The sequence below is a fragment of the Flavobacterium sp. GW821-FHT12A05 genome (assembly GCF_058807735.1).
The window spans coordinates 288,357-749,729 of the sequence record NZ_JBXAQY010000003.1 but is presented as its reverse complement, the minus strand read 5'-3'; the positions used below and the strand labels follow the sequence as shown (position 1 = coordinate 749,729).

Below are 461,373 nucleotides of genomic sequence, written 5' to 3'. Positions count from 1 at the left end.
TACTTTGTCTTCACCACGAAACGGATTTGGATTAACAAGCATTTGTTCAATTCCATAAATACCATTATCTAAAACAAAAACAATAGTGTCGTGTTTTAGTTTATTCTGGGTAGATATGGCCTGACAGGTTTCTTGAAAAGCACCGTCCCCAACAAATACCACTGGTCTTTTATCAGGTCTGGCACATTTTATGCCGGTTGCCGCAGGAACAGAATAACCTATCGAAAGCCATGAGGCCTGTGCTACGAATCCGTTTGGTTCTGCAATACGAATGCCTTGAGCACCCAATAAAGGAAAACCCGCATCGGCAACCACTATATGTCTCTCGTCTATAAAACTATTGATTCGCTTGAAAAAGGTATCATAAGTAAGTGCTGGTTTCTCTCTTTTTGTTATCCTGTTGTCAGCTAGAAAAAATGATTCAGGCAGCTTCTTTTTGTCATACATTTCGTAAGCACTAAAAGTAACTTTGATAAGTTCTTCTTTCAGGAATATCATAAAATCTCTTAGCGATACATTAGCGATATAAGAAGCACCGATTCTTACACCACTGTGATTGGCAAGTACAGTATCTTCTTTCCAGACATCAAAACCACCCAGATTTTTACCGGTGGTCCATACGCCAAGACCAATTTTTAGCTCGGCTTTTTCGAATTGTTCCTTAACATCTTTTGGAGATGCCTTGCCATTAAATACACCTTTAAATTTAGGGTGGTTTTCGGATACAATTGATTTTCCGAGAATAGAGGTCACAAATTCTGTATTGGAAGTTTCGATCAGATCCAGGAATTCTTTTTGAATGCCGTAGCGCTGGATTTCAATACCGCCCCAGAAGATAATTTCTTTTCCTCGTGCCATTGCGGCTACTCTTTGCGCAGCCTTGCGCGCACTTGTTTGGCATTTAGATGTCTCTCTTTCTGCCAATGGAGCGATAGGCGGATTGCATTCCATTCGCCATGCATCTTCAAAAACCTCAAGATATACCGGTCTTCCATATAAAATACAGGCATTTAGCACCGCATCAATTTTATAAGGAGCATCTGATGAGCCTGTAACTTGTTCTGCTGCAACGGTGACGTTTCGAAATACATTAATGTTGCTGTACATATCACCTGTCATATGTGATGCGAGCATACCCTGAACTAGACTTCGCTGTTGGTCTTTGTTTGTTGGAGCTCCATTAATAACTAATACAGGACAATGTTCTACATAAGAACCTGCAACGGAATTGAGCAGGGTAAACGCTCCCACGCCGTACGTTACCGCTACTGCGGCGAAACCGTTTTGACGTGCGTAGGCATCAGTGCAATGCCCCGCGTTTATTTCGTTTGTGTCATTAACGATTTTAATTTTTGCATTTTTGTCTTCGTGAATTGTATTTAAAAACGGCGCGGTATAATTGCCGGCAATTCCAAATAAATGCGTGAGTCCTAATTGTTCCAGACGTATTTGCAGGTATTTTGCAACGGTGATTTTTTGCTGTGACATCTTAAATAGGATTATTCAGGTTACCAGTATTTTCGTTAACTTCAAGTGCAGTGCGAATTCCGGATTCGATGGCACCTTCAATCCAGGCATGTTTCAGGGAAGTATGTTCTCCGGCAAAATGTGCTTTTCCATTCCATTCGGTTGAGATAATATGACGCTGCAATAATTGTAACTGACCCGGATTAAATATTGCCGCTTCGCCATAGGCATACGGGTCACGCATCCAGCTTTGTGTTGCACCACCAATTAATTTTCCGCCTTTCGTTTTGTATTCCTTAATGCTCGAACTAATTACGGCAAGGTCGATAATACGCTGTTGTTCTTTCTCGTCATCGGAGTGCATGATGGCTAGGTTTTTAAGTGCATAAAAATACCTGTCGTCGTCGTCCATAGAATCCCAGCGGCTTGCTTCGTCAGACCAGCAATAAGATGCCAGTACGACACCATGTCCTTTCGCTCCCAAATCATTGCTTGGGTAATAGGTAAAACGGTTTGAAAAATCAGTAATCGTACCGCCTCCAACAATATTATAAGGTGCTTCCTGCCACCATTTTTCACGAAATTCCAGTAATATTTTAGTAGCAGAATCGTAGTGTAGCTCTCGAATCGCTTTTCGTTTTTGCTGCTTGAATTGTGGTGTTACATACACATGTCTTAATGCCGAAAAGGGTATGGTAACAATTACTTCATCAAATTCAAGTTCGCTTACGGGTGTTTTTAATGCTTTGAACCCTGCGTCTTCATAAAACTGAAAATCACGTTGTACTTCAATATCTACTTCTATTTTTACCTTGTCGTTAACGAGCTTCATTTTGGTCATTCTGCAATCAAAATAGGTGTTTTCTTCAAGGCTGTGGGCTTTAAAGAATGCATTCGGAAGCAGGTCGCTTCCGCCTGCAATTTCCATGAACTTGGTAGAATCTTTGATAATGTTTTGTTCGATAAAACTCTGAATAAAATCATAAGCCATTCTGGATTCCAGATTTTGCATAACCCCAATCATCTCAATGGCATTCTCTGAATACATTGAATTTTCTTTTAAAAAACGGCGCATTGAATATTCTCCGTAACGCTCGATCAGCAAAGGCCAGTTTTTTTCAGGATCTTCGGCAATAAAAGCTTTAAGCGGATTAATAAGATTAGCCATTAATTGGTCTGCACGCATGTTTTCGCTGCTGCCCAGATGAAAGTCCAATAGTTTGTTTACATCTACCTTAGTTCCATCTTTTCGGATATATTCATTTTGCACAACACGTTTACGGTTAACGTAGAAAAGAGAATTCCTGGTAACATCCGGTTCCGGTTTGGCTGGATCTGCCTGATGCGCAATTGCTTGTTCTTTATCGACAGAGAGATAATAAAAAGGTTCGGTTTTGAGTCCGAGTTTATCAATGTATTTGAGGACCATCTGGTGTATGGTTGGGATTCGCATCGCACCAGCTTCACCATAAACACTGTCGTCTTCAAAATATTTTTTGTTCTCAGAATTTCTGAAAGTCTTAATCCTGCCGCCAACACGAGTGTTCGATTCAACTATCGTAACATTATGACCGGCTTGTTTTAACAAAGCAGCTGCCACCATTCCGGCCATTCCGGCACCAATGATTAATACATCTTTTGATTTATCTGTACGTGGAATTCCCTCGTCAATATACTTTAAGTATTGCTGGATAATAGGGTCGTTGTCTTCGTCGAGTAGGCCGTGTAAATAGTTTTCCATTATTAGGTAGTTTAGTTATTGGTTTTTTATGAAATTGTTTAGAAATAAACTCAGTAAATCTGAGTTTCGAATTTGAGTTATCATTAAACGCGGAAAAAATTAGCAGCTATCCAGTATTCTTTCCATTTGCTCCAAACTTCATCAAATACAGGGGGATTTTCTTTGTATTGAGTTTTAATAAGTTCTTTTGCTGTAATAATATCGTTTTGTTCTTTTAGATAGCTTAAAAGCTCAAATTGTTCTTTATGTAAATCGTAAATTGCTAATTTAAATTTGTGCCTCAAAACGACACAATAACTTTCGCTTTCAGAAGGCAAGTTTGGGTGTTCTTCATTTTTAAATTCAGAATAGTATTTTCGAACAGGAAACTTAAATTTGAACAATTCACATATAGGTACAAGTTTTAGTTCGTTTTCATCTGTATCGATTGTGGCCAATTGGTAATTTTCTTCGGCTTTCATTTCGAAAATAACACCTATGGCATATTCAAATCGGGCGAGTTCAATTATGAAATCAATCCAATCTTCTTTGATGGTTTCGTGAGCATCGGGTCTATTGTTTTCCAGATAGTCTGCAAAATGAGCTCCTAAATAGGCTAAATTATAGTTATGGGAAGGTTTTGAGGCGAGATAATCATCGGCGAAAGCGCAAAAAATAGCTTCGCCTAAGGCATATTCTAAGGCACTAAATTGTTGTGACATACAATTTCGTAAACGGGCAATATAACTTCTTTGGTAAATACCCAAATGTTCCTGTGCGGTAAGTTTTTCAGAATGACAAATCACATCTTCAATCGAAGCAGTATTGAATTGATCTGAAAGTAAATCACTGGGATTAATTCCGGTTTGCTGATATGGATCTAGTAACAGCTGCTGCATCCACTGTTGGAAATTTTTTAGTGGTATTTTGACCGTTTTCTGCATTTTTTGTATTTATAAAAATTTATCCATTTCAAAAAGATTCAATGGGTTTGAAACCTGTTCTTTATCGGTAAACCGAACTTCATTTTCAACACCAACAAATGCCGCGTCCATATATTGTTTTGATTTAAGCAATTCAGAATGATACACATCGAAGGACGGAATATTACCATCCCATTCTAATAAAACCGATGCTTCGTTTGCCAGTTGATATGCCAATTGAAACAATTTCCATACTTGAGAATTTACTTCTCTATCGTGTGTGTCAATAATATAATTACCGCAATTTTGATGACCAGCTAAGTGCATTTGTACAATCTTTTCATGCGGAATTCCTTTGATATATTCGACAGGATCAAAATCATTATTAAAAGAAGATACATAGATATTGTTTACATCCAGAAGTAATCCACAGCCTGTTTCTTCGGTCATTATTCGTAAAAATTCCCATTCCGGAAATGTAGAATTATTAAAGGATGCGTAAGTGCTTGGATTCTCAATAATCAGTGGTCGTTCTAAATAATCCTGCGCCTGAATGATTCGATTACAAACATGTATTAATGATTCTTCATTTAGCGGAAGCGGAAGTAAATCGTGCGAATTGGTCGTTAAAACTCCGGTCCAGCATAAATGGTCGCTAATCCAGGCTGGTTGTACTTCGGCAGCTAATTGTTTTAAACTCTTTAGATAATCAAAATTTAAAGGATCAGTACTTCCTATAGACAATGATACCCCGTGCATGACCACGGGATATCGTTCTGCTATTTGATGTAAGATGTATCTTGGTCGTCCATGCGAATCCATAAAATTCTCAGAAATTACCTCAAACCAATCTACGGCGGGATTCTTTTTCAGAATATGCTCAAAATGCTGGCTTCTAAGTCCTAAACCCAATCCTAAATTGGGTAATCCGAGTCTAGTAACCATTCTTTTTTGGTTTACAATTTGAAAGACTCTCTGGTAGTTTTTCGGCACTTTCTTGTTCCATTTTCAAAACTCTTAGATCGGCAGCAATCTTTCTTTCAGCAGGATTGTTTATGTAAGAGCAAGATCTTGAACCGCTTTGTCCGCAAGAAGAATAATCCTGACCAGTTGTACCGCGAAGGGTGTTTACATAGTCATTACTTGGTCCGTATGGTTGAGGAGCTTCACCAAATGGTTCGTCATTTTCTTTTCTTTTTTCTTCGAAGCGTATTCTGGCTAATTGCCAAACACTAAGTCCTTTATTAGGACCTTGAGCCATAAAGCGAGAAGATAAAATGGGTACACCACAGCTGCCTTGATAACGGCATTCGTTTTGACCCGGATGACAAAATTCTTCGGTAGTTCCAAAAATACCGCAGCCTCCTTGTCCTTTGCACTCGTTTAAAGTGTGGCACGGATGACCAACTGCTGTTGAGCAGTCGCCCATTCCTGCACAATCATTATTTCCTGAATATCCTGTATTTTTGCATGAATTAAGCCCCATACACACATGAAGCTCTCTGTTTACTAATTCTGACATAATATGTTTTTTAATGATGAGTATAAGGTGTACTTGGAACTTTTGGCACATCGGCTATAATGCTGTAATCTAGTCCTACATCTGGCAGAGCTGGAAAATAACTGTCGTATTTGTTTTGTGTTGCCCAAATCCAGCCAGGATCTGCTTTAGCCAATTGATCAACTAAATTCATAATTTGTGCTTTGGGTCTTAAGGAACTTTGCTCAAACGAATAAGGTTCAAATGTCAGAGCACCTCTGTAGGCTTCATTGTCTTTGGCATACGTATATTTATTGATTTTGTTTCCAACTTCGCTTAAAAGCCAGATCATCGATTTGTGAATACCGTACATGAATAAATCGTATTGGGTACTTTCGTCTTTGTAATAGCAGGTTTCAATCATTAAAAGAATATAAGCAAAAACGGCATTACCTAATTCTGAACACAATGCCAGTGCCTTGTTATTGGAAGCAGTATAATCGGCTATTTTAGGATTAGCATCAGTATCATATACAAAATAGCTGAAGAAATCGTCTAAGCCATGAATTTTACTAAACTTTTCCTGATAGTAACCACCAAAAGTGTAGACTTCCAGAAACTTGGCAAAATGAGCCAATTCTTTTCCGGTATCATCATAATCACCTTTCCAAAAAACTGCTTTTCCATCAACAATTTCCATTGGTACAGGCATTTTATTTTCGCCCCATTCTAAGATATGTTGTTGGTCATCACTTTTTCCTTCTCCCTGTTCAATGATACGTCCTATAGCTTCAATTGCTGATTTAGCATCATACACTCCAAGAAGTCCGCCACTTTCATCTTCATTTGCAAACTGAGGATTGTGCTCTCTGTCATAATGTACAGTATTCATAGAATTTTGAGAATAGAATGGTCTCGCACGTCCTGAATCATCCGGAGGAAGCAATTGTGGTCTGTAATCATATGGTCCGGGAAAATCTTCTTTTATACAGGCAATAATTAATTCATATAAGCGACCAATAGTTTTATATTCAATTGTATTTAATAATTGTTTGTCTTTGTAAGGATCTTCAAATGGTTCAGGGCTTTCTATCTGCAGGAAAGTAGTTAATTGATTTAATGATAATTTTGCGGCATTAATTTGAAACTCTGGAATATGTCCGTCTAATTGTGTTGGAAATGATAATATTTTTCCAATTCCCATAAGGTCTGGTGCAGTTTGACAAACAGCTTGTTTGACATTGCATGCGAGAGCAAGGTGCAGCATTTCTTCAATAACAACACTCATGATTAAGGCTGCTGCTTTATTGGAATAAACCAATATGTCCACTTTCAGTTCTTGTGCCAATTCATCAATTTTTGCAGGACTAAGTATGCCGGATTGAGAAAGCTGCCCATGAATTTTAGCATACAATGCGTCCTGATCCTGTGCTCTGTTTATCGAATAATAGGTAGATAAATACGTTGGGATAGTAGCAAGTTCAAGCGCGATTGCCTGTTGCATTACTTCCTTGATATTTTCCTTTGTTACCGTATCCGAAAATGTAAAAAGTTTTTTTGTTTTCATGTAGTTTTTTTTTGGAGGGAATAGGTTTGTTTTTTTGGTTTTTATTGTTTTTGATTTTTATACGCAGCTGTAAACTGCCAGTGTTAATTGGCGGATTATTTACTTATAAAATTACTACGATAGAAGTGTGAATTTAAAAAATGGGCATGAGTGCCTAATTTTTGCGCATAGAAGAGCGAAATAGCGCCATGAGTGCCTTTTTTTGAATTTTGAAAGGTGATGGATAACTAAAGGTAAATTTTGTAGTAGAAAAGGAATTAGTTTCAGGCTTAAAAAATGATATGAACACGAAGTGAGGATTTGTTCGATTTTAAAAAATCTGAAAAGCAGTATAAAACAAAAAAACCTGCAAATCCTTAGATTCGCAGGTTTTTTGTTTTTATATAAATTTTGAAATTTACGTATAAAAAAAGTCCTAATTTTCATTAGGACTTTTTTGGTGGGGAGAGCAGGATTCGAACCTGCGAAGTTCACACAGCAGATTTACAGTCTGCCCTCGTTGGCCGCTTGAGTATCTCCCCTTAAGCTTGTATTGTTGTGCTTTGTTGTTCTAAGCGGTTGCAAAGATAGGAACGTTTTCTACATTTCCAAACAAAAAAATGACTTAATTTTAAGTTATTTTAAAGTTATTTTTTAATTCGTTGGAATTGAATAAAATAAAAAAGACGAAATTTGAACTTTTTTTTAATTTGTTTCAAAATATAGGATTATTCTTAAGATGAAATGATCTGTTTTTCAGCTTTTAATTTTAAAAATTGAAGTTCAGAACATCCATTTTTCCTCAGAAATAATGAATAAAAGAGCTAAAATAATTTTATTTTTTGGAACGTATTTACTCCTTTAAAAAAAACAGAAACTAATGTTTGTCGTTGCTCTCTTTTCTGATAAATTTTTAAGAATGCTAATGCATTCTTTGAGGAATAACCAAACTGGTTTCGTTGCCTGCTAATTTATTTAAAAAACGTCTTTAAAACTTAATTATTAAATTGCATTTACTTTTAAAACGACTTTTTTGAATTGTTGGGTGCTGCGTAAAAACAAAAAAATCTCCACTAGGGAGATTTTTTGTTTTAATCTGAATTGATATTATTTAGCTAAAAGCTCTAATATTTTTGCTCTTAATTCCGGACCTCTTAAGTCTTGAGCAACTACTTTTCCTGATGCATCAAGAATAAAAGTTGCAGGAATAGATTCAACATTATATTGTTTTGCAATTGGTTCGTCCCAAAATTTTAAGTTTGAAACGTGTGTCCATGTTAAACCATCTTTTGCGATAGCTTCAGTCCACTTGCTTTTTTCTTTATCTAAAGAAACACCAATTATATTTAGTCCTTTTGAATGTAACTCTTTATATATAGCTACAACATTTGGATTTTCTTTACGACATGGTCCACACCATGAAGCCCAAAAATCAACGATAGTTACTTTACCTAAACTTTCTTTAAGCGAAACTACTTTTCCTTCTGGATTTGGAGCCGAAAAATCTGCTCTTCATTTAGCGTTACCAACAGCAGGAGCTGACGCACCAACTGCAGGCATTTTTGCTTGACCTAGTTTAGTTTTGATTTCTTTACCAGGAGTTGTGTTTTTTACAGATTCGTCTAAAGCGTTGTATAAACTTTCTGCTTTTTTCATGTCTGTACTTGGATCATTGATCATTCCTTGTAGGATCAATACAGAGATATAAGATTTTGGGTGACCTTCAGCGTAAGCTAAATATTTCTTTTTGCTGTTAGCTTGAACTTCTGTTTGAATTTCCATGTATTGTTTCATCAAGCCATTGATAGTTGCTGTATCTTGAGCTTGTTGAGCTTGCTGCATTTTTTGAGTATTTTTTTTCTGAAAATCAATTAAGCTTTTTTGAGTTTTTGTAAGATCTTCGTTGAATGTAGTGTACTCGTCATTGTTATAAGTTCCAGAAACTTTAGATTTGTGGATACTGTCTTTGTCAATGTCAACTTTTATTTCTCCTGTTTCTAAGATAAAAGGAAATGGCTGGTTAGCACCTTGAATAATTAATGTATGGAAAGCAGGTTCTGCAACTTTACCTTTAATTTCAAATTTTCCGTTTTCAACTTTTACTGTATCAAGCGCGATTGTCATTCTTGTAGTTGGGTCCTGACCTTGAAGAATGATTGTTTTTCCGTTTTCAATTCCTTTTGCAGTACCTGTAATTAAGTATTCGCCGTCTTTAACTTTGCTGCATGAAATGATAGCCACAGAAGCCGTAAGTAAAAAAAGTATTTTTTTCATTATAAAAAATTAATTAGTTAATTGATTTGTGCAACAAAAGTATCTAAAATTATAAAACATAAAGAATTTTGGAACCTAAAATTTTGTTATAGTTTTTTTGTATCTAAATGTCCTGTAATCAAGGGTTTTGGTGCGTTAATTTGATTTAAAACTCTTATTCTTATTTTGTTTTGAGCGCTAATATAGAGTTTTTTTAATAGTAAGACATAAAAAAAGCACTCTGTAAGAAGAGTGCTTTTTGAATATTTTTGAATAAATCTATTCCTGATTTGTTTTTTTTCTCCAAGTAAAAGAGTTCAAAATGTGTCTTTTTGCAAATCTTCCAGGAGAATCTGCATTTACCATTTTCACGTAAGTTGCTTTAGGAACACTAATGTATTCGTAAACACTTCCGTTAGAAAAATCGATAATTAAACGACCTTCAACAAATTTATAATCTGTAATAGTACAAGTTGAAATAGTTTCAGTGTACTCAGGTAAATTAAGTTTAATAGTATCAGGATGAATACTTACTAAAAAGTGGTAAGCTTCAATGATTGTTTTACTTTTTTCTTCTGCCTCTTTTAAACCAGCGTCGTCTCCTACAAATTTATCAGGATGAGATTCTTTCATCGCATTACGATAAATTGTTTTTAAATCTTTTAACTCTGCAGTTTTTTCTACGTTTAGTAACTTGCGGTATTCAACTATTTTTTTCATAAATAAAAGGTAACTACTTGTCTATTAGTTTGAAATCGATATTAATTAGTTCAAATCGACAAATTTTTTGCAAAGGTACACTTTTTTTTAACTTTTCAGTTTTCAACTAAAAAATATTAAAAAAAGTTAATGATAAATTGATTGTAATTTTATTTAACCGCAAAGAGCGCAAGGATTTTTTATTTATGCTTATGTATACAAACGCAAAGTTCGCAAAGCTTTGTCTACACAAAGCTTTGCGAACTTTTTAAATCTAATACTTGCACACGATAAAAAAAACCTTGCGCTCTTTGCGGTTAAAAATTCCCCTCATTTCAACCTGAAACTTTCAACCTGAAACCTGAAACAAAAAATACTTATTCCGGCTTACGATTAGCCTTATCGAAGTTTCTAGATTTCTTTGGATATTTATCGTAGCTGATATCGCTTGGATTTTCGATTACAGATTTAATTGTAACCCAATCGCCAATATTAAAGTTAGTATGTGCAATTTTATAATCTAAAAGATACTCACCACAGAAATAATTGTTGTTTTCATCTTTTTCGATAATGCCGGTATAAACTCCTTTTTGAGGCATTTTTTCTTGTGAATCTTTAGACATGTTTTTTTTATTTTAAATTGATGCAGCAAAGTTAATCAATTTATGTTTGTTTTAGGGAGTTCGCGGCAATCTGAGTATATTTGCACATGCAGAAAAATTTTAAACCACATCCTAATTCTTTCAAGAATACATTTTGTGTTTTTAATGAAGTCCTTCCAAATGAAATTGAAGGTTTGAAAAAACAGTTTGAAAGCAAAGCGGGAAGTACCTATTATTATACCGAAGCCGGAATGTACCGCGTTTCGAATCATTGGGGAAGATTAGCCAATAGCAAATGGCGTTTAGTTGCCCGTGAACCGGAAACCGAATCGAAAACAAAAATTGGTTTTGCAGCATGGAATGAGTTTTATCCTGATAATGCCGAGGAAAAACTGTATTATATAGAAGCCGATTTCGAAAAGAACCTTGCCAATTATCAGCATAGAAATAATCCAAAATACGATCAAAAAGCAGTGTTGAGAACCAGTTTTGAAACCACAAAGAGGTTAAAACAAATACGAAACCTGCAGCAATTAACTTCTTGGGCAAAATATTTTGATTATGATGATATTGCCGATTTAAGAAAGCAGCTTATTAACGAATTGATTTTTACCGAAAAAAGTTTAGAAGAAATTAAAAGAGAAATATAATGGGACGCAACAACGAAAAGAATATCAAAATTCATAATGATAAATTGCACAAAGCCCAGGCTAAGAAAAAACAAGCCGAAGTTTCGCGCAAAGAAAAGCTGAAAGAAATTGTGAAGAAATTCAACGAAAATAAAAAAGAAGAATAAAATAGTTTCAAGTTACAACAGAACGTGAAACCTGAAATAAAAAATTAAACATATTTTTCGCCACGAATTTCACGAATTACCACGAATTAATTTTTAAGTTTTGTATTCAATTCAAATTAAAAATTAGTGCTAATTTGTGAAATTCGTGGCAAACAAAAAACAAAAAAAGATTATGAGTAATAAATTCGAAACCTTAAAAGCGAGCGTACAGGAAATCATTGATTTAATTGCAGCAGGAGATTCCAGAGAAGCAAATAATAAACTATTAGATGTAAGCGAAGTATTAGACGAAATGATTGATTTTGCTGAAGAAGATGAAGAAGTGAGAGAAATAAGCCGATATCAGGTTTTATTGAATCAGCTGCACGTAAAACTTAACGGAGAAGAAGAAGTAGATGGCGACGCATAAATGTTATTGCGATACTGGATTACCGTTTGAAAATTGCTGCGGCTTGTATCTCGAAAATAACCAAAAAGCGCCGACAGCTTTGGCTTTAATGCGTTCTCGATATTCGGCTTATGCAACTCACAATGCCGATTATCTTTTGCAAACTACTTATATTTCGGAAAGAAAATATTATTCGAAAACCGAAATTTTAAAATGGGCGACCGCTAATAAATGGCAAAAGCTGGAAATTTTAAGTTTCACAGAAAATACAGTTGAGTTTAAAGCTTATTTTTTAGATTCAGATAGCAAACCACAGACTCATTATGAGTTTTCAACCTTTAAGTTTGAAAATAACGAATGGTTTTATGTTGATGGAAAGTTTGAATAATCATTATATCTAACACTGTTAGCTGTAGATTTTGGTTAAATATTTTAACTAAAAATTAATAAACGTTTCGTTTTTCATAATTCTAAAAAACCGTAATTTTAAAATTATGAAAAACGAATTTAAAAAAGGTTTTTATTTTAAGTCGTACGAAGCCCCTTTTCAGTCTCCGTTTGAAAAACTTTTTGGCATTTTCAAAGAGCTTATCACCCATACTTCGGGCGATTTTGATGAAGCAATCAGCTGGCTTCGGGAGTTGGATATAGAATATAAACTGACCGATGAGAACTACACAATCGATGATTTTATCGAAGATTTAAAAAAGAAAGGTTACATAAAAGACGAAGTTAAAGAAGACGGAAGCGGTGGTTTTGGTATAACTGCTAAAACAGAACGTGCCATTCGTCAGCAGGCTTTAGATCAAATTTTTGGGAACCTGAAACGTTCCGGAAACGGAAATCACAAAACAAAACATGCCGGAAATGGCGATGAACATACAGGAGAATTTCGCGAATTTAATTTTGGCGATGGTTTAGAACGTATTTCATTAACCGAAAGTCTGCGAAACGCCCAAATCAATAATGGAGTAGAAAGTTTCATGCTGACTGAAAATGATTTGGTTATCGAAGAAACGCAGTACAAAGCACAAATGAGTACCGTTTTAATGATCGACATCAGCCATAGTATGATTTTGTATGGAGAAGATAGAATTACGCCGGCCAAAAAAGTAGCCATGGCTTTGGCTGAATTAATCACAACGCGTTATCCAAAAGATACGCTTGATATTCTGGTTTTTGGAAACGACGCCTGGACAATTCCAATTAAAGATCTGCCATATCTGCAAGTCGGTCCATATCATACCAATACGGTTGCAGGCCTTCAGTTAGCGATGGATATTTTACGCCGAAAACGAAATACCAACAAACAAATTTTCATGATTACCGACGGAAAGCCAAGCTGCGTGCGTGAACGCGACGGTTCGTATTATATGAACAGCAACGGTCTTGACGAATATATTGTAGACAAATGCTACACACAGGCACAGCAGGCCAGAAAATTACATATTCCAATTACGACTTTCATGATTGCAAATGATCCTTATTTACAGCGTTTTGTAAATCATTTTACCGAAGCAAATCAAGGAAAAGCATTTTATACCGGATTAAAAGGTCTTGGCGAAATGATTTTTGAAGATTACGAAACGAATAGGAAGAAACGAGTTAGATAGTTTTCAGTGTTCAGTCGCAGTATTCAGTGTTCAGTTGTAAGTGTTCAGTTGTAAGTGTTCAGTCTCAGTTTTCAGTGTAGAGATGCACAGAAATGCGTCTAAGCAGTTGTCACGCTGAGCGAAGTCGAAGCGCTGTGCTATTGGTTAATGATTAATTTAACAAACAACGCATATCGTAGAGACGCACCGCAGTGCGTCTACGCAAAGTAATGACACAATGTTGATTTAGGGTCAAAGTTGCAAAGGTTCGAAGTTTTTTAAAAGAGATTAATTTATAAATAAAGCATATCGTAGAGACGCACAGCAGTGCGTCTACACACAGTAATGACACAATACATGGTCATTTAAAATCAATAATAAAATCGATATTTCAATAAAAATGGAAATAAACAATATAAAAACATTAGGGCAGTTAAAAGCTGCAGGATATAAGAGCACAAGTATTAAAGACGAATTACGAAATAATCTTCGTGAGAAAATCAAAACGGGGAAACCTGTTTTTGAAGGTGTTCACGGATTCGAAAATACGGTAATTCCGGAGTTGGAACGTGCGATTTTGTCTCGCCATAATATCAATTTATTAGGTCTTCGCGGACAGGCAAAAACACGTTTGGCGCGCAAAATGGTAGAATTGCTGGATGAGTATATTCCGTTTGTAACGGGCTCAGAAATCAACGACGATCCGTTAAATCCAATTTCGCGATTTGCTAAAGATTTAATTGAAGAAAAAGGCGATGAAACTCCAATTTCGTGGTTACACAGAAACGAACGTTTCTTCGAAAAACTAGCAACGCCGGATGTTACCGTTGCCGATTTAATTGGAGACGTTGACCCGATAAAAGCGGCGAATTTAAAATTATCTTACGCTGATGATCGTGTTATTCACTTTGGAATGATTCCGAGAGCCAATCGCAGTATTTTTGTTATTAATGAATTACCGGATTTACAAGCCAGAATTCAGGTAGCGTTATTTAATATTCTGCAGGAAGGTGATATTCAAATTCGCGGTTTTAAATTGAGAATGCCTCTTGATATGCAGTTTATTTTTACCGCAAACCCAGAAGATTATACCAACAGAGGAAGTATCGTTACACCTCTTAAAGATAGAATTGGTTCGCAGATTTTAACGCATTATCCTGAAACGGTTGCAATTGCAAGAACTATTACGGAACAAGAAGCAAAACTAGACGAAAACCAAAGTGATATAGTCTATGTGCCAAATTTGGCCAAAGATATTTTAGAACAAATAAGTTTTGAAGCGCGTGAAAGCGAATATATAGACAATAAAAGTGGTGTAAGTGCCAGAATGAGTATTACCGCTTTTGAAAATTTAATTAGTACTGCAGAACGCCGTGCTTTAAAATCAGGTGCAGATAAAACAGTTTTACGTTTATCAGATTTTATCGGAATTATTCCGGCCATTACAGGAAAAGTAGAATTGGTTTATGAAGGCGAGCAGGAGGGAGCTGCTTTTGTAGCACAGCATTTAATAGGAATGGCAATTCGAACTTTGTTCCCAACGTTGTTTCCTAAAATTGAAAAATTAGAAAAACCGGGAGAAAAAACACCTTATTCTGATTTGATTGAATGGTTTTTTGCCGAAAGTGGTTTCGAATTATTAGATGATGCCTCAGATGCTGAATACCAAAGTATTTTAGATGAAGTTACGCCATTGGATATTTTATTGAAAAAATACCAGCCTGAATTAGATAAAAAAGATCAATACTTCATGAAAGAATTCGTTTTATGGGCATTGGTAGAATATAAAAAACTAAGCAAAGACCGTTTTGCGCAAGGACATCAATTTAAAGATATGTATGGAAGTTATATTAGTAAATTGTAAATTATAAATTGTTAATTATTAACGTAGTTACTAAACCCGACAGGTTTTTAAAACCTGTCGGGTTTTTTATGGGCTGTTGTTTCTTTATTTGTTTAAAAATAAAGTAATTACCAGTTTTAATTCCTTTACCTTGCTGCGTTGGCTGTATTTGCAGTTTTCCCAAAAAAGAAATGAATGATAGTTTCGAAGATTTGATCGCAAGTTATATAGAGAATAAAATTGGAATATCAGAACGTTTTATGAGCGATGCTCTCGCAGACAATCTCAAGAAGAATTTAATCGATTTAAATGCTGCAAGTCTGTTACTGACGGCAGGAATAGGCAATTCAGAGAAGTTTGCTCTGGATGGAACCGTTAGAAAAGACACGATTTACTGGCTGGATAAAAAGCATAACAATGTTTTCGAAAATGAGTTTTTTGATATCATCGATGCTTTCGTATTGTATTTAAACGAAAGTTGTTTTGCCGGAATTACGGGTTATGAGTTTCATTATTCCTTATATGAAAAAGGCGATTTTTATTTAAAACACCTCGATCAGTTCAAAAACAATTCGAGCCGTAAATACTCAATGATCAGTTATCTAAACAGCAGTTGGATAGAAAGTGACGGAGGAGAATTAATGATTCACCAAAATAACAGCCAGCAGAAAATTTCGCCGATTCAGGGAAAAACTGTTTTCTTTAAAAGTAACGAATTGGTTCACGAAGTATTAGTAACCCAAAATACCCGAATGAGTATTACCGGCTGGTTAAAGAGCGATTAATATGTTTTTTTTGAAAGTATAAAACAGATAAACACTATTTTTGTTCTCAAAAATTTAATTCTATGTTATTTCTAATTTTAAGCATTTTATGCAGTGTAACGGTTGGTGTAATTTTCAAAATAACCCGTAAATACAATGCAAATCCAATTCAAATAATAGCTTTCAATTATATAACGGCAATATTACTCTGCTACTTTACTTTTAGCCCTGATTTAACAGCAGTTCATGCAGATGCACCATGGAATATCTATGCAGCTGTTGGTGTTATACTGCCAATCGTTTTTCTGTTTTTATTTACTTCGATAAAATATATGGGAATCGTAAAAACAGATGCCGCACAGCGTTTGTCGTTGTTTATTCCGATAATCGCCGCCTGGTTAGTTTTTAAAGAAGAATTTAATTCCTATAAAGTTATCGGATTAATAATTGGTTTTGTCGCGCTTTTATTCATCTTAAGAAAACAATCTATAAACGACCAAAACAAATGGATTTATCCTGCAGCGGTGTTTCTGGGTTTTGGAATTGTAGATATCCTATTTAAGCAAATTGCACTTTATACCGCTTTGCCTTATACAACTTCACTATTTATAGTTTTTGATATTGCTCTGGCTGTTTCTCTGCTGGTTGTAGTGTATGATGTGGTTTTGAAAAAGGTGAATTTAAATTCAAAAAACATTCTTTTTGGGGCTTTAGTAGGTATTTTTAATTTTGGAAATATTCTATTTTACTTAAAAGCCCACAAAGCATTTGCCGAAAATCCGTCTACTGTTTTTGCCGGAATGAATATGGGAGTTATTGTTTTAGGAAGTCTTGTAGGCTTGCTTTTCTTTAAAGAAAAACTATCAAAAATCAACTTTTTTGGTATTGCATTGGCTTTAATTGCCATTGTTTTTATTGTTTTTTCTCAATTTGCATAATTTTTTTTGACTCTTTAAGTCTTTAATTTACAGCTTATTTAATGTTAAGTTTGAAAAATTTTTAAATAAACTCTACTAATTCGATAGAATTTATAAAATATATTTATAAATTTGTCCTAACAATGAAAAACTATAGTCTAAATATCATCCCGTTTATGTGCAGCTTGACGATGTGCTGTATGTCAAACCATACGATGAAATGGCGTTAATAGAGAAAGTACTTGTTAGTTATTTTTTTTTTGAGCCTTTCATGCACCATGAAAGGCTTTTTTTTAGAACCATTAAAACAAATAAAATGAGATCAAATAGAAACATAAATAGTATGATGCATTGCTGCCAGACAAAAATTCCTTGTTGTATGTGCATCACTTGTCAATTTTTATTGAGACCTAACATTTTATTAAACCCAAATCCTGATAAACCCAAATTTTAAAAATAAATACTATGAGTACACAAATTATAAAACAGAATCCCTTTCAATCTATGATTGATCGTTTTAATATAGCAGCCGATATTCTTAATCTTGATGAATCGATAAGACAAAAGCTGCAACGTCCGGAAAAACAAATTGTGGTAAATTTTTCTATCACATTAGATAATGGCACAGAGCAAAACTTCGAAGGATACCGTGTTATTCACAACACAGCTTTAGGACCGTCAAAAGGCGGAATCCGTTATGATACTGCTGTAAACCTTGATGAAGTTAAAGCACTTGCGGCCTGGATGACCTGGAAATCTGCGGTAACCGGAATTCCTTTTGGAGGAGCAAAAGGCGGTATTATCTGCGATCCAAGAACACTTTCTAAAACCGAATTAGAAAGAATTACAAGAGCGTATACAAAAGCATTAGCAGATATTTTTGGACCTGAAAAAGATGTTCCTGCACCAGATATGGGAACAGGTCCTGACGAAATGGGCTGGCTGATGGATGAATTTTCGTTAGTACACGGAAAAACAATTCATGCGGTTGTTACCGGAAAACACCTGCATTCTGGAGGTTCTCTTGGAAGGGTAGAAGCAACCGGAAGAGGCGTAAGCATTATTAGTTTACTGGCATTGGAAAAATTAAAAATCAGACCGGCAAGATCAACTGCAGCAATTCAGGGATTTGGAAATGTTGGTTTGCATTCGGCTTTATTTTTATATGAAAAAGGAGTAAAAATTGTAGCGGTAAGCGATGTTTCGGAAGCTTTTTATAATCCGGATGGAATCAATATTCCGGAGCTGATTTTGTATTACAATCTCAACAATAAAACTATTAAAGGATATCCAAATTCAGTGGCAATTAAACACGAAGATTTATTGCTTTTAGATGTTGATGTTTTGATTCCGGCGGCAAAAGAAGATGTCATTACACAAAAAAATGCCAAAGACATCCGCGCTAAAATAATTATTGAGGCCGCAAATGGACCCGTTTCTTCAGATGCCGATAAAATTCTGCATGAAAATAACGTTTTGGTCGTTCCGGATATTTTAGCAAATGCGGGAGGTGTTACCGTTTCGTATTTCGAATGGCTTCAGAATTCATTATTAGAATCATGGAGAATTCACCAGATTAATAAGCGTTTAGAAGATATTTTGGAGAAAGGTTTTGAAACCGTATTTAGAGTAGCAGCTAAACATGATGTAACGCCAAGAATTGCAGCTTACATAATTGCTTTGAAGAAAGTGGCAGAGACACAATCTGTAAAAGAAGTGGCGCTAGAAGCACCAAAATTCAAACAGAATTAATTTTTTAATGCACCCAAGATTATTTTCATCAATTACTAAAACGTGTAAAAACATGTTTTTTTAGTTGATGAAATGTCTTTTTTAGTTCCTATTCCATATAAAGTAATTTATAAAAATGAAAAATATCAATTTTCTTGCTTTTGCAATGCCTGCTTTCTTCCTGTTTTTATTCTTAGAATACAAGCTGGCACAACGAAAAAAAAGACCTGAAATTTTTAATTATGAAAGTTCTGTTTCTAATATCAGCATTGGTATTGCGGAGCGATTGATTAATTTATTTGTTGCGGCAAGTTTTTATCAATTGTATTATTTGATTTACGACGATTATCGGATTTTCGAAATTCCAAGCGGCGTTTTAGTCTGGATTGCCTTGATTCTCGCAACAGATTTTGTTTGGTATTGGTACCACAGACTAGGTCATGAAGTCAATTTTTTCTGGGCAGCACACATTGTGCATCACCACAGCGAAGAATTTAATTTTACCGCCGCTGCCAGGATTACCACTTTTCAGGCTGTAGTCCGAACGGGATTTTGGTGTATTCTGCCCCTGGTTGGTTTTCATCCCACAATGGTAATAACCATGCTTATTGTACATGGTGCCTATTCTTTCTTTACCCATACACAACTTATTGGCAGCATAAAATGGCTCGAATATGTTTTTGTAACACCATCGATTCATGGTGTTCATCATGCCTCTGACGAAAAATATCTCGATAAAAATTACGGAGATATGTTTACTTTTTGGGATCGTCTTTTTGGTACTTTTCAGCAAGAAGAAGAAAAACCAAAGTACGGATTAACACATCCTCTTAAAAGTTATAGTTTCCTGTGGCAGCACTTTCATTATTATTTTGAAATTTTTGAATTGTGGAAACGTTCCAAAGGTTTTAAAGCTAGATGGAAAGCCGTTTTTGGAAGTCCCGCCCACATGGATCAGGATATTCGTCCAACTTTAGAAAAACGTTTTCTACAGGATAAAAGCAATCCGCATCAAAGACTTCGTTTTCGTAATTACCTTTATATTCAATTGGCGGTCTCTACTTTATTACTGACTGTTTTTACGTATTATTTTGATCATTTAGAAGCCTACGATAAGATTTTTGTTTTATCTATTATCATCATCACTTTAATCAATTGCGGCGCGATATTAGAACAGCGAAAATGGATTTATTATCTCGAATATACACGTATTTTTATGGTAACAACTTATTTCCTGTACGCAGAAAATCTAACCATGTTTTTCTTTGTTCCGTTAGCCATTATGATTTTTGCCGAGCAATTATTCTCGCTTAGCAAATATTATCAAAATATGATTTTACAATTAGAATCTTCGGAATAATAAACATAAAAACCGCCACGAATTCACGAATTATTTTAAATATAAATTCGTGATTTGTGGCGGTTTTTTTTTAATGTATAAAAAAAACTTAGTCCCTTAGCCTCTCAGCCTCTTAGAGCCTTAGTATCTCAGCCCTTTAAATCGTTTTAATCGCCATAATTTTCTCTTCGAAAGTATCTTTAAAATCAGATTTGCTTTTGATTCTGGTTTTGTACGTATAAATTGTAGCTACAGAAAGTTCCAGGAATTCAGCCATTTGACTGCTGTCCTGAATCCCTAATCGATATAAAGCGAAAATGCGTAGTTCTGTATTCAAAAGTTCGCCTTTCTTTACAATACATTTATGATCGTTTGGAAATAAATGATTAAAATCGGTTACAAAAGTGGGGAACAATTTCAGGAAGATTTCATCAAATTGATGAAAAAGATTCTCTCTTTCTTCCTTTACATTATAACGTTTTAAACTCGCAATAACTTCATCGGTTTTCTTGGTAATAATTTTATGAAGCGTACTTTTCTGAATATGATCTATCTTATTAATAAACGCCGATGTGGCCTTAATAAAATACGTAATATATTCTTCCTTAATGGCATTTGCCTCGCTCAAACTAATGTTCATTTCCTGCAGCTGTGCGTAGGACGAAGCCATTATTTTTCGGGCTTTATTTTTTTCTTTTAATTGTTTAAAAATGATGATAGAGAACAGGATAATAATAAGAGTTAAAATCGTCAATAAAATAATAATCTTCTCCAGCTTATCATTCTTATCTTTTACATTATTCAGCTGCGCTTTTTCGATAATAGGCAGTATCGACGAAATTTCAATTTTACGATGTCTGGCATTGTAAAAAGTAGCATCGTCCATGGCAATATTAATATATTCATTGGCTTTGTCTAAATAGCCCATTTTAAAGAGTTCGTTGGCTAGATTTCTAAGCGCAACGGTTTCTTTGGTCGCATTTTTAACATCGGCAATAGCGGCAAGTGCGAGATAATGAATGGCTTTTTTGGTGTATCCTCTTTCAGAATAAATATAACCAAGACTCGAAGTAGCAATTCCGTAATAATCCGGCGGAAGGTGGTAGTTGTTTATCCAATAACTGAAGGCAAATTCGGCACCGCGCCAATCCTGCTGTTTTAAACGTTTTAGACTTTCGGCCGCCCAATATTCATTCGTATTGGTTCCAATTAATTCCAATGCTTTTTTTAGAAAATGATTTCCCTGCTGTACATAATGAATATTAAAACGCTGATCGCGGTTGTAATCGGCTAAATCATAATAAGCTCGGGCTTTAATATTATAGTATTCAAATTTATTTTTCAGATCAAGTTTGGTATCATCAATAACATTAAGTGTATCGATGGCTTCTTTAAAAAGCCCGGACGAAAGCAGTACGAAACCTTCCTTAATTCGGCTTTTAGATAAAAACTTGGGATCTTTTAAAACTTTGGCCTTGATTTTCGCTTCTTCTAAATAATAATAAGCCGAATCGTATTTGAATGATTTGTACTCATCAAACAAAGACATATAGGTATTATAAAGCTGTTCGTTGTTTTGGCTGACGGTAAACTTTGAAACGTTCTTTTTTAAAGTTTCAATTTTTCGATATTTCTGTTTAAGGTAAACTTCTTTTTTGAGAAGCACATTATCTAATTCTTCAAGAATAGGATTCGTCTCTTTCGCAGTTAGAGAAAAGCCCATAATGAAAAAATACAAAATGAATATTTTTTGCATGGTTTGGTTGTGGTTTTAGGGTAAGATAATTTATGGTGTGAGCTAATTCGTTTAAAGTCAAAATTAATGAAAAACTGATGATTTTCAGTTTTTAGAATAAAGAGCAGCTTGTTGAGATTTTCTTAAGAAAAGCATCTTAGAGGCCTAGAATAGGCTTTGGAATGTTAAAAGTACTCTAATTATTTGCAATTATACAATAAAAAGTGGTTATATCTGTGTATAGTGAAAAAATATTCATATAAAATTTTCATATTGTCATATTTACCATTTATTATTGCCACTTTTTTATCTAGACAGTACCTTGATTTTTATGTTTTTACTAAAATCTTAAAATACTGATAATCAATTTTTTAATTACGGAAACGTTTGAATTATATCTTGATTTTTCGCAGATATTTTTTTTTAGATTTATTTAACATCTAGTTTCGTACTGTCCTTTTAAGAGGATGAAAAACTAACAAAAACCAAAAATTTATGAGAAGTAAAAGTTATTATTGGTTAGCTCTTTTTATGTGTTTTTTCGCCATTAGCTGCGATAATACAGAAGACGGCAGCTACGTTAATCCTATTACCCTTTATGAGAAAGTAAATGGAAACTGGGGATTAACCAATTTGAAGATGGTCGATGAAGTTGCGAAGGCAAGTAACATCGAGCCAAAAGAAGAAAACTTGAGTACTTTTTTTAACTACGAAGATTTTAAAATCAAATTTAACGTAGACGAAAAAAACAATCCTACAAGTTATGAAGTAACGGGTAATGTTCCTCCTTTGTTTGCCCCAAAAGGATACTGGCAGCTGAGCTCAGATTTTCAGCCAACAAATCCAAGTCCAGTTAAAATCTACTTGTATAGCGACGCGCAAAAAACTCAAAAAACAGACGAACTTAAAATATCATCAGTTCCTGGAAAGAATGGCGAAATGGAATTTCAGTTAGCACATTCTTCCGGCGGAGTTTCTATTGTGACTTATGTATTCAAATTAAATGCTATTAATTAAAAAGTAATATGAAAAAATTTCTATATACAATTTTACTTGCCCTGTTGATGGCTCCAACTTTTACTAAGGCACAAGAAAATGCGGGAGCTGTAGGAGCAATGTCATCATTTCCTGTAGTGTACAAATATGATGAAAAAGTAACCTGGTACTTCGATCTTGCGGGTACTACATTTGCTGAAAACGAAGATTTATACATGTGGATCTGGTCTCCCTCTGAACCGGATGCAAACCACTGGGAAAACTCATCTGATTTTGCAAAATTGAAATACGAAGGAAACAAAGTATGGAGTTTTACTTTAACTCCAACTTTATACTTTACTAAAACCCCAGCCGAAATTGCAGCAAGCGCAGGATTTTGGTTTCGTTTAAAAAACAAAAACGGATCTAAACAAAGCGACGTGGCCAATATGGTCTATACTGATTTCACAACATTTTATACGGCGAATGAGCTGATCAGAGCTTATCCGACAAAACCAACTATTGATAAAGGCGTAAGTATCTTGTTTAATGCCAATTTAGCTCCGGGATTTGCAGGCGCAACCAGCGTACACATGCACAGCGGACTGAACGATTGGGATGTTAAACAAGAATACCAATCATGGCTGCCGGAAATTGCAGCAAAAACAAAATTAAAAGATTTAGGAAACGGTTTTTATAAAATGGATTTAGTTCCAAAAGACTATTACAATGCGCCAGATGGTTACGAGATGAAAAATTTAGTTTTCCTGATGGTAAAAGACGATTGGGCAGGAACTATTCCGGATCAGGTTTTATATGCAGGAGCTTACGTTCCGCCGCCAGCACCGGTTTTTGGATATTTCCCTTTACAAATCAGCCAAAAAGATTTCTTAGGAATTTATAGAAAAAACAATGAGCCGGGTGTAAACAAATTAATTTACACGATTACTGCCGGTACAAAAACAATTTCTGGTGAGTTTACTGGAGGAGTTGCAGAGATAAAAGGATTTGTCAATTTAGTTTCTGAACTAAAAGATTCTCCAAGTTTAAGTGAAATTCATGTTGTGGTTAAAGACAACAAAGACAAAACAATTTCAGACACGACAATTCCGCTTAAAACTCTAGACAAATAATTCACTATCAAATTAAAACATCATTCTAATGAATAGTAAAAATAAAAGAATAGTCCTGCATCAAATGTGGACTACTAAATCGCTGGTATTCATGATTTTCATGCTTTTTCTTTCGGCAGGAATGTTTGCTCAGGGAAAAAAACTGATTACAGGTACCGTTTATGACAATACGGGCACGGTATTACCGGGGGCTTCGGTATTAGAAACTGGAACCAGAAATGCAACTACAACAGATTTTGACGGAAAATTTACACTGGAGGTAGCCGTAGGTGGTTCTATCGAAGTTTCGTTTATTGGATCAACAACTCAAAAAGTTCAAATTACAGCATCGTCTTCAAAATTAGATATTCATTTACAAAATGATGGATACCAATTAAATGAAGTTCAGGTGGTATCTGTCGGTTATGGAACGCAGAAGAAATCTGATTTAACAGGAGCTATTTCGACCGTTACTGCAGAAAATTTATTAAAAGGAACGATTTCTTCTACAGAGCAGGTTTTGCAGGGAAAAGTAGCAGGGCTTAACATTATTCGTCCTTCGGGAGATCCTGCTGCGGGAGCAACAATACGTTTGCGTGGAGGAACTTCATTAACAGCAAGCAACAGTCCGCTTATTGTAGTTGACGGAATCGCTGGTGTTGATATCAACGTGGTACAGCCTTCAGATATTAAATCAGTAGATGTTCTTAAAGATGCTTCGGCAACAGCCATTTATGGATCAAGAGGAGCAAACGGAGTTATCATTATTACAACTAAATCAGGAACAAAAGGAGTTTCTGTAACGTACAGCGGTTTATCAAGTATTGGTTATGTTACAGACAATTTAGATCTTCTTTCTGCAAACCAATGGAGAGGCTACATGCGCGAAACCGGAAATAAAGATGCAATTGATTTTGGAGCTAATACAAACTGGCAGAAAGCAATTGAGCAGACAGCGATTTCTCAGTCTCATACTTTAAGCATTAATTCCGGAAAAACAGACAGTGGTTTTAGAGCTTCACTTTCGTACTTAAACAACGAAGGGGTTATTAAAAAATCAGGATTGGAAAGAATCAGCGGAAACGTAAGCGCTTATCAATATCTTGGAGATAACAAAGATGTAAAATTTGATATGGGATTATTTGCTAATATAGACAAATGGCATCCTATTGATTACACTATTTTTGAGCGTGCTTACAACTTAAATCCAACAATTCCGGTTTATGATGCAAACGGAAATTTTACTGCTGTTAATTATACGCTTTATGAAAACCCGGTAGAAATTTTAACCAACAGAACAGTGGATAACGAAAGACACAGACTTTTAGGTTATTTTAAAACTGAAGTTAAATTTTTGAATGATTTTCAGGCAGTTGCTAATATTTCATTAGAACATAACGCAGTAAAAGGCGGTTCTTATATTCCAACTTATGCTGTTATTACGGGCCGTACTGAATCTGGCCGTGCTCAAAGAACTTACGCAGAATATACAAATGCACAAGGAGAACTTTATGTAAATTATAATAAAGTGATCGACAAACACAATATCAGCGCTCTTGCGGGTTATTCTTATCTTGAGAATATTTACGAAGGTTTTGGAGCACAGCGTTCTGGCTTTGTAACAGATGCTTTTAGTTATAATAACTTAGGCGGAGGTTCTAACTACCGTTTAGGAGATGTGTATTCATACAAAGGAAAATCAAATTTAGTTTCTTTCTACGCACGTGCTAATTACGGGTACGATGGAAGATACCTGCTTACTGCGACAGTAAGACGTGATGGTTCAAGCCGTTTTGGAGAAAACAATAAATGGGGAACTTTTCCATCAGCATCTGCGGCGTGGAGAATTTCTAACGAAGAATTCATGAGCGGAACCAAAGACTGGTTAGGATCTTTAAAACTAAGAGTAGGTTATGGAGTTACAGGTAATCAGGACGGAATTGGCGAATACAAATCGTTATCAATTTTAGGAGTTGGAAGCGACAGTTATTACGATCCGGTTACAGGAAGATGGAGTTTAGCATATTCTCCAACACAAAATCCAAACCCTGATTTGAAATGGGAATCAACAAGACAATTAAATATTGGGGTAGATTTTACTTTATTCGACAGAATTACAGGTTCATTTGAATGGTACCAAAAAAATACAGACGATTTATTGTATACATACGAAGTTCCTCAGCCGCCATATTTAGTTGGAACAATGCTGGCAAACGTTGGAGAAATGTCTAACAAAGGAGTGGAACTTACTTTAAATGCTGATATCGTAAGAGGCGATAAATTTACATGGAATGCTAATTTAACGCTTGGACACAATGTTCAAAAAATCGAAAAACTGTCAAATCCTACCTATAAAACAGATGTTATTTACAGTGGTTCATTACACGGTTTATCTGGTATGTCTGGTCAATATTCTCAAATTATTGCGGAAGGATATCCAGTTGGAACTTTCTGGGGATTCAGAAATGCAGGACTTGATCCAAACGGAAAAATTCAATACTATAATGCTGCAGGAGATATCGTAGCAGAAAATGCTTTAGTAGATGGAGATAAAACAGATTTAGGAAATATTCAGCCTGATTTAACTTTAGGTATTGGTATGAACTTTACATACAAAAACTTCGACCTTGGAATTTCCGGATACGGAATGTTCGGTCAAAAAGCTTTAAATGCTACAAATATGATGTTGAACGATCCTAACAGATTACCAACTTATAACGTACCGGATGATTTCTTAAAAAGCGGTATTACATCTGCTCCAAAATATTCTGATTACTGGATCGAAGATGCTTCATTCTTTAGATTACAAACAGTATCTGTAGGTTATACACTGCCTTTAAAATACAAAAGCTCTAAGTTGAGATTTTACTTAATGGGAGAAAACCTTGCAGTATTTACGAAATACAAAGGAGTAGATCCGGAGATTGGATTAAATGCGCAAAACGGAGTAGGTCAAACAGGAGTAGTAGACCAAACAGGATTAGCAGGACCAGGTATAGAAAAATTCAACAATTACCCTAGACCAACTACAATTTCTGTTGGATTAAATTTCACGCTGAATAATTAAGCGATTAACTCAAAAATATAAAAAATGAAAATCAAAATAACAGCAGCATTATTAGTAAGCATGCTTTTTACGATATCATGTACCAATTTAAATGAGGATTTATACGATAAGGTACAGGATGGAAATTTTGGAAATACTCCAAAAGAAGTTGATGCATTGGTTGGTGGGGCTTATTCTTCGTTAAGAGGATTTGCTGATAATATTTCAAATAACTACCCAACCTGTGAATTTGTATTCTTTTTGAACGAAACCGTTTCAGACGAAGCTACAATTCCAACCAGAGGTACAAACTGGTACGATGGCGGTCAGTATCAGGATGCGCAAAAACATACCTGGAAAGCAGACAACCGTTTGATCCTTGCAGCCTGGCGTTACAACTACACCGGAATTGCAAAAATCAACGCTATTATTTATCAAATCGATAAATCGTCATTGGCAGCTAACGCAAAAGCACCAATTTACGCAGAATTAAAAGCGCTAAGAGCATATTACTATTATAATCTTTTAGATGCATTTGGAAATGTGCCAATCGTTACCAATTTTGAAGACACATCGCTGCCGTCAAATTCTACAAGAAAACAAGTTTACGATTTTGTAGAAAAAGAATTTCTGGATGCAATTCCTTATTTAACATCAAATGTGGTGTATTCAAAAATGACAAAAAATGTGGCCTATTCTATCTTAGCAAGATTATATCTTAACTCAGAAGTTTACATAGGAACACCACGCTGGCAAGATTGTATCAATATGTGCCAAAAAGTTGCCGGTTACACATTGACACCTGATTTCTTTGCCAATTTTGCAACAGAAAATCAGAAATCATCTGAAATTATTTTTGCAATTCCTTACGATTCAAAAGCAGGAACTGTTGGAAATTATATGAACTCAATGTCTTGCCACTACTTGCATAAATTAACCGTTTCTGCAACGGGAGATTATCCTTGGAGCGCTAACGGAATGTGTGCACAGCCGGGAGTATATTCTGCTTTTGCCGATACAGATAAAAGAAAGAAATGCATGGTGGCCGGAGAACAAATCAATCTGGCTACAGGAAACGTGATTATTATGGATAACGGAGAACCTCTTATCTATACAGAAGCCGTTACAAGTGTAGCTGCTGCCAAAGATAACGAAGGAGTTCGTTTAGGAAAATACGAAATGAAAGAGGGAGAAACCTGGGAACGTGACCACGATTTAGTATTAATTCGTTATGCCGAAATTTTAATGATGCAGGCAGAATGTTATGTACGTTTAGGTTCTCCAGATATGGCAAAACCTTTTGTACAGCAGATAACATCTCGCGCTGGTGCCGAAATGCCGGCAACAATCGACCTTCATTTTATCGATCAGGAATTACTTAGAGAATTTACTTTTGAAGGAAGAAGAAGAACAGATAATATTCGTTTTGGAACATTCTTCCTGCCATGGTGGGAAAAAGGACCAACAGAAAAATACAGAGGAATTTTCCCTATTCCAAGTACAGTAATAACTTCTAATAAAAATCTGGTACAAAATCCTGGGTATCCGGTGAATTAGGTTTCTTGAATGTCAGTCTTCCATGTTGGTTAGTCGTGGAAGGCTGACATACTTTTAAAAAACAAACATCAATATGAAAAGATATATCACATTATTGTTTTTTGGTATAATGAACATTTTAGTCACTTCCGGATGCAGCAGTGACGACAAAGGTTCAGATGAACCTGTAAAACCAGAAGCAATTGCACCGGTTGCAATTGAAAAAACAAACAGTACTAAAATTTACGTTCATTATATGCCTTGGTTTGAAACCAATGAAAGCAGCGCCGACAAAAAATGGGGCTATCACTGGACAATGGCAAACAAAAACCCGAATACAATAGGAGCAAACAACCGCAGAGAAATTGCATCGTATTATTATCCTCTTATCGGGCCGTATCATTCAGGCGATAAAAATGTGATTGAAAATCATTTATTATTGATGAAATATTCAGGAATTGATGGTGTATTAATCGATTGGTATGGCACTTATGACGTCAATGATTACAGAATGGTAAAAGAAAATACAGAACAGCTTATTGCAATGCTGGATAAAGTGGGATTAGAATATGCCATTGTTTACGAAGACAGGGTAACAACAAATGTTGTAAATGCCGGAAAAGCAATTTCGGTAACCAGCGCAGCAAAAACAGATTTAGCTTATATGGAGAAAAATTACTTTGACGATAAAAATTACATCAAAGTAAACGGAAAACCTTTATTGTTGAATTTTGGACCAATCGTATTGCAAACGCCTGCCGAATGGACAAACGTTTTCAATACCTTAACTACAAAACCTACTTTTTTAACACTATGGGATCAATCTATAGAAGCTGGGGCAAATGCCTCTGGAGAATATGCCTGGGTTTACAAAGACAATAGTTTCTTAACCAATTTTTACACCAATACAAAACCAAAACTTTCTGTTGCAATAGGAAGCGCTTATCCTGGTTTTAAAGATTTTTATGCCGAAGGCGGAGGCGGCACAGCAATAGGATGGACAATAGATCATAAAAACGGTGCAACTTTAGACGAAACACTTTCCTTAGCCAAAAATGCCAATCTAAACTATCTGCAGCTCATTACCTGGAACGACTTTGGAGAAGGTACCATGTTCGAACCAACGCTTGAATTTGGATACACTTACATCGAAAAAGTAAAAGCATTTGCCGGAGTAAAAAACACCGAATCTGTTTTTCCGGATATCAGTAAAATGTATAACCTGCGTGTAGAAAAGAAATCCAACGCCGATGCTCAGAAAAAACTAGATCAGGCCTTTAATTATTTTGTTTCGATGCAGCCAGCAAAAGCAAAACAGTTAATAAACGAAATAAAATAAGAGCCGTAATTAATACCAATACATAATGAGAAACATAAGATATAGATACTGTATAATCGCTTTAGCTTCAATGCTGGTTTTAGCCTGCAGTACTAAAAAAACATATAAAATCAATTCACCTGGAAAAGTTACCGAATTACTATTTGAATTAACACCATCAGGACAGCCGCAATACAGTTTTTCTAAAAACGGAAAATCAGTGATAGAACCTTCATTAATGGGATTTGAATTTCAGGGAATTCAAAAAATGACCGAAGGTTTTGAAGTGGTTTCCACCGAAGAAAAAACAGCCGATGAAACCTGGGAACAGCCTTGGGGTGAATTTAAAAAGGTTCGCGACCACCACAACGAATTGATTGTTCACTTAAAAGAATCAAAAGGAGAAGAACGTCTGGTTGATATTATTTTCAGGGTTTTTGATGATGGAGTAGGATTTCGATATGAGTTTCCAAAACAGCCTAATTTAGGAAAAGTGAAAATCTCAAATGAAATTACACAGTTTACTTTTAAATCAAATAACGATGTTTGGTGGATTCCCGTGCACCGCGAAAACAGTTATTATGAAAGTGAATACCGTAAAACGCCAGTTAGTAAAACCGATACGATTAATACGCCGGCAACTTTTGAAACAAAAGAAAAATTATACGTTGCGATTCACGAAGCCAATCTAACCGATTTTGCTTCGATGACGCTTTTAAAAACAAATGATAAACAATACAAAAGTGATTTAGTGCCGTGGGCAGATGGTGTAAAAGTATATGCCGAAACGCCATTTAAAACACCTTGGAGAACAATTGTTGTAGGTGAAAATCCGGGAGAGGTTGCCACTTCCACGATCATGCTGAATTTAAATGAACCTTCAAAAATTGAAGATCTTTCCTGGATTACACCTTCAAAATACATTGGAATCTGGTGGGGAATGCATTTAGAAAAATTCACCTGGGGGCAAGGACCAAAACACGGTGCTACAACAAAAAATACAAAAGAATATATTGATTTTGCTGCGAAAAACAATTTTGACGGCGTTCTGGTAGAAGGCTGGAACGAGGGCTGGGACGGCGACTGGACTGCCGATGGAACTGCATTTAGTTTTGTAAAAGCATACCCAGATTTTAATTTGGAAGAAATTACAAAATATGCTGCCATGAAAAATGTTCGTTTAATAGGACATCACGAAACAGCAGGCGCTTCTAAACATTATGAAAGCCAATTAGAAGATGCCTTTAAATTGTATCAAAAAATGGGCGTGAATTCAGTTAAAACGGGTTACGTAAACAAATATTTGGATAAAAAAGAATGGCACGACAGCCAGTATGCATCACGTCATTACAGAAAAGTAATCGAAACGGCTGCCAAATATCATATCATGATCGACAACCACGAACCAATTAAAGGAACAGGTTTACAGCGTACGTATCCAAACTTTATGTCTCAGGAAGGCGGTAGAGGACAGGAATACAATGCGTGGTCTGTAGACGGCGGAAACACGCCGCAGCATTTAACAACTTTACCGTTTACAAGAATGCTTTCGGGTCCGTTTGATTATACGCCGGGTAATTTCAATTTTGATTATAAAACGCCATCTGGAGCGCGTGTACAAACGACTTTAGCAAATCAATTGGCCTTATATGTTATTATTTTCAGTCCGCTGCAAATGGCTTCAGATTTACCGGAGAATTATGTAAACAAACCTGAATTTCAATTCATAAAAGAGGTGCCTTGCACCTGGTCTGATACTAAAGTTTTAGATTCAAAAATTGGAGAATACACGACAATCGCACGTAAAGACTGGGACGAGAAAAACTGGTACTTGGGTTCTATTACAAACAAAGATGCCAGAGATCTTAAAGTAACTTTATCTTTCTTAGATGCAGGAAAAGAATACGAAGCCGAAATTTATGCCGATGGAGCAGGAGCTGATTATAAAATAAATCCGTATCCGGTTACGATTTCAAAACAAAAAGTAAATAACAAAACAGTTTTAAATATCAAATTGGCAGCTGGAGGAGGAACAGCTATAAAATTTACTCCAATCGAGAAATAAGTAGTTTAGTTTGAGTTAAGTTAAGTTTGATGAACCCGATATCTTGAAAGAGATGTCGGGTTTGTTTTTTTGTTTCAAACGTAGATTTAACCGCAAAGCACACAAAGAATATTATATTGATTGCGCATAGAAAACACAAAGTTCGCAAAGCTTTATGTAGATTAAGCTTTCCGAACTTTGCGTTTTTATAAAATCCTTTATAATAAACCTTAGCTCCCGATAGCTATCGGGATTGCGGTTAAATTACCAAGGAGATTTCTAAGTTTAGAATTTATCCATTTCAATAAATTCACAATCCACAATTATCAATTATCAATTATCAATTATCAATCCACAATTATCAATTATAAATTATCAATTCACCATTAATAATTCACAATTAATCCTAGTGTTTATAAAACTTAACATGATTTCCAAAGCTGTAGGTTGCGGCAATCGTTGGGCCGTTGTAACCCCATTTAAAGAAACCATCGATTTTGGGTCTGGTAACATCTAGTCTGAAATTTAGTCCTGTGTAACCCGCTGTTAAACTGAAATCTTTGTAAACATTATACAAAACCGATAAATTATAGCTGATGATTCGGCCGTCGATATCGTCTATGGTAAGGGCAAAGTAATTTATGTTGGCATATAAACCCACTTTTTTGCCCAAAACAAATTCTCCCCAAATTCCAATATCAGGTAAAGGAGCGGTGAAGTTTACCGCGTCGTGATATTGTAATTCCTGGGTGTTAGCTTCTAGTCTTATACCTACATCGGCAAGCATTACGTGGGCACCAATCAATAAACCCAATTCGTATTTTGGTTTAGAGATAATGGCATATCCATAAGCAAACCGAATCATTTGGTTGTCTAAAAAAGACGAAACCCTTGCATCGATTGGATAAGTATGATCTTTAAATTCAATTTCTTTTTGAAGTGTTTTTGAAGCATTTCTTTTTAAATAAAAATACTCCAGATTAAAGCGGGATCTTCGCGAAGCACGCCATTCAAAAGTGCCAAAAAAGGAAGCAGTATTGGTATTAAAACCTAAATCACGTTCAAAATCAATATCAGTTCCAATTCTGCCATTTGTTCCGTTTACTTCAACTTCGGTATTGTTTACAGGAAAAAAGGCACCAGCTGTGACTTTGAATCTTCTTCCGTGCCAAGGCAGGTCATCGTCACTATAATTCTGAAGTTTATCTGAATTATACTGCGCATTAAGTAAGGTATTTTCTTCGGTTATTTCGGCAGTAGTTTGGGCATTTGCTGAAAGAAAGGAAAGGGGAATTATCAAAAAATAAACTAATTTTTTCATGAGATTGATGTTTAGGTTTATTAATGAAATTTTAACAATTAAAGTTAACAAAAAAAATCATTCAATTTTAATTTATCGTGTTTTATTATTTTGATATTCAGATGTATATGGGTTTTGTTTTGAAAATGTGACCGCGTGAGGGATAGGAACTGGCTGCCGAAGCAGCGTGTATAGCCCGACAGCATTCTGATAAGAGGGCACATAAGCGCAAAGTAAATTAGCCCTCTTATCAGGATGGTGGCACGCCCAGATTATAATATTAATTTGGATCGTTGAAATTTAAGTTTTAGAATTGATTTTTGCTATTGCCGATGTCATTTCCTATATTTGAATATAAACCCTTTGATATGAACAAAAATTTAAAACAATACTTCGTTAAGTCTTTTATTATTTTGGCCGTAATACATCTGGCTTATTTTTTATACGGTTATTTTACGTTTGAAGGAATTAAGAATATTGATATTTATTCGGAGTTTTACAGGTTTAAGTTTTATGATGATGTTTCGATTTCGCATTTTTTTGTGAGTGGTTTGTTCCTGTTTTTCTTTTTGATTTTTTTACTAAAAAACCATGCAAGACAACATTATTCTTTTGGTAAAATAGTACCAATTGGATTTTTATTACTGCTTATTTCCTTTTTTACTTTTACGTTTTTTGTTAGTTTTAGTTTCGGTCAAAATGCCAAACTTAGAGGAGAATTATCGCAGGAAAGTTATAATGAAGATAAAACGCTGCTGAATGTTCTAAATCCGTTTTTATACGGTTCAAGCTCGTATCATTCTGAAAAACTGTTCAATTACGAGAATATTTTATATCCAAAACCGTATCCGGTTATTAAAGAGGAAAAGCAGGTTTTAATTTACCACGATCAGTTTAATACTGAAACGACTTATTATAGTATTGATACTTTGAAGGTTTTAACAGAAACCTACAATAAAGTTTCCGGAAAGACTGATTCGATTCTGGATTTTGTGGGACTTGATAAAAATATTCTGAAAGATAGAATCATCAAAAAAATAATTGTTGGCGACAGTACGCAGGTTGTTTTTAAAGGTCAGGAAGTAAGTCCTGAATATGATAAAGACATTTGTATTTTCTTGCAGAATAAGTCTTTATACATGCCAATTCATAACGATTCGGTTAAAAAACAGCAATATCAGGCCGCCGTAAAACGCTATAAATTATTGTATAAATACAAACAGGATTCGCTTGAATATCAGTTTGCGAAATTGGATACTTTGTTTAAAAAATATAATATTGAAAGCTACGTAAAACCAAAGATAATTGTACCTGAAATTTTCTATTATGTAGAAAATCCCGACAGGTTATTTGGCGGACTAGATAGTAATTTTGATCACAAAGCTCTTCATGAAAAATTCCAGACTTTAGAGCGTTATTTTTACACTCCAAACTACCTGCATCCCACAATATTACCGATATTTTTTGCGGTCATATTTTCGGTTTGGATCGTTTTGTTTCTGTTTTATGTAGTGTTTAATAAAAAGAAACAGAAAGCTTAAGTAATAGCTTGTACACTCCTGCAAGGTTTCCAAAACCTTGTAGGTTTCTATATTATTTTATTGTTTTGCGAGTTATACCTACAAGGTTTTGGAAACCTTGCAGGAAAGCTCTTCGACTTCGCTCAGAGTGACAATCTAAAATCTAAAATCTACAATCTAAAATCAGCAATTCTAAACTCTATTATAATCTGCTCTCCAGTGTACGATTCCTTTTTTGATGGCGTCTCCCGTTAGGTTGTTTTTTAAGGCATCTTCTAAAAGAGGCAAGATTTCATCGTCTGGAGCAAATCGCAGGGCAAATATCTGATCGTCGGTTAGTTTGTGTTCAAACTCTTCCAGACGTTTTCCGGTTAAGGTGAAATAACGATAACGAAGTTCGAGGCGCACAATTCGGTTTTGTAAAGTAAGCGCATAATGCTGTCTGAGCATAAAAGCAAGACAAAACAGAAACACAAAAACAACGCTTATAAACGACCAGATAAGATAATCGCTTGTCGTACAAGCAAAGTAAATACTAAAGGCCAAAAACACCGTTAAAACCGGATAATACACGAAATGGTGCGGTATGTAAAATCGAATATGATTGTAATAAGTTTGAATTTTCATAATTAGGTGATTTGAAAATGTGTATAAAAAAAACAAAGCTACCCTAGAAATCTAGAATAGCTTTTTTCTCAAAAATAAACTAACATAACCAATGTTCTCTTTATAATCTAAACTTGTCACAGTTTGTCTTAGTAATATCTGTAATTTAAAAAAAGCCTTCCGTCATCATCAATCCGTATCATCCTGGCTTTGATTTCTTGATTGTAAAATTATAGCATGATGCGAAATTTCGTGTTATATTTTAAAGTTCAAAAGTTACATTATTTCAATATTTAGATTTTTTTTGTCACGAATTTATATTTATAATGAACCAATAATCTTCCATTCATCTAGTTTGGATTGAAACGATTTGCTGGCGTTTGCCGGACTTGTTGATGGAAGTGTAATAAGAGTATAAGTATTTTTTAAATGAACGTATTTTTTGAAGAATGCTGCAGCTTTTTGTCCGTTAAATAATATGGTCTTTATTTTTGGATGCTGTTTTAAAAATGTTTCAAAATCATTGGCGATTTCGTTTTTTATCGCGCTGTCTAAACTTCCTACGCGGTCGCAATATTGCAATACATCCCAAAGTGCAATTTTATTTTTTAGCAAAAGCGCTTTTTTAGTTTCATAATCGGCTGAAGGATTTTCATTGAAAATGGTAAACATAAATTTCCAGAAGTTGTTCTGGTTGTGTCCATAATATTGATTTAACTCTAAAGATTTGGTTCCGGGCATAGTGCCTAAAATCAATATGTTAGAATCTGGAGAACTTATAGGAGAAAAAGAATAGCTTTTCATTTATTGAATTAAGAAATAGTTTGTTTGAGTTAAAATTATCATTGATAAGTAATTATAAAACAATTGCAGAAAATTATATAACAATTTTGGTTTACGATTGAGCGAACTTTGAATTTGATTTTTAAACGGAATAACATTGGTTTAAAAATCTCATTTAAAATTACAGAATTTAAATCGAAACAAGATGAAAATAGTTACTATACATACAGAGAAAATTCAAAACATATTTGAAGAGTTGAATACAAACTTCGGCGGAAAAGTAACTTTTGACGTTGATGAGTATACACTAGAAGTAAATAACGGTTTTGCAAAAGGATCGATCAGCGGTGCGTCTTTTAATGATAATATTTCATACGTTCAGTTTGATATGACTTTTTCAGCCGATTTTAAATTGAATGTGATCAATGGAATATCATCTCCTATATATTTTGCATACTGCTCTAAAGGAAATCTTTCGCATAGTTTTGGACTTTCAGGCGAAGAACGAAAACTTAAAACGTTCCAGACTGCGATTGTTACTTCAAAGCTAAATCAGGATAATGTTTTGTTTTTTGAAAAAGATAAAAAAACAAAATTCACTTTAATAATTGTAGGAACACAATTGGAACCAAGCCATGCAAGTTCTTTGAATCAAATGGTAAGAGAAACCTTTTTTCAGGAAAAGCAGGAAGAAGAATTTTTTTATGCGGGTTCTTATAACTTGAAAATTGGAGAAAAAATAGAACAGTTAAATGCCATAACACAAACTGGAATTGTTAGGAATTTATTGAAAGAAGGAATTTTGAGAATTATTCTGGCAATGGAAATCCAACAACATACAGACGACTTAAATTCATTTGTAAAAGAAACAAACTGTTTGAATTTAAGAGAAATGGAAGAAATAAAAGAACTTTCGGAAGTTATAAAAGCCAATCCCGAAGAGCCTTTTACCATCAAATCTTTGAGTAAAAAATCAGGTCTTTCTCCAAACAAACTTCAGGAAGGTTTTAAAATGATCCACAACAGAACGGTAAACGATTATATCACACACATGCGCGTTCTAAAAGCCGAAATCTTAATTAGAACTTCTGACCTAAATATTTCCGAAATCGTATACTGCATTGGCTTTACCAGCAGAAGTTATTTCTCTAAAATCTTTAAAGAAAAATTTAACTGCAGCCCAAAAGAGTATAAGTTTAATTTGAATCCGTTGGCTATTACGGCCTAGGAAGGTGCAAAGGTTCAGAGGGACATAGGTACAAAGGTTTTTATTTGTATCTCTAAAAAATTAATGTCGTTAGCTATAAGCAACATATATTCCAAAATAATAAGGTTCTAAGTCTGTTAGATTTTAAGTAAAAGCTTAAATTTAAAGGGATTTAGAATCTTATTTTTTTGTAAAAAATAGAAAACAAAGAGAAAAAACCTTTGCACCTATGTCCCTTTGTAACTTTGCCCCTAAAAAAATCTTTTCCAAAAAGATTTTTTTATACATTTGCATAACTAGTTATATAATTAATTATAATATGGATTTTTTTGACAAAGTAGGCAAAGCGGCATTAGGAAGCCGTTTGCGTTTAATGACGGCAGTTATTACAGATGATGCTTCGAAGATTTATGAATTGTATGGGGCAGATTTTGTTCCGAAGTGGTTTCCGGTGTTTTATATTCTGACCGAAGAAAGAGAGTTGACTATTACCGAAATAGCGAATGAAATTGGACATTCTCAGCCTTCTGTGAGTAAAATTATTCAGGAAATGATGGGTGCAGAATTGGTTCAGGAGAGTTTAAAAACGGACGATAAACGAAAAAATAATGTGGTTTTAACCGAGAAAGGACTTTTGCTGGCCAAGAATATTCAGCAGCAATTAAAAGATATTGATGTAGCCATTGAGGCTTTAATTGCGGAGTCGAAACACAATCTTTGGGCTGCGCTTGAGGAATGGGAATTTTTATTGCAGCAAAAATCGATGTTTAAACGTGTAAGCGATGAAAAAAAACGCCGCGAAAGCAAAGACGTTAAAATAGTAGAATATACGCCTCAATACCATGAAGCTTTTAGGGCGTTGAATAAGGAATGGATTTCAACTTATTTTGAAATGGAAGAAGCAGATTATAAAGCTTTGGATAATCCGGAAGAATATATTCTGAAAAAAGGCGGAAAAATTCTGGTAGCTTTATATCATGATGAACCGGTTGGAGTTTGCGCGCTTATAAAAATGAACAATCCTGATTACGATTATGAAATGGCAAAAATGGCGGTTTCTCCAAAAGCGCAAGGCAAAAACATAGGCTGGTTATTAGGTCAGGCAATCGCAGCAAAAGCAAAAGAACTCGGAGCAAAAAAGATATACCTTGAAAGCAACACCATCTTAAAACCAGCGATAAACTTGTATTATAAGTTAGGTTTCGAGAAAGTATTTGGTCTGGAAACACCTTATAAAAGATGTAATATCCAGATGGAGTTAGTTCTTTAGGGAGAGGTGCAAAGGTTCAGAGGTTCAAAGCGACAAAGGTTTTTTAGGGGAGGTTCAAAGGTTCAGAGGTTCAAAGCGACAAAGGTTTTTTTAGGAGAGTTGCAAAGGTGCAGAGTTGCAAAGCAACAAAGGCTTAAAAACTTTGTCCCTCTGAACCTCTGAACCTCTGAACCTTTGAACCTTTGCACCTAAATCAACGCCCAAACCTATAATACTCTAAATCCAGATTTTTTTTATTGTTTAAAGAATCTACGATTGAATTCATACCGATTACGCTGAAGGTGATTCCGTTACCGCCGAAACCCAGAACGTAGTGTTCATTTTTCTTTGGGTTTGGTTTTCCGAAATAGGGAAGTCCGTCTTTAGTTTCACCAAAAGTTCCCGCCCAGGAATAATCCAGTTTGAAGTTTACATCAGGAAATCGTCTTCTAAATTGTCTCATTAAAGAAGCTTCTTTTTTCGGAATTAATTTATCACGTTTTTTAGCATCTCTAAATTCTTCATCGCCGCCACCCATAATAATTCGGTTGTCGGCAGTAGCGCGGTAATAATAATAGGGCGAAGAAGTATCCCAAATCACGGCGTTTCTTAAAATCGCCGGCAATTCTGGTACACTTTCAGATGCGAGTGCATACGTACTTTTTAAATCGACTATTTTTTCTTCTACCGTTTCAGTGCTTTCGTAACCGCTGCAATGAATGACATGATCTGCGGTTATGGTGCATTTGTTTTCGGTATGGGCAACACATTTTCCTTTTTGAGTCTGAATGGAAGTAATATTTGTTCTGTCAAAAATCTTCATCCCATTTTGATAGCAATAGTACAATAAGTCGCTGGCAAGTTTAAACGGATCCATTACAGCAGCTGTTTTCGATTCGATTGCGGCAATAGCATTTAATCCCATTTTTTCCAGTTCGTATTTGTTGAGCCAGGTAACATCAAAATCATGTTGTTTTCGGGCTTTAAATTCATTCTTTAAAAACGGAATATCTTTTTTATATGAAGTAAAATAGATACTCTTTTTAAATTCAAATCCGCAGTCGCTTTCTATTGTATCAATTATATTTCGCAGATCGAAAATGGCTTTTTTCCCGTTTCTATAACTGTCTACTGCGCATTTTTCGCCCCGAAGCTTGATTAATTCATGCAGCGGCACATCAATTTCATATTGCAGTAAAGCCGTACTTGCGGCCGTACTTCCGTTGCAGACGTCACGTCGGTCTACTAATACTATTTTTTTTCCCTGAGTAATTAATTTATAAGCCATTAAAGCACCTGTTATGCCTCCTCCAACAATTAAAATTTCGGTTTTAATATCGGAATCAATTGAAGGATAACTGGTGTTCATGGCATTTTTTAAGGGCCAGAAAGTTTCTGTTGAACGTAATTTCATTTTTTATCTGTATTTCGTGCAGCACGATGCTTGGTTCTGTTTTTATCTTTAAACTCATGTTGCGAATGCGCTTCGGCAATCGAGTGAGAAGTTCTTATGCTTTCGTCTTTTTTAGCGAGTTCGCCCAAATGATGGTAATATTTTTGAATGATAATCATTTCTTCTTCGGTCATATTTTCAATATCAACCAGACTATTACTGGAGCGTTCGTTTGAAGCTACTAACTCGTTTAGTTTTAATTGAATGGCCAGCGAATCTTTATTTTGTGCTTTCTGTATTAGAAAAACCATTAAAAAAGTAATAATAGTTGTTCCGGTATTGATGACCAGCTGCCAGGTTTCGGAATAATCGAAAATAGGTCCTGAAATGGCCCATGCCACAACAATTACAAAAGCGCCTATAAAGGCCGTGGTGCTTCCTGCCGCTTTTGAAACTTTCGAAGCAAATTTTTCAAATGCACTTCCTCCATTTTGTTTTTTCTTTTTCATTGCATTTTAATTAGGATTTCTTTTTGCTTACTTTTTCTTTTTTAATGACTTTGTTGTGCTTTTCATCGTAAACAGCGCCCATAATTTTTTGGCCTGTTTTACTGAATATTTTAATTTTAGGTGCTTCGTGCGTTCCGGTAATTACAATTGGAAAACCAATAATACCGCCCGGCGGTAATCCTAAACGCATACGCAAATCTAAAAGGCCGTCAAAACTGGTTGTTCCTTTAATAGTTGGTTTAAAACTCGCTACACTAAACGTAAAAGGCTCGATATGAATTAAATTATGATCGATATTCGACTTGATTTCGATTCCTTCCATTTTTGGATCGTCTAAGCCTTTTTGTCCAGTTTGAGAACTAACGCTTTCAAATAATTTTAAACCTTTAATTTTTACATCACGAAGATTAATGGTTCCGTCTCCTTGAAGCGATTCATAAATTGGCCCCATATTTCCGTTTAAATCACCTTTAATTTTATAATCTACAGAAATAATTCCTTGTGCTTTTTCGGCAGCTGTAACCATATCATGAAACATCGGAATTTCTTTGTAAGCACGCTGTACGCTGAAATCTTTTGCTGTGAAATGGGCATCAAAATGAGCAGAGGTAGGCGATTCGTCTTTGTATGTTGCATTAATTCCAAGAATACAATCGATGATATTTAAAGTTGTATTTTCTAAATAGAAATTACCTTTTGTAATACCTGCTTTTCCGGAAAGTTTATTAAGGTTCAATCCGTTATATTCTACTTTATCTGCATTTGCGGTAAGCGAAACATTTAAGTTTTTTGGAACCATAACAACACCGCTCATTTTTGGATGATCTTCTTTTGCATATTCTACTTCGAGTTTTCGATCTTTATTTTCGCCTTTTTCAAGCGCCATAAATTCATCTACATTAATCAGTTTCGATTTCATGTTGAAGTCACCGCTCAAAGTTCCGTGCGATTCCAGGAAATAATTAATGGTATTTAAAAGATATCCGTTAATGTCAAAATCAGATTTTCCGTAAGAAGCATAGAATTTGTCAAACCACATTTTCTCATTTTGAAAACGGAAATTTCCTTGTTTGATGAAAAAGGATTTCGGAAATAATTCTGATGTTGCTTTGATGTTTTTCAGCAGAATCGTACCTCGATTATCGAGTTTACTGTATTGTCCGGTTGTGGCGTAAATTTGTTTTCCTTTAAGAGATAAATCAGCTTTTGCGTACCCCGTTACATCAAGGCCTTTTTGCGAAAATACCTGATAGATGCGGCCAACGTTTAGTTCTCCTTTAATTTTGGCATTATAAGCCAGATCACTAAAATCGGATAAAGCCATATTTACATACATCGGATTTCCTTCAAAAACAAAAGAAGCAGGTGAAACGGCCACGATTAAATCCTGATATGTTCCGGCTTTGTTTAACACATTGGCAACAAAAGTAATATCCGTAATTGGATTAGGATAGTAATCTGTTTTCAATGATCCGTTTCTAAGCGAAATACCGCCAATTGTTTTAGGAAATAGTTTTTTTGATGTACTGAAAAGTCCTTTTGCCTGAATGTTGGTTTTTAAAATTCCCTTTAAATCAATTTTTTCAAGACCAATTGCAGCATCGACAACAGCAAGATCTAAAGCGCCTTTTATACTGGCATCAATATTCATTTCAGTTAACCCTTTACTGTGTAAATAAGCGTTGAAATAATCTTTTTCGCCCACTTTAAATCGCAGGGTTCTAAGGTTTACCAATAATTGTTCTGTATCGAGTGAAGGCAGGATCGCATTCAAATCCATTTGGAAATCGGTTAACGGAACAGGTGCATTTTGATAATTAACTGCGCCGTCTTTTACTTTTAGATTGAAAGCCAAATTGGGTTTCTGTTTTTTCGAAACGTTGTAATTTCCTTTAAAAGAAAGCACCAAATCACTTTTTCCCGAAATTTCAGTTTCGTCCAGCCAGGTTAAATATTCCGGCGGCATTACAGAAAGTAAATCTTTTACGGTTGTATTTTGTGAAGCCGCTTTGATGTTAATTTTATAACCCTCTTTTAAAATGGTAAATAAACCGGTAAAAGTCAAAGGAAGTTTATTGATCTTCAATTCATTTTTTTGAAGAATAAACGAAAGTGCGTGAGTATTGATTCGGGTAATTAAATCGGCTTGTACGGCTTTTTTTCTAAGATAAGCAGTTCTGTTATAATAGAAATCCAGCGTATCAATCTTAGCATCGGTATTTAAATCGAAAATATCATCGCTTAGATTTCCTTTTCCAACATAATTAAAACCTTTGGCATCAATTAAAATTTTAGCCGAACGGTCGTTGTATTTTACATGACAGTTTTCTAAATCAATTCGTTCTAATTTTATTGCTGTGCCTTCTTCGGGCGCATTTGGATCTTCTTTTTCCTTTTTTCTGTCTTCGGGTGCGATATAAATGTTGTAATTGGCTTGTCCTTTTTCATTGACCATTACATTTATCAAGGCATTAGAAACGTATAATTTATTGATTTTAACTTCGCTGTCAAAAATCAGTCTTTTTAAATTTATTCCAAACGCCACCTGATCTGCTTTTAATAACGTATCGTTTCCAAATGGTTTAGAACCCGTCATCGATAAATCGTCAAGCGAAACAGTCAACGAAGGAAAATGTGTGAAAAACGAAAGTTTGGACTTCGAAAAATCCAATTTTGTGTCTAAACGTTCGTTTGCAATTTTTTTAACTTCTGCGGCCACTTTTCCGGGAAATAGAAGTGGAATCAAAAAAAGTAATAGCAGAATTCCTGCTATTACGATTCCCGTCCATTTGAGTATTTTAAGGCTTATATTTTTATACGAAGTTTTCATGGCGTCGAGTTTAATTATTTCTTCTCAGGCTCTTTCTTGGCATCTTCCTGCTTTTGCTTTTCTTCTTTTTTCTCTTCTTTTTTTGCTTCCTTAGCTTTTTCCTGATTTTCTTTTTCCTCTTTAGCCTTGGCTTCTTTGGCTTCCTTTTCTTCTTTCGCTTTTTCCTGTCTTTCTTCTTTTTTCTCTTTTTGTTCTTCTCTCTGTTTTTCTTTTTCTTTCTCTTTTTTCTTGAAGTAACCTCTAAACAGGAAATTACTTTTTGCCGCTTCCATATTTTCGCTGAAACCTTTTGTTCCGGTTTCCAGATTAGAAAGCGTATTCGAAACGCTGTTTGCCATTTTATCGTCTCTTACTAATCTTGCCAAAGCACCGTTTCCGTTGTTCATGCTGTGGCTGAAAATGGCCAGTTCTTCGGAAATAACCCCCACATTGTCAACGCTTTTCTTAACACTTTTCATGATATCATTCATTTCGATTCCGTTGATAGAAGCGATGGCGCCATTGTCTTCAATGACTTTTGTCGATTTTACGCCCGGAGTAATAGTTAGGACTTTATCGCCCATTAATCCGTCAGAACCAATGCTGGCACGGGCATCTGTTTTTATGAATTCACGTACTTCATCTTTTATAACCATCGAAACCACTACCGAAGAATCGTTTATTAATCTGATTTCTTCGACTGTACCAATGTTAATACCAGAAAAACGGACATTATTTCCTACTTCTAAACCGCTTACTGTTTTAAATTGTGATGTAATGTGAAACGTTGAACCAAATAGGTTTTTTTGTTTTCCAATAAAATAAATGGCTATTATAAAAAGCAGCAGCCCCACTGTTACAAACATTCCTAATTTCCAAGTATATCCAGATTGCTTCTCCATGATTTCTAGTATTTTATTTTGCTTTTTTATTCAAAAAATGAGCGTACCCATTCGTCTTCGTCTTTTTCTAATTCTTGGTAAGTTCCTTCGGCATGAATAACACCGTCTTTTAGAACCATAATTCTGTCAGCTGTCATTTTAGCGCAGGCCATGTCGTGCGTAATAATGATCGATGAGGTTTTTTGTTTGTGTTTGATATCCAGAATTAATTCGCTTATTTCTCTCGAAGTAATCGTATCTAATCCTGTTGTTGGTTCGTCGTATAAAATAATTTCCGGTTTTAAAATCAGCGTTCTGGCTAAACCAATTCTCTTTCTCATTCCGCCTGATAATTCGGCCGGCATTTTATCGATTGCATCACCAAGACCAACACTTTCAAGGGCTTCTACGACTTCATTTTCGACTTCTTCTTCGGTTAATTCTCTTTTGTGCGCTCGTAATGTAAAAGCGAGATTTTCTCTAACCGACATTGAGTCGTATAAGGCGCCGCTTTGAAACAGAAACCCAATTTTTACTCTAACCTCGTTTAACTCCTTTTTGGACATTTCCAGCAGGTTTTGCCCAAAAACATTTATTTCTCCTTTGTCTGGCTCGATTAATCCCACAATACATTTTATGGTTACCGATTTTCCAGAACCGGAACGGCCTAAAATCACCAAATCTTCCCCTTTATTCACCGTAAGGTTTACGCCTTTTAGAATGGTGTTGTCTTTGCCAAAAGTTTTATGCAGATCCTTAATCTCAATCATAGGAGCTTGTTTTTTATCTTTTGATTTTGGTTCGGTATTTTTTTCTTCCTTTATCATCTTAAAAAAATAAATCGGTTATTTGTACGGCTACCATATCAATAATAAATATGCTTAAAGAGGCTGTAACTACGGCAGAGTTGGCAGCGCGTCCTACACTTTCGGTTCCGTTTGCGGCATTAAAACCTTTATAACATCCAATCATCCCAATGAAAAATCCAAAGAAGAAGGTTTTAATCGTGGCCGGAATGAGATCTAAAAATTCCAATGACTGGACAATTTGGGTTAAATAGCGGTAGAAATTCACATCACCGTGAATGTTTATACCCACATAACCACCTACAATACCAATGGCATCGGCAAAAAATACTAATATGGGCACCATTAAGGTACAGGCTAATATTCTGGTTACTACTAAATAATTGTACGGATTAATGGCCGAAACTTCCATGGCATCGATTTGCTCTGTTACTTTCATAGAACCTAGTTCGGCACCAATTCCTGACGAAATTTTTCCGGCACAGATTAAAGCTGTAATAACCGGAGCGATTTCTCTAATTAAAGAAAGTGCCACCATACCCGGAAGCCAGCTTTCGGCTCCAAATTTGACCAGAGTAGGTCTTGACTGCAGCGTAAGCACCAAGCCCATAATAAAACCGGTAATGGCAACTAAAGGCAATGATTTGTATCCGATGATGTAACATTGTTTCAAAAACTCTTTTGCCTCATAAGGAGGAATAAAAACCTCCTTAAAAAACCTTTTGGCAAACAAGGCTGCATCTCCAATTTGTGCGAATGTATTTTTTAAGATGAGAATCAAAATGTTTAGTTTTAAGTTAGGTGTAATTTGAAAATCAATTATTTAACAGTTTTTACCGCTTTTTAAATTATAGATGAAAGTTACCTCTATACTTGTTAAAAAAAATTACACAACTTTTTTTGAGCCTTATATAATTTTCATTAACTCACAATATTCACAACAAATTGGCGTTGCGGTTTGTACCAACAAAAAATCCCTTTCATTAAGAAAGGGATTTTCCGGGTTTAATAGAATTTTGGCTAGTATTTTAAAATATATAATCTTTAAATTCCAAATTTGAAAATTCCAAATTCCAAATTCCAAATTCCAAATTCCAAATCCAAAATTGGAATTTAAAAAATTGATTTTTTTATGAGTTAATCGCAACACCGGTTCTGGATTTCATTAAGGGAATAACTTTTGACTCTGAAAGCGAAAATTTTTCCATTAACAATCTTGCGGTTAAATAACATACAGTCGATTCTGCACCTTGATTTAAGTTTACGTTTTCTTTTTCAAGTCCGTCATATCCGCCTCCGCTTACCGGATTGTACATAATTTGATTTAAATGATTTTTACCTAAAAACCAGTTAAAGGCAGTTTTCATTTTCTTTTTGTATTCCGGAGTTTTAAAGGCATCATAAAACGCATTTAAAGTCTGAATGGTATAGGTAACATCAATTGGCTGTTCGCCGTATTCCTGAGGTTCTGCACCTTTATGATACCAGCTTTGGTTAGAAATGGCTTTAAAGTTTCCGTCGATAAATGTTTTAGACATTAAGAAATCTAACGAATCCAGGGCTACTTTTTTATAAACAGCTTTATTGGTAATTAAGTAAGCGTATAACATAGATTCTGGCAGTACTCCATTTCCGTATGTTAGATAATTTTCAAACCACTGCCAGTCTTCAGAAGCTGTTTCTTCATAGTGAGCCAGTAATTTAGAGTTTAATTTATTGATGATGGCTGCCACATATAAATTTGGAATGGCGTTATGATACAAATACAAACCTTTGGTAGCGAAACCAATAGAACGAGGAGATTGAATATTTTCGGCCCATTTTAAGGAATTCAAGAAACATTTTGCTGCTTTTTTGGAAATGTTTTCCGGCAGAATATCCGCATTAGAAACTACTGTTCCTAAAGCCCAAATGGCTCTTGCGTTTGAATCTTCTAAATTAACTTCGGCATTTTGTTCTACGTGTTCGCGATTTTCCTGATCTACATAGTTGATAAAATCTCCTTTTGGTTTCTGACATCTTTCGATGAAGTCAAGATAAATTAAAATATACGGAAGATCGTCTTTGTCTTTTGTCAGCTTGTAGTGCATACAAAATGCAATCAAAGCACGCGCATTATCATCAAGGGTATAACCAGAATCTAAATCGGGAACCGAAATTTTACTGAACTGAATAATACCAAGATCTGTAGTTAATTTTTTAATATGTCGTAACTGAATATCCGGATAGCTGTATTTAATATCAGCTGGATTTTCAATTAATGTTTTATACGTATTCATGTGTGTCAATCCGGCGTTTTCCCAAGACGAAGCTCTCATTTTTGTAAAAGCCTGAATTCCCATTTCGTGTCTTAAATTTTCATCGGCAATAAGTTTTAAAGTGGCTTCTGCAAATTGATCTACGTTTCCGATATCAACTAAAACCCCGCAATCTTCAGTTAAAACTTCTCTTGTATGCGGAATTTTTGATGCCACCATTGGACAAGCACAGCTCATTGCATAAGCAAAAGTGCCGCTTACGGCCTGGTTTGGATCTTTTGAAGTAAACAAATAAATATCGGTCGCTTTTAAATATTCTAGAAGTTCCTCGGTATCTAAATATTGATTAATGAAACGAACATTTTTGCGTAAATCTAATTCATCAACAATTGCTTCGAGTTTATCGCGATAAGTGTCAACACCGTCTTTAATTAAATTTGGATGCGTTTTGCCTATAATCAAGTAAAGAACATCTGGTTCTTTTTTAACGATTTTAGCCAAAGCCTGCAAACCGGTTTCGATATTTTTTCCTTCACCTAAAAGTCCAAAAGTAGAAAGGACAATTTTGTTTTGAATATCGAATTTTGTTTTTGCCTGTTCCGGGGTTTCATAAATTACAATATGGGTTCCGTGAGGCACGCATGTAATGATTTCTTCGTTGATATTATAATCGTTAATCAAAATTTCTTTTGATTGGTTTGTCATTACAAAAACCGAATTGCTGTAGCTTAAAAGTAACTTTACAAAAGTTTTCAATTCGTTATTCGGGTTTGGAATAACGCTGTGAAAAGTATAAGTTACCGGTTTTTTTATTGTATTTAAAAAGTCTAATAAATGATCTCCGTAATTACCTCCAAATAAACCAAATTCATGTTGAATATGAACTAATTTTACATTTTTGTCTTTGTTAATTTCTTCGGCAACTTTTGCATATTCTGCTCTATCTTTTGTATTTAAAGTAAAGGCTTGTGTAGGATTTGCTTTTGGTTCGTTGACCAATTCGCAGATTTCACAAGTTATAGATTTACCAAAAACATCGGTAATTCCCTTTATAGTATCTTGCGTATAAGTTGCGATTCCACATTGTGTTGGCGGAAATGTAGAAAGAAAAACAATTTTCGATTTATTTGATATCGTCTTCATGGGAGTTCTGTTTTAGTTCGTTTAATAAGTCGTTAAGGTTCAGAGAAGCCACCGCAATCTTGTCATCGGCAGCACCGTAATAAATATATAATTGGTCATTAAAAATGGCTGTTCCGGTAGGGAAAACAACATAATTTACATAACCGTGTCTTTCATAATATTCAGATGGCGTAATAATGGGGTTTGTTAAACGCCCTATTACTTTACTCGGATCATCGAGATCCAACAAAGCAGCACAGGCGTGGTAAACAAGACCTTTTTCGCGTTTTTCGGCAGCGTGATAAATCAACAGCCATCCATCTTTTGTTTCAATTGGCGGAGCGCCCGGCCCGATATGACTTGTTTCATGATCGTATTTGGGTTCCATTACAATATGATCTGGCAGGTTTTTGAGGTAATTTTCCCAAAAATCTACCGTCAGCTCTTTTTTGTTTTCAAAAGAAACGATTTGAATTGAAGGAAATAATCTGTGTAAAGCCACAAATTTTCCGTCTATTTTTTTAGGGAAAAGAACCATGTTTTTGTCCCAAACAAATAAATTATCTTTTATGGTTTCGCTTAAAGGATAATTTTTTTCTGTATTAAAAGCTAGTATTCTGGCAACACTTGGGTTTTGTAAATGTTTGCGAATCAAATTGGTGAATTCGTGTAAAATGAATTTTGGCGTTATAATTCCTTTCTTTTTAAACGAAATTAAATCTTTTGATACTGCAAGAGCACCGCAGGCATTTAAACCATCGTATGTTACGTAGGTCATGTAATACATGTCGTCGATTTTTGTAATCCTGGGATCTTCGACTCCATGAATTTCATAAATATATTCCGGTACAAAAACAGGTTCGGTGCGACGTTCTGCGAGAGTTGTCGGACCTTCAAATCTACAGTAGCCAATAGTTGAAAAATTTCCTCTTTTTGCTGCTCTGTAAAACATATGAACGTTATTTCCATCTTGAAATATGGCCGGATTTAAAACACCTAATTCTTCGAAAGGTCTGTCTGTTTTTTCTAAAATCACACCTAGTTTTACAGCTAAAATGTGTTGTGTTTTGACCAATTCCATACCGCTTTTTAATTTTGATTAAAATTACCATGTGAACAGAGCCACGATTAACTCTATCGATCAAAAAATTGACTCTAAAGCATTTACATGGGAATTGTATAAGGTTAAAACTAAAATTCTAAAAAAGGCAGATAAAATTATGATTTGTAGTTGATTGGGCTAAAAAATATCGTATTTGAGTTAATAGTTTTTGTAAGTAAAAAGGAACTTTGAGAGACAAACAAATCAGACTTGCAAAAAGTCATATTTTCTAACTTAAATTTTATTGTTATGTTACGTTGGACAGTCACATTTATAATTTTGGCTATAGTAGCCGGAATTTTTGGTTTTGGCGGTATTGCTGCCGGAGCTGCTAGTATCGCAAAAATTTTATTCTTTATATTCTTAGTCTTATTTGTTATTTCATTAATAAGCGGAAGAACAAGAGTTTAAACTTTTATTGTTAAATCAAAAAAAGCGAAGTTGACTTTAGGGTTGATTTCGCTTTTGTTTTTATTTGTTTCAGGTTTCAGGTTTTTTAAACTGAACTTAAACTTTTAATGTCTTGTATAGAACTTCTTGGTTACGTACGCAATGGGAAGACCAATACAGAATATCAATATTAATATGGAAAGCAATAAAGGGAAATCGAATTGTTTTGGCGGCAGTTTCGGGAAAACGATTGGCAGTACAATTAGATTCATCACAATCCAAACGAAGAGACCGTAGATAAATCCCGAAAGTAAAAGGCTTTTCTGCAGAAAAGGAAAATGAGGGTATATTTTAAAATAAATATAAGAGAATATAAACGCAATAAAATAATGGAGCAGCAATCCGTAAAAAGCCATTTGCGATCCGCTGGTATAAGCTTCTTTTTTAAAAACACCGCTTGCAATAGACTGCAGAATTTTTACTGCGGTGGTTTGATGTAATAGTACCGCATAAATTAAAATGGCTGCCAGTATATCTAAAGTACCAGATAACAAACCGGAATACAAAATGGTTCTGGATTTTGATCTCATATTTTAAAGTTTAGTTATATACTGAAAAATATTATTCAATTGATGGGTATGTCTTTGTGTATGGACTAATGCAAAATCAATCCATTCGTACATCGTAAATGTATCAAAACCAGGAACCTGAAAATCAAGACAAGTCAGCGTTAAATCGTATTTTTCGGCACAATCTAACAACTCTGATTCGATTTTGAGTAAATCTATATTTAAAGCATTTTTGCTGTATTCTTTTTTCTCTGGTTTAAGAAATACCGGAGCATCCATTTTAATATTAAAGTTTAAAAATAATCCGTCAATATCTTTGATTTTTTCATCGGGTTTTCGGGTAGTTTTTTCGGTTTTACCTGCAAATAATTCCGGATATCCTGAGCAGGCCAAAATAATATGCTGCGCTGTTTGTCCGGCTGTCCAGCTTCCTTGATAAGGAACGAGATTCAATTCGCTTTCAGAAAATTTAGAAAGCGTCTCGTTTAGTTTTTTGAATGTTTCAACAATATCTTTTTGCACATCTGTCTTCATATTATTGATTTTTTAAATTGATTATTATAGAGAAGTTATCCACCACACATTTCCAAACGGATCTGTTACACCGCAGGTTCTTCCGTAATGTTTATCGCTTAATTCCATTAGAGTAACGGCTCCGTTTTCTAATGCTTTTTTGTAAGTTTCATCGGCATTGGGTACATAAACAAATAAATGAGAAGTCTGTTTTGCCCAGTCTTCAATTTCATCTGTAATCATGATCGTGCTCCCGTTTAAAGTCACTTCGGCATGTATAATGGTTCCGTCTTCACGTACTGATTTGGTATTGGTTTCTGATGCGCCAAATACATTTTGTGTAAAATCAATGAACTTCGAGGCATTTTTTAAAATCAAATAAGGCATTATGGTTTGATGTTCTGCTGGAATATTCATTTTTTGATATTTTAAAAATTGGGATTTTAAAAGTACGATTTTTATTTTAATATTTTGTGAATCAGTAAATTAAGATTTCACAAAAGTACTTCGCAATGAAAGCCATACGAATTTAGAAGTTCGATTATCTTATGGTTGGAAATAGAGGAGGCGTGAACCCTAAGGATTTTATCACAATCTTCGAGATCAAAATTGACAACACTGGTGGGGAAATGTTCAAGAAGTTTCCCCACAATCATTATAGATTGGTCGACTTCCTGAACATTTGTTTTGAAAACTTCTATCATCGTAAAGGTGTTTTACAAAGCGATATTTTTGTATCGCTCTATTTTGTGATAATAGATATACGAAATTGCGAGAATCACTAAAAAGATCAAAGGGAAAAAGCTTTGAAAATTGACTCCGTCAACTGCAAAATGACTTATTGAAGCAAATATAAAATCGAAACCAAATCCGGCATAAGCCCATTCTTTTACATTTTTAGGAATAGATGGAATGACCAATACCAAAACGCCCAATATTTTGAAAATTACCAGTGCATTTCCAAAATATTCCGGATAACCTAAATGTCTGATTCCTTCTTTTGCCAATTCGGTCTGAGAAGTCAAGGCTGGCATAACGCCTTCAAAAAGGAAAATAATAGTAGTTGTAATCCAAAAAATAATTTTTGCTTTTTTCATGTGGTTTATTTTTAAATAGTTATTAGTTAATGTATTACAAATGTACTATTCTTATTTTTTCATGAAATAGGTATTTACGACTATTTTAGGGGCATTTGGGACAAGTTTAATTGTTAGTTGTTAGTTGTTAGTTGTTAGTTGTTAGTTGTTAGTTGTTAGTTTGGAACTTAACATACAGTTTGTCATCCTGAGCGAAGTCGAAGGATCGCACAGAGGCTCTACAAAGATTATCGATTTTGATTACATGGGCTTCGACTTCGCTCAGCCTGACATAAAATACGAAAGAATTAGAATAAAAAAAACTTCGTCAAATTTTGAAACTTTGACAAGATTGTATTGAACGCTTCGGCTACGCTCAACATGACAAAACAAGATAAAAAATCCGCGCTAATCCGTGTTTTGGTAAAGCGAATCCGCGTCATCAGTGTGTTATTATTCAGCGCTTAAAACATAATTCTTAATCAAAAACAAATCCTCAAAACCTAATCGTGTATAAATGTCTTTTCCCATTGCTGAGGCTTGCAGCTGTGCATAATCAGCATTTAAATCGATGGATAAGTTTAGGGCGAATTTCATGATTTCTTCGGCGAAACCTTTTCTTCGCATTTCCGGAATTACGCCTACACCATGAATTCCAATTGTATCTTCGGTTTGAAAAAGCATAAAAGTTCCAATTGGTTTTTTTTCCAATGAAACCAAATAAAAATGAACGTTATTATGATTGTGAACGAGTATTTCTTTACTGATTACGTATCCAAAAGCATTCGGATATAAATCAGACCAGATTTTGGCATCTTCTTCATTTACAACTTTTTTAAAACTCAGATTGTTTTGCAAAGTAAACTTTTGATCTAGTTTTAAGACCATTGCCACTTGTTCTGATTTTAAGGTAAAACCATAAGCTTCGAGTATTTCATAGGCTTTTGAGTCGTAAATATCAAAGTAAGGCAAAACCAAACCTGAAGTCGATTGCATGGTTTGGGTAATTGCTGTCAGGTCATTTTTGGTAATATCTTTGCGAAGCCATAATTTATTTGGCCAGCCCGAATTTTCGATTTTGCAGTATTCAAAAGAATCAATTTTATGATTGGATAGGAAAGGAGCTCCAACGGTTTTCCATAAACCGGTAAGATTGTCAATATTATCTTCGATGAGGTTTATATTTTTCATTTTAAAGACGAATTTAATTATACAGACAAAGATAAAACTACGGTTTCGGGAAAGCCTTTACATATGTTGATTTACCAATCTTTTTCGAGACTTTTTCTAATTCGGCTTAACTGCGTTGGAGTAATGCCTAAATGAGATGCGATATGCAATAGCGGAATCCGTTCTGCAATATCCGGGTGTTTTTCGAGAAGCTTTATATACCTTTCGGTTGCGTTTTGCATGACCAAAGCAATTTCTCTCTGCTCTTTTTCGATTACCCAGTTTTTCTCTAAATAAGCGATATAGAAGTTTTTTAAATCGTCATTTTCGAAAATAAGGTCGCGGTATTTTTTATAATTCATTTTTAGAAGAAGAGAATCTTCCAGGGCTTCAATCGAAAACTCCGATGGACTTCGTTGTAAAGAAGAGGCCGTAGAACCCGCAAAATTGCCTTCCAGAAAAATATTTTTGTTGTAAATATTTCCCGCGGCATCTATAATAAAAGCCCTTAATGCGCCTTGAGCAATAAAATACAAATCTTTCGCCACCTGTCCGTTCTGTAAAAGTAATTCTCCTTTTTGAACGGATTGAAATGTTGCAATATTTTCTATCAATTCCCAGGATTTATTGGAGATTGGAGCGTAACTGTTGAAAGTTAGTTTTAGGTTTTTGAGATACGTTTCTTTACTTAAAGTCATTTTTTTGGGTGGTTTTGCGGCTAAGGCGCTAAGACACGAAGTTTGCTTTTTCAAAAATAAGAAATAAGCACAAGATTTATTGTACAATGTTAGTCATTGCGAGGAACGAAGCAACCACACTAATATAAAGTGGCTAATTTAATTTAGCAAATGAGATTGCTTCGTTCCTCGCAATGACATAAAAAAACCGTTTTAATCTGCGCTTTCGCCAAAGCGAATCCGTGTTATCCGTGTGCCATCACAACTGTAAATTAAAAAACGCCATGAAACCTAAGTCTCACAGCGTTTTCATCTCAAAAAATAAATAATTAACGGGTAACGGGTATTATTTCCGGCCGCCGCCTAGAGCGCGGTACAAGTCTGTATTGGCTGTAAGTTGTTGTCTTTTAATATCGGCAAGTTCTAGTTCGCTTTGCAATAAATTGGCTTGCGCAGTTAAAACTTCAAGATATTCTGCCATACCGTTTTTGAACAAAAGGTTAGCATTTTTAATCGCTTGTTGTAATGTTTTTACTTTTTCTTTTAAGAAAGTTTCCTGTTGTTGTAATTTCTCTACTTTAACCAAAGCATCCGAAACTTCGCTTACGGCAACCAAAACCGATTGTCTAAAGCTTAAAACGGCTTTTTCTCTTTCCGCGACAGCGATATTATATTGCGTTCTAACTCTTTTGTTGTTAAAAATAGGCTGTGTTAAACCTCCAGCAACAGTTCCGAATAATGAAGCCGGAATGTTAAACCAATTGCTGGTTTCAAATGAGTTTACACCACCTTGAGCCGTAATTCTGAGAGCTGGGTATAAATCCGCTTTCGTGATACCGACATTTGCGTTCGCAGCTTTAAGGGCCAGTTCGGCACTTTTTACATCAGGTCTTCTGCTTACTAATGAAGACGGAATTCCAACTGCTGTATTGTGTTTTACTTCAATTGCGCTTAAACGAATTGATCTTTCTTTTGAATTTGGGAAAGAACCCGTTAAAACACTCAAAGCATTTTCCTGAATCGCAATGTTTTGTTCCAATAACGGAATCAATTGCGCTGAGTTTAATTTCTGTGCTTCCGATTGTTGAATCGCTAAAGTGGTTACCTGACCAGCATCGTATTTTAATTTGATAATATTCGTTGTACTATCATTTAAACGAAGATTTTGTCTGGCAATATCCAATTGTGCGTCCAGCATTAAAAGGTTGTAATATCCTCTTGAAACATTTGCCACAATATTAGTCTGCAATGCTTTTTTAACTTCTGCAGATTGAAGGTATCCTGCGTAAGCTCCTTTCTTTTGGTTTCTGATTTTTCCCCAGATATCAGCTTCCCAAGAAAGTGAAGCTCCAGCAGAATAGTCGTCGATATGTTTTGCTCCAATTGCCTGATTTAGGTTTAATCCAGTAAAACTATTGTCAGACGGATTGCTTGTGCTGGCATTTACAAATAAATTAACCTGAGGTACATTTCCCCATTTAGACTGCGTAAAACGGTATTGCGCAATTTCAATGTTCTTTTCGGCAATCTGTAAATCGTTGTTTCTGGCAACGGCGCTGTCGATCAATTTGATAATATCTTTTTCTGTAAAGAAGTTTTTCCACTCCACATCGGCAATACTAGTTGTATCACTTGAAACCGATGCATTCCTGAAATTCTCAGGAAATGCATCTTTTGGAGTTTCAATATCCTTCGAAACTTTACAGGATATTAAAGTGGTGATCAAAATGGCGATGATCACAATTTTGGTTATATGATTTTTCATTAGTTTTTTCATTAAATTTCTGTACAAGTATCTTTTCTGTTTTCAAGATCTTTTGAGATTCTGTACGATATATAAGCGATGCCCATTATTATGGCGACCAAAGCTGTTGTTATATAGTTTTCCATTTATTATTTTTCTTCGTTATGAATTACGGCAACTGGTTTTCCAGAAACCTTTTCTTGTAAATGCTGGAAGATGATGAATAAAACAGGAATGATAAACAATCCTAGAATTACCCCTGAAATCATACCTCCCGCAGCACCAATACTGATGGAGTGATTTCCCTGAGCCGATGGTCCTTTTGCGCTCATCATTGGCACTAAACCAACAATAAAGGCAAGAGATGTCATGATAATTGGTCTTAAACGTAATTTTGCAGCATCGATAGAAGCTCTAATTAACGCTTGTCCCGATTTTCTTTTTTGCGAAGCGAACTCCACAATCAGGATGGCATTTTTGGCCAGAAGTCCTATCAGCATGACTAATGCAACTTGTACGTAAATGTTGTTTTCAATACCAGTTAAACCAATAGCTACGAATACTCCAAAAATACCTGCAGGGATCGATAAGATTACTGCCAAAGGCAAAATGTAACTTTCGTACTGTGCAGCAAGTAAGAAATAAATGAATATCAAACACAGTAAGAATATTGTTGCCGATTGCCCTCCGGATGAAATCTCCTCACGAGTCTGGCCCGAGAATTCAAACCCGTAACCTGCAGGTAATTGTTGTGCTGCTACTTCTTCAATTGCTTTAATGGCATCTCCGGAACTAAATCCTGGTTTCGGAATGGCATTAATAGAAATTGAGTTAAATAAATTATATCTGGAAGCGGTTTCTGAACCATAAATACGAGTTAGTTTTACTAATGTATTAATTGGCACCATTTCGCCTGTTTTGTTTTTTACAAAAACTCTGTCAATTGAGGTTGGATCAGCTCTGTCTTCAATATCGGCCTGAACTACAACACGGTAATATTTACCAAATCTGTTGAAATCTGAAGCCTGCGCACTACCAAAGTATGCCTGCATCGTTTGTAAAATGTCTTTTACATTTACCCCTAATTGATTTGCTTTTTCATCATTAACTTCTAATTGTAATTGCGGATAATCTGCTTTGAAAGAAGTGAAGGCAACGGCAATTTCCGGGCGTTTCATTAATTCTCCGATAAAGTTTTGAGAAATACCGCTGAATTTATCCAGTTTTCCTCCTGTTTTATCCTGCAATACTAAATCTAAAGCCTCAACATTACTAAATCCTGGAACGGTTGGGAAACTGAATACGAAGAAACTTCCGCCGGAAATACCGCCCAGTTTACCACGAACCTGATTCATGAATTCGTCAATGTTTTTTATTTCGCCGCGTTCTTCGTTTGGTTTAAGCAATACGAAAATTACAGCAGAAGATGGACTTGTAGAGTTTGTCAATAAGTTGAAACCTGAAATTGCGGTTACAAATCGTGAAGCTTCTAATGATTTTAAAGTATTTTCGGCTTCGGTCATTACCTTTTGAGTTCCGTCTAGTGATGTTCCAGATGGCGTATTTACTGCAATCGCAATAAATCCTTGATCTTCTGTTGGAATAAATCCTGCAGGAGTTGTTTTTACCATTACAACAGTTGCTACTGTAATTAAAGCTAATCCGCCTAAACTCAACCATTTTCTTCTGATTAAGAATTTCAATCCGCCTACATAACGGTTTGTCAACGATTCAAAGCTTTTGTTGAAAGCCGTAAAGAATTTTTCTTTAAATCCTTTTTTCTCGTGAGGGGCATCGTGATCGTGTGCCGAGTGATTATCTTTTAAGAATAATGCTGCAAGCGCCGGACTCAATGTTAAGGCATTAACAGCCGAAATTACAATTGCAATTGCCATCGTAAAGGCAAACTGACGATAGAAAACTCCTGTAGAACCTTCCATAAAACCAACCGGCAGGAAAACAGCAGCCATTACCAGCGTAATCGAGATAATAGCACCCGTTATTTCGTGCATTGCTTCATGGGTTGCGATTTTTGGAGACAAGCGTTTGTGCTCCATTTTCGCATGCACCGCTTCGACTACCACAATGGCATCATCGACCACAATACCAATCGCCAGAATTAATGCGAAAAGCGTTAAAAGATTGATCGAAAATCCGAATAACTGCATGAAGAAGAACGTTCCTAAAATTGCTACAGGTACAGCAATAGCCGGGATTAATGTTGATCTAAAATCTTGCAAGAAGATAAATACCACAATAAATACCAGTATAAAAGCTTCTAGTAATGTATGCTCTACTTGTTCAATAGATTGGTCAAGAGATACTTTTGTACTATAGAAAATATTGTGTTTTATGCCTTTTGGAAAATCTTTAGAAGCTTTTTCCATCATTTTGTTAATGGCAATCTGAATATCATTTGAGTTTGATCCCGCTAACTGGATCACCCCAATTACAATTCCTTTTTTACCATTTAAACGTGTTAAACTGTTATAAGAGTAAGCACCAAGTTCAACTCTCGCTACATCTTTTAAGCGAAGTACTGAACCATCTGCATTAGAACGTATAGCAATATTTTCATAATCTTCTGGTTTAGTTAATTTCCCTTTATATTTAATAACGTATTCAAAAACTTCTTTGCTTCGTTCTCCAAATTTCCCCGGAGCCGCTTCCAAACTCTTGTCCTGAATCGCCGCCATAACTTCGCTTGGCGTTACTTTATAAGTAGACATTTGCGTTGGGTTTAACCAAACACGCATAGAGTAATCTTTTACACCACCAAAGATACTGGCAGAACCTACACCCGGAATACGTTTTAGTTCCGGAATAATATTAATTTGTGCATAGTTGGCAACAAAAGTCTGATCGTATTTTGCTTCATCATCAGTATACATACCAATTGCCATGATGAAACTGTTTTGCTGTTTTGCTGTAACAATACCTTGTTGAACAACTTCGGCAGGAAGCTGACTCGTTGCCTGAGCAACTCTGTTTTGTACGTTTACTGCAGCCTGGTCAGCATCTGTACCTAGTTTAAAGAAAACAGTAATAGCTAAAGTACCGTCGTTACTGGCTGTAGAACTCATGTAAGTCATGTTTTCTACACCATTTATAGATTCTTCGATAGAAGGTGCCACAGAACGTAAAACCGTTTCTGCGTTGGCTCCCGGATATACCGCCGTTACCAAAACCGATGGAGGCGCAATATCTGGAAACTGTTGTAATGGCAGTTTAGTTAAACCCAATACCCCCAGAATAACCAATAAAATGGAAATTACGGTTGCCAGTACTGGTCTTTGTATAAATATTTTGAACATTTTCGTTTAGAATTATTTTTTATTAGTTACTTGGGCAACTTTAGTTGATTTTTCCGGCTGAATCGCTTGTCCATCCTGAAGTTTATCAATACCGCTTAATACGATTTGGTCGCCAGTTTTTACACCTTCTTTAATTAAATAATTGGTACCGTTTTTACCTACAACTGTAATAGGCATTTTGGTTACTTTGTTGTCTTTACCTACAGTGAAAACAAACACTTTATCCTGCATTTCAACAGTAGCCGACTGTGGCACTAAAATCGCATCGTCGTGTTGTAACCCTAAACGGATTCTTCCTGTGTTTCCAGAACGTAAGGTTCCGTTTGCATTTGGGAAAGTCGCTCTAATAGTGATCGCACCTGTAGTTTTATCAAACTGACCGTCAACCATATCGATTTTTCCGGTTTGAGGATAAGCGTTGTTATCAGCTAAAATCAAAGTAACCGGAGGTAATTTTTTGATTTTATCGCCAAGTGAGCTTCCTTTATATTGCTCTTTAAAGTTGATGAAATCAGTTTCACCTAAGGAGAAATAAGCAAATACTTCATGAACATCAGATAAAGTAGTAAGCGCTTCAACATCAGATGCTGATACTAAACTTCCTTGTTTTTTAGGTAATCTTCCTATGTATCCGCTTACTGGAGCAGTTACATTTGTATATCCTAAATTAATTTTAGCAGAACCTACCATTGCTTTTGCCTGTTCGATATTGGCAGCAGCAATTTTTTGAGAAGCTTTAGCTGTTTTCAATTGATAATCAGAGACTACTTTGTTTTGAACTAATGGCGTCAGTTTATCAACTTCTAAATTAGCGTTGATTAAAGCCGCTTCTGCTGCATGGAGACTAGCTAAAGCATTGTTTAACTGCTCACGGTATGGACGTTCGTTTATTTTAAATAAAGTTTGTCCTTTGCTCACATAAGCACCTTCGTCTACAAAAATTCTGTCAAGGTTTCCACTTACCTGCGGACGAATCTCAACGTCTACAGTTCCTTGTATAGCGGCTGGATATTCAGCATCAGTAGTTGTATTTGCACTTGTGATCGCTAAAACTGGTAAAACCGGTGGAGGTGGAGCAGTAGGTGCCTGATTTTTATCGGCACAGCTGCTTAATACTAAGGCCAGAATAAAACTGGTTATAATTACATTTTTCATTTTATTGGTTTTAATTGGTTGAACATTCTCTCGGATTAAATTTTTAGGTATTCTGGCATTCTCGGGATTCATATCTAATTAAATTAAATTATCTAACGTTGTTAAGTAAATGCGCGCAAATTTTCATACAGTAAGTCCTTTCTAATTCTATACTAAAGCAGTATTAAATTATCTAACGATGTTAAGTAAAGGAGTAAAAAAACTCGGTTTTACCTTTATTAAATTTTCTAACAGTGTTAAGTTAAGGTTATAAAAAAAAGGATTTTATGTTATCCAGATTAAATTATTTTACACTGTTAAGTAAAAATTGAAAAAAAATCTACTGTATTGATTTGATGATACCACCAATGGCATCTTTCAAAATTTGAGCATTTATAGTTTCTAAAATATCACTTTTGTTAATGATGTTGATGGCGATTAAACCATGAATAACAGAAAAGAAAGTAAAATATTTTTGTTTAATGATATCTTCACTAGGATTGCTGTCTTTCATTACTTCAGCAATAACACCAGTGAACAATTTGTAAGGTGCTTCCTGAGCCGAACATCGCTGTGCACAGCAGGTCATTTGAACACCAAACATCAGTTGGTACATTTCAGTATTAGTAAAAGCGAAATCCCAGTAAGTCATCCACATGGCTTCTAACTGATCTTCGGGTTTTTCAAATTTGTCTATTGCAATTTGCAATTCTTTAGTCAGCTTGATAAAACCTTTGCCTGTTAGTTCTTCTAATATTGCTTCTTTATTCGAAAAGTATTCATAAATAATAGGAGCAGTATATTCTATTCTGTCGGCAATTTTACGCATACTCAAACCATTCCAGCCTTCTTCTTTTACGATATCATAAGCAGCGCCAAGGATGTTGTTCCTTGTCTCTTCTTTTTGTCTTAAAATTCGATCTTTGCTAGCCATTATATTCGAGTATTAAATTGTTTAACACTGTTAGGCAAATGTATGGCGGTTTTTCTAATTATGAAATATTTTTATCATAATATTTTCTTATCGTGTCATAGATCATTTTAAAAAACTTTGTGAAGCCTTTATTTTATTGAACTTTATTATCGCGTGATTTTTTTAAGGAGCAGCAATTTTTCGGTTTTTAAGACCATTTGTCCTGCTCTTCACTCTATCTTTTTTGTCTCGTTTAAAAAAAACGAGACAAAAAAGGATGCCGTTTCGATCAGGGCTAAGAGAGAACGTGTATTTTTCATTAGATTTCACCGAAATTTGAGTAGGAACAAAACTTTGTCAAAGTTGGCAAGAACAGTTTTCTGTCAATTAAATTCCAGAGGAATGAAATATTTATAGATTATTATATATGCGATTTACAAAAGCTCCGTAGGAGCGATATATTTCTTATCTGAAAAATTATAAAATATGTCACCTCTATGGGGTTCTTATAAAATGGGTTTTCTGTTTCTATAAATATTTCGTCCCGCTGGGACGTGATGAATAAACTTATTATTGTTTCGGTTTTAATTTTTTAGTTAAAAATAGTAATACTGTAAAATATTTAAAAAGTTTACTCACTCTCCAGTATACCAAGTAAGTTTCTAATTTATCTAATAATTTCTCTAAAGTTGCAAATAGAATCACAGCAATAAAAAATTGAACAGAAATGTCATTGAAATATGAGAAATGTGGCTCAAGAATAAGACCCAAATAATAAGAAGAGAAAAATGATATCCCAAATATAATAAGTTGAATAATCGTTTTCGTGACTTCATATTTTAAAAAGATATTGAATATTCGATTTGTTACTATTATTTTTTTTTGTTGTTCTAGAAACTCTGAATATATAGAATCAAACTCTTTTTTATCTTCGTCGTTCCAAAAATTTTTAGAACTTTCAAGACCAGCAATTATTTGATCTCCACGTTTTTCAAGTTCTTCATTAGAAAGATTTTCAATTTCTTCAGCATATTTAGATAATTCATCTACAGATTTACCAAAAGCATCTAATTTTTTAGAAAGATTTTTTTCAAATTTTTTTCTTGATATTTCATTGGATTCAATTTCTTTCGAAGAAATTTCAAATAAATCTTCCTGTTTTTTGATTAATTTAATTGTGGTTAATTCCCATTGTTCTACAACAATGTTTTTGTCGTCTAAATATTTTTTCAGTGCTTTTATGGTCATTGTTATTATGATAATTTACTCTTTATTGGACTTAGAAGAATAATTGGGGTCAAATAAAATTATAGAAAACCCCAAAACAAATGGTTTACTAGAAAAGAATTTCATTTTATCAAAAATATCAATTTAAGAATCTAAATAAGCACGTATTTTTACCTATTTTATTCATTGCTATTTATTAGAATATTAAACTAAAAATTATTGACAAAAAAACCTTCAAAATAAATATTTCAAAGGCTTTCAAAAATTTTTAATTAAACCATCACTTCAAAATCACAACCTCCTCTGGAACCAAAAACAGCAACGTACATCCCGTTCTTGAAAACACAGAATGCGTACTTCCGGGAGGCATATACAAATAATCGCCTGTTTTTAATTCGTCTTTTCCGGAGCGGACTTCGCCCTCGAGAACATAGATTTCTTCCCCGGCTGGGTGAACGTGGTTGGGGTACGAAGCGCCGGGTTCAAATTTTAATAAAAAAGTGGTAGGTCTTTTGGCAATGTTATCGTAACATAAAATTTTTGCCGAAATGCCGTCTGTGTTTATGCCTTCTTCAATTAGAGGTTTCCAATTAAGTTCGCTTGATCTTGTGATTTGTTTTTCCATTTTTATTGATTTTTAATTAGTTATTGTTACTGTTTTTAGAAATGATTTGATCCAGACTCCATTTATATTCGGCAATTGTCGACAACAGAAAAGAAGCCATAGAAAAGCTAAAGACCGAATAATCCAGCGGATCTTTTAACCCAAAAGAGCAAGTCATGGCGAGTGCAAATGCAAAAGTTAGAATTGAAGCACTAATTGCGGCTAGTTTGGTTTGATAACCAATTAATAGGAGTGAGGCTAAAGCAGCTTCAAGTAGTGTGGCGATTATAGCAATGGTTGGAATAACACTTTTCGGAACAAAAGAATTTACTTTTTCGGTATAAGCTAAAAAACTTTCCCAGCCGGACGAATATTCTCCCCACAAACCTAACCGACTTAAAACGGCGGATAAAAATCCTGCTCCAAGTGCAATCCGCAAAAGCAAAACGGCATAATCCTGATATCTTTTCATAAACTATTTTATTAGTAATTATTAGAGATACAAAGATCTTGTAAGCACTTTGGCTAAAGAATAGACAATCTTAGAAAAAGCATGTAATAAAAATTTTGAGTGTTGTTTTTAACACATAGAAACATAGATTTACTTTCTTTAAAAAAGGCGTTTCACTTTTTAAAATAAACATAGCAATATCTATGTGTTTAAAGAACTTTATAAATCAACAGCTTTTTCTTTAAAGGATTTCGGAGAAGTATTGGTATGCTTTTTAAAGAAGTTCGAAAAGTAAAAAGGATCATTAAAACCCAAAGCATAAGCAACTTCTTTTACTGATAATTTTTCATAAGTAAACAATCGTTTTGCTTCAGAAATAATCAATCCGAAAATGATGTTTTGTGCTGTTTTATTGCAATGCAGTTTTGAAAGTTCGTTGAGTTTGGCTTCGGTTGAGCCAATTAAATTAGCGGTCTCTGCTACCGAAAGATTTTTGTCTAAGTTTTGTATTACGGTTTCCAGGAATTGCAGGAACAAAGCATCGGGTTTGTAGATTTCGTCACCGCGGTTGATTTTGGTTCGGTTGATTTCGATTAAAATCAATTCGATTCGGCTGTGAACCGAAATTAAATATTGATATGGTTTTTCTAGTGTTTCTTTTCGAATTTCTTCTAATTCTTTAATAACAATCTGCGGATTATCGACTTTGATCATTTCATTCATTGCAAAATGACAGAACAATCCGTTATGGAAAATGAGTTCCATGTCGTTGTCGTCTTTGCAGAAAAAAGCATAAGTAAATTCAAGAACAAATCCTGTGGCGTTTTGTATGTTTCTAAAGTAATGAATCTGCCCGGAAGTAATGGTTAAAACGCAGTTTTGGGTCAATATAAATTCATTTTCATCAACAGAAACAGTCGTTTCTCCCGAGGTGCAAAATACGAGTACATATTTTAAAACACGTCGGGGATTTTCTAAATCTGCCGCCTGATTAAATGTTTTTATATCAATCATTTGTTTTTGTTTTATTCAAAAGTAAGCATATTTTTTTGCTCAGATTATTGAATTTGAAATTTGATTCTGAAATACTGTAAAAAGTATCTTACGATTTATTTGTTGAACTGAAAAATAATAATTACATTGCTTCATAATGAAGCAATATGAAAAAATAAAAGATAAAAAAAATATTAGCATGAAAAGGATAATGATTACAGCCAGTTTGGCTTTCTTTTTAAGCAGTACATTACATGCACAGAAAGAAAATTTTATTATAGTAAAAAACAATAAAGGAGCTGATTTAGGATATGCTGCTGCATCGGGTATAAAAATACTAACGATAAACGGTAAGAGTTTTAAGGATTTAAATAAAAACGGAAAACTGGATAAATACGAAGATTGGCGTCTTTCTGCAGATGAACGGGCCAAAGATTTAGCTTCGAAAATGTCTATTGAGGAAATAGCCGGATTAATGCTTTACAGCCGTCATCAGTCTTTGCCGGCAGGAGTTTCTGGTTTTATGGCAGGAACATACAACGGAAAATCATTTCCTGAGACTAATGCAAAAGCGTATGATTTGACAGATCAGCAAAAAGCTTTTTTGAAAGATGATAATCTTCGTCATGTATTAATCACGCAGGTAGAAAGCCCGGAAACAGCCGCTTTATGGAACAATCAAATGCAGGCTTTTGTTGAGGGAATTGGTTTAGGAATTCCGGCTAATACGAGTACAGATCCGCGTCATAATGCTGCTGTAACAGCAGAGTTTAATGCGGGAGCGGGAGGTACAATCTCAATGTGGCCGGATGGTCTTGGAATGGCCGCAACTTTTGACCCTAAAATTGTAGAGCAGTTTGGACAAATTGCCGCTAAAGAATATCGCGCATTAGGAATTGCCACTGCTTTATCACCTCAAATAGACTTAGGATCGGAACCAAGATGGTATAGAATTTCTATGACTTTCGGCGAAAGCCCGGCTTTAACCCGAGATATGGGACGTGCGTATATTGATGGTTTTCAAACTTCTTACGGAAAGGATGAAATTAAGGATGGCTGGGGTTATAAAAGTGTAAATGCTATGGTAAAACATTGGCCAAGCGGTGGTGCCGAAGAAGGTGGCCGCGATGGGCATTGGGCTTATGGAAAGTTTGCGGTCTATCCGGGAAATAACTTGCAAGAGCATATTGATCCTTTTATTAATGGTGCATTTAAATTAAAAGGAAAAACAAGTAAAGCTTCGGCAGTAATGCCTTATTACACGATTACTTTTGATCAGGATAAAAAATACAATGAAAATGTTGCCAATGGATATAGCAAATACATCATTACAGATTTACTAAGAGATAAATACGGCTACGATGGGGTCGTTTGTACCGATTGGTTAATTACAGCCGATGAAGGAAAAACGCCTGATGTTTTTGCAGGAAAGCCTTGGGGTGTAGAGAATTTATCTATTGCCGACAGACATTACAAAGCGATTATCGCCGGTGTAGATCAATTTGGTGGAAACAATGATAAAAAACCGGTTTTAGAAGCCTACAATATGGGCGTAAAAGAATTTGGAGAAGAATTCATGAGAGCACGTTTCGAGAGATCGGCAGTGCGATTGCTTAAAAATATTTTTAGAGTGGGACTTTTTGAAAATCCATATTTAAATATAGAGGAAACAAAACAAATTGTAGGGAATGCTGAATTTATGAAAGCAGGATATGAAGCGCAGGTAAAATCGGTTGTTTTATTAAAAAACAAAAAGGCTGTTCTTCCTGTAAAAGAAAAAAAGACGGTTTTTATTCCTAAAATTTATACGGCTTCGACCAAAGATTGGTGGGGAATTCAGAGTCAGCCAAAACTAGATTATCCTGTAAATCTGGATCAGGTAAAGAAATATTATAATGTTACCGATGATCCTGCAAAAGCTGATTTTGCTATTGTTTTTGTTACCAGTCCACAAAGTTTAGAAGGAGGATATCATCTAAACGATCGAAAAAACGGAAGTAACGGTTATGTTCCTATTTCTCTGCAGTACGGAACTTATACAGCAACTCAGGCCAGAGATAAAAGTATTGCAGCAGGAGATCAGGTTATTGATCCCACCATTACCGACAGATCGTATAAAAACAAAACGGTTACGGCTGCCAATACAATGGATTTAAGAACAATTTTGGATACCAAAGAAATGATGAACGGAAAACCGGTTATCGTTTCGGTGACGGCTTCAAAACCAATGATTTTTAATGAATTTGAAAAACAAGTAGACGGAATTGTTTTAAATTTTGGAGTTTCTACTCAGGCCGTTTTAGATATTATTTCGGGTAAAACAGAACCATCGGGATTATTACCAGTTCAGATGCCGGCTAATATGGAAACGGTCGAGAAACAATTTGAAGATGCTCCTTTTGATATGCTTTCGCATAAAGACAGCGAAGGAAATGTTTATGATTTCGGATATGGATTAAACTGGAAAGGCACTATAAAAGATGCCAGAACAGCAGCATATAAAAAGAAATAGACAAAATAGAATGAAATAAAAAACCTAGCAGCTTTAAAACTGCTAGGTTTTTTTATGTTTAAATCGTTGTGCAGACGCACTGCTTTGCGTCTCTACAGAAAAAATTATAATACTTTTTTCCCTTTTTCAATATAGCTGATATCACCAAAGGATTCTACTGTAAATTTTCCATTTTCATAAATCACTTTACAGATAGAAGCATTTGCCATATGAGGGCGGGCTACTTCTTCTCCAGATATATTAGAAAGCATTGTACCTATCGCCATTCCGTGCCCTACCATAAATATATTGCCGCCTCCAGAAGCGGCTTCTTTTTCGGCAATCTCTTTTAGTGCGTTTTGAGTACGTGTTCTAACTTGTTCGTAATCTTCGGCCATATTGAGTTTGTCGAGTATCTTTACCACTTTTAAAGGTTCGTTTACGCCATGAATTTTTACATCGGTAAAAAGATCATCGGTGTTTTTAAAATGAAGATAAATAGCGATATCTCCCCACATTTTTGAATTTAGATCGCCTTCGTAACTTCCAAAATTAGTTTCTCTCAATCCATCCATTTCTGTAATTGGAATTTTTTTATCTCCTTTTGCTTTTAATACAATATTGGTTGTTTGAGTGGCACGTCCTAAATCGCTTGTATAGGCAGCTTTAAAATTAATGCCTTTAAGACCTTTTCCTAAATATTCTGCAACTTCAATTCCTTCAGGAGTTAAGGGTGCGTCAGACCAGCCTTGTACTCTGTCGAGTGTGTTAAGCATCGTTTTTCCGTGGCGTGCAATATAAAAGGTAACTGCTTTTTTCGCAGTCGTTTCTTTTTTAGATTTCTGCGCTGTACTAATTGAAGTTCCTCCAAAAAGAAAAACTAATAATAAGAAGATTTTATATGTTTTCATGGTGTGATAGTTTAGTTGTTAAAAATTATAATTTTGCTTTAATTCCAAATTCTACTGTAAAAGGACGGATATAAGTTCCTACCAGCGGTTTGCCATCATAAGTTTGTGCTTGTTCGATAGTTGTAGTATTGGCTCCGGAAATAGAACCCTGCGCTCCTTTTTGATTTAAGAAGTTAACCACATTTAGATTTAGATCAATTTTTTTGTTCAGCTTACGCGAAACTCCTCCAAATGTTTCCCAGCGGCTTGCAAAGAATAAGGTATTAGGATAATTCGCAGCTTCTTTGCTGAAATAACGTGCACTAAGCCATAACTTCCAGTCATTATAAGAATAACTAGGATCTAATTCTATCAGCACTTTTGAAACACTTCTTGCCGTACCGCCGCTAAAATCGTAAATCTTATTTCCTTCGGCAGGAACTTCGCTTAAATCGACTATGAAATTTTTATATTCCGGATTTTGAAGCGTCAGCAAAGCATGAAATTTAAAATTCTTGAAAGGTTTCAGTTCCATATCAGTTGTCCATCCTATGGTTTGAATATCATACGTAATGGTTTGTTTGTGTCCTCCTTGAAAAGAAGAATTGTTTTTAAAATTATTACGTTGTATGTAGGTAATTTTAGAAACCAGACTTACCAGCGGATGGTTAAAATAAGTTCCTACAGAAGCACCCGGAATTTGTGATGGCGTTACTTTTGGATCATCGGCACCAGAATAACTGCTTAAGTTTCCTGCTACTTCGGTATAAGAAAGATCAGCCAGGAAGCCTAAATTGCTAAATGTTTTATGAAGAAAACTTGCGGTGAAAGCTTTATTAAACCAATCTTTTTGAATGTTTTGTCTTCTTGACATATCAATTTGATTGTTTACAAAACCATCTGCTTTAGCGGCATCTCTACTAGATTTTGGATACCACATTCCATCGATACGCTGCCATTCTAATCTGGCTCCAAAAGAAACATCAATTTTTGGGTTTACGATCCATTTTTCTGTAGCATAAAGTGCAAGCTTGTTTTCTTTTCCGGTGTAATATTGCAAAGCGCCGTTATAACCTGAGTTTCCATAACTATCAACTCCGGCTGCGTTCTGCCAATTTCCGTTAATGTCTTTTGTCTGAGTGATAAGTTTGGCAGGATTATCAGCTACTTCCTGAACCATGTTATAAGTGGCTTGGTAGTAATTATCGATGTCATAGTAGTAATCACTTAAACCTACTAACCAATGATGGTTATTTGTTTTTTTGCTTAAATCAAATTTCCCCATAATCGTATTTTGGGTAATTTTTGGGGTGGCTAACATGGCCACTCCTTGTACATAATCTCCCTGATATACTTCGTTTGGATTATCTGCATAAACAAAACGGTTTTTATCCGTATCAATTCTTCCTAAATTGGTGTAATACGGATTGTACAATCCTGATTTTGCATTTTGAAAACGAACAATATAGTCCATTTTTAAACCATTATTTAAGGTGTTTTTTCCCATTACATCAACCACGTTTGTAGTAGATCCCATATCGCTCATTTGATCGAGCGTTTGACGTTGTCCTGTAATAGGATTTATAATAGTCGATTTTCCGGATTGTTCCAGATAAGAATCCCGGCCTATTTTAAAATCTCCAAACTGGCTGATTGTTCCATCTAAATTATAGGTATACGGACTCACTTTTGAAGTAATAGATTTAGAATCTGCGAATTTGTATTGAACAGAAATTTCGCCTTTACCGTCATTGTATTTTTTAGTAATTACACCTTTATAAATTTGTGTTTTATCAAAATAATTAGTGAAATCAGATTTAAAAGTACCGGGATCAAAATTCAGAAATACGCTGGCTGCATAATACCAGTTGTTTTTTAAAGGCCCGCTGACACTTACATCTCCTCTTAATAATCCAAAACTATTGGTATTAAAAGCCAAATTCTGTTCGTGTTTTTCTGTTCCTCTATTTGAATAAGTACTTACCGAAACTCCAACATCTCCAATAGAAATGGCTGTTTCGCCCACTGTAAGTACCTGAAATTTACTAAAGCCGGATCCTGCACGCCATACACTTGTAGGGCTTTGTCCTGACCAATTATAGACTACAGGAAGTCCGTTCTCTAATATTGTTGTGCCGCCAATACTCGCCGGCAGACCAATATTTACATTTCGGGGTCCGTTATCGTTAGAAGCGTTCAACATCACATTTTGAGCTTCCTCCTTTACTAATTTTACCACTTTTTTGTCTTTTTCAACAGGAATACTGTCTTTTTTTACCTGAGCATAACCGGTAATACCAAAAATTAAATTGGCTGCAATAATTCCATAAATCATTTTGCATCTCATCTTTTGCATTTTTTAATTATTACTATTTCTTTTAGTGTTTTTGGGAGATTTTAATATTTCAGGCCGAAATATCATTATGATTCAGAATGAAAGCAGTAGTATTTTTTCATTGTATCATTTGGAAGCAATGTAAAAATATTATTTAAATAAATTAAGTTTAATACTGTTAAAATTAACTTTTGAATAAGAAAAAGTTATAAACAAAAAAGCACCTCTAAACAAAAATGTCTAAAGGTGCTTTTCCAATTTATTTAAGTAAGATTAAGATGCTGTGTTGCTTGGATCCTTTTTACGGTATACCAGATAAAATACCTGCGGTAAAACCGTTAGGGATAAAATCATACAAGTTATTAGTCCTCCCACAATCATGATGGCTAATGGTTTTTGTACTTCAGAACCCATTCCTGTCGATAATGCTGCAGGTAATAAACCTAAAGATCCCATAAGGGCGATCATGACGATAGGACGAATTCTGCTATGGATTCCGTGTGAAATAGCATCTCTTAAATGCATTCCGGCTCGCATATTTTCCCTTATCATCCCAATGAGGACAATACTGTCAATCGCGCTGACTCCAAAGAGAATAATAAATCCAATTCCTGCCGAGATTCCGAATACAGTTCCGGTTACCCAAAGCGATAAAAATCCGCCAATAAAAGCATAAGGCATCGCACTAATCGCAACTAAAGTATCTTTAAAATTACCAAAGTTAAAATACAGCAGACATAAGATCAATACCAAAACAACCGGAACAATCATAGCCAATTGTTTTGAAGCTCTTTCTTTACTTTCAAATTCTCCTGCCCATTTCATTATATTTTCTTTAGGAAGTTTTACTTCGGCAGCTACTTTTTTCTGAGCTTTATCGATAGTACTTCCAAGGTCTCGCCCTTCAATACTAAATCCTACGGCAATATAACGGCTGTTTCCTTCGCGATAAATAAAGGTTGGACCCGTTTTGTATTCTACCGTTGCAATTTCTTTTAACGGCACTTTTTTACCATTCATAGTTGGAATAAGAATGCCTTCGATTTTTTCTTTTGAGTCACGGTATTCTTTTTCAAAACGAAGCGTGATATCAAAAATCTTTTCGTCGTCATAGAACTTCGTTGCAGCTTGTCCGCCAATCGTCATTCGGATAACGGCTTGCGCATCGGCAGTTGTAATTGCGTAACGCGCCATTTTTTCGTCATCAAGCTGAATTCTCAATTCGGGTAAACCAATGTTTTTATAGACGTTGATATCTTCAATTCCTTTTACGTCTTTAATTGAATTGGCCACTTTCGCCGCCATTTCTTCCAGTTGAAAAAGATCATTTCCGAATATCTTAATTACGAGCGGACTTTTTACTCCGGCAACATATTCTTCGACATTATCCTGAATAGGCTGGCTAAATCCAAATCCAATTCCGGGATATACATCCAGTTCTTTTTTGATTTCGGCAATCAGTTCTTCTTTACTGATGTTTCGTTTCCATTCGTCCTGATGTTTTAATTCGATGTGGAATTCGATATTAAAAAATCCTGTTGGATCTGTTCCGTCATTTGGCCTTCCGGTTTGCGTTAAAACAAATTTTACTTCTTCAAACTTCCTGATCTTGGCTTTCATTTCTTTAGTCAATCTCACCGATTCATCAAGGTTGATGCTATTTGGCAGTGTGGCTCTAACATAAATTGCACCTTCATTCAGCTTCGGAATAAATTCTGATCCGTAAAAAGCAAACTTTGTACAGCAAATAGCCAATAAAGCTAAAAATGCATATATAGTGGTTTTACGATGTTTGGTACTCCATTGAAATAGCTTATAAAGGTTTTCTCTAAAGAAACGTGAGATCATATTTTCTTTCTCGACAATATTTTTTGTCAACATTACTTTACACATTGCCGGAACGTAAGTAAGCGATAAAATCAATGATCCTAATAGCGCATAACTTAACGTAAAGGCTAGGGGAGAGAACATTTTTCCTTCTACTTTAGTGAAAGAGAAAATAGGCATTAAGGCCACAATTAAAATAATTAAGGCAAAGAAAATATACGTGGCAACACTTCCCACACTTTTCTTAATCAATCCCATTTTACTCATGCTGTTAAAGCGTTCCATGCCCACTTTATGCGCTTTCTTTTCGAGCGACACAAAGACCTGTTCGACAATAACGAGCGTTCCTTCGAGCAGTAATCCAAAATCCAATGCTCCCATCGAAATTAAATTGGCCGGTAATCCCTGAATTCTAAGCATTACAATAGCAAACAAAAACGAAAGCGGAATTACAGAAGCTACAATTAAAGAGGTTCTCCAGTTGTAAAGGAAAATAAATACGATAAGCGATACCAGTAAAATACCTTCAACAAGGTTTTTAGTAACGGTTTTTACGGTTGTATTAACCAACTCGGTACGATCGATAAACGGAATTATTTTTACATTATCCGGTAAAACTCTTTCGTTAAGTTCGGCCAGACGATCTTTAAGCCTTTTGATAACTTCTCCCGGATTTTCACCGCGTAACATTACCACAATTCCTTCTACAACATCATCCTGATCGTCTAGTCCAACTTGTCCTAATCTTGGTTTTGCCGAAATAGAAACCTCGGCTACGTGTTTTACTAATATGGGCGATGACCCTTTGGTTTCTATTAAAATATTGCCAATATCTTCGACTTTATTAATTAACCCGACACCACGCACTACATAAGCCTGATCGCCGCGCTGAATTACATCACCACCAACGTTGATATTACTTTTAGAAACGGCTTCGTAAACGTCTAAAGCCGAAAGATTGTAATTTTCTAACTGTGTTGGATTAATTTTGATTTCGAACATTTTTTCTTCACCACCAAAACTTACTACATCGGCAACTCCGGGAACGGCGATTAATTCTCTTTCGATAACCCAATCCTGAATGGCTTTGATTTCTCTAATTGGCAGATCACTTTTAATAACATATCGGAATATTTCTCCAGTTGCTCCAGACGGCGGTTCGATATCTACATCGGCACCTTCCGGAAGATCTAATCCGTTAAGGCGATTCGAAGCGTATTGCTGTGCGTAGAAATCTTCTACATCATCATCAAATAATACGGTTACAACCGATAATCCGAAAAGCGAAATCGAACGTACTTCCGCTTTTTTCGGAATGGTGTTCATTTGTTTTGAAATAGGAAGCGTGATGAATTTTTCTACTTCTTCGGCACTTCTTCCCGGCCATTGTGTAATGATTCTTGCCCTTGTGTTGGTTACATCCGGGAAAGCTTCAATAGGCGTGTGGATATAGCTTACTATACCGGCGACTAATAGTATAGCTGTCAGGAAAAAAACTATGAGAGAGTTTTTTAGCGAGAAAGCAACTAAACCTTGTACAAATTTTTTCATGTCTTGTATTGTGTTTATCCGTTTTTAGGGATAATTAGTTTTTTAATCTTTCGTGAATCAAAAGCTGGTTTTTAGTAATCACCATTTCGCCTTCGTTAACTCCTTTATCAAAATAAACCCAGTTGTTGTTTTTAATTACAGGATTAATTTCTCTGGTTTCGATCGTGCAGTCGTTTTTATAAATTAAAATATGATCGCGATTGTTGTCAAAAATGACCGCTTTTGCAGGAACTGCGGCCAGCATATCACCGCCCAGACTTTTATCAATAGTAATATCTGCTGTCATTCCTGGTTTTAGTTTCAGGTTTTTGTTTTCCATTACAATTCTGGCTTTCAAAACATGTTCATCTGCATCAAAAACTTTGGCCATCATTTTTATTTTTCCTTTAAAAATTTCTCCCGGATAAGCTGGTGTTGTAACATCTACAGGCATGTTTTCGGATACATTTTTTAAGTTACTGGTATAAACATTTACCAAAACCCAGATTTCTTTTAAGTCAGATATAGTAAAAAGCGGTTCGCTGCTATCTGTAATCTGCATTCCCGGGCTTATGTTTTTGTCTACAATATACCCTTCAGTAGGTGCTTTGATTAGAAAAACCGATCTTTCGCTGCTAGCACTGAACATCGCTAAATTTGCTCGTACATTTTCTAGAGAAGATTTTAAAACGTCGAGTTCGCTTTGTGCCTGCATTAAATCCTTTTGTGAAGCGATTCCATCTTCAAACATCGATTTAACCGATTGTAAATTACGTTGTGCCACTGCAATTTGCGATTGAAACGATTTACTTTCAGACTGCATGCTGTTTAATTCGGTACTTTTTATCTCGGCCAAAACCTGACCTTTTTTTACATAATCGCCCAGAGAAAAAGTAGTTTTGGTTATAATACCTTCAACAAGACTGTTAAACTGAACCACGTGATCGCCATTGTAAGTAATGTTTCCCGTTAGGTTTATAGATTCGCTCACAGCTCGTTTTTGAACCGGTTCGATTGTAATTTTTTCTTTTAAATTTTTATCGATGCAAAACTTTTCGTCTTTAGTCTCTTTTATTTCTTCTTTTTTGCCGCATCCGTAAGCGAGCATTAACCCAAGCATTGGGAGTAAAATAAATTTCTTCATTAGGTTTGTTTTTATTTTCAGATTATAAGTGCTGTATTCAATCAGGATTAGTTAATTTCTTCTCCTGAGATATAGCGCAGTTCTTCAAGGTTTTTATTCAGATCTTTTTTAGAATTCAGCAGGATCGATTTGTTATCTAAATAGGCATCAACAAAATCCAGATATTCGAGCATGCTGGTATTTTTCTGCATGAAGTTCTTGCGATAGGCTTCTAAAAGTTTATCCAGATCGCCTTCGTAATCAGCTTCTACACTTTCGTATAATTTTTTGGTAGCCAGTAAATCTTCATAAGATTGCAATACCTCAGATTGTATGCTGATCGTTTTTTCTTCGGTCAATAATTTTCCCTGATCTATGGCAAGCTTTGCCGCTTTTATACTTCCTTGATTTCTATTAAAAAACGGAAGATCAAGAGAGAAACCAACACCTACGAAATCATTCATTAAACTGGCACCACGGTCATAACTTACACCAAGAGTAACATCGGGAGTTCGCATGGCTTTTTCGTATTTGTATTTATTGTCGTTATATTCATTTCCGAGTTTAATGACTTTCATATCAGGTCGGTTTTCTACAGCCGAAGTCAAAAGATTTCCTAAGTTTATGTTTTCAATTTTAGAGTTCTCAGGAACAAAACCTTCATCAGTAAGTTTGATAAAGCTCGCTGCAGGCAGATTCATTAAAACTTTAAGTTCTTTCTGCAAGGCGTTATTTTCCTTTTGCAAATCGCTGATTTCTTTTAAAAACTGAAGTTCAGTAGCTTTTAGCCTGATATATTCGCCTTTGCCAACATTGCCTTGTTTTACCTGATTGCCATAAGCTTTAAGTAAGGTCTGCATGGATGAAAGCTGTTTTTTATAAATTGCTTGCTGTGCCTGAGTATATTGCAGTTCCGTTAAATTACCTCTAAATTCGATTTTTAGATTGCGTAAAAAGGTTTTGAAATATTCTTTGGCAATATCAACTCCCACTTTTTCCATGGCAATTAACTTTTTGCGTTTTCCGGCTGTTTGAATAAGCTGTTCTAATTCGGCTGTAACTTGCGAGGTTTTACCAAAATTTCCCCATAAAGGAGGAAGTTCCTGAGCCGTAGCATTGTTCCAAAGGTTGATTTCGCCAATTGTAAGCGTAGGATTAGGCCATAGTTTAGCCTGAATAACCTGTGCATCGGCAATGTCGATATTCAGTTTTTCTGAAATAATAGAAATATTCTTGTCCAGAAACAAAGCCTCGGCCTGTGTTCTGGAAAGCACAATTGTATCGTTTATTGCAGCAATTTGTGCCGCACTTTTTTGCGATACAATAACGAGTAGGGTTAAAAGTATACGTTTCAAATTAAGTAGTTTTAATATTCTGCAAAGTTATCTGCGGTATATTAGCCCTTAATTTGATGTGTGTTATAAGACGGTTAGAGCAACATTAGAAAACGATTAGAGTGGCGGAAATAATAGTGTTACCGTCGTTCCTTGGTCTTTTTTGGATGAAATATTAAAATCGATATTGTTTTGTTTAAAGATAATATTAGCCAAAGAAAGCCCAACGCCGCTGCCTTTTATATCTTTTACATTTTTACCTCTGAAAAAGGTTTGTTTGATAAAGACTAAATCATCTTCGCTAATACCGCTTCCGTGATCTTCAATGACAATTTTAAGCTGATTATCTTCTTGAAGCAGACTTATTTTGATAGGATTTCCGTTAGAATATTTTACGGCATTTTCTATAATATTGTATAAAGCAATTTTAATTTCGTTGCTGTTTCCTTTTATCGAAAGCAGTTTGTCATTCACTACTTCCAGAACAATTTGTATTTGAGAACTTTTCAGCTCATAAACATCCGGCAGTTGATCGTTAATATCCCAAACGAGTTCGTCTACTCTGAAAATTTCATTGAGTTGTGTATTGTTTCGCAATCCCGAAAGCATCATGAGGGTATTCATGGTGTCTTCGATCTGATAGACATTTTCTAATACTTTTTCGGACATTTCTTTATATTCTGCGCTTGATCTGTCTTTTTGGGCAAATACTTCCAGATTTCCTGAAATAGCCGTTAAAGGCGTTTTAAACTCATGCGAAACATAATTGATAAAGTTTTTCTGGATGATAAAAGTATCCGATAAACGTTTAAATAAATTATTGTACGTTTCTACCAATTCCTGTATATCATCTTTTGTATTGGGAGAAACAATCTGACGATCGAGAGACGAAGCCTGAATTTCGTTTACCTGATTCACAATGTTTTTTATTGGACTATAAGCCAGATTAGAAAGTACGCGGCTTACAATATAAATCGTAATTAACCCAATAATTAAAACCATAATCATGATAAGCTGTAAACGATCTGTCATGGTTTTAAATTCGATATCATTTTTTTTAACGAAAACCACAAAATCGCCTTGATTGTCATGATAATAACTCCCAAAATAGAAATGATGCTTCGATTTAAACTGCAGTTTTCTGTTTTTTCTAATGTAATCGAGTTTTTGTGCGTCTATATTCGAATCGACTTTTTTATCGCCGTAAACGATCTGATTTTTATTGTTGTAAACACGCGTTATAATTTCCAGTGAATTTTCTCTGAATTGCTGGCCAATTATTAAATGCTGCTTTTCGGGAAGTTCGTCTTTTTCCAGATAGAAAATTCCAGTAAGCAGACACGTTTTTTGCAATTCGTTATAAATAATTTTTTCCGAATAACTATAAAAAGAAAAATACGTGATAACCGAAGCAATTACAAATACAACGCTAAAAGTAGCAGACGATATTAAGGTAAACCTATTGCGTATTTTCATAATTCTTCTTTAAGCATATATCCCGTTCCTTTTATGGTATGGATAAATTTATGATTTTGCTCAATTTTGTTTCGCAGATACGAAATGTATACATCAACAACATTCGTATTATTGTCGTAATTAATGCCCCAAACGGCATTTAAAATCTGAGTTCTCGGAATAACTTTGTTTCTGTTTTCTAATAAAAACAACAGCAGTTTGTATTCTCTCGGCGATAAATCGATGAGGTTATTGTTTTCGGTAACCTTATGTTCTTCAGGGTTTATGGTTAAACTTCCTAAAGTGTACAAGGTTTCTACTTTGTCGTAGTTAAATTTAGTTCTGCGCGTAAGAGCGTTAACTCTCGAAATTAATTCCTTAAAATGAAATGGTTTTATCAAATAATCATCGGCACCGGAATCTAAGGCATTTACTTTATCATCGGTATCGCTCAAAGCGCTTAACATTAAAACAGGCGTATGATTTTTTTTAAAACGCATTAGTTTTACAAGCTGAATTCCGTCAATTCCCGGAAGCATAATATCCATTAAAATAATATCCCAAATATCCTGCTGAATGAGGTCTCTGGCAATCTCGCCCGTTTCGGCCAGATGCACAGTAAAGTTGTTTTCCTCCAAACCTTTTACTATAAATTCGCTGATGCGTTTATCATCTTCAATGAGTAAAACATTCATAAATGGTATATTATAATGGTTGCTGTTTTGATTAAAACGGAAATGTTTTAATCGTCTGATAAGTTGTTTTCAAAAAAATAGGATTATCAAAAATAGCAATTATTTTTTGAACGGTATAAAGGGCAGGTAAGTTATTGAAGGTTTTTATTGTAAACGTATTATTTGTCATTTCGACTGAAGGGAGAAATCTCCACAAGTAGCTCGACAAAGATTAGCAATGAATAGCCCCTAGTTTTAACTAGGGGATTTGATGAGAATTTATAATAAGAAGGGTTTACCCAAATGCGCATTTTTTGGCTAAAGTCTTTTTCCAGCTTTTATTTATATCTCCAGCTAAAGCAGGAGGCAATTTGATTTTTTAATTAAATGAGAATAAATCTTTGCGTTCCTCTGGTTGAAACCAGAGGCTATATTCTGAGATAATTAGGAATATTTTGCTTCTTACTTTCGCGAATGTCTCGTTCATATATAGTCGAAATGTGCCTGTAAACAGAAAATTCCGTTAGGAATGAAAAATATTGTAGCAACGTTCCCATAGCTATCGGGATTAATCCGTTGAATGTAAAAACCGCATCATACGAAAGTTCCGCAGGAACGGTATATATTAATAACGCATAGAATATGTTTCGATCCTACGGATCTTTCGGGATATGGGATTCTATAATAACCGGATTAATCCCGATAGCTATCGGGACGGCTTGCAATATTGATCGAGCCCAATGGCTCTTTTATTTTGTTGGATATTTTGCAGGATGCTGTGAAGTATGAAAAACTGCATTTAGAAAAACAGTTTTCGATAATTCGTCTACAATAAAAAAAGTAATATATGGGAATTTTTTAAATGGTAGAAAACGATAATTATTATCGTGAAATTGGTAAAAAGGATTTAATTGTAAAGCTTTGTATACCTTTTTGTAATCATTCAAAAAGTCTAAAGCGACCTTTTTGCTTGCTTTTAAAATATAATATTCAACAGTTTCTTCAATGTTTTTTAATGCAATTGGCGAAACGATTATTTTATAGCTCATACTTCTTTTTTAAATCAGTATATAATGATTCAGCATCTGTATAAAGACTTTTATCTAGATTAACCTGATTATCTAAAATCTCCTGTTGTTCAGCGGATAATTCATAAGACTTTACATTTGCTATTTCAAATTTTATCTTTAGTGCTTTCATAAAAGCTTTTACAGCTTCTATTTGAGAAGCATCTTCTGTATATGCTGTGATGTTAATTGCTTGCATGAGATTAATTTACTAAAGTTGATTTACAAAGTTAAGACAAAACTCTAATTTTAATGTTAATGAGAATAATTTATTTTTTTGAATTAATCTTTCTGAACAAACATCTCATTCTTGCAAACAGTGCTTCGACTTCGCTCAGCCTGACAAATGTTTCATGTTTTTTACGTTCTGTTTGTCATTGCGAGGAACGAAGCAACCACATTTGCAAAATCAAACTTTGTGTCTTTGGTTAGTGCGGTTGCTTCGTTCCTCGCAATGACAAAAATGCGATAAATACTTGCTGAAATATAGATTTCTTATATTTGATAAAAGGAATATGTTAATTGAAAGAAAAATCTTTCTTTTTAAAACAGTTTTCTCTACATTTGAAGTTCCTAAAATATTACGACTTTAAATTAGAACAAGATTTGCCCTTGTATTATGTGTACGGTATCGGAAACGACCGTAAACGCCGTCGTAAGCGTTAGGAACACTAAGATACAAGGGCTTTTATATTCCTAATATTACGACATTATGAGTACAAAAAACACCCTTTCCAAAGAAGCCGAAACAAGGCTGATTGATTTTTTTAACCATATTATAAATCCAGAAGATATGGCTAAAATTCTAAGACAAGTAAATTGCATTTTAGCTCTCGCTGTAATGCGACAACACGAAACCCTCCAAATTGGACTAACAAATTTTGAAGACAATTATTATTGGCTTAATGAATTGGCGGAGATTTTGAATCCTTATTTAAGTGAGGAGTAAAAGTTTATAAAATGGAAAAACCTCGACTTTTTTTAAGGTCGAGGTTTTAATTTAAATGCGATAATCTTTTTCAAGTAATGATTTTATATCAGTGAACTCTTTTATGTAATTATTCTTTACTTCCATAATATCCTTTGAATACTGTTCTCTTATTGTTTCCTTTGAAGGCTCATAATCCAAATTTTCTAAATGATAAATTTTGATGTGAGATAATATTTCGTCTAAATTTTTTAGTGAAAAATAATCACTTTCTTCTTCCATTTTTAAAATTATGTTTTCGGTATGATTTATTAAAATATTTTTTACTTCATCTGAAATTATAAACTCATTAAAATCAAGAAAGCCAAACATATCTATTAATATATTATCGATGTTTTGAACGAGTTCTTTTTTTAGTTCAATAAAATCTTTATTATCATTTTTAAGTTCTTCAAAGAGGAAAATATAAAATACCAACAAAAAGCCATCTTTGACCCAAAGCTTTCCATATTTATATTCTAATTGACTTTCAGAAGGCATACATTATAGATTTTAATACACTGAATGTTATTTGTAAAAACCAAATTTATAAAAAGTTTATCATTTTCCTAATTGTCTTTGGTTGTTGTTCTTTTGAAGTTCAGGAATAGAATGTTTGCTCTAGAAGAAATGGCTAAAATTCTAAGACAAGTAAATTGCATTTTAGCTCTAGCCGTAATGCGACAACACGAAACCCTCCAAATTGGACTAACCAATTTTGAAGACAATTATTATTGGCTCAATGAATTGGCGGAGATTTTGAATCCTTATTTAAGTGAGGAGTAGAAGTTTATAAAATGAAAAACCTCGACTTTTAGGTCGAGGTTTTTTATTTTTATTGTATTCATTTATTTGTAGCACTAGTGTGAACTAAATTTATTTTTGCAAATATATTTTTTGTCATTTCTAAAGCATCTCCCAATTCGTTAATTATCAAATCTAATACTTCAATATATTGTTTTTTTGCTTCTTTCAAAGTTGAATGATTATTTGGAATACCATTTACTGTATTTCTTAAATTAATAAAAGTACTTAATGCATAATCAATTTGATTTGGTACATGCTCAATGAAATTTACATCATCTACAAAATCTTCTAATTTAAAACTCATGAACTGGATGCCTATTATAAGCTTTTCAAATGCACTCATTCCAACAGAATATAATTGAGAAAATAATTCAATCTCAGTTTCAGATCTTCTGGCTGTTAAATTCATTGATTTACCTAAAGCTTTATAGGTATTTATTAATTCCGAGTTTAAATCCGGGGATTTTTTTTCAATAAAATGGTTTAGTTTTTCCGTTAAATGATTTGTTTCTGTTGTTTGTGAATTTAGAAAGGCACTGATATTATTTATACATATTGTAGCGTCAGTAATAGACTTTATGTCTTCATTGATTTCATCAATATCATTCGAATCTACTCTGCCTCTGAAGACATCGAACTTCTTCTCATTTTTAAGAGATAAAATTTGAACAAGTCTGCTTTCTGATTTTTCATTAAGTTTTTGTTTTAATGGAATTTCAATTTTCCATCTTTTTTTACTTTTCTTTAAATTTTCGGTCGTTATTGCTTGCCAATAAGTTTCATCTTCATTCGGTAAATGAGCAACAAGGATTATTGGGATGTTTAGATTTAGCCAGTAATTATAATGGACATTGCTAACATAATAGGTTAAACCTTTTTCGGTTTTATAAAAATTGCCCAAACCACTCTTAATTTGAATCGCAATAAATTTACCAGTGGGTTCTCCATTTTGAACTTGTTCTATTATTCCATCTATTCCAACATCAGCTATAGATTGTTCTCTAAAAATCCAACCAAGATTTTTAGTTATAATTTTCTCAGTTGCATTGACACCTAACCTTTCTGTCGGATCAAATCTTTTCATCGCATATTTTTTTACTTTTTATAAATGTGAAAAATTAAGTTATTATTTACGGCATCCCATAAAATTGTTTTATTAAGGAGGCAAGTAAATTTGCTGAAACTTCAGTTGCAATTTTACCAATACCGTTTAAAGATTTATTTATAATTTTTGAAATCCATCCATTAGCATTTTCACCCAGTCTTTGTTCTTCATTATTTGGTGCTTCAAGATTAATAATTTCATTCAATTCCTGAATATCGTCATTGTCAATTCCATATTTTTGAAGTTCAGTTTGTAATTTTTCAAAATTACCTTTGTATAGATTTACATTACTAGTAATTTTATTTTCATTTCCTGTATTAATAGTGTTTCCGTCTCCAGAATTGTTAATAATTGTATTCATTTGATTTATAATTGTTTGGTTGTTAATTTCTCTTTTATTATTGAAAGATTCGATCTCAATATCATAACCAAAAATTTCCCCTATAGAAAATACAAATTCCAAGAGCCGTGTTCTAATAGCATTTGGAATTTCAAAAATAATGTTTGCATTTCCACTTATACGAGCACCTACTACATCAATTCTAACATCACTCTTATATATCTTTCTAGTAGGTTCTTGAAATATATGCAACATTTCCATGGGAATTATTGTGGAAAGCTCATGTTCGAAATCTTTTTTTTCAGAATCTTTAGTCATTTTTTCAATAGAAGAAATACCCTCTCTTACATAAACATATTGTAGAGCACTTTTGTAAGGTTCTTCTAGTATTGAAATAGGCAATTGTACAGTATGTCTATTCATGTAAGCTTGAATGTCAATATATAAAGTTCCTAAAGTTTTTCTGTAAATTGGAATTTCTCTTGAATCTTTCTTATAACCATTTAATTCTTCAGAAGTATAATTTATTAATTCAGTATTTTTAGTTAATCTTCCAAAATAATTGAGTTTCATTAATGGAGCTGATAAATTCTCTTTTGTATTAATTAAGTCATTTATAACTTCTTGAATAATAAAAGTTTGATTCATAAAGCACGGAGTTTTTATTAGATACGTTTAATCTAAGCAAAAAGGTTTTTTACTTAGAAAGGTATATTTTTTTGTAAGATTTATATTTGTGTAATATTATAAAAAGTTTTTCTTTTTATAGTGAAATTATTTAAAAAAAAACAGCTCCCAAATTCATGAGAGCTGTCCTAGCAAATTTTAAATTTGCATTCCTAAGAATGCGTACAGTTTTTGGTAATCACTAAATTGAAGACTAAAACGCAGGTTATTCGTTTATGACATCGCCTTCTTTAGTTTCTTCGCTGGCAATTTTTACCAGTTTATCTTTAGGGTTCAAATCGCCGAAAATTTCGATTTTATCGTCGATTTCTCTACCTTTTTTAATTTCAACTCTAGTTGCTTTGTGGTTAACGACTTTAATCACAAACAAACCTTCTGCAGAACTCACCACTGCCGATTTTGGAACTACAAATGTGCTGTCTTTTGCATTAAGCGGTAATAAAACTTCGGCTACCATTCCAGGTAATAAATTTCCTTTTGTGTTGTGAACGTCCATTTCAACTCTTTCAGAACGAAGTTTTAAATCTAATGCGCCAGACATTCTGGTAATTTTAGCTGTAAAAGTTTCCGGTAACGATTTTACATTAAAACTCATTTCGTCGCCCGGGTGTAAATATCCGGTGTACAATTCCGGAACAGAAACGGCTAAACGTAATTTACTTTGCTCCTGAATCGTTAATAAAGGCAAATCAGATCCTTTTCCTGCTGGACCTACAAATGTTCCTAAGTTTACATTTCTGGCTGCTACAACACCATCAAAAGGAGCACGAATTTCTAAGTAACCTCTCATAATCGAAACTTCTTTGTGTGCTGCGATTGCGGCTTGATATTGTGCGTAATCAGAATTCTTTTTTCCGCTTGCCATTTCTAAATCGTTTTTAGAAATCGTTCCTTCCACCTTGCTTGTTTCATACAAACGGTTGTAGGTGCTTTTGCTGGTTGCGTAAATCGCTTCCATAGATTTCAATCTCGATTCGGCAGCAGCCAATTGCGAACTGATTTCAGGTGCTTCTAAAACAATTAAAAGCTGTCCTTTTTTTACTTTCGTACCAATATCAACTTTTAAAACTTTTACAAAACTGCTTACTTTGGCATACAAATCTACTTGTTGAAAACCAGTTAATTCGGCTGGCAAACGCAATTCTGTACTCAGTTTTTGTTTTTCTAAAAGAAAGGTTTCAGTTTTAGGTTCGATTTCTGCAGTAACAGTTTCTTCTTTTTTAGAATTACAGCTGTTAAGGAAAAATAATGCTGTAAAAAACAGCGCGCTATATTTTATAATTTTAGTGTTCATTTTTTGGTTTTAGTGATGAGATATAATGGATACTTTCTTCGTCTTCAGGATCTAAAGAAACAGATTGTGTCGTTGTTTTTTCTTGTGCCCACGCAAATATCTGCGGAAGGATTAATAATACGGCAAAAGTAGAAAATAATAATCCTCCAATAACCGCTCTTCCTAACGGAGAAACCTGATCGCCTCCTTCGCCGTGACCAATTGCCATTGGTAACATTCCCGCAATCATCGCAACCGAAGTCATGATAATAGGACGAAGACGAAGCGCCGCTGCTTCACGCGCAGATTCTAATGCATTGCCATTTATTTTTCGAAGCTGTTCGGCATTCGTAACCAGTAAAACGGCATTGGCAATCGAAACTCCAACCGACATAATGATTCCCATATACGATTGTAAGTTTAGTGTAGAACCTGTAATAGTAAGCATTAATAAAGCTCCTAAAACTACCGCCGGAACCGTCGTTAAAATTACTAATGAAACTTTGAACGACTGGAAATTAGCGGCCAACATTAAGAAGATTACAAAAACGGCAACCAATAACCCCGATTGCAAACTGCTTAATGTTTCTGTAAGTACAGTACTTAATCCAATAGGCGTAATAAACAAACCACGTGGCAATTCGCCTAATGAACTAATTGTTTTGCCAACATCTTTTGTTGCCGTACCTAAATCGGTTTGGTTGATGTTTGCTGTAACGGTAATGTACGGCATGGCCCCTAAGTTATCATTTTCACCACTTACTACAGTTGGTGTAATTTTAGCAACGTCGCTTAAAACCGGACGAAGCGAATTTTTTAATACCGGAATTTCTCCAATATCGGTTTTGCTTTTCATTTTGTTCAACGGTACCTGAACCTGAACGTTGTATGATAATCCGGCTCTTTCATCGACCCAGGTATTTTTTTCTGTGTATCGTGATGATGAGGTAGAAGCAACCAATGAACGGGAAATATCATTCATATCGACTCCTAATTCGGCAGCACGGGTTCTGTCAATATCAATATTCATAGCCGGATAATGAATTGGCTGTCCAATTTGTACGTCTCTGAAATATGAAATCGCTTTTAGTTTATCTACAATTTGAGTGGCGTATAATTCATTTCGTTTTTTGTCTTTTCCTGCTACTCGAATTTCGATTGGAGTAGGAGAACCCTGGCTTAAAACTTTATCAGTCAATTCGATTGGTTCAAAAGAAAGTTTCGTATCAGGAAGTACTTTTTTAAGTCTTGCTCTGAAATCATCTTTAAACTCATCCATATCCAAATGAATGTCTTTTAAACTTACCTGAAAAACAGCTTCATGAGAACCTGCCATGAACAAATAAATTGGGTTGATCGAGAATAAAGACGGGTGCTGCCCTACATAAACAGAAGATATTCCGATATGTTCTTTACCTACCATTTTTTGAAGTTCTTTTAAAACAATAACGGCCTGTTCTTCTGTTCTTTCTAAACGAGTTCCATCGGGAGCGCGCATTCTCAGCTGAAACTGACTTGAATTTGTTTTCGGGAATACATCTTTTCCAATAAAACCAATTAAAACAATAGCCAAGACTGTAGCCGAAACCAGATAGACAACCGTCGTTATTTTTTTATGTACAAATAAACGGTCCAGCGTTCTCATGAAACGAATTTTAAAACGCTCAAAGAGACTGATTTTTCCGTCGTTGTTGGTGTCTTCTCTTTCTACATAATGTTTTTTCTGAGAGATAATATTTTGCTCTGATTCTGGAGTTAAACCGCAGGCATTAAACTCGGCTTCATCGTCTGTAATTTCCGGAGTATGTTCGTGTTTAACGTGATCTTTCATCATCCAGTTGGCCATTACAGGAACGAATGTCTGCGAAAGCAGGAAAGAAATTACCATTGAAAATCCAATTGCTAATGCTAAAGGAAGGAACAACGCTCCCGGAATTCCCACCATCGTAAATGCCGGAGCAAATACAGCCAGAATACAAAGTAAGATCAATAATTTAGGTAAAGCGATTTCCTGACAGGCATCCCAAATGGCGAGCGCTTTTGGTTTTCCCATATCGAGATGCTGGTGAATATTTTCGATCGTTACCGTACTTTCATCCACCAAAATACCAATTGCCAGCGCTAGTCCTGATAATGACATTAAGTTGATCGTCTGCCCGAATAATTTCAGGAATAAAACTCCCGAGATAATCGAAATAGGAATCGTCATAATTACAATCAAAGCCGCACGACGGTCGCCCAAGAATAATAAAACCATTAATCCGGTTAAAACCGCACCAATAATTCCTTCTGTAATCAAACTTTTAACCGAGTTGATTACATAAACCGACTGGTCAAATTCATAAGATAATTTTACGTCTTCAGGTAATGTACTCTGAATTTTAGGCAGTTCCGATTTTAATTTCTGAACCACATCCCAAGTCGAAGCGTCTCCGGCCTTTGCAATACTAATATAAACCGAACGTTTTCCGTTTACCAAAGCATAACCCGCTGTAATATCGGCACCGTCTTTTACAGTAGCCACATCGCCCAGTTTTAAGTTTTGAACACTTCCTTTAAATAACGGAATCTGCTCAAAATCTTTAACTTCTTTAATTGTATTATTAGTCGGCGTAATATAATTTTTGTCGCCCATTCTCACGTTTCCTGATGGAGCCGTTTGATTGTTTAAACGAATCGCTTCTACAATTTGATCTGGCGTCATATTGTGCGAACGCAATAAATCCGGATCAACGTTTACTTCAATAGTTCTTGGGCTTCCGCCGAAAGGAGCAGGTGATAATAAACCTGGAATAGAAGTAAAGGAAGCACGAACATAAACGTTGGCTAAATCCTGTAATTCGTTGTTTGAACGTATTTTACTGCTCAAAACCAATTGACCAATTGGAAGAGAAGAAGCATCAAAACGAATGATAAACGGCGGTTGTGTTCCCGGAGGAAAAACGGCCTGGATTCTGTTAGAAAGCGCACTTAACTCGGCAGCAGCCTGAGCCATGTTGGTTCCTTCGTAATAGGTTAATTTCATAATCATTAACCCTTGTATGTTTTTGGTTTCTACTGATTTGATACCGTTCGAGAAAGGTAAAACGTTTACGTAGTTTTTGGCAAAATAAGCCTCCATCTGGTCTGGCGTGTAACCTCCAAAAGGATGCGCAATATAGATAACCGGCAAGTTCATTTTTGGCAGAATATCTACTTTAATGTCTTTGATGGCACCAATTCCGAAGAAAAATAGACCCGCAACCAATACTAATATGGAAATGGGTTTGCGGAGTGCAAAACGTATTAAATTCATTTGGATCTATAATTAAAATTCATTTATAAATAAGTCAAAATTGCCTGTTGCAGCAACTTTCAGCAAATACGACTGCCATACATTATTGTTGACAATATCACGATCGATTTCGGCACGGTTTAAAGTGTAAATCGTTTGTGTTAAATCGGTTAAGTCTGTTAAGCCGTTTTTGTATAAAGTCGATTTTTGTATGTAAGCTCTTTTTGCAGCGTCAACCTGAATAGGTGCCTCGGCATAATTTTCCAAAGTAATTTTGATCTTATCTTCGGCAAAAGTCAACTGCGATTTCAATTCTCTGTCAGCCTGATTGTATTCTTCCTGCAAAGCCTGAGAAACAAATTTCTGGGCGCTTACTTGTTTGCTTGATCTAAAAGGCGTGGTTAAATTCCATGTAATTCCAACTCCAACTAAATAATTGGTACGATCCGGATTTACACCATCCCAGTAATTTCTGCTAAAAGCATGCTGGTCTGTGGCATAACTATTTTCAAATCCCGAAGCCCTGGTTTGTAAAACACCAAAAGCAGTCATAGTGGGATAATAAAAACGTTTGTACAATTTAACCTGCTGATTGCTGTAATCGATCTTGGTTTTATAGTATTGCAACAAAGGATGAAGGCTGTCTGTTGCAGCGTTTTCTTTAATTAATTCTTTTGGAATCTGAGTTACAAAAAGCGTATCGGTTACAAAATCCTGAGGCGCAACGCCCATTAAATCGACCAATTTGTTGTTTTGCTCCTTAACGAAATTTCTCGCCAGGTTTAAGGCAATTTTTGCTTTCGAAACTTCGGCAGTTGCCAATGTAGAATCTACTCCGGCCAATAATCCGTTTTTAACTCTTGCCACGGCAGTTTTTTTGAAAACTTCGGCGCGATCCAGATTTTTTTGCTGCGAAATTAACAATCTCTGGCTTGCCAATAGATTTAAATAAGCAGCAGAAATTTTGATTTCCTGCTGGAATTTTTCCTGCTGTAAATCTTTTTCTTTGGCCTGAACATCAATTTTAGATAAATTGATTTTTTCCTGTGTTTTTCCAAAAGTGAAAAAATCCCAGTTCATGTTGACCAGGTAAAGTGCGCCAAATGCCGAATTCCAGTTTTGTTCCGGCAGAGGAAGTCCTGATGAAGCAACTCCAAGACCTCCAAAACCATAAAGCGGCCCATTCTGGCCATTTACAGTTCCGTAATCCTGCTGTGCCGATAAATTTAGGTTAGGCAGGTAATCACGTCGAGATTGTTTGAGCGTCTCTTTTGATGCATTGGTGTAATTGTTTTTTGCTCTAATCGAACCGTAGTTTTCAAGCCCAGTTTTTACTGCTTCTTTTAAAGAAAGGGTTTGAGCGTAACCGATTGAGGCAAAAATCAAGAAAAATAATAAGGTAATTTTTTTGAAATACATAAACTCAAGGTGTGAAATTATAGCACAAATTTATTTGTCTTATGCTGATAAAAGTCATGTTAAGTGATGTACTGCAATGATAAATGACCAATTGAATTGGTCATTTTTACGAAATAATAATTAAATTTTTGTCCGTACTTTGTAAACTATTTAAGTTTTAAAAATGAGCAGAAAATTTGATAATATACTGGATAACAAATGGTGGCAGGAAATTGCCGTCGTCGGTTTTTCCTTTACCATATACACCTTAAAAAACGACTGGATGTTATTTAGTTCTATAACTTCGGTCTTAATGGGCATTTTTTTCTACTTCATTCTTTATATGCACGCCCAGTTTAATCGTTTTTTTCTTCTTCCTATTTTATTCAAAACCCGTCGTCCGGCAACTTATATATTCTTAACGCTTTTTGGAGTTCTCGTTTTCTCGATAGTATTATATGAGATTACAATGCTGGATATGTTCAGTAATTGTCATTTGTATCAAAACTCGCATCAAAGAAGTTATGTATATCAGCTGGCCAGCGTTTTAGGGACTTTGGTTTGTATTTTGAGTCCTATTATTGTTTTTAAATTCTACAGAATTCATAGAAAACGTACCGAAGAAGCACTGTTGCTGAATCAAATGCAGTTGAATTCTCTAAAAGGACAATTGAATCCGCACTTTTTATTTAATACCTTTAATACGCTTTACGGAATCAGTTTAGAATTTCCGGACAGAACGCCGGATTTGATCATGAAAGTTTCGCAGTTAATGCGTTATCAATTAGATAGTAACAGTAAACAATGCGTATCTTTAGAAGAGGAATTAGAATTTATAAACAGTTATGTACAGCTTGAAAAAGAACGAGTAGGATATCGATGCGATATTACGTTTGATTCTAAAGTAGACAATCAAAATGCTTATAAAATTTCACCGATGCTTTTAATTGCTTTTATTGAAAATGCATTTAAACACGGAACCTGTGCCATAGAAAAGTGTTTTGTTCAAATTTTTATTACAGTAGAAGAAGGGCAGCTTCATCTTCATGTTGTAAATTCAATTCCGAAGAAAACCGATGTTGTGGTTTCGACTAAAATTGGTTTGAAAAATACGATTGAAAGACTGAATTTGATTTTTGGAAAAAACTATAATCTCGATATTCAGGATAATAAAAATACCTATATAGTAGATTTAAAACTGCAACTGAAAAGATTTACTAATGAGAGATCCTAAAAAATGTATAATTGTCGATGATGAGCCCGCCGCTCATTATGTTTTGGCGAACTATATCAAACAGAATCCGCAGTTAGAATTGGTTTTTCAAGGCTATAACGGCATTGAAGCAATGGATTATCTCAGAGAGCACAAAGTCGATTTAATGTTTTTGGATATCAATATGCCGGAGATTTCCGGAATGGAATTGTTGAAGATTATTCCCAATCATCCTAAAACGATTTTAACGACCGCATATTCTGAATTTGCATTAGAAAGTTATGATTACGGTGTAATTGATTATTTGCTGAAACCGATTTATTTTCCAAGATTTTTAAAAGCGGTAGATCGTTTTTTTTCTACAGAAACTGTAAAAACGAAAGAAGAAGAAATAATTATAAATACAGTTAGTGTAAAGGTGGACGGTTATTTTATCGAGATCGAATTAGACCAGCTTTTGTTTGCACAGAGTTTTGGAAATTACGTAAAACTGCATACCACAAAGCGAACTTATTTAGGATCGATTACCACAACTGAATTGGAGAAGTGTCTGCCGGAGAAGAATTTTATGAGAATTCATAAATCGTATATAGTCGCTTTGGATAAAATTGAAACAACAGATAAAGATTTTGTTGTGATTAAAAATGAAAAATTACCTATTGGAATAACCTACAAAAGGGAATTGACAGATAGATTAAAAAAGTAATATTCTTTTTAATAAAAAATATTTGAAATTTATTTTAAAAGTAATACTTTTATTACGATCATTTCAATCGTCAATTTAAATATTCAGGCAATGAAAAACGTATTTTTAATTATAGTTTTATTCTGGAGCAGTTTTTTAATTGGACAAAACGAGGTAGTAACACCGCCAGAAAAAGTGAAATTTGCTTTTGAAAAAGAATATCCAAACAAAGTTCCGGTGTGGTCCTTAAAATATGTTGGAGACGATGATGATGAAATTAGATACGAAGCAAAATTCAATACTGATAAAAATACCAAAGCGCTTGCCGTTTATGATAACTTGGGACTTTTAAAAGCATACGAATTGCAGATTCCGCTAAGTCAGCTTCCTGCTAAAGCACAAGCTTATTTAAAGAAAAATTATAAAGCAAAAGCAATTAAAGAAATTGCAGTTGTGGTAGATGATAAAAATAAAACCACTTACGAAGTGGGGGTAGAAAAAGACTCAAAATTCTATGATGTTGTTTTTGATAAAAACGGAGGATTTGATGTCGCAGTCCAAAAGGACTAAAAAGCGTACTTACTAATTCAATATATTTGAAACGGCAAACCCGGCAAGTTTTTTACAGCTTGTCGGGTTTTGTTTTTTTATGAGTTATGAGTTATGAATTATGATGATGAACCATCAACCATCAACAATTAACCATTAACCATTAACCATTAACCATTAACAATCAACCATTAACAATTAACAATTAACAATTAATTAAAGCATCATTCCACCAGAAGCTTCAATTCGCTGTGCATTTACCCAGCGTGCGTCTTCGGTACATAAAAATGCTACTACACCGCCAATATCGTCAGGTAAACCCACTCTTCCCAGCGCTGTAACCGAGGCAATCTGCTGATTCATTTGTTCATTATCACGAACTACGCCGCCTCCAAAATCAGTTTCTATGGCACCCGGAGCCACTACATTAACTCTGATTTTTCTTTGACCTAATTCTTTTGCTTGATATTTAGTTAAGGTTTCAATTGCACCTTTCATAGAAGCATAAGCGGCATAACCAGGGAAAGAAAATCTAGCCAAACCTGTCGAAATATTTACGATGCCGCCACCGTCATTCATTACATTTAATCCTTTTTGTGTTAGGAAAAAGGGCCCTTTAAACTGAATGTTGGTTAATTGATCAAACTCAGCTTCGGTTGTGCCAATGAATGAATTGTGAATTCCAATTCCGGCATTGTTGATTAGAAAATCGAATTTGTCTGTTTTAAAAACGTTTTTTAAAGTGCTTTCTACTTCTGTAAAGAAAGAATCAAAAGTACCTGATTCAGCTACGTTTAATTGCAGTGAAGCCGCTTTTTGACCTAAACTTTCGATTTCTTTTACCACCAGTTCAGCTTCTTCTTTTTTACTGTTGTAGGTTATAATTACATCAATTCCTTTTTTAGCAATCGCAATTGCCATATTTTTTCCTAAACCTCTGCTTCCGCCTGTAACCAGAGCTATTTTTGTATTTACTGCCATATTTTTTAATTGTTAATTGTTAATTGTGAGTTGTTAATTATTAATTATTAATTGTGAATGGTTAATTATTAGATTTGAAATTTTGACTTTTCAATTTACAATTAACCATTCACAATTAACAATTACGAATGCATTGCATTAAAATGATTTCTTAAATCTTCTGCGCTTGCGTTTAATCTGGTTTCGCTGGTTCCGAAAGTAAGTTCTGTTTTTCCTTCTTTTAACTGCTCAAAAATAGATTCGATAAAACTGCTTACGCTTGGATGTGCGTCATGCAAACCAATTCCTCCTAAATCGGTATTAAGCGCAGGCGGAATAATCTCGATTACTTCGATGTTTTCCGCTTTTAATAAATGACGAAGTGAAAGCGTAAACGATCTGAAAAACGCTTTTGTAGCCGAATAAACCGGAACTTTTGCAAAAGGAGAAAAAGCGAGTCCGGAAGTTACATTCATTATCGTTGTCAAAGATTTTAACTGAATAAATAAAGAAGTTAAATGCAATGGTGCTTCGATATTGGTGTTGATTTCAGCTTTTGTACTTTCGTAGAAATCAGGATCCGTAACAGAAACCCATTTTTGAATCCCGGCATTGTTTATTAAAACATTTAAATCAGGATGACTTTCAGAAATCCAGTTGTAAAGTGCGATTCGTTCCTGCTCTATAGATAAGTCGCAGACTTTTGTAATTACAGAGGGAAATTTTGCTTTTACTTCGTTTAAAACAGATTCTCTTCTGCCGCAGATTATTACGGTATTGTTTTCCTGAATAAATCGTTCGGTAAGTCCAAATCCAATGCCGCTTGCACCGCCCGTTATTAAAATTTTGTTGTTTGATAAATTCATCTTTTCGATCTTTTAAATTGATAAGACAAAGGTAGGAGTGAGGCAGCGTTGGGGAATTGTAAATTTCAAACCGATGTTTGCGAAATTCAAATTAGAGTTAAAAATATCAATAATAAAATTCCAAATTTCAATTAGTCTTTGCGAGGAACGAAGCAATCTCATTTGCTAAATAAAACAGGTGGCTTATATTAGTGCGGTTGCTTCGTTCCTCGCAATGACAAGCTTTGTGATAACGATCGTCAATAATCTAAAATCTACAATCTAAAATTAAGATCTAAAAGCCAGTGGCGTTAACGAGGTTTGTTTTTTAAAGAAATTAGAAAAATGCGCTAATTCTTCGAAACCCAGAGAAAAAGCGATTTCAGATATGTTCCAATCCGTTTGTTTTAAAAGAATTTTAGCCTCATTTGTCAATCTGCTGCTGATTAATTCGGTTGTGGTTTTTCCGGTATTTTCTTTTAAAACCTTGTTTAAATGATTTACATGAACGGATAGTCGTGTTGCAAAATCCTTTGCAGTTCGTAATTCTAATCTTTGATTTGGAGATTCTCTAGGGAATTGTCTTTCTAATAATTCAGCAAATAAAGAAGAAACTCTCGCCGCCGAATTGTGTTTAGAATATAAGGCCGTTATAGGTTGTAATTTTTGTCCGAAATGAATTAATTCTGCCACATAATTTCGGATTAAATCGTATTTGTAAATATAATCAGAATTGATTTCTTTTTGTATTTTATTGAAAATCAAAGCGACTTCTTCGACTTCTTCATCTGATAATTGAAAAATAGGATAACCGTCTGAGGCAAAAATAGGAAGTTCATCCAAGTCGATACCGCTTTTGGATTTGGATAAAAACTCGCTGGTAAAAACACAAAACTGCCCAGATTGATTGGTGTCCTGCGGTAAATAATTATACGGAATTTTTGGCGTAGCAAATAAAAGTCCCTGTTTTTCAATGTCGATTATTTTATCGGCATATTCGGCTCTGTTATGGCCTCTTATCAAACTTATTTTATAATAAGCTCTTCTGTCATAAGGCATTCCAGGCTTTCCTTTCATACGTTCCAGAAGTTCTTTTATATCAAAAACATTAAAATGACCAATCTCTTTTTGAATGTCATTTGGTAATAATGAATTGGGTTCAACAGTTGAGCCTTCAGTAATATCCTGGTAAAATGAATCTAGAGATTTCATATTTGTGAATTGTAAAATTCAAATATACGAAAAAATGTATTGTGGTTTTTGCCACTAAGGCACTAAGACACAAAGATTATTTTGCAAAACTCTCAAAATATGTCATTGCGAGGAACGAAGCAACCGCACTAACAAAAATCACAAATTAATTTAGCGGATGAGATTGCTTCGTTTCTCGCAATGACATCAAAAAACTTTGCGCCTTAGTGCCTTAGCGGCATAACCATTAAAACAAACTTCCTTGCACAAATTCTGGCTCAGGATTACTTCCAAATTTAAAAACATCAATTACAAAAAACTGTTTTACTATGGGATCAAATTCTCTTAAAACAATTTCATTGCATTCAAATTGAAGATCAATTGTAGTAAAAAGTTCAGAAGCAATTTTAAGGTTTTCAGGAGTTAATCTTCGTCCGATTGACAGATGCGGATTATCACTTTTATGCTTTAAAGGTTTTAACGTTTCGTGAGTCTTTTTCATTATTGGTACAAAATGATTTTTTGAATCTTCATTTACACCAATAAAAAAAGCACCAGCATTCGGAAAAGAATCAAAATGATCTAAATTTACTTGGAAAGGCGTAAAAGTATCTGAGATTTTGGCAAGTTTTTGTTTGAATGAATCTAGCTGCGATTCATCAATTGTAAATTCACAAATCGTAATATGTGCTTCAGAATTGCAGCTGTTGTACCATTTAATTTTGCTTCTTAAAAAGTCTTTCAATTTTTTAACTGGCTCAACCAATGTTTTAGAATAAAATACAACCGAATATGTTTTTTCCATTTTTAGGACTTTGAATCACACAAAATTAAAATTTAAATTGAGCAGTCAAAGCAGCATAAAAATAATCTTTTCCGGTACCAACTTCTTTTAAGAAAGGACCCGCATTAAACCAGCCGGTTTCTAAGGTAAAGGCTAAAAAATCATTTGTGGCATAATCTAAATTTGAAATTAACTGCGAACCTATAAAGCGTTCGGTGGTGTTTTTTCCAGAATATAAAAGCTGCATATTTGGTGCATATAAACCATCGCTTCTGGTTTGTCTCCAGAAAATATCATAATCAATTCCGAGACCCCATTTTTCGGATAAGGTAAAATTGATTGAAGGATGAATATCAATTAAATTCGATGGACCGATTAAAGCGACTAATCCGAAATAGGCACCTCTTGGATATAAAGGGTTAAAGGTTTCTAAATGAGTGTCACCAGAGTGTTTATCTCCTGAAATAATTTCGGTTTTAAGTCCTATTTCGGGATTGAATTTTATGTTTTCGAAAGTATAACAGGCAAAAGAAGAAATCGTCCACGCCGAGATTGTCTTTTGATTGATGTTCCCGAATTGGTAAACGCCTTCAAAATCGTATTTCCAGTTTCCTTTGTTTTTCCAGATTCGGGTTCCTATCGATTGTCTGTTTTCTTCTCCAATCGCATCATTAAAAATGGCTCGGCTTTTCCACAATCCTAGATAATAGAAATCGATATTCTGGATAAAAGGAACTTTATGGATTACTGTATAACTTCCCCAAAACTGAGCATTTTCATTAAAGCTGTCATTAAAAGTTCCGGGCTTATTGGCGATTGGATGTGTATAAAAAGCATCTGTCTGCCAATTGTTGTTTTTATAAAAAAGTTTGACAGCATCAAAAGCAAGTCGGCTGTTAGGACCTTCACGCACTGCGATTAAACGCTGCGAACCGTACATCATTTCCTGTCTTCCAGTACGTAATGTTAACTGCTGTTTTTCTTTTCGAATAAAATCAATATCGAGAAAGGCCTGATGAATGTCTAACTGATTTTCGTCAACCGGACTCGGATCGACTTTACTGTTGGCTAAACTGCTCTGCAATTCAAAAAAAGTTCTAAAAATGCCCAAATGAACATCGGCATGAAGCAGATAACGGGAAAGTAAATATCCATCGCCTTCATCAGATTCGTCGCCCCATTTATCATTTACGGTGTTGGTATACTGCAGTCTGGCTTCACCTCCAAAAGAGGCAAAATAATTTTCGTTTCGACTTAATGGAATGTATTTGATTTTCTCGTACCAGTTTCTGGAAGAATCTTTCAAATAAGTTACATCATCGTCATATCGCAGCTTTTGAAATACAGCTTTCTGTTGTGCATTTGCGGAAAAAACGAATCCCAAAAGCAGCCATAATCGGAAAATAGTTTTCATAATTTAGTTTTTTTGATAGCCTCCAAAGTAATTTACCGGACTCCAATCCGGAATTGCTTTTGGTGTTTCGTTTGCAAATGTTCTAAATTCATTATCAGCGTACACGACTTTTCCGTTTACAACCGTAAGTTTTGATTCGATGTTTAGGATTTTGTCTTCCGGAGTTGAAAAATAATCATCAGAAAGAATCGAAAAATCGGCTAATTTATCTGCAGTCAGCATACCGCGGTCTTTTTCAATATTGATTAACTGCGCGCTTCCGTAAGTAAATAATTTTAGCGCCGTTGTTCTGTCTACAATATTTTCATCGGCCATATATTTTAAACCGCCCAGAGTTTTTCCGGTAGTTAACCAATATAATCCCACCCACGGATTGTAACTTGCTACACGGGTTCCGTCAGTTCCCATTCCTACTTTAATTCCTAATTCTAAAATTTTCTTTAACGGAACTGTATTCGCTGCCGCGGCTTTTCCGTATCTTTTAATGAAATTTTCGCCCTGATACGCCATTCTGTGCTGAATCGCCAATCCGCCGTTTAAAGCTTTTATGCGCTTTAGATTTTCTAAAGAAACTGTTTCGCCGTGATCAAAGAACCATAAAAGTCCGTTTAAAGGCGTTTCTTTGTTTATGTCTTCAATTACATTTAAAAACCTTGTAATGCTTTCGTTATAAGTAGCGTGAATTCTAAACGGCCATCTGTTTTTAATTAATAAAGACAGCACTTCTTTTAATTGTCCTTCCATTGCCGGGCTTAATTCCGGACGCGGTTTGTCGAAGTTTTCAAAATCTCCGGCACTCATTACTAAATTTTCTCCAGCGCCCTGAACGTGGTATTCTACTTTATCTGAATGATGATCATCGTCGCAGCCTTCGCCAATTTCAACGGTATTAATCCATTTTGTGTAGTCGTTTAGTTCGCTTCCTGCTTTTTGTGCAAATAAATAATAAGGCATTCTAATCGTTAAATCGCTGTCTTTGCATAAACCATTTGTTACGCCGTAATCGTCTGGAAAATTTTGAAATCCGCCTCCTGCATCCATAATGGCGGTTACGCCAAGACGGTTCATTTCGGTCATAAATTGTTTTGTGGAGTTTATTTTTTCTTCTGGTGATAATTCCGGAAGTTTAGAAAGTGTTGAGTATAAAATAAAGGCATTTGGCTCGGCAACTAATAATCCGGTTGGGTTTCCGTTAGGATCTTTTTCGATTAATCCAGCATTTGGATTTGGTGTATTGGCATCGATTTTTAAAGCTTCTAAACCTGCTTTGTTTAAATAAGCGTGTCCGTATAAATGAAGAATAAACGCAGGAACATCGCCTGTTGCTTCGTTAATTTCGGCTAAAGTAGGGAGTCTTTTTTCTTCAAACTGATACGCGTTCCATCCGCCTACAACGCGAACCCATTGTCCTTTTGGGGTTCTTTGTGCTTGTTCTTTCAGCATTGCCAAAGCTCTTTTTAGAGAACGAACGCCATCCCAGCGTAATTCGGTATTAAAGAATCTGCCGCCTCGGATGATGTGCATGTGAGAATCGAATATTCCGGGAATAATTACCTTTCCTTTAGCATCAATAATCGTAGTTTTTTTGTCTTTTAATTTTAAGATTTCGCTGTTTTTTCCCGTTTTCAGGATTTTTCCATCGGCGACAGCCATAGCTTCGACAATTGTGTTTTTATCGTCTAAAGTGTGAATCACAGCATGATGAACGATAAGTGTGGCTTTTTTGCCTTGAGCGAAAACAGGAAGGGAAATGATGAAAAGAAAGGCTAATATTTTGAAAGAGAGTTTCATAATAGTGGTATTTTTAGTTGGTTTTGGGAGAAAAAAAGACTGTGCGGTTACACAGCCTTTCTTTGTTTTTCTGGAAGTATTTTTGGCCCGCGGATTTTACTGATTTGCTTTGCAAAGACGCGGATAAAAGCGGATTTAAAATTTATACAATTGCATATGAAAAATCTGTGTAAATCTGCGTTTTCGCGAAGCGAATTCGTGTCATCCGTGTTTCATCTAAAATTTAGTGTTTCAACATTTTGTGAGCATATTGTACACCTACACCATAAGCACCGCCGTATTTTTTAACTAAATCTGTTACTGGTACATAAGTTTCCTGACGAGCCCAGTCGCGTTGTAATTCTAATAAGTATTGTAATGAAGTTATTGGGTGTGCACCAGCCTGAACCATACGAGTTATTGCCATTTCGTGTGCTTCTTTAGAAACATCGCCGCTTGCATCTGTGATTACATAAACATCATATCCTTCGTTGATGGCTGACAAAGCTGGTCCAACGATACAAACGCTTGTCCATAATCCGCCTAAAACAATTTTCTTTTTACCTTTTGCTACTATAGCTTTGTATGCAGGAACATCTTCCCAGGTGTTCATTGAAGTACGATCGATATAGTTGGATGTTTTTTGTGGATAAAATTCTTCGATTTCTTTAAAAACGGGTCCGCTGAAAGATTCTTCGGCAACGGTTGTTACAATGGTTGGAACTTTGAATATTTTAGAGGCTCCTGCCACTAATGCCGTGTTGTTTCTAAGCTGATCGATTGGAATATTGCTTACTGCAAAGGCCATTTGGCTTTCGTAATCAATTAAAACTAAGGTATGATTTGTTGGATCTAATTGTGCCGGGCTTGGTTTTTGTGCGAAACCAATAAATGTTACGAATAATAAAGCTGCTGTAAGGATTAATTTTTTCATGAGAATTTGATTTTGTTGTTAATTAAAGGTTTTAAAATATTTTGTATTTGATTTTCAATGTTATGCATTCAAATTAAATGCCTTGTTTGTAATGTGTTGATTTTAAAAGGTTTTTCAGAAAAGGCAATAGTGATCCTAGCGATATATCGTCAATAAAAATTGGATATTCGTTACTAAATTTTCGTAATGCTTTTAGTGAATTTTAAAAGAGAAAAATTCTGGTACCTAAATTTTTCCTTTTAGATGTAAACGGTGGAGTATTTCTGATTTTAATAAACCGCTTCCTCCTCCAAAATGTTCAATTACTTCTACTTCTGGCTGATGTTTTAAGCAAAATGAAGTGAACTCTTTCTCAACATGATCTTCGATTCCGGAACTCAAAAGAACAATATCGATTTTGTGATTCTGAAAATATTCCTGAGCTTCTTTCTCGTGATGAAATGCAACTGCATTCCAGTTTTCATCTGCATTTACAAGACGAAGTAATATGGCCAGGATTGCTTCGTTTTTTCCGAGTAATAAGAATTCAAGTGTTTTCATTTTTTCTAAGGTTCTAAGATTCTAAGATACTGAGGTTCTAAGTTTTTTTACTTTGAAATTCCAGTTTCGCAGAACTTGTGATTTTACTATGCAAATTTATTCGTTTTGTTTTTTCTTTAACTTAATCTAGGATAAGAAAGGTACTAAGGGACTAAGATGCTAAGGCACTGAGGTTTTCTTTTCTATTTGGTTTCAGTTTTTTGACAGAACTTGTAATTTACTATGCAAATTTATTCGTTTTGTTTTTTCTTCAACTTAATCTAGGACAAGAAAGGTACTAAGGTACTAAGATACTAAGGTTCTAAGATGCCGCGCTTTTTCTTTTCTATTGTTTCAGTTTTTGACAGAACTTATAATTTGTTTGACAAAGATATTTGTTAAGTAAAGAGGAATCACTTAATCTAGAATAAGAAGTAAGATAACTAAGATGCTAAGCTGCTGAGATGCTAAGTTTTTTGATAAAGAAAATTTCTATTAATGTGTTAAAAATGAAAAGGTTTAAAATTGTAGTTGCTTAGAACCTTGTGTTTTAAAATGTTAAAAGGAAAAATCTTTTATTGGAATGTGGGAAACCGTATAGATATTTGAAAAAGTGCTTTTAGCTTTGCCATGTAGAAATCAAGGAATGATACTTTACCTTTTTAGAATTCTTTAATGATTTTTACAAGTTAAGAATGTTTTTGGAGAGACAATTTTTAATTTTTTTAAAATTTGACATATTCATTTGATCGTGGGTACTTGTACAATTTACAATTATACAGTAATGTCCAATTTTTTTAGGTTTTTAGGTTTGGTTATTTTATAACTTAATCTAAAAACCTTTTTTTTGTTAAATAAGCAGCAGTATTCCCGAAATCCAGAAGTAGATAAACTCTAAATGACTTTTGAATTTTTGTGGAGAAGAACCATAGAAACTCTTAAATGCGGCCGAGAAATGAGAAATATCCTTGTAACCGCATTTATAAGCTACTTCGCTTACGGTTGATGTTTTTTCTTTGAACAATTCCTTAGCATATTCCATTCGGAGTTTGATGATATAGCTTTTAACAGTTGTTCCAAAACAGGCTTTAAATCCTTTTTTTAATTTGAATTCATTTAATGAAATCAGCCTCGAAAGTTCTGATAGGGAAGGCGCGTGAACATAATCTTTTTCGAGAATCTGTTTTGCTTCCTGGAGTTTGGTATAATCTTCTTCGTCTATTCCATCGTTTGCTTTGGGCTTTGTTATAATAGATTCAAGCTGATGTATAAGCAGTTCCCGAATTTTGGTTTCGATGTACATTTTTTTGATAGCTCCTTTACGGCTGCAGTTTTTTATTTCAGAAAGTGTCCATTGAATAGAAGGCGTAAACGGAGTATATTTTGACGTTAAATAACCTGATTTCTTGAAAAGTATGTTTTTCGAAAATTTTTCATGAAGTTTCCAATCTTCGTTTATAATGTTGTAATAGAATTCTTTAGAGAAAATAATCGCCAGATAATTGACTTGTTCGAAGGCCGGAATTTTAAAAGTTCCTCTAAATTTTGTGGTGTAAAAAATATTATGGGTATTTTCTCTAAGATATTTTTCGCTTTCTAGCTGATCTATTTGGGTTTCGATATTATTGCAGCTTATAAAATCCATAACAACACATTCGTCGCTAATTTCAAATAAATCTGTTTGTGGTTTCGAAAAATACATTTGAGTATCAATAAGTACCATTCCGTCAGTAGATAGAATATGACTTTTTATTTCTTCTAAATTTTCGGTTTTTATATCAATATTTTCTTCTTTCAAAATGCTGTTAGCATGATATTGATCGGAAATTTCTATGGCAAATATTGGTTTTTCGTGGGCTGATAATGTCGATTTGATTTTCAAAATATAATCCGTTTTTACAAAATAATAATCCGTTTTTCCCTAACTTTTTTAATGCAGTTGATGGTACTTTTGCGCCAAAGTTATTTATAATTAGTCTAATTAAATATATGGCAACTCACAAAATTTTATTTTTTATTTTATTTTTCCTTTCTACGTTCTTATCATTTTCCCAGCAGAAACAAGGCTTAACGATATCTGGACAGGTTGCTGAAAAATCTGGACAAACAATTCCGTATGCTACGATTGTGGTTGAAAAAACTGACTTAAGCGTTATTTCGGATGAAAACGGAAAGTTTGTTTTCAAAAATGTTAAGCCGGGAAAGTATACTTTAAAAATTTCAGCGATTGGTTTTTCAAACCTTAAAAAAAATATTGAAGTTTTAGATAAAGATGTTAACGCATCCTTTCAGTTAGAAAGCGAATTAAACGAATTGCAAAGCGTAACGGTTATTGGTCGTACAGCAACCGAAAAAGTCAATAAACAAGCTTACAGCGTAACAGCAATCGATGCTAAAAAATTACATAATACAACGCTCGACTTGTCTCATGCTTTAGATCGTGTATCCGGGGTTCGTGTTCGTGAGCAGGGCGGCGTAGGTTCTCAGTCAGAACTTTCGATTAATGGGTTTTCTGGTAATCAGATTAAAGTTTTTATTGATGGAATTCCAATGGATAATTTTGGTTCTTCTTTTCAGCTCAATAATATTCCAATCAATCTGGCAGATCGTGTAGAAGTTTACAAAGGTGTAGTGCCTATCTGGCTTGGAGGCGATGCTTTGGGAGGTGCCGTAAATATTGTAACAAACACCAAACCGAGAACCTATTTTGATGCTTCTTATTCATTTGGTTCTTTCAATACACACAAAACAGCTGTTAATGCCGGCTACACTTCAAAAAGCGGTTTTACGACAGAAATTAATGCTTTTCAAAACTATTCTGATAATAATTATTGGGTAAATGTTGAGGCAGCTGATTTAAAAACCGGAGAATATTTCCCAAATGCAAGAGTCAGAAGATTTCATGATACCTATCATAATGAAACCGTAATTGTAAATATTGGTTTAACAGGAAAAAAATATGCCGACAGGTTGTTGTTTGGTTTTACAGCCGGACAAAATAAGGCTGATATTCAGACAGGAGCAAGAATGAAAAGTGTATTTGGAAGCCGTTATACCCAAGGCAATATTTTAATGCCTACAGTAAAATATCAGGTAAAGGATTTGTTTACAAAAGGGCTGAATGTGAGTATAACCGGAAATTATAATTTTGGTGAAGAGCAAACTGTCGATACTGTTTTTAGAAAATACAATTGGTTTGGCGATTACATTCAATATCCTGGTTTGGGTGGCGAAAAAGGAAGGACTCTGATGAAAATGAGAGACAACAATGGTATTGCAACAGCCAATGCTACTTATAGTCTTGGAGAACGTCATTCGTTTATGCTGAACAATACTTTTACAACTTTTAACCGTAAGCAGGAAGACGAATTAGTTCCGGAATCTATCGCTTATAAACAGCCTAGAAAAACGCAGAAGAATATTTTAGGACTTGGTTACAAATTCGATTACAATCAAAAATGGAGTACTTCGATATTTTTAAAACACTACAATTTAAATACAAGTTATTCCAGAAGTTATAACCCAAGCGGTAATACAGGAGATATTGCGTATCAAAAATTCGATGACAATAGTTCTACCCTGGGATATGGTATTGCGAGCAGTTATTACTTGCGTCCTAATTTACAGGTAAAAGGTTCGTTTGAAAAAAGTTACCGACTTCCGGCTTCACGCGAGCTTTTTGGAAACCCAAACGAAAATGTTGCTGGAAATCTTGATTTAAAGCCAGAAGCCAGTTACAACTACAATCTTGGATTAAGCTACCAAACTAATTTTTATAAAGTCAATGCCTTAACTTTTGATGTAAACTTTATGTATCGCGGTGCCAAAGATTTTATCCGAAACACCTTGTTTACGAATCAAGTAGACAGTTATTCTGTAAACCTTGGACAAATGACCAATTATGGTGTTGATGGGGAGGTTAGATATTCGTACCGTAACAGATTTACTGCCGGTTTTAATATGACGTATCAAAACCTGAGAAATATGACGGAGTATGAGCCGAATCAAAACTATGTGTCTCCATTTTACAAAGACAGAATTCCAAACATACCTTATCTTTTTGGAAACGTAGATGCCACCGTATTTTTTAATGATTTGTTTAAAAAAGGCAACAATTTATCTGTTGGTTATAACCTGCTTTATGTACATACTTACTATTTATCATGGCCAAGTATGGGCAGTAAGGACAGCAAATTAGAAATTCCGAAGCAGTTCAATCACGACTTAAATGCAGTTTATACACTGGCAAACGGTAAATACAATATTGCTTTTGAGTGTAAAAACGTATTCGACAATAAGCTTTATGACAATTTCTCATTACAGAAACCAAGCCGTGCTTTTTATATAAAGTTTAGATACTTCTTCAATAGATCAAAATAATAATTTTAAAACCCTATATAACATGAAAAAAGGAAGCAAATTAGCCTCATTGGCCGCTTTAATAGCTTTTACAACATTTTCTTGCAGCAGTGACGAAAATAAATCAGGAGAGAACACAGGAGGAGTTGATACAGGTAAAACAAAATATATCATTACGGCCACTACCGGAGCAGTAGGAATTGCAGATTATTTACTAACTGCAGATGATATTACAAAAGGAACCATTAGTACAATTGGCAACGGTATTGAGCAAGACGGAACATACCGTTATTATATCACAGCTCAAAACAACTTTTTCAGCTTGCTTTACGGACAAGGAAATCCGGGTGCTGTAACAACGTATAATTTAAATGCAGATGGGAAATTGATTAAAAAATCAGATTTTCAGGCAGAAACGGTACATGTTTTCGCAGCTGTTAACAAAGATCTTTTAACCGTTAAAGTTCCAAGAAGCGGTGCAGCATCTATTGCCATGATGTACAAAATTGATGCTGAAAAATCGCTTATTAAAGGCGAAGCACAGCAAGACACTAAAAAACTGGCAGGAAACGGAGAAAGAGCTTTCTTTACCTGGGCAACACAAGTAGGAGATAAAGTATTTATGCCTTACATGAGTATTAAGGGTGACGGAGTGGATAATTTTGGAACTAAAAACCCGGATAGTACTTGGGTTGCTGTTTACAATTATCCGGAACTTAAATTAGAAAAAGTAATCAAAGATAACCGTACAAGTTATTTAGGAGCTTATTTTACAAACGGATTATTTCAGGACGAAAACGGCGATGCTTACGGTTTCTCTGGTGCAGTTGCTACAAGTAATTCGGTTTTGGTTTCTACAAAACCTTCGGCTGTTGTAAAAATCAAAAAAGGAACCACAGAATTTGATAAAAGCTATTTCTTTAACGTTCAGGAAAAATCGGGCGGTTATAAAATTTCTTCTACTAGTTATATCTCAAAAGGAAAATTCTTATTGTTGATGTACGGAAATGCAGGTAAAAATAATGGAGCAGTTAAATTGGCTGTAGCCGATGTTTACAATCAGACTTTTAAATGGGTAACGAATGGCCCTGCAATTTTAAATTCGGCTACAAGTCGTTATAACATTACTACAGAAGACGGAAATTCTGCTGTAATTGGTCTTAATACACCTGATGGAAACTGGATTTATACTATCGATGGTACTACTGCTGCTGCCACAAAAGGTATGAAAGTTGAAGGTGGTGAAATTACTGCTATTCAAAAATTAAAATATTAATTATTTTTTTAAACCGTAAGTCTTTTGGCGGGGACTTACGGTTTTTTTATTTATCCTATTTATCTATCAAAAATATGTTTTCTTCTTCCAAACCAAAACCCAATACTAAGAAAAAAAGTAAAAAATCGCTTTTCAAGCGTGTTATGGCATGGCTGCATTTGTGGCTCGGATTAGCCTCTGGAATTATTGTAGTTATTGTCAGCCTTACGGGCTGCATTTATGTTTTCGAAAATGAGATTAAAGATTTTATCGAAGACTGGCGTTGCGTAAAACCACAGGAAAAAGCATTTTTACTTCCCTCTCAGCTGGCAGCAATCGCAGATAAAACCATGAAAGGCAATCATGCAACCAGTGTAACTTTTGGATCAAAAGACGAAGCGGCTATTGTGGGATACTTTATCGAGAAAAAAGAAGATAAAGAAAAAGGTGAAAAAGGAAAAGCAGACTTAAAACCGCAGGGAAAGAGTAAGGAAAAAGGTAAAAAGGAAGAAAAGCCCAGAAAAAGAAGAAATGGTGTTTTTACAAGCATTTATATGAATCCGTATACCGGAGAAATATTAAATGTAAAATCGTTTTCAAGAGGCGATTCGCCGGATTTTTTCAGATGGATTTTAAACGGACACCGTGCATTGTGGCTTCCTTATGATATAGGAAGACCTATTGTAGGCGTTGCCGTTATCATTTTTGTTATTCTATTAATCTCGGGTATTGTACTTTGGTGGCCAACCAAATGGATAAAGTCTATTATTAATAAAAGTTTTAAAATAAAAACAGATGCCAGCTTTAAACGTGTTAATTATGATTTGCATAATGTATTAGGCTTTTACAGCTGTATTTTTCTGTTTTTTATTGCCGTAACAGGTTTGGTATGGAGTTTTGGCTGGTGGAGTAAATCCTTATATTGGGTTACATCAGGAGGAAAACCGCTGGTAGAAAGCCGTGAATCTCCAACATCAGATACAACACATATTAAGACTTTTAATATTACTACCGCTGACAGGGTTTTATTAAAGATGAACAAAGAAAATCCTGAGGCTGCCGGAATCATGATTTCGATTCCTGCTAAACCTGCAGATCCTATTGGGGCTTTTGTTTACAAACAAAGAAATACCTACTATAATATGGACAGGTATAATTTTGATCAGCAGTCTTTAAAAGAGATTTCTATAAAATCGCCTTTTTCAGGAAAATATATAGATGCTAATATACCAGACAAAATCCGAAGAATGAATTATGATATTCACGTAGGAAGCGTATTGGGGCTTACAGGAAAAATTATTGCTTTTTTAGCCAGTTTAATTTCGGCCAGTTTACCTATTACAGGGTTTATTATTTGGTGGGGGAAACAAAAATTTGGTAAAAAAGCACCTGCTGCAAAACCTAAACCTGTAAGCAAAGCTATTTCTGCAGCGAAACAAAATATAGCAGAAGAAGCTGTTGTATAAGACTTTAAAATTGGTTTTTAATTCCTTCTTTGTTTTTTTGATCAAAGGCAAAACTTATTAAGTTTTGCCTTTTTTTATTTTTATTGATAACCATTTGCTTTCAGCCACTCTTCGCAGTCTCTCGTCCAGAATTTGCTGGTGTCGTTTACTCCTAAACCAAAACCGTGGCCTCCTTTTTCATATAAATGTAACTCGGCTGCAACTCCATTTTTTTTAAGTGCCAAATAGTAATTGATGCTGTTTTCAGGCAGAACCGTAGTATCGTCAGTAGCGTGAATTAGAAAGGCTGGAGGCGTTTGTGCTGTAACTCTCTTTTCATTAGAAAAAGAATCGATTAATTCCTGCGAAGGGTTATTTCCTAATAAACTAGTCTGCGAACCTTTGTGTGTCGTTTGATTTTCCATAGAAATTACAGGATACAGCAAAAGAGAAAAATCAGGACGAGCGCTTACTTTATAGGCAGATTCGTAAACTTTATCATCATAATGCGTAGATAAAGTAGAAGCCAAATGGCCGCCGGCAGAAAAACCTAGTATACCAATTTTGTTAGGATCAAGATTCCATTTTGCTGCATTTTGTCTTACATAGCGCAAAGCTTCCTGCGCATCTTGTAATGGCCCCACATTTTTATTCTTCATAATTAAATCATTGGGAAGTCTGTATTTCAGCACAAAAGCCGGGATTCCTAAACTATTCAGCCATTGCGCCACTTTTGTTCCTTCTTTATCAATAGCCAAATGCTGATAACCTCCGCCAGGCAGAATAATTACAGCAGTTTGATTGGGCTTTGTAACTGCTGGAAAAAAAGCCGTCAGGGTTGGAATTGTAACTAAACTGGTACTTTGAACCTTTCCGTCTTTTAGTATTTCTTTCTCTTTATAATCTGCAGTTTTTATTTCATCCGGAACTTTATTCCATAATGTAATTACTTGATTTTGGGCGCTGGCATGGAATAATACTCCTGATAAAAGCATAATATTTAAAGCGATTTTTCTTAGATATTGATTTTTTGTATTTTTCAATTTAAAATGTAATTAATTGTTATTCAGTTTGTTGTTTAATTGTTTGATGTGTTTGTTTCAAGAATGGAAAGATAAGTAAAATCGATTTGAAAACGATCTGGTTTCGGGACAATTTTACCCCTAAATACGGATGAATTTCACCTGTTAGCTTTTAACAAATATATTGCTTAATGTGTAATTTTGAGTTCTTTTTTTTATGCAATATGTTAATTAGTATAGTTGAAATAATTTTTTATATAATTTATTTGGAATATAAAGATTAAAAACTATATTTGTGCAATCGATTACATTATTACAATTTTATAATTTTAAGATATTGATTTTAATGTGTTTAAATTATGCGTATTGTGTATAGATTTTCCAGAAAAAATATCTAACTATAATAAACCGTTACCATGAGTCAAACCGATGCTGTTACAGTAAATGAAACCGTTAAATCTGCAGGAAGATACCGCTGGAGTATTTGTGCACTTCTTTTTTTTGCCACTACAATTAATTACCTAGATCGACAAGTTCTTTCGTTAACCTGGAGCGATTTTATTGCGCCGGAATTTCACTGGACCAATAACGATTACGGAAATATTACAGCACTTTTCTCTATTTTTTATGCCGTTTCTTTATTGTTTGCCGGAAGATTTGTAGACTGGCTGGACACTAAAAAAGGTTTTCTCTGGGCTATTGGTATTTGGTCTATTGGAGCTTGTTTACATGCCTTCTGCGGCATCGCAACTTCTGGAATTATTACAGGAGAATGGTTCGTAGGATTTCACGGTTCAAAAGAAATAATCAGCACCGTAAGTGATACTGCATTGGTAATTAATGTAAGTGTTACATTGTTCATTTTTGCGCGTTTTATTTTGGCCGTTGGCGAAGCGGGTAATTTTCCTGCGGCAATCAAAACAACAGCCGAATATTTTCCTAAAAAAGATAGAGCTTTCTCTACCAGTATATTTAATGCCGGTGCTACAGTGGGTGCATTGGCAGCTCCAATTACAATTCCGTTTATTGCAAAATCTTTCGGATGGGAAATGTCTTTTATCATCATTGGAGCTTTAGGTTTCATCTGGATGGGATTTTGGATTTTTATGTACGATAAACCAGAAAGACACCCAAGAGTAAGTGCCGAAGAATTAGCTTATATTCAGCAGGATGATATTGCAGACAGCAAATTAGTGGGTTACGTTCCGGAAACAAAAACAAAAGTTTCTTTTGTAGACTGCTTTAAATACAAACAAACCTGGGCTTTTGCTTTTGGTAAATTTATGACAGATGGTGTATGGTGGTTTTTCTTATTCTGGACTCCGGCTTACCTAAGCTCAGTTTACGGAATGGATTCTACACAAGCTGCCCTGCCGTTATTTGTATTGTACATGATTACATTATTGTCTATCATTGGCGGATGGCTTCCAACTTATTTTGTAGAAAAGAAAGGAATGAATCCGTATGAAGGAAGAATGAGAGCCATGCTTATTTTTGCATTTTTTCCTTTATTAGCCCTTATTGCACAGCCTTTAGGCTACATTAGTTACTGGATTCCAGTTGTTATTATTGGTATTGCTGGAGCAGCGCACCAATCTTGGTCGGCTAATATTTTTACTACAGTAGGAGATATGTTTCCTAAAAAAGCCATTGCAACCATTACAGGAATTGGAGGTTTAGCAGGAGGAGTAGGATCAACCTTTATAAATAAAGGATCAGGATTGCTTTTTGATTATGCCAAAGAAACTAATATGGTTTTTATGGGATTTAAAGGAATTGAAGCAGGATACTTTATAATTTTCTCAATTTGTGCCGTTTGTTACTTAACTGGCTGGATTGTAATGAAATCTCTTGTGCCAAGATACAGCCCAATTACAAACTTGTAAAAGATAATTTGTCTAAATAGCATAATTTTATTCATTTCAATTATGCTATTTGAATATAAAAAATTAATTTTGTGCAATCGATTACATTAAAATAAATATTATGACAAAATATAGTTCAAGATACGCGTCAAGCCCGGAAGCAGTAAAAAAATATGATACACAGCAATTAAGAGAAGAATTCTTGATTGATGATTTAATGCAGGAAGATGAAGTGGTATTGGTTTATTCGCATTATGACAGATACATTGCAGGATCTGCAGTTCCGGTAAAAGGTGACTTGGCTTTAGAAACAATCGATCCTCTTAAAGCGCCTTATTTTTTAGAGCGTAGAGAATTAGGAATTATTAATGTTGGAGGAAGTGGTTCTGTTGTAGTAGAAGGAACTTCTTATGAGTTAGGTTTTAAAGATGCTCTATACATTGGAAGCGGGAATAAAGAAGTGATCTTTAAAAGTGCCGACAGTAAAAATCCAGCTAAATTCTATTTGAACTCTGCACCGGCTCACACAACTTATCCAACAGTAAAAGTAAGTTTGGCAGAAGCAAATAAATTAGAGTTAGGTACAATGGAAACGGCGAATCACCGTACCGTAAACCAAATGATTATTGGAAGTGTGGTAACAACCTGCCAATTGCAGATGGGAATGACAGAATTGAGACCGGGAAGTGTTTGGAATACCATGCCGGCTCACGTACACGATCGCAGAATGGAAGTGTATTTCTATTTAGATATTCCTGAAAATCAAGCAGTATGTCACTTTATGGGACAGCCTCAGGAAACAAGACACATCTGGATGAACAATCATCAGGCCGTAATTTCACCGCCTTGGTCTATTCACTCAGGTTCAGGAACCAGCAACTATACTTTTATCTGGGGAATGGCGGGTGAGAACTTAGATTACGGAGATATGGATGTTTGCAAAATCACAGATTTAAGATAAAAATCATGACAAACTTATTTGATATAAAAGGAAAAGTTGCCCTTATTACAGGAAGTACACACGGACTGGGAATGGCAATGGCAAAAGGATTAGGTCAGGCGGGAGCTACAATTGTAGTGAACGGAAATTCATCGCAGCAAAAAATTGACGATGCTGTGGCTGAACTTAAAGGTGAAGGAATCAATGCGGTAGGTTATAAATTTAATGTAACCGAAGAAAAAGAAGTTATTGAAGCAGTTCAAAAAATTGAAAGTGAAGTAGGACCAATCGCTATTTTAATCAACAACGCCGGAATCATCAAAAGAATTCCGCTTCTGGAAATGGAAGTTGCTGATTTTAGAGAAGTAATCGATATTGATTTAGTAAGTCCGTTTATCGTTTCTAAGCATGTTGCCAAAGGAATGATCGAAAGACGACAAGGAAAAATAATCAACATTTGCTCTATGATGAGTGAGTTGGGCCGTAATACAGTTTCAGCTTATGCCGCTGCAAAAGGAGGCTTAAAAATGCTGACTAAAAATATGGCAACAGAGTGGGCAAAATACAATGTACAGATCAACGGAATCGGACCTGGATATTTTGCTACAGAACAAACAAAACCTATTAGAGTTGACGGACATCCGTTTAATGATTTTATCATCAGCAGAACACCAGCGGCAAAATGGGGAGATCCAAGCGATTTAGCAGGAGCAGCGATATTTTTATCTTCAAAAGCTAGTGATTTTGTTAATGGCCACATTTTATATGTTGATGGCGGAATCCTTGCTACAATTGGAAAACCTTCAAACGAAGAATAATTCTCAAATTATATTTTAAAAAGACATGAGCGCGAATCAGACATTCATAAACGATAATTTTTTATTAGAAAATAAATATGCAGAAGAGTTATATCATAACTATTCTAAAAATCAGCCTATAATTGATTATCACAATCACCTAAACCCGCAGTTTATTGCCGAAGATAAAATCTTTGACAACATTACGCAGGTTTGGATTAACGGAGATCACTACAAATGGCGTGCAATGCGTACATTAGGAATTAATGAGCAGTTTGTAACCGGAAATGGATCTGATAAAGATAAGTTCTTAAACTGGGGAAAAACGGTTCCTTACACGATGCGTAATCCGTTGTATCACTGGACACATTTAGAGCTTGCTCGTTATTTTGATATTTATGATTTGTTAAACGAAAAATCAGCAGAAAAGATTTATATCGAAACTACTGAAAAAATAAATTCGCAGGCTTACAGCACACAAAACCTTCTTAAAAAAGTAAATGCTGAATTGGTTTGTACAACAGAAGATCCAATCGATAGTTTAGAGTTTCATCAAAAACTGGCTCAAAACCCAATTGGAACTAAAATGAGTACGGCTTTCAGACCTGATAAAGCCATCTTAATTTCTAATGATGGTTATAATGCATATCTGGACACATTAGGGGATGTGTCCGGAGTTGCAATTAACACTTTTGCTGATTTGCAGACAGCCTTGAGAAAAAGAATTGAATTCTTTAATGCAAACGGATGCAAATTGAGCGATCACGGTTTAGATCAGATTTATTTTGAAGAATTTACAGAAACTGAAATCAATTCAATTTTCAAAAAGAAAAGAGAAAACAGAATTATATCGCCAGAGGAAGCTTTAAAATTCCAAAGCGCCGTTTTATTATTCTTGTCTGAAACGTATCACGAATTTGGATGGGTGCAGCAGTTTCACTTAGGTGCATTGCGAAATAATAATGCGCGTATGCACAGAATTTTAGGTCCTGATACCGGATGGGATTCTATTGGAGATTATCCGCAGGCACAAAAATTATCAAGCTTTTTAAATGCATTAGACAGCAAAGATAAATTGACAAAAACGATTATCTATAATTTAAATCCGGCTGATAACGAAGTTATGGCTACGATGATTGGAAATTTCAACGACGGAAGCGTTCGCGGAAAAGTACAATTTGGATCGGGATGGTGGTTTTTAGATCAAAAAGATGGAATGACAAAACAGTTGAATGCCCTTTCTAATATGGGATTAATAAGCTGCTTTGTTGGAATGCTTACAGATTCAAGAAGCTTTTTATCTTTCCCAAGACACGAATACTTCAGACGTATTTTATGTAATCTTTTGGGAGATGAAATCAAAAGAGGAGAACTTCCAAATGATATGGAATGGATTGGAAAATTAGTTTCTGATATTTCATACAACAACGCTAAAGAATATTTTAAGTTTTAGTTAAGAAAATAGAAAATAGAAAATAGAAAATAGAAAAAAGAATTTTAACGTTCAGACTAAAATCTTTTTAATCATTATAATCTGTGGCAAAAAAAATATATAAATAATGAGTAGAGTAGTTGCATTTGGAGAAATCATGCTGCGTTTATCAACAGAAAGGCATTTACGTTTTTCACAATCTACAGCATTCGGAGCTACGTATGGAGGTGGTGAATTTAACGTATGTGTTTCCTTGGCGAATTATGGCATCAATGCCGAATTTGTAACAAGACTGCCTGAAAACGAAATAGGTTTATCGGCCTTGAAAGAAATGCGAAAAATGAACGTCGAGTCTAAAAACATTGTTTATGGAGGAGAACGTTTAGGAATCTATTTTCTTGAAACCGGAGCCGGAACACGCGGCAGTAATGTGGTGTACGACCGTGCTCACAGTGCCATGTCGACCATTGAAAAAGGAATGGTAGACTGGGAAAAAGTACTGGCAGGAGCAGAATGGTTTCATTGGAGCGGTATTACGCCAGCCATTTCTCAAAGCGCTGCAGATGCTTGTTTAGAAGCTATTAAAGTGGCTCATAAGCTTGGAATTAAAATTTCATGCGACTTAAATTACAGATCAAAACTTTGGCAGTACGGTAAAACTCCAAGCGAAGTTATGCCGGAAATGCTGCAATACAGCAATGTTATTTTAGGAGACATTGATACCGCTTATTTCATGTTAGGAATTCCAAAAGTGAACCCTAATTATCAGGATGAAAAATCACTTCCTGTTTTATACACGAAGTTATTTGATTTAATTCCGAATTTAAAAATTGCAGCCACAACACTTCGTTATTCGGTTAGTGCTTCGCACCAAAGAATCGGCGGTGTTTTGTTTGACGGAAAAGCAATTTATCAGGCAGCGGTAAAAGAAGTAACTCCTGTTGTAGACAGGGTAGGCAGCGGTGATGCTTTTATGGGCGGATTGATTTACGGACTGTTAGAATATCAAAATAATAACCAGAGAGCGTTAGACTTTGCAGTAGCGGCTTGTTGTTTAAAACATACCATTGCAGGCGATTACAATTTGGTTACTTTAAAAGAAGTTGAAAATATGATTGATGGTGATGGATCTGCATTAGTATCAAGATAATTAATTAAAGAAATGGCAAAATATTCAAGAATAGAAGTGGCTCAAACAATGAAAGATAACGGAATGGTACCGCTATTTTTTCATTCGGATATCGAAGTAAGCAAAAAAGTTTTAAAAGCTTGTTATGACGGTGGATCAAGATTAATGGAATTTACAAGCAGAGGAGACTTTGCGCATGAAGTTTTTGGAGCTTTGAACAAATATGCTTTGGCAGAATTACCTGGAATGATCCTGGGTGTAGGTTCTATTACAGATGCTGCTTCGGCATCCTTATACATGAGTTTAGGCGCTAATTTTATTGTAACTCCGGTTTTTAGAGAAGATATCGCAATTGCCTGTAATCGTCGTAAAGTGCTTTGGTCTCCGGGTTGCGGCACGCTTACTGAAATTGCAAGAGCAGAAGAATTAGGATGCGAAATTGTAAAACTATTTCCTGGTGATATTTATGGACCAGAGTTTATCAAAGCAATAAAAGGGCCTTGTCCGTGGACCTCGATAATGCCAACTGGAGGTGTGCTGCCAACAGTAGAAAGTTTAAGTTCGTGGTTTAATGCCGGTGTAACTTGTGTAGGTATAGGGTCGCAATTGATTTCTAAAGATATTTTAGATAAAAACGATTACGACGCATTAAAAACGAAAGTAAGTCAGGTTCTTGACATTATAAAAAATATAAGAAAATAAATAAGGAGTAATCATGCCAATCCTTATTTAAATAAGTTTTTTTTAGATTTTAGAGATTGTAATTGAGCATTACGCTTGCAAAATGATTCCTGTGACTCCTCACAGCAGGTTTTGTTTTACATTCAAGTGTAATGTTTCATTTACAATGTTATAAAGTGATGAATAAGGAATTAAGTGGTTATTTATAACAACTTTAATGAGATAATAAAAATGGAAAAAATAAACAGATCCAATTCAGAGTTTTCAAACAAACTTCCTATAAAAGTAGTTCAATTTGGTGAGGGTAATTTCTTAAGAGCCTTTGTTGAATACGCAATCCAAAAATTAAATCAAAAAGCTGATTTTAATGCCGGAATTGCCGTAGTACAGCCTATTGATAAAGGTTTGGTGAATATGATCAATGCGCAGGACGGATTGTATACTCTATTCATGAAAGGAGTAAAAAAAGGTGAGGAAATTCAGGAAAAAGAATTGATTACCAATATTGTAAAAGCAATTGATCCTTATGCCTCTTTTCAAGAGTATTTGTCTTTGGCTAAAGAAGAAGAACTGGCTTTTATTATCTCTAATACTACCGAAGCAGGTATCGAATACATTGCTTCAGATCTTCCTACAATGACGCCTCCGGTATCTTTCCCTGCAAAATTAACAGTGCTTTTGCATGAAAGATTCAAGCATTTTAATGGAGCTGCAGATAAAGGATTAACGATTATTCCTTGTGAATTAATCAATTATAATTCAGATACTTTAAAAGAAATTATTTTCAAATACAGTGCAGACTGGAAATTAGACGAAGCCTTTGTTTCATGGCTTAAAAACAGCTGTTCTTTTCATAATACATTGGTTGACAGAATTGTTCCGGGTTATCCAAAAGATCAAATCGAAGAATATAATGCACAGCTTTCATACAAAGATGATTTGATTGTAAGCGCAGAATCTTTCTTTTTATGGGTAATTGAAGGAGATGATAAACTGAAAGCAAAACTTCCGTTTGATAAAACAGATTTAGATGTAAAAATCGTAGCCGATATGCAGCCGTACCGTACACGTAAGGTAAGAATCTTAAATGGTGCGCATACTGCAATGGTTCCATTTTCACTGCTTTACGGAAACGAAACCGTAAAAGAAACAGTTGATAATCCGTTTACGGGAGAATTCATCAACAAAGCTGTTTTTGAAGAAATCAACGAAACATTAAACATGGACAAAGCGGAATTAGCGAGTTTCTCTGAAGAAATTCTGGACCGTTTTAGAAATCCGTTTATCAAGCATTTATTATCGTCTATCGCTTTAAATTCAATTTCTAAATTTAAAGTACGTGTTTTACCAAGTTTAACAGGTTATGTAGACATTCATAAAACACTTCCGGTTCATTTAACTTTTGCTTTTGCAGCTTTAATTCGTTTCTATAAAGGAACTTGGAACGGCGAGAGTTTACCGGTTAATGACAGTGAAGATATCGTTTCATTTTTTGATGGTTTATGGAAATCAGATGACTATGAGAAAATAGCAAGACTTACATTGCAGAACAAAAGTTTCTGGGATGAAGATTTAACTGAAATACCTGGATTAACAAAAGCGATAACCATTGCTTTAGAAGAAATTGATTCAAATGGAATCGAAGCTGGTTTTGCTAAGTTTCAGGAAAGAATAAAATAGAAAAAAAACAAAAGAACAAGGGTTAATTATGGCAACGCAGAAAAAATTAATAAAAGTTCACCCAACCGATAATGTAGCGGTTGCTTTGGTGAATCTTACAGCAGGCGAAGTAATTGATTTTGAAGGAGAATCAGTTACTGTTGAGTCTGATGTTAAGATGAAACATAAGATTGCAATGGTTCCTTTTAATGTAGGAGACAGAATCATTATGTACGGAGTTTTAGTAGGTAAGGCAAGTGCAAGAATCGAAAGAGGAGGTTTGCTTTCTACTTCAAATGTAAAACATGAAAGTGATAAAGTTACTGGTAAAACAGAAACGATTGGCTGGACTGCTCCAAATGTTGACAAATGGAAAGACAGAACATGGCAGGGATATCATAGAGAAGACGGACAGGTTGGGACTGAAAATGTGTGGTTGTTTTTTCCTTTAGTATTTTGTGAAAACAGAAACATCGAAATCTTAAAAGATATTTTTGAGAAAGAATTGATGAAACCTAAAGAAAACGATTATCAATTACTGCTTCGTTCTTTGGTAAAATCAGAAACGGGAGGAGCAGGAAATCAGGAAGCTTCAAATGATGCTAATTTATTCAACAATATCGAAGTAAAATTCATTACACACCAAGGCGGTTGCGGCGGAATTCGTCAGGATTCTCATAGTCTGGCTAAATTGTTGGCTGGTTATGTAAACAATCCAAACGTTGCCGGAGCTACAGTTTTGAGTTTAGGATGTCAGAATCTTCAAATTCAGATTTTCAAAGATGCTTTAGATGCGATTAATCCAAACAGTAAAAAGCCTGTTTTAATTTACGATCAGCAATCTATCGGTACAATCGAAACGATGTTGAGCAGTGTTGTAAAAGATACTTTTGAGGCAATTAAAAAAGCTAACGAAATAAAAAGAGAACCAGCTCCATTATCTAAACTGAGAATTGGTTTAGAGTGCGGTGGATCTGATGGATTCTCTGGAATTTCTGCAAATCCTACTTTAGGGGTAACTTCGGATTTATTGGCTGCTTTAGGCGGTACAACAATTCTTTCTGAGTTTCCTGAATTATGCGGTGTGGAACAGGAATTAGTAAACAGATGCGTTGAAGACGAAAGTGGAAAACGTTTCTTAGACTTGATGCAATGGTATGAAAAAACTGTTGTAGATGCAGGTTCTGGATTTGATATGAATCCATCTCCGGGTAACATTAAAGATGGTTTAATTACAGATGCAATGAAATCTGCAGGAGCGGCTAAAAAAGGAGGAACTTCGCCTATTACAGGGGTTTTTGATTATGGTGAATACATTACAAAACCAGGATTAACTTTACTTTGTACACCAGGAAATGACGTAGAATGTACAACAGCAATGGTAGGTTCTGGTGCTAATATGGTATTGTTTACAACAGGATTAGGAACGCCGACAGGAAACCCGATTGCTCCAGTTGTAAAAATTTCATCAAACACACAGTTAGCGGCAAAAATGTCGGATATTATCGATATTGACACCGGCGGCATTATCACAGGAGAAAAATCAATTGATGAAATGGCCGATGAAATGTTAGAGTTTATTATCGATGTTGCAAGTGGTACAATTAAAACCAAAGCGGCAATTTTAAATCAAAATGATTTTATTCCTTGGAAAAGAGGGGTATCGCTTTAATTTTTTAGGTACAGAGGTACAGAGAGGCAAAGCGACAAAGATTTATAGTAGAGACGCACAGCAGTGCGTCTTTCTTTTTTTTTTCACCATATAAGTGATATAAGTTCATTTTAGATTATAGTTAGAATAAAAAAAACAGCTCCATAGGAGCTGTTTTTTATTGTTACAAAAGCAAACTTAAATTTACTTATATCACTTATATGGTTTTATTTTATCTAGAAGTTGGATCTTGACGAAGATTTACGAATATGTAATTCTGGTGCCAGAACCACCTTTTTTTCAATTTTAATGGTATCGGTTTTGTCTACTTGTTCTAAGAAAACGCGGGCTGCCATTTTTCCCATTTCAAGTGGAGACTGATCTACAGAAGTAATCGATAATTCCATGAATTTGGTAAAAGGCTCGTTACTAAAACCAGCTACACAAAACTCATTAGGAATACTGATGTTTCTTTCTTTCAGTTCCTGAATAGCACCTAATGCAGCAAAATCACTCGATGAAAATATAGCATCAGGTGGTGTTTCTAATTGTAATAGTTTATCGACTGCTTCTTTTCCGGCATCTACCATACTTTTTACAGGAACCACATATTCCTCATTAAAAGTAATTCCGTGGTCTAAAAGAGCTTGTTTGTAGCCCAGAAACCTGTTTTTGAAAATTTCCAGCGACTGATCTCCTGAAAAATGGGCAATATGCCTGCATCCTTCGTTGATTAAATGTTTGGTGGTTAAATAACCGCCTCTAAAATCGTTTATAGTTACAGAGCTTACCCCGTCGATATGCTTGCTTCTATCAAAAAAGATCAACGGAACGTTCTTTTTCAATACATTATTAAAAGCATCGTCGTTTTCGTTTGTTACATCTGTTACAGACATAAGTATGCCGTCGACCTGAGCGTCAATTAAGGTATATAGATTTTCGTTTTCTCTCTTTTTACTTTCGTGGGTCTGGCAAATAATGACCTGATAACCATGAGGGTGAAGTTCTTCTTCGATACCACGAATAACAGAAGCAAAAAAGTTGCTGTCAATACGCGGTACAATTACTCCAATATTATTACTTCGGCCGCTTTTTAATGCTAAAGCAAGCTTATTCTGCTTATAGTTCATTGAGGCAGCAGTTTTAATAACCAACTCACGAGTACTTTCTTTAATCTTCGGGTTGTTATTCAATGCTCTGGAAACAGTAGCTGCAGTGATATTTAATTTTTCGGCAATATCATAAATGGTTACTTTTTCACTCATTAAAAAGGGTTTTACAAGTTAAATTCTACGACAAAAATACGTTTTTTTTATTAATCTAATATTTAATGTTATCGATTACCATATCGAATTACTATAACGTTTTATATTCTACAATGATAATAAATTATAATAATTATTGCATTAAATGTAATTATAATTCTTAATAAAAATTAAAAATACAATTTATTTCTAAATAAATTTGGTTCATTAGAACATATTTTCTACTTTCGTGTAATCGATTACATGATTATTGATATTTTCGTCTCTTTAAACCAGAAACTCCACACAAATGATTACAAGTAAGGTTATAGCGTTAAGATCCTTTGTTTTTTTAAGCATAACAGTCATTTTGACTATATCGTGCTCTAAAAAAGTGAATGCTGTTTCTGAATCTGATCCGTGGAAAAAAATGGAATTGGTTATTAAAAGTATTCCTCAAACCAACTTTCAGGATAAAACCTATAATATAAATGATTTTGGGGCTGTAGCCGATGGCAAAACGCTGAACACAACAGCATTTGAAAAAGCAATTAAAACCTGTGCAGCAAACGGAGGTGGAAAAGTACTGGTACCAAATGGAAAATACCTAACCGGAGCCATTCATTTAGAAAGTAACGTCAATCTGCATTTAGAAGATCAAGCTGAGATTCTTTTCAGCTTAAATCCAAAGGATTATCCAATTGTTCATACTTCGTGGGAAGGAACAGAAGTAATGAATTATTCACCGCTTATTTATGCTAAAAACAAAACCAATGTTGCCGTAACCGGAAAAGGAACTTTAAATGGTCAGGCCGACAGCACAAACTGGTGGATTTGGTCCGGCGGAAAAGGATACGGCTGGAAAAAAGGAATTCCATCTCAAAATGACCCGGCAAACCGCGAAGTTTTAGTTGATATGGCCGAAAAAGGAATTCCGGTTGCAGAAAGAGTTTTTGGAGAAGGAAGATACCTGAGACCAAACTTTATCGAGTTTTTTGAATGCAATACGGTTTTGGTAAAAGATGTTACGGTGATCAATTCTCCTTTTTGGATTTTGCATCCCATAAAAACCAATAACATGATTATCGACGGCGTAACGGTAAACAGCCACGGACCAAACAACGACGGCTGTGATCCCGAATATTCTCAAAACATTATAATTAAAAACTGCACATTCAATACCGGTGACGATTGTATTGCTATTAAAGCCGGACGCGATGCCGATGGAAGGAGAGTAGCGATTCCGAGTAAAAATATTATCGTTCAAAACTGTAAAATGATTGACGGACACGGAGGTGTCGTTATTGGAAGCGAAATATCGGCTGGTGTAAATAATGTTTTTGTAGAGAACTGTGTAATGGACAGTCCAAATCTGGATCGCGCCATCCGCATTAAAACCAATTCAAAACGAGGTGGTGTTATCGAAGATATTTTTGTTAGAAACCTTGATGTTGGAACAGTAAAAGAATGTGTTTTGAAACTGAATATGTTTTACAATGTTTACGGGTCACAAACAGGAAACTTTATACCAACCATAAGAAACGTAATTCTGGAGAATGTAAACGTAAAAAACGGCGGAAAATACAGCGTCTGGGCAGAAGGTTATGAAACCTCTCCTGTAGAAAATATTACGCTGAAAAACGTAAAAATTCAAAAAGTAGACTCGGTCTATTTATTAAAAAATGTAAAGAATATCAATTTTATAAATACCTATATCAATGAGAAGAAAGTAGAATCTATTAAAAACTAATAACTATTAACCAAAAAACCACTTAACAAGATTATGAACATTGTAAAACAAGTAAAGAAAAAAATAAAATACAACCTTGTATTTTTATTTTTCCTGAATTTTCTCCTGAGCAATACTGTAAACGCTCAATCGACCACAATAGAAGGGAAAATTACAGATGCCACAGGATTATCACTGCCAGGTGTAAATATCCAGGAAAAAGGAACTAAAAATGGAACTTCTACAGACTTTGAGGGAAGTTTTAAGATAAATGTAACGAGTAATAAAGCTGTTTTAATTGTCAGCTATTTAGGTTTTCAAACGCAGGAAGTAAGCGTTGCCGGAAAAACAAAAATTAATGTAAGCTTAGCTGAACAATCCAATTCTTTAAATGAAGTGGTGGTTGTAGGGTACGGTTCTGTAAAGAAAACAGATCTTACAGGTTCTGTAAGTACAATCAGCGCAGCAACTATTACAGAAAGAAACACTACAAGCGCACTTGAAGCCATTCAGGGAAGCACGCCTGGGGTTCAGATTTCGTCAAGTTCAGGACGTTCGGGAGATGGATTTAAGGTAGTAATTAGAGGAAATAACTCCTTAGTTGGTTCTTCGCCATTATATGTTGTAGATGGTGTTCCGGTTGATAATATCGACTTTTTGAATCCGCAGGATATTGCCAGAATGGACGTTTTAAAAGATGCTTCGTCTGCGGCGATTTATGGTTCAAGAGGAGCAAGCGGGGTTATCATTGTTACCACTAAAAGCGGTGCCAATGTAAAATCAGGAATCAATGTAACTTTTGATTCTTCTTACGGAACTAAAACAGCAGCAAGACTTCCAAAAATGATGAATGGAGAACAATGGTGGAAATTTCACCAGGTTGCTTATATGAGTGCAACTCCGGCAACTCAAACTCCGGCTCAGTTAGCTGCATTAGCAGGAAATCAAAGTCCGTTATTGGTTTCAAGAGCCAACAGCGGTTACAATTTTGACTGGGCAGATGCGGTTCTAAAACCAGGTATGACCCAAAACAATTACTTGAATGTTACAGGCCGTTCAGATTCTGGGCTGAGTTATAACTTAGGATTTGGAGTTCAGAGTGACGAAGGTTTAATTGATAATGATTCAACAGATAAATATTCTTTTAAACTGGGTTTAAATCATAAAATAAACGATAAATTTTCTACAGGAGCTAATGTTACTATTGCACGTCTTGATACACAATTAGGAAGCGATTTAGCGATGCAGGATGCTTTTAGATTGAGTCCTTTGATGTCGCCTTGGGCAGTAGACGCAAAAGGAAATGATCAGGTAGGCAATTTATTTTTCCTTCCGGGAAAACTAACTTATCCTGATGGTTCATGGGCAATTAATAAAACATCGACTGTAAATCCGTTAATGGAGATTGCGAATTCTTCTCAAACAGAAAAAACATGGCAGACCGTTGGAAATGTTTTCTTTCAATACCAGCCTTTAAAATGGCTTTCGTTTAAAACAACTTTTGCGGCCGGAATCGAAAATACGGTTACAAGTACCGCTTATTCAGCACAGACAAATGCCGGAGTTACTTTAAACGGAAAAAATTCGGCTTCAATTAAAAATTTCAACAACTTCAATTATACCTGGGACAATCAAATTGACTTAAAACATACTTTTAACGAAGTTCATGATTTTAGCGTTTTATTATTGCAGAGTTTGTACTCAAATGTAGACGAAACCTCTTATATGTATTCTAACAATCAGCCTTTTGATGTTGGTTCAAACAATATGGGATCCGGAGTTCAAACCAGTTACAATATCAGTTCAGGATATCAAAAAAATACATTGAGTTCTTATGCTGTTCGTTTAAACTATAGTTTCAGAGACAAATATTTATTAACGGCTTCTACAAGATGGGACGGCTCATCTGTATTATCTGAAGGAAATAAATGGCAGAGTTTCCCTTCTGTAGCTTTAGGATGGAAAATCAGTAAAGAATCTTTTCTGGCTAACAGTTCTGTAATTTCAGACTTAAAACTGCGTGCGAGTTTAGGTTATACCGGAAATGACAACGTAGCGCCTTATACTTCTCAGGCTTTATTAAATCAGCAGACTTTTTATGCAAACGGTGCCAATGTGGTTTCGGGATGGCAGACAGAGAATTTAGCGAATCAGGCTTTGACTTGGGAAAAAACAAGAGAGCTTAACTTTGGACTTGATTTTGGATTCTTAAAAAACAGAATTTCGGGAAGCGTTGATGTTTATGACAGATTATCAGACAAGTTAATTTACAAACAGCAGTTGCCGGCAGAATCAGGTTACAAAAATACGTTTGCTAACGTTGGTTCTGTAAGCAATAAAGGTATTGAGGTTTTATTAACTACAAAAAACATCAAAAGTGAGAAAGTAAACTGGGAAACCACTTTTACTTTCACTAAAAACGTAAACAAATTAGAGTCCATTTACAATCAGGATCAGGTAAGTGATATTGGTAATAAATTAATTTTAGGATCTCCTTTAAACCCTAATTACAATTATGTTTATGATGGTGTTTGGCAGGAAAGCCAGGCGGCAGAAGCAGCAAAATACAATATGCTTCCGGGTCAGGCAAAACCAAAAGACTTAAACGGAGACGGTAAATTTAATACCGATGACAGAACAGTTATCGGGAATCCAAATCCGGAATGGCAGGGAAGTTTGTACTCTAAACTTACAGTTGGTCAGTTTGATTTCAATTTCTCTGTAATTACAAGTCAGGGACAAACGGTATTGAGTACTTTCCACCAAAATTTTGCCGATGTAAGCGATAGAGGACGCCAGAAATTAGCCATGGATTACTTTATTCCAACAAACGGCGCGGGTATTGAGGCTAATGCAAATAATACAAACCCAAGACCAGGACCAGTTGCAACAGGAGCGGGAGCGTATTGGACTTCATTATTTGCTTACTACAGAGACGTTTCTTACGTAAAAATTAAAAATATATCTTTAGGATACACACTGGATTCTGAATTATTGAAAAGATTAAAAATCAGTAATTTAAGAATATATGTAAATGTTTTAGACCCATTTGTATTTACAGATTTCGATGGATATGATCCGGAATGGGCAGCTTCTTCTTTTGGAGTAAACCGTCCGGCATCAGTAACAACGCAATTGGGAATAAGTGTTAAATTTTAATAAAGATATCAAATGAAAAAATTCATCATAATATTAGGAATGATTGTGACAAGCTTAAGTTCTTGCAGCAATTATATTGAAGAGGAAAGTTTATCAAATGTTCCTGCCGATGCCACTTATAAAACGGCATCTGGATTTCAGTTATTAATAAATTCTAATTATGCTTGGCTTAAAAGCATTTACGGAGGAAATCCGTGGTTGTTTGAAGCCGGAACCGATATGTATGCAGAAGGAAGAACTCCGGAACCAGCCGGTTTAAGCCAATATGCACTATTAATACCAACATCAGATAATGTGTCTGATTTGTATACTCCTTGTTATCAGTTGATTCAGTCGGTAAATAAAGCAGTTTATTATTCGACTATAACAGAACAGGCTCCAAATTTAAATACGCTGGTAGGCGAAGCAAGATTTTTAAGAGCACAGGCTTACTTTTTGTTAGTGCAGACTTATGGCGGCGTTCCTATTGTAAACGAACATATTACAACACCGGTATTGTCTTTTCATAGAAATACGGCCGAAGAAGTGTACGGACAAATTATTGCCGATTTAGATTTTGCTTTAGCTAATGTTGGAACTTCAGTTTACAGCACATCAGGAAAAGTAAACAAAAGAGCCGTAAACGATTTATTGGCCAAAGTGTATTTAACCAGAGGATACGAAACTTTTGGTAAAGCCGATGATTTCTCTAAAGCAGCTGCTTATGCCGATGCTGCAATTGCTGGTCAGGCATTAAACATCGCTTTTAACCAATTATTCGTGACAACTTCTACTGGTGATAACGATTTGAATGCAGAAACCATTTTTTCTGTACAATACGATAAAGCTTCGACAAGTACAGATCCAACAAAATTAGGAAACAATCAGTTTTACTATTTCAGTTCGTATTTAGGAGGTGCAGAAACAGGCGCTCCGTTAAGAAGTTACAATTTATGTCCTACAGATTATGCTTTGGGTTTATATGAAAAAGGAGATAAAAGATGGGATGCAACTTTCATGACCGAAATACTTGAAGAAACAGTAACGGTTGATGGAAAAGCAAAAACAACACTTTATTATCCTTATTACAGACCAACAAATGCCAGTGCAGTAAAAGTGAGACATTTTTATGAACCAAAATGGTTTACACCTGCGGATAAAACGGCTTGGATGACAACGAATGCTTCTAGATTAGCTTCCACATTTGTTTATCATCCTTGGGGAGAATATTCAGCAGCGCATACTTTAATTAAAAACTTAGATTGTTACACAATTCCGGTTAAGAAATTTGATGACGCAAATCCAACAACGCCTTCAAGCACAGGTCCGGTTAGTACAAGAGATATTATTGTTTCGAGATTAGGTGAAACGTATTTAATTGCTGCCGAAGCCTATTTAAAAGCTGGTGTGCCTTCTACAGGTTTAGATCGTTTAAACGAAGTAAGAAGAAGAGCCGGCGTAGCAAATGCAACGATTGGACAATTCAACATCGATTATATTTTAGATGAAAGAGGAAGAGAATTATTAGGCGAATATAAAAGATGGTTTGATTTAAAACGTACCGGAACTTTAGTAGCAAGAGCATCTGCACATAATTATAAAATTAAGGCCGCTAATTTTGTTGGAATCGACGGTCAGCTTAAAATATTAAGACCAATTCCTCAAACGGCATTGGATTTAAACCAAAATAAAGACTTTCCTCAAAATCCTGGTTATTAGTAATTTGGTAGTTTTTTGAGACTATTTGTTTTTTTGAAGAAGTTAAAAAGGAGTCTGGCCAAAGTGCCCGACTCCTTTCTTAACTAAAAAGTAAATTGATTGTAATGCGAAAAATGGTATTGATTTTATTATTGCTTTCCTGTGTTCTAAGAGCGCAGCAGACTTACAGTGTCGACACGTCGTATACGGTAAAAAGCACCTATAATAAATTGATAAAAAAATACCCGTCGATAACCATTCCTGTTATCGATAAAAATGAAAACGTCGATCAAATTGAGGATATTATTTATAATGAAACAGACAGAGCATTGCATTTAGATGCTTTTGTAAATAAGAAACAAAAACAAAATCCGGCGGTTATTATGATTCACGGCGGAGGCTGGAGATCGGGAAATAAAAGTCAGATGAATCCGTTGGCGCAGGAAATAGCATCACACGGTTATTCTTGTTTTACAATAGAATACAGATTATCGCTCGAGGCAAAATATCCGTATGGAGTTTATGATGTAAAAAATGCGATTCGGTTTATAAAAGATAATGCAGGAAAATTCAATGTAGATCCAGACAAAATTGCGGTTTTAGGCTGTTCTTCGGGAGGTCAGATGGCAGCTTTGATTGGTACAACAAATGGAAATTCAACTTTTGATGATCCTTCAAATAAAAGTAAATCATCTTCAAAAGTAAATGCCATTATTAATGTAGACGGCATTTTAGCATTCAGACATCCGGAATCTTCTGAGGGAGAAATGGCATCCTTTTGGCTTGGAGGTTCTTATGAACAAAAAACAGACAATTGGAAAAATGCATCGGCTTTAAGCCATACCAATAAAAAAACACCGCCCGTATTGTTTATAAACAGCAGTATCGACAGGTTTCATGCCGGAAGAGACGATATGATAAAGATTTTAAATCAATATAAAATTTACAATGAGGGGCATACTATCGAAAACTCGCCTCATTCTTTCTGGTTTTTTCAGCCTTGGTTTAATCAAACCGCTGATTTTACAATTAATTTTTTAAAAAAGACATTCAAATAATTGCAATAAAATGAAAACAAAAATTACAGCCGCAGCTTTATTTTTAATCGGTTTAACATCAGTAAATGCTCAAAAGTATAATATAAAAACGGCTAAAACGTATGCCGAAATTTCAGCAAAAACAGACGGACATTGGGAAGGAAGAAAATACAAAGGCGGTACGACTTTTAAAAATGTTGACCGGCTAAAACTGGCACCGGAACATACAGACCATTCTTTTGATATTCGTTATGAAGGTCCGGGCTGGGAAAGCAACAGAATTGGTTACCGTTTATATCTGGATTGGAGAAATGCAATTGACATCTTCGGAAAGAAAACTTCTGAAATGATTTTACCAATTGTGGGTCAGGATAATTTTGATTCGTACCACGAAATGAGCGATTGGGGAGCCGATATTTTAAAAGCCGGAAAAGGAATTGGAATTGGTTCTATAGATCGTTATTTAAACAACGAAAAACTGCATTTCCGCGAAGTCGATTCTACAATTGCAACGGTTGTAAATAAAAACAACGAATCTGGCGTAAAGGTGAATTACTATGGATGGAAAACAGCTTCGGATAAAATTGATTTCACATCAGTTTTAACCATAAAACCAGATCAGTTGTATACGAAACATACGATTCAGGCTTCAAAAGAAATTAAAGGAATTTGTACCGGAATCGTAAAACAGAAAAATACAGAACTGCTTAAAAAAGAAAGTAAAAACAAAAAATGGGCTTATCTGGCCACTTATGGCGTACAGTCTTTAGTTCCGGACAAATTGGGAATGGCTATTTTTTATGAAGTTAATACAATCGAAAATATCGCCGATACGGATTTAGATTATTTACTGGTTTTTAAACCCACCACAAAAGCAACTGCATTTTATCTTTTAGGAGCTTGGGAACAAGAAAAAAACGGAATCAAATCTCAGGAAGAATTCGTTAAATATTTAGATACGCAATTAGAAGTGTTGAACAAAAAAGGAAAGATGTAAATTGTCTTTTTTGCCACTCCTGATAGCTATCGGGATACAGGATTTAAAAGATTTTTGAAATTAAAAATTAAAGATTAAAAATCTGCTGGATCTGCTGAATCTGCGTGAAAATATTTAACACATAGAAACATAGAATTATTGTATTTTCAAAGAGTATAAAAGAAACAAGTCTATGTTTGTTAATACAAGTGAAACGCCTTTTATTAAGTACCAAAAACTATGTTTCTATGTTAAAACAAGCAACGAATAATCCAAATAATCTATTATCCCGATAGCTATCGGGAGTGGCAAAAAAATATATAATATGAATTGTAAAAAAACAGCCGTTTTATTATTTCTGCTTTTGAATGTTTTTGCAATTGCACAAAACAATCCCGAAAATGCACTGCCGGATAACTTAAAGTGGTCTGAGAGAACTGCGCTTTCTATTTTGGACAAATATCCCGAAGCATGGAAACTAGACGGAAATGACAGTCCGAAATGGGATTATAAAATGGGTTTTGTTTTGTCTGGTTTTGAGAAATTATATCAGGAAACAAAGGATAAAAAATATCTGGACTACATTAAAAAGTATGTTGACGGTATGATTGACACCGACGGAAATATTAAAAAATACGACGTTAAAGAATACAATATTGATTGTTTGAATCCGGGGAAACTATTGTTTAATTTATATGATGTAACAAAAGATTCACGCTATTTTGAAATTACTGGAAAATTGAGAAATCAATTAGAAAGTCAGCCAAGAACACACAGTGGCGGATTTTGGCACAAACAGATTTATCCCAATCAAATGTGGATTGACGGCTTGTATATGGCTGAACCTTTTTACGCACAATTTACAATGAAATATGAAAAGGGAAGAAGTTTAGACGATATTGCCAAACAATTTGAATTGGTTCACGATCACATGATCGATAAGAAAAGCGGACTGGTTTATCAGGCTTGGAATGAAAGTAAAGAAATTGCCTGGGCCGACAAACAAACCGGAACTTCGCCAACTGTTTGGGGACGTGGTATTGGGTGGTATATGACAGCGTTGGTAGAAACGTTAGATTATTTTCCGAAATCGCATCCGAAATATAAAGTTCTGGTTCAGTATTTAAATGAAATTGCAGCGTCTGCAGATCAGTACAAAAGCGATACAGGATTATGGTACCAAGTGGCAGATAAAACACAGTTATATGCCAATTATACAGAGCCGTCTGCCTCGGGAATGATCATTTATGCTTTTGCAAAAGGAGCACGCAAAGGCTATTTGCCTTCCAGTTATAAAAAAACAGCAAAGAAATCATTTGACAGTTTTGTAAAAGAATTTGTAAAGGTCGATAAAAAAGGTGAAGTAAATATTTTAAACGTGTCATCAAATGTAGGTTTAGGAGGAAAACCTTTTAGAGACGGTACGAATGATTATTATCTTATTGCGAAAACAAAAGAGAATGGTGCAATAGGTTTGGGAGCCTTTTTATTGAGTGCTATAGAATTGAATAAATAAAACGATTTATTATGATAAAGAAAAGCCATTTTAGTTTTGCCGGAATTGTCCTCCTTGGTGTAATTGTGTTTTCATTTAATGAAATGAAGGCACAATCTTCTGCTATTTCAAAAGATTTAAAATGGTCAGATCGAATGGCACTTTCTGTTATAAAACGTGCACCGCTGGCCTGGCAGGTCGATAATAACGAAAAACCAAAATGGGATTATAAACTGGGTTTATTGATGACTTCTTTTGAAAAGCTGTATCAAAAAACAAACAATCCTATTTATGCAGATTATATTAAAGCTTATGGTGAAACCGTAATTAATCCTTCAGGAGAAATTTTGAATTACAAACTCGAAGATTATAATATAGATTATGTTAATCCGGGTAAGTTTTTGTTTGAACTTTATAAAAGAACGAATGACAATCGTTATTTAACTGCGATGCAAACATTGCGCAGACAATTAGAAACACATCCAAGAACAAATTCGGGAGGATTTTGGCACAAAAAAATATATCCGTATCAAATGTGGCTGGATGGTTTGTATATGGGAACACCTTTTTATGCACGTTATACCGTTGAATTTGATAACGGAAAAGATTTAGATGACGTTGCCAAACAATTTGAGCAAATACAGCTGCATACGCTGGATAAAAAAACAGGATTGCTTTTTCATGCCTGGGATGAAAGTAAACAAATGCCTTGGGCTGATAAAGAAACCGGAACTTCACCTAATTTTTGGTCACGTTCTATTGGCTGGTACATGATGGCTTTAATTGATGTTTTGGATTATATGCCAAAAGAACATCCAAAGAGAAAAGAGCTTATTGAGTACCTAAATGATATTTCAAAAGCAGTGGCAAAATATCAGGACAAATCAGGATTGTGGTATCAGGTTACAGATGCAGGAAATAAAAAAGGAAATTATCTTGAAGCTTCGGGATCTGAAATGTTTGTTTACGCTTTTGCAAAAGGAGCAAACAAAGGATATTTACCTTTAAGTTATAAAAAACTCGCGGTAAAAGGCTTTAATGCTATTACTCAAAAATTGATCACAGTTGATGAAGATGGCGAAATCCATATTACGCAGGTTTGTGCCAGTGCAGGATTAGGCGGAAATCCGTATCGTGATGGTTCTTTTGAATATTATATTAAAGAAAAAATAAAGACAGACAACTCACATGGGTTAGGGCCATTTATTTTGGCCGCATTAGAAGTAGAACAATAGTAGAATTAAAATATATTTTGAAATGAAAAAGAGTAGAAAACACAGTTTTATGTCGGTTTTATTAGTTTGCATGATGGCTTTAACAGGCTGTAAAGCAACTTCACAGGAAACTGCAAAAAAAGAAATCGTTATTTCTAAAGACATGAAATGGTCAGATAAAATGGCTTTAACTTTAATGAAACGTCATCCGGAAGCTTATATGCTCGATGATGCTAAAAAGCCAAAATGGGATTATGTTCATGCTTTGGTTTTACATTCAATAGAAGAGTTGAACAAGAAAAATCCAGATCCTCGCTACAAAGCTTACATAAGAGGTTATGTAGACGAATTAGTGCAGGAAGACGGAACGATTAAAACTTACGAATTCGATAAATACAATATTGATTTGGTGGTTCCTGGACGTTTGCTTTTTGCCATTTATGACGAAACAAAACAAGATAGATATTTAAAAGCCATGCAGTTGGTTCGCAAACAATTGGCAGAGCAGCCTCGCACGGCAAGCGGTGGATTCTGGCACAAACAAATTTATCCAAATCAAATGTGGTTAGATGGTTTGTATATGGGAGAACCATTTTACGCGCAGTATACTTTGACATACGAAAACGGAAAAAGTTTTGATGATATCGCGAAACAATTTGAGCTGATTCAATTGCACGCTACAGATCCTAAAACGGGATTATTATATCACGGCTGGGATGAAAGCAAAGCAATGCCTTGGGCAGATAAAGTAACAGGAAACTCTCCAAATTTCTGGTCGAGAGCTTTAGGCTGGTATGTAATGGCATTGGTTGATGTTTTAGATTATATGCCAAAAGAACATCCAAAAAGAGCAGAGTTAATTCAATATTTAAACAATGCTTCGGCTGCTTTGGCTAAATATCAGGATAAATCTGGATTGTGGTATCAGGTTACAGACAAAGGCGGAGAAAAAGGAAACTATTTAGAAGCGTCAGGATCTGCTATGTTTGCGTATGCTTTTGCAAAAGGTGCAAACAAAGGATATTTACCTGCAAAATATAAAAAACTAGCCAACAAAGCTTTTGACGGATTGACTAAAATTTTAATCAAAAAAGTAGATGAAGACGGCGGTATTACCTTAACAAATTGCTGCCAGGTGGCTGGTTTAGGAGGAACTCCATATCGTGACGGTTCTTACGATTATTATGTAAACGAAAGAAAAAAAGACAACGATCCTAAAGCAACGGGCCCTTTTATCTTAGCGGCCTTAGAATTGAATAGATAGTTTTTTTTAATTGTTAATTGTTAATTATGAATTATGAATTGTAGTTTATTGTCTTGCTGAGCGATCCCGAGGCTTCGGGAGAAGCATGGTGTAGTAAATCAATAAAGTAATTCCATACGTCTTAATTCCATCGCGATACAAACCCGACAGGTTTTTAAAACTTGTCGGGTTTAAGTAAAAAGTTAATCACTACAAAATGAAAAACATAAAAATCGTTATTCTTTTTCTTTCTGTTTTTTCTTTTCAGAAAAATACGGCACAGGTCTGGACACCGGATAATGGAGACGGAACGTACACGAACCCCATTATTCATGCCGATTATTCAGATCCTGATGTTGTGAGGGTGGGAGACGATTTTTATATGACAGCATCGTCTTTTAACTGCATTCCGGGGTTACCCATTTTACATTCTAAAGATTTGGTAAACTGGAAAATTCTTAGCTATGCGCTGCCAAAACAACCGCCCTTTGAAACCTTTAATAAAGTACAGCACGGAAATGGTGTCTGGGCGCCAAGTATTACTTTTCATAAAAATGAATTTTATATTTATTACCCTGATCCTGATTTCGGAATTTATATGATTAAAGCCAAAAAAGCAGAAGGGCCTTGGTCTGAACCACTTTTGGTAAAAGCTGGAATTGGGTTAATCGATCCTAGTCCGCTTTGGGATGATGACGGAAAAGCGTATCTGGCGCATGCATTTGCAGGAAGCCGCGCCCAAATTAAAAGTTTACTGGTTGTATGTACTATGAATGATGAAGGAACCATTGCTAATAATGACGAAGTAATGGTAATTGACGGACACGATGGCGAAGGCACGATTGAAGGACCAAAATTCTACAAACGAAATAATTACTATTACATTTTTGCTCCGGCCGGCGGTGTTGCAACTGGCTGGCAGACGATTTTAAGATCTAAAAATGTATTTGGACCTTATGAAAAGAAAAAAGTTTTAGAGCAGGGATCGACTAAAATAAACGGTCCGCATCAGGGCGCTTGGGTGCAGACGCAAACAGGTGAAGACTGGTTTATTCATTTTCAGGATAAAGGCGCTTACGGAAGAATTGTGTATTTGCAACCCATGAAATGGGAAAAAGACTGGCCGGTTATGGGAAAGGATTTTGATAAAAACGGAATTGGAGAACCGGTTGCAACCTATAAAAAGCCCAATGTCGGCAAAAAATATCCAATAGAAAATCCTGCAGCGTCAGATGAATTCAATGAACCAAAATTAGGATTGCAATGGCAGTGGCAGGCCAATTCGCAGATAAATTGGGGTTTCCCGACAAGTCTTGGTTATTTGAATTTGTTTTGCGTAAAAACTACTAAAGACAGTAAAAGCATTTTTGATGCCCCAAACTTATTGCTTCAAAAATTTCCTGCTGAAGAATTTTCGGCTACAGCCAAAATAACTTTCAACACAAGGTTAAACGGAGAAACAACCGGACTGATTATTATGGGATTGGATTATAGTTATTTATGTCTGAAAAATGAAGATGGAAAATTATATCTCAACCAAAAAACAGGAACTTTTAACAAAACGGTTTCAGAAACAGAAACAAAACCAGTTTTAATTTCTAATAATACCATTTACCTGAGAGTGAAAGTTAAAAGAGGCGGCGTTTGTAATTTCTTTTATAGTTTAGATGATAAAAATTATCAGTCCATTGGAACTGACTTTACAGCTAAAGAAGGAAAATGGATTGGTGCCAAAATAGGACTTTTTGCTTTAAGCGAAAAAGTAACAAACGATTCCGGAAATGTGGCCATCGATTGGTTTAGAGTAACGAAATGAAAAAGCACTAAAATTTAAAAATATTTTTTTTCAGCTAAAAAACGGCTTCAATAAATGAGATATAATTAAAGAATTAAAAAAATTAATAGTTCGATATATTTGAATATAAAATACGAGCTAAAAATAGTGTTTAAATAGTTTTTTCTTACAAAAGTGAATTTTAGAACCTTTTTTTGAGTAAAATTGAGTTTTCATTCCATTTGAATAAATAATTACAGACGATTATCGCAAAAGAAAATAAAATGATTCAGTTAAAAAAAATATTGTTTTTTATTATCGCTTTGAACTTTGGTACACAGGCGCAGAATAGTTACAAAAACTGGCCGGATGTCATTCGCAAAAATGATGCATCGTGGTTTGGTACCGAAGAAGCCAAAAAGATTGCCGAAAATGTACTGCTTTATCAAAGAGATATAGGAGGATGGCCCAAAAATATTCAAATGCAGAACGAGCTGATTCCTTCGCAGCAAAAGGATTTGCTCGAAATTAAAAAGACCACAAAAGAAACCACAACAGACAATGGAGCAACCACTCAGGAAATGCTTTTTATGTCTAAAATGTACGCTCAGGTTAAAGACGAACGTTACAAAGAATCGTTTTTAAAAGGCCTGAATTATTTACTGGAAGCGCAATATAGAAATGGCGGCTGGCCTCAGTTTTATCCATTAAAAAAAGGATATTACACGCATATTACCTACAATGACGATTCGATGGTGCGTATTTTAGATGTGATGAAAGAAGTAAGTGAACAAACTGATTTTTACAGTATTAAGCCATCAAAAGAGATCATTTTAAAAACAAAAACAGCTTTTGATAAAGGAATTGACTGTATCATCAAAACACAATACAAACAAAACGGAGTTTTAACGGCTTGGTGTGCGCAGCATGATGAAGTTACTTTACTGCCTGCAAAAGCCAGAGCGTATGAACTTCCTTCGCTGAGCGGAAAAGAATCGGCTAAGATTGTTTTGCTTTTAATGTCAATTAAAAATCCGTCACCGGAAATTATTACGGCTGTAAAAAGTGCCAATACCTGGTTTGAAAAAACAAAAATTACCAATCTTGAAGAGAAACGTGTTTTAAATGATGCAGGGAAAATCATCGATAAAAAAATGATTCCAGTTCAAAATGCGGCGCCAATCTGGGCCAGATTTATGGACTTGGATACGAACGAACCGTTCTTTTGCGACCGTGACGGAATCAAAAAGAAATCGCTTGATGAGATTGGTGCAGAACGTAGAAACGGTTACGCCTGGTATACCGATGAACCTAAAGAAGTATTGAAAAAATACACTTCATGGGCCGTTAAAAACGGAGTGAAAGTTTCGGAAACATCGGATAAAAAAAAAGCTGATTTTTTAACTGTTGCACAAGATGGTTCCGGAGATTTTACCAAAATACAAGATGCGATATATGCAAGTCCGTCTTTTCCTTATCAAAAAGTAACGATATTCATTAAAAACGGAACCTATAAAGAAAAGTTGAGAGTACCGGAATGGAACACTCATTTGGTTTTATTAGGCGAAAGCAAAGAAAACACGATCATTACTTTTGATGATAATTTTTCGAAAATTAATTTAGGCAGAAACAGCACTTTTTATACGTCAACACTTTTAGTGGAAGCAGACGATTTTTCGGCATCTAATATAACCATTAAAAATGCTTCGGGCGATTATGGTCAGGCCATCGCTTTATCGGTTGTGGGGAATCGTACTAAAATTTCAAACTGCATTATTTCGGGAAATCAGGATACGTTGTATTTATCGGGAAAAAATGCCAAACAATATTTTAAAGACTGTTATATCGAAGGCACAACCGATTTTATTTTTGGAGGCGCAACGGCTTTATTCGAAAATTGTATCATTCACAGTATTAAAAGTTCGTATGTTACAGCAGCTTCAACTCCGGAAGGCGTGGATTATGGTTTCGTTTTTAAAAACTGTAAGCTGACTGCAGAAGCTTCTGCTAATGCCGTGTATCTGGGCAGACCCTGGCGTATTTATGCCAAAACCGTTTTTATAAACTGCGAATTAGGAAAACAAATAAAACCAGAAGGCTGGGAAAACTGGTCAAAACCGGATGCAGAAAAAAATGCCTTTTATGCGGAGTACAATAACAGCGGTGAAGGATTTCAGCCCAATAAAAGAGTATCATGGTCACATCAGCTTACAAAAACAGAAGCAGATCAATATTCGATAGAAAATATTCTAAAAGATACTGCTGTTAAGTGGTATTTAGAATAAGGTGCTGAGGGACTAAGGTTCTAAGGTGCTAAGTTTTTTTGATGCACAACAGTGCATCTCTACAGAAAAACCTTTGAACCTTTGTATCTCTGCAACTTTGCCCCTAAAAAAAACAATAAGAAAACTCAGAACCTTAGTATCTCAGAACCTCAGAACCTCTAAAAAAAATGAAATATCTAATCCTTTTACTCCTTTCCTGCACTTGTTTTGCCCAGAAAAATGAATTTCCAACCGCAAAAGTTGATTCAATTGTAAAGAGAATACAATTGCCAGTTTTTCCGGCTTATGAAATAAACGTTCTAAAATTAGGAGCAAAAGGAGATTCTATTTTTAATAATAAAACCATTTTTGATAAAGCAATGGCTTTGTGCCAAAAGAAAGGCGGCGGTACTATTATTGTCCCAAAAGGGATTTACAAAATAAACGGACCAATTCATTTTGTGAGCAATGTAAACTTGAAAATTGAAAAAGGAGCCAAAATAAAATTCAGTGACAATCCTAAAGATTATCCTTTGGTTTTAACCAGTTGGGAAGGTACAATGTTGTACAATTACAGTCCGCTGATTTATGCGAATGAATGTACCAATATTGCGATAACAGGCGAAGGAACAATTGACGGCGAAGGAGGAAATGTCTGGAAAAGTTTTAAAGCAAAAGAAGGAGAGGGAAAAAATCGAAGCCGAGATATGAACCATAATAACACGCCTTTAAAAGACAGGAAATTTGGTGAAGGTTATTATCTGCGTCCGCAAATGATTCAGTTTTTGAATTGTAAAAATATACTTATTGAGAATATTAGGATCGAGAATTCGCCATTTTGGTGTCTGCATCTTTTAAAATCGCAAAGTATTACCGTTAGAGGCATCAGCTATAAATCATTAAATTATAACAATGACGGAATAGATCCTGAATATGCCAAAGATGTTTTAATCGAAAATGTGACCTTTAATAATGGCGATGATAATGTAGCCATAAAAGCAGGGCGAGATCACGAAGGCAGAGCCAATATGGCAACGCCAAGTGAGAATATCGTAATTAGAAATTGTAATTTTAAAGGACTTCACGGCGTAGTAATTGGCAGCGAAATGTCGGCTGGAGTTCAGAATGTTTTTGTAGAAAACTGCAGAACAATCGGCTATTTAAAAAGAGGGATTTACTTGAAAACCAATGCTGATCGCGGCGGTTTTATTAAAAATGTTTTTGTTCGAAATATACAGCTCGATGCCGTAGAAGATTGTTTGTATATGACGGCAAATTATCATGGAGAAGGAAAAGGATACCAATCTGAGATTTCAAATATTCATTTTTCGAATATTAGCTGCAATAAAGCATCAGAATCGGGAATTGTAATTCAGGGTTTCCCGGAGAAAAAAATCCAAAATATCTCTTTTAAAAACATAGAAATCAAAGAAGCCAAAAATGCTTTGTCTAATGAAAATGCAGAAAACGTTCTTATGACGGACGTTTTTATTGGAAATAGAGCAGGGGTGCCTTCGGCGGTTTCGAAACATTAAATTTTTTTTTAACCGCAAAGTGCGCAAAGATTTTTATCAGTACACTGTATAATAAAACACAAAGTTCGCAAAGCTGGAAATAAATGAAAAAACTTAGCGCTCTTTGCGGTTAAAAACAACAAACCAAAAACAAAATGAAAAAATACATCATCTTAACATTACTAATCTCTACCGTTTGTTTGGCACAGAAAACAACTTTATACACTATAGGCGATTCTACGATGGCCAATAAAAAAGATCCTGATCGAAACCCTGAGCATGGCTGGGCACAGGTTTTACAGCCGTTTTTTAAGGATGATATTGTGGTGGTAAACAAAGCGGTAAACGGACGAAGCACCAAGAGTTTCATTAATGAAAAACGCTGGGATTCGATTTATAAAAAGCTAAAAAAAGGAGATTATGTTTTTATTGAATTCGGACATAACGATGAAAAAATAGAAGATTCTGTGCGTTATACCAATCCGCATACGGCATATCGATATAATTTGATTCGGTTTGTAAAAGAGAGCAGGGAGAAAGGAGCAATTCCGGTTTTATTGACTTCTATTGCCCGACGCAATTTTAATGAAAAAGGAGTTTTGATTCCCACTCATGGCGATTATCCGCTGGAAACAAGATTAGTATCGCAGGAATACAAAGTACCTTTTATAGATTTAGAGTATTATACTGAATTACTGGAACAGTCTTTTGGACCGGAAAAATCGAAACAATTGCATTTGCATTTTAAAGCCGGAGAAAATCCGTATTACGATAAAGACAAGACCGATGATACACATCTTTCTTTGTTAGGTGCAACAAAAATTGCCCAGATCGTAATTAATCAGATTAAAGAACAGAAAGATCCGTCTTTGGAAAAACTAAAAAAAGGAATTCGATAACAGGACAGGATCTATGTTTTAAAATCCAAAATTTAAAATCCAAAATCTCAAATTCTACAATCTACAATCTACAATCTAAAATCTAAAATCTACAATCTAAAATCTAAAATCTACAATCTACAATCTACAATCTACAATCTACAATCTAAAATCTAAAACATGTCTTATAATGCAAGTTTTAAAGCTTTTAGCGGCAATAAAAGGATTGGGATAGTAAGATATTTGCAACCGTAAAATCAGCCTGGTTGTGAAATTCTCGGAATTGATTTTTTTACATTTTTTATGGTGAAAAGAGAAGACTTATAGTTTTCTCTTTTTTTTGTGCCTTATCTAAAAGATTAAAAAAAGGATACTATTATTTTCTTCTCGTATAAAATTTTAAGTCTGTTTTACTTTATAAACTCCTGTTTTTTTTCTCGAGAATGTCTCTTAATAACATTTTTTATCAAATATATGTATGGAATTAGTAATGGGAACAAAAATTTGTCTGAGGCTTTTATTTTGCTGACAAATGGGATAAGTTTTTAATAAATCATAAAACTAAAAGTTGTTTCATATTATAATTTGAAACAACTTAAAAGTTTGAAAAACTGCTGAATTTGAATATTTGATTTATTTTTATCATTGATAATCAAAGGATTGCTTTTTTTATGAAAGTGATGTTTCGTGCTTTACTTCTTTTTTTATCAGATCGTATATAAACCTTCTTCTAAAATTACCCGCCAAAACTATTGATACAATATAAGCTTTGCATCAAATGTTGTTTTGTATCAGGTTTTCAATGTTCATTTTTAAGTTAAAATATAAATCAAAGCGTATTTGAATAAGAATATGCACTATATATTCCGATGAAAAGATAGTTATAAATGCAGTCTTTTTGTAATTAATATATTATGGAAAGCTGAAATACTATAAGCCTTTAAAATTATTTTTTGCCTGTAACTGTCAATAATATAGGATCTAAGATGTAATTTTTTTAGTTGAAATTTAAAAATACCACGTATGGCTTATACTTCTACTTTTTCTTTTACAAGAATGTCTTTTTTGTTTTCTTGCCTGGCAGTTTTATCAGTACTACAGACAACTTTGGCGCAAGCTCCGGGAGGAGTTTCAAGCAGTCTTAAATTATGGCTGAAAGCAAATTCGAGTGTTACCCCCGCCACACAGGGTGCAGCAATTACAGCATGGAACGATTTAAGCGGAGGCAGTAATCATGCAACAATTCCAGTATTAACTCCAATTGTATTAAACCCGACTTTTCAGCAAAATACGCTCAACTTTAATCCTTCGGTGCGTTTTGCAGGAACGAGTAATCTTAGTTTCTCGGCATTGTCCGGGCTTTTAACACCGGCGGTAACGAGCAACAATGTATCGGTTTATACTGTTTTTTTAATGAATAGTACAACGAGTGCACCGGGAAGGGTGGTAATGGTTTCGCAAAATCCGCTTACTTCTGACTGGCAGAATATGGCCGGTGCTAATTTTATAAATCGTAATGGTACAAGTATTAACGGCTACAGAAATGGTATTGGAGGTCCTTCTGTGGGACCTGTTGTTGATACGCCGGTTATTGCGTCTACCCATTTTACAGCATCAAATCAATGGAAAACCGAAATTAATGGAAATGCTTTTACATCATCGGCTTTCACTACTACAGCATTTAATGCAGGCTACTTTCGTTTAGGACAGAGTACTTACAGCAATGATGATTATTTTAACGGAGATATAGCAGAGGTTATTTTATATACTTCAGACCAATCATCACTGGCGAGTCATAACCAGATAGAAAGTTATCTGGCTGTTAAATACGGTATTCATAAAACAGGGAGTTATGTAAACAGTTCAGGCACGAATATTTGGGATGCAACAGCTAATGCTGCTTATCATAATGATGTATTTGGTATAGGGCAGGATAATGCATCGGGATTGCTGCAAAGCCAGTCAAACAGTACGAATACGGGTAGTGGTAATGGTACGGGACAAAGCGGAAAAGGGAATATTACCATCAGTAATCCTTCTTCATTAGCTAATAATGCATTTTTAATGATTGGGCACAATACTGGAGCACTTACACGATAATAAAGGTGTTTTTTTAAAGATGTTTAAGAGAAAATTTAAAAATGAATTTGATTTTTGCGAAGACTCATTTCTATTAGAAAGCGAAAGAAGTTTAAAAGATTTTGACCGTTCTATATTCGTTGTATATGATAAAGAAGAATTAATTGATTTTTTAAAATTAGAGAAAAAAGGAAGAAATGTTATGGTGTGCTTATTTGATAAGCAATTGCATAAAAACTTCTCTTTTTTTAAAGACATTAAAAATTTGTTTTTAGTGGATGGTTCAAAAAGCAGAACAGAAATGTTTGAAGATCTTAATGCATACTTTAAAAGCAAATCAGATTTTGTTCCTAAAATACCCAATTTAAATTTTTTAAGCAGGAATACAAGTCAGGCGCAATTTGATAATTTTCAGAGAGCCTTGTTTTTTATGGTGTGATTTATTTTGTAATTAGTTTTTTTATAGAAAAAGGTGAATGCGGTAGTAGGTGTTCGCCTTTTTTGCTTTTAATAACAATGCTCCCAAAACAAATTCGTTCTATGAGTTTTTTTATTTCGATTAAATGAGTAAATTGTTTTCAATAAAAAGTAATAGAGTAATGAAAAGTACAATCCAGCTTTATGTTCCAATTGCATTTTCGATTTTAGTTTTTGCAAACGGTAATGCACAGAAAAAAACAACAGGAAATACAATCGTTTTAAAAAATACTTCCAATTTAGAACTGCCTCAAAAAGCCATTTCTATTAAAAGAAACCAGCTTTCTCTACAAAACAATTCCGGAACTTATCCTATTTTAATTTATAAAAAAGATACAATTCCGGCACAGTTGAATGATTTAGACGGCGACGGAAAATGGGATGAATTGTTTCTGGTAACTGATTTTGCTCCAAAAGAAGAAAAAAAAGCTGTTTTAAGCTGGTCTGACAAAGACCCTAAATTTACAATAAGAACGAGTGTTAGATTTGGGAAAAGGGAAGGGAAAAACCTGCCCGTTCACCCGGATACTCAGGAAGTTTTATTAGCCAATGAGGTGCATAAAAAACTCGGGTATCAAAAATACCAAACCGACGGTCCAACCTGGGAAAATGATAAAGTAGGTTTCAGACATTATTTAGATGGAAGAAACTGTAAAGATGTTTTCGGAAAAAAAACACCCGGAATCACACCGGAAGATGTGGGAATAAACAGCAATGGTGCTGTTGAAGACAACTACCACGTAATGCACGATTGGGGAAGAGATATTTTTCCTGTAGGAAATTCAGCCGGATTAGGTGGTTTTGCTTTGTTGACAGAAAATAATAAAGTAAACAGACTCGGTATTTTAGGCAATGATACCATAAATAATATTCAGAAAACCACCTTTAAAATTGTAAGCGAAGGCCCGGTAAATTCAGTTCTAAATTATAAATACCAAAACTGGGAAGCATCAGGAAATCTATATCAGGCAGAAGAAACAGCTTCGATCTGGCCGGGAATGTACGGTTACAAAAACACAGTTTCTATAAACGGTTTAAAAGGAAACGACACACTTTTGATTACGCTTTCAAACCTGAACAATCAAAACCCAATGCAGGTAATCGATTCAGGAGATTTTGTTTGTCTCGTTCAGCATGATAAATTAACCTACGAACGCCAATGGATTTTAGGAACGGCCATACTAATTCCGAAAAATGTTTATAAAGGTTATATAGAAGCACCAAAAACAGGGCAATTAACAGATTCGTATTTGATAAAAGTTTCGGTAAAAAATAATCAGGAAGTAAGTTATTACCCAATAGCCGGCTGGGAACTAAGTGCGGATAAGAATTTTAAAGATGCCGCTTATTTTACCAATTATGTAACAACTCTGGCCAAGCAGTTATCTGCTAAAATTAAAGTAGATGTGAAAAAGTAATAATGGAGTAAAATTTTATCAAATGAATATTGATAAAAGTGTAATAAACGGTATTGTTTTTAAGAATGCACAGCTGAATAAATAGTTAATTGGGTAATTTCTCCTCACATTCTCAATCTCAAATCATAATGTTTTTAGCCAAAATCTTATGATTTGGGATTTTTTTTCACAGATAGAAGAAAAAAAATACAACGGGCTGTAAACCGCATAGAAATGGTCTGATTTTTAAAATTGATAATAAATGTCTGATTAATAGTTTATTGCGTAAATGTGATTTTACAAAATCGAATAAGTAAATTTATCGTTAAGTAAAAGCGTAAAAAACTATGCTAATTTTAACAGCAATTTTATTGTAACTATCGATCAAACTTCTATTTTTGCGCCTTAATTTAATAATTATAAGCATGAAAGATCTATTAGTAAAAATCAACGCCGAAATTGACGCATTTAAAGCAGAAGCTGAATCTTTAACTGAAAAAGGTATCAAAGCTGCAGGACCAAGAGCACGTAAAGCTACTTTAGAAATTGAAAAACTTTTAAAAGAATTCAGAAAAGTTTCTATCGAAGAATCAAAAAAATAATACAACTAAACCTCGTCAATCGGCGAGGTTTTTTTTTGGTTTGAGCAAAGCGAAAAGCTCTAGTAAGAAAACCTCAGAACCTTAGCTCCTCAGTCCCTAAGAACCTCCTAAATAGAATTTCGGTCAATAAAATTAAAAGGCACTTTAACCTGACCTTTCTCTTTATTCAAAATCATTCGTGCGGCCGTTTCTCCCATTATATTAAAATCGGTAGACATAACCGTAATGCCTAATAAATCTTTTAGAGGAGTGTCATTATAAGAGATAACACCAATATCTTTGCCTAAAACAAACTCTTCGTCCCGAATTTGTTTCACTAAATTCACCAGATCCGATTCTTCAATCGTGATAAACAAATCTCCTTTTTTAAGAATCATATCGTCATAGACTTCGCTTAAAATCTCAAAATTGATTTCATGTTCTACGCAGAATTTCCTGAATCCGTGCAGAATCCTTCTTGGATAGGGGTAAACTGCTTTATCAGGATAAACCAAAATCAAGCGTTTGTATTTAGATACTTTTTCTAAACCTTCCTTTAAAGCATTGTAAATATCATTTTCAAAATCCTGATATATTTTAATAACATTATCTCCCGTTCCCAGTTTTATATTGTCCAGAACAACCAGTTTATCTTGCGGGATTTTTTTAATGGCATCGACAACTTCATCTGTAAAACTTAAATGTTTTAATTCATCTGTTTTAAAATGAGTAGTGATTACATAATAATCATAAGCGCCATCAAACTTGTCCAGAATATTTAAAAAAAGCGTTTCATCGCAATGATAAATCTGAAGATCGACATGCGCATTGGCCCCTAAAGTATTAATAAAAGCACTGTAGGTTTTCATTTTATACGAACTCAGTTTATTGGTCAAAAAAAGAATATTAACTTTAGATTCCAGTTTTGTGCGTGTGATATAATATCCTTTTCCCCTAATAGAAGAAATAATTTTTCTCTCTTTTAAAATATTATAAGCTTTTTCAACAGTATCACGCGACATATAAAACTCTTCGCTAAAACTGTTTATAGAAGGAATTTTTTGGTTTATTTTTAAATTTCCGTTAGCAATATTTTGTAAAATCGAGTCAACAATCTGTTTGTATTTAGGAACCCTCGAATCTTCGTCTATTTTAATTAATTTAATCATGCTTGTATTTTGCAAATCTGGTTCATGTTTTACCATGACACATAATTTTTTAATTATAATTTTATAAAAGCATGTTTTAAAAAACTGCTTATGTATTGATTTTGTTACTTTCCTTACAAATCATAGAAATTAAATAAGGCTTACTTTATTTTCCTTTATTTAATATTAAACTGAGGATATTATAATTACGAAATCGATTGCTAAAATAAGGTTTTTAAATTTATTTTTTCAATATAACGCAATTGTTCTTTGCAATTAGCAAGTACTTTTAACATAATTTACCCAAATCATAAAGGATAGTACAGGACAGTTTTAATTTTTACATTCTATTATTTTACAAAACCAAACTAACTGTCACAATTAACCAAAAACAGAATTATTAAATGGAATCATTATTAGGAATTATTTTTCATTCTATCGGAGGATTTTCTTCGGGTAGTTTTTATATGCCTTTTAAAAAAGTTAAAGATTGGGCTTGGGAAAGCTACTGGCTTGTGGGCGGTTTTTTCTCTTGGTTAATCGTACCGCCAATTGCCGCTTATTTAACGATTCCAAATTTTACAGATATTATTATTGCCGCTTCTCCATCCATTAAAGCCTTTACTTTTTTAATGGGATTAATTTGGGGAATTGGAGGTTTAACTTACGGTTTGGGCGTTCGCTACTTAGGAATGTCTTTAGGAAACTCAATTACATTAGGATTCTGTTCTGCTTTTGGAGCTTTAGTTCCATCAATTTATTATGATATTGTTCCAACTGAGGGGAAAATTTCATTTACACATATGCTTTCTAATCCTGGCGGACAACTGGTTTTATTTGGAGTTGTAGTATATCTTGTTGGGATTGCTATTTCTGGAAAAGCAGGAATGCTGAAAGAAAAGGATTTTGCCACAGGTCATGAAGATAAGGATAAAGATTTTAATCTGGTAAAAGGTTTAATTGTAGCTGTAATTTCAGGAATATTAAGTTCATTTTTCAATTACGGAATCGAAGCTGGAAAATCAATGGCAGAACATGCTGTAGTAAATGGTGCAAATCCGTTATTCCAAAACAATGTAACCTATGTTGTTCTGCTTTGGGGAGGACTTACAAGCAACTTTATCTGGTGTCTTTATTTGAACTTTAAAAATAAAACAATTAAAAACTATACTGATAAATCTACTCCAATAACTAAAAACGTTTTGTTTTCAGCACTTGCCGGAACGATGTGGTTTTTACAGTTTTTCTTTTACGGAATGGGAGAGAGCAAATTAGGAAATGGTGCCAGTTCATGGATCCTGCACATGGCAACCATCATTTTAACAGCAAACTTTTGGGGTTTTTATTTGAAAGAATGGAAAGGAGTTTCTAAAAAAACATTAAGGACTTTTTTCTGGGGAATTGGGCTTATTATGCTTGCGATCATTTTAGTCGGAATTGGAAACTCATTATAAATAATACAAGAAATAATTATAAAGTATATGTCGAATACAAAAACAATTAATACAAATTTTAAGCACGTAAGCTATCTTTGGGATGATGCTAAAGCAGCAGCATTAGCAGGAGATGAAGTAGCACTTTTCATTTATCGTTCTAATTTATTAGGAGCCGATTTAAGATTAACGAACTATGGGGGAGGAAATACTTCTGTAAAAATTACAGACAAAGATCCGTTAACAGGAACGAGCTCAGAAGTAATGTGGATTAAAGGTTCTGGCGGTGATATTGGAACACTTACAAAATCGGGCTGTGCAGCATTATATTTAGACAGACTTCGTAATCTTGAAAATGTATATCGCGGTATTGAGTTTGAAGATGAAATGGTAGAATTATTCAATCATTGTATTTTTGATTTGGCTTCAAAAGCACCTTCTATCGATACGCCTCTGCATGGATTTTTACCATTCAAACATATCGATCACCTGCATCCTGATGCGGCTATTGCAATCGCTGCTGCAAAAGACGGAGCAAAAATTACCGAAGAATTATTTGATGGAGAAATTGGCTGGGTAGGATGGCAGCGTCCTGGTTTTGACTTAGGACTTCAATTAAGAAGCTGTTTAGAAGAAGCTGAAAAGAAAGGTAAAAAACTAAGAGGGATTATGTTAGGTTCTCACGGTTTATTTACCTGGGGAGATACAGCATACGAAAGCTACATCAACACATTAGAAGTAATCGAAAAATGTGCTGAATACCTGGAAAGCAACTACGGAAAAAAACGCCCAGTTTTTGGAGGTCAGAAAATTGGAAGCCTTCCAGAAGCAGATCGTAAATTAAAAGCAGCAAAAGTGGCACCAATTTTAAGAGGTTTCTGTTCATCAGAACGTCAGATGATTGGTCACTATACAGATGATGCAAGAGTATTGGAATTCATTAATTCTAATGATTTAGCAAAATTAGCTCCATTAGGAACTTCTTGTCCGGATCACTTTTTAAGAACGAAGATCAGTCCGCTGGTTTTAGAATTAGATCCAAACGAAGATTTATTTGATATAAATGCGGTTAAAGCAAAATTAGCTCCGGCTTTTGAGGCCTACCGTGCAATGTACAAAGACTATTACAATGCCTGCAAGAAATCGAATTCTCCAGCAATGCGTGACCCAAATCCGGTTGTGATTTTATATCCGGGAGTAGGAATGTTCACTTTTGCAAAAGACAAAACGATGGCGCGTCTGGCATCAGAATATTATGTAAATGCAGTAAATGTAATGAAAGGTGCCGAAGCCGTTTCAGAATATACTTCATTACCGCACCAGGAAGCTTTCGATATTGAATATTGGTTATTAGAAGAAGCAAAATTACAACGTATGCCAAAACCAAAAGCATTGTCTGGCAGAGTAGCTGTAATTACAGGTTCTGCTGGTGGAATTGGTAAAGCTATTGCGAAGAAATTTGCACAGGAAGGCGCTTGTGTTGTAATCAACGATATTAATGAAGAACGTCTTGAAGGTGCAACAGCCGAGTTTATTAAATCATTTGGAAAAGATGCCGTTTCGAGCACTTTATTAAATGTAACAGACGAAGCAAGTACAGAAAAAGCATTAGACCAAGCTTCATTAGCTTTTGGCGGTGTAGATATTATTGTAAACAATGCCGGAATCAGTATTTCTAAATCTATCGCAGAACATACTCTTGAAGAATGGGACAGATTATACGATATTTTGGTAAAAGGACAATTTATTGTTTCTAAAGCCGGAATCGAAGTAATGCGCAAGCAAGGTTTTGGAGGAGATATTGTAAACATTGTTTCTAAAAATGCGGTTGTAGCGGGGCCAAATAACCCGGGTTACGGTTCTGCAAAAGCAGCACAGGCACATTTAACACGTTTAATGGCCGCCGAATTAGGAGCCGATAAAATTCGTGTAAACACAGTAAATCCAGATGCCGTAATCTCAGACTCAAATATTTGGTCTGGCGGATGGGCAGAAGGTCGTGCAAAAGCATACGGAGTAACGGTAGAAGAACTTCCGGCTTACTATGCAAAACGTACGTTATTAAATGAAATTATATTGCCGGATGATATTGCAAACGCTTGTTTTGCCTTTGTTGGAGGTTTACTGGGTAAATCAACAGGAAACGCCTTAAACGTAGACGGCGGTGTTGCAATGGGCTTTTATAGATAAAAAAGTTTTTTTATAAGTTTGTTTAAGCAAAAGTGGTTTTTTGTGGTCTAACGTTCGATATTTCGAGCGTTAGATTTTTTTTACAGACCACACATTTCGAGACAAACCAGATACCATTAAAATATAAAGTTAAACAAGGGTTTACATTATATCAATTCATATTCAAAAGCTATTTTCAATCTACAGAAACATAGTTTTTCTTAAGATTTTAGAGCAGAAAACATTAGTCACGATTACTTATTAATAAGAGTTTTGATGCTGAAATTGCTCCGTCTTTAATTTTATGTGTTAAAAATACACATATAAAATAAAATTGCATATCTTGTACACACTATTCAAATACAAAGTAATATGATAATCGGGTCCAATAATATTGAATCTCATAATGAGGGATTATTAAAAAAACATCAGAATAAATTAGTTTTTACAGCATCAGAAATTGATAATACAGAAGCGATAATTCAAAAGCTAATCGATTTTCAAATTGCGATTCCATCTTGGGCTTTAGGAACAGGAGGAACCAGATTCGGACGTTTTGCCGGAGGAGGAGAACCGCGTTCAATCGAAGAAAAAATCGAAGATGTTGGGCTGCTTCATAAATTAAACAATGCTTCAGGCGCCATCTCGCTTCATATTCCGTGGGATATTCCACAGGATTATAAAACCATAAAAGCACTTGCAGCGCAGCACAATTTAAAGTTTGATGCCATGAATTCGAATACATTTCAGGATCAGGCAAGTTCAGAGCATACTTATAAATACGGATCATTACAAAACGTAAATAAAGCAGTTCGCAAACAGGCAATTGCCCACAATATTGAAGTTATCAAACACGGAATCGAACTAGGATCACAATCCTTAACGATTTGGCTTGCCGATGGTTCTAATTTTCCGGGACAGTTAAATTTTAGAAAAGCCTATCAAAATACATTAGAAAGTTTAGAAGAAATCTACGACGCATTACCTGCAGACTGGAAATTATTTTTAGAATATAAATGTGCTGAGCCTAACTTTTATTCAACGACCGTAGCAGATTGGGGGCAGTCTTATTCGTATGTAAAAAAGTTAGGCGATAAAGCACAGACATTAGTCGACTTAGGACATCATTTACCAAATGCCAATATCGAGCAGATTGTTTCTTTATTATTAATGGAAAACAAACTGGGCGGTTTTCATTTCAACGATTCAAAATACGGCGACGACGATTTAACTGCCGGAGCTTTAAAACCATATCAATTATTTTTGATTTTCAATGAATTGGTAGAAGGAATGGATGCAAGAGGAATGAACCACGCCAAAGATTTGGGCTGGATGATCGACGCATCACACAACATCAAAGATCCGTTAGAAGATTTACTGCAGTCTGTAGAAGCTATTATGATTGCTTATGCACAGGCACTTTCTGTAGACAGAAAAGCATTAGAAAAAGCACAGGAAGAAAATGATGTAGTAAAAGCACAAGAGATTCTTCAAAACGCTTTCCGTACAGATGTCCGCGCATTAGTTGCCGAAGCTCGTTTACGTTCAGGTGCCGCTTTAAATCCGGTAGAATTATATAGAAGCCTTTCGGTTAGAAAAAATCTAATTGGAGAAAGAGGATTAAAAACATTGGCAACAGGACTATAATTATCAATTAACAATTGATAATTCACAATTTACAATTAAAAAAATGAATGTAGTTGCAATTTTTGATATTGGTAAAACAAACAAAAAAGTATTCTTATTTGATGAAAACTATAGAATTGTTTGGGAGAAATCAGTCAATTTAGACGAAACGACAGATGAAGACGGTTTTCCCTGCGAGAATATAGAAGTGCTTAAAAACTGGATTTTTGAACGCTTATCAGAAATAAAAGCTTTAACCAATTATGTTTTAAAAGCTATCAATTTCAGCACCTATGGAGCAAGTTTTGTCTACATTGATAAGGAAGGAAAAGTTTTAACTCCTCTGTATAATTATTTAAAAGAGTATCCGGAGGATTTAAAAAATGACTTTTACAACAAATATAAAGGCAAAGAAAAATTTGCAGTAAAAACAGCTTCTCCGGTTTTAGGAAGCTTAAATTCAGGAATGCAGCTGTATCGTTTAAAAGAAGAAAAACCAAAACTATTCAGTAAAGTAGAATATTGTTTACACCTGCCTCAGTTTTTGAGTTTTCTTTTAACCAATGAAGCCTATGCCGATATTACAAGCGTAGGCTGCCATACCAATCTTTGGAATTTCAAAAAAATGAAATACCATAAATGGCTGACAAATGAAGGTATTTCGGGTAAAATCCCGCCGTTTCAATCTGGAAAAGAAGTTATAAAAACAAAAGACGGTTTAGCAGTAGGAGCAGGGCTTCACGATAGTTCATCGGCGATAATTCCGTATACCATAAACTTTACTGAGCCTTTTGTATTGTTATCAACCGGAACCTGGAGTATTTCTTTAAATCCGTTCAATAATAAAGCCTTGACTTTTGAGGAATTACAGCACGATTGTTTGTGTTATTTACAATACACCGAAAAGCCTGTAAAAGCCGCCAGACTTTTTGCCGGAAACGAACACGAAATACAAACCAAAAGATTGGCTGAACATTTTAACGTTCCGCTGGATACGTACAAAGATGTCTATTTTGATAAGAACATTGTATCTAATTTAAGAGCACTGAATTTTCAGATTATTTACCCTAAAAAGTATAATTTTGATATACTGAAAGAATGTCCTTTTCAAAAAAGAGACCTTTCAACATTTAAAACCTACGAAATCGCCTATCATCAATTGATGTTAGATTTGGTAGAACAACAAGTATTTTCAACTAATTTAGTCATTCATAACAGCCCTGTAAAGAAGATTTTTGTAGACGGAGGTTTCAGCAAAAATTCGATTTATATGAATTTATTAGCAGAAGCTTTCCCAGATGTAGAAGTTTACGCCGCATCGATGGCGCAGGCAAGTGCTTTGGGCGCTGCATTGGCCATTCATCAAAACTGGAATCCAAAACCCATTCAGAATGATTTGATTGATTTGAAATTTTACAAACATTAAATTGTGCCACAGATTAATGGATTAAATTGATTTTGATTCACGCAGATTCTGCAGATTATAGCAGATTTAATTTTAGAAAATCTGCGTGCATCTGTTTAATCTGCCAAATCTGGGGCTAAATAAAATAATAAGAAATGAAAATCGGGCTATTTATACCGTGTTATGTCGATCAGTTTTATCCAAAAGTGGGTATAGCGACATACGAACTTTTACAGAAATTAGGCTGTGAAGTTCATTTTCCGATGGGACAAACCTGTTGCGGCCAGCCAATGGCAAACAGCGGTTATGCACACCTTACAAAAGGCTGCGATGCCAACTTTGTGACCAATTTTTCCGGATTCGATTATATTGTATGCCCTTCCGGAAGCTGTGTTTTGCATGTAAAAGAACATTTGCATGATGATAAAAATGAAGAAGCAGCAACAAAAATTAGAAACAGCGTTTTTGAATTAACAGAATTTATAACTGATATTTTAAAAATTGACCATATCGAAGGCAGTTTTCCTTTTAAAGTAGGAATGCATGTAAGCTGCCATGGACAACGCGGTTTAAAGCTTTCGCAGATGTCAGAATTAAACGCACCATTTTTCTCCAAACCAGAACAATTGCTTCACAAGATAAAAGGACTTGATTTAGTTGCCTTAACCAGAAAAGACGAATGCTGTGGTTTTGGTGGAACATTTTGTGTGACCGAAGAAGCTGTTTCTGTAAAAATGGGCCAAGACCGAATTAAAGATCACGAAAGCCACGATGTCGATTATATTACAGGAGGCGATATGTCTTGTTTAATGCATTTAGACGGAATTTTAAAAAGACAGAAAAGCAGAATAAAAACCATCCATATTGCTGAAATATTAAATTCACTCGAAAATTAATATTTTGAAACACTTATAAAGATGTCATCAGAAAAAACAATATCGCACAGCGAAGCCGCATCAAAATTCAACAAAAATGTAGAGCGTGTCAACTGGCACGACGAAACACTTTGGTTTGTTCGTGCGAAACGCGATAAATCGGCACATCAAATTGAGGATTGGGAATTATTGCGTGAAACAGCTTCACAAATCAAAGCCAATGTACTTTCTAATATTCACGATTATTTAGTAGAATTTGAAGCCAACGCACAAAGAAACGGAATCATTGTACATTGGGCTGCCGATGCAAAAGAGCATAACGAAATAGTACATTCGATTCTGGCAAAACACGATGTAAAGCAAATGGTGAAATCAAAATCGATGCTTACAGAAGAATGCCATTTAAACGATTATCTAGCCGAAAAAGGCATAGAAGTTATCGACTCAGATTTAGGCGAATATATTGTACAGCTTCGTAAAGAACCGCCTAGTCATATTGTTTTGCCAGCCATTCACCTTAAAAAAGAAGATGTAAGCGAAACCTTTCACGAACATTTGGGAACCGAAAAAGGAAATTTTAATCCGCAGTATTTAACCGAATCGGCACGCCATAGTTTACGAAATACCTTTTTAACTAGAAAAGCAGCTTTAACCGGAGTGAATTTTGCCGTTGCAGAAACAGGCGAATTTGTGGTTTGCACCAATGAAGGAAATGCCGATATGGGCGCGCATTTAGCTGATGTTCATATTGCCTGCATGGGATTTGAAAAACTGATTCCACAGCGCAAACACTTAGGCGTTTTCCTTAGATTATTGGCTAGAAGTGCTACAGGACAGCCTATAACAACCTTTTCAAGCCATTTTAAAAAACCAAGAGACGGAAAAGAACTTCATATTGTAATTGTCGATAACGGCAGAAGCAAACAATTAGGACGTGAAGATTTTAGAAATTCATTAAAATGTATTCGTTGCGGCGCCTGCATGAATACCTGCCCGGTTTACAGACGAAGCGGCGGACATAGTTACCATAATGCGGTTGCGGGACCAATTGGTTCTATTTTGGCACCCAATTTAGATATGAGCAAAAATGCCGATCTGCCTTTTGCAAGTACACTTTGTGGTTCTTGTACCAATGTTTGTCCTGTAAAAATTGATATTCACGACCAATTGTACAAATGGCGTCAGGTTTTGGTAAAAGATGGATATACGCCAAAAGCCAAAACCATAGCCATGAAAACAATGGCAACGGTATTGGCCAATCCCACGATTTTTAACATTGCAGGAAAATCAGGAAGATTTGTAATGAAAAACATTCCGGCAATGGTCAATAATAAAATGAACAAATGGTACGACCAGCGCGAAATGCCCGATGTTCCTCAGGAATCTTTTAGAGAATGGTACAAGAAAAATTCAAGAGAATCTAAAGCAAAAGACAATGAGCAGTAAAGCCGAAATTTTAAACAGAATAAAACTAAACCAGCCCAATTTAGTTACAGAACTGCCGGATTTAAGTTTTTTAGGTTCCGAGAACTTTGATGTACTAGAAACCTATAAAACGGTTTTAAAAGGAATTGGAGGCGATCCAGTTGAGGTTTCCAATAATCAGGAAATAATCGAGTATATAAAAGCCAATTATAATCTTGAGAAAAGAATTATAACAACACTTCCCGAGCTTTCAGAAATTGCTTCATTAGACTGGAATAATGCCGATCCGCATTCGCTCCAGGATGTTGAATTAACGGTTGTAAAAGCACATTTTGGAGTAGCCGAAAACAGTGCGCTCTGGGTAACCGATGAGATTTTAGGACAGCGAGTTTCGCCTTTTATTGCACAGTATTTAGCCATAATTGTTCATAAAAATGATATTGTACGCACAATGCAGCAAGCCTACGACAGAATTGGAAATCAGGAATACGGTTTCGGAACTTTTATTGCAGGTCCTTCTAAAACTGCCGATATAGAACAATCACTCGTTTTAGGTGCACACGGCGCAAGAGGACTGATTGTCTTTTTATTAGATTAAATAAAAAATCAATTCATTATTATAGTAAGCCATTCCCAGAAAGGAGTGGCTTTTTTATTGTTTTATATTTGTTACTTTTGACCGCGTTAAAAATTAAATATGAAAAAAATAGTTAGTCTCTTAAGTTTTACTTTTCTAGTTCTTTCTTCTTGTTCGAGTGATAATGACGAATCATCAAATTTGTCGAATCCAATTTTGGTAAAAGAAATTGAAGTTACTTATGAAGGGAAAACCTTTATACAAAAGAATACTTACGACGGAAATAAAATAAAAAATACTACTTCACAAACGGGACTTATAGTTAATTATACGTACACCGGTGATGTGATTACAAAAAAGGAAGATATTGATGTGCAAAAAGGAGTTTCTTCAGTTAGTGAGTATACTTATAAAGATGGAAAAGTTATTTCTGTTTTAAATAGTGTTATTCTTGATTACTATTTAAAACCCGTGTACGAAAACCTGAGGAAATATACATATAACGAAGATGGAACCGTTTCGTATCAAGTATACAAAGTGAATTCAGTAACAGGAGCGGAAGAGGAGAAAGATGATATTTCGGGTAAATTGACCTTAAAAAATGGAAACATTGTAAGAGATGATTTCACTAATGTGACGTTTATATTTGAGTACGATAATAAGAATAACGTGTATAAAAATATTTTGGGATATAACTTGTTAATGGAAGTTGATAGCGGTCTTAATAATTTAGTAAAATCTTTTAGTATTTATAATGATAAAGCGAGCGATCCAAATATTAATTTATATGAATATAATTCAGAAGGATATCCTTCTAAAAAGCTGGTTGGCGTTGTTAACGGAGTTCCAATCGTAGAATTAAAATATATCTATTAAAAAATTGAGCAGATTTTAGAAAATACTATTTCTCTTATATCAAAAGCCATTTCCTGTATTGAAAATGGCTTTTTTTATTTTTATAAGCCAAAATATTTAAATACAATATATAGGTAAAATCTCAAATGAAATTATCGAAAATATAAGTAAAAAATGATAAATAGAATTAATTACAACCTCTGGTTATATTCTATAAGCTGACTTGTAAGAAAAAAAAGGTGATTATGCGTAATATTGCGATATGATGTGCTGATGAACTTTTCAGCGCGTCCAAAATTAATTTTTTTTAAGCCGAAAACAAATTTTTAGAGCGCTTCTTGAAGCTTTCTTTAAATAGAATCTTGTATTTTTTAATTATTTATTATTATGTTCATTTCCCTTACTCATGATCAAGTACAGTTTTGCTACGGATCACAAAATTGGCAGTACAGTTTTAATGAAATTGTAGAACTTGGACTGCTCAAAAAAAAGAGAACCTATCTTTTTGAAAATGGAGCTTTTATCTCAGTTACCGCTTTGGCCTATTACTGCATGATCTTTACCAATTTAATGGAGCTCTATTACATCATTCCAGCTTTACTTTGTTACGCTTTTTTAATCATCCTGAGATTTCACAACAACACAGAATTTGATTATTTCGTTATCGTAAAAGATATTTATCAAAAAGAAACGAAAGTAAAAATAAATGCTTCAGACCGACCTATGATTGGCCGGCAGATCGACAATTATCTCAATTTCGAATTTAACCGAGTTTTACAGCAGACAAAAAAATAAATACCACAATGAATCGATTATTGAACGAAGTTTCTATTTACGATTTCATGTTTATTATTATTGCTCTCGTATACGGTTTTATCGTAATAATTAGAAAAAAATAAACAAATCCAGCTTCATTTTACCTACATATTGAGGCAGTATTTTAGATTCCAAAAATAAAGATATAGCTGCAATACCCCTAAGTTTAGCAGTGGCTGTTTCAGCTATACATGCCCGTCTCCCAAATAAAACTTATGGCAACAACTTCAATAAAAAGCAAAATAAAAAGCATTAGAGAGTTAAAAAATTACACTCAGGAATATATGGCAGATCAACTCGGCGTGACCCAGGCAGGTTATAGTAAAATTGAAAAAGGAAAAACGATTTTATCCTACGTAAAACTGGTAGAAATTGCCAAAATTCTGGAAGTCAGTGTAGAAGATATTATTAGCTTTGACAGTCAAAGATACTTTAACAGCTTTAACACTGTCAAAGGAAACAATAATAACGGAAGTATATTAATTAATTCCAGCAACGACGAAGCGCTAAAAGAACTTTATGAAGATAAAATAAAACTTTTAGAAAAGCTTTTAAATAAAACAGAAGAAGAATTAAACCGCTATAAACGTAAGTTTGGTCAGATTTAAAACAAAAAAACGAGGTCTGAAAAGCCTCGTTTTTTAATTTTTATATTTTTACTTAAGCTGTCTGATCGTCTACTGCTGCATCAGGTGCATTTGTTTTTACTGACGCAATTCCGTTATCTCTCGCACTTGTACTTTCATACATTTCGCTTGATCCAATAATCTGGCCATTGCCGGCCTTTAAATTAAAGTACGGTTTTCCGCTTTTAGATTCCAGCTTATCAAATTTAGAATCATCCTGCGAGTTTGTTTTTACAGATTCGATTCCGTTTGTTGCGGCCGCTTTAGTTGTATAGCCTTCACTTGTTAAAATTGTCTGGCCGTTGCCAGCTTTCAAATTAAATTGAAATTCACCATTGGTTCTTTTAGTAATCACAAATTTTCCCATGTAGTTTTTTTATTTAAGTTAACTATAATATTTTGCTATTGATAAAAATACAAAACTTCATCGTATAAATGATATTGTAAGAAAAAATAATCCTTTATTATTTGTTAAGCATCATTTTCAGATCGTTAAACAGTGCTTTTTTGTGATACGACGTAAGAATTTTGGTATATTTGATAGAAAAATAAATCTAAAGAATATGAAAAATGTAGTTATTTTATTAGTAATTGCAATTCAGTTAACAGCTTGCAATTCGAAAAAAAAGGAAGAAGAAGTAAAGGCAACCCTAGTAGATTCAACATCAGTAAGTGCTGAAAAAACTGAGGTTCAAAATGTTTGGGTTTACGCAGGTTTACTGCCATGTGCAGACTGCAGCGGCATTCAGACTGTCTTGAAAATTGCTCAGGGAGATGGTACAATGGAAGGTCAAAAATTTGAATTGTCCAGCATTTACAAAGGAAAATCACCTGAAAAAGAGTTTGTTGAAAAAGGAAAATTCAATACAGAACGAGGTTTAGAAAACGACCCAGACGGAACAATATTTATTCTGAACTATGATAAACCTGTAGAAAAACAAATTTATTACGGTTATTTGAGTTCAGATACCAAAAAGATTTATATGCTCGACCGCGATAAAAAAATAATAAAATCAAAACTCAATTATTCTTTAGATCTGAAAAAATAAAAGAATCGCGGATTTTTAAAATTTAGAATATTATAAACTTAAATGACTTTACTGCGCTTAAGTTTATAATATTTTTTATTTTTAGAGTATTAAAAAGAATCATCGATGCTAATTTTTGTTGATGGTCATTTATTTTATGAAGGAAATCAACGAAATTCTAAAAGCATACTCAAAAGCAAAATCCGAAGGAAAAAGAACTGCTTTGGCCACAGTCGTTAAAGTAGAAGGATCATCATACAGACAACCCGGAGCCCGAATGCTGGTTACAGAAGAAGGTCAGCTTACCGGAGCCATCAGTGGAGGCTGTCTCGAAGGAGATGCATTGCGCAAAGCACTGCTTTCAATCAACCAGAAGCAAAACAAACTTATTACCTATAACACCAATAATGAAGATGATATCGAATTAGGTTTACAGCTTGGGTGCAACGGAATTGTGCATATACTCTTTGAATATATCGACGACGAAACACCAAACAACCCGATACAGCTTTTACAGCAGTTAGAATTAGAAAGAAAAGAAGCCGTAATCGTTACCGTTTTCTCCCTCAAAAGAAACGCACAACAAATAGGAACTGTTTTGTTCTTTAGAAAAGACAGTCCCGTTTTAACCTATGAAAACCATATTTTAAATTTAATTTCAGATGTAAAAGAAGTCTTGAGAACCAAGACCTCCATCATAAAAAAACTTCTGCCAGAAAATGACAGTGAGGCTTTAATCGAATACATAAAACCGCCCATTTCGCTGGTTATTGCCGGAGCAGGAAACGATGTACAGCCTTTGGTTAAAATGGCCGCAATACTCGGCTGGAAAATTACCATTGGCGACGGACGCGCAACACATGCAGTACCAAAACGATTTCCGCATGCAGACAATGTAAAGGCCGTAAAAACCGAACAGTTTTTAGAAAATATTGTAATCGACGATCAAACCTGTGTCGTTTTAATGACGCACAATTACAAATACGATTTGGCCGTTTTGAAATCGTTACTTGAAACCAATTGTCGTTACATTGGAATCCTCGGCCCGAAAACCAAATTAAACCGAATGCTTGATGATCTTCAAAATGAAGGAATACAAGTCAGTGAGGAACAATTACAACGTATTTACAGTCCCGTAGGTTTAGATATTGGTGCCGAAACATCCGAAGAAATAGCCTTATCAATTGTGTCAGAAATTAAAGCTTTTTCTACAGGAAAATCGGGAACATCCTTAAAATACAAACAAGGAAAAATACACGATGAAATTCATTATGAGTAATAAATTTCAAAATAAAACCGGTATTATCATTTTAGCAGCAGGGAATTCCTCAAGATTAGGAAGACCAAAACAATTGCTTGAATACAAAGAAACCACACTTTTAAAGAACATCATTTTTGAAGTTTCGAAGGTACCGGATTCTTTTGCAATTGTAGTTACAGGTGCTAATCATGATTTAATAGAAAAAGACCTCAATAGCAAAGAACTAAACTGCTGTTTCAATCCTGATTGGGAAACCGGAATGGCATCTTCAATAGTAAAAGGGCTTCAGGAACTTTTATCTCTAAACCCCGATTGTGATCATTGTATTTTCACGGTCTGCGATCAGCCTTATGTAACCAATTTAATTTTCGAAAACCTGATTAGTGAATACCACAAAACCGGAAAAGGAATTACAGCGTCTGCCTATTCCGAAACCTTAGGATCGCCAGTTTTATTCCATAAAAAATACTTCAGTGAATTATTGGACTTAAAAGGGCAGGAAGGAGCTAAAAAAATCATTAAAAAATACGCAGAAGATACCGCCTCAATTCCTTTCGAAAAAGGCAGTATTGATATCGATACCGAGGAAGATTATGATAAGTTGATTTCTTGATAGAGGTTCAAAGGTTCAAAGAGGCAAAGGGGCAAAGGTTCAGAGGTTATTTTCAAACATAGCCCGTGGTTTCAACCACGGGGATACAATATTTTCACACCCTGTATTGTATTTCTGTGATTGAAACAACAGGCAATATTGTCACGCGTCGTATTGTGTTCCTGTGGTTGAAACCACAGGCTATGTTGGATTTGACAAATCTGTAAGTTTCTTTATGAATTGCCTCCATCTTTAGCTGGAGGTTTTCTAAGCAATAATAGAAAAGGCTTTAGCCAAACTAGCAGAAGTTTGGCTAAAGCCCTTTAAACCTTAATCTATTTCTTCCTCCAGTTAAAACTGGAGGCAATTCATAAAATCGTTGCTCCCGAAGCCTCGGGATTGCGACTTCGCGAGATTATAAAATAAAAAACTTACTGCCTTAGTGTCTTAGTGGCAAACTCTCCAGACAAAGCCAAAATCCGTTCCACCGCAATATCAATTTCTTCTTCTGTAGTAAATCGGCCGAGACTAAAACGAATAGAACTCAAAGCTTGTTCATGAGACAACCCCATTGCTTTTAAAACATGAGACGGCTCAGAGGTAACCGCCGAACACGAAGCCCCATTAGAAACCGAAATATTCCCCAAAGCCATAATCAACTGTTCGGAATTTACGCCCGGAAAACAAATATTCGTAGTATTATAAATTCGGTTTTCGGTACTTCCATTTACAAAAGCACCTTCAAATTGCAGTAAACCATTTTCTAATGTATTGCGCAGTTTTTCAATCTGGATTTTATCTTTTTCTAAATCATTTAAAGCAATTTCGGCAGCTTTACCTAAACCAATAATACCCGGAACGTTTAAAGTACCGCTTCGTAATTTTCGCTGTTGTCCGCCACCAAGAATTTGAGGAAGCAGTTTTATTTTGGCTTTCGCCGAAACATACAAAGCGCCGATACCCTTTGGGCCGTAAAATTTATGTGCAGAAAAAGTCAGAAAATCAATTCCTAAAGTTTTTACATCAACAGTAATCTTTCCGACTGCCTGAGTGGCATCGCACATAAAAAGTACATTTCTGCTTTTCAGAATGCTGGAAATTTCACTGACATTTTGTATGACACCCGTTTCATTATTAGAAAGCATTCCTATGAAAACCAGTGTTTTATCCGTAATAGTTTCATCTAAAAGATGAAGATCTAAAAGTCCGTCCTTACTAACAGGTAAATAACTGATTTCGAAACCCATACTTTCCATGAAAGTACAGGTTTCGAGCACCGCTTTATGTTCAGTGGCAACCGTTATGATATGTTTTCGATCTTGGTTTGCCAAACCCTTAATTGCTAAATTAATTGCTTCAGTAGCTCCCGAAGTAAAGGTAATTTCCTCTGCATCGGCATTTATTAAATCTGCGACTTGCCAGGCAGCATTTTCTACAGCTTCATTTACCGTAAGTCCCGCAATATGTTTACTGGTAGAATTAGAATATAATTGGGTAAAATACGGAAGCATAGCCTCGAGAACGCGTTCATCAACACGGGTTGTGGCATTATTATCCAGATAAATATTTTGTTGATGCGGCATAAATCAAAACTTAGTTTTGTAAAAGTACAATTTTCAATGTAAAAATAAATGTGTGTATTTAACCGCAAAGAACGCTAAGAATGTTTCTCTTAGTTATCTATAGAAACCACAAAGTTCGCAAAGCTTTATCTACACAAAGCTTTGCGAACTTTGTGGTTTTATCACCGATCTATAATAAAAAACCTTTGCGTCCTTTGCGGTTAAATCTCAAAGAGAAATTGTAATTATTCTAAATAAGAGTAATGTTTGAATTTTATAATTTTTTACGACTTAAGATTGTTAAATTTGTTAGAATACCAAAGTGATTTTGCTAATTTAAAAGATAGATGGAATGGCTTCTAAGAAAACAAATTTAAATAAAGTGACGGAGAACGATTCGAATTCCCGACGTGACTTTATAAAAAAATCAGGACTTTTTACCGCTCTCGCCTTGACACCGCCTTCATTGGTAATGGCATCCGAGAAGAAATGGGATGAAAAAATTGCTGAATATTTAGAGACAGTGCCGCTTTCTATTGAAGTAAATGGCAAAAAACACAATCTTAACATCGAACCCAGAACTACTTTACTGGATTTGTTAAGAGAGCAGTTACAGCTTACCGGAACCAAAAAAGGCTGTGATCATGGTCAATGTGGTGCATGTACCGTTCACGTAAACGGAACCCGAATTTTATCTTGTTTGACTTTGGCCTCTATGCAGCAAAATGCACAGGTAACCACAATTGAAGGACTTTCAAAAGGCAAAAAACTGCACCCAATGCAGGAAGCTTTTATTAAACACGATGGTTTTCAGTGTGGATATTGTACACCGGGACAAATCATGTCGGGAATTGCCTGTATCAAAGAAGGTCATGCTAACAGCAGAGAAGAAATCAGTGAATATATGAGCGGTAATATCTGCCGATGCGGTGCTTATCATAATATCGTTGACGCTATAACCGAAGTGAAGGAAGGAGGGAAGGAACTATGAAAAACTTTCAGATAATTAAAGCATTGTCATCAGGTTCAGCCGTGTCAAGCGTCAGCAAAGAAAAAGAAGCGATGTTTATTGCGGGAGGAACCAATCTGGTTGATTTAATGAAAAAGAACGTAATCGCTCCAGACAAACTGGTCGACATAAACGGACTGAATCTTAAAAAAATAGAATTTCTAAAAGGAAAAGTTTCGATAGGCGCTTTGGCAAAAAACAGTCAGGTAGCCGAAGATACATCCATTAAAGAAAAACAGCCGCTGCTGGCTTTGGCTTTAGCGGCCGGAGCATCTCAGCAAATACGACACATGGCAACGGTTGGCGGCAATATGCTGCAAAAAACACGCTGTTCGTATTTTTATAATACCGATATGCCGTGCAACAAACGAGTTCCCAAAAGTGGTTGCGGTGCGATTGGCGGTTCAAACAGAATGTCGGCTATTTTTGGTGCCTCAGACAGCTGTATTGCTGTTCATCCAAGTGATATGTGTGTGGCTTTGGCCGCATTAGACGCGCAGGTTTTGGTAGAAGGACCAAAAGGGAAACGACAAATTAAGTTTACCGATTTTCATCGTCTTCCGGGAAATACCCCCGAAAAAGACAATACTTTAGAACCTAAGGAATTAATTACTTCAGTTGAAATTCCGGATAATAATTTCACTAAAAATGTTCATTATCTAAAAGTTCGCGACAGAACGAGTTATGCCTTTGCATTGGTTTCGGTTGCTGTGGCTTTAGACCTAAAAAATAATGTTATAAATGATGTTAGACTGGCTATGGGCGGTGTTGCACATAAACCTTGGAGATTAACGGAAGCTGAAGAATTCCTGAAAGGGAAAACAATTTCAGAAGAAACATTTAGACAAGCAGCCAATTTATCAATGAAAGGTGCAAGAGGATACGGTGATAATGATTTTAAAATTACACTGGGAGCCAATGCCATAACAGAAGCACTTACAATAGCAGCATCAAAATAATTAGAATTATGAGCAAGACAAGTAATATTAATAGAGTTGACGGATTTGCTAAAGTAACGGGTTCAGCGACTTATTCGGCAGAATACAAAACGGCTGGCGTTGTGTATGCCTGTTTGGTTGGAAGCACGATTGCAAAAGGAAGAATCAAAACCATTGATACTAAAAAAGCCGAATGGGCGCCGGGAGTTTTGGCGGTTATTACGCATTTAAATGTAGATAAACCTGTTGGCTACGAAAAAGCAAAAGACAAACATAATTTCGGGCAGCCGCTGCAGATTTTCAAAGATGATTCGGTTTTGTATTACGATCAGCCAATTGCTTTGGTTATTGCCGATACTTTCGAACGTATGCAATATGCCGCGAGTTTAATTAAAGCCGATTATTTTAAAGAAGAACATTCGACTGAACTTAAAAAAGCTGCCGATAAAGAGAAAAAAGTTGAAACAGATAAAGGAAATGATTACCATCGCGGTGAACATGACGGATATAAAAATGCAGAAGTAGTTTTAGAAGCCGAATACACGATTCCAACCGAAGTTCATAATCCAATGGAGCTGGCGAATATTATTGCTAAATGGGAAGGAAATAAACCTGTTTTATATACCAAAAGTCAAGGTGTTGAAGGAACGCGAAAAAGTGTTGCCGGAGTTTTTGGAGTTCCGGTTGAAGACGTTGAGGTTCATTCAGAATATCTTGGAGGAGCATTCGGGATGGGATTACACACCTGGCCGTATGAAATTGCAGCATTAATTGGTTCTAAGAAATTAAATCGTCCGGTAAAATTAGTTTTACACCGCGAGCAGATGTTTACAAACGTAGGTTTTAGACCTTACACGATTCAGAAAATGGGTCTTGGCGCAACAAAAGCCGGAAAACTGACAGGATTAACTCATGAAGCGGTTGCCATGACTTCGAGCTATGAGGATTTTATGGAAGGAACGGTAAACATGTCCCGATTTATTTATGATTGTGCCAATGTTTCGACACGTTACAGAATTGTGCCTTTGGATACCTGCACACCAATTTGGATGCGCGGTCCGGGAGAGGCTACGGGTTCTTTTGCATTAGAATCGGCTATGGACGAACTGGCGCATAAATTAAATATGGATCCAATTGAATTTCGAAAGCTGAATTATGCCGAGAAAGATTTGGAACAAAATAAACCCTGGAGCAGTAAATATCTTCTGGAGTGTTACGAGGGCGGAATGGAACGCATTGGCTGGAAAAACCGTAAAAATGAACCGGGTTCTGTCAAAGAAGGAAACTGGCTGGTTGGCTACGGAATGGGAACAGGAACTTTTGGCTGTTATAGAAGCCCGACTTCTGTAAAAGCAAAATTTTTACCCGATGGAAATTTAGTACTGCAATGCAGTGTAAACGATATGGGACCTGGAACTGCAACCATGATGACGGCAATTGGAGCCGAAATTACAGGTCTTCCTGCCGAGAATGTCATCATTGAAATGGGAAAAAGCGGATTGCCAAAAGGCCCGACACAGGGAGGATCGGCAACGACTTCGTCTGTGGGTTCTGCTGTGCATGATTCTTGTAATTTATTAGTTAGTAAAGTATTAGAATTGGCAACACAAAACCCAACTTTTAAAGGAATCGCTATTACAGATTTAACTTTTGAAAATGGTTTGATTTCATCTAAAAAAGATAAAACTAAAACGCTTACTTTAACTTCTTTATTGAGTGCTAATAAACTAGACGGATTAGAAGTTGAAAATCTCTCAAAAGGAGCAGAAGAAGCGAAGAAATACTCCATTTATTCGTTTTCAGTTCACTTTGTAAAAGTATTGGTGAATCCGAATTTAGGTAAAATACGATTGGCGCACGTGGTTTCTTGTGCCGATATAGGAACGGTTATCAACCAAAAAACATCAGCTGGGCAAATGTACGGCGGTGCAGTGGGAGGAATAGGAATGGGGTTAATGGAAGCATTGGAAATAGATCATCGTTTTGGTCGTCCAATCAACAATAATTTTGCCGATTACCATGTTCCCGTAAATGCTGATATTGAAAAACAGGAAGTTTTCTTCGTTAATAAAAAAGACCCCATCAGCAACCCAATGGGAACCAAAGGTCTTGGTGAAACTGCTTTGGTAGGAATGGCGCCCGCAATTGCAAATGCGGTTTTTAACGCAACCGGAAAACGCGTAAGGGATTTACCAATTACGCTGGATAAAATTATAGAAACTGTTGCTTAAATTTTTAGCCACAGATTAAAGAGGATTAAAAATGATTTTTTTTATAGCAACGAATTACACGAATTTGCACTAATTTTTTTTCCAATTGATAATTTAAATTTGTGTAATTGCTTCGCCTGTTCGCTATCGCTCGGGTCGTGGCAAAAAAAGAAAAGTCGCAAAGCTTAAAAAAACTTTGCGACTTTGTGCCTTCGTGGCATATATCATTAAAACTTATTTAACCGTAATTGGCAATTCAACAGTTGTTTTATCCCATCCAATAACTAAATTAGCTGTAGAACCCTGAGCTGTAAAAGCAATTGATAAAGCTTCGATTACTTCATTTACTGGTTTTACAGGAACTGAAACTCTTACCACGTCTTTGCTTTCGTCGTAAGCATAAGCACCCCATAAATCGATTTCTTTATTGATAATAATAGTCCATTTGTCTTTTTCAGGAATAGCAAATAAGCTGTAAGTTCCTGCTGGAATATTTTTACCGCCAATTGTTACGGCTTTATAAAATTTAATTTCAGTGTTTTCATTAGCACCAACTCTCCAAACTTCTCCAAACTTAACGATATCACCAAAAATAGTGCGTCCTTTTGCTGAAGGTCTGGCGTAAGTCACTTTTACAACAGGATTTGGATTGTCTGTTTTTTTGAATTTAACTGCTTTGTTAGGGAAATAAGAAATATCAACCGGACTAGCATCAAGCGGAGCAAATTTTGCCACATCTTGAGCCTGTACTGTAAAGGCAGCGAACAAAGTAACTGCCAATAAACATAATTTTTTCATAGGTTTACAATTTTTAGAATAACCACAAAGTAAGTTAATAATGAAGAAAAATCATATAAAAATAGTTTGTTTTTTGTTAATGAATTGGTAATGGCTGTTAAATTTAATTTTGCTCTTTTTTCTTTTTAGCATACCAATCCTGCATGATGTAAAAAGCTTTCTTCTTTTCACCGTCGTTTGAAATCAAACCTTTACGATTGTAACCGTCCTGAATTCCTGGAAGTAATCGTTTTGGTGATCTGAAATCAACTAAAATCCAAGGACTCGTTCCGCTTAAGTGTGGAATCTTTTCGATCATTTTTAAATTCTGGATGTATAAATATTCCTGATATTCTTCTGTCCAACGCTCGTTTTTCTCTCCGTGAAAGCCCGCTTTTGCATCACCTCCAAATTCAGAAACAAAAACAGGTTTGTTGTATGGCGTAGTCCAGAATGTTTTCTCGGCATTTTCTAAGTTACCGCCGTACCAGCCTAAATATTGATTAAAAGCAATAATGTCAAGCGATTTACCAATTTCATCGTCAATTTTTCCATTGTGTGTTAATAAAGCCGCACTGATTAACCTTGTATTATCTAATGATTTTGTATGATTTACCAAATTTGTGATAAAAGTATTTCGAGCGTCAGAAACCGGAGTTTCATTTGCCATAGACCAAATCACAATACTGGCTCTGTTTTTATCTCTTGTAATAGCGGCAGTTAACTGATCTTGGGCATTTTTATAGGTATTTTCATTTTTAAATTCAACTGTCCAGTAAACCGGAATTTCTTCCCAAACCATTAATCCCATTTTATCAGCCTCTCTAACCATGTTTTCGTTATGCGGATAATGTGCCAGACGAACATAATTACAGCCTAATTCTTTTGCCCAGTTTAGTAAACGCAAAGCATCTTCTTCAGAATTAGCACGTCCGCCTTTAGCATTTTCCTCATGAATAGAGATTCCTCTTAAAAAGACTGGTTTTCCGTTTAATAAGATTTTGTCTCCTTGAGTTTCAATAGTTCTAAAACCAATTTTATCGTTTAATTTTTGTCCGTTAAAAGTAACGGCAACATCATATAATTTTGGACTTTCAGGCGACCAGTAAGAGATTTTTTTCGCTGGAATTTCAAAATTTAAAATTCCGTCAGCACCAATTTTTCCTTTATAATTAATTTTTAATTCTGGAATAGCAATCGAAACCTGATTTTTTGCCGGATCCAAATTGTTGATTTTAATAAATCCGGAAATAACATTGGCATTCCCTTTTTTCAGCTGAATATTATAATCTTCAATAAAAGAAGCTTCTTCTTCAATTAAAGTAACATCGCGTGTAATCCCGCCGTAATTCCACCAATCGGTATTAACTGTAGGAACATCTTCTTTATGACGCGTATTATCAACTTTAATGACCAAAAAGTTGTCTTTTGGTTGTACGATTGAAGTAACTTCATAATTAAACGGAGTAAAACCGCCTTCGTGAGTTCCGAGTTTTTTTCCGTTTAAATAAACAACGGCTTTGTAATTAATGGCTCCCAAATACACAAAAAGACGTTTGTTAGCGGCCAGATTGTAATCGAAAGACTTTTTAAACCAAACATTTCCTTCGTAATATTTCAGTTCGGGAACTTGTGAATTCCAGTCGCCCGGAATATTGATAGTGGGTGATTTATCAAAATCATATTCTACTAATTCCTGTTTGTTTACTGCGTGATAATTAGTAAAAAAGGCTCCTTTAGCCGGTTTTTCCTGTTTGTCGTATTGGTCAAGGTGAAAGCTGTAAAAACCAGTTTGGTAAGGATCGACAATGTAATTCCAAACGCCGTTTAATGATGTGGTGTTTCGGTTTGGCACATTGGAGATTAAACCTTGAGATTGTCCAATAAAGGCTGATGTCAGCAGTAAAAGGGTAATTAGTTTTTTCATTTGTAATATTTATTTTTTAATCATTTTTATACCTTTCGAAAAGGTATTCTCTTTTTTGAATTTGATAATATAAAGCCCCGATTTCAAAGACGATATATTCACATTTTCAGATAGGGTATCATGGGTAATAACTTGTTTGCCGCTGCTGTCGTAAATTCGTAATCCTGAATATTGATTTAAGATAACTTCTGACAGCTGTAATTTATCTCCAACAGGGTTTGGAAATTGTATAGACGTTTTTTCTTCTGCATGTTCTTTTGAAGATAAAGTAGTCAATTCTTCAATGCTAAAATCAGAAAAACGCATAGCTTCGTCTCTCATATTGGCAATATCGGCCAGACTGCGATAAATTCCCCATTTTGGTCGAATAAAAGAATTGGCTGCATATACAACGCCTGTTGCTGATGTGTATGCAGGACGAATTGTTTGAATATTAGCATTGCTGTAATCCATCAAAACAGTTCCGTCGCTTACTTTTTTTATAATTATAGAATAAGTTCCCTGCAATCCGACCTTTACGGTTTCTACAGCTTCAACCCAAATTCCTTCAAACAAAGACATGTTTAGATTTTGATATTTTATGGTTGCCGCTGCCGCATCTTTATCATAAATTAATTCCAATCTTGTTCCTCCGTTAGATAATTTTCGCAGTGTTAAAGTAAACAGAGGATCGTCATCGTCACCATCTACTGCTTTTACCTGATGAATGTGCGTAAAACTTGTAGTAGGCTTAAATCCTGCCGGCACTTTAAAACGCCATTTGTATTGAACCGTTTCACCAATTACGGCTTTTAAATTATCAGGAGAAGGATTGTACGATTTAATCTCAACACGCTGTCTGTCCGTTTTTCCCGCTACAGGTTCATTATCTGGAGGCGTATTACTCACATGAGAATAAAACTCAAAAACATTTTTGTTCAGTTCCGTATCAAAAACCTCGGCAATATGACGTCCAAAACCGGGATGAATCGCATCTGGAGCTTCAATTGCTCCGTTTGCCGTTCCAGGAGCTAATGCATTTGTAATAAGCTCGTAAGTACCAACTCCGTCAGGGCCATCGGCATTTAAGGTTACTACTTGTGCATTACCAGCAAAACTTGTCAATACTAAAACGATAATGTAAAAAGGGGTATTTTTCATAAGTATTTAGTTTAATTGATTGTTTTTCTCATTTTGTCGAGTCACGCGTGAGATCCTTCGTTCCTCAGGATGACAAGATTGTGTGTAAACTTTGCTCCCGATAGCTATCGGGATTCCGGTTAAGCTAATTAACCGGAATCTTCAAATATTCTCCTTTAAAACTTTGGTTCAGCGCTGTCATTTCAATTGGATTACCTGAACCATCCGGGATTACTTCGATCGAAGCTTTTCCGTTTGCCATTTTTATAGATTCGCTTCCTGTTGGTGTTCCTTGGTTTTTTAAGGTTTTACCGCCTTTTAAGCATTGAAAATAAACACTTTCCTCATAATCTAAACAACGTAAATTACTATTGTCAATTGCAATTGCTGTAACCAGATAATTACCATTTTTTAATTTTTCCGAAGACAATTGAAGCGAAGAAGCCGTATCATTTTTATTGAAACGATAATTCACTTTTATGGTATCAGAAACCGTTTTTCCATCTTTGGTTTTACCAATGGCAATTAGAATATTTTCTCCTTTTTTAAAGTTGACATCCCAAGTTAAACCATTTGCAGGATATAGAGAAAGGTTGCGCTGTTTCTCTCCAAGTGCTTTTCCGTCATGGAATAAAGTTACTTTTTCGCAATTGCTGAAAACGCTGATTGTTCTCGGCAGATTCTCAGGACCTTGACGTTCTGTCCAGGTATGCGATTCTATGTAAGCGAAAGGTTCTTTTGCCCAATAACTTTTAAAAACATAATACGCATCTTTCGGAATTCCGTTTCGGTCTACAAGTCCTTTTTGATTCATGTACGGAATATCATCTTCCGGACGTAACGGCGTTGCAAAATCCTTAAATGCCCATTGAACATTACCCACGAACTCCGGATCATTCTCGGATATATGCAAATGCCAGTCAAATAAATCTACGATATAATTTTCGCTCCAGTCACCAATTTGTGCAATATTGGCCACTTTCGTCTGTACGATTGCTTCTTCCCAGCCTTCTGATTTTATTACATTTTCGCCTGTTACCGGATTCTCGCTGTGACGCCCTACGTGGCTGTCACCGCCATATTCGGCATGAATGAAATGTTTGTATTCTTTTTTGTAAACATCAATTGCTTTTTGGTAGCTTTTATAACTTCCGGAATACCAGCCAGACCATATAGAAGGGGAGAACACATCTACAATATGAGAGCCTTCGTAATATTTTCTAATTGCTGTTTTTCTGGTTGGATCAAGTTTATGTGCAATGTCGTTTAACTCAGATAAAATAACATTTGTTTTTTCGGTATTATCGCCGTCAGGAAAATCAGGAAGCCAGTTCATTTCATTTCCAAGCGACCAGATTATAATACTTGGATGATTGTAATTTTGATTGATGATTTCTGCCAGCATATTTTTGGTATTCGTTTTCCAAACTTCATTACCAATACCGCCGCGGCACCAAGGCAGTTCGTCCCAAACCAATAAACCAAGTTCGTCACAGGCTTTGTAAACTTCCGGATCTTGCGGATAATGCGCCAGACGAACAAAATTAGCGCCCATGTTTTTGATCGATCTCATATCTGCCCAATGCTGTTCGTTGCTCATAGCAGCGCCAACTCCGGCTTGTTCTTCATGACGGTGCGTACCACGAATTAATAAACGTTTTCCGTTAAGGTAAAAAGGGCCGTGATCTTTAAATTCAAACCATCTAAAACCTACTTTTTCGGCAACGCTGTCTCTAACTTGATTTTTTTCGGATAAAACAGCAGTTAGTTTGTATAAATTCGGTTTTTCGGTATCCCAAAGTTCTGGGTTTTTGATGTTTTCGAAAGTAATTGTCGAAGTTTTATCCGTTACAGGAATCGTTTTGCTTGCCACCTTTTTTCCTTTTGGAGTTTTAAGTGTTACCGTTAACGATAAATCTTTTGAATTATCGGCATTTACAAAAGAAGAAACGATTTCTACCGAAGCTTTTTTAGCCGAAACTTCGGGAGTTGTAATCTTTAAATTCTCGATATGGTTTTTGTATTTTGAAACCAGCCATACATCGCGCGTGATTCCTCCGTAAATAAAGAAATCACTTTTTTGAGACGGAATAATTTCGATGTCGTAACTATTATCAACGCGAACAAAAATATCGTTGTTTCCTTCTTTAATGAAGTTGGTAATGTCTATTGAAAAGCCAATATAACCGCCAATATGACCTCCGGCTTCTTTACCGTTTACATATACTTTTGTGGTCACGTTTGAACCTTCAAAGTATAACGAATAGACTTTGTTTTTATCGATCTGCGAAATATTTAATTTCTTTTGATACCAGCTGGCATCGCGTCTGTAACCCGGATTTAAATCGGTTGCATCTTCGGCGTTCCAGGTATGCGGTAAATTCAGAGAAGTCCAGTTTGTCGCTTTCTGTGCTTCGTTGAGGTTTGAGGTATGATTTTCTAAATAAAGCCAATTGTCGTTAATATTCATCTTTGTCTGAGCAAAACTGCTGCTCAGACAAATCTGAAAAAAAACAAAAAGCGCAAAAATTGAAAATGTATTATTTTGATATAATGAGTTCTTCATAGGTTTTTTTTAGGTTCTGAGGTTCTAAGGTACTGAGGTGCTGAGGCTAAAAACCTTAGTTCCTTAGCACCTTAGTCCCTTAGTTACTTTCTTCTTAATAATGCTTCCAGAAAATAATAATCGGCGTAGATTATTGGTTCGTCAATTTCATCATGTTTTGGCCAGTTTCCTGTGCTGTGATCAAAAAGAAAAGGCGCCTTAATTTTAGAATCTAAAATATATTTGTCGGTTTGTACCGATGCCATCAGTTTATCGGCGAAAGCCAGATAAGTTTGATTTTTAGTATAGCCGTATAATTCATATAATGCCGATGCCATCACCATTGCGGCAGAAACATCGCGCGGTGAATTTGGAATACTTGGATCTTTAAAATCCCAATACGGAATTCCGTCTTCAGGCAGATTTTTATTTGTCATAAAAAATTTTGCTGTTGCCTCGGCCTGCTTTAAATAGGCAGGATCTTTTGTGTAGCGATAAGACATCGTAAATCCGTAAACGGCCCATCCTTGGCCTCGTGCCCAAACCGAATCGTCATTGTAACCCTGAAGTGTTGTTTTCTTTCTAACTTCGCCTGTATTTGGGTTATAATCGATAACATGGTAACAGCTGTTATCTTCTCTAAACTGATTTTTCAGTGTTGTATTAGCGTGTTGAATCGCTACGTCACGGTATTTTGGATTTCCTGATAATTTAGAAGCTTCAAAAAGCAATTCCAGATTCATCATATTATCGATGATAACCGGATAATCCCAAATCTCTTTATTGAAATCCCAAGAACGAATGGAACCCACTTTTGGATTGAATCTTTTGCATAAAGTTTCGGCGCCTTTAATAATTACGGCTTCGTAGTCTTTCTTGTCTTCCACTTTTAGGGCTTCTCCAAAACTGCAAAACACTTTAAAACCTACGTCATGCGAATTACTGTTGACACTTTCTTTCTTGCTGAAAGGAGTCCATTTTTGAGCTTGTTCCTTATATTTTGAGTCGCCTGTTAAACGGTATAACTGCCAAAGATTTCCGGCAAAAAAACCGCTTGTCCAGTCTCTCGAAGGGACTTTGCGAATCTCATTGGTTTTGATATTCATACTTCTGGGCATCGACATAGAATCTACCGGATAATCGAGTAACATTTTGTAACGCGTTTCCAAGAGGCTGTTTGCTGCCGTTGTGTTTTTTGTTTGAGAGTTAATCCCAGGTTTGCATGCTGTTACCAGCGATGCAAAGCCAAGAATTAAACAAATGAAACTAACTTTATTCATGTGCAGGTATTATTTTTTTAATGGAATATGATATCGCCACTTTTCAGTTTTATGCCGAATCATGGCGATCTCTTACTAATTAATATAACCTGTAGCGTGTATTCTAACAGATAGAGACATAGCTTAAAAATCTATGCTTCTATGAATTCGATATTTCACGCAGCAGCTATATTAATTTTAATCTTTTAGTAACCAGGATTGTTTGGTTTTAAATTAGGGTTAATGGCCAATTCTGTTCCTGGTAACGGCCATAAATAATCTTTGTTTGGATCAAAATTAGCGTGTGGTTCAAGACCTGCAGGACCAAATACTTCCGGACCATTTTTAAGTCTCTTAATATCGTACCATCTTACGTATTCAAAAGCCAGTTCTAATCTTCTTTCATCAATAACCATTTTTCTAAAATCGGCCTGAGATAATCCCGGTGTTACGTTTGCAGGGAAAGAAACCAGTCTTCCTGCTTTATTTCTCGCTCTTGCACGAACACGGTTTACATATCCATCTGCTTCTGTAGTTCCCGGTGTAATTTCGTTTAAAGCTTCGGCAGCAGTAAGTAAAACTTCGGCAAAACGCATCGTGATGTAATTGTGCTGTGAAGTTCTTCCGTTAGCGCCTGCTTTTCCAGGAAAACGGAAATACTTAGCAATATGCGGACGAGGCGCTTTTTCGTTATCGCTTGAAGGGAAAACCTGCAAAGCACCGCCCGGACCTGTTTTCTTTCTAATAATGGTATCAAAACTTACGGCTCTTCTGTAATCTCTTTGATCCCAGGTGTTGAATACTTTTAAAGAAGGAACGGCAACAGAAAATCCTTGTCCGTAGCTGTAACTGTCATCTTTTAATGATCCTGTAAAGAATGCTGTATAATCCTGACCGTAATTTCCAGAAGTTAAATTGTTGAAATCGACTGTAAATAATGGTTCTTTTAATGAAGCTGTTTTTGTAGCATTAAATAAATCCTGAAAATCAGCATCAAGACCTAAACCAAATTTTGCCTCGTTTGTTATTACATATTTAGCTTCGTCATAAGCTTTTTGGTATTGTCCTAAAGTCAAATAAACAGAGGATAAGTAACCTGCAGCTGTACCTTTTCCAGGAACGGCTTTTACTTTTGGTTTGTCTTCAAGCCATTTTTTGGCAAATTCTAAATCGGCAATAATTTTTGGGTACACATCAGCTTCTTTGGTTTTGCTTAATGAATTTACCTGTCCTACATCGTTTACAACAAAATCAATGTATGGAATGTCTCCAAAAAGACGCACCAAATGATAGTAAGCAAATGCTCTTGCAAAATAAGCCTGAGCCACAATTGCGTTTACTTTTGCAGGATCTCCAGGTGTTTTTTTAGCGCCTTCAATTGCCTGATTTGCTGCCGTAATGATAATATACGATTGAGGCCAGAAGTTTGCCACAAGTGCATTGGTATCATTCATTGTCATATCGTTGACATCAATACGTGCCGCCTGAGTGGTTCTATCACCAATGTCGGCCATATCATCGCGAAGCATTAACGCAATTGTAAATTCTCTTCCCCAATAGTTATTGTGTGCAATGTTAGCAAAAGCTCCGTTTACGGCCGCTTGTAAATCATCTGTATTATTGAAAAAGTTTTCTGGACGAATAACTCCTACCGGATGTTCTTCCAGATCAGAACAGGCAAAAAAAGTGAGTGTTCCGATGAAAAGAAAAGCTATATATTTTTTCATAGTATTTTTATTAGACTAAAATTTTACATTAAATCCTATTGTAAACGTTCTCACGTTAGGATATCCTCCATAATCCAATCCTAAATTGGTATTACTTCTTGAGTTGTTGTCGTTTAAGTAACTGGTTTCAGGATCTGTTCCCGGATAATTGGTAATCGTCCAAAGGTTTTGCCCGCTGATGTAAAAACGAACCTTGCTTAAACCCATTTTAGAAACAATTTTGTCATCTAAGCTGTATCCTAAAGAGATGTTTTTCAAACGAACGTAACTTCCGTCGTAAACAAATCTCGAAGTAACTCTTTTAGTTCTCGCCGCATTAATAGGCACATTTGTGTTTGTATTTGTTGGAGTCCATGAGTTTAAAACTTCTGTTGTAGCATTGTTGTTACCAGAAGCCAGTTCCATTAATGTATAATTTAAGATTTCGCCTCCTTGAGAACCTTGAAAGAAGATATTTAAATCAAGATTTTTATAAGTGAAATCATTATTTAATCCAAAGATGAAATCAGGATTTGGATTTCCTATGATAGTTTTGTCATTAGAATCTAATTTTCCGTCACCATTAACATCTCTAAATTTTTCTCCTCCTGCAATTGTTTCAAAGTTTCCTGGTAAAACAGCTTCACCTTGTTGAATAACGCCGTCATAAATAAACCCGAAGAAAGAACCAACCGGCTGACCCACTCTTAAAATCTGAGATTCTGTAGCCAGGAAGTGACCCGGAGTAGAGTTGATTAATAAATCTTTATTATCGGCTAATTTTAATACTTTGTTTTTGTTTGATGAGATATTAAAGCTGGTAGACCAAGTGAAATCTGCTCCAATAAAGTTTTTAGAATTAATAGCCAATTCCCATCCTTTGTTTTCTAATTCTCCAACGTTTTGAAGCTGAGAAGCAATTCCCGAAACTCCCGGAAGCGGTCTGTTAAACAATAAATCTTTTGTGATTGTTTTGTAATAATCTGCCGTAATACTGATTCGGTTATCAAATAAACCTAAATCAATTCCGTAATCCTGCTGATAAGAAGTTTCCCATTTCAAATTCGGATTATCTAAAGAAGTTAACTGAACCGCATTTACAATTACGTCACCGCTCACATCATAAATTTCTGAGAATCTCGAAAGAGTAGTGTAAGGACCAATTGACGGATTTCCTGTTGCACCATAACTGGCTCTTAATTTAAGGTTTGAAACCGTTTTGCTGTCTTTTAAGAAATTTTCTTTACCAATATTCCATCCAATTGCTCCAGAAGGGAAAGTTCCGTATTTGTAATTTTTACTAAAGCTTGAAGAACCGTCTCGTCTGGCCGTAAATGTTAGTAAATATTTATCATCATAATCAAAATTCAACCTTCCGAAAGCAGAAATTAATTCCGTCTCAGATAAATTAGAATCTGGTTTTAAAAATACAGTTCCGGCACCAAGATTACGATAAGAATTAGTATTGGTTAAAAATCCTCGTGAAGCAGCATACGAACTTTCGTTTTTGTTTTTTTGATACGAGTAACCAGCCAAAACCGTTAAAACTCCTTTTTCTATAACTTCACGTTTAAAAGTCAAATAGTTTTCTGTTAAGAAAGAAGAAAATCTGGTGTTGTTTACAGAAGCTTCTCCTTTGATGTTTTTCCCTGCAATTAAAGTAGAAGGAATAAATCTTCCGGTCTGCGAATTATTATCAGTTAAACCTAAAGTGGTTTTAAAATTAAGGTCTTTTGTAATTTGATACGATGCAAAGAAGTTGTTTCTGTTTACGATAGAAACAGTTTCAAGAATGTTTTCCATTGCCGTAGCATACGGGTTATCGATATCATCACCAATTGGAGCCGTTGTTGTAAAAGTTCCATCGGCATTATAAATTCCTTTGTCTGGCATGAATCTGTAAGCAGAAGCAATTACACCCGCAGCACCAGTTCCTCCAGCGCCTGTCTGGCTCACAATTCCGTCTTTGTTTTGTTTGCTTGTAAACGTGTTTAAACCTACTTTAAATTTAGGAGATAAATCGGCTTCAAGATTACTTACAATGGTATATCTGTCAATTCCAGAATTAATTACAACTCCATTTTGGTTGAAATACGTTCCGGAAACATAATATTTCACGGCATCAGATCCGCCTGAAAATGACAATTGTGTATTCGAAATCATTCCATCACGATAAATAACATCCTGCCAGTCTGTATTTGCAGGTCCTTGTGTATGTGTGGTAAAACTTTTTCTGTACGCCGCAAACTGATCTGCATTTAATAAGTGCAGTTTATTATTTACAGATTGTACTGATGTAGAGTTGCTGAATTCAATTACCGGTTTTCCTGGTTTCCCTTTTTTAGTGGTAACCATAATAACCCCATTTGATCCTCTTGATCCGTAAATGGCTGTTGCCGAAGCATCTTTTAAAACTTCGATAGAAGCAATATCCTGAGGTGCCGGCATTGAAACTCCTGCAAATCCATCCACTACTACAAGGGCATCACCGCTCGCATTGATAGAAGTACCGCCGCGGACTCTGATTTTTACCGGAGCGCCAGGCTCACCGCCATTATTACTTTGTACCGAAACCCCTGCTGCACGGCCTTGTAAAGCCTGCTCAGCACTTAAAACAGGATAAGCAGTAAGCTCTTTTGCTGTTACAGAAGAAACAGAACCGGTAATGTCGCTCTTTTTACGAGTACCGTAACCTACTACAATTACTTCATCAAGATTTTTAGTGTCTGGTTTTAAACTTACATTTATTACCGTTTTATTTCCTACCGGAATTTCGACTGTTTGATAACCCACGAAATTGAAAACTAAAACAGGATTTTTCTCTGAAATGATAACAGTATAATTTCCATCCATATCTGCAGATGCTCCAACTGAGGAGTTTTTAATATAGACATTCGCACCAGGCAGCCCGAGTAAATCTTCGCTTGAAGTTACTTTTCCGGTAACTTTTCGTTCCTGTGCATTCATCACGATATTTACCAGTAAAAAAGTTACCAGTAAAAACCATTTAAACGGTTTGATTTTTTGGTTTGTCAACATTCATTTTTTGGTTTTAAGGTTAATGTTAGATAAAGTAGAAAAGCAATAAACTCATTCCGATTATAATAATCACAAATAGAATTTGCAGCAATAATAGGTTTGTTTTTTTGATTTTCATATCGCAAATGTATACCCCGAAAACGATATAGAAATACAAAAAAGGGTATCTAAAAATACAGATACCCTTTTTTAAACCCTTAAAACACTAGGTTTTTATAATACAACCGTCGATTTGTAAAATTTATCTGAGTATTGAGATGGAGTTTCTCCATACTTTTTTTGAAAGCATTTACTAAAGTATTTCGGATTGTTGAAACCAACCTTATAACTGATTTCTGAAATGTTTAATTTGTTTTGTTCCAATAATTGAGCGGCGCGTTTTAACCTGATTTCATGAATGAATTCATTTGGCGTAAAATTCGTCCACGCTTTTACTTTTAAAAATAACATGGTGCGGCTTACACCTAATTCTGAACAGAAAAACGGAATATCAAATTGTTCATTCGAAATGTTTTCTTCTACAATTTTAAATGCTTTTTTCAATAGTTCTTCATCCAGAGACGAAACCGTAATTTCCGAAGGAATAAAACTGTCTTCGCTCGAAAACTTGATTTTTAAACGTTCGGTTGTGTTTAAAAGGTTTTTAACGCGGAGCTTAAACTCCATCAAATTAAATGGTTTACTGATGTAATCATCGGCACCGCTTTCAAGTCCTTCAAATTTATAAACCAATGAAGATCTCGAAGTCAGCAAAATAACCGGAATATGGCTGGTTTTAATGTTTTCCTTAATTTTAGAACAAAGCTCAGTTCCTACCATTTCCGGCATAATAACGTCGCTTATAATTAAATTAGGCACATATTTTTGTGCTTTTTCAAAAGCAATTCTGCCATTTTCGGCCTCAATAATATTGTAATCTTTTTTGAGCAGGTTTTTCATGAACTTTCTCAAAACCTTATGATCTTCAACAAGTAAAATAGTCTGCTTTTCGTCGTTAACAATTAAGTCGTCGATATCTTCATTTTCTATTGTTTCGGCCGGTTCCAGCTGAGCAGCATATTGCTCGATATCATCACTGATTTTAAAATCAGGAATAATTTCGGTGTCTAAAAGATGTTCGCGTCCAAGCGGTAACGTTACTTTAAAAATAACACCACCCGAAGTTTTATTGGTAACATCAATGCTTCCTTTATGCAGTTTTACGATGTTTTTTACGATAGAAAGTCCAATTCCGGTTCCTTTATTGTAGTTTTTCTGAACCTGATTGTGCATCGGAATCTCAAAAAACAAATTAAAAATTTTATCGATATGTTCTTCCGAAATTCCCACTCCTGAATCTTCAACGGCAATAAACAGATTTTCCTGATCGTGATCTATTTTAATGCTGATAGAACCGCCTTTCGGCGTATATCGAAACGCATTCGAAATCAAATTATAAAATACACGTTCGAGTTTATATCGATCAAAATAAACCAGAATTTCATCATCCGAAGATTCGAAATTATAGTCGTAACCGCCATCTTTGGCATATTCTATAAAAGATAAAAAGATTTCTTTGGTGAATTTTACAATATTTCCGTTAGCCGATTCGAGCGTTGCCTGATCGTTTTCTAGTTTTCTAAAATCCATTAAACGGTTAATTAAACTCAAAAGATGATTCGCGCTTCCTTCAATCACCAACAGCTTTTTGTACATTTCGTTAGTTCCGTTATAATCGGATAAAATTTGCTGCAACGGCCCTAAAATCAAAGTTAAAGGTGTTCTGAATTCATGCGAAATATTGGTAAAGAAATCCAGCTTTGCACGGTTGTTTTCTTCAATACGTTTGGTTTCCAGATATTCCAGTTCCAGTTTCTGTTTCAATCTGGCTTTCGATTTCATGATCCAGATTAAACCATATAAACCAAGTCCAATTATAATTCCGTACAATAAAAACGCCCAAATACTGCGCCACGGAGCCGGATTTACAATAACGGTTAGCGTTGTTGGGTTTTTGTTCCAAACACCGTCATTATTAGCGCCGCGAACTTCAAAAGTATAAGTTCCTGGATTTTGAATAGCAAAATTGGCTTCGGCATTTTTGGTCGTGGTCCAGTTGTTTTCCAAACCGGTTAAACGATAACTGTATTGATTGTTTTTGGATCGAATATAATTAGGAATCGCAAAATTTATCGAGAAATTCGCCTTATCATAATCCAGCGTAATGGTTTGGGTAAAACCAATGCTTTTTTCTAAAATTCCATCTTTATCGTTGGCATGTATGGTTTCGTTTTTGATTTTTAAATCGGTAATTAAAACCTGCGGGGCATATTGATTTAAGGAAATTTTTGTGGCATCAAAATAAGTCGCACCAGACGGACTTCCGAAATAAAACTTATTCGAATCTAGTTTTAAAGCCGAATTATCGTTGAATTCATTACTGGCCAAACCGTCTTTTTGATCGTAAATCACAACCGTTTTCAGGTTTGTATTGTATTTAATGATTCCCTGATTGGTACTGATCCAAAGGTTTTTATCGTCATCTTCTAAAATAGAATGTATGGAGGTAATAACCGTATTTCCTATTCTGAGGTTAATGCGGTTGAATTTTTTTCCATCAAAATAATGCAGTCCTTTTGCTTTTGTTCCTACCCAGATTCTGTTTTGAGAATCCTGAAATAAAGTCAAAATATCATCGCCGGATAAAGCGCTGTGATCATAAAAGAAATGCTGAATGGAATATTGCTGCGGATTAAAATTGCGTAAAGGAATACGGTTTAAACCATTTTGAGTTCCAACCCAAAGTGAGTTTTGTTTGTCGACTAAAATAGTTCGAATGATATTATTGGTCAGGAAAACGGGTTTTGTATTATCGTTGCCAATAACCTGAAACGTTTTATTTGCTGTATCATAACGAATTAAGCCTTTTCCGAAAGTTCCAATCCATAAAATAGGACCTTCGGTTTTAAGCGAATAAACGCCGCTTTCTTTTAATGACGTGAGTAAATCCGGAGTAATTCGGTTGTCTTCAATTCTTTTTGAAACGGTATTGTAAGCTGATAATCCTTTAGAGAAAGTTCCAATCCATAAAATATGATCCTCAGAAAGACACATTGATTTAATGTCATTTTTGTTCGATTGGCCCGTTTTGCTGTTGATGTAACTCGTCGCTTCGGTTTTTTTATTGTAAATCGTGATACCGCCGCCTTCGGTACCAAAATAAATATTATCGTTTTTATCGGCAATAATCGAACTGACAACATCAAAACTCATCGGAATCTTTTTTGAATTCTGATTGTAATTAGAGAAATTGACATTTGAAATATCCCAAAGATTAACGCCTTTGTAATAACAGCCAATCCAGATGGAGCCTTTTTTATCCATATAAACCGACTTTACTTTGTCGATTCCGTTGCTGTTGTTGCTGTTGTTTATTTTTTGCAGACTTTTATCTAAACCTAAAATATAGATTCCATCGTAAGTTCCAATCCATAAAGAACCATGGCTGTCAGTCACTAAAGCACGAATATCAGTATTGATTTCGCTGTATTTGGCAGGATCTAAGAAAGAAACAAACGCTTTTTGTTTTTGATCGAATTTTAAAAGTCCTTTATTTTTTGTTCCTACCCATAAATTACCGTTTTTATCTTCGATTACAGATTGAACATTTAATAAATCAGTCGTATTAAGGGGATAATTTTTAAACGAAAATTTATCGCCTTTTCTGCTCGTTAACAGGCATAAACCTTTTGTGGTTCCAATCCAGATTTCGCCTTTTTTGGTTTTTAAAATACTTAAAATATTATTGCTCGGAAGAGAAGAAGTATCTGTATCAGAATGAAAAATAGAAGTAAAGTTTCCTGTGCTTTTATTTAAAATCGTTAATCCTTTTGAAGTTCCAAACCACATTTCGCCTCCAATTTCCTTAATGCTCCAAACTGCATTATTGCTTATGGTATGATTGGCTTTGGTATGAAGATATCTTGTAAATTTATTCGAAACAGGATCGTAACAATTTAAACCATTGTAAGTTCCAACCCATATTTTTCCTAAATTATCCTCGGCAATGGCTAAAATATCATTGTTGCTGATGGAAGATTTATCATTAACATCGTTTCTAAAAACAGTAAATCGGCTGCCATCGTATTTGTTTAGACCATCGCGCGTACCAAACCACATCTGACCCAATTTATCCTGATGTATGGCAATGACAGAACTCTGCGAAAGTCCGTCGGTGGTAGAAAAGTTTTTAAGGCGGTATTTATTTTGGGAAAACAGATTTCCGGAAACAAATAAAATTACGAGAAAAGCTACTTTATATTTCATAGCGGTATTATTTTAAGGTTCAAAGTGGCAAAGGAGCAGAGGTTCAAAGGCTTAACAAAGAAAACTTTGCACCTTTGTACCTCTGAGCCTTTGATCCTATTTTAAGCGTCTGCTTAATTGATAATCATACAAAGACGGAATTTTTTCTACAGGCGCGTTTAAAAATTCAATATAAGCGTCGGGTTCGTATTTTACTTCAAATTTGGTATTTCCGTGTACACCAATAATTCTGGCCAAAGGGCCGTCTTTCATTCCGTACAGCAAAACCGGTTTTGTTTGATCCGGATTTGAAACCTGAACGTTTAAATTCCAAAATGTACTGAAAGGCCCGTGTGAAGGCTTCCAGTAATCTGCACCGCCGCCGCCAAATAAGTAATAGCTGTTGTTTTTATCAGCCGTTATGTGAACCGTAATATTATCAAATAGATTTTGATGATTCGCCCCAGAATGCTGATCTAAAAGCGGATCTGCAAACAGCTCACAATTTTGATATACGTTTTTTGTCGCAAAAGTGTTGAAACTTAATGGATGAACCGTTTTATTGTAAATTTTTAAATTCTTCACGAGCACATTATGTACACCGCCTAAAGTAACGGTATAATGTGATAAATGCGGGCCATCGGTAATAATATCCTGAACCGTAACATTTGCGATTTCTTCGCCCAGAATACCGCTGTCGGCATTGGTAATTTTTACATCTTTTACCCAGCTGTTAAAAAGACGCGTTAAGAAAATAGCATTACTTCCCGGCTCAACATGATGCGCCACTCTTGGAATATCTGGAAAAGTAAAACGCAGCTGTTCGATTCCTACTTCATTTAAATGTTTCCATTCGACCAATTGTGCCTGATAACTTGGTTTTACTGAGATAGTCAAAGGCGTTTTAATAGTGATTTTTGAACCCGAAATTTTAACGATTTCAACCTGCTGTCTTACGATAGGGAGTTTTGGAAATTTCCAGTGATGTGATCCTGGTTTTACGTTGGCACCTTGATACAAGTCTTTAATGATTTCGCCGTTTTCACCGTCTTTATTAAACAATTGTAATTCGACGATATCACCAATTTTTAGATTTTTTACCTCAGAAACCGTAATAATATGTTCGGCCATTTTACCAGAACTTACTTTGGCCAAAACATTTGGTTCCGGCTCGTATTTATCCAGATATGATTTTACGCGCTCACCCGGAATTTGTGTCCAGATAAAACCACCCGACCACGCATATTGAGAAAAAGGCAGATCGACATTATTTTCCGGTTCGCGTTGTCTTTTGTCAAAAGTCGTTAGATATTCGCGAAGTTCCGCCAGAGATTCCGAATCTTTTAAATACATCATCGGTCTCGGAAAATAAATTTCAGTTCCGTTTTCGCCAGAACCCGCACCGCGAAGTACAAAATTGCTTCTTTCGATATATAGAATATCACTAAGAATAATTCGGCCTTCCGGTAATTGTAAAATGACATTTCCCTCAACTGCATTTGCTGCTTTTAAAGCTTTTAACAGTGCCTTTGAATCGTCTAAATTGTCATTTGCTTTTACGCCAAAATCGACAGCGTTAATAATTTTTCCCTGACTTTCTGGAAGTTTGCTTTCTCCAAAATGATATCCGGCATAACTAAAATCCGGAAGATAATTTGTTTTTGAAGTAACAATTTTGGGTATTTCCTGCGCCAGTAAAGTGTTCATAAAAAGGCAGCAGGATATAAGTATGGTTTGGCGAATCATGGTTTTGTGGTTTTTGTGGTTAGTTAGTTTTTTTGTTTTGCCACGAAGGCGCTAAGGCACGAATTTTTTTTAGCCACAGATTAAAAGGATTAAAAAGATTTTTTTTTACGCAGATTTGGCAGATTATAGCAGATTTTATTATGTATAAATTATCTGCGTTCATCTGCCTAAATCTTTTTAAATCTGCGTAAAAAAAATAAAAAACTTTGCGTCTTAGCGTCTTTGTGGCAAATAAATTATATAGATCGCTTAATCCCTAATTCAAGTCCTCGTAATTCTGCTAAACCTCTTAAACGGCCAATTGCAGAATATCCGGGATTCGTTTTTTTCTTTAAATCATCCAGCATTTGGTGCCCGTGATCCGGACGCATTGGCAATTTGCTGTTGTTTCTTTTCTCTACTTCCAAAATCGCTTTTACAACTTCGTACATATCAACATCACCTTCAAGATGATTGGCTTCGTAGAAACTTCCTTCTTCGTCTCGCTGTGTGCTTCTTAAGTGAATAAAATTCATTTTATCGCCGTGGCGTCTCACAATTCCCGGTAAATCATTATCGGCTCTAACGCCGTAGGAACCAGTACACATAGTAAACCCATTTGATTTAGAAGGCGCAGCGTTCATTAATTCTACTAAATCTTCTTCTGTACTTACGACTCTCGGTAAGCCTAAAATAGGGTAGGGCGGGTCGTCTGGGTGAATGGCCATTAAAACCCCTTTACTCTCGGCAACCGGAATAATTTCTTTTAAAAAGAAGAAAAGATTGTCTTTTAAAGCCTGTCTGTCAATATGATTATAAGCACTTAAGGTTACCAGAAAATCTTCAACCGTATAGGCTTCTTCAGCACCCGGAAGTCCAGCCAGAATATTGCGCTGTAATTTTACTTTATCTTCATCGGTCATAGCGTCAAAATAGCTTTTGGCTTTTTGAGTTTGCTCTGCCGAATATTCGTTTTCTGCTCCCGGTCTTTTTAAAATAAACAATTCAAAAGCAGCAAAAGCGTTAATATCAAAACGAAGTGCTTTTGATCCATCTTCAACCGTGTACGATAAATCAGTTCTTGACCAGTCCAGAACCGGCATGAAATTATAACAAACACAGTGAATACCGCATAAGGCCAGATTGCGGATGCTTTCTTTGTAATTTTCAATATATTGAAGATAATTCCCCGTTTGCTTTTTAATATCCTCGTGAACCGGAATACTTTCTACAACCGACCAAGTCAAGCCCGAAGCACCTTTTTTAGGATCACCGTCCTGATGTTCGATTTCAACTTTGCGTTTAATGATTTCGTCAATGCTCCAAACTTCTCCGTTTGGAATATGGTGTAAAGCCGTTACAATTCCGGTTGCTCCGGTTTGCGCAATATCTTGTAAAGAAACAGGATCATTTGGTCCGAACCATCTTAATGTTTGTTCCATTTTGTATTATGTTGTTTTGTGAATTAGTTTTTTTAAATACTCGTTGCGGCAAATCCACCGTCAACTTTTAAGATTGTTCCGGTTACGAATTTTGACATATCGCTGCATAAAAATAAAAGTGCACCGTCAATATCTTCCGGAGTTCCAAATCTTCCCATTGGCGTGTGATCTATGATTTTTTCGCCTCTAGGAGTCAGTTTTCCTTCTGGTGTAAGCAATAAAGCACGGTTTTGTTCTCCAATAAAAAATCCCGGAGAAATGGCATTTACACGAATTCCTTCGCCGTATTTTTGAGCCAGTTCTACCGCCATCCATTGTGTAAAGTTGTCAATTGCCGCTTTTGAAGCAGAATATCCAACCACTCTCGTTAAAGGTCTTTGTGCAGATGCCGATGATATATTAATGATGTTTCCAGATTTCTGATTGGCAAAAAGTTCTGAAAAAACCTGAGTTGGAAGCATTGTTCCAATGATATTCAAGTCGACTACTTTTTGTAAATCATCGGTTTTCATGTCATAAACCGCCTGATCCGGCTGAATCGTTGCGCCCGGCATATTTCCTCCGGCAGCATTAATTAAAATGTCAAGACGATCGTATTTTTCAACGATAAAATCTTTTGCCTTTTCTAATTCTTCTTTGTTTAAAACATTCGCCTGAATCGCAAATGCCTGTCCGCCATTCGTTTCTATATGCTGTACGGTTTTTTCCGCTTTTTCAATCGATTGAGAGACAATCCCGACGATAACGCCCTGTTTGGCCAAAACGTTTGCAAAGTTGCTTCCTAATACGCCGGCACCGCCTGTTATAAGTGCAATTTTTCCTTTTAGATTAAATATTGAATCCATTTAGTTTTATTTAAAATTTTTAATGCTTTAAATTCCAAATTCCAATTTTTGGAAAGTAAAGTATGTTATATAGGTTTATTTTAATGTTTATTTTTTTCTAAACACATAGAAACATAGTTATAGAACTTGTTAAACGCGTTTCACTTGCATCAACAAACATAGTTTTGCGTCAGCTATGTGTGAAAACTTGTTTTTTTGACAATCTTTTAGACTAATAAAGTCTATGTTTCTATGTGTTTAATTTTTATGTTTAAGCTTCTTACTTGGAATTTGGAATTTGGATTTTCAAAATTTTATATTCTAACCTTAAACACCAGTTTTTTCAAAAAGCCTTCGCCAATCATGGCAGCGTGAACATCTTCTGGGAATAAAATTGCAAATTGTTTTTCCTGAAGTTCAAAAAACATATCCGGTTTGTCATGAAAAAAGCGAACATCTCTTTCGTGGCTGTATGTTCCATTTGGACTCACACATTTCTCTCTCGGTTTCCAGGCATACGTTTCCGGTCCTTGTATTAAAATCTGAATGTCTATGTTTTTATCATGGCATTCAAAACCTTTTATGCTTTCTTCTCTCGTATTTCCTTCACCTTGAATTACAATTAATTTCAAGCCTTCGCTGATTTCAAATGCACCTTCTTCCAGATTGGCAATATCGGTTTGATTGACGTACTCAAATGCTTTTTGAAAATTAGGATGCAGACCAAAATATTTTGGTGCATTTTGTAATGAATCTATAATCATTTTATGGTGTTATTTTGGTTTTTTAAGATAAATATTATAAAAAAACGTTTGCCATTTATATAATATGTGTAATTTTACGTGTACGCACACGGTATTTTACAAATGTATGTAAAATGTAATGTAAAACAACTTATTTTTGATAAAATAAATTAATTTTACAACTGGTCATTTATAATTTTAACTAAAAAAGAATCAATATCATAACAATTAAAAAGATTGCCGAGTTAGCCAATGTTTCTCCGGGAACTGTAGACAGGATTATTCATAATCGTGGTCAGGCCGCACAGGAAACTGTAGATAAAGTCAATTCTATAATTGAAGAATTTGGGTACAAGCGAAATATTCTCGCAAGTAATCTGGCCTTAAACAAGAAGTTTCATTTTGCTGTCTTTCTTCCAAAATCAGAAAAACTGGAATATTGGAAAAGTCAGGTAGAAGGAATCGAAAAAGCAGCTCAGGAATTTAGCAAATTCGGTATTGTTCTGGATTACTTTTTTTATGATTATGATTTGGCTTCTTTTAAAGAATCGGTTAAAAAGGTGATGGAGTTTGACTGCGACGGATTATTGTTTGCACCTATTTTTTATCAGGATTCGGTTCAGTTTTTAAACGACTATAAAAAGAAAGACATTCCCGTTGTCATGATCGATTCGAATATTTCAAATGAAGATGATCATGCGTATATAGGTCAGGACGCATTTCAAAGCGGTTATCTGGCCGGAAGGCTGATTAGTTTTGCGGTAAAAAACGAAAGACATGTGCTGATTTTTAAAATTACCAGAGAGATCGAAAGCACATCGGTTTATTTACAGCGTATTAAAGGATTTTATTCTTTTTTTGAAGATAATGAGGAGCTTACGAACTTTAAATTTTCAGAAGTTACGCTGAAAGATTCCGGAATCGATCAGCTTAATTTGGATTTGTTTTCTGGAATAAGCAGTGTTTTTGTGCCCAATTCAAGAGCTTATTTAGTTGCTGGATTTTTGGAACAAAATCAGATAAAAGGCATCCGAATTATTGGCTACGATTTATTAAAAGAGAACATCGAATACCTAAACAAAGGCGTAATCGATTTTTTAATCAACCAAAGACCCGAAGATCAAGGTTATATGGGAATTAGTTATTTATATAAAAAACTGGTTCTCAAAGAAGAGGCAGAACGCACGCATTATATTCCGCTGGAAATTATTTTAAAAGAGAATTATTTTCCTGTGAGGAAGTAAAAAAATAGCCCGCGGTTTTTACGGATTGTACTGATTGACACTGATAATTTTAAAATAAACCAGTGTAAACTCGTTTAATCCGTAAAACCCGCGGACCATATCTCAACTATTTCTTAACCTTTACAATCAAAGGATTATTTACTTTTTCGGCGAAAGAACTTAAATAAGCTTCCCATTCTTGTTTGGTTTGAAACGGACTTCCTTTTTTCCATCCAAAACCAACATAATAAATTGCTTTTCCGTTTTTAACCGCGATATTTCCGTAAAGATTACTCAAATCTTTTTCGTCTGTAACATGATTATCAAAACTCGTCAGCGTATTATTTGGAGCTACTAAACCGGTTCCAATTTCAGAATCCTCAAGCGGTTCCCAATAACTCAGCCAGCCTTTTTTTAGATCAGTTCCTATAGTTCCTTTTTTATCATGAAGTGTTAATCCGGCAGCAATAGATTTAGTCCCTGTAATATTGATTTCAAAACGCGAAAGCTGGCTTCCGTAATCTAAACTGATTAATTTCGATTCAGTTATTTTATTGCCTTTAGCATCCCAGTCGGCGTAAGTTAAAATAAAACTCGTTCTGATTGGTCCCGTTGTAATGGTTTTCCAGCTTGTGAAATTCTTCGAAAAATAATATTTACCATCGACATTTACAGCAATACCGCCCACGCCTCGGCTGTCACCCACATGAAAGTTATCCAAACCTTCGCCCGTATCTTTATGATACGTTCCCGTTCCGTTAGTTGCTTTTTCGTACCATTTATTTATGATAGGATAATCGACTCTTTTTAACCACGCATCAATACCGCTGGTTAAAGTACCGCCCGGAACTTTGTCTTCAACCATTTTTTGCGCTACAGGTCCGTAAGTTCTAAAAGCAACTTTATTGTTTTCCCAGGCATAATCATCGGTTCTTTCCGGTACAAATCTCGAATAGCAGTTTACCACTTTAGATGCCGTTGGATTGGTTCCAACGAAAACTTCAAAATCCTGTTTAGACGAAGCTTTTATTTGAGGTTGAAATAAAAGTACGTCCATGATTCCGTCACCATCATTATCTACCGTTTGGGTTTCTAAAAATGAATTTGTGCTGCTGTTTTTTACAGCATAATTTTCAAGTTTTGCATCTGATGCTAATCCGAGGGATTTTTTAGTAAGTTCTACCGTTTCAAATTCCCGGTCCACTTTTAAATTATTACTGATTGTGATGATTTTATTTTGAGACTGAACTGTAAAACTGCCCGCCAGAATTGCGCTGAATAAAAGATGTTTTTTCAAAATAGGTATTTTTTAATTGCTGCTTTTTTTATTTCATAAAAATACAAATCTAAATGCAGGTATAAATACATAAAAGGAGTAATTATGTACAAAATATTGATAATGAATTTGTTGTCGATGATAAGTGAATTTTAGCTAATTGTATTTAAATTATTGATTTGTAGTGTTTTAATGAGTTATTTATTATATTTAACTGATCAATTCAAATACCAAAAGAAAATGATAAATAACCATTTATGGATTGTAATCCTGTTTTTGTTTTTTTCAAAATCCTTTGCGCAAGAGTCTATAAGCAAAGATGCCGAACCATGGATTGAAAAATTAAAAGCTGTAAATAGTGAATTAGCGGCTGCTTTTGTAAATAAAGATATCAATGTTATCATGAAGTATTATGATGACAAAGAACCCACCTGCATGCCGGAATATTACACAACAATATATACTAAAAATGGTATAAAATCCTATTATGAGCAATGGTTTGAAAATGTTACAATCAATACTTATAAAAGGGATATTTATGAAGTTTCATTAATCAAAAATTACTTAATTGAAATAGGAACTTTCACGAATAATTTTACCAGAATTGGCAGCACGCCATTAAACTATGAAGGAAAATATATGAATGTTTGGAGAATTGAAAAGAATCAGGATCTTAAACTCATTTCTGAAATCTGGGGGGCTAATAGCGCTGTTGACAAATCTAATTTTTCATTTTTAAAACCCGAAGCCACTATTATGCCAACGCTTACAACAACTAAAACCTTAGGAGAGGAAGTAAAAAAACGTAATAAGCGCATTGCAGAACTTGTTAAAAAAAGAGATGGCGAGAAACATGCCACAGAATTTTTTGAAAAAGATGCCATCTATATGACCTATGATACGCCCATGCTGGTGGGAATAGACAATATAAAACTTTATTTTCAGGAACACGAAAAGCCAAACGGTGTATCAATTGACGCTATAGAAATCAAAGCAAGCTCTATGATTTCGCTTGGTAAGTTTATTATAGAATACGGTTATTATTATGTAGAGGTTTCGTGGGATAATAAAAAAGGAAGTGCGATTGTTACCGGAAAAAGCACCAATCTCTGGAAAAGGAATGAAAACGGAATTTTGATGCTGTATCGTCAAATGGTTAATCACAATTAAATAACGGATATTCCAAAAAGTATCACGACATTTATATTCTAGGTTAAAAAACAACAACAACTTCATGAAACAAAGCGCCGGCCTATTACTGTATAAATTCGTAGACAAAACGGTTTTTTTCTTTTTGGTTCATCCAGGCGGACCGTTTTGGAAAAATAAAGATTTAGAAAGCTGGTCGATTCCAAAAGGAGAATTTACAAACGACGAAGAACCGCTTGATGCCGCGATACGTGAGTTTAAAGAAGAAACCGGTTTTGAAGCCGATGGCGATTTTATCAAACTGGAGCATGTAAAGCTTAAATCAGGTAAAATAGTGTATGCCTGGGCGGTCGATTTTGATTTGGATGAAACCTTGATAAAAAGCAATACTTTTGAAATGGAATGGCCTCCAAAATCCGGAAAATTAGAAAGTTTTCCCGAAGTTGATAAAGGAGAATGGTTTCAAACCGACGAGGCTTTAAAGAAAATTAATCCTGCACAGGCCGATTTTATTGTTCAAATGATTTCTAAAATTTCGGCAACTCTTTAAAAGGAATACCGCTTTATGATATAATTTTTGTAATTTACATTCTTGTCATCTGATTGTGTTTATCAGATTAATTAAAATTGTAAATAAAGATTATGGAAGTGAAATGTATTATTTTCGACTGCGATGGAGTTTTAGTAGATACAGAAAAAATTGGTAACGGAATATTGCTCGAAATGGCAGCTGAACACGGATTCAAAATGGAAATTGAAGATGCTTATCGCCATTTTAACGGCCGTAATTTAAAAGATTGTTTTAGACATATTGAAGAAGCAATCGACCAAAAACTTCCCGAAACTTTTGAAGCCGAATACCGCCAGAGAAGTTTTAACGCATTTAAAACTCAGGTAAAACCAATGGAAGGCGTGGTTTCGTTTATCGAAAAATTAAAGATTCCGTATTGTGTAGCTTCGAGCGGGCCGGTTGACAAAATCATATTAAATCTTGAAGTTGCGGGTTTACTGGATAAATTCGAGAATAAAATATTTAGTTCTTATCAAATAAACAGCTGGAAACCGGAGCCGGGAATTTTTCTGCATGCTGCAAAAGAAATGGGTTTTGATGTAAAAGACTGCATCGTTCTGGAAGACAGCAAAGCAGGCGTAAAAGCCGGAGTTAGCGGCGGATTTAAAGTATACGGTTTTGCCAACGGTTACAACAACACAGATCTGGAAGATGAAGGAGCGGTTCTTTTTCATAGTTATGAAGAATTGAGCGAACTGCTGGAGTTTTAAATTTTGTTTCAAGTTTGTTTTGTTTCAAGTTTCAGGTTAAACCCGACAGGTTTTTAAAACCTGTCGGGTTTAGTTGTACTAAGACGGCTTCGACTTCGCTCAGCCTGACAGTATTAAAGTTGTCAGCCTGAGCGAAGTCGAAGGCACGCAAAGTATATTCGTAATTTAGTTATTGAAAATTTAACCTTACAATTACTAATTTGTTATATTAAAATGTAATTTGTTGCATTAAAATAAAATTTTATATATTTGAATTTCGACATTCTCTTTTTTAGTTTGATAATAATGAATAATTGTTATTGATACATTTAAAAAAGAATGTTTTTTTGCCTAGAAAGTGACTTTCCCAAAGGGTCATTTTTGAAGTTGTGATTTCCTAAAAAAATCACGCCATAACCTACAGACAGAAACCAAATGACGAAATTTATAATTAGAATTTTAGTTCTATCACTATTACTCATTTTTCCGGTCAAAGCCCAAATTAAAAAAATTGGGGTTCCTTTTATAACCAATTATAACCCGAAAACGTACAAAGCCGCTTCAGAAAACTGGGATGTCCTGCAGAATTCTAAAGGCATGATGTTTTTTGCCAATCATTTTGGAATCCTGCAATTCGACGGTGTTCGCTGGAATATTGTAACACAACCGGCAAATAAGAGTATGGTTCGCTCTATGGCGATCGACAAAACCGATAAAATATATGTGGGTGCTCAGGGCGATTTTGGTTTCACCATACAGCTCGCAAACGGGCAGTATCAATATACATCTTTGGTAAAACTGATTACGGAATCGGCGCGAAATTTTGGCGATGTGGTGCGTACTTTTATTCGTAAGAATGATATTGTTTTCTTGTCTTATGAAGGAATATTTATTTACAAAAACAATAAAATCCAGGTTTTAAAGTCTAAAGCTCATTTTGAGGATTTCTTTGAAGTCAATAAGGAGATTTATGTTTTAGACAATGTAAACGGACTGCAAAAATTAAAAGACGATGTTTTAGTTCCTATTTCAAACGGAGAAAAATTTGCAGGAATGAAGATTCGGAAAATTTTTCAAACCGAAAAAGGTCTTTTACTCTTTACGCAAAAAGAAGGTCTTTTTATTTTTAAAGACAATCTGATGCAGCCTTTTGTAACAGAAGCCGATTATTTGCTGAAACAAAATCAAATTACGGCTGCAATTGAGCTTTCTGATGGATATTTAGGAATTGGAACCCGTCGATCTGGGTTGATAGTTTTAGATCGTTCCGGAAATATGATACAGCATGTTGACAAACAAATGGGGATGCAGAATGAATATGTAACCAATTTGAAAGTCGATAAAGAAGGGAATTTATGGGTAACGCTTAAAGAAGGGATTTCGCTTATTCAGATTTCTTCGCCATTATCACGAATTTTGGATACTTCAAATTCAGAAACCAAAATATACTGCAGTCAGATTTATCAGAATAAATTATATATTGCCACAGATAATGGTTTGTTTTGGCTGGACTGGCAGGCTTATAAAAATGGAAAACGCGAGAATGCAAACTATCAGCATATTTCTGGAATGTCTGAAAATGTTTGGAATATTGGCGTTTTCGGAAATTCGCTTTTGGCTTTTGAAAAAAACGGAGTATTTGAAGTTTCGGGCAATTCGGCAAAAATCCTGGCAAAAGTAGACGGCGCCTGGCAGGGTATATTAATTCCCAATCGTTCTGATTTATTACTTGTAGGAGGTTACAACGGTTTGCATCTTCTTAAAAAAATAAACAATTCATGGGTATATCAGCATAAAATAAAAGGTTTTGAAGAAAGCAGCCGTGTTATCGAAACCGATAAAAATGGCAATATCTGGATCGCCCACGGCTATAAAGGAATTTTCAAACTTCAGTTTAATACCGAATTTGATGCAGTTTCAAAAGCAGAGTTTTACAATCAGAAGAATGGTTTTCCGTCGAGTTTATTTTTGAATACCTTTAAAATCGATAATCAAATTCTTTTTGGAACCACAAAGGGAGTTTACAAACAAAATTCGGCTTCGGGCAAAATGATTCCGGATCCGGTTTTTGAGAAATACCTCGGATTGAAAAGCCATATTAGATTATTAAAATCAGATAATCAAAATAATATCTGGTACATCTCAGGAGAAAATACCGGAAAAATGATCAAAAAAGCTAACGGAGGTTTTGAGGTTGAAGAACTTCCGTTTAGAAAACTACGATATTTATATATTCCGGGTTTCGAAAATATTCAAACCACAACCAGCGGTGATGTGTTTTTTGGTACGCAGGACGGTTTAATTCATTATAATACTGTTAAGAACAAGAAATATCAAACGAAATATAAAGCCTTAATTTCTGAAGTTAAATGTATTTTTCCTAAAGACAGTCTGCTGTTTTCAAGCCGATATGATGTACTTCCAAATAAAGAAAAATCAAGTGATGATAAGCTTTCTACTGTTTTATCGTATGGCAATAATGCATTGCATTTTTCTTTTTCATCCCTTTTTTATGATGAAGCCGATGCGACAGAATACGAATACTGGCTGGAAGGTTTTGAACCAAAATGGTCAGAATACAGTCTGCAGACCGAGAAAGAATATACCAATTTACCCGAAAAAGAATATGTTTTTCACGTAAGGGCAAAAAACATTTACGATGTTGTAAGCGAAGAAGCTGTTTTTCGATTTGAAATTTTACCGCCTTGGTACAGAACGATCTGGGCTTATATTTTGTATTTTATATTGTACAGCGTTGTAATTTATTTGATTATTAGATATCAGAAATCGGTAGCCGAGCGAGATCGCCAGCAGTTGATACAAAATCAGGAAAAAGAACTGCTTCGAAGCCGTGCAGAGCTTAACGAACAGAAACTAACACTGGAACACGAAAACATGGCCATTATTCGTGAAAATCTCGAGGCTACCATCAACCTTAAAAATGCTAAAGTTGCATCGAGTACCGTGAATCTTATTCATTTAAATGAAATTCTGCTTTCGATAAAAGAACTTATTGGGCAGATGGACAAGAAGAATGATGCAAATGTGAATTTTAGTTTATTAACCAAAATAAACAAAGTAATCGATCACGAATTGCAGGGAGATAAACAATGGAACGAGTTTGAAGAAATCTTCAATCAGCTTCATGATAATTTCATGCAGCGTTTAAAAACAAGTTATCCTGAACTCACGCCGCGCGATATGCGATTGTGTGCTTATCTGCGAATGAATTTCAATACAAAAGAAATTGCACCGCTTTTAGGAATCTCTGTCCGCGGGGTAGAAGATACCCGATACCGTATTCGAAAAAAATTACAGCTTCCGTCGGATGCGAACATAACCGAATTCATTTTAAATTTTTAGTTTTTTATTGTGAAGTAAAATCTCAGGTACTTTTACGCTTTTTGAGCGCTAATTATTACATTTTTTTATCACCACCGTAGTCAAACCGTACCCAAAAATGTAAGTCTAGCCTGATTTATTTGTTAATATTGTCGGATTATTACTGAGATAATGATCTGTTTTTCACGAAACAGGTTTTTGTCAACGAATATTGCTTTACTAACAAAAAACTAAAAAAATGAATCAAAATGACTCTTTTTTCGGCCGACCACCGAAAGACAATCTCTATTATTTAAAAAGATTTTCAATTGCAGTATTATTTGTATTGCTGCCCTTTTTGAAAGTTCAGGCACAATGTAATACATTGGTCTGGTCAGATGAATTTAACGGCACTACAGTCGATTTAACCAAATGGCAGAGTATCTCCGGAAACGGATGTCCTTCACTCTGCGGATTCGGAAATGCTGAGGCACAGCGCTACGATCCAAATCAAGCTACAATTGTAAAAGAAGGCACAAACAGTTACCTGAACATTCAAGCAAAATATGAGCCGAATGCTTCATTTCCGGATCAGCCGTATGCTTCTTCAAAATTAACTACTGAAGGAAAATATTCGCTTAAATACGGAAGGGTTGAAGCTCGTATGAAATTATCAAACGGGCAGGGCGCCTGGCCGGCATTCTGGATGCTTCCAGTTGGAGGAAACTGGCCGTTTACGGGTGAAATTGACATTATGGAAGCCAAACACAGAAACCCAAAATCGGTAGACGGAACAATTCATTACGACGGAAACGGCTATCATTTTACAGGCAGAAGCTACAGCTCGCCAACTGATTTGTCTTCTGATTTTCATGTTTATGCGGTAGAATGGGGACCAAATTTTATCAAATGGTTTATCGATGATATTTTATTTCATACCGCAACGCCTAATACAACTGTAAACGGCGGATGGCCTTTTAATGACAATCAGTTTTATATCATTTTAAATCTGGCTGTTGGTAGTGCTGGAACGCCTTATACAAGCGTAAATGGTGCGGGAGTACCGCCAATTCCGGGTGATTTTCCAGCTAAACTGCAAGTAGATTATGTTCGTGTTTATGACGGAAGTTATAAGTATGCCGTAGCAGGAGATGCAAAAGTATATCAAAACGAAACAAGCAAAACGTATTCTATTACTGCAATTACCGGAGCAGCCTACAATTGGTCAGTTCCTGCAGGAGCCACAATTACTTCGGGACAAGGAACAAATGCAGTAACGGTAAATTGGGGAACAACTGGCGGAGACGTTTCGGTAACAGCCACAACTTCGGGTTGTACTGCCAATACGTATAAACTGGCTGTAACAACAGAAGCTGTAATTCCTGTAGAGAAAATACATGAAGATTTTCAAAGCAACCGCAATGTATTGTATCCTGTAAAAACCGGAGTTTTAACAGAAGCCGTTGCCAATCCTTCTGCAATAGGAATTAACACATCGGCTTTGGTTGGAAAATACGTTCGAAATTCAAGCGAATTATATGATGTTTTGAATATTAGAAACGTAACCATCACAAACGCCAACGATTATGTTTACGGAAGAAAAAGACTTTCTTTTGATATTTATACATCGGCGCCTGTTGGAACAAAAATTTCAATGCAGTTAGAAAATAGTCTGGTAACCACAGCAACAAACTATCCGTCAGGAAGACACAGCGGTTACAAAGCGACAACAACGGTTCAGAACAAATGGGAAACCATTGAATTTGAGTTCGAAAAAATAATTGATCCAAATACAAGTGCTTTGACAATCAATAATGTAGTTTTCCTTTTCGAATCCAATTCAAATTCGGGAGCCACCTATTATTTCGATAATTTGTTGACAAAAGCAGCACCGGAAAAACCAATTATTGCTACAGATGTTTTGCAGAATTACGACGGTATCAATAAAATCATAAAAGGAACGACAACCGGAGTATATTCTGTTGCGGCAAATCCGGGTTCAAATTCGGTTAACGCTTCCGCGAATGTGGCGAAGTACGTTAGAAACGTAACAGAACAATACGATGTACTTTTCTTTAATACCCAAAGCACGATCGAAGATGCCGGGTTATTCAAAAGTCAGACCAATAAAATCATGATCGATGTATATACAACGGCACCAATTGGAACAGTTGTAAGTATGAATTTTGAGAACAGCGCCACATCACTTCCGGCCAATTATCCAACGGGAAGAAACAGTAATTATGTAGCGATTACAACCAAACAAAATCAATGGGAAACGCTGACTTTTTACTACAATTCAAGTCCGGATGCCGGAACTTCAAACCTGGCAGTAAACCAAATGGTTTTATTATTTAACTCTGGTTCTTATACAAACGATACTTATTATTTCGATAATATCAGAATTGGTTCTACTAAACTTCCGGATACTTTTACGCCTGGAGTAGTGTACGAAGATTATCAAAATACGCACAATATTACGTTTAGAGATGCTATTGGAACGTATACGCCAAACACAGTAAATCCAAGTGCAACGGGAATTAATACTTCTTCAAATGTTGGAAAATACCTGAGAAAATCAACAGAATTGTATGATAATTTCTCATTCAATACAACCTTAACTAATATTGGAGATTTTAAAGCAGGAACGAAAAAATTCGCAATGGATGTGTATACTTCTGCTCCGGTTGGATCTATTATTTCGTGGCAGGCAGAAAGCAGTGCTTCGGTTCCGGCCAATTATCCGGTTGGAAGACATAGTATTTATCAGGGAGTTGTAAAACAAACGAATACCTGGCATACGATTACTTTTACATACGCAAGTACGCCAGATGCTTCGACTTTAGACAGCGAAGTAAACCGTTTTGTTTTCTTGTTTGAACCGGGAACAAGTTCCGGAAACACGTATTATTTTGATAATCTAAGAGCTTTAAATTTAGTTTCTACAGAAAATCCGCCGGCTGGACTGCCTTCCCCTTGGATTAGTACAGATTTAGGTGCGGTAACACCTGCAGGAGAAGCGACACATGCCAGCGGAACTTTTACCATTAAAGGTTCAGGAACAGATATTTGGGAAACAAGCGATCAATTTCAGTTTGTAAACCAATCTATTACGGGTGATGGTGAGATTATTGCCAAAGTAAATTCGCTTACCAATACCAATACGTATGCAAAAGCGGGAGTAATGTTTAGAGAAACGCTTACACCAACTTCTAAACACGCTATGACTGATATTACGGCAGCGGCTGGAGTTGAATTTTTAACAAGAAATGCTGTTTCGGGAGTTACTGCAGCTGATGTTGCAGCCGGAACATCTCCAAAATGGCTTCGTGTAGTACGTTCAGGAAATGTATTTACTTCTTATACTTCTGACAACGGAACAACGTGGACACAGCTTGGAACTCCAAAAACAATTGCAATGGCAAATACCATTTATGTGGGATTGGCCGTTACTTCTCACGCAAACGGAACTTTGGCCACCGGAGTTTTCAGCGATGTTACGGTTCGAAATATTACAGCAAATCCTACCGTTAATTTGGCTTTAGGAAAAACAGCAACCGCTTCTACAGAAGAAAATCCAACGTTGTCTGCCAATAAAGCAACAGACGGAGACGGAACCGTATCAAGATGGGCAAGTTCATTTGCCAATGCTACCGAGTGGATTTATGTGGATTTAGGAAGTAATTACAACCTTAATCGTGTAGTTCTAAAATGGGAAGCTGCTTTTGCAACGCAATATAAAGTACAGCTTTCAACTGATAATGTTTTCACAGAAAATGAAACCATAAACACGCAGACAGCCAGCGACGGAGGAACAGATGATTTAACGGTAAGTGGAACAGGAAGATACCTTCGCATTTTATGTACAGCAAAAGCTTTGGCTCCTTACGGATATTCATTGTATGAAATTGAAGCTTACGGAGCAGCATCAGCGGCTAAAAAAACCAACGTTGCTGTAGAAGAAGTTCAGGCAGAAGAAACCGTTTTTGCAGTATATCCAAACCCTGCGAGCAGTTATATTCAGGTTGCAGTGCCAGAAAATCTGGATAATAAAATCATTACGATTTATGATAATTCAGGAACGCCGGTGCTTCAAAATAAAGTACAGGCAGGAGCGAATGAAAGCGTAATTGATATCAGCCGACTGACAAAAGGAATTTACATTTTGAATTTCAAATCAGATCAAAAAAGCTGGACTAAAAAGCTGATCAAAAAATAATTAAAAATCTGCTGGGTGTAATTCATTTAAAAAAATAGCCCCAAAATTCAATAGCTGGAATAAAATTTAAAAAGGATAGCACCAAGAATTACGCCTGGCAGATTATAAAGTCATTATTAAAAAATGGCTTTGGTTTAGAATCTATTTATGTAACCCCAAAAATTTTTACATATGAAAAACAATAAACTTCAAAGATTATCCATTTTGGCAGCACTGTTTCTGGTGTTTTCAAATCTAATGTATGGGCAGGGAGCGATTCCCTTTACCATAAATAATACTTCTCCGTTTAACGATAACGAATTATATGTAGCCATTGTTGGTATTGATTATACAACCGGAAACCATGTTTGGGTTAATGCCAAAACGAGTCAGGTTTTACCCATGAATCCGTCTTATAATACCGTAACCGGACCTACAATTGGCGGTAACACCGGACCGGGACAAAACTCAAAATATGCGGCTTGTTTTACCAAGCTGAGCGAAATTCCAAATAAAACGTTCACTTTGCCATTAATTGCAGGATGCAGGGTTTTTATTGCCAAAGGACAACAGTTGTATTTTTACTTTTTTGGTGCTAATGGAGCTCCATCGGGATACACATCGCCAAATCCGTTAAATGCTACAGATCCAAATCAGGGCATTTTATATGAAATCATCGAATTGACCAATAATCAGTATGGTTTCTTTGGAAATCCAACAAGAGTAGATTCATATAAATACCCAATGGGATTGGAATTGTTTGGTGCCAATGGTTACCAAAAGAAAGTAGGCGATTTAAAAAAACACGCCGATATTGTAGCGGCTTTTAAAGCCAATGTTCCGGCAGAATTTCAAGGATGCGTTAATGATGCAACAGGCGAAATTACAGCGCCTTCTAAAACTCCGGCTTTCGCAGATGGATCAGGCGGAACTTCAGTTGGACCTCAGGCTAATTATTTAAAATCGTATATCGATGCTATTTGGAATAAATACAAAAATGAAGATTTAATTTTTTACGCAGGAGATGCCGGAGTTTTTAAAGGAAGAGTTATTGGCGAACAGCTCGAAATGGTTGGACAATCAGGAGGTTTTGTCGGCCGTACCGGAAGAGTGCAAAACAGACCTACAACTCAGGAAGCTCTTGAAGGAAAAGGTGTTCTGGACAGAAGATTAGTCGACGGTGATTTAGATCTTGTAATTCAGGCGCAGTTAACGGCCGCAATTAACAGACATGTTGTAAACACTACAACTCCAAATCCGGGACAGCAAAACTGGTACGATGCCTCAAAATATTATCAGGTAAGTCCAACGAATCATTATTCTAAATTCTGGCATTTACCGGGAATAAGTGTTGATAATCTGGCTTACGGATTTGCTTATGATGATGTGGCAGACCAGTCGCCATCGCTTCATACACCACAGCCAACAAAAGTAATTGCTGTTTTTGGAGGTTATGCAGGAACGGTGCCTTCTGTGCCGGCTTCTACAGATGTGGTTACAGTTTATAAAGATTGCAATTACACAGGATTTTCAGGCGGATTAACAATTGGAGATTATAATCTGGCCCGTTTAAATTCACTTGGAGTTTTAAATGATGATATTTCTTCGCTGAAAATCACGCAGGGTTATCAGGCCATTTTGTATCAGGATGATAATTTTACCGGAGCTTCAACTGTAATTAATTCTGATAATTCTTGCTTAAACACAACTTGGAATGACAAGGTAACTTCTATTAGAATTTTGGCAAACGGAACCACAACTTTAGGAAACCAGACTTTCTTTTTACAAAACAGAAACAGTGGTTTATATATGGATGTTTGGAACGCAAGTTTATCTAATGGTGCAGGAATCAACCAAGGTGCTTTGAATTCAGGAAACAACCAGAAATTTACTTTTACGCATTTAGGTGATGGATTGTATAAAATTATAGCCAATCACAGCGGACAATCTTTAGATGTAAATAATTTCAATAAAGCCAATGGTGCACGTGTAGAGCAATATCCGTACAACGCCACAACAAATCAGCAGTTTGTTTTGGTTTCTACTGGAGATGGTTTCTATAAAATTGTAGCCAGACACAGCGGCCGAATTGTTGAGGTAGCAGGAGCAAGCACGGCTTCTGGCGCTATTGTACAACAATGGGATAATAACAACCAAACTTGCGGACAATGGAAATTAGTTCCGGCAGCAAGTTCTCAAACTTCCGTTTTAATTCAGGCAGAAGATTATTCAGCTATGAGCGGTATTCAGGTTGAAGCTACTACAGATACCGGAGGAGGATCGAATGTAGGATATACTGAAACGGGCGATTGGTTAGCGTATAACAGCATTAATTTCCCAACAACTGGTTCGTATTTAATTGAATACAGAGTGGCAAGTGCCGTTACTGGAGGAAGATTATCATCTGATTTAAACGGTGGAACAATTGTTTTAGGAAATGTTGATATTCCAAATACAGGAGGATGGCAAAACTGGCAGACAGTTTCGCAAACGGTAAATGTAAATGCAGGAACATATAATTTCGGAATCTACATTCAAAATACCGGAATGAACATCAACTGGATTAAAATTACAAAAGTAGGAGCAGGATTAGCAGCTAAATCGGCTTTGGTTCAAACAGAAGAAGAAGCGCCTGCAGAAACTGTTTTAAATGTTTATCCAAGTCCGGTTGAGAACATCTTATTTACTACAACAGACCTTTCAGGAGGAAATGTAAAAATCGTAGATGCACAATCAGGAAATACTGTTTTATCGAAAAAAAGCAGTGGTAACAGCGTCGATGTTTCGCACTTAACAAAAGGAATCTATTTGATTGTTTTTGAAAAAGATGGCAAACAAACGATCAAACGTTTTATCAAAAAATAGTTTTAAATAAAAAGGATTTTAGGCTTTAGATTTTAGATAATAATGAGGCAGTTGTTAGTTCTGCAAAATTAGATTGCACAGCAGTCAAATCTAAAATCTAAAGACTGAAATCTAAAATAAAAATACAACTCAAAAACCGTCCCAACTATTTACGAGTTTATTAATCTATTAAAACAATTATTATGAAAAACAATTACAGAAGAATGCTGCAGAAATGCGTGATTATTTTAGTATTGGGTGCTTTTAATTTAGCTGCGGCCCAGAAAAAAGTAATAGCTTATATCCCAAACTGGGTTGATCTAAATGCTTTATCGAGTACAATTCAGTACAGTAAATTAACGCACATTAATCTTGCGTTTGAAAATCCCGATGCTAATGGTTATTTGAGTTTTAATTCAGGAAGTAACACCATTATTAATGCAGCACATGCTCAAAACATTAAAGTTTTTGTTTCGCTTGGAGGAGGCGCAATTTCTGAGGGCGGAGCCATTCGCGACAATTATTTTAATTTAATTAAACCGGCAAACAGAACGGCTTTTATTCAAAAAATCTACGATTATGTGGTAGCACATAATTTTGACGGAGTCGACGTAGATTTAGAAGGTCCGGCAATTAATGCCGATTATGGCGGATTTGTAATTGCTCTTGCCGCTAAACTGCATGCCAATGGTAAGTTGATTTCGGCTGCGCTTTCAGAAGGATATGGTGGTGCTAATGTACCTGCATCTACTTTTGCGGCTTATGACTGGATCAATATCATGGCATACGATGCAACAGGTCCATGGCAGCCAGGAAATCCGGGTCAGCATTCTCCATACAGTATGGCTGTAAATCAATTTAATTATTGGACTGGAAGAGGTTTACCGGCAAGTAAAGCCATCATCGGATTGCCTTTTTACGGATACGGCTTTGGAGCTTCGGCTAATCAGGGAATTTCGTATGCCAATATCGTAGCGCAATATCCGGGAGCTGAAAATCTGGATCAGGTTGGAAATACGATTTATTATAACGGAATTCCAACAATCAAAGCCAAAACAACTTTCGCTATTCAAAATGCGGGCGGTGTTATGATTTGGGAATTATCTCAAGACGCAACAGGAGCAAAATCGTTGTTAACAGCCATTAATCAGGTAATTACAGGAAGTAATCCTCCGGGAACTGGAACTTTAATTCAAGCCGAAAATTACAATACGATGAGCGGCGTTCAAACGGAAGCTACTACAGATACTGGCGGCGGATTAAATGTTGGGTACTGCGATACAGGAGACTGGATGGCATATTACAACATTAATTTCCCAACTTCTGGAAACTATGTAATTGAATACAGAGTAGCAAGTGCTGTTACCGGTGGTAGATTATCATCAGATTTAAATGCAGGATCTATTCAGCTGGGAGCGGTTAATGTACCCAATACAGGAGGATGGCAAAACTGGCAGACAGTTACCCAAACCGTAAATGTAAATGCCGGAACATATAACTTCGGAATATATGTTCAAAATACAGGCTTTAATATTAACTGGTTTAGAATCACAAAATCGGCTTCAGGTTTAGCTGCTAAATCGGCTTCAGCAGATAAAATCGAAAGTCTGACAGTTTATCCAAATCCATCAGAAGATACCCTTTTCTTTTCAGCAGAAGTTTCAGGCGGTAATGTGAGTATCATAAACTCTCAGGACGGAGCCACAATTTCTACACAAAAAGCCAGCGACAACAGTATTAATGTTTCAGGCTTAAAAAGTGGTATTTACCTAATTTTAGTAGAAAAAGACGGCGTTAAAACGGTAAGACGTTTTATTAAAAAATAACTTTTTCTATAAAGTACAGCCACAGATTAAAGGATTGATTTTTTTATCTGTAGCAAAAAATAAACTGCCACGAATTACACCAATTTTCACAAATCATTGATTAGAGCAGAAATTCGCGAAAATTAGTGTAATTCGTGGCTAAACAATGAATTTATGCCACAGATTATGAATCATTTTAATCTCTTAATCTGTGGCAAAATTCTATGTGTTTTAAAACACTCCAAGTTGATTATAACATTTTTAACCCCCAAATAAATATGAAAAACAACTACAAACTCAGCTTAACTTTATTTCTCTTTCTGGCTTTCAGCGGTTTTGTTGCCGCGCAGACTTCTTTAGGTTCGAGCAAAACATTTTTGAACAATTTAAAGAAAGAGCTTGTTACTTCTGCCACTTCAAAAAGCACAGAAAAAACAGTATTGCTTAAGGCAGCAAATTCCAAAAACTTTACAGGAAAAATAAACTACAAAGAATCAAATGAATCAAGCGAATTTTTAATTGGAGAAATTAAAAACATTGCTGAATCTTCCTTTTACGTTAAAGTAAAAGACCAATCACTTGAAGGGCATATTATTTTAAAGAAAACCAAAGAAGCCTACAAATATTACTCAGATGCAAAAGGAAATGCCTTTGTTTCTAAAGTAGACATTAATACTTTGGTTTGTATTAATTATGAAAATGTGCCTTCGAGTTCTAATGCTACAAACAAAACAGCAGCTGCAGCAGAAATTGCTCCGGCATTATTGAATTTGCAAAGTTTACCTGGTGCCGCAGGCTGTGTTTTATTAGATTTTGACGGTTATTATATGCCGGCAGGAAATCTTTGGAACAACGGTAATGCCATAAATGCCGCTGCTTCTGGAATGAGCGATGCAGCCGTACAACAGCATTGGGAAGTCGTTTCAGAAGATTATCGTCCTTTTAATCTAAACGTAACAACAAGCGAAGCCGTTTTTAATTCCTATCCAAAAAACAGAAGAATGCGTGTTGTGGTTACGCCAACAAATACTGCCGCTCCGGGCGCAGGAGGTGTAGCTTATATTGGTTCTTTTAACTGGGATAATGATGTGCCTTGCTGGGTATTTATTACTTCTGGTAAATCTGGCGGTGACGCTTCTTCGCACGAAATTGGACATACTTTTGATTTGGGCCATGACGGACGTACAAATCCTGCCGAAGATTATTTCGTAGGTTTAGACGGCACTTCATGGGCGCCAATTATGGGTGCAGGTTATTACAGACCTGTTGTGCAATGGAGTAAAGGCGAATACAATTTTGCTAATAATTTTCAAGATGATGTAGCTACAATTGCCGGTTCTAAATTTGGAGTGGGTTACCGCGGAGACGATTACGGAAATAACACCGCTTCTGCAGCAACTTTAGATTATAATGCAAACGGACAGATTAGCCAGAAAAACGGAATTATTTCAAGCGAAGCCGATTATGATTTCTTCACTTTTACAACCGGAGGCGGAAATATTTCCATAAATGCCAATACCGTTTCGAGAGATGGAAATCTGCATCTTTTAATCAGATTGTATAATTCGGCTGGAGCAGAAATGGGAACGTATTGGAATTCAGATCCATTTGCTTTAAATGCTTCTATGAATGTAAATCTTCCGGCGGGTAAATATTTTATCGGCGTTGATGGAAACGGAGCAGGAAATGCCGGAAGCGGCGGTTATTCGGCTTATGGATCTATCGGAAGTTATTCTATTACAGGAACCATTCCGCCGGGAGGCAATATCAGTCCGTCAACCGATGTGATTACGGTTTATAAAGATTGTAATTACACAGGTTTCTCTGGCGGATTAACAATTGGCGATTATAATCTGGCGCGTTTAAACTCTCTTGGAGTTTTAAATGATGATATTTCTTCGCTTAAAATTACGCAGGGTTATCAGGCGATTTTGTATCAGGATGATAATTTTACCGGAGCTTCAACCGTAATTAATTCTGATAATTCTTGTTTAAACACCACTTGGAATGACAAAGTAAGTTCTATCCGAATTCTGGCAAATGGTGTTACGACTTTAGGAAATCAGACTTTCTTTTTACAGAACAGAAACAGCGGATTATACATGGACGTATGGAACGCAAGTATGTCCAACGGAGCTGGAATTAATCAAGGAGGACTTAATTCAGGAAACAATCAGAAATTTACATTGACTCATTTAGGAGACGGAATGTATAAGATTATTGCCAACCACAGCGGGCAGTCTATGGATGTTAATGGTTTTAATGTGGCTAATGGTACACGTGTTGAACAATATCCGTATAACGGAACTACGAATCAACAGTTTATTTTAGTTTCAACAGGCGACGGATTTTATAAAATTGTGGCCCGTCACAGCGGAAGAATTGTTGAGGTTGCCGGAGCAAGTACAGCTTCAGGAGCTATTGTACAGCAATGGGATAATAACAACCAGACTTGTGGACAATGGAAACTGATTGCGACAACGACTTCTCAAACTTCAACTTTAATTCAAGCCGAAGATTATTCGGCTATGAGCGGTATTCAGGTTGAAGCTACTACAGATACTGGCGGTGGTTCAAATGTAGGTTATACCGAAACAGGTGACTGGCTGGCGTATAACAATATTAATTTCTCAACAACGGGTTCGTATTTAATCGAATATAGAGTGGCCAGCGGGGTTACAGGCGGCAGATTGTCATCTGATTTAAATGGAGGAACCATAATTCTAGGAAATGTTGATATCCCGAATACCGGAGGCTGGCAAAACTGGCAGACGGTTACGCAAACGGTAAACGTAAATGCTGGAACGTATAATTTCGGAATCTATATTCAAAATACAGGAATGAACATCAACTGGATCAGAATTACGAAAGTTGGAGCAGGAGCACCTGTTGCTTCGGCAATTACAGAAAACGAAGTGGAAGAAACGGTATTTAATATTTACCCAAACCCGGTTTCAGAAACGCTTTTCTTTACAAAAGAACTTTCGGGAGGAAATATAAAAATAGTAGATTCTCAAACGGGTTCTATAATTTCATCACAAAAAATCAGCGACAATAGCTTGAATGTTTCGAATTTGAGACAAGGAATTTATTTTGTTGTTTTTGAAAAAGATGGCGAGAAAACAATTAAACGTTTTATTAAAAAATAATTTCTTAACCCATTTGCCATAATGGTTTTAGGTACATTAAAGTTAGGTTTTAATGTAATTGAAAGGCTGTCAGAAATGACAGCCTTTTTTATTGTATCCTCTGTTGTAAAATCCTGACTTCTTGAAAAAAGAAAATAACATTTTCTTCTTAAACTCAATAATTAAAGAGGCCTTAATCAAATGTTTATTACTGCTTTAAATTCTAAATTTAGCAATAATTTAAAATTTAAAGAAAAAACTTATAACATTAAAATGTAATATAATTTTTACTATATTTGACTTAATTATTTGATGTTCAGTATCTTATGTTGTGTTTATTTATGCTTGTATCGATTCTTTTACTTCAAATAATTACGCCGATACGTTAACCCATTAAACAATTACTATGAAAAAAAATCACAAAAAGAGAAGAGGAAGGCGCATGAACTAGTATTGGAACTTTTAGGTCAGCATTCAATACAGCGAGTAATCCGCATTAATATTGCTTTTGAAAATCCCAGTACAAACTGATATTTCTAAATAATAATATAACATTAAATACTATAAAATATGAAAAACAGTACTAGATTATGGTTGAGTTTAATAGTTGTTATTGTCTTAAGTAATTTTGCAACAGCACAAACTTCTTTAGGTTCGAGTAAAACGTTTATGAGAAATTTAAAAAAAGAACTTGTAAAGAATCAAAAAACAGTTTCGCTTAAGGTAGAAAATTCAAAAACCTTTAAAGCAAAAATAAATTTTAAAGAATCTAATGCTTCCAGTATATTTTTGATTGGAGAAATCAAGGGCATTCCGGAATCTTCTTTTTTCATCAGAATAAAAAATAATATTGTAGAAGGACATATTATTTTGAAGAAAACTAAAAAAGCGTATAAATATTTTTCTGACGCACAGGGAAATGCTTTTGTTTCTAAAGTTGATATTGATACTTTGATTTGTATCGGTTACCCAAACATTCCTGAAAATACCAATAAAACGACGAATAAAACAACTGCGACAGCAATTTCTCAGGCGGTATTAAACTTACAAAGTTTACCGGGGGCGGCAGGTTGTATTTTATTAGATTATGACGGTTATTATATGCCGGCAGGAAATATATGGAATAGTGGTAACCCCATCGATGCAGCACCATCCGGAATGAGCGATGCCGATATACAACACAATTGGGAAATAGTTGCAGAAGATTACCGACCTTTTAATCTGAATGTTACAACAAGCGAAGCCGTTTTTAACACTTATCCCAAAAACAGAAGAATGCGTGCAGTAATAACTCCAACTGATACTGCGTCCGGTGGGTTGGGAGGCGTGGCTTATGGAGGTTCCTTCGGTTGGGACAGTGATGCACCGTGTTGGATATTTATGATCTCGGGTAAAATTTGTGCAAATGCCACATCGCATGAAATAGGACATACATTAGGTCTTGCTCATGATGGTCGTACAAATCCTGTAGAACCGTATTTTTATGGTATACCCAATACATCGTGGGCCCCTATTATGGGAGTTGGATATTATAATCCTGTTGTGCAATGGAGTAAAGGAGAATATAATTATGCTAGTGAGAAGCAGGACGATTTGGCGATTATTGCATCTCAATTTGGTATAGGATATCGTGTTGATGATTATGGAAATAATATTGCTACGGCAGATTATTTAGATTATAGTGCCAACGGAGCAATTAATCAAAAGAATGGGGTCATTTCAAGTGAAGCTGATTCTGATTTTTTTAGTTTTAATACTGGCGGAGGAAATATTTCTATTAACGCCAATACAATGCCAATTGATGGAATATTGCATCTTATGATTAAATTGTATAACTCAGCAGGTGTAGAAATGGGAACGTACTGGAATCCGGATCCTTATGTCTTAAACGCTTCTATGAATGTGAATTTGCCTAAAGGTAATTATTTCATTAGTATCAAAGGTACCGGAGCAGGAGATGCAGGTTATGGCGGATATTCGGCTTATAGTTCTATCGGAAGTTATTCTATTACAGGAACGATTCCGCCAGGAGGAACAATCCCTCCATCTACAAATGTAGTAACGGTTTATAAAGATTTCAATTATGATGGATTTTCCGGAGGATTGACCATCGGAGATTATGATACTAAACGTTTAAATTCTTTAGGCTTTTTAGACGATGATATTTCTTCGCTTAAAGTTGCTCAGGGATTTCAGGCAATTTTGTATCAGAATGACAATTTTACAGGAGCTTCAATAGTTATTACTTCTGATAATGCGGGTTTAAATGCAGCATGGAATGATAAAACAAGTTCTGTCCGAATTCTTGCCAACGGAGTTACCACTTTAGACAATAAGACCTTCTTTTTGCAAAACAAAAACAGCGGACTTAATATGGTTGTGTGGGATGCAAGTTTAGAAAATGGTGCCAATATTGCTCAGGGAGCCAGTAATGACGGAAACAATCAAAAATTTACGTTTGCACATTTAGGCGATGGATTGTATCAAATTATTGCCAGTCATAGCGGACAATCTCTGGATGTAGATAATTACTCTACAAACAATGGTGCCAATGTAAGGCAATATCCTTATAGCGCAGGAGCAAATCAGCAATTTATTGTGGTTGCTGCAGGCGATGGATTTTATAAAATTATTGCCAGACACAGCGGAAAAGTTGTTGATGTTGCCGGCGCAAGTACAGCCAATGGTGCCAATGTGCAGCAATGGGAAAATCTTAACCAGACTAACGGACAATGGAAATTAACTCCTACAACCGTAACAGGAATTTCGACTTTAATTCAGGCAGAAGATTATTCTTCTATGGAGGGAGGAATTACAAAGGAATTAACAACCGATGTTGGAGGAGGTCTAAACGTCACAAATACAAAACTAGGTGACTTGTTGTCCTATGACAAGATCAATTTTCCATCAGCGGGTACTTATTTAATAGAATATAGAGTAGCTACTGCTGTAGATCAAGCCAAAATATTTACAGATTTAAATGATCAGGCTATTTTTATAGGAAATGTAAATGTGCCTAATACCGGAGGATGGCAAAACTGGCAAACTGTTAAACAAACTGTAACAGTGAATTCTGGAGTCTATAAATTAGGAATCTACATTCAAAATAAAAGTACGAACATTAACTGGATCAGGATTTCTAAAATAGAACCCAATACTACAGCTTTAATTCAGGCAGAAGATTACTCATCGATGAGAGGAATTACAACCGAAGCGACAACAGATTTTGGCGGAGGTTTAAATATTACAAATACTAATTCGGTCAACTGGGCGGGGTATAGCAATATCAATTTTCCAACAACGGGGTTTTATTTAATAGAATACAGAGTAGCGAGTGCTGTTGATGGAGCTCAAGTAAGTGCAGACTTAAACTTTGGAGATTTTTTTGATTTAGTTGACATACCCAATACCGGAGGATGGCAAAAGTGGCAAACGGTTCAACAAACTGTATACGTGGCTGCGCGAACATATAATCTTAGAATCGACATTCATAATGAAAAGGCAAACATCAACTGGATCAAAATTTCTAAAATTGGAGCCGCTTCTGCCGCTTCAACAATTACTACGGAAAGAACAGCTTCAGTTGACTTGAATATTTATCCAAATCCGGTTGCAAATACACTTTTTATAACCACAGATTTAACTGGAGGAAATATAAGTATTGTAGATTCTCAAACAGGTTCTATAATATCATCACAAAAAATAAACGACAATAGTTTGAATGTTTCGCATTTGAGACAAGGAATTTATTTTGTTGTTTTTGAGAAAGATGGAATCAAAACTATAAAACGTTTTATAAAGAAATAACTATTTCAAGATATACTATTTCAAAAAGCACTATCTCTTTTTATAAAAAGAGATAGTGCTTTTCAATAATAATTAGTCGCTGTATATATTTTTTAAAAAATACAAGCATACAGGGTTTAATTAATAACATCAAAAAAAATATAAGTAAATTTCTTTCATATTAAATTATTTTTATATTTTATTTGTAGGTTAAAACTTAATTATTTGTAGTTTTTATGTATATTTGTACTTGACTCAAGTATCAAATGGATTAGATGATAATCCAAAAAAACTTAATAAAGATGAAAAAAAATTACAGATTTAGGTTAAGTTTATTCTTAATTATCGTGTTTAGCAGTTTTGCAATCGGACAAACTTCTTTAGGTTCAAGTAAATCGTTTATGAACAATTTAAAGAAAGAGTTGGCAGCTTCTGTTACTTCAAAAACTACTTCAAAAACATTTTCACTTGAGGTAGAAAATTCGAAAAGGTTTAATGGAACAATTAATTATAAAGAATCTAATGCTTCAAGTGAGCTTTTAATTGGAGAAATTAAAAATGTAGCAGAGTCTTCTTTTTACATTAAAGTGACAGATAATTCTCTGGAAGGACATATTATTTTGAAGAAAACAAAAGAAGCGTATAAATATTATTCGGACGTACAAGGAAATGCGTTTGTTTCTAAAGTTGATATTAATACTTTGATTTGTATTGATTACAAAAACGTTTCTGAAAATGTTACTAAAACAACTAATAAAGCAACTAGTAAAACTACAGCAGCAGATATTGCTCCGGCATTATTGAATTTACAAAGTTTACCTGGCGCTGCAGGCTGTGTTTTATTAGATTTTGACGGTTATTATATGCCGGCAGGAAATCTTTGGAACAACGGTAATGCCATAAATGCAGCACCATCGGGAATGAGCGATGCAGCCGTGCAACAGCATTGGGAGGTCGTTTCAGAAGATTACCGCCCTTTTAATCTAAACGTAACAACAAGCGAAGCTGTTTTTAATTCCTATCCAAAAAACAGAAGAATGCGTGTTGTGGTTACGCCAACTAATACTGCCGCTCCGGGCGCAGGAGGTGTAGCTTATATTGGTTCTTTTAACTGGGATAATGATGTGCCTTGCTGGGTATTTATTACTTCTGGTAAATCTGGCGGTGATGCTTCTTCGCACGAAGTTGGACATACTTTTGATTTGGGCCATGACGGACGTACAAATCCTGCCGAAGACTATTTCGTAGGTTTAGACGGCACTTCATGGGCGCCAATTATGGGTGCAGGTTATTACAGACCTGTTGTGCAATGGAGTAAAGGCGAATACAATTTTGCTAATAATTTTCAAGATGATGTAGCTACAATTGCAGGTTCTAAATTTGGAGTTGGTTACCGCGGAGACGATTACGGAAATAATACCGCTTCTGCAGCAACTTTAGATTATAATGCAAGCGGACAGATTAACCAGAAAAACGGAATTATTTCAAGCGAAGCCGATTCTGATTTTTTCAGTTTTATAACCGGCGGAGGAAATGTTTCCATAAATGCCAATACTGTTTCGAGAGATGGAAACCTGCATCTTTTGATTAAATTGTATAATTCGGCTGGAGCAGAAATGGGAACGTATTGGAATTCAGATCCATTTGCTTTAAACGCTTCTCTAAATGTGAATTTGCCTGCTGGTAACTATTTTATTAGTATCAAGGGTACAGGAGCAGGAAATGCAGCAGCAGGTGGATATTCGGCTTATGGTTCTCTCGGAAGTTATTCTATTACAGGAAAGATTCCGCCAGGAGGAACAATCAGTCCATCGACAAATGTAGTCACGGTTTATAAAGAGTTCAATTATGGCGGATTTTCCGGAGGATTGATTATAGGAGATTATAATACGGAACGTTTAAATTCTTTAGGTCTTTTAAACAATGATATTTCTTCGCTTAAAGTTGCCCAGGGATTTCGTGTGATTTTGTATCAGAATGACAATTTTACAGGAGCTTCGACAGTTATTAATTCTGATACTCCGAATTTAAATGCAATCTGGAATAATAATGTAAGTTCTATTCGAATTCTTGCTAATGGAGTTACGACTTTAAACAATAAGACTTTCTTTTTACAAAACAGGAACAGCGGACTTAATATGGTCGTGTGGAATGAAAGTTTAGAAAGTGGTGCCAATATTGCTCAGGGAAACATTAACGAAGGAAACAATCAAAAATATACATTTACACATTTGGGGGATGGATTATATAAAATTGTTGCCAATCATAGCGGGCAATCTTTGGATGTAGAGAATTTTTCTAAAGACAATGGTGCCAATGTGAGGCAATATCCTTATAGTGGAGATGCAAATCAGCAGTTTATTGTGGTTGCAGCAGACAATGGATTTTATAAAATTATTGCCAGACACAGCGGAAAAGTAGTTGAAGTTGCAGGAGCAAGTACAGCCAATGGTGCTAACGTACAGCAATGGGATAATGTTAACCAGACTAACGGGCAGTGGAAATTAATTCCTGCAATCGTAACAGAAAGTTCAATTTTAATTCAGGCAGAAAATTACTCTGGTATGGCTGGAGTTACAACTGAAGCAACAACAGATGTTGGCGGAGGTCTAAATGTTTCAAATATAGATAAAGGAGACGCGTTATCATATAATAATATCTATTTTCCAACTACAGGTACTTATTTAATAGAATACAGAGTAGCTACTACTCAAGATTTAGTTGTCATGTATCCTCATTTAAACGATTATAGCATTGTTTTTGGAAATATTTTTCTACCTAATACGGGAGGATGGCAAAAATGGCAGACTGTTAAACAAACAATAACTGTGACTGCTGCGGGAACCTATAAATTTGGAATCTTAATGCGAAATAACAGTATGAACCTTAACTGGATTAGGATTTCTAAAATAGAACCAGAAACTTCAGCTTTAATTCAGGCTGAAGATTATTCTGCTATGAGCGGAATTACTACTGAAGTAACAACAGATTTTGGCGGTGGTTTAAACGTTACAGATGCTGGAGTAGGAGATACGTTAACGTATAATAATATCAATTTCCCAAGTACAGGTTCTTATTTAATAGAATATAGGATAGCGAGCGCTGTAGATGGAGGTCAAATGTTTACTTACTTAAACAAAGAAGCGATTTTTTTAGGAAATGTTAATATACCCAATACTGGAGGATGGCAAAAGTGGCAGACTGTTACACAAACCGTAAACGTAAATGCCGGAACTTATAATTTTGATATATATATTCAAAATAAAAGTATGAACATCAATTGGATTAGAATTTCTAAAATTGAAACTGAACCTTCGACTTTAATTCAGGCTGAAGATTACACAGCGATGAGTGGAATTAAAACCGAAACAACAACAGATGTTGGTGGAGGTTTAAACATTACGGATACACATGTCGGCGACTGGTTGAAATATGCTAATATCAATTTTCCAACATCAGGGCCTTATCTAATAGAATATAGGGTAGCGAGTACTGTAGATGGAGCTCAAATGGCTACTTATTTAAACAAAGAAGCCATTTTTTTAGGAAATGTCAATATCCCCAATACCAAAAGATCGCAAAACTGGGAAACTGTCAAGCAAATTGTAAATGTAAATGCCGGAACCTATAATTTTACAATAGACTTTAAAAAGGAGGGCATAAACATCAACTGGATTAGGATTACTAAAATAGCTTCTCAAGAATCAACCTTAATTCAGGCTGAAGATTACTCAACTATGAAGGGAATAAAAACAGAAGCAACAACAGACGTTGGAGGAGGCTTAAATGTTACAGATACCGGAATAGGAGATACGCTAACGTATAATAATATCAATTTCCCAAGTTCGGGTTCTTATTTAATAGAATATAGGATAGCGAGTGCTGTAGATGGAGGCCAAATATTTAGTTACTTAAACACAGAAGCGATTTTTTTAGGAAATGTTAATATACCCAATACTGGAGGATGGCAAAACTGGCAGACTGTTAAACAAACTGTAAACGTAAATGCCGGAACTTATAATTTTGACATATATATTCAGAATAAAAGTATGAACATTAACTGGATTAGAATTTCTAAAATTGAACCAGAAACTACGGCTCTAATTCAGGCTGAAGATTATACAGCTATGATGGGAATTAAGACGGAAGTAACAACAGATGTTGGTGGAGGTTTAAACGTTACAGATGCAGGAATAGGAAATACGTTAACGTATGATAATATCAATTTCCCAACATCAGGTATTTATACAATAGAATATAGAGTAGCGAGTAATGGGGGTGGACAAATATTTTCTTATTTAAACAAAGAAGCGATTTTTTTAGGAAATGTTAATATACCCAATACCAGGGGATCACAAAATTGGCAAACTGTTACCCAAACTGTAAAGGTAGATGCCGGAACAACTGATCTTTTTCTATACTTTCAATCTGGTTCTGTGAATATTAATTGGATCAGAATCAGCAGAGTTGACAAAGTAGCAGGGATAGAAGCGATAGAAGCGATGAGTCCTGGAACTTCATCAATTATTACACCGCTGGAGATTAAAGATGAGGTATTAAACATATATCCAAATCCAGTTTCAGAAACACTTTTCTTTACTACAGATTTAATTGCGGGAATGGTTAAGATAGTTGATTCTCAAACAGGAACAATTATTTTAGCACAAAAAGTAAATAGCAATAGCATAGATGTTTCGCAATTAAGAACAGGTGTTTATTTTATTGTTTTGGAGAAAGACGGAATCAAAACAATAAAACGTTTTATTAAGAAATAAATAGTTAGTTATATTTATTCTAACCTTTGTCAAAGTTTAAAATTTGACAAAGGTTTTTACTCAATCAAAGGCTGTCAGAAATGACAGCCTTTTTTTGTAATGAAAATTTTACCGTAAAGGAGTGTGCAAGATTTACACAAAGTTCGCAAAGTTTTAATCTGTTTAATCTTTTAATCTGTAGCTAAAAAAGTTCGCAAAGCTTTGCGTAAATCTTTGTGGACTTTGCGTTTAAAAATGCACTTCAATAAACATTATCATTCGATAACAATACCGTAAACTCATTTCATCATTAAATCAATAAAATTGCTGTAAATTAAATGTCTGCGTCGCTTTTAATGAATTCCACATATTACAAAAGCTTAAAACCTATGAACTTAAAGTTTACTTCCCCCTTAATTATAGTCTTTACAATTTTCTTCAATTATACAATTTCAGCTCAAAATCAAAAGAATTTAGATGGCGTTCAGATTGCATTTTTATCCGATGTTCATCTACAGGATCTGTTTGGGAGCTTCTCTGATAATGATTATAAAGGTGTTTTGAATACCAAAACCGGAAAATATGCGTTAATAAGAACGATGGCCTCGCAGTTACATTCGACGAGAATTTTCAATGAAAATTATTTTGCCTTCATCGCCGCTCTTGAAGATATTGCAAAACGAAAAATAAAATACGTGGCACTTCCGGGCGATTACACAGATGACGGACAGCCGATACACGTGCGCGGATTGAAGAAAATTTTAGATCAGTACCAAAAAAAATACAATATTGAATTTTTTATAACCACCGGAAATCATGATCCGGTTGGACCATTTGCTCAGGAATCGGGAAAAGAAGATTTTTTAGGAAAAGAAGGAAAAAGCCAACCCATTTTTAGCAAAGACGGCATGTATAAGCCAAACATGAATATCGAACAGCCAGTTGTCATAACAGCCGATATTGCTAAAATGGGTTATTTAGGCATAACCAATGATCTTCAAAACTTTGGTTTTTATCCAAATAAAAAATACAAATTCTGGTCGACTCCTTTTGCCGGTTATAATTCCCAAAATTACAGTTACAACAAAGCCGTTGAAGCTTCTCAATTAACCAAAAGAGTTTATAATGTAGCACCCGGATTTGAAGTTCCAGATGTGAGTTATGTCGTAGAACCAATCGACGGACTTTGGTTAATGGCAATTGACGGAAATGTTTATATTCCGAAGAAAACCGATGGTGATCCAAAAGATTCTAAAAGTTATGCTGAAGCCAGTACGGGTTATAATAATGTACTTTCGAACAAAAAACACCTTATAAAGTGGGTTCAGGATATTTCGGCAGAAGCGAGACTTCGCGGCAAAACTTTAGTTGCTTTCAGCCATTTCCCAATGATTGATTTTAATGATGACGCTTCCGCGGAAATTAAAGAATTATTAGGCCCAAATAAATGGCAGTTAAACAGGGTTCCAGTTGAAGAAGTAGCGCAGGTTTTTGCCGATGCAGGATTGAAGATTCATTTTGGCGGCCACATGCACATCAACGATACCGGACTGCGTACCACTGCAAAAGGCAATACTTTGGTTAATATTCAAACGCCGTCTTTGGCCGCTTATATTCCGGCTTATAAATTATTAACGATCAAGAAAGACAATCTTGTCGATATCCAAACCATTACTATTGATGAGGTTAAGGGATTTGATGAACTTTTTGATTTGTATAAAATGGAATATCAGTTTTTGCAAAGCCAAAATGCAAAAGACATTTGGAATATCGATATTCTGAAAACCAAAAACTACCATGATTTCACCGATTTTCATTTGAAAGAATTAGTCCGCCTTAGATTTTTATCAGACGATTGGCCTGATGCTTTCAAAGATTTTATTCTGAATGTTTCGGGAAAGGATTTATTGGTTTTGGCTAATATCCAATCAGATAAAGATTTTGATTTTATTCTGAAAAATAAAGTTCAGTTTCAAAAAGAATGGAACGAAGCCGAGATAAAATCGGAACAAATTTTAGTTCAAAACAATCTCAAAAAAGAAGATTTTAACTGGACAGGAAATGACCTTTTAATCGACTTTTACCGTTTCAGAAGTGCCGATGAACTGGCTTTTGTTGATGTTGGAGAAAAACGTGTTGCAGCGTATAAAGTAATATCAAAATTATTTTTAGATTCTAAAGAAGATCCTTCTAAACCTCTGCAAAAACAGATGAAGTTGTTTCTTGATATCTTCAATAAATTCATGCACGAAGTTCCAGCAGATCATTTTACGGTTGATTTGAAAACAGGTGAAGTTAGGAGTGTTAAATAGTTTTCCGTCTCAGTCTCAGTTTTCAGATTGTGAGTGTGATTTTAACCGCAAAGCACGCAAAGATTTTTTATCTTAGTTTGTGCTCAGTAAACACAAAGTTCGCAAAGCTTTATCAATTATAGCTTTGCGAACTTTCATTTTTATAAAACCTTCTTTAAAAACTCTTTGCGAACTTTGCGTAAATCTTTGTGTGCTTTGCGGTTAAAAAACTGAAAACTGCGACTGAAAACTGAAAACTTACTCGCCATTAACCGGATCAACTCTCACAAAGCTCCCATCATCATATTTAACTTGATAAGGAGAATTAAAGAACGTACTTGGCAGATAATAATCGGTCGTGATGATTTGCGCGCCTGAAGTTTTTGCAGCGTTGAAATGCGTATAGTCATTTGCTCTTGCTTCTTTGGTGTCGGCATCGGCTCTCGTTCTTATAATGTAACCTTTTTTAACTAAATCGGCAATTGTAGCATCTTCTGGATTATTTCTGAAAATAGTTGCTGCTTCAGGATTTCCTGGTTCAATATTAATGAAAACCGCACGTCCTTTTAACGAAGGATGATTTAAAGCATATAAATCTCTTTTGGCTCCGTTATTATCAAGAATAAACAAGAATTTCCCTTTTGCTTTTTTCAGCGTTGGCCAGTTGTTGTTTAAAACCGCTTCTTCGAGTGTTTTATATTTGCCGCGAACCATATCGGGTGTAATTAGTTTATTTCCTAATCCTTTGCGAAGTTCTTTGTCTAAAGCGTCGAAAAGTTCCGGTGTAAATTTCTCTGCTTTTGTGCCAAGGAAACTATCATCGTCTTTTGGTTCTAAAGTAATAAAAACCGGAACGTGATCAGGATTTGCATCCGACCATTTTTTTAGTTCTGCAAGACAGTTTTGAAGCGTGTAGCAAGAAGTTCTAAAGTCGATATCAATCATGTGAAAAACTTTAAAACCCGGTTTTTTCATTTCTCCATTTGGATCGTAAGCTTCTTGCGGTTTTACAAGGTCAAGACCTTTTGGATGTGTAAATTTTCCGCCTTGAGCATCGCCCTGAACATCAATTTCTAATTGGCGCAGCCCTTTATTTAATTGATCTGTAATGCTGATGTGCGTGTATTGCAAACCTTTTAAAGAACGAGTAGTATCTTTTGCCTGAATGTAGTTGTATAAATCCGACTCGATATTATGGCGGTAACTGTTGTGCGAACCTATAACTTGTATCTGGTTGATTTTTAGGTTGTCATTTTGCGCCTGGCTTACTTGTACAGCCCCGGCAAAAAGCAATGTAAACAAAATTTGTTTCATGATTTTTAGATGAAATTAGGATTAAAAAGTATGGAGACGCAGCAAGAGAGAATTGCTAATTTTAGAGATTACTAAAGTAGAGTTGGCATTTAATTTTTGTGTTAGCTAAACGAAAAGAAATCGCAAACCGATTGTGATTTTTGCCCTAAAATCGTAGTATTAATAAAACAAAAGCATTTGAAATTTAATTTAAAGATAACTTTCAGGCAAAAACTATTCGTATAACATTTCCTTATTTTACATCACTTAATGCTACCAAAATTACCAATGAAGAATCCTGAAAATTTTGAAAAAACGTATACTGATTACTGGCAGAAACTCAATGCCTTCTCTTATACGATGACTCAGGATAGAGACTTGGCACAGAACATTGTTCAGGATGTTTTTATTGATTTATGGGAACGAAAAGACGATTTAAACATCAATGCAATCGAACCTTATTTATTCAGGGCGGTAAAAAATCAGATTTTTAAACATTACCAAAACAATCGTTTCGATAAGACGATTATGGAAGATAAATTTGAAGATTACATTATCGACAACTTCACGTCGATTGATCCTGACTTGATGGATTTACTTTATTCTTTATTAGATAAACTTCCGGAGAAAAGAAAAGAGGTTTTATTAATGTATAAATTTCAGGATATGTCAATTGATCAGATTGCAGACGAACTTGGAATTTCAAAACAAACGGTGAAAAACCAAATTTCATCGGCATTAAAACAATTACGTGAAGGCTTGAAAGATCTGGCCTGGCTGGCTCCAATTATCTTTTTTAAACAAAATTTTTAAGATAACTTTCTGTTAATGGTTTCATAATATTTAGCGATAGTACGATTTGATAATTCTGGTACTTATAGGTAACAATAAGTAGTATGATAAAAAGAATCAAGCATAGTTTAGAATATCTTATAGATAAAAGTTCAAGAAATAAAACTTCAGAGGCAGAAGAAAATCTATTGAGCAATTTCGCTTTAAGCGAATATCAAAATGCAAAATGGGACGAATCCTTAATGGGAAATTCAGACGAAGTCTCTAAAAATATATACGACGGAATTCAGCTTCGAATAGTGAAGAAGAAAACAATTAATCCGTATTTAAAATACATGGCAGCTGCCAGTATTCTTTTTCTTGTTGGTTTAGGTTTTTTCTTTAAACCAAGCATTGCAGCAGAAAAGCAATTATCATTTAAAACGTCATCGATCCCCAAATCTATCAAATTAAGTGACGGCTCGAAAATTTATCTGGCAGCAAACTCATCATTTCAGTATCCTGAAAAATTTAATGGCGGCGAAAGAAAGGTTTCTTTATTAAAAGGAAATGCTTTTTTTGAAGTAGCCAAAGACAAAAAACATCCTTTTATTATTACTTCGGGCGAAGTAAAAACGAGAGTTGTGGGAACTTCCTTCCACATTCAAATGTCAAAATCAAAATGTGAAGTAATTGTTGTTACCGGAAAAGTAAATGTGACTTCAAAAGGGCAGAGCGTAGATTTGGTTCCAAATGAAGAAGCGCTTTTTCAATCACAAAAGCTGACAAAACTACAGGCTGATAAATCCTATTTAGTCAACTGGTATTCGACAGATATAACGCTTAATCAAACTACACTTAAACAGGTTATCAGTGTTTTACAATATAAATACGGAGTTTCATTTCACTATGATAATGAGCAGGTATTAGCAACGCCGTTAACGGTATTCATTAAGAAAGACGCAACATTAGAGAATGTTTTAGAACAAATAAATTATATCACAAACCTAAAATTTAAAGTTTATGGCGAAATAGTAAAAGTGGATTAAAAACAAAAAAAGCAGTTGCTGAGAACAACTGCCATTAATAATTAAGTATCGTAAAAAAAACCAATAACTTAAATCATGTATTTTAAACCTTCTTATTTAAATCTAAAGAGTTGTATCTTTTTAGTACTAGCGTTACTGACCATTCAGGGTGGTTACAGTAAAACTAATTCAATAAAAAATTCAAAAGTAGAAAATAAAATAGAAAAAGCTACACTTGTTTCTATTTTTTCAAAATTAAGCCAGCAGACAGATTATAAATTCAGCTACGGACAAGCTGTAATTGCTGATAATACGACATATACAGTAAATTTTTCCGGAGAATCGGTTACCGCAATTTTAAGCGACCTTTCTAAAAAAGCCAATTTCAATTATAACATTAATGGCAAATTAGTTTTAATTCAGAAAGCAGCTGCGCCAAAAGCGGTTAACGTAAAAGCGGTTGACAAAATTAGAGTAAAAGGAAAAATTGTCGACGAAAACAAAGTGCCAATTCCAGGTGCAACGGTAATGGAAACAAGTACTTCAAACTCAACAGTTACTGATTTTGACGGAGTTTTTGAACTTTCTGTTGGAGAAGGAAAAACAATCGAAGTTTCGTATGTAGGTTATAAAACAAAAACGGTTGCAGCACAAACTGGTTTCATGACTATTCAGTTAGAACCAAGCACTGCCGAATTAAACGAAGTTTTAGTTGTGGGTTACGGAAAACAAGCTAAGAAAGATGTTACTGGAGCTGTTACACAATTAGAAGCCGCTAGTTTTAGACAAGGTGTAAACGTATCTGTAGATAATTTAATGCAAGGGAAAGTAGCAGGTGTTCGTGTTGTGAGTACAAGCGGTGAGCCTGGAGCTGGTGTAAATGTTACGATTCGTGGAGTTGGATCTATCAGAAGCGGAAGTACGCCTTTATTTGTTGTAGACGGAATGCCGTTGACTAATGATGATGTGAGTCCAACAGGAACGAATGTTGGATTTGGAAGTTCAACTGCAAAAAATCCATTAAACTTTTTAAATACAAGCGATATCGAATCGATTACAGTTTTGAAGGATGCTTCTGCAACAGCGATTTATGGTGCTAGAGGATCTAATGGAGTTGTTTTGGTTACCACTAAAAAAGGATCTAAAGGCGAAGGAACATTAACGTTCGACTCTTATATGGGAGTTTCTACTGTTGCTCATAAATTAGACGTTTTAGATGCAGGCCAATACAGAAAAGCGATTAAAGATCCTGCTTTTGACCATGGCGGCAACACAGACTGGCAGGATGTAATTTTTAGATCTGCGATTACGAAAAACAATGCTTTATCTTTTGCAAAACAAACAGAATCAGGTAATTATTATGCATCTATTGCACAAATGGATCAGGAAGGAGTTATTCGTAACAGTAATTTCAAACGTATTTCAGGGAGAATTAACGCAGCTGAATCATTTTTAGACAACAAACGTTTAAAATTAAAAATGAATCTTACAGCGAGCCAGACTACAGATGATGGTGTTCCTACAAGTGATGACGGAGGTTCTAACGGACAATTAATCGTTCATACTTTAATGGCAAATCCAACTCGTTCTGTATTTGATGCCAACGGAAACTACACGAACTTCAACATGAACGCGCATTACAATCCGGCTTATTTATTAAGCATTTATGAAGATCAAACGCGTACTTTAAGAGTTCTTGGAAATTTAGAGACTTCTTTTAGAATTATCGACGGATTAGAATATAAATTAAACCTTGGTATTGACCGCTCTACATCAGAAAGAAATACTACAATTTATCCAAACCTTACCGATTTAAATCCAAAAGGTAAATATGTTCAGAACAATCTTGATTCAAAAAATTCATTGATTGAACATTATCTAACTTATTCTAAGACATTAGATAAACATAAATTTGAAGTTCTTGGCGGATTCTCTTATCAAAAATTTGAAAGATCAGGAACAAGTTTCAGTATTGATGGAGTTTCAGCGCAGGGAGCAGGTGTAAAACCATCTATTAATCCAGGTTTTACAGGTACGCAGTCTGGTACAACAGGTTATGCTCAGGAAAACGAATTGCAATCTTATTTCGGAAGAGTAAATTACAGTTTTGATAATAAATACTTATTGACAGCTTCTATGAGAGCTGATGGTTCTACACGTTTTGGAGATAATAACAAATACGGTTATTTTCCTTCATTTGCTTTGGGATGGAATATTTCTAATGAAAATTTCCTAAAAGATTCTCAAACAATCAATAACTTAAAGCTTAGAGCAAGCTGGGGACAAACAGGAAATCAGGAAGTACCAAATAAACAAACTAAGGCAAGTTATTCTTTGGCTGGTCCAGACGGATATTATTTATATAATGATTTAAATCTTGTAAATGGTGTTTCTGTTTCCAGAACAGCAAATCCGGATTTAAAATGGGAAGTTGTTACACAATATAATATAGGTCTTGATTTTAATTTATGGCATGACAAATTTTATGGAACTGTAGACTATTTTAATAAAACAACTACAGATGCTATTTTGTACATACCTTCAACTCCTTTGAGCCAGACAAAATTTATCTGGACAAATATTGATGGTAAAATTGTTAATAAGGGTATTGAAATTACGCTGGGTTCTAAAATCATCGATAAAAAAGATTTCAGCTGGAATGTTGATGTGAATGGATCAACATTAAACAACAAAATTGAAAACTTACCGCTTTCAGAAATCTTAACAGGTGCTATTTCTGGTCCTGGACAATCTGGTGTAAATGCTAATATTTACAAAAGCGGTTATGCGGCAGGTTCATTCTATTTATTACAGCATATTGGTTTTGATGAAAAAGGAGGAAACATCTTTAAAGATCAAAACGGAGATGGTAAAATTGATAACAGCGACAGAGTTATTATTGAAGGAGCTTTACCAACTTTTTATTACGGTTTCAACAGTGATATGAGATATAAAAACTTTACGTTTTCATTCTCTATTATTGGACAAACGGGTGGTTATTTGTTGAACAACACAGGGTTAAATGCTTTAAATATAAACAACTTAGCATCAGATCGTAACGTAGCAACAGGATATTATGAGTCAGGAGCAAACCCAGCAAACTCACCAATTTTGTCTACGCTTTTCTTAGAAAAATCTGATTTTATAAGATTAAATGCAGCACGTATAGGTTACAATTTTGATTTGAAAGGAGTGAACTGGCTTAATGGTTTAACACTTTATGTTACAGGAAATAACCTAATTACAATTACAAAATATACAGGATTTGATCCGTTAGTAAATACTCCTAAAGCAACCGACGGTAACCAATCTATTGGAATTGATTACGCAGCTTATCCAACTTCGAGAACGTTCAGTTTCGGAGCAACTTTAAAATTATAATTATGAAGACAAAGACATTTTTAAGCATAAAAGTTTTAACATTATTCTCTTTTATTTTTCTTCTAAACAGTTGTACTAATCTGGATGAAGTCTTTTTAGATGAAATACCTGGAAATACAGTTTCAGATCCTGCAGGTTCGCTTGCTGCCGCTTATGATAGATTAGGTGACGGAACTTTTGTTGATCATGGAGCCATTTTTGCAATGCAGGAATACACTACAGATGAAGCTATTTTACCAACTCGTGGAAGTGACTGGGGAGATGGTGGGAAATGGAGAGATATGCACGAATTTACATGGAGTTCTAGTAATTCAATTGTTGTAGGTAATTGGGATTTATTAACAAATGGTATTACACGTTGTATAACAGCTATAGAATCGGCTGAAAAAAGTTCAATTCCTGAAAAGAAATTATTTTCTGCAGAAGCAAAAGCACTTATGGCTTTTTACACCTATACCACTTTAGATTTATACGGACAAGCTCCATATAAAGATCCAATGGATCCTAAAGCAACTTTACAAATTTTAAAAGCAGATACTCAAATAGATAAATTAATTACAGATGTTGAGGCTTTAATTCCGGATTTAGCTGATATTGGAACGCAGAGAACTTATCAAGGAAGATTTACAAAACAGGCAGCTTATGGTTTCTTAGCTACAATGTACTTAAACCGTGCAGTGTTTAAAGATCGTTTTAATGCTTCATCAAACTTCAATTTTAATGAACCGGCAGTAAGTGGCGGCGGAACAGATATGGATCGTGTTATTTATTACACCTCTTTATTAATAGATTCAGGTAAATTTAGTTTAGAAAGCGATTTTTTCAAAAACTTTGCAAGAGATAACAATAATGGTAAAGAACTTATTTTTGCGATTTCTCAAAAAATAGATTATATCCGTAACGGTTCGAATAGTTTTGCTTATGTATGTATGGAACGTAACCAAAGAGCATCAGCAGCAAACAGAGGAACAAATGCCGCTTGTACAACTCCTGAATTCTACGCAACATGGGATGGTAATCATGACGATCCAAGATTCGAGCAGCATTACCAATATGCTGACGGTACATGGTTCATGAACGATGGTACAGACGTAAGCGTTCCGGCAACCGACATTGTTCCTAAAAGCGCCAATTTACCTTGGTTCCATTTTAACAGAGGAATCCAGGCTGGGCTTCAATACGGTCCAATATTATTACCTTCAGGATCTCTTGAAATGATAGGTAACCGTATCAAAGTTTCTCCTTTATTTATGGAAAAAAGTACAGGAACAAGAATGAATTTTACTCCATCATTAACATTTGCTGACCCTACAAAATCTGTTTTTGCACAAAACGAAATCAATCAGGGAGCCCGTGTATTTAAATACGAATTTGACCCAGAAGGAGGAAATGGTAACAGTAATGTTGATATTCCGTTATTCCGTTTAGGAGGAATCTACGCAATGAGAGCCGAAGCATATTTTAGAAAAGGAAGTGTAGGTCTTGCAATGGATGATTTAAACAAATTGCGTACAAGCAGAAAAAGAGAGTCTTTATTTGGAAACGCAGCAGGAAAAGCACTTACTTCTTTAGATGCAGCACAATTGTACAAAGAATTAGGTTTCGAATTGTATTGGGAATTACAAAGAAGACCACAAAGCATTCGTTTTGGAAAATATGACTTACCTGGAACAGCAAAACCTGCTACACAGCCATTTAGAAGAATATTTCCAATACCTCAGACTGTTATCGACCAAAAAGTGTTTCAACAGAACCAAGGATATAATTAAGATTTTGTGTTAGTTTATTTTTTATTTTTTTGTAAAAAGCCTGTATTCGGAAGAAGCAGGCTTTTTCTTTTTTTTGAGGTTCTGAGGGACTAAGGTTCTGAGGTTCTGAGGTTCAAAGCAACAAAGCAACAAAGGTTTTTCGTAGAGACGCACTGTAGTGCGTCTAACCCAAAGATTTAAAATGTAAATCTTATTATCAAATTGAAAAATATATAAATATGGATATACGTTGCGTAGACGCACTGCGGTGCGTCTCTACGATTATGATAATGGTTATTTGAAATTGTTATAATAAATAGATTTTCCCCAGAGATGCAGCGCATCTCTAAAAAACCTTTGTCCCTTTGTTGCTTTGAACCTTTGCACCTCAGAACCTCAGAACCTTAGTCCCTCAGAACCTTTTAAAAATATAATAATCAAATGAAAAAATATAATATTTAACTATCATGTAATCAGTATATTTGAGTTAGAATTTTGATATTTTGGAAAAATCTGTTTTCTAAGATAAAATATGATATTTAAAACTCAATTAATAACTCAAAAAAAGTGTAAAAATCATGATACATCAAATTGACACTACCGATAATATAGTTGCATTTCGAGCATTGGCAGAAGTAACAAAAGATGACTTTTTAACCGCAGTAATTCCTGCAGTCGAACATTTGGTAAAGCAGACAAACGAAATTAATTTTTTATTAGTTCTGGATACTGATATCGAAAATTTCACAGCCGGCGCCTGGCTTCAGGATGCTCTTTTAGGATTAAAACATTTAGGAAAATGGAACAGAGCAGCAATTGTAACAGATTCTGAAGACATTATTTCCTTTACAAACGGATTCACTTATGTCGTTCCAGGAGAATTCCATGGATTTAAAAAAGAAGCTTTCAACAAAGCATTAAACTGGGTTGAAGGCAATATTAATCTTCCAAATTAATAATTAGAAAATGTGCCAATAGGATTATAGTCTTCAGCAAATATTAAAAACATGACATAAAAAATGCCCGTTAATAATTTAACGGGCATTTTCATTTAGCAAAATTCGCTTCCTTTTATCACTTTGCTACTTTTTTGTAAACTGCTGCAGATAATAATGGCAATGCAAGACTTCCCACAATAGCGGCAGCTTTATTATGTCCTGTTTTCTTTAAAACAGCTCCAAGTAAAAGAGAGCCAAATCCGGCGCATGCCAGTTGTTTTACTGAAAGATTGGCAGTGTTTTTTTCAAGTGGTTTGATTCCGTGCAATAATGGATCTATGAATTGTAAATTTTCCATAATTTTTAATTTTTATTTAGTTAAACGTATTTTTATTTGTTGTTAAGCTTTTCAATATCAGTTTCGTTCTCAATTTTTTCAATTTCTACTTTTTCCTTTTTTATGGCTTGTCGCAAAAGGGCAAAAAGGCTCATATAAATGTTTGCAATAAATACCAGCGAAAACCCCGCCAAAATGTAACCCCGCCAGTCGTTTAACAAAAGTTTATAATCACTAAAGATTAAAAAGCCAATTGTAACATAATGACTAAAACAATATTCGCAGGTAAAAAGATAAAAGAACTTTCTGGTGAGTAAAAATTTCTCGTTTTGAGAACGTTTTACGCACCATTCATGAGGTTCTCTAAAAATCTCTTCATGTGTTACAGTCCAGCTGATGCAGGCTATAGGAACAGCCAGGACAAAAAGCCAGATAATTTGAGTTGTTACTGCCATAGAAAGGATAATTTTAAACGAAACTCCTTATTTATTCTCTCGGATGATTTTCTGGATAATGTTCAGCATCAAAATCATCTAATTCCTCATCATTATCAAGATCTCCATCTTTTTCGAGATCATTTTCATAATCTACATCCGGATCGTAATCGTCGTTTAGATCGCTTTCTTCGCCGTCATTCGTAATCGCATCATCTTCATTGATGATTCGTTCCTCATTCGGAATATTTTCAGATCTTACATTTGTGTTTTTTTCAAAATCTTGTTCAGGATGGTTTAAATCTCCAATAAACTCTTCCTGATATTGATAGGGATCTTCGTCTCTAGCATAATTATCATTATCAATAAGAGTATTTTGTTCTATAATATCAGGATCGCTTTCGCCAAATTCCTGAATGTTCTCTTTCTTTAGTTCTTGTTTGTACTGATCTTCATTAGAATAAGTACCATCGACAAGAGTATTTTGATCTATAAAATCAGGGTCGGTTTGACCATAATCAAAATTATTTTGCTTTTCCATAACGCTGTTTTTTTAGATTAGTTTTTTAGACATTTTTTCATCTTGTACTTTTGTACTTTTTGTGTTTTTCGTGGCTTTTATACTTGATTGTTTTTAATTGCAAATTTGCATGGCTTATAAATTTCAAATGTTGTGTTTTACAAATTTACCACGCAAGACAGCCGAAAATTTTACACGAAAATAAATTATAGCTGCATAATTAACAGTTACTTATATTTTAATGGAGCTGAGAAATATTCTTTGCGATTTTTTATTTTATTAAATTTGCCTTATCGTAACACATTAAAACTTTTTACAGGAAATGTAATGCTGTAAACAATTCTAAATTTATTTTGAATTAATAGATCATTTTAAAAGTAAAAGAATATGAAAAAGCTATTTTTAATTTCGCTGTTTTTATTGCAGCTATCTGTAGTTTTTGGACAGAATCAAGTTGAAAATTCTTCATCAAAAAAGATTATAGGAACTTGGTATGCTGATGCGAACAGAAATACAAAATGGGTATTTACTACAGATGGAAAATTGTATAATTATGATAAAGATATTTTTAAAGTTCTGTTTCGTTACAGCATTTCAAATAGCTGTCAAAATAATTCAAGTGATAATTCCGAATTTTTAACTTTAAGAGATAAAGACGGCAATGAATTTTGTTTTAAAATAAATGCAATAAACGAAAATAAAAATGGCGTTTTATCCATGATTAACATGAGTAGTATGCAGCCTGTTTTGTTTGTTAATGCTGTAGATACAAAGGTTACGAAATAAAGATAATAAAAGAACTCTAATTTAATTCATATTTATTTAAAACATACGTAATTTACAAGAAAGCCCCAAAGGTTGCTCATTGGGGCTTTTTATTTTGAGATTATTTTTTGCTGTAAAGCGAACCATTTTTAATTGTCTTTTTGTCTATTTTCCCTTTACGGAATAATTCTTCTAAAATAATGGAAGCATCATTAATAGAAATATCTTGAATTACAGCATATTCCTTTGTAGCCAGCGTTGGATAAACTTCAAAAAGTGATAATGCATCCTTGTTTTCAAACTTTTTCTTCTTCGCTTCAGGAAATAAAGCCAGCAAAGCATTTTCGTATGATGAGTAAGGTTTTGAACCATAAACCTTTAATTGGTTGTTATTTTCATCAGCAAAAAACAAAGTCGGAAAGCCTCTAACACTAAGATTTTTGGCAAGATTTAAATCGTCTCGAAAAAGTTTTACACCATCGCCTTCATAATCTTTTGTTAGCTTTTCGACATCCAGATTGGCAATTTTTGCAGCTTCGGCAATATTTTCCCATTTCGCAATATTCTTCTTTTCGAGATATAATTTCTCGCGCAGCATACGCATAAATTTCACGGCTTTTTCTTTACTCTGAATCTGCGCGGCTTTCATGGCAATACAAGACGGATAAGAAGAATCCAGCGGATCTTCAAGCCATACGTTGCCATCAATTGGCATTTCATAATGCAAACTCGCTTCATCCCAATGATGCGCCACATCTGAAGGTTTGCTGATACCGCCGTTATTGTAACTCCAATCCGGAAGTAAACCGCCCATTCGGTAATCAATTTCAAAATAATCGCCGTATTCCAGTTTTAGTTTTCTCAATTGTGGTTCAATTCCCCAGCACGAAGAACAAATAGGATCTGTATAGTAAATTATTTTTACGGGTTTATTTTCTGTTTTAATGACTGTTGTTTCATTTGTGGTTTCTCCAATTGGCATTTCACAGCTTCCAGTTGCAGGATCACACAATAGCGGATTTGTTTTATTTTCGTTCATCTTTGAATTAGTTTGCGATTGACAGCTTATACTGCAAATCAAGATTAATAACAGCGACAGTATTTTCATAACAACTGCTTTTATTTACGCTTAGGTTTTTTAATTTTACGCAAAGTTCGTCCGTATTTAATCACAAGTCAATTAGTCTAAAAAACATGACTACAGAAAACAGCACAGAAAAAGAAAATGAATGTCCGGCTCAGGGACTTCTGAAATTATTATCAGGCAAATGGAAATCGCAGATTTTTCTTTTGGCTCTTGATGGGCCTTTGCGTTTCAACGGACTTTTAAGAGATCTAAAAGGCGCGAATAAACAATCTGTAGCAGTCGCACTTCGGGAACTCGAAGACTTTGGACTCTTAGATAAAAAGGTCATCAAATTGAAACCTTTACATATCGAATATACTTTATCAGAAAAAGGAAAATCGCTGATTCCGGTTTTTAGGCAATTAGAGTTTTTTTCTGAGAAATTATAAATACCAAATCGGGATTTTGTAAATCCCTTTTACAATTACCTACTATGAATTATATACAAAAAATTAAACGCCTTTATAATCTCTTTGAAAATGAAAATTACGGATTCTCAGAAATTGAGATTTTAGCTCTTGAAAATAAATTAAAAGTTACACTTCCGGCAAAACTTAAAGAATATTATCTGGAGTTAGGGAAAGAAGAAAATCTTAATTATTCTTTCAACCGATTCTTAAAGCCTGAGGATGAAGTTGATTTTTCAGATGACGGATATTTGGTTATTTATGAAGAAAATCAAGTTGTAGCATTTTGGGGAATTAAAAAAGAAGATTTAAAACTCGATAATCCGCCGGTTTATGGCAATTACGATACAATCGAAAAATCAGATTGGGAGATAGAAACTCAAACTACAGAGAACTTCTTTTTATTTATGGCTGTTTTTAGCGGAACTTTAGGCGGATTAAAATACAACGGAAATCATTTCGGCGAAATTGATTCAGATATTGTAAAGTTTGTAGAAGAAAATTGGAAATTCGTACCTGAAATAAGCAGAGACAATCAAAAAGTATATACTGATGATTTTTATGATGTAATTAGTCTGTCTTTTGACAAGGATGACAATTGCACTGCGGCTTTTATCGGAACAAGTGATCAGGAACGTTTTGATAAAATTATAGAAAATTTAGATATTGATTGGTCTTATCTTTCATACGACGATGAAGAGGAATATGAAGAAGACTAATTATAAAATCAAAAAACGACAATGAGAGAATTAAATTATCTGGTAAAAATTGAAGAAAACGAAGCACTTTTAGAAAGATTCATCGCAGCTATAAATAACGGAACCATTAAAGTTGATGAAGCATATCCAGGACCTTATGTGTTAGATTCCGGAGAGAAGTTTCTTCTGGATTCTATTGTGAAATATTTTTTTCAGACACGACCTTTCTCCAAAGAATTATATATTTCGTTTATCGAAAAACTAAGAAAACTAAGCAGTTTTAGAAGTTATGAATATACTTTAGGAAATTTAACTAAAGAGCTGATTTGCGCTGAATTCGATCGCGTTCAGAAAAATAGTTCGAGAATATTTGTTCCGAAAACTGGAGAAATACTGCCTAAAACAATTCTAACAAATGAAGAAAAAGAACTTTTAAGTTTTCTATGTTATTTAGCCGTTTCTCATATCAAATACGGACCAAGTTATGCCTCAGTTACAGCAAATCAATACTTTGATGTGGTGACGGCATTGGGTTCTGATGAAGTAGAACAGCTTAAAAAGAACGGAACAGGAAAATTACCAAAAGAATTAACCAATTATAAAGACAATGATATAACAGCAAAAGCAAACGATGTTTTTGCAACAATCAATATCAAGCTCGTTAATGATACCGAAGATGCTTATAAAAAAGCATTAATGTTTATAAATAATCTTCTTAAATCTGATTTTCCTAAGAGCTATGAAATTGCTTTTTCAGCAAAAACGAAAGAACTGCTTCCTGTAAAAGGACTTCCAAAATGCGGACAGAATTTTCTATTTGCGGGCGCTGTAAAATATCCAAATCTGCATTCTCAAATTCTGGAATATATTAATCTTACCCAACAGAAATACGAATGGTATAATAACCTGGAAGATGAAAATTGCGCCATGCCATCTACGTTTGCTGCTTTTGCCTTAGGCCTTCAAAGTGAAAAATATTTCGAAACCTTGATAGAGTATTATAAAATAGTAGATGAGGAACATCAATCGATTCAGGCAAAATTTACGCCGGTATTTTTGGAGAAATTCGGTATTAATGAGAAATCAATTAAAGTTTACATTCATGCGATTTTATCCATGCAGGAACACCCGCATAATAAAGCTTTTGTATCTTATTTCTCGAATGAAAATAGTCTGAAATTGTTATTAGATATTAAAGAAAATTTCGCGGCCTATTATTTTTCAGATGAAGATTTAAAAGAATTCTCGGATAGCGGAAATGACGCTCAGGAAATGGCAGATTATTGTTGGGAAAGTGTGATGTACACCACGTTCGGACAAAGCCAAAATTTCAGCAAAATAAGTAAACAATTAACTGAGGAAGAAAAAGTAATATTTGAAAAACTAAAATAAAACATTCCAATAGAACAAACCTCTGAGCCTTTGAACCTCTGCAACTTTGCACCTCACAAAAAAACAGCCATTAAACTTTTATTAACAAAAAGTAAGTATTCATTCTTTTATATTTGTAAGGCACAATAATCCTAAAGCATTGTACCTCATGAAAATCAAGTCTTTTTTGTATATATTTCTCTTTGGTGTTTTTTCGGTTTCGGCTTATAGTCAAAATGTTAAGCTGTTGAATATAGACCAGCTGAATGAAAGAATTAAAATGGGAAAAGACACCACTTATGTAGTGAATTTCTGGGCAACCTGGTGCGCGCCGTGCATTAAAGAATTACCTCATTTTGAAAAATTAGGTGCCGAATACAAATCGGAAAAACTGAAGGTTTTATTAGTAAGCCTTGATTTTAAATCGAAATTAGCTTCGAATGTCGTTCCGTTTGTAAAAAGAAAAAACCTGAAAAACGAAGTGTTTTTATTAAACGAAAGCAGTCCGCAAGAATACATTGACAGAATAGATCCATCGTGGTCTGGAAGCATTCCGGCAACGCTTTTTATTAAAGGCGATAAACGAAAATTTGTCGAAAGCGAATTTACCTATGAACAATTATTAACTGAATATAAAAAACTGTAAACCCGTAAACCATTATGAAAAAAATAATCTTATTATTAGCATTAGCGTTTTCTGCCTTTCTAGCTCAGGCACAAACAGGAACAACACTTAAAGCTGGAGATACCGCACCGGATTTTAAGCTGAAAAATGTAGACAATAAAGAAGTTTCTTTAGAAAGCTTTCCAAAAGCAAAAGGTTATATTATAGTTTTTACCTGCAATACCTGTCCTTATGCAGTAGGTTACGAGCAAAGAATTATCGATTTAGATAAAAAGTTCAAACCGCAGGGATATCCGGTAATTGCCATTAATCCAAACGATCCGGAAGCTTCTACAGCAGATACTTTTAATAAAATGCAGGATTTGGCAAAGGAGAAAAAATATCCTTTCCCATATTTATTTGATGCAGGACAAAAAATTACAGACGAATACGGAGCAAAACGCACACCGCATGTATTTATCGTTTCAAAATCAGCAAAAGGAAACGTAGTAGAATATGTTGGAGCAATTGATAACGATCCGGAAGGAACAAAAGCAGATAAAATAAAATACGCCGAAGATGTAATTGCATCTTTAAAAAGCGGTCAAAAGCCGGCTATAACGCAGACTAAAGAAATTGGCTGTACCGTAAAAAGAAAAGCAAAAGCTTAATTACCAGAATTTAATTTGTTAAAAATGCCTCAGTATATGAGGCATTTTTTTATAGAATAGTGTCAAGTTTCTTTTGTTCCTGAAGTTCTAATTCGGCAATGATTTGTCTTTTCATTGTGGTATGAACATAATCTTTTGCTTCGGCGTATGAAATCACATATTTCCTCGGAATATCCTGCAAACGAATAGGAAAAGGAGCTAATAATTTATCATAGTAAATATCCAGTTCTTTTTCGTCTGGCATTTCAAATTTCAGTTTAATTTGAAATCTTCGCAGTAAAGCCGTATCAATACTATTGTAAAAATTAGTAGCACAAACAAGTAAACTATCGGTTGGGAAATAATCTATTAACTGAATAATAGTGTTTACCAAACGTCTCATTTCGGCAACATCTTTGTCGTCGCTTTCGCGGCTTTTTCCAATTTGGTCAAACTCATCAAGAAACAAAACCGCTTTTTCGCGAATTGCTTTGTCGAATATTGTTTTTACATTTTTAGAAGTTTCTCCAATTTTAGCATTAATCAAAGTGCTGAGATTGATAATGACAATATTTTTATTTAAAGCCGTTGCAATTGCTTTTGCCGTTGTCGTTTTGCCGCAACCGGAATGCCCGTGAAGCAGTATTTTATTATCGACTTTTAGATCGTACTTTTTTAATTCGTCAATGTATTTATGTTCTTTTATCGTCTGAAAAAGAGCCCTTTTATTCTCTTCGCTAAAAAATAAATCGTCCAGCGCAATTTTCTCGGTATCGTTTACAACAAGTTCGTATAAATTCATTTTCAAATTTTATTTGGTGCAAAATTAGGTTTTATTCTGCAATATTTTCGTTCCAGATTTCTTTGCCTAAAAATCGGTTTCCAAAAATCGAAGTTCCTACTCGTACAATATTAGAACCTTCGGCAATAGCCAATTCTAAATCCTGAGACATTCCCATCGAAAGTTTTAAATTCATTATTCCATCAATTTGAGCTTTATAAACAGCATCTCTTATTTCTCGAAGTAAACGAAGTGATGGACGCATTTTTTCTTTCTCGACATCTAATAAACCAATCGTCATTAATCCTTTGATTTTTAAAGTATCATATTTTCTGATTTCTTTAATAAAAGCAATCACTTCTGATGGAGGAAGGCCAAATTTACTTTCTTCAAAAGAGGTATTTACCTGAATAAAAACAGCAATGGTTCGATTTTCTTTTTGAAGCTGTTTGTGTAATTCTTCGGCCAGACTTAATCGGTCAAGAGATTGAATACAGCTTACATATTTCAAAACATCTTTAACCTTATTGGTCTGCAAATGACCAATAAAATGACGTTCAATATTTAGGTCTTTCAGCTCCGAATCTTTATCTCGGAATTCCTGCATTTTATTCTCGCCAATAAGATTCTCTCCGGCTTCAATGGCAATTCGTATTTTTTCTGCAGGAACTGTTTTTGTCGCCAGCAATAATTGCACATCTGAAAGTTCTCTGCCAGAAAGTTTACAAGCTTTTTCGATTCGATCGTGAACCTGTTTCAAATTATAAATAATATCCTCTTTCATAAGCAGCAAAGTTAAAACTAATGTGGATCGTAAAAAAGATCCAGTTTTTTCTATAGGAACTAGTCCAGATAAAACGATATGCTGGACCAGAAAACTGTAGAAAATGACAAAACTGGATTATTTAATGGTTAGGTATCCTGCCTAATTTTGTCTCGGCAATAAAGTCAAATTAAAATCAAATCAAATGAGCAAATCAATTTTTTATCACGCAGGTTGTCCAGTTTGCGTAAGCGCAGAACACGACATTTTAAATTTAGTTAAAGATGTTGAAGTAGTAAACATCGGAGAAGACAGATCCCGAATTGCCGAGGCTCAAAAAGCTGGTATAAAATCAGTTCCGGCTCTGGTAACACCAAACGGAAATGTATTGCATATTAACTTTGGTGCTTCTATGGAGGAAGTGATTGGGTAATTTTAGGTAACCTTTAAACTTTGTCAAAGTTTAAAACTTTGACAAAGTTAAGTTTCCAAGTAAGTAGTAAACAGTCACGGTAAACAGTCGCAGTGAACAACAAACCAAAAACAATAAACTAAAAACAACAAACAACAAATAAAAATGAAAGTAGCAGTATGGGATACTTATGTAACCCGAAAAGATGGAAAAATAATGCATTTTGATATTTTGGTTGATGAAAATACAGACGATGCAAATCAGGTTTTTGAATATGGAAAACAATACCTTAAAACAGTTTTACAGGAAGGTCAGCCTTTGACGGCCAAAGAATGCAGCTTTTGTCATATAGATAAAGCGCCTGCAGACATTGAAAATCAAATTCTTAAAAACGGATTTTCGATTATTGAAATGGAAAACTGTTATTGATTTTTCGCTTTAGAATTATTAATTCGATAGACTGAAAGTGGGGGCTTTCAGTCTATTTTATTGAATACAATTATGAAAAACATCTTCAATTTAGAAACACAAAACAATAGTTTAGACGGCAAAATTACAGCTGGATTTGAGCGTTTGTCTCAGGTTTTCAGAGTTTTGTTATGGGAAAAAGCAAAAAAATATGATTTAAGTCCGATACAAATTCAGGTTTTGACTTTTATCAAACATCACACAAAAAATAAAGCAACTGTGAGTTATCTGGCAAAAGAATTCAATGTTACTAAAGCCACGATCAGCGATACCATCAAGATTTTGGAACAAAAGAAATACATTACAAAAACGGTAAATACCACTGATTCCAGAAGCTATACAATGGATTTAACGACAGCAGGTTTAGAAATGGTTCTTTTAACCGAAGATTTTACAGATCCTTTATTTGATTTAGTTTCGGCAGGTTCTCCAAAAGATAAATTGGTTTTGTGGAAAAATATAAGTTCGCTGATTCAGCAATTACATGATTTGCAAGTTATAAACGTTCAAAGTACTTGTTATAACTGTGGTTATTTTGCACAGCAAAACGGAAATAAACATTGTAAATTATTAGACATAAAATTAGAAACAACAGATATTAGATTAGATTGCAGCGATCATAAACCCGCTCGGTTATAAATATTTTGAAAGCGCTGTAATTCCTTCTTCCATTTGCTGCTCGGTTAAAGAAGCATATCCCAGTCTAAAACCATTTATAGGTTTGCCAAAACTAAATTTCTCGGGATTTATTAGTTTTATTCCTTTAGAAAGCAATTCGGTGCATATTTTTTCGGTGTCTACTATTTTATTCGGAACAATCCAAAATGCCAGACCGCCTTCGGGTTTACTAAAAGTAATTTTATCTTTTAAGTGAAGCTGGCAAAGGCTTTCAAAATAATCTCTTTTTGCCTTATAAATAAGGTTTGTTTTTTTGAGATGTCTTTTAATTTTTCCTTCGTTTATAAGATGCAGAACCGCTTCTTCCATAATATTGTCGCCTTGTACATCGATTATTTTACGATGATTGGCTATTTTATTAATATTTTCAGAAGAACTTGCAACATAACCAATGCGCAAAGCCGGAGCCACAATTTTACTTAAAGTACCAATGTATATGAAGTTCTTGGCGTTGCTGTAACTCGAAATAGGCAGAATTGGACGCTGTCCGAAATGAAATTCATTATCATAATCATCTTCAATAATCGTAAATCCGTATTGATTCGATAATTCAATAAGTTTTAATCTTTTTTTCAAACTCATCGTTACCGTCGTTGGAAATTGATGATGTGGTGTTACATAAATTGCTTTTATCGAAGAATGTTTTTTGAGGTGGTTTTCTACTTCTTCTAAATCTAAACCATCTTTAGTGACATTAACCGGAAGCAGACTGGCACCGGCATTTTCAAAAGCTTCCCAGGCAGGTTTATAACCTGGATTTTCGATCATTACATAATCTCCTTTCGATAATAAACAATGCGCCGCGAGATACATCGCCATTTGACTGCCTCGTGTTATACAGATTTCATCTAAAGAAACATTCATACCACGTTTAAAATTCAGCATTTGTACAATCGCTTTTCTAAATTCGGCATTACCCAGTTCATTGCTGTAACCCATAATCTGCCAGCGCGATTTTCTGTTGAATATTTCACGATAGGCACGCGCCAGATCGTTCATAGGAGCAAGACGGCTGTCAGGAAGCCCATCATCAAAAACAAGATGCGGTTTATGATCTTCACTTGCAATATTGTTTTTTGTTTCTGTCTTTTTACTGGAGTTTATTTCAGGAAGAATATCGGCAATAAAAGTTCCTTTTCGATCCATTGTAATCAGCCAGCCTTCGGCAATCAAAACATCTAAAGCTTCAATTACCGTGTTTCGGTTTACGTTTAATAGTCCAGCCAGCTGACGGCTTCCAGGCAAAGCGTTTCCGCTCGTCAGTTTTCCGGATTTAACCGCAATGATTATGGCATCAGCAATTTGCAGGTAAAGCGCCTTGTCTGATTTTTTATCTAAATGAATTTCAAATTGCCATGGTCTCAACATCTGGACTACTTGTTTATATTAAAACTGTGTTATATTGACAGTCCAAAGTTACAATATTTTTGTCTCGCAATAATGCATCAACTAAAATATAAATGAACATGGAAACCCAAGAAAAAAAATTCTCGTCTAAAGATTTTCACCAGACTTACGCACGACCAAGTTTTGTAATGCCGGACAAATTAATTCACAGAAATGTAGAAAATGCCGGAGAACACAATCAATTTTCTACAGAGAGAAAACATCCAGTATTTTTTGTAGATCTTCCTAGTAAAAATGTGAGCATGACGATTGGCGGACTGCTTCCGGGACAACTTACAAACCGACACCGACATACTTATGAAACGCTGCTATATGTAATTGAAGGTTCTGGTTATACCGAAATTGAAGATCAAAAAGTAGAATGGAAAGCCGGTGATGCGGTTTATATTCCGGCTTGGACCTGGCACAGACATCAAAATTTGAGTGATACCGAAAATGCAAAATATATCGCAACAGAAAACGCGCCTCAGTTGCAAAATTTAGGAGTAGCATTAAGAGAAGAAGAGGGTAGAGATCTATAAAACAAAAATCAGATGAAAGACACACAATTTAAAGGTATTATAGCTTATCCTATAACTCCGTTTGATGGAAATGAAAAAGTAGATATCGAACTTTACAAAAAATTATTAGAACGTTTAATCGTTTCCGGATCTCATGCCGTTGCGCCGCTTGGAAGTACTGGTGTAATGCCGTATTTGAATGATGAAGAAAAAGAAGCTATTACAGAAGCGACTGTAAAGCAAGTAAAAGGCAGAGTTCCTATTTTGGTTGGCGTTTCTAATTTAACAACAGAACGAACTATTTATCATGCAAAATCGGCAGAAAAAGCGGGTGCCGATGCAGTTATGATTATTCCGATGAGTTATTGGAAATTAAGCGATGATGAAATTGTAAAGCATTATGATGCGGTTGCAAAACAAATATCAATACCTATTATGGCGTACAACAATCCGGCTACGGCAGGAATCGATATGTCGCCTGCATTATTGAAAAGAATTCTCGAGATACCAAATGTTACGATGATTAAAGAAAGCACGGGCGACGTGCAGAGAATGCATTATTTAAAGAAAGAATTAGGAGAGAATGCCGCATTTTATAACGGATCAAATCCGCTGGCGCTTTCGGCATTTGCAGCAGGAGCAACAGGCTGGTGTACTGCAGCGCCTAATTTAATTCCGGAATTGAATATTGGGTTGTATAATGCTGTTCAGGAAAACGATTTTAAACAAGCTCAGAAATTGTTTTACAAGCAAATTAATTTACTGCGTTTTATTGTAGAAAAAGGACTTCCAAGAGCGATTAAATCTGGTTTACATCTTCAGGGAATTGAAGGCGGACAATTGAGAAAACCATTGCAGCCTCTTACCGAAAAAGAAATTAGTGATCTAAGCAGTATTTTGAAACAGGTTAGTTCTAATTAAATAAAAAAAGGCATAATCTCGATTGAAATTATGCCTTTTTTATTTTTAAAACTTATAGTAAACTACAAGCTTTTTAGTTTTTTCATGAAGACAGGAAACACTTCGTTCAATTCGTCGAATAATGGATTTTTGCGGTGTTTTAGTTTAATTTCGCTGAACAATTTTAGACCAAGTGCAAATTGTGTTGCTTCATAAGGGTTTTCAAAGATATTTTTTTCTCTTATTCGGTCAATAATTCCAAAAATCTCGTCGTGATTATCAAATTCAATCCCGAGTTCTTTTGCCGGTTCGGTATCACCGTTTGCGTATTCTTTTAAGCTTAATGTTAAATAGTATTTGTTTGATCTTTTTTCCATGGTATTAAATTCAATTTTATTTTAACCATTTATCTACAATGGTTTTAAAAGTTTCTTTGTATTGTTCGCCAACAGTAATTTCGGTTTTTCCAATAAAAATAGAGTTTTTGCTAATGGCGTTTATTTTATCCAGCGCGACAATAAAGGAGCGGTGTACGCGCATAAATTTTGCCGATGGTAATTTTTCTTCTAAAGCCTTTAAAGAAATGAGAGAAAGAATGGCTTTTTGACTGTCCTCTAAATGAACTTTTACATAATCTTTTAAACTTTCGATATATGAAATTTCTTTAAGCGAAATCCGGACCCATTGATATTCGACTTTTAGAAAGATAAATTCATCGTCGGCTGTAATAGGCTGGAAGTTATTCGAAGCTTCTTCTGTCATTTGAAGAACCTTATTTGAAGCACGCAAAAATTCTTCATAACTAAAAGGTTTTAAGAGATAATCTACGGCATTTACTTTATAACCTTCAATAGCATAATGATTGTAAGCGGTTGTAAAAACAATTTTAGGCAGAGATCCCGGCTGTTCTTGTAAAAGTCTCGCCAGTTCCATTCCAGTTAAGTTGGGCATATTAATATCCAGAAAAACTAAATCCGGTTGTTTCTCTTTTATTAAACTCATAGCTTCTACCGCATTGTCGCAGCTGGCGCACAATTCTAAAAAAGGAGTCTGCTCAATAAAAGTTTGTACTAATTTTAATGCCAGAGGCTCATCATCTACTGCTATACATTTTATTACTGTCATTATTCTAAAGTTATTTGCAGTTTAACATTATACATGCCGTCTTTGGTTACACCGCATATCAGCGAATGTTTGTGCGGATAAATTAAATGAAGTCTGCGTTTTGTGTTAGTTAACCCAATGCCGCCTTCGCTTGTGGTAGAAGATTTCTCAAAATAAGTGTTTTCTACTTCAAATTCAAGATTGCTTCCGTCTTGTCTAAGCGCAATATGAATTTCACTTTTATCTGTGGCATGAATTCCATGTTTAAAAGCATTTTCTACTAAAGGTAGCAATAACATTGGAACAATTGGGTAATCGTGTATTTTTTCTGGAATATCAGTAGTAATCGTCAGTTTACTATTAGCACGGAGTTTCATCAGGGCAATAAAGTCCTTCATAAATTCGGCTTCTTTTAGTAAAGTCGTTGTTTCTTCGGTACTATAAAGCAAGTAACGCATCATGCGGCTTAAAGTGTGAAGCGCATTTCTGGAATCTTCAATATCCGTATACGTTAAAGAATAAATACTATTTAAGGAATTAAAGAAAAAATGCGGATTTATCTGTGCTTTCAGCATCGCCAGTTCGGCCATCGTTTTATCCTGTTCCAGTTTTTGTTTGTGTTGTGCAGCTTTCTGCCAATGCTGCAACATCGCCCAACTCGTACTGATTCCTAAAACCAATAAAGTAAGCATTAAAACATAATTATCAAAATAAGGGTTTTTATACTTTTTAAAACCTAAAACCAAACTAATTTTTGTGTGAAGATCAGTCTGCGAAGTATAAAAGAAAGCAATAAGCTGCATGGCAAAAATGGTAAGAAATACCGAAACCAAAAAAGGAGAAGTATTATCTTTAATAATAGTCCTTGGAACTACGATTTTTGCATTAGTATAAAATATAGTAATTAGTAAAATCAATATGATAATCTGCCAAAGCCAAAACACAGACGGAAGCACTACATTCCAGGTTAACGGGATGTAGAACAGCATGATAAATCCCAATAATAACCAGCCCAGAATGTGCAGTCCGGTAAATAAATAAGGTCTAAAAAGGTTTGTTGCCATTAGTTTGTATTGTTTTTGTGAGACAATATTACATTTTATTTAAATGTGATTTTGAACCAATCGCTAAACAGAGTTTTACAGACCATAAAAACCATTTTAGAGCCGACGAGTTCAAAAATTAAACGCTTGTTTAATTTTAAAGAATTTCCATCGTGTGTAAGGTTATCTTTATCGATTGTTTACTGGTTTTCGTCTATTTGAAATTTTTTGTATGTATTATTTTATTTCTTTTGTCTCCATATAATCGATAATTACATATTATTTCTAATGAATAAGCAATCATTCTTAAGTATTCTCGCAGCATCAGTTCTTATCGCATCTTGCGGTAAAAATGATAAACAGGCTCAGGCCGGAGGCGCACCGCAAATTAAAGAGTATAAAACGCTGACATTACAAACACAGTCAGCCACTTTAAATACAGACTTTCCTGCAAGTATTCAGGGACAGCAAAACATAGAAATCCGACCGAGAGTAGAAGGGTATATCGATAAGATTTTTGTTGATGAAGGTGCTGTGGTAAAAGCAGGTCAGCCTTTATTTAAAATAAGCGCTCCAGAATATGAGCAGCAGGTTCGTACTGCAGCTGCAAGTATTAAAAGTGCGCAGGCTAGTTTAAGCACAGCTAAACTGGCTGTAAATAAAGTTAAACCTTTAGTTGAAAAAGGAATCATTAGTAAATACGATCTTGAATCGGCACAGTATACTTACGATTCGGCTGTAGCATCTTTGGCTCAGGCGAATGCTGCTTTGGTAAATGCTAAAACCAATTTAGGATATACTACTGTAACAAGTCCGGTAAATGGAGTTGTAGGTTCGATTCCGTTTCGTTTAGGAAGTTTAGTAAGTTCTAATACTGCTGAACCTCTAACAACGGTTTCAAGCATTGGAAACGTTTATGCTTATTTCGCAATGAATGAAAAAGCCCTGCTTAACCTTACTAAAGAAGCTTCCGGAGCTTCATTAACCCAAGCAATTAAAAAAATACCGCCTGTTTCGTTACTTCTGGCGGATGGTACTGCTTATCCTGAAAAAGGATATGTAGAAACTGTAAACGGACTTATTAATACAGCCACAGGAACTGTAAATATCAGAGCCCGTTTTCCTAATCCAAAAGGAATTATCAGAAGCGGAAGCAGTACAACAGTTAGAATTCCTAATGAAGTTAAAGATGCAATATTAGTACCTCAGAGTGCTACATTCGAACTTCAGGATAGAATATTTGCCGTTACAGTAGGAAAAGATGGTAAAACAAAAAATGTAGCCATAACCAAACTTGAAAATCCAGCAGGAAACTATTACGTTGTAACAGAAGGATTAAAAGCTGGAGATCAAATTGTATTAGAAGGAGTAGCGGCGTTGAAAGACGGAAGCGAAATAAAAGCTAATAATCAAAGTGCAGCAACAGTATATGCCGATTTAAAATAAAAAAACATGTTTAAAATATTCATACAAAGACCTGTACTTTCGACAGTAATCTCGGTTATTATTGTCATCTTAGGTGTTTTGGGCTTGGTCGAACTGCCTATTTCTCAATATCCTGATATTGCGCCACCAACGGTAAACGTTTCGGCGAGTTATACAGGTGCGAATGCCGATGTGGTATTAAAAAGTATCGTAATTCCGCTGGAAGAACAAATTAATGGTGTAGAAAACATGACGTACATGACTTCTACAGCAACCAATGACGGAAATGCATCGATAAAAATTTTCTTTAAAGTAGGAACGAATCCAGATTTAGCAGCGGTAAACGTGCAAAACAGGGTTTCGAGAGCTACCAGTTTATTACCTGTAGAGGTAACTCAGGCAGGAGTAACAGTAACAAAGAGTCAGAGTAGTAACTTGTTGATTTTCTCTTTATACAGCGATGGAAACGAGTACAGCCAGACTTTCCTTCAAAATTATGCTAAAATTAACCTTGTTCCTCAAATCCAGCGTGTAGTTGGGGTAGGAGATGTAACCGTTTTTGGTGCCAACGATTACTCGATGAGAATCTGGCTGAAACCGGATATCATGCAGCAATATAAACTGATCCCGAGTGATGTTTCGGCTGCTTTGGCAGAACAAAATATTGAGGCTGCACCAGGTAAATTTGGTGAAAACGGAAATCAGGCTTTTCAATACGTAATTAAATACAAAGGGCGTTTAACAAGTGCTCAGGAATTTGGCGATATCGTAATAAAATCTGTTGGAAACGGACAAATGTTACGCTTAAAAGATGTTGCCAAAGTGGAGTTAGGATCATTAAGTTATGCCTCTACAACCAAAACAAACGGTATACAATCTACAGCGATGGCAATCAGCCAGACGCCTGGATCTAATGCCCGTGATGTAATTATCAATTCTAAAAAGCTGATTGAAGAAGCTTCAAAGAGTTTTCCAAAAGGTGTAAAATATACCACTCTTGTAGATGTTAACGAAAATCTGGATGCTTCTATCGAAAAAGTAATCCACACTTTAATCGAAGCCTTTATATTGGTTTTCATCGTAGTATTTATTTTCCTTCAGGATTTTAGATCTACATTAATTCCGGCTATTGCCGTTCCGGTAGCGATTGTAGGAACGTTTTTCTTCCTGAATTTATTTGGGTTTACGATTAACTTATTAACGCTTTTTGCGTTGGTTCTGGCCATTGGTATTGTGGTGGATGATGCGATTGTGGTCGTCGAGGCGGTGCACGCCAAATTAGACCACGGCTACAAATCATCTAAAAAAGCGACAATTGATGCGATGGATGAAATTTCGGGAGCGATTATTTCGATCACACTTGTAATGTCGGCCGTATTTATTCCGGTAACTTTTATTACAGGATCTACAGGGGTTTTCTACAAACAGTTTGGTATTACTTTAGCCGTAGCGATTATCCTTTCGGCAATTAACGCCTTGACTTTGAGTCCGGCTTTGTGTGCTCTACTTTTAAAGCCTCACGCAGACGATCATAAACATAAAACATATTTACAAAGATTTTACACCGCGTTTAACGTTGCTTTTGATAACGTAACAGGAAAATACAAAAGATCAGTTCAGTTTCTTTCGGTTAAGAAATGGATCGTTGCCGCTTCGATTGTAATTGCCGGTGCCGCTTTATTTTATATGATGAAAACTACGCCTTCTGCTTTCGTTCCTTCGGAAGATCAGGGTACTGTTTTCGCCAACATTAGTTTACCGCCGTCTGCTTCTATGGAACGTTCAGATGTAATTGCCAAAAGGGTAGACAGTATTGCTAAAACAATTCCAGGTGTTAAAAACACCCTTCGTATTGTTGGACAGAACTTTACTGCTGGAGCCGGAAGTGCTTACAGTATGGTTATTATAAAATTAGAAACTTGGGAAAAACGTAATCTAAGTGTTAATGATGTAATTGGACAGCTGTTTGCAAAAACCAGCGGTATTCGAGAAGCTAATATTTTCTTTATTTCACCGCCAACTATTCAAGGTTTTGGACAAAGTGGCGGGTTCGAATTCCAATTGCAGGATAAAGGCGGGCATACGACAGCAGAATTCTTTAAAGTTAATAATGAATTCTTAGCTAAATTATCAGAACGTCCTGAAATACAATATGCAACAACTCCTTTTAACCCGGGATTCCCTCAATATATGATGGATGTAAACCTGGCAAAAGCAAAAGATGCAGGAGTTTCAATCAATACGATTTTGTCTACAATGCAAGGATATTACGGAGGATTGTATGCTTCGAATTTCAATAAATTCGGAAAACAATATCGTGTTATGATTCAGGCTTCTCCGGAATTCCGTACCAATACAGAAGGATTAAATAAAATCTTTGTTAGAAACAGTGCAGGAACAATGGCACCAATTACAGAGTTTGTAAAAATGACCAGAGTTTTTGGACCAGAATCTATTTCAAGATTTAACCTTTTCTCTTCTATTGCCATTACAGGAGCCCCAAAACCAGGATTTAGTTCGGGAGATGCTATTAAGGCCATTCAGGAAGTGGCAGCACAAGAGCTTCCGGCAGGTTATGGTTATGAGTTCTCTGGATTAACACGTGAGGAATTGGCATCAGGAAGTGAAACGATTTTCATCTTTATTTTATGTTTGGTTTTCGTTTATTTCTTATTAAGTGCGCAATACGAAAGTTACATTTTACCATTTGCGGTATTATTCTCAATTCCGTTTGGATTAGCAGGAGCTTATTTGTTCTCGATTATTTTCAAACTAAACAGTAATATTTACCTGCAGATTTCCTTAATTATGTTAATTGGACTTCTTGCTAAGAATGGTATTTTGATTGTAGAATTTGCCTTAGACAGAAGGCGTAAAGGAATGCCTATTGTACAAGCTGCAATCGACGGAGCTGTAGCGCGTTTAAGACCAATTTTAATGACCTCTTTTGCCTTTATTTTAGGACTTGTTCCTTTAATGTTTGCCACTGGTGCAGGAGCTGTTGGAAACAGATCGATTGGTTCAGGAGCTGTTGGAGGGATGTTAATCGGAACCATTTTAGGAGTATTTGTTATTCCGGTATTGTTTATCATTTTCCAAAGTTTACAAGAAAGAATCAGCGGTCCTGCAAAGGCAAGTTTTGATGAGGATGATGAAGATGATGAGGAAGTACAAGCGATAGAAGCTCATAAAGAGTAATAATTAAATTAAGACAGAGATGACTCATAGTTCAAATAAATATATTCTTATGGTAATGACAGCCGCACTTTTAAGTGCGTGCTCGATTACCAAAAAGTACGAACGCCCAACAACACTCTCGACAGATAAACTGTATCGTGATGAGGCTTCTGCCGATACCACAACTATTGCAGATATGCCGTGGCAGAGCGTTTTTAAAGATCAAAAACTAAATGCATTAATTCAGAAAGGATTAGATCAAAACCTTAATTTGAAAAATGCTATCGAAAACATTATACAAGCACAAGCGTCATTACGTCAAAGTAAATTAGCGTATTACCCAACTTTAAATCTGGATGCGAGTGTAACACGTAACAAACAGTCAGAAGCTGGATTAAATTTTCCTCCTGGAATTAATATCAATACCTTAACTTCAACTTATAAACTAGCTTTAAGTACGTCTTGGGAAGCTGATATCTGGGGAAAACTAAGCAGTTCTAAAAGAGCAGCTTTGGCTAGTTATTTAGCTACTGATGCAGCAAAACAAGCCATCCAGACACAGTTGATTGCGGATATTGCCAACAATTATTTTTTATTGCTTTCTTACGATAAGTCGCTTAAGATTACAGAGAAAACATTAGAAAGCCGTATCAAAAATGTTGAAACGATAAAAGACTTAAAAGAAGGCGCTATCGTTACCGGAGCAGCTGTGGTACAAAGTGAAGCCAATCAGCATGCAGCCGAAGTTTTGATTCCGGATTTAAAACGCAGCATTCGTGAAACCGAAAATGCAATTAATATCTTATTAGGACAAGCGCCAGGACCAATTGACAGAAGTGAATTAGATGCACAGATTGTTCCGGAAAGTATTGCTGTTGGAGTTCCGTCTCAGTTGTTGCAAAATCGTCCGGATGTACGTCAGGCCGAATTTAATTTCAGAGTTGCTTTCGAATCAACTAATCTGGCTAAAACGTATTTTTATCCAAGTTTAACCCTTACAGCAAGCGGTGGATTTTCGAATCTTGAAATAAAAGATTTTTTCAGCAATTCGATTTTCTACTCGATAATTGGAGGATTAACGCAGCCAATTTTTAATCAAGGAGTAAACAAAACCAGATTAACAACAGCGCAGTCAAAACAATTGCAGGCTTATAATAATTTCCAGCAAAGTCTTTTAGTGGCAGGTCAGGAAGTTTCGAATGCTTTGTTTTCGTACCAAATGGCAGCTGCAAAAGAAGATTCAAGACAAAAACAAATTGAAGCTTTAGAAAAGGCAGTCGATTTTACGCAGCAGCTTTTAGAATACAGCTCAGCTACGAATTATACAGATGTACTGACTTCTGAACAAAATCTTTTATCTGCACAATTAAGCGGTGTCAACGATAATTTACAGAAATTACAGGCTCTTGTAAACTTATACAGAGCTTTAGGCGGCGGATGGAAATAGAATTTGAAAACGACGTACTTAAATGTACGTTTGTCGTTAAAAAACGATCCTTGGTCTAAATAATAAACAATATTAAAATATTGTATTGTACCTTTGCTTTGTAAAGATTCAAATTCGAAAGCATAGCCTAAAATAAAGCGATACAATTCCAAAACAATCATGATTCCACGCATGATAATCGCTATTAATTAAATTTAAACATGACTAGAAAACGCCTCAGCAATGAGGCGTTTTTAATTTGGTATATATCGGTTTAAAAACACTATTCGTCGATTGGCATAACGTTTCTGTATAATGCATTCGATAAATGAGAATATTGGCACTACTTTCGATTAGTTTCTATTTGAAATTAATATTTAAAATCTAAAGACATGAAAAAGTTAATATTTGCCTCCGTATTATTTATGAGCGTGTTTTTTGCTCAGGCACAAGTATCCGTTAATGTAAATATCGGAACCCCTCCAAGCTGGGGACCGCAAGGATACGATGACAGCAGATACTATTATCTGCCCGATATCGACATTTATTATGATGTAGTTCAAAGTCAGTATATCTATGATAACAACGGAAGATGGGTTCGTGAAAGGAGACTTCCTGCAAAATACAGACAATATGATTTATACGGAGGTTACAAAGTAGTTTTAACCGATTACAGAGGAGATGCTCCTTATTCGTATCACTCTAAACACAGAGCAAGTTATCCAAAAGGATATCACGGAAAACCTCAAAAAAACAGAGGAGAAAAACCAGTGAAAAACAACAAATCACAAGGGAAATACAAATCGGATAAGAAAGAGAAAAAAAACTACAACGACAAAAACAATAATCACAAATCCGACAAAGATCATGATCATTCACAAGGAAATCGTCGTTAACTAAATTTAAACATAAAAAAACGCCTCATTCATGAGGCGTTTTTTTTATAATTAACCATCAACCATCAACCATCAACCATCAACCATCAACCATCAACCATCAACCATCAACCATCAACCATCAACCATCAACCATTAACCATTAACCATTAACAATTAACCATTAACAATTAACGTTTCACTTTATGCCCATACAAGCCAAACGATAAAATGATCACAAAACATAAAAGCGGAATAATATATCCAGCCTGAATATCATCGTGTTTCATATCGATTAAAGTTCCCATTCCGTACGGAAGAATCGCGCCGCCCACAATGGACATTACCAGCCACGATGAACCTGTTTCAGTATTCGATTTTAAACCAACCAATCCTAAAGAGAAGATCGTAGGAAACATAATCGACATAAAAAATCCAATACCGCCCAAAGCATAAATAACCACAATTCCGGTTCCGTAAATCGCTAATAAGCAAAGTAAAATACTCGCTGCGCAGTAAATAGAAAGCAAAGTATAGTCTTTTACAAACTTTAGAAAGAAAGTCCCAATAAAGCGCCCAGCCATAAACAAGAAACCGTAAATACCAAGATAATATCCTGCCGTTTTTTCGTCTAAATGAGCACCTTGCTGTGCAATTCTGATAAAGAAACTCGTAATACAAACCTGTGCACCCACATAAAAGAACTGTGCCGCAACGGCCCAGCTTAAATGACGAAACTTTAAAACAGAGAAAAATCCCGGTTTAATTTCAGCTTCAGTATGCTGTGGTTTCATCGAAGGCAGATGCATGAAATAGAATATAATGGCCACTAAAACCAGTACACTTCCTAAAATGATATAAGGCATTTTTACAGCAGCAGCTTCGCCTAATAAGTACGATGCTTTTTCAGCTTCTGGCATTGCTGCCATTTGTTCCGGAGTATGATTTTTTCCCGAAAGTATAAATAATGACCCCACAATTGGAGCCACCATAGCCGCTAATCCGTTGAAAGAAGCAGCCAAATTTAATCTTTTAGAAGAAGATTCGGCAGGGCCTAAAATCGCAGCATACGGATTAGCGCTTGTTTCTAAAATTGTTAAACCGCAGCCAATTACAAACAAAGCGAATAAAAACAACTCGTAGGTTCTCGTATTGGCAGCAGGAACAAATAAAAAGGCACCAGCAGCGAAAACTAATAATCCGGTAATGATGCTGTTTTTATAACCAAATCGTTTAATAAGCATTCCCGCCGGAATCGCCATTATAAAATAAGCAAAGAATACCGAAGTATCAATCAATGTCGATTGGCGGTTGTTTAATTCGCACGCCTTTTTTAAATGCGGAATTAAAATAGAATCCAGATTATGTGCCATTCCCCAAAGGAAAAATAAGCTGGTAATTAAAATAAATGGCATAAGATAGTTTGTTTTTCCACCTTCGTTTGGCACTTCGTGAAGATCGCCTGTTTGGTTTGTTATTTGCATTAGTTTTTTTTTAAAAGGTTCTAAGGTTCTGAGGGACTAAGGGTCTGAGGAACAAAGGTTCAAAGGAACAAAGATTCAAAGGTTTTTTTCTGTAGAGACGCACTGCAGTGCGTCTATTAGGTAAAGGTTTTACGAGTAGAAAAACCTCTGTCCCTTTGTTCCTTTGAACCTTTGTCCCTCCAAAAAAGAATCATTTCTTTTTGACCAAAAGAAGGTGATCACAAACCAAAACCACTTCACCTCTTTGGTTAATGATTTCGACATGTTCTGTTACGGTTCCCATTTCTGGGTTTTTTGCTTCGCCTTTTTCGGAAATAGTGATTTCAGAATGAATGGTATCGCCAATATGAACCGGTTTTACGAATCGCATTTTATCATATCCTCTGGAAAAAGCTTCGGGATTTATTTCAGAAGCCGTTAAGCCGATTCCGATAGCAAAAACCATAGTTCCGTGTGCAATACGCTGTCCGAATGGCTGTGTTTTACACCATTCTTCATCCATGTGATGCGGGAAAAAATCTCCAGTGTGTCCGGCATGAACCACAAAATCAGTTTCTGTAATGGTTCTGCCTAAGGTTACTCGTTTTTCATCAAGTTTATAATCCTCGAAAAATGTTGATTTGAAATACATATATTTTATTTTGAAAGTTGTAAAGTCCAAAGTCCAAAGCCGAAAATCCAAAATTGTAAAGTGCAATAAATCCAAGACTTTATGACTTTAGACTTTAAGACTTAAATTAAAATTCCTCCGTTATTGTTACTGATATAGCAGGCTTCGACGACTTTCATGGTATCTAAAACGTCCTGAACGCTTGCCAGTAATTTAGAATCCGAGCCTTCTTTAAAACGCATTAAATTAGACATCGTTCCTATGAAAGCTTCCGGAAACCATGAGCCTTCAAGGTTAACTTTTTTCCATTCGTATTGACCTTTTTCATCCTCAATCGCATATTCAAAAATGTCCGGAAGTCCGTCAGGATAATTCATCAATAATCCCATTTTGGCTTTGATTGCACCTTTTGTGCCTTCCCATTTTATGTAGCTTTCTTCGTGATTTGGCCCAAAGTGATGATCGTGATTCGTATTGATCACAACATGTTTATCTTCGCCATAATCTAAAATGATTGTAGAACGACTCGATGATAATTTTTTAAGCGGATGTTTCGCTGTTTTTGCCATCACACTTTTCGGATTTCCCATAAACGAACGAATGCAATCGATATAGTGAACACTATGAAAAAGAATTTCCAAGCGAGGATGTTCCTTAATCAGCGGAAACAATTCCCACGGTGTATTTACTGTTACTTTAAATTCGAAATCGTATAAATCGCCAATTAATCCTTCGTTAATTAAATATCTCGCCGCGCTTACAAAAGGGGAGAATCGAAGCTGAAAATTGATCGCAGCCACAAGGCTTTTTCTTTCGCAGACTTCTACAATTTCTCTGGCCTGAGCCAAATCATTTCCCATTGGTTTCTGAATCAAAACCGCAGCACCGTCAGGCAATTGTTCTAATATTTCGATATATTGATCCGGCAGAACCGTAATGTCATAAACGGTATTAGATGGCGCATTTTTAACCGCATCGGCCACGTTTTCAAAAACATGCTCAATCTCAAATTCTTTGGCTAAATCGTGCGCTTTTGCAATCGTTCTGTTGGTAATGCCAAAAACCGTAAAACCAGCCATTTTATAAGCAGGCAAATGCGCATCTTTTACAATACCGCTTGCCCCGATAATGATAATGGGTTGTTTGGTTTCGGGCAGTAAAGGTTTATAGGGAATATTCATTTCGTCGTCTATTTTAAGTTCAGTTAGCAGTGAAAACTTTGTCAAAGTTTAAAACTTTGAAAAAGTTGACTAAGCGAATCAATTCGTTAATTTTTCAATATTTTGCTGTGTTTCTTCTAAAAGCATTTGCGACGGAATATCCGTTTCTATCGCTTTTAAAACCATTTGATCTATCAATTCGGTTACTTTGGGCCAAATTGGCGTTTGCGGTAAAGTCAAAGCATTTTCATGCAGCATTTCCAGTTTATGATAGTACGGAATCGTTTGGTTAATTGCAGCATCATTCCAGGTTGATTTTCTGCATCCAATACCGCCTTTGGTTGTCAATAATTTATCGCTTTCGGCAGTTGTTGCAAATCGTAAAAAATCGTAGGCGAGTGCTTTATTTTTACTTCCAATGCCAATAGTGTAAAGCCAATATACATTCAATGAAGCCGTTTTGTGGTTTTCATCATGCGGTAATTCGGTAATATCAACTTTACCTTTTACTTTCGATTCCTCGATTACTTCACACATCGAGGCAAATCCAAACCAATTAATTGCCATTGCGGCTTGTCCTTCGGCGAAAGCCAATCCAGCTTCGACAGAACCAAAATTTTTCGAACCCGGATGAACCGCATTTATATTGTTGACGATTTTTCTATAATAATCTAAAGCTTCAACTGCCGGATTATGATCGATATTTATTTTATTTTGAGAATCTAAAAGAGAACCGCCGCGTGTCCATAACTGCAGGCAGAAATCGAAAACCATATTATGGCCGTCAGGATAATTGGCAAAGACACAGCCGTATAAATTGCTTTCTGGGCGATTAAAAAATGTGGCAATTTGGGTGAATTGCTCCCAAGTTTTTGGAGGGAACAATTCGTAACCAAATTGTTTCTTGAAGTTTTCTTTTTCGGATAAATCTTCAAATAAATCTTTTCTGTAAATCAAACATTCCGGTCCATCGTGAAACGGAAGTCCGTAAATATTGCCATTAATTTGCTGCAGGTTTAGTAACGATTGATGCCAGCCTTCAGGATAATCCTGCGGTGGATTTTGATTGATAAAAGATGTTAAATCCAGAACCGCTTTTTCATTCGCAGCATCAAAAATCCAATCCGTATTTAAGTGCGCGATATCCCAATTTCCATTTTTTAAGCCTTTATTGGTAATGGTTTCTTCATAAAGATCGTGCAGTTCTAATGGAACCATTTCAACCTCCATCTGAATATTGTTTTTTAGGCAAAAAGCATCCCAAAGCTTTTGCAGCGTACTTTCAAAAGGAGAAAATTTTCTAACAGCGATTCTAAATTTGTCCATATCTATGCTATAAATTCTTTTATAATTCGCTCGTTATCCTGTCCTAATTTCGGAGAACCTTTAGTCGATGTAAAATATTCGCCGTCAATTTTTATAGGGCATCTTGTCGTTTTATACGAATAGCCGTCGAGCATTTCAACTTGCTGCGTAAACTCTAAAACTTTAAAACCGTCTTCCCTAAAAAGCTGTTCGTAGTTTAGAACTCCTGCGCACCAAATGTCAGCCGGTTCTAAAATGTCCAGCCAAAATTGTGTTTCATGTGTTAATAGGTGAGAAGCCAGAATATTTTTGATCTCATCTCTAAGTGTAAATTTATTCTCAGGGAATTGTAATAATGCATCACATTGCAGCAAGGAAGCCAAAACGGGAATTGATCCCATTGCCAGAGCCAGATAGCCGTTTTTGGTCTGGTAAATTCCGTATGGCGCGCCCAAATAAGCGTGGGCATTATTAGTTTTAGTTCTAACGGGTAATTCACCGCCATCATTAAAGAAAGTCGTAATGGTTTCAAACTGAAAATCAAAAGCCGATTCGAGCATACTTACCTGAACCGTTCCGCCAATATTTTGTGCTGCTTTTCGATATAAAGCGGCTAAAATTCCCTGTGCTAAATGTGCTCCCGCAAGCATATCTACAATTGATAATCCCATTGGTACAGGGCCGTCGTCCTGATTGCCGCTCAGCCAAGTTAAAGCGGTTAAAGATTGTAATAACAAATCCTGCCCCGGTAAATCTTTAAGTTCGGGATGATTTCCAAAACCTGAAATCGAAGCGTACACCACCGTTGGATTTATCGCTTTTACATCCTCATAACTTAAACCAATGCGTTCCATAACGCCTGGTCTGAAATTGTGCATAACCACATCGGCTTTGGCTAATAATTTTTTTAATTTTTGAAGTTCCTCCGGCTGTTTAAAATCAATGGCAAATGATTCTTTATTTCTGTTTATGGTATGAAAAACAGACGATTCGCCGTTCATGATTAAGTCAGAAGTATATAAGGTTCTGCAGATATCGCCAGTTCCCGGTTTCTCAATTTTTATAACGCGCGCGCCCAAATCGGCCAAACGAAGACTCGCCGACGGACCCGAAAGAAACTGACTAAAATCTACTATTAAATAATCTTCTAAAGGTTTCATTTTTTTTGTTTAACCGTTTTATTGTTTATTCGTTTAATCGTTTAATCGTTTAATCGTTGTATTTGTTTAACCGTTTATCAATTTAAGGGGGGAATCGTTTAATCATTAATTCATCGTTTTGTTCAACACGATTAAACGATTAAACGAATCAACGATTCAACAGTTTACCGAATAAACTCTTTGTGTATTACTGCATTATCTTCGCCCACTTTTGGAGCTGCTTTTGTACTGCTTAAAATTTTACCATCCAGCTGAATGGGACTTCTGGTGGTAACCAGAGTTTCGCCATCGGAATTTTTTACGGTTTGTTTTAAGTTTAATTCCTTTACAAAAGGCTGTTGGTCCAACGTTTCATAATCGAGCACTTTTCCTGCCCAAATACCTTGTTTTTGAAGTAATTCTAACCAATAATATGCTTTTTGTTCGGCTAATTTATCGGCTAAAAGAATTCTGATTTCGTCTCTTTTTTCAAACCAAATATGCTTGTCTGCATAATTTTTTAAATCGACTCCAAGCGTATTTCCTATAAAAAGTAAATCGCCCATGGCTAGCGAAATATAATCGTCTTGTGTTTTGTAAACTCCGTAAGGCGCACTCAAAAAAGCATGTGCGCTTCCTTTAATATCGCCTCGTTCCGGCTGTTGTCCGCCATCGTTTAAAAAAGAAGTAAGCGCCTCAAACTGAACATCTAAAATAGATTCAAGTAAACTCACTTCAACCAAAACACCTTTTCCGGTTTTGGCTCTTTTTAATAAAGCGGCTAAAATTCCCTGCACGAAATGATTCCCGCACATTAAATCGGCTACAGCCAAACCAAACGGAACGGGACCCTGACTTTTTCGGCCGCTCAGCCAGCTTAAACCCGAAAGTGACTGCAAAAGCAAATCCTGTCCTGGTTTTTTTGCCCAAGGACCTTTATCGCCGTAACCAGTTATGGTTCCGTATATTATTTTTGGATTAATAGCAAGTGACGCAGTAAAATCTAATCCGATTTTTTCCATCACGCCCGGTCTGAAATTATGCGTCATGATATCCGCCTTTTCGATTAGTTTTTTGATTAAAACCAAATCGTCAGGATTTTTTAAATCGGCTGCAAACGATTCTTTGTTTCTATTAATCGTATGAAATAAAAGACTGCTGTCGTCAACAAAAAGATCTTTAATGCTTAATTGTCGGCAGGCTTCGCCTTTTACTGGACGTTCGATTTTAATTACTCGTGCGCCTAAATCGGCTAACTTTAACCCGGCAGAAGGACCCGCCAAAAACTGGCAGAACTCTAATACAATTAATCCTTCTAATGGTTTCATGAATTTTGCAGTTTTAAGGATTTAGTATAAAGTGCATTCAAGGCATCTAAAACCAGTTCTTCGCTGCCGCCATTTATTAGATAATCGCGAACCACATCGCCTGCATGATCCTGAAAATACATGTGTCCGGAATATCTTGGTCGCAGAAAAGCTCTTTCTAAAGCTGGTAAAGTATTTTTGAAATAATTATTGGTAATAGAATTGATTCGGTCGTTTTTCCAGGCTTGCAAATGCCCAGGCTGACCTCCGTTATCGGCAAAAATATTCTGCTGTACTTGAGATGAACCTGTAAATTCGGCATAACGAATCGCTTCCGGAATATGTTTACTGAAAGAAGAAACTGCTAATCCTGTTCCGCCCAGAGAACTTATCATAGACGCATTATTCAGCTTAACCAAATCATAAAAATGAAGCAGGTTTTTGCTGTATCCTGCTCTTGAATAATTAGAATATCCGTAAGCAAAAGGGCAGTAAGCAATTTCATCTGAATTGACCATCGCTTCGTAAACCTGAATTGGATTTCGGTTAAAGTTAGCCGGATCAATTAATTGTGCCAATTCCCGAAACATCTGCAAAGCTTTTTTTCCTGTTTCTATGGAAATTACTTTTTCTTCAGACTGAAACGGAGCTTCGCTTAAACTGCAGCAAAACATATAAAAACTCATTAAAACATCAACCGGAATTCCGGCAAATGCAACCAATCCTTTTTTGGCCAAAGCCAATAAATCGTCGTATGTCTGCGGAACTTTAAATCCTTTTTTTTCTAAAATATCCAAACGCGCGGCAGCAACCGGAGTCGCAGCATCAATTGGCAAAGCCCATAATTTATTGCTGAAAACATAGCTGCCGTATGATTTTCCTACGGTATTTATTTCCTGATCTTTAATATAATCGGCAGGCAGATAATCAGAGAGTGGGAGGATAGCATTAGTATACGCCCCAAAACCTGTCCACGGATGATCGATAACCAGTAGATCAAATCGCTTTGCTAAATCTTCGATCGAAGCATCTGCAAATTCTTGTAAACTTCTTTTCTCCCAGGTAATTTCGATATCCGGATTTAATTCGGTAAAGCGCTGTGCCGTTGCAACCATAGGGAGTAAACCTCTTGTATGATTCCACGTAATGCCTTTTAATACTGCCATTTGTATTGATTTTGGTGTAGGTAAAATAATAAATGTAAAAAATACAATTACAAAATTAGAAATAAGATTGGATTGCGCAAGAAAATGTAACTTTTTGCATTAAATTTTTTGATAATAGTTTTGTACGAAGCGTATTTTTTTACAAACCGAATAAAAAATGTTATAATTTATTAAAGAATGATCATTTTCTGATTTTAACATTAAAATAAAATGCAAATATTGTTATAATCGATTACATTTGTAATTGTGTTTTTTACATTTATTATTTTTGAGAGATGTTTGAAGCGCTGAAATTTGATTTCTATAATACTAAATACTATTAAAAATGTTTTCATTACAAAATAAAAAAGCAGTTATAACAGGAGGTGGCAGCGGGATTGGAAGAGCGATTGCGGCCTTGTTTGCCAAACAGGGAGCAGAAGTTCATATTATTGATTTATCTATAGAAAGTGCACAGGATGCTGTTGACGAAATTAAAAAGGCAGGAGGAAATGTGTTTTCGTATGCTTGTAATGTTTCCAGTCAAGCTGATGTTAAAGCGGTTTTTGAAAAAATTGGAAATATTAATATTCTAATCAATAATGCGGGAATTGCTAATGTTGGAAAAGCGGATACGACCTCTGAAACTGATTTTGACCGTGTAATGGATGTAAACGTAAAAGGTGTTTACAACTGCTTGTTTGCTGCGATTCCGCAATTCCGACTTTCAAATGGCGGTGTAATTTTAAATATGGCGTCGATTGCGGCCTGGGTTGGAATTTCGGACAGATTTGCTTATTCAACTGCAAAAGGAGCGGTTATGGCGATGACTTTATCTGTAGCAAGAGATTATTTGAGTGAAAATATTAGATGTAATTCTATTTCTCCGGCAAGGGTTCACACGCCTTTTGTTGATGGATTCATCTCTAAAAATTACGCCGGAAAAGAAGAAGAAATGTTCGATAAACTTTCTAAATCACAGCCAATTGGCCGTATGGGAAAACCAGACGAAATCGCCGCTTTGGCACTATACTTATGCAGCGAAGAAGCCGGATTTATCACCGGATGCGATTACCCAATTGATGGTGGATTTATTAAACTGAATAATTAATTGAAGGTTCTGAGGGACTAAGATTCTAAGGTACTAAGGAAAAAACTGAGAACCTTAGAATCTTAGTAACTCAGTACCTCAGTACCTTTAAAATAAAACCTTAGAATCTCAGAACCTCAGAACCTTAGTAACTTTAAAAAAAAATATATACAATGAAATTAATACGTTTTGGAGAAATCGGGAAAGAAAAACCAGGAGTTTTAATTAATGAAAAAAGATATGATGTTTCTTCTATCGTTTCAGACTTCAACGAAAGTTTTTTTGAAGAAAACGGATTGGAAAAACTACAAAAAGCATTAGAAAGCAATCCTTCTTTACCAGAAGTTGATGCCAATGTACGCTTGGGATCTCCGGTTGCGAGACCTTCAAAAATAATCTGTATTGGATTAAATTATGTAGATCACTGTAAAGAAACAGGTGCTCCAATTCCAACAGAACCAATTATCTTTTTTAAATCAACGACTTCTTTATGCGGCCCGGACGATGATGTAATTATCCCGAAAAACAGTGTAAAAACCGACTGGGAAGTGGAGTTAGCATTTGTAGTAGGAAAAAAAGCAAGTTATGTTGAAGAAGCAGAAGCTTTAGATTACGTTGCAGGTTACGCTTTATTGAACGATTACAGCGAAAGAGAATTTCAAATTGAGCGCGGCGGACAATGGGCAAAAGGAAAAGGCTGCGATACATTTGCGCCTCTTGGACCATTTTTGGCTACGAAAGACGAAGTAAAAGATGTTGATAATTTATCGATGTGGTTAAGCGTAAACGGTAAAAAATACCAAGACAGCAACACGCTGAATCTGGTTTTTAAAATTCCGTATTTAGTACATTATTTAAGTCAGTTTATGACTTTGCTTCCGGGCGATATCATTAGTACAGGAACGCCTCCGGGAGTTGGTTTAGGTATTAAACCAGATCCAATTTACTTAAAAGCCGGCGATGTTGTAGAACTTGGAATTGAAGGTTTGGGTACAAGTAAGCAGACTGCAGTTGCATATAAAAAGTAATCTAAAACAAAATTGAAGATGAAATTTATTGTATGCGAAAAGCCGCAAGAATTTAAATTAAAAGAAAAAGAAATTCCGGAACCAAAAGACGGTGAAGTTCTATTAAAAATAAAAAGAATTGGTATCTGCGGAACTGATATTCATGCTTTTGGCGGAACACAGCCGTATTTTGAATATCCTAGAATTTTGGGTCACGAACTGGCAGCAGAATATGTAAAAGGAAATGCAGCAGGTTTTAAACCGGGCGATAAAGTCACTTTTATTCCATATTTCAATTGCGGAACTTGTGTTGCATGCCGAAACGGATTGACAAACTGCTGTGTAAACATCAAAGTTTTTGGAGTTCACATCGATGGCGGAATGGCTGAATATGTAACAATTCCGGAACAGTATTTACTTCACGGTCAGGGATTAGATTATGACGAACTGGCTTTGGTTGAACCATTGGCAATTGCAGCGCACGGAGTACGAAGAGCAGCTGTTAAGTCAACGGATACGGTTTTGGTAATGGGAGCAGGGCCAATTGGAATTGGATTGATTCAGTTTGCTAAAATTGCCGGAGCAAAAGTGATCGTAATGGATATCAACGATTACCGATTAAATTTCTGCAAAACGGAATTAAATGCTGATGAAACTATTAATCCGTTAAACGATGATGTAGCCGCAAAACTGGCTGAATTGACAAACGGTGATATGGCCAATGTAGTTATTGACGCAACTGGAAATCAGAAAGTAATGAACAGTGCTTTTAATTATATTTCGCATGGCGGAAGATTTGTTTTAGTGGGACTTCAAAAAGGAGAATTAAGTTTCAGTCATCCTGATTTCCATAAAAGAGAATCGACTTTAATGAGCAGCAGAAATGCGACTATTGAAGATTTTGAATATGTTATGAAATGTTTGAAAGAAGGTAAAATAGATCCTAAAAAATACATTACGCACAGAACCAATTTCTCTGAAATGATTACAGATTTCGCGCAATTAATCGATCCAAAAAACAATGTAATCAAAGCGTTAATTGAGATTGACTAAGAGTATAGTTAAAGTTTTACGCAAACTTTGTCATTTCGAGGAACGAGAAATCTTCGCAAGAAACTCTACAAAGATTGGTGAATTTCAATGAGGAGCTTCTTGTGATGATCCTTCCTTCGTCAGGATGACAAAAATGTGAAAATTCAACTACTATTAAACCTTATAAATAACCACAAAAATGGATTTAAATTTAAAAAACAAAATAATTGTCGTTTCCGGTTCGGCTGGAAAAGAAGGCAGTATTGGAGAAACCATCATTAACCGAATTGCAGACGAAGGAGGAATCCCGGTTTTGGTTGATCGCAATGCCAGAGGTTTCGCTTACGCGGAAAATCTTCAAAAAAGAGGAATAGATTCTTTATTTGTGCAAACCGATGTGACTGATCCTGTTGAAATCGAAAATGCGGTTAAAACAATCGCAGCAAAATACGGAAGAATCGACGCTGTTATCAACAATGTTGGAGTTAATGACGGTGCGGGTTTAGAAGCAAGTTATGAGGAATTTATGAATTCTTTAAAGCTGAATGTAGTAAGTTACTTTTTGCTGGTTAAATACGCGCTTCCGTACTTAAAAGAATCAAAAGGAAATATACTGAATATTGGTTCAAAAGTAGCTTTAACAGGACAGGGTGGCACTTCGGGTTATGCTGCTGCAAAAGGCGGCGTTTTAGGACTTACAAGAGAATGGGCGGTAGATTTGATTCAATTCGGAATCCGTTCGAACGCCATTATTATTGCCGAAAGTTATACTCCGGCATACGAAGACTGGATTAAAACGTTGGCAGATGGAGAAACCGTTTTAAAGAAAATCAACAAAAGCATTCCGTTTGAAGGCAGAATGACCAAAACAGAAGAAATTGCAGATACGGCGCTTTTCATTATTTCGGATCGTTCTTCGCATACTACCGGACAATTTGTTTTTGTAGATGGAGGTTACGTGCATTTAGATCGTGCTTTAATCAACGATGTAAACTAATTCAAAATGAATAACCGAATTGATTCTCATCAACATTTTTGGAAATTTGACCCTGTTAGAGACAGTTGGATTGATGAAAGTATGTCGAAAATTCAAAGAGATTTCCTTCCGGAAGATTTATTGCCTCTGCTTACAGAAAACAAATTTTCAGGTTGTGTAGCGGTTCAGGCAAGTCAGTCGGAAGACGAAACCATTTTTCTTGCAGATCTGGCTTCAAAAAATGATTTTATAAAAGGAATCGTGGGCTGGGTTGATCTTCGTGCCGAAAATATATCAGAACGTTTACGTCATTTTTCTTCGAATAAAACTATTAAAGGATTCCGACATGTTGTTCAAGGTGAAGCCGATGATTTTATGTTTAGAGAAGATTTTCGCAAAGGAATCTCGGCTTTAAAAGAGTTTGATTTTACGTATGATATTCTGATTTTTCATCGTCAGTTGCCAGTAGCAATAAGCTTGGTAAAAAATTTCCCGAATCAAAAGTTTGTAATCGATCATATTGCGAAACCCGATATTAAATCAGGCAATATTGATTCCTGGAAAAGCGGTATCGAAGAAATCGCAAAATACGATAATGTATGGTGCAAAATTTCCGGAATGGTCACAGAAGCCGACTGGAAAAACTGGAAACCAGAGGATTTGAAACCGTACTTGGATGTAATTTTTGAAAATTTCCCAACAGATAAAATACTATACGGTTCAGATTGGCCTGTTCTAAATGTAGCTTCTGATTATCATGAAGTTGTAAAAACGTTAGAGGATTATATTTCGAAATTTTCTATCGAAGATCAGAATAAAATTTGGTTTGAAAATGCGGTTTCGTTTTATAGCTTGAATGATTAATTTAATATACGCAATCTTGTCATTGCGAGGAACGAAGCAATCACATTTTCTATATCCAGCTTTGTTTGGTTAATCTTAGTGAGATTGCTTCGTTCCTCGCAATGACTCTTAATTCTTCAAAACATCATTCCCAGAATCCCATTTTTTCTGCCAGGCTGCATATTTCTTGAAAACCTTTTCCGGTTTATCGGTATACCACGCATAACCGCTTCTGCGTTCTCGGCTTACTTCTGCCAAAGAATACAAAAACTGACTGTCTCTATCGCAAAATAAAGGTTTATGAGTTCCTAATTCATAATATCTCGTCCAAATTGGCGGTGCAGCAGTATCGGTTACTACACGAACATCATTGGTGATTTTTTTGTACTTCGAATCCATTTCCGGAGCCTGAAAACTTTCGACTCTGGTATTATAGATTTTTGAATCCTGAAACCATTTTACAGCACCTTGCACCGAAGCAATTATCTTTTCATCAGGATTATTGATTGCCATTAAAAAGAGTACAACATCTACACTTTCGGCATTGCAGATACTTGGCGGTTCGAACTTTCTTGCCCATGCTGGCAACAGCGTAATTTCATCATGCTGCTGACACCAGGCCGTTAGTTTTCCGTCTTCTTTAATCTGCATTTTTAAAATACAGTCAATTCCTTTTTCGTATGATGTGGTTACTTTTTTTCTGGTTTTAGCATCGATAAAAGCAAAATCAGGGTCGTTGTTTACAATCTTTTTCAACAAATTCATGATGCCCATATAAGCACCGTCATTTAAGGTAATATGTCGGCTGTAGCCTTTTTCTAAAGGGAAATATTGAGGCCAGCCTCCATTGCCGTATTGCGCTTCCAAAATAAAATCAATTCCTTTTAGTGCACCGTCTTTGTATTTAGTCTCTTTAGTCAAAGTATAAACCTGAGCCAGATAATTGACGTGCGTATAAGTGGTTTCATTGTCAAATGTGGTATGCAGAATCGGTTTGGTTTTCATAACCGTATCGATTTGCTTTGGAGTCAAAATTGCTTTCATATCGTAATTCTTCGGCCATCCGCCATTATTACGCTGAAAAAGTAAAATATTATCAGCGATTTTGGCATAATCCGTTTCAGCATATTGAGGCTGATTCGGAATCGGATTTACAATATTGGTTTTGTCTTTAATATGGTACCAATGGTTAGTTCCATCGCTAAAAACTTTGGTGCTGATTACTGATTTTTCTTCTTTGTTAGTTTGGGCATTCGAATGTAGAAACGAAAAAGCACAAAGACTTAAAACAACTGCTTTTGAACTATTGATAAATTTCATTTTTGAAATTGTGATTAAAATTTTACAGCTCCTTTTGGAACATCATTTCCTAGGGTAGTTGTTTTTGAAAAATCTAAGTTTTTAGAAGAAACCAATTCGATATTGGCGTTTCCTTCACCGTTGATATTTACAGCTTTTGCAGATGTAGAATTGAACTCAACATTTTTTAAAGACATATTTTTTACGTTGTAAACTTCAAATACATTACTGTCCTGAATATCCAGTTTTGCATTGCTGATTTTGATTCCGTTTGCATCAATAATCGAAAATCCTTTTTCGGCCGTAACCGTTAAGTTTGAGATTTCGATATTTTCAAGATTCATTTCAGGAAGACCTTGTAAATATACCGCTTGTTGAGCGCCTTTGATAGTAATATTTTTAATCGAAATATTTTTAAACTGAGGAGTTTCAACCGTTACAGGCATAGCTTTATTAACGACTTTATCACCGCCTTCCGCCAAAGTTTCGGCTATCGATTTTCCTCCATAATACAAATTAAAAGAAATAGCCTGCGACGGAATATCAGTCATAAAAACATTCGAAATAAAGATATTTTCTACAACACCACCTCTGCCGCGTGCACTTTTAAAACGTAAACCAACATCAGTTCCCATAAAAGTACAGTTGGAAACGTGCAGGTTTTTTACGCCGCCGGACATTTCACTACCAACCGTTACACCACCATGACCGTGATATACGATATTGTTTCTTACAATGATATTTTCGCACGGAATGCCTCTTTCACGTCCGTCTTTATCTTTTCCTGATTTAATACAGATGGCATCGTCACCAACATCAAAACTTGAATTTTCAACCAAGACATTTTTGCAGCATTCTATGTCAAGACCATCTCCGTTTTGTGAATACCACGGATTACGAACCGTTACATTTCTCACAATCAAATCTTCTACCATAAAAGGATGAATGTTCCAGGCAGGAGAATTTTGAAAAACAGGACCATCAAATAAAACTCTTTTGCTGTTTTGAATGCTCACTAAAACAGGGCGGAGAAAATCGTGAATCGCTTCAAAATCTTCTTTTGTTTTTAAATCTAAACGTACATTTTGATCTGCACCATTAGAACCTTTTAAGTATTGTTCTGATGGATACCAGCTGTCTTTCTTTTCATTTAAAACACCGCCAGAAGCCACAAATTTTTTCCATTGTTCGCCTGTCAGTTTACTCTTTTTAACCTGTCTCCAGGCTTCGCCGGAACCATCCCAGACACCATTTCCTGTAAAAGCTATATTTTCTAAGTTTTTTCCATAAATAGGAGAGATGCATCGCCAGGTGTTTAATCCCTCAAAATTAGTTTCGATAATAGGATACAAAGATTTGTCTGTAGAAAATTTTATTAAAGCACCGCTTTCGGCATGCAATTCAATATTGCTTTTTAAAATAATTGGACCTGTAAGCCAGATTCCCGGAGGAATAATAACTTTTCCGCCTCCTTTTTTAGAAACAGCGTCAATAGCATCGGCGAAAGCCTTCGTATTTAAAACATAACCACCATTAACCGCACCAAAATCTTTTATGTTTACGCTGTTTTTAGGAATAACCGGCTCTTTGACTTTTGACATTTTAAATTCAATGTCTTTATAAGTGTCAGCTGTTTTTTGTGCTAAAACCGGGACAGAAAAACTTGCCGCGAGAATGGTCAATGCTGCGTAGAAAAGATGGGTTAGGTTAGTTTTCATTCGTATTGTATTATGTTTAAAATTTACTTTTTCAGCTTTTTTTGAATGCTGAGTCGATTTTTTTAGAGTTAATTTTTTATTTGATGAATAAAAATGGTCGCATAAAAACAATAATCTATCAATGTAATCGATTACACAAATCTATTAAAAAATTATTATGAAATGACAATTTTGATCTAATTATGACAGATTTTTTGTGAATTTGATTTTTTTAACGAAGAATGATTTCAAATCACGATTTGAATTTTTGCTTCAAAATGGTAGTAAAGCTTACTGATACAGGAGGGTACAGGATGCTTGTCATTTTATATTCTTTTAAATTGTCCCAATTATTTGGTAAAAGTGTTAAAAATACATTTATTTGTAAAAATTATAGCTCTTTAATTTAATGCCTTGTAATTTTATCTCAAGAAAAAAATCAATACTATAAATAATGCGTTTAATTCCTTTCAACAAATTACTGGTCGTTTTTTTAATGGTATTCACACTTTCGGCAAGTGGAGCTGAAATTTGGGTTTCGCCATCAGGAAATGATTCCAACCTCGGAACAAAATCAAATCCGCTGGCAACGGTTCAAATGGCCATGCGAAAAGCCAGAGAACTCCGCCGATTAAAAGATTCATCAATAAAAGACGGAATCCGAATCGTAGTAATGAACGGAACATATTATTTAAACGAACCATTATTTGTACGACCAGAAGATTCCGGAACTGCCGAAAGTCCAACAACAATTGAAGCCGATGCAAATGCGAGACCAATTATAAGTGGCGGAATCGAAATTAAAAATTGGAAAAAAGTAAGTGTTTTAAATGGTAAAAAAGGAACATTCTGGGTTGCCGATGCGCCTCAAAAAGCGGGCTCAATCATCAATTACAGACAATTGTGGGTAAACGGAAAAAAAGCCGTTAGAGCCAAAAATACTGCAGGAAATGCAATGGACAGGATTTTGTCCTGGGATCATCAATCGCAAACCTGCTGGATTCCGTTTAAAGATAAATCGGTTAAGTTCGAACCGGGAATGGAAATGTTTATCGTGCAATGGTGGTCGATTGCGAACCTCAGAATTAAAAATATCGAAGTACAAAAAGACAGCGCCAGACTTTCGTTTGAAGAACCCGAAAGCCGTATTCAAAGTGAGCACCCGTGGCCTGCGCCGTGGATTTCTAAAAACAATGGAAATTCGGCTTTTCATTTAAACAACGCCATTTCATTATTGAACGAACCCGGAGAATGGTTTTTAGATAAAAAGAATGCTAAAATCTATTACATTCCGCGTCAAGGTGAAGAAATCAATTCGGTTACCGTTACGGCTCCGGTTTTAGAAAATCTGGTTGAAGTAAAAGGAACGATCGATTCGCCTGTTCATCATTTTCAATTTAAAGGAATTTCGTTTCAATACAGCAACTGGCTTCGACCTTCACAGCAAGGTCATGTGCCGCTGCAGTCGGGTTTGTATTTGTTAGACGCTTATAAATTGAAAGTTCCAGGAACACCCAATCAGGCGAATTTAGAAAATCAAGCTTGGGTGGGAAGACCTCGTGCAGCGGTTGAAGTGAATTATGCTAATAATATTCAGTTTGAATCGTGCCGTTTTGAGCATTTGGCTTCGACTGGTTTAGATTTAAATAAAGGAACGAATCACAATACAGTAAAGGGAAATTTATTTAAGGATATTGGCGGAAGTGCCATTAACGTTGGGATTTTTTCTGAAGAAGCTTTTGAAGCGCATTTGCCTTTAATCATAAAAGATGAAAGAGAAATGTGTTCTGATGAAGTGATTTCGGATAATTTAATCACCAACGTAACCAATGAAGATTGGGGAACTTTAGGAATCAGCGCTGGATTTGTTCGAAATATTACGATTGAACACAACGAAATTTCGGATGTATCCTATTCCGGAATGGCCATGGGCTGGGGTTGGACGCATACGCCAAACGTAATGCAGAACAATAAAATTCTGGCGAATAAAATTCATCATTATGCGAAACATTTACACGATGTTGCAGGAATTTATACGCTTTCGGCGCAGCCCAACAGCCGAATCGAAGAAAATTATATCGACAAGGTTTATAACAGTCCGTATGCACACGATCCGTTTTTATGGTTGTATTTATATACCGATGAAGGAAGCGAAGGTTTTATGATTAAAAACAACTGGATTGCCGAAAAGAAAATCCTTAAAAACCATAATGGTCCAAAAGGCAACATCTGGGAACATAACGATCCGTATGTAAACACTAAAATTAAAGACAGTGCGGGAATCAGATCGCCTTACAAAGATTTAGAAAAGGAAGTTGTCATCGATGAAAAATGGGGATTGCAGGAAATGCCAAAACCGTATGCAATCGAATTGATAGGTTCTGATTTTGATATCGAAAAAATCAAATCGACTTTGGTTGGTTTTAGAATTGTTGGTCAGGAATTGTACCAATGGAAAAATCATTTGGTGATTTACGGGAAAATGAATCAGCCCGAAAGAACAAAGCGAAAATTGGCGGGTGCTTTTCCTTCTTTAGAAATTAAAATCTATGAGGATTTAGTTTATGATTTCCAAAATTTTGAAAGATGTAAAGATTCAAAACCTGCATCGGATTGGGAAAATGTTGTTTTAACGGCCAATCTTCCTGCTGATGAAAAGCTTCAAAAAGAATATATAGAGTATCACAAAACCCAATTCGAAAAATGGCCGGAAGTTGCCAAAGGTTTCTGTAATGCTGATTTTCAGCAATTACAAGTCTTCAAAAAAGACAGACAATTGATCTTGGTAATCAGTATTCCGAAAGGGGAAAATTTGGATAAACTAAATCCAAAAACAACAGAAAATAATCCGCGCGTAGACGACTGGAATGCTTTAATGAAAAAATACCAAACAGGAATTGAAGGCGCAAAACCAGACGAAACCTGGATTTTCTTGAATAAAGTAGAAACGAAATAATGTTTATTATCCTAACAGGTTTCCAAAACCTGTTAGGTATCTCTTAAGTTCAAAGCAATATTAGCCACAGATTAAAGAATTTACACAGATTAGAAATCCTTTTTAATCTTTTAATCTGTGGCTAAAAAAAACATACCTAACAGGTTTTGGAAACCTGTTAGGATAATCATAACTATCAAAAACCTAAAATAAAGACCAATGTTAAAAATAGCCATTCTGGGACTTGGAGAAGGACGAAGCACAATGTCGGCAGCTATAGAAAGTTCAAAACTAGAACTCGTTAAAATATGCGACCGAAACGAAGAATTGTGTAAACAGCGAGCAAAAGAATTCGATTTTCATTCGTACACCACCAATTACGAGGATTTATTAAACGATTCATCAATTGATATTATAGCGATTTATACGCCAGATCATCTTCACGCACAACATGTAAAACAAGCTCTATTGCACGGAAAACATGTCGTTTGCACAAAACCGTTTATCGATGATCTTTCGGATGCCAAAGAACTCTTAGAATTAAGCAAATCAACTGGAAAGAAAGTTTTCATTGGGCAAAGTTCCCGTTTCTTCGAACCCGCCAAAAGACAAAGAGCCGATTATGAAGCAGGATTAATTGGAGATTTAATTACAATTGAAGCCCAATATCACGCCGATCACAGATGGTTTTTAAAGAAAGAATGGTCGCTTTTGCAATCGTTTAAATGGCTGTACGGAGGTTTGAGTCATCCTGTAGATTTCATCAGATGGTATTTGCCGAATATTCAGGAAGTAATGGGTTACGGAATGATCAGCAGTAACGGACAAAATGCAGGATTGAAGAATGAAGATACGATGCATTTTATCTTTAAAGCAACCGATGGAAGAATCGCACGTGTAAGCGGTGTTTATACTTCACCGACTCAGCCAGCGCAGCGCGACAGCGGCATGAGCACTATTTTAAGAGCAACAGAAGGAGCAAGCCAAGCCGATTATCATGAATTGCGCTATGCTGTTACAGACAAAACTGGTGAAGAAAAAGTGATTACCTGGGGTGATAGCACGATAAAATATTATTTCCGTTTTGAAGGACAAAGTCATCATGGCGGGGAATATCAGAATTATTTAGAATATTTTACAGACAGCATCGAGCAAGGTTTTGAAGCGTATCCAAACATGGAAGAAGGAATTGGAACCGTGGCTTTGTTACAAGCAATGGACAAATCTTTGCAAACTGGAATGCCGGTTAAAATTGCCGATATTCTTAACGAATATGGGCTATGAACAGTATCTACGATAAATTAACCACGCTCGATTTTGTAATTGTTGCGGGTTATTTAGTGGCTTTATTAGTCATTGGATATGTGGTAAGCATGAAACAGAGAAAGAAAAACGAAACGCTTTTTCTGGCCGGAAACTCCTTAAACTGGTACAGCATCGGGTTTAATATGTGGGGAACCAACGTTGGGCCTTCGTCATTATTGGCTTTTGCGAGTATTGGTTACGCTACGGGAATTGTTGCAGGAAATTTCGAATGGTATGCTTTTGTGTTTTTACTGCTTTTGGCGATGGTTTTTGCGCCGAGATATATTGCAAGTAAAGTAAGCACGATGCCCGAATATATGGGAAAACGCTACGGAGACAGTACGCAGAATATTTTGGCTTGGTATGCTTTAGTAAAAATTTTGGTAAGCTGGCTGTCTTTGGGATTATTCAGCGGAGGCGTTTTAGTACGTCAGATTCTGGGAATTCCGATGTGGCAGAGTGTTACCGTTTTAGTGATTTTCTCTGGAATTTTTACTTTCGCAGGAGGATTAAAAGCAATTGCAAAAGTGAATGTTTTTCAGATGATTCTGCTGATTGTAGTTTCATTGACGCTTTCGTTTTTAGGTCTGCAAAAACTGGGCGGAATCGATGTTTTAATTGCTAAAACACCTTCAAACTTTTGGAATTTAGTTCGTCCTTCTGATGATGCACATTATCCGTGGCCAGCAATTTTATTAGGATATCCCGTTGCAGCTGTAGCTTTCTTTTGTACCGATCAATCGATGGTGCAGAGTGTTTTGGGAGCTAAAAATCTGGAACAGGGACAATTGGGCGTAAACTTTATTGGCTGGCTAAAAGTGATGGCTTTGCCGTTGTTTATTCTTCCCGGAATTTTGTGTTATGCGTTATATCCTGAATTAGGAAGCAACTCTGATTTGGCATATATGACCATGGTTACGAATCTTTTCCCAAGCGGAATGAACGGTTTGGTAATCTGTGTGATGATTGCCGTTTTGGTAGGAACAATTGGTTCTTCGTTAAATGCTTTAAGCACCGTTTTTACGAATGATATTTATGTAAAGAAAATCAACCCATCGGCTACGATTCAGGATCAAATTAAAATTGGTCGTTTAACCATTGCTGCTGGATGTGTTTTTGCGATTTTGATTGCTGTTGCGATTGACAATATCAAAGGACAGAATTTATTCAATATTTTTCAGGCGGTTTTAGGTTTCTTGGCGCCTTCGTTATCTGTTGTTTTCCTTTTGAGTGTTTTCTGGAAACGCACTACTAAAAAAGCCGTAAATGCAACGCTTTCTTGGGGTTCTGCATTTAGTTTGTTTGTTGGGGTTTTGTATCTATGGATTTTTCCTGCTGATAAATATCCAGCTTGGCCTCACTTTTTATTGATTTCGTTTTACATTTTTGCCGTGCTTTTAATTACAGCCGTTATTATTTCTCTAACCGATAAAAATCCTGAAGTGAATGTTTCAGATGAAACGGATATTCCTAAAACGAGTAAAAAGGTAAAGATTTTGTTTGGGTTGTTAGGATTGGTGATTTTGATTTTGTATTTGGTTTTTAATGGGAATTAGAATAGTTATCAAATTTATATTATAGAAAAACGCTTCCTAATAATAGGAAGCGTTTTTTGTGTATATGTTTTAAAATATATTTTTTAAAATTGTTTGTATATTTATGTGAATTTCAAAGAAATAAAAATTAAATATGATTAAAATATATGTTGATTGGAATATAATGTCAGGAATGAGAAGTAACCACTTTCCAGAATTATTATCTATACTTTTAAACAATGATAAATTCTTGTGTTTATATTCAACATCACATATTAGTGATATTTTTCGAAGTTATTCGGATGATGAAGAACAGAAAGCAAGAATTCAAGATGATTTAGAATTCATAACAAAAATAACTAATGATTTTTGTCTCTTTAATGATGGTAAAAATATAATTCTGGACCAATATGATCCACAAGAATTACTTGATAGTAGAATTGAAGAGTCGGATATTTTTTCAGATTTATCGATCGATAATTTATTCAAAAGTGATTCCGATGATCCTGTTTTAAATTCATTATTAGAATATTTTAAAACAACCCTAAAATCTTTAGAATTAGACTCTGTTTTTAAAGAAGCATTTGAAAATCCAGAATCTGCAAAAATTTTAAATGACATATTTCCAGGATTGAAAGATGATCTTACAATGAATGGCTTTTTCAATAGCTTTAGTAAAATGAACTATAATTTAAATGAGACAGAAGGTTATAAGGATTTAAGACAAATAGTTCAAAAAATAGGTGTAAATAGTGGGCATTTTAATGAAAATAAAGATCCATTCGAGTTAATTGACAATTCATATAAAAAGAAAGGAATTGAAAATTTTAAATCTAATGAATATTTGCCAAAAGGTAAGAATGCACCAGAATGGTTTGATGATATTATGAATGAATACCTTTATCTGGATATGCATGGTTACAAATCAGATAAAGTTAAAGTATCCGAAAAAGAAAAAAATACATTTACAAATACAACTGATGACGCATCTCATTCCGCTTTTGCTTCTATTTGTAGTTTTTATCTAACTAATGACGATAAAAATTATCATAAAACAAAAGCTGTATATAAAAAACTCTCAATAGAAACAAAAGTTTTAAAACCTGCAGAATTTATAGAATACTACAACGAGTATCTAAGTATCATTCAATCTTGGATCATTTCAAATTACTATTTGAAATTTTTACTAAACCAATTTTTTATGATACAAATAATGATGAAGGACAATATTTTGGAAAAGTGGCCTATCCAAATGAATATTTTTTCAATTTTTTCAACAAAATTTGGGTTCCAATTAGTAAGGGAGAAGATTATTTTTATTTTACATTAAGTACGCTTCCTCCCAATCCAAATAAAATATATACTGCATTTAAAGAGATTGAATCATTAGTCAAAATGTTTTTCGAAGCCTTTGGTCCCGATAAAAATGGATTAGAATTATTTGAAATTTCTGAAATGCAGAATGAAATATGGGTTGGTAGACATTGGTTATCTGATGTTGGCGAGATAAAACTTGTTAGAATAAATGGATGGATACAATTGTATTATAATAATGAAGAAATAAAAAAGAAAATTACAAATGTAAAATTACCTAGTAAAAATTCTTTGCTGATGAGATTGTTAAAAGTATATAAGAGATATTTTAAATCTAAGTAATTTTTTTTTAACTTAATGTGTTTTAAAATCTATCATTATTTCCCAGTCGAAACCAACAACTCCCGAATATCAACCTTCAAATATTTAGAAACCTCATAAAGCGTTTCAATAGAAGGCTGAGCTTCATTTGTACAATAGCAAAAAGCAGTTGATTCTGTTTTTGTAAATGCAATTATGATTCAATTATTCAAGCATAGCCCGTGGTTTCAACCACGGGAAACGTAATACAATAAACATAATGTGATATACTATGCACCCCAGTGGTTGAAACCACTGGCTATGTTTTGAAAAAGATTATAAATAAACAAAAAGAGCAAAGCTGGAGGTATATGTAATAACAATAAAAAAAGGCTTTAGCCAAATTGTACATATTTTGGCTAAAGCTTTTTGAGCTTTTTTTTTTGTTTTCGTCTAGCTAAAGCTGGACGCAATTTTAAAAGTAACACTTTCTAATAAAAAACACATAGCTTTTCAATAGAAAACTATGTGTTTTATTATAAAATACCTTATTAAACCACTTTTGCTATTTGTGTGTTTACACGAATATTATTAGGAGCGTCTAAACCCGGTGTTTCATAAGTACTGAAATCTAAATTAACGCCCGGTCTAAAAAGCAAACAATGCGTTGATCCTCCAAAATGAAACATTCCCAGCTCGTCGCCTTTTTTCACAATGTCACCAGCTTTTACTGTTATTTGACAGCTGGAAACCTCTGCCATGCCCACAGGTATCACACACATAAGTCCAATGGCTGGATTATCTGCTTCAATAAATATTACAGCTCTGGTGGCAACTGCAGTTAAAAAGGGTTGTGAATTATTAGGAGCACTCGAATCGGCTCCGTCTGGATTGTAGAAACCTTGGTATAGATTTTCTAAATAGTAAGAACCGTTTATTACAGCTGTTTTTACGATTTTACCGTTTACAGGACTGTGCCAGCGATGGTAACTCAAGGCACTCAAAAAAGCCTGATAAACTGTTCCTCCATCAAATTGAGGAGCCAATTCATCAAAATTCATCATGTTTTCTAATGAATATGGCTGTCCTTTTAACCAAAATTGATCTGACAATGACACATTCTTGGCAACTTGTAAAGGTGCCGACTCGCAGGCGTTTACAATAATGGAATCATCATTAGGTGCAGTAACAGGGCGTATATTTGGGCAAAATAATCTCGTAAAAAAATCATCCCAGCTTTTGAAACCATAATATACATCTGAAGGATCTGATATAAAAACATCGGAAAATGTAGCATTGGCAGGAATAGGATTTGGTTCTAGACCTAATGCTCCTTGGGCAACCTGCATCATTTCAGATTGTGCTACTTCGCTTAACCAAGCAATTACATTCTCTGTAAGATCATTTTCTATTAAAACATATCGAGAATCCTCTGTAACCAAAAATTTAGACCAGTAGCTTAATATTTTTTTTAATTGCTGATTGACTATAGCGTTTGAAAAAACATCATAACCAAAATTGGTTGCCATTGGCCAAGCCAAAAGAGCATTAATAGGAAAACCAATCATACCGGCAGGCGTTTGATTTCCGGGAGCACCAGTTTGGTAAGCTTCGGGAGCAGTTTGCATGATTCCGTTGAGTAAAACAAGGAAATCCTCAAAAGTCATAGGTTCTGGTTCCCAAAGTAAAGGGGTTCTTTGTTTTAAGAAATGGGCTTCGGCAAACATTCCCTGCACATTGGCATACAAAACAGGATCTGAATACACTAGATTTTGAAATTCGGCAATTTCAGGAATAAGCGGCGTTGGATTTTTTTTGATATTTTTTTTGATTTTTTGAATCCAATCTTCGACAATTTGTGGGTTTTGGGGTAACCAGCCTCCCAGTAATTGTTTTGCTTTGATAAAATTAGTAGTTTCCATAGTCTTTTGGGTTAAATTCATAACTAAGGTATTTCAGAAAATAATTCAAAAACATTAATTAGTTATAGAAGACTATTTTTGTGTCATGAAGCTTTCATATTGTTGACAGGAAACGGAATATTTTGTAATAAAAAACACATAGCATTTCAACAGAACGCTATGTGTTTTTTATGAATTGCCTCCAGTTTTAACTGGAGGTATATATAATAAGAATAGAAAAGGCTTTAGCCAAACTATAGATATTTTGGCTAAAGCCTTGTGAGCTTCCTAATTAATTTGTCATCCAGCTAAAGCCGGAAGCAATTAAAACTTTTAAAAAAAACTTTGCGTCTTAGCGACTTTGTGGCATAAAAAAATTACTCAACCTTCTTTTTCTTCTCTAAATTAGGCAAGAACCCAGTAATTACCCCAATCAAAGGCAGGAACGCACAAATCTTAAATACATATTCAATACTTGTAGCATCGGCAATTTTTCCTAAAATAGCAGAACCTAAACCGCCCATTCCGAAAGCAAATCCGAAGAAAAGACCCGCAACAAGTCCCACTTTTCCAGGCATTAATTCAGTTGCATAAACTAGAATCGCTGAGAAAGCCGAAGAAAGAATTAATCCGATGATTACAGACAAAGTTCCAACCCAGAACAAAGAAACATAAGGTAACATCAAAGTAAACGGAGCAACTCCAAGAATTGAAACCCAGATTACATATTTTCTGCCGTATCGATCTCCAATTGGTCCTCCAATTAAAGTTCCTGCAGCAACAGCTCCCGAGAACAAGAATAAATAGACTTGTGACTGCTGAATCGTAATGTGGAATTTATCTATAAGGAAAAAAGTATAATAACTTGTAATACTGCTCATATAGAAATATTTAGAAAAAATCAAAACCAATAAAATAATCAGCGAACCAATTACTCGGTTTTTAGACAAATGATGCGTTTCAATTTGATGAGAAGCTTTATTAGCATTTCTTTCCGATAAATGTGCCGTGTACCAAATCGCAATTTTATACAAAGCAAAAACACCAACTAATGCAATAATACAAAACCAAGCGATGTAAGATTGTCCGTGCGGAATAATGATAAAAGCAGCTAATAAAGGTCCGATAGCACTTCCGGCATTTCCTCCCAATTGAAAAATAGACTGCGCCAAACCTCTTTTTCCGCCCGAAGCCAAATGCGCCACACGTGAAGATTCAGGATGGAAAATCGAAGATCCAATTCCGATTAAACTTACTGATAACAATAAGTAAACAAAACTCGAAGCGATTGAAACAAAGAAAAGTCCAACCATGGTAAAACACATTCCCACAATCAGCGAATATGGTTTAGAATTTTTATCGGTATACATTCCCACAAACGGCTGTAAAATAGATGCTACCATTTGGTAAGTTAAAGTAATGATACCAATTTGAGTAAAATTTAAACCAAAATTGTCTTTTAAAAGCGGATAAATGGAAGGTACAACAGCCTGTAAAAGGTCATTAATTAAGTGCGAAAAACTTATGATGAATAAGATCGAGTAGGTGGTTTTTTTAACTATGTCAGGATTTGCTTTAATAGTGTCCATGAGATATATTTTGATTTTTAAATTAGGTTAAAAAACAACAGCTGTATTATTTTTTGCAAAGATTAAAAGAATACTAATGTCAGAATTGCTATATTTGGACAATGAATAACCAGATTCGGACATATCGAATGGCGCAGGAACATGGATACAGACTTGATCCATCGATTCCTGTTATTGGCTATACCGAAATGGTAACCAACGAAATGTGTATTTCGCATTCGCATCCAAGAGGTCAGCTTATCTATGCAACACGAGGCGTAATGAACGTTGTTGTGGGCAATCATATTTGGGTGGTGAATCCGTTGCAGGGTTTGTGGCTGCCGGGCGGAGTAGAGCATCAGGTTACTTTTCAGAAAGACGTTAATTACTACAGTGTTTTTATTGATCCGTCTGCAATGGAAGGATTGCCAACCAACAGTTTTTCATTTGATATTCCGATGTTTTTAAAACAATTGGTTTTTAAAATTATTTCTTTTGGAATAGAAGGAAATTTGACTCCACCACAAAAAAGAATCATTTCTGTTTTCTTGGATGAATTAGCTTTAATCGAGCCAAGCGCCACTTTCCTGCCAACAACCAATCATGAAAGATTGCAAAAAGTAGTCGAACTTTTAATGGAAGATATTGCCAGTAAAAACACAATCGAATATTATGCTGAACTTTCTTTTATGAGCACCAGAACTTTATCCCGATTATTTATCAAAGAATTGGGAATGAATTTCAGTGATTGGCGTACACGCTTAAAATTACTCGAAGCCATAAAACGTTTAGGTGAAAAACAATCCATCAAGGAAATTGCCTTCAATTTAGGTTACGAAACTACAAGTGCCTTTATCTATATGTTTAAAAAGCATTTAGGGAAAACGCCTTCTAATTATATTTTAGAAGATGAAAACGAATCTGAAAGGATGATTGCTTAGATTGTTAGCGTAAATTAGAACGCAGATAAAGCGGATTCGCTATCGCGAAGACGCTGATTTACGCGGATTTTTTTAGTTTTATCTGGAACAAGCATAATCATTGTCATTTCGACTGAAAGGAGAAATCACACTAGTAATTCTACAAAGATTGGCGACAAACGTTGCGGAATCCCGCGTGCGATTTCTCCTTTCAGTCGAAATGACAAAAAATACGTAAATATTTAGAATCCGTCTCATCCGTGTCCCATAAAATTCTAACATCATTTTTTTTAGTACTAAAAAAGTGATAAGTCATAATTTTTCCCTTAAAAATTTATCAAGAATCATAGTTTTTTATGAAATAACAGGATACTACAGGTTGTGAAATGTAAAAATAACACTTATCTTTAGTCCCAAAATAAACTAACTATGCTAAACCGCTTTTCCATTCTTAAGACTTTACTTCTTTTTGTTGCTCTTTTCTGTTGTTCGCTGTCATCAGCGCAGGAAAAATCAAAAGAAGCGACATGGATCTGGTATCCAGGCGATTTCGAAGTTTGGTTAAGCAATAAAATGCAGGTAAGACGTACAGAACGCGAAGCCGTATTTCCTCCGCTTTGGCAATATTATAGTCCTTATGCCTTGGTCACTTTTCAAACAGAAGTAGATATTCCAAAACCAGATGAAGTGAAAATCTTTTCAGAAGGACCTTTTCAATTACTTTTAGATGGCGTTCAAATTTACGGACAGCCAAAATCAATCGCAGTTCCTGCCGGAAAACACAAAATTTCTTTTAAAGTTTACAATCAAGAAGTATTGCCTGCTATTTATATTAATGGTCAATATATTAAATCTGATGCTTCTTGGAAAGTAACCAACGAAGATAAACTTTGGATTGATGAAACCGGAAAAGCACAACAATCTGGTACACCTTGGGTTCCTGTTGGTTCTTGGAATTTTAATTCGCCAGAAAATAAACCTTCTGGGTTTAAATTAACAACCAAACCATTAAACGCTAAAAAAACAGAAAAAGTAGGAGCTGGTCAATTAGTAGATTTTGGCAAAGAAACTTTTGGTTATATTAAAATTCACGGTTTAAAAGGTAAAGGGAAACTAGCATTGTATTATGGAGAATCTCGTGAAGAAGCGCTGGATTCTGCCAAATGCGAAACTTTAGATCATTTATCTTTCGACGGAAAACAATCTGAAACCTATACACACGACGGATCGAAAGCTTTCCGTTATGTTCAGGTTCAAGCAGATGCAGGAGTAAAATACGATTCGATTTCAATGCTTTATGAATATTTGCCATTAGACTATCGTGGCGCATTCAAATCATCGGATGAGCAATTGAATAAAATTTGGGATGTGTCGGCTTACACGATGCATTTAACCTCTCGAGAATTTTTTATAGACGGAATCAAACGTGACCGCTGGGTTTGGTCTGGCGACGCTTATCAGAGTTATTTAATGAATTATTATTTATTCTTTGATTCGGCTTCTGTAGAAAGAACGCTGTTGGCCCTTCGCGGAAAAGATCCTGTAACGGCTCACATAAATATTATAATGGATTATTCGCTCTATTGGTTTGTGGGCGTTTACGATTACTACTTACACACGGGCGATACGAAATTCATCAAAACTTTTTATCCAAGAATGAAATCGCTTATGGATTTCTGCTTAGAAAGAAGAAACAAAAACGGATTTCTGGAACCATTAGAAGGCGACTGGGTTTTTATTGATTGGGCAGATGGATTACCAAAAAAAGGTGAAGTGAGTTTTGAACAAATGCTTTTAGCTAGAAGTTTAGAAGCGATGGCAGTAAGTGCAGAAATTGCTGGTAAAACTGAAGACCAAAAACAATATCAAAAATTAGGAGAAGATTTAAAAACGAAATTATTTGATGTGTTTTGGGATAAAAAAGAAAACGTCATGAAGCATCAGCGTATCGATGGTAAAATGCAAAAAATTGTAACGAGATACGCTAATATGTTTGGTATTTTCTTCAATTATTTTAATGAAGAACAAAAACAAAGCGTAAAAAAGAAAGTGTTGCTGAATAAAGATGTTCTTCAAATCACAACGCCATACATGCGTTTTTACGAATTAGAAGCGTTGTGTGCGATGGGCGAACAAGATTATGTTTTAAAAGAAATGAAAAACTATTGGGGCGGAATGCTGAATGAAGGAGCAACCTCTTTCTGGGAAGAATACAATCCGAATAAAAAAGGAACGGAACACTTAACGATGTACGGACGTCCGTACGGAAAGAGCCTTTGCCACGCTTGGGGTGCAAGTCCGATTTATTTATTAGGAAAATATTATTTAGGTGTAAAACCAACCGCTCCTGGTTATTCCCAATATGAAATCAAACCAAATCTTGGCGGTTTAAAATGGATGGAAGGAAAAGTGCCAACACCAAACGGAGAAGTTTCCGTGTATTGCAACACCAAAGAAATCATAGTAAAAGTAGGTGAAGGAGAAGGAAAATTGATTTTTGAAAGTGCAGCCAAACCCAAAACAAACTCGGGAACCATTACAGAATTAGCAAAAAATAAATATCAATTGATTGTAAAACCGAATGTGGAGTATAAAGTGAGTTATAAGGCATTATAAGTTATGAGTTATGAGTTATTAGTTTTTAGTTTATAACGTCCAGTTTGTCATTGCGAGGAACGAAGCAACCTCACTAATGATTGAGCAAAGTTTGATATAGCAAATGTGATTGCTTCGTTCCTCGCAATGACGCAAAAACAGAAATAAAAAATAAAAAACCAATGTTTCCAAAAAATACAAAATACAACTTCAAATTAAAAGCCATTTTCTTAATGCTATTCATTGTCTGCATCCAAGCAAAAGCACAAAACACCGCATGGAAACCAGCATCATTTGAAATTGTAAAATCCAATTACAAAACTTTCAAAACTACTCAATACGCTCATGTATTTTCAGGAAGCAAACACAATATTGTTCGTTTAGCTCCAGAATTGCAAGGTTTGACTGGAATTGAACTTCCTTTAGATAAATATAAAAACGGAACTAATGCTCCTTTACAGTTAAACTTTAATGAGCCTGTTACAGTTTTAATTGGGGTTTTTCAGGAAAATAGTTCAGAATATCTTCAGGCAAATAATTTAGAAAACGCAAAATTGGTTTTTAAAAACGGATTGACAATTACGGGATTACCTCCAATTAATGTGTATGCGCTTTCATTCCCAAAAGGGAAACAGACTATAAATCCGGGAAGTGGATTATTTGCATTATTAGGAGTTGTAAAAGACGGTGAAAAATTAAGTTATAGAAATGCAGAACTTCCTGACGGAAAACTTTGGAATCCAACTTTTATCGTTGAAGGATTTTCAGATGAGAAACCACTTTTCGAAATTATCGGTGGAGAAAACAAACCTGTTATTGACGAAGGAATGTCTGGAACAGAAGGTATTCAAGGCGGTTTTGAAGGCGGACGTGTGGTGAAAGTCGGCGATACGTATCATATGTTTCCAACCGAAAGAGCAGGAGAAAAAGGAGTAGATTACTATTATGATCGTGTAAAAACCAAAATCGGACATTGGACAAGTAAAGATGCCATTCATTGGAAAAGAGAATCTACAATCTATCAAGCAAGCGGAACTTATGCAGTAACCGAAGATGATAACCCAATGAACGATCGTCGTGCAGCAATTTGGTCGTATATGCCGGTTTTCAATGAAAAAGCAAACAAATGGTACGGCTATTATTTGGCTTATACCGTAAGTAAAGAAATAGAACCAAATCACTCTTTCGGAAGAATTTGGCGTTGCGAATCAACTGTAGACGGAATCAACGGAATCGGCGGTCCTTATAAAGATATGGGAATTATTATGGAACCCGGATTAGATTCTCAACCGTGGGAAGGACGTCAGGGTGTTGCTTCGTTTTTTCCGTATCAGGTTGGCGATAAGTGGTTCGGATTTTACAGTGGTGCTTATCCGTTTAATTCATGGGCAGATTATCCGAAGAAATCAGGAAAAGGCTGGTTTGTGGCTTTGGCCGAATCCAAAAGTTTAGAAGGCCCTTGGTTGAGAATGAACAAAGGCTTGGAGCCCATTAAAACCATGCATCCGCAGTTTGTAGAAAATCCAATCGTAAGTCAATTACCAAACGGTCTTTACATCGCGATTTTCGACGGAGGACCAGACGGTTGGGGACACCATTTACCTAACATGATTGCGTATTCGTTATCAGCAGACGGCGTTAATTGGTCAGAAGCGCATTATCTTCCAATAGAAACCAAAGTTGAGAAATGGTGGGATATTATGAGAACGCCACTTTGCTTAATTCCAGAAGGAAATGACGTTTACACAATAGTGTATAATGCAATCGATTTGAAGAGAAGATTTCATCCAACAGGAATGGTAAAAGTAAAACTGAACAAAGATGTAATGGATTCTCGTTTAAAAGAATTGAAAAAATAGCCCGCAGATTAAACGGATAAAACTGATTTGCACTATTTTTTTTTAAAATAAAATCAGCTCAATCTGCAAAATCTGCGAGAGAATAAAAATATAAAACCTGTGTAAATCAGTTTAACCCGCGTCATCAGCGTGCCATATAACATGAGAACAAAATACATTATTATTGCTTTTACAGCACTTGCTATAACCAGCTGTGCAACTAAATACAAAAAAAGAGAAATTACCGACAGCGTAATGCAGGAGATTTACGAAGAAATCAAAACGCCTTATAAATACGGTTTGGTAATGGTTCCCACAGACAACTCATACAAAATGGATTGCCCGAGTGTATTTAGAAAAGACGGAAAATGGTATATGACGTATTTAATTTACGACGGAAGAGGCTACGAAACATGGTTAGCAGAAAGCGAAAATCTTTTAGATTGGAAATATCTAGGAAAAGTAATGTCTTTCTCAGAAAATGAAAAGCATTGGGATGTCAATCAAAAAGCAGGATATATCTCTTTGCAAGACCCAACTTGGGGTGGAAGCTACGAATGGGAAAAGTACGATGACAAATACTGGATGAGCTATTTCGGCGGGGACAGCAAAGGTTATGAAGCAGGCGTTTTATCAATCGGAATGGCGTATACCAAAGAAGCACCGACAAAACCACATGAATTTCAGAGATTAGAAAATCCGGTTTTGACTCCAAAAGACAAAGACGCCAAGTGGTGGGACAATAGTACGATGTACAAAAACAGCGTAATTCGTGATAAAGATAAACTAACGGGACATAATTTTATCATGTATTACAATGCCCGTGGCGATAGTATCAATCCTGCAAAAGGCGCTGAGCGTATTGCTATGGCGGTTTCAAACGACATGAAAACTTGGAAGCGTTATGGCGATAAACCTTTAATCAATCATCATAAAGGAATTTCGGGAGATGCTTATATTCAGCGTATTAATGATATTTGGGTGATGTTTTATTTTGGAGCTTTCTGGACAGGTTGGAATCAAGGTGCATTTAACCGTTTTGCAGTTTCGAATGATTTAGTAAACTGGACCGACTGGAAAGGAGAAGATTTAGTTAAATCATCTGAACCTTACGATGATATGTTTGCACACAAATCATTTGTTGTAAAACATGATGGTGTTGTTTATCATTTTTATTGTGCTGTTAACAAAGCAGAGCAAAGAGGAATTGCCATTGCAACGTCTAAAGATTTAGGAAAAAGCAAATTGAATTTTGTGGCACCGCCTGAAAAGAAAGTGAAGAAATAAAATTTAGATATAGTCCCTACGGGACATTTTTGTAGATGTGATTTTTGGTTACCGATATTTAATCTCTACGAGATTTTTGATAGAGTTTAATATTATAATATAGATTAAATATTTATCTGTAAAACAACAAAGTTAATTTCTATAATTTACTCCGATAGGAGTTAAATATCGGTAGAAAAAATGATTGCCGAAAAATAAATTTTGTCCCGTAGGGACTACACAATTAGAAAACACAATGAACAATAATATAAAACCAATGTTTACGCCAAAATCAAAATACAAAAATCCATTTTTCAGTCTTCGATTTGCGACGTATACATTTTACATTTTACTATTCACAACTTACGCGCAGGCTCAATCTGTTACAGGAGAACCAGCGGGAATCCCAGAATTGCATAAAAAATACGAATTCGCACCGTGGGAAGACCCAACAATAACAAGCATTAATAGACAGCCATCCAGAGCAACATCGTATTCCTATACTTCGGTAGAAAACGCACTAAAAGGCGACAGAACCAAAAGCAGAATCCAGATGCTAAATGGGGATTGGAATTTTAAATATGCTGTTAATTTAAAAGAAGCATCAAAAGATTTCTATAAAAATACCGTTTCAGGCTGGGATAAAATAGAAGTGCCTTCCAACTGGGAAATGAAAGGATATGATAATCCAATTTACAAAAGTGCTGTTTATCCGTTTCGACCGATAAATCCGCCTTATATTCCTAAAGATTATAACGGAGTCGGCTCGTATCAACGCAGTTTTAGAGTTCCGGAAAACTGGAAAGATATGACCGTGACGTTACATTTCGGAGCTGTAAGTTCAGGTTTTGAGGTTTGGCTAAACGGGGAATTTTTAGGCTATGGTGAAGACAGTTTTCTGCCATCAGAGTTTGATATTACACCTTATTTAAAAGCAGGAGAAAATGTAGTTTCTGTTCGTGTAATTCGTTGGACAGATGGTTCTTATTTAGAAGATCAGGATCACTGGCGCATGAGCGGAATCCAGCGTGAAGTTTTCATTATGGCAGAGCCGAAATTGCGTATTCAGGATTTCTTTGTTCAAACCAAATTAGACAAAGAATACAAAGATGCTATTTTTAAACTGCGTCCGAAAGTTGAAAATTTAACTGGAGCAAAAATCAAGGATTATACGATGAACGTTCAATTGTACGATGCCAATAATACGGCAATGTTCAAAGAACCGCTTCAAAGACCTGTAATTGATTTGATTAATGAAAGTTATCCTCGTTTGGACAATGTTCGTTTCGGATTCTTTCAGGAAACCATCAAAAATCCAAAGAAATGGAGTTCAGAAGAACCGAATTTATACACGATGGTCATTTCCATAAAAGATAAAAACGGAAATATTACAGAAGCCAAAAGTTCTAAAATTGGTTTCCGTTCAATTGAATTTTCAAAAGAAAACGGTAAAATGCTCATCAACGGAAAAGAAACTTATGTATATGGCGTAAACCGTCACGATCATCATCCCACAAGAGGAAAAGCGGTTACGAGAGAAGATATCAAACAAGATATTACTACGATTAAAAAGTTCAATTTCAACTTTATACGTACGAGCCATTATCCAAATGATCCTTATTTCTACGAATTATGCGATCAATACGGCATTATGGTTATGGACGAAGCCAATCAGGAAACACACGGAATTGGCGGGAAATTGAGCAACGATCCGCTTTGGACAAATGCTTATATGGAACGTATGACGAGAATGGTCGAAAGAGATAAAAACCATCCATCGGTCGTGATGTGGAGTTTGGGTAATGAAGGTGGAAAAGGTCCAAATCATGCTGCAATGTCGGGCTGGGTTCACGATTTTGATATTACGCGTCCCGTACATTATGAACCAGCGCAGGGAAATGCAAAATTAGACGGATATATCGATCCGCTTGATTCAGGATATCCAAAAACAATCGATCACGCATATCGATTTGAAAACCCGCAGGATGATTCGTATGTTGATATGGTCAGCCGTTTTTATCCGGGCGTTTTCACACCAAAATTTTTAGTAGATCAAAAGAAAGATACTCGTCCGATTATTTTCGTTGAATATTCTCATGCCATGGGAAATTCAGTTGGAAATTTAAAAGAATTGTGGGATGAATTCCGTTCGCTTCCTCGAGTTATCGGAGGCTGTATTTGGGAATTTAAAGATCAGGGAATCGTGAAATTTGATTCCAGATCTGGTCAGAATTATTTTGCTCATGGAGGAGATTTTGGCGAAAAATACCACGACGGAAACTTCAATACAAAAGGAATTGTAGATTCTAATGGAAAACCAAAAGGTTCGATTTTTGAAAACAAATGGGTGTATCAGCCAGCGATTTCGACTTTAAACGGAAATCAGTTAGAAATTAAAAATCGTCAGGCGGTTAAATCTTTAGAAGGTTATATTCCGGTTTTAAAAGTGTTGGAAAACGGAAACGTAATTAAAACTCAGGTTTTAAAACCGCTTAAAGTAGAAGCTGGACAATCCACAACTTTAGATATCAGTTCTTATCTTCCAAAAATGAAAGCCGATGCCGAATATATTTTAAATATAGAATTCCAGCTTTCAAAAGATGAACTTTGGGCATCAAAAGGTTACGCTGTCGCGGAAGATCAGTTTATATTGAAAAAGAAAGAAGCCGTTTCTCCAGAATCTAAAAAAGAAACTTTAAACGTTTCTGAGTCAGATTCAGATTTCAAAATCAAAGGAAAAACTTTTGATATTACGATTGGAAAAGCAAACGGAGCTTTGAGTTCGTATGTTTTTAACGGAGAAGAACAAGTTTTTGTACCGCTCTTACCGAACTTCGTAAGACCACTTACAGACAACGACAAACGCGGATGGAAATCGCAAAAGCTGTTGAAACAATGGTACAAAGCAAAACCAAAATTGGTTAACATTTCAATTGACAAATCGACTTCTGAAATTAAAATTACAAGTAATTACGAAGTTATAAAAGACAGTGCAAGTGTAAACGTAGCATACAACATCAAACCAGATGGAGTAATAAAAGTAGATTACAGCTTGAAAGCTTCAAACAAACTGCCAAACATTCCAAAAATAGGAATGCAGATGGGAGTTCAAAGAAAATTCGATCAGATTTCTTGGTACGGAAAAGGGAAACTGGAAAATTACAGTGACAGAAGTTTCGGTTCGTTTGTTGGGAAATATTCACTTTCAATAAATGATTTTATTGAACATTACCCAAAACCTCAGGAAAACGGAAACCGATGCGATGTAAGATGGATGGCGCTAAGCACTTCACAGAAAAACAACGGATTTTTAGTAGTAAACGACACCAAAGTATTGAGCATGAGCGCATGGCCGTACACACAAGAAAATCTAAGCGCATCAGGACATACGTACGATTTGAAAGATCCAGGATTTCTAACTGTGAATATCGACTTAATCCAAATGGGAGTGGGAGGAAACGACAGCTGGACATTGGTTGCACAGCCTTTAGAACAATATCAGATTAAATCTGGAAATTACGAGTATAGTTTTTATTTGATGCCTTTCAGCGGTTCAAAAAATGAATTAGAAAATAGTTTGAAGAAGTTTAAGTATTAGATAATTACAATTAAAAATTAAATGGAATCTGCTAGATCTGCAAAATCTGCGTGAAAATTTTACTCTCGCAGATTTTAATGATAAGGCAGATTTGTAAAATCAATTAGAAATTAAACATACAGTTCATTTCGACGTAAGGAGAAATCTCCACAAGTAACTCCGCAAAGAAAAGCCAATCTTTGTCGAGCTTCTCACGAAGATTTCTCCTTACGTCGAAATGACAAAAAAGACAAAAAAAAATTAAAAATCTGCCAAATCAGCCAAATCTGCGAGAGTAAAATCTTCCCGCAGATTTAGCAGATAAAGCAGATTATCAAAAAAAATAATTAATAATGTTTCAAAAAAAACACCTCTTTTTTATCCTTCTTTTGGCGAGCTTGGTCTCTGCACAGGAAGTCCATAAAAAAGAATCTTTTCAGCCAACACTAGAATCCTCAAGACCTTGGGTGTATTGGTATTGGATGAAATCGGCGTATTCTAAAACCGGAATTACGGCCGATTTAGAAGCTATGAAACAAGCTGGGATTGCGGGAGCTTATTTAATGACGATTAAAGGCCCGGCCAATCCGCCATTGATAGATCCGCCAGTTTTACAGTTGACGCCTGAATTTTGGGATATGATTCATTGGGCTTTTAAAGAAGCTGATCGTTTAGGTTTGAAACTAGCTTTTCATGGAGCTGACGGATTTGCCGTTGCAGGCGGACCTTGGATTACGCCAGAAATGTCAATGCAGAAAATAGTTTGGTCAACAACTGAAATTTTAGGCGGAAAGAAAATAGCGCTAAAATTGCCAGTTGCAGAACATTACAAAGACTATTATAAAGACATTGCCACGTTTGCTATTCCGATAAAAGAATACCAAATTACTTCGCAGATGCAACTGCCAAAAGTAACCACATCAAACAACACTGATGCTTCGTTTTTGGCTGATCCTAAAAAAGATGAAAACTTCAAGTTTGCCGATGCAGGCTGGATTCAATACGAATTTGCCCAGCCTTTTACCTGCAAATCTATTGTCATTGAAACCAAAGGGAGAGATTTTCAGGCACAGCGTCTGATTGTAGAAGTGAGCGATGATGGAATCAATTTTCGATTCCACGTAAGAATGATTGCACCGCGTCACGGTTGGCAGGATATGGATTTTCCAAATACACATACGATTACACCTGTTACGGCAAAATATTTCAGATTTGTGTATGATCCAAAAGGAACAGAACCCGGAGCAGAAGATTTGGATTTTGCGAAATGGAAACAAAATCTGAAAGTCAGTAAAATTACACTTTCGAATCAATCGCTGATTAATAATTATGAAGGAAAATCAGGCGCAATTTGGCGTTTGACTCCCCAAACTACCGACAAAGAAATTCCAAATTCTGATACATTTAAAAAATCAGAAATTATCAATATCTCGAATTTTGTGGATGCCGATGGAAATCTAAACTGGAAAGCTCCAAAAGGAAAGTGGAAAATCATCCGAATGGGACATACTTCTACCGGACATGAAAATGCAACCGGAGGGGCAGGAAAAGGATTGGAAGTTGATAAATTTAACCCCGAATTAATTCGTTTTCAGTTAGATCATTGGTTTGGAGAAGCCGTTCGTTCGGCAGGCCCAGAACTAGCTTCAAAAGTTTTAGAAATTCTGCATTTTGACAGTTGGGAATGTGGAAGCCAAAACTGGTCTTCAGTTTTTCAGGCTGAATTTAAAAAGAGACGTGGTTACGATCTTGTAGAATATCTACCAGTTATGGCAGGAATTCCCGTAGAAAGTGCCGATTTCTCTGAGAAAGTTTTATACGATGTCCGTAAAACAATTGGCGATTTAGTATCCGATAATTTCTACGGAACTGTCGCTCAGATTGCCAAAGAATATAATGTTAAGTTAAGTTCAGAAAACGTCGCGCCAACCATGATGAGTGATGCTTTGCTGCATTATAAATATGTCGATTATCCAGGTGGTGAATTTTGGCTGAAAAGCCCAACGCACGACAAACCTTTTGATATGGTCGATGCCATTTCGGGTGGACATATTTACGGAAAAGATATTATTCAGGCAGAATCTTTTACCGCTCTTCGAATGGATTGGGACGAACATCCGGGAAATCTAAAAACAACGGCAGACCGCAATTATGCTTTAGGAATTAACCGTTTGTTTTATCATGTTTTTGTACATAATCCGTGGACGGATAGAAAACCGGGAATGACTTTAGACGATATCGGAACTTTTTTCCAGAGAGACCAAACTTGGTGGAAACCTGGAAAAGCTTGGTTTGATTATTGCCAAAGAGTACAGTTTCAGTTGCAAAAAGGAAAACCTGTAATTGATCTGGCATTTTTTATTGGCGAAGATTTTCCTTCCCGTTCTTTCGTGCCAGATCGACTAGTACCATTTATTCCGAATGTGTTTGGTGCAGCAAGATTAGAAAGCGAGAAAATCCGTTTAGAAAATGAAGGTCAGCCAACCGCAAAAATGCCAAAAGAAGTGACCTATTCTAAAAATATCACCGATTTATCGCAATGGATTAATCCGCTAAATGGTTATCAATATGATTCTTTTAATGCTGATGTTTTAATCAACAGAGCGAAAGTTGTAAACGAAAAAGTAACTTTTGAAGGCGGAATTGAATACGGCGCTTTATTCTTCCCAGGAAGTCATAAAATGGCACCAAATAAGATTTTGTCTTTGGCTTCCGCCGAAAAAATACTGCAATTACTAAAAGACGGCGCAACGATTTTTGTGGATGAAAAACCAGATCTTCAGCCGGGAATCCAATCAGAAGCCGATCAAAAGAAATGGCAGAATATAATTGATGAAATCTGGAATAATGCCAATTCATCAACATGGAAAATCGGAAAAGGAACGGTTATCAAATTACCGTATTTAGGAAATGATTTTGCTTCCATCGGAATCACGCAAGACGTTTATTTTCCAAATTTAAGCAGAGCCGATTCAGAAACATTGGCGTGGGCACATCGAAAATCAGATACTGAAGATATTTATTTCATTTCCAATCAAAAAGGAGAAAAACGTGCTTTTGAGGCTTCTTTTAGAATTTCAGGAAAAGTACCGCAATGGTACAATCCAGTAACAGATCAGACTTCGGCTTTAGCCAATTGGAAAATAGAAAACGGAAGAACAATTGTCTCCATAACTTTAGAGGCCAACGAATCTGGTTTTGTGATTTTTAAAGGAGAAACAAAAGAAGTTTTAGCACAACGAAAATCCTCTGAATTTGAAAAAGTGCAGACTTTAGATGAAAACTGGGAATTACAGTTTGATTCAACATTTAAAGGTCCAAAAGAAGTGGTAAAAACAAACAAACTTTTTGACTGGAGCACTTCTGAAAATGATCAAATTAAGTATTATTCTGGAACTGTAGTTTATAAAAAAGAGTTTATTTGGAAAGAAAAAGTCACCAATAAAACCTGGTTAGATTTAGGTGAAATTGCCAATATTGCCGAAATCAAAATCAACGGAAAAAATTGCGGTACACTTTGGACATTCCCTTTCAAAACAGATATTTCAAAAGCTTTACAAAAAGGGAAAAATATAATAGAAATTAAAGTCACAAATACTTGGGCTAATAGACTAATTGGTGATCAAAAATTGCCAAAAGAAGAAAGATTAACCTGGACAACAGCACCATTCCGATTAGAAGGAGAACCGTTGTTGAAAGCAGGATTGTTAGGGCCAGTAAGTATCATAAAAGAAAAATAAAAGTTAGCCACAGATTAAAAGGGTTATTTGGATTGTCACCCTGAGCGAAGTCGAAGGGCGTTCCAATTGGAATCGGGCTTCGACTTCGCTCAGCCTGACATAACTAAAACTAATAATCCTTTTTAATCCTTTAATCTGTGGCAAAAAATAAATAAAAAATGAAAAAATCAATTATTGCATTATTAACGATTTTAGCAAGTTTCCAAATCAATGCCAAAATCAAACTACCAGCTTTGTTTACTGATAACATGATGCTGCAGCAAAAATCAAATGCGCCAATTTGGGGATGGGCAGAAAAGAACGCCAATGTGGTAATCAGAACTTCTTGGGATTCTAAAACCTACAAGGTAAAAACAGATGCTTCAGGTAAATGGAAAACAGAATTAAAAACAGCTTCTTTTGGCGGTCCATACACAATTGAAGTATCGGAAGGAAACGAAAAAGTTCTAATTAAAAATGTCTTGCTGGGCGAAGTTTGGCTTTGCTCTGGACAGTCGAATATGGAAATGCCGTTGAAAGGATTTCAAGGACAGCCAGTTAAGAACGGAAACGAAATCATCGTGAAATCAACTAATAAAAACATTCGTTTGATTACAATTCCAAGAGCAACGGTTTTAGAACCTTTACAAGATTTTGAAGGAAAATGGGAAGAAGCTTCTCCAAAATCGACTTCAAATTTTAGTGCGACGGCTTGGTATTTTGGATCGCTTTTGCAGGAAGTTTTAAATGTTCCTGTTGGTTTAATTCATGTTTCTTATGGAGGTTCGAGCATGGAAGCGTGGATGAATCAGGAAATGCTGAAAGATTTTGCCAGCGCTAAAATTCCAACCACGAAAGAAGAATTGGCAAAAGACCCAAATCGTGTGCCAACGACTTTGTTTAACGGAATGCTTTCGCCTGTAATTGGCTACGGAATCAAAGGTTGTGTTTGGTACCAAGGAGAATCCAATTACGAAAGAGCAAATGAATACACGGCTTTAATGAAGAAAATGGTCAGCAGTTGGAGAACATTGTGGAATCAGGGAGATTTTCCTTTTTATTTCGCTCAAATCGCGCCATTTAATTACGCCTCATTTCATCCGAAAGATTATCAGGAAAAATACAATTCAGCTTATTTGAGAGAGGCGCAGTTTAAGGCTTCAAAGGAAATTCCAAACTCAGCAATGGCAGTTTTAATGGATGTTGGAGAAGAAAACAACATTCATCCAATGGATAAAGAAAAAGGAGGTAATCGATTGGCTTTTCAGGCTTTGGCAAGAACGTACGGAATTGAAGGTTTCGAATTCGAAAGTCCGAAATACAAATCGATGGAAATAAAAGACGGTGCTGTAACAGTTTCTTTTGATGATGTTTCTAATGGAATCACGTCTTATGACAAAGAAGTTTTAGGTTTTGAAATAGCAGGAGCAGACAAAGTTTTCTATTCAGCGAAAACGGTTGTAAGAAGAAAATCAGTAGTTCTAACTTCTGATAAAGTTAAAAATCCTGTTGCAGTAAGATATTTATGGAAGGATTTCGCGAAAGCGGAATTGTTTAGCGCAGGTGGTTTGCCGGTTTCTTCATTTAGAACAGACGAGTGGTAATTGTTAATGGTTAATTGTGAATTATGAGTTATAAGTTATAAGTTATGAGTTTAACGACTAGTTTGTCATTTCGACGAAGGAGAAATCACACTAGAAATTCCGCAACAATTATCGACAGTCTTTATGGTTACGAGTGAGATTCCTCGTTCCTCGGAATGACAACAAGAACTAAAAAATAAATGAAATACATAAAATACATACTTCTCTTCATCACGCTTTGCCTCAAAGCGCAAATCCCTGCGCTCGATAATTACAATCAGGTTTGGACAACGCAAAGCAACAATTCATCGGAATCTATGCCTTTGGGCGGCGGTGATATTGGTATGAATGTCTGGGTTGAGAAGGACGATTTGTATTTCTATTTTTCAAGAAGTGGGACTTTTGACGAACATAATACTTTATTGAAATTAGGTCGTGTAAAAGTGAGTTTGAGTCCGAATCCTTTCACAGGAAAAGAAGGTTTTCATCAGGAATTAAAACTTAAGGATGGATATGTTTTAGTAGGGCAGAATGATACTAAAATCAAACTTTGGGTAGATGTTTTTAAACCGATTATTCATGTTGATTTAGAAAGTAAAAATCCGCTGAAAATGACGGCTTCTTATGAAAGCTGGCGTTATCAGAATCATCATTCAAAAGGAAAAGAAAACAATGCCAATTCTTATAAATGGGCACCTCAGGGCGATATTATCATTTTTAAAGATTCGATTGCTTTTGAAAATAACGGTATTAAATTTTATCACAGAAATAGAGAAAATACCGTTTTTGATGTAGCCGTAAAACAGCAGAAAATGGAATCGGTTAAAGACCAAATGCTGAACCCAATTGCGAATTTGACTTTCGGCGGATTCATGAAAGGCAATAACCTAAAACCAGACGGGACATATCTTGGAAAATATCAGGATACCGATTTTAAAGGCTTTAATTTATCAAGTATAAAATCATCCAAAAAACATTCATTAGAAATTTATTTAAATACTAATCAGTCCGATTTTGCTTCTTGGGATAATGGATTGAAAAGTTTGATTTCTCAAAATAAAAATACAGCAAAACAATCCGAAAAAAATACTCAAAAATGGTGGAATAACTTCTGGAGTCGCAGTTTTATTTTCACTCAAAAAAATCAGTCAACTGCAAAAGATTCGGTGTATCAAATCGGACAGAATTATCAGTTGTTCCGATATATGTTGGGATGCAATGCGTACGGAAAATATCCAACCAAATTCAATGGCGGACTTTTTACAGTTGATCCTCTTCATACGAATAAAGACCTGAATTTTACGCCTGATTTCAGGAACTGGGGCGGAGGAACCATGACAGCTCAAAACCAGCGATTGGTATATTTTCCAATGGTAAAAGGCGGTGATTTTGATATGATGAAATCGCAATTGGATTATTATGTAAGTCTTCAAAAAAATGCCGAATTACGCTCTAAAGTGTATTGGAATCACAACGGCGCATCATTCACCGAGCAACTAGAAAATTTCGGCTTGCCAAATCCAGCAGAGTATGAATGGAAACGCCCCGCAGATTACGATCCGGGAATGGAATACAATGCATGGCTGGAATACGAATGGGATACGGTTTTAGAATTCTGTCAGATGATGCTTCAGCAGAAAGAATATGCAGGAGAAAACATTGAGAAATACAATCAATTTATTATAAGCTGTCTTCGATTTTTCGACGAACATTATCAATATTTAGCGAAACAAAGAGGAAGAAAAGCTTTAGATGGAAATGGGAAATTAATTCTTTTTCCGGGTTCGGGAGCGGAAACGTATAAAATGGCGAATAATGCCAATAGCACAATTTCGGCTTTACAGGTTATTACAGAAAATCTTTTAAACCTTTCTGGTAATCAATTGTCAAAAGAAGATTCAGAATATTTAAAAGCATTTCAATCCAGAATTCCGCCTTTAAACTTCGGACAAATTGAAAATCATAAAGTTTTACTTCCTGCCAAAACTTGGGAGAGAGTTAATAATTCCGAGGTTCCGCAATTGTATCCTGTTTATCCGTGGGGAATTTACGGTGTTGGAAAACCTGATTTGGAAACGGCTTTAAATACTTGGAAATACGATCCTGATGCTTTAAAATTCAGAAGTCATATCGGGTGGAAACAAGACAATATTTTCTCAGCTCGTTTGGGATTAACCGATGAAGCGATGAAATACAATACGCTAAAAATGGCCAATTCAGAAAGACGTTTTCCAGCTTTTTGGGGACCAGGATTTGATTGGGTTCCGGATCATAATTGGGGAGGATCGGGAATGATTGGCATGCAGGAAATGCTTTTGCAGGAAACAGACGGGAAGATTTATCTTTTTCCAGCCTGGCCAAAAGATTGGAACGTTCATTTTAAATTACATGCCAAACAAAATACAACAATTGAAGCCAAACTCGTGAATGGAGAATTGAAGGTTTTAAAAGTAATTCCAGAAGAAAGAAAAAAAGACATTATAAATCTGTTAGGAAAATCTGAAGCAGAGAAAACGAAATTAAACTAACTATTACCAAGCAAAAATGATAAAGAAATTAATAAGTGGCGCTGTTTTGTCCATGCTTTTGACCGCAAGCGGACAAGCACAATCAGTCGCAAATACTGATAAACAAATTGTAAAAGTTGACTTTGACTTTTTTCAAAGAAGACTAGAAGAAGTTCACGATCCTAGTTACGATTCGTGGGTGATTAATGAAGGAAAAGAAGCCGAAAAATCATTTAATAATGTATCATTTAAGTTGAAAGGAAACTTTACTTCAAAATGGTATAAAGTTGGAATGAGCGCACCGTTTTACAACAAATTAGGAAGTGACGGTTTGGTTACGGCTGAAAATTTAGAATTGAAAATCAGCGGACTGAAAGCCGGAAAACATACACTTTTAACATTTCATAACGCTTTTGATGTCATTACAGGAAAAACTTTTTCTCCAATCAAAATCTATGTAAACGGAAAACTTCAGGAAACGGTAAATGCAAGCCAGAGAGCCAATGCTAAAATTGATGCTTCGATGGCATATATTTCTTTTAATGCTGAGAAAGGTAAGGATGTAATCGTTCGTTTTGAAATTGATCCAACTTCAAACCCAGATATCGTCAAACAGATTGTGATCAACGGTTTTGAAATTGATACGCCAAATTTGATGAATCAGGCCAGAACTCCGGAACCTAAAAATAGAGATGAACATGTTGAAGTGGCTAAAACTTTAACCTTAAAATGGGATGCGGTAAAAAATGTAGCTTTTCATAAATTGTATTTTGGTGAAGACAAAAATGCGGTAGAAAATGCAACAGAATCTTCAAAAGAATTTAAAGGAAAACTGACGGAGAAATCGTATTCAGTTTCTGATTTATACAGTGGAACAACGTATTACTGGAGAGTCGATGAAGTGGATAATAATGGCGATGTTACATTAGGAAATGTCTGGTCGTTTAAACCTGCTCAATTGGCATTTCCGGGAGCTGAAGGTTACGGACGTTACGCAGTTGGAGGTCGTGGCGGAAAAGTGATTGAAGTAACCAATTTAAATGACGACGGTCCGGGAAGTTTACGCGATGCGATTAATCAGGAAATTGGACCAAGAACGATTGTTTTTACTGTTTCGGGAAATATAAAGCTGGCTTCGAGATTAGTAGCAAATCAGCCTTATATTACTATTGCGGGACAAACGGCTCCTGGAGAAGGAATCACAATCAGCAGAGCGCCAATTGGGTTGACAGGAAATGATGGCGTGATTCGATTTTTGAAAGTAAGAATCGGGGGCGGAACTACTTTTGACGGAATGGGATTAACGGGCGCTGATTATAGTATTATCGATCACTGCTCGATTAGCTGGACAATTGATGAATCGTTTAGTTCGCGTGGCGCACATCATATTACCTTACAGCGAACTTTAATTTCGGAAGCTTTAAATGTGGCAGGACACGATAAATATGAGGTTGGAAAAATGCACGGATTTGCTGCTACAATTGGCGGTGATATTGGTAGTTTTCATCATAATTTACTGGCTCATAATTACGGAAGAAACTGGAGTATTGGTGGTGGTTTAAACGGAGATGGCTACTACACAGGCCGACTAGATATTACCAATAATGTGGTGTACAATTGGGGACAAAGAACAACAGACGGTGGTGCAAATGAGGTGAATTTTGTAAACAATTTTTACAAACCAGGCGCTTCGACTAAGATATTTGTGGCCTTAAATGCACAGCATGAAGGTGTCGGAAAAGGAATGCAGCGTTATTATTTTAACGGAAACATTATGCCAGGTTACTTTGATGAGAAATCTCAGGATAAAGGCAGAAAATCTACAATAAGTCATAATGAAAAAGTAGAATATGAAACTTTCGTAGATAAACCATTTTTTCCTTCATACGTAGAAACGCAATCAGCGAAAGCGGCTTATAAAAATGTACTTTCGGATGTTGGAGCCAATCAGCCGTTTTTTGATAAACACGATAACAGAATTATAGACGAAACTTTAAAAGGAACATTCACTTACAAAGGAAGCAAAAGCGGTTTAGGCGGAATGATTGATAACGAACAAGATGCAGGCGGATGGCCAAATTTCGCATCAGAAACTCGTCCGGCAGATTGGGATACAGATCATGACGGATTGCCAAACTGGTGGGAAAAAGCTTTTGGTTTAAACGAAAATTCACCAGCTGGAGATTTCTCAGATGCAAATCAGGATAATGATAAAGACGGATTTACACAGTTGGATAATTATTTAGACTGGCTGGCGCAGCCTCATTATTTTGTGAATTCTGGGGAGAAAAAGACTTTAAGTGCTGCAGATTATTTCAAAGGTTATGAAAACAAACCTATTTATACTTTTTCTGATCTTAAAAATGGAAAAGTGGTATTAAAAGGAAAGGAAATTCAGTTTACAGCTGTTGAAAAAGGATTTGCTTCTTTCATCCTAATTGTAAAAGATGCAGACGGAGATTCAATGAGCAGAACCATTAATTTCTTTGTAAAATAAAAAAATGGGTTTGCCACGAATTACACTAATTTCCACGAATTAGTTTTTTGCCACAGATTAAAAGTATTAGCACAGATTATTTAGTATAAAATCAATTTAATCCTTTTAATCTGTCGCAAGAAAAAGAAAAAATTAGTGCAATTCGTGTAATTCGGGGCAAAAGAAAAATCTGCGTGAAAAATTAATCTCTCGCAGATTTTACAGATTATGCAGATAAAAAATCCGTTTTAATCCGCGTTTTTACGAAGTAAATCCGTGTCATCAGCGTTACAATCATTACAATACAAAATATTCAAAATGAAAAAGAACATCATCATATCCTCTTTATTTCTTTCAACTGTAATCTTTGCGCAGAACAAAGGTTTGGTTGCGAATTCAGAAAGTCCGTATTCGAAACTGCAGAGTGTAGGCTTGCAAGATGTAAAATGGACAAACGGTTTCTGGAAAGAACAATTTGATGTAGAAACCAAAAACACACTGCCATATATGTGGGATTTGTATCATAACGATGAGATTTCGCATGCGTATAAAAACTTTGAAATTGCAGCAGGTTTAAGCAAAGGAACGTTCAAAGGGCCTTCGTTTCATGATGGTGATTTTTATAAGATTTTTGAAGGAATGGCTGCGACTTATGCCGTTACAAAAGATAAAAAACTCGATGCGGAAATGGACAAAGCCATTGCCCTTTTCGCTAAAGTACAGCGCAAAGATGGTTATATTCATACGCCAGTTTTAATAGATGAGCGCTGGGGAACTTTAGGCCCTGAAGAAGTAAAAAAACAATTGGGTTTTGAGAAATACAATATGGGACATTTAATGACTGCAGCTTGTATTCATTATCGTGCCACAGGAAAAACAAACTTCCTTAATATTGCAAAAGGAGTGGCTGATTTCTTGTATGATTTCTACAAAAAAGCTTCACCAGAATTGGCTCGAAATGCGATTTGTCCGTCTCATTATATGGGAATTGTCGAAATGTACCGAACAACCAAGAATCCAAAATATCTTGAATTGGCCAATAATCTTATTGATATTCGCGGAACCACAAATGATGGAACCGATGACAATCAGGATAGAGTTCCGTTTAGACAGCAGACAACCGCAATGGGTCACGCCGTAAGAGCAAATTATCTTTACGCCGGAGTTGCCGATTTGTATGCCGAAACAGGAGAAAAGAAACTATTAGATAATTTGGAATCCATTTGGGATGATGTAACGTATCGTAAAATGTACATTACTGGAGGTTGCGGTTCTTTATACGACGGCGTTTCGCCAGACGGAACTTCTTATGATCCAACTGTAGTACAGAAAATTCACCAGGCTTACGGAAGACCTTTTCAATTGCCAAATGCAACAGCACATACTGAAACCTGCGCTAATATTGGAAATGTATTATGGAATTGGAGAATGCTTCAAATTACCGGAGATGCCAAATATGCTGATATTGTAGAATTGGCATTATATAACAGCGTACTTTCGGGAATGGATTTAGAAGGAGAAAAATTCTTGTATAATAATCCGCTGAATGTTTCTAACGATTTGCCATTTCATCAGCGTTGGGGAAATGAACGTGAAGGTTATATTGCATTATCAAACTGCTGTGCGCCAAACGTAACCAGAACGGTGGCTGAAGTTGGAAATTATGCATACAATATTTCGAAAGAAGGTTTGTATGTCAATTTATACGGAAGTAATCAGTTGAAAACAAAATCTTTAAACGGTGAAGAAATCGAAATTGAGCAGCAGACTAATTATCCTTGGGATGGAAAAATAATTTTGAAAATTGTAAAAGTTCCTAAAGATTTACAAAATTTCTTTTTAAGAATTCCGGGTTGGAGTCAGAATGCTGAAGTTTCGATAAACAATTCTAAAATTAATGATAAAATCGTTTCAGGAACTTATTTGCAATTAAATCAAAAATGGAAAAAAGGAGATGTTATCGAATTGAATCTTCCAATGCCGGTTGAATTGATGGAAGCTAATCCGTTGGTGGAAGAAGTTAAAAATCAGGTAGCTGTAAAAAGAGGACCTTTGGTGTATTGCTTAGAATCAGACCAGCTTCCTGCGAAAGTAAGTGTAAATGATGTGGCTTTAAATTTGAAATCGAATTTTGCAACCAACAATTTTACATTAAACAATAGAAACTTAGTAAGCATTGATGCAGAAGCTGTTATAAATTCGAATAATTTATGGAACAAAACTTTGTACAAGCCACTTTCTTCTAAGGATGCAACTTCTGTTCCTGTAAAGTTGATTCCGTATTTTGCTTGGGGAAATAAAGGAAAAGGTGAAATGACGGTTTGGATGTCGCATTAGAATTTTGGATGCGGATTATAGACGGATTTTTGATATTCATCTTTGTCAAAGTTTAAAACTTTGACAAAGATTTTAACCACACAGTTATGGTAGAGACGCACTGCAGTGCGTCTTACGTATTTTTAAAAATGTGTATACGTGACGTAGACGCACTGCAGTGCGTCTCTACAATTTCAAAACTTAAATTAAAAACATGAAATATATTCTCTCTTTATTTTTAATAACAACATTTTCCCTATCAGCACAAACGCTCGATAATAAATTGGCATTAACCGTTGCTCAGGACGGTTCCGGAGATTTCAAAACTATTCAGGAAGCGGTAAATAATGTGAAAGATAATTCAGAAAAACGTGTTGTAATTACTATAAAAACAGGGAAGTATGTGGAGAAATTGGAAATTCCTGCTTCTAAGCCTTTCATTACTTTAAAAGGTTTGGATCGAAATAAAACCATCATTTCATTTGATGATTATTCAGGGAAACCGCTTCGTGAACCAGATCCGTCAGGTAAAAAGGAATTCGGAACTTCAACATCCTATTCTTTTTTAATTAAAGGAAACGATTGCATGCTGGAAAACTTAACTATTGAAAATACAGCAGGAAGAGTAGGACAGGCGGTGGCGCTTCATATAAAAAGTGATCGCGTTATCGTGAAAAACTGTAATCTTTTAGGCAATCAGGATACTCTTTATTTATCAGAAGGAAATACCCGAACTTATTTTGAGAACTGTTTTATTAACGGTACAACCGATTTTATTTTTGGCGATGCAACAGCTTATTTCTACAAATGCACTATCGAAAGTCTGGTGAATTCTTATATTACGGCAGCTTCAACTCCACAAGGTCAGGCGTACGGATTTGTTTTTACAGATTGTAAGCTTACCGCAAAAGACAAATCGGTAGATAAAGTTTTTTTGGGAAGACCGTGGAGACCTTATGCCCAAACTGTTTTTATAAACACAGATATGGGTTCACATATTATTCCCGAAGGCTGGAATGAATGGATCGATAAAAGATTCCCAGATAAAGATAAAACGGCTTATTACGCTGAACTAGGAAGTAAAGGATTAGGAGCAAAAGATTTATCTCTAAGAGTGTCATGGTCGCATCAGCTGCCTAAATCGGAATTAAAAAAATACAGTAGAGATTTAGTTTTTAATAACTGGAATCCTGATAAATAAATTAATTATTATTCTTGCCGATTATCCTGCAAGTGGCTGACCTTACTGCATTATAGTAAGTTTTGGCCGCTTCTGTTTTTTAATTTAGTGTAAAAAACACGTTTCATTTTTTTATTGGTCAGAATTTACGTTTAAAAAAAATATTTTTTTGTGAAATATTTAAGGATTGTTTGAGGTCAAATTCGCTGAGTTGTCTTGTAAGTTTTTTACTTTTAATTGAAAATGGAATAGTAAAACTGTAAGCATTTTTTGCTGAATTAAGCCGGATATAACTTCTTTAAATACAGGCACTCGGCGAGCTATTTTGCATAAAAAAGACATAAAATTCTCTTTTGATGCATATTCTTCTTTTTTTGCTCAAAAAGCCGACTTTCCATTTAATAATACTCAAACATTTTGTTCAATTTTTCTATTTAGGGCATTTATTCTTTTCATTTTTTATTAATATTGTTTTTTTGAGTTGTTTTTTTTTAGATAATGTCATTAAAACAGGATAGAGCAGGACGGTTGTAATGTATCATCGTTATATTTTTGGAATATAAAAAATAAATGTGTTTTTAACATTTAATTTTCTTTATTTTAAGGTTTCATTTAAATCTTATAAATAGTGAGACACATTTAAAAAAAACATGACTAACTAACATAATAACCTAACCAAACAAAAAAGCATTTATGAAACAAGCACTTTTAAAGAGATGTAGTTTTCTTTTGTTTACACTTATGAGTGTGCTGAGTTATGCTCAAACCTCAAATCAAGTTACAGTAACAGGAACTGTAACTGATAATGTATCCGGCCTGCTTCCGGGGGTGAACGTGACTGAAAAATCTACAAAGAATACGGTGACGACCGATTTTAACGGTCAATTTCAAATTAAAGTAAAACCAAATGCAACTTTAGTTTTTTCTTTTATTGGAATGAGAAAGCAGGAAATAGCAGTTGGAACACGAACTATCGTTAATGCAAAATTAGAAGAAGATTCAAATGAGTTACAAAATATTGTAGTCGTTGGATATGGTGCTCAGAAAAAAGAGAAACTTACAGGAGCTATCGCTACTATTAGTGCATCGGATATTCAGGAACTTCCGGTTTCAAATTTATCTGAAGCTTTAAGAGGTCAAGTTCCTGGTTTAAGTGTTATTGATGGTGGTGGTCGTCCTGGTGATGCAGCATCTCTGGAAATTCGTCAAACTTATGGTTTTTCAAAAGATGGTAGTTCAAAAACACCTTTAATTATTATCGATGATATGATACAGGTCGATCCAATAAACGGAAGACCATCTTTAGATGCATTTAATAGATTAGATCCTTCAGAAATTGAAAGTATGACGGTTTTAAAAGATGCTTCTGCTGCTATTTACGGATCTCGTGCCTCTCAGGGAGCTATCGTAGTTAAAACTAAAAGAGGAAAAAGCGGTGTTCCTACGTTCTCATATTTTACTCAATTTGCAGTAAATGATGCAGTTAGTCATAGTAAAACTATGGACGCGTATGAATTTGGTGTTTTCTCTAATAGATTTTTTAAAGGAAATAATAATTTAGGAACTAATTCATCAAACCTTTTTACTGATAGAGAGTTAGAAGAAATGAAAAGTTTAGATTATGACTGGCTTAAAGAAGCTTGGAAACCGGCAATCCAGCAAAAACATACTTTAAGTGTAAGCGGTGGTACTGAAAAAGCTACTTATTTTGCAGGTATTAACTACTTTACACAAGGAGCAAATTTAGGAAAACAAGATTATAACAAATGGAATTTCCGTACTGGTATGACAGCAAAAATTACAAGTTCGTTAGATTTTTCTGCAGCTGTTTCAGGTAATTCTGGTGATATTGAAAAATCATTTACCAAAGCTTCAGGAAATCTTAATGACAGTAGTTATGCTTCTGCAACTGGTGGAGAACAGGCAGATTATGGACTTTTATTGCATATGCCAAAATACATTCCTTGGGAAACAACTGTAAATGATAAAATGTATTTTATGTCTCCATTTGCACGTACAACATCAACACTAGGATCTGCAAATGCAAATAACACAATTGCAGGATGGAATTATTTCGCTGGTCTAGACAATGGTTCTAAACAAGTTTCAAGCGATTTTTCATACAATGTAAATATGTCCTTAAACTGGAAAGTTCCATTCATAAAAGGATTATCTTTAAAAGGTACATACGCAAGAACTCAAACTTCTGAAAGTTCAGAGCAAGTTCAATTACCATATGATTTGGCAAGAATCATGGGATATGAGAAATTAGACAGCCACTTGGCTAGTGCTGCATTACCTGTAACTACAAATGATGGGGTTCATAATTATTATTCAATAGAAACTAATGTTCGTAACTCAAGAGTTTACTATAACAGCTCTCGTTCTAAATTTGTACAAGCGAACTTTTTTGTAGATTATAACAGAACTTTTGATAATCATGAAATTGGAGCGATGTTTTCAGTAGAGCGTTCAGAATCTGAATTCAACAGTTCAAGATTAGCCTTTGAAAATACCGGTAAAGACTATGGCGGATCTTATCAGACAGCAGGAACTTTGAGTACGAATTCAACTCAGTTAAAAGGGGAACAGGGGACTTTGTCATATTTAGGACGTTTAAATTATAGTTATAAAGGACGTTATATGCTTCAGTTTCTTTTTAGAAGTGATGCTTCTACAAAGTTTGCACCAGAAAACTATTGGGGATTTTTCCCATCGGTTCAGGCAGGATGGATTGTTTCTAAAGAAAAATGGTTTGCTGATAATGTAAAGTGGGTTGATTTTCTTAAAATTCGTTACTCTATTGGTAAAACAGGAAATGATAACATCAATGCATGGAGATGGATGACACTTTATGATGTAATTGCAGATAAAGGTTTTCAGTTTGGAAGTAATGGTGGTGTTCTTGGGGGCGGTGTAACGCCTAGAGTTGAGCCAAATAGAAATGTAGGTTGGGATACAACTATCAAAAATAACTTGGGTATTGACTTAACGGTATTAAAAAACAGATTGTCTTTGACTACAGATTTTTATTATGATAGATCAAAAGATATGCTTACAGGTATGGCTGGACAAGTTGGTGTTCCAATCTCTGTAGGAGGAGGATTTGCAGAGGAAAATTATGCAGCAGTTGATTCTTGGGGAGCAGAATTCGCTTTGACCTGGAAAGATAAGGTTAATCAAAATTTCAGTTATAATGTAGGAGTTAACTTTGGCTTATCTGATAATAAGGTTAAGAAATTTCCTGAACCAGCGTTATTGCACCCATCAAATAACTTAGTACAAGCTGGTCAATCTACATTTTTCCCACAATGGGGATTCAGAACATGGAAAGAAACTTCTACAGGAGACGGGATCTTACGTACAGATCAAGACGTTGCTAATTACTGGTCTTATTTAACACAGAATGCTGCTAGTGTAGGTGGTCAGCCTAATTATATGGGAATTTCTAATGTTGCAGATATGAGAAAAGGAATGCTGGCTTATGAAGATGCAGCAGGACAATTTAACAGTAATGATGGTACTCAGGCAGGACCAAATGGACAAATTTGGAAAAATGAGGATTATGTTAAATTAGTTAAAAAAAATAGAACATATGGATTTACAACTAATTTAGGAGCAAGATACAAGTCATTTTTCTTTAAAACTCAAATTGCAACGTCTTGGGGCGGATACCGTTCTATAGATTTTGTAAAACAAGGTACTGGATCTACGCACAATATGTGGGCACGTGAAACTTTCTGGAACGATATGTATTCAGCAGACGACAACGTAAATGGTAAATATCCTAATTTGAACTCTACAGGACAAGATTACATTGCTGCCCCATCTGATTTCTGGCAGTTAGATACTTTTAGATGTACAGTAAGAAATTTAACATTAGGATTTGATATGCCTAAAGAGCTTTTAGATAAAATTAAAATTTCAAAATGGTCAATTGGCGTAACAGGTAATAATCTTTGGGACTTATATAATCCATATCCAGATCATTACCGTAATATGTATGATAATTCTTCTGAGAATTACCCTACTCTTAGAACATGGGCTGTTACTTTTAATATTACATTCTAATTCAACTAAAGATGAAACTAAAAATTAATAAATATCTAACCTTAGCACTTTTGGTAGTGCTAAGTACTTCTTGTAGTGACAATTTTTTGGAAGAAAAGAAAAACTACGGAAGTGTAGACGACTCATTCTACCAAAGTCAGGAACGTGCAAATTGGTATGTCAATAATGTTTATTTTGATTATTATTCTGCTTTTAAATCTCCAGGTCAAAGCCTTGTAGGTTCATTTACAGATACATATTCTAAAATGACAGAAGAAATAGGAGGAATTCAGCCTCTTATTAACCCAAATCTTACTTATGTAAATGCTGCAGATGCATCTGGTTATTATGGAGGTAAACTTGAAGATAAAATCAACAATGTTCCTTATAACAGAATTAGAGATTGTAATACTTTTATTAGAGATATTGATGTTAAAGGAGCAAATTTGGATAAAACGTTTCGCGATCAGGCAAAAGGGCAGTTATTTTACTTGCGTGCTGTTCAATATTTTGACTTAATGCGTGTTTATGGAGGAGTTCCTATTGTAACAGAAGCTCAAGTTCCAAGTACACAAGATGAAACTATAAAATTGCCTAGAGCAACAGTAACAGAAGTGGTAGAACAAATTGTAAAAGATTTAGATATGGCAGCAAGTTTACTGCCTGCAAATTGGCCGGGAGAATACGGACGTGTTACAAAAGGTGCTGCTTTAGCAGTTAAATCAAGAGTGCTGTTAACGTATGCAAGCCCATTATTTAATAAAAACTGGGATGGTTCAAATGAGCGCTGGGAAGCCGCGTTGAAAGCAGGTTTAGAAGCTGAAACAGCTTTAACAGCCGCAGGATATGGTCTATACGGTAATTCGGCAAAAGACTGGCAGAATATGTTTGCACTTGGAAACAATACATTTTGTTCAGAAGCTATCACAACACAGCTTTTATCTACAAACAATACAAATCTTGGAGTTAATAACTCTTGGGAAAAAGGAATTCGTTTAATTAGTCAAGGTGGTACAGGTGCTATGGAAGCTCCAAAAGAAATGATTGATTTATTTCCTACAGACAAAGGTGAAAGACCTACAGCAGCTAATGGCTATAACCCGTTTCTATTCTTTCTTAAACGTGATCCAAGATTTTACAGAACATTTGCATTTTCTGGTGTAAGATGGGATTATAAAGAAAATGCTAAGCCTGTTGTTTGGGCTTACCGTTGGATGGATAATGCAAATAAATCTTATTACAGTGATTCAAATAATGAAACCAGCCCTGCATTGGTTAGAAAAATGACAGATGTAACTGCAACAAATGCAAGTAGTTTTCAATATTCAGGAAATGATATTTTAGAGTACCGTTATGCAGAATTATTATTGAATATTGCAGAATGTTATGCTGCATTAGGACAGACTAATAATACTATTGCCTATTTAAGCAGAATTAGAAAACGTGTTGGTATTGATGCTGCAAATAATTATGGAATAGGGACTTTAAGTGGTAAGTATGCTGCTATTGAAGCTGTATTATATGAGCGACGAGTTGAACTAGCTTACGAAGGAAAACGTTTCTGGGATGTACAAAGATGGATGCTGTACGATAATGAAACCCTTCCTGGTACAAGTGGGAATACGGTTACTAAATTAGGTTTAACGCCAATCAATGGAACACAGCGTACTGGAAACTATTTGCAATACAAAAATGTTGCAACATCTGCAGATCCATTAGCGACAGCTCGTGCAAGTATTTCTGTAGACATAGATGCAGCTAAAACGACTTTTGAATCACAATTGAATACATTGGCAGCTTTTTATACAAGTAATTTTGTATTGGCAGCACCGCCAACACCAATGGATAACGTTAACAACGTAGCAGTTAAAATAAAATTTAATCCAAATTATTATATTCAAGGATTACAAAATACAGTATTAGCACAAAATCCATGGTTGAAACAAACAATTGGATGGAAAGATGCTTCTGGTGGAGATGGAGATTATAATTACCAACAATAAATTGCATAAATAAAATGTCTTTTCGTAAGATATTTTTATTAGAAAATTAAATAGAATTTACGACAAATATCACCTGTATTCTTTACTAGAGATACAGGTGATTTGTTTAAAAAGAATTACCGCAACTAGAAATTAACATGAAAAATTCCGCATTATTTATCGCATCATCTCTGCTTTTTTTAGGAAGTGCAAAATGTTTTGCTCAATATCCGAAGATAAGCCCAGAAGTACAGGCTCAGGAAAAAGCAATTAAAGAAGAGGCTCAAAGGCTTTCTGATGAAGCTTGGACAAAAGCTTTAGTAGTTATTGAAGAAGAAGCAAAACATGGAAAACCTTATATTCCGTGGGCAGCAAGACCAACCGACTTACCTCAGGCAGAAATTCCTGCTTTCCCAGGCGCTGAAGGTGGCGGAATGTACACTTTTGGAGGTCGTGGTGGAAAAGTTTATACGGTAACTAGTTTAGAAGACCGTGGACCAGGAACATTGCGTGAAGCCTGTGAACAAGGAGGAGCGAGAATAATAGTGTTTAATGTAGCCGGAATTATCAGATTGAAAAGTCCGTTGATTATTCGTGCGCCTTACATTACAATTGCAGGGCAAACCGCTCCTGGAGATGGAATTTGTATTGCCGGAGAATCAACTTGGATTGATACGCATGATGTAATCATCAGACACGTACGTTTCCGTCGTGGAGAAACTTTCGTAGGCCGTCGTGATGATGCTATTGGAGGAAATCCTGTTGGGAATATAATGATCGACCACGTTTCTGCAACTTGGGGATTAGACGAAAACATGTCAATCTACAGACACATGTACAATCCGGGACCAGGTTATCCAGATATTAAAGTAGGAACGGTAAATATTACGATCCAAAACAGTTTATTCGGAGAAGCATTAGATACTTACAATCACGCTTTTGGAAGTACTTTGGGGGGAGAAAACTGTTCTTTCATGAGAAATATGTGGGCGAATAATGCAGGAAGAAATCCTTCTATTGGTTGGAACGGAATTTTCAATTTCGTAAATAACGTAGTTTTCAACTGGTACAATAGATCTACAGATGGCGGCGATTATACTGCAAACTACAATATTATCAACAATTTCTACAAACCAGGTCCGGTAACCGATTTGACTCAGCCAATCAGCTATAGAATTTTAAAACCAGAATCAGGAAGAAGCAAATTGCCTTATATGGTTTTCGGTAGAGCTTATGTAAATGGAAACGTTGTGAACGGAAACGAGAAAGTGACTAAAGACAACTGGGATGGCGGAATTCAGCTGGAGAATAAAAAAGGCGAATTAATGGCGTATGATGAAGCAAAAGAATACTTTTCTAAAATGAAAACCGATAAACCGTTCCCAATGCCTTGGTTCAACAAATTCATGACGGCTGAAGAATCGTACGAATTTGTACTTAAAAACGTTGGAGCAACGCTTCCAATTAGAGATAAAGTAGACGAAAGAATCGTAAGAACTGTAAAAACTGGAGTTCCAGAATATGCTAAAGGATTAGAGAAAAAAGAATTCTACCAATTCGAACACAGACGTTTACCAATGGATTCGTATAAAAAAGGTATCATTACCGATATTTCTCAAGTTGGAGGATATCCGGAATACAAAGGAAAACCTTATGTCGATACTGATAAAGACGGAATGCCGGATGCATGGGAGAAAAAATACGGTTTAAACCCAAATGATCCATCTGATGCACAAGGAGATTTAAACGGAGACGGATACAGCAATATCGAAGATTACATCAACGGTGTAAATCCTGCAATAAAAGTAGACTGGAAAGATTTGGCTAACAACAAAGAAACATTAGTTAGACCTTTATTAGATTTAAAATAGGAAAACAGAAATAATTATTTAACACATAGAAACATAGGTTTTTGTACGTGCAAAAGAATATAAAAAGAAATATATTTCTAACACATAGCTATGTTTGTTAGTACAAGTGAAACGCCTTTAAACGTTAAGAAAAGCTATGTTTCTATGTGTTTAAAATAATTATGTTAAAAAAGAAAACTCATGGCACTAAATAAATTAAACGCTGGTTTATTATCGCTTGCTTTTGCATTTTCCACTTTAAATGCGCAACAGCATTTAGATCCTGAATATGTAAAAGTTACCAACGAAAGAGCTGCAAAAATCGTTACGAAATTAGATTTAAAAAGCGAAGCAAAAGAAAAAGCAGTTTCAAATATTATCGCGCAGCAATTCAGAGATTTAACTGAAATTCAGGACGGAAGAGATGCTGAAATTAAAAAAGTGAAAGAAGATACTTCTTTAGCAAAAGAAAAGCAAAACGAAAAGATTGATAAACTGAAAGCAAAAGCAGACGAATCAATTGCAAAACTGCATAAATCTTATATCAAAAAATTAAGCAAAGAATTGTCTGAAGATAAAATCACTGAAGTGAAAGACGGAATGACCTACGGCGTGCTTCCTATCACAGTTGCAGGTTACAATGATATGCTTCCAAACTTAACAGCAGAACAAAAAGACTACATCTATAAAGCTTTAGTGGAAGCCAGAGAACACGCAATGGATGCTGGTTCATCTAAAGAAAAACACGGCTGGTTTGGTAAATACAAAGGAAGAATCAACAATTATTTATCAAAACAAGGTTACGATTTAAACAAAGAAAGTGCCGATTGGCACAAACGTATTGAAGAAAGAGAGAAAGCTAAGAATTAGTACTTAGTGCCTAGTAATTAGTGATTAGCTTTTTAAATAATTTGTTTAAAATTCATTGATGAATGTTTTCAACTAATCACTAATTACTAAGAGCTAATCACTAAAAAAACTAATCACTAAGTACTAAAAAAAAATGCGCAATATTTTCCCTAACCGTACTTTAAAAAGAACTTTTATGGCGTTGTCCTTTTGTTCTTTAGTATCATCGGCGTATGCCCAATATCCCGTAATTCCAAAACCTGTTCAGGAAAAAGCAGATGCTGTTTTAGCTGATGAAGAAAAAAGACTGAGCGAAATTTGGACTGCCAATCTTCATATAATCAAAGAAGAAGCAAAACAAGGAAAACCCTATTTACCTTGGGCTTCCTATCCAAAAGATTTTGTTCAGGCAGATATTCCTGCTTTCCCTGGTGCTGAAGGTGGTGGAGCATACACACAGGGCGGACGAGGCGGAAAAATATTTGTAGTAACCAGTTTAGAAGACAGCGGAAAAGGAACTTTTCGTGAAGCCTGCGAAGCGGTTGGAGCGAGAACAATTGTTTTCAACGTTTCAGGAATTATTCAATTGAAAAAAAGAATCAGCATGCGTGCACCATACGTAACCATTGCTGGACAAACCGCTCCGGGTGACGGAATTTGCATTGCTGGAGAAACTTTAGAAATCGATACGCATGACGTTATTATTCGTCACATGCGTTTCAGACGTGGTGCAACAGAAGTAACGAGAAGAGACGACGCATTGGGAGGAAATCCGATGGGAAATATAATCGTTGATCACTGTTCTGTAAGCTGGGGATTAGACGAAAATATTTCTTTATACAGACATCAGTTTGCTGCGAATGCAAAATCGAAACTGGAAAAATTGCCAGCTTGTAATATCACGATTCAAAACACCATTTCATCAGAAGGTTTAGACACGTATAATCATGCTTTCGGAAGTACAATTGGCGGATTAAATAGTACTTTTATGCGCAACTTATGGGCAGACAACATTTCTAGAAATGCTTCTATCGGAATGTATGGCGACTTTAATTTTGTGAATAACGTAGTATTCAATTGGTGGAATCGTACACTGGATGGCGGAGATTATCGTTCGATGTTGAACATCATTAACAATTACTTCAAACCAGGCCCAATAACGCCGACAGATCAACCAATTCGATATAGAATTGTAAAACCAGAATCTGGTTATATTGAACCAAAACAATACGGAAGGGCCTATGTTTCAGGAAACTTTATCGTAGGTTCTCCAGAAGTTACAGCAAACAACTGGAATGGCGGAGTTCAATTAGAAGATCTTCCGGAAGCAGAAACAAAAGAGTTTTTAGCAGCAATCAAACAGCCAAAACCTTTCTCAATGCCAAAATTTACTATCATGTCGGCAGAAGAAGCTTATGATTTTGTTTTAACGAATGTTGGAGCCACAATCCCAAAAAGAGATGCGGTTGACGAAAGAATTATCAAACAAGTTAAAACTGGAAAAATCGAAGTTAAAGACGGTTTAGAAAACAATATCGGAAAAGAATATATCAAAAGAAGATTACCAGCTGATTCATATAAAAAAGGAATTATAACGCATCCTGATCAAGTTGGCGGCTATCCAACTTACAAAGGAAAAGCCTATAAAGATTCTGATAATGATGGAATTCCAGATGCTTGGGAAAAGAAATTTGGTTTAAACCCAAATGACGCTTCAGACGCTAATAAAGATGCAAACGGAGACGGATATACCAACATCGAGAAATATTTTAACGGAATCGATCCAAACAGTAAAACAGATTGGACGAAAATCGAAAATAATACGGATACATTGGCTAAGCTGAAATCATTGTTGCAATAAGAGTTAGAAAATAGAGTAAAGAATATAGAAAATAGACATTAGAAAAAATGATTTAGCTTTGAAGAAATCTATATTCTTTACTCTATTTTCTATATTCTAAACATTTCTAAAAAATAATAAGGTGAATTTTATCCAGTTAAAAAATACAATCTCCCTTCAAAAAGATAAAATAGTTTTGTCTGGTTTGGCGATGCTTTTCAGTATAAACATCACAGCCCAAAACAATTTCCCAGATATCATCAAAACCAAAGAAGGAAAACTTTCTTTTACAACAGATAATCAAGGAAATCAAATCCCTGATTTTTCTTTTGCAGGATATCGAAACTCAGAAGTTGCCATTCCGAATCTGGAAAACAAAATTTTTGTTTCGAAACAAGAAGAAGATGCAACACAGAAAATCCAAAATGCAATTGATTATGTAAGTGCATTAAAACCAGATAAATCAGGTTTTCGCGGAGCAGTATTGTTAGACAAAGGAACTTTTAAAATCAGCGGCACATTATATATCAAAAAATCGGGAGTAGTTTTAAGAGGAAGCGGAAATTCCGAAAACGGAACCATACTTTTAGGAACCGGATTAGAAAGAGAAGCTTTAATTAGAATTTTAGGTGTAAACGATAAAGTGTATAAAGATTCATTTGAATTTGCAAACGCTTATACGCCACTTGGAACTCAGAAAATCCAATTAAAAAACACTTCAAAATTAAAAGTTGGAGACGAAATCGAAATTAGTAAGCCTTTAACGGATAATTTCATTAAAGAAGTAAACATGCAGGATTTCGGTGGAGAAACTTCTTGGATTGGCTGGAAAAAAGGCGATTGGATTACAACTTGGAATCGTGTCGTTACCAAAATTAACGGAAACGAAGTAACTGTAAATGCTCCAATCACAATGTCTTTAGATGATGTTTTTGGAACTTCAAAAGTAACTGTTTATTCTTGGCAGGGAAGAATTGAAAATAACGGAATTGAAAATATCTTAATAAAATCAACTTATAATCCGTCAAATTTAAAAGACGAAGAACATAGATGGCAGGCTATCAGCATTGAAAACACTAGAAACGCCTGGGTAAAGCAAGTAAATTTCAAACACTTTGCTGGCGGAGCGGTTACGATTCTAAAAACAAGTCAGCAAATTACGGTTGAAGATTGTATCGCTACAGAACCAATTTCAGAAATCGCTTCATTTAGAAGACATACCTTTTATACCGAAGGGCAGCAGACTTTATTCCAACGTTGTTATTCAGAATTTGGATATCATGATTTCGCTGTAGGCGGATTCGGAACAACGGGGCCAAATGCGTTCGTACAATGCGAATCACATTTGCCATTCGAAAACAGCGGTGCAATCGGAAGCTGGGCGACCGGAGTTTTATTTGATATTGCCAATATCGACGGAAAAGCATTAAGCTACAACAACAGAGAACAAGGCGGAAGAGGCGCTGGTTGGACAGCAGCCAATTCTGTAATCTGGGAATCATCGGCTTCAAAAGTTGAATGTTACAGTCCGCCAACAGCACAAAACTGGGCTTTTGGAGTTTGGGGACAATTTGGAGGAAACGGACATTGGAAAGACGTAAACGGACACATTAGTCCAAGAAGTTTATTCTACACACAGCTAGAAGCCAGATTAGGAAAACTTCCAGTTCAGCCATTTATTTACGATTTAGGTTCAGAACCATCTTCGAGTCCAAGTATCGAAGTGGCAGCAGAATTGACTAAAAACTCGGCAACAACCGCAAAAAGTTTACAAGAATGGATTGCAGAAGCTTCAAAAGCAAATCCGATTAATACAGACAGTAAAGGTTTAAAAAATGCAAACGATTTAAAAGTTGCATCAAATAAAACAGAAAAATCGACTTCAAAAGTAACTACAGAAAATGGTTGGCTGACTTTTGAAGGAAAAGTAATTGCTGGAAAACAAACCAACGTAGCATGGTGGAGAGGCGATTTAACCGATGATTTCGTAAATAAATCAACACCGCATATCACTCGTTTTGTTCCAGGAAGAACAGGAAATGGATTGACAGATAAAGTACAGGAAACGGTAGATTATTTGACTAAAAATAATATCGTTGCCTTAGAGCATAATTACGGTTTATGGTACGACAGACGAATGGACGATCACGAACGTGTTCGCCGAATTGATGATGATGTTTGGCCTCCGTTTTACGAACAGCCTTTTGCCAGAAGCGGAAAAGATTTCGCTTGGGATCATTTAAGCAAATACGATTTAACAAAATTCAATGATTGGTACTGGAACCGTTTAGCACAGTTTGCAACGCTGGCAGAACCAAACGGACAAATGTTAATCAATCAGCAATATTTTCAACATAATATTTTAGAAGCCGGAGCGCATTGGGCAAGTTCACCTTGGCGTTCTGCTAACAATATTAACAGCACAGAATTTCCAGAGCCACCGCCTTACGCAGGAGACAAACGTATTTTTATGGCGGAGCAGTTTTACGATATTACAAATGCTCAAAGAAGAAAATTACACGAAGGTTTCATTAGAAAATCATTCGAGAACTTTCAGGATAACAGTAACGTAATTCAATTGACAAGTGCCGAATATACAGGTCCGTTACATTTTATGGAATTCTGGTTAGACCAAGCTCAAAAATGGAAAGACGAAACAGGCAAAAAAGGCTTAATTGGATTAAGTGCTACTAAAGACGTTCAGGACGCTATTTTAAATGATGCTAAAAGAGTAAAAACCGTTGATGTAATTGACATTCGTTATTGGTATTACAAAGAAGACGGTTCAGCTTACGCTCCGCAAGGAGGCGTAAATTTAGCACCAAGACAGCACGCTAGAAAACTGAAAACGGGAAAAGAAACCGACAATCAAGTTTATCGCGCTGTTCGTGAATACAGAGAAAAATACCAAGAGAAAGTCATTTTATATTCAACAGACGGTTCTTCAAGATTTGGATGGCCTGTTTTAATGGCGGGAGCTTCATTAGCAAACATTCCAAAAATTGAACTCCCACAGTTTTATGCCGCTTTAAGCGAAATGAAATTAGTTGACGGAAACACGTTTTCAGACAATCTTTGGAAACTGGAAAACAAAGGAAAAAGCTATCTTTTTTATCTGAAAAACGATCAGGACATCACAATCGATTTGTCAAACGAAAAAGGAACATTTGAGGTATTCGCTATAAATGCTTCAACAGGAAATATAACAAAAAAAGCCAACATAAGCGGAGGAAAACAAGTCACAATTCCACAAGCCGAAATAAAAGAAAAAGTGCTTTTTGTAGTTAGAAAAAATTAAAAATTGAGAATTAAAAATTAAAAATAATCTGCCAGAATATTTGTGAAATAAATACACGAAAAGAATATAAAATCCTTTTAATCTGTGAAATCTGTGGCATATAGAACACAACGAAAAGAGAAAATTCGTGAAAATTTGTGCAATTCGTGGCAAAACAAAAAAACAAAATGAATCTGAAAATTAAATCTTTATACGCTCTTTGTATAAGCTTTATGTTTACAGCACAAAGCGGATTTTCGCAATCTGCCAAAACAAAAATAGCTCTGCCTCAAATCAAAGTATCTAAAAATCAGCATTATTTTGTTACCGAAAACGAAAAACCATTTTTCTGGCTGGGCGACACAGGCTGGCTGGCATTCGGGAAACTGGACAGAGCAGGCGTTGAGAAATATTTTAAAGACAGAAAAGACAAAGGATTTAATGTCGTTCAGGTAATGGTTTTACACAACATCAATGCCGTTAACGTTTATGGCGATGCCGCTTTAATAAACGAAGACGTTTCAAAACCTTTGATTACAGCAGGAAATGATTTCAAAGATGCAAAGCAATACGATTATTGGGATCACGTAGATTACACTTTAGATGTGGCTCAGAAAAACGGAATTTATCTAGCAATGGTCCCAGTTTGGGGAACAAACGTTTCAAAAGGAAATAAAGTAAGCAAAGAACAGGCAGCAGTTTATGCTAAATTCTTGGCCGACAGATATAAAAACAGAACCAACATAATTTGGTTAAACGGAGGAGATACACACGGAAATGAATTCACAGATATCTGGAACGCTATCGGAAATACTTTAAAAACCAACAATCCAAACCAGTTAGTGACTTTTCACCCGTTCGGAAGAACCGATTCTTCAGAGAACTTTCATAATGCAAAATGGTTAGATTTCAACATGTTCCAATCTGGACACAGAAGATACGATCAGGATTCATCAAAAACGAATTTCAAAGAAGACAATTACAAATTTGTTCTAAGAGATTTCGAATTGAAACCAACAAAACCAACACTCGACGGAGAACCATCTTACGAAGGAATTCCACATGGTTTGCACGATACTCTACAGCCAAAATGGACCGCAAGCGATGTACGCCGTTACGGATATTGGTCGGTTTTATCTGGTGCAGCAGGTTACACCTACGGACATAATGCCGTAATGCAGATGTTCAGAAAAGGCGACAAACCCGCTTATGGAAACAAAGAATTATGGACATCGGCTATCAATGCGCAAGGAGCAAAAGAAATGGTTTACATTAAGAAATTAATGGAAGAAGTGCCATTTTTAGAAGGAATTCCAGATGTTTCATTAGTGGTGAATCAAGGAGAAAAATACGATTATATTCCAGCCATAAGAGGAGAAAAATACGCTTTATTATACACCTACAACGGAAGAATAATAGAAGTAAAACTAGGAAAAATTTCCGGAGATAAATTCGAAGCCACTTGGTACAATCCAAGAAATGGAAAGAAAACTAAAATCGGAACATTTGATAATAAAGGAACTCAAAATTTTCAGCCAGAAGGAAAAAAAGAAGATGGTAATGACTGGGTTTTGATTTTGAAGTCAAAGTAACCACAAAGTTTGTCATTGCGAGGAACGAAGCAACCTCACTAACGATAAACCACAAAGTTTGATCTTGTAAATGTGGTTGCTTCGTTCCTCGCAATGACTAAAATGAGAATAAAATATTTCACGCAGATTTAAAATGATTTAAGCAGATTCTGCAGATTTTTTAAAATATAAATCTGCGCTGATCTGCCAAAATCTGCCAAATCTGCGAGAGAACAAAAAAACACAACTATGAAAAACATACTAATAATACTCTGCTTCATCACCGGATTAAACACCGCTTTCGCAAACGACGGCTGGCTAAACATCTTAAACGAAGGCGGAAACAACAAAGGAATAAAATGCACTCAAGCCATTCAGAATGCCATTGAAAAAGCATCTAAAAATGGCGGAGGAACGATCTTTTTCCCTGCGGGAGAATACTTAACAGGAGCTTTAACACTAAGAAGCAACATTACGATTCATTTAGATTCCGGGGCGCTTTTAAAGTTTTCAGAGAATTTCGATGATTTTCTTCCTTATGTAGAAATGCGTTACGAAGGAATTGTAATGAAAAGTTTCCAACCCTTATTTTATGCCAAAGATGTAGAAAATATCACCATTACAGGAAGAGGCATAATTGACGGACAAGGAAAAGCTTGGTGGAATGAAGTATACCGAATCGAAACAGCCAAAGAACCGCTTCCTCCAACAAAATACCAAACCATGTGGGAAGAGCAAAACAAAGGACTTTACACAGAACCTTATTACAAAAGAACGGTTGACAAGAAATTCTTCAGACCTTCTTTCTTTCAGGCTTACAACTGTAAAAACATTTTAATTGAAGGCGTAACCTTTAAAAACTCACCTTTCTGGACAATCAACCCAGAATTCTGTGATAATGTAACCGTAACCGGAATTTCAATTTTTAATCCGCATTCGCCAAATACAGACGGAATCAATCCTTCTTCTTGCACCAATGTTCATATCTCAAACTGCCATATAAGTGTTGGAGACGATTGTATTACAATTAAATCTGGAAGAGACGGCGACGGACGTAAATACGGTAAGGCAACAGAAAACGTAACGATCACAAATTGCACGATGCTAAGCGGTCACGGTGGTGTTGTAATTGGAAGTGAAATGTCAGGCGGAATCAAAAAAATTACCATTTCAAATTGCGTTTTCGACGGAACAGATCGCGGAATCCGTATTAAATCGGCTCGAGGAAGAGGTGGAGTGGTAGAAGATATTCGCGTCGATAATATCGTCATGAAAAACATCAAAGAAGAAGCTATCGTATTGAGCCTTTTTTACGATAAAGGAACGCAAGTTGAACCTGTAACCGAGAAAACGCCGATTTTCAGAAACATTCACATGAGCAACATTACAGCTTCAAACGTAAACAAAGCTGGACAGATTCTGGGAATTACCGAAATGCCAATTCAAAACATCACTTTCTCCAACATCAATATGGATGGAAAAGAAGGTTTTACAGTAAGTACGGCGACAGATGTTGAATTTCACGATGTAAAAGTAAATGCTACAATCGGTTCTTCTTTCAAAATATCCGATTCGAAAAATATCATTTTAGATAACGTTGGATCTTCAACAGCCATAAAAGGTGTTCCGGTTATCAAATTAGATAATGTTTCGAATGCGTTAATCAATAATAATTTTCCATTCAATCCAACCGATATTTTTATCGAAGCAGATGGAAAAGAGACTAAAAATATTTTCCTGAAAAATAATGTTTTAAACAACGTAACAACGAAAATCAAAAAAGGATCTTCTTTAGATAAAAAAGCAATTATAGAATAGATTATAATAACACTGATTTCACGAATTTACACCAATTTAATTCGTGATAATTCGTGAAATCAGTGTTCAATTTTATATCATGAAAAAAATATTCATCATAGTAACCCTTTCACTTTTTGCGATTAGTTATTCGCAGAAAAAGAAAGATTTGTATCTTTTTACGTCGTTTAGAGAACCCGCAACAGAAGGTTTATATTTGGCGTACAGCGAAGACGGTTACAACTGGAAAGGATTAGAAGGTTCATTTTTAAAACCAGAAATAGGAGCCAGCAAAATCATGCGGGACCCATCAATCACAAAAGGAGCAGACGGAACGTATCACATGGTTTGGACAACCGACTGGAAAGGCGGAAATGGTTTTGGTTACGCAAGTTCAAAAGATTTGATTCATTGGTCAGAACAACAATATATTCCGGTCATGAAAAACGAACTGGAAGTGGTAAACGTTTGGGCACCAGAGATTTTTTATGATGATGTGAAAAAAGAATATATCATTATTTGGGCATCGACAATTCCATTTAGATATCCAAAAGGAGTGGAGGATGAGAAAAATAACCACAGAATGTATTATGTAACGACTAAGGATTTCAAAACGTTTTCAGACACAAAATTATATTACGATCCAGGTTTCAGCGTAATTGACTGTGTGATTGTTAAAAAAGGGAAAAAAGATTATGTTTTGGTTTTGAAAGACAATACAAGACCAATGCGAAACATAAAAGTAGCCTTCGGAAAATCGCCTTTAGGCCCGTTTGAAAAGAGTTCTAAACCTTTAACCGAATATTTATCTGAAGGTCCAACGGTGGTAAAAGTCGGTAAAAAATGGTTGTTGTATTATGACAATTATGGTTCGAAAAATTATAAAGCCCTAAGCACAACAGATTTTGTTCATTTTGAAGATGTTTCCTCCAAAATAAGCCTTCCCGAAGGACACAAACACGGAACGATTACAACAATCTCTGAAGACGTTTTAAAAGGATTAATTGAAAAGAAATAAATTATCTCCAGCATACCTAACAGGTTTTTAAAACCTGTTAGGTCTCTTAGAAGTTATAAAAAGATAAAGAATAATGATTACTTTCCAAAACATAAAAACCAACATCATCACAGCTACAATTCTTTTGACTTGCACAGCTGTAAATGCACAAAATGACACTGTGCGTTATGTTGGCAAAACACTTTCAAACATCGATTACCATCACGGACAGTTAAGTCCAGCGGTTGGAGTTCACGCTACGCAAATTATGCGTGCAAGCCGTGAACATCCTGAAAAAGCGGATGGTTTTGGATGGACATACAATCATCAGCCGATGATGGCGTACTGGAATAACACCTTTTATCTGCATTATTTAAGCGATCCTTCGGGCGAACATATTCCGCCAAGCCAGACTTTATTAATGACTTCGAAAGACGGCGTAACGTGGACAAAACCAGAAGTGATTTTTCCAATTTATAGAATTCCTGACGGATGGAAAAAAGAAGGTGTTGAAGGCGTTGCTAAAAATCTGGATGCCATAATGCACCAAAGAATGGGCTTTTATACGTCAAAAGACAAACGACTTTTTGCTTTAGCGTATTACGGAATCGCAATGGATGAAAAAGACGATCCAAACGACGGAAAAGGAATTGGACGTGTAATTCGTGAAATCAAAAAGGACGGAAGTTTTGGAGAAATTTATTTCATTAGATACAACAAAACTTGGGACAAATCGAAATCGAAATTCCCATTTTATACTGCATCAAAGGATAAAGGTTTGAAAAAAGCCTGCGAAGAAATTTTATCAGAACCTTTGGTTTTACAGCAATGGGTAGAAGAAGCCGATCGTGACGATGAATTGATTCCGTTACAGAAACCCTACAAAGCATTTAGTTATTACCATTTGCCAAACGGAAATGTAGTCGGTTTATGGAAACATGCTTTAACTTCAATCAGTAAAGATGGAGGAAAATCTTGGGATTATATGCCATTGCGCGCTCCGGGATTTGTAAACAGCAATGCTAAAATATGGGGACAAAAAACATCAGACAATCGTTATGCAACGCTTTATAATCCGTCAGAATATCGTTGGCCTTTGGCAATTTCGACAAGTGATGATGGACTGAATTACAAAGATTTATTGTTGGTTCACGGAGAAGTAAGTCCGATGCGTTACGGTGGAAACTACAAATCTGCCGGCCCGCAATACGTTCGCGGAATCACAGAAAAGAATGGAACTCCGCCAGATGGAAAAATCTGGGTGGGTTACAGTATGAACAAAGAAGATATTTGGGTAGCGTCGATTCCTGTTCCAGTAACTTCAGTGGTAACAGAAAATGTAAATGATGTTTTTAATAATCTTCCAGATGGACAAGAACTAAAATTATGGAATACCTATGATCTTTCTTGGGCATCAACCAAAATCGAAAAGAAAGCCGACGGTAAAAAATGGCTGACTTTAAGAGATCAGGATTATTTTGATTATTCCCGTGCCGAAAGAGTAATTCCTTTTGCATCAAAAATGGAAGCTGTTTTCACAGTAAAACCAGAGCAAAATAATCACGGTTTATTGCAGATTGAATTCCAAAACAAACAAGGCTTACCATCGGTAAGATTGATTTTTGATTCGGATGGAGAATTAAAGGTAAAAAATGGTGCGCGTTTGAGTTCGGTTACAAAATACGAAGCAAACAAAGCATATACAATCACAGTTAAATTAGATGCTAAAAACCGTCAGTACACTATAAAAGTAAACGATGGAAAAGAATCAACAAAGATATTTTATGCGCCAACAGACGGTTTTGAGCGAATTATGTTCCGCACAGGAGAACAAAGACATACGCCAAATCCAGACACTGAGCCAGATACAGACGATTACGACGATCTGCCTCAAACCGGAAAATTAATCCCAGAAGCAGTATTCAATATCGAATCGTTGATTACAAAGAAATTGTAAAAAATATATTGCCACGAATTGCACGAATTGCCACGAATTATTTTTTTATAATTATTGATTTAAAAATTAGTGAAATTTGTGTAATTCGTGGCGAAAAAAAATAGAACGCGGATTAAACAGATTCGCTATCGCGAAAACGCAGATTTGAGCGGATTTTATATTTTTAGACAGAAAAAAATCCGTTTTATCCGCGTCTTTACGAAGTAAATCCGTTTAATCAGCGTTCAAATTTTAAAAATTAGAAATGAAGAATTTCAAAAACATATTATTAGTTGTTACTTTCTTAATTACGTTCATTTCAAATGGACAAATTCTGCCTGTACGCTTAACAACAGAAATGGCCGAAAATCCATTAGCTGTAGTTCAGAATCAGCCGAGATTGAGCTGGCAGTTGGTTTCAAAAGAATCGGATGCATCACAAATTGCTTATGTTATTTTGGTTGCTTCATCAGAAGAAAAACTAAATAATGATGATGGAGATATTTGGAATTCGGGTAGAGTAAATTCAGATAAAAACCTGCATATTGTTTATAGTGGAAGTACATTAAAAAGCGAAACCAAATATTTCTGGAAAGTAAAAGTTTGGAATCAATCAGGAAAAATTTCTAAATGGAGCAAAACAGCTTCGTTCAGAACCGCTTCATTAGAATCTGATTTAAATCCCGTTTGGATTGGTGCCATTACCAAAGCCGACAGTCATCTGCCGGAAGGCCGAAATTACCACACAGCAACTTTCAACAGAGAAAAAAAGAACTCGTTTATCAATGCTTCCGATTCTTTGTCACGCAGAAGTATCATGTTGCGTAAACCTTTCGAAATAAAAAAAGAAATCAAAGAAGCTATAGTTTACATTTCAGGTTTAGGACATTATGAATTGACAATCAACGGAAAAAAAGTGGGTAACAGCCAATTTGCGCCTCTATGGACAGATTACGACAAAACGGTTAATTACAATGTTTACGAATTAAGCGCAAAAGAATTTCAAAAAGGAGATAACGTAATTGGTGTTTTGTTAGGAAACGGAATGTACAATACATTGGCCGAAAGATATACGAAATTCTTCGTGAGTTTTGGTCCGCCGACTTTATTCTTTAAAATGAAAATCAAGTATAATGATGGTTCAGAAGAAATTGTTAAGTCAGATGGAACTTGGAAATACAGCAAAAGTCCGATTACGTATAACAGTATTTTTGGAGGAGAAGATTACAATGCCAATCTAGAACAAAAAGGATGGAATCGTAAAGGTTTCAAAGATAGAGACTGGAAAAAAGTTGTCATTGAGGAAGCGCCAAAAGGAGTTTTAAGACCACAGACAGCACCGCCAGTTACGATTCAGAAACAATATGAAGTTAAAACCGTAAAAGAGCTGAAACCGAATTTCTATGTTTTTGATATGGGGCAAAATCTTTCAGGATTTCCAACAATCAAAGTAAAAGGAAAAAAAGGACAATCGATTCGTGTTTGGGTTGCTGAAGGATTAAATGAAGAAGGCACAATTGCTCAGGGAAGATCTGGAAAACCATACTATTACGATTATACATTAAAAGGAGATGGAATAGAAGAATGGACGCCAAAATTCAGTTTCTACGGTTATCAATATGTTCAGATTGAAAATATCAATTATAAAGAAGCTAAAAACAAAGAACTTCCAACTTTAGTTGATTTGAAATCGAATTTCATTTACAATTCGGCTGGAGAAGCAGGAAGTTTTGCCTGTTCGAATGAGATTTTTAATAAAACGCACGAATTGATTAACAACTCGATCAAAAGTAATTTTCAAAGCGTTTTTACCGATTGTCCGCAACGTGAAAAATTAGGCTGGCTGGAAGAAATTCAGTTGAATGGTCCGGGTTTAATGTTCAATTATAATTTGCAGACTTTCCTTCCTGCGACAATGCAAAATATTTCTGATTCACAGCGTGATAACGGTTTAATTCCGACGATCGTTCCCGAATATGTAATTTTTGGAGGCGATTTTACCGATTCTCCAGAATGGGGCGTGACAGGCGTAATTCTGCCTTGGATGTATTATGAATATTACGGAGACGCTTCGTTATTAGAAAAATATTTTCCTGTAATGAAGAATTATGTGGATTATTTAGGAACAAAAGCGACCGATCATATCGTTTCCCACGGATTAGGCGATTGGTATGATTACGGAACACATGCTGCAGGATATTCTAAAAATAGTCCGATTGCGCTTTCTGCGACTTCGCATTACTATTATGGAGCTTATTTATTGGCAAAAGCAGCTAAATTATTGGGTAAAACGGAAGATTTCGAGAAGTACAATACATTGGCTTCTGATATTAAAACAGCTTTCAACGCGGCGTTTTTTAATGAAGAAACCAAAGAATACGGAACAAACAGCCAGTTTAGCAATGCCGTTCCGATTTTTATGGATATTGTGGAGCCTCAGTATAAAGAAGCTGTAATGCAAAATTTACTAGCAGATATCAAAGAAAAAGGAGATCGTTTAACAACTGGAGATGTTGGAAACCGTTATTTGTTTCAAGCTTTGGCAAGAAATGGCGAAAACGAAACCATGTACAGAATGCACAATCATTATGACGCGCCGGGTTATGGTTTTCAGATTAAATTTGGCCTGACCACTTTAACCGAACAATGGGATCCGAGAAAAGGAAATTCTTGGAATCACTTTATGTTAGGGCAGATCGAAGAATGGTTTTACCAAAGTTTAGCAGGAATTATGTCCGATCCGGAAAAACCTGGATTTAAACATTTCTTCATTCAGCCCGAAGGAGTTGGTGATATGACTTTCGCGAAAGCGGATTATCAATCGGTTTACGGAAAGATTGCTTCTTCTTGGGAAAAGAAAGACGGAAAATTTATCCTAACAGTTCAGATTCCAGTGAATACAACTGCGACAGTAAAATTACCAGTTGCTAAAAATTCAGAAATAAAAATTGATAATAAAAGAGTTAGAGCGGGTTTTGATGAAAAAGCCCAGAAGCCAGTTTTGGAATTAGGATCTGGAATTTATACAATAGAATGCCAATTGTAATTATGAGTTATGAGTTATAATTAAACTCGAAAAAAATAGAAAAAATTAATTGCCTCCAGTTTTAACTGGAGGTTTAAAATAAGATAAGTTAAAGGGCTTTAGCCAAATGAATAATTTCGGCTAAAGCCAATGTGGAAATCAAAAAAAGTCCTCCAGCTAAATCAGGAGGCAATTCAAAAGAATAAAAAAAATCCGTGTAAATCAGCGTTTTCGCGATAGCGAATCCGTTTCATCAGCGTACCAACACACAACAATATTAAAATGAAAAACATACAATACATCATCATAGTTTCCATTTTTGCATTGACATTTGCCAATGCGCAAAGCACTTCTGATACTAATTTTAGAAAACCAGTTTCAGAAACACTAAAAAAAATAGAAACCGTTTTTAACGTAACGATCAACGATGACAGAGGTTTATTGAAAGGAAAAGAACTGGATTATGCCGATTGGAGAATTGAACCTGGAAATCTGCCACTTTCGCTGACCAATATTTTAGCGCCGTTCGAATTGATGTATTTCAAACAACCCGATGGAACCTACATCATACGCAAGTATGAAAACCATAAAGTTTCGGTAGATAAAGGAAAAGAACGCTTATTTTACTTAGAAAGCCTTTATTCAACCAAAGAAGAATGGGAAAAACGTAAAACGGAGTTAAAAGCTTGTATGATAACCTCATTTGGATTAGAAAAGGCTCCCCCAATGCCAAAATCTAAACCACTTTTAACTCCAAAAAGAATTTATAAAGATTACAGCGTAGAAAATATTGCTTTGGAAATTCTTCCGGGAGTTTATGCAACAGGATCGATTTACAAGCCGTATCCGTTGAATAAAAAAGCAGCTGTTATTTTAACACCAGACGGACATTTTGGTGACGGAAGATATAGAAAAGATGAGCAGTACCGTTGTGCTATGATGGCTAAAATGGGAGCAATTGTAATAGGTTATGATTTATTTGCCTGGGGAGAATCATTACTTCAGTTTCCTGAAGAAACACATAGAAACAGTATTGCATCGACGGTTCAGGTTTTAACTGGAATTCGTTTCTTGGATTATTTAGCAACGGTTAAAAATGCCGATATGTCAAGAGTTGGTGTTACCGGTGGTTCAGGAGGAGGATCACATACTATGTTTTTAGCTGCAATTGATGACAGAGTAAAAGTTTCAGCTCCGGTGGTGATGGTTTCATCACATTTTTCAGGTGGTTGCCCATGCGAGAGCGGACGCGGAATTCACCTTTGCGGAAACGGAACAAACAATGCTGAAATCTCAGCTATGATGGCTCCAAAACCACAATTGATTGTTTCTGACGGAAAAGATTGGACATTGGCAGTTCCGGAACTGGAGTTTCCTTTTATCCAAAGAACGTATGAATTGTACGGAAAGAAAGATTTAGTTGAAAATGCTCATTTTGCAAAGGAAGGTCATGATTTCGGAGTTTCAAAACGTATGGCTTTGTATCCGTTTATGGCGAAATATTTGAATTTGGATTTAAATAAAGTAAAGAACGATAAAGGCGAAATCGACGAATCGACTTGTGTGATTGAGCCGAAAGAGAAGTTGTTGGTTTTTGGAGATAAAGGAGAAAAACTGCCAGCGAATGCTCTGAAAGATATCAACAAATTATATGAAATGTTCGGAGAAAAAAATCTGAAAGTTTACGAGGTTAAGAAATAGATAGCCACGAATTTCCCGAATTGGCACGAATTATTTTTTGCCACAGATTAAAGGATTTTCACAGATTAAAAATCCTTTAAATCTGTGTAATCTGTGGCAAAATAAATTAGAGAAATTGAAAAAAAATTAAAAAAGAAATTAGTGTCAATTCGTGTAATTCGTGGCTGAAAAAAAAAATATAAACATGAAGTTAAAAATTAAAATAACGGCAATCTGTTTTGGAATTTTTTCCTTTACAGCAACAGCTCAAACCGACCTAAAATTATGGTACGATAAACCAGCTGCAATCTGGAACGAAGCCTTGCCATTAGGTAACGGACGTTTGGGGGCAATGGTTTTTGGTGATCCAGCTGTAGAGCGTTTGCAGTTGAACGAAGAAACCATTTGGGCAGGCTCTCCAAACAGCAATGCACATAATAAATCTATTAAAGCACTTCCAATTGTTCGTCAGTTAATTTTTGACGGAAAATTTGATGAAGCACAGGATTTAGCGACACAGGATATTATGTCGCAGACGAATGACGGAATGCCATATCAGACTTTTGGAAGCGTTTATATTTCATTCGCAGGACATCAAAAATATACCGATTATTACCGTGATTTAGACATTAGCAACGCTACGGCAAAAGTAAAATACAAAGTAAACGGAGTTGAATTTACAAGAGAAATTCTAACCGCATTTTCAGATCAGGTTATTGTGGTAAAACTTACTGCAAGTCAGCCGGGACAAATTACGTGTAATGTTTTCATGAACAGCCCGATTGATAAAACGGTGGCTTCGACAGAAGGAAACCAAATTATACTTTCGGGAGTTGGAACTAACTTTGAAGGTGTAAAAGGAAAAGTAAAATTTCAAGGCCGATTGACCGCTAAAAATAAAGGCGGGGAAATCGATGTCAGTAATGGAGTTTTAAGTATTAGTAAAGCTGATGAAGTGACTTTATATATTTCGATTGCTACGAACTTCAAAAACTATCAGGATATTTCGGGTGATGAAATTGCAAAAAGCAAAGATTATTTGGCTAAAGCCGAAATAAAAGATTTTGAAACGATAAAGAAAGCCCACGTTGATTATTACCAAAAATTCTTCAACAGAGTATCTTTAGATTTAGGTTCAAATGATTTAGTTCAGCAACCAACAAACGAAAGAATTCGAGATTTCTCAAAACAATTTGATCCGCAATTGGCGAGTTTGTATTTCCAATTCGGGCGTTATCTTTTAATTTCAAGTTCACAGCCAGGAGGACAGCCAGCCAATTTACAAGGGATTTGGAACGATATGGTAACACCGCCTTGGGACAGTAAATACACAACCAACATAAACGCGGAAATGAATTACTGGCCGGCACAAGTAACCAATTTGCAGGAAATGCATGAACCTTTTGTACAAATGGCAAAAGAGTTGGCTGTAACAGGCGCAGAAACTGCGAGAATGATGTACAATGCCAGCGGCTGGGTTTTACACCACAATACCGATATCTGGCGTGTTACCGCTCCGGTAGATTCAGCAGCTTCGGGAATGTGGCCGACTGGCGGTGCCTGGGTTTGTCAGGATTTATGGGAAAGATATTTATACACAGGAGATAAAAAGTATCTGGCAGAAATTTACCCAATTATGAAAGGTGCAGCTGATTTCTTTTTGGATTTTATGGTGGTAGATCCAAACACTAAATATTTAGTTGTTGTTCCTTCTAGTTCGCCTGAAAATACACACGCAGGCGGAACAGGAAAAGCGACAATTGCATCGGGAACTACAATGGACAATCAATTGGTTTTTGATTTGTTTACACATGTTATCGAAGCTTCGGCTTTGGTTTCGCCAGATGCAGCTTATACGAAAAAAGTGAGTGATGCTTTGGCAAAAATGCCTCCAATGAAAGTGGGCAAACACAATCAGTTACAGGAATGGCAGGACGATTGGGACAATCCGAAAGACAATCACAGACACGTTTCGCATTTGTATGGATTGTATCCGAGTAATCAGATTTCACCAATAAAAACGCCAGAATTATTTGAAGCCGCTAAACAATCTTTAATTTATAGAACAGACGAATCTACAGGCTGGTCTATGGGTTGGAAAGTGAATTTGTGGGCGAGATTATTAGATGGAAATCACGCTTATAAATTGATTCAGGATCAATTGCATTTGGTAACAGCGGATCAGAGAAAAGGTGGCGGAACGTATCCGAATATGTTAGATGCGCATCAGCCTTTTCAAATTGATGGAAATTTTGGATGTACAGCCGGTTTCGCCGAAATGTTAATGCAGAGTCAGGAAGATGCGATTCATTTATTACCAGCATTACCAAGTGTTTGGAAAGACGGAAGCATAAAAGGTTTGGTTGCCAGAGGTGGATTTGTAATTGATATGACGTGGAAAAACAATAAAGTTTCGGAGTTAAAAATCTATTCAAAAATAGGAGGAAACTGTAGATTAAAAGTTGAAAATACTTTAAAAGGTTCTTCTCTTAAAAAAGCTAAAGGCAAAAATCCAAATCCGTTGTTTTATGATGTGGAAGTGAAGAAACCGATTATTTCTAAAGAAGTAAAACTGCCTGAAGTACAATTGTCAAATTATAATATTTACGATGTGAATATGAAAGCAGGGCAGGCTTATATTTTTACGGGGAATTAAAATTTTTGAACCATATAAGTGATTTAAGAAAATACAAATGCGCGGGGTGTTCCTGCAAGGTTTTCAAAACCTTGTAGGTATAAATGATTAAAGTTTGCGATTAAAAATAAGACACCTACAAGGTTTTGGAAACCTTGCAGGAGTGAGAAAACGTAAAGGTCTCTTGCGTGAGTGATGGAAGTGGAGCTCTCCCGATTTTTCATCGGGAAGCGGGAACGGACAGCACGACCCGGAGGGACACGCCCAAAGAATTAGTTTTAAAATAATAATTAGAATATGTTACAACATTTCAAACATAAAATAGTAATACTTTCAATTGTAATCGCTTGTATAAATAGCGGTTGCAAATCGGGTGCAGGACATTCTCAAAAAGGAAAATCGGTTATTTTAAAAGAAGAAAACTTCAAACATTATGTGGATTATTTCAACAAGATGGAAGATGAGAACTTGAAATTTGCGATTCCGAATGACAGTGCCTGGGCTTGGATGGAAAAGAATATTCCGTTGTTTGAATGTCCGCAGCAGAATTTTGAGGAAATCTATTATTTCAGATGGTGGAGCGTTCGTAAACACATTAAAAACACACCACAGGGATTTGCTATTACAGAGTTTTTAGTAGACCGTTCTTATGCTGATAAATACAATATGATCAGTTGTGCTTTGGGGCATCATATCAACGAATTTAGATGGGTTCATGATCCTAAATATATTGAGCAGGATGTGAAGCTTTGGTATCGAGGAAATGACGGAAAACCGATGAACAAATTGTATAAATTCAGCAGTTGGACAGCCGATGCACTATACAATCGCTATTTGGTAAATAAGGATGAAAAATTCTTATTGGAGCTATACCCAGACATGGTTACGGATTACGCCGTTTGGGAAAAAGACCGTCAGCGTAAAGATGGTTTGTTTTGGCAGCACGATGTAAAAGATGGAATGGAAGAATCCTTAAGTGGCGGACGTAAAGTTCAAAATGCAAGACCAACAATTAACAGTTATATGTACGGGAATGCTATAGCGATTTCTAAAATGGCTGAATTGAAAGGAGATAAGGAAGCGGAAACCAAATTCAAAGCGAAAGCTGACGTTTTGCAGCAATTGGTTGAAACAAAATTATGGAATAAAAAAAGTGAGTTTTTTGAAACTCTAACGGAAAAGGACACACTGGCTCAGGTTCGAGAAGCCATCGGATTTATTCCGTGGTATTTTAATCTTCCTGAAAAAGGAAAAGGTTTTGAAAAAGCCTGGGAACAGATTAAGGACGAAAAAGGATTTTCGGCTCCGTTTGGTTTAACGACAGCAGAAAGAAGAAGTCCGAGATTTAGAACACACGGAACAGGAACATGTGAATGGGACGGTGCTATTTGGCCATTTGCAAGTTCGCAGACCTTAACGGCTTTAGCGAATGTTTTGAATAATTACAATCAGAATTTTGTTGCCAAACCTGATTATTTCAAGCAAATGGATTTGTATGTGCAATCGCAATATTACCGCGGAAAACCCTATTTAGGAGAATATTTAGACGAAACAACAGGCTATTGGTTAATGGGCGACAGAGAAAGAAGCCGTTATTACAATCATTCGACTTTTAACGATTTGGTAATTACCGGTTTGGTTGGTTTACGTCCGAGAGCAGATGAAAAGATTGAAGTAAATCCGTTGATTCCGCAGGAAAAATGGGATTGGTTTTGTCTGGATAATGTCTTGTATCATGGAAATATTATTACGATTCTTTGGGATAAAACAGGAGAAAAATATAAAAAAGGAAAAGGTTTCAGAATCTTTAAAAACGGGAAGGAAATTGCGGTTTCGGAGAGATTGGAGAAGTTGGTTTCTGAGTAATTTAATTATTTAACTATCTAGTTTGTCATTTCGACGAAGGAGAAATCTTCGCAAGAAACTCCACAATCTAAATCGATAATCTTTGTCGAGCTGCTAACGAAGATTTCTCCTTCGTAGAAATGACAAAAATGAGGATAATTTACTCCCGCAGATTTTGCAGATTTTAAATAGAGTAAAACAATCTGCTCAATCTGCCAAATCTGCGTGAAACAAAAATTATCACAAAGACAATAAAACAATATCATGAAAAAGTTTTTTTTACATCTTATCTTAATCATTTCACTTTGCACAATTTCGGCGAAAGCCCAAAACAAAATCATTGTGAGTGATTTAAAATGCGAAATGCTGATTAATCCGGAAGGAATTGACGTTTTACAGCCAAGATTAAGCTGGAAAATAAAAGCAGATATTAATGATTTAAAACAAACTCATTATCAAATTTTAGCTTCTTCATCTTTAGAAAAACTAAATGCTGGAAATGCAGATTTATGGGACAGCGGAAAGGTACAAAGCGACGAATCTGTTAATGTAATTTACAACGGAAAAAAACTAAAAGATCGACAAGATGTTTATTGGAAAGTAACAGTTTTTACCAATAAAGGTGAAGTTCAATCAAAAGAAACGGGACATTTCAGCATCGGAATTTTAACCTACGCTGACTGGAAATCGACACGATGGATTGGCTATGAAAAAACGTCTCCGGGTGATAGTATTTCGCAATATTCGAGATTATCAGCCCGATATCTGCGAAAAGAAATTGACTTAAAAAAGAAAGTCAAAAGCGCCAAGGTTTATATCATGGGAATGGGCTTGTATGAGCTATACATTAACGGAAATAAAATTGGCGATCAGTTTTTAGCTCCCGTTCCTACGGATTACACGAAGAATGTAAAATACAATGTTTTTGATGTGACTTTGCAATTGAAAGAAGGGAAAAACGCATTGGGAACTATTTTAGGAAACGGACGTTTTTTTACCATGCGTCAGGATTATAAGCCTTATAAAATCAAAACTTTTGGATATCCGAAAATGGCTTTGCAGTTGTTTGTAGAATATACAGATGGAAGTAAAGAAGTAATCAGAACAGATGATACTTGGAAAATCACAACCGACGGTCCGATTTTATCCAACAACGAATACGACGGCGAAGAATATGATGCCCGTAAAGAAATGAAAGGCTGGAATGCCATTAATTTTAATGATAAAAAATGGCTTTCGGCTGAATATGTTCAAGAACCAGGCGGATTCTATGAAGGACAGATGTCGGCGAATATGAAGATTAAACGCGAAGTAAAACCTATTTCAATCAAACAAACACCAAAAGGAACTTATATCTTAGATATGGGGCAAAATATGGTGGGCTGGCTGCAATTGAAAATAAAAGGAAATTCGGGCGATAAAATAACCATGAAATTTGCTGAATCGCTTCAGTCAGATGGTTCTTTATACATTGCCAATTTACGTGATGCTAAAACAACGGATATTTATACTTTAAAAGGAGAAGGCGAAGAAGTTTGGGAACCTCGTTTTATTTTTCACGGATTTCGATTTGTAGAAATTTCGGGTTTCAAAACAAAACCAACTTTAGAAAATTTCGTTGGAAAAGTCGTTTACGATGATATTGCGACAACGGGAACTTTCGATTCTTCGAACCCAATAATGAATCAGATTTTTAAGAATGCGTGGTGGGGAATCAGCGGGAATTATAAAGGAATGCCAATCGATTGTCCACAGCGAAATGAACGTCAGCCTTGGTTGGGAGACAGAACAACAGGAGCTTACGGCGAAAGTTTCTTATTCGACAATCAGACATTGTATGCAAAATGGTTAGATGATATTAAGAATGCACAAACTATTGATGGAGGAATTCCAGATGTGGCACCAGCTTTCTGGCGTTATTACGGCGATAACGTGACTTGGCCTGGAACGTATATCACGGTTGGTGATATGCTGTATCAGCAGTTTGGAGATAAAAAAGTAATCGAAAAACAATATCCGTCGATGAAAAAATGGATGGATTACATGGAAGAAAACTATTTGGTTGATGATATTATGACCAAAGATAAATACGGCGATTGGTGCGTTCCGCCAGAATCGTTGGAATTAATTCGTTCGAAAGACCCTTCTCGTTTAACAGACGGCGAATTGATTTCGAGTGCGTTTTTCTATCAGCTTCTAAACATCATGAAAAAGTTTGCTGTGATTGCCAATGCACAAAATGATATTAAACATTACGACGAATTAGCTACAAGAATCAAAAAAGCATTTAATACTAAATATTTTAATGCAGCAAAAAACAACTACGCTAATAATACCGTAACAGCCAATTTACTGCCTTTGACTTTTGGAATGGTTCCGCAAGAATTACAGCAAAAAGTTTTCGAAAATCTGGTTCATGAAGTGGAAGTGACTAAAAACGGTCATGTAAGTACAGGTGTTATCGGAACGCAGTTTTTAATGCGAACACTAACTAATTTCGGGCGTGGCGATTTGGCTTTCAAATTGGCCTCAAACAAAACGTATCCAAGCTGGGGTTATATGGTTGAAAATGGCGCAACAACCATTTGGGAATTATGGAACGGAAACACTGCAGATCCCGCAATGAATTCGCAAAATCATGTAATGCTTTTAGGCGATTTATTGATTTGGTATTACGAAAATATGGCAGGTATCAAGAGCAATCCAGAAACTCCAGGCTTCAAGCAAATTATTATGAAACCAGATTTTAATGCCGGATTGACTTATGTAAATGCTTCATACGAATCAATTTACGGAACAATTAAAAGTGACTGGAAAAAAGATAAAAAAGCTTTGGTTTGGAATATTACCGTTCCTGCAAATACTTCTGCAATTGTGTATCTTCCTGCAAGAGATATTTCATCTGTTTCGATAAATAAACAAAAGCTAGATAAGACTTCATATGTTTATTCAGTAGAAAAAAATCAAACAGTTGTTACACTTTCGTCAGGAAATTATGCAATAAACGTTAAATAGAAATTTGTCTTTTGTATTGTAAGCTTCTAATTAGAAAAATGTTAAGTATGTCGGAATTTCCGACATACTGGTAAAAAATGAAAATTGATTGCGCTATTACGTTTTCGTCAAGAAATTTTGCTATTAGCGTTAAATAATCTGCATTTTTAATAATTCGGGACAGTACAGGATACATTGTTAATTTTTTAGTGTTATTTTTACACTTAATAAATATTTTTGCCTAAAAAAATGTTAGGTGTGTATTTATAGTCAGAAAAAATAATTCATAATTTAATTAAGAATGAAGATAACAAAATTAGCATTTGTCTTGTTTGGACTTTTCCTTTTAGGAAGTTGTAAATCGGCTTTAGAGAAAAAGACTTGGAAAGAAGGAATTTTAGTAGATGAATTTATTTATGATAAAGCACCTTATCCGTCTTGCCACGCCGTTACAATTGTCGAAGCTACAAATGGTGATTTAGTTTCATCTTGGTTTGGAGGAACTCACGAAAGACATCCTGACGTTTGTATATACGTAGCCATCAAACCTAAAGGAAGTGATAAATGGGGCGAAGGCGTAAAAGTTGCCGACGGTGTGATGAAAGAAGGGCCGAGATTACCAACTTGGAATCCGGTTTTGTATCAAATTCCCGGTGGCGATTTAATGCTTTTCTATAAAATAGGACCAAAACCATCAGAATGGTGGGGCGTAATCAGAACTTCATCTGATGGAGGAAAAACTTGGTCTGAGGCTCAAAAAATGCCAGAAGGTTTCTTAGGACCAATCAAAAATAAACCTGTTTTATTAAGCAACGGAACATTACTATGTCCGTCAAGTATAGAAGGTGACGGCTGGAGACTTCGTATGGAATCTACTCCAGATTTCGGGAAAACTTGGGTAATGGGTGATACACTTCCAAGAGGAAAACAAAAAATAAATGCCATTCAGCCAAGTATTTTGTTTCACAAAGACGGAAGTATTCAGGCTATTGGAAGAACTAGAAACAGAGCTATTTTCAGTACATTCTCAAAAGACAATGGAAAAACTTGGTCGGATGTAGAGTTAATCGGATTGCCAAATAACAACTCAGGAACAGACGCAGTTACACTTAAAGACGGCAGACATTTGTTAGTTTACAATCACGTTCTTCCTCCGGGAAAAGAAGCTAAAGGACCAAGAACACCGTTGAATGTTTCGGTTTCTAAAGACGGAATCAATTGGAATGCGGCTTTAGTTTTAGAAGATTCAAAAATCAGCCAATATTCGTATCCTTCGATGATTCAGAGTTCTGACGGAATGGTACATATTGTATATACTTGGAGAAGAGAAAAACTGAAATACGTAAAAATCGATCCGAGTAAACTGTTAGCACTTCCAATCAAAAACGGAATCTGGCCTGGCGACGAAGGAAAAGTGGTAACTGCAGTAAAAGCAGAAGAAGAGTAAAATAAAGTTCGCCACGAATTTCACTAATTTCCACAAATTTTTTAAAATACTAATTCGTGAAAATTAGTGTAATTAGTGGCAAAAAAAATATAAGCATGAAATCTAAAAGAAATTTAATTGTTGCGCTACTTGTTGTTCTATCAGCAACATTCAACAGCTGTGCGACGGCTCAGTCTTCCGATAAAAAGCAAAAGTATAAAGTGGCGGTTTGTGACTGGATGATTTTAAAAAGACAAAAATTAGGTGCTTTTGGTTTGGCAGCTGAAATAAAAGCGGACGGAATCGAACTCGATATGGGAGGTTTAGGAAATAGACCAACTTTCGACAGTAAATTGGGTGATCCAGTTGAAAGACAAAAATTCTTAGATAAATCGAAAGAGACTAGAGTTGGGATCAGTTCAATTGCGATGTCTGGATTTTATGCGCAGTCTTTTGCCACAAGAGAAATTACACCAATGATTACGGATTGTGTTCAGGCTATGAAAAACATGAAAGTAAAAGTGGCTTATCTTCCGTTAGGAACGCAGACAGATTTGGTTAAAAATCCAGAATTGCGCCCGGAAGTGATTAAAAGACTCCAATGGGCAGGAAAAGAAGTGGGGAAAATTGGCGGTGTTATCGCAATTGAAACCTCTTTAGACGCGACAGAGGAGAAAAAACTTTTAGATGAAGTCGGTTCAAAATATATCAAGAGCTCTTTCAATTTTGCCAATGCTTTAGACAATAAAAGAGATATTTCATCAGAATTAAAAATCTTAGGTAAGAAATATTTAGCTCAGATTCACGCTTCAAATACAGATCAGTTTTGGTTAGAAAATGACAAAGCGATCGACATGCGAAAAATCAAACAAACTTTGGACGAAATGAAATGGAGCGGATGGCTAATTGTAGAGCGTTCTCGTGATGTAACACAAGTGCATAATGTAAAAGCCAATTACGGAGCAAACGTGGCTTATTTAAAACGAATTTTCCAGAATTAATTTATAGCACTCCCGATAGCTATCGGGATAAAGGGATTAAAATGATTTTTCTTAATCTGTGTAAATCTTTTAATCTGTGGCAAAGAAATCAAAATAAAATCTGCTTAAATCTGCCTGATCTGCGTGAAAAATTGCACGCAGATTTATACAGATTTAAGCAGATTTAGCAGATTATTTTTTAGCATTCCCAAAGAATAAAATAAAATTACAATGAAATATTTACAATTACTTTTTTTATGTTTTTACATCTCTTTCGCGACAGCGCAGAACATCACTGTTGTGAGTGATCCGAGTTCGCCGAGAGCAAAATTTGGTGCAGAAAAATTATCAGAAACCCTTTCAGCAAAAGGATTCAGCGTAACTTCTTCTGATAAATTCAAAAAATCAAAAGAGCAGATAATTGTAATTGGAGAAAAAGGAACTGATTTCTGGAAGAAAAATGCTAAAAGCGCTAAAATCGACGATAGCAAATTAACGAAGAAAGAAGGTTTCCAGATTCGTACCCAAAATAATGTAGTTTATGTGGAAGGAACAGATGCTTCTGGAGCTTTGTATGGTGCTTTAGAATTAACAGATAAAATTAAAGCTTCAGGAAAACTTCCTTCAGAAATTAATATCGAAGACAGTCCGGAAATGGTTTTGAGAGGGGCTTGTATTGGAATGCAGAAACCTGTTTATCTTCCAGGTCGTGACGTTTACGAATATCCGTATACGCCAGAAACTTTTCCGTGGTTTTACGATAAAGCTTTATGGGTAAAGTATTTAGATATGCTGGTAGAAAACCGCATGAACTCGCTGTATTTATGGAACGGACATCCGTTTGCTTCTTTGGTGAAATTAAAAGAATATCCATTTGCTGTAGAAGTAAGCGATGAAGATTTCAAAAAGAACGAAGAAATCTATAAATTCTTAACGGTTGAAGCGAACAAACGAGGAATCTGGGTAATTCAGATGTTTTACAATATTATTGTTTCTAAGCCATTTGCAGAGCATTATAATATTAAAACGCAGGATCGTTCAAGACCAATTACGCCTTTGTTGTCAGATTATACAAGAAAATCTATTGCTGCTTTTATCGAAAAATATCCAAACGTGGGATTGTTAGTTTGTTTAGGAGAAGCAATCAACACGATTGATGATGATGTAGAATGGTTTACCAAAACGATTATTCCAGGAGTTCAGGACGGATTAAAAGCGCTGGGAAGAACAGACGAACCGCCAATTATCCTTCGTTCGCACGATACTGATGGGCCTTTGGTAATGGAAAAATCATTGCCATTATACAAAAACCTTTATACAGAAAGTAAATATACCGGAGAATCTTTAACAACTTATACGCCGGGCGGACCTTGGGGAGAAACGCACAAACAGTTGAGTGCTCTGAAATCAATTCATATTGAAAATGTTCACATTCTGGCCAACTTAGAACCTTTCAGATATGGTTCTCCGGATTTTATCCAGAAAACGGTAAAAGCAATGCATAGCGTTCACGGGGCAAATGCACTGCATTTATATCCGCAGGCATCGTATTGGGATTGGCCCTATTCGGCAGATAAAACGAAATCAGGAGAACGTTTATTAGAAATGGATCGCGACTGGATTTGGTACAAAGCCTGGGCAAGATATGCCTGGGACAGTAAAAGAGACCGAAACGAAGAAGTTAAATTTTGGGATAAAGATTTAGCAGATAAATTCGGAACGACTCAGGAAGCAGCTAATAACATTTTAAAAGCTTACGAAGAAACAGGAGAAATTGCTCCAAAAACATTAAGACGTTTCGGAATAACCGAAGGAAACCGTCAAACTTTATTATTAGGAATGTTTGAAAGCCAGTTGGTGAATCCGTCAAAATGGAGAGTGTATCCGGGATTCCATGAATCGTGTGGACCAGCGGGCGAATTGCTTTTAGAATATGCTAAAAAAGAGTGGAACAAAGAACCGCATTCAGGCGAACTTCCAACTCAGATTATTGCCGAAATTACAGAACACGGAAGATTAGCCGTTGAAGCCATCGACAAAGCAGAAGCCAGCGTAACCAATGACAAAGAAGAATTCGAACGTCTTAAAAATGATATTCACGCCTACAAAGCGTTTGCAGATTTCTTCTCAGAAAAAGTAAAAGCAGCGTTGTTGGTTTTAAGATACAGTTATTCTAACGATATTACGGATTTAGACAAAGCTTTGCCTCATTTAGAAAAAAGTATCGAATACTATGAATTATTGGTAAACTTGACAAAAGATACGTATTACTATGCCAATAGTATGCAGACGGCTCAACGCCGAATCCCGATTGGAGGAGACGACGGAAACAACAAAACTTGGGCTGAATTATTGCCGCATTATGAACGTGAATTGGCTAATTTTAAAAGAAATCTAGAGAAGCTAAAATCTTCAAAAGATGGGAAGATCGAAACTAAAGAAGGAAAACCTTGGAAAACAGCCGAAGTAACTTTTATCGACGAAAAACCGGGAACTTATTTAGTAAAAACTGGAACAAAAGTCTACGGAACAGACATTTCTGAATTAACTAAAATTGCTCCTGAACTTCAAAACCTAAGAGGATTCTCATTTGTAGAAAACGATCAAAACGAAAAAGGAACGCATTTGAAGTTTAGAAACACAAAAGCGGTTAAATTAGTGGTGGGGTATTTTAATTCAGATCAAAAAAGATTTTTGTTACCGCCAAGTTTAGAAACCGATGCTGCAGGAAATGCACACGGTCAGGCCGAAGTTATTCTGGCAAGTGCCATGAATTTAAAAGAATTGCCACGTGTTAATATTCATACCTATACTTTCCAGCCGGGTGAGAATAAATTAGATTTAGGAAAAGGAAAAGTATTAATTTTAGGCTTTATTGACGCAGATCAAATTATAACACCGCGCGATGTTGGGTATATCGATGCAGGAGAAAAAGCAGCAATAGACTGGTTGTTTTATTAATAATTTGGGCGTGTCCCTCCGGGTCGGGCTTTCGGCTATATTCCCGATTAACAAAAACTACGGCTAAAAAGCCTTGTTTTTCTAAATCGGGAGATACCGCCTCAATCCCTCACGCGACTAAACGTAAAGTTAAACCTGACGGGTTTTTAAAATCCGTCAGGTTTATTAGCAGAATATAAAACGATCTTGTCATCCCGAGGAACGAGGGATCTCACTAGAATTTCGGTACAGAAATTCGCTAATCTTTGTCAAGTTCCGAGTGTGATTCCTCGTTCCTCGGAATGACAAAAAGGGGAGTAAAATTAAAACTTAAACAACCTTATATCACTTATATGGTTCAATAATAAAATATGAACAGATTAGTTTTTTTTATTTTTTGTTTTTTTTCAAGTCTTTGTTCTGTTTGGAGTCAGAGCAAAGATTCGGGGAAGTTTCGTAAAGAAATTTCGTTGAATTCCTCTTGGGAAACCATTATTTTGGATAATCCGCAAGAGGAAAATTCTTTTGTAGAAAATCCAAAGTCAGATAAATGGTTGAACGTAAATGTGCCTCACAACTGGGATCAGTATTATGGTTTCAGAAGAACAAAACATGGAAATTTACATGGTACAGCCTGGTATAAAAAAACTTTAAAACTGGATAAAAAAGACGTTTCTAAACAACTTTTTCTTTATTTCGAAGGCGTAAGTTCGTACGCGACTGTTTGGGTTAATGGCCAAAAAATAGGCGAACACAAAGGCGGAAGAACGACTTTTACCTTAAACATTACAAAGGCAGTTTCTTTTGATAAAGAAAATACGATTTTAGTAAAAGCTGCGCATCCATCCTTTATTGCAGATCTTCCTTGGGTTTGTGGCGGCTGTTCAGGAGAATGGGGATTCTCTGAAGGTTCTCAGCCAATGGGGATTTTCAGGCCAGTTTCTTTGGTAATTACAAACGTTGTTAGAATTCAGCCGTTTGGTGTTCATATTTGGAATGACAAATCGGTTTCTAAACAAAAAGCCATTCTTCATACCACAACCGAAATCAAGAATTACGGCACTTCAACCCGAAATTTAACGATTGAAAATGTACTTTTTGATGCTTCGGGAAAGAAAGCTGCTATCATAAAAAGTGACAACAAAATCAATTCGGAAGAAACAAAAGAAATAGCTCAGACACTTCCTGAGATTCAGAATCCGAAATTATGGTCGCCATCCAATCCTTATTTGTATAAATTGGTTACTTCAGTTTACGAAAACGGAAAAATAATCGATCAGTTAATAACACCTTACGGAATCCGTTGGGTAAGCTGGCCGGTGAGTCGTGACGGAAAAGACAATCGTTTTTTCATTAATGATGAACCTGTTTTTATAAACGGAGTTTGCGAGTACGAACACTTAATTGGAAAAAGCCATTCATTTTCAGACGAAATGATTCATTCTCGAATCGAGCAAATCAAAGCTGGCGGATTTAATGCTTTTAGAGAAGCGCATCAACCTCATAATTTATTGTATCAAAAAGAATTAGACGAAAACGGAATCCTGTTTTGGAGTCAGTTTTCGGCACATATTTGGTACGATACGCCTGAGTTTAAAGAAAACTTTAAAACCTTATTACGAGAATGGATTAAAGAACGCAGAAACAGCCCGTCGGTTGTCATGTGGGGATTGCAGAATGAAAGTACCATTCCAGCGGCATTTGCCGAAGAATGCACACAGATTATCCGCGAAATGGATCCGTTGTCAGCTTCACAAAGAATTGTAACTACTTGTAACGGTGGAGAAGGAACAGATTGGAATGTCGTTCAAAACTGGTCAGGAACTTATGGAGGAGATCCGTTAAAATACCATTTAGAAATGACGACTCAGTTATTAAACGGAGAATATGGCGCATGGCGTTCAGCCGATTTACATACAGAAGGCGAGTTTGACCAAAAAGGGACTTTAAGCGAAAACCGTTTTTCTCAATTAATGGAAATTAAAGTTCGTGAAGCAGAATCGGTAAAAGATAAAATTGCGGGACAATTCAACTGGCTTTTTGCTTCGCACGAAAATCCGGGACGCGTTCAAAACGGAGAAGGTTTTAGGGACATTGACAAAGTTGGGCCAGTAAATTACAAAGGACTTTTCACGATTTGGGGCGAACCTTTGGATGCGTTTTATATGTATCGAGCGAATTATGTTTCGAACAAAACCAATCCGATGGTATATATCGTTTCACATACCTGGCCAAGTCGTTGGGAAACTGTGGGAATCAAAAACGGAATCGATATTTACTCCAATTGTGATGAAGTAGAATTGTTCAACGATGTAAATAAATCTTCTTTAGGAAAACTAAAAAATCCGGGAATCGGACAGCATTTTCAGTTTAATAATGTCGATATTCAATACAATGTTTTATATGCCGTTGGATATGTAAACGGAAAAGCCGTAGCAAAAGATTATATCATTTTAAATACACTTCCGAAAGCGCCAAATTTCGATGATTTAACAACGGATAAAGCCAGTATTACAAAAGCCAAAAGTGGTTATAATTATATTTATAGAGTAAATTGCGGCGGTTCTGAACTGACAGATTCTGCTGGAAATACTTGGTTTACGGATACACATAAAAACGGACAAAACACTTGGGGTTCTTTATCATGGACCGATAATTTTCAAAAACTGCCTGATTTTTTTGCGAGTCAAAGAACGACTTTCGACCCCATAAACGGAACTAAAGATCCTGAGTTATTTCAAAGTTTTAGATACGGAGTTGATAAACTGCGTTACGAATTTCCAGCATCAGACGGAGAATATTTAGTAGAATTATATTTCACAGAACCTTGGTACGGAACTGGCGGAGGCTTAGACTGCAAAGGTTGGCGTTTGTTCGATGTTGCCATCAATGAAAATGTTGTTTTAAAAGATTTCGACATTTGGGCAGAATCAGGACACGACAACGCGCTGAAGAAAACATTCAAAGTAAAAAGTACAAACGGAAAAATTGTGATTTCGTTTCCAAATGTAAAAGCTTCACAGGCGATTATTTCGGCAATCGCGATTGCAACAAAAGATATTCATGCAAGACCAGCTGAGGAATCTTCAAAAAATATTCAGAATTTGGTTTTAGATTCTTATGATAAAATAAACAGAATAGCTTCATGGCTGGATATTAATTCAAAACAATATTCAGATTCTGATATTGTTTTTACCGAATTGCCTTCGGAAGTTTTTGGAGCAGATTATATGCAGTTTTCATCTCATTCTAAAAATAAAGGTTCTTTTACTGCCAAAGAAGATTCGGATTTATATCTTTTTGCAGATAATAAAAATTTGAACTTAGAGCGATTTACAGCTTATAAAAAGTTAGAAGAAAAGGCTAAAAATAGTAGTCAAATCGAATTTGTAGTTTTTACTAAAAAAGTAAAGAAAGGTGAGAAAGTTCTTTTTGATAATTCAGAAACCATTTCTACAATTGCAGTCGTTCCAACTTATGATATGGGCGAAAAAGACGATTCAAGACCTGTCGTAATCATTGAAGCAGAAAAGACCAAAACATCAGGAACTGGAATCGAAAAAGGAAATTTCAAAAAAGCCGATTATATTGAATTCACAAAAAAAACAAATAACAGCATTGAGTTTGAAGTTAAACCTGGAGTTGCCGGAATTTATTTAATGCGTTTCCGTTTTATGAATCGAAATGAAACGCCGTTAAAAGTAAAATTCAAAATGGAAGATGCCTACGGAATTTTAATGCGAAATGACACGATTGAGTTTTTCCCTTCACCAGAAAAATGGAAGGTTTTGAATACGACATCTGGGGGATATATTAATGCCGGAACGTATAAAATTACTTTAGAAGGTGATGATTTGAAAGGATTGATGTTGGATAATTTTGAGTTTCAGTAAATGTCTGTTTGCCACAAAGGCACAAAGACGCAAAGATTTATTGTAGAGACGCACCGCAGTGCGTCTACGCTCCAATTGTCCATAATATGTGTTGGACGAGAAAGATTGCTGAATAATAAAAATTAATCTCGCAAAGTCGCAAAAGTGCAAAGTTTTTTCTTAACCATATAAGTAATATAAGTTCAAGTAAGACAAACTTAAATTATCTTATATTACTTATATGGTTTAATTTTCTTTGCGTCTCTGAGACTTTGCGAGAGAAAACTAAAGAATATGATTTTAAAAAAAATTACAATTGTGTTACTGTTTTCAGTATCCATTTTTGCACAAAAACAAACCAGAATTATTACAGATTTTAACCCAAATTGGAATTTCAAATTAGGAGATTATCCAGAAGCGATAAATGCTAATTTCAATGCATCAGATTGGAGAACGCTTCAATTACCTCACGATTGGAGTATCGAAGGAAAGTTTGATAAAGACAGTAAAACCAAACAAGCACAAGGATTTTTACCTGCTGGAAAAGGCTGGTATCGTAAAGTTTTTAACGTTCCTGCAAATTGGAAAAGTAAAACGGTTTCAATTGAATTTGACGGTGTTTTTAAGAACAGTGAAGTTTTTATAAACGGAAAATCATTAGGAATTCGTCCGAATGGCTATATCTCTTTTGGATATGATTTAACGCAGTACTTAAACTTCGGAAAAGAAAATATTATTGCCGTAAAAGTCGATAACGATGCACAACCCAATTCAAGATGGTATACCGGTTCTGGAATTTACAGAAATGTGAGATTGGTGGCAACTGAAAAACTGCATGTAGGGAAGTGGGGAACTTATGTTACTACGCCTGAAGTTTCGGCAGCAAAATCAAAAATACATTTAGAAGTCACCATTGACAATGATAATGTTTCTGCAAAAGAATTTAAACTGGTTACTTCGATTGTAAATGCAGAAAATAAAGAAGTTGCCAATTATACTTCAACAGAAAAAATTGGTGCTAAAACATCTGAAAAAAAGATTCATGATTTGGTTTTAAATCAGCCAAAATTATGGAGTACAGAAAATCCGTATTTGTATAAAGTTATTACGAAAGTGTATGAGAAATCGAAATTGGTTGATAATTATGAAACGCCTTTAGGATTTAGATATTTCAATTTTGATTCGGAGAAAGGTTTTTCTTTAAATGGAGTTCCAACGAAAATATATGGCGTTTGTCTGCATCACGATAACGGTGCTTTAGGAGCTGTAGAAAATATTCATGTGGTTCGCAGAAAACTGGCTTTAATGAAAGAAATGGGAGCAAACGCTATCAGAATGTCTCATAATCCCCATTCATTGGAAATGATGCAATTGTGCGACGAAATGGGATTCATCGTTCAGGATGAAGCTTTTGATGTTTGGAAAAAGAAAAAAGTAACCAACGATTACCATAAAGATTGGGATGCTTGGCACAAACAGGATTTGGAAGATTTTATCAAAAGAGACCGTAATCATCCGTCGGTTATGATGTGGAGTATTGGTAACGAAATTAGAGAACAATTTGATTCAACTGGAATTGCGATTACGAGAGAATTAGCTAAAATCGTAAAAGCATTAGACACAACTCGTCCCGTAACTTCGGCTTTGACCGAAAATATTATTGAAAAGAATTTTATTTATCAATCGGGAGCTTTGGATCTTTTGGGATTCAATTACAAACACGAAGATTACAAAGATTTTCCAACGCGTTTTAAAGGACAGAAAATATTAGCTTCAGAAAGTGTTTCGGCTTTAGAAACACGTGGTCATTATGATTTTCCTGACGGAATTAAAGCTTGGCCAACCAAACACGGCGCTCCGTTTGACGGAAATGCCGATTGGACGGTTTCGGCTTACGATCAGGTGAAATCATATTGGGGCGCAACACATGAGGAGAACTGGAAAACGATCAAAAAACAGGATTTCATGGCAGGAACTTTTATCTGGACAGGATTTGATTATATCGGTGAACCAGATCCATATCCATTTCCTGCAAGAAGCTCTTATTTCGGGATTGTTGATTTAGCAGGACTACCAAAAGATGTGTATTATATGTACCAAAGCGAATGGTCGAAGAAAACGGTGCTGCATATTTTTCCGCATTGGAATTGGAAAAAAGATCAGGAAGTTGACGTTTGGGCCTATTATAATAATGCCGATGAAGTTGAATTGTTTTTAAATGGAAAATCCCTCGGAAAGAAATCAAAACAAAATGATGATTTGCATATTTCTTGGAAAGTAAAATTTGAACCGGGAACATTAAAAGCCGTTTCAAGAAAGAATGGAAAAATAGTTCTGGAAAAAGAAATTCACACCGCTGGAGAAGCATCTAAATTAGATTTAAAAGCTGATAAAACTTCAATTAAAAACGATACTTACGATTTGGTTTATGTAACGGTTTCTATGACAGATAAAGATGGAAATCTAATTCCAAACGCGATGGATTTAATTAATTTTGAAGTTTCTGGCGGAGGAAAATTAGTTGGTGTTGATAATGGTTATCAAGCTAATCTAGATTCTTTTAAAGCGAATTCTTGCAAGTTATTTAACGGAAAATGTATTGCGATCATTCAATCAAATGGAAAGAAAGAAAATATTAAGCTGAAGGCTTCTGCTGGAAATAGAATTTCAGTTTCATCAATCGATATAAAGGTTGATTAATTTGTTGTTTATAATCCCGATAGCTATTAGGAGATAAAATCATGGCCAAGCAGTCGAGACAAAGTAGATCTGTAGAGACGCACCGCAGTGCGTCTACGTTAGGTATAAGTTTTTTGATTCAATATGTTTACAAAATAACAAGTTTTGAAATGCATAAGACGCACTGCAGTGCGTCTCTACAGAAAATTGGGATCTATTTTGGAGCAAAAATGTTCGGATGAATTTTAAATAAAAAAAACATTCCGCTTCAGTTTTGAAGCGGAATGTTACCATTAAAAAAAAATCAAGAATTTCGCTATAACTCGAATTTCGCGTTTCTAGAAAACACCAATGTAGTGGTTTCCTGGTTTGTTCACTAACTTAGCACCTTTTGTAACTGCGCCTGTTGCCGCATTAATAATGTAAATGTTTCCATCTTTACCAACTGGTGTAACGGCAATGTATATTTCGTTTCCATCTACTACAAAACCTTGGTATTGACCAAAATCCAAATCGGCATCGTAAGCAATACCATCTACTAATTTGGCTGTTTTTGCATTAAGATCAAGTCTTGCTACATAACCTTGGTTTGTACCTTCGTAAGTGTAAACTGCATAAGCAATTCCGTTTCCAACATATCTCCACGCATCAATAAAAGAACCTTTAACTCCAAGAGCTGCATCTAAACTGAAAACATAAGAGTTGTCGTATTCGTTGTTTTGGTCGATTTTTAAGATAAAAGAACCTTTTTTAGGATCTCTTTGAGTGGCCTGATAGATGTTTCCGTCATTAGCCACAAAACTGTTAAAACTTCTGTATCCGCTTGTATCACCAAAACCAACTGTTGAAGTAATTACTTTAGGGTTTTGCAATGAAGGATAATCTACCACTACAGATTTAGATCCTAAACGCTCAAAATCGCTTTCAACCGCTCCTGTAGCAGGATTTGTTTTACGCATCCAGGTTCCGATGATTAATTTGTTTCCTGCTTTGTTTAATGTTGGGGCATCTAAACGGAAAATGTGGTGGCCTAAAGCTTCTTCGGCTGCAGTTAATGCAATTTCGTATTGTCTATAATCAGAGATTAAAAACTTTTGTAAATCAAGGCTTAAAACCGTTGCAGAACCTCTTGTATGTTTGTATGTTTTTCCATCTGCTTCTGTAACTACTACAGGAGTTGTTACGTTTACTGCCACACCTGTTTTATCGCCGTCGAAAAGTTTAACCCATCTTGGAGACGTTCCTGCATATTGAGAAATATTTACCGTAGTTCCTGATTGTGTAAAGTTTTTACCTCCGTTAACTTTATACGTCATGAATTCACCGCCATTAGCACCAGTATAGGTAATGTTAAAAAGGGTGCTTCCATCTACAGACGATTGTAAACGAGCTGTTCTGGTTGATTGTACAGGTTCTCCGTTATCGTAAGCATTAATAGAAATATTTGGATTTTTTGCATCTTCTTTGGTAACAGAAAAAACTCTTGTACCACCGTTTCCATCTCCCGGATTGGTCTGCATTAAAGCTCCTGCAACTGTTATCCATCGGCTTTCGGCAGCTGGAGGCAATACAGTATTTTCATCTTTATCATCATCACTGCTGCAGCTTGTAGTAAGCGCAAATGTGGTTAAAACCAATCCACATGCAAGTAGTTTAAATGTACTTTTTTTCATATCTATTGAATTAAAATTAATTAGTTACTAAAATTTATTGAGGGTGTAATTTATTTTTAAGTAGAAACCTCTGCCGGGTTTTTGAACCGCAAAATTGTCATACACCGCTGCATTTGTTATGTTTTTGACATCAAAACTGGCTATAAATTTCTTGCCTGGAAATGCGTATGTTATGCCTAAATCCTGCGGAAACTGATCTGGTGTTTTATCATTTTCGGTTTCCTGCCAAGTGGTGTAAAATGCCCCTACATAACCCGCGTTGTAATACAGATTTAGTTCTGAATTTTTCTGTATGATATCCTTAAAATTATACTGAATATTACCGTTTAAAGTAAAATAAGGTTCATTTGGCAATTGCTTATTGTAATATTCCAGCTGCAGCCCTTTGTCATCGAATTTCGTTTTATAAAGCGAGTTAAACTTCGACATGTTCATCGATACAAATAATCGGTTATTATTCGAGTATTCTGCCGAGAACTCGTAACCAAGAGACTGCGCTGTTCCTAAATTTACGAATGGTGATGTCTGCAAGGCTTCGTTTACACGATTGCTGAATGCGAGTACAATTTTATCTTTAGAATTTCTCCAAAATCCAGATCCGTTAAAACTGAATTTATGATGGTTAATTTTATAGGGACCAAATCGTAAACCTATATTTAAATTGTCGCTTTGTTCCGGTTTTAAAGCGCTATTTGGTGTTTGATTTTCAACAGGATTACCAAATATTTCTCCTTCTGACGGAAGTCTTATCGCTTTTTCAGCAGATAAATTGAACATTAATTTTGGAACAATAAAATAAGACGATGCTAATCCGTAACCATAAAAAGTGGTATTGTTCTTTTCTAATTTTTTCTCAACGGTATTTTGTCCTCCTGAAGAAACTATTACAGGTGTTCTTTGTTCTGTTTTCTGGTTGTATTTTTTTCCAAATATGCTGGCTCTTAATCGCGAATCGAAAGCTTCTAGTTCGTATGCCAATGATAAAACACTTTTTTGAAGATCACGTTTTTGCTGAAAATCTCTTTCCAGTTGTGATTTCATTTCGTCGTAATCATCTCTTTCAAAAGAATAAAGCATACTGCTGAACACAAATTTGTGATTCTCATTCAGCGTATAATTTAAACCTCCTCTTGTGCTGAAGATTTTGTTGTTAATATGCAAAATAGTAGCTGGTCCTTGCTGCGCTCCGTAAGGAGAAAGAATAGGTTCGCCGCGAAGTCCTAATGTTTTTTCGCCCAGCCAGTTGTAATTCCATTTAACCGTATCGTTCAAGACTTCGTTTCTTTGGCTGAAAACCGAATTAACCGTAAACTCAAGTCCTTTTGCAATAAAATCTTTTTTGCTGTAATTAAGGCTGATTACCTTGGCATCAGATTCAGAAAATCGACCTTTATAAGGTCTTGACATTGCTTGTCCGTGCTGAATTTCGTTATAATCATCAGAAGCGTTAAAACCTATCAGGAAAGTATCTGCCCAATCAACGTTTGTAAAACCCGCTTCAATTCGGCCTCCGTAAGAACGATAAGCATTTTCAAAACGTTTTGCTTTTATAGGTATTTTTTGTCCATTTGGTAAAATGGTATAGGCAAATTTTCCCCAAATTTCATAATCGTTATCAGAGTAATTATAAAAGCCGGAACCTTTTAATGTAAAACCGTTTTTATCTCGGTAAGTGGTATTAAAATTAGATTGAGTGGTATTAAACGATCCATAAGATATAGAGGCGTTCAGGGTATTTTTTGCTCCTTTTTTTAATATTACATTAATAGCACCGCCCAAAGCATCATCGGCCAAATGAGCCGGAATTACGCCTTTGTAAACCTCTATACGTTCGATTAATGCCGGCGGAATACTGTTTAAACTAAAAGAAGATCCATAAGTAGAAATCGGGATTCCATCAATAAATATACGGATAGAATTACCCGTCATTCCGTTTAGGTTGTAATTTACGCTTGAACCTAAACCTCCGTTTTGTCGAACGCGAACCCCAACAGATTGTGATAATAAATCATTGGTTTGGATATTTCGTTTTGCCGCTTCCTGAGTTTCGATCACATTTACAGAAAAACCTTTTTCAACGATTTCTTTTTTGACCGTTTTTTTCTGAATGACAACTTCTTTAAGAGATTTTGGGTCTGTTGCATTTTCTGTTTGTGACCATGTAGAAAGGGGAATTATGAAAAGGAGAAAGTAAAGAATTCTCATGTTTAAAGTGTACTGATTTATTATGACAGCAAACTTATGGTATTATTTAAATTTGATCTAAATAAACCAATTAGAAGATTATTAGATTTACATTAGAAGTTTTAATGTTGGGTTTTTAAGTTATGAATTATGAGTTTTGAGTTATGAGGAAAGTAGAAAATACATTGTGCTGGCTTCGACTTCGCTCAGCCTGACAGTAAGGCGCCTAAAAACTTAGTACCTCAGTACCTTAGCACCTTTCCTCAGAATTTCGCTTTAAAATTTTTAATGGAGAAATTCTTAGACTTAATTACTTTTCCGTTGTCTGTAATCATCAGGCAGCTGTAATCTGGGAATTTTTGAAGTAGAAGTAAACCCTCAGTCTGGCCTAAAACCATCATAGAAGTACTTAATCCGTTTGCGGTTTCGGCGTTGGGGCCAAAAACCGTAACACTGCACAAACCAGCTGCAGGATATCCGGTTGCAGGATTTATAATGTGAGAATAGCGTTTTCCGTTAAAAACAACGAACTTTTCATAGCTTCCGGATGTAGTTACCGCACCTTGATTTAGAGGCACAACAGCCAAAAGTTTTTCAGGTTTAAACGGATTCGTAATTCCAATTTTCCAGTCTTGTCCGCTGGGTTGTTTTCCCCAGGTGCTCATATCTCCGGAACCGTTTATAATTCCGGCCTGAATGCCTTTTGCGATCATCATCGTTCGGCATTTATCGGTTGCGTATCCTTCGCCCAGAGCGCCAAAACCAATCTTCATTCCTTTTAATTTCAAGAAAATAGTCGACTGAACGCTGTCTAAAATAATATTTTTATAACCTACTTTCTCCACCGATTTTTTTATGGCTTCCGCCGAAGGCATTTCGGTCATTGATCCGTCAAATTTCCAGATTCTGTCCATCGCAGCAAAACTCACGTCAAATCCGCCGTTTGTTATTTCCGATAATTTAATGGCTCTCTGCGTAAGTTCAAAAACTTCACGATCGACTTTTATGGGTTTAATTCCCGCATTTTGATTTACTTGCGAAACTTGCGAATCTGGTTTCCAGTCTGAAATTAGATTTTCAATTCGGGTAATTTCGGCAATTACTTCGTTTATATTTTGTTCAGCAGTTAGAGAATCTTTGGCCACAATGCTTATATCAAAACGCCCTCCCATAAGCAGCGTCGTTTTTTTTCGTAATACTTGTGCATTGCCTGAAAAGCAGCATAGTATTACAAAAAGAAATAAAAATTTATATGAAAATAATTTATGCATAAAATTTAAAAATCAATGTTCAAATCCCAAATTCCAAATTCCAAAAAATATGTCACCCCGATGGGGCTTTTGCTTTTGAACAAATTTAATTGTCTATAAATATTTAATCCCTCTGGGATTTGTTTAAATTTAAAAATCAATATTTAAAGTTTAAATTCCAATATCCAAAAGCCAAATCTCAACATTTACAATTAACCATCAACCATCAACCATCAACCATCAACAATTAACCATTAACAATTATCTAATAGCAATCCGTTAATAATTGTCCGTTTTCTTTATATTCTGATAAACTTTTGGTATCATTTTTCAGGCATAATTCATTCAGAATGATTTCAACATCTTTTTGCATGGCAAGCGAACCACAAATCATGATTACACCGCCTTGTTTTAATAAATCCACAAAAAAAGCAGTATCTCTTTTTATCAAATCCATAACATAAATATGTTCGGCTTCGCGGGATAAAGCGACGTGAAAATGATCAAGATGCTGTTTTTGAATCATTACTCCTGCAAACTTTTTATAAGCTAAAAGCGTTGGCGTTTCCATTCTAAAACCGCTGTAAAGATGAATTTCTTTTTTCGCTTTATTTTGTTCTATCATTCCCAGGAAAGGAGCAATTCCGGTTCCGTTAGAAATTAAAGCAATTTGAGGGGCTTTAGCAGGAAAATGAAAAGCTTTATTATTAATAATTCGTGCTTTGATTGTATGTCCAATTTCCAGATTATTCAAAAATCCGGAACCCAATCCGTTTGGATGAAGTTTTACAACCAATTGTACGTTTCCGGAATGATTTCCAATAGAATATAAACGCTCTCGGGAATCATTGGCAGGGTAAATGGCCAGTAAGTCGCCAGAAGCAAATTTTGTTCTGCTGCTGGCGCCTAAAGTCAGTATAAAAGTATGCTCTGTATCAGAGATTGGTGTTTTGTCTAAAACCATTAATTTCTGTAAACCTTTTGGAATATGATTGTACAAAGATGGAGTAGAGGCTAGTGGAATTTCGGTTTTTGCACTCCATAATTTAATCCACTCTACAAATTCAACGGCCGATTTATCGTTTACGGTTTGTAAATCTAAAAAGCGTTCAGCCCAGTTTTGAGCTGCCAAAAGCTGATCGATTTCAATTGCAAACTGGCAGAAATCGGGATATGATTTTGAACCAAAACCGACAACCGAAAATTTAATTTTTTGTTCCTGATTTTGTTTTTGTAAAAGTGCTTTGAATTTTTTTCCGTTAGAAGGCGCGTCTCCTAAGCCGTGTGTCGAAGAAAAAACAATAATATGTTCTGCTTTCGGGTAAACCGAAAAATTGTTTAATTCGGTTATAAAAGCTTTTTTGCCATGACCAATTAATTGTTTCTGGATAGCATTGGCAAATCTAAAAGAACTTCCATTTTCTGAACCAACCAGCAGAATGTAATTACTTTCATTGGCTTTGAATTTATTTTTAATTCGGCTTGATCTTCGTTTTAAAGTAATGGCAAAACCAGAATAAATAAAGAAAAGAATGTTGAGGCAGGCAATGGCTAGAACTACAGCCCAGATTCCGTTAATTCTTCCGCTATGAAGGTCGAGGCTTAAAGCCGATAACTGAACGGTAAAAGGCGAACGTTTTTCTGAAAGTAAAGTTCCGTCAACCTGATTTACTTCTATTTCACGATCTTTAAGTTCGATGATATAATATTCTTCGGGATCATCTGTAAAAGGAAATTCGATTTTCTTTACATCCGAAAGAAGCGTAGTTTTAAATACTGATATTTTTTTGGCTTCCGCCGAAAGTTCTGTTTTTACGGGTTTTGCTTTTTCTTCGCCCATAAAAAAGTTGAATCTTTCCAGCGATAAATAAGTTCCAGTTAAAGCGATAATAAAAATCGGAATTAAAGCCAAACGCCCTAAAACAACATGATAATACTGCGCAAAATATTCTTTAATTACTTTCGAAAAGAATTTTCTAATGCCTCTTTGTCTTTTTAAAACCAATACAAAACCGGAAATAGAAATCAATAGCAGGCAAAAAGAAATCACGCCAACAAAAAAACGTCCGGTTTCATGAAGGAACAGCGAACGATGAAAACCTGTAATCCATTGAATAAATTCTCCTTTTTTTACTGGAGTTCCCAGCGCTTTTCCAGTTTTGGGATCAATATAAGCATTAACATCATTTCCGTCTTTATCAATCGCCTGAAGTGTTACAAATTGATTGTAATCGACACTTAGTTCTGTAATTTCAGAATACTCTTTTTTTAGTATTGGCAGTGTTTCGCCCAGCGTTATTTTATCAAAATCAGTGACTTTGTACGGAAGTGTTTTTTCCTGTACCGCATCGACTGCCAGAATGATTCCGGTAACCGAAGCTAAAAGCAAAAATATCGAAGAAAATAAGGCCAGAGCCAAGTGTGCGTAACGCCAAAAAGAAAGAGTCATTGAATGTATTCTAGTATTGTAATAAAATGTTTAAAGCTTTGTCAAGGGTTTTTAACCTTGACAAAGCTCGGATTTTAAGTTTAAGCAGAAAAATATTTCCTGCTTATGTAGGTTAAAATAAGATTATATTTTATTCAGCCTTACGTATTTGATGTAACCTTTACCATCTGTTTTTTCTGCAAGACCTTCTGTTGTAAGCGGAATTTCAAGATCGCTTACATAGTATTTTTGATCCTCAACTGCCGATTCGAAACGCAGTTTGTACCCTTTGTTTATTTTAGAATCTTCAATTTCAATTGTAGTTACGCTGCGATCTCCTCCAGTTACCGAAGCACCTGTTTTTGCGCTGATATCTTCTGATTTTTGCGCATGAAATTTATTCCACTCTTTTAATGATTTGTACCATTTTTTATCATCGCCCATTACATAAAGCGTTTTTTCGTATGCGCCTGTTGGGTTAATAAGCGAAACTACGATATAAGCACCTTCTCCCATATAATTATTCATTTGCAGCATGCATTTGTATTTGCTTGATTGTGCATTTGACTGGAAAGAAACAAGACAGATAAGAACGCTTGTAAGTGCAATTTTAAATATTGATTTCATTTTAATTAATTATAAATTATGAATTATAAGTTGTGTTTAAGAGTTATGAATTATAAATTATGAGTTTCAAGTTTGAAGTTTACAACTCATAATTCAAAATTCATAACTCATAATTACTAAGCTTTTATTTTAAGAATTCAACCGAAACGTTATTCTTAGTTAACAGGTCGTTTTCTTTTGCTAAAGCATAAGCACTTTCGTCAAATTCAGTAGTAACTTCTTTTTTAGCTCCTGCACTAATAAGATATTTTAAGATCGAATCGTCTTTAGCAATCATGGCAGCTCTGTGTAAAGCCGTTAAACCATCTTTGTTTTTAGCGTTTATATCTACTTTTAGATCGGTGATTTTTTTAAGAAGTGCGATGTCATTTTTTGTAACAGCTAAATGATATAGCGTATTTCCGTCTTTTTGAGGAGCAGCTAAGTTTAAACCTTTTTCCTGAAGTAATTTTGCTTTAGCATCAAAAGGGGCAACAGCTTCTTTCTCTCTTCCGGCCGGACGATACGATTGTACCAGGTAAACACCTAAATTATTTCCGTCTTTGTCTTTTACATTTACATCGGCGCCTTTGCTTAAAAGTAAGTTTACCGCTTCTGGAGTTCCTGATCGAACTGCGCTAGTTAAAGCCGATTCTCCTTTTGTATTTTGAGCATTGATGTTTTTGGTTAATGGAAGTAAGATTTCTAAAACCGAATTATCTCTAGCCGAAGCTGCAACCATTAAAGGTGTGTTTCCTTCTTTATCTGCTTTATTAGCATCGGTACCTTTGCTTAAAAAGTATTTGATAATTTCAGCTTGGTTTGGTTTTCCAGCTAAAAAGTGTAATACATTTTGTCCTACTTTGTTTTGTGCAGTAGGTTTTAGTTTTACTTCTTCAACTAAATATTTATAGGTTTCAATAGTATTGGTTTCTCTACGGCTTCCCTGCGCTGCAGTAAACAAAGCACCATCGGTTGGTTTTACTCCTTTTTCTAAAAGTTTCTTTAAAAGGGCAATATTTCCAGATCTTGCTGCATAAGTAAAGGCAGTGTTTCCGTCGTTGTCTACATCTTTAAGAGACATTCCTTTTGTTGCAAAATAATCGGCAGCTTTTAAGTCTTTATCAGATGAAATAGCTAAAAGAAGTAAGTTAGCGCCATTTGCATATTTTTTCTTCGGATCTATTCCGGCTTTAAAAAAGGCATCATATAAAGCAGGATTCGACTGTCCGTTTGAAGCAGCAAAATCTATCGGAGTTGTACCGTGGCTGTCTTCAAATTTAACATCAGAACCTTTTGCAATTAAATAGTCAACTAATTCTGTGTTTCCTCTATAAGCCGCCCAATGTAAATAAATACGATTGTCGTGAGTTAATTTGGTAACCGAATTTCCAGGCTGGTCTAGTAAAAATTTGATTGTAGCAATTGGAGCATCATTATTAATGGCCAAAGTGGTAACATCAAATGCATTTACATTGGCTTCTGCCGGATTGCTTCCTTTTGCGATTTCTGCTTTAACAGTATTTACATCTGGAGAAGTTTTCCAGAAAGACTGCTCTAAAAGCGTATTTTTTTGCTGCGCGCTTACAAAGAAAGTTGCGGCTAATGCTAAAGAAATAAAAAGGTTCTTTTTCATATTTTATTATGTTGTTTATTGGAGTTTGCTATTCAAAAAATATAGATTTTTACAAAGTCTATTTAGAATAAATCAAAATAATGGCAAATGTAAAGATTTATATTTTTATATCAAGTTTTATTGTCTGCAAAAGTTTAATTCTAATGATTTTTTAATTTAAATGTCTCATTATGAAAAGTTCTTTTGTTACGATAACGATTTCTTGAAATTGTAAGATTTTAATTTTAAATTTTGGTTTAATAAGTGTTTAATGTTTTTTATTGTTTATGAATTTAAAGTTTTGATAGTGAGTTTTTTATGTTTTTAAAGAGTAGAACATTTTATATCGTATGTAATTTTATTTCTTACGACTGAAAAAGTGTTTTTAAGACGAAATGGATCTTTTGAACGGAGTTAATTTTGGCAAAAAAAGACCAAAATTTGAACTCCTCTGTTGATAACTGTTTTTTTATCGGGAGGTATATTTTCGCTTTTTTTTGTTGACAACTCTATTTAGATTTAGTACAAATAACTGATATGTCGGCAAGTACGAAAAATTATGTGCCTGTTGATAAAATGTTTTTTTGATGGTTTTCGATCGAAGTTATTACTGTTGATAATTGCTCGGTTTTTTAACATCAAACTCTAGTCAAAAGAAGATTCGTGGGTTAATTTTGTAAAACTAGAAAATGCAGTTACCCACCCCAAAATCCTGTTTCTTTTCTATTCTAAATTAGTTACCATTAAATACTATATATATGTCTATATTTGATAAGAGAGTCAATTATAAACCTTTTGAATACCCGGAGGTTTTACAATTTACAGAAGCGATAAATAAAGCGTATTGGGTTCATACAGAAGTCGATTTTACAGCTGATACTCAGGATTTTCATGCTCATTTAACATTGGCCGAAAAAACAGCAGTCAAAAATAGTTTACTTGCCATTGCACAGATTGAGGTAGCGGTAAAAAGCTTTTGGGGAAATATCTATGAGCACTTTCCAAAACCGGAATTTAATGGTTTAGGAAGTACTTTTGCAGAGTGCGAATTCAGACATTCTGAGGCTTATTCCCGTCTTCTTGAAGTACTTGGATATAATGATGAATTTGAAAAACTTTTAGATGTTCCCGTTATCCGCAAACGTGTAGAATATCTTTCAAATGTACTTAAAGATACCAAATCTCAAGACAATAGAAAATATATGGTTTCGCTGATTTTATTCAGTATCCTAATCGAAAATGTTTCTTTGTTCAGCCAGTTTGCGATTTTGCTTTCTTTCACGAGATTTAAAGGTTACATGAAAAATGTGAGCAATATTATTGCCTGGACTTCTATCGACGAACAGATTCATGCTAACGGCGGTATTTACATCATCAATAAAATTAGAGAAGAATTCCCGGATTATTTTGATGAAGAAACGCTGACGCTTGTTAGAGAAACGGTTAAAGATTCTATTGAAGTAGAATCGGACATATTAGACTGGATATTTGAAGAAGGTGAAATCGAAAGTATCAAAAAAGGGGATTTAGTTAATTTCATGAAATTTAGAATCGATGAAAGCCTGAAACAAATTAATATTCCAACCATTTTTGATGTAAAAGTAGAAGATTACAAAGCTCTCGCTTGGTTTGAAGAAGAAGTTTTTGCCAACAGTTTAGACGATTTCTTTGCAAAACGTCCTGTAGAGTATACAAAACACGATAAGAGTATTACAGCAAACGACCTTTTCTAACAGCAAAATAATATGAATACAATAGATACAAATGAAACAAACAGTCTTCCGCAAAACGAGGCTGGCAGCAAAATGTGGTGGAAGAACTCTGAAAGTGAACAAATTTTAAATCGCGGTTATCTTTTAAAAGGTGAAACTGTAGAAGGTGCAATTGACAGAATTTGTACTGCTGCAGCAAAAAGATTATACAAGCCGGAATTAAAAGAGTCTTTTGTAGAAATGATCGAACGCGGCTGGATGAGTATCAGTTCGCCGGTTTGGGCCAATATGGGAACCGAAAGAGGTTTGCCTATTTCTTGTTTTAACGTACACGTTCCGGATAAAATTGAAGGAATTACACATAAATTAGGTGAAGTTATCATGCAGACCAAAATAGGCGGCGGAACCTCTGGCTATTTTGGTGAATTGCGTGAGCGTGGCAGTGCCGTAACTGATAACGGAAAAAGCAGCGGTGCCGTAAGTTTTATGAAACTTTTTGACACGGCTATGGATACCATTTCGCAAGGAGGCGTTCGTCGCGGCGCATTTGCAGCTTATTTGGATATTGACCATCCGGATATTGAGGAATTCCTTAAAATTAAAAGCATAGGAAATCCAATTCAGAATTTGTTTACCGGAATTTGTGTTCCTGACTACTGGATGCAGGAAATGATTGATGGTGATGCCGATAAAAGACAAATTTGGGCTAAAGTTTTAGAAAGCCGCCAGCAGAAAGGACTTCCTTATATTTTCTTTAGTGACAACGTAAATAAAAACAAACCACAGGTTTATAAGGATAAAAATCTTAGAATCAATGCTAGTAATTTATGCAGTGAGATTATGCTTCCGTCAACTCATGACGAATCATTTATTTGCTGTCTTTCTTCTATGAATTTAGAATTGTATGAAGAATGGAAAGATACTGAAGCGGTAAAATTAGCGATCTTTTTCTTGGATGCTGTATTGCAGGAATTTATCGAAAAGACAGAAGGCAACTATTACCTTTCTGCCGCTAATAAATTTGCAAAAAGACATCGTGCATTAGGTTTAGGTGTTTTAGGCTGGCATTCTTACCTGCAGAAAAATATGATTCCGTTTGAAGGAATGGAAGCTAAAATGAAAACGACGGAAATTTTCAAACATATTAGTGATAAAGCTGATAAAGCAAGTCAGGAATTGGCTAGAATTTATGGTGAACCAGAATTGTTAAAAGGTTACGGAAGACGTAATACCACTACAATGGCAATTGCTCCAACAACTTCATCTTCTGCTATTTTAGGACAGACTTCGCCAGGAATTGAACCTTTCAGCAGTAATTATTATAAGGCTGGTTTAAGCAAAGGTAATTTTATGCGTAAAAATAAATACCTAAAAGCTTTATTGGAGAAAAAAGGTCTTGATAACGAAGAAGTTTGGAGAGAAATTATGCTTAACGGAGGAAGCGTACAGCACATGTCGCAGCTTTCGCAGACTGAAAAAGATGTTTTTAAAACCTTTAAAGAAATCAGCCAGCTGGAAATTGTACAGCAGGCAGGAATTCGTCAGAAATTTGTAGATCAGGGACAAAGTTTAAATCTTAATATTCCGGCTGAATTAGCGATTAAAGATGTAAACCGTTTAATGATCGAAGCTTGGCAGCAAGGAGTTAAAAGTTTATATTACCAAAGAAGTCAGAGTGTTTCTAAAGAATTAGTAACCAGTCTTGTTTCTTGCAGCAGCTGCGAATCATAAATAATAAAAAAGCCGAATCTCAATTAAGATTCGGCTTTTTTATTCCTATTGTCATGTCGACGAAGGAGACATCTCCGCAAGTAAGGCCGCAATCAGAATAAAAAAATCAAACTTTAGATTTTAATCTGCTTAACGTTTCCTGAGAAATATTAATATACGAAGCCACAATCTTATTCGGAAGTCGTTTTACAATGGCAGGATTAATCTTCAAAAGCTGATTGTATCTTTCTAAAGCATCCATAGTAGTAAACGACATCAATCTATTGGCATTGTTTACATACGCTTTTTCCAGGTAATTACTGTAGAATTCACGCCATTGCGGAATAAGCTGCATCAAATGTTTAAAGTCGTCATGTGTAATGGTAAGCAATTCTGATTTCTCGATTACCTGAATATTTTCTACAGATGGCATTTTGGTTATAAAACTGACTAAAGCGGTCGCAAACTGATTTTCAAAGGCAATGTATCGAGTAGCGTCTTTTCCTTCTTCATTAATAAAAAAGATTCGCACACAGCCTTTTCCAACAAAAAAAGTCTGCTGGCTGGTTTGCCCCTGAATGAGCAGAAAATCATTTTTATTTTTCTTTAAAGGTTTAAAATAGGAAAGGATCGTACTTAAATCTTCATCAGAAACGTCAATATTTTTTTTAATATAACTGCCAAGCTGTTGGTATATCATTCTTTACTTATAATCTCGCACGAATTTACGGTAATAAACAATATCTTCGATAGATAAAACTACTAAATCATGCTGTTGTGCAAAGCTAACGATTTTGTCCAGTTTTGCCATAGTGCCGTCTTCGTTCATCAATTCACAAAGAACGGCTTCGGGGTTTAATCCGGCTAATTTCATTAAATCGACACTTCCTTCGGTATGGCCGTTTCTTTCCAAAACTCCATTATCTCTGGCGCGTAACGGAAAAATATGTCCGGGTCTGGCTAAATCTTCCGGTTTTGCATTTTGGGCAACAGCGGTTTTAATAGTTGTAATTCGATCGGTTGCCGAAACCCCCGTTGTTACGCCATGTTTTGCTTCGATGGTAATTGTAAAAGGGGTTTGAAAACTGCTGGTGTTTTCTTTTACCATATACGGCAGGTCTAATTGATCTGCTTTTTCGTTAGGAAGACAAAGACACACAATTCCGCTGCATTCGCGAATCATTAAGGCCATGTCCTGAACATTTATGTGCTGTGCCGAGAAAATCAGATCGCCTTCATTTTCGCGGTCTTCGTCATCGGTTACTATAATTCCTTTTCCGTTTTTGAGCTGTTCCAAAGCATTTTCAACGCGTTCTTTGCTTGTAACTCCAAACTGTATTAACGGACTTAATTCTGTACTTATCATTTGCTGTATTTTGAAAACTGTTTTTAGAAATAATTTGAAACAAATCTAAACTTGTCTGCGCTTAAAAAGTTTGATATAAGTCAATAAATTGAGTATTCTTTTTTTAGTGATATTCTAATTTAATTATCATAAAATCTTAATTTAGCACTCACAAATTATCATCCCAAATAAAAAAATACCCGCAGTAAATGGAAAATATTACAGTAATTATAATGTTACTTTTTGGCGTAGCTTTTCTTAGTTTAGTAAGTAAAAGATATAATTTTCCCATTCCTATTGTATTGGTTCTCTGCGGTGTAATTATCAGCGTTGTGCCTGGACTTCCAGTTATTGCGTTGAGCCCGGAAGTGGTGTTTATTGTATTTTTACCGCCTCTTTTGTATCATGCAGCATGGTACACCAGCTGGTCAGACTTTAAACAAACCATTCGTCCCATTACTTTGGCGGCGGTTGGATTGGTTTTCTTTACCACAACTGCGGTTGCTATTGCAGCGCACATGCTTATAGATGATATTTCCTGGCCGTTAGCGTTTTTGCTTGGTGCCATTGTTTCTCCTCCAGATGCCGTTTCGGCTACTTCTATAACTAAAGGTTTGGGATTACATCCCAGATTAATTGCCATTTTAGAAGGCGAAAGTCTGGTAAATGATGCCAGTGGTCTTGTGGCGTATAAATATGCATTAACCGCTATTACAGCCGGAAATTTTATTTTATGGCAGGCAGGATTAAATTTCGTTTTAATGTCGGCGTTAGGAATTGCGATTGGTTTGGGCGTAGGTTTTGTCATGAGTTATATCCATAAAAGGTTTGTTTGCGATGATATTATCGAAGTAACGCTGACTTTATTAACGCCATTTTCGTCTTATCTGCTGGCAGAACATTTTGAAGGCTCAGGTGTTTTGGCCGTTGTAGCAACGGGATTGTACTTATCGGCCAGATCAGGAACTATTTTTACGCATGAAAGCCGTATTATGACGGGAACAATTTGGAGTGTTTTAACCAATATTTTAAATGGTTTGATCTTTATTTTAATTGGATTGCAGCTGAGACAAATCATAGAGGGAATCAGCAATTATTCCGGAAGCTCTTTGTTTATCTGGGGAGGAGTTATTAGTCTTGTGGTCATTTTAGTTCGTTTTTTATGGGTTGTTCCTGCGACGATAATACCAAGAATCGTGAGTAAAAAGATTCGTTTGAAAGAAGAATTTGATTACCGAAATATGATCATCTTCGGGTGGTCAGGAATGCGCGGCGTTGTGTCGATGGCTGCAGCTTTGGCATTGCCTTTAATGTTGAATAAAACCGAAGAATTTCCGCTTCGAAACCTGATTATTTATTTGGTTTTTTGCGTTATACTATCCACTTTAGTTATTCAGGGGCTTACACTTCCGTGGATTATCAAAAAATTGAAAATTGAGCGATATTCTATTCTAGCCGAAGAATATGATGTTCGAAATGTTATTGTTTCAGAAACCATAGCCCATATCGAAGATAACTTTTCATTGCTGGATGATGAATTGCTGCACAATATTAAAAGTAAATACGAAGTCAAGTTTAATCGTTTGCAGAAAACCGAACTTCCGGCTAACTTTTTTGGAAATGGAAAATTATTAGGAAACGAAATTTTTAATGACTTCACCAAAATTCAAATTGATCTTTTAAATGTGGAACGTGCTAAACTCGAAAGCATGCACAAAAAAGGTTCAGTTAATGAGGAGATTTTCCGTAAAATAGAAAAAGAACTCGATCTTGAAGAAACCCGACTTTGGATGGAGATGTACGAGGAATAATATTTTTTTGTTCCTTATCCGCCTGTTTGTACATGAGGTGCATCTACTGGTTTGGATTGCGAAGAACCTATCTGACGCAAATAAACGGATAATAATATGATAGCAAAAACGGATAGAAATTCGCTTTGCCAGTTTTGAAAGGATTCAAACCAAAATCTGGAATTTACCAAGTAAGATGAAATCGTTTCCAGCGGTTTTCCTTCTAAAAGCAGTTTCTCATTTTCGTCTTTTAAACTTCCGTAGAAATGCATTACTAGTGAAATAAAGAAGAATAGAAGCAATGCAATGGTAAGCGAATGTTTGTATAAGGCCAGAATAAAACCTCCTTTTTTAACGGGCCATGGTGCGTTTTTTCGTTTAGGATCTGGTTCCCGGTCGACTTCTTCTTTTTCGTCCAGTTTTTTAGATTCTGATGATCCTTTTTGTTTTAAGAAAATAGTAAGCACCACAAAAAGTCCCATCTGTAGAAATTCACTTTCCCAGTTTTCAAAAGTAGATTCAATAAAATGGCCGGATAAAAGGTAGGCGCTCATATTGATCATTTTTCCACCTTCATCAATAAGTTCTTTATTATGTTCCTGAAAACCTAATAAAGTCTGCCCAATTAAAGACCCGAAAAACAGTATCAAAAAGCAGATACACAAACCGTTATTGCGAAGAAAAGTTTTCATTTTGAACTTTGTTTATACAAATTTCCTAAAAGAATACCGAAGCGATTTACATAATTTACTTTAGAATTTATAGTTTTTGCATTGAAAATCAGTTTTTTACCTCATTTATTTGATTCATATAAATGATAGTAGTAATTATGTAATAATATTGATAACCAGTATTTTAAATTTGAAATAGTATAATAAATACAAACAGAAAAAATATGATGAAAACACTTTTAAAGACCAAAATTGCAATGTTGATTTTATTAACAGGATTAACATTTTCGTGTAAGAAGAATGACACTACTACTTTAGAAAATCAAGCTTACGCAGATTCGACAAAAGCCATAATTGATACAGTTGGTCCAGATGTAGACACAATGACTACAGATACGATTAGAACGGTTAAAACGGATACTGTTAAAAAGTAAGTTCTATAAACTTTTAAATAAAGAAACCTGCCGTGATTTTCATTGCAGGTTTTTTATATGATCTTAAAATACTTTTAGTTCCTTTAAAACCCGTATTTTTGACTCAAAAAATAACTAATAAATGAGAATGACTAACTTTATTAAAATTTTAAGCTGTGTTTTACTTACGTTAAGTATTGCAGGATGCAGTGTTCACAGTTCCTCTTCATCATCTTCAGGATCAGAAAAAGTTCCTCCTGGGCAGGCAAAAAAAATGTCAGGCAGTAAAAGCGCAAAAGCTTACGCTCCCGGACAGCAAAAAAAGAGATAATATTATTTATAAACCGTAAAATCTTTTACGGTTTTTTTAGCTCATATTCCTCCGTATCTTAATGTTGAGCCTAATATCAGCATGATAACACCCGTTAAAGTAACCGTAATAATGAGTACAGCCATTGTTTTCAGGTTGTATTGATTAAGGTTGGGAATCACTATAAATTGTGCAATCAAGGCACAAATAATGGTTAAAAACAGTAACAGTAATTTTATAGAAACTACTTTTTCAAAACCACCCGAAAAGCTAAACCAGGTATCAAGTGTAACACCAAAATCATAGGCCATTCCAAATCCTGTTGCAATAAGCGTTGGCAAGGCCAGCATGCCCAATGGTTCAAATTTTCGTTCGAACTTTAAAATAATCGACGGGTCTTTTTTTCGTAAAGCTTCAGGAAGAAAAACAGTGCAAAGTGTTAAATGACCGCCCACCCAAATTGTTGCTGCGATTAAATGAAGTATCAAAATGATGTGATGAAGTGTCATAATAAACTTTTAAATTAATAATGCTTAGAAATAAAGCTTCTTATGTATTACTGTTCCCTGCAAATAATAGTTATTTCTGAGGTGGAATAATTCTCAAATTTCAACGCTTTTTCAGAATATTCTAATTCACCAATTGTTGGAACATTGTTTACAAAATGCTGTACATAATAATTTCCTTTATAGTTTTTGCTTTTTAGATAATCTCTCATTTCTATAAATGCTGATTTGCTTATAAGTGCTGAATGAAGCGTAGTTCGAACTTCAAAAGGAATGGAGGAATTCATTAAAAGAATTAAACTTTCTTCAAATTCAGCAAATAAGTTAGATTGAGTAATAGTTTTAAAGTTCGACGACAGGCTTTTAAAATCTAACGCGACATAATCAATCAACTCTTCATCAATCATTTTTTTCAGAACATCGGGTCTGGAACCATTTGTGTCTATTTTTACAGTAAATCCCAATTGTTTTATTTTTTTAATAAAGCCAAGGATTTTTTTATGAATAGTACATTCGCCCCCGCTTAAAACTACGCCGTCTAATAATCCTTTTCTGGATTTTAGAAAAGTAAAAACGGTTTCAAAATCAATTTTTCCTTTTCCTAAAACAATGTCCGGATTATAGCAATATGAACACCGCATATTACAGCCCGCAAACCAAATGATGCAGGCTGTTTTATCCGGATAGTCTAGTAAAGTAAAAGGGGTAATGCTGTAAACAGCTTTATTCGATCCTGATTTCTTTAAAATGAGTTCGCTGCTGATGTTCTCCTTTTTTTCCAATATTAAAACTTTCTACAGGTCTGTGATAACCCATTACTCTTGTATACACTAAGCATTTACTTCTTCTTGATTCTTGTTTTTTTAGAATCTCATCTGTCTGCGTTTTCATATATTATCGTTTTTTGATTGTTTTCATTTAATAAAATTTCGTCGCATTTAGGACAATATTCGTGTTCTCCATTTAAGTAGCCATGAACAGGGCAGATACTAAAAATAGGAGTTATCGTAATATAAGGCAGTTTGAAATTGGTCAATACTTTCTTTACAAAGTTTTTACAGGCTTTGGGACTGCTTATTTTTTCCCGCATATAAAGATGCAGTACAGTACCGCCCGTATATTTACATTGCAATTCGTCCTGAAGTAATAAAGCTTCAAATGGATCTTCGGTATGGTCAACCGGAATTTGTGAGCTGTTGGTATAATAAATATTCTCGTCGCATCCAGCCTGATAAATCTCAGGGAAACGCTTTTTGTCTTCTTTTGCAAAACGATACGTTGTTCCTTCTGCCGGAGTGGCTTCCAGATTGTATAAATTCCCGGTTTCTTCCTGAAACTCTTTCATTCGCAATCGAATATGATCAAGAATTTCTGTTGCAAAATGAATTCCTGAATTGGCTGTAATATCCTGTTTTCCTTCGGTAAAATTAACTACCATTTCATTCATTCCGTTTACGCCAATGGTCGAAAAGTGGTTTCTAAAATGATCCAGATAACGTTTGGTGTAAGGATAAAGTCCGCGGTCGTACATTTCCTGTATAAAAACTCTTTTTTTCTCTAATGTTGATTTCGCAATTAAAAGAAGTTCATCCAGATGTTTAAACAAGTCTATAATATTTCCTTTGTACAAATATCCTAATCGAGCCATGTTAATGGTTACAACGCCAATGCTTCCTGTCATTTCTGCACTTCCAAAAAGACCATTTCCTCGTTTTAATAATTCACGCAGGTCAAGCTGTAATCTGCAGCACATACTTCTAACGGCATTTGGTTTATAGGCATCGGGATTTTCAATTTTATTTCCGTTTTCATCAAGCAGATATTGACTTCCAATGAAATTTTGAAAATAAGAAGAACCTATTTTAGCTGTATTTTCAAACAGCAAATCGACATTTTCTCCTTCCCAGTCAAAATCCTCTGTGATGTTTACCGTTGGAATAGGGAAGGTGAAGGGCTGACCGTTTGCATCTCCTTCGGTCATTACGGTATAATAAGCCTTATTAATAAGATTCATTTCCTTTTGGAAATCGGCATATTTTAGATTCGTTAATTTTTCAACACCGCGTTCTTTTGCTTTTTCAACTAATTCCTGATTTTCTACATTAAGAAACAAATGATCATTATTTTTCGTCGGAATCTGGTCTTTAAGATCATCCGGAACGATCCAATCCAGTGTGATATTGGTAAAAGGCGATTGTCCCCAGCGTGCCGGAACATTCAAATTATAGACAAAACTTCTAATGGCTTTTAAAATTTGATCGAAAGAAAGCTGATCCTTAAAAACATAAGGAGCCAGATAGGTATCAAAAGAACTGAAGGCCTGAGCACCGGCCCATTCGCTTTGAAGAATCCCAAGGAAATTTGCCATTTGCCCCAGGGCTTCTTTAAAATGAGACGGCGGTCTGCTTTCTACACGTCCCCGAACACCATTAAAGCCTTCGTTTAATAATACACGCAGGCTCCATCCGGCGCAATATCCGGTTAAGCAGTCGAGATCGTGAATATGAATGTCTCCGTTTCTATGAGCGAAACCTTCTTCTCGGGTATAAATTTTATCAAGCCAGTAATTGGCAATTATTTTTCCTGCGGTATTGTTCACCAATCCGGCATTGGAGTACGAAGTATTTGCATTGGCATTAATTCGCCAGTCCGACTGGTTGATGTATTCTTCTATGGTCTGCGTACTGTTTACATACGTTGTATCATCATTAAGGCCATTTATGTGTTCTCTTTGCAGTTTACGGGTATGGCGGTAAATAATAAACGAACGCATCGTTAAGAAATAGCCATTCTCAAAAAGAACTCTTTCAATTATATCTTGTATTTCTTCTACTGCCCAGGAGTATTTTGCCTCTAATGCAGTGCTGACCAATTTAAAAATTCTTTTGTCGATGGGCTGATTTACGCTTTGAAAGGCTTTTTGAATGGCATCCTGAATTTTGAAAGCCTCAAAAGGTCTGTAATCTCCGTTTCTTTTGATTACATATTTTTCCATGTTTTATTGTATTTAAAAAGCTTTCTTGAAGTTTTTTTCTAGTTTAATTGCTTTTGGAAACAAAATATTGTTTTCCATGTGAATGTGTTTATACAGGTTGCTTTCAAATTCTTCCAGCATTGAAAAAGTAACTTTGTATGTATTGCAGGCTCCTGCCGGAGGAGTATAATCAGTGGTTAAATTGGCAATTTTTTTAAAACGCTGTCCTTCTGAAAGATGGTCTTCTTTCATTAAAACAACCTGATTTTCAATGCTTCCAAAAACGGGTGTTTCAAATGGCAGTCCTTTGTCTTTTGCCTTTTTTACTTGTCTTATAAAAGGAAAAAGCTCTGTTTCTTCCTTCTTCATGTGCGCAGCCAGATCTACTGCCGATGCATTAAAAATTTTGTTTATTTCATGAAGTTCAGGATGAATTTCTCCGTGAACACGGCATACTTTTTCTAAAAACTGAAGTATAACCGGTGTCTTTTCTTCTACATACCTGTGATGCGTTTTTTCTATATAATCTGTCAACAAATCAACAGACCAAGATTTATAATCAAAAGACTGGTTTGCCGGACTGTTTTTAGCGTCTTGAAGTTCTTCTATCAGAAAACTTTCTGTAACGTCTCTTTTTTTACAAACTTCCGCGATTGTGCGATGCCCTTTACAGCAAAAATCTATATTGTATTTCGAAAAAATAGCTGCTGCTCTAAAATCATCTGCGACGATTTCGCCAATGGTAGACTTATTTGTTATTTCCATAATTAATTAGCTTTGATTATCATGTTTTAATTTAAAGACATTATAAAGGGGCTTTTTCTTTTTTTGCAGTGTTTAATAATTATTAAGGCAACCGTAAGCATATTAGAGAATTCTATAAATGGAATTGTAATCTGCTGATTTACCACAAGCGTTTCGGCTGTATCTTTTATCAATTTTATTTTTTGAATAGCAAAATCAGTATCGCGTTCTTCGCTGGAATAAAAGCTGGTTAATAATGCCTGTATCTCTTTCTTTAAAATCAAAAAGGTTATCTGGTCTTTTTTGTTCTCTGTATTAGGATATTTTGGAATCAGTATTTTGGATGAAAACTCAAATAGATCGATTGTCTTGCCAATGTTTTCCGAAGCCTGATGCGCAAATACCAAAGCTTCGAGTAAAGAGTTAGACGCCAGCCTATTTTTTCCATGCAGTCCGGTTCTCGCACATTCGCCAATAGCGTATAAGTTTTTAATAGTAGTGCATCCGTTTCTATCGACTTTAATGCCGCCACATTGATAATGAGCCGCAGGAACTATCGGAATCAAATCGGTTTCAGGATACAAACCTATTTCGTTGCAATGTTTGGCAATAGAGGGAAACTTTTGATAAAAAGCGTAAACATCTAAATGTCTGCAGTCTAAATACATATGTTTCTTTCCATTTAGATGCATTTCACGATAAATAGCATTCGATACAATATCTCGGGTTGCGAGTTCACCTCTTGAATCGTACTTAAACAAAAATCTTTTTCCTTCTTCATTGATAATATGAGCTCCAAATCCGCGTACTGCTTCTGAAATTAGGAACAATGGATTTTCTTCACCTCTGTATAAAGCAGTAGGATGAAACTGAATGTATTGCATGTCTTCGATTTCGACTCCTGCGCGTGCGGCCATTGCAATGCCGTCTCCGGTTGCAATTTCCGGATTGGTTGTATTTTGAAAAAGCTGACCGCATCCGCCTGTACTCAGCACTGTGGTGCGTGCTCTTATGTATTTTATTAAATTGCTGTCTATGTCGTAAAAAAAGGCTCCCGTACAGTTTGTTTTCCCTTGATTTGCTTCGGTATTAAGATCTATAACCTGATAGTTTTCGAACAACTTAATATTGGGTAATTTTTCGATTATTTTTAAAAGTTTTTTTTCTATTTCAAGACCGGAACTGTCTTTATGATGCAGAATGCGATGCTGCGAATGTCCGCCTTCAAGACCCAGATCCCATTGCCCTTGTGAGTCTTTATCAAATGAAGTTCCTATTTCAAGAAGTTCCTGGAGTCTTTCCGGAGCCTGCTGAATCACCATTTTTACGATTTCTTCGTCGCAATGTCCGCCGCCTGATTTTAAGGTATCTTTTATATGCTGGTCAAAACTGTCTTTTAAATGATTTGTAACAACCGCAATACCACCTTGTGCCAGTTGCGTATTAGTGTTTTTAGCCGTTTTTTTAGTCATTATGACAATAGATAAATCAGGCCGTTTTTTTGCCGTTTTCATTGCAAAAAATAATCCCGAGATACCGGAACCTATTATTAGTATATCAGTTTTGAGCATTTTAGCAGGGGTTTTGAGGTTCTATTTAAGAGAGTTCAAGCATTTTTTTAATTGGCTTAAGCGCTTCAATTCTAAGAGGTTCATTTATTATAATTTCGGGACTTTCTTGTTTTAGGCACCAATACAATTTTTCGAGTGTATTGACTTTCATAAAAGCACATTCACTGCAGGCACAAGTATTGTCTTCTGTGGAAGGAGCCGGAATCAGCGTTTTGTCAGGTACGGCTTTTGAGAGCTCGTGCAGGATACCGGCTTCTGTAGCCACAATGAAAACGGCAGCAGGATCCGTTTTAATAAAGTTGATAATTCCGGAAGTTGAGCCAATGTAATGCGCAATTTTTAAAATAGGACTTTCAGATTCCGGATGCGCCGCTATTTTAGCAGTCGGGTTTTTAGTATAGACTTCAATTAGTTTTTCCAGCGAAAAAGCTTCGTGAACCACACAGGATCCATCCCAAAGAACCAGTTTTCGTTGTGTTTCTTTTTGAAGGTAACTTCCTAAATTTTTATCCGGGGCAAATATTATTTCCTTATCAGCAGGGATTGAGGCAATTATTTTTTTTGCATTTGATGATGTACAAACCAAATCGCTCATTGCTTTTATTTCGGCAGAGCAGTTAATGTATGTCACCACAATGTGATCTGGATGTTTTGCTTTAAAAGTTTTAAAATCGGCAGGATTGCAGCCGTCTGCAAGAGAACATCCGGCATTAAAATCCGGAATTATGACCTTTTTATCCGGGTTGAGTATTTTAGCTGTTTCTGCCATGAAATGAACACCGGCAAACAAAATAATATCGGCATTTGTATTTTGTGCTTTTTTGGATAATTCAAGACTATCACCAATAAAATCTGCGATATCCTGAATTTCCTCATCTTGATAATAATGAGCCAGAATAACAGCATTTTTTTCTTGTTTTAATCGGGTTATTTCCTGTGCCAAAAAATCTTTGTTCATTTTTGAGTTCGTTTTTTCTGCAGAAAAATATGCTGTTTCCAGCATATTTAACTACAGAGGAAGTTTAATGGTTTTGTATTAGAAACAAGTTTCTAATACGGTTAAGCATAAATTTGATACGGTAAATATATCATCATCAATTTTCTCAAATTATGATTCCAGTCATACTGTTTTATATTTATTTTTTTAGGTTTCGGTGGTATGCAGATAACCTTATAGTTACGATTTGGTTTTAGTGAAAATAGAAGTAAAATCATGTCTATTTGAAAGAAAGGTATCAGAAATCTTTTTGATGAGGTATGATTGGAATCATACTTTATGAGCTGCAAGTTTTAGAATTTTGATCTAAAGTTTTCTATTATTTGAGATAGAGAGAAATTAAAACAGGTATATGAAAACAGACATTAGAAATAAGGAAGACATTAAAATACTGGTTGATGCTTTTTATCAAAAGGTTAAAAGTGATGCGGCTATTGGTTATTTGTTTACAGAAGTAGCGATAGTTAATTGGGAAAAACATCTTCCTATTATGTACGATTTTTGGGATAACATTCTATTTCATACCGGAAATTTTGATGGAAATCCCATGATGAAACACCGATTACTTAATGAAAAAAGCACGTTAACCGAAGCCCATTTTTTGCATTGGACCAAGCTTTGGAAAAAAACGGTTGATAGTTTATTTGAAGGCGAAAAAGCAAATGAAGTAAAAGTCAGGGCAAAGAATATTTCAAAAGCAATGATAAGTAAGGTTATTGCTTAAACAAAACGGGAGCTCTTAGAGTTCCCGTTTTAATTTGAATGCTATTAAGTCGAATTAATAATTTCTTTAACCTTTACAAAGAAAGAAAAGCCTTTTGTAAAAAAGTATGATTTGAATCATACCAAAATATCTTGCAGCTTTCTAGTAGAATAATTTATGATCGATAATTTCGACTTTATTATTTTTACTCATGGCCGAAATTGTTCTAATAACGGTCTCGACACGTAATCCTGTAAAATCTGCAATTTCCTGCCTTGTATAGGGTATTTTCATTTTTTGAGAAGGTTTGCAGTTATGCTGTCTTTTTAAATTATCTAAAAAATATTGAATCCGATATTCGGGTTTGTGGTTAATTATGTTTTTAGAGAATACGGTTTTATTGTAAATTTTCTTGGCAAACAATTTTAATAGTTTCGTTTGTATTTCGGGATTTTCCTCGATAAAAGAAAAGAAATTAGTTTTGGATAGTTTTAATAATATACAATCTGTCTGTGCAATTGCCGAGGCAGGGTAGGGCTGTTCTATAAATAAAGGCGGTTCTCCAAAACTATCTCCTTCTTTAAAAACGCCAATAGTAAGATCTTTACCATCTTCATTAGTATAACTCATTTTTACGGTTCCTTCAAGAATTTGATAAAAGGAAAGAGGCGGGTCATTTTCGTAAAAGATGACAGCATGTTTGGGAACCTTTTTTGCAACAGCACCCCAGGTGTAAAGTAAATCAGTATCAATATGCATTTTGCCAGCCGTTATTACGATAAAAATGACTTAGGATTACTTAGTTTAAGAGCCCAATACTAGTAATCCTATTTCTTTAGTGTAATAACAAAGAAAGCAAATGACGTAAAGTAAAAATATGATAAATGTTATGTTTTGAGAACTTTATATAAGTAAAAAAAGCTATTCAATTTTTGAATAGCTTTTCCTGGGCAAGAATTTTTATAAAATCAGCGAATCGCGAATCTTAATTTTAAACCATAAGAAACCAGTCTCATGTTCGATGCAATTCCGGTATCGAATACACTGTTGTATTTTAACTGAACAGGTAATTCAGGATTGTATTGAACCAGGCTGCTGTTTTCATTTTTCTTTTGAATGTTGTTTAAACCGTAATCCAAATAAGCTCCAATATAAATGGAATTTCTATTTCCGATAAGTTGTTTTACGCCCGTTTCAAAAGTTGCAGAATACGATACTTTTGTATCTAAATCGCGTTCTGGGGCTTTTAAATTATCAACGTTTGCAAAACCAGCAAATGCAGGGCTGAACAGTTCTACATTGTACTGCGGATAATAACCGCTTGTAGTACTGTTTGACATTTTTGACTCGTAGGTACCGCTTGATGCAAAACCAACTTTGGCACCGGCAGAAACGTAAAGTTTTGTGGTACCCGGAGTTTCAAATTGAATGTTAATAGGAACATTAATATACCCCAGATTTTGTTCTTCTCTTAAATTAGTGACTTTGTATCGAAACTGAAAAGCTTCATTTTCTGCATCAACAGTATTGTATTGTCCTGCGATATAGCCAAATTTTGAATCGGATTTGTAGGTTTGATACTCAACTCCAATTCCTAAACTTAAGCCTTCGTTTAAAAAGTAAGAATAGCGAAGTCCTGCATTAACACCATTTCCGGGAACATATTCGCCTCCAGTTGATTTTATAAATGAAAACGGACCGCCCAGTGAAATAGAAAATTCGTGTTTTTTATCCTGACCATAACTATTAAAAGCAGCTAATAAAGCTGTAACGACAGCGAGTGATGTTATATATTTTTTCATCTTAAATTTTATTATGCCGGCGCTGTTTATTAGACAGTGCCGGCAGGTTTATCTATTTTACAATTACTTTGAAAGATTTTTTAACGTTTGGAGCTTCAAGAACTACCATTATAATATTGCTTTCAGTTGTTTGTGGTAATTGTATCTCAGTTAATACTGAAGAAGATTGAACGGTTTTAATCAATTGACCTGTAACAGAGTAAAGACTGATTTGCATTTGATCTAGCTCTTCCTGAGGATAATCAGCTTCTACAGTGATTGTTTTTCCTGTTTGGATTGGGTTAGGATAAAGTTTAGCCTGGAATGAGTTAGTAAGCGTGATTTTACTTGTACAAGTTTGTAATATTTTACCATCTTTTGTAGTCATTTTTACACTATAATCGGCTGTAGGGTCTAAAGGTGAATTTAAACTTTCGCTGGCAGAATAGTATTGACCAGTTCCTATTAATTGTCCGTTTTTAAACCATTGGTATGCAGTAAATTCATAACCGCCATTTGTCAACGGGTTGTTGTTTACAATAAGTACGTTGTTGAATTTTTGACGCACTATATCAAAGAATCCAAATGGTTTTTCAACCGTGATAGAGTAAACTGCTGATAAGCTTCCGTCTTCAGATGTAATCGTTACATCTTTGCTGTAAATACCTGGTTTAGGAGTTGGAATTGTAAAGTTAGCAGATGGAGTAATAACGGCATTTGATTCATTTACAAAAGAAACCGTTGGGTTATTCTCAGAACATGACATTACATAGTTGATCATTTTTCCTGGGTTTTCGAATACTTTTGTTCCTAAAGTAATTCGCTTAACATCGATATTGTTGTTAAGGATTAGTAACAATTGTGAAACATTTGCAGCAGGAAGATAATTTGCATTTCCAGCTTGACGAGCCGTAATGTTAACTTCACCAGATCTTAGCATATTTACAACACCAGTTGCAGAAACATTTGCAGGAGCTAAAGTTGAAACATAAGTAAAGATATAATCTACAGGCAGACCAGAACTTGCTGTTGCTGTTAAATTAAAGGTATTGTTAGCTCCTAATGTTTTAACCGGAAGCGCATTAAATGTAATTTGTTGTGGTGCTTTGTTAATTACCAAATTAGCTGTAAGTGTTATTGGAGAACAGTTAGGCGAAATAGCTGCTGGTGTTATTGTAGCAGTTACCGCATAAGTTCCGGCATTTACAGATGTGTTATTTGCAGAATACGTTACACTTGCTCCGGCTGGAAGGTTTGCTACCTGTAAAGGATGTGCGTTTCCATCGTAAGTAACCTGAGCATTTGCAAAAGTTACTACGTTAAGAGGAGATGCAAGTACTTTTACTGTTTGTAATTGCGTAGTTGTATTTCCGTTTCCGTCATCATACTTCCATGTAATAGTATAAGTACCTACAGTGTTATAAGTTAAAGGATCTGTTGTTGTAGCATTTAAAGTTCCTACACAATTATCTATTGCAGTTGGAATCGTAATTTGAGATGCTAAAACAGCACAATAGTTTGAAATTTCAGGAAGAACAGCGATAGTTGGTACTGGTGCCGTTACATCTGGAGTTATTCCTATAGTTACTGTTTTTGTCAAAGTACATGCATTTGCATCTGTAATGGTAACAGTATACGTATTTGGACTTAATCCTGTTGCTGTTGCAGCAGTTCCTCCAGAAGGTGACCAAGAATAAGTATAGCTTCCAGTTCCTCCAGTTGTAGTTACTGTTGCTGTTCCGTCATTTGCACCGTTACAAGAAACATCAGTTTTAACTGTTGTTGCTGTAAGAGCAGCTGGTTGTGTAATAGTTACACCTGCAGTAGTGGTACATAAGTTTGCATCTGTAATTGTTACAGTATATGCTCCGGCAGCTAATCCTGTTGCTGTTGCAGCAGTTCCGCCAGAAGGAGACCAAGAATACGTGTAAGCTCCTGTTCCGCCGGTTACATTTACTGTTGCAGATCCGTTTGAGCCTCCATTACAAGAAACATTTGTTTGAGATGTGGTTGCTGCAATTGCTGCTGGCTGTGTAATTGTAAAACTTTGCGTTTTAGTACATAAGTTAGAATCTGTAACTGTTACAGTATATGTTCCTGCAGCTAAACCTGTTGCAGTTGCTGCAGTTCCACCAGAAGGTGACCAAGAGTAAGTATAGCCTCCAGTTCCTCCTGTTACGACAACACTTGCAGATCCCGTTACGGCACCATTGCATAATAGATTAGTTTGCGAAGGTGTAATATTTATAGCAGCAGGTTCTGTAATGGTAAAGTTTTTTATAATAGAACATCCGTTAGCAGATGTAATCGTTACGGCATAATTTCCTGCAGTTAAATTAGCTGCTGTATCGGTATTTCCTCCAAAAGGAGCCCATACATAAGTAAATGGCCCCGGAGCACCACTAGGAAGTACAGTTGCAGATCCTGTATTAGATCCATTACATAAAACATTAGTTTGAGATGTTGTGGCAACTAAAGTATTAGTTGTAGTAATAGTAAAGTTTTTAGTTAGCGTACATCCGTTAGCATCTGTAATTATGACATTATAATTTCCAGCTAGTAACCCTGTTACAATTTGTGTTGCAGCGCCATTTGACCATAAGTAAGAATATGGAGTAGTACCACCACTAACATTTACAGCCGCCTGACCACCTGTTGAACAAGTTGCATTTATCTGGCTTGTTGTAGCTGATAATATTGCTGGCTGCGTAATAGTAAAACTTTTTGAAATAAAACATCCGTTGTTATCTGTAATTAAACAGCTGTAATTTCCAACAGTAAGACCAGTTGCAGTAGCTGCTGTTCCTCCAGTTGGAGACCATAAGTACGTATAGTTTGATGTTCCTCCGGAAGCAACAACTGTTGCTGTACCCGTTGCGCCTCCATTACAAAGAACATTAGTTTGTGATGCAGTTGCAGCTAAAGGACTTGGCTGGTTTATTGTTATACTAGCAGTAGTAGAACATGCATTAGCGTCTGAAATTGTAACTGTATATGTTCCAGCAGGTAATCCAGATGCTATTGCAGCATTTCCACCAGTTGGTGACCAAGAGTAGGTATATCCACCAACTCCACCTGCTGGAATTACAATTGCAGTACCATTAGTGCCTCCATTACAAGAAACATCTGTTTTTGAAATTGTTCCAGATAATGCAGCAGGTGATGAAATAGTTATGTTTTTAACTAATGTACAACCATTAGCATCTGTAATTGTACAAGTATAGTTTCCTGCGGGTCTTCCGTTAATAGATGATGTTGAACCTCCAAGCGGTGCCCATGCATAAGTATAACCGGGTGTACCTCCTGATACTGTTACGCTGGCAGTACCATTACTTCCTCCAAAACAACTTACACTTGTAGAAGCTGTAGTTGCTGATAAAACTGTTGGCTGTATAATAGTAAAACTTTGAGTAGCAGAACATAAATTAGCGTCTGTAACTGTTACGGTATAAGTCCCGGCAGCTAATCCAGATGCTGTAGCAGCAGTTCCTCCAGAAGGAGACCATGAATAGGTATAAGCTCCAGTTCCTCCTGTAGCTGATACAGTTGCAGATCCAGTTGTACCACCATTACATGCAACATTAGTTTGAGCAGATGCGCTAGCAATTAAAGCTGATGGCTGCGTGATAGTAAAACTTTGTGTAGTCTGGCATAAGTTAGCATCTTTTACAGTTACTGTATAAGTACCTGCGGTTAATCCTGTTGCCGTAGCAGCAGTTCCTCCAGAAGGAGACCATTGATAAGTATAAGTTCCGGTTCCGCCTGTTACTGCAACAGTTGCAGATCCAGTTGCAGATCCATTACATAAAATATTAGTTTGTGCAGCTGGTGTGGCTGTTAAAGCGCTGGCAGGGCCGCCAACAACAATACCCGTTATAGTTTTGACACAAGCGTTAGCATCAGTAATGGTAACACTGTAAGTTCCTGCAGTAAGACCGCTAGCTGTAGCCGCAGTCCCGCCAGATGGTGCCCAAGAATAAGTATAACTCGGAGTTCCGCCGCTTGCAACAACAGTTGCACTACCATTAGATCCTCCAAAACAAGAAACCGATGTTGTAGATGTTGTTCCATCTAAAACTGGCGGCTGTGTTACATTGATATTTACAACTTTGGTACAAGCATTAGCATCCGTAACAGTTACACTGTAAGTACCAGCCGTAAGACCTGTTATTGTTTGTGTTGTAGCTCCTGTATTCCATAAGTAGCTATAACCTACAACTCCTCCTGAAGGAGTTACAGTAGCACTACCATTAGCTCCTCCATTACATGCCACATTTGTTACAGACGGTATTGCATTTAATACAGATGGCTGTGATACCATAATATTATTTATGGTTCTGCTGCATGCATTTGCATCAGTGATAGTTACGGTGTAGACTCCTGCCAAAAGACCTGTTGCAGTAAATGATGTAGCTCCATTACTCCATAAAACGGTATAAGGGCTGGTTCCTCCTATTGGGGCTATAGTAGCAGTACCATTTGATCCTCCGTTGCATGAAACGTTTGTTGTAGAAGCTGTACCATTAAGCGCAGCTGCTGGCTGACCAACAACAATACCAGATATTGTTTTAGTACAAGCGTTAGCATCAGTAATGGTAACACTGTATGTTCCTGCGATAAGTCCTGTTATTGTAGCTGTTGTAGCGCCGTTACTCCATAAATAAGTATGCGTTCCGGTACCTCCTGATGGAGTTACAGTTGCAGTACCATTTGATCCTCCAAAACATGAAGCTGCTGTTGTAGAAGTTGTTCCATCTAAAACAGGCGGCTGCGTTATTGTAATATTATTTAGCGTTATAGTACATGAATTTGCATCTGTAACCGTCACGCTGTAAGTACCTGCTGGACGACCTGTTATAGCAGCTGTTGAAGCACCTGTATTCCATAAGTACGTATAACCTCCGGCTCCTCCTGTTGCAGTTACAGAAGCGACACCATTACTGCCTCCATTACATGATACGTTTGTAACAGCAGATGAAGCACTTAATGCAGATGGTTGTGTTACTTGAATATTATTTACCGTTTTGGTACAAGAATTTGCGTCTGTAACCGTTACACTATATGTTCCGGCTATAAGACCTGTAATAGCAGCTGTTGTAGCACCAGTATTCCATAGATAAGTATAACTTCCGGCGCCTCCTGTTGCAGTTACAGAAGCAACACCATTAGCACCTCCATTACAGGCTACGTTTGTAGCAGCAGGTATAGCATTTAATACAGGTGGCTGCGTTATAGTAGCAGATCTTGTTATTTGTGTTCCTTCACCATCAGTAACGGTTACAGTATAAACTCCAACACCAAGAATAGATGCTGTTGCATTTGTTCCTCCAGATGGCGACCATGAATAAGTATAAGGAGTTGTGCCTCCGCTTACAACAATTGTAGCAGTACCATTGTTTCCTCCGTTACAGCTGACATTTGTTTTAGCAATAGTTGCCGGAGCGGTTAATGCAGCTCCTGTTGTAAAATTAAATTCAGCTCCGTAATTAGTTCCACCGCTGTTGGTAGCATACGCTCTATAATAAATAGTTGTTGCAGCAGGAAGTCCCGTTACAACATTACCAAATGTCCCAGTTCCGGTCCCTATTTGAACTTTATTATTTGCAATAGTTGGGTTTACCGTTGTAGCCCACACAATTCCTCTTTCTATGGTTGCATCACCACCATCAGCAGTAACCTCACCACCAAGTGTTGCAGAAACAGATTTGATACTTGCTGCCACAGCAGATGTTACAGTTGGTGCAACTGCAAGTGTAATACTTGGTGCAGGATAATTTGTTGGGATTGTAGGAGTAATACCTAAATCATTTGTAGCATGATGCCCCCAGTTTGCAGGATTATTTATGCTGGCTAATATTGCAGCTTTTGAACCTGTTAAAGGACCAGTATATTTACTGTTAGGAATTTCTGGTCCTGGTGCAGGAAATAAAGAAATACAGTTTACACCATTTGTTAATCCTGGCGGTAAACTGCTTTCGGCTCCTAATGCTGGTATAGAAGCTAAATTCCAAGTGGTTACCGGATCATAATTTGTTGCATTATAATCGCCATGTATACCAGCAATAAATGTTGGAGATGCCGGCTCAGGAAAACCTGTTGGAGATTGATAAGCAAGTATTTGGTCTCCAGCAAAAAGATTGAAGTTTGTACCCTGCGCAATTGTTACAGATGCCTGAGTTGTACCTGTTATTGTAAAAGTATCTGCAGCTGTTTCAACTATTGATATAATAGTTCCTACAGGTGTAAGTGCCGGTACATTCCACAATAAATGTGTTTCTGTACTGCTGGCCCAAACTCCGTTGCCCCATCCTTTTTCAGTAAAATAGATAGCAGTTCCTGCCGGTATTGCTTTTAAAGTAATAAAGGAGAAACCATCTCCGGTTGGAGATCCCGTTTGATATCCCACAAAGGCGATATCACCGGGCGCTAAAGTCTGAGCTTTTGCATTTTGATGTACAAAGAATGTACACAAGAGCATAATAAATAAGAGTAGTTTTTTTTTCATAATACGAGATTTAGGTTAGTGACATAGATAAGCATTGTGCCAGCCACTTTGATGATCAGGCTTAGTTATTGAACTTAAAGCTTTAATAAAATGTCCGTCATTTACCAATGTTTCAATTTTTCTAAAGCTTATATTATTGAGAGAATCCAGATTTAATTCATAGATGTAATGATTAAATGTTGTTCTGTTTGTATCCTTATCGAATTTTATAATCCCTCGTGGTCCTTTGATATTTAAATGATCCATTTCTTCTATTAAAGACTTGACACTTAAATTTTTTGCATTGAGCATGATGTTCTTCAGTATAAGCCCATTTTCATATCCAAGAATTGAAAAATAAGTTGGGTTTTCTGAATATGAGTTTTGATACAGTTCGTTTAATTCTGAAGTATCTGTATCATTCTGCATCCAGCTGCTTACTACATAAAGTTCGTTTTGATTATTCTTGTACTCGTCTAAAATTTTATCATTGATAAAAAAGGGAGTTACATAGAAAGGATATTTTTGGGTAATTTTATTTTGGCTTATAAAATCTGCATTTTCTTCAGCATATAAACCACTATAAAAAGCAAAAACAGCATCAGGCTTTTGTTCGTTAATAATCTGTGACATATAAAGTGCCTCATCTTCTCTAGGCTGAAAAGGCGTAATATAATGCCCTGAAAAATTGTCTTGTTCGTTAAATGCATATTCTATTGCAGACAACAGGCCGTAACCCGAATCATAAAAAGAAGTTGAGGTTGCTATTTTTTCATATTTTTTACTTGTAAAATAGCGGCCTAAATGATAACAGGATTCAGCTAATCCAAATGAATTAATATAAACCCCTTTATAAGCCTGCGTTTCATAAGGCAATGTTGCTCCAAGATCAGCAGCGATTAATAAAATATCATTTTTTGAAGTATAGTTATAAACTTCTGACATATTTTTATGACCAAAAAAGCCAATGATAATCGATACATCTTCCTGAAAATTCAGTTTTTGTATTCTGTCAATTATCATTTTTTCGTCTGCACCAATACCAATACTTTCTACAAAAAATTTTGCATTTAGATTATTAAGTTTTAACCCTCGCATAAAATCCTTGTCTATTGTAGGATACTGTTTTGACTTTGGAATTAAAATTCCTATTTTAATGTCGTTATCCATAAATTGAGATTAAAAAATAGAGGCAGTAAATGCCTCTATTTTTAGTGTTTTATTAGTTGCGAGAAGGAAAAACTCCTTGTAATGAAATACACATGTTTACAGCAAGATATGGATTTCGGATACTAAATGGAAGGTTGTTTCCTGTTGGTGCGGTGTTACCTCCTAGAACGGCAGTTGCACCAATTCCTCCAATTTTAGATGTTCCACTTCCTGGTTCACTATAAATGTTTGCAGTTTGACCTCCAGAAGCAAGAGAGTTATTTCCACCGTCAGTTTCATTAGAAACTGTACCTCCTGTAATTGAATTTGCAGTTACTGTTATAGCTGCAGTTCCACCTGTAAGAGCGTGAATGTGAGCAGGAATATTACCTAGTGATAATGAAGTGTTTTCAACACCCGCAGCTTCTCCTATTATAAAGTTGCTTAAACCAGGACCTTGTCCATAGTGTATAGCGCTGCGTCCTCTTAAGTCAGGAAGATTAAAAGTAGTTGTACCATTTCCTCCATAAGTTGTTCCAAGTAAGGCAAATAAAACTTGATTTTGAGAAATTCCCATAGCTTGACCGTTACAATACGCCCAGCCTACAGGGGCGAAATTGAATGCAAAAAGATGGATCTCTCCGACGTAAACTTCAATCATAATTTTTAGATTTAATAGGTTAATGTTAGTTATTTGATTTATAATGTTTTGATAGATTCGGTTACAATCAGTAATTAATCTGACAGATTTTTACTATACACTAAGTTACTGAAAATAAGTTCTTTATGAACAGGTGTTTTTACGGGTTTTATGTAAGTAAGAAATTCCCTTTTTTAATCAATTTTAAATAGAGAATAATACCTATGGTTTTCAAATTGAACACTAAATCGCCTTAAAACTTAATTTATACTCTAAAATTATACGGCTAGTGGCTTGGTGAGGAAAAATATGTCACGAAAAAGGGATTTCATGTCATGAAATCCCTTTTTTAATGTAGAGTAAAATGATGAGGTATAAAAAAATCTGTTTTTTTGCTTAGATTTCTTTATTTATGGGGTTTAAAATGCAGAAAAGGGTTTTTCCTACATTATTATTTGCAATATTCTCTGCTTCTTTTTTTTATTTTTTGAGCTCGTTTTCTTTGCGAAAAAGTTCAAAATCATTTAAGTTATAACTTGGGCATGCACCTTTTTGAGAAGTTATAAAAGCACCCAAAGCTGTGGCCTGATTCATAATTTCTATTGGGTTTTCGCCCAGAATTCTTTTCGATAGAAATCCCGCTAAAAATGCATCACCGCTTCCTACCGTATCCTGAATAGTTACAGGAACAGCCGGAGCATCATATTTTGTATTTCCATCATAATACAACGCACCTTTACTGCCTTTACTCACGAGCACTTCTTTTACATCAAATTTATCCTGAATAAAATGTACGGCATCGTCTTCGTCTACATAACTTTTGTTTAGAAAATCAAGAACAAGATGCAGTTCGGCCTTATTCATTTTTACCAGATCAGCTTTTTGAAGAAGTTCGTTTATTACCGAAACAGAGTAGTGGGGCGGACGTATATTAATATCAAAAACTTTAAATTGAGCAATTTCCAGCAATTCAAAAAGTGTGTTTCTAGACGTTTCGCTTCTCGTAATAAGACTTCCAAAAACAAAAGCCGAAGCATTTGATATCTTTTCTATATAATCATTTCTAAATTCAATAAAATCCCAAGCAACTGGTTTTATAATATCATAATGCGCTTCGTTATGTTCGTCGATATGGGCTATTACAGTTCCCGTTGGATAAACAGGATCAATCTGGCTGTCTTGGGTCGAAATGTTCCAATTTGTTAATTGAGTCATAAGATCAGTTCCCAGCTTATCGTTTCCTACGCGGCTTATCATGTGCGAATCAATTCCCATTCGCATTAAATTATAAGCTACATTAAAAGGAGCGCCGCCTGCTCGTGCACCTTCTGCGAATATATCCCAAAGAACTTCTCCATAACAATAGACTGATTTTGTATTTATTTTTTGTGTCATATTTCTAAATTAAATGTTTAAGCATTTGCCTATTTAGAAAATTAAGCAAAAAATGAGTAAAATCACTTTACTTAAGAAGTTTTTTTTACGAAGAATGATCGTCGATTATATTTTTAACACTGCGAATAAAGGTTTCAGTGTTTACGATTTCATTTTTAATGTAAATGTCGTAATCTGTCAATTTAAATTGTTCCAGCATATCTTTTTTGAGGTATTTAATCATCGATTCAATACTTCTGGTGTCATTTTCGCTTTGTCTTTTTAGTTCGCGTTGTTTACTTTCGAGGTATGCTAAGGTTTTTTTTAATCTTTGAATGCTTAATTTATCCACGCTGAATCTTTTAAAATTATATAACTTCTCTGCTACATACGTTTAAAATGACATTTCAGTTTGTCATCTTTTTCAAAAAAATAAAATATGTAATCAAATATAATTAACTATTTATATAAGTAATTGAAAAAGTTGGAGTTATGTGAATAATAAATTTTAGTTATTTTTTAGTTTTTTTCCTTCCAAGCCAAATTATTAAACCAGTTATGGGTAAAGTAGCAGCAAACAAGCAAACTAAAAACGCCAGTGTTTTGGTAGGATATCCATAAATACTTCCGGTATGAATAGGGTAAACTAAGCGGCGTACTTTTTCGCCGTCACTGATAGATTCATACGGTTTAACCTTTAAAATTTCGCCTGTATATTTATCAAAATACGCCATACTCGAAATATTCGGAATCGATTTTTCTAGATTCAATTTGATTACCGTAATACTATTTATGGTGTCTGACGGAATTCTAATCTGCGTATCGCCTTTATATTTGTAAATGCTGTCGGTTTTGGAGAAAATATTCTGATAAAAATAAGTTTTGTCATTATTTGGGTCGACTTTCGTAGGATTTTCAACCTTAGCCGATGGTTTCTTTGTCGTTCCGTCTACCAATAAATAAATACCAGTTTCAACCCATTTAAACGACCAGGTTAATCCCGTTAAGGAAATTATTAAAAGAACCAGAAAAGTATAAAATCCAAAAGTAGAGTGAAAGTCCCAGTTGACTCTTTTAAAAGAAGCACTCCATTTTACAGTTAATCGCTGTTTTAGGTTTTTCATTTTTTTCGGCCACCATAAAACAAGTCCGGATAAGAGCATAAATATAAAAATAAGACAGCTGCAGCCGGTAATAAATTGACCCACATCGCCCATAATGAGACGGCGGTGCAAATCTAAAACCACCGTAAAAAATCTTTTATTGGCAGCCACTTTTCCTAATACTTTCCCCGTGTAAGGATCAATAGAAAAAATCTGATTTTTTTTATCCGTATCGGTTGCAGTAATAATAACCGTTCTTTCAGGATCATCAAAATTGTGAATTCGGTTGAATTTTTTAATCGAATATTTTTGCTGAATGTCTTTCATATAAACATCTACCGTCATTTTTTTTGTTCCGATATCCGAAACTTTATAAAACTCAGGATTGATAATAGGATCGATTTCATCCTCAAAAACCAGAATACTTCCAGTAAGAGCAACTATAAAAACAATTAGCCCGGACGCAAGTCCGAGCCAAAGGTGCAATAAGCCAATATTTTTTTTAAACGTTTTATTCATATAAATAAGGAATGGAAAAGTGTTTTCAAATATAATAAAGGATTTATTAAAATGAGTATCCTAATGTTAACAACCAGTTCGAAGGCGCGCCAGGGAACAAACGGATATAATCGTAACCTCCAACCCAGTAGGTTTTGTTGGTTATGTTGTTAGCATTCAGCTGAATTTTAAATTTATTGATGTTGTAATACAAGGCAGCATTAAACAAAGTATAACCCGGAATAGTCTGTGTTACCGTCTGGCTTAAGTTACGAGTCGTAACGAAATTAGTTCCAAAAGCAAGACCAAAATCTTTTAGAGCACCATCAGTAAAGTTATAACGTGTCCAAACATTTCCTTGTTGTTTTGGTGTATTTGGTTTTTGTCGGTCTATTTCAGATGCTATTGGACTGTCTGTAATCGCAGCTTCGTTGTATGAGTAAGCGGCCGAAATACTCCAGTTACGTGTAATATTTCCGTTTACATCAATTTCAATACCTTTAGATTCTTCCTGTCCAATTGCTCTCATTAAATCAGGATTTGTTGGATCGTTAGCTGGATATAAAGTGTTTTTCTGCTGAATTTTAAATAAAGCTACAGTCACAAAAAGTTTTTCTTTAAACCAAGATGATTTTCCTCCAAACTCGATCATATTACTTTCTAACGGGTCAAATGGACCTCCGGCATTAGGATTTGATAATGAGGATGCCGTTTGCGGATTGTATCCTTTTACGTAAGTTCCGTATAAATTAATGTTTGGATTAAGTGTATAAGTAAGTCCAAAACGAGGCAGGAACGAATGTTGTTTTACTTTCTTTTCGTTTGCTTTTTTATAGTTTTCCTTATCGGTATATTCATCATAGCGAACTCCTATTAATGCCTGGAAAGCTCCAAATTTAATATGATCCTGAACATAAACTCCATATAATGAATAATAAGTTGGGTCAAACGGACGTGCAACATAGAAATATTTACTCATATCCTTTAATTGCTGCGATGCCGATGGATTTGTTAAATCAAAATGCGCCACGTTAGGAACCGGATTTCCTTTTGCATCTAATAAATATAGATTCTTCTTTTTAGGATCGTAAGTTGCAATTGAACCATTATTGGCTGCATTTCTATATCCTGTTGCCTGAAGCTGAGAACCTCCCGCAGGAACTTGTTCTTGTGCATAATCATAACCTGCAATTAAATTATGATCTAAAGCTCCGGTTTTTGCCTGATATTTAAAGAAAGCCGAAAGATTATCAATATAACGCTTGCGTTTACGCTCAAAAACCTGCATTTCAATTGCTGTTGGAATAGTCGATCCGTCACCTGCTGAAGCATATTTGTTAGCACCGCGGTGTTCCAAAAGATCCTCGGTATAACCCGTACGGATATAAGATGCAGAAAACGATAAACGATCTGTAAACTGGTGATTTAAGGAAGTAGTCACGATATACGTTTCTTCATTTAAATAATCATTAGTCGAATTTAATGAATTTGAAATTTTAGTTGAGAATAAATTGTTCTCATAAGTCGATTGTCCGCGGTCTAAGATACTTTTAGAACCTGTATAAATCAAGTCAAAGTTTACACTTGTTTTATCATTTGGAAGAAAAGACAGGGAAGGAGCAATAACAATATTTTTGTCGAATTGTAAGTCTCTAAAAGAATTGGCATTTTCATACCCTAAATTCAAACGGTATAAAAGTGATTTATCTTCTGTTAAAGGTCCTGTAAAATCGGCTAAAGCTCTTAAAGTATTAAAGCTTCCTGTTGAGAAACTTACACTGTTTGCCGCCTGATCTAAAGGTTTTTTAGTAACTCGGTTTAAAACCCCTCCCGGAGAAGCATTTCCAAACAAAGCAGAAGAGGGTCCTTTTAAAACTTCAACACGTTCTAGGTAGTTGGCAAGAGGCTGTTTCCAGAATCCAGTAGAAGTTCTCATTCCGTTAAGTAACTGTGTGTTACTTCCTCCGTTGATTCTAAAACCACGAATCGAAATGTCATCATAAAAAGTAAACTGACTCACACCGCTGAAGTTTTTTACAACTTCGCCTACGCGAATGGAACCCTGGTCTGCAATTAACTCTTTTGTAGCATAAGAAACTGCTTGCGGAAGATCTTTTAAGGCGATTTCTGTTTTGGCTCCAATAAAAGATTTGGTGTTTTTATATGATTTCTCTTTTCGTCCTGTGATTTCTACAGTCTGTAAAGTGTTCACATTTTCCTCTAAAATAATAGAAAGTTCAAGATTTTCATTTTCGTGAAGTTCAACAGTTTTTTCCTGAACAGAAAATCCCATTGCCGAAAAAGACACTGTATAATTTCCCGGTGTCAGGTTATTGATTTCAAAGTTTCCTTTGTCATCAGAAGTGCTGTTTTTTTTGAGGCTTTTAATAGAGACAGAAGCATACGATACAGCTTCATTACTTACGGAAACGATCTTTCCGGTAATTTTAGCATTTTGCGCCTGGCTAAGGTTAAAAAAGGCCAGCAGCAAAAATAAGTAAGTGAATTTCATGGCGGTTATTTATTTTTACGCTGCAAATCTATACTTATTTAGATTAATTACAAATAATTTAAAATTAAATAATATGAATATTTTAGATTTTTTTTAAGAAAACGTTTTAGACTGACAATTAAAGAAATAAGCCTCTTACAAAAAGAGTAAGAGGCTTAAATAGTTTTTTATTTTCTAATTGAAATAATGGTCTGTGATATCACGGAAGTTATAACAAACAGCAGCCCGATATAAAAGAACAGGTTAACTTCTTTACTTTCGTTAAAAAATAAAAAGGCCATAATGATGGCATATACCGGTTCCAGATTAAAAGTAAGATTAACCGTAAATGCAGAGATCTTTTTTAGCGATTCTGCAAACAAAACATACAAACCAACCGTACAAAATGAAGCCAAAATAATAAGATAGAAAATATCTTTTAAGTTAGGAAAAACACTTTCGGCAGGGAAAAAGTAAAAATATAGTGGCAGCAAAATTCCCAAACCTAAAGTACCTCCCATCATTTGGTAATAATTAATGAGTTTGCTGTCATAAACCGTCACTAACTTTTCATTATAAATAGTATAAAGCGTAGCAAAAGCCGATGAAATTACGCCCAGAATAATTCCCAACTGATACGAAGAATCAAAATGGAAAATGAGTGCAATTCCGGCCAAAGTCAACATGCTTAGCAATAATTCAGTCGTATTGAATTTCTGTTTGTTTATTAAAGGTGCAAATAATGCCGTAAACAAACTCGTTAAGCAATAACAAACCACTCCCACAGAAATATTAGAATATTTAATACTGGCATAAAAGAATATCCAGTGTATCGTAATCAAAAGGCCGACTTTTGCAATATTGAATTTTTCTTTTAATGATATATCCTTCGAAATTTTGAATAATTTCAGAATTACAAATAAAATTATAGAGGAAAATAAAACTCTGTACCAAACCAAAAGTCCTTCGTTTAACGAAATAAGTTTACCAAAAACACCGGTAAAGCCGGCAAGTATTACAGCAATGTGCAATAGTATATAAGATTTTTTCATAAGATTGTCTAAACGTCTAAAAAGACGGGATTATAAATTAATTTAAAATTGACTTATAAGCATAGCAAGAAATACCGAGATATAAATCGGTATAAAGCATAGCATAAAGTCTAACGATTAATTTATAATCTAGGAGGAGGAAGACAACCTTTTTGGCTCATAGTTTTGGAATTTGCGTAAAAGTAATAAAAAAATTGTTTCAGGTTTCAAGTTGATCTGTTTTGTGGAAAATCTTTGTGAAACTCTGCGGAAAACTCTGTGAATCTCTGCGGTAAAATTACCACGCCAGTAAAACCTGAAACCTGAAACCTGAAACAAAACCTAAATCTTCTTAATATGATTTCGATGTGCGATTCCCCATTTGATCATTTCGGAAATAATAGGACCAAAGGACTGACAATAAGGTGTAGATTCATAAAGAATGGGCACTTTTGCGTCGCGGTCTTCGGTTCTTTTTACCAGATTATTCAGTTCCATATCTTTTAATTCTTTAGATAACATTCTGGATGTAATACCCGGAATACTATCTTTAATTTCCTTAAACCTATTGTTGCCGTTGCAAATAGAATTGATAATAGGAAGTTTCCATTTCCCTCCTAAAACATACAAAGTATCCTGAAGTGCCTGAAATTCTTCTTTCTGATTTCTTTCCATAATTAAGTTTTTATTTGCCACGAAGTCACTAACGCGCTAAGTTTTGTTTTGTCAGGCTGAGCGAAGTCGAAGCCTAGCAAAGTTTAAAAAATAAGCTTTATTACAGATGATTTAGTCATCAGTAAAATAATCTGCTTAATCTGCTCAAAACAAACAAAACTTTGTGCCTTAGTGTCTTCGCAGCAATAACGCAGTAAAAGTATAAAAGAAATCATAAAATTGAATAAATATTTTTATTTATGTATTTAACTACGTAGTTTTGTAATGTAAAATTTTTTAAAATATGAAACCTGTAATTAAACCTATCGAAAACCAATATTCAGATGCTATTGTTGAGCTAATATTAAGCATTCAGCAAAAGGAATTTAACGTACCCATTACGATAGAAGATCAGCCCGACCTGCTTACGATTAATACTTTTTACTATGCCGGAGGCGGCGGTTTTTGGGGCGCTTTTATAAATGAGGAATTAGTTGGAACAATTGCCTTGATAAAATTTGCCGATAATGAGGCGGCTATCAGAAAGATGTTTGTAAAAAAGGAATTTCGCGGTAAAGAGTTTTCGATTGCCCAGAAATTATTAGATACTTTAATCGAATATTGTAAAGAAAATAAAATCGATGATTTATATTTGGGAACAATTTCAAAATTAGAAGCTGCATTGCGTTTTTATGAAAAGAATCATTTTGTGGAAATTCAAAAAGAGGAACTTCCAAACGCTTTTCCCTGGATGGCGCCAGATAATGTGTTCCGTCATTTAAACTTAAAGAAATAAAGATGAATATAATAGACGAATCAGGTATTTTGGCCATTTCTACGCGATTACAACGCTTGAGCGAACAGCTGCGCAAAGACGGCGCCTTGTTTTATAAATCGTATGGAATTGATTTTGAGCCAAAATGGTTTCCGGTTATTTATACTTTATATCATAAAGAGGTTTTAAGCGTGGTTGAAATTGCCAATGAAATTGGATATACACATCCGTCTACCATAAGCCTTTTAAAAGAACTGGAAAAACAAAAACTGATTCGTTCTAAAAAAGATAAAATAGACGAGCGAAAACGCCTTATTCAGCTTACCGCAAAAGGGCAAGAATTAATCGAACAAATGAAACCCGTTTGGGATGTTATGCAAAAAGTCCTTAGCGATATTGCCGATAATCAAAACAATCTTCTTCAGGCAATCAACGAAGCCGAGAATAAAATAATGCATCAGAGTTTTATACAAAGAGCATTGCAGTTAAAGAGTGAAGGGGAGAAGTAATTTATTTAATAGATAATTTTTTAGTTAGAATTTACATTTATAGAATTTATGAAGAATGAAGAAGAATGAAGAAGAATTAAAGGTTGAGGCAAATGTTATTCCTATTTCTAAGGAAACAAAAAAAAGGCTTACTAAGATTCTGGAAGAAGTCAAAGGAAAAGATTTATTTCCCGAGAAAACTGCACTTGTAGAAAAAACATTGCAAAATGTAAAACTGCCAATTTAATTTTTAGTTTAAAATATATAAAAGCGATCTCAAAAGGATCGCTTTTTTTGTTGAAATTTGGATATTATTAAAAAATACCACAATCATTGAAAAAAATCCCTATATACAATCAAAGTCCTGAAGCTGTTGGAGGTATTTTTGCGGCTTATCATTCCGCCGATGATTTTGCTAATTTTGATAATAAATTAGAAGCACATCGCGACGATTTTTTTATCTTTTTTGTGCTTACAAAAGGATGGGCGGCTATTCAATGTGATATGGTCGATATTGAAATAAATGCAATTAATGTATTAATGATCAAACCGCTTCAAATTCATCATGGGAAGGACGGTTCAGAAGATGCTGCCGGATATTATATTGGTATCGCACCCTTTCTTATTCCTAATAATTGTATTGAGATTTTTCAGAATTTAGAAATTTCAGAACAGCTCAACACGATTGACCCAGCTTATAAAGAAGAACTTTTAAGTACCCTATTTTTATTACATCGTTCGTTTAAAGGTTCCAATCCAAATAAAGGGCAGATTATTAATGGGCTTTTTAATGCCTTGATTTACAATTTGGCGAGTATTTATTCAGGATCAAAAAATCAGACAAAAGAAATAAAAAACCAATCCGGATTAATTTATGCCAATTTCAAAAAACTAATTTCAGATCGTACGTTTTTAGAAAGTCCGTCTTATTTTGCAAAGAAACTAAATATTACGACTTCACATTTAAATGACTGTGTTAATGCTTCTTCAGGTAAATCAGTTACCTATTGGCTCCAAAATGCTATGATTACTGAGGCGCAGCGACTTCTTTATTATACCGAAAACGAAGTAAAAGAAATTGCTTTTACACTCGGTTTTCAGGATCATACGTACTTTTCGCGTTTGTTTAAAAAAATCACCAAAGAAACACCATTAGAGTTTCGCAGGAAATTCCGCGAATAGTCCAATCATTGCCATTTATCATTCAATATCTTTTTCGGGTTTTATTTTCAATTTTGAATTGAATTTTAAAACCCGAAAATTATGAGTTCAATGCCCAAAATTATTGGTGATTTTATAGAAATGACGTTTACTAATAAAATTTGCAAAGTAAATGTTACGACTATAGAAACGCCAGGTCCCAATATAAAAATTATCCATTTTAAAGGCGTTTTTCCACATGTTAAATTCAGAATCGGACAAGCAATTGTAATCCGAATTGACGATACTAATTACCGCAATTATACGCCAAGTAAATGGAACAGCGAAACTGGAACTTTTGAAGTTATTTTTCACATTCACCATAACGGACCAGGAAGTAAATTTGTTGATAATCTAAAGCTAAACGATCAAATTACGGTAGGTTTGCCAAGAGGTTTTAAGATCTTTAATAAAGAAGCAAAATACCATTTCTTTTTTGGAGACGAAACCTGTATCAGCGTTTTTAAAAGCATGAAAGACGAAATTAACCGTACCGAAAACAACTATTTAGGTATTTTAGAACTAGATGAACCATCTATACCTATTCCTAAAAAACTGGGACTGAATGTAGATATAGTTCCAAAATCGATAAATAAAGCAGAATCGGCCATAAAAGCCCTACAGAATCTAGATGCAGAAATTTGGGATTTATGGAAAAATGGTTTTTTCTATTTAATGGGGAATGCAAAATCGATTCAGGCTTTTCGAAAAGCATTGAGAGAAAAAGGAATTTCAAATAAAAACATCCATACACAGCCTTATTGGGCAGAAGGAAAAGCCGGACTTTGATTTTCTAATAAGAATTGCCCGAAATAAAATGAAAAAGCGATCTATTTAGGACCGCTTTTTTTTGGTTTAAAGATTTAATTTGAAAAGATAATTTAGGAATGATAAACCCAACATGCTCCAAAAACTACTCCATTTGAATTTACCCCATTCCTAAACTTCATTTTACATATGTACGATAAAAGCCATAATTCAGTTTTAAAAGTATTGTTAAAGTTTTACAAAAGTTTTTCTTTTAACAATTTTGTCAAAGTTTTGATGCCGCAGCAACTTTGTCAAAGTTTTAAACTTTGACAAAGTTTATCTGCAATTCTTAGTACCTTAGCATCTCAGTATCTTAGAAACTATTCCAATGACCATTCAGCAGTTAAAATATATAGTCGCTTTAGACGAAGAACGTCATTTTGCAAGAGCAGCCGAAGTTTGCATGGTAACACAGCCCGGACTTACAATTCAGTTAAAAAATCTTGAAGAAGAAATAGGAATCAAGATTTTCGATCGAAATAAAGTACCGCTTACGCCCACAATTTTAGGAACTGAAATAATCAACAAAGCCAGAAAAATTCTTCGCGAAGCCGATGAAATTCGGGATTTTGTAGTGAATGAGAAAAATCTTTTAGAAGGGGAGTTGAAACTCGGCATTATCTCGACTTTATCGCCTTATCTTATTCCGTTGTTTATTAAAGCAATGAAAGAAGCCGCTCCCAAAGTAAAATTTATTATCAGAGAAGCCAATACCGGACAATTGATGAAAGATCTGGAAACCGGCGCGCTTGATGTTGTTATTATGGCAACACCAACCGGAAATCCAAATTTAATTGAACATCCTATTTTTAAAGAACCTTTTGTAGCGTATTTGAATGAATTGCACCCCATGGCAAATGAAGATTTTTACGAACTTCAGCCAACGGATAAAACCGAATTATTACTGCTTCATCACGAATACTGTTATAATGCCCAGCTTTTAGATATCTGCGGATTAAAAACTTCCGATAAAATTAAAGAACAATTTACGTATGATATCAGCTCGATCGAAACCTTAAAAAACCTCGTTCGCGCCCAATTAGGATTTGCTATTATTCCGCAGCTTTCTATATTAAACGAAGCGGCATCGGGACTTTTTAAACCTTTTAAAGAACCAATCCCCGTAAGGGAAATCAGTTTAGTAGTTTCTGATTCTTTTTCGAAGAAGTTATTACTCGAAAAAATGAACGAAGCCATCTGGAACTGCCTTCCGGATTCGCTTAAAAAAGATTTTGCCTATAAAAAAATACGCTGGAACGATTCGCCATATTTTGTCAAAGCTGTAAGTAAGTTTTCTTAGCTCGTAGAGAAATTACAATAAAGAAAATCCAAATTCCAAGTCTTAAAAAGTTTGGAATTTGGATTTTTTGTTTTATAAAATTAATTAATCATACCATTTGTCATTGCGAGTAGCGAGGAATCTCCGCAAGAAACTCTACACAGAATGTCGCCAATCTTTATCGAATTACTAGTGTGATTTCTCGTTCCTCGGAATGACAAGATTATGATGTAATAATTTATAATTAACAATTAATAATTAACAATTAACAATTTATAATTTTTACAATTTCTTAGATGCCTGAATAATTACTTTAGCAACTGCTTCCGGCTGAGAAATAAAAACCACATGGCTTCCTTTTATTTCTGTAATTTTTGTGTTCGAACGTTTGTACATCGCATGCTGAATACTCGGCACAATACTTTTATCTTCAGTTGCTACGATTCCGTATGAAGGTTTAGTTCTCCATGCTGCTTTAGTAATTGGTGTTCCAAAACCATTTGCGTAAAAAGCACCTTGAGAAGCAAACATAAATTCAGCATCTTCTTTGCTTAAATCACCTGCAAAACCAGCGTGGAATTTAGCTTTATCATAATAAGCAATTCCTTTATCATCTGGAGGTAACACACCATTTTCAGGAGCAGGAGGAGCAGTTTGCAGCCATTGAATAGAGTTTTCGCCATTGTCAGGCTGTAAAGCCGCTACGTAAACCAAAGCCGCTACTTTTGGATGATTTCCAGCTTCTGTAATTACAGTACCGCCCCAAGAATGCCCTACTAGAATTGTTGGTCCGTCTTGTTTGTCTAAAGCTAAATTTGTTGCTTTAACATCATCTTCCAAAGAGCTTAACGGATTCTGTACAATCGTTACATTATATCCTTTTTTAGTTAAAACCTGATACAGGCCTTTCCACCCAGAACCATCTGCAAAAGCACCGTGAACTAATACTACGTTTTTAATTTGAGGCGCTGTCTGTGCGTTTATATTTGCTGATGTAAATACCAGACTTAAAATTAATACTGCGAATGCTAAAAAGCTTTTGAATATTGTTTTCATAATTATTTTAGATTTTAGATTGTTGATTTTAGATTTTAATTGTTGTGTTGTTTTATTTAGAAATTAATTCAACGTTACTGCTAAAGTGATTTCAGTATTAAGAAGTTTCGAAATCGGACAGATTTCTTTTGCTTTTTGTGCTGCTTTTTGAAAATCTTCTTCAGAAATTCCAGGAACTTTTCCGGTCAATTCTAATTGAATCAAAGTAATAGTTCCGTCTTCAAAAGTTACTTTTGCTGTTGTGTCTAAATCTTCCGGAATAAATCCTGCTTCAGATAATAAAAAGCTTAACTGCATGGTAAAACAACCTGAATGTGCCGCTGCAATTAATTCTTCAGGGTTTGTTCCTACACCTTGATCAAAACGAGTTTTAAAAGATAATTGTGCATTATCTAAAGTTGTACTTTGAGTACTGATAGTTCCTTTTCCTTCCATTCCAGTACCTTTCCAGTTTGCGTTTGCTCTTCTTGTAAATTTCATGATTTCTATTTTTTAAAGTTGTTATTTATTTTTCAAATCAATTGTTTGATTTTGATGAGACAAATTTATGGCAGTAGTTGTTATTAATCAAATTAATAATTTTTAGTGTATATAAAATAAATTTATAATGTAGTTTGCTTCCTGTTTCAGGTTTCAGGTTCTTATTTGTAACCTTAAACTTGATATTTGAAACAAAAAAAGCATCAAATAGTCTGTTTTTATGTTTCAAGTTAGAATTTGAAACCAAGTAAGTGGTTGATTTTTAGTTTTATGTAATCTGTAAAACTAATTTTATGCATAAGAATTTTTATGATGATCCATAAAAATAAATTTTCCCATGAATAGTAATCTAATTTTTAATTTATGAAAAAAGCTTTTCTAATAATTGCAGTTTGTGTTAGTTCAATTTTTTTCTCCTGCAAGAAAGACAAAGATTCTAATCAATCCAGTACAGAAGCGGCACAATCAACCGTTTCTGACTCTGCCTCACTAGCTGATAACGGCTGGCCCCGCGAAATAGATAGTAATGGTACAAAACTGGTTTATTATCAGCCCCAGGTTGATGACTGGAAAGATTACAAAGAAATTACCGCCCGACTGGCCTTTTCTTTGACTCCAAAAGATGGAAAACAAGTTTTGGGCGTAGCTTCTTTAAAAGCAGAAACATTAGTAGATAAGGACAACCGAAGTGTTTTCTTTAAAAATGTTCAGGTAACCGATGTCCGTTTTCCTGCTTTAGACCAAAAGAAAGTTCCAGAAACGGAAAAGCTGTTTAAAGAATTACTGCCAAAAGGCGGAGATCCTATTGCAGTAGAACGTATTCTGGCCGATTTAAATCAAACGAAAGGCCCGGCAAAAGGAATTGCGGCTAAAAATGATGCTCCAACTATTTTTTACAGCACAAATCCGGCTATTTTGCTTATTGTACAAGGTGAACCTGTTTTGGTTCCAGTAGACAAAACCGATATACAATATGTAGTCAATACCAATTGGGATTTATTTTTTGATAAAACAACAAAAGATTATTACTTGCTGGCCGATAATGTCTGGCTTACTTCAAAAACACTAGACGGAAAATGGGCGAGAACGACCAAACTGGCTTCTGGTTTAAATAATCTGCCATCGGGACAAAATTTTGATGATGTCAAAAAAATGATTCCGCCTCCATCCGGCGGTACAGTTCCTCAGGTTTTTTACAGCAATAAACCTGCTGAATTAATTGCCGTAAACGGAAACCCGAAATTTATTAAAATCGACGGAACCAAATTATTATACATTGATAATACCGAAAATGATATTTTTGCCAACGAAGCCGACGGTCAATATTATGTATTGCTTTCAGGAAGATGGTTTAAATCTGCAGCATTAACAGGACCATGGTCGTATGCCGGAAATAATCTTCCTGCTGATTTTGCCAAAATCCCTAAAGATTCTCCAAGAGCCAATGTGCTGACATCAGTTCCCGGAACTCAGGAAGCCCAAGATGCTGTAATGCTGTCTCAGGTTCCTACAACAGCTATTATAAAAAAATCTGATGCCGAAGCAAAAGTAAAAGTGACGTATGATGGAGGAACAGCGCAATTTAAACCTATTGAAGGTACCAAAATGCAATATGCAAGCAATACTCAGGAGAAAATTATAAAAGTAGGCGATTTGTATTATTTGTGTTTTCAGGCCGTTTGGTTCATGTCGACAAGCCCTAACGGACCTTGGAAAACCTGCGATTCTGTTCCGAAAGAAATTTATACCATTCCGCCGAGTTCACCCGTATATAATGTTACGTATGTTACCCAAACCACAACCGATACAACAGTAGAAAGCAGTACAACTGCCGGTTATTTTGGAGCCTTTATTGTAGGCGCAACATTGGGCGCTATCTTAACGTATGGTACAGGATGGTATTATCCGCCTTATATGTATTACGGAGGTTTATATCCAATTTATCGTCCGTGGCCTTATGCGTATGGAGGAGGAGCAGTTTACAATCCGTGGACAGGAGGCTGGGCTGCCGGAAGAAGCGTTTACGGACCTTACGGTGCTGCAGGAACATCGGCTTGGTATAATCCGGCAACAGGAAGATACGGACGTTCTGCAAGCGTACAAGGCTGGTACGGAGGTCGTACAGCAGCAAGTTCTTATAATCCGTGGACAGGAAATTATGCCAGAACCAATCAGGGTCATAATGCGTATGCACAATGGGGGCATTCGGCAGCGACAAACGGGCGTCAATGGGTTCAGACCGGGCATGTTACCACCAGACGCGGTACAGCAATTGGTTACGAAACCTCAGGCGGTAATAAAGGCGTAATTACGCATCATAGAGGTGGTGGCACAACAATTCACACCAACAATAATTTGTATGCAGGTCACGATGGACATGTTTACAAAAGAGACGCTAACGGAAACTGGAGCCATTACAATAATGGCAACGGAGGCTGGACACAAGCTGGTAAACTAGGCGCGACAAAAGGTTCCGGAACTGCTTTACCGCACGACAGACCCAATCAGGGATTGGGTGCAAATGGAGCAGGAGAGAGAATTCAGCGTGATAATCTGCCAAAACCAGATCAAAATCTTGGAGGTGCAACCCGTTTAGGTGATGGAATGCAGCGTGACAATTTCCCTAAAGCGAATCAAACTCTTGGACAGCCAGATAAACCACTAGGTGAAGCAGGTCGTCCTGATATAACAAACGATTTAGATCGTTCTGCTTTCTCCAGAGATCGAGGCGAAACACAAACCCGAAACTTTCAAAACTTCCAACACCAAGGTGGTTTTAACGGCGGTGGTTTTAGAGGCGGCGGCGGCTTTAGAGGCAGAAGATAAATACAATTTGGTTAGTTATTATTCAATAATCAGGGACGGGTATGGTGAATACTTGATCCCTGATTTTTTTTGTTTTTAGTTATGGTTTTCCATAATATAATCTTGAATTTATTGATGTTATTTGTTTTTAAGAATAGGAAGTTAATTTCTAATCTTTAAAAAAATGTTTAATTTAAAAACACATTAATGGAAACAATTCAAGCAATTAAACCTGGTCCAAAACCAAAAAAGGAAGATGGGACTTTAGATGAAAGAAGACGTGTAACTCCTGAAAAAAAGGAAGATTATCGCCCTTTGAAACCTCATATTCATAAACCAAAGGATTGATGATTTATGATTTCAAAAAAAGAGACAGTTTTATGCTGTCTCTTTTAATATATTTTTATGCTGTTGATGCGAACTTATACTTATGATATCAAAGTTTAAACTATACATTTACGAGCTGGAAGAACAAACGAACTAGGCATTTGCTATAATTTGAAAAAAAACTAATTGTTTCTATATTAAGGCTGTATTTGTGGTTGAATTGAATGTAATTGTACAGTAAAATTATTTGGGTTCTGGGGAATGAAATTTATCTTTTCAAACAATAGTTTTTCATTAATTTTAAATGAATTTTCATCAATAGTGTTAGCAATTTCTTGTGCAATGCTTATAATTTCATCTTTCTTAATTTTTCGATTAATGGTTAATATAATATAATTTTGATTATCTGATTCAACTATTTTCATTCCATATTTTTTGCGTGTTTGAATATTGTTGAAAAATATGTGAGGGATGTCTAAGTTATTTGACATAAAAAATATTTGAGAATAACTATCTAAATTATTATGACCTTTAAGTAATGGATTTTCTAACATTTTTTTTAACTTATCCTTCATTAAATAAGATTTAGTAAATTCGAAAACTACATAGTTTGAGTGTTTCATTATTTCTGAAAGATCAAAAAAGTTTATAAATTCTTTAATCTCAGGGAATATACTATCATCATGTTTTTTAACAAAATCAATGAATATAGCTTTACTTCCAAAAATTTCATTAACAGTATCAGTAATCCGCAAGTCCATTCTACTAAAAGGTTCTAATTCTGTTACTTGTGCACATAGTAATTCTATATGATTTTTACTCCAGAAATTTTTAAATATTTTATTTATGTGGGATTTGGTCTCTTCAAATAAGCCTATAGCATTATAAATTTTATATATTGAATAATCATTTATATCCCACAGATTTCTATTGAAATTACTTAAGTAATTTTTAAATAATTCTTGAACTTTTGAAATTATATATTTGCTTGAAATGTTCCATAATTTATTTTCTATTCTTGAATTTAGTAGATGACCAAACAAATGCATTCTAGTTTCTTCTGATAAATTTTCATTGTCAAAAATATATTTGATTAACCATTCAGCAAATACTGATTTGTCTTTTTTGTCATTTTCGAAATAGCGTTGCACAAAAGTTTCAATTAATAAAAGTATTTCAGGTTCGAAAAGATTATAATCAATTCTTTTATTGTAAAGAAGAGTTAAAATTTGAATAGTTTTTTTAATTTTAGAAGCATCATTTGTATTGAAAAATTTAAGCCTATTAATTAATTGTAATAATTTACCATTTAAAAATATTATATCTAGAACTTCATTTTCTAAATTTTCATCATATACTTTATCAAATTCAACTTGACTAAAATAATTTTCGAATATTTTTTGTTGCATTAACATTCTAAAATTATTTTCGTATTTGATTGATTTTAATTCAGAAACACTGTTTTCTTTTCCAAATAAATAAGCTAAAGTTTTTAACAATAGAGGTTTGTCTTCACAACTTACGTACGTGTTGATATTGGTACACAGTATCGAGTTTAAGTCATATTTTTCTAAAAAATCTAAATTGAGTAATATATCCTTGGCAGAAAAAATATCATCATTGTTGCTTTTTTCTAATAAATTATAAGTACTTTTTGAGTTATCTATATATATAAAATCAACTTGTTTATCATTTAACAGGCGAAGATATTTAGGAAACTTTAATTTGAAATAAGTAAAGTTCATAAAGTCTTTAAAATCTATTTCCTTTTTAAAAATAGGATAGTCGTACACTATCTGATTAACAATTCGTTTAACATCGCGTATGTTTTTTACGTAATCATTAAATAAGTTTTCTTCATTGCTCATGGCTTCAATTAGTTGATTTTCAAACTCATTTGAAGTTGATAAAATTGATTCTTTTAGACAATTAAAAAAGATGTTTCTAAGTTTAGAATTATCTATTTCAGGTAAATAGATTTCTAATTGAAAAAATTTATCAATGAAACGTGCATTTAATATATCTTTATCATTACTGAGTCTGTTTAATACATATTCTTTATCCATTGCAACTACAAATATTGTATTTTTGAAGTTAGCTGTATTTCTAATTAATTTAAGAACTTGGAGTATTTCTTTCTCATTTAATCTATCAAGATCATCGACAAAAACAATAATTTTTTTATTAATCTCTGTTAATCTATTGTTTATTTCGTTGTAGAGTTCGCAGGCTGAAGTACTATCGATTTTTGTAATGTGATTTTCTAAAAAATTGAATATATTTTTATCCTTATATAAATTTGTAATTTTTTGAGAGTATTGCATTAATTGATTTGATAATTTGCCATTAAACTTTGACAATTCATTACTTAAAATAATAAAAAACTCATTAATTATATCATCTTCTTTATGATTAAGAGAAGGAAAAAAGTTTATAAGAATGGTATTATCGTTATTTTTAATATCAGTTTGCTTCTCTTTTAGATTCTTGTAAACTAATTTAAAAACGCTCGACTTTCCATTGCCCCATGGACCAACTAATCCTATAGATAAAGATGTTTCGTGTTTCTCGTTATTAAGAATTTCTATTAAGTTAGTTGCGACCTTTGAAGTTTCAAGTTTATCTTCTTTATCACTTAAGATCGGGCTATCAGTTATAAAAATGTTTTTAATATTTGGAATAACTTTTTTATTAATTTTTGGATTTAAATAATTAAATGAAACGATTGCTAAAAATAATATTATTGGAATTATTATTAAAAGAGTATATTCAATTTCAAAAAACAACAAATTTGTTTTAAGTGGATTCCATTTTTTTATAAAATCATAATAACAGAAAATGGATAGTACTGAAGTAGCTATAAATAAATCATTGTAAGAGGGTATATATTTATATTTTACAGTTTTAATTAAAATATAAAATGTACTCAGAATGAAAGTTAAAATAAACACTAAATCTAGCAAACTATTTGAAAAATTAGGTTTTACCAATATGTTTTCTTCTATAAATAAATTTATTTTAGTTTGAAAGAAAAAAAAGATTGATATACATAAAAATATAAACATCAATCTTTTAAAAAATTTAGGATTTAATAGTTCTATTGCTTTTTGTAAAAGTTGATTTAAAAAAACAACTGTTTTTTTAAATTGATGTTGATAATATTCATCAACTTTTCTTGTAAAATATTTCATTAATGTTTTTTAATTTTCTTAAGTGTAATTTTTCAAAAATAATTCAGCAAGTATATCAATAAACTAAACCCAAAACAACGAGTATTTATACGGTATTTTCCAAACCAAAATAAAAAAACAAAACCCTCAATCATAAAAATGATCAAGGGTTTGAAAAAGTTAAAGAATCTACTCCATATCCAAGTAAGGATTTAAAAATTGAAAAAATTATTCTTTAGCGATTGGGGAAACTTTTATACTGTTAATAACACTAAATTTGATTAATGTAGCTGTATCTCCATCTTGATCATTCCAAATACATTCTTTTGCATTCCAATATAATAAATGTATGATTTTAAAATCATGAGTTTTACTGCGATTTTCTCCAATACCAGTAAAAATAAAAACCAATTCTTCTGCATTTATTTCTACATTTGGGAGATGATAAAAATGTCTAAATTCATTAGATATTTTACCTTCAGAATCAAAAGTTTTATCTACAACGGCGTAGTCTTTTAGGTTGACTTTGCCAGTTGCTTTAAGTATAACACATTCCTTCTGAGGATCATTTGAATTTTCTACACTGTGTATTTGTAAACTCATATTGCTTTATTTTTGGTTCAATTTATTAATTAGGAAATTTTATTTTAGTTATTTAAATGAATTGTAAAGAAATGATAATTATGTAGAAAGACAGTTTTAATTTGCTTTTCTATCTTTCAATTATTATTTCCCACAACATCCACATTTTGAAGAATCGGTTGGTCCTAAGCTTTTTCTTAAAGATTCGCTTAAATCTGCTTTATGGAAAGTTGATCCGTTTTGATACTCATTTATGAATTTTATTAATTCAGCTTTTTCTGTATCAGATAATTTTGTAAATTCATATTTGAATTTTTCAGTTTTTACACTCATTTTTTATAATTTATTTGATTAATATTTACCACAAACAGGACAATTTGTTTTTTCCATTGAATACGGAATCTTATCACAGTCTATACATTTCTTATTAAATTCACGCAAAGACCATCTCATCCCTTTAATTCTCTCTTTATTAGATAAATCATGTTTTACATCTTGCTCATTTCGAGATTTAAGTTTTTCATTTAAAATATTATATTGAATAGTTATATCTTCGAGATTGCTCGGCGGAAACTGACCTAAATTTTTAAAATCTTGTGACAAAAGATTGTGATCCCTTGTAGCTTCTAATGAATATGCCAGCTCATCATCCCATTTAAAAACTAAAGCAAATGCTGAAAAAATTAATTGTATTAACAATATTGGACCAGCTATATACAATGAAAGACTTTCAATGTAATTGTTCCCATAAGTCATTACATAACCACCAAAAATTAATGGTACAGCTAATCCAATAAAATTTATTAATCTTAATCTTCTTTCATACTTATTTACTCTTTCTCCATAAATATAGGATTTGCCATAACAATGAAATTTATTATTATGACATTCATTTCGAATATTATTTATACGAATTTCAGATGTTTCCATGAAGTAAATTTATTGAAAGTTAAATGAAGGAATTTACGGAAATCCATAATCCATCAAAAAAAAATATACTTAATAAGTATATCAATAATCCAACCCCAAAGCAACGAGTATTTATACGGTATTTTTCCAAACCAGAATAAAAAAAACAAACCCTCAATCTTTTATAAAAATTGAGGGTTTTAATTTCAAAAGCAAATTAATCTTTACTTTATATCCATTAAATAAGGAATTCAAGATTCATAGAGCCAATAGAAGCTGTTTCTTAATTGAATCAACTTTTTTGCTCATCAGTCCTTTATTCAACAAATCGGATTAAATTTTCACTTTCCAGCCATAACTGTTTATATTTTATTGGGATTATCTCTTTTCCTTTTTTATCTATAAATCCCGATTTATCTCCTAATTCTACATAAGCAATTCCGTTAACAAAGGGGTATGCATAATCGTATATTGCAGGAATAACAATTTTACTGTCTTTATTGATATAGCCATATTTTCCCTTTTCTTTGATTACACATAAGTTGTCTGAATAAAAAAGGAATTTAGAATTTTCTAAATCGAATGGAACTTTAATCTTATTAGTTTTATCTATTCCTCCAAAAGAGTTTTCCTTTTGAACAAATGCTATGTTTTCAAAAAACGGATTAACATCATTATATTCAAAAGGAATAATGATTCTATTTTGCGTATTGATAAATCCCCATTTGCCTTTTTGTTTAACAGGGATTAGGTTTTCATTGATATTAGATCCAATTTCGTCATACATTAGAGGAACTATTTCTTGTCCATCATTATTAATCAAACCAAATTTTTCATCTTTCAGCACAACAAAAAAATCTTGATTTTCAATAGTATAAATTTCGTCGTATTTTGGTTCGATTATTATAGTTTCATCAATTTTTACAATGCCTTTAAGAGGTTTGTTATCAATTGTTTTTTCATAAACTAATAATGAATCTTTTTCAAAATAATAACTTTTTATGTGATAATCAAGGTTTTTATTGAATACAATTTTTCCGTTACTGTCTAAAATTTGCTGGACGTTTTTTGAAATTTGGCAGCTGAAATGATTAAAACCAAAAAAGGTAATCATATTATATTTAAACTCGGTTAATGGTTTTCCGTTTCTATCAATTAATCCTTCTTTTCCATTCTTTTTTGCAATACCAGTATTATTGTAGTAGAAATAAGTTTCTTCATAATCTTTAAATAAAACTTCAGTTCCTTTTTTGTCGATATAGCCAAAAGTTGACTCTTTTATAATATTTGCATACCCGTTATAAAAGTCGGAAGCCATATTATAAATAGGCTTTATTACTGTTTTTCCTTTACGATCCATAAAACCAATTTTTGAATTGTTTCTACTTGTTGGTTCAGAATACACCATTCTTAAAAGAGTTTCAGGTACACAGTTACTCTCAACTTTATAAGGGCTTTTGCCAAGCATATTTATCAATTTTATACCTGGTCTAATTTTTTGCTGACAAAATGAATAGTGGCTTAGAAGTAAAATTGAAGTGATAAGAAATAATTTGTATTTCATGATTAAGGGTTTAATTTTTGTCTAATTCATTGTTTCTGTGGTATTTTTATGTAAATAATATTTATTCGATGCTTTGAGGAAAAGTTCCCATAACTTTAACTTCTTTTAATTTTATAGTAAACCAGCCCACATCATCATCATCTATTAAATAGACCTTTTTTTTATGTCCAATTAAATCAGTTGCTTCTCCTAAATTATATTTTGTTAAAAAATCATACGTTACAATGAGATCTTTATTTTTTCTTAGAAAAGATTTTTTCTCTTTTTTTTCTTCAGGAGAAAGATAATCATGAGTAAAAGTCATTGAAAATGAATTTTTGAAAGGAAAAAAGTATTGATCTCGTTGCTCTATTTTTTTATTTTTGATGATTTTTGTATGCAAATGCATTTGAACTTTTGACAATTGAAAGTATACATAAATAGTCTCAGACTGCTTGATTTTATCTAAACTTTGAGAATAAATCCCAACTTTCAGAAAAAATATACTCAAAAAAATGAAAAGTGTTTTCATAATATTTTTTTAATTACTTAAAGATGAATAATTCAAAATTTTGACTTCATATATTTTTATGCATTTAAATAGCGAAGGCTCTTTTTCTATAATAAAAATTTTCTTGTCTTTAAGTATATCCATAGTTTTATGATATCCTAGACTATTGATAAAATTATAATCCAGAATAATTTTGGAATCAATCTTTTTTAAAACATGATTGCTTATTTTTTTAATTGAACTTTTAGATTTTGTATTGGTAAGCTGAAAATAATATCCGTCAGTTTTTTTACCATCAAATAAATAGACATAAAAATGATTTATTTCAATTTGAGATTTTTCAAAAACATTTTTTTCAATAATTCTGGTTTTCTCCATGGTTTTTGGAGAATCTGTAAAGTTTATATAAATAGTATCTCTCTTAATTGACTCGTTACTATATTGAGAATAAATTTTAAGAGGAAATACTATTAAAGTAATATAAAATAAGTAATGTTTATTGGCGAAGTACATGATTATTCAATACTTGGGCAATACCCAATATAATTAACTTCATATAATACTGTTTTTCTTTTTTTCTCTGTATAATCTAATATGTAAAACACTTTATTTTGTGTTAAAATACCGCAATTTATTTCATCATTATTATACTGGTTTATCAAATCAGGTGATACTATTTTGTCTTTAATCTTTTTAAGAAATGATTTGTTTATTATTCTTCTTTCGGATTGAATGTTGGCATCTTTTTTTTCCCAATCTTTAAATTCTGCATGATCAAATGAAAGGTGAATATGATCTAAACTAAATGCAAAAGATTTTTCTTTAAAATCAGTTGGAGTAATACGTGTTTGAATATCATACTTTTTTTCATTTTTTTTGCCATGATAAGCTATATATATAGTGTCTAGCTTTTTTAAATAGTCAAAATCTTGACCATAAATTGTTGTTGAGATAATAAATATTATAATTGAATTAATAGTATTTTTCATTTTTTTATTTTTTATCAAGCCAAGTACGGCCATTTTGAACATATCTGTTAAGTAAAAATAAAGCATCGGAATCTACTGGAAAATCTGTTTTATAACTCGTTGCTTCACCTAATCCCTCTATACTTATAGATTCGAAATAATGTTTCCAGTTCCAAATTTCAGATGCTGACAGGTCTTTTTTTGTATAAACTACAAGAGGTTCAACCTCTATTCTACCAGCCGGATAAGTAAGTAAATCTCTTGATTCAGTTAATATTTTTACAATTGTTGGAATCATATTGTCATACATAAAATCATGTTGCTCATTAGCATTAGGATATTTTTTGTTAAGTAAACTTGCAATATCTGTTGGACCAACGATTGGATTGTTACTTATTGTAAATAAATAGGCATGAATAAATTCATGTATAATAGTTCTGGCATTTTCTATTCTTGTTTGTTTTATACTGCTGTCATTTAATTTCTTTTTATTGATTTTAATTAGAATATAAGGCAGACTAGAATTATAATCTGTATTAGCATTTACTTCTTTAGTTGGATCATTGGAGTCATAAACTACATCAACAATCTCAAATTTAACATTATATCTAGTATTATTCCCAAACAGGTTAAGAAATAATTTTTTGAATTCAGGTGATTCTGTTAATGCATCATATATTTCTAAAAACTTTTTATTCTCTGCCGCAGAAGCATTTTCGAAGATAGAATTTAAATCGACATTAAAAGGTGATTTTTGTGAGTAGAGAAAGTTGTTTATAGAAAAAGTAAGTTGTTTTACCATTACAAAGACCCCATCTTCCATGCTTTTAAGCATTTGTAAAACAAAGGCTTTGTTTATAGGAGTTGAACCTTCCGCATTTAAAAAATCGATCAGTTTACTGCTGTACGCAGTCTGGTTTATAATATTGTATTTTTCTAAAGGAGTAAATTCGTGATCTGGTCTAAAATGTTTTCTCATGGCAATATAAATACCATCGCCTGTGGGAGCGTATGTAGTTGGCGAGTTTAATCCGCCGTTCCATGAGGTTAAATCTCCGCCCGTAGGAACACTTGGAGGAATATAACCGGAACTTCCTCCAGATCCAGAGCAGCCGCAGGTTACAATTACGGCAGGATGATCACATCCGCCTGATGCATGAACAGAATGACATGCACAGTCCGTATATACTTTGGTACAGTAACAGTCAACCAGGTTTGTTTTTGCAGTTTGTGAGTTCTTTTTGTAAATATTAAATGAAGAACCATAATAATTGAAAGTGTCATTATCCTGTGGTTCTTTTGTTATTAAGTTAGTGTAGATATTTTCGGGATTTACTGCTACTGATAAGGTATACAAATAAGGAGAGCTAACATCTGATTTCATGTATAGCGGAATACTGTAAACGGCTTCGTTTTGGTTATTTTTTACAGCAACGATGTGTTCAAGATCTAAATAATAATCGGTTTTTCCTTTATTTGTTTTAAAATTAGAAAATGGATTTTCTTCGATAAATTGGGCGAGTTCAGGGTCTCTTGCTTTTAATTGAGATAATAATTCGTCGGCGCTTACATTTTCGGTATAAGTTGTACTTTTTGGTGCGGCTTCGGCACTAATTTCTTCATTATTGCCGCAAGAGTAAAAAATTAAGGCAATAAGTAATACTAAATAAAATTTGAAGGTTTTCATTATAATTTTTATGCTTTGAATTAATGCGAATGTAAGTAATAAAAAGATTATAAAATTATTATTTAACACTATTTAGACTATTTTTTTTTTAAATATATCGAATATTTACATCACTTTTATAGTATATTTTAGAAGATTTACGAGAAAATATCTAACAAATAATCCCAATGCATCGGGATTAAAATAGAAAAACAAAACCCTCAATCTTTTATAAAAATTGAGGGTTTTAATTCAAAAGAAAATTAATCTTTTATTCTACATCTAGATAAGGATTCAAAATCTCGGCTAGTTCGTTGAGCCAATAGAAGCTGTTTTCTAGTTTTAATATTTCTTGATGCAGGGTTTCGTTTTCGCGGACAAGACTTAGGGCGAGAACATAATTTACTTGTCGCAGGGCTTTTGCCATTTGTTCTGGCGCTACGGTTTGATTAAAGAAATTGGTTAGCCTGATTTCGGTTTCTTTTGAAAGGGGTTTGGTACTCATAATCTTAACTTTAGGGAATTATAAAACCCGTATGACTTAGGTGTCCTACGCTGTTAAGAGAGCGTTGCGGTTGTTTCCAATACCGCCACCATACCACACGGGCAAACTTTTTTTTGATATCATAACTTTACATTTAGGACTGTAAAGATATCAAAAAAATGTTTTAAAAATAAGAAAAGTATTACTTTTTTGTGTTGTTTCTAAATCAGATTTCCACAGATTTTCTAATGAAAATGAGTGTCCTAGCCCAGATAGGAGCGACATCCTTTTGTGTCTCGTTTCTTTAACAAGACATAAAAGATATAGCGGATAGCTGGAAACAGCTCCTTAAAAATCAAATACGAATATAAGAAATGGAAATGAAAACCTAAGCTTCGATTATGCTCAAAATAGTTTTTGGAATTTCGGCGAAAGCCTCGAAAGAATAAGGTTTTATAAGGTAGGCTTTTACGCCCAGATCGTCGCATTTTTCTTTGTACGACGGGTTTATGCTGGTGGAATAAACAAAGCACGGAATGTTTTTTAAACCGGGATTGTTTAGAATTTGCTGTAAGGCTTCGATACCGTCGACGATGGGCATGTTGATATCGGTTAGGATTACATCCGGGTTTTCGTTTGCGGTGTCTTTTAGGTAATTAAGCAGTTCTTCGCCATTGGCTACAAGGCTTACTTTGCCAAAATTTGGGTTTTGGTTGAAGGTTTCGCAGATAACGTCGGCGTCGTCGTTGTCATCTTCGGCAATAATGATATGTAAGTTATATTTTTCTGGCATTTTATAAGATTGGGAAGTAAAGATTAAATGTTGTGCCTTCGTTGAGCGTACTTTCGACGGTTATGTTTCCGGAGTGATTTTCCATGATCTTTTTACAAATGGCAAGGCCTATACCGTTTCCTGAATATTCGTTTCGGGCATGCAGGCGCTGAAAAATGGTAAAGATTTTAAGAAGATGGCTCGACTCCATTCCAATTCCGTTGTCTTTAATTTGAATTTTTACAAATTTAGCGTTTTGATTTGGCATTTCGGCATTTAAATTTTCGGCCTGATAAATTTCTATAAAGGGTGCAGCGGTTTCTTTGCTGTATTTTATGGCGTTGGTGATAAGGTTGCCAAAAAGTTGTCGGATCTGGACTTTGGAGGCTTTTATGGCCGGGAGTTTTCCTAGTTGAATTTCGGCTTTTTTATCGGTAATAATAATTTCGAGATCTTCGATGACTTCGGCAATTATGGCGGCGAGATTTATTTCGGTTCGTTCTTCCTGCGCGGTGTGCGACGAATACTGAACCAAATCGTCTACAAGCGAATTCAATCGCAATGCCGATGATTTTAGAACGTTCATTGATTTGGCATCGGTTTCAGAAAGGTAGCTTCCGTCGATTCTATCATTGTGCATTACAATTTTGCGGAGCGGTTCTTTTAAATCGTGCGAGATTACGTGAATAAACTCTTCGAGATTGGTATTGATTCGGTTTAATTCTTTTATTTTTTCTTCTAGTTCCTGTTGATGACGAATTAAAGCTTCTTCGTGTTTTTTCTTTTCGGTTAAATCGGTAATCACGATTCCTATGGCTTCTACGGCGGGTTCGAGATCAGTTAGGGCGATGTAGGCGGGAAAAGTTTCATTGTCGTTACTGGATTTAAAAAGAATTTCGTGTGTGGCGATTCCGTATCTGAGAGCCTGAATGAGCTGTACAAACTGGGTGGGATTATCAAAATATTCGTTTAAATACGTCCCAATAATCTGTTCTGTAGAAAGGCCGACGAGTTCTGAAAAATAGTCGTTACAGTACAATATGAGTCCGTTACGCGAAATACTAAGCGCACCCTGGCGGAACTTTTCTATAAGGAGTCTATAAGTATAATCGGCCGTTTCCAGCGAATATAGCTGCGGTACTCCGTTAGTGTTTACTACCAGTGCATCTACATCTCCTTCTTTTATGGCTTCGACTATACTATTGGCTTCAAAAAGCTGTTCTTTTAATGACGCGATTTCGGTCAATAATGATTCTATATTTTTATCGGTAACCTCCAAATTCTAACTTAAATTTAATATTCTCAGTACTTTATCTTTATCTGATAAATCACCTAAAATGATTCTTTTGGGCTCTGGATTGATCTTTAATAAAGTAGGTATTGCTACAATTTGATGAATCACGGCCTGTTCTTTATCCCGGCTGATGTCTACGATTTCTAATTCGTAGTTTTCTTTGAGATAAGTATCGCAAATGCTGCGTAAATTTTCGATTGCATGTCCTGATTTAACAGACATACCTGAAACAAAAAGTTTGAACTTATGTTTGGTTGTACTTGTGCCATCAGATGAATCTTCCATGTTTAAGCGTTTATAGGTTTAATATTAAGTCCTACAAGCACTCTTTCTTCATTCGAAAGGTCACCTATAATTTTACGTATGGGCTCGGGAAATTTTCTCACCAAGGTTGGTACAGCCAAAATTTGATCGCCTTCTGCCAATTGCGGATTCTTCAGCAAATCGATAATCTCGATGCTGTATTTTCCTTTTAAATGTTCTTCGGCGTACTTTTTTATGTTCTCAAGCGCCTTGATCGATTTTGGCGTTTGACCTGCTATATAAAGTAATAACTGCCATTCGGCTACTTCTTTTTTCATTTTAGTTTTCTTTTTTCTTAGAAGACAGTTTTTCCTGCAATTCTTCTGTTGCTTTAAGGATACTCAGTTCTTCTTCTGCCGATTCAAATTCGGTTCTTAAGGCTTCAATATTGGCTTCAAGGACTTTACGTTTGCGTTCAATTTCACGGTCTTTTCTGTTAATTTCGTTTTGAAGCTTAATGTCAGAAATGGTTTTCTTAAACTGATGTGATTTTCTGGCTGCTCCGGTCAGGATTCCCTGAGGGCCCAGTTCTACGTCTAATAATTCAATTCCTTTAGTGGTAATTACAAATTCTCTTACTTGGTTTGAATGCCCCATTCCTCTGGCTTTGATGATGAAAATACCGCGGTTTCTTTCGCCAACGCCTTCCATATCGCGAACCGTAATCCAGGTATCGACTAATGAAGATACAGATTCTTCGGCCAAATCTGGTCTGAAATTATCGGTTTGTTTGTTTAAAGACGTAAACATGGCCGTAATATTATTGGCTTTGAGCATATCGATTAATCGAACGAGCATAGAACGCACTTCGTGTTCGCTTCCTACCGAAATAAGATTACTAATAGGGTCTATAATAATCGTAGTAGGCTCAAACTCCTTAATCATTTTTCTAAGCGTAAGCAAATGCAGTTCTAGACCGTTTAAAGACGGACGCGAAGAATGTATTTGCAAAATGCCTTTTTTAATGTGTTTTTCGAGATCAATCCCAATCGATTTCATGTTACGGACCAATTGCTGCGGCGATTCTTCAAAAGCGAAATAAATCGTTTTTTCGTTTTTTTCGCATTGCTCATTGGCAAAATAACAGGCAACCGTAGTTTTGGCAGTTCCAGCTGTTCCTGATATTAAGATGTTACTGCCGCGGTAAAAACCACCGCTGTTAAACATATCATCTAATCCGGGAACGCCTGTAGAAATAATATCAGAAGAAACTTCGTTATCCAGTTTTAAAGACGTAATAGGAAGTACCGAAATACCTTCTTCATCAATTAAAAACGGATATTCGTTTGTACCATGAGTTGATCCTCTGTATTTTACAATTCGGAGCCTTCTGGTCGAAACCTGTTCGATAACACGATGGTCGAGAACAATAACGCAATCTGATACGTATTCTTCTAATCCCTGACGGGTCAGGGTTGCTTCGCCGCGTTCTCCGGTAATAATAGCTGTTACGCCTTTAGTTTTAAGCCAATGGAATAACCTTCGCAACTCGGCTCTTAAAATGGCCTGATTATCAAGGCCCGCAAATAAAGATTCGATGGTGTCCAGAACAACTCGGGTTGCTTTTATAGAATCGATGGCATGGCCTAAACGAATAAATAAGCCATCAAGATCGTATTCTCCTGCTTCTTCAATTTCTGATCTTTCTACACGAACATGATCGACTACGAGTTTCTTGTCTTTTTTTAGTTGTTCGAGGTCAAAGCCAAGAGATTTTACATTTAAAGTAAGATCATCCGAAGGTTCTTCAAAAGACATGAAAACTCCGGGTTCGTTGTATTCTGTAATTCCTTTTATAAGAAACTGCATGGACAATAATGTTTTTCCGCATCCGGCACCACCGCAGATTAACGTTGGACGTCCTTTTGGGAAACCGCCATCAGTAATCTCGTCTAGTCCGTCGACTCCCGTAGGAGTTTTTGGAAATATAAAACTATGTGATTTTGTTTTTTCTTGCACGATAATAAAAATTCAGTATTACTCAAATATACATTTTCCTACACGATTTACAATGGAATCTGATTGAGATTTAACAGCTGTTTAATGAAGTTTTAAAAATAAATTAAGAAAAATGGCTTTTAAATATGAATAAATCGGAGAATTTTAACCAAATAAATGCAAAATATGAACTTAATATTTAACACTAATTTTTCAGTTTTGAGTTAAATTGAATTTTCAGAATACTTAAATGTTAATTTCTGTATTCTGGTATACTCAATGATACCTTTAAAAAAGCAATATGTTTTGCGATTTAACTTTGTCCCGTTAATTTAAAACAAACAAAAATGGACAATTTAAAAGATAAAATCGCGGTTATAACAGGCGGAAACAGCGGTATAGGATACGCAGCGGCAAAACAACTAAAAGAACAGGGAGCAGAAGTTATTATTACGGGAAGAAGAAAAGAAGCAATTGAAAAAGCAGCACTGGAATTGGGTGTTACGGCGATAACAGCAGATCAGTCCAGCGTGGCCGATATTGAAAATCTGGCAGTAAAGGTTCAACAAGATTTTGGCAAAGTAGATATTCTTTTTATCAATGCCGGAATTGCGGGTTTAGGAAATATCGAACAGGCATCTGAAGAACAATTTGACAGTATTATGGATGTGAATTTTAAAGGAGCATATTTCACCTTAAGCCGATTTATTCCCATTTTGAAAGATGGCGCTTCGGTTGTATTTCTTTCTTCGAATACTGCCAGTATGCCTGGACCGGGATCTTCGGTTTATTCGGCGAGTAAAACGGCTTTGAATTCGGTTATGAGATCAGCCGCTTTAGAATTAGCGCCAAGAAAAATCAGAGTAAATTCGGTTAGTCCGGGACCAACTCAAACCGAAGTTATGAAAAAAGTGGGTTTAGACGAAGCCACAGTAAATGGTATTATGGATATGGTGGTAGAGAAAGTGCCCTTAAAACAAATGGGAAAATCTGAAGATGTTGCTAAAATGGTTTCGTATCTAAGCAGTGAAGCTTCAAAATTTATTACTGGCTCTGATTTTATTATGGATGGAGGAATGGCGCTTGCTTAATTGTTAATGGTGAATTGTAAATTGTTAATTATGAATTGTTAATTATGAATTGAGGTTTAACCGCAAAAAGCGCAAAGGTTTACGCAAAGGGCGCAAAGTTTTTTGTTTCACGCAGATTCTGCAGATTTTAATAGATTGTTTATAAAAAAAATCTGTTCAAATCTGCCAAATCTGCGTGAAAAATCATTGTAATCCTTTTATCCCGATAGCTATCGGGAGTGGCAAAAAATATTACACAAAGATCGCAAAGTTATTATACACATAGCTTTGCGATCTTTGCGTTTTTACAAAGTCTCACGAGCCAAAAACCTTTGCTCCCGATAGCCATCGGGATTGCGTTTAAATCACCAGCATTCAAAAACTCATAACTCATAATTCAAAAACTCCTAACTCCAAGACTGTCCGTTTCACCCCAGACTTTGCCCGTTTCGACTGTTTTCTGATTTCGTAAGAAGGGTTATCGAAATACTTTTGACGAAGAAATTAACTGATATTCAAATAATTTAAAAATCAAAAACAATGAAAACATTTCAACAAAACAAACGCAGTTTTTTAAACGCCATTGCCACTGGAACTTTTATTTTGGCTTCTGCCGTATCTTTTGCACAGAACGAAACTAAAACCGATTGTAATTTAATTCGTCCTTATCGCATCAGTGTTTCGCAGGAAGCAATTACTGAACTTCGTGATCGTGTCAATGCGACCAGATGGCCGGATAAAGAAACGGTAAAAGACCAATCTCAGGGAGTAAAATTAGATCAGATTCAGAATTTGGTTAAATACTGGGGAACCGATTACGACTGGCATAAAACAGAAGACAAACTAAATGCGTTACCTCAATTTGTAACCAACATTGACGGATTGGATATTCAATTCATCCACATTAAATCAAAACATAAAAATGCTTTGCCGTTAATTATTACTCACGGATGGCCGGGGTCATTTTTTGAACTTTTAAAAGTAATAGGTCCATTAACAGATCCAACAGCTTATGGCGGAAAAGCCGAAGATGCATTTGATTTGGTTATTCCTTCAATGCCGGGTTATGGTTTTTCTGAAAAGCCAAAAACAACAGGATGGGGACCTGAAAAAATTGGAAATGCATGGGATGTTTTAATGAAACGTTTAGGGTACAAACATTATGTATCGCAAGGAGGTGACTGGGGTTCTGTAATTGCCGATGCTATGGCGCGCCAGGCTCCTGAAGGTTTATTGGGAATTCACGTAAACATGCCGGCAACAGTTCCTGCTGATGTTGCCAAAGCACTTAAAGACGGAGATCCGGCACCAAAGGGATTATCGGTTAAAGAAAATGCAGCATTTAATTCTCTGAATAAATTATATACAAAAGGCGGTGGTTATGCCGGAATGATGGTAACTCGTCCGCAGACTTTAGGTTACGGACTTACGGATTCTCCGGTTGGTTTGGCTTCGTTTTTCCTGGATAAATTCAACGAATGGACCTACAGCGGAGGAAATGCAGAAAAGTCACTTACTAAAGATGAAATGCTGGATGATATTTCGCTTTACTGGTTTACAAATACAGCCAATTCATCCGCTAATTTATATTGGGAGAATAACAACAATAACTTCAATGCTGTAGAACAAAAAACAGCTGAAATTAAGATTCCGGTTGCGATTACCGTTTTCCCGGGAGAAATTTATCAGGCACCAAAAACATGGGCCGAAAAAGCATACAAAAACCTGATTTACTTTAAAGAAGTAAACAAAGGCGGTCATTTTGCTTCTTGGGAAGAACCACAATTGTTTTCAGTTGAACTTCGCGCTGCTTTTAAATCATTGAGAAAATAATCGAATAATTTTTAAACACATAGAAACATAGGTTTAAGACGTGGTAAAAGATTTTTGAAAAAATCTAGATTTTCACACATTGCTAAGATGCCGTTAAAAAAGTTTCACGCAGATTCGGCAGATTTCAACAGATTAAATAAAAAAATCTGCGTTTATCTGCTTAAATCTTTTTAAAATCTGCGTGAAAAATACAACAATCTATGTTTGTTCAAACAAGTGAAACGCCTTTACAGACAAAGAAAATCTATGTTCCTATGTGTTTTAAAAATATCTATCTAAAAACTAACTATTAAAAAATTAAAATCATGGAAACTAAAAAACAAAAAACCTGGGTTATAATCGCCATTATTATTTTAGGAATTCTAGCCTTTTTGATTCCAAATCAAATCGCAGCCCAAACCGGAATAAAACGTACTGATTTACAAAAACACGATTTAAGTATTCCGGGAAGAGAAACCGTTCAGGCCCGAATTGATTTTGACGGACATACCGCTTTCGGGAAACATTCTCATCCGGGTGAAGAAATTATTTATGTATTAGAAGGTTCGCTTGAATATGAAGTAGAAGGTCAGTTACCAGTAGTTTTAAAAGCCGGAGAAGTACTTTTTATTCCAGCTGGAGTGGTTCACTCGGCTAAAAATAAAACCAATACAAAAGCATCAGAACTGGCAACGTATATCGTCGAAAAAGGGAAACCGGTTTTGGTTATGAAGAAATAGGTTTGCGCATAATTTAACCGCAAAGTACGCAAAGTTTTTTCAGCATATAGCTTTGCGATCTTTGTGTTTTTAAAAGCCTTATAAGCTAAAAAAACTTTGCGCACTTTGCGGTTAAAACTACTCATAATTCAAAACTCATAATTCATAACTAATCGATTGTCCGTTTCAACTTTTACTTTGTCCACTTCAGCTTTTTTCTCCTTTTAAAACGAGGATTGTCAAGATACCTTTGACGAAGAAATTAACTGATAATCAACTAATCAAAACATTAAATAATTATGAAAACGATATTAAAAATCAAAAACAGTTTTACAAATGCAGTTCTTTTAATTGCCTTTCTTTTAGTAAACGCTGCAGGTTTTTCCCAAACAGAAAAACAAGAAGGTTCACTAGGAACTTTAAAACAAATCAACGCTGGTTTATTAAATGTAGGGTATACTGAAGCTGGTCCTTCAAACGGAACTCCGGTGATTTTACTTCACGGATGGCCTTATGACATACACAGTTACAATGAAGTAGTGCCAATTTTAGTTTCAAAAGGATATCATGTATTTACGCCTTATTTAAGAGGTTCAGGAACCACAACTTTCCTTTCAAAAGAAACCTTCAGAAACGGACAGCAAGCCGCTTTAGCAACAGATATTATTGCTTTTATGGATGCTTTAAAAATCGACAAAGCCGTAGTTGGCGGATTCGATTGGGGAGCCAGAACAGCAGTGGTTATGGCAGCACTTTGGCCGGAACGTGTAAAAGGTTTGGTTTCGGTAAGTGGTTATTTGGTGGTGAATCTGGAAGCTAATTTGAAACCATTGCCTCCAAAAGCCGAATTAGGATGGTGGTATCAATATTATTTTGCAACCGAAAGAGGAAAACTCGGCTACAGCCAAAACACTTACGAATTCAACAAACAAATCTGGCAGATCGCTTCTCCGTTATGGAATTTCGACAAAGCTACTTACGATCAAACAGCTCAGTCTTTTAATAATCCGGATCACGTTGCAATAGTTATTCACAATTACAGATGGAGACAATCTCTTGAAGCTGGAGAATCTAAATACGATGCTTTAGAAAAACGCCTTGCCGCAAGACCAGAAATTACAGTACCAACTATTACAATAGGAAGCGATTTTGACGGCGCTTTCGCAGATGGAAAAGCCTACGCCAACAAATTCACCGGAAAATATGCCCACAGAATTCTAAAAGGAATTGGACACAATGTTCCGCAGGAAGACCCGAAATCATTTGCACAAGCAATTATTGATGTGGATGGCTTCAAGAATTAAAAATTGATAATTAAAAATTAAAAATCAGAAATAATCTAAAATCAACAATCTAAAATCTAAAATTACAATGAGCACAAAAGTATTATACACAGGAAAAACACACACAACAGGCGGTAGAGAAGGAGCTTCTCAAAGTTCAGATGAACAATTGAATATTAAGTTAAGTACTCCAGGATCATCGCGTCCGGGAACAAATCCGGAGCAGTTATTTGCTGCAGGATGGTCGGCTTGTTTTATTGGCGCATTAGGAATTGCAGCTTCAAAATTAGGAGTTCGACTTCCGGCAGAAACTGCGGTAGATGCAGAAGTAGATTTATGCGTAACCGAAGGCGAATATTCTTTGCAGGCACGTTTAAACATCAGCCTTCCGGGAATTGATCGTGAAACGGCAGAAACTTTAGCCGCTCAGGCACATCAAACTTGTCCTTACTCAAAAGCAACAAGAGGAAATATAAACGTTGAGATTAATATTCTTTAAAAAAATATAAGTTATGAGTTATGGATTATGAGTTTTTTTGAAACTTAAGTTTACCCATAATTCATAACTCATAATTTATAACTTCAAAAAATCATGAAAAAGATAAAAATAATAAGCGCTTTTGTAATGCTGTTTTTCTTAACCGGAAACACCATTTTCAGCCAAAGTACTTCAGATAAAAAAGGTTTTGCCCTTTTAGAATTATATACTTCAGAAGGCTGTTCGAGTTGTCCGCCGGCTGATGAATTACTCGGAAAAATTCAAAATGAATTACGAGATAAAAATGTTTACGTGCTTTCTTATCACGTTGATTATTGGGACAAACAAGGCTGGAAAGATATTTTCAGCAATGCTGATTATACCAAAAGACAATACGATTATGCTCGATATATGGGCAAAGATCCAATTTATACACCACAGGTAATCATTAACGGAAAAATCGATTATATCGGTTCTCAGGAAACAAGTCTGCGAAACGGAATTAAATCGGCACTTTCTAAATCAGCTTCGACTAATTTAAGTTTAGAAGCTACTCAAAATGCTAATGCTCTTGCTGTGAATTATACTGTAGAAGGTACTTCAAAAAACAGTCGTTTGTTAATTGCAGTAGTGCAAAAAGAAGCCAAAAGCAATGTGAAAAGAGGAGAAAATGCAAATAGAGTTTTATCGCATTATCAAATCGTGCGTCAGCTTCAAGCAGTAGATTTAAACAAAGCCAAAAAAGGAACAGCTTCGGTTCATCTTCCTAAAAATTATAATGCACAGGATTTCGAAATCATTGGTTTTGTCCAGGATATGAATTCAGGAGCAATTTTAGAAGTAAAACGAGCTTAAATTTTTTAAACACATAGAGACATAGCTTTTCTTTGTCTATAAAAGGCATTTCATTTGTTTAAATACACATAGCTATGTGTGAAAATCTAGATTTTCTTTTAGTTCTTTATTATTAAGAAATTAATCTATGTTCCTATGTGTTTAAATATATTTCACGCAGATTTTGCAGATTTTTTTGATTCTATTTCCATACAATTTGCGAATATAAACTTTGCGTCTCTGCGACTTTGCGAGATTAAAAACAAACTTAAATTATCTTTTTAAATCTGCATAAAATCTTTTTTCAAAATAAACCTATCTTTGACCAACAGGATAAAAAACGAATACAATTATGGAAAAAACAAAACGTTTTCAGGTTTCGCTCAAAGTAATTTGGGGAAGCTCGATTGCACTTGCAATTCTGGCTTCGATTCCAAAATTATTCGATGCCGATTCTACGCCTGGAGACATCATTATAAATTCTTCGATTACCCTTATGTTTTCCATTTTTATATGGTATTACAACATTTACAGTCTGCCAAAATTTTCATCGCAGCGGACCAATAAAAGCCTGTTTAACTGGAAACTTTTACTGAGTGTCGTAATGGGGATATTACTGATGGTAATTCTCGTAATTGCACATCAGGAACTTTTTCAGGTATCAAAAATGGACGCGCCGATTATGTTTGAACTTCGCGGTGTTTTGATCAATTTGATTGTGTATATGTTTCTGCATTTACTTTTTCAGAATTATCAAACCCAGCAAATAGGAATGGAGCTGGAGCGTACCAAAGCAGTTCATTTAGGCGCACAATACGAATTATTGAAACAGCAGGTAAATCCGCATTTTTTGTTTAATAGTTTGAATACTTTAAAATCGATGGTGGATATGCAGGACCCTCAGAGTTCTGATTTTATCTTGAAATTATCTGATTTTTACAGATTTACGTTGGAAAGCAGAAAAATGGATTTAATTCCGCTTAAAGAAGAATTACAAATTTTAGATTCGTATGTATACCTGCTGAAAGCCCGTTTTGAAGATGGATTTGAAGTGATAAAAGAAATAGACGAAAAACAATTTGACTGTGCAATTCCGCCTTTTTCTTTGCAATTATTAATCGAAAACTGCATCAAACACAACGTTGTTTCGCTTGATAAACCGCTGAAAATTAAATTATACACTGAAAATAATTTTCTCGTAATAGAAAATCGGATTCAGCTGAAAAGAGGAACTTTGTCAACCGGAGTTGGATTAGACAATATCAATCAGCGTTTTATGCATTTGATTCACAAGGAAATCGAAATCGATAAAACCGAAACTATCTTTAAAGTAAAAATACCACTGATTTATGACTATCGTAATAATTGAAGATGAAGTAAAAACGGCCAAAGCACTTGGTCAGCTTATTTTGAGTATCAGACCCGATGCTCAGATTTTGTCGTATATTCAAAGTATCGACGGAGCCGTAAGTTATCTTTTAGAAAACGATCAGCCCGATTTGATTTTTATGGATATTCAGCTTGCAGATGGTTTGTGTTTTGAAATTTTCAAGAATGTTGAAGTTTTGTCTCCCGTAATTTTCTGTACTGCTTTTGATGATTATGCCATCGAAGCTTTCAAATCAAACGGAATCGATTATGTACTAAAACCTTTTTCAAGAGAAAGTATTTCGCAGGCGATTAAAAAAGCTGGCGAACTGAAAAACTTCTTCCAAAGAAATAAAAAAATGATGCCCGATTTCGATTATCTTTTAACGAGAACAGGAGAAAATAAAGGAAAAAGCAGTTTTTTGGTTTTTAAAAACAATAAATACCAAACGATTCTAACAGAGAATATTGCCTTTTTTTACATCAAAAATGAAACCCCAACAATTGTCACTTTTGATAAAGCAGAATATCAAATTACACAATCTCTCGATGAAGTTCATAAACTATTATCGGCTATTCAGTTTTTCAGAATCAACAGACAGTATTTGGTCAATTTTTCAGCGATAAGAGAAGCAGAACATTATTTTTCAAGAAAACTAATTCTTAAACTTACTATTCCAACAGAAGAAAAACTATTAGTTGGAAAAGAGAAAGCAACAGCATTTTTAAGCTGGCTGGAGAATAGGTAGTGTTCAGTATTCAGTCTCAGTATTCAGTCTCAGTTTGTAGTATTCAGATTAATACAGTTTGTCATTCCTCGAAATGACAAGCTATTCGCAAATACTGCGACTAATCACTGAAAACCGCGACTGTAAACTGCGACTGAAAACTGAGACTGAAAACTGCAAACCGCGACTAATATACTAAACCTTAGAAGGCGGTAACCCAAACTGTTTTTTAAATGCAAAGGAGAAATGCGATAAATCTTCAAAGCCCACCTCTAAATAAACTTCTGAAGGCGTTTTTCCTTTTTCTTTAATTTGATAATACGCTTCCTGTAATCTTTTCTGGATGAGCCATCGGCTTGGGGAAATGTCAAAAATACGCTGAAAATCTCTTTTAAAAGTAGCCAGACTTCTTCCCGTTAAATAAGCAAAACGATCTAATTGTACATTAAAATGAAAGTTCTTTTTCATAAACGCCTCCAGATCAATTTTTCCGGGTTCGTTAAAGTCGAAAAGAATGTCTTTTAATTCCGGATGACATTGGAGTAAAATTGTAATGGCTTCGTTGACCTTTAAAGCCTGAAGTTCTTCGGTGATAAGCTGATCTTCGTTAATGTACGGAATCAGCGAATTCATATAGCTTTTTAGTAGAGGAACATCTTTTAACTGAAAAACCATTTCCGTTTCCGGACTTTTAATCAAACTTGTTTTTTGATTGTATTGTATAGAATAATCACGAAGCGCTTCCTGACTTAAATAAATCGAAATAGACTGAAAAGCGGTATTCGGATCAGGCTGTTTGATGAATTTAATAAGCTGATTTCTTCTGATAAACCTAAAATCGCCAGGATTAAAAACATATTCTTTATTCCCATTATTTAAAGTCAAAATTCCCGAAATCTGAAAACTCAAAACATGGTCCGGAGCAAATTGCTCGCCTTCACGATTTTGTGTGTAATAGCAGGAATACGCAATTGGCGAGGTCTTCTGATTTATTTTTGAATCGTTCATATTACAAATTTATAAAAAATCAAGCAGTACTTTTTTAATATACTGCCTGATTATTAATTGTCAATTATTAATTGATAATTAAAAGGTTTTATTTCTTACCAATAAACCATTTTGCCTGCGTGGTATCCATAACATTTTCAGTATCATCATGATCTGTAGACAAACTTACATTCATCCATTTTTCCATTTCTTTTGATCTGTCCTGATCAGCGATTTGCAAGATTCCAATAGCCTCGCTTCCTAATACAAGATGTACAGGCGGATTTGGATGCGAAGCCAGATCAACCATTACTTTTGCTGCTTTTTCAGGATCACCAACCGGAACAAAATTTCCTGCTTTAAAGAAATCCGTACGTTGTTTTACCATTTCATAACCTTCAATATCTTCGGCGTATGTCATTGATGCTCCAGCCCAATCGGTACGGAAACCTCCTGGTTCAACACTGGTCACAAAAATTCCAAGCGATGCAACTTCTTTGGCTAAAGCCTCAGTAAAACCACCCAAACCAAATTTTGCTGCCTGATACATTGTTAATCCCGGATTTCCAACGCGTCCGCCAACAGAACTGATTTGTAAAATGCGTCCTGATTTTTGTTTACGCATATACGGAAGAACTGCACGGGTAATTTCAATAGGCGCATATAAATTAGTTTCTAACTGACTGCGAACTTGCTCGCTTGTATACGCTTCTGCGGCACCAATAATTCCGAATCCGGCATTGTTAACCAATACATCGATTCTTCCAAAATGTTCAACGGCTTTGTTTACCGCCTGATGTACTTCATCATAATTAGTAACATCCAATTTCAAAGGCAGAATCTGATCTTGAAATTTTTCTTTTAAATCATTTAACTGATTAATGTCTCGTGCAGTAGCCGCTACTTTGTCACCGCTTTCTAAAACTGCCTCAGTAAGATTACGTCCTAATCCTCGAGAGCTTCCTGTAATAAACCATATTTTGTTCATTGTAATTGTGTTTTTAAGTTCATTACAAATTTACGTCGGGATTGAAGGTTATTGCTTTGTTGAAAAGCTCAAAATAGTTTGTTTAAAGGTACAAAGAAACAAAGTTGCATAGGGACAAAGGTTTTTTGCTGCAGATTAAAAGGATTTTCAACAGATTCAATTGCCTCCAGCTTTAGCTGGAGATTAAGAGAAGTGTGTTTTAGAGGCTTTAGCCAAAATTACGTGTTAGGCTAAAGCCATTTTATAATGAAAAAAGAATCTCGCAAAGTCGCAGAGACGCCAAGTTTAATCTTTGCTTCTTCGCGACTTTGCGAGATTAAAATATGCAGTACTTCAGAATCTTAATTTTCCTCAGAAACGCTTGCAATATAAGTTGCATTGTATAATTTTCTAAACATTATATAAGTAACACTAACCATTACAAAAGCAATGATGGCATCAATAGTTGCAGGGAAACCTAATACAACCAGTTTTGAAAAGAAAGCGAAAATGATATCAAAAAATACTCCGGCAAATACCCATTCTTTTAATCGTAATAGCTTATTCGGTATTAATAAGGTGATAACTCCCGAGATTTTCATTACACCCAATATGTAAATAAAATGAGCCGGATAACCCAATTGTTGTGTAATTTTCCAAACCAATTTGTTGGTTGTCAATTCAAAAAAACCGCTGGCACCAAACCATAAAGAAGTTAAAATAATTCCTGTCCAATAAATAATTTTTGTTGTTTTTGCATTCATGATTTTAAATTTTAAGTTGTTAAACAGGACAAAATTGCGTCAACGGCAGTCGATTTCATATTGGTATTTTGGTGAAACGGACAAATTCAAATCTCAAATAGACAATCCATAAGTTCATTTGATTTTATAACTTTACAAAACACTTTTCAAACTCGAATATTCAAATTAAAAATGGAAGCCAAAGCACTTTTACAAGAACATATCGCCAAAACAGCTTCGCTGACAGAAGAACAATTTGAATATTTCTTTTCGCACTTTAAAATGTTGTCTTTTCAAAAAGGTCAAACCATTATCAGCGCAGGCGATAAAGTAGATTGCGAATATTTTGTGATTTCGGGCTGTTTGAAAGCTTTTTATATTAATGATGAAATCAAAATGTACATTCTGCAGTTTGCCATGCCAACCTGGTGGACATCTGATTATAATGCACTTTACAACCAAATTCCGGCCGCTATAAATGTCGATTGTATTACAGACGCTGTTGTACTTTGTCTTTCTAATGCCGACCGTGAAAAACTCTGTGCCGAATTTCATCAAGTTGAGCATTTCTTTCGCTGGAGAACCAATAAAGGCTACATCGCTTCTCAAAAAAGACTTTTATCGTTTATGAATAATAATGTCAAAACCCGTTACGAAGAACTTTTGGCTTTGTATCCGCAATTGTATAATCTGGTTCCGAAGCATTTAATTGCTGCTTATTTAGGCGTTTCGAGAGAAACTTTAAGCAGGCTTTATAATTCTTAGTTTTTTGTTTAGCCACAGATTTCACAGATTATAAAGATTCTTTTTTTGATTTGCTGCTATAAAATATAAGCTGTGGTTTCAACCCCAGGGATCTTGATTATGGCAATATTTTGCGTTCCAGCGGTTGAAACCGCTGGCTATGTTTTAATTATTCATTTCTAAAAAAACTTAGAACCTTAGCATCTTAGTCCCTTAGAACCTCAAAAAAAAAGAATGTGATCTACATCACGTAACCAATTTTTATAGTCGCCGTTCCTTTGTATTGTACTTTTAAATACAATAAAAATGGAAACAATAAATTTTGAAATCGTAAGCTCAAACAGCAGCGTAGAATGGACTGGTAGAAAAGTTACTGGTGCACATAACGGTACAATTGGTATCAAAAATGGTAATTTCATCTTCAATGATGGAAAAATAAACGGAGGAAATATTGTAATCGATACTACTTCTATTAAAATTCTGGATGTAACAGATCCGGCAACAAACACACAATTCGCCGGACATTTAGCTTCGGATGATTTCTTCTCTATCGAAAAATTCCCAACTGCGGTATTTGATATTTTAAGTGTAAAAGAAATAGCAGCAACTACTTATCATCTGGAAGGAAACCTGACTATAAAAGATATCACACACATAGTTGGTTTTGAAGCAGAAGTAAAAAACAACAGCGATATTATTTCTCTTGCAGGCAAATTAATTATTGATCGTACTAAATACGATATCAAATTCCGCTCAGGAAATTTCTTCAAGGATTTGGGAGACACCCTAATCTACAACGACTTTGAGCTTGATTTTAACATCACAGCCGAAGCTTCTTTTTCCGGACAATCTAAAAACTAACATCATGCCTTACGTAAAAATCGAATTGACCCGCGAAGGAGTAACCCGCGGGCAAAAACAAGAATTAATCAGCGGTATTACCAACCTGATTACAGAAGTATTAAATAAAGATCCGCATTTGACTCACGTTGTGATTCAGGAAATCGAATTAGACGATTGGGGATATGCCGGAGAACAAGTTTCAGTATTAAGAGAAAAAGGCATTACAGCCGATAAAAAATAAACATCATGAAAAAACAAACTATAATTGTTACCGGAGCAGCATCTGGTATTGGAAAAGGAATCGCTAAATATTTTTTAGACAGAGGTGATAATGTTGTAATCAATTCATTGACAGAAACCGCATTAGAAAAAACGTACAATGAATTTGGAGCAGGAGCGAATCTGGCAAAATTTGCCGGAGATGTAAGCGACAAAAGAACAGGCGAGCAATTGGTTAAAATCGCACTTGAAAAATTTGGATCCGTAGATGTATTGGTTAATAATGCGGGAATTTTTGCCAGTAAACCATTCTTAGAAGTAGATGAAGAGTATTTAGATACCTTTTTGAAAACCAATCTAAAAGGAACCTATTTTACAACGCAATCCGTGATTCCGCAAATGCTGCAGCAACAAGGCGGCGTGGTCATTAATATCGGGACGCCATTGGTAAATCATGGTTTAGGCGGATGGCCGGCTTCGGCACCAATTGCAAGTAAAGGAGCTATTCACGCTTTAACGATTCAGTTAGCTGCCGAATTTGGTAAGCAGAATATTCGTTTCAATACCGTTGCGCCGGGTGTAATCCGCACGCCAATGCATGGTGACAACGCAGATCAAAGTGCCGGTTTGCATTTATTAAACAGAGTAGGAGAGATCGATGATATTTCTGAAATGGTCTACACCGTTGCCAAAAGCAATTTTATTACCGGATCAATCATTAATGTTGATGGCGGAAAAGGTGCAGGACACAATTTAAATTAAGGTGAAAACTATTTTATTAACTGCTTTTATGCTCTGGAATTTTCAGAGCATAAAAGCTCAAAATACAATCGAAATGGAAAATCAAATCGAAATTCAAGCCATTACTGATGCCATAGAAAATTATTATTTTAAAGGTATTTACGAAGGTGATGAAATGCTTTTAGGAAGTATTTTTCAACCCGGAACATTATTATTTGGAGATGTAAAAGGACAGCCTTATTTTAAAACTGTTGATTTGTATTTAGACGGCGTTAAAAACCGACAAAGTCCAAAAGATTCCGGCAAACCTTTTAAAGGAGAAATTCTGCAGATAAGCGTTGTAAATTCTATCGCTGTGGCGGAATTAAATGTTAAAATGTACGACTTTAATTATAGGGATTTTTTATCTTTCCATAAGATTAACGGCAAATGGCTTATCGTCAATAAAATGTTGACCGATACAAGCAAATAATTAAAATTGAAACACATGTGGTACAATACAAAAGCTAAGGAATTATTGGGAATTGATTATCCCATATTGCAAGGACCTTTTGGTGGTAATTTGTCAACCGTAGAATTAACCACTACAGTTTCTAATCTTGGCGGATTAGGCGGTTACGGAGCTTATACTTTGAGTCCGCAGGAAATATACGAAGTCGACAAGCAGATAAAAGCAGCCACAAATAAACCGTATAACATTAATCTTTGGGTTTCAGATCATGATATTCCGGATGGCGGTTTAACCGATGAGCAATTTGAGAAAACAAAAGCGCTTTTTAAACCGTATTATGATGAAGTTGGGATTCCGTTACCGGAAAAACCAGCGCCGTTTCAATCAAGATTTGAAAATCAATTACAAGTTATTTTAGATGTCAAACCAAAAGTTTTTAGCTTTATGTTTGGCGTTCCTTCAGATGATGTTTTAGAACAATGCCGAAGATCAGGAATTGTAACGGTAGGAGCAGCGACAACACTTGATGAAGCCCTTTTTCTGGAAAGTAAAGGTGTTGATATGATTATCGCTTCGGGTTTTGAAGCGGGCGGACACCGACCTTCTTTTTTAACCAATGCCGAAGCATCTGTAACCGGAACTTTTGTTTTACTGCAGCTCATGCGTGAAAAAATTAAAACTCCTATTATTGCCGCTGGCGGAATCGCCGATGGAAAAGGAATTGCGGCAGCTTTAACATTAGGCGCAAGCGCAGGCCAAATTGGAACCGCCTTTTTAGCTGTCGATGAATCGAATGCATTGCCAATTCACAGAGAAATGTTGTTTTCTGATGCTGCAAAATACACTACGCTTTCTCGCGCCTATACAGGAAGGCTCGGGCGCGGCATCACAAGCCGAATCGCAAAAGATATAATGGGGAAAGAATCAGCTATTCTGCCTTTTCCGTTGCAGACTACTTTTATATCGCCATTGAGAAAAGCAGCCCTTGACCAGCAAAAATGGGATATGATATTATTTTGGGGCGGACAAATTTCCCCAATCTTAAAACATACAAAAGCCAAAGATTTAATGCATTCTTTAATTGAAGAAACTACAGCTTATTTTGATGGCTTGAAGTTATAACGTATCGTTTGTCAGGGATGACATAAAATTACGATGTACTTGGCGTGCCTTCGACTTCGCTCAGGCTGACAACTTTATTAACTTTATTACTGTCAAGCTGAGCGAAGTCGAAGCTCTTTTCATTCAACTAAACCCGACAGGTTTTTAAAGCCTGTCGGGTTTAAACTGTGCACAAATTCGAGTACGGTTTACTTCAACTGTATGAATTTCTGTTATAAAATAAAAAAATGCTAAAAGATTTTATTAGTTGTAAGGTTTTATTTTACAGTGTTTTATATCTGAAATCATCATCTCTTTAAATAATATTAAAAAAAATATTCTTAAACTATACTAATTTTATAGAATTAGTATATATATTTGTACTACAGAAAAATTCTGTATGATACTTATCCAGAAAGACTGAGGGAATAGGCCCAATGATGTCTTAGCAACCTGTTGTCGAATAAGGTGCTAAATCCTTCCCGTTTTGCGGGACAGATAAGAAAGATTTCCTCAAAATCTGAATAAGGTCATGAATGTTAAAACCTTTTTATTCTTTTAAATGAAAGCAGACTCAACTTTATACGCGGCTTATGAATTTTTGAATTCAATTTTTGATGCAAATAGTTTTGCTGTTTTCCGAATGCGAAAGCATTAAACTCTCTCCAATTTCCCCTTATAAATAGCATTTGCTAAAATCCATTTTACATTGGGTTAAAGGAATTTCCTTGTCTAATTTCAACTAAAATAAAAATCATATCATCACTTAAAAATCAAAACAAAATGAAGAAAATACTATTAGGTTTCGCCTTATTTCTTGGAGTTATACAAACTCAGGCACAAGACAGCAATTTACAATTAAAAGGAACTGTTGTAGATACAGTTGCACAATACGTTTATCTGCAGAAATTTCACAATAAAATGTTTACCACAATTGATTCGGTAAAAGTAAAAGACGGAAGTTTTAGTTTTAAAACCAAAGTAAAAACACCGGAATTATATGGTTTAAGCGTAAACACACAAAGCAGTCCGTTGTATATTTTCCTTGAAAAAGGCCCAATCACAGTAAAACTAAATCCAAAAAAATACTACAGTAATTCTGTTGTAGAAGGTTCTGAATCTCAGAATTTATTCGAAACCTATAGAAAATCAAAAGAGGTAGAAATCAGTAAATTCATTACAGAAAACCCTAAATCTATTGTTTCAGCTTATGTGTTGTACAGAAACTGGTCGTACAGATTATCGCCGGAAGAAATCACTCAAAACATTGCTCTGCTTGATAAAAGCCTTCAAAATACCACTTACGTGAAAGAACTAAAAGAACTGGTTACTGTTTTAAACGGATTAGCGGTTGGAAAAAAAGCCCCTGATTTTACCAGCAATGATCCCGAAGGTAAACCAGTTCGTTTTTATGAAAATTTAAAAGGTGGTTACACTTTAGTCGATTTTTGGGCTTCATGGTGCGGTCCTTGCCGAAAAGAAAACCCAAATATCGTAGCGGCTTACAAAGAATTTCACGATAAAGGATTCAATATTATTGGAATCTCTTTAGATAAAAAGAAAGAAAACTGGATTAAAGGAATTCAGGATGATAATTTGACTTGGACACACGTTTCTGATTTGCTTTTCTGGAACAGCGCCGTTGCTAAATTATATGGTGTAAGAGCCATTCCGGGGAATTATTTAGTCGATTCAAAAGGAATTATCGTAGCAAAGAACCTGCATGGAGAAGAATTGCAGACTACGCTTAAATCGCTTTTAGGACAAGCAAATTAATAAAAAAAACTTAGTTAATTTAAATGATAAGGAAATGAATGCTATTGAGACAGAAACACAACCAATTGAATTAGAATGTTACTTCTCTAAATTTAGAGAAAGTACTGTAGGTGTAGATCATACTTTTAAATCGGTTTATGGAAAACAAAATCTGCTGTATGCAGATTGGGTTGCCAGCGGAAGATTATACGCTCCAATCGAGGATATTATGCTTAATAAAATTGGTCCAATGATTGCCAATACGCATTCACTTTCAAGTCAAACAGGAAAAACTTCAACTTATGCTTATCAATATGCGAGAGATGTCATAAAAAAGTCGGTTAACGCAAGCGAATCGGATGTTTTGGTTACAACCGGAACCGGAATGACCGCAGCTTTATCAAAACTGCAGAGAATAATGGGCTTGCGAATTCATGATGATAATGATAGACCTGTTGTTTTCATTACCCACATGGAGCATCATTCTAATCAGGTTTCTTGGTATGAAACCAATGCCGAAGTGGTGATTCTGCCTCCTGATGAAAACAATTTAGTCGATCCTAATGTTCTTTCGAAAGAAATTAAAAAATATGCCTCGAGAAGCATAAAAATAGGCTCCTTTACGGCTTGTTCGAATGTTACGGGAATTATTACGCCTTATCATGAATTAGCCAAAATTATGCATGAAAACGGCGGACTTTGTTTTGTTGATTTTGCTGCTTCGGCACCTTATGTCAAAATTGATATGCATCCTAAAGATCCGCAACAGCAGTTAGATGCTATTTTCTTTTCGCCTCATAAATTCTTAGGCGGACCGGGAACGTGCGGTGTTTTGGTTTTCAATGAAAAATTATACAAATCTGATTTTCCGGATAATCCCGGTGGCGGCAATGTAAAATGGACCAATCCGCTGGGTAAATATTGTTACAGCGAGGTCATAGAAGTTAGAGAAGATGGCGGGACGCCAGGCTTTCTACAAGTAATTAGAACTGCCTTAGCTTTAGAATTAAAAGATAAAATGGGAGTTTTAAATATTAAAAACAGAGAAAAAGAATTGCTTGATCTTTGTTTTTCAAGACTTCAAAAAATAAAGGGTTTGTCGATTCTGGGTGATCTTACAACAGAACGAATTGGATGCGTTTCTTTCGTAATCGAAGATATTCATTATAATCTTATTGTCCGACTTTTAAATGACCGTTTCGGGATTCAGGTTCGTGGCGGCTGGTCTTGTGCGAGTACTTATGCGCATTATCTTTTCAATATAAATGAGAAAAAATCAGCCATTATTACGAGTGAACTTTTAGAGCGAAACCAAACCAACAAACCGGGATGGGTTCGTTTATCACTGCATCCGATTATGACAAATGATGAACTTTCATTTATTTGCGATGCAATCGAACAGGTTGCTTTACATTATAAAAAATGGCAGAAAGATTATGAATATAATTCGGTTACAAATGAATTTGAAAATCCAGAAATTAAAGAAAATATAGCCGAAGAAGTAAATGAATGGTTTAAGTTAGATTATAGTTAGTTAAGTTTTAAACCCGACAGGTTTCTAAAACCTGTCGGGTTTCTAATGGGATAATATTTCATAGTAAATCTTGTAAGAGGAATCTAAATAATAATCTACTATTTTGATAGGTTAATAAAAGTTTTGTCTTTTATGCATAAAAATTAAAATTATCTGTTTAAATTTGCAACCGCAATGAGAAACAAGAACCAGAATTTGAATTATTATTATAGCAGCCGTATGATGTGCTGTAGTAATGCTGTGAAATTCACTGATCTGGCTTATATATAAAATAATACTATTTATTTCAGAAAGCCTTTCATGAAGATTTGAAAGGCTTTTTTGTTTTAAAATTTGAATTTGAACAAATGATTGAATTAAAAAATGTTACCAAAACTTTTTATCAGAAAGACAGGATTGTTTCTGCCTTATCGGATGTTTCGCTTAGGGTTCCGCCGGGGAAAATTTTTGGCGTAATCGGAACTTCCGGAGCTGGAAAAAGTACGCTGATTCGATGCGTGAATCTGTTGGAAAGACCAACTTCAGGAGAAATTATTGTAGACGGAAAAGCGTTAATGCAGCTTTCAAACGCAGAATTAGCAATTGAAAGACGACAAATCGGGATGATTTTTCAGCATTTTAATCTCCTTTCTTCAAGAACCGTTTTTGAAAATGTTGCTTTTCCGCTTGAATTAGTGGGAACTCCAAAAGGCGAAATTAAAACGCGTGTTTTAGAATTACTGGAATTGGTTGGTTTAGCCGAGAAAGCAAATGATTATCCGGCAAGCCTTTCTGGCGGACAAAAACAAAGAGTTGCCATTGCCAGAACTTTAGCCAATAATCCGAAAGTTTTATTGTGTGATGAAGCGACAAGTGCACTTGATCCGGCTACAACACGTTCTATTTTAAATTTATTGAAAGACATTAACCGTCGTTTAAATATTACCGTTTTATTGATTACACACCAAATGGAAGTTGTAAAATCGATTTGTGATGAAGTTGCGGTAATCAGCCACGGAAAATTAATAGAGCAGGGAAGTGTAGGCGAAATTTTTGCCGATCCAAAACATGAATTGACAAGAGAATTTATTGCTTCGTCACTTCATTTGGAAATTCCGGCTGTGTATCAGGATAAATTGCAAAAGACAGATAATGGAAGCTTAAATCCGTTATTAAAGCTGGAAATGACTGGAAAATCTGTTAATGAGCCTGTTATTTCAGAAGTTTCGAGATTGTTCGATACCAATTTCAAAATTGTAAGCGCGCAGATGGATCAGGCCGGAGACGTAAACTTTGGCGTTATGCTGATTGAATTATCAGGAAAACGCGAAAACTACGACGCAGCGATTCAATATTTTATTTCAAAACATATTAAAACAGAAATCATAGGTTATGTCTGATTCTATTATTGACTTATTATTAAAAGGAACCTGGGAAACCATTGTTATGACATTTGTGTCGGGCTTTTTTGGTTTTCTAATCGGACTTCCAACGGGAGTTTTACTTTTCCTTACCCGAAAAAATCAAATACTGGAACAGCCGGTTTTAAACAAAGTTTTATCGGTTTTGGTAAACGTTTTTCGTTCTATTCCATTCATTATTTTAATCGTTTGGATGATTCCGTTTACACGTGCTATTGTTGGTACTTCTATTGGCGTGAGTGCAGCTTTGGTTCCGTTAAGTATTGGCGCTGCACCATTTATTGCCCGTTTGGTTGAAAACAGTTTATTGGGACTTCCATCCGGATTAATCGAAGCGGCAAGAGCTTTAGGTGCAACACCTTTGCAAATCGTTTATAAAGTATTACTTCCAGAAGCTTTGCCTTCGTTAATAAACGCAGCATCGATTACTTTAATTACCCTTGTAGGTTATTCTGCAATGGGCGGTGCAGTTGGAGCAGGCGGTTTAGGACAAGTAGGATATCAATACGGTTATATTGGTTATGATGCCGTAACAATGAATTCGGTTTTGGGTTTACTGGTAATATTAGTATTCCTTATTCAGTTTGCGGGCGACGCTTTATCTAAACATTTTGACCACAGATAATCTCAATTGACAATTAATAATTAACAATTTACAATAAAAAGATATGAAACGTAATATTTTAAAAATGGCTGGAGTTTTGGCTTTGGCACTTATTTTATCAAACTGCGGAAAGAGTAAAAACAACGATCCGCACCACATAAAAGTAGGAGTTGCTGCCGGACCAGAATTAAAAGTAGCAGAAGCGGCTAAAAAAGTAGCAAAAGAAAAATTTGGACTAGAGGTTGAATTGGTTTCTTTCAATGATTATGTAATTCCAAACGAAGCTTTAAGCCAGGGCGATATTGATGCAAATGCTTTTCAGCACAAACCTTATTTAGACGAGCAGTCAAAACAACGTGGTTATAAATTGGCTATTATCGGAAAAACATTTGTTTACCCAATTACGGGTTATTCTAAAAAAATCAAAAGCCTTTCGGAACTAAAAAACGAAAGCACGATTATTATTCCAAATGATCCAACAAACGGCGGTCGTTCGTTATTGCTTTTACAGAAAAACGGTTTATTAAAATTGAAAGAGGGCGTTGGTTTATTACCAAAAGTAACAGATATTGTAAGTAATCCTAAAAACTTAAAAATATTAGAATTAGAAGCACCGCAATTGCCTCGTGCTTTAGACGATGCTAATGTTTCTATTGCGATTATCAACAATACATTTGCTTCTCAGGCCGGATTAGTTCCGTCACGCGATGCTTTGTTTGTTGAGGATAAAGATTCGCCTTATGTAAACTTAGTAGTAAGCCGTGAAGACAATAAAAACGAAGAAAAAGTAAAACAGTTTTTACAAGCTTTTCAATCTGCAGAAGTAGAAAAAGCAGCCGAGCACGAATTTAAAGGCGGCGCTGTTAAAGGCTGGTAATTTTGAATTATTAATTATTAGTTATAAATTTTTGCTAGGAGTCCCAATATTTTAGTATAAAAAAGAGGCTGTCTCGACTTTTGAGACAGCCTCTTTTTTTATGGGCAGCTATTTGATTATCAGTTTTTTGAAGAAGAATAAAAAAGTCTTATTGTGTTATTCTTCAATCTTTTATGGGCGGATTTTAGTTTGGTTTGAATCTACATTTGCATCGCGAATTTTAAAAACGATTTTTATGAAGTTATTCAGTTTGTTGTTTTTTGTGATTAGCTTTTTCAGTGGTCCAAAAGAAAATGAAATTAAGCCTATAAATCTTGAAATGGAAAGATTCAATAGTCAGCTTGAAGATGTTAAAGCAATGATTAAAAAGAATACCTCTTACAATACAAAAATTGCTTTTTTTATTGATATGAAAATCAAATCAGGCAGAAACAGATTTTTTGTTTACGATTTGGTAAATGATAAAATTCTCGAAGAAGGACTTGTAGCAAATGGTGCTGGTTCTGAAACGGGGATTAGAGGAGAATTAAAATTCAGCAATGAACCAGATTCTAAATGTACTTCGTTAGGATGTTATGCTGTTGGCAAGCCATACAAAGGAATGTTTGGAAAAGCCTATAAATTGGCAGGATTAGACGAAACAAACAGTAATGCTGTAAAAAGAGCTATTGTGCTGCATTCGTATTCGGCAGTGCCAAATGAAGAACAGGATTATTATATTTCCAACAGTAAAGGATGTCCGATGGTGAGTGAGGTTTTCTTTAAAAAGTTGGAAAAATTTATAGACAGCTCTAAATCAAGTATTCTTTTGAATATTTACTATTGATTTTAGAGTTGGATATGTGTAGTGTGTGTGTTAATCCTGCAAGGTTTTCAAAACTTTGCAGGATTTTTTAATTAGAATCTTTTGTATTCTACGCCATGTTTGTCGGCGTAAGGTAAAAGTAAATCCATTACTTTTTTGTATTTTTTATCCAGTTCAATGCCTTTTGTATCATCAAGCTGTTTTGCTGCAAGATTGATTTCTTCCTCACTTTTTCCGTCGTCTATCATTTTGGCAATTTTTGGGAAATCGTTTGTTTGAACTTCCTGAGCATATTCAAATAATTCAATTCCGGCTTTTATAATTGGTTCTGTTTCATCGGTTTTGCTTAGGGCGTTAATTTTTTTGATGTCTTCTTTAAACGTGTTTCCGTAATAAAAGTTAACTGCATCAACACAATTAGAAGAACGCATCGTTTTTTGATCATCGGCAAGAGCTTGTAAACTTCCGTTTTGTTTCTGCTGATAGTATTCTTTAAATACACGCTCAAAGCTTTGCGGAATTTTATTGGCATTTAAACCAATTAGTTCAAAAACTCTGTTTGGAGAACTGTCTGTAAAAAAATTACATGAAAACAATAAGGTTGATACAAATACTAAGGCGAAGATTTTCCGGATTTTCATATATAAAAATAATTAAGATTGTACAGTTTGAACAGATTCTATCAGCTGGTTTAATTTTGCCAGAATATGGTTTTCATATTCGGCTTGTTTTTGATCGCTTTTTCTGCCTGAGCTGAAGTTTTCGCTGATGAAATAATTTTTAATAAAATGGCTTTTTCTGGCGCCTAAACTATAGTGCCAGCTTCCCATTTCGGAACTTACAAAGATAACAGCTTCTTCTAATTTCATGATTTTTTTATGAGGAAATAATGGTGTCATTTTGTAAACCGCATTATTTCTGCTGTCAAAAGTATAGCGAATTCGGGCTCTGATATAAATATCATACAAACTATGCAGTACGCCATAAGCTAATAAAACGTAAAGAGAATAAAACCATACTTTGCCCAGTTTTTCTTCAAAAAAAGGAAGTACAATTGCAGCAGCGATAATACCAGCCAAAAACCACTGCGATATTTTTTGCAGTGGTTTAACAGGCTGGAATGAAAAAGAATGGGCAGATTCTGTTATATTATATTTTTCACGAATGTTCATTGCTGTTCAGTATTTCATCAATTTCATTGGCCAGATTTTGAATTTTTCTGCTGGTAAAAGCTTGTGCAATCATGACACATTTTTCCTTTCCTTCTTTTAAATAATAAGCATTCAGAGAAGTATTTGTAGTAAGCATATATTGCCTAATGCGTACTAATTCGAAGTTTTGAAAATCTTTCAGCGGAATATGAACCGGCGGATTTATAAGACCAATTTTTGCTGTTATTTCTTTTTTGTTCATGTCAATACTCACGTGTTTCATCCAAATTGAAATAAAGCACAGAACAGCAAGAATGCCAAAAATCCAAAACATAATAGCTTCATGGAGCCAAAGACCCGCAGCAGCAAAAGCCGCCATTCCAGCGCTCACCATAATGCCAAAACCATATTCTCGTTTCAGGGTATATTGACTGCCGTTTTTTTCAAAATATTTTAAATGCGTCATTGTCATTTATTGTATGGTTACACCATCGATAATTATCAGGCTGCAGTACAATGAAAAATAAGAGCTTGAATAATCTCCGGTAAGCTGATCGCTCAAACTGTCTAATTTAGCTCCCTTAAATTCAAATTTTCTAGTTGGTGTTTTTCCGTACGTATCGACCATTGTAATCTGCCCGTCGAGACCATTTTTGCTTGTTGCAAAAGCGCGGAGTAAATTGATGTCTTGTTTTTCAAAATCAAGATTGAAAAAATAAGATCTGTTATCTGTTTTATCAGCAGGATCCTTATAATTTTCTCCTTTGGTAAATGAAACTGTAGCCGATCGTATAGGAACTGTAATGGTTTTGTTTCCGTCTTTTACTGAAATTTCTATTTTTGTGCGTTTATCATCACTCTGTCCAAAAGAAATTTGAGTTAAAAAACAGAAACAGATTACTAACATTGAAAGAATTTTCTTATTCATAATAGATTTAATTTTAAAATTATTTATTAGAACAAGATTACTCCATAGCAGACCCATTAACAATTGGGAATTGGTAAATGGAGGATTTAGATTTTTATTTGGTTAATTCTGAAATATATTGAGAATCTGCTTGGGTTTCGAGCTGGTTTAAGCGGTTGTTTTTTAATGTTTTATCAAACAAAAACCATTTAAAAATGTTTGGTCAGTAGATTGACAATTTGTACTTTGCCAGTAATTACGACCATTTATGCGCCAAATTTTTACAATTGATTTATTGAGTTTAAGAAAACTAAAACTATTTTTTTATGTTTTGTTTTCGCTTTTAGCCGTATCCAAAATCCAGGCTCAGGGTATTTCTCCTATTGAAAAAATGGCCGCTGAGGGTTTCGCCAAACGTTTTTCTGATACTGTTTCCTGTATAAAAATTCAGAAACAGGCACTTCATCTTGCACACAAGAATAAGAACAAAGATGACGAAGTTATTTGTTATGCTTATTTGGCGCTTACAGAACGACGACTGCTTGATCTGAAAGAGTTTATGCATTATGCAGATACCGCTTTTTATCTTTCGCAGAATGTAAAAAAAATCAGGGCAAAGGCTCATGCATCTGCCGCAATGGGAGCTTTAAAATCGTATATAGAAGACAAACCTCAGGCGCTGAATTATTTATTAGAAGCTTATAGATTATTTTCTAAAGCAAAAGCACACGATCAATGCGCTAAAATAGCATCGGATATATCGTATTTATTTTCGCCCGCTTCGCCTACTAAAGTAGAAAAGTATGCGAGGGAAGCTATGATTCATGCAGAAAAATCAGGTGATCCTGAAAGCCAGCTGCATGCAAGGCTGGCACTGGGCGGCTTTTTGAGTGATAAGTTAGAAACCGGCGGCATGTTTGATTGGGAAGCAGCTATAAAATTCTTTGAAGAAACGGTTGCTTTGGCTGAAAAAAATGCTGATAAAATTGTAAGCAAAAGCAACATTGGGATTGCTTATTTAAATTTAGCCGATCTTTATACTAAAGGCCCGCAGCCAATTAATGAAAAAGCTTTTTTATTGAATTTAGAAAAAGCTACGGCAATTGCTAAAAAATACAATATTAGAATTATTTACCGAAGTGCCATTGGACTTAAAGGTTTTTATTTAACTCAAAAAGGAAATTACAGCCAGGCAGAACTTCTTTTTATTGAAGGTATTAATTATCAAAAAAGCCTTCCGTATACAGATAATTATCTTTTTGCTACTTTTTACAGCTGTCTAAAAGATGTTGCGGCTAAAAGAAAAGATTTTCAGGCATATTACAACTATGATACGTTTTATGCAAAATATACGCAGTTAAAATACAAAGAGTCAACACAATCATTACTTCAAAATGCTGATGCGAGGTATGAATCGTCTAAAAAAGCGGAAAGAATTAAACAGCTGGAATTAGAAAATGAACTGGAACAAAAGAATAAATTATTGGGTTACGGTATTGCAGGAGTTTTATTAATAGGTCTTGTGTTTATGTTCCGTTCTTATTATTACCGTCAGCGGTATTACCAAAACCGTGAGGATTTTCTAAAACAAGAGCAGGCCAACAGCGAACTTAAAATGCAGCTGATGGAAAAGGAAACGATCGAAAATCTTGCAGCGCGTTTGTCTTTAGAAAGAAGATTACTTCGTTCGCAGATGGATCCGCATTTTATTTTTAATGCTTTAGGAAATATTCAAAGTATGATTCTCCAGAAAGATACAATTCCGGCGGTTTCGTATCTCAATAAATTTTCGAAGCTTACCAGACAGGTTTTAGAACAATCTCGAAAAGAAACGATTTCTCTTGAAGAAGAAATCAATACTTTAAAAAATTATATCGAATTACAGCAGCTTCGTTTAAATAATGGTTTTGACTATGTTATTGAATGCGATGAAAACGTCGAAAAAGAAGTTTTAATTCCTCCTTTATTGATTCAGCCTTTTATAGAAAATGCAGTTGAACATGGTTTGAAACCCCAGGAAAATAATGTGCATGGTTTGATCGAAATTTATTTTAAATCAGATGAAACAAATCAGAGTTTAATTTGCACGATTAAAGACAACGGAATAGGTTTGACGGCTTCAAGAAAATTAAAAATAAACGATACGCATCAATCTCTTTCGACGACAATTACCGATGAAAGATTGTCTAAAATGCAAAAAGAGAATCCAAATGCAGGATTTACGGTTAAAGAAAGAGACGTCGAAACTGACGGACGCGGCGTTATTGTAATTATAAATATTCCTATTTTATCATGATATATAAAACGATAATTATTGAAGACGAACATCGATTGAGAGAAGCTTTGTCGATTATGCTCGAAATGGTTTCTAACGATACGATTCAGATAATTGGATATGCGGAAAGTGTTGATGAGGCAAAAAAAATAATCGACAGACTTAAACCTGATTTGGTTTTTATGGATATTATGCTGAAGGACGGAACTGGTTTTGAGGTTTTGCAGGGACTTTCATTTCATTCTTTTCATCTCATATTTACAACCGCTTTTGAGCAGCATGCTGTTAATGCTTTTAAATACAGTGCTATAGATTATCTGCTTAAACCAATTGATTCGCTTGAATTAAAAACGGCTATTGATCGTATTGCGGTTTTAGAGGAAAGAGTTCTGGAAAAACAACAAATAACAGAATTGCAGACTAATCTTTCTAAAACTCCGGATAGATTGGTTCTGCCCACACAGGAAGCAATGTATGTGGTGAAATTAGATCAGATTTTACGATGCGAAACTTCGGGTTCGTATACGACATTTTTTCTAACAGACGGCCGAAAAATTATGGTTTCTAAACCTTTAAAAAACTATGAAGATATTTTGCTTTCGCCAATGTTTTTCAGGGTTCACCAGTCGCATTTAATTAATGTAAATTCGATTTTGAGTTATTCCCGAGAAGGAATGGTTCACATGAATGATAAATCGGTTGTACCTATTTCGAGAGGAAAGAAAGAACAGTTTTTTAAACTCATGAAAGATGAAATTTAATTTTGAATTGTTCTTACTGCTTATGTATTGAAATACTGCAAATACCAATTGAAAACCGCCAATGACAAAGTGGTTATTTCGTTTTGTTTTCATTGTATCTACTTTTGACTTATACAAATTAAAAGAAACATGAATAATAAAACCTTATCAATCCTGAGTTATGTTACCATTATTGGATGGATCATAGCCTTCGTAAAAAGCAAAGATTCATCTCCAAAAAGTGATCTTGTAACGTATCACCTTAAACAAGGTTTCGGAATTTTTCTATTCTCATTAGTAGTAAATATTCTGCTTTCGGTTATTGTAACGATCGTACCTTCGCTTTATTTCCTGAGCTACATTGGTTATGTGATTTTCATTTTATGGATTTTCGGAATCATCAATGCAGCAAATGAGCAAAAGAAACCAATCCCGGTTATTGGCCAAATGTTTGAAGATAAATTTAGTTTCGTAAACTAAGTTTCCAATTTTAGGCTTTTACCAAAGTTTTAATTTTTTTTGAATAGTAAAAAACGGATCAGCTTCTAAATTCATTTAACTTGTAGTTTGTCAATAACGATGCTGAGACATTTTTAAATGCAGTACGCAATGCTGAAAATAATTCTGATTTAAAAAAAGCCTTTAAAGTTTATACTTTAAAGGCTTTTAAGTTCAAATACAATTTGAGCTAGTTTTTCTGCTCAGCAATTGTAGATTTATTGAGTTTAATAATTCTTATTTTTTGATTTGAATTATCAGATAAGAAAATACGATCGTTAAGCTGCGCCGTACTTACAATAGTTCCAAAAGGATTCTGTCCCAGAATATCCGATGCATTTACGATTGGTTTGTAGTTCTTTTTAAGAAAATCTTCTTTCGAATACAAACGCACGTAATTGGTGCTTCCGGCATTTTCTGAAGTTACAGCAAAATCTGTACTGAAGGTTACAGAAAGCGGTTTAACATCTGTAAATGGAGTTTTTGAAGGTTCAATAGGAGTTGTTAAAGAACTTGCCGCATTTGCTTTAATATTGGCAATATTATAATACAAATAACTTTTAGCATCTCTTCCTGCCACGACTAAATTACCTGACTGTACATCCATCGAGTATACTTCTGTCCATCCGTTTAACGTATTCAGTTTAGCGATTGGATTTAACTTCCAGCTGCTTGTTTCGGTTATCTGAGAAGTTTCAAAAACTTTGATGCTTTTTTCTTTTTCTTTTACAAACACCAATCCGTCTTTTACCACAACGCCAAATACGTGTACAAAAGTCTCCCACCAGTTACCGTTTCCAACAGTATTGATTCCTAAAGTGGTGTTTTCATCCAAAACAAAAAGTCTCGAATCGACACTTCCTACATAGATTCGGCCATTGTCAATGCTAATAGACGATAATTGCGTAAACGGGATTGTGGTTGTTCCTTTTGTATAATTTGAAATTGTTTTAATATGCGCAAGGGTTACGGCATTAAAAACTTCTAAAACGTCTCCATTGCATACATATAGTTTTTCTTTAGAGATTGCGATACCTTTTGGGTCTAACGTTCCGGTGCCATCACCAATCTGCTTGGCTGTTATTGAAGCATCTTCGGTAGGGTAGTAGTAATCGTAATTTGTTGGTTCTATATCGTAGCTGTCTTTACTGCAGCTTGTTATAACAAAAAGCAGTAAGATTAAAAAAGGCAGTCTGTTCATCTTGATTTTGTTGATTAATTCCATTTTCCTTCTCCTTTATATTTTAATAAAAATGGATTTTTTGGGTTTACAGTAAATACAGGTTTTTTGTAAGTTCCTGTTAAATAGCCGGTTTTTGTCCATCCTTTTAAAACCTCCGGATCTGTAAAAGGAAGATCATTTAAATAAATCAGGTATTTATAAAAATGAGTAAGCATTTCCTGCTGACCGCCTCCTTCGCCGCTATTGGCTAAATTACTGCTGTGGCTGAAACCAATATGATGCGAATATTCGTGTGACCAAACCGACATTTCGCCAAGCCAGTGTCCGGTTATATAACCAGATTCCCACTGCGAAGCCAAAGCGCCTCCGCCCCAAGCCGAATCTCCGCCTACCATGGCCATATTCACGGTTCTGCCGTCAAGATAATCCCAGTATATTTTTTCGATTTGTTCTTTGGTATAATAATCATAAGTTCCGTTTGCATCATCGGCGTTTCCGTGCCAGTTTAATGCACCGTTTATTCCAGTTCCGGCAAGGTCTGCCTGCTCTTTCTTGAATTTGTCAAAATTGGTAAAAGTGCTGTAATAAATAGGGTGGCTTAAAGCATACGAATAATTGATAATCATCGTAATAGCTTCTTTCGCCAAAACGGGATTCATTGGCAGAAACTTTCCATATTCATTTATATGATAAGAATCGCTGAACTGAACTAAATGTGTTGACTTAATTTTTTTGAATTTCTGAAATAAAGGATCGCTCGATTCTACCGAAAATTCGATCGCTCCAGATGAAAATCCTTCGATTTTATCGATTGTTACGGTGTTACCGGTTTCTAATTGATAATCGTTTTTACCTTCCGTAAGCGGAATTTTATGAAAAGATCGGTGAAAAGCCGGAACTTTTGTAAAGTTATAAATCAGGAATCGTTTCTCGTAATTAGGCAGTTTGGCGTAAATTTTTACATCGGTAAGGCCAACTGGGGAATAAAGAGAAACTTGTACTGAATCTTTTCCTTTTTGAATGACTTGCAGCGGTTGGTTTACTCTAAACCAGCGGTTTTTATTGTCATACATTTTAGAAGCACTTTCGTTGTCTTCAAACATGGTCATGGGTCTGTTTCCGGCTGGTAATGCCGAGGCATCGATACTCGGCAGATAATTGGGCTGATACGGATCACCTTCGGTTTCGTGATCACTGCAGCTAAACAGCATACCTGCCGAAAGGGCAAGCAAAAAATAATGAAAATTTTTTTTCATAGGTTGTAGTAGGTATTTGGGGGTTATTATTGAAACGCAAAACTATCAATAAACTTATGTTAAACAAGAAAAATGCGAATTTAATTTGGAGTAAAAGTAGGTTTTTCTGCATTTTTGCTCGTACACACCGCTGATTTGTTTGCTTTTAAGAGGTTTTTATTATTTATACTTTTCGGCTTTATTATTTATGAAACGAAGGTAAAAATGAATTGAGATCGGGGCTTTCGAATTTGGTTAAAAAGGTTTAAGTTTTGGGTTAAAATGCAGAAAAGCCTAATCAACATCCGTTTGGTTTAACAAAAAAAATGCTCCATAGAAGCATATATATTTATAGCAATTATATGTACCGTAATTTTAAGCTCCAGAGGATCGAAACATATATCATTGAAATATGTCGCTCCTCTGGAGCTTTTTGTGTGTGGAAAATAAATTGTGCTATAGATATGCCGCTCCTCCGGAGCTTTTTCTGCATGGAAAATAAATTGTGCTATAAATATGCCGCTCCTCTGGAGCTTTTTGTGTGTGGAAATAAATTGTGCTATAGATATGCCACTCCTCCGGAGCTTTTTCTGCATGGAAAATAAATTGTGCTATAGATATGCCACTCCTCCGGAGCTTTTTCTGCATGGAAATAAATTGTGCTATAAATATGCCGCTCCTCTGGAGCTTTTCTGCATGGAAAATAATTGCGCTATAAATATTATGCTCCTCTGGAGCTTTCAATCAAATAAATTAAATTGATTAGTAAAATCAACATCCGTTTGGTTTAATAAAAAATGCTCCATAGGAGCATAATATTTATAGCAATTATATAGACCATGATTTCAAGCTCCATAGGAGCGAAATATATATCATTTAAATATGCCTCCTCTGGAGCTTTTTATGCATGTAAATTGGATTTTTGTCTATAAAACCGCAGGAAAATTTAAAGTTTCTATTTCTGATAAATCAGCGTTGAATTTGACGAAACTTGCAGGAAATCCTTGTTTTATTTTTCCGTATTTGTTTTCCAAACCAATAGCTGCCGCAACTCTTGTGGTTGCCATTTTTAGTGCTTCATCAGCAGAAACATTTAAATGATTGTAGGCATTTTGAACAGCTTCGAGCATCGAAATAGTAGCTCCAGCCAGATTACCGTCTTCATTTCTATAAAAACCATTTTCTAAATGCGCATCAAAATTGTCCCATTTAAAATTGGCAACTTTGCGCCCCAGAAAGGTGGCATCGCTTATTAAAAAGAATTTTTCCTGTTTGAGTTTGTACGCCACTTTTGCAGCAGCATAATCGCAATGTGCTCCGTCTAAAATTACGGGAGCGTAAACTTTTTCATTTTCAAAAACGGCACCTACTAAACCGGGTTCACGATGGCCAAATTGGGTCATGGCATTAAATAAATGGGTTACGAGATTGATTCCTTTAGAGAAATAATGCTGTGCTTCTTTATAACCCATTGTAGAATGTCCTGCCGAAATGGTAATACCGCTTTCCAGGAGCATATTTAATTGTTCATCAGTAAAACATTCCGGAGCGATGGTTATTACTTTAATAACGTCTTTACCGTATTTTATAATTTCTTCGAGTTCTGCGTTTGTTGGTTTACGAACCTGATCAATGCTGTGTGCGCCGCGTTTTAAAGGGTTTAAAAAAGGTCCTTCTAAATGCATCCCGATTACACCATTGTGGTGTTTGCTTATGTAATTGCGAGTGGCTTCGATTCCTTGTAAAATGGTTTCTTTTGAGGACGAAATTAAACAGGGCAGTACATGTGTAGTTCCGTATTTAAGACTTGAATCGTAAATGTCCTGAATCGTTTCTTCGTTTGGAGTCTGACTGAAATAATGTTGTTCTCCTCCGTTTATCTGGATATCTATAAAACCGGCACCAATATGTTTTCCTTGTAAATCGATTGTTTCCATATCATTTGGAACTTCTTTTTGTACTGAAAGAATAATTCCGTTTTCAATGATAATGATACCATTATCTATTATCTCATCACCAGTATGTACTATGGCATTAACAATCGCCTGTTTCATTTTAATTGTATTTCTTTTGCTTTTTATTCAAAAATGTATTTTCCAGAATTACAAATGTATCAATATCATTCGGAAGTCATTCAAATAAAAACAAAATAAAGAGGCAGAATTTCTATTACATTTTGGTGATGATAAACTCGCTTCGTCTGTTCATTTGATGCTGTGCTTCGGTACACGGAACTCCGTTGGAACAGTTATTAATAAGCTGTGTTTCTCCATAACCAATGGCGCTTTCAATTCTTTCCGGAGCGATTCCCTGTGAAATGATGTAATCTCGGGTTGCTTTGGCACGTCGGTCAGAAAGTTCCAGATTGTATTGATCATTGGCTCTTGAATCGGTATGAGATTCAATTTTAATGACTACACTTGGATATTGGCTCATTAATAAAACGACTTTGTTTAATTCGATTGCAGCATCATAGCGAACATTTGATTTATCGAGATCAAAGAAAATAATTCCGATTTTTATTTTCAGTAATCCATCTTTTCGTTCTATCAGCGACGGATCGAGACCAATAGGAACCTGAGTTATTCCTGAGTTTTCGGACGTAACAATGGCTTTGGTGCTTGCGGTAAAATTGTCTTTTGCGGCTTCAATTGTATAAGGTGTGTTACAGTTGATGTTTTCGCTGAATTCGAATTTTCCGTCTATTTTAGAAACGGTTTCGTCTACTTTTTGATTTTCACTGTTTTTGAGTGTTACAATTGCGCCGGCAATTTTGTTGTTGGATATAGCATCAAAAACATAACCTTCGATTGCTTGTGTACAGCTTCTTTCGAAAGAATAAATATCGTCGTCGCCTTTTCCTGTTTTTCGGTTCGAACATACAAAACCTTTGTTGGTTTCTTCATTTACAATATATCCAAAATCGTCTCGATTGCTGTTTAATGGCGCGCCAAGATTGTTTGGAGAATCGAAAATTCCGTCGTTTAATCGGCTTTCGAAAACATCGAGTCCGCCCAGTCCTAGAAATCCATCCGAAGAAAAATACAAGGCTTTATCGGTTATAAACGGAAACATTTCGCGTCCGCTGGTATTTATTTTTTCGCCTAAATTCTTTGGGTTCGAATATTGATCTTCACCTAAAATATCGACTACAAAAATATCTGTAGAACCAATTGTTCCGGGCATGTCTGAAACGAAATACAATTTCTTCCCGTCTTTGCTTACAGAAGGCTGTCCAACCGAATAATTATCGCTGTTAAACGGAAGTTCTTTTACGTTTTCCCATCGAACGGTTCCGTTGCCATTTTCTGTGGCTTTCGCCGAATATATTTTGAGGTTATTGATGCCTTTGCTGTCTCTTTTTAGTTTTCCGTTATAATTGTTTCGGGTGAAATAAATTGTTTTTTCATCTGGCGAAAAAGCGACACAGGCTTCGTGAAACTGGGTTGTAATTTCTTTTCCAAATCGTTCTTTAAAAGTAACATTAGTCTGCGTTGGACTTATTTTTCCTAACTGCATGTTTAAATAGGGTTGATCGTTCCAGCCGTATTTTGCCGTTTTTAAATAAGAGGAATCTACGGTTGTAGAATATACCAAATCGCCTTTGTAAAACATAGGTCCAAAATCTGAATAAGCCGAATTGATTTCGAGATTTTCGAGTACAAACTGCGGTTTTATTTTCTTGATATCTTCGAGTGTTACGGTTTTAAGCGAAAAATTCTGCGCTCTGGAATCGGTTGTTTTTTGTTTTTCAGAAAAACTTTTCATCCATTTTTTGGCCAGGTCATAATTCTGAATTCCCTGTAACGATTGGGCATATCTAAAATAATATTCTGCCGGAACCTCATTTGGATAATCCGCAAGCAGTTTACCGTACCATTTACTGGCACTGGTCATTTGTGTATTAAAATAATGTGCGTCTCCAACGCGTTGCAGCATTTCTTTAGAAATGTCTCCATTTTTTATTGACAATTCGTACGATTTTGCAGCTTCTATATAATACATTTTATCAAATAGAGCATCGGCTGTTTTGTTTTTGGTCTGCGAATAAATCATTTGCATTGCCAGCAATACCAGTATAGTAATTCTTTTTTTCATATAGCATAGTATTAAAAGAATCTAGGAGATTTTAATCCCTTTTTTCGTGATACTAATTCAAATCGAAGCATAATTTCGTGTGTGCCGCTGTTATACGTCTGTAATTCTGTTGTCGTATAATCGTAAGCATAACCTACCAAAAACTGAGGTGTAATTTGTATAGAGGCCATGGCACTTACAGAATCTCCAGTACGATACGAAGCACCAAGTGTAAGTGCATTATTAAACATGAAATTGGCCGAAAAATCGGCAATAAGCGGTGCTCCGGCAACATATTTTACCAAAACGGCGGGTTTAAATTTTGTATGTGCCGAAAGATCAAAAACGATTCCTCCAATAAGGTAAAGGTGCATTCTTTCGTTTACAAGATCATCGGCAATATCATCATAATCGTATCTTTCGCGGGTCATAAAGTTAGGAACGGCTATCCCGATATAATCTCTTTCGCCATGCCAGTACAATCCTGCGCCAACCACGGGCAGAAACTTATTGGTGATGTTTTCGCGAAACTGAACGTCAGGTTCTCTGTGGCTCCCTTTTGTCCAGTCTATATTGATTACTCTTCCTCCTCCTTTAATACCAAAAGATAATTTATGTGTTTGCCCGGATTGTATGGTATAGGAGAAGTTGGCATCTAAATATTGTTCTTCTGATGGGCCTATTTCTTCGCTGACTACAGAAATACCCAAACCAAGATTTTTGGCGATTGGGGTATCTAAAGTAAAAGACTGCGTGTTTGGCGCTCCTTCAAGGCCAACCCATTGTGTTCTATAAATTCCGGTTATGGCCAAATGTCCTAATGAGCCGGCATACGCAGAGTTTACACTAAGCGTATTATACATATACTGCGTGTATTGCGGATCTTGCTGTGCAGCAACACCAAATACAGAAAGCATCGTAATGATTGTGAAAATCTTTTTTATATTTTTAATCATAGCCAATTCTTATTTTGGTTATCCTATTTTATTTTAAATAAAGCCATCCCGATTTTTTAGCCGAACCGTTTCCGAGATCCAGAACATAGAAGTAAGTACCTTCGGGAAGTGTTTTAGCAGAGCCGTCTGCTTTTCCATCCCAAGTGTTATCGTATCCTTTTTTGTGATACACTAAATTACCCCAGCGATTGAATATTTCGAGCTGATTATCCGGATATTGCGTGATACAATCGATATAGAAGGTATCGTTTTGTCCGTCGTCGTTTGGAGAAAATTCATTGTAAATTTTCAGACAGTTTGGCGATACGGTTGCACTATCCTGATTGTTTGACGAATTGGTATCAATCTGATCCATTTTTACAAGATGGGCTGTATTTAGATAATCATTAAAATCTTGTACTTTGGCTTTAATGGTTAAGGTTTGAGAACTTCCAACATTTACCGAAGGAATGGTCCAAGCGCCCGTTGCACTGTTGTAAACTCCTGATGATACTGCAGTGCTGGTTAAGGTATATCCTTTTGGAAGAACATCCTGTACCTCAACATTTGTAGCCGTTAAGTTTCCTCGATTTTCGGCGGTAATGGTAAAGGTTACTTCGGTACCCATCGGCACATCGGTTTGGTCTACGTCTTTGTTTATTGCAATATCGGTTGACGGAATATTTACAAATTCTGAATCTTCGTCGTCTTCGCTTTGATCGCCGTTATCATTATTTGGCTTACTGTCCGGGTCAAATTGATTGCTGGCTGTTACCTGGGCAATATTCAGATAATCGTTACTGTCTAATCCATGCGGACTAGCAACAGTTGCCTGATACGTTAAGGTAATACCGCCAACAGGAACGGTTAAGTCTACCCATTTAATAATGTTTTTGCTGAAGATTCCTCCATTGTTGATATTACTGATATTAGAGAAACCTAACGGAATAAGATCTTCAACGGCAACTCCGGTAGCAGTGCTTGGGCCTTCGTTGTTAATTTGTATCGTATAGGTTACTACCTCATTTACATTTGCGTTTTTATTGCTGACTGTTTTCTCTAAACTTAAATCGGCAACAGCCACTTTAATTTGTAAACTATCATAATCGTCTTCGGTTACAACCCCGTTATTTGGTGTTGAATCCGGATCGGGCAGGTTAGAGGCAATAACCTCGGTTGTGTTTACATATTGATTTGGAGCTCCAGACGGTGGATTTACTATAGTATAAATATCCAAAGACTGATCTGTTCCGGCAGCAATAGATCCTACATTCCAAACTCCGGTTACGTAATTATATAGGCCGCTTGTAGGACTGCTTGTAAAATAAGTGAATCCCGGAGGCAGTAAATCTTTCACCATTACACCGCTTGCATCTGCCGGACCATCGTTGGTAACAGTTACGGTGAAAATAACAGTTGAACCCACATCATGAACGGCATCTTCATTTAATGCTGTTTTTTTGATAGATAAATCGGCCATTACAATTACTGGTGTTACCGAAATACTGTCGTAATCGTCTTCTGTCGTAACGCCATTTCCAGGTGTACTATCAGGATCAAATTGATCTGCAGTCATAATTTCGGCAGTATTTAAGTATTCATTTGCAGTTCCGGTTGGGCTTTTTACAAAAACATTAATCAATAAAGTATGACTGTTACCAGGCAGAATAGGTCCCGGTGTCCATATTCCGGTACTTGGACTATAGCTGCCTGAAGTAGAATTGAAAAAGATATATTGATAACCAGATGGAATAATATCTTTTATAGTTACTCCGGTTGAGATACTCGGACCTGAATTGGTTACGGTAATCGCGAATGAAATCTGTGAGCCCACTGCCGGAGTCAGATTATTGTTGACTACATTTTTCTCTATCGAAAGGTCTGTAACAGCAGGAACAGGCGAAACTACCACAGAGGACATATCGTCTTCGCCATCAACATTATTATTTGGTGTACTATCAGGATCAAATTCGTTTGAGGCGTAAACTTCAGCAACATTGTGATAATCTCCGGTAGTATGAACTCTTGCTGATATAAGCAGTGATTCTGAACCGCCATTTGGAATTGTTCCCACATTCCATATTCCGGTAGTTTCAAAATATTGTCCTGTTGTAGAGCTGTAAACAATATATTCGTATCCGCTTGGCAGTAAATCTTTAACTTGTACTCCGGTTGCAGCTTGTGGTCCGCTGTTTTTTACCGTGATTTCAAAAGTAATGGTTGCCCCAAATATTGGACTTAAATTACCGCCTACTACTGCTTTAACAAGAGATAAATCGGCTGTGGCCTGAGCCGGAGTTACGGTTGCCGTTGCATAATCGTCTTCGGTTTGAACTCCGTTATTTGGTGTTGAATTTGGATCTGGCAGACTGCTTGCCGTAACCTCAGCAATATTGATGTAATTACCCACGGCATTAACAGAAGCTGTTACTTGCAGTGTCTGAGAATCGCCATTCAATAGAGAACCAATATTCCATTTTCCGGTTGTTTTATTGTATGTTCCTTTAGTTGCCGTAAAACTGCTATAGGTATATCCGGAAGGCAATAAATCAGTTACTTCTACACCTGTAACATTTTGAGGTCCGCTGTTGGTCACGACAATTTCAAAAGTAACTGGAGCCCCCACTAAAGGCGTTGGATTATTTACTGTTTTAGTCAAAGATAAATTCGCAGCCTGATTAATTGGTACTGTCACTACAGATCCGTAATCGTCTTCATTTGTAACTCCGTTATTTGGTGTTGAATCCGGATCAGGAAGTCCTGCTGCTGTAACTTCGGCTTCATTTAAATAATTTCCGGTGAGGTTTACTGTTGCGGTAATCTGCAATGTTTCTGATTTTCCATTGATTAAATTACCAACGTTCCATATTCCCGTTGTTGGATTGTAAGTTCCGGTAGAAATGGTAAAACTAGTAAGTGTATATCCGTTCTTAAGTAAATCGGTTACCTGAACTCCGGTATTATTCTGAGGGCCGTTATTGGTTACTACAACTTCAAAAATAACGGGAGAACCTACTAATGGTGTTGTATTATTTACGGTTTTAGTTAAGGATAAATCCGATGCCTGATTACTTGGTGTTACAGTTGCAGTGGCATAATCATCTTCGGTAGTAACTCCATTATTTGGCGTTGAATCCGGATCAGGAAGTCCCGCTGCTGTAACCTCAGCAATATTCAAGTAATTTCCTGCTGCATTTACCGTTGCGGTTAATTGCAGTGTTTCTGATTTTCCATTAATTAAATTACCAACGTTCCATATTCCGGTTGCAGGATTGTAAGTTCCAGTAGAAATGGTAAAACTGTTATACGTATATCCGTTAGGAAGTAAATCAGTCACTTGTACGCCTGTATTATTTTGAGGACCGTTATTGGTTACAATCACTTCAAAAGTAACCTGCGAACCTACTAATGGTGTTGTATTATTTACGGTTTTAGTTAAAGATAAATCCGAAGATTGATTCGTTGGAGTAACTGTTGCAGTCGCATAATCATCTTCAGTCGTAACTCCGTTATTTGGTGTTGAATCCGGATCTGGAAGTGCGCTTGCAGTAACTTCGGCTATATTTAAATAATCTCCAATTGAATTTACAATTGCAGTAATTTGTAAGGTATGAGAAGCGGCAACAGGCAGTAATCCAACATTCCAAAGTCCGGTTGCAGGATTATAAGTTCCGTTTGTGGCACTGTAGGAAACATAAGTGTATCCGGAAGGAAGTAAATCAGTTACTGTAACTCCGCTCGTTCCTTGTGGTCCTGCATTACTTACTTCGATGCTGAAAGTAACCTGAGAACCAATTAGCGGATTACTGTTGTTTACTGTTTTGGTAAGTGATAAATCTGCTGATGCCAAGATTGGAGTAGTAGAAGCTTCGGCATAATCGTCTTCGGTTGTACTTCCGTTATTTGGTGTTGAATCCGGATCAGGAAGATCACTGGCGCTTACTTCGGCTTTGTTAGTGTAGATTCCTGTTGGATTTACAGCAGCCACAATCTGGAGTGTTTCAGAATCTCCATTAGCTAAATTACCAACTGTCCAAATTCCAGTTAATGGGTTATAAGTACCTTTAGAAACCGTAAACCCGATAAAAGTATAACCGTTTGGTAATTGATCTTTTACCTGAACCCCTGTATTGTTTTGAGGGCCGCTGTTGGTTACCACAACTTCAAAAATAACTTGTGAACCTACAAGTGGTGTAGGATTGCTTACCGTTTTAGTTAAGGATAAATCCGAAGATTGACTTACCGGAGTGGTCACGGCTGATGCATAATCATCTTCTGTAGTAACTCCATTATTTGGTGTCGAATCCGGATCTGGCTGACTGCTGGCGGTAACTTCTGCTGTATTAACATAATTTCCGGCTGCATTTACTACAGTTGTAATTTGTAAAGTATGAGAAGCCGCAACCGGCAGGATTCCAACATTCCATAATCCGGTTACAGGATCATAATTTCCTAATGTGGTACTATATGAAACGTACGTATATCCGGTAGGAAGCAAATCGGTAACGGTTACACCGCTCGTTTCCTGAGGGCCGCTGTTTGTTATTTCAAGGCTGAAAGTGACCTGAGATCCTACTAATGGTGTAGTATTATTAACCACTTTGGTAAGTGATAAATCAGCTGAAGTTGGAATTGGAGTCGTAGAAACTTCTGCATAATCGTCTTCGGTTATAATGCCGTTATTTGGAGTTGAATCCGGATCGGCAACAGTTGCTGCTGTTATTTCGGCTTTATTAAGATAATCTCCTGCTGCATTTACAGTTGCGGTAACTTGCAGGGTTTCAAATTTTCCATTTACCAAATTACCAACTGTCCAAACTCCCGTATTTGGGTTGTAAGCCCCGGTTGAAACGGTATAACTATTATAAGTATATCCGGATGGCAGTAAATCGGTAACCTGAACGCCTGTATTATCCTGTGGCCCGTTGTTGGTTACGATAATAGCAAAAGTAACTTGCGTGCCAACTACCGGCGTAGCATTGCTTACTGTTTTGGTAAGAGATAAATCTGATGATTGCTGTACAGGAACTGTTGAAACTTCAGCATAATCATCTTCGGTCGTACTTCCGTTATTTGGAGTAGAATCCGGATCAGGAAGATCACTGGCCGTTACTTCGGCTTTATTCAGATAATCTCCAGCGGCGTTTACAGTTGCCGTAATTTGAAGAGTTTCAAATTTTCCATTTGCTAAATTACCCACTGTCCAAACACCTGTTCCCGGATCATAAGCTCCGGTTGATACGGTAAAATTGCTATAAGTATAGCCGCTAGGAAGTAAATCGGTAACCTGAACACCTGTATTATCCTGAGGCCCGTTATTAGTTACAATAACTTCAAAAGTTACCTGCGAACCTACCAATGGCGTTGGATTATTGACTGATTTTGTTAGAGATAAATCTGCCGAAGGCTGAACAGGAGTAATAACGGCATTGTCTTCGTCATCTTCGCTTTGGTCTCCGTCGTCGTTATTTGGTGTAGAATCCGGATCAGGAATATCACTTGCTGTTACCTGTGTTACGTTTGTGTAAATACCTGTTGGAAGTACTTTTGCATCTATAATAAGAGATTCAGAGACTCCTTTGTCAACCGTACCTACGTTCCATAAACCTGTGAGATCATTATAAATTCCTGCTGATGAGCTGTAGTTTACAAATTCAAAACCTGACGGAAGTAAATCGGTTATCTGAACTCCTGTAGCATTATTTGGTCCGTCGTTAGTAATTACGAGTTCAAATGAAACCTGACTTCCTACAACTGGACTTGTATTTCCGGCCACAACATTTTTCACCAACGATAAATCGGCAGATGGGCCTATGAAAGTGATCTCGGCAGTATCCTGATCGTCTTCTGTTGGAATATTATTATTTGGAGTCGAATCCGGATCTGGCAAATCACTTGCCGTTACCTGAGCGACATTTACATAACTTCCAAGCGGATTTACAAATGCGTTGAAAGTTAGGTTAATATTGGCACCGCTGGCTATAACTAAGTTTTTCCAATCTATGGCAGCCGTTGCAACCTGATACGTACCTCCATTTGATACTGATCCCGGAATTAAAGTATACCCAACCGGAATAACATCCTGAACACTTACTCCAGTAGCGTTTCCAGGGCCTTTGTTTACTACATTAATAGTAAAATTGACTTGTTGTCCTGCTGCTGCAGAAGTTGGAGAAACAGATTTTGTCAATTCTAAATCAGCTGCTTTTAGGGTAACATTGGCACTCGCCATATCGTCTTCAGGAAGACCGTTGCCTGGTGTACTATCAGGATCGACTTGATGCGCCGTTTGTATTTCGGCAGTATTTACATAATTGGAAGCTGTGGCAACATTTACTTTTGCTGTAATTTGCAAAGTAAGCGTGTTTCCGTTGTTTAGATTTCCAACATTCCAAATGCCTGTTGTATTGTTGTATTTGCCCGCTCCATTGTCGCTTACATAAGTATATCCCGGAGGAAGATGATCTGAAACGGTGATCCCTGAAGCATTATTTGGTCCGCTGTTCGTTACTCTAATGGTAAATACTACATTATCATTAATACTTACTGTTGATGGTGAAACGGTTTTTTGAAGTGATAAATCGGCAACATCTAATATGAAATCGGCATCGTCCTGATCGTCTTCTGCTAAAATATTATTGTTTGGCGTACTATCAGGATCAAATTGATTGGAAGCAATAACTTCGGCCATATTTAGATACGATCCTGTTGGAAGTACCACCGCTTGAAAATTCAGGGTAATTCGGTTTCCATTAGGAACGGTCAGATTGTACCACGAAATGGTATTGTCGCCAATATTGTATTGTCCGCCAAAATTGGCAGAACCCGGAATTATCGTATAACCCGCAGGGATGTAATCTCTTACTGCCACTCCGGTAGCATCTACCGTTCCGCCAAGCGAATTATTATTAAAAACCTGTATGCTGAAAGTCACGGTATCGCCCGCACTTCCTGTCATTGGCGTTATAGATTTAGTCAGTTCAAGATCGGCAACAGATAAAATAGTCAGTGTTACCGTATCTGAAGAAACAGCACAATTTCCGTTGGTTACCGTCCATCTTAAAACGTATGTTCCGGCAATAGTACCCGTAACGGCTGTTGTCGGAGAAGTTTCATCCGTAAATCCTACTGTACTTGGCCCGGAAACCTGAGTCCATTCTCCCGTACCTACAGTGGGTACAGCGGCATTCATATTGACAGGCGAAAACTGCGGAATTGTTTGATCTGGTCCTGCATTTGCTGTTGAAGGAAGATCATAAATGGTAACTTGCACAGAATCCTCTGAAATACACCCATTAAGATTTAAGGTCGTAACCGTCCATTTAAATAGGTATGTTCCGGGAATTAAGCCTAGCATTAATGAGTTTTCGCTGTTTGGAGAAGCGATATTGGCATTATTTGGGCCTGAAGTCATAGTCCAGGTTCCTATACCCGAAGTTACTGCCTGAGCAGCCATTACAGCGGTATCTTCATCACACAATTCCTGATCCGGACCTGCATTTGCAATAGATGGAGGAATGTCGTTAAAGGTTATTTCTACAGTATCTGAAGATGGCTGACATAAAGATGGATTTGTAAAAGGTCCGTTTGTTACCGTCCATGTTAATCGATAGGTTCCTAGAGTAGTAATATTGGATAAAGTTGTTACCGGACTGTTAGGATTGTTGATTACAACAGCACCTCCAGACGGATCATCTCCAGGGCTGGCAAAAGACCATGTTCCGATACCTACTGCTGGCGGAAGAGCGTTGGTTTGATAAGTGGTCTGACAGGCTGCGGTATCATCTGGACCTGCATCTGCGTTACTTGGCGGTGCGTTCATTTCAATCCTTACCACATCTGATAAGGATCTGCACGAAGTATTTTCAAATACCCATTCCAGAATATAAAGTCCCGGTACGGTTAATCCTGTAACGGTAGTTAATGGGGCAGAAGGTGTTGTAATTACGGCAACACTTCCTGCAGGCTGGTAAACAAAGCGCCATTCGGCAACAGAAACATCAGGCGGAGGCATATTTCCCGTTAAAGTAGCTGTACCTCCAACATCAGAAATACATAAAGTTTGATCGGCTCCTGCATTTGGATCTATACTGGCACCGCTGAAAATATCAACATTTACCGAATCTGAAGATCCCGGGCAAGTGCTGCCGTCAGGATTTGTTACGGTATTGGTTGTATATGTAAAAACATAAGTGTTTCCAGGGACAACAGTGGCATTGGCAACGTAATTGTCTGGAGGCGATTGGGTAATAACCACATCATTTATATTTCCTGATGTATTGGTAAGTGTCCAGGTTCCTTTAGAATTCTCATTTCCTTTAAGCTGAATACTCGTTACGTCGCAAAAAGTCTGATCGGCTCCGGCATTTGCAGCAGGAGTAACCACAACCGTTACATCATCCTGAGTTCCGTTACACAAAAAGATACTTTTTGCCGTAATTGTCCATCTAAAAGTATAAGTACCTGCCACAAGTCCGTTAATTATGGTATTAGGATTAGATGGATTTACAATATTTGGCTGATTGGGAGCACCAGTTAATACAGACCATTGTCCGCTTTCGAAAAAACTGTCGTAATTGCTTCCGGCCATGGTGACACTGGTACTGTTACAAATATTTTGATCTGGCCCTGCATTTGCTGCAACTGGAGGAATTCCGATAGTTAAATTAATATCATCAAAAGCTGCACCGCAGACATCTGCATTTATTGTCCATCTAAAAATATAATAACCGCTGTAAGCAAAAGTAAAAACAGCATTAGGATCGTGTTCATCGCTTATAGTATAGCCGCCAACCCCTGAAATTCTGGTCCATGTACCAATTCCGCCGCTGCTTGCGGTTGCCGCCATAGTAATGGTATTGCCGCAGGTTTCCTGATCTGGCCCTGCATTTGCTTCCGGAGGAGTATTGGCAATGGTAACTTTGACAGAACTTTTATTAGGATCGCATAATCTTGTAGCTGTTTCGATGGCCCATGTAAATGTATAAGTACCATTTGCGGGCACGTTTACCAAAGTATTCGGATTATTTATATCGGCAATAATAACTCCTGTTGAAGGAGTAACTGACCAGGTACCAGTTTCAAAAATTCCAGGTGTATTTCCACTTAAATTGAAAGAACTTGTTCCGGAAGGATAACAAGCATCGGGACCAGCATCAGAGGTTGATGATGCATTTGTATTATTTGTTAAAATTGTCACAGTATCAGAAATAGATGCACTGCAAGACGGGCCAGGATGAAGATACGAAATTGTCCATTGTAATTGATAGGATGAGGAATTAGTCGCAAAACCCGTAACTGTGGCATTTGGATCATGGAGATCAGAAAAAATAAGAGTATTAGGACCAGGAGTTTGGCTCCATTCACCAATTTCACCACTAAGAGCTGGTGATGCCGCAAGAGTAACTTGTGCGTTTGTACAAACTACCTGATCTGGACCTGCATCTGTAACTCCTAAAGTACTCGATGATACATATATGGTCACTGTAGAAACAGAAAAACCACATTTTGAACCACCGCCTTTTGTAATGTATTCGAAAACATAACTTCCGGGTATTAATCCGGTTACCTGAGTGTCTACTGCAAAAACATCAACGATAGCAGCCTCATTAGGGCCGCTTAACTGACTCCAGAAATGCAATCCTTCATCTGTCATAACTCCAGACAAAACTGTTGAGGTATCACCGCAAGGCAGACTTACATCTGAACCGGCATTAGAAGGCGTAGGCTCGCCCGAAACTAAAATATTCAAAGAGTCGAAACCGTAATCACAGCCAATAGGAAGCGATCCGTCTTGTTTTCGTATAAATTCGACTATATATTCACCAGAAGTGTTAAGAGTAAGCGTTAAGGAATTTCCAATATTGGTTAAGGCAGTAGGAAATGGTCCAAGCGGAGAAGTGCTTGGTCCGCTCACAATTCGGTATTGATTGTAACCCGTTCCTGTTATTGCAAGCGGAATTGTAAATACCGTAGCATTACAGCTTCCTACCAAATCATCGCCATTATTGGCTAAAATTGTTCTTGTAGGGCTGTTAAATTGTACAATATAATCTTTGGTAAAAACACAGCCTGTATTACTGTTTGTAAGCGTATATCTAAATCGGTAAGGATCTCCGGCATCTGAAATATTAGTGACCAAGGTAGTTGGATTTGTCGGCGAAACAATTACAGCGCCTGTATCACCTTCAATTTGTGTCCATTGTACAGTTTCACCAGCATATAATGGTGTTTGAGCAACAAGCGTAACCTGGTTAATAGAACTGTCGCAGAAGAAAATATTTTCATCCCCGCCAGGTAAAGTCGTTACATCCTGAGTTGCGGGAGGCACTACAATGGTAACAAGATCATTACCAGAAGCACAAGGTCCTGTAACGGTCCATCTAAACGTATAAGTTCCTTCTGTAAGATTTGAAACTTGTGTATTGTTTGCATTTGGATTTGCAATTGTAGGCGTATTAGGACCGCTTACAAATGTCCATTGGCCGTTTTGTCCATTAAGGCCGCAACCTCCGTATGTTCCATTAAGATTTGTAGTTTGTGTTGTGGTATAACAATTAGTCAAGGTTTGATCTGGTCCGGCAGATACGGGTTTAACACCTCCGTAATTCGTTACGGTAATCTGCGATGTTGTTCTGCATCGTTGTCCGGCTGCATATTCAGGGCCTTCTATAACCCATTGCAGCGTAGTGGTGCCGCAGCTGGTCTGTGGTAAAGTTATCGTTGAGGTAGGCAGATTCGGGAAATTAATGACCACTCCCGCATTATTAGCCCCTACTATTTCCCAATAAGCTGTTTCTCCTGGATTTTGAGGCGTATTTGCCGTAATGGTTAAATTTCCTGAACTATTAGGACAGCTTGTTATATTACCGCCAGCGTTGGCAATAGTGATAGGCTGCACGTTTACCACCTTATCCTGATAAGTAAGCACTCCGTCTCCACAGGTTGCACTATATCTAAAAATATAAGTGTTTCCTCCTGTGTAACCAGAAACGGTAGTCGAAGAAGCGTTGGGAGAATTAATTACTACCGTTGGTCCTGATATCTGTGTCCATAAGACATTTCCAATAATAGGAGACGGATTATTTCCGGTAAGCACCAGCGCATCTGTTTCGCAGATCGTAACATTTAAGATACCGGCATTTACGGAACAATTTTGTCCATAAAGGGTTGTAGTATATACAAGAAGAAAAGATACACTTAAAACCAGTTTTTTGAAATACTTCCTAATTAGTATAGATTGTTCCATAGGCTTTGGGATTGAAAAATGGTGGATACGAACAATTTATATAACCACATTAAATTAATAAGCTAGTTAACTTTCGATAAAAAAAAGACGCAAAAAAAATTAGCAGGGGGGGACACTCAAATTTACGGAAAGATCGAGCGGAGAAATCAAAATACATGTTTCAAGTTATAATTTGCAACCTGTTTTTTGGTTGAAAAGACTGGATTTTAGGCTGGAAATAGATCTTAATAAATTTTAAAGCCTTATCGGTTATATTTTGATTCCTATATTTTTTTAATTCGAAATTCTTCCAGATTCGAATATCAGTATTCAATTAGAATTTCTCTCAATAACTGTAAAATCAACTTCTTGTAAGAAATTAAATATTTTTAATAAACTAAAACTTGTTAAAAAATTGTTATAATATAATATTATTCGTATAATTGTAACTAAAAAAATGTATTTTCTTACAATTAAAATAATTATATATGGCAAAAAATGGACTATTACTTTATTTAATATTATCTCCTCTCATTTTGTTTTCTCAAGATATTCTTTGGGAAAAAGTATATGGAGGTGTGCATGCCGATTATCTTTTTGATGCACAGCCAACGGCTGATTATGGATTTATTCTTGCTGGAAGTTCCTTATCGAACAAAACCGGAAACAAAACTGATGACAATCATGGAGATCTTGACTATTGGATCTGGAAGATGAATGAAAGAGGAGAGCTGGACTGGCAGAAAAGTATTGGAGGCAGTGGTTTTGACTTGCTCCAAAGTATAAAAAATACTGCAGATGGCGGTTTTATACTTGCCGGAACATCTAATTCTCCTAACGATTTCCAGAAAAAAGACCCTTGTAAGGGCGGTGCTGATTTTTGGGTTGTAAAACTCAATGCTGTAGGCGATGAGCAATGGCAGAGAACCATTGGCGGGAAAGGCCAGGATGAATTATTATGCGCTTTCCAGACCAGAGACGGAGGTTATATGCTGGGTGGTTCTTCTTCTTCAAGTCCGGAAACAGGAGAGGAATTAATAGAGATTACATCTTCGCTGGAAAAACCAGATTTATATACAAAATCAGAAAAAAGTCGTGGAAATATGGATTACTGGATTGTAAAACTGGACAAAATGGGAGTTATAGAATGGCAGAAAACATACGGAGGTATATATGCCGATGTGTTAAGAAGCATGGAACAGACCCAGGATGGAGGATACATTTTAGGAGGTTATTCAAATTCACCACAATCCGGAGATAAAACAGAACCAAATCAAGGCATAGGAGATTACTGGATTATAAAAATCAATACTGTTGGAGCGATAGAGTGGCAGAGAACTTATGGAGGTAATGGAGACAATCAATTGTATGTAATTCGTGAAACAGAAGACGGCGGTTATATCGTGGGAGGAAACTCCAATAGCACCAGCCCTTTAACTTCATTAGGGGGTATGGTAGGAAACGGAACAGATTATTGGGTTTTAAGACTCGACAATAAAGGAAATGTAATCTGGAGTAAAACTTTTGATTTTGGTAAAACCGATGTCCTGACTTCATTATTAGAAAACAAGGATAACACCTATTTAATTGGTGGTTACAGTCAAGCTGATGAAAAACAGACAGGAAAAGGAATAGCCGAAAAAGCGGCAGGATTAATTAATAAAGGCAAAAATGAAAAAGGATATATCGCTTTAAAAATAGACGATAAGGGCGAGGAAATCTGGAGAAAAACACTCGACAATAATGGAGAAGATGTACTGCGAAAATTATTTGAAAGCAGAGACGGCGGTTATTTGATGGCGGGAACTTCTAAATCCGGAACATCAAAAAACAAAAAATCCAGTATTGGCGGTAATGATTTTTGGGTAGTAAAACTAAAAGACAACCTAAAACCCGATAAAGTAAAACCCAAAGGAATTGAAGCCATTCCTAACCCAACGGCCGCCTTTACTAATGTTATTATTGGCTACGAATATGAAAAAGGAACCGCAACGGTTGTAGATATATCCGGCCGGGTTCTAAAACAATTTAATATTACAGCCCGCACCATTCCAGTAGATCTAAGCCAATATTCGGAGGGGATTTATATCATAAACATTAAAACTAATGTTCAAAGCGACGGGGTTAAGGTGATTAAAAGAATAAGATAATGAGTATTTCAGTAAACTATCATAAAATGTATAGAATATTTTTTAACCAAACAATTAACTTACGAGTATTGTTTATAGTATTTGCTTTTTCGCTGCAAGTTCAGGCACAAACAGAAGCTAATAGTTTTCAAACTCCCAATTTTTCTCCCAAATCTCCAGAGGCAGCAGCTTTTTTAAAGTACGGAGAATATCCTGTTGATCTGGCAACTGGTGTTCCTGGTATTTCTGTACCATTATACACTATTGATGTAAAAGATTTCAAAATGCCAATATCTTTAGATTATCACGCTTCTGGTATAAAAGTTACTCAGGAAGCAACCTGGGTAGGTCTGGGTTGGAATTTAAATGCTGGAGCACAAGTTGTCTTAAGTCCCAGAGACGATATTGACGAAAACAATCCTAATATTGATATAATTCCAAATGATGATAATATTATTGCATACTTTAAACTTCATCCTTATAATCAAAGTGCAGTTAGAACTTTAGATCCAAATCTGGACAAGTCAAGAGTAAAAGACATGTATGTTTTTTCTTCACCTACAGTAAATGGAAGTTTTTATATTAGAAATTTTGCCAGTAATGATGTCGTTACAATACCGCCAAATGCTTTTAAAGTTGATCTTATTGGGATAAATAGAGAAAACATGAAATTTAAGATAACAGATCCTCAGGGAAATGTTTATTCGCTTAATACCACAGAAATTTCTATACAAACGATGGCTCATAGTGATCGCTACATCAGCGCCTGGTATGTTGATGAAATTAAAACACCTTCAAATAATAAAATAAACTTCTCCTATCAGGATGATGGAAATTTAACGGACAAAACTTTTTCTCAAAGAGTTGAAATAAAAAATAATGTTATAAGAGCAGGGTGTAATACCGGGACTAGTTATTATAGTCAAATAGGAGATGTTATTGATGGTACAGGGAATACAGTGACTATCTTAAAAAAAATAAAAGAAATTAGTTTTAATGATGGTAATTCCAGAGTTGTATTTACAAAGAATGTGGGTAGAGAGGATTTGGTTGACGGTGCTGAAAACGGATATTTAAGCAAAATTGAAATCCAGCAATTAGTGGATGCTGGATTTCGAAATATAAAGGGATATACTCTTGACTATTCTTATTTCAATGCATCAGGCAGTTCCTATTCTGACAAAAGACTAAAACTAGACAGAGTCGTTAATTTATTAGGCAGAGTGGAGCAGGAGTTTGTATATTCAGATATTTCTGTTCCTAATAAAACCTCAAAAGGACAGGATTATTTTGGATATAGTAATGGCAAGGTTTATAATGTAGATTTAATTCCTAAGCATTATATTTCTTACCCTTACCCAACTGAAGTTGGCAGAGGAGATCGCTCTGTAAACCCTTTAGAGAATCAAGCAGGAATTTTAAAAGAAATACATTATCCTACCAAAGGCTGGACAAAATTTAATTATGAAACGAATCAATATTTTGGTGCTGATGGTTTTTCAAAATACGATCCTGTAATTGTAAACAGCAGTGTTATACAAGGTACAGGTGGTACCGTGCCAATAAAGGAAGGACCGGGTATTGATGGTGTAATATGTCTTAATGTAAAGCCAAAAGATTGTGTTAATTACGTCTCAATTCCATTTACTGCAACAGAGGCACAAGGACAATTGACATTTATAGTAAAAAATGAACATTCATCTGATCCTACAATTTCTAAATATTACCACGCAAGAGTCAGAGTTTTTTCTGGCGGAATTCAAGTTTATGATACTGGTCATTGGACTGCAACTAAAGAGTTTAATGAACCTGTTTTTTTGAAAGAATCAGGTACAATAGAAGTAGAGGTATATGGAGAGTTTTTGAGTGTTAGAAGTTTACAGCTTAAATATGTTAACAACGATCCAATATACAAAAATAATTTGGGTGCCGGACTTAGAATTGCAAACATAGAAAATTATGATAATGACAACTCCTTAGTTTTAAAGAAAGAATATGATTACTCTGATATTACAGATACTGGACGTACAAGTGGTCAGTTGATTAATAAAATGAGTACTACTTTCCAGTCTAACACTTTTACCAATTATAATTTTATTCAATGCGGATCGGTAGATCCTGCATTAATTGGATGTACTGGAGGACTTAATTCTACTGCTACTTACAGTATTAGTTCAAATTCAAGATTTGGTATAGAAGGAAATTCTATTGCTTATAAATATGTAAGAGAAAAACAGATTGATGTTAAAAATCAGACTAATAATGGTTATACGCAGTATGAATTTACGATTACGCCAGATGAAATACCTTTTGGTAATCCAACAGTACAAATTCCTACCACGTGGAAAAGAGGCAAAGTCTTGAACAAAAAAGTGCATAAAACCGAGGGTGCAGTAACTTATATAGTCGAGGAAGAAAAAAATACTTACGTTGAAGATCCTTCCAATACTTCTTTTTACAATGGATTTAAAATGTTTCGCATGGGGACTACCAATACTCAGGAAAATCCTTCGGATCCTTTAACTCCAATGTGTCCGTACGATATGGAAGGCGGTATAGAAGTATTGAGAACAATTGAACCTATAACGTATAATATTCCAATTTTATGGTTTTATCAAAATTCATCTGAGAAGACAAATTATTTTTATAATTCTTCGAATAATTTAACGGGTAAAATAATAAGTACCAGTGTTTTTAATTATAAGAATCCATAACATCTTCAATTAACATCACAAACCACAACAAATTCAAAAGGAGAAATATTAGAAACCAAATACTTCTACCCTCAAGATCCCGAAATGGCCAGTGAACCTTTTGTAAAAGAGCTGATAACAGCCAATAGAATAGGGACACCGCTAAACACCCAAACATTTAGAAGCGGAAACAAGTTGTCTGAGCAGAAAACCGTATTTGATAAAAGTACTGCAACGAGCAATTTAGTATTGCCAAAATATATTCTTGAAAACAAAGGAACAGCCGCTTTGAATCCTTTAACAGATAAGAAAGTATCCTATGATCGATATGATGATAGAGGAAATTTGCTGCAATATACCTTAGAAGGATTTGAACCTACCGCTCTTGTTTGGGGATACAATAAAACACTGCTGTCAGCAAAAATAGAAAATACAACTTACAGTAATATTTCATCAAGCATGATTTATGCTATACAAAATGCAGTATCAGATGCTAGTATGGAGCAGGCATTAGATAACTTAAGATCTAGTTTTAATTATAGTGTTGGAAATGCCAAAACAACCACCTTTATGTACAAACCTCTTATAGGGTTAACCCGTATGACAACTCCCGAAGCGCTGACTACGTATTACGATTATGACAGCTTTAACCGCTTAAAATTTGTTAAAGATGCGCAGCTAAATATTCTCGAAGCCTACTGTTACAACTACAAAGGACAAGTTGTCGATTGTGAGTTTGATGCAAAACCGCTGTACAAAAGTACCGCAATATTAAAACAAAACGATACATCAAATTTAAGTACTGCAGAAACTGCAGCCAACAATCCTGATAGCATTACTTATACCAATACCACAATAAGCAGGGCATTTACTAAAAATGATTGCAAAAACTCCAAGACAAAGCCCGAAACAGTAAATTATATAGTTGAAGTAGGTACCTACGAATCGATTATTTCTCAGGAAGATGCCGATGCTCAGGCTCAGGAAGACCTAAACACAAACGGACAAGCCTATGCCAATAGCAAAGGCAGCTGTAGTGCTAACTAATATTTTTTTACTCATAATACCATTGTTATTATAAAAGCGGCATTGCGCAGTTTGAAAAAACATAAAAATAATTCTTATGAAAAAATACATAATACTAATCATTTTATCCTTATTTCCGGGCATAATAGTAACAGCCCAGACCTTTAGCGATGATAATTTTATTTACAGCATAAAACCCAAAAAAGCAGTTAAAGCAGCTAACTTTCAAAGTCTTGCCAAAGATGAGATGATTCAAAACGTTACTTATCTTGACGGACTGGGGCGCCCCGTGCAAACAACAGCCATTAATCAGGGTGGAGACGGCTCGGACTTGATAACCCCAATAGAGTATGACGGTTTTGGCAGGCAGGAAAAAGAGTATTTACCCTTTTCTCTGCCTAATCCCGGCAGCCAGTACCCAAGGATAGATACTCAAACGGCAATTAACAATGCCATATCATTCTACAATACTGGAGAATACTATCACACTACAAATCCATTTTCTCAAAAAAAGTTCGAAAACTCACCGCTGAACCGCGTTTTAAAACAAGCAGCACCCGGTAAAGAATGGGCGATGGGCGAAGGGCACGAAATAAAAATAGACTATCAGACAAATAAAAGTAATGAAGTACGGCTTTTTGAAGTCATAACAACTTGGGATGCAGTCTCTGGTTTATACGATATTTCATTTTGGGACAATGGATATTATGAAGAAAATGAATTGTATAAAACTATAACTTATG

General features: G+C 35.4%; 340 protein-coding genes, 1 tRNA gene, 1 pseudogene and 1 riboswitch (2 of these 343 running past the window's edge). Of the genes and pseudogenes, 182 read left to right on the top strand and 160 right to left on the bottom strand.

Going from position 1 to position 461,373, the window contains the following annotated elements; translation table 11 throughout:
• From AC1RRQ_RS09630 to AC1RRQ_RS09580, 11 genes and pseudogenes are all read right to left on the bottom strand, one after another.
• A protein-coding gene (locus tag AC1RRQ_RS09630) for an alpha-keto acid decarboxylase family protein (RefSeq protein WP_493022805.1) crosses the window boundary here: on the bottom strand, positions 1–1,488 show its 5' portion. The gene continues 273 nt to the left of window position 1, outside the view; 1,488 of the gene's 1,761 nt are visible here — the first part of the coding sequence; the start codon lies at positions 1,486–1,488; its stop codon lies off the left edge, out of view.
• Position 1,489: 1 nt separating this feature from the next.
• On the bottom strand, positions 1,490–3,208 hold the full coding sequence (locus tag AC1RRQ_RS09625) for a flavin monoamine oxidase family protein (protein WP_493022804.1): 1,719 nt from the start codon (positions 3,206–3,208) through the stop codon (positions 1,490–1,492).
• 83 nt (positions 3,209–3,291) lie between these two features.
• Positions 3,292–4,086 carry an HvfC/BufC family peptide modification chaperone gene (locus tag AC1RRQ_RS09620; protein ID WP_493022803.1) on the bottom strand — a complete coding sequence of 265 codons (795 nt, stop codon included), beginning with the start codon at positions 4,084–4,086 and terminating at the stop codon, positions 3,292–3,294.
• Between the two features lie 54 nt (positions 4,087–4,140).
• The gene (bufB, locus tag AC1RRQ_RS09615) at positions 4,141–5,055 is read right to left on the bottom strand and encodes an MNIO family bufferin maturase (protein WP_493022802.1); all 915 of its coding nucleotides are present in this window, start codon (positions 5,053–5,055) and stop codon (positions 4,141–4,143) included.
• Positions 5,045–5,632, bottom strand: coding sequence for a hypothetical protein (locus AC1RRQ_RS09610; RefSeq protein WP_493022801.1), 588 nt, complete (start codon positions 5,630–5,632; stop codon positions 5,045–5,047). The genes bufB and AC1RRQ_RS09610 overlap by 11 nt, the downstream gene beginning before the upstream one ends.
• 10 nt (positions 5,633–5,642) lie before the next feature.
• Positions 5,643–7,157: a ferritin-like domain-containing protein gene (locus AC1RRQ_RS09605; RefSeq protein ID WP_493022800.1), complete on the bottom strand. Its 1,515-nt coding sequence runs from the start codon at positions 7,155–7,157 to the stop codon at positions 5,643–5,645.
• 437 nt (positions 7,158–7,594) lie between these two features.
• Positions 7,595–7,678, bottom strand: a tRNA-Tyr gene (locus AC1RRQ_RS09600).
• Between the two features lie 565 nt (positions 7,679–8,243).
• Positions 8,244–8,630: pseudogene (locus tag AC1RRQ_RS09595) on the bottom strand (peroxiredoxin family protein); the annotation flags it as partial.
• An 18-nt stretch (positions 8,631–8,648) separates the two neighbouring features.
• Complete coding sequence (locus tag AC1RRQ_RS09590) at positions 8,649–9,410, bottom strand: DUF4369 domain-containing protein (protein WP_493022799.1); 762 nt, start codon at positions 9,408–9,410, stop codon at positions 8,649–8,651.
• 258 nt (positions 9,411–9,668) lie between these two features.
• Complete coding sequence (locus AC1RRQ_RS09585; RefSeq protein WP_053474414.1) at positions 9,669–10,109, bottom strand: KTSC domain-containing protein; 441 nt, start codon at positions 10,107–10,109, stop codon at positions 9,669–9,671.
• A 356-nt stretch (positions 10,110–10,465) separates the two neighbouring features.
• Positions 10,466–10,711: a hypothetical protein gene (locus AC1RRQ_RS09580; RefSeq protein ID WP_493022798.1), complete on the bottom strand. Its 246-nt coding sequence runs from the start codon at positions 10,709–10,711 to the stop codon at positions 10,466–10,468.
• Positions 10,712–10,797: 86 nt separating this feature from the next.
• Here AC1RRQ_RS09580 and AC1RRQ_RS09575 point away from each other — a divergent pair, with 86 nt between their 5' ends.
• From AC1RRQ_RS09575 to AC1RRQ_RS09530, 10 genes are all read left to right on the top strand, one after another.
• Positions 10,798–11,340, top strand: coding sequence for a hypothetical protein (locus tag AC1RRQ_RS09575; protein ID WP_493022797.1), 543 nt, complete (start codon positions 10,798–10,800; stop codon positions 11,338–11,340).
• Positions 11,340–11,486, top strand: a complete 147-nt coding sequence (locus AC1RRQ_RS09570) for a hypothetical protein (RefSeq protein ID WP_493022796.1) — start codon at positions 11,340–11,342, stop codon at positions 11,484–11,486. Before AC1RRQ_RS09575 ends, AC1RRQ_RS09570 begins: the two co-directional genes overlap by 1 nt.
• Positions 11,487–11,658: 172 nt before the next feature.
• Positions 11,659–11,895: a hypothetical protein gene (locus AC1RRQ_RS09565; RefSeq protein WP_071638606.1), complete on the top strand. Its 237-nt coding sequence runs from the start codon at positions 11,659–11,661 to the stop codon at positions 11,893–11,895.
• Positions 11,882–12,262, top strand: a complete 381-nt coding sequence (locus AC1RRQ_RS09560; RefSeq protein ID WP_493022795.1) for a YchJ family protein — start codon at positions 11,882–11,884, stop codon at positions 12,260–12,262. The genes AC1RRQ_RS09565 and AC1RRQ_RS09560 overlap by 14 nt, the downstream gene beginning before the upstream one ends.
• Before the next feature lie 106 nt (positions 12,263–12,368).
• Positions 12,369–13,487 carry a vWA domain-containing protein gene (locus AC1RRQ_RS09555; RefSeq protein ID WP_493022794.1) on the top strand — a complete coding sequence of 373 codons (1,119 nt, stop codon included), beginning with the start codon at positions 12,369–12,371 and terminating at the stop codon, positions 13,485–13,487.
• A 379-nt stretch (positions 13,488–13,866) separates the two neighbouring features.
• The gene (locus tag AC1RRQ_RS09550) at positions 13,867–15,330 is read left to right on the top strand and encodes an AAA family ATPase (protein ID WP_493022793.1); all 1,464 of its coding nucleotides are present in this window, start codon (positions 13,867–13,869) and stop codon (positions 15,328–15,330) included.
• Positions 15,331–15,500: 170 nt separating this feature from the next.
• A complete protein-coding gene (locus tag AC1RRQ_RS09545; RefSeq protein ID WP_493022792.1) occupies positions 15,501–16,094 on the top strand; it encodes a 2OG-Fe(II) oxygenase in 594 nt (197 codons plus the stop codon).
• A 62-nt stretch (positions 16,095–16,156) separates the two neighbouring features.
• The gene (locus tag AC1RRQ_RS09540; protein ID WP_493022791.1) at positions 16,157–17,011 is read left to right on the top strand and encodes an EamA family transporter; all 855 of its coding nucleotides are present in this window, start codon (positions 16,157–16,159) and stop codon (positions 17,009–17,011) included.
• Positions 17,012–17,455: 444 nt separating this feature from the next.
• Positions 17,456–18,742 carry a Glu/Leu/Phe/Val family dehydrogenase gene (locus tag AC1RRQ_RS09535; protein ID WP_493022790.1) on the top strand — a complete coding sequence of 429 codons (1,287 nt, stop codon included), beginning with the start codon at positions 17,456–17,458 and terminating at the stop codon, positions 18,740–18,742.
• A gap of 115 nt (positions 18,743–18,857) precedes the next feature.
• Complete coding sequence (locus AC1RRQ_RS09530; protein ID WP_493022789.1) at positions 18,858–20,081, top strand: sterol desaturase family protein; 1,224 nt, start codon at positions 18,858–18,860, stop codon at positions 20,079–20,081.
• A 136-nt stretch (positions 20,082–20,217) separates the two neighbouring features.
• Here AC1RRQ_RS09530 and susR read toward each other — a convergent pair whose 3' ends face one another.
• On the bottom strand, positions 20,218–21,816 hold the full coding sequence (gene susR / locus AC1RRQ_RS09525) for a SusR family glycan utilization regulator (RefSeq protein WP_493022788.1): 1,599 nt from the start codon (positions 21,814–21,816) through the stop codon (positions 20,218–20,220).
• Between the two features lie 474 nt (positions 21,817–22,290).
• Here susR and AC1RRQ_RS09520 point away from each other — a divergent pair, with 474 nt between their 5' ends.
• The 6 genes from AC1RRQ_RS09520 to AC1RRQ_RS09495 all read left to right on the top strand — a co-directional run bounded on the left by AC1RRQ_RS09520 (position 22,291) and on the right by AC1RRQ_RS09495 (position 31,847).
• A complete protein-coding gene (locus tag AC1RRQ_RS09520; protein WP_493022787.1) occupies positions 22,291–22,812 on the top strand; it encodes a DUF5004 domain-containing protein in 522 nt (173 codons plus the stop codon).
• An 8-nt stretch (positions 22,813–22,820) separates the two neighbouring features.
• The gene (locus AC1RRQ_RS09515; RefSeq protein WP_493022786.1) at positions 22,821–23,903 is read left to right on the top strand and encodes a hypothetical protein; all 1,083 of its coding nucleotides are present in this window, start codon (positions 22,821–22,823) and stop codon (positions 23,901–23,903) included.
• A gap of 28 nt (positions 23,904–23,931) precedes the next feature.
• Positions 23,932–26,949 (top strand): SusC/RagA family TonB-linked outer membrane protein, encoded by a 3,018-nt coding sequence (locus AC1RRQ_RS09510; protein ID WP_493022785.1) that lies wholly within the window; start codon positions 23,932–23,934, stop codon positions 26,947–26,949.
• 24 nt (positions 26,950–26,973) lie between these two features.
• Complete coding sequence (locus tag AC1RRQ_RS09505) at positions 26,974–28,485, top strand: RagB/SusD family nutrient uptake outer membrane protein (RefSeq protein WP_493022784.1); 1,512 nt, start codon at positions 26,974–26,976, stop codon at positions 28,483–28,485.
• A 73-nt stretch (positions 28,486–28,558) separates the two neighbouring features.
• Positions 28,559–29,803, top strand: a complete 1,245-nt coding sequence (locus tag AC1RRQ_RS09500) for a glycoside hydrolase family 99 protein (RefSeq protein WP_493022783.1) — start codon at positions 28,559–28,561, stop codon at positions 29,801–29,803.
• Positions 29,804–29,828: 25 nt separating this feature from the next.
• Entirely contained in the window at positions 29,829–31,847 is a 2,019-nt protein-coding gene (locus AC1RRQ_RS09495) for a glycoside hydrolase family 97 protein (RefSeq protein WP_493022782.1), read from the top strand.
• Positions 31,848–32,232: 385 nt separating this feature from the next.
• On the opposite strand, the gene AC1RRQ_RS09490 is transcribed toward AC1RRQ_RS09495, so the two are convergent.
• On the bottom strand, positions 32,233–33,147 hold the full coding sequence (locus AC1RRQ_RS09490; protein WP_493022781.1) for a hypothetical protein: 915 nt from the start codon (positions 33,145–33,147) through the stop codon (positions 32,233–32,235).
• Positions 33,148–33,494: 347 nt separating this feature from the next.
• Here AC1RRQ_RS09490 and AC1RRQ_RS09485 point away from each other — a divergent pair, with 347 nt between their 5' ends.
• Positions 33,495–34,667 carry a hypothetical protein gene (locus AC1RRQ_RS09485; RefSeq protein WP_493022780.1) on the top strand — a complete coding sequence of 391 codons (1,173 nt, stop codon included), beginning with the start codon at positions 33,495–33,497 and terminating at the stop codon, positions 34,665–34,667.
• 171 nt (positions 34,668–34,838) lie between these two features.
• Here the strand turns inward: AC1RRQ_RS09485 and AC1RRQ_RS09480 are convergent, their stop codons facing one another.
• Positions 34,839–35,273: a DUF6526 family protein gene (locus tag AC1RRQ_RS09480; RefSeq protein WP_493022779.1), complete on the bottom strand. Its 435-nt coding sequence runs from the start codon at positions 35,271–35,273 to the stop codon at positions 34,839–34,841.
• 300 nt (positions 35,274–35,573) lie between these two features.
• Positions 35,574–36,056: a DNA-deoxyinosine glycosylase gene (locus tag AC1RRQ_RS09475; RefSeq protein WP_493022778.1), complete on the bottom strand. Its 483-nt coding sequence runs from the start codon at positions 36,054–36,056 to the stop codon at positions 35,574–35,576.
• A 184-nt stretch (positions 36,057–36,240) separates the two neighbouring features.
• On the opposite strand from AC1RRQ_RS09475, the gene AC1RRQ_RS09470 reads away from it, so the two are divergent.
• Positions 36,241–37,263, top strand: coding sequence for a helix-turn-helix domain-containing protein (locus AC1RRQ_RS09470; RefSeq protein WP_493022777.1), 1,023 nt, complete (start codon positions 36,241–36,243; stop codon positions 37,261–37,263).
• A 298-nt stretch (positions 37,264–37,561) separates the two neighbouring features.
• A complete protein-coding gene (locus AC1RRQ_RS09465; protein WP_493022776.1) occupies positions 37,562–38,512 on the top strand; it encodes a bifunctional helix-turn-helix transcriptional regulator/GNAT family N-acetyltransferase in 951 nt (316 codons plus the stop codon).
• 193 nt (positions 38,513–38,705) lie between these two features.
• Here AC1RRQ_RS09465 and AC1RRQ_RS09460 read toward each other — a convergent pair whose 3' ends face one another.
• The 8 genes from AC1RRQ_RS09460 to AC1RRQ_RS09425 form a co-directional block, all read right to left on the bottom strand.
• Positions 38,706–39,905: an NAD(P)/FAD-dependent oxidoreductase gene (locus AC1RRQ_RS09460; protein ID WP_493022775.1), complete on the bottom strand. Its 1,200-nt coding sequence runs from the start codon at positions 39,903–39,905 to the stop codon at positions 38,706–38,708.
• Positions 39,902–40,393, bottom strand: a complete 492-nt coding sequence (locus AC1RRQ_RS09455) for a low affinity iron permease family protein (RefSeq protein WP_493022774.1) — start codon at positions 40,391–40,393, stop codon at positions 39,902–39,904. Before AC1RRQ_RS09455 ends, AC1RRQ_RS09460 begins: the two co-directional genes overlap by 4 nt.
• Positions 40,394–40,403: 10 nt before the next feature.
• Positions 40,404–43,223 (bottom strand): AsmA family protein, encoded by a 2,820-nt coding sequence (locus AC1RRQ_RS09450; protein ID WP_493022773.1) that lies wholly within the window; start codon positions 43,221–43,223, stop codon positions 40,404–40,406.
• 14 nt (positions 43,224–43,237) lie between these two features.
• Positions 43,238–44,104, bottom strand: coding sequence for an MlaD family protein (locus AC1RRQ_RS09445; protein ID WP_493022772.1), 867 nt, complete (start codon positions 44,102–44,104; stop codon positions 43,238–43,240).
• A gap of 26 nt (positions 44,105–44,130) precedes the next feature.
• Positions 44,131–44,910, bottom strand: a complete 780-nt coding sequence (locus tag AC1RRQ_RS09440; RefSeq protein WP_493022771.1) for an ABC transporter ATP-binding protein — start codon at positions 44,908–44,910, stop codon at positions 44,131–44,133.
• A gap of 1 nt (position 44,911) precedes the next feature.
• Positions 44,912–45,670, bottom strand: coding sequence for an MlaE family ABC transporter permease (locus AC1RRQ_RS09435; protein WP_493022770.1), 759 nt, complete (start codon positions 45,668–45,670; stop codon positions 44,912–44,914).
• A gap of 349 nt (positions 45,671–46,019) precedes the next feature.
• Positions 46,020–48,290, bottom strand: coding sequence for a glycosyltransferase (locus tag AC1RRQ_RS09430; RefSeq protein WP_493022769.1), 2,271 nt, complete (start codon positions 48,288–48,290; stop codon positions 46,020–46,022).
• On the bottom strand, positions 48,271–49,350 hold the full coding sequence (locus tag AC1RRQ_RS09425) for a glycoside hydrolase family 130 protein (protein ID WP_493022768.1): 1,080 nt from the start codon (positions 49,348–49,350) through the stop codon (positions 48,271–48,273). Before AC1RRQ_RS09425 ends, AC1RRQ_RS09430 begins: the two co-directional genes overlap by 20 nt.
• 270 nt (positions 49,351–49,620) lie before the next feature.
• Between AC1RRQ_RS09425 and AC1RRQ_RS09420 the strand changes: the two genes are divergently transcribed.
• Positions 49,621–49,782 (top strand): DUF1328 domain-containing protein, encoded by a 162-nt coding sequence (locus AC1RRQ_RS09420; protein WP_082586828.1) that lies wholly within the window; start codon positions 49,621–49,623, stop codon positions 49,780–49,782.
• Between the two features lie 104 nt (positions 49,783–49,886).
• Here AC1RRQ_RS09420 and AC1RRQ_RS09415 read toward each other — a convergent pair whose 3' ends face one another.
• The 15 genes from AC1RRQ_RS09415 to AC1RRQ_RS09345 all read right to left on the bottom strand — a co-directional run bounded on the left by AC1RRQ_RS09415 (position 49,887) and on the right by AC1RRQ_RS09345 (position 64,167).
• A complete protein-coding gene (locus AC1RRQ_RS09415) occupies positions 49,887–50,351 on the bottom strand; it encodes a DUF1440 domain-containing protein (protein ID WP_493022767.1) in 465 nt (154 codons plus the stop codon).
• 3 nt (positions 50,352–50,354) lie between these two features.
• Positions 50,355–50,864 carry a DinB family protein gene (locus tag AC1RRQ_RS09410; RefSeq protein WP_493022766.1) on the bottom strand — a complete coding sequence of 170 codons (510 nt, stop codon included), beginning with the start codon at positions 50,862–50,864 and terminating at the stop codon, positions 50,355–50,357.
• Between the two features lie 24 nt (positions 50,865–50,888).
• Entirely contained in the window at positions 50,889–51,260 is a 372-nt protein-coding gene (locus AC1RRQ_RS09405) for a VOC family protein (protein ID WP_493022765.1), read from the bottom strand.
• Between the two features lie 77 nt (positions 51,261–51,337).
• The gene (locus AC1RRQ_RS09400; protein ID WP_493022764.1) at positions 51,338–51,547 is read right to left on the bottom strand and encodes a hypothetical protein; all 210 of its coding nucleotides are present in this window, start codon (positions 51,545–51,547) and stop codon (positions 51,338–51,340) included.
• Positions 51,548–51,559: 12 nt separating this feature from the next.
• The gene (locus AC1RRQ_RS09395) at positions 51,560–51,940 is read right to left on the bottom strand and encodes a DoxX family protein (RefSeq protein ID WP_493022763.1); all 381 of its coding nucleotides are present in this window, start codon (positions 51,938–51,940) and stop codon (positions 51,560–51,562) included.
• A 432-nt stretch (positions 51,941–52,372) separates the two neighbouring features.
• Entirely contained in the window at positions 52,373–53,110 is a 738-nt protein-coding gene (locus tag AC1RRQ_RS09390) for a GNAT family N-acetyltransferase (protein WP_493022762.1), read from the bottom strand.
• A 71-nt stretch (positions 53,111–53,181) separates the two neighbouring features.
• Positions 53,182–53,787 (bottom strand): Crp/Fnr family transcriptional regulator, encoded by a 606-nt coding sequence (locus AC1RRQ_RS09385; protein WP_493022761.1) that lies wholly within the window; start codon positions 53,785–53,787, stop codon positions 53,182–53,184.
• 325 nt (positions 53,788–54,112) lie between these two features.
• On the bottom strand, positions 54,113–55,531 hold the full coding sequence (locus tag AC1RRQ_RS09380) for a TolC family protein (protein ID WP_493022760.1): 1,419 nt from the start codon (positions 55,529–55,531) through the stop codon (positions 54,113–54,115).
• 128 nt (positions 55,532–55,659) lie between these two features.
• Entirely contained in the window at positions 55,660–58,824 is a 3,165-nt protein-coding gene (locus AC1RRQ_RS09375; protein ID WP_493022759.1) for an efflux RND transporter permease subunit, read from the bottom strand.
• A 12-nt stretch (positions 58,825–58,836) separates the two neighbouring features.
• A complete protein-coding gene (locus AC1RRQ_RS09370; protein WP_493022758.1) occupies positions 58,837–60,051 on the bottom strand; it encodes an efflux RND transporter periplasmic adaptor subunit in 1,215 nt (404 codons plus the stop codon).
• Positions 60,052–60,298: 247 nt separating this feature from the next.
• Complete coding sequence (locus AC1RRQ_RS09365; protein ID WP_071638568.1) at positions 60,299–60,892, bottom strand: TetR/AcrR family transcriptional regulator; 594 nt, start codon at positions 60,890–60,892, stop codon at positions 60,299–60,301.
• Between the two features lie 549 nt (positions 60,893–61,441).
• Positions 61,442–62,119 carry a hypothetical protein gene (locus AC1RRQ_RS09360; protein ID WP_493022757.1) on the bottom strand — a complete coding sequence of 226 codons (678 nt, stop codon included), beginning with the start codon at positions 62,117–62,119 and terminating at the stop codon, positions 61,442–61,444.
• 259 nt (positions 62,120–62,378) lie between these two features.
• On the bottom strand, positions 62,379–62,723 hold the full coding sequence (locus AC1RRQ_RS09355; protein ID WP_493022756.1) for a dimethylsulfonioproprionate lyase family protein: 345 nt from the start codon (positions 62,721–62,723) through the stop codon (positions 62,379–62,381).
• A 16-nt stretch (positions 62,724–62,739) separates the two neighbouring features.
• Complete coding sequence (locus tag AC1RRQ_RS09350) at positions 62,740–63,174, bottom strand: DoxX protein (protein ID WP_493022755.1); 435 nt, start codon at positions 63,172–63,174, stop codon at positions 62,740–62,742.
• A gap of 198 nt (positions 63,175–63,372) precedes the next feature.
• Positions 63,373–64,167, bottom strand: coding sequence for a helix-turn-helix domain-containing protein (locus AC1RRQ_RS09345; RefSeq protein ID WP_493022754.1), 795 nt, complete (start codon positions 64,165–64,167; stop codon positions 63,373–63,375).
• Between the two features lie 178 nt (positions 64,168–64,345).
• Between AC1RRQ_RS09345 and AC1RRQ_RS09340 the strand changes: the two genes are divergently transcribed.
• Positions 64,346–66,658, top strand: coding sequence for a glycoside hydrolase family 3 protein (locus tag AC1RRQ_RS09340; protein ID WP_493022753.1), 2,313 nt, complete (start codon positions 64,346–64,348; stop codon positions 66,656–66,658).
• Between the two features lie 104 nt (positions 66,659–66,762).
• On the opposite strand, the gene AC1RRQ_RS09335 is transcribed toward AC1RRQ_RS09340, so the two are convergent.
• From AC1RRQ_RS09335 to AC1RRQ_RS09295, 9 genes are all read right to left on the bottom strand, one after another.
• Complete coding sequence (locus AC1RRQ_RS09335) at positions 66,763–67,548, bottom strand: histidine phosphatase family protein (protein ID WP_493022752.1); 786 nt, start codon at positions 67,546–67,548, stop codon at positions 66,763–66,765.
• Positions 67,549–67,573: 25 nt separating this feature from the next.
• The gene (locus AC1RRQ_RS09330; protein ID WP_493022751.1) at positions 67,574–69,874 is read right to left on the bottom strand and encodes a TonB-dependent receptor; all 2,301 of its coding nucleotides are present in this window, start codon (positions 69,872–69,874) and stop codon (positions 67,574–67,576) included.
• A 261-nt stretch (positions 69,875–70,135) separates the two neighbouring features.
• Complete coding sequence (locus AC1RRQ_RS09325; RefSeq protein ID WP_493022750.1) at positions 70,136–73,240, bottom strand: efflux RND transporter permease subunit; 3,105 nt, start codon at positions 73,238–73,240, stop codon at positions 70,136–70,138.
• Between the two features lie 34 nt (positions 73,241–73,274).
• Positions 73,275–74,363, bottom strand: a complete 1,089-nt coding sequence (locus tag AC1RRQ_RS09320) for an efflux RND transporter periplasmic adaptor subunit (RefSeq protein WP_493022749.1) — start codon at positions 74,361–74,363, stop codon at positions 73,275–73,277.
• Positions 74,364–74,410: 47 nt separating this feature from the next.
• Complete coding sequence (locus AC1RRQ_RS09315) at positions 74,411–75,697, bottom strand: TolC family protein (RefSeq protein WP_493022748.1); 1,287 nt, start codon at positions 75,695–75,697, stop codon at positions 74,411–74,413.
• Positions 75,698–75,793: 96 nt separating this feature from the next.
• A complete protein-coding gene (locus tag AC1RRQ_RS09310) occupies positions 75,794–77,152 on the bottom strand; it encodes a sensor histidine kinase (protein ID WP_493022747.1) in 1,359 nt (452 codons plus the stop codon).
• Positions 77,149–77,826: a response regulator transcription factor gene (locus tag AC1RRQ_RS09305; RefSeq protein ID WP_493022746.1), complete on the bottom strand. Its 678-nt coding sequence runs from the start codon at positions 77,824–77,826 to the stop codon at positions 77,149–77,151. Before AC1RRQ_RS09305 ends, AC1RRQ_RS09310 begins: the two co-directional genes overlap by 4 nt.
• A gap of 728 nt (positions 77,827–78,554) precedes the next feature.
• The gene (locus AC1RRQ_RS09300) at positions 78,555–78,854 is read right to left on the bottom strand and encodes a type II toxin-antitoxin system RelE/ParE family toxin (RefSeq protein WP_493022745.1); all 300 of its coding nucleotides are present in this window, start codon (positions 78,852–78,854) and stop codon (positions 78,555–78,557) included.
• The gene (locus AC1RRQ_RS09295) at positions 78,844–79,071 is read right to left on the bottom strand and encodes a DUF2683 family protein (RefSeq protein ID WP_109194002.1); all 228 of its coding nucleotides are present in this window, start codon (positions 79,069–79,071) and stop codon (positions 78,844–78,846) included. Before AC1RRQ_RS09295 ends, AC1RRQ_RS09300 begins: the two co-directional genes overlap by 11 nt.
• Positions 79,072–79,584: 513 nt before the next feature.
• Here AC1RRQ_RS09295 and AC1RRQ_RS09290 point away from each other — a divergent pair.
• Positions 79,585–79,821 (top strand): hypothetical protein, encoded by a 237-nt coding sequence (locus AC1RRQ_RS09290; RefSeq protein WP_493022744.1) that lies wholly within the window; start codon positions 79,585–79,587, stop codon positions 79,819–79,821.
• A 51-nt stretch (positions 79,822–79,872) separates the two neighbouring features.
• Here the strand turns inward: AC1RRQ_RS09290 and AC1RRQ_RS09285 are convergent, their stop codons facing one another.
• From AC1RRQ_RS09285 to AC1RRQ_RS09260, 6 genes are all read right to left on the bottom strand, one after another.
• Entirely contained in the window at positions 79,873–80,340 is a 468-nt protein-coding gene (locus AC1RRQ_RS09285) for a hypothetical protein (RefSeq protein WP_493022743.1), read from the bottom strand.
• Between the two features lie 343 nt (positions 80,341–80,683).
• The gene (locus AC1RRQ_RS09280; RefSeq protein WP_493022742.1) at positions 80,684–81,730 is read right to left on the bottom strand and encodes a DUF4365 domain-containing protein; all 1,047 of its coding nucleotides are present in this window, start codon (positions 81,728–81,730) and stop codon (positions 80,684–80,686) included.
• A gap of 46 nt (positions 81,731–81,776) precedes the next feature.
• Positions 81,777–82,739: an AbiTii domain-containing protein gene (locus AC1RRQ_RS09275; protein ID WP_493022741.1), complete on the bottom strand. Its 963-nt coding sequence runs from the start codon at positions 82,737–82,739 to the stop codon at positions 81,777–81,779.
• Positions 82,740–82,983: 244 nt separating this feature from the next.
• Entirely contained in the window at positions 82,984–84,072 is a 1,089-nt protein-coding gene (locus AC1RRQ_RS09270) for an efflux RND transporter periplasmic adaptor subunit (protein ID WP_493022740.1), read from the bottom strand.
• The gene (locus AC1RRQ_RS09265; RefSeq protein ID WP_493022739.1) at positions 84,062–87,346 is read right to left on the bottom strand and encodes an efflux RND transporter permease subunit; all 3,285 of its coding nucleotides are present in this window, start codon (positions 87,344–87,346) and stop codon (positions 84,062–84,064) included. Before AC1RRQ_RS09265 ends, AC1RRQ_RS09270 begins: the two co-directional genes overlap by 11 nt.
• Positions 87,347–87,358: 12 nt before the next feature.
• Complete coding sequence (locus AC1RRQ_RS09260; RefSeq protein WP_493022738.1) at positions 87,359–88,744, bottom strand: TolC family protein; 1,386 nt, start codon at positions 88,742–88,744, stop codon at positions 87,359–87,361.
• 163 nt (positions 88,745–88,907) lie between these two features.
• Between AC1RRQ_RS09260 and AC1RRQ_RS09255 the strand changes: the two genes are divergently transcribed.
• The 3 genes from AC1RRQ_RS09255 (at position 88,908) to AC1RRQ_RS09245 (ending at position 91,191) form a co-directional block, all read left to right on the top strand.
• Positions 88,908–89,957, top strand: a complete 1,050-nt coding sequence (locus tag AC1RRQ_RS09255) for a sensor histidine kinase (protein ID WP_493022737.1) — start codon at positions 88,908–88,910, stop codon at positions 89,955–89,957.
• Entirely contained in the window at positions 89,944–90,642 is a 699-nt protein-coding gene (locus AC1RRQ_RS09250) for a LytR/AlgR family response regulator transcription factor (protein WP_493022736.1), read from the top strand. The genes AC1RRQ_RS09255 and AC1RRQ_RS09250 overlap by 14 nt, the downstream gene beginning before the upstream one ends.
• Before the next feature lie 90 nt (positions 90,643–90,732).
• Positions 90,733–91,191 (top strand): hypothetical protein, encoded by a 459-nt coding sequence (locus AC1RRQ_RS09245; protein WP_493022735.1) that lies wholly within the window; start codon positions 90,733–90,735, stop codon positions 91,189–91,191.
• Positions 91,192–91,386: 195 nt separating this feature from the next.
• On the opposite strand, the gene AC1RRQ_RS09240 is transcribed toward AC1RRQ_RS09245, so the two are convergent.
• The 9 genes from AC1RRQ_RS09240 to AC1RRQ_RS09200 all read right to left on the bottom strand — a co-directional run bounded on the left by AC1RRQ_RS09240 (position 91,387) and on the right by AC1RRQ_RS09200 (position 101,469).
• Positions 91,387–92,151 (bottom strand): SDR family oxidoreductase, encoded by a 765-nt coding sequence (locus AC1RRQ_RS09240; RefSeq protein WP_493022734.1) that lies wholly within the window; start codon positions 92,149–92,151, stop codon positions 91,387–91,389.
• Positions 92,152–92,273: 122 nt separating this feature from the next.
• The gene (locus AC1RRQ_RS09235) at positions 92,274–92,996 is read right to left on the bottom strand and encodes an SDR family oxidoreductase (RefSeq protein WP_493022733.1); all 723 of its coding nucleotides are present in this window, start codon (positions 92,994–92,996) and stop codon (positions 92,274–92,276) included.
• 267 nt (positions 92,997–93,263) lie between these two features.
• On the bottom strand, positions 93,264–94,187 hold the full coding sequence (locus AC1RRQ_RS09230) for a helix-turn-helix domain-containing protein (protein WP_493022732.1): 924 nt from the start codon (positions 94,185–94,187) through the stop codon (positions 93,264–93,266).
• A 226-nt stretch (positions 94,188–94,413) separates the two neighbouring features.
• Positions 94,414–94,971 carry a 2'-5' RNA ligase family protein gene (locus tag AC1RRQ_RS09225; RefSeq protein WP_493022731.1) on the bottom strand — a complete coding sequence of 186 codons (558 nt, stop codon included), beginning with the start codon at positions 94,969–94,971 and terminating at the stop codon, positions 94,414–94,416.
• Between the two features lie 25 nt (positions 94,972–94,996).
• Positions 94,997–96,364, bottom strand: coding sequence for an alginate export family protein (locus AC1RRQ_RS09220; protein WP_493022730.1), 1,368 nt, complete (start codon positions 96,362–96,364; stop codon positions 94,997–94,999).
• Between the two features lie 3 nt (positions 96,365–96,367).
• On the bottom strand, positions 96,368–98,155 hold the full coding sequence (locus AC1RRQ_RS09215; RefSeq protein ID WP_493022729.1) for an amidohydrolase: 1,788 nt from the start codon (positions 98,153–98,155) through the stop codon (positions 96,368–96,370).
• 223 nt (positions 98,156–98,378) lie between these two features.
• Positions 98,379–99,068, bottom strand: coding sequence for a hydrolase (locus AC1RRQ_RS09210; protein WP_493022728.1), 690 nt, complete (start codon positions 99,066–99,068; stop codon positions 98,379–98,381).
• 225 nt (positions 99,069–99,293) lie between these two features.
• Complete coding sequence (locus tag AC1RRQ_RS09205; protein WP_493022727.1) at positions 99,294–99,608, bottom strand: hypothetical protein; 315 nt, start codon at positions 99,606–99,608, stop codon at positions 99,294–99,296.
• A gap of 829 nt (positions 99,609–100,437) precedes the next feature.
• Positions 100,438–101,469, bottom strand: a complete 1,032-nt coding sequence (locus AC1RRQ_RS09200) for a helix-turn-helix domain-containing protein (RefSeq protein ID WP_493022726.1) — start codon at positions 101,467–101,469, stop codon at positions 100,438–100,440.
• Between the two features lie 107 nt (positions 101,470–101,576).
• On the opposite strand from AC1RRQ_RS09200, the gene AC1RRQ_RS09195 reads away from it, so the two are divergent.
• The 3 genes from AC1RRQ_RS09195 to AC1RRQ_RS09185 all read left to right on the top strand — a co-directional run bounded on the left by AC1RRQ_RS09195 (position 101,577) and on the right by AC1RRQ_RS09185 (position 106,667).
• Positions 101,577–103,967, top strand: coding sequence for a TonB-dependent receptor (locus AC1RRQ_RS09195; protein ID WP_493022725.1), 2,391 nt, complete (start codon positions 101,577–101,579; stop codon positions 103,965–103,967).
• Positions 103,968–103,989: 22 nt separating this feature from the next.
• Positions 103,990–105,222: a DUF4374 domain-containing protein gene (locus AC1RRQ_RS09190; RefSeq protein WP_493022724.1), complete on the top strand. Its 1,233-nt coding sequence runs from the start codon at positions 103,990–103,992 to the stop codon at positions 105,220–105,222.
• A 74-nt stretch (positions 105,223–105,296) separates the two neighbouring features.
• Complete coding sequence (locus AC1RRQ_RS09185) at positions 105,297–106,667, top strand: PepSY-associated TM helix domain-containing protein (protein ID WP_493022723.1); 1,371 nt, start codon at positions 105,297–105,299, stop codon at positions 106,665–106,667.
• Between the two features lie 80 nt (positions 106,668–106,747).
• Here AC1RRQ_RS09185 and AC1RRQ_RS09180 read toward each other — a convergent pair whose 3' ends face one another.
• Entirely contained in the window at positions 106,748–107,689 is a 942-nt protein-coding gene (locus tag AC1RRQ_RS09180; RefSeq protein WP_493022722.1) for an alpha/beta hydrolase, read from the bottom strand.
• Positions 107,690–108,084: 395 nt separating this feature from the next.
• Between AC1RRQ_RS09180 and AC1RRQ_RS09175 the strand changes: the two genes are divergently transcribed.
• The 8 genes from AC1RRQ_RS09175 to AC1RRQ_RS09140 all read left to right on the top strand — a co-directional run bounded on the left by AC1RRQ_RS09175 (position 108,085) and on the right by AC1RRQ_RS09140 (position 117,843).
• Positions 108,085–109,554: an MFS transporter gene (locus AC1RRQ_RS09175; protein ID WP_493022721.1), complete on the top strand. Its 1,470-nt coding sequence runs from the start codon at positions 108,085–108,087 to the stop codon at positions 109,552–109,554.
• Between the two features lie 100 nt (positions 109,555–109,654).
• The gene (gene kduI, locus AC1RRQ_RS09170) at positions 109,655–110,494 is read left to right on the top strand and encodes a 5-dehydro-4-deoxy-D-glucuronate isomerase (protein WP_493022720.1); all 840 of its coding nucleotides are present in this window, start codon (positions 109,655–109,657) and stop codon (positions 110,492–110,494) included.
• A 5-nt stretch (positions 110,495–110,499) separates the two neighbouring features.
• Positions 110,500–111,291: a gluconate 5-dehydrogenase gene (locus tag AC1RRQ_RS09165; RefSeq protein ID WP_493022719.1), complete on the top strand. Its 792-nt coding sequence runs from the start codon at positions 110,500–110,502 to the stop codon at positions 111,289–111,291.
• 25 nt (positions 111,292–111,316) lie between these two features.
• Entirely contained in the window at positions 111,317–112,723 is a 1,407-nt protein-coding gene (uxaC, locus tag AC1RRQ_RS09160) for a glucuronate isomerase (protein ID WP_493022718.1), read from the top strand.
• Positions 112,724–112,829: 106 nt separating this feature from the next.
• On the top strand, positions 112,830–113,852 hold the full coding sequence (locus tag AC1RRQ_RS09155) for a PfkB family carbohydrate kinase (protein WP_493022717.1): 1,023 nt from the start codon (positions 112,830–112,832) through the stop codon (positions 113,850–113,852).
• Positions 113,853–113,864: 12 nt separating this feature from the next.
• Complete coding sequence (locus AC1RRQ_RS09150) at positions 113,865–114,533, top strand: bifunctional 4-hydroxy-2-oxoglutarate aldolase/2-dehydro-3-deoxy-phosphogluconate aldolase (protein WP_493022716.1); 669 nt, start codon at positions 113,865–113,867, stop codon at positions 114,531–114,533.
• Positions 114,534–114,743: 210 nt separating this feature from the next.
• Positions 114,744–116,192: a tagaturonate reductase gene (locus tag AC1RRQ_RS09145; RefSeq protein WP_493022715.1), complete on the top strand. Its 1,449-nt coding sequence runs from the start codon at positions 114,744–114,746 to the stop codon at positions 116,190–116,192.
• A gap of 28 nt (positions 116,193–116,220) precedes the next feature.
• Positions 116,221–117,843, top strand: coding sequence for a UxaA family hydrolase (locus tag AC1RRQ_RS09140; protein ID WP_493022714.1), 1,623 nt, complete (start codon positions 116,221–116,223; stop codon positions 117,841–117,843).
• 215 nt (positions 117,844–118,058) lie between these two features.
• On the opposite strand, the gene AC1RRQ_RS09135 is transcribed toward AC1RRQ_RS09140, so the two are convergent.
• Complete coding sequence (locus AC1RRQ_RS09135) at positions 118,059–119,087, bottom strand: LacI family DNA-binding transcriptional regulator (protein ID WP_493022713.1); 1,029 nt, start codon at positions 119,085–119,087, stop codon at positions 118,059–118,061.
• 289 nt (positions 119,088–119,376) lie between these two features.
• On the opposite strand from AC1RRQ_RS09135, the gene AC1RRQ_RS09130 reads away from it, so the two are divergent.
• From AC1RRQ_RS09130 to AC1RRQ_RS09055, 16 genes are all read left to right on the top strand, one after another.
• Positions 119,377–120,816, top strand: a complete 1,440-nt coding sequence (locus AC1RRQ_RS09130; RefSeq protein ID WP_493022712.1) for a glycoside hydrolase family 28 protein — start codon at positions 119,377–119,379, stop codon at positions 120,814–120,816.
• A gap of 33 nt (positions 120,817–120,849) precedes the next feature.
• Positions 120,850–123,954, top strand: a complete 3,105-nt coding sequence (locus AC1RRQ_RS09125; protein ID WP_493022711.1) for a SusC/RagA family TonB-linked outer membrane protein — start codon at positions 120,850–120,852, stop codon at positions 123,952–123,954.
• Positions 123,955–123,966: 12 nt separating this feature from the next.
• The gene (locus AC1RRQ_RS09120) at positions 123,967–125,652 is read left to right on the top strand and encodes a RagB/SusD family nutrient uptake outer membrane protein (RefSeq protein ID WP_493022710.1); all 1,686 of its coding nucleotides are present in this window, start codon (positions 123,967–123,969) and stop codon (positions 125,650–125,652) included.
• A gap of 104 nt (positions 125,653–125,756) precedes the next feature.
• On the top strand, positions 125,757–126,689 hold the full coding sequence (locus tag AC1RRQ_RS09115) for an alpha/beta hydrolase fold domain-containing protein (RefSeq protein WP_493022709.1): 933 nt from the start codon (positions 125,757–125,759) through the stop codon (positions 126,687–126,689).
• A 10-nt stretch (positions 126,690–126,699) separates the two neighbouring features.
• Positions 126,700–127,665, top strand: a complete 966-nt coding sequence (locus AC1RRQ_RS09110) for a DUF4861 family protein (protein WP_493022708.1) — start codon at positions 126,700–126,702, stop codon at positions 127,663–127,665.
• A 304-nt stretch (positions 127,666–127,969) separates the two neighbouring features.
• Entirely contained in the window at positions 127,970–129,160 is a 1,191-nt protein-coding gene (locus AC1RRQ_RS09105; RefSeq protein WP_493022707.1) for a glycoside hydrolase family 88/105 protein, read from the top strand.
• A gap of 11 nt (positions 129,161–129,171) precedes the next feature.
• Complete coding sequence (locus AC1RRQ_RS09100; RefSeq protein WP_493022706.1) at positions 129,172–130,374, top strand: glycoside hydrolase family 88/105 protein; 1,203 nt, start codon at positions 129,172–129,174, stop codon at positions 130,372–130,374.
• A gap of 22 nt (positions 130,375–130,396) precedes the next feature.
• Positions 130,397–131,617, top strand: a complete 1,221-nt coding sequence (locus AC1RRQ_RS09095) for a glycoside hydrolase family 88/105 protein (RefSeq protein WP_493022705.1) — start codon at positions 130,397–130,399, stop codon at positions 131,615–131,617.
• 196 nt (positions 131,618–131,813) lie between these two features.
• Positions 131,814–133,412 (top strand): glycoside hydrolase family 43 protein, encoded by a 1,599-nt coding sequence (locus AC1RRQ_RS09090; RefSeq protein ID WP_493022704.1) that lies wholly within the window; start codon positions 131,814–131,816, stop codon positions 133,410–133,412.
• A 242-nt stretch (positions 133,413–133,654) separates the two neighbouring features.
• A complete protein-coding gene (gene pelA / locus AC1RRQ_RS09085) occupies positions 133,655–135,655 on the top strand; it encodes a pectate lyase (protein ID WP_493022703.1) in 2,001 nt (666 codons plus the stop codon).
• Positions 135,656–135,822: 167 nt separating this feature from the next.
• Positions 135,823–137,169, top strand: a complete 1,347-nt coding sequence (locus tag AC1RRQ_RS09080; protein WP_493022702.1) for a glycoside hydrolase family 28 protein — start codon at positions 135,823–135,825, stop codon at positions 137,167–137,169.
• A gap of 134 nt (positions 137,170–137,303) precedes the next feature.
• Positions 137,304–138,047, top strand: coding sequence for a rhamnogalacturonan acetylesterase (locus tag AC1RRQ_RS09075; protein ID WP_493022701.1), 744 nt, complete (start codon positions 137,304–137,306; stop codon positions 138,045–138,047).
• Between the two features lie 1,002 nt (positions 138,048–139,049).
• Entirely contained in the window at positions 139,050–140,126 is a 1,077-nt protein-coding gene (locus AC1RRQ_RS09070; protein WP_493022700.1) for a DUF8202 domain-containing protein, read from the top strand.
• A gap of 19 nt (positions 140,127–140,145) precedes the next feature.
• The gene (locus AC1RRQ_RS09065; protein ID WP_493022699.1) at positions 140,146–140,544 is read left to right on the top strand and encodes a hypothetical protein; all 399 of its coding nucleotides are present in this window, start codon (positions 140,146–140,148) and stop codon (positions 140,542–140,544) included.
• A gap of 160 nt (positions 140,545–140,704) precedes the next feature.
• Positions 140,705–142,000: a DUF4861 domain-containing protein gene (locus tag AC1RRQ_RS09060; protein WP_493022698.1), complete on the top strand. Its 1,296-nt coding sequence runs from the start codon at positions 140,705–140,707 to the stop codon at positions 141,998–142,000.
• Positions 142,001–142,404: 404 nt separating this feature from the next.
• Positions 142,405–142,581: an Hc1-related histone H1-like protein gene (locus AC1RRQ_RS09055; RefSeq protein WP_029272605.1), complete on the top strand. Its 177-nt coding sequence runs from the start codon at positions 142,405–142,407 to the stop codon at positions 142,579–142,581.
• 107 nt (positions 142,582–142,688) lie between these two features.
• On the opposite strand, the gene AC1RRQ_RS09050 is transcribed toward AC1RRQ_RS09055, so the two are convergent.
• Positions 142,689–143,729, bottom strand: coding sequence for a GntR family transcriptional regulator (locus AC1RRQ_RS09050; protein WP_493022810.1), 1,041 nt, complete (start codon positions 143,727–143,729; stop codon positions 142,689–142,691).
• Positions 143,730–144,112: 383 nt separating this feature from the next.
• Here AC1RRQ_RS09050 and rhaT point away from each other — a divergent pair, with 383 nt between their 5' ends.
• The 10 genes from rhaT (at position 144,113) to AC1RRQ_RS09000 (ending at position 155,497) form a co-directional block, all read left to right on the top strand.
• Positions 144,113–145,162 (top strand): L-rhamnose/proton symporter RhaT, encoded by a 1,050-nt coding sequence (gene rhaT, locus AC1RRQ_RS09045; RefSeq protein ID WP_493022697.1) that lies wholly within the window; start codon positions 144,113–144,115, stop codon positions 145,160–145,162.
• 27 nt (positions 145,163–145,189) lie between these two features.
• Entirely contained in the window at positions 145,190–147,331 is a 2,142-nt protein-coding gene (locus tag AC1RRQ_RS09040; protein WP_493022696.1) for a bifunctional aldolase/short-chain dehydrogenase, read from the top strand.
• A 351-nt stretch (positions 147,332–147,682) separates the two neighbouring features.
• Positions 147,683–148,957 (top strand): sugar isomerase, encoded by a 1,275-nt coding sequence (locus AC1RRQ_RS09035; protein WP_493022695.1) that lies wholly within the window; start codon positions 147,683–147,685, stop codon positions 148,955–148,957.
• A gap of 43 nt (positions 148,958–149,000) precedes the next feature.
• Positions 149,001–150,362, top strand: a complete 1,362-nt coding sequence (locus AC1RRQ_RS09030) for an FGGY-family carbohydrate kinase (protein WP_493022694.1) — start codon at positions 149,001–149,003, stop codon at positions 150,360–150,362.
• Between the two features lie 134 nt (positions 150,363–150,496).
• Complete coding sequence (locus AC1RRQ_RS09025; protein WP_493022693.1) at positions 150,497–151,237, top strand: (Fe-S)-binding protein; 741 nt, start codon at positions 150,497–150,499, stop codon at positions 151,235–151,237.
• Between the two features lie 21 nt (positions 151,238–151,258).
• Entirely contained in the window at positions 151,259–152,662 is a 1,404-nt protein-coding gene (locus AC1RRQ_RS09020; RefSeq protein ID WP_493022692.1) for a lactate utilization protein B, read from the top strand.
• Complete coding sequence (locus AC1RRQ_RS09015) at positions 152,652–153,239, top strand: LutC/YkgG family protein (RefSeq protein WP_493022691.1); 588 nt, start codon at positions 152,652–152,654, stop codon at positions 153,237–153,239. The genes AC1RRQ_RS09020 and AC1RRQ_RS09015 overlap by 11 nt, the downstream gene beginning before the upstream one ends.
• A gap of 99 nt (positions 153,240–153,338) precedes the next feature.
• Positions 153,339–154,094, top strand: coding sequence for a hypothetical protein (locus AC1RRQ_RS09010; RefSeq protein ID WP_493022690.1), 756 nt, complete (start codon positions 153,339–153,341; stop codon positions 154,092–154,094).
• 366 nt (positions 154,095–154,460) lie between these two features.
• Complete coding sequence (locus AC1RRQ_RS09005) at positions 154,461–154,868, top strand: hypothetical protein (RefSeq protein WP_493022689.1); 408 nt, start codon at positions 154,461–154,463, stop codon at positions 154,866–154,868.
• A 236-nt stretch (positions 154,869–155,104) separates the two neighbouring features.
• Positions 155,105–155,497, top strand: coding sequence for a helix-turn-helix transcriptional regulator (locus AC1RRQ_RS09000; RefSeq protein WP_493022688.1), 393 nt, complete (start codon positions 155,105–155,107; stop codon positions 155,495–155,497).
• Between the two features lie 52 nt (positions 155,498–155,549).
• Here AC1RRQ_RS09000 and AC1RRQ_RS08995 read toward each other — a convergent pair whose 3' ends face one another.
• On the bottom strand, positions 155,550–155,882 hold the full coding sequence (locus tag AC1RRQ_RS08995; RefSeq protein ID WP_493022687.1) for a YegP family protein: 333 nt from the start codon (positions 155,880–155,882) through the stop codon (positions 155,550–155,552).
• Between the two features lie 196 nt (positions 155,883–156,078).
• On the opposite strand from AC1RRQ_RS08995, the gene AC1RRQ_RS08990 reads away from it, so the two are divergent.
• The 3 genes from AC1RRQ_RS08990 to AC1RRQ_RS08980 all read left to right on the top strand — a co-directional run bounded on the left by AC1RRQ_RS08990 (position 156,079) and on the right by AC1RRQ_RS08980 (position 158,417).
• The gene (locus tag AC1RRQ_RS08990; protein WP_493022686.1) at positions 156,079–156,564 is read left to right on the top strand and encodes a copper resistance protein NlpE; all 486 of its coding nucleotides are present in this window, start codon (positions 156,079–156,081) and stop codon (positions 156,562–156,564) included.
• 136 nt (positions 156,565–156,700) lie between these two features.
• Positions 156,701–157,822: an XdhC family protein gene (locus AC1RRQ_RS08985; protein ID WP_493022685.1), complete on the top strand. Its 1,122-nt coding sequence runs from the start codon at positions 156,701–156,703 to the stop codon at positions 157,820–157,822.
• Entirely contained in the window at positions 157,815–158,417 is a 603-nt protein-coding gene (locus tag AC1RRQ_RS08980; RefSeq protein WP_493022684.1) for a nucleotidyltransferase family protein, read from the top strand. Before AC1RRQ_RS08985 ends, AC1RRQ_RS08980 begins: the two co-directional genes overlap by 8 nt.
• Before the next feature lie 410 nt (positions 158,418–158,827).
• On the opposite strand, the gene AC1RRQ_RS08975 is transcribed toward AC1RRQ_RS08980, so the two are convergent.
• Positions 158,828–159,979: a cysteine desulfurase family protein gene (locus tag AC1RRQ_RS08975; RefSeq protein WP_493022683.1), complete on the bottom strand. Its 1,152-nt coding sequence runs from the start codon at positions 159,977–159,979 to the stop codon at positions 158,828–158,830.
• Positions 159,980–160,310: 331 nt separating this feature from the next.
• Between AC1RRQ_RS08975 and AC1RRQ_RS08970 the strand changes: the two genes are divergently transcribed.
• Genes AC1RRQ_RS08970 through AC1RRQ_RS08960 form a run of 3 tightly spaced genes read left to right on the top strand, consistent with a single transcriptional unit; the run spans position 160,311 to position 164,136 of the window.
• Complete coding sequence (locus AC1RRQ_RS08970; RefSeq protein ID WP_493022682.1) at positions 160,311–160,949, top strand: (2Fe-2S)-binding protein; 639 nt, start codon at positions 160,311–160,313, stop codon at positions 160,947–160,949.
• A complete protein-coding gene (locus AC1RRQ_RS08965) occupies positions 160,946–161,926 on the top strand; it encodes an FAD binding domain-containing protein (protein ID WP_493022681.1) in 981 nt (326 codons plus the stop codon). The genes AC1RRQ_RS08970 and AC1RRQ_RS08965 overlap by 4 nt, the downstream gene beginning before the upstream one ends.
• 8 nt (positions 161,927–161,934) lie before the next feature.
• Positions 161,935–164,136 carry a xanthine dehydrogenase family protein molybdopterin-binding subunit gene (locus AC1RRQ_RS08960; protein WP_493022680.1) on the top strand — a complete coding sequence of 734 codons (2,202 nt, stop codon included), beginning with the start codon at positions 161,935–161,937 and terminating at the stop codon, positions 164,134–164,136.
• Positions 164,137–164,349: 213 nt separating this feature from the next.
• Here AC1RRQ_RS08960 and AC1RRQ_RS08955 read toward each other — a convergent pair whose 3' ends face one another.
• The 12 genes from AC1RRQ_RS08955 to AC1RRQ_RS08900 form a co-directional block, all read right to left on the bottom strand.
• Positions 164,350–164,913, bottom strand: a complete 564-nt coding sequence (locus AC1RRQ_RS08955; protein ID WP_493022679.1) for a DUF2911 domain-containing protein — start codon at positions 164,911–164,913, stop codon at positions 164,350–164,352.
• A gap of 103 nt (positions 164,914–165,016) precedes the next feature.
• A complete protein-coding gene (locus AC1RRQ_RS08950; protein ID WP_493022678.1) occupies positions 165,017–166,819 on the bottom strand; it encodes a glycoside hydrolase family 2 protein in 1,803 nt (600 codons plus the stop codon).
• Positions 166,820–166,828: 9 nt separating this feature from the next.
• Positions 166,829–167,959, bottom strand: a complete 1,131-nt coding sequence (locus AC1RRQ_RS08945; protein WP_493022677.1) for a T9SS type A sorting domain-containing protein — start codon at positions 167,957–167,959, stop codon at positions 166,829–166,831.
• A 124-nt stretch (positions 167,960–168,083) separates the two neighbouring features.
• On the bottom strand, positions 168,084–170,504 hold the full coding sequence (locus AC1RRQ_RS08940) for a glycoside hydrolase family 2 protein (protein WP_493022676.1): 2,421 nt from the start codon (positions 170,502–170,504) through the stop codon (positions 168,084–168,086).
• A gap of 83 nt (positions 170,505–170,587) precedes the next feature.
• On the bottom strand, positions 170,588–171,763 hold the full coding sequence (locus AC1RRQ_RS08935) for a glycoside hydrolase family 88 protein (protein WP_493022675.1): 1,176 nt from the start codon (positions 171,761–171,763) through the stop codon (positions 170,588–170,590).
• Between the two features lie 185 nt (positions 171,764–171,948).
• On the bottom strand, positions 171,949–173,469 hold the full coding sequence (locus AC1RRQ_RS08930; RefSeq protein ID WP_493022674.1) for a RagB/SusD family nutrient uptake outer membrane protein: 1,521 nt from the start codon (positions 173,467–173,469) through the stop codon (positions 171,949–171,951).
• A gap of 15 nt (positions 173,470–173,484) precedes the next feature.
• Positions 173,485–176,487 carry a SusC/RagA family TonB-linked outer membrane protein gene (locus AC1RRQ_RS08925; protein WP_493022673.1) on the bottom strand — a complete coding sequence of 1,001 codons (3,003 nt, stop codon included), beginning with the start codon at positions 176,485–176,487 and terminating at the stop codon, positions 173,485–173,487.
• Between the two features lie 213 nt (positions 176,488–176,700).
• Complete coding sequence (locus AC1RRQ_RS08920) at positions 176,701–180,792, bottom strand: two-component regulator propeller domain-containing protein (RefSeq protein ID WP_493022672.1); 4,092 nt, start codon at positions 180,790–180,792, stop codon at positions 176,701–176,703.
• Between the two features lie 96 nt (positions 180,793–180,888).
• The gene (locus tag AC1RRQ_RS08915) at positions 180,889–182,478 is read right to left on the bottom strand and encodes a hypothetical protein (RefSeq protein WP_493022671.1); all 1,590 of its coding nucleotides are present in this window, start codon (positions 182,476–182,478) and stop codon (positions 180,889–180,891) included.
• Positions 182,479–182,753: 275 nt separating this feature from the next.
• Positions 182,754–183,938: a mannonate dehydratase gene (gene uxuA, locus AC1RRQ_RS08910; RefSeq protein WP_493022670.1), complete on the bottom strand. Its 1,185-nt coding sequence runs from the start codon at positions 183,936–183,938 to the stop codon at positions 182,754–182,756.
• A gap of 32 nt (positions 183,939–183,970) precedes the next feature.
• A complete protein-coding gene (locus AC1RRQ_RS08905) occupies positions 183,971–184,783 on the bottom strand; it encodes an SDR family oxidoreductase (protein WP_493022669.1) in 813 nt (270 codons plus the stop codon).
• A gap of 293 nt (positions 184,784–185,076) precedes the next feature.
• Entirely contained in the window at positions 185,077–185,526 is a 450-nt protein-coding gene (locus AC1RRQ_RS08900; protein WP_493022668.1) for a NanQ anomerase/TabA/YiaL family protein, read from the bottom strand.
• 191 nt (positions 185,527–185,717) lie between these two features.
• On the opposite strand from AC1RRQ_RS08900, the gene AC1RRQ_RS08895 reads away from it, so the two are divergent.
• Entirely contained in the window at positions 185,718–186,749 is a 1,032-nt protein-coding gene (locus AC1RRQ_RS08895; protein WP_493022809.1) for a substrate-binding domain-containing protein, read from the top strand.
• A 106-nt stretch (positions 186,750–186,855) separates the two neighbouring features.
• On the opposite strand, the gene AC1RRQ_RS08890 is transcribed toward AC1RRQ_RS08895, so the two are convergent.
• A complete protein-coding gene (locus AC1RRQ_RS08890; RefSeq protein WP_493022667.1) occupies positions 186,856–188,025 on the bottom strand; it encodes a BT3233 family polysaccharide utilization protein in 1,170 nt (389 codons plus the stop codon).
• A gap of 219 nt (positions 188,026–188,244) precedes the next feature.
• On the opposite strand from AC1RRQ_RS08890, the gene AC1RRQ_RS08885 reads away from it, so the two are divergent.
• The 11 genes from AC1RRQ_RS08885 to AC1RRQ_RS08835 all read left to right on the top strand — a co-directional run bounded on the left by AC1RRQ_RS08885 (position 188,245) and on the right by AC1RRQ_RS08835 (position 216,561).
• Positions 188,245–189,174, top strand: coding sequence for a YybH family protein (locus AC1RRQ_RS08885; protein WP_493022666.1), 930 nt, complete (start codon positions 188,245–188,247; stop codon positions 189,172–189,174).
• A gap of 64 nt (positions 189,175–189,238) precedes the next feature.
• A complete protein-coding gene (locus tag AC1RRQ_RS08880) occupies positions 189,239–189,703 on the top strand; it encodes an NUDIX hydrolase (RefSeq protein ID WP_493022665.1) in 465 nt (154 codons plus the stop codon).
• 92 nt (positions 189,704–189,795) lie between these two features.
• Positions 189,796–190,434, top strand: a complete 639-nt coding sequence (locus AC1RRQ_RS08875) for an HAD family hydrolase (protein WP_493022664.1) — start codon at positions 189,796–189,798, stop codon at positions 190,432–190,434.
• Positions 190,435–190,848: 414 nt separating this feature from the next.
• Positions 190,849–193,776, top strand: a complete 2,928-nt coding sequence (locus tag AC1RRQ_RS08870) for a triple tyrosine motif-containing protein (protein ID WP_493022663.1) — start codon at positions 190,849–190,851, stop codon at positions 193,774–193,776.
• 217 nt (positions 193,777–193,993) lie between these two features.
• The gene (locus tag AC1RRQ_RS08865) at positions 193,994–197,953 is read left to right on the top strand and encodes a family 16 glycosylhydrolase (protein ID WP_493022662.1); all 3,960 of its coding nucleotides are present in this window, start codon (positions 193,994–193,996) and stop codon (positions 197,951–197,953) included.
• A gap of 171 nt (positions 197,954–198,124) precedes the next feature.
• Positions 198,125–200,797, top strand: coding sequence for a beta-1,3-glucanase family protein (locus AC1RRQ_RS08860; protein ID WP_493022661.1), 2,673 nt, complete (start codon positions 198,125–198,127; stop codon positions 200,795–200,797).
• A gap of 182 nt (positions 200,798–200,979) precedes the next feature.
• Positions 200,980–202,602: a glycosyl hydrolase family 18 protein gene (locus AC1RRQ_RS08855; RefSeq protein ID WP_493022660.1), complete on the top strand. Its 1,623-nt coding sequence runs from the start codon at positions 200,980–200,982 to the stop codon at positions 202,600–202,602.
• 257 nt (positions 202,603–202,859) lie between these two features.
• A complete protein-coding gene (locus AC1RRQ_RS08850) occupies positions 202,860–205,730 on the top strand; it encodes a carbohydrate-binding protein (RefSeq protein WP_493022659.1) in 2,871 nt (956 codons plus the stop codon).
• 549 nt (positions 205,731–206,279) lie between these two features.
• The gene (locus AC1RRQ_RS08845) at positions 206,280–209,516 is read left to right on the top strand and encodes a carbohydrate-binding protein (RefSeq protein ID WP_493022658.1); all 3,237 of its coding nucleotides are present in this window, start codon (positions 206,280–206,282) and stop codon (positions 209,514–209,516) included.
• A gap of 281 nt (positions 209,517–209,797) precedes the next feature.
• A complete protein-coding gene (locus tag AC1RRQ_RS08840) occupies positions 209,798–214,270 on the top strand; it encodes a carbohydrate-binding protein (RefSeq protein ID WP_493022657.1) in 4,473 nt (1,490 codons plus the stop codon).
• A 368-nt stretch (positions 214,271–214,638) separates the two neighbouring features.
• Positions 214,639–216,561, top strand: a complete 1,923-nt coding sequence (locus AC1RRQ_RS08835; RefSeq protein ID WP_493022656.1) for a metallophosphoesterase — start codon at positions 214,639–214,641, stop codon at positions 216,559–216,561.
• Positions 216,562–216,798: 237 nt separating this feature from the next.
• Here AC1RRQ_RS08835 and AC1RRQ_RS08830 read toward each other — a convergent pair whose 3' ends face one another.
• The gene (locus AC1RRQ_RS08830; protein ID WP_493022655.1) at positions 216,799–217,854 is read right to left on the bottom strand and encodes a phosphatidylinositol-specific phospholipase C1-like protein; all 1,056 of its coding nucleotides are present in this window, start codon (positions 217,852–217,854) and stop codon (positions 216,799–216,801) included.
• A gap of 267 nt (positions 217,855–218,121) precedes the next feature.
• Between AC1RRQ_RS08830 and AC1RRQ_RS08825 the strand changes: the two genes are divergently transcribed.
• From AC1RRQ_RS08825 to AC1RRQ_RS08805, 5 genes are all read left to right on the top strand, one after another.
• Positions 218,122–218,646, top strand: a complete 525-nt coding sequence (locus AC1RRQ_RS08825) for an RNA polymerase sigma-70 factor (RefSeq protein ID WP_493022654.1) — start codon at positions 218,122–218,124, stop codon at positions 218,644–218,646.
• Between the two features lie 83 nt (positions 218,647–218,729).
• The gene (locus tag AC1RRQ_RS08820; RefSeq protein WP_493022653.1) at positions 218,730–219,653 is read left to right on the top strand and encodes a FecR family protein; all 924 of its coding nucleotides are present in this window, start codon (positions 218,730–218,732) and stop codon (positions 219,651–219,653) included.
• A 75-nt stretch (positions 219,654–219,728) separates the two neighbouring features.
• Positions 219,729–223,013, top strand: a complete 3,285-nt coding sequence (locus tag AC1RRQ_RS08815; protein ID WP_493022652.1) for a SusC/RagA family TonB-linked outer membrane protein — start codon at positions 219,729–219,731, stop codon at positions 223,011–223,013.
• 2 nt (positions 223,014–223,015) lie between these two features.
• On the top strand, positions 223,016–224,782 hold the full coding sequence (locus AC1RRQ_RS08810; protein WP_493022651.1) for a RagB/SusD family nutrient uptake outer membrane protein: 1,767 nt from the start codon (positions 223,016–223,018) through the stop codon (positions 224,780–224,782).
• 557 nt (positions 224,783–225,339) lie between these two features.
• Entirely contained in the window at positions 225,340–225,717 is a 378-nt protein-coding gene (locus AC1RRQ_RS08805) for a SpoIIAA family protein (protein WP_493022650.1), read from the top strand.
• 118 nt (positions 225,718–225,835) lie between these two features.
• Here the strand turns inward: AC1RRQ_RS08805 and AC1RRQ_RS08800 are convergent, their stop codons facing one another.
• Genes AC1RRQ_RS08800 through AC1RRQ_RS08790 form a run of 3 tightly spaced genes read right to left on the bottom strand, consistent with a single transcriptional unit; the run spans position 225,836 to position 227,011 of the window.
• Positions 225,836–226,057 (bottom strand): PrgI family protein, encoded by a 222-nt coding sequence (locus tag AC1RRQ_RS08800; protein WP_493022649.1) that lies wholly within the window; start codon positions 226,055–226,057, stop codon positions 225,836–225,838.
• A gap of 32 nt (positions 226,058–226,089) precedes the next feature.
• Positions 226,090–226,491, bottom strand: coding sequence for a hypothetical protein (locus AC1RRQ_RS08795; protein WP_493022648.1), 402 nt, complete (start codon positions 226,489–226,491; stop codon positions 226,090–226,092).
• A 31-nt stretch (positions 226,492–226,522) separates the two neighbouring features.
• Positions 226,523–227,011, bottom strand: coding sequence for a hypothetical protein (locus AC1RRQ_RS08790; RefSeq protein WP_493022647.1), 489 nt, complete (start codon positions 227,009–227,011; stop codon positions 226,523–226,525).
• Positions 227,012–227,377: 366 nt separating this feature from the next.
• Between AC1RRQ_RS08790 and AC1RRQ_RS08785 the strand changes: the two genes are divergently transcribed.
• On the top strand, positions 227,378–227,776 hold the full coding sequence (locus AC1RRQ_RS08785) for a hypothetical protein (protein WP_493022646.1): 399 nt from the start codon (positions 227,378–227,380) through the stop codon (positions 227,774–227,776).
• Between the two features lie 100 nt (positions 227,777–227,876).
• On the opposite strand, the gene AC1RRQ_RS08780 is transcribed toward AC1RRQ_RS08785, so the two are convergent.
• Positions 227,877–228,794 carry a DsbA family protein gene (locus tag AC1RRQ_RS08780; protein WP_493022645.1) on the bottom strand — a complete coding sequence of 306 codons (918 nt, stop codon included), beginning with the start codon at positions 228,792–228,794 and terminating at the stop codon, positions 227,877–227,879.
• A 155-nt stretch (positions 228,795–228,949) separates the two neighbouring features.
• On the opposite strand from AC1RRQ_RS08780, the gene AC1RRQ_RS08775 reads away from it, so the two are divergent.
• The 5 genes from AC1RRQ_RS08775 to AC1RRQ_RS08755 all read left to right on the top strand — a co-directional run bounded on the left by AC1RRQ_RS08775 (position 228,950) and on the right by AC1RRQ_RS08755 (position 232,632).
• Positions 228,950–229,270, top strand: coding sequence for a winged helix-turn-helix transcriptional regulator (locus AC1RRQ_RS08775; protein WP_493022644.1), 321 nt, complete (start codon positions 228,950–228,952; stop codon positions 229,268–229,270).
• A gap of 44 nt (positions 229,271–229,314) precedes the next feature.
• On the top strand, positions 229,315–230,007 hold the full coding sequence (locus AC1RRQ_RS08770) for an SMI1/KNR4 family protein (RefSeq protein WP_493022643.1): 693 nt from the start codon (positions 229,315–229,317) through the stop codon (positions 230,005–230,007).
• Positions 230,008–230,028: 21 nt separating this feature from the next.
• Positions 230,029–231,378 carry a DUF6138 family protein gene (locus AC1RRQ_RS08765; RefSeq protein ID WP_493022642.1) on the top strand — a complete coding sequence of 450 codons (1,350 nt, stop codon included), beginning with the start codon at positions 230,029–230,031 and terminating at the stop codon, positions 231,376–231,378.
• A 148-nt stretch (positions 231,379–231,526) separates the two neighbouring features.
• Complete coding sequence (locus tag AC1RRQ_RS08760; RefSeq protein ID WP_493022641.1) at positions 231,527–232,003, top strand: TlpA family protein disulfide reductase; 477 nt, start codon at positions 231,527–231,529, stop codon at positions 232,001–232,003.
• A gap of 14 nt (positions 232,004–232,017) precedes the next feature.
• Positions 232,018–232,632 (top strand): thioredoxin family protein, encoded by a 615-nt coding sequence (locus AC1RRQ_RS08755; protein ID WP_493022639.1) that lies wholly within the window; start codon positions 232,018–232,020, stop codon positions 232,630–232,632.
• A gap of 49 nt (positions 232,633–232,681) precedes the next feature.
• Here AC1RRQ_RS08755 and AC1RRQ_RS08750 read toward each other — a convergent pair whose 3' ends face one another.
• Positions 232,682–233,413 (bottom strand): AAA family ATPase, encoded by a 732-nt coding sequence (locus AC1RRQ_RS08750; RefSeq protein WP_493022638.1) that lies wholly within the window; start codon positions 233,411–233,413, stop codon positions 232,682–232,684.
• Positions 233,414–233,444: 31 nt separating this feature from the next.
• Complete coding sequence (locus AC1RRQ_RS08745; protein ID WP_493022637.1) at positions 233,445–234,176, bottom strand: YggS family pyridoxal phosphate-dependent enzyme; 732 nt, start codon at positions 234,174–234,176, stop codon at positions 233,445–233,447.
• A 184-nt stretch (positions 234,177–234,360) separates the two neighbouring features.
• On the opposite strand from AC1RRQ_RS08745, the gene AC1RRQ_RS08740 reads away from it, so the two are divergent.
• The 3 genes from AC1RRQ_RS08740 to AC1RRQ_RS08730 all read left to right on the top strand — a co-directional run bounded on the left by AC1RRQ_RS08740 (position 234,361) and on the right by AC1RRQ_RS08730 (position 235,674).
• The gene (locus tag AC1RRQ_RS08740) at positions 234,361–234,588 is read left to right on the top strand and encodes a thioredoxin (RefSeq protein ID WP_053471916.1); all 228 of its coding nucleotides are present in this window, start codon (positions 234,361–234,363) and stop codon (positions 234,586–234,588) included.
• A gap of 144 nt (positions 234,589–234,732) precedes the next feature.
• Positions 234,733–234,996, top strand: coding sequence for a DUF2024 family protein (locus AC1RRQ_RS08735; RefSeq protein WP_493022636.1), 264 nt, complete (start codon positions 234,733–234,735; stop codon positions 234,994–234,996).
• Positions 234,997–235,068: 72 nt separating this feature from the next.
• Positions 235,069–235,674, top strand: coding sequence for a MarR family winged helix-turn-helix transcriptional regulator (locus AC1RRQ_RS08730; RefSeq protein ID WP_493022635.1), 606 nt, complete (start codon positions 235,069–235,071; stop codon positions 235,672–235,674).
• Here AC1RRQ_RS08730 and pdxR read toward each other — a convergent pair.
• Positions 235,669–237,081, bottom strand: coding sequence for a MocR-like pyridoxine biosynthesis transcription factor PdxR (pdxR, locus tag AC1RRQ_RS08725; RefSeq protein WP_493022634.1), 1,413 nt, complete (start codon positions 237,079–237,081; stop codon positions 235,669–235,671). The genes AC1RRQ_RS08730 and pdxR overlap by 6 nt on opposite strands.
• A 98-nt stretch (positions 237,082–237,179) precedes the next feature.
• Here pdxR and AC1RRQ_RS08720 point away from each other — a divergent pair, with 98 nt between their 5' ends.
• On the top strand, positions 237,180–237,641 hold the full coding sequence (locus tag AC1RRQ_RS08720) for a cupin domain-containing protein (RefSeq protein WP_493022633.1): 462 nt from the start codon (positions 237,180–237,182) through the stop codon (positions 237,639–237,641).
• A 12-nt stretch (positions 237,642–237,653) separates the two neighbouring features.
• The gene (locus tag AC1RRQ_RS08715; RefSeq protein ID WP_493022632.1) at positions 237,654–238,541 is read left to right on the top strand and encodes a dihydrodipicolinate synthase family protein; all 888 of its coding nucleotides are present in this window, start codon (positions 237,654–237,656) and stop codon (positions 238,539–238,541) included.
• Between the two features lie 62 nt (positions 238,542–238,603).
• Here AC1RRQ_RS08715 and AC1RRQ_RS08710 read toward each other — a convergent pair whose 3' ends face one another.
• The 3 genes from AC1RRQ_RS08710 to AC1RRQ_RS08700 are packed head-to-tail and all read right to left on the bottom strand — an operon-like array spanning position 238,604 to position 240,688.
• Positions 238,604–238,897 carry a DUF3861 domain-containing protein gene (locus AC1RRQ_RS08710; protein WP_493022631.1) on the bottom strand — a complete coding sequence of 98 codons (294 nt, stop codon included), beginning with the start codon at positions 238,895–238,897 and terminating at the stop codon, positions 238,604–238,606.
• Positions 238,898–238,913: 16 nt separating this feature from the next.
• The gene (locus AC1RRQ_RS08705; RefSeq protein WP_493022630.1) at positions 238,914–239,645 is read right to left on the bottom strand and encodes a LytR/AlgR family response regulator transcription factor; all 732 of its coding nucleotides are present in this window, start codon (positions 239,643–239,645) and stop codon (positions 238,914–238,916) included.
• A complete protein-coding gene (locus AC1RRQ_RS08700) occupies positions 239,645–240,688 on the bottom strand; it encodes a sensor histidine kinase (protein WP_493022629.1) in 1,044 nt (347 codons plus the stop codon). The genes AC1RRQ_RS08705 and AC1RRQ_RS08700 overlap by 1 nt, the downstream gene beginning before the upstream one ends.
• Positions 240,689–240,955: 267 nt before the next feature.
• Here AC1RRQ_RS08700 and AC1RRQ_RS08695 point away from each other — a divergent pair, with 267 nt between their 5' ends.
• The 4 genes from AC1RRQ_RS08695 to AC1RRQ_RS08680 all read left to right on the top strand — a co-directional run bounded on the left by AC1RRQ_RS08695 (position 240,956) and on the right by AC1RRQ_RS08680 (position 247,591).
• Complete coding sequence (locus AC1RRQ_RS08695; protein WP_493022628.1) at positions 240,956–242,113, top strand: efflux RND transporter periplasmic adaptor subunit; 1,158 nt, start codon at positions 240,956–240,958, stop codon at positions 242,111–242,113.
• Positions 242,114–242,119: 6 nt separating this feature from the next.
• Positions 242,120–245,290, top strand: a complete 3,171-nt coding sequence (locus AC1RRQ_RS08690; protein ID WP_493022627.1) for an efflux RND transporter permease subunit — start codon at positions 242,120–242,122, stop codon at positions 245,288–245,290.
• 19 nt (positions 245,291–245,309) lie between these two features.
• Positions 245,310–246,716 (top strand): efflux transporter outer membrane subunit, encoded by a 1,407-nt coding sequence (locus tag AC1RRQ_RS08685; RefSeq protein ID WP_493022626.1) that lies wholly within the window; start codon positions 245,310–245,312, stop codon positions 246,714–246,716.
• 371 nt (positions 246,717–247,087) lie between these two features.
• On the top strand, positions 247,088–247,591 hold the full coding sequence (locus AC1RRQ_RS08680; RefSeq protein ID WP_493022625.1) for a hypothetical protein: 504 nt from the start codon (positions 247,088–247,090) through the stop codon (positions 247,589–247,591).
• Between the two features lie 170 nt (positions 247,592–247,761).
• Here AC1RRQ_RS08680 and fucP read toward each other — a convergent pair whose 3' ends face one another.
• From fucP to AC1RRQ_RS08645, 7 genes are all read right to left on the bottom strand, one after another.
• Complete coding sequence (gene fucP, locus AC1RRQ_RS08675; protein ID WP_493022624.1) at positions 247,762–249,054, bottom strand: L-fucose:H+ symporter permease; 1,293 nt, start codon at positions 249,052–249,054, stop codon at positions 247,762–247,764.
• Between the two features lie 190 nt (positions 249,055–249,244).
• On the bottom strand, positions 249,245–249,685 hold the full coding sequence (locus AC1RRQ_RS08670; protein WP_493022623.1) for a MaoC/PaaZ C-terminal domain-containing protein: 441 nt from the start codon (positions 249,683–249,685) through the stop codon (positions 249,245–249,247).
• A gap of 101 nt (positions 249,686–249,786) precedes the next feature.
• On the bottom strand, positions 249,787–250,845 hold the full coding sequence (locus AC1RRQ_RS08665; protein WP_493022622.1) for a Gfo/Idh/MocA family oxidoreductase: 1,059 nt from the start codon (positions 250,843–250,845) through the stop codon (positions 249,787–249,789).
• Between the two features lie 78 nt (positions 250,846–250,923).
• Positions 250,924–252,150, bottom strand: coding sequence for an ABC transporter substrate-binding protein (locus AC1RRQ_RS08660; protein WP_493022621.1), 1,227 nt, complete (start codon positions 252,148–252,150; stop codon positions 250,924–250,926).
• 2 nt (positions 252,151–252,152) lie between these two features.
• Positions 252,153–253,289 carry a CaiB/BaiF CoA transferase family protein gene (locus tag AC1RRQ_RS08655; RefSeq protein ID WP_493022620.1) on the bottom strand — a complete coding sequence of 379 codons (1,137 nt, stop codon included), beginning with the start codon at positions 253,287–253,289 and terminating at the stop codon, positions 252,153–252,155.
• A gap of 164 nt (positions 253,290–253,453) precedes the next feature.
• A complete protein-coding gene (locus AC1RRQ_RS08650) occupies positions 253,454–254,596 on the bottom strand; it encodes a CaiB/BaiF CoA transferase family protein (protein WP_493022619.1) in 1,143 nt (380 codons plus the stop codon).
• The gene (locus tag AC1RRQ_RS08645; protein WP_493022618.1) at positions 254,593–255,741 is read right to left on the bottom strand and encodes an ABC transporter substrate-binding protein; all 1,149 of its coding nucleotides are present in this window, start codon (positions 255,739–255,741) and stop codon (positions 254,593–254,595) included. The genes AC1RRQ_RS08650 and AC1RRQ_RS08645 overlap by 4 nt, the downstream gene beginning before the upstream one ends.
• 325 nt (positions 255,742–256,066) lie before the next feature.
• On the opposite strand from AC1RRQ_RS08645, the gene AC1RRQ_RS08640 reads away from it, so the two are divergent.
• From AC1RRQ_RS08640 to AC1RRQ_RS08620, 5 genes are all read left to right on the top strand, one after another.
• Positions 256,067–256,831: an SDR family NAD(P)-dependent oxidoreductase gene (locus AC1RRQ_RS08640; RefSeq protein WP_493022617.1), complete on the top strand. Its 765-nt coding sequence runs from the start codon at positions 256,067–256,069 to the stop codon at positions 256,829–256,831.
• A gap of 152 nt (positions 256,832–256,983) precedes the next feature.
• Positions 256,984–257,838 carry a fumarylacetoacetate hydrolase family protein gene (locus AC1RRQ_RS08635; protein ID WP_493022616.1) on the top strand — a complete coding sequence of 285 codons (855 nt, stop codon included), beginning with the start codon at positions 256,984–256,986 and terminating at the stop codon, positions 257,836–257,838.
• An 18-nt stretch (positions 257,839–257,856) separates the two neighbouring features.
• The gene (locus AC1RRQ_RS08630; RefSeq protein ID WP_493022615.1) at positions 257,857–258,870 is read left to right on the top strand and encodes a zinc-binding alcohol dehydrogenase family protein; all 1,014 of its coding nucleotides are present in this window, start codon (positions 257,857–257,859) and stop codon (positions 258,868–258,870) included.
• 178 nt (positions 258,871–259,048) lie between these two features.
• On the top strand, positions 259,049–259,846 hold the full coding sequence (locus tag AC1RRQ_RS08625; protein ID WP_493022614.1) for an SDR family oxidoreductase: 798 nt from the start codon (positions 259,049–259,051) through the stop codon (positions 259,844–259,846).
• Positions 259,847–259,852: 6 nt separating this feature from the next.
• Entirely contained in the window at positions 259,853–260,689 is an 837-nt protein-coding gene (locus AC1RRQ_RS08620) for an amidohydrolase family protein (protein ID WP_493022613.1), read from the top strand.
• Positions 260,690–260,797: 108 nt separating this feature from the next.
• On the opposite strand, the gene pelA (AC1RRQ_RS08615) is transcribed toward AC1RRQ_RS08620, so the two are convergent.
• Positions 260,798–261,988 (bottom strand): pectate lyase, encoded by a 1,191-nt coding sequence (gene pelA, locus AC1RRQ_RS08615; RefSeq protein ID WP_493022612.1) that lies wholly within the window; start codon positions 261,986–261,988, stop codon positions 260,798–260,800.
• Positions 261,989–262,002: 14 nt separating this feature from the next.
• Positions 262,003–263,685 carry a glycoside hydrolase family 28 protein gene (locus AC1RRQ_RS08610; RefSeq protein ID WP_493022611.1) on the bottom strand — a complete coding sequence of 561 codons (1,683 nt, stop codon included), beginning with the start codon at positions 263,683–263,685 and terminating at the stop codon, positions 262,003–262,005.
• A gap of 433 nt (positions 263,686–264,118) precedes the next feature.
• On the opposite strand from AC1RRQ_RS08610, the gene AC1RRQ_RS08605 reads away from it, so the two are divergent.
• The 5 genes from AC1RRQ_RS08605 (at position 264,119) to AC1RRQ_RS08585 (ending at position 271,095) form a co-directional block, all read left to right on the top strand.
• Positions 264,119–266,620: an L-rhamnose mutarotase gene (locus AC1RRQ_RS08605; RefSeq protein WP_493022610.1), complete on the top strand. Its 2,502-nt coding sequence runs from the start codon at positions 264,119–264,121 to the stop codon at positions 266,618–266,620.
• 198 nt (positions 266,621–266,818) lie between these two features.
• Positions 266,819–267,883: a Gfo/Idh/MocA family protein gene (locus AC1RRQ_RS08600; RefSeq protein WP_253789954.1), complete on the top strand. Its 1,065-nt coding sequence runs from the start codon at positions 266,819–266,821 to the stop codon at positions 267,881–267,883.
• Positions 267,880–269,460 carry a sodium:solute symporter gene (locus tag AC1RRQ_RS08595; RefSeq protein ID WP_493022609.1) on the top strand — a complete coding sequence of 527 codons (1,581 nt, stop codon included), beginning with the start codon at positions 267,880–267,882 and terminating at the stop codon, positions 269,458–269,460. Before AC1RRQ_RS08600 ends, AC1RRQ_RS08595 begins: the two co-directional genes overlap by 4 nt.
• A 133-nt stretch (positions 269,461–269,593) precedes the next feature.
• Positions 269,594–270,769 (top strand): hypothetical protein, encoded by a 1,176-nt coding sequence (locus tag AC1RRQ_RS08590; protein WP_493022608.1) that lies wholly within the window; start codon positions 269,594–269,596, stop codon positions 270,767–270,769.
• A 65-nt stretch (positions 270,770–270,834) separates the two neighbouring features.
• Complete coding sequence (locus AC1RRQ_RS08585; protein WP_493022607.1) at positions 270,835–271,095, top strand: hypothetical protein; 261 nt, start codon at positions 270,835–270,837, stop codon at positions 271,093–271,095.
• A 509-nt stretch (positions 271,096–271,604) separates the two neighbouring features.
• Here AC1RRQ_RS08585 and AC1RRQ_RS08580 read toward each other — a convergent pair.
• Positions 271,605–272,975, bottom strand: a complete 1,371-nt coding sequence (locus AC1RRQ_RS08580; protein WP_493022606.1) for a phophatidylserine decarboxylase associated domain-containing protein — start codon at positions 272,973–272,975, stop codon at positions 271,605–271,607.
• Between the two features lie 356 nt (positions 272,976–273,331).
• On the bottom strand, positions 273,332–274,543 hold the full coding sequence (locus AC1RRQ_RS08575; RefSeq protein ID WP_493022605.1) for an MFS transporter: 1,212 nt from the start codon (positions 274,541–274,543) through the stop codon (positions 273,332–273,334).
• A 101-nt stretch (positions 274,544–274,644) separates the two neighbouring features.
• Between AC1RRQ_RS08575 and AC1RRQ_RS08570 the strand changes: the two genes are divergently transcribed.
• The 31 genes from AC1RRQ_RS08570 (at position 274,645) to AC1RRQ_RS08420 (ending at position 342,745) form a co-directional block, all read left to right on the top strand.
• Positions 274,645–275,463 (top strand): AraC family transcriptional regulator, encoded by an 819-nt coding sequence (locus tag AC1RRQ_RS08570; protein ID WP_493022604.1) that lies wholly within the window; start codon positions 274,645–274,647, stop codon positions 275,461–275,463.
• 408 nt (positions 275,464–275,871) lie between these two features.
• The gene (locus AC1RRQ_RS08565; RefSeq protein ID WP_493022603.1) at positions 275,872–278,058 is read left to right on the top strand and encodes an alpha-L-rhamnosidase-related protein; all 2,187 of its coding nucleotides are present in this window, start codon (positions 275,872–275,874) and stop codon (positions 278,056–278,058) included.
• A 161-nt stretch (positions 278,059–278,219) separates the two neighbouring features.
• Positions 278,220–279,896, top strand: a complete 1,677-nt coding sequence (locus tag AC1RRQ_RS08560; RefSeq protein ID WP_493022602.1) for a glycoside hydrolase family protein — start codon at positions 278,220–278,222, stop codon at positions 279,894–279,896.
• A gap of 141 nt (positions 279,897–280,037) precedes the next feature.
• Positions 280,038–281,162 (top strand): glycoside hydrolase family protein, encoded by a 1,125-nt coding sequence (locus tag AC1RRQ_RS08555; RefSeq protein ID WP_493022601.1) that lies wholly within the window; start codon positions 280,038–280,040, stop codon positions 281,160–281,162.
• A gap of 235 nt (positions 281,163–281,397) precedes the next feature.
• Positions 281,398–284,739: a glycoside hydrolase family 2 TIM barrel-domain containing protein gene (locus AC1RRQ_RS08550; RefSeq protein ID WP_493022600.1), complete on the top strand. Its 3,342-nt coding sequence runs from the start codon at positions 281,398–281,400 to the stop codon at positions 284,737–284,739.
• Positions 284,740–285,071: 332 nt separating this feature from the next.
• Positions 285,072–288,458 carry a glycosyl hydrolase gene (locus AC1RRQ_RS08545; protein WP_493022599.1) on the top strand — a complete coding sequence of 1,129 codons (3,387 nt, stop codon included), beginning with the start codon at positions 285,072–285,074 and terminating at the stop codon, positions 288,456–288,458.
• A 158-nt stretch (positions 288,459–288,616) separates the two neighbouring features.
• Positions 288,617–290,041, top strand: a complete 1,425-nt coding sequence (locus tag AC1RRQ_RS08540; protein ID WP_493022598.1) for a sialate O-acetylesterase — start codon at positions 288,617–288,619, stop codon at positions 290,039–290,041.
• A 179-nt stretch (positions 290,042–290,220) separates the two neighbouring features.
• Positions 290,221–292,548 (top strand): DUF5703 domain-containing protein, encoded by a 2,328-nt coding sequence (locus tag AC1RRQ_RS08535; RefSeq protein WP_493022597.1) that lies wholly within the window; start codon positions 290,221–290,223, stop codon positions 292,546–292,548.
• Between the two features lie 16 nt (positions 292,549–292,564).
• On the top strand, positions 292,565–295,024 hold the full coding sequence (locus AC1RRQ_RS08530; RefSeq protein ID WP_493022596.1) for a pectate lyase family protein: 2,460 nt from the start codon (positions 292,565–292,567) through the stop codon (positions 295,022–295,024).
• A gap of 297 nt (positions 295,025–295,321) precedes the next feature.
• Positions 295,322–297,340 carry an aceric acid hydrolase gene (locus AC1RRQ_RS08525; protein WP_493022595.1) on the top strand — a complete coding sequence of 673 codons (2,019 nt, stop codon included), beginning with the start codon at positions 295,322–295,324 and terminating at the stop codon, positions 297,338–297,340.
• A 193-nt stretch (positions 297,341–297,533) separates the two neighbouring features.
• Positions 297,534–298,520 (top strand): pectinesterase family protein, encoded by a 987-nt coding sequence (locus AC1RRQ_RS08520; RefSeq protein WP_493022594.1) that lies wholly within the window; start codon positions 297,534–297,536, stop codon positions 298,518–298,520.
• 672 nt (positions 298,521–299,192) lie between these two features.
• Entirely contained in the window at positions 299,193–302,570 is a 3,378-nt protein-coding gene (locus tag AC1RRQ_RS08515; protein ID WP_493022593.1) for a SusC/RagA family TonB-linked outer membrane protein, read from the top strand.
• Between the two features lie 11 nt (positions 302,571–302,581).
• Positions 302,582–304,552 carry a RagB/SusD family nutrient uptake outer membrane protein gene (locus AC1RRQ_RS08510; RefSeq protein WP_493022591.1) on the top strand — a complete coding sequence of 657 codons (1,971 nt, stop codon included), beginning with the start codon at positions 302,582–302,584 and terminating at the stop codon, positions 304,550–304,552.
• 137 nt (positions 304,553–304,689) lie between these two features.
• Positions 304,690–306,402, top strand: a complete 1,713-nt coding sequence (locus AC1RRQ_RS08505; protein WP_493022590.1) for a polysaccharide lyase — start codon at positions 304,690–304,692, stop codon at positions 306,400–306,402.
• Positions 306,403–306,582: 180 nt separating this feature from the next.
• Positions 306,583–307,251, top strand: coding sequence for a DUF3826 domain-containing protein (locus AC1RRQ_RS08500; RefSeq protein ID WP_493022589.1), 669 nt, complete (start codon positions 306,583–306,585; stop codon positions 307,249–307,251).
• Positions 307,252–307,384: 133 nt separating this feature from the next.
• Positions 307,385–309,091 carry a polysaccharide lyase gene (locus AC1RRQ_RS08495; RefSeq protein WP_493022588.1) on the top strand — a complete coding sequence of 569 codons (1,707 nt, stop codon included), beginning with the start codon at positions 307,385–307,387 and terminating at the stop codon, positions 309,089–309,091.
• Positions 309,092–309,212: 121 nt separating this feature from the next.
• A complete protein-coding gene (locus AC1RRQ_RS08490) occupies positions 309,213–312,368 on the top strand; it encodes a DUF6298 domain-containing protein (protein ID WP_493022587.1) in 3,156 nt (1,051 codons plus the stop codon).
• Positions 312,369–312,535: 167 nt separating this feature from the next.
• Positions 312,536–313,939 (top strand): glycoside hydrolase family 140 protein, encoded by a 1,404-nt coding sequence (locus AC1RRQ_RS08485; RefSeq protein WP_493022586.1) that lies wholly within the window; start codon positions 312,536–312,538, stop codon positions 313,937–313,939.
• 228 nt (positions 313,940–314,167) lie between these two features.
• Positions 314,168–315,736, top strand: coding sequence for a glycoside hydrolase family 28 protein (locus AC1RRQ_RS08480; RefSeq protein ID WP_493022585.1), 1,569 nt, complete (start codon positions 314,168–314,170; stop codon positions 315,734–315,736).
• Positions 315,737–315,815: 79 nt separating this feature from the next.
• Entirely contained in the window at positions 315,816–316,733 is a 918-nt protein-coding gene (locus AC1RRQ_RS08475; protein WP_493022584.1) for a glycoside hydrolase family 43 protein, read from the top strand.
• A gap of 73 nt (positions 316,734–316,806) precedes the next feature.
• Entirely contained in the window at positions 316,807–318,669 is a 1,863-nt protein-coding gene (locus tag AC1RRQ_RS08470) for a six-hairpin glycosidase (protein ID WP_493022583.1), read from the top strand.
• Between the two features lie 244 nt (positions 318,670–318,913).
• Positions 318,914–321,694: a glycoside hydrolase family 78 protein gene (locus AC1RRQ_RS08465; RefSeq protein WP_493022582.1), complete on the top strand. Its 2,781-nt coding sequence runs from the start codon at positions 318,914–318,916 to the stop codon at positions 321,692–321,694.
• A gap of 261 nt (positions 321,695–321,955) precedes the next feature.
• A complete protein-coding gene (locus AC1RRQ_RS08460; protein WP_493022581.1) occupies positions 321,956–323,374 on the top strand; it encodes an acetylxylan esterase in 1,419 nt (472 codons plus the stop codon).
• 184 nt (positions 323,375–323,558) lie between these two features.
• Positions 323,559–326,009 (top strand): glycoside hydrolase family 95 protein, encoded by a 2,451-nt coding sequence (locus tag AC1RRQ_RS08455; RefSeq protein WP_493022580.1) that lies wholly within the window; start codon positions 323,559–323,561, stop codon positions 326,007–326,009.
• 276 nt (positions 326,010–326,285) lie between these two features.
• Entirely contained in the window at positions 326,286–327,854 is a 1,569-nt protein-coding gene (locus tag AC1RRQ_RS08450) for an MGH1-like glycoside hydrolase domain-containing protein (protein WP_493022579.1), read from the top strand.
• 243 nt (positions 327,855–328,097) lie between these two features.
• Complete coding sequence (locus AC1RRQ_RS08445; protein ID WP_493022578.1) at positions 328,098–330,848, top strand: glycoside hydrolase family 78 protein; 2,751 nt, start codon at positions 328,098–328,100, stop codon at positions 330,846–330,848.
• Positions 330,849–331,128: 280 nt separating this feature from the next.
• Complete coding sequence (locus tag AC1RRQ_RS08440) at positions 331,129–332,274, top strand: sialidase family protein (RefSeq protein ID WP_493022577.1); 1,146 nt, start codon at positions 331,129–331,131, stop codon at positions 332,272–332,274.
• 95 nt (positions 332,275–332,369) lie between these two features.
• On the top strand, positions 332,370–333,254 hold the full coding sequence (locus AC1RRQ_RS08435; RefSeq protein WP_493022575.1) for a sugar phosphate isomerase/epimerase family protein: 885 nt from the start codon (positions 332,370–332,372) through the stop codon (positions 333,252–333,254).
• Between the two features lie 210 nt (positions 333,255–333,464).
• Complete coding sequence (locus AC1RRQ_RS08430; RefSeq protein WP_493022574.1) at positions 333,465–336,194, top strand: alpha-d-galacturonidase; 2,730 nt, start codon at positions 333,465–333,467, stop codon at positions 336,192–336,194.
• Between the two features lie 449 nt (positions 336,195–336,643).
• A complete protein-coding gene (locus tag AC1RRQ_RS08425) occupies positions 336,644–340,066 on the top strand; it encodes a malectin domain-containing carbohydrate-binding protein (RefSeq protein ID WP_493022573.1) in 3,423 nt (1,140 codons plus the stop codon).
• Between the two features lie 273 nt (positions 340,067–340,339).
• Positions 340,340–342,745, top strand: a complete 2,406-nt coding sequence (locus tag AC1RRQ_RS08420; RefSeq protein WP_493022572.1) for a glycoside hydrolase family 2 TIM barrel-domain containing protein — start codon at positions 340,340–340,342, stop codon at positions 342,743–342,745.
• A 317-nt stretch (positions 342,746–343,062) separates the two neighbouring features.
• On the opposite strand, the gene AC1RRQ_RS08415 is transcribed toward AC1RRQ_RS08420, so the two are convergent.
• The 6 genes from AC1RRQ_RS08415 to AC1RRQ_RS08390 all read right to left on the bottom strand — a co-directional run bounded on the left by AC1RRQ_RS08415 (position 343,063) and on the right by AC1RRQ_RS08390 (position 352,501).
• Positions 343,063–344,397 carry a DUF4374 domain-containing protein gene (locus AC1RRQ_RS08415; protein ID WP_493022571.1) on the bottom strand — a complete coding sequence of 445 codons (1,335 nt, stop codon included), beginning with the start codon at positions 344,395–344,397 and terminating at the stop codon, positions 343,063–343,065.
• A gap of 27 nt (positions 344,398–344,424) precedes the next feature.
• A complete protein-coding gene (locus tag AC1RRQ_RS08410) occupies positions 344,425–346,602 on the bottom strand; it encodes a TonB-dependent receptor plug domain-containing protein (protein ID WP_493022570.1) in 2,178 nt (725 codons plus the stop codon).
• A gap of 242 nt (positions 346,603–346,844) precedes the next feature.
• A complete protein-coding gene (locus AC1RRQ_RS08405) occupies positions 346,845–347,852 on the bottom strand; it encodes an FAD:protein FMN transferase (RefSeq protein WP_493022569.1) in 1,008 nt (335 codons plus the stop codon).
• Between the two features lie 244 nt (positions 347,853–348,096).
• Entirely contained in the window at positions 348,097–350,280 is a 2,184-nt protein-coding gene (locus tag AC1RRQ_RS08400) for a PepSY domain-containing protein (protein ID WP_493022568.1), read from the bottom strand.
• Positions 350,281–350,403: 123 nt separating this feature from the next.
• Complete coding sequence (locus AC1RRQ_RS08395) at positions 350,404–350,886, bottom strand: DUF2271 domain-containing protein (protein ID WP_493022567.1); 483 nt, start codon at positions 350,884–350,886, stop codon at positions 350,404–350,406.
• A gap of 124 nt (positions 350,887–351,010) precedes the next feature.
• Complete coding sequence (locus tag AC1RRQ_RS08390) at positions 351,011–352,501, bottom strand: ankyrin repeat domain-containing protein (RefSeq protein WP_493022566.1); 1,491 nt, start codon at positions 352,499–352,501, stop codon at positions 351,011–351,013.
• A gap of 737 nt (positions 352,502–353,238) precedes the next feature.
• Between AC1RRQ_RS08390 and AC1RRQ_RS08385 the strand changes: the two genes are divergently transcribed.
• Together AC1RRQ_RS08385 and AC1RRQ_RS08380 are read left to right on the top strand one after the other, a co-directional pair.
• Positions 353,239–354,213: a ribonucleotide-diphosphate reductase subunit beta gene (locus AC1RRQ_RS08385; RefSeq protein ID WP_493022565.1), complete on the top strand. Its 975-nt coding sequence runs from the start codon at positions 353,239–353,241 to the stop codon at positions 354,211–354,213.
• A gap of 12 nt (positions 354,214–354,225) precedes the next feature.
• Entirely contained in the window at positions 354,226–355,923 is a 1,698-nt protein-coding gene (locus AC1RRQ_RS08380) for a ribonucleoside-diphosphate reductase subunit alpha (RefSeq protein ID WP_493022564.1), read from the top strand.
• A 106-nt stretch (positions 355,924–356,029) separates the two neighbouring features.
• Here AC1RRQ_RS08380 and AC1RRQ_RS08375 read toward each other — a convergent pair whose 3' ends face one another.
• Positions 356,030–356,602, bottom strand: coding sequence for a Crp/Fnr family transcriptional regulator (locus AC1RRQ_RS08375; protein ID WP_493022563.1), 573 nt, complete (start codon positions 356,600–356,602; stop codon positions 356,030–356,032).
• Between the two features lie 3 nt (positions 356,603–356,605).
• Positions 356,606–357,268, bottom strand: coding sequence for a 3,4-dihydroxy-2-butanone-4-phosphate synthase (ribB, locus tag AC1RRQ_RS08370; protein WP_493022562.1), 663 nt, complete (start codon positions 357,266–357,268; stop codon positions 356,606–356,608).
• A gap of 188 nt (positions 357,269–357,456) precedes the next feature.
• Between ribB and AC1RRQ_RS08365 the strand changes: the two genes are divergently transcribed.
• The gene (locus AC1RRQ_RS08365) at positions 357,457–359,058 is read left to right on the top strand and encodes a Na+/H+ antiporter (RefSeq protein WP_493022561.1); all 1,602 of its coding nucleotides are present in this window, start codon (positions 357,457–357,459) and stop codon (positions 359,056–359,058) included.
• 14 nt (positions 359,059–359,072) lie between these two features.
• Here the strand turns inward: AC1RRQ_RS08365 and AC1RRQ_RS08360 are convergent, their stop codons facing one another.
• A complete protein-coding gene (locus tag AC1RRQ_RS08360; protein WP_493022560.1) occupies positions 359,073–359,729 on the bottom strand; it encodes a DUF6766 family protein in 657 nt (218 codons plus the stop codon).
• A gap of 203 nt (positions 359,730–359,932) precedes the next feature.
• Here AC1RRQ_RS08360 and AC1RRQ_RS08355 point away from each other — a divergent pair, with 203 nt between their 5' ends.
• Both AC1RRQ_RS08355 and AC1RRQ_RS08350 read left to right on the top strand, forming a co-directional pair.
• Positions 359,933–360,142: a hypothetical protein gene (locus AC1RRQ_RS08355; protein ID WP_493022559.1), complete on the top strand. Its 210-nt coding sequence runs from the start codon at positions 359,933–359,935 to the stop codon at positions 360,140–360,142.
• A gap of 121 nt (positions 360,143–360,263) precedes the next feature.
• On the top strand, positions 360,264–360,452 hold the full coding sequence (locus AC1RRQ_RS08350; RefSeq protein WP_493022558.1) for a hypothetical protein: 189 nt from the start codon (positions 360,264–360,266) through the stop codon (positions 360,450–360,452).
• Positions 360,453–360,493: 41 nt separating this feature from the next.
• Here the strand turns inward: AC1RRQ_RS08350 and AC1RRQ_RS08345 are convergent, their stop codons facing one another.
• Genes AC1RRQ_RS08345 through nadA form a run of 7 tightly spaced genes read right to left on the bottom strand, consistent with a single transcriptional unit; the run spans position 360,494 to position 367,184 of the window.
• Complete coding sequence (locus AC1RRQ_RS08345; protein ID WP_493022557.1) at positions 360,494–360,940, bottom strand: copper resistance protein CopD; 447 nt, start codon at positions 360,938–360,940, stop codon at positions 360,494–360,496.
• A 47-nt stretch (positions 360,941–360,987) separates the two neighbouring features.
• On the bottom strand, positions 360,988–361,719 hold the full coding sequence (locus tag AC1RRQ_RS08340; protein WP_493022556.1) for an anaerobic ribonucleoside-triphosphate reductase activating protein: 732 nt from the start codon (positions 361,717–361,719) through the stop codon (positions 360,988–360,990).
• Positions 361,661–361,828: an anaerobic ribonucleoside-triphosphate reductase gene (gene nrdD / locus AC1RRQ_RS08335; RefSeq protein ID WP_493022555.1), complete on the bottom strand. Its 168-nt coding sequence runs from the start codon at positions 361,826–361,828 to the stop codon at positions 361,661–361,663. The genes AC1RRQ_RS08340 and nrdD overlap by 59 nt, the downstream gene beginning before the upstream one ends.
• Positions 361,809–363,932, bottom strand: a complete 2,124-nt coding sequence (locus AC1RRQ_RS08330) for a ribonucleoside triphosphate reductase (protein ID WP_493022554.1) — start codon at positions 363,930–363,932, stop codon at positions 361,809–361,811. The genes nrdD and AC1RRQ_RS08330 overlap by 20 nt, the downstream gene beginning before the upstream one ends.
• A gap of 12 nt (positions 363,933–363,944) precedes the next feature.
• Positions 363,945–364,676, bottom strand: coding sequence for an iron-sulfur cluster repair di-iron protein (gene ric, locus AC1RRQ_RS08325; RefSeq protein WP_493022553.1), 732 nt, complete (start codon positions 364,674–364,676; stop codon positions 363,945–363,947).
• A gap of 26 nt (positions 364,677–364,702) precedes the next feature.
• Positions 364,703–366,226, bottom strand: coding sequence for an L-aspartate oxidase (gene nadB / locus AC1RRQ_RS08320; RefSeq protein WP_493022552.1), 1,524 nt, complete (start codon positions 366,224–366,226; stop codon positions 364,703–364,705).
• 25 nt (positions 366,227–366,251) lie between these two features.
• A complete protein-coding gene (gene nadA / locus AC1RRQ_RS08315; RefSeq protein WP_493022551.1) occupies positions 366,252–367,184 on the bottom strand; it encodes a quinolinate synthase NadA in 933 nt (310 codons plus the stop codon).
• A 391-nt stretch (positions 367,185–367,575) separates the two neighbouring features.
• On the opposite strand from nadA, the gene AC1RRQ_RS08310 reads away from it, so the two are divergent.
• On the top strand, positions 367,576–367,947 hold the full coding sequence (locus tag AC1RRQ_RS08310) for a group III truncated hemoglobin (protein ID WP_493022550.1): 372 nt from the start codon (positions 367,576–367,578) through the stop codon (positions 367,945–367,947).
• A 141-nt stretch (positions 367,948–368,088) separates the two neighbouring features.
• Here the strand turns inward: AC1RRQ_RS08310 and AC1RRQ_RS08305 are convergent, their stop codons facing one another.
• The 11 genes from AC1RRQ_RS08305 to AC1RRQ_RS08255 form a co-directional block, all read right to left on the bottom strand.
• Entirely contained in the window at positions 368,089–368,685 is a 597-nt protein-coding gene (locus AC1RRQ_RS08305; RefSeq protein WP_493022549.1) for a Crp/Fnr family transcriptional regulator, read from the bottom strand.
• Positions 368,686–368,894: 209 nt separating this feature from the next.
• Positions 368,895–369,728, bottom strand: a complete 834-nt coding sequence (locus AC1RRQ_RS08300) for a porin family protein (RefSeq protein WP_493022548.1) — start codon at positions 369,726–369,728, stop codon at positions 368,895–368,897.
• A 52-nt stretch (positions 369,729–369,780) separates the two neighbouring features.
• Complete coding sequence (locus AC1RRQ_RS08295; protein ID WP_493022547.1) at positions 369,781–376,212, bottom strand: beta strand repeat-containing protein; 6,432 nt, start codon at positions 376,210–376,212, stop codon at positions 369,781–369,783.
• Positions 376,213–376,227: 15 nt separating this feature from the next.
• On the bottom strand, positions 376,228–377,361 hold the full coding sequence (locus tag AC1RRQ_RS08290; protein ID WP_493022546.1) for an ABC transporter substrate-binding protein: 1,134 nt from the start codon (positions 377,359–377,361) through the stop codon (positions 376,228–376,230).
• 52 nt (positions 377,362–377,413) lie between these two features.
• Positions 377,414–378,001, bottom strand: a complete 588-nt coding sequence (locus AC1RRQ_RS08285; RefSeq protein WP_493022545.1) for a phage tail protein — start codon at positions 377,999–378,001, stop codon at positions 377,414–377,416.
• 459 nt (positions 378,002–378,460) lie between these two features.
• Positions 378,461–379,375, bottom strand: coding sequence for a carbohydrate kinase family protein (locus AC1RRQ_RS08280; protein ID WP_493022544.1), 915 nt, complete (start codon positions 379,373–379,375; stop codon positions 378,461–378,463).
• Positions 379,376–379,460: 85 nt separating this feature from the next.
• Entirely contained in the window at positions 379,461–379,706 is a 246-nt protein-coding gene (locus AC1RRQ_RS08275) for a hypothetical protein (RefSeq protein ID WP_493022543.1), read from the bottom strand.
• 160 nt (positions 379,707–379,866) lie between these two features.
• On the bottom strand, positions 379,867–380,976 hold the full coding sequence (locus tag AC1RRQ_RS08270; protein WP_493022542.1) for a PepSY-associated TM helix domain-containing protein: 1,110 nt from the start codon (positions 380,974–380,976) through the stop codon (positions 379,867–379,869).
• A 46-nt stretch (positions 380,977–381,022) separates the two neighbouring features.
• Positions 381,023–383,467 (bottom strand): TonB-dependent siderophore receptor, encoded by a 2,445-nt coding sequence (locus AC1RRQ_RS08265; protein ID WP_493022541.1) that lies wholly within the window; start codon positions 383,465–383,467, stop codon positions 381,023–381,025.
• Between the two features lie 167 nt (positions 383,468–383,634).
• Positions 383,635–384,498: a DMT family transporter gene (locus tag AC1RRQ_RS08260; protein ID WP_493022540.1), complete on the bottom strand. Its 864-nt coding sequence runs from the start codon at positions 384,496–384,498 to the stop codon at positions 383,635–383,637.
• Positions 384,499–384,819: 321 nt separating this feature from the next.
• Complete coding sequence (locus tag AC1RRQ_RS08255) at positions 384,820–385,152, bottom strand: winged helix-turn-helix transcriptional regulator (protein WP_493022539.1); 333 nt, start codon at positions 385,150–385,152, stop codon at positions 384,820–384,822.
• A gap of 283 nt (positions 385,153–385,435) precedes the next feature.
• Here AC1RRQ_RS08255 and AC1RRQ_RS08250 point away from each other — a divergent pair, with 283 nt between their 5' ends.
• The 6 genes from AC1RRQ_RS08250 (at position 385,436) to AC1RRQ_RS08225 (ending at position 389,704) form a co-directional block, all read left to right on the top strand.
• On the top strand, positions 385,436–385,927 hold the full coding sequence (locus AC1RRQ_RS08250; protein ID WP_493022538.1) for a GNAT family N-acetyltransferase: 492 nt from the start codon (positions 385,436–385,438) through the stop codon (positions 385,925–385,927).
• Positions 385,928–385,929: 2 nt separating this feature from the next.
• Complete coding sequence (locus tag AC1RRQ_RS08245; RefSeq protein ID WP_493022537.1) at positions 385,930–386,415, top strand: MarR family winged helix-turn-helix transcriptional regulator; 486 nt, start codon at positions 385,930–385,932, stop codon at positions 386,413–386,415.
• Between the two features lie 55 nt (positions 386,416–386,470).
• Entirely contained in the window at positions 386,471–386,641 is a 171-nt protein-coding gene (locus AC1RRQ_RS08240; RefSeq protein WP_493022536.1) for a hypothetical protein, read from the top strand.
• Between the two features lie 86 nt (positions 386,642–386,727).
• Positions 386,728–387,576, top strand: a complete 849-nt coding sequence (locus AC1RRQ_RS08235; protein ID WP_493022535.1) for a helix-turn-helix domain-containing protein — start codon at positions 386,728–386,730, stop codon at positions 387,574–387,576.
• 81 nt (positions 387,577–387,657) lie between these two features.
• Positions 387,658–388,383 (top strand): siderophore-interacting protein, encoded by a 726-nt coding sequence (locus tag AC1RRQ_RS08230; RefSeq protein ID WP_493022534.1) that lies wholly within the window; start codon positions 387,658–387,660, stop codon positions 388,381–388,383.
• A 349-nt stretch (positions 388,384–388,732) separates the two neighbouring features.
• A complete protein-coding gene (locus AC1RRQ_RS08225) occupies positions 388,733–389,704 on the top strand; it encodes a hydrogen peroxide-inducible genes activator (RefSeq protein WP_493022533.1) in 972 nt (323 codons plus the stop codon).
• A gap of 261 nt (positions 389,705–389,965) precedes the next feature.
• Here AC1RRQ_RS08225 and AC1RRQ_RS08220 read toward each other — a convergent pair whose 3' ends face one another.
• Together AC1RRQ_RS08220 and AC1RRQ_RS08215 are read right to left on the bottom strand one after the other, a co-directional pair.
• A complete protein-coding gene (locus tag AC1RRQ_RS08220; protein ID WP_493022532.1) occupies positions 389,966–390,739 on the bottom strand; it encodes an alpha/beta hydrolase in 774 nt (257 codons plus the stop codon).
• Between the two features lie 63 nt (positions 390,740–390,802).
• The gene (locus AC1RRQ_RS08215; protein WP_493022531.1) at positions 390,803–391,219 is read right to left on the bottom strand and encodes an OsmC family protein; all 417 of its coding nucleotides are present in this window, start codon (positions 391,217–391,219) and stop codon (positions 390,803–390,805) included.
• Positions 391,220–391,582: 363 nt separating this feature from the next.
• On the opposite strand from AC1RRQ_RS08215, the gene AC1RRQ_RS08210 reads away from it, so the two are divergent.
• Together AC1RRQ_RS08210 and AC1RRQ_RS08205 are read left to right on the top strand one after the other, a co-directional pair.
• A complete protein-coding gene (locus AC1RRQ_RS08210; RefSeq protein ID WP_493022530.1) occupies positions 391,583–394,045 on the top strand; it encodes a hypothetical protein in 2,463 nt (820 codons plus the stop codon).
• A gap of 186 nt (positions 394,046–394,231) precedes the next feature.
• Entirely contained in the window at positions 394,232–394,372 is a 141-nt protein-coding gene (locus AC1RRQ_RS08205) for a hypothetical protein (RefSeq protein ID WP_493022529.1), read from the top strand.
• Between the two features lie 176 nt (positions 394,373–394,548).
• Here the strand turns inward: AC1RRQ_RS08205 and AC1RRQ_RS08200 are convergent, their stop codons facing one another.
• The 15 genes from AC1RRQ_RS08200 to kaiC all read right to left on the bottom strand — a co-directional run bounded on the left by AC1RRQ_RS08200 (position 394,549) and on the right by kaiC (position 408,512).
• On the bottom strand, positions 394,549–397,542 hold the full coding sequence (locus AC1RRQ_RS08200) for a KAP family P-loop NTPase fold protein (RefSeq protein WP_493022528.1): 2,994 nt from the start codon (positions 397,540–397,542) through the stop codon (positions 394,549–394,551).
• A gap of 207 nt (positions 397,543–397,749) precedes the next feature.
• The gene (locus tag AC1RRQ_RS08195; protein ID WP_493022527.1) at positions 397,750–398,124 is read right to left on the bottom strand and encodes a hypothetical protein; all 375 of its coding nucleotides are present in this window, start codon (positions 398,122–398,124) and stop codon (positions 397,750–397,752) included.
• Between the two features lie 123 nt (positions 398,125–398,247).
• Positions 398,248–398,436 carry a hypothetical protein gene (locus tag AC1RRQ_RS08190; RefSeq protein WP_493022526.1) on the bottom strand — a complete coding sequence of 63 codons (189 nt, stop codon included), beginning with the start codon at positions 398,434–398,436 and terminating at the stop codon, positions 398,248–398,250.
• An 18-nt stretch (positions 398,437–398,454) separates the two neighbouring features.
• On the bottom strand, positions 398,455–399,033 hold the full coding sequence (locus AC1RRQ_RS08185; RefSeq protein WP_493022525.1) for a mobilome CxxCx(11)CxxC protein: 579 nt from the start codon (positions 399,031–399,033) through the stop codon (positions 398,455–398,457).
• A gap of 295 nt (positions 399,034–399,328) precedes the next feature.
• Positions 399,329–400,480 (bottom strand): WG repeat-containing protein, encoded by a 1,152-nt coding sequence (locus AC1RRQ_RS08180; protein WP_493022524.1) that lies wholly within the window; start codon positions 400,478–400,480, stop codon positions 399,329–399,331.
• Between the two features lie 157 nt (positions 400,481–400,637).
• Complete coding sequence (locus tag AC1RRQ_RS08175) at positions 400,638–401,087, bottom strand: hypothetical protein (RefSeq protein WP_493022523.1); 450 nt, start codon at positions 401,085–401,087, stop codon at positions 400,638–400,640.
• A 9-nt stretch (positions 401,088–401,096) separates the two neighbouring features.
• Positions 401,097–401,444, bottom strand: a complete 348-nt coding sequence (locus AC1RRQ_RS08170; RefSeq protein WP_493022522.1) for a hypothetical protein — start codon at positions 401,442–401,444, stop codon at positions 401,097–401,099.
• Between the two features lie 137 nt (positions 401,445–401,581).
• Positions 401,582–402,055: a hypothetical protein gene (locus AC1RRQ_RS08165; protein WP_493022521.1), complete on the bottom strand. Its 474-nt coding sequence runs from the start codon at positions 402,053–402,055 to the stop codon at positions 401,582–401,584.
• A gap of 4 nt (positions 402,056–402,059) precedes the next feature.
• Entirely contained in the window at positions 402,060–403,721 is a 1,662-nt protein-coding gene (locus AC1RRQ_RS08160) for a hypothetical protein (RefSeq protein ID WP_493022520.1), read from the bottom strand.
• A gap of 250 nt (positions 403,722–403,971) precedes the next feature.
• Positions 403,972–404,205 carry a hypothetical protein gene (locus AC1RRQ_RS08155; protein ID WP_493022519.1) on the bottom strand — a complete coding sequence of 78 codons (234 nt, stop codon included), beginning with the start codon at positions 404,203–404,205 and terminating at the stop codon, positions 403,972–403,974.
• Positions 404,206–404,572: 367 nt separating this feature from the next.
• A complete protein-coding gene (locus AC1RRQ_RS08150) occupies positions 404,573–404,977 on the bottom strand; it encodes a response regulator (protein ID WP_493022518.1) in 405 nt (134 codons plus the stop codon).
• Position 404,978: 1 nt separating this feature from the next.
• Positions 404,979–406,235: a sensor histidine kinase gene (locus tag AC1RRQ_RS08145; RefSeq protein ID WP_493022517.1), complete on the bottom strand. Its 1,257-nt coding sequence runs from the start codon at positions 406,233–406,235 to the stop codon at positions 404,979–404,981.
• Positions 406,236–406,238: 3 nt separating this feature from the next.
• Positions 406,239–406,535, bottom strand: coding sequence for a circadian clock KaiB family protein (locus tag AC1RRQ_RS08140; protein ID WP_493022516.1), 297 nt, complete (start codon positions 406,533–406,535; stop codon positions 406,239–406,241).
• Between the two features lie 2 nt (positions 406,536–406,537).
• Complete coding sequence (locus tag AC1RRQ_RS08135) at positions 406,538–406,831, bottom strand: circadian clock KaiB family protein (RefSeq protein ID WP_053474503.1); 294 nt, start codon at positions 406,829–406,831, stop codon at positions 406,538–406,540.
• A gap of 1 nt (position 406,832) precedes the next feature.
• Entirely contained in the window at positions 406,833–408,512 is a 1,680-nt protein-coding gene (gene kaiC, locus AC1RRQ_RS08130) for a circadian clock protein KaiC (RefSeq protein ID WP_493022514.1), read from the bottom strand.
• Positions 408,513–408,838: 326 nt separating this feature from the next.
• On the opposite strand from kaiC, the gene AC1RRQ_RS08125 reads away from it, so the two are divergent.
• The 8 genes from AC1RRQ_RS08125 to AC1RRQ_RS08090 all read left to right on the top strand — a co-directional run bounded on the left by AC1RRQ_RS08125 (position 408,839) and on the right by AC1RRQ_RS08090 (position 416,804).
• Entirely contained in the window at positions 408,839–409,582 is a 744-nt protein-coding gene (locus AC1RRQ_RS08125; RefSeq protein WP_493022513.1) for an SDR family oxidoreductase, read from the top strand.
• 519 nt (positions 409,583–410,101) lie between these two features.
• Complete coding sequence (locus AC1RRQ_RS08120; RefSeq protein ID WP_493022512.1) at positions 410,102–411,394, top strand: epoxide hydrolase family protein; 1,293 nt, start codon at positions 410,102–410,104, stop codon at positions 411,392–411,394.
• 305 nt (positions 411,395–411,699) lie between these two features.
• A complete protein-coding gene (locus AC1RRQ_RS08115; protein WP_493022511.1) occupies positions 411,700–412,113 on the top strand; it encodes a cupin domain-containing protein in 414 nt (137 codons plus the stop codon).
• 278 nt (positions 412,114–412,391) lie between these two features.
• Entirely contained in the window at positions 412,392–413,396 is a 1,005-nt protein-coding gene (locus tag AC1RRQ_RS08110) for an alpha/beta fold hydrolase (RefSeq protein ID WP_493022510.1), read from the top strand.
• Between the two features lie 67 nt (positions 413,397–413,463).
• Complete coding sequence (locus AC1RRQ_RS08105) at positions 413,464–413,874, top strand: organic hydroperoxide resistance protein (protein WP_493022509.1); 411 nt, start codon at positions 413,464–413,466, stop codon at positions 413,872–413,874.
• Positions 413,875–413,967: 93 nt separating this feature from the next.
• Positions 413,968–414,708, top strand: a complete 741-nt coding sequence (locus tag AC1RRQ_RS08100) for a DUF1223 domain-containing protein (RefSeq protein ID WP_493022508.1) — start codon at positions 413,968–413,970, stop codon at positions 414,706–414,708.
• A gap of 331 nt (positions 414,709–415,039) precedes the next feature.
• Positions 415,040–416,056 (top strand): sensor histidine kinase, encoded by a 1,017-nt coding sequence (locus tag AC1RRQ_RS08095; protein WP_493022507.1) that lies wholly within the window; start codon positions 415,040–415,042, stop codon positions 416,054–416,056.
• Positions 416,037–416,804 (top strand): LytR/AlgR family response regulator transcription factor, encoded by a 768-nt coding sequence (locus tag AC1RRQ_RS08090; protein WP_493022506.1) that lies wholly within the window; start codon positions 416,037–416,039, stop codon positions 416,802–416,804. Before AC1RRQ_RS08095 ends, AC1RRQ_RS08090 begins: the two co-directional genes overlap by 20 nt.
• 174 nt (positions 416,805–416,978) lie before the next feature.
• On the opposite strand, the gene AC1RRQ_RS08085 is transcribed toward AC1RRQ_RS08090, so the two are convergent.
• The 3 genes from AC1RRQ_RS08085 to AC1RRQ_RS08075 form a co-directional block, all read right to left on the bottom strand.
• Positions 416,979–417,791 carry a helix-turn-helix domain-containing protein gene (locus AC1RRQ_RS08085; protein ID WP_493022505.1) on the bottom strand — a complete coding sequence of 271 codons (813 nt, stop codon included), beginning with the start codon at positions 417,789–417,791 and terminating at the stop codon, positions 416,979–416,981.
• An 88-nt stretch (positions 417,792–417,879) separates the two neighbouring features.
• The gene (locus tag AC1RRQ_RS08080; RefSeq protein WP_493022504.1) at positions 417,880–418,758 is read right to left on the bottom strand and encodes an oxidoreductase; all 879 of its coding nucleotides are present in this window, start codon (positions 418,756–418,758) and stop codon (positions 417,880–417,882) included.
• Between the two features lie 341 nt (positions 418,759–419,099).
• Positions 419,100–419,501 carry a DoxX family protein gene (locus AC1RRQ_RS08075; RefSeq protein ID WP_493022503.1) on the bottom strand — a complete coding sequence of 134 codons (402 nt, stop codon included), beginning with the start codon at positions 419,499–419,501 and terminating at the stop codon, positions 419,100–419,102.
• A gap of 171 nt (positions 419,502–419,672) precedes the next feature.
• On the opposite strand from AC1RRQ_RS08075, the gene AC1RRQ_RS08070 reads away from it, so the two are divergent.
• The 12 genes from AC1RRQ_RS08070 to AC1RRQ_RS08015 all read left to right on the top strand — a co-directional run bounded on the left by AC1RRQ_RS08070 (position 419,673) and on the right by AC1RRQ_RS08015 (position 430,575).
• A complete protein-coding gene (locus AC1RRQ_RS08070; protein ID WP_493022502.1) occupies positions 419,673–420,245 on the top strand; it encodes a Crp/Fnr family transcriptional regulator in 573 nt (190 codons plus the stop codon).
• 285 nt (positions 420,246–420,530) lie between these two features.
• A complete protein-coding gene (locus tag AC1RRQ_RS08065) occupies positions 420,531–421,085 on the top strand; it encodes a YceI family protein (protein ID WP_493022501.1) in 555 nt (184 codons plus the stop codon).
• 4 nt (positions 421,086–421,089) lie between these two features.
• Complete coding sequence (locus tag AC1RRQ_RS08060; RefSeq protein ID WP_012025971.1) at positions 421,090–421,308, top strand: tautomerase family protein; 219 nt, start codon at positions 421,090–421,092, stop codon at positions 421,306–421,308.
• 5 nt (positions 421,309–421,313) lie between these two features.
• Positions 421,314–422,048, top strand: a complete 735-nt coding sequence (locus AC1RRQ_RS08055) for an SDR family NAD(P)-dependent oxidoreductase (RefSeq protein ID WP_493022500.1) — start codon at positions 421,314–421,316, stop codon at positions 422,046–422,048.
• A gap of 73 nt (positions 422,049–422,121) precedes the next feature.
• Entirely contained in the window at positions 422,122–422,499 is a 378-nt protein-coding gene (locus AC1RRQ_RS08050; protein WP_493022499.1) for a nuclear transport factor 2 family protein, read from the top strand.
• Between the two features lie 15 nt (positions 422,500–422,514).
• A complete protein-coding gene (locus AC1RRQ_RS08045) occupies positions 422,515–423,600 on the top strand; it encodes an NAD(P)H-dependent flavin oxidoreductase (protein WP_493022498.1) in 1,086 nt (361 codons plus the stop codon).
• 383 nt (positions 423,601–423,983) lie between these two features.
• A riboswitch (SAM riboswitch) is annotated at positions 423,984–424,084 on the top strand.
• Positions 424,085–424,362: 278 nt separating this feature from the next.
• Complete coding sequence (locus AC1RRQ_RS08040; RefSeq protein ID WP_493022497.1) at positions 424,363–425,355, top strand: redoxin domain-containing protein; 993 nt, start codon at positions 424,363–424,365, stop codon at positions 425,353–425,355.
• Between the two features lie 34 nt (positions 425,356–425,389).
• Positions 425,390–426,868, top strand: a complete 1,479-nt coding sequence (locus AC1RRQ_RS08035; protein ID WP_493022496.1) for an aminotransferase class V-fold PLP-dependent enzyme — start codon at positions 425,390–425,392, stop codon at positions 426,866–426,868.
• A 347-nt stretch (positions 426,869–427,215) separates the two neighbouring features.
• Positions 427,216–428,247, top strand: a complete 1,032-nt coding sequence (metN, locus tag AC1RRQ_RS08030) for a methionine ABC transporter ATP-binding protein MetN (RefSeq protein ID WP_493022495.1) — start codon at positions 427,216–427,218, stop codon at positions 428,245–428,247.
• Positions 428,240–428,893, top strand: a complete 654-nt coding sequence (locus AC1RRQ_RS08025) for a methionine ABC transporter permease MetI (RefSeq protein ID WP_493022494.1) — start codon at positions 428,240–428,242, stop codon at positions 428,891–428,893. The genes metN and AC1RRQ_RS08025 overlap by 8 nt, the downstream gene beginning before the upstream one ends.
• Positions 428,894–428,936: 43 nt before the next feature.
• A complete protein-coding gene (metQ, locus tag AC1RRQ_RS08020) occupies positions 428,937–429,749 on the top strand; it encodes a methionine ABC transporter substrate-binding lipoprotein MetQ (RefSeq protein WP_493022493.1) in 813 nt (270 codons plus the stop codon).
• Positions 429,750–429,984: 235 nt separating this feature from the next.
• Entirely contained in the window at positions 429,985–430,575 is a 591-nt protein-coding gene (locus AC1RRQ_RS08015; RefSeq protein WP_493022492.1) for a murein L,D-transpeptidase catalytic domain-containing protein, read from the top strand.
• Between the two features lie 71 nt (positions 430,576–430,646).
• Here the strand turns inward: AC1RRQ_RS08015 and AC1RRQ_RS08010 are convergent, their stop codons facing one another.
• Genes AC1RRQ_RS08010 through AC1RRQ_RS07995 form a run of 4 tightly spaced genes read right to left on the bottom strand, consistent with a single transcriptional unit; the run spans position 430,647 to position 432,633 of the window.
• Complete coding sequence (locus AC1RRQ_RS08010; RefSeq protein WP_493022491.1) at positions 430,647–431,195, bottom strand: hypothetical protein; 549 nt, start codon at positions 431,193–431,195, stop codon at positions 430,647–430,649.
• A 12-nt stretch (positions 431,196–431,207) separates the two neighbouring features.
• Positions 431,208–431,726, bottom strand: a complete 519-nt coding sequence (locus tag AC1RRQ_RS08005; protein ID WP_493022490.1) for a hypothetical protein — start codon at positions 431,724–431,726, stop codon at positions 431,208–431,210.
• Entirely contained in the window at positions 431,713–432,171 is a 459-nt protein-coding gene (locus AC1RRQ_RS08000; RefSeq protein WP_493022489.1) for a hypothetical protein, read from the bottom strand. The genes AC1RRQ_RS08005 and AC1RRQ_RS08000 overlap by 14 nt, the downstream gene beginning before the upstream one ends.
• A gap of 6 nt (positions 432,172–432,177) precedes the next feature.
• Positions 432,178–432,633: a hypothetical protein gene (locus tag AC1RRQ_RS07995; protein ID WP_493022488.1), complete on the bottom strand. Its 456-nt coding sequence runs from the start codon at positions 432,631–432,633 to the stop codon at positions 432,178–432,180.
• Positions 432,634–432,880: 247 nt separating this feature from the next.
• Between AC1RRQ_RS07995 and AC1RRQ_RS07990 the strand changes: the two genes are divergently transcribed.
• The 3 genes from AC1RRQ_RS07990 to AC1RRQ_RS07980 all read left to right on the top strand — a co-directional run bounded on the left by AC1RRQ_RS07990 (position 432,881) and on the right by AC1RRQ_RS07980 (position 436,107).
• A complete protein-coding gene (locus AC1RRQ_RS07990) occupies positions 432,881–434,908 on the top strand; it encodes a sensor histidine kinase (protein WP_493022487.1) in 2,028 nt (675 codons plus the stop codon).
• Complete coding sequence (locus tag AC1RRQ_RS07985) at positions 434,905–435,648, top strand: LytR/AlgR family response regulator transcription factor (RefSeq protein ID WP_493022486.1); 744 nt, start codon at positions 434,905–434,907, stop codon at positions 435,646–435,648. The genes AC1RRQ_RS07990 and AC1RRQ_RS07985 overlap by 4 nt, the downstream gene beginning before the upstream one ends.
• A 129-nt stretch (positions 435,649–435,777) precedes the next feature.
• Positions 435,778–436,107, top strand: a complete 330-nt coding sequence (locus AC1RRQ_RS07980) for a DUF4870 domain-containing protein (protein ID WP_493022485.1) — start codon at positions 435,778–435,780, stop codon at positions 436,105–436,107.
• Between the two features lie 208 nt (positions 436,108–436,315).
• Here the strand turns inward: AC1RRQ_RS07980 and AC1RRQ_RS07975 are convergent, their stop codons facing one another.
• From AC1RRQ_RS07975 to AC1RRQ_RS07945, 7 genes are all read right to left on the bottom strand, one after another.
• Positions 436,316–437,350, bottom strand: a complete 1,035-nt coding sequence (locus AC1RRQ_RS07975; RefSeq protein ID WP_493022484.1) for a hypothetical protein — start codon at positions 437,348–437,350, stop codon at positions 436,316–436,318.
• Positions 437,341–438,564 (bottom strand): hypothetical protein, encoded by a 1,224-nt coding sequence (locus tag AC1RRQ_RS07970; protein ID WP_493022483.1) that lies wholly within the window; start codon positions 438,562–438,564, stop codon positions 437,341–437,343. The genes AC1RRQ_RS07975 and AC1RRQ_RS07970 overlap by 10 nt, the downstream gene beginning before the upstream one ends.
• Before the next feature lie 435 nt (positions 438,565–438,999).
• Positions 439,000–439,287 carry a hypothetical protein gene (locus AC1RRQ_RS07965; RefSeq protein WP_493022482.1) on the bottom strand — a complete coding sequence of 96 codons (288 nt, stop codon included), beginning with the start codon at positions 439,285–439,287 and terminating at the stop codon, positions 439,000–439,002.
• Positions 439,288–439,469: 182 nt separating this feature from the next.
• Positions 439,470–440,597, bottom strand: a complete 1,128-nt coding sequence (gene nagA / locus AC1RRQ_RS07960; protein WP_493022481.1) for an N-acetylglucosamine-6-phosphate deacetylase — start codon at positions 440,595–440,597, stop codon at positions 439,470–439,472.
• 115 nt (positions 440,598–440,712) lie between these two features.
• Complete coding sequence (locus tag AC1RRQ_RS07955) at positions 440,713–442,641, bottom strand: OmpA family protein (protein WP_493022480.1); 1,929 nt, start codon at positions 442,639–442,641, stop codon at positions 440,713–440,715.
• Between the two features lie 11 nt (positions 442,642–442,652).
• Complete coding sequence (locus tag AC1RRQ_RS07950) at positions 442,653–443,576, bottom strand: PorP/SprF family type IX secretion system membrane protein (RefSeq protein WP_493022479.1); 924 nt, start codon at positions 443,574–443,576, stop codon at positions 442,653–442,655.
• A gap of 28 nt (positions 443,577–443,604) precedes the next feature.
• Positions 443,605–454,803 carry a PKD domain-containing protein gene (locus tag AC1RRQ_RS07945; protein WP_493022478.1) on the bottom strand — a complete coding sequence of 3,733 codons (11,199 nt, stop codon included), beginning with the start codon at positions 454,801–454,803 and terminating at the stop codon, positions 443,605–443,607.
• A gap of 467 nt (positions 454,804–455,270) precedes the next feature.
• On the opposite strand from AC1RRQ_RS07945, the gene AC1RRQ_RS07940 reads away from it, so the two are divergent.
• From AC1RRQ_RS07940 to AC1RRQ_RS07925, 4 genes are all read left to right on the top strand, one after another.
• The gene (locus AC1RRQ_RS07940; protein ID WP_493022477.1) at positions 455,271–456,932 is read left to right on the top strand and encodes a T9SS type A sorting domain-containing protein; all 1,662 of its coding nucleotides are present in this window, start codon (positions 455,271–455,273) and stop codon (positions 456,930–456,932) included.
• A complete protein-coding gene (locus AC1RRQ_RS07935; RefSeq protein WP_493022476.1) occupies positions 456,932–459,625 on the top strand; it encodes a hypothetical protein in 2,694 nt (897 codons plus the stop codon). The genes AC1RRQ_RS07940 and AC1RRQ_RS07935 overlap by 1 nt, the downstream gene beginning before the upstream one ends.
• Before the next feature lie 84 nt (positions 459,626–459,709).
• Positions 459,710–460,651: a DUF5977 domain-containing protein gene (locus AC1RRQ_RS07930; protein ID WP_493022475.1), complete on the top strand. Its 942-nt coding sequence runs from the start codon at positions 459,710–459,712 to the stop codon at positions 460,649–460,651.
• 76 nt (positions 460,652–460,727) lie between these two features.
• A protein-coding gene (locus AC1RRQ_RS07925; protein WP_493022474.1) for a DUF6443 domain-containing protein crosses the window boundary here: on the top strand, positions 460,728–461,373 show its 5' portion. The gene runs 2,774 nt beyond the window's last position; the window shows 646 of its 3,420 coding nt (coding positions 1–646); its start codon is at positions 460,728–460,730; the stop codon falls past the right edge of the window.

Bases quoted from the DNA above. Each gene is read 5' to 3' on its own strand.
- AC1RRQ_RS09625 (WP_493022804.1), bottom strand. From the start codon at position 3,208: ATGGAAAACTATTTACACGGCCTACTCGACGAAGACAACGACCCTATT.
- AC1RRQ_RS09620 (WP_493022803.1), bottom strand. From the start codon at position 4,086: ATGCAGCAGCTGTTACTAGATCCATATCAGCAAACCGGAATTAATCCC.
- bufB (WP_493022802.1), bottom strand. From the start codon at position 5,055: ATGGTTACTAGACTCGGATTACCCAATTTAGGATTGGGTTTAGGACTT.
- AC1RRQ_RS09610 (WP_493022801.1), bottom strand. From the start codon at position 5,632: ATGTCAGAATTAGTAAACAGAGAGCTTCATGTGTGTATGGGGCTTAAT.
- AC1RRQ_RS09605 (WP_493022800.1), bottom strand. From the start codon at position 7,157: ATGAAAACAAAAAAACTTTTTACATTTTCGGATACGGTAACAAAGGAA.
- AC1RRQ_RS09590 (WP_493022799.1), bottom strand. From the start codon at position 9,410: ATGAAAAAAATACTTTTTTTACTTACGGCTTCTGTGGCTATCATTTCA.
- AC1RRQ_RS09585 (WP_053474414.1), bottom strand. From the start codon at position 10,109: ATGAAAAAAATAGTTGAATACCGCAAGTTACTAAACGTAGAAAAAACT.
- AC1RRQ_RS09580 (WP_493022798.1), bottom strand. From the start codon at position 10,711: ATGTCTAAAGATTCACAAGAAAAAATGCCTCAAAAAGGAGTTTATACC.
- AC1RRQ_RS09575 (WP_493022797.1), top strand. From the start codon at position 10,798: ATGCAGAAAAATTTTAAACCACATCCTAATTCTTTCAAGAATACATTT.
- AC1RRQ_RS09570 (WP_493022796.1), top strand. From the start codon at position 11,340: ATGGGACGCAACAACGAAAAGAATATCAAAATTCATAATGATAAATTG.
- AC1RRQ_RS09565 (WP_071638606.1), top strand. From the start codon at position 11,659: ATGAGTAATAAATTCGAAACCTTAAAAGCGAGCGTACAGGAAATCATT.
- AC1RRQ_RS09560 (WP_493022795.1), top strand. From the start codon at position 11,882: ATGGCGACGCATAAATGTTATTGCGATACTGGATTACCGTTTGAAAAT.
- AC1RRQ_RS09555 (WP_493022794.1), top strand. From the start codon at position 12,369: ATGAAAAACGAATTTAAAAAAGGTTTTTATTTTAAGTCGTACGAAGCC.
- AC1RRQ_RS09550 (WP_493022793.1), top strand. From the start codon at position 13,867: ATGGAAATAAACAATATAAAAACATTAGGGCAGTTAAAAGCTGCAGGA.
- AC1RRQ_RS09545 (WP_493022792.1), top strand. From the start codon at position 15,501: ATGAATGATAGTTTCGAAGATTTGATCGCAAGTTATATAGAGAATAAA.
- AC1RRQ_RS09540 (WP_493022791.1), top strand. From the start codon at position 16,157: ATGTTATTTCTAATTTTAAGCATTTTATGCAGTGTAACGGTTGGTGTA.
- AC1RRQ_RS09535 (WP_493022790.1), top strand. From the start codon at position 17,456: ATGAGTACACAAATTATAAAACAGAATCCCTTTCAATCTATGATTGAT.
- AC1RRQ_RS09530 (WP_493022789.1), top strand. From the start codon at position 18,858: ATGAAAAATATCAATTTTCTTGCTTTTGCAATGCCTGCTTTCTTCCTG.
- susR (WP_493022788.1), bottom strand. From the start codon at position 21,816: ATGCAAAAAATATTCATTTTGTATTTTTTCATTATGGGCTTTTCTCTA.
- AC1RRQ_RS09520 (WP_493022787.1), top strand. From the start codon at position 22,291: ATGAGAAGTAAAAGTTATTATTGGTTAGCTCTTTTTATGTGTTTTTTC.
- AC1RRQ_RS09515 (WP_493022786.1), top strand. From the start codon at position 22,821: ATGAAAAAATTTCTATATACAATTTTACTTGCCCTGTTGATGGCTCCA.
- AC1RRQ_RS09510 (WP_493022785.1), top strand. From the start codon at position 23,932: ATGAATAGTAAAAATAAAAGAATAGTCCTGCATCAAATGTGGACTACT.
- AC1RRQ_RS09505 (WP_493022784.1), top strand. From the start codon at position 26,974: ATGAAAATCAAAATAACAGCAGCATTATTAGTAAGCATGCTTTTTACG.
- AC1RRQ_RS09500 (WP_493022783.1), top strand. From the start codon at position 28,559: ATGAAAAGATATATCACATTATTGTTTTTTGGTATAATGAACATTTTA.
- AC1RRQ_RS09495 (WP_493022782.1), top strand. From the start codon at position 29,829: ATGAGAAACATAAGATATAGATACTGTATAATCGCTTTAGCTTCAATG.
- AC1RRQ_RS09490 (WP_493022781.1), bottom strand. From the start codon at position 33,147: ATGAAAAAATTAGTTTATTTTTTGATAATTCCCCTTTCCTTTCTTTCA.
- AC1RRQ_RS09485 (WP_493022780.1), top strand. From the start codon at position 33,495: ATGAACAAAAATTTAAAACAATACTTCGTTAAGTCTTTTATTATTTTG.
- AC1RRQ_RS09480 (WP_493022779.1), bottom strand. From the start codon at position 35,273: ATGAAAATTCAAACTTATTACAATCATATTCGATTTTACATACCGCAC.
- AC1RRQ_RS09475 (WP_493022778.1), bottom strand. From the start codon at position 36,056: ATGAAAAGCTATTCTTTTTCTCCTATAAGTTCTCCAGATTCTAACATA.
- AC1RRQ_RS09470 (WP_493022777.1), top strand. From the start codon at position 36,241: ATGAAAATAGTTACTATACATACAGAGAAAATTCAAAACATATTTGAA.
- AC1RRQ_RS09465 (WP_493022776.1), top strand. From the start codon at position 37,562: ATGGATTTTTTTGACAAAGTAGGCAAAGCGGCATTAGGAAGCCGTTTG.
- AC1RRQ_RS09460 (WP_493022775.1), bottom strand. From the start codon at position 39,905: ATGAAATTACGTTCAACAGAAACTTTCTGGCCCTTAAAAAATGCCATG.
- AC1RRQ_RS09455 (WP_493022774.1), bottom strand. From the start codon at position 40,393: ATGAAAAAGAAAAAACAAAATGGAGGAAGTGCATTTGAAAAATTTGCT.
- AC1RRQ_RS09450 (WP_493022773.1), bottom strand. From the start codon at position 43,223: ATGAAAACTTCGTATAAAAATATAAGCCTTAAAATACTCAAATGGACG.
- AC1RRQ_RS09445 (WP_493022772.1), bottom strand. From the start codon at position 44,104: ATGGAGAAGCAATCTGGATATACTTGGAAATTAGGAATGTTTGTAACA.
- AC1RRQ_RS09440 (WP_493022771.1), bottom strand. From the start codon at position 44,910: ATGATAAAGGAAGAAAAAAATACCGAACCAAAATCAAAAGATAAAAAA.
- AC1RRQ_RS09430 (WP_493022769.1), bottom strand. From the start codon at position 48,290: ATGAAGACGATATCAAATAAATCGAAAATTGTTTTTCTTTCTACATTT.
- AC1RRQ_RS09425 (WP_493022768.1), bottom strand. From the start codon at position 49,350: ATGGAATTGGTCAAAACACAACACATTTTAGCTGTAAAACTAGGTGTG.
- AC1RRQ_RS09420 (WP_082586828.1), top strand. From the start codon at position 49,621: ATGTTACGTTGGACAGTCACATTTATAATTTTGGCTATAGTAGCCGGA.
- AC1RRQ_RS09415 (WP_493022767.1), bottom strand. From the start codon at position 50,351: ATGAGATCAAAATCCAGAACCATTTTGTATTCCGGTTTGTTATCTGGT.
- AC1RRQ_RS09410 (WP_493022766.1), bottom strand. From the start codon at position 50,864: ATGAAGACAGATGTGCAAAAAGATATTGTTGAAACATTCAAAAAACTA.
- AC1RRQ_RS09405 (WP_493022765.1), bottom strand. From the start codon at position 51,260: ATGAATATTCCAGCAGAACATCAAACCATAATGCCTTATTTGATTTTA.
- AC1RRQ_RS09400 (WP_493022764.1), bottom strand. From the start codon at position 51,547: ATGATAGAAGTTTTCAAAACAAATGTTCAGGAAGTCGACCAATCTATA.
- AC1RRQ_RS09395 (WP_493022763.1), bottom strand. From the start codon at position 51,940: ATGAAAAAAGCAAAAATTATTTTTTGGATTACAACTACTATTATTTTC.
- AC1RRQ_RS09390 (WP_493022762.1), bottom strand. From the start codon at position 53,110: ATGAAAAATATAAACCTCATCGAAGATAATATTGACAATCTTACCGGT.
- AC1RRQ_RS09385 (WP_493022761.1), bottom strand. From the start codon at position 53,787: ATGACTTTAAGTAAAGAAACGTATCTCAAAAACCTAAAACTAACTTTC.
- AC1RRQ_RS09380 (WP_493022760.1), bottom strand. From the start codon at position 55,531: ATGAAAAATCATATAACCAAAATTGTGATCATCGCCATTTTGATCACC.
- AC1RRQ_RS09375 (WP_493022759.1), bottom strand. From the start codon at position 58,824: ATGTTCAAAATATTTATACAAAGACCAGTACTGGCAACCGTAATTTCC.
- AC1RRQ_RS09370 (WP_493022758.1), bottom strand. From the start codon at position 60,051: ATGAATCCCGAGAATGCCAGAATACCTAAAAATTTAATCCGAGAGAAT.
- AC1RRQ_RS09365 (WP_071638568.1), bottom strand. From the start codon at position 60,892: ATGGCTAGCAAAGATCGAATTTTAAGACAAAAAGAAGAGACAAGGAAC.
- AC1RRQ_RS09360 (WP_493022757.1), bottom strand. From the start codon at position 62,119: ATGACCATAAAAGCACTGAAAAAATATTTAGACGACAAAAACATTGTT.
- AC1RRQ_RS09355 (WP_493022756.1), bottom strand. From the start codon at position 62,723: ATGGAAAAACAAATCACAAGATCAAGCGAACTTAATTGGAAACCTCTA.
- AC1RRQ_RS09350 (WP_493022755.1), bottom strand. From the start codon at position 63,174: ATGAAAAGATATCAGGATTATGCCGTTTTGCTTTTGCGGATTGCACTT.
- AC1RRQ_RS09345 (WP_493022754.1), bottom strand. From the start codon at position 64,167: ATGATTGATATAAAAACATTTAATCAGGCGGCAGATTTAGAAAATCCC.
- AC1RRQ_RS09340 (WP_493022753.1), top strand. From the start codon at position 64,346: ATGAAAAGGATAATGATTACAGCCAGTTTGGCTTTCTTTTTAAGCAGT.
- AC1RRQ_RS09335 (WP_493022752.1), bottom strand. From the start codon at position 67,548: ATGAAAACATATAAAATCTTCTTATTATTAGTTTTTCTTTTTGGAGGA.
- AC1RRQ_RS09330 (WP_493022751.1), bottom strand. From the start codon at position 69,874: ATGAGATGCAAAATGATTTATGGAATTATTGCAGCCAATTTAATTTTT.
- AC1RRQ_RS09325 (WP_493022750.1), bottom strand. From the start codon at position 73,240: ATGAAAAAATTTGTACAAGGTTTAGTTGCTTTCTCGCTAAAAAACTCT.
- AC1RRQ_RS09320 (WP_493022749.1), bottom strand. From the start codon at position 74,363: ATGAAGAAATTTATTTTACTCCCAATGCTTGGGTTAATGCTCGCTTAC.
- AC1RRQ_RS09310 (WP_493022747.1), bottom strand. From the start codon at position 77,152: ATGAAAATACGCAATAGGTTTACCTTAATATCGTCTGCTACTTTTAGC.
- AC1RRQ_RS09305 (WP_493022746.1), bottom strand. From the start codon at position 77,826: ATGAATGTTTTACTCATTGAAGATGATAAACGCATCAGCGAATTTATA.
- AC1RRQ_RS09300 (WP_493022745.1), bottom strand. From the start codon at position 78,854: ATGAGCTATAAAATAATCGTTTCGCCAATTGCATTAAAAAACATTGAA.
- AC1RRQ_RS09295 (WP_109194002.1), bottom strand. From the start codon at position 79,071: ATGCAAGCAATTAACATCACAGCATATACAGAAGATGCTTCTCAAATA.
- AC1RRQ_RS09290 (WP_493022744.1), top strand. From the start codon at position 79,585: ATGAGTACAAAAAACACCCTTTCCAAAGAAGCCGAAACAAGGCTGATT.
- AC1RRQ_RS09285 (WP_493022743.1), bottom strand. From the start codon at position 80,340: ATGCCTTCTGAAAGTCAATTAGAATATAAATATGGAAAGCTTTGGGTC.
- AC1RRQ_RS09280 (WP_493022742.1), bottom strand. From the start codon at position 81,730: ATGAAAAGATTTGATCCGACAGAAAGGTTAGGTGTCAATGCAACTGAG.
- AC1RRQ_RS09275 (WP_493022741.1), bottom strand. From the start codon at position 82,739: ATGAATCAAACTTTTATTATTCAAGAAGTTATAAATGACTTAATTAAT.
- AC1RRQ_RS09270 (WP_493022740.1), bottom strand. From the start codon at position 84,072: ATGAACACTAAAATTATAAAATATAGCGCGCTGTTTTTTACAGCATTA.
- AC1RRQ_RS09265 (WP_493022739.1), bottom strand. From the start codon at position 87,346: ATGAATTTAATACGTTTTGCACTCCGCAAACCCATTTCCATATTAGTA.
- AC1RRQ_RS09260 (WP_493022738.1), bottom strand. From the start codon at position 88,744: ATGTATTTCAAAAAAATTACCTTATTATTTTTCTTGATTTTTGCCTCA.
- AC1RRQ_RS09255 (WP_493022737.1), top strand. From the start codon at position 88,908: ATGAGCAGAAAATTTGATAATATACTGGATAACAAATGGTGGCAGGAA.
- AC1RRQ_RS09250 (WP_493022736.1), top strand. From the start codon at position 89,944: ATGAGAGATCCTAAAAAATGTATAATTGTCGATGATGAGCCCGCCGCT.
- AC1RRQ_RS09245 (WP_493022735.1), top strand. From the start codon at position 90,733: ATGAAAAACGTATTTTTAATTATAGTTTTATTCTGGAGCAGTTTTTTA.
- AC1RRQ_RS09240 (WP_493022734.1), bottom strand. From the start codon at position 92,151: ATGGCAGTAAATACAAAAATAGCTCTGGTTACAGGCGGAAGCAGAGGT.
- AC1RRQ_RS09235 (WP_493022733.1), bottom strand. From the start codon at position 92,996: ATGAATTTATCAAACAACAAAATTTTAATAACGGGCGGTGCAAGCGGC.
- AC1RRQ_RS09230 (WP_493022732.1), bottom strand. From the start codon at position 94,187: ATGAAATCTCTAGATTCATTTTACCAGGATATTACTGAAGGCTCAACT.
- AC1RRQ_RS09225 (WP_493022731.1), bottom strand. From the start codon at position 94,971: ATGGAAAAAACATATTCGGTTGTATTTTATTCTAAAACATTGGTTGAG.
- AC1RRQ_RS09220 (WP_493022730.1), bottom strand. From the start codon at position 96,364: ATGAAAACTATTTTCCGATTATGGCTGCTTTTGGGATTCGTTTTTTCC.
- AC1RRQ_RS09215 (WP_493022729.1), bottom strand. From the start codon at position 98,155: ATGAAACTCTCTTTCAAAATATTAGCCTTTCTTTTCATCATTTCCCTT.
- AC1RRQ_RS09210 (WP_493022728.1), bottom strand. From the start codon at position 99,068: ATGAAAAAATTAATCCTTACAGCAGCTTTATTATTCGTAACATTTATT.
- AC1RRQ_RS09205 (WP_493022727.1), bottom strand. From the start codon at position 99,608: ATGAAAACACTTGAATTCTTATTACTCGGAAAAAACGAAGCAATCCTG.
- AC1RRQ_RS09195 (WP_493022725.1), top strand. From the start codon at position 101,577: ATGGCAACTCACAAAATTTTATTTTTTATTTTATTTTTCCTTTCTACG.
- AC1RRQ_RS09190 (WP_493022724.1), top strand. From the start codon at position 103,990: ATGAAAAAAGGAAGCAAATTAGCCTCATTGGCCGCTTTAATAGCTTTT.
- AC1RRQ_RS09185 (WP_493022723.1), top strand. From the start codon at position 105,297: ATGTTTTCTTCTTCCAAACCAAAACCCAATACTAAGAAAAAAAGTAAA.
- AC1RRQ_RS09175 (WP_493022721.1), top strand. From the start codon at position 108,085: ATGAGTCAAACCGATGCTGTTACAGTAAATGAAACCGTTAAATCTGCA.
- kduI (WP_493022720.1), top strand. From the start codon at position 109,655: ATGACAAAATATAGTTCAAGATACGCGTCAAGCCCGGAAGCAGTAAAA.
- AC1RRQ_RS09165 (WP_493022719.1), top strand. From the start codon at position 110,500: ATGACAAACTTATTTGATATAAAAGGAAAAGTTGCCCTTATTACAGGA.
- uxaC (WP_493022718.1), top strand. From the start codon at position 111,317: ATGAGCGCGAATCAGACATTCATAAACGATAATTTTTTATTAGAAAAT.
- AC1RRQ_RS09155 (WP_493022717.1), top strand. From the start codon at position 112,830: ATGAGTAGAGTAGTTGCATTTGGAGAAATCATGCTGCGTTTATCAACA.
- AC1RRQ_RS09150 (WP_493022716.1), top strand. From the start codon at position 113,865: ATGGCAAAATATTCAAGAATAGAAGTGGCTCAAACAATGAAAGATAAC.
- AC1RRQ_RS09145 (WP_493022715.1), top strand. From the start codon at position 114,744: ATGGAAAAAATAAACAGATCCAATTCAGAGTTTTCAAACAAACTTCCT.
- AC1RRQ_RS09140 (WP_493022714.1), top strand. From the start codon at position 116,221: ATGGCAACGCAGAAAAAATTAATAAAAGTTCACCCAACCGATAATGTA.
- AC1RRQ_RS09135 (WP_493022713.1), bottom strand. From the start codon at position 119,087: ATGAGTGAAAAAGTAACCATTTATGATATTGCCGAAAAATTAAATATC.
- AC1RRQ_RS09130 (WP_493022712.1), top strand. From the start codon at position 119,377: ATGATTACAAGTAAGGTTATAGCGTTAAGATCCTTTGTTTTTTTAAGC.
- AC1RRQ_RS09125 (WP_493022711.1), top strand. From the start codon at position 120,850: ATGAACATTGTAAAACAAGTAAAGAAAAAAATAAAATACAACCTTGTA.
- AC1RRQ_RS09120 (WP_493022710.1), top strand. From the start codon at position 123,967: ATGAAAAAATTCATCATAATATTAGGAATGATTGTGACAAGCTTAAGT.
- AC1RRQ_RS09115 (WP_493022709.1), top strand. From the start codon at position 125,757: ATGCGAAAAATGGTATTGATTTTATTATTGCTTTCCTGTGTTCTAAGA.
- AC1RRQ_RS09110 (WP_493022708.1), top strand. From the start codon at position 126,700: ATGAAAACAAAAATTACAGCCGCAGCTTTATTTTTAATCGGTTTAACA.
- AC1RRQ_RS09105 (WP_493022707.1), top strand. From the start codon at position 127,970: ATGAATTGTAAAAAAACAGCCGTTTTATTATTTCTGCTTTTGAATGTT.
- AC1RRQ_RS09100 (WP_493022706.1), top strand. From the start codon at position 129,172: ATGATAAAGAAAAGCCATTTTAGTTTTGCCGGAATTGTCCTCCTTGGT.
- AC1RRQ_RS09095 (WP_493022705.1), top strand. From the start codon at position 130,397: ATGAAAAAGAGTAGAAAACACAGTTTTATGTCGGTTTTATTAGTTTGC.
- AC1RRQ_RS09090 (WP_493022704.1), top strand. From the start codon at position 131,814: ATGAAAAACATAAAAATCGTTATTCTTTTTCTTTCTGTTTTTTCTTTT.
- pelA (WP_493022703.1), top strand. From the start codon at position 133,655: ATGATTCAGTTAAAAAAAATATTGTTTTTTATTATCGCTTTGAACTTT.
- AC1RRQ_RS09080 (WP_493022702.1), top strand. From the start codon at position 135,823: ATGAAATATCTAATCCTTTTACTCCTTTCCTGCACTTGTTTTGCCCAG.
- AC1RRQ_RS09075 (WP_493022701.1), top strand. From the start codon at position 137,304: ATGAAAAAATACATCATCTTAACATTACTAATCTCTACCGTTTGTTTG.
- AC1RRQ_RS09070 (WP_493022700.1), top strand. From the start codon at position 139,050: ATGGCTTATACTTCTACTTTTTCTTTTACAAGAATGTCTTTTTTGTTT.
- AC1RRQ_RS09065 (WP_493022699.1), top strand. From the start codon at position 140,146: ATGTTTAAGAGAAAATTTAAAAATGAATTTGATTTTTGCGAAGACTCA.
- AC1RRQ_RS09060 (WP_493022698.1), top strand. From the start codon at position 140,705: ATGAAAAGTACAATCCAGCTTTATGTTCCAATTGCATTTTCGATTTTA.
- AC1RRQ_RS09055 (WP_029272605.1), top strand. From the start codon at position 142,405: ATGAAAGATCTATTAGTAAAAATCAACGCCGAAATTGACGCATTTAAA.
- AC1RRQ_RS09050 (WP_493022810.1), bottom strand. From the start codon at position 143,729: ATGATTAAATTAATTAAAATAGACGAAGATTCGAGGGTTCCTAAATAC.
- rhaT (WP_493022697.1), top strand. From the start codon at position 144,113: ATGGAATCATTATTAGGAATTATTTTTCATTCTATCGGAGGATTTTCT.
- AC1RRQ_RS09040 (WP_493022696.1), top strand. From the start codon at position 145,190: ATGTCGAATACAAAAACAATTAATACAAATTTTAAGCACGTAAGCTAT.
- AC1RRQ_RS09035 (WP_493022695.1), top strand. From the start codon at position 147,683: ATGATAATCGGGTCCAATAATATTGAATCTCATAATGAGGGATTATTA.
- AC1RRQ_RS09030 (WP_493022694.1), top strand. From the start codon at position 149,001: ATGAATGTAGTTGCAATTTTTGATATTGGTAAAACAAACAAAAAAGTA.
- AC1RRQ_RS09025 (WP_493022693.1), top strand. From the start codon at position 150,497: ATGAAAATCGGGCTATTTATACCGTGTTATGTCGATCAGTTTTATCCA.
- AC1RRQ_RS09020 (WP_493022692.1), top strand. From the start codon at position 151,259: ATGTCATCAGAAAAAACAATATCGCACAGCGAAGCCGCATCAAAATTC.
- AC1RRQ_RS09015 (WP_493022691.1), top strand. From the start codon at position 152,652: ATGAGCAGTAAAGCCGAAATTTTAAACAGAATAAAACTAAACCAGCCC.
- AC1RRQ_RS09010 (WP_493022690.1), top strand. From the start codon at position 153,339: ATGAAAAAAATAGTTAGTCTCTTAAGTTTTACTTTTCTAGTTCTTTCT.
- AC1RRQ_RS09005 (WP_493022689.1), top strand. From the start codon at position 154,461: ATGTTCATTTCCCTTACTCATGATCAAGTACAGTTTTGCTACGGATCA.
- AC1RRQ_RS09000 (WP_493022688.1), top strand. From the start codon at position 155,105: ATGGCAACAACTTCAATAAAAAGCAAAATAAAAAGCATTAGAGAGTTA.
- AC1RRQ_RS08995 (WP_493022687.1), bottom strand. From the start codon at position 155,882: ATGGGAAAATTTGTGATTACTAAAAGAACCAATGGTGAATTTCAATTT.
- AC1RRQ_RS08990 (WP_493022686.1), top strand. From the start codon at position 156,079: ATGAAAAATGTAGTTATTTTATTAGTAATTGCAATTCAGTTAACAGCT.
- AC1RRQ_RS08985 (WP_493022685.1), top strand. From the start codon at position 156,701: ATGAAGGAAATCAACGAAATTCTAAAAGCATACTCAAAAGCAAAATCC.
- AC1RRQ_RS08980 (WP_493022684.1), top strand. From the start codon at position 157,815: ATGAGTAATAAATTTCAAAATAAAACCGGTATTATCATTTTAGCAGCA.
- AC1RRQ_RS08975 (WP_493022683.1), bottom strand. From the start codon at position 159,979: ATGCCGCATCAACAAAATATTTATCTGGATAATAATGCCACAACCCGT.
- AC1RRQ_RS08970 (WP_493022682.1), top strand. From the start codon at position 160,311: ATGGCTTCTAAGAAAACAAATTTAAATAAAGTGACGGAGAACGATTCG.
- AC1RRQ_RS08965 (WP_493022681.1), top strand. From the start codon at position 160,946: ATGAAAAACTTTCAGATAATTAAAGCATTGTCATCAGGTTCAGCCGTG.
- AC1RRQ_RS08960 (WP_493022680.1), top strand. From the start codon at position 161,935: ATGAGCAAGACAAGTAATATTAATAGAGTTGACGGATTTGCTAAAGTA.
- AC1RRQ_RS08955 (WP_493022679.1), bottom strand. From the start codon at position 164,913: ATGAAAAAATTATGTTTATTGGCAGTTACTTTGTTCGCTGCCTTTACA.
- AC1RRQ_RS08950 (WP_493022678.1), bottom strand. From the start codon at position 166,819: ATGAAAAAACTAATTACCCTTTTACTGCTGACATCAGCCTTTATTGGA.
- AC1RRQ_RS08945 (WP_493022677.1), bottom strand. From the start codon at position 167,959: ATGAAAAATACCCCTTTTTACATTATCGTTTTAGTATTGACAAGTTTT.
- AC1RRQ_RS08940 (WP_493022676.1), bottom strand. From the start codon at position 170,504: ATGAAGAACTCATTATATCAAAATAATACATTTTCAATTTTTGCGCTT.
- AC1RRQ_RS08935 (WP_493022675.1), bottom strand. From the start codon at position 171,763: ATGAATAAAGTTAGTTTCATTTGTTTAATTCTTGGCTTTGCATCGCTG.
- AC1RRQ_RS08930 (WP_493022674.1), bottom strand. From the start codon at position 173,469: ATGAAAAAATATATAGCTTTTCTTTTCATCGGAACACTCACTTTTTTT.
- AC1RRQ_RS08925 (WP_493022673.1), bottom strand. From the start codon at position 176,487: ATGTTGACAAACCAAAAAATCAAACCGTTTAAATGGTTTTTACTGGTA.
- AC1RRQ_RS08920 (WP_493022672.1), bottom strand. From the start codon at position 180,792: ATGAAATATAAAGTAGCTTTTCTCGTAATTTTATTTGTTTCCGGAAAT.
- AC1RRQ_RS08915 (WP_493022671.1), bottom strand. From the start codon at position 182,478: ATGAACACTTTACTGGCGCAGGAAATACCCAAAATTGTTACTTCAAAA.
- uxuA (WP_493022670.1), bottom strand. From the start codon at position 183,938: ATGGAACAAACATTAAGATGGTTCGGACCAAATGATCCTGTTTCTTTA.
- AC1RRQ_RS08905 (WP_493022669.1), bottom strand. From the start codon at position 184,783: ATGGATTCAATATTTAATCTAAAAGGAAAAATTGCACTTATAACAGGC.
- AC1RRQ_RS08900 (WP_493022668.1), bottom strand. From the start codon at position 185,526: ATGATTATAGATTCATTACAAAATGCACCAAAATATTTTGGTCTGCAT.
- AC1RRQ_RS08885 (WP_493022666.1), top strand. From the start codon at position 188,245: ATGATAAATAACCATTTATGGATTGTAATCCTGTTTTTGTTTTTTTCA.
- AC1RRQ_RS08880 (WP_493022665.1), top strand. From the start codon at position 189,239: ATGAAACAAAGCGCCGGCCTATTACTGTATAAATTCGTAGACAAAACG.
- AC1RRQ_RS08875 (WP_493022664.1), top strand. From the start codon at position 189,796: ATGGAAGTGAAATGTATTATTTTCGACTGCGATGGAGTTTTAGTAGAT.
- AC1RRQ_RS08870 (WP_493022663.1), top strand. From the start codon at position 190,849: ATGACGAAATTTATAATTAGAATTTTAGTTCTATCACTATTACTCATT.
- AC1RRQ_RS08865 (WP_493022662.1), top strand. From the start codon at position 193,994: ATGAATCAAAATGACTCTTTTTTCGGCCGACCACCGAAAGACAATCTC.
- AC1RRQ_RS08860 (WP_493022661.1), top strand. From the start codon at position 198,125: ATGAAAAACAATAAACTTCAAAGATTATCCATTTTGGCAGCACTGTTT.
- AC1RRQ_RS08855 (WP_493022660.1), top strand. From the start codon at position 200,980: ATGAAAAACAATTACAGAAGAATGCTGCAGAAATGCGTGATTATTTTA.
- AC1RRQ_RS08850 (WP_493022659.1), top strand. From the start codon at position 202,860: ATGAAAAACAACTACAAACTCAGCTTAACTTTATTTCTCTTTCTGGCT.
- AC1RRQ_RS08845 (WP_493022658.1), top strand. From the start codon at position 206,280: ATGAAAAACAGTACTAGATTATGGTTGAGTTTAATAGTTGTTATTGTC.
- AC1RRQ_RS08840 (WP_493022657.1), top strand. From the start codon at position 209,798: ATGAAAAAAAATTACAGATTTAGGTTAAGTTTATTCTTAATTATCGTG.
- AC1RRQ_RS08835 (WP_493022656.1), top strand. From the start codon at position 214,639: ATGAACTTAAAGTTTACTTCCCCCTTAATTATAGTCTTTACAATTTTC.
- AC1RRQ_RS08830 (WP_493022655.1), bottom strand. From the start codon at position 217,854: ATGAAACAAATTTTGTTTACATTGCTTTTTGCCGGGGCTGTACAAGTA.
- AC1RRQ_RS08825 (WP_493022654.1), top strand. From the start codon at position 218,122: ATGAAGAATCCTGAAAATTTTGAAAAAACGTATACTGATTACTGGCAG.
- AC1RRQ_RS08820 (WP_493022653.1), top strand. From the start codon at position 218,730: ATGATAAAAAGAATCAAGCATAGTTTAGAATATCTTATAGATAAAAGT.
- AC1RRQ_RS08815 (WP_493022652.1), top strand. From the start codon at position 219,729: ATGTATTTTAAACCTTCTTATTTAAATCTAAAGAGTTGTATCTTTTTA.
- AC1RRQ_RS08810 (WP_493022651.1), top strand. From the start codon at position 223,016: ATGAAGACAAAGACATTTTTAAGCATAAAAGTTTTAACATTATTCTCT.
- AC1RRQ_RS08805 (WP_493022650.1), top strand. From the start codon at position 225,340: ATGATACATCAAATTGACACTACCGATAATATAGTTGCATTTCGAGCA.
- AC1RRQ_RS08800 (WP_493022649.1), bottom strand. From the start codon at position 226,057: ATGGAAAATTTACAATTCATAGATCCATTATTGCACGGAATCAAACCA.
- AC1RRQ_RS08795 (WP_493022648.1), bottom strand. From the start codon at position 226,491: ATGGCAGTAACAACTCAAATTATCTGGCTTTTTGTCCTGGCTGTTCCT.
- AC1RRQ_RS08790 (WP_493022647.1), bottom strand. From the start codon at position 227,011: ATGGAAAAGCAAAATAATTTTGATTATGGTCAAACCGACCCTGATTTT.
- AC1RRQ_RS08785 (WP_493022646.1), top strand. From the start codon at position 227,378: ATGAAAAAGCTATTTTTAATTTCGCTGTTTTTATTGCAGCTATCTGTA.
- AC1RRQ_RS08780 (WP_493022645.1), bottom strand. From the start codon at position 228,794: ATGAACGAAAATAAAACAAATCCGCTATTGTGTGATCCTGCAACTGGA.
- AC1RRQ_RS08775 (WP_493022644.1), top strand. From the start codon at position 228,950: ATGACTACAGAAAACAGCACAGAAAAAGAAAATGAATGTCCGGCTCAG.
- AC1RRQ_RS08770 (WP_493022643.1), top strand. From the start codon at position 229,315: ATGAATTATATACAAAAAATTAAACGCCTTTATAATCTCTTTGAAAAT.
- AC1RRQ_RS08765 (WP_493022642.1), top strand. From the start codon at position 230,029: ATGAGAGAATTAAATTATCTGGTAAAAATTGAAGAAAACGAAGCACTT.
- AC1RRQ_RS08760 (WP_493022641.1), top strand. From the start codon at position 231,527: ATGAAAATCAAGTCTTTTTTGTATATATTTCTCTTTGGTGTTTTTTCG.
- AC1RRQ_RS08755 (WP_493022639.1), top strand. From the start codon at position 232,018: ATGAAAAAAATAATCTTATTATTAGCATTAGCGTTTTCTGCCTTTCTA.
- AC1RRQ_RS08750 (WP_493022638.1), bottom strand. From the start codon at position 233,413: ATGAATTTATACGAACTTGTTGTAAACGATACCGAGAAAATTGCGCTG.
- AC1RRQ_RS08745 (WP_493022637.1), bottom strand. From the start codon at position 234,176: ATGAAAGAGGATATTATTTATAATTTGAAACAGGTTCACGATCGAATC.
- AC1RRQ_RS08740 (WP_053471916.1), top strand. From the start codon at position 234,361: ATGAGCAAATCAATTTTTTATCACGCAGGTTGTCCAGTTTGCGTAAGC.
- AC1RRQ_RS08735 (WP_493022636.1), top strand. From the start codon at position 234,733: ATGAAAGTAGCAGTATGGGATACTTATGTAACCCGAAAAGATGGAAAA.
- AC1RRQ_RS08730 (WP_493022635.1), top strand. From the start codon at position 235,069: ATGAAAAACATCTTCAATTTAGAAACACAAAACAATAGTTTAGACGGC.
- pdxR (WP_493022634.1), bottom strand. From the start codon at position 237,081: ATGTTGAGACCATGGCAATTTGAAATTCATTTAGATAAAAAATCAGAC.
- AC1RRQ_RS08720 (WP_493022633.1), top strand. From the start codon at position 237,180: ATGGAAACCCAAGAAAAAAAATTCTCGTCTAAAGATTTTCACCAGACT.
- AC1RRQ_RS08715 (WP_493022632.1), top strand. From the start codon at position 237,654: ATGAAAGACACACAATTTAAAGGTATTATAGCTTATCCTATAACTCCG.
- AC1RRQ_RS08710 (WP_493022631.1), bottom strand. From the start codon at position 238,897: ATGGAAAAAAGATCAAACAAATACTATTTAACATTAAGCTTAAAAGAA.
- AC1RRQ_RS08705 (WP_493022630.1), bottom strand. From the start codon at position 239,645: ATGACAGTAATAAAATGTATAGCAGTAGATGATGAGCCTCTGGCATTA.
- AC1RRQ_RS08700 (WP_493022629.1), bottom strand. From the start codon at position 240,688: ATGGCAACAAACCTTTTTAGACCTTATTTATTTACCGGACTGCACATT.
- AC1RRQ_RS08695 (WP_493022628.1), top strand. From the start codon at position 240,956: ATGAATAAGCAATCATTCTTAAGTATTCTCGCAGCATCAGTTCTTATC.
- AC1RRQ_RS08690 (WP_493022627.1), top strand. From the start codon at position 242,120: ATGTTTAAAATATTCATACAAAGACCTGTACTTTCGACAGTAATCTCG.
- AC1RRQ_RS08685 (WP_493022626.1), top strand. From the start codon at position 245,310: ATGACTCATAGTTCAAATAAATATATTCTTATGGTAATGACAGCCGCA.
- AC1RRQ_RS08680 (WP_493022625.1), top strand. From the start codon at position 247,088: ATGAAAAAGTTAATATTTGCCTCCGTATTATTTATGAGCGTGTTTTTT.
- fucP (WP_493022624.1), bottom strand. From the start codon at position 249,054: ATGCAAATAACAAACCAAACAGGCGATCTTCACGAAGTGCCAAACGAA.
- AC1RRQ_RS08670 (WP_493022623.1), bottom strand. From the start codon at position 249,685: ATGTATTTCAAATCAACATTTTTCGAGGATTATAAACTTGATGAAAAA.
- AC1RRQ_RS08665 (WP_493022622.1), bottom strand. From the start codon at position 250,845: ATGAATATTCCCTATAAACCTTTACTGCCCGAAACCAAACAACCCATT.
- AC1RRQ_RS08660 (WP_493022621.1), bottom strand. From the start codon at position 252,150: ATGGACAAATTTAGAATCGCTGTTAGAAAATTTTCTCCTTTTGAAAGT.
- AC1RRQ_RS08655 (WP_493022620.1), bottom strand. From the start codon at position 253,289: ATGAAACCTTTAGAAGATTATTTAATAGTAGATTTTAGTCAGTTTCTT.
- AC1RRQ_RS08650 (WP_493022619.1), bottom strand. From the start codon at position 254,596: ATGAAACCATTAGAAGGATTAATTGTATTAGAGTTCTGCCAGTTTTTG.
- AC1RRQ_RS08645 (WP_493022618.1), bottom strand. From the start codon at position 255,741: ATGGCAGTATTAAAAGGCATTACGTGGAATCATACAAGAGGTTTACTC.
- AC1RRQ_RS08640 (WP_493022617.1), top strand. From the start codon at position 256,067: ATGTTTTCATTACAAAATAAAAAAGCAGTTATAACAGGAGGTGGCAGC.
- AC1RRQ_RS08635 (WP_493022616.1), top strand. From the start codon at position 256,984: ATGAAATTAATACGTTTTGGAGAAATCGGGAAAGAAAAACCAGGAGTT.
- AC1RRQ_RS08630 (WP_493022615.1), top strand. From the start codon at position 257,857: ATGAAATTTATTGTATGCGAAAAGCCGCAAGAATTTAAATTAAAAGAA.
- AC1RRQ_RS08625 (WP_493022614.1), top strand. From the start codon at position 259,049: ATGGATTTAAATTTAAAAAACAAAATAATTGTCGTTTCCGGTTCGGCT.
- AC1RRQ_RS08620 (WP_493022613.1), top strand. From the start codon at position 259,853: ATGAATAACCGAATTGATTCTCATCAACATTTTTGGAAATTTGACCCT.
- pelA (WP_493022612.1), bottom strand. From the start codon at position 261,988: ATGAAATTTATCAATAGTTCAAAAGCAGTTGTTTTAAGTCTTTGTGCT.
- AC1RRQ_RS08610 (WP_493022611.1), bottom strand. From the start codon at position 263,685: ATGAAAACTAACCTAACCCATCTTTTCTACGCAGCATTGACCATTCTC.
- AC1RRQ_RS08605 (WP_493022610.1), top strand. From the start codon at position 264,119: ATGCGTTTAATTCCTTTCAACAAATTACTGGTCGTTTTTTTAATGGTA.
- AC1RRQ_RS08600 (WP_253789954.1), top strand. From the start codon at position 266,819: ATGTTAAAAATAGCCATTCTGGGACTTGGAGAAGGACGAAGCACAATG.
- AC1RRQ_RS08595 (WP_493022609.1), top strand. From the start codon at position 267,880: ATGAACAGTATCTACGATAAATTAACCACGCTCGATTTTGTAATTGTT.
- AC1RRQ_RS08590 (WP_493022608.1), top strand. From the start codon at position 269,594: ATGATTAAAATATATGTTGATTGGAATATAATGTCAGGAATGAGAAGT.
- AC1RRQ_RS08585 (WP_493022607.1), top strand. From the start codon at position 270,835: ATGTTTTTCGAAGCCTTTGGTCCCGATAAAAATGGATTAGAATTATTT.
- AC1RRQ_RS08580 (WP_493022606.1), bottom strand. From the start codon at position 272,975: ATGGAAACTACTAATTTTATCAAAGCAAAACAATTACTGGGAGGCTGG.
- AC1RRQ_RS08575 (WP_493022605.1), bottom strand. From the start codon at position 274,543: ATGGACACTATTAAAGCAAATCCTGACATAGTTAAAAAAACCACCTAC.
- AC1RRQ_RS08570 (WP_493022604.1), top strand. From the start codon at position 274,645: ATGAATAACCAGATTCGGACATATCGAATGGCGCAGGAACATGGATAC.
- AC1RRQ_RS08565 (WP_493022603.1), top strand. From the start codon at position 275,872: ATGCTAAACCGCTTTTCCATTCTTAAGACTTTACTTCTTTTTGTTGCT.
- AC1RRQ_RS08560 (WP_493022602.1), top strand. From the start codon at position 278,220: ATGTTTCCAAAAAATACAAAATACAACTTCAAATTAAAAGCCATTTTC.
- AC1RRQ_RS08555 (WP_493022601.1), top strand. From the start codon at position 280,038: ATGAGAACAAAATACATTATTATTGCTTTTACAGCACTTGCTATAACC.
- AC1RRQ_RS08550 (WP_493022600.1), top strand. From the start codon at position 281,398: ATGAACAATAATATAAAACCAATGTTTACGCCAAAATCAAAATACAAA.
- AC1RRQ_RS08545 (WP_493022599.1), top strand. From the start codon at position 285,072: ATGTTTCAAAAAAAACACCTCTTTTTTATCCTTCTTTTGGCGAGCTTG.
- AC1RRQ_RS08540 (WP_493022598.1), top strand. From the start codon at position 288,617: ATGAAAAAATCAATTATTGCATTATTAACGATTTTAGCAAGTTTCCAA.
- AC1RRQ_RS08535 (WP_493022597.1), top strand. From the start codon at position 290,221: ATGAAATACATAAAATACATACTTCTCTTCATCACGCTTTGCCTCAAA.
- AC1RRQ_RS08530 (WP_493022596.1), top strand. From the start codon at position 292,565: ATGATAAAGAAATTAATAAGTGGCGCTGTTTTGTCCATGCTTTTGACC.
- AC1RRQ_RS08525 (WP_493022595.1), top strand. From the start codon at position 295,322: ATGAAAAAGAACATCATCATATCCTCTTTATTTCTTTCAACTGTAATC.
- AC1RRQ_RS08520 (WP_493022594.1), top strand. From the start codon at position 297,534: ATGAAATATATTCTCTCTTTATTTTTAATAACAACATTTTCCCTATCA.
- AC1RRQ_RS08515 (WP_493022593.1), top strand. From the start codon at position 299,193: ATGAAACAAGCACTTTTAAAGAGATGTAGTTTTCTTTTGTTTACACTT.
- AC1RRQ_RS08510 (WP_493022591.1), top strand. From the start codon at position 302,582: ATGAAACTAAAAATTAATAAATATCTAACCTTAGCACTTTTGGTAGTG.
- AC1RRQ_RS08505 (WP_493022590.1), top strand. From the start codon at position 304,690: ATGAAAAATTCCGCATTATTTATCGCATCATCTCTGCTTTTTTTAGGA.
- AC1RRQ_RS08500 (WP_493022589.1), top strand. From the start codon at position 306,583: ATGGCACTAAATAAATTAAACGCTGGTTTATTATCGCTTGCTTTTGCA.
- AC1RRQ_RS08495 (WP_493022588.1), top strand. From the start codon at position 307,385: ATGCGCAATATTTTCCCTAACCGTACTTTAAAAAGAACTTTTATGGCG.
- AC1RRQ_RS08485 (WP_493022586.1), top strand. From the start codon at position 312,536: ATGAATCTGAAAATTAAATCTTTATACGCTCTTTGTATAAGCTTTATG.
- AC1RRQ_RS08480 (WP_493022585.1), top strand. From the start codon at position 314,168: ATGAAAAACATACTAATAATACTCTGCTTCATCACCGGATTAAACACC.
- AC1RRQ_RS08475 (WP_493022584.1), top strand. From the start codon at position 315,816: ATGAAAAAAATATTCATCATAGTAACCCTTTCACTTTTTGCGATTAGT.
- AC1RRQ_RS08470 (WP_493022583.1), top strand. From the start codon at position 316,807: ATGATTACTTTCCAAAACATAAAAACCAACATCATCACAGCTACAATT.
- AC1RRQ_RS08465 (WP_493022582.1), top strand. From the start codon at position 318,914: ATGAAGAATTTCAAAAACATATTATTAGTTGTTACTTTCTTAATTACG.
- AC1RRQ_RS08460 (WP_493022581.1), top strand. From the start codon at position 321,956: ATGAAAAACATACAATACATCATCATAGTTTCCATTTTTGCATTGACA.
- AC1RRQ_RS08455 (WP_493022580.1), top strand. From the start codon at position 323,559: ATGAAGTTAAAAATTAAAATAACGGCAATCTGTTTTGGAATTTTTTCC.
- AC1RRQ_RS08450 (WP_493022579.1), top strand. From the start codon at position 326,286: ATGTTACAACATTTCAAACATAAAATAGTAATACTTTCAATTGTAATC.
- AC1RRQ_RS08445 (WP_493022578.1), top strand. From the start codon at position 328,098: ATGAAAAAGTTTTTTTTACATCTTATCTTAATCATTTCACTTTGCACA.
- AC1RRQ_RS08440 (WP_493022577.1), top strand. From the start codon at position 331,129: ATGAAGATAACAAAATTAGCATTTGTCTTGTTTGGACTTTTCCTTTTA.
- AC1RRQ_RS08435 (WP_493022575.1), top strand. From the start codon at position 332,370: ATGAAATCTAAAAGAAATTTAATTGTTGCGCTACTTGTTGTTCTATCA.
- AC1RRQ_RS08430 (WP_493022574.1), top strand. From the start codon at position 333,465: ATGAAATATTTACAATTACTTTTTTTATGTTTTTACATCTCTTTCGCG.
- AC1RRQ_RS08420 (WP_493022572.1), top strand. From the start codon at position 340,340: ATGATTTTAAAAAAAATTACAATTGTGTTACTGTTTTCAGTATCCATT.
- AC1RRQ_RS08415 (WP_493022571.1), bottom strand. From the start codon at position 344,397: ATGAAAAAAAGTACATTTAAACTACTTGCATGTGGATTGGTTTTAACC.
- AC1RRQ_RS08410 (WP_493022570.1), bottom strand. From the start codon at position 346,602: ATGAGAATTCTTTACTTTCTCCTTTTCATAATTCCCCTTTCTACATGG.
- AC1RRQ_RS08405 (WP_493022569.1), bottom strand. From the start codon at position 347,852: ATGCATAAATTATTTTCATATAAATTTTTATTTCTTTTTGTAATACTA.
- AC1RRQ_RS08400 (WP_493022568.1), bottom strand. From the start codon at position 350,280: ATGACTCTTTCTTTTTGGCGTTACGCACACTTGGCTCTGGCCTTATTT.
- AC1RRQ_RS08395 (WP_493022567.1), bottom strand. From the start codon at position 350,886: ATGAAATCAATATTTAAAATTGCACTTACAAGCGTTCTTATCTGTCTT.
- AC1RRQ_RS08390 (WP_493022566.1), bottom strand. From the start codon at position 352,501: ATGAAAAAGAACCTTTTTATTTCTTTAGCATTAGCCGCAACTTTCTTT.
- AC1RRQ_RS08385 (WP_493022565.1), top strand. From the start codon at position 353,239: ATGTCTATATTTGATAAGAGAGTCAATTATAAACCTTTTGAATACCCG.
- AC1RRQ_RS08380 (WP_493022564.1), top strand. From the start codon at position 354,226: ATGAATACAATAGATACAAATGAAACAAACAGTCTTCCGCAAAACGAG.
- AC1RRQ_RS08375 (WP_493022563.1), bottom strand. From the start codon at position 356,602: ATGATATACCAACAGCTTGGCAGTTATATTAAAAAAAATATTGACGTT.
- ribB (WP_493022562.1), bottom strand. From the start codon at position 357,268: ATGATAAGTACAGAATTAAGTCCGTTAATACAGTTTGGAGTTACAAGC.
- AC1RRQ_RS08365 (WP_493022561.1), top strand. From the start codon at position 357,457: ATGGAAAATATTACAGTAATTATAATGTTACTTTTTGGCGTAGCTTTT.
- AC1RRQ_RS08360 (WP_493022560.1), bottom strand. From the start codon at position 359,729: ATGAAAACTTTTCTTCGCAATAACGGTTTGTGTATCTGCTTTTTGATA.
- AC1RRQ_RS08355 (WP_493022559.1), top strand. From the start codon at position 359,933: ATGATGAAAACACTTTTAAAGACCAAAATTGCAATGTTGATTTTATTA.
- AC1RRQ_RS08350 (WP_493022558.1), top strand. From the start codon at position 360,264: ATGAGAATGACTAACTTTATTAAAATTTTAAGCTGTGTTTTACTTACG.
- AC1RRQ_RS08345 (WP_493022557.1), bottom strand. From the start codon at position 360,940: ATGACACTTCATCACATCATTTTGATACTTCATTTAATCGCAGCAACA.
- nrdD (WP_493022555.1), bottom strand. From the start codon at position 361,828: ATGAAAACGCAGACAGATGAGATTCTAAAAAAACAAGAATCAAGAAGA.
- AC1RRQ_RS08330 (WP_493022554.1), bottom strand. From the start codon at position 363,932: ATGGAAAAATATGTAATCAAAAGAAACGGAGATTACAGACCTTTTGAG.
- ric (WP_493022553.1), bottom strand. From the start codon at position 364,676: ATGGAAATAACAAATAAGTCTACCATTGGCGAAATCGTCGCAGATGAT.
- nadB (WP_493022552.1), bottom strand. From the start codon at position 366,226: ATGCTCAAAACTGATATACTAATAATAGGTTCCGGTATCTCGGGATTA.
- nadA (WP_493022551.1), bottom strand. From the start codon at position 367,184: ATGAACAAAGATTTTTTGGCACAGGAAATAACCCGATTAAAACAAGAA.
- AC1RRQ_RS08310 (WP_493022550.1), top strand. From the start codon at position 367,576: ATGAAAACAGACATTAGAAATAAGGAAGACATTAAAATACTGGTTGAT.
- AC1RRQ_RS08305 (WP_493022549.1), bottom strand. From the start codon at position 368,685: ATGCATATTGATACTGATTTACTTTACACCTGGGGTGCTGTTGCAAAA.
- AC1RRQ_RS08300 (WP_493022548.1), bottom strand. From the start codon at position 369,728: ATGAAAAAATATATAACATCACTCGCTGTCGTTACAGCTTTATTAGCT.
- AC1RRQ_RS08295 (WP_493022547.1), bottom strand. From the start codon at position 376,212: ATGAAAAAAAAACTACTCTTATTTATTATGCTCTTGTGTACATTCTTT.
- AC1RRQ_RS08290 (WP_493022546.1), bottom strand. From the start codon at position 377,361: ATGGATAACGACATTAAAATAGGAATTTTAATTCCAAAGTCAAAACAG.
- AC1RRQ_RS08285 (WP_493022545.1), bottom strand. From the start codon at position 378,001: ATGATTGAAGTTTACGTCGGAGAGATCCATCTTTTTGCATTCAATTTC.
- AC1RRQ_RS08280 (WP_493022544.1), bottom strand. From the start codon at position 379,375: ATGACACAAAAAATAAATACAAAATCAGTCTATTGTTATGGAGAAGTT.
- AC1RRQ_RS08270 (WP_493022542.1), bottom strand. From the start codon at position 380,976: ATGAATAAAACGTTTAAAAAAAATATTGGCTTATTGCACCTTTGGCTC.
- AC1RRQ_RS08265 (WP_493022541.1), bottom strand. From the start codon at position 383,467: ATGAAATTCACTTACTTATTTTTGCTGCTGGCCTTTTTTAACCTTAGC.
- AC1RRQ_RS08260 (WP_493022540.1), bottom strand. From the start codon at position 384,498: ATGAAAAAATCTTATATACTATTGCACATTGCTGTAATACTTGCCGGC.
- AC1RRQ_RS08255 (WP_493022539.1), bottom strand. From the start codon at position 385,152: ATGGAAAGAAATCAGAAAGAAGAATTTCAGGCACTTCAGGATACTTTG.
- AC1RRQ_RS08250 (WP_493022538.1), top strand. From the start codon at position 385,436: ATGAAACCTGTAATTAAACCTATCGAAAACCAATATTCAGATGCTATT.
- AC1RRQ_RS08245 (WP_493022537.1), top strand. From the start codon at position 385,930: ATGAATATAATAGACGAATCAGGTATTTTGGCCATTTCTACGCGATTA.
- AC1RRQ_RS08240 (WP_493022536.1), top strand. From the start codon at position 386,471: ATGAAGAAGAATGAAGAAGAATTAAAGGTTGAGGCAAATGTTATTCCT.
- AC1RRQ_RS08230 (WP_493022534.1), top strand. From the start codon at position 387,658: ATGAGTTCAATGCCCAAAATTATTGGTGATTTTATAGAAATGACGTTT.
- AC1RRQ_RS08225 (WP_493022533.1), top strand. From the start codon at position 388,733: ATGACCATTCAGCAGTTAAAATATATAGTCGCTTTAGACGAAGAACGT.
- AC1RRQ_RS08220 (WP_493022532.1), bottom strand. From the start codon at position 390,739: ATGAAAACAATATTCAAAAGCTTTTTAGCATTCGCAGTATTAATTTTA.
- AC1RRQ_RS08215 (WP_493022531.1), bottom strand. From the start codon at position 391,219: ATGAAATTTACAAGAAGAGCAAACGCAAACTGGAAAGGTACTGGAATG.
- AC1RRQ_RS08210 (WP_493022530.1), top strand. From the start codon at position 391,583: ATGAAAAAAGCTTTTCTAATAATTGCAGTTTGTGTTAGTTCAATTTTT.
- AC1RRQ_RS08205 (WP_493022529.1), top strand. From the start codon at position 394,232: ATGGAAACAATTCAAGCAATTAAACCTGGTCCAAAACCAAAAAAGGAA.
- AC1RRQ_RS08200 (WP_493022528.1), bottom strand. From the start codon at position 397,542: ATGAAATATTTTACAAGAAAAGTTGATGAATATTATCAACATCAATTT.
- AC1RRQ_RS08195 (WP_493022527.1), bottom strand. From the start codon at position 398,124: ATGAGTTTACAAATACACAGTGTAGAAAATTCAAATGATCCTCAGAAG.
- AC1RRQ_RS08190 (WP_493022526.1), bottom strand. From the start codon at position 398,436: ATGAGTGTAAAAACTGAAAAATTCAAATATGAATTTACAAAATTATCT.
- AC1RRQ_RS08185 (WP_493022525.1), bottom strand. From the start codon at position 399,033: ATGGAAACATCTGAAATTCGTATAAATAATATTCGAAATGAATGTCAT.
- AC1RRQ_RS08180 (WP_493022524.1), bottom strand. From the start codon at position 400,480: ATGCTTGGCAAAAGCCCTTATAAAGTTGAGAGTAACTGTGTACCTGAA.
- AC1RRQ_RS08175 (WP_493022523.1), bottom strand. From the start codon at position 401,087: ATGAAAACACTTTTCATTTTTTTGAGTATATTTTTTCTGAAAGTTGGG.
- AC1RRQ_RS08170 (WP_493022522.1), bottom strand. From the start codon at position 401,444: ATGGAGAAAACCAGAATTATTGAAAAAAATGTTTTTGAAAAATCTCAA.
- AC1RRQ_RS08165 (WP_493022521.1), bottom strand. From the start codon at position 402,055: ATGAAAAATACTATTAATTCAATTATAATATTTATTATCTCAACAACA.
- AC1RRQ_RS08160 (WP_493022520.1), bottom strand. From the start codon at position 403,721: ATGAAAACCTTCAAATTTTATTTAGTATTACTTATTGCCTTAATTTTT.
- AC1RRQ_RS08155 (WP_493022519.1), bottom strand. From the start codon at position 404,205: ATGAGTACCAAACCCCTTTCAAAAGAAACCGAAATCAGGCTAACCAAT.
- AC1RRQ_RS08150 (WP_493022518.1), bottom strand. From the start codon at position 404,977: ATGCCAGAAAAATATAACTTACATATCATTATTGCCGAAGATGACAAC.
- AC1RRQ_RS08140 (WP_493022516.1), bottom strand. From the start codon at position 406,535: ATGGAAGATTCATCTGATGGCACAAGTACAACCAAACATAAGTTCAAA.
- AC1RRQ_RS08135 (WP_053474503.1), bottom strand. From the start codon at position 406,831: ATGAAAAAAGAAGTAGCCGAATGGCAGTTATTACTTTATATAGCAGGT.
- AC1RRQ_RS08125 (WP_493022513.1), top strand. From the start codon at position 408,839: ATGGACAATTTAAAAGATAAAATCGCGGTTATAACAGGCGGAAACAGC.
- AC1RRQ_RS08120 (WP_493022512.1), top strand. From the start codon at position 410,102: ATGAAAACATTTCAACAAAACAAACGCAGTTTTTTAAACGCCATTGCC.
- AC1RRQ_RS08115 (WP_493022511.1), top strand. From the start codon at position 411,700: ATGGAAACTAAAAAACAAAAAACCTGGGTTATAATCGCCATTATTATT.
- AC1RRQ_RS08110 (WP_493022510.1), top strand. From the start codon at position 412,392: ATGAAAACGATATTAAAAATCAAAAACAGTTTTACAAATGCAGTTCTT.
- AC1RRQ_RS08105 (WP_493022509.1), top strand. From the start codon at position 413,464: ATGAGCACAAAAGTATTATACACAGGAAAAACACACACAACAGGCGGT.
- AC1RRQ_RS08100 (WP_493022508.1), top strand. From the start codon at position 413,968: ATGAAAAAGATAAAAATAATAAGCGCTTTTGTAATGCTGTTTTTCTTA.
- AC1RRQ_RS08095 (WP_493022507.1), top strand. From the start codon at position 415,040: ATGGAAAAAACAAAACGTTTTCAGGTTTCGCTCAAAGTAATTTGGGGA.
- AC1RRQ_RS08090 (WP_493022506.1), top strand. From the start codon at position 416,037: ATGACTATCGTAATAATTGAAGATGAAGTAAAAACGGCCAAAGCACTT.
- AC1RRQ_RS08085 (WP_493022505.1), bottom strand. From the start codon at position 417,791: ATGAACGATTCAAAAATAAATCAGAAGACCTCGCCAATTGCGTATTCC.
- AC1RRQ_RS08080 (WP_493022504.1), bottom strand. From the start codon at position 418,758: ATGAACAAAATATGGTTTATTACAGGAAGCTCTCGAGGATTAGGACGT.
- AC1RRQ_RS08075 (WP_493022503.1), bottom strand. From the start codon at position 419,501: ATGAATGCAAAAACAACAAAAATTATTTATTGGACAGGAATTATTTTA.
- AC1RRQ_RS08070 (WP_493022502.1), top strand. From the start codon at position 419,673: ATGGAAGCCAAAGCACTTTTACAAGAACATATCGCCAAAACAGCTTCG.
- AC1RRQ_RS08065 (WP_493022501.1), top strand. From the start codon at position 420,531: ATGGAAACAATAAATTTTGAAATCGTAAGCTCAAACAGCAGCGTAGAA.
- AC1RRQ_RS08060 (WP_012025971.1), top strand. From the start codon at position 421,090: ATGCCTTACGTAAAAATCGAATTGACCCGCGAAGGAGTAACCCGCGGG.
- AC1RRQ_RS08055 (WP_493022500.1), top strand. From the start codon at position 421,314: ATGAAAAAACAAACTATAATTGTTACCGGAGCAGCATCTGGTATTGGA.
- AC1RRQ_RS08050 (WP_493022499.1), top strand. From the start codon at position 422,122: ATGGAAAATCAAATCGAAATTCAAGCCATTACTGATGCCATAGAAAAT.
- AC1RRQ_RS08045 (WP_493022498.1), top strand. From the start codon at position 422,515: ATGTGGTACAATACAAAAGCTAAGGAATTATTGGGAATTGATTATCCC.
- AC1RRQ_RS08040 (WP_493022497.1), top strand. From the start codon at position 424,363: ATGAAGAAAATACTATTAGGTTTCGCCTTATTTCTTGGAGTTATACAA.
- AC1RRQ_RS08035 (WP_493022496.1), top strand. From the start codon at position 425,390: ATGAATGCTATTGAGACAGAAACACAACCAATTGAATTAGAATGTTAC.
- metN (WP_493022495.1), top strand. From the start codon at position 427,216: ATGATTGAATTAAAAAATGTTACCAAAACTTTTTATCAGAAAGACAGG.
- AC1RRQ_RS08025 (WP_493022494.1), top strand. From the start codon at position 428,240: ATGTCTGATTCTATTATTGACTTATTATTAAAAGGAACCTGGGAAACC.
- metQ (WP_493022493.1), top strand. From the start codon at position 428,937: ATGAAACGTAATATTTTAAAAATGGCTGGAGTTTTGGCTTTGGCACTT.
- AC1RRQ_RS08015 (WP_493022492.1), top strand. From the start codon at position 429,985: ATGAAGTTATTCAGTTTGTTGTTTTTTGTGATTAGCTTTTTCAGTGGT.
- AC1RRQ_RS08010 (WP_493022491.1), bottom strand. From the start codon at position 431,195: ATGAAAATCCGGAAAATCTTCGCCTTAGTATTTGTATCAACCTTATTG.
- AC1RRQ_RS08005 (WP_493022490.1), bottom strand. From the start codon at position 431,726: ATGAACATTCGTGAAAAATATAATATAACAGAATCTGCCCATTCTTTT.
- AC1RRQ_RS08000 (WP_493022489.1), bottom strand. From the start codon at position 432,171: ATGACGCATTTAAAATATTTTGAAAAAAACGGCAGTCAATATACCCTG.
- AC1RRQ_RS07995 (WP_493022488.1), bottom strand. From the start codon at position 432,633: ATGAATAAGAAAATTCTTTCAATGTTAGTAATCTGTTTCTGTTTTTTA.
- AC1RRQ_RS07990 (WP_493022487.1), top strand. From the start codon at position 432,881: ATGCGCCAAATTTTTACAATTGATTTATTGAGTTTAAGAAAACTAAAA.
- AC1RRQ_RS07985 (WP_493022486.1), top strand. From the start codon at position 434,905: ATGATATATAAAACGATAATTATTGAAGACGAACATCGATTGAGAGAA.
- AC1RRQ_RS07980 (WP_493022485.1), top strand. From the start codon at position 435,778: ATGAATAATAAAACCTTATCAATCCTGAGTTATGTTACCATTATTGGA.
- AC1RRQ_RS07975 (WP_493022484.1), bottom strand. From the start codon at position 437,350: ATGGAATTAATCAACAAAATCAAGATGAACAGACTGCCTTTTTTAATC.
- AC1RRQ_RS07970 (WP_493022483.1), bottom strand. From the start codon at position 438,564: ATGAAAAAAAATTTTCATTATTTTTTGCTTGCCCTTTCGGCAGGTATG.
- nagA (WP_493022481.1), bottom strand. From the start codon at position 440,597: ATGAAACAGGCGATTGTTAATGCCATAGTACATACTGGTGATGAGATA.
- AC1RRQ_RS07955 (WP_493022480.1), bottom strand. From the start codon at position 442,641: ATGAAAAAAAGAATTACTATACTGGTATTGCTGGCAATGCAAATGATT.
- AC1RRQ_RS07950 (WP_493022479.1), bottom strand. From the start codon at position 443,576: ATGATTAAAAATATAAAAAAGATTTTCACAATCATTACGATGCTTTCT.
- AC1RRQ_RS07945 (WP_493022478.1), bottom strand. From the start codon at position 454,803: ATGGAACAATCTATACTAATTAGGAAGTATTTCAAAAAACTGGTTTTA.
- AC1RRQ_RS07940 (WP_493022477.1), top strand. From the start codon at position 455,271: ATGGCAAAAAATGGACTATTACTTTATTTAATATTATCTCCTCTCATT.
- AC1RRQ_RS07935 (WP_493022476.1), top strand. From the start codon at position 456,932: ATGAGTATTTCAGTAAACTATCATAAAATGTATAGAATATTTTTTAAC.
- AC1RRQ_RS07930 (WP_493022475.1), top strand. From the start codon at position 459,710: ATGGCCAGTGAACCTTTTGTAAAAGAGCTGATAACAGCCAATAGAATA.